Raw genomic sequence first — 461,373 nt, forward strand, 5'->3', positions numbered from 1 at the left:
CCGCTGACGGCCAGCTGGGTTGGCGGGCTGCTCTATCTGGCAGTGTTCGGTTCGGTAGCCGGATTTCTGTTCTATCTTGAACTGGTGCGACGGATCGGCGCAGATCGGGCGGCCTATGCCACCATTCTTTCTCCCGTCATCGCGCTCGGCATGTCTGCCTTTTTTGAGCAGGTTCACTGGTCGGCGCCCATGCTGGCCGGACTGGTGCTGATCCTGCTTGGCAATGTGCTTGCCTTCCTGCGCCGCAGGCCCCTGCCCCAGCCCGTCGAAGTCGAACAGGGCTGAGCCTGATTTGACAGAGGCGCAGGCCGGTTTTCTGATGGAGCCCTGAAAAGACCCATCAGGAGAAGCACCGATGAAGCCCGCCTCTGGCCAGACCCCTGCCCTCGTTCTGCTGGAGAAAGAAGGAATCGCCTATACCCTGCACACCCATGAGTATGACCCTGAGGCAGGCCGCAAGGGATTACAGGCAGCAGAGTCGCTCGGCGTCTCGCCAGAGCGTGTTTTCAAGACGCTGATGGTCTGGGTGGACAAGGACAAACCCGCCTGCGCGATCATCAGGTCTGATCACAAGCTGCATCTCAAGGCCGTTGCCGCCGCCCTTGGTGGCAAATCGGCCGCCATGATGGCACCGCCCGATGCGGAACGCCTCACAGCCTACAAGACGGGCGGTATCAGCCCGTTCGGACAAAAAAAACGCGTGCCGATCCTTCTGGACCAGCACGCGTTCGAACAGGAAACGATCTTTGTGAATGCAGGCCGCAGAGGCCTGCAATGCGAGATCACCCCGCAACCGACCGCCAGCCATTTTGGCTGGACGGTGGCACCTCTGACTGAATGATCAGAATCCGGTGGAAAGGGTGACCATCGCCGAGAAGGGCGGGTTGAGGTAGTAGGTCGGCTGGTTGCCCGCTGCGATCATGGTGCCATTCACGCCCTTGGTCGCATTCAGGTTGGTAGTGAAGCCATAGACACCGCTGCGGAACTTGGCACCGGTCAGGTTCGTCATGTTCAGCTGGATCTGCGGCGACTTCATGAAGCCTGCATTCTTGAAGCGATAGCCGATGCCGACCTGGTTGGTGACATATTGCGGAATGGAGCTGTCATTCATGAAGCTGGCATATTGCTTGCCGACATACATGATCTGACCCGAAATCCAGAACCCGCCCAGATCGTAGTCAAGCCCAAGCTTAGCCTGCTTGGAAGGCGCACGAACGGCAATCTTGCCCGCTGTCGGCAGCAGATCCGTACCGACACGGATATTGTTGTCGATGGTCGAGTGCAGATATTCAAACGTCGCATAGGGGCGCAGGTGATGCCAGGCGCGCGTTGAAAGCTGGATATCGACGCCGCGTGTGGTCTGGCCACCCGCGTTGACCGTCTGGCTGTAGCTCGCGCCTGCGTTCCCGTCATAATAATTGAGGGTCTGCTGGCGGTTCGTCAGGTTGTAGTTGAAGAACGAGATAGAGCCCACAATCAGCTCGCCGTTATAGCGATAGCCCAGCTCTTCCTGAATTGTATATTCAGGCTTGGACGCACCACCCTTCTGGGTCTGCACACCTGATGTGCCATAATAGTCCACCAGAGACGTATTGGATGGCGCCTTGAAGTTGGTGCTACCCGACACATAGATCTGATGATGCTTGTTGAAATTCCACAAAATACCGATCTGCGGCAGCGGCTCGGGTGTGTGTAGATTGCGGTTATACTGCGTGCCGGGCGTGTAGTTATACATCCGACGCGTCACCATGGCTTCCTTGAAGCCAACCAGGATATTCAGGCGATCATTGAAATACTTCATCGTATCGCCGATGAAGATCGTATTGACCTGCGTGAGTGACAGGAAGTCACGCGCACGGAACGGCTGACCCGAGGTCGTCTGGATGGTGTTGGTCGTCCCCCAGATATTGTTCGCCTCACCCGTTGCCTGATTGACAATGCCATAGGGCGAATACTGGTAGAGATTGGCATATTCATACCACCAGCCAAGCGTCAGATCGTGATGATTGTCCGGCTTGTAATGCAGCGCGATCGTGTTGCCGGTACGGAACTGCTCCTGGTTTGACGGAGCAAGAGCCAGAACGCTCTTGGCGCCGCCCAGGTCAAGCTTGACTGCCTGATTGCCCATATAGGTCGAAGCATTGATAACCGATGCGCCGGTTCCGTTGCCGATGCCATGCCAGAAATAGAGTGAATCTTCGAGCGTCAGCTTGGGCGTGATGACAAGATGAGTCGGCAGAACCGCCACCACGTTTTCGAACGGGTTGACGTGCAGCTTGTAGTAATTTGCTCCAGCCGATGTCGGACCCACATAATCGGTCGCATAATTGGTCGAATAGCCCGTTGTGCGCCACTGGCTGAGATTCGGAGCCAGATAGAAATCATTCGTCTGATCGTTATAGGCCACTGTCAGACCGGTGTGGCTTCCATTGCGGAAATCCTTCACCAGCTTGAAATCGTAGTGGTACTTCTCAGCCTGACCAGGGCCACGCCAAGTGTTACCCTTGGTATGGCTGAAGGCAAACATGGCACGCACGCCGCTATTGCCGATATCGCCCGAATTAAGACGAATGAACTGGCGGAACGTGTCGAATGAACCGAAGGACACATCCATGATGCCCCCGGCATGATGCGACGGGTTGCTCATGGTCATCGAGGTCATGCCAGCCGAAGCGCTGGTGACCGGCGTATCGATATTGACCGAACCCGGCTGCACCGAAACGTTGTCGAGGTTTTCGGATTCCAGCACTTCGTTGGCGTAGAACTGACCGCCACCGATATCGTTGAGCGGCGCGCCATCGAGCAGCCAGCCCACTTCAGTGCCGTCAAAGCCACGGATATTCGTCTGACCCGTGTAGAGACCGAAAGGATCGGCCTGTGTAACGTTGGCAGAAGGCAGCATGGCGATGACCTGCTGCAGGTTCACGCTCGGTGCCAGCTTGGCAATGAAGTCATGCGTGATGGTCTGGACAGCCTTGGGAGCCGTCTCGACGCGCATCAGGCCACCACCCGGCTGGCGGGTACGGCTGCTGCGGCCAGTCACGGCGATTTCTTCGGGCTGCGAGCGCGCCATGACAGGGGCAGGCGTCGGGCGCGGCGCCGTCATTGCGACGGGGGCAGCGGTAGCGGCGACCGGCGTAGTGGCAGGCGATGCCGTCCGATGTGTGGACGCATGATGCTTGTGGCGTGTCGGCGCGGCGGTCGATACCTGAACGCTGCCAGCAAGGGCGGTGCCTGCAAGCAGCATCTTAAGACAGCGATGCGTGAAACTGGACGACATAGAGTGGCGTTTCCCTCGGCACTGGACAAAACAGGTGGCACTATTCGATCTGGTCGCATTCGTTACGATATCAAACAGAAACCTACTTCCCGGCTACCAGTTACGTTAAGAGACAGCAACGAAACCTCTGTGACAATTAAGCGGAAGTGACTGAATCGTCACCCACTGTTACCCATCTGCATCATCTGGCGCTTCCTAAAGCAGATGACGGCTGCTAGAGGCTTTGGTATTCAGACTGGTCGAATGGATCAGGATGGCTGCGGCCCTGTTGGCTGACATGCTTCTGCCACAAGATCAGACGATACTTTGCCGGATAATGCTCTGAGCGCGGTCTGTGCACAGATTGGAGCCCATCCCCTGACGCCTCTTCCCCCGACAAGACGTTCCTTGCCCAAGGGCCTATGGAAGCCGGCACTGACGATCCTGATCATCATCGGGCTGCTTCTGCTCGTGCGTGCCTTTCCTGTAACCCGCGCCCTGCTGGGCACCATTGAAAGCTGGAAAAACCAGCCCCTCGCCCCGCTGATCTTCCTTGCCATCGGCATTCCCTACAGCCTTTTCGGTCTGCCCCGTCAGGCGCTCTGCCTCGCGGCCGGACTGATGTTCGGAACATTGTCCGGCTTTGGCCTGGCCTCGGCCGCGACGCTGGGTGGTACGGTGCTCGGATTTCTGTGGATGCGCCGACTGGCCAGCCCCGCACAGCGCCAGCGCTGGCAGGAGCGCTTCAGGGGCAGATTGCGTCTGGTAGGCCATGTTCTGGAAAAAGCGCCTTTTCAGGCTGTGCTGACGCTACGGCTCATGCCGGTCGGTTCGGCCCTGATGGTCACGGCGGCGGCCGGACTCTATGGCGTGCCGCTTGGTGCCTTTGCTTGGGCGAGTTTCATCGGCGCCATTCCCCAGAATCTTGTCTTCGTGCTGATCGGCGCCGGGGCTCAGCTTGGGCAGGGCGTTCAGATCGGACTGGGAATCCTGCTTTTCGCCGGATCATCCCTTCTCGCCTGGGTGCTTCTCGCCAGAGGCCGGCGTGAGGGGGGCGAACTGGCGGCTCTGGCAGAGCGCAACGTGACCGGACAAGAAGGATGATACAGTAGCGCTCTTCGGGACGGACAGATTAAAAGTCGGGGCGATAACAAAAAAGAGATTGAAAAACGCCCGCTCTGCGATATCTGACACCTCATTGCCAGAGACTGGCCTGAAAACTGCCTTGTTCCTGATGCGCTTGAAGAGCGCGCGCCCCGACCGATATGGGGCCTTCGTCTATTTTTTCGTAGCCCTTCATCCAGCAGGAGCGCCTCATGGCCTCTCCCGACGGGATCTCTTTTTCTGACAATTCAGCCACCGGGCGTCAGACCGACGCAGTGCCTGTCGCCATGCCAGGCTGGCTTCCCCTCCTTCTGGGATTTCTGACTGCGGTTGGCCCGGTCTCGACAGATATCTATCTGCCCGCCTTCCCGGCGCTCGAGAAATCGCTGCATTCTCCGGCAGGCAGCGCGGGCATGACGCTGTCAGCCTGGATGGTCGGGCTGGCGATCGGACAGATCACCATGGGCCCACTGGCCGACCGTTTCGGGCGACGCATTCCCATGCTTGTCGGGATGAGTATTTACACATTGGGCAGTGTCGGTTGCGCCATGGCGACGACCATGACCGAGATGTGTCTGTTCAGACTGATCGCAGCCGTCGCCGCTTCGGCCAGCATCGTCATCCCGAGTGCCTGCGTGCGCGATCTCTCGACAGGGAATGACGCCGCGAAGCTGATGTCGAAACTGATCCTTATCCAGGGGATCGTGCCCATTCTCGCCCCCATGCTGGGCGGGATAGCCCTCGACTATATCAGCTGGCGGGCGATCTTCTGGGTGTCGGCGGTTTATGGCGCGCTTTGCGTGCTTCTGCTGCTGCGCGCCTTTCCCGAGACCCTGCCACGCGAAAGCCGTCGCGAGCTGCGCCCGCTTTCGCTGCTGCATCGCTATCTCTTCATCGCCCGTGAGCGAAGCTTTATCACCAACGCTCTGGTTTGGGGTTTCTGCGGCTTTCTCTCGTTCACCTATCTGACCGCGGCGCCAACGGTTTTCGAGCACATCTTCGGTTTCACACCGGCCCATTACGGCATGCTGTTCGGACTGTTCGCCGTGTGCATGATCGGCTCGTCGCAGATCAATGGCGCACTTGTCGGGCGCGTCAGTTCGTCTGCCATGCTCGGCTGGGGGATCGCGTTTTCGGTGCTGGGTGCCATCGCTCTTCTGGTCGTCGTGATGGTGGCCGAACAATATCCCGGCCCGACGCATCATATCCGCCCGGTCATGCTGCTCCCGATCGTCGGATGCATGATGATTACTCTTGGCATGACCGGCATTATCGGTCCCAATGCCATGGTTGGCGCGCTGAGCAATCAGTCGCAATATGCAGGAAGCGCATCTGCATTCGCGGGAACCATGCAATATGCACTAGGATCTCTTGCGAGCACGGCAATCGGTGTTCTTCCGGCTGATACCCCCATGCCCATGGCAGCACTCATGCTGTTTGCGGCCCTCATGATGGGCGTATTTGCCGTAATGCGCCCGCATGCCCACCACCCTGTAGTTTCGGCTGAGTGATCAGCCTTTCCGGAGAGCCATTTATGACCGATTCGCCTGTCCTGCTGGTAGAGGATGACGATTCAATCGCCCTTATTGTCGAGGCGATCCTTTCCTCTGCCGGACAGACGATCGACCGGGCCATCTCGGCTGACGAGGCACTTTCTCTTGCAGCAGCCCGCGCCCCGTCCCTGATCATTTCCGATCTCAATCTGCCGGGCGCGCTCAATGGTGACGCCCTTGCGCGCAAACTGCGCGAGACCCAGCCCGGTCTGCCGGTCATTCTGATCTCGGGCGATTTCGAAGACGCCTCGTCGCGCGACGATCTGGTGCCGGGTGCCGTGATTCTGCCCAAGCCGTTTCGCCGTGCAGCGCTGATCGAGGCTGTCGAAAAAGCGCGTGAATCGGCGCGCTGACATTAGTAAGAGCGCCTGACATTTACATTTGAGGCATGACGCGGCTAGATGCCGCGCCTTTTGACGATGTTATGCAGCAGGGAAGAGAAGCAGGAACATGACCCAGAACACTCCGCATGGTGACCAGCCCGAGCTCGATCTCAAGAAATACATTCGCGAGATCCCGGATTTCCCCAAGCCGGGCATCCTGTTCTATGACATTTCGACCCTGATCCGTAACGCCGATGCCTGGCAGATTGCCACCGCACGCCTCACCCGCGCCATTGCGCCCTGGCAGCCCGATCTGCTGGCCGGAATCGAAAGCCGCGGCTTCCTGACAGCCGCTCCCGTCGCGATGCGTCTCGGCTGCGGCTTCATCATGCTGCGCAAGCCCGGCAAGCTGCCTGGCAAGACCATCTCGCTGAAATACGGCCTCGAATATGGCCATGACGAGCTGCATATCCAGGCCGATGCCATCAAGCCCGGCCAGCGCGTGGTCGTGCTCGATGATCTGCTGGCAACAGGCGGCACGCTCGCCGCCTCGATCAAGCTGCTGCAGAATGTCGGCGCCGAAGTTGTGGGCACGTCGGTGCTGGTCGAACTCGACGGTCTCGGTGGCCGCGACAAGCTGGACGTGCCACTGCATTCGCTTCTAACCTACCCGGCCTGAGGCCTGCGCCCCACAGGGCGGTTGACAGTCCAGCCCAATGGCAAGGACTGAACCGCCCGGTTTACGGCAGGCCCCCTCATGCGGAGCCCAGCCATGACAGATCGCCTCTCTTCCCTCTGGCAGCAGCGCTATCGCACGCTCCTGCCTGAGGCTCTGGCCGAAGCGCTGACCTCCAACCCGGTCAGCCAGAGCGCCGTTTTCGACGCCCTTCTCGCCCATCGCTCGGTCAGGGCCTATCTGCCCGATACGCTTCCCGAAGGTACGATCGAGGCCGCCATCGCAGCAGCCCAGTCGGCCGCAAGCTCGAGCAATCTGCAATGCTGGAGTGTCATTGCCGTTGAAGACCCGGTGCGCCGTGCGCGTTTTGCCGCCCTTTGCGGCAATCAGGAGCATATAGCGACAGCACCGGTCTTTCTCGTCTGGGTTGCCGATCTCTCGCGTCTGCAGCGACTGGCAATACGCGCTGGCGAAACCCATGAAGCGCTCGACTATGCAGAATCCTTCCTGATCGCCACGATCGACACCGCCCTCGCGGCCCAGAATGCTGTCAGCGCGCTTGAAGCCGCAGGGCTTGGCACCGTCTATATTGGTGGCCTGCGCAATCATCCGGAGGAGATTGCCGAGAAGCTGACCTTGCCTGAAGGCTGTGTCGGTCTGTTCGGGCTCTGCGTCGGTTATCCTGACCCGGAAAAGCCAGCGAGCATCAAGCCTCGCCTGCCCCAGCAGGCTGTCCTGCATCGTGAGCATTATGATGCCAGCACAGAGGCTGAATGCATTGCCACTTATGACGCGCTTGATGACGCGTTCCAGAAAGAGCAGGGACTGCCGCCCCGCCGCTGGTCAGAGACCATGGTCAGACGCATCGCCACCAAGGCAGGGCTGCATGGGCGCGACACCATGCTCGCCTCGCTCAGGGCACTCGGGTTCCGCCTGAAATAATGCGAGGGAGCACGCGGCTCCCCTTCTCGTCCCTCTGGTCAGACCGCGCCGTTCAGCATGCCGGTCTGATCATGGCAGCTAATATACTCGAGGATCTGGGCGTCGGCCTGCAACACGGCGACCTCATGAAAAAGGCGCAGATCGAGCCGCCCCTGCAAGGCCTGCACCACCTGAAGAAAATCGCCGAAAATGGCCTTGTGGGTCGGATGATGCTCGGCCCAGTTCTCCATGGCGGCCAGATCGCGCCAGGCGCTCATGCCGAAGCTGCGACAGGGCTTGCCACCATTGGCAGTGCTGACCTGCATGTAGCGATTGAAGTGACAGCCAATCGCCAGCCCCTCATCCCGCAGGAAATCCATGCCGGCACGCAGCGTCGGTTCGATGCGGTCCCGATAAAGAGCCAGTTCTTCCCCTGTGACATCGGACCAGTCCTGACCCGACCGGATCAGGGCCACCCCTTCATGACTGATCACAAACCGCCGTCGAGGTGTCTCTGACCCGATCTTTCGCGCACCTGACGAGGCAAGCGCCTCTGTCTGACTGGCGGGCAGACGATCGCGCATCCCACCCCAGTAGCCATGTTCCTGTATCGGCTCAGCACTTCTCTCTCCCAGCATGATGCCGACGCCTTCCAGCCGGTCAGAGGCGCTGGAAAGCGTTTCGAGATGGGTCGTTCGTGGCAGGAAGATCTCGCGATACAGTCCGACACCCTCATTCTCCCGTGCCGGATCGGCCCACCAGGCCTCATGCTGCTGCCACCAGCTCTGATAGGCGGCCTCATCCGGCCAGTAGCCGATGGCCACCTCATTGTCACAGCCAGCGCCATCGACGAACACGGCGCGCTCGACATTCCGGGCCGCTACACCCGTGCCGAGTTGCCTGACGAGTTCAGACAACAGCGCCTTTGCCTTTTCTCCTTCGGCATCCCCACGCCATTGCACCCCGAAATATCCCATGACGAGCTGGGAAGACCCTGTATTGCCGCGCGCAGTCCAGGCAGGAAACGGCGGCTGAAAGTCATCGGCGCTTCGCCGTTCCCGGCTTCGCGGGCAGCGGAGATGAGGAGCAATGGCGCTTTCCATAGGATTAGACCTCGCCAGAGAGCGGAAACGAGAAAGAGGCGCTTTCCACCGGCTCAGGCTCGGCCGGTCGCACATATTCCACGCGCCGCGCCCTAGTCGGATTGAACAGAAGACGGGTGACATCGGGGCGCGAATAATGCCCGACCGGATCGGCCGAAGCCTTGGCAATCGGAATGGCCGCAAGATCGATCTCGGCGTAGAGCAGCCCCTCTTCATCCGCTGCGAGTGGTGTCGCCAGTTCGCGCCCATCCGGGCCGAAAATGCGCGCCGCAGCGCCACCTGCACGCAGCAGCTCACGCTTGTTTGGCGTGTCGCACAGCTCGTCGAGCATGGCTTCGGAGACGATGGCGCATGGCGCCAGCACGAAGCATCCGCCCTCGACCGCGTACACCCGCGACGCTGCCGTATTGACCTCGGCGCTCAGCGCATGGGCGAAAGGCTCGTACAGCGAGAAGCTCGGCCAGGCGCCGACATGTACCTGCTCGTTCTGGGCATACATCGCGTATTTCGTCAGAGGCTGGATATGCTCCCAGCAACAGAGCGCGCCGACCCGGCCAAGGCCCGGCACATCATGCACCGCCAGATCGCTGCCATCCCCCTCGCCATAGACAGTGCGCTCTACATGGGTCACGCGCAGCTTGCGACGGGTGGCAATGGTCTCGCCATCGGGGCCGAGAACCCACTGGGCGATATAGAGCGAGCCTTCAAAACGCTCCGACAGCCCCAGCACAGCCGTGATGCCTGCGTCTCTGACGGCCTTGCGCAGGCGGTCGGCCTCGGGACTGTCATAAGCGAGCGAATTGTCGAAATAACGGCTGGTGAAACCCTTGCCGATCGACCAGGCCGGGCTGTCGAGCCAGATATGCCACGGATAGCCGGGAATGAAGGTTTCGGGAAAAGCGATCAATGCGGCGCCGGAGGCGGCGGCTTCCTTGATCAGGGCGATCGTCTTGTCGATGGTGGCATCGAGATCAAGAAAGACAGGGGCTGCCTGCACGACAGCGATCTTGTATCGGGGGTGCTTGAGACTCACTTTCCTGCTCCGTCCGTTGATATCTGATCGGGCGGGAAATGCCCGGAACAAAATCGATCTTAGGTCGGAACGAATTTCTGTCTTGTCTGGGAGGGAAGCAAAACATGCCTGCCTCTTTTCGCCCTCGCAGAGCCCTCAGACGAGCAAGGCGAGCCTGTTCTGGCGGTTGTTGCGATAGTCACGCGGCGCACAGCCATGAGCCGCAGAAAAGACCCGACTGAAATGGGCCTGGCTGACAAAACCGCTCATGCGCGCGATCTCGCCGATCTGGTAACGGTCACGGCTCGGGTCAGAGAGCGCATCCCGCGCCCATTCGAGGCGACGCTTCATTATATATTCCGCAACCCCCATGCCCTCATCGGTAAAGAGATCATCGAGATAGCGCGTGGAAATACGAAACTGTTCAGCGAGCATCCTGCGCCCGAGATCCGGGTCGCGCAGGCGCATCTCGATGGCATTGCGTATCTGCAGCCCCATGGCCATGCGATGCGATGTCGGCGCCCCTGAGCGATTACCCGAGGCGATCAGCATGGTCGCCACCAGTTCGGCGGCCTGGGCGGTGAGCCTGGACACGAGCATGTCAGGCATGGGCCGCGTCGTGGCCATCAACCCCGTCAGGAAATGACGGGTCAGATCTACAAGCGGATTGGAATCGTCGATCAGGGTCGCGGTGAGATACTCAGCATGACCGAAGCGCGCATTCAGGGCATCGGTGGGAAGCATGAAGACGATCTGCTCGAAATCCCGGTCGAAACGCAGCGTATAGGGGCGGTTCGTATGATAAAGCGCAAATGTGCCCGGCAGGACGATGGCCTCACGGCCATCCTGCAATACCTGCGCCCTGCCACTGACGCCGAGGCTCAGCAGATAATAGGTCTCCTCTGATGCGCTGATCAGGCGGCGAGTGCGCGATACCGACTGCGCGCTGGAACGCACGGTCGAGACACTGCAATTATCGAGCGCCAGACGGGTGACGGCCCCCTGAAACCCGGCCTGCTCCGGCTTGCATTCAAGCGGCACAAAAGATCGACAGACGATATCGTGCCAGAACTCGACTCCCGCCCGAGGCGGCAGACCGGCAATATCATAGCTCTGCAATACCAGCGGCATGTCATTCTGCCTCCGTCAATGCTGTCATCCGACCGCGTAACCCACCGGTTAGCACGGCGCAAAATGTTGCGGTATCGTTATTGTTCCGCTTTAGAACAATCCGAAGCCTTCGGACAAAAGAAAGCTCTCCTGCAGACAAGAGTTGCCTGCGCCCTGCATGCTGACATTCCCGCTCGATTTCAAGCGGGGGTGAGATGAAACAGATCCTGAAAACCGGCGTGGCCCTCACGCTCTGCCTCAAGGCACTTTCCAGAAGGACATTCTCCATCGGGATGCTTGCCACAGGGGTGCTCTCCATTGGCACCTTCTGTCCAGGCATCGTGACGCAAGCCGCCGCAACAGAAGGCGGCCAGACCAACTGGGCCTCGGGCGTGCAGACAATCTATCCAGCCCTGACACCAGCGCCCGGCCAGACGCTGTGGCAGGATTACTTTGTGGTCAATCCTAACGGCGCCTATTCGAGCACAAGCCGGAAGTCTGCAGTGCCGGGCTTCAGGGCAACCGCCATCGCCAATGCTGCCCGGCTGTTCCATAGCTGGCACGGCGAGTTTCTGGGCGCCACGATCTCGAGCAGCGCCATTCTGGCGATCAACAGCCTGACGCTGCGCGCGGGGGGACAGGGCGGCACGGCTTTTGGCGCCAACTGGCTCTATCTCGCGCCACTCTATCTCTCATGGCACACGCCCAAGCTGCATATCTATCTCGGTGAAGGGGCATTTCTGCCCATCGGCTCCTTCAGCAAGACCGATGTCGTCAGTGAGTCGACTCATGTCTTCGGCTTCAATCAGGAGGCCGCTTTGACTTGGATGCCTACAAAACGCTTCGATGTCTCAGCGGAAGGCGAATTGCAGATAAACACCAAAAACGGGGCTACCGATTACAAATCAGGCAATGTGATCAATATCGATTTCGGCGCAAATTACATGCTCACCCCCGCCCTACCCCAGCTTCGCCTCGGACTGAACGGCTTTGTGACGTCGCAATTTACCAATGACGTGCAGAAAGGACGGCGTGTCGGCGATGGCAACCGACTGGCCAAATATGGACTTGGCCCGCAACTCATCTGGTTTTTCAAACCACCCTACGCGGTTGCTTTCAAATGGCAGCACGAGATGGGCGTGCAGAACAGCACGCGCGGCGACCGTTACTGGGTCCAGTTCCAGATGCCGCTCTGAGAAGCGTCGCCCCGGTCCCACCCTTCACTCCCCCGGCACTCATGTGAGACCGGGGCGTGAAGGCAGATCAGCCCATGGCCCTGACGAGACTGTCCGATGTGATCTCGGCAATCGACCGCGCCCCGGTCAGGGTCATGGCCACGCGCAATTCCCGCTCCATCAGATCGAGCAGCTTCTCGACCCCGCTCTGCCCGCCTGCAGCCAGCGCGTAGATATATGCCCGCCCCAGAAGCACGGCATCGGCGCCAAGCGCCACCATGCGGGCGATATCCAGACCGGACCGCACACCGGAATCGGCCAGAATGGCCATCTCCCCCTTCACTGCGTCTGCGATTGGCGGCAGAGCGCGACAGCTCGACAGCACACCATCGAGCTGTCTGCCACCATGATTGGACACCACGATGCCATCGGCGCCAAAGCGCTGCGCATCACGGGCGTCTTCAGGGTCGAGAATACCCTTGATGATCATCGGGCCTTTCCAGAAGGTGCGGATCCATTCCAGATCCTTCCAGCTGATCGACGGATCGAAATTCTGGGCCAGCCAGCCGATATAATCCTCCAGACCTGTCGGATGACCGCGATAGGTCGAGATATTGCCCAGATCATGCGGCTTGCCATTCAGCCCCACATCCCAGGCCCATTCGGGATGCAGCACAGCCTGGGCAATGCGCCGTGCGGCAGCATAGGGGCCTGACATGCCGGAGTGAACGTCGCGATAGCGTGCACCGGGCGTCGGCATGTCTACCGTGAAGACGAGCGTCGTCACCCCGGCATCACGCGCGCGCTCAAGCACGTTGCGCATGAAACCCCGGTCTTTCAGCACATAGAGCTGAAACCAGATGGGTGCCGGGCTCTGGCTCTGCACCTCTTCGATCGGGCAGACCGAGACAGTGGAAAGGGTAAAGGGAATGCCCTTGCGGGCTGCCGCACGGGCTGCCTGCACTTCGCCACGCCGTGCATACATGCCGGTCAGGCCCACAGGTGCGAGAGCCGCAGGAAGGCTCAGCTTCTGCCCCAGAAGCGTGGTCGAGGTATCCAGACCCGACACATTGCGCAGGACGCGCTGTCTCAGCGCAACATGCGACAGATCGGCCCGATTGCGGCGCATCGTATATTCCGCATAGGCCCCGCCATCGATGTAATGGAAAAGGAAAGGCGGCAGCTTGCGGCGAGCGGCCTTGCGAAAATCCGTCGGGGCGGAAATCAGCATGGGATCGGGCTCCTGAGAATGAACGTTTTCCTGTTAACGTTCAGCAGGAGCGCATCGTCCTGAAGCGTCCAGTCACATCACCGTGCTGCCGGATCGCGCCATCATGTCATTGTGGAAGGAGGCGTTTTGGGGCGATGCGCCTGCTGACTGTCAGCCACCCCAGCCTGCAGGCCGGGATGACTGGATACTGACCGGACCCGGCTTAGCGCAGGATACCGGTATGGCCGATGCTGTAGCGACCCGGCTGCGGCCAGACGGTCAGACCATGCGGCTCGGCGCCGACAGGGATCTTCTTCATCTCGCCGGTATCGGTATTGATGGCATAAGCCACGTCATCGAAACGGCCCGAGAGCCAGAGCAGCTTGCCATCGGCACTGACATTGCCCATGTCGGGGCTGCCGCCACCGGGGATCGGCCAGGTCTTGACCACCTTATCCGTCGCGAAATCGATCACCGAAATGCTGCCGGGGCTGTGACGCGGGCCATGGATCTTGTGTGAGCCACGATTGGCCACATACATGAACTTGCCGTCGCGGCTCGGATATTCACCATGCGTGCCAGGGCCGGTCGGGATGAAGCCGGTTTCCTTGAAACTGTCGCCATCGACCACAAAAACGCCATCGGCATGCATGTCGGCAATGTAGAATTTATGGCCGTCAGGCGCTGTCAGGATATCCTGCGGCATACCGCCCTTGGACAGCTTCAGATAGCCGATCAGGCTGCGATTGACCGTATCGATCTTGGCCAGATAGCCCCCGAACTCGCAGGTGAAAATCGCATAGCGCCCGTCGATGGAGAAATCGGCGTGGTTGATGCCCTTGCATTGCGGGGCTTCGACAGAGCCGATCAGCGCCATGGTGTGCGGATCACGGAAATCGAGACGCTCATGCGCTTCGGCCACCACGATGGCGTATTTGCCATCGGGCGTGAAATACATGTTGTAGGGGTCATCCACCGTGATGGCCGTGCCGGGCTTGCCCGTGCGCGGGTCGATGGGCGTCAGGCTGCCATCATTGCTGCCTTCGGCATTATTCGTGACCCAGAGCGTGCGCAGATCCCAGCTCGGCACCACATGCTGCGGGCTACGGCCGACCTTGAACGTGTCCACCACTTTGAACGTCGCCGGATCGATGACCGAAACGCTGTTGCCGCGCAGATTGGGCACATAGACGCGCGCCAGATCGTCCTTGATCGCGGGCGAGATCTTGCCGGCGACCGTCTCGCTATAGATGTTCTTCGGGTCGATCACGGGCGGCATGCCGGGAATGGTCTGCACGGCGCCGGGCGTCGTCTGGGCCGTCGGCGCGGCTGTAGCTGCGGGCTGAGCCGGTGTCTGCACAGCGGGTTGGGCCGGGGCTGCAGGAGCTGACGTGTCAGCCGGTTTCGCAGAGGCCGCCGGAACAGTATTCGGCGCAGCGTCCTGCGCCCATGTCGCCGGGGCCGCGCCAAGCGCCACGCCAAACAGCGATACGATGAACGCGTGATGTGAGAACTTCATAGATGCTCCTTGAAAACGACTGATCTCAGCGGGCCTTGCCAAGGGCACTGAGCGCTGCCTGAACCTGAATCTCTGTTCCGATCTGCCCCAGCGCCGCCGTGGCGGGGCGCGGGTCTCCTCCATAGACACCCAAGGCGGTTCCCGGCAGGGGCGCCTTTTTCAGGGCGTCCTGCCGCACCATCGTCGGGTCGATCGCCAGCATCAACGCCGTATCACTCAGATCGGCATGTTTGCCGAGCGCTGCGCCAAAGCCTTTCTGACGCAGGACATCAGCATAAGCGCCGCCAATACTGTCGTAATACGCCGCCAGATAGAGGGCCTCTCCCTGACCGTGCCACTTATTGTTCAGCTTTTCTACCGCGGCCTTGAGATAGGACAAATATCCGCCGTGATCGGCGATGAAAACAACGCGACGAAAGCCCTGGACATGAAAGCTCTCCCCGGCGCCCTCGATCACGCCCTCAAAGACGGCGGGCGGAATCGAGATCGTGCCGGGAAAGCGCATATGAGAGCTGCGTGGGATGGTACTGCCTTCAGGGACATAGGCAATGACGGGCGCCACAAGCGTATGGCCCAGTCTTTCGGCAATACGCTCTGCCTGGCTCTGTGCCCTCACATTATGCTTGCCCACCGCGATATAGGGGCCGCTCTGCTCGGTCCCTCCCACGGGCACGATGATCGTGTCGGTACCGCCCTGCAGACGCGCCTGGATCTCGGTCCATGTCAGTCGCTCGAAAGAGACCGTCTCGGCATGGGCGGCAGAAAGCGCTCCCCCGGCGGAAGCGGCTGCCAGAAGAACCGACAGGAAAAAGCCTCGCGCTCTGGGGCGAAGGCAGGTCTTTAAAACCACGCGTGAGACTTCCTCTTGAAGAAACCGAAGTCGTTCTATCACAGGTGCGGACAGGCGCCAGAGGCGGGCGTGGATGTTGCAGAGTTTTGCCAGAGCTGTAAAACACCCAACTCATTCCGACTCAGATATGGAGCCATTGCCCCATGGCGCTCGACCCCGTCGGCCTCAACGCCCTGCTGGCCCCCGAACCAATCGATAGCGTGGCCCATGTCATTCAGGTCGCCCTTACCCCCGTTTTCATGCTTTCGGGCGTGGCATCGTTGCTGACCCTCTTCAATACGCGCCTTGCCCGCGTATCCGACCATGTCGAAGAGGTGGCCCATCGTCTGAATGAGGCCAATGAAGATGCAGATGAGACGGCAAGGCTCGAACGTCATCAACGCAGGCTGCGCCGGCGGATCTTCGCTCTCGACAGCGCTGTCATGCTTGGTGGCGTCGGCGGCGCGTCGACCTGCGGGGCGGCGCTGGCCCTGTTTGTCGGGAGTCTCCACAACAGCCAGACGGTCGCCTGGCTCATCTTTCTCTTCGGTGGCGCGCTGTTCTGCACGGTCGGCGCGCTGTCTGCCTTCCTCGCTGACACGTTTCTTGCATGGCATGGGCTGAAAAGAGACGGGGCTCTGCCCAAGCCCGTCGCCATGGTAAAAGCAACAAGATAGCAAGCAGCCTCGTGGTGGGCGTAATTTTATTACCCCACCATCGCGCAAATAAATGCTGAATAGAAAGCACGTTCGTTCCATGCATTTACTGCATTGCTGAAGCGCGTTTTCAGCGATTGCCTTGGGGAAGGTTTAGGCGCTTTTTCCGCCGCCACACACCAAACACCTTAGGAAATCCTGATGTTCAGCGTCGAAATCGCCAATCTTCTCGCCCATCCGATCAGCGCCCTCAGCGCCCTCACGATGGTCTCTTTCATTCCCGTTATTGGTGCTCTTCTGGTTGCCACCATTGCTGCCGACCGCACAGCCTGATCCAGACACGATAAGGACCATGATTACTTGAAGAAGAGAAGCATAGCCGCTCCGGCTCGCCTCCCGTCTTCAAGCTATTCATCCGAGTATTTTATTTGCGCACAGGCGCAAAGAGCCCCAGATCCAGATGGTGGCCATTGGAATAGTTGAGACCGGTCACCCGGCCATATTCCGTCAGAGAAAATCCCTTCTCCAGCATATGCGCCGTCAGGGCCGCTTCATCCTTATGGTCGACAAGAACCAGCGCACAGGAAGCGTTCGCCGCGAGATACTCTGCGGCCGCAGGCACGCCCAGCAGCTTCGTGTTCGACCCTGCCAGAAATGCGAGGCTCGGCTCGGAATAGGAGACTGAGACCAGCGTGCTGTCTTCGCAGGGGCGATAATCGTCATAAAGCGTCGCTGCGCGCGGGGCCAGCTGCAGCAGCCCCAGATTGGGAATGACCGTCAGGAAGATGCCAGCATGCACCACCACGGCCGCCCCGATCACGACCCAGGCCGCACGCCGACGCTGTCTCTGCCACAACAGCCAGAAGGCGTAGAGCACCAGGGGCAACGCTCCGAATACCGCAATCAACGCGCCGTAATCGAGGCGGTGCTCGCTCTGCCATAGCAGAATGGCCCCAGCCACGACAAAGCCCAGCGCCAGCACGCCCCAGAGCAGCGTATAAAGCCCCATGAGCCCGCGCGCCCACACCGCTTTGGGTCGGGTCAGCGGCCATTTGGCCAGGGTTGCTGCGGCCAATATAGCTATGGCCGGATAGGTGGGCAGCACATAATGCGGCAGCTTGGTCGCGATGGCTTCGAAAACGAGCCAGTGCGGCACGATCCAGCAAAGCAGAAAGCGAACGGCGGGCTCGCGATGACGCGCCCAGATGGCTGGCAGGCCAAGAACGAGAAAAAGCGATCCCGGCCAGAAAGCCAGCAGGAACACCACGAGATGAAAACCGGGTGGCAGGCCATGCGCCTGCTGACCATGGCCAATCTTCCCGAGAAAATTGGTGCCAACCGAGTGGGAGAAGAACGCCCCGTGGCTCACCACGCCGATGGCGATACACCAGGGCAGCACGACAGCGAGCGTGATCAGCCAGCCCCAGCGTGGCCGCAGACGACCGAACCAGACCGCCTGACGTTCGATGATACGCAGGGCAAGAGGCGTCGCGAGACCAGGGATGAGTACCACCGGCCCCTTGAGCATGAGACCGCAGCCCATTGCCCCCCAGTAAAGCAGGGCAATGCCGATCGACGTATTCCGGTTGCGCTGCTGGTCGATATAGGCCCGAAGCAAGGCTGTCTCTACCAGAAGGATGTCGAGTAGCAGCACCGTATCGATGGTCGCCATGCGCCCTTCAGCGGTGAGCAGAGTCGATACCGCCAGCAGGGCAGCGGCGATGAGGCCGGTCATACCGCCAAACAGCGTCGCGCCAAGATAGGCTGTAAGAGTGACGGCGGAGACCGCTGCGATCAGGCTGGGAATGCGATAAGGCCACGCGACATGTCGGTCATGAGGGCCCCCGAAGAGCTTTTGCGCCCCGGCCTCGAGCCAGTAGATACCAGCCGGCTGGAGATAACGCGGCTGGTCGAGAAAGCGGACATCGACGTAATTGCCGCTCTCGAGCATCTGCGCCGAGGCTTCCATGTAACGCGGCTCGTCACGGTCGAGAGGGACAAGGCTCATGCGACCCGGCAGAAAAATGAGCAGGGTCAGCAAGGCCACGCCGAGATAGTGGCGCCAGGTCAGAGTCATGAGAGCCCTCAGCGTTCGGTTACGCGGCCCGGCAGTTTCGTGCGATTGAGCAGCCACATGACACCCAGAAGATCACGGATGCCGACGAGCGCGCGATTGAAATTGGTATATTTGGACTGACCGTGAAGCCGTGCGCGATGACGCGTCTCGACACAGATCAGCTTTGCCCCATAGCACCCCAGAAGCGCGGGGAGAAAGCGATGGACCCCCTCGAATTGCGGGATACGCAGAAAAGCGGATCGGGCAAAGAGCTTCATGGGGGCGCCGGTATCGGGGCAGCCATCGTTCAGAAGACGACGACGCAGACCGTTGGCAAATCTGGTTGCAATGACGCGCGACAGACGGTCATTGCGCTTGAGACGCACGCCGACCACCAGAGGTTCGCCTTCCTTGCAGGCTTCAGCCCGCTTGAGCATGTCGATGATGACGGCCGGATCGTCCTGTCCGTCTCCATCCAGCGTCGCGATCCAGTGCCCTTTTGCTGCCTCGATGCCGGTGCGAAGCGCTGCCGACTTACCAAGGCGGCGATCATGGCTCAGCAGGCGCAGGCCAGGCAGACAACGCGCACGTTCAGCGAGAAGCGCCTCGACCGTTGCGTCGGTGCTGCCATCATCGACAAAGATCAATTCGATTTCGGGGGAGTTCTCGAAAACATCGGCCAGTTCCTGGCAGACGGGGCGGATATTTTCCGCTTCATTGAGAACGGCAATAACGACAGAAAGACGTACACTCATGGCAGGAACCGCCTATGGCTTGTCCGGGAGGCAGTGCCACCCGGACAGATGATCAGGCCGCGTTCTGGCTGTGTGATCCGGCTTCGTTTGAAGCCTTGAGAGCCTGCGGCAGATCGCTGATGGCAGAGTCCAGCAGGGCTGAGGCACCAGCCTGCTCCGTGCTGAGATGCTGACCGAGCAGGCTGCGCGTCGCCTTGATGGCAGCATCGGCAGCCAGATCGCGCATTTCGCGAATGGCAGCGCGCTCCGAAGCAGCAATGCGATCACGCGCCATCTGCTCGCGACGGGAAGCGACAGCCTCTGCCTCGCGACGTGCGGTCTCTGCAATTGCAGCTGCCTCTTCGCGCGAACGCTCGATCAGGGCGCGGGATTCGGCCAGAGCCTGCTCGCGCTCACGGGTGGCGTCCTCTAGCATCTTCTCGGCTTCACGACGCAGGCGGCTGGCCTCGTCGAGATTGCTCCGTACCTGATCGGCACGCGCATCAAGAATGGCTGCTATGGCCTTCCAGAGCTTGCCGCCGAAAAGGACAAAGAAGAGAACGAAGGAAATAGCGACATAAAAACGCTGATCGTGGAACATCGCGTGACTTCCTTAGCCTCTGCTCGCCGCTAGACCGGCCTGAACGGCATCCTGCACCTGGGCGCGAGAGATCGTGTTCTCATTGCCAGCAGGACGCAGCAGCTTCTCGATCAGGCTCTGGGCCGTATCTGCCGCAACACCCGGCAGGCTCGCAAGCGCTTCTGCACGGGCAGAAGCAATGCGCTTCTCCGCTTCGGCGATATCGGTCATGAGCCGATGATTCATTTCGTGGGTCTGAGCTTCAGCGGCCATACGGGCTTCGTGAACGACCCGGTCAATATTGGCCTGAGCCTGTGCCGCGGCGTCATGACGGGCACGACGCAGTTCGTCAACGGCGCGATCGGCGTCGTCACGGGCACGGCGGGCAATATCAAGATCGCCCTCGATCCGGTTGCGTCGATGGGTCAGAACCCCTTCGATACGCGGCAGGGCCGAGCGGCTCAGAACAATGTAGAAGACCGCAAAGATGACCGCGCCCCAGACCACCTGCCCGATAAGCAGGGGGTTGGCGAAGTCGAGCTGCGGCATGCCAGCTGCCCAGGCCCGTCCCGGCACAGCGCCGAGCGCAAGCGCAATGGCCAGCGGGGCAGCGAGATTACGAGACGGAAGGCGCATGACTTTACCCTGCCTCTCTAATCAGACGAACAGGATCAGGAAGGCGATCAGAAGAGCGAACAGCGCGACGGCTTCCGTCAGCGCGAAGCCGAGCATGCCGAGGCCGAACACATGCGGGCGAGCAGCCGGGTTGCGAGCGATGGAGCTCACCAGCGTCGAGAAGATGTTGCCGAGGCCGATGCCGACACCGGCAAGAGCGATAACAGCAATACCGGCACCGATTTCGCGAGCAGCAGTAACGTCCATGAGTCAGTTTCCTTGGTTACGACAGAACAACAGTTAAACGTGAAAGGCGGCGTGCACTCAGTGCGCCACGGCCTCACGCAGATAAATGCAGGTGAGGATGGCGAACACATAAGCCTGCAGAACGCCCACCAGCAATTCCAGAGCCGTCAGCGCGACATTGATGACGACGGGCGCCACAGCCAGCACTGAACCGAATGCCCCAAGACCTGCCAGCATCAGGGTGAAACCGGCAAAAACTTCGAGCAGAACGTGACCAGCCATCATGTTGGCGAAAAGTCGGATCGACAGGCTGACAGGTCGCGAAAGGAAGGAAAGGATCTCGATCGGGATCAGAAGCGGCGCGAGAAAGACCGGCGCACCTTCAGGCATGAAATGCGTGAAGAATTTGACGCCCTGGTATTTGAACGACGCCAGGATCGACACCAGAAACACGAGAATGGCCAGAGATGCCGTAACGGCAATATGGCTCGTGAAGGTGAAGCAGTAAGGGATCAGGCCGAGATAGTTACCGGCAAGAATGAAGAAGAAGATCGCAAAAACGAAGGGAAAGAATGCCGCCCCCTCCTTGCCGATCGTCTCGGTGGCCATGTTATGAATGAAATCATAGCCCAACTCGGCAGCAGCCTGCAGACGACCCGGCACCACGGCAGCGGGACGCATGCCAAGATACAGGAACGCCAGAACGGCCACGATGGCTATCAGCATGAAGAGCGGCGACTGGCTGAAGCGCAGGGCTTCGCCAATCTGTCCGAGAACAGGATGAAGCTCGAACTGGCCGAGCGCGTCAATCGTTGATCCGGCGGCCAAGCTGCCTCTCCCGCTTCTCATTCAGAGCTTCCGACAACCCGAAAGCTCCATGAAACCAATAAACAAGACGCAGAAAACTGCGCCACGCTGTCAGACGTTGGCGTTTTTCACCGCACGCCAGACATTCAGCATCCCTGCTGCACCGCCGACGAGCGAGAAAAGGATAAGAAACAGGGGTTTTGTTCCGCACAGGCGATCAAGCCCGTAGCCCAGAACAACACCAACGATGAGCGCCGCAACCATTTCGGTTCCGATCCTCATCGCAAGGCCGAATGCCGAATAGTCGGCACTGCCTTCTTGCTCTGTGGTGCTCGTGTCCGCCTTGCCGCTCTTGCCGCGCATCCGGGCCTCAGCATCAGCCAGCCTTCTATCGAAGCTGTCAGCGCTTTCTCCCGCTTGCGAGGAAACGTTCAGGTCGTCCTGTGCGCCCACGATTCCATACCTCGCCTTTCTCCCCGGAGCGGGGAGTCCTTGGTGCGCGGTTGCTACCCATCAAGACGTGTCCTGTCAACGCCTCGTAACTGCAGGACAATGAATTCTTGGTGTCATTCAGGCCGCTCAGACCCTGCGCGCCTCACCGGCCAGCTCGCGCCTCGTGCGATCCAGTGCCTCAGCGTAACGACGCAGCACGTATTTCTCGCTCAGGAGCCCCACGATCCGACACGTGGAGTCATTTTCAACCACAACGAGAGCGTCGGCTTCAGCACGCTCGAAGAAATGCACGGCCTCCTCACATGCCATACCGGGGAGAAGCATGATCTCCCGATGCAGGGCCAGCGCTTCCAGCAGCCGTTCCGGCGGATGATCCGGGGAATGGATCTCGGACACCAACACGATCCCGCGATAGCGCCGCACCCCGTCTGTCAGAACCACAAGAGGCCCCATGCCGAGCGGGCAGCACTGCCGTGCCTCACCCACAGTCATGTCAGCCGGCCTGCATGGGAATTCACGCTGCATCAGGCGTCCGACCGTGAGCGCCCTGAGCCAGCTCACATCGATGGCTGAACGAATCGATTCGCCACGCTGATGAAAACGCCAGGTGGCGAAGGAATAGCCAAACAGCCGACGCACGGTGAGCATCGACAGCACGCTTGCCAGCAGCACGCCGCTGGCAAGCGACAGATCGGCTGTCATCTCGAGAATGAGACAGGTCATGGTCATCGGCACGCCGATGATCGCAACCGCCGTGGCACTCATGCCCAGAACGGCACAGCTCGCAACGGACAAACCACCAACACCCAGAGCCGCAATGCCGAAGCCATAAAGCGACCCTGCCAGCACACCAAGATAAAGCGAGGCAAAGAACAGCCCGCCACGAAACCCACTGCCGATCGAGATGGAAGAGGCTGTCACTTTCAGAACCAGCAGCAGCAACAGAGGAAGTGGCTGCAACCCTTCTTCCAGCACCTTGATGACTGCCGAGTGACCCGCCGACAGGATGGACGGCGAATAAAGCGCCAGCACCCCCACCACGACGCCACCCAGCGCAGGGCGCAGCCAGACCGGCAGCGGAACCAGTCGGAACAGGGTTTCCGCCAGGGTCACGCCACGCATCGTCGCGATGCCCACCAGTCCGCAGAACACCCCAAGCACTAGCACAGGCATTGTTTCATGCAGGGTAAGCGGCGCATGAGGCAGAAGCGTCAGCGTGGTACTGACACCCCCCAGGAAATGGGCCGTACCGACAGCAGCAATGGTCGCAACGGCGACGGGCGCGAGATTGACGAGCGAATAGGTGCCGATCACCAGCTCGAAAGCATAGAAGGCCCCGGCGATAGGCGCGTTGAAGGCCGCGCCGATCGCGCCACCCGCACCACAGCCGACGAGAATGCGCAGATCCGCCCGACGCACCCGGAAGAGACGCCCGCATCGGCTTCCCAGCGCTGCGGCAATCTGGGTAAATCCGGCCTCCAGCCCAAGAGACGCGCCACTTCCGTTCGAAAGAAAGGTCTGGAAGGCGACGATAGCGCTGTCTCGCACCGACATGCGTCCGCCACGCAGGGCATTGGCCTCGATCGGGTCAACCGGGCGGTGGCTGAATCGACGGGCGAGCATCACCCCGAAAACCCCAAGCACGAGCCCGCCAAGACTGGGCATGAGCACGGTGCGCCACGGGCTCAGGCTGGTCAGCCCGGAAAGACGCCCGTCATTATGAAGGGCGTAGAGCACGCGATGGGCATAAAGCGTGCTGCGTGTCATGACCCAGACGCTCAGCCCGGCCAGGATACCAACGCCCGCGGCAAGGACGGTCAACCAGATTTCATTGGATCGAACGAGCGCACGCACATAGTACGGCACGTGCATCACATGCTGAAACCAGTCGACAATTCTGCGAAACCCTGAGGCCAAGAAAGATCCTCACACGGCTTTGAAGACAAGCGGAGAGCGATGCCCTTATTGTCGCCCGGACTTGCCGCAGGCAACAGAAAACCCCAGACTTCGCTCATTCTGCCTCCCCGAAAGGAGCCTCTACTGTGCTGCTGAACGTCATCGAACGCCTCCCGGCCCAACCGGGGGGACACCCGCCAGTCGTTTTTCTGCACGGCCTGTTCGGACGAGCGCGCAATATGGGCTTTCTCCAGCGTCAGGTGTCGCGCACACATCGCACCCTGGCGCTCGACCTTCGCAACCATGGCGAAAGCCCGCACGGCCCCATGGATTTTCCCGCCATGGTCGACGATGTGGTCGAGACCCTTCGAGCCCATGAGGCGCTCCCCGCCATTCTGGTCGGGCACTCGATGGGCGGCAAGGTCGCCATGATCATGGCACTGCAATATCCCGAACTCGTTGCCGGCATCCTGATAGGCGACATGGCCCCTGCCCGCACCGGCTTCGGTCAGGCAGCCCTGGCAGAAGCCATGCTGCATATCCATTTTCCCGATCAGCTCGACCGGCAGCAGGCAGACCAGCTTCTGGCGAAGGACATCCCCAATCGCAGCGTCCGCGATCTGATGCTGCAGAATGTCAGGCTCGGCACCGAACCGGGCTGGCAGATCGGCCTGCAGGACATCACCAATTCGATGACCAATATCGAAAACTGGCCCTATGTTCCCGAAGGGTACGTCTATGAAGGGCCGACACTCTTTCTGAGAGGGGAGCACTCTCCCTATATCGGCAAGGATCACGAACCGGTCATGCGCAGGCTTTTCCCCAATTACCGGCTTGAGACCATTCCCGATGCGGGCCATTGGCTCCATGCTGACAACCCAAAGCTCTTTTCTGAAAAGATGCTTGGGTTCATCGAGACCATCTGATCGGTAAGCCCTCTCTTCAAGGTATCGCCTCATGCTCAAACGCGCCGCGCTGTTACTGCTGCTTTCCATCGGTTCCGCGCAGGCCGACCCGCTTCCCGCCCTGACGCGGGACGGGCTTCAGGCGCTTACCCTGGCCAAGGATTCCATTGCCCTTCATTCGGTCGCCGGGGCGGATAACCAGACCATCAATGTGGCGGAACTCTATCGCAAGACACTGGTCGATGGCGGCTTTCCCGCTGATGCCATCACCATCACCAGACTGAACGACACGGCCTATATGGTGCTGCGCTGGGCCGGGCAGGACAGCGCGCTCAAGCCTCTGGTCATTTCCGGCCATATGGATGTGGTGGCCGCTCGTGCTTCCGACTGGGCACGCGACCCTTTCACCCCTGTCGTGGAAAATGGCTATCTCTACGGTCGTGGCGCCTCTGACATGAAAATGAGCAACGCTCTGGCTATCACAGCGCTGCTTCATCTGTATCACCAGGGCTACAAGCCAAAGCGTGACATCATTCTCGCGCTTTCGGGCGATGAAGAAACCACGATGAAGACGGGCCAGATCCTGGCCAGCCAGCTTTCCAACGCGCAGGAAGTTCTCAATCTCGATGTCGGTGGTGGCACCCTTGATGAAGAAAGCGGCCAACCGCTTTTCTACAGCTGGTCAGGGGCTGAAAAGACCTATGCCGATATCGCACTGACCGTCACCGATCCGGGTGGCCACTCCTCTGAGCCACGAGCACATAATGCCATAACGACCCTGGCTCAGGCGCTCGTGAAAATCCAAGCCCATCCATTCCGGCCCGAGCTGAATGCGCTGACGCGCAGCTATTTCCTCAACGCCGCGCGTTTCACCACCCCCCATCTGGCCTCGGCCATGCGCGTCTTTGCCGCCAGCCCGGATAATGCACAGGCCGTGGCAACGCTGCGTGCCGAACCCTCCCTCGTGGGCGCCATCGGAACGACCTGCGTGCCGACCAGAATTGAAGGTGGCCACGCCCTCAATGCGCTGCCACAGCGCGCGGAAGCCAATATCAATTGCCGCATTTTCCCCGGCCACTCCCGTATGGACATCATCCACGAGCTGGCTGCCATCATCGATAACCCGGCGGTGCGTATCGAAGATCGAAGTGAAGGCTCCGTGGAAACCCAGCCTTCGCCCATGAACGGCCCGCTTCCCACCGCTGTCGTCACCGCAGCCCAGCAGGCTTTTCCCGATGTCCCGGTCTTTGCCAGCATGAGCTCAGGCGCAAGCGACAGCATGTGGTTCAGGGAGAAAGGGGTGCCCGCCTACGGGGCGAGCCCGATCTTCATGAAATCCTCTGATAATTTCAGCCATGGGCTGAATGAGCGCGTGCCGCTCTCTGCCATCACGCCCGGCATGCATTTCCTGCTTTCCATCATCCCGGCCCTTTCGCAGAACTGATCAGGGTCTGTGGGCGATGAGGGACTCCCTCAATCGCCCGTCAGCGGGTTCTTGATCGTCTTGCCCTCTTCCGAGGCGCGCCAGAGATACCATGCCAGCGCCGAGCGATGAGGGCTGAAACGCTCCCCCTCCCGGCGCAGGGCCGCAGGTTTGGGCGGCTCTGCGAGTCCATGGAGCTTCTGCCAGCCCGCACGCACGCCAAAATCATCTACTGGCAGCACATCACGCCGATTTAATGTAAAGATGAGCAACATCTCCACCGTCCAGCGCCCGATGCCACGCAGGGTGATGAGACGCGCAATCAATGCCTCATCGCTCAGCGAGGCGGCTTCTTCGAGCCCGGGCACCACGCCTGTCAGCCTGGCTTCGGCCAGACCACGCAGCGCAAGCAGTTTCGAGGCAGACAGGCCGCAGGCTCTCAAGACCTCATCATTTTGCGCCAGAAGGGCTTCCGGCTCGGGCATGACGCCATCTGTCAGCGCGCAGACGCGCCCCAGAATCGCTTCCGCCGCCCTGCCATGCAGTTGCTGACCGATAATGGCGCGAAACAACGCCTGATAGGGTGTCTTGCCGTCAGATCCCCTGAGGCGACAGGGCCCGATACGATCGATCGCCGCCGCAAGGGCTGGGTCCTGCCCAAGACAGGTATAGAGGTCCGGGTCTTCGGGCATATGATTCTCTTCTTCCATTACAGCGCGACCTTCTCGCCCGCTTGGCAAGAGCAGGGGTCCAATGTCATGATAGAGGCAAGTGCCAGATCGTGTCGTCATGCAGAGTTCGTCACCTGCCCGATCACGTGGTGGCGTGTGTTCTGATTCTCTACAGGTGTTCTTCTGACACGCACACAGCCCGTTGATCCGGCTCCGCCCTCGTCAGGTGTGGCCTCTGCCTCGCGTCCTGGCAAGAAACGGACACGAAACGAGCCGTTGCTTTTTGCACCGGCGGCACTGAAGACGCGCGCCCTGCCCCCCATGGCCGGCACGAGGGCAAGGCTCAGCCATTACGAACCAAGAACAGCCTCGGAACCGCCGGTCAAGCCAGCCGGCGCCTCGCTGATCCGCCCGCAGGTGCTCGAGGATTCGGGCGTCACGACCGTGTTGATCGCCTCGGCAATCGCCCATGCGCTGCTGATCGGACTGCTGATCTACGAGAGCGCACGCCATGCTCATGGCGAGCCCAACGGCATGGAACAGCCGCAGGTCGAAATGATGTTCGCGCCGCCCACCAAAAGCGGCATGGCAGGCCCTCATGAAGACAAGCCGGGCGGCGAGGAGAAACCCTCCACGAGTCATGATGCCCCTTCGGCAAGCAGCAAGGACACGCAGCAGGAGCAGCAGCCTGACGAACAGGAATCGACACCGACCCCGGCTGTGCCTACACCGACCGCGCCTTCAGCGCCCCCCGTACCTGACGGCCCCTCGACCGAGCTGACGAAAACGCAGACCGAACGCCCAGTCAGCCCCGGCATTCCGAAATCCGGCAAGCAGAGCCAGACGCACGCCCATAGTCACCGGTCGAGCCGTCGCCCCACGCCGAAGCAGTCGGATAATCCTTTCGCGAACATGACGACGCTTGATTTCGGTGAGGCGCCCTCTGCCCCACGTCGTCAACGCGGCCGCCGCGGCGGGTCGGGCGCCCCCATCGACATGTCACTCGGGCCACTTTCGACCAATGGTCAGATCAACGCGCCTTTCATGACGCGCAATACGATCAAGGGTGTCAGTGACGATTACGGCAGCGAGATTGACCGCTGGATTCGTGCCCATCTCTATTATCCGGAAGATGCCATCAAGAACGGCGAAGACGGACCCTCTTCCGTGCATGTCGTTCTGGACCGCACGGGCCGCGTCAAATCGGTGCGCCTGACAGGCCAGTCGGGATCGTATTCACTCGATGCGGCGACGACCGGCATGTTCCAGGGCGCGCGCCTGCCGCCTGTGCCGCCTGACATGAAGGGCGACCATTTCGATATTGATCTGACGATCAATTACATTCTGATCAGACGCTGAGCCTGCCATGAGCCTTGACTCCGTTCGCGACGAACTCGCCCGCCTCGCCCCTGAACTCGCGATAATCGATGACGGGTTGAGCACGGCGACGGTTCTTGAGGCAGCCGAGGTGCACAAGGTCGCCCCAGACCAAATCGCCAAGACGCTCTGCGTCGATGCAGGGGGCAGGATCGTCCTAGTCGTGATGGCAGGGACGGCACGGCTCGACAATCGGCGCGCCCGCGAGGCATTGGGGGGCAAGCCCCGCTTTCTGGGGCCTGAAGCCGTGCTGGAAGTCACAAGCCACCCCGTTGGCGGCGTATGCCCTTTCGGTCTACCCGCACCACTTCCTGTCTATTGCGATGAATCGCTGCTGCAGTTCGAGGAAATCATCCCGGCTGCCGGATCAATCACGGCCTCGGTCCGCATGACGCCTCAGAAACTGGTCGAATTGACCAACGGCGTCTGGGTGCATGTACGTCAGGATGAAAAATAAGGGCTCTTTTTAAAAAAGAGCCAGAAAACCTTCGCCTGTCGGTCACTGACCAAACAAGCAGCACGCCAGTTTTCTTGAGATAAAAGTCTTTTTGCTTTTTTTCTTCAGAAAAAGAAGTTCCCCACCTCACCAGGAGGCGGGGAACAGACCCTCTTACTCCGCCGCTTCAGCGTAGGTGGAGATATCAGGGCAGGAGCAGACCAGATTACGATCACCCCAGGCGTTATCGATGCGATTAACCGGCGCGAAATATTTCACGCGATCGAGGCCGTTCGGGAAACAACCCTGCATGCGGTCATAGGCGCGGTCCCACTCGCCAACGAGATCGGCGGTGCTATGCGGTGCATGACGCAGCGGGCTGGCTTCCATGGCAATATTGCCAGCTTCGATGGCCGCAATTTCCTGACGGATGGCGATCATCGCATCGCAGAAGCGATCCAGTTCAGCCTTGCCTTCGGATTCCGTCGGCTCGATCATGAACGTGCCAGCAACCGGGAAGCTGACCGTCGGAGCATGGAAGCCATGATCGATCAGGCGCTTGGCGATATCATCAACGGTCACGCCGACAGCATCCTTGAGCGGGCGCAGGTCGATGATGCATTCATGCGCCGTGCGACCGTTGCTGCCACGATAGAGCACGGGATAATGCCCCTCGAGACGGGCCGCGATGTAATTGGCGTTGAGAATGGCCATTTCGGTGGCTTCACGCAGCCCGTCATCGCCCATCATCAGCACATAAGCGACCGAGATCGGCAGGATCGACGCCGAGCCGAAAGGCGCGGCTGACACGGCACGCGCGTCGCCCATTTCGGGACGACCCGGCAGATGCGGCGCGAGATGCGCCTTGACGCCGATCGGTCCCATGCCGGGGCCACCGCCACCATGCGGAATGCAGAAGGTCTTATGCAGGTTGAAATGCGAGACATCCGCGCCATAGAGACCCGGACGGGCAAGCCCGACCTGCGCATTCATGTTCGCCCCGTCGAGATAGACCTGACCGCCCGCTTCGTGAACGAGATCACAGATCTCCATAACGGCTTCCTCGAACACACCATGCGTCGAAGGATAGGTCAGCATCAGCGCGGCGATGCGCCCCTCATGCAGGGCGATCTTCTTTCGCAGATCCTCCAGATCGACATTGCCTGCCGCATCGCAGGCCGTCACCACCACACGCATACCGACCATCTGGGCCGAAGCCGGGTTGGTGCCATGGGCCGAAGCCGGGATCAGGCAGACATCGCGCTCGCTCTGGCCATTGGCCTGATGATAGGCGCGAATGGCCAGAAGCCCTGCATATTCGCCCTGCGCGCCCGAGTTGGGCTGAAGCGAAATGGCGTCATAACCGCTGACAGCACAGAGCGCGTGTTCGAGAATACCGAACAGCTCATGATAGCCTTCCGTCTGGTCGGCGGGGGCGAAAGGATGCAGCGCCCCGAATTCCGGCCAGGTGATGGGGATCATCTCGGCGGTCGCGTTCAGCTTCATGGTGCAGGAGCCGAGCGGAATCATGGTGCGATCCAGCGCCAGATCCATATCCGACAGACGGCGCATGTAACGCAGCAGGTCGGTTTCAGAGCGATGGGCATGGAACACGGAAGCTGTCAGGAAAGCCCCGCTGCGCTGCAGGGATGCCGGGAGTGTCGTTGCGCCGTCGAGCTTCGCTTCGAGCGCAGCAAGACGGGCATCATCCGGGCAGAAGCAACGCCAGAGCGCCTTGATGTGATCGGGCTGGGTGGTCTCGTCGCAGGCGATGCCCAGACGGCCATTGCCCGCGTCGCGCAGGTTGATCCCGGCCTTGCGGGCGCGCTCAAGCACCAGTGCGGCAGAATCACCCGCTTCGATCGTGATCGTATCGAAAAAGACGCTTGTTTCGACCCTGACCGCCAGTTCGCGCAGACCTTCGGCCAGGATCGAGGCCAGACGGTTCACACGATGCGCAATGGCACGCAGCCCCTCGGGGCCGTGATAGACGGCATACATCGAGGCGATGACAGCCAGCAGAACCTGCGCCGTGCAGATGTTCGACGTCGCCTTTTCGCGACGGATATGCTGCTCGCGCGTCTGAAGCGCCAGACGATAGGCCGGAGCGCCACGGCTGTCACGCGACACGCCTACAAGGCGGCCCGGCATGGTGCGCTTGTAGGCATCACGAACAGCCATGAACCCGGCATGAGGGCCACCAAAGCCCATCGGCACACCGAAACGCTGCATCGACCCGATGGCAATATCGGCACCCAGCTTGCCGGGCGCTTCGAGCATGACGAGCGCCAGCGGATCACAGGTCAGGGCTGCGACCGCGCCCTTCTCGTGAAGGGCCCCAATCACATTGCGGAAATCGCGCACGGCGCCTGAGCTGCCGGGATAGGAGAGCAGCGCGCCGAACACGGCGGATGCATCGAGATCGGTCTCGGGATTGCCGACAACGATGGTCCAGCCAAGGGGCTCGGCGCGGGTGCGCAGCACCGCAAGCGTCTGCGGATGGGTGTCGGCATCGACAAAGAACACGGTGCTCTTGGTCTTAGCGTTGCGCTGGGCAAGCGCCATCGCCTCGGCGCAGGCCGTGGCTTCGTCGAGCAGCGACGCATTGGCGATATCGAGGCCGGTCAGATCGCAGACCAGCGTCTGGAAGTTCAGCAGCGCCTCAAGACGACCCTGGCTGATTTCGGGCTGATAGGGCGTATAGGCCGTGTACCATGCCGGATTTTCGAGGATATTGCGCTGGATTACCGGCGGCAGAACCGTGCCGTAATAGCCCTGCCCGATCATGGACTGCATGACGACGTTGCGGCTGGCGATCTGCTGCAGGCGCGCCAGGGCTTCGCTCTCCGTCAGGGCCGGACCGATGCCTGAGGCCTTGCGGTCGAGAATGGCGGCAGGAACCGTCTGCTCGATCAGCGCATCAATGCAGGAAACGCCAAGCGTCTCAAGCATGGCGACAACCTCGCCGGGGCGTGGCCCGTTATGGCGGGAAACAAATTGATCGGCAGCCTGGTTTGGCCAGAGGGGGGCGTTACGGGTCACGTCTCGGCAAATCCTCGTCGGGAACGGGGTCAGTCACAGGTCAAAAAAGCAAAGGCGGCACAATGCGCCGCCTTTACCGGTCAGATCAGAGAGAGGCCTTGTAGGCATCGGCATCGAGCAGAGCCTCAAGCTGGGCGGAATCGGTCACGCGCAGCTTGAAGATCCAGCCTTCACCTTCCGGATCGGCACCGACCAGCGTCGGTTCGTCGCTCAGGCGGGCATTGAACCCGGCCAGAACGCCGCTTACCGGCGCATAGATGTCAGAAGCCGCCTTCACGGATTCGACCACGGCAGCAGCGTCGCCCTGAGCGACTTCGGTGCCTTCGTCCTTGGCTTCGACAAAAACCAGTTCACCCAGCTCTTCAGCCGCATGGCCGGTAATGCCGACGGTCGCGATCTCGCCTTCGAGACGAATCCATTCATGGGACGGGGTGTAATAGGTGGAGCTCATGATGACATCTTTCTCTGTGAGACGGTTTTCAGCGTTTGAAACCGGGGGGAACGAAAGGCAGGGCGCGGACCTGCACCGGCACAAACTTGCCGCGCAGCGCACCGTAAAGAACCGTGCCGATCGCAGAATGGCCGGTGGCGACATAGCCCATGGCCACGGGAGCGCTCACGCTTGGACCAAAAGCGCCCGATGTGACCACGCCAACCTTCTGCGTGCCTTCGGCATCGGCAAAAAGCTCGGTACCGCCGCGAACCGGCGCACGGCCTTCAGCCGCCAGACCGACGCGCAGACGCGAGACGCCATCGCGGGCCTGCGCCATGATGATTTCGGCACCCGGATAGCCACCGGCACGGGCGCCGCCCTCACGGCGGCTCTTCTGCATGGCCCAGGTCAGCGCGGCCTCAACCGGGGTCGTGGTCTCGTCAAGGTCATTGCCATAAAGGCACAGACCCGCTTCGAGACGCAGGCTGTCACGGGCACCCAACCCGATCGGCAACACGCGCTCATCAGCCAGAAGCGCGCGGGCGATCTGCTCGGCATGCTCGGCGGGAATGCCGATCTCGAAACCGTCTTCGCCCGTATAGCCCGAGCGCGTGACCGTGCAGCGCACGCCATCCACATCCGCCTCGATCGCATCCATGAAGCGCATCGCTTCGGCCTGCGGGCAGAGATCGGCCAGAACATGCACGGCTTCTGGCCCCTGCAGGGCAAGAAGCGCGCGATCGGCCTGAGGCTCGATCACGATACGGTCACCAAGGGCTGCCTGCATCAGCGCGGTGTCGGCTTCCTTGCAGGAGGCATTGACGACCACGAACAGCCAGTCGCCCATATTGGCGACCATCAGATCATCGCGAATGCCGCCCTTTTCATTGGTCAGAAACCCGTAACGCTGACGGTTGGCACCGAGCCCGGCCAGATCGACAGGAATGAGGGATTCAAGCGCCAGAGCGGCGTCTTCAAGCGTGCCTGTACGGGGCGTAACGCGAAGCTGGCCCATATGGGACACATCGAAAAGACCGGCCTTGCCTCGCGTGTGCAGATGCTCGGCCATCAATCCGGCCGGATATTGCAGGGGCATGGAATAGCCCGCGAACGGCACCATACGGGCGCCCAGTTCAAAATGGAGGGCATTCAGCGGCGTGAGAAGAAGCGCGTCGGACATAGGGCAGAATCCCCCGGAGGCAGGAAACGAGAAAAATCGTCGCCCCTTCTGTCGCCTTTGCCTGAGATCGCTATCCCGTCGGCGGACACCTCATCAAGGTGCCTCTCTCCAGAAGTTCCAGCCGATCGCGGTCCTTTTGCCTGAGAGTTTCCGGGGCGGTTGCTCCTTCGGCGCCGGAAAAAGTGTCCGGTCTCTCCCGTGAATCGGTGTTTACTCTTCGCAGAATTAGGGCTGAAAAGTCAATTCTGTAAACGAAAGGGATTTCAAGTCATGTCACAGCATTTCACGGTCATCGCAGAGTTTGCTGCCCCCGCCGAGAGCTTCGACGCCTTCCTGGAAATCTGCCGTTATGACAGCGACCGCTCGCTGGCCGACGAAGAAGGATGCCTGACCTTCGATGTACTGACCCAGCAGGATGCTTCGGACATCATTGTCCTACATGAAGTCTATACGGGGCGCCCGGCTTTCGACGCCCATCTCAAGACACCCCATTTCGAGAAATTCGCGGCAGCCCTGCGCGATCTCAGGATCGAGGAACGCAATGTGCGCTTCTTCACGCGCCAGCATCCCTGAGTGCTCCGCTCCGGCGCTTCGGAACAGAAGAAGGGGCTGGAAGGCCCCTTTTTTACACCTGCATCACCCTTCATTGCCCGTCGCGCCATGCAGCATGACTCATACGTAACGACCCGAACCCCGTCCGGAGGGTTTTCGTGACACGGGGCCTCGCCTAGTCTGTCTTTTTGGGTTTCCTGCGTGACTGAGACAGCATGACACCGTTTTCCAGTTTCCTGCCGTCTGTGGCGCCGCCATCCCCTTCGCGCGAGGCCATTCTGCGAGCCTCACGCCTGCCAGAGGCCGAGGCCCTCGCGGCCCTTCTGGTCTCTGCGACACTGGGCGAACCCTATCTGGAGCAGATCGACCAGCAGGCGCGCTTTCTGGCCACTCGGCTGCGCGAGAGAGCCGGCACCAAAGGTGTCGAGACCATGGTGCAGGCATTTCCCCTTACCTCCCCCGAAGGCACGGCCCTGCTGACACTCGCCGGCAGCCTTCTTCGCATTCCCGATGCGGCCACGCGTGATGCGCTGATACGGGACCAGATCGGACAGGGCGTCTGGCTGCAGCAGGGCGGACAGAACCATCCTTTTTTCCTCAGTGCCGCGAGCTGGGCGATGTCCACTTCGTCGCGCCTTCACGCGCTGACGGGCGGCTTGCGCAGCCTCGCCCTGAAAAGCGGCGCGCCTTTCATCCGGCACGGGGTCGAGCGTGCCATCACGATGATGGGCACCCAGTTCGTACTGGCAGACACGCTGGCCCAGGGACTCAGGCGCAGCCGCAAGGCCGAGCAGGAAGGCTTTTCTCACGCCTATGCGCCCTTGCGTGAAACAGCGCGGGCGCCAGAAGACGCCGACCAGGCGCGCCAGGAAGCGCTGTCCATTGTCGAGACGCTGGGGCGCCATGGACGCGGGCAAACCATATACGAACGCCCGTCCCTTTCTTTCAGACTTTCCTCGCTGCATCCGCGTTTCGAGCGGTCCCAGACCGCGCAGGTCATGGAGGAATTGCTGCCTTTTCTGACCCTCCTCGCGTCGCGGGCCAAGGCCGCCAATATGTTCCTGATTGTCGATGCCGAAACCAGCGAGACGCTCGATCTCAGTCTCGACCTGTTCGACCGGCTCTGCCGCCTGCCCGATCTGGCGGGGTGGGACGGTCTGTCTTTTACCGTGCAGGCCTATGACAAGCGGGCACTGCCACTCATCGAGCATCTCATCACATCAGGCACCGAAACCGGTCGACGCGTGGGGCTGAGACTGGTGAAGGGCGCCTATTGGGACCATGAGATCCGGCAGAATCAGGCGCAGGTGACGCGTGACTATCCGGTCTTCACCCGCAAATGTCATAGCGACATCAGCTATATTGCCTGCGCGAAACGAGCGCTTGAGGCGCCTGAAGCGCTTTATCCGCAATTCGCCACCCATAACGCGCGCAGCATCGCGACCATTCAGGCAATCGCCGGGCCATGGACGCCGGGTCTCTACGAATTCGGCTGCCGACACGGCATGGGCGAAACGCTTCTGGCGCCGCTGGTGCACCCCCGTCAGGCCGGTATTGCCTGTCGGATCCTCACCCCCATCGGCCCGGACAGCCGCCTTGCCTCGTTTCTTGTGCGTCGCTTGATCGAGGCAGGCTCTGCCTCCTCGTTTCTCAATCAGGCCTATGACAGGCTCGTCACGCTCGATGCCCTGATTGCAGACCCCGTCGCTCAGGCACGTATCATTGTGCCGCGCGGCATGCCGAACGCGGATATTCCCCTGCCCTGCGACCTGACCATGCCCGAACGGCAGAGTGCCACCGCTCCCGATCTCGCGAATGATGCCACCCTTGCCCAGCTTGCAGAGTGTCTACCCGGGACGACATACCCTCGTCAGGCCGTGCCCATGGGACCGACCATGCCGCGGGCCGAGGGGCGGCCCCATGCGATCATCAACCCGGCAGCTCACGCCGATCGCGTCGGTATCGCGCTTTACGCCAGACCACGCGATATCGATGCGGCGCTCAACGCTGCCGAGACCGATCAGATCTGGCGCCGCACCGAACCCGAAGATCGCGCTGCCCATCTCGACCGGATGGCCGACGCGCTTGAGCAGGACCAGACGGCTCTTCTGAACCTGCTCGTTCGCGAAGCAGGCAAGACCATTACCAATGCCTCTGACGAATTGCGCGAGGCGGTGGACTATCTGCGCTACTACGGCGCCCAGCTTCGCAGCCTTTCCGAAAGAGGCCTGGTCGGCGCCCCGCTCGGCACGATCCTGTGCATCAGCCCCTGGAACTTCCCACTTGCGAGCTTCACCGGGCAGATTGCCGCCGCCCTTGCCGCGGGCAATGTGGTGATTGCCAAACCGGCGGAAGAAACACCGCTGATCGCCGCGCATGTCGTGTCCCTGTTTCTGCAGACGGGCCTGCCCCCTCGCGCGCTCCAGCTTCTGCCGGGCGAAGGGAATGTGGGCGCCTCTCTCGTTGCGGATTCCCGCATAGACGGTGTGCTCTTTACCGGCTCGACTGCCGTGGCCAAGACGATAAGCCGGGAATTGCTTGGCCGCACCGGGCGCACGGGCCAGCCCGTGCCCCTTCTGGCCGATACGAGCGGACAGAATGCCATGCTGGTTGACAGCACGCTATCGCCCCAGCAGGTCATTCCCGATATTCTCGCGTCGGCTTTCGACAGCGCAGGCCAACGCAGCGCCTCGTTGCGTGTGCTTCTGGTGCAGGAAGAGGGCGCCGATGCGCTGATAGAGGCGCTCAAGGCAGCCATCAGCGCACGTCATGTCGGCGCGCCCGATCAGCTGCGCTGCGATATGGGGCCCGTTATCTCGGCGGGTGCCCGCATACGCATCGAAGCGCATATCGACCGCATGAGACGGGCAGGCTATCGCGTCTGGCAACCAGATCTGCAGGCCGAAACGCTGAACGGTCATTTCGTGGCGCCCACCCTGATCGAAATCGGACGCGTGGCCGATATCGGTCTCGAGGTGTTCGGCCCTGTTCTGCATATCAGACGCTATGCCCGTCATGAGCTCGACGGGGTGATCGATGCGCTGAACGCGACCGGCTATGCGATGACCTTCGGTGTGCAGAGCCGCCTGCATGAGACGCTCGAACGCGCCACTTCCCGCAGCCGTGCGGGGAATATCTACGTCAATCGCTCGATGATCGGGGCAAGCGTGGGAATGCAGCCCTTCGGAGGGCGTGGTCTTTCCGGCTCGGGGCCGAAGCTTGGCGGGCCGCTTTTCATGCCACGGCTGATGCATGGTGCGCCCTGCCCGCTTGCCCCCACCACAGAAACCCCCGTGCCTTCAGCAGCGCGGGCCTTTCTGGCCTTTCTCGAACCACGAGACCCGCCTTCGGCCCGCAAGGTGCGCGCCGTTATCGCCCACGGGCTTTGCGGCCTCAGCCTGGATCTGCCCGCCCCCACGGGTGAGACGAATCGCTACAGCCTGCGTCCTAAAGGCGTCGTGCTTTGTGCCTGTGAAAGCTGGCCTGCCTTGCTGCACGCGGTCGGCCTTGCCCTTGGCACGGGCAATACCGTGCTGGTTCTGGCGCCTGATCCAGCGGTGGAATGGCTGCGTCAGGTCTCACGTCAGCTCGCCAATCTGATCACCCGCGTCAATCCGGGCGCCTTGCCGGAATGCGATGTGATGCTGATCCAGCGCGGCGCGGAAAGTGCTGAACAGGCAGCGCTCACCATCACAGCGCGTGAAGGCATGGTGGTGCCGGTTTATGACCTCGACACTGTGCGACCCGAATGGCTGCTGAGTGAGACGGTGGTCACCACCAATCATGCCGCGATCGGCGCCGATCTTGCCCTTGTAACCCGGGTGTGACGCGCGCGCCGGTTGGGAAAGCGGGCAGGCAGTTGCGATAAAACCCTTAATATGGGTTGTCACAAGAGACAGTTTCCATTTTGGTAATGAACCGTTTCAGCTGCAGCCCTTTCCCGGAGTATCCCTGCTTGACCATCCGTCTTTTCCGCGCCGGTACGTTTCTGACCGTCCTGCTGCTTGGCACGCGCGTTCTGCCTGCACTGGCCGCCCAGCCCCAGCCCGAAGCCGCGCCCCTTCCCTCGCCGCTGCCTCAGGCCAAGGATGTCGCTTTTCCCGGCACGCTCAAGCTGAGCGTCGATGCGACCGATCTCGACCATCATGTCATGACCATGCATGAGACGCTGCCCGTGCCGCAATCGGCACGCGAAGCGGGTGAGCTGGTGCTGCTTTATCCGAAATGGATCCCGGGCGGTCACGCGCCTGAAGGCACGATCACCCAGCTTGGCGGGCTGACCATCAGCTCTGAGGGCAAGCCTCTCACCTGGCTGCGCGATCCGGTCGATGTGTTCGCCTTTCATGTGCCCGTCACCAAGGCGCAGACCCAGATCGATGTCGATTTCAAGCTGCTCTCGCCCGTGAGCGACAATGAGGGCCGTGTCGTCATGACGCCCCATATCGTGAACGTGCAGTGGAACGAGGTGTCGCTTTATCCGGCTGGCTATTACTCGCGCGACATTCCCGTTCAGGCCAGCGTGAAGCTGCCGCATGGCTGGCAGGCCGCCACCGCGCTCCGCCCCGTGGGCGCTGCCACGGGCGACACCCTGACCTTCGGCACCGTGCCCTTCAACACGCTGGTCGATTCCCCGATCTTCGCAGGCGCCTATTTCAAGAAGGTTACGCTGAATGCCCCGGGCGGCGTGCCGGTCACGCTTAACATGGTGGCCGACAAGCCGGGTGACCTGGCCTATGACGATGCCGAATTGCAGATTCACCGCAATCTGGTCACCCAGGCACTGCTGACCTTTGGCTCGCAGCATTACGCGCATTACGACTTCCTGATGGCGCTGACTGATGAGCTGGGTCGCATCGGCCTTGAGCATCACCAGTCGAGCGAAGACAGCGTGAGCGAAGACTATTTCACGGACTGGAAGCATTCCTTCCCGCAGCGCGATCTGCTGGCGCATGAATACACCCATTCCTGGAACGGCAAGTATCGCCGCCCGGCTGATCTGTATGGTGCCACCTTCAATGCCCCGCAGCGCGGCTCGCTGCTCTGGGTCTATGAGGGCCAGACCGAGTTCTGGGGCAATATTCTTGCCGCACGTTCGGGCCTCGTCAGCAAGGAACAGGGTTTCGACTCCCTCGCCCTCATGGCTGCCACCTATGACGCCCAGTCGGGCCGCACCTGGCGCCCGGTGGCCGACACGACCAATGATCCGATCATCGCGCAGCGTTCGCCACTCTCATGGCGCGATTTCCAGCGTTCGGAAGATTACTATGTCGAGGGTCAGCTGGTCTGGCTCGACGCCGACATGATGATCCGCAAGCTCTCGCATGACACGAAATCACTCGATGATTTCGCCAAGGCGTTTTTCGGCACCAATGATGGCAGCATCATTGTCAGCACCTATACGTTCGATGACGTGGTTCTAACCCTCAACAAGGTTGTGCCCTATGACTGGGCCAAGTTCCTGCATGAGCGCATCAGCACCGTACAGAAGCGCGCGCCCCTGAACGGCCTCGAAGCCTCTGGCTACAAGCTGGTCTATACCGACAAGGAAAACGATTTCGGCGAGCAAAGCGGCAAGAACTACCACCGCCTTGGCCTGCGCTTCTCACTGGGCCTGATGATCAACCCGAAGAACGGCGCTCTGGGCACGGTGGCCTGGGACAGCCCGGCCTACAAGGCTGGCCTTGCCATTCATGACGTGATCGTGGCCGTCAACGGTGACGCCTTTACGCCGGAAGGTCTGATCGACGCGGTGAAAACCGCCAAGACGGACAAGAAGCCCATCACGCTGCTGATCAAGACCGACACGCATTTCCGCACCGTCTCGATCCCTTACTATGACGGTCTGCGCTCGCCCCATCTCGAGCGCATCCCGAACACCCCGGATCGCCTGACAACGCTGTATTCAGCGCGTCACTGATCTTTTCCACCGAGAGGTTGCCCATCGAGGCAGCCTCTCGCAAAGCGGCTCAGAAAAAAGGCCCCAGAGAGTCATGCCGCGCTGGAAGAAAGATAAATGATCATGAGATCATTTATTTGAGACTAGAATTCTCGTCGGAATATATATCCACTATCTATTGATAAAAAATAGATAGATAGCGGATTATGCTTCCAGTATCTTGCCTGATTTTAACCACTATATATTACGCTCTCCCAGAACCTTCGGTCACGGCGCAGCGATGAAATTGAACTCCAGCCTCTGCCCCGGCACGTCAAAACGGGGTTTGAGGCGCAGCGTCATGGCGGGCCGGGCGGGGCCGAGGGCTTCGGCGATGATCCGCTGGCACGAGACGAAGATGCTGCTATCGGGAATCATGTAAGCCAGATGGGTAATGTCTTCGGGTAGCAGACCGTTGGTGGCAAGAATTTCCCGTATGCGGGCCAGCGCGTTCTGGCATTCCTCGATCAAGCTGTCAGGCACCTGTCCATCGGCGCCAAGTCCTGTCACACCATAGACAGTCACGCTGTCCTGCAGGACAGGACGGGAAGAAGAGGAGAAATGATCGTGCATGAGCCGGAGCATATCGCACATTCCTGAAACTGCCCATCGCTTATGCGCGGAGGCTCCCATTACGGGCCGGTCTCTTCACGCCTCCTGCGCCAGCTGGGAAGGACTTGGCGTGCTGCTTACCGGAGCGTCCGGCTCTGGCAAGTCGAGCCTTCTGTTGCGCCTTGTCGAGTCCAGCTTCGCCCTTGTAGGCGACGATCAGATCGTGCTGCAGCAGACCATAGCCCGCCCGGCCCCCGCTCTCGCAGGGCTGATTGAAGTACGTGGGCTGGGCATCGTGCAGATGCCCTATCTGCCTGAAGCCGCCATCGTCCTGCGGGTCGAACTGGGGCAAAACACTCCCATCCAGCGCCTGCCGGAAAAGACTATCGACCCGCTGACGGGCGGCTGGTGTCTGACACTCGATGCCTTCCATGCCGATGCCGTGGCGGTCATACGCACGGCCCTGCGCTGCATTCGCGGCGATCTCACATTGCTTTGTGGCGTGAACGGGGGAATGGCGAGTGCAAACCCTCTCCCCAAAAAGCATGAAGAAAGCTAATGTCACGCCATGTATCCCGGCTTTGATGACAGGAGAGGCGGTCTGTGATTCCCGCGCGACGCGTTCTGCTGGTCACCGGGCTGTCCGGCGCTGGCAAATCTTCCATTCTGCGCATTCTTGAAGATCTCGGTTACGAAGTGACCGACAACCCCCCGCTGAACCTGCTCGATGCGCTCGTGGCGCGCACCGAACACCCGCTTGCCATAGGCATCGATGCCCGCACGCGCGGTTTTGAGGCGCGTGCCGTGCTTGAGGCGCTGACCAAACTTCGCGCCCAGCCGGGGCCGCAACATGTCGAACTGATCTACGCCACGGCCGAGACCGATGTTCTGCTCCGTCGCTTCACCGCCACACGCCGCCGTCACCCGCTAGACGCCAATACCGGCAGCGGCCCCGGCCTCATGGCCAGCATAGAGCAGGAAATCGGTCTGCTCATGCCCCTGAGAAGCGCAGCCGATCTCGTGATCGACACATCAGATCTGCCGCCACCCGATCTGCGTCGGCTGATCGAGTCGCGATTCGGCCATCAGAATGATGGCGACTCGATGACGACGACCCTGCTTTCTTTCGCGTATCCAGCGGGCCTGCCCCGTGAGGCCGATCTCGTTTTCGATGCGCGTTTCCTGCGCAACCCGCATTACGACGACGCCCTGAAGGCCATGACCGGGCTTGAGCGGGACGTGCGCGAATACGTGCGACGTGACCCCGATTACGATCTTTTCTTTTCGCAGATCCTTGGATTGCTCAAACTTGTATTGCCTCGTTTCGTGGCCGAGGGGAAAAAGCACGCGACAATCGCCATCGGCTGCTCGGGCGGTCAACACCGCTCTGTAACACTTGTTGAAGAGATTGCTGCCGCGTTAGGGAACTCTGACGACATTACACTCTTGTCAGATGGGCCAATCGCCGTCATGCATCGGGAACTGGCACGGCAGGGACGCAGCTCATGGCGATGGGTTCGCCCCCCTCAACACCGTGTCACGTCGGATGAACAGACACGGACAGAGCCGTCTTGATAACCGTGAGTGATGACCAATATGTCATGGGGTCGCCAGATTTCTGGCGTCACAGTCCCCTTGAAGGAAGGCCCCGATGATCGGGATCGTTCTTGTCACCCATGGTTCTCTTGCTCAGTCTCTCATTGAAATCGTGACCCATGTGGTTGGCCCGCAGGTCCAGATGGCGGTCATGGGCATCATGCCCGACGATGATATCGCCCTCGCCCGTGCCCAGCTCACCGCCGCCATCAATGCCGTTGATACCGGCGATGGCGTTCTGCTTCTGACCGACATCTTCGGCAGCACTCCCTCCAATCTCGCACTTTCCCTGCGGCATGAAAGCCGTGTCGAGGTTCTGGCTGGCGTCAATGTGCCGATGCTGGTCAAGCTGGCCAAGACACGCTGCACGCGCAGCCTGGCCGAATGCGCCGAGCTGGCAACCATGGCTGGCCGCAAATATATAGCCGCCGCCTATCAGCTGCCTGAGTCCTGTTTGCAAGGCGGCAAAAGCTGTGAAATGGTGGTCAATACCACCATGAGCTATGTCCCTCCCATTTCCCCGCTATTGACGCCCCTGCGTCAGGTCGCCCGATGAGCGCAGGCCCGACGCTGGAACGCGATGTGACCATCGTCAACCGGCTCGGCCTGCATGCCCGCGCCGCAGCGAAATTCGTCACGCTTGCTGAAAGCTTCGATGCCGTCATCGACGTGAGCCGTCATGACCAGCGCGTTTCGGCGCTGTCGATCATGGGGTTGATGATGCTTGGCGCCGGTCGTGGCGAGATGGTCCGCATTCAGGCAAGCGGCCCTCAGGCCAGCGCGGCCATTGATGCGCTGATCATTCTCGTCTCCGACGGCTTTGGCGAACGTGATTAAGAGACTGCGCCGCCCGTCGAGCGACATTACCCTGCCCGACGACCGGCCGATGAAAATCCTGCAGGGTACGGGCATTTCCGCCGGAATCGTCATTGCGCGAGCAAGCCTCGCCCATGAGCGCCCTCTGCCAGTCATTGAGGCCGTACCGTCGCAACTGCCTGCAGAGGCAGAGAGCACACGCCTCGATCAGGCCATCGCCCTGACCCTCAAGCAGCTCAAGAAACTGCGCGGCAAGCTGACCAGCCTGCCCGATGAGGGCCGGATCGAAATCGATGCGATGCTCACGGTCTATGAGCGCATGCTCAACCATTCGCGACTGGTACGCGCCGCCTATCGACGCATTGCCGAAGACGGATTGACGGCAGAGGCCGCCGTTCAACACGAAAGCGAGACACTGGCCGCCCAGGCTGGGCCTCAGCCCGGCATGCCGGAAGAGGAAATCGAAGGCGCAAGGCGGCGCGAAGGCGAGTTTCGAGAGGTGGCCCGCAGGCTGCTCCGGAATCTGACCGGCGTGTCATTTCGCGCTTTCTCCGATATTCCGGGCGGGTCGGTGCTGGTGGCGGAACAGATTCGCCCCGCCGATGCTGCCGTCATCGATCCGAACCGCATCGCTGCCGTGCTGTCGGAAGGCGGCGGCGCGACAGATCATACGGCCATCATGCTGCGGGCGTTGAATGTGCCTGCCGTGCTGGCCGTGCCCGAACTGACCAGTCTCGTCGAGGATGGCAGCCTGCTGATTGTCGACGGATCGAGCGGGCGGGTCATCATCAATCCTGATTCCTCGACACTTGCAGAAGCCCGCTCGGCCATGGCCGAGGAAGCAAAGGAACGCAAGGGCATTGGCCGCCTGCGCCGCCTGCCGAGCCGTCTGATCAGCGGTGAAGATGTCGAGCTTCTGGCCAATATCGAGATCGCCAACGAGCTGCCCCTGCTGCATCGCAATGGTGCTACGGGAATCGGCCTTCTGCGTACCGAATTCCTGTTCGATGAGAGCGAGCCTCTACCCGACGAAGACGGGCAATATGCCGTCTATGCCGGGCTGCTTGCCGACATGCAGGGCATGACGACGACCATCAGAGTACTCGACTGGGGCGGCGAAAAGGGCCTGGCCCGGTTGAGGCAGCTTGGCATTCATGACGAGCAGGAAGAGGAAAATCCGGCCCTTGGCGTGCGAGGGCTGCGCCTGCTGCTGCGCCATCCCGAAATTCTGGAAGCTCAGCTCTGCGCCATCTTGCGCGCCAGCCTGGAGGGGAAGTGCCGCATTCTGCTGCCTATGGTCAGCTCGATAAATGAGGTGATCGCCACAAGGCAGATCTACGAACGCTGCGCCAGAAGACTGCGTCGTCGCGGAGTGAAGCTCCCCAATGATCTGCCCCCGCTCGGGGTCATGATCGAGACACCGGCAGCCGCCCTGACTGCGGGGGCTCTTGTGCGTCAGGCGGATTTTCTCGCGCTCGGCACCAATGACCTAACCATGTATACGCTGGCAGTTGATCGCTCGGCCGCAATGGGATCGGCGCTTTATACGGCGCTTCATCCGAGCCTGCTCAAGCTGCTGCGCTTTTCGGTCGATGAAGCCTTGCGGGCCCATCGCCCGATCTGTGTCTGCGGTGAGATGGCCGCTGACCCGCGCAGTGTCGCCCTGCTGATCGGTATGGGGCTACGTTCATTCTCGATGTCAGCGGCCTCGCTTCCAGCAGTCAAACGCATGATACGCTCCCTGAGCATCGACGCATGCGATGATCTCTATCGCCGGGCAATGCTGGTCGAAGACCCCATCCAGCTTACGGAACTGGTGCGTAGCTTCGCCTGCTGATTTTTGCTTGTCAGAGAGGCAGGCCGTGGGATGCGTTTGCCCCCCCAGCCGTGCGAGCGCGAAAGTGCCACGACCGAGGCGTGAGGCCATCGGTCATAGCGCCGAAGAGTGGCCATTCAGACCACTGTCTCGAGTCCCTCAGAGGAAAATAGTCTCTTAGTGGCGGAGTTCTTCCGGCACCTTGCCGCCGTTTTCGGCCAGCTTCTGCATGACCTGACGAATCAGCCATACATTCATGGCGGCACTGTCTTCCGTGCTTTCCGAGTAATGCAGCTCCTGTGCCAGATGCTTGCGCGCATCAAGCGAACTATCCATGTCGAGCAGCTTCAGCAGATCGACAATGGAGGTCCGCCAGTTCAGAGGCTGGCCCTTCTCCGCAGCGAGACGTGTCAGGACGGCATCGACATCGACAGGCGCACTCGGTGCCGAAGGTGTGGCGGATGAAGCATTGGTATCGATCGGTGACGCCGCAGCGCTGCCCGCCGAGCCGCTTGCCGGTGCCGCTTCGGCGTGGCCGAAGATCTTCGTCATGATCGTGCTGAAAATGCCCATTATGGCTCTCCCTGGCGAACGATGCCCGAATCACGCTTCTTGTCGCGTATTTCTGAATATTTCATGCCGTAACCAAAAGTGACATATTGCTTCAAGGCATCAATTGAGATGGAAAATACCTTATCGTCTTAAGCGCATAAAGGTTTTCTCTTGCGTAGTGATTTTTTTAACACAGCAATGAGGCGCGTATGCCTCATTGCTGAGACGCTGACAGCCGGATAGGCGAGGTTTTCTGCCATTTCAGAGGATCAGCCCGCGCTATGTCGCCCAGCCCAGATGTCCATTTCATTTCCGGCCTTCCGCGCTCGGGCTCGACCCTGCTTTCCGCTCTCCTCTCGCAAAACCCGGCCCTCGTCACATCGGGCCGATCCTCGCCCGTAGCGCCCATGATCCTGCGCGTGTCGTCCCTCATGGCTGAAGGTGAATATGCGGGCGATTTCGATGCCAGAAAGCGCGACCGTGTGCTGCGCCAGATTCTCGACAGCTATTATGCTTCGGGCACTGAGCGACGGGTCATCATCGACACCCATCGCGACTGGTGCGCCCGGCTGGGGCTGATCGACACAATCTTTCCTGCAGCGAAAGTCATCTGCTGCGTGCGCGACCCGATCTGGATCATGGACTCGCTTGAGCGCCTGATCGTTCGTGACCCCATTCTCTCATCGCATCTCGTACCGATCGGCAAGCGCGCCACGCAGCATGACAGGCTCGACCATCTGCTCTCTGCCGATGGCGTCTTTGGCTATGCCTGGCGGGTGCTGATCGAGGCGTTTCACGGGCCGTTCGCCAACCGGCTCATTCTGGTCGATTACGACTATCTCGCCCGTTACCCCAAAGCCACGCTGGCTACTCTGACGCGGGAGCTCGGCCTGCCTGCTCATGACTATGATTTCGCGCATGTCGAAAGCCATGATCACACGGCGTTCGATCAGGCACTCTCCACACCGGGCCTGCATCAGCTTCGCCCGAAAGTCAGCTATGAAGAGAGGCGCTGCATCCTGCCGCCCGCTGTGCAGGAGACCTTGGCTGGCGGCATGTTCTGGCGTCGGCCTCAGGCGGGAGAAAGCGGTGCGCGTATTCTCGCCTGAGACGGCGTATGCTCAGAAGACGAGAACCGTCTTGCCAATGCTTGTGCCAGCTTCACTGTCACGATGCAGCGCCATCAGGGTTTCGGCAGAGAGCCCCGTCACGCGTCGAAGCTCGGTCGGTACCAGATCGCCCGCCTGAACCAGAGACGAGACCTGCTCGAGAATATCATGCTGGCGCGCCTTGTCGGGCGTGGCGAAAAGAGAGCGTGTGAACATGAATTCCCACGAAATCACGGCGCTTTTGCGTTTGAACCCCATGATATCGAAATGCGCCGGATCGTCGATCAGGCTGAGATGCCCTTGCGGTGCCAGGATTTCCTCATAGGTTTTCTGATGCTGGTCACTGGCTGTGAGAGACGCGATATGGCTGACATGCTCAAGGCCAAGCGCCCTGATCTGAGCCGCCATGTCACCTCGATGATCGATGACATGATGCGCGCCCATTCTCTCGACCCATTCACGCGTTTCGGGGCGTGATGCCGTGGCAATAATTGTCAGCCCTGTCAGCTTGCGTGCGATCTGGATCAGTATCGACCCAACCCCTCCGGCACCGCCCACGACAAGCAGCGCGCCAGAGGTCAGATGAGTGACCGAAAGACGGTCGAAAAGCATTTCCCACGCCGTTACCGCCGTAAGGGGCAAAGACGCTGCCTGTCCCCAGTCCAGCCCCTCGGGCATGTGGCCGACCAGTGTTTCCTCAACAAGCTGCTTTTCGGCATTACTGCCCTGGCGCATCAGCGCGCCTGCATAGAAAACACGATCACCGGGTCGGAAATGGCTGACATCTGGCCCGACAGCCTCGACGATTCCGGCAGCGTCCCAGCCCAGAACACGCCAGTCATCGCCCTCAAGCGCGCCAGCGCGCTGACGGATCTTGGTATCGACCGGGTTGATCGAGACCGCCTTGACCCGCACGAGCAGATCACGCCCCTGCGGCGGCGCCGGATCGGGAAGCTCGATATCCTGCAGGATGTCAGGCGCACCAGGCGCCTTGTAGCCGACCGCTTTCATGCGGATCTCCCTTTTCGTGAAAACACGCTGAAGAGAGAAGCCTAGCACAGCCCCCACGCCCGAAGCAGCATTCTGTCGCTTTGGGCAGAATCAGACTCAGGCGGGGCGCACCAGCTCGTACAAGGCGACAGCCGCGGCGTTGGATACGTTCAGGCTCTCCATATCGCCGGGCATGTAAACGCTGGCGATCTCATCACAGCTCTCACGTGTCAGGCGGCGTAGACCTGCCCCCTCGGCCCCCAGCACCAGCGCCACACGACGCCCCGCATAGCTTGGGCCATTCAGCACCGAGCCACCGGCGTCGAGCCCGACAGTCCAGAGACCGGCATTCTGCAACTGGGCGATGATGCGTGACAGATTGACCTCGCGCAGAACCGGCACGACATCGAGCGCGCCTGAGGCTGCCTTGGCCAGCGCGCCCCCTTCCTGCGGGGTATTGCGATCCTGAACCACCAGCGCCGCCGCACCGAAAGCAGCGGCAGAACGCAGGATAGCCCCGATATTGCGCGGGTCGGTTACCTGATCGAGAATCAGCAGCGGGCCTTCGCGACCTTCAAGCACCTCATCGAGAAAAGGCGGGGTCAGGGGTTCGACACGCAGGCATACACCCTGATGCACCGCATCACGCTCGCAGAGCAGATCGAGACGCTGGCGCTCTACTACATTGGGGGAAATGCGGATGGGCGCCTGTTTGGATTCGAGCGCCGATAATCCCTCTTTCGTCACCAGGAGTTCATGCAGATGACGATCCGGGTTGCGCAGGGCGGCTTCTACCGCATGCAGCCCGTACATCCAGTAGCCACTGGCTGCGGCGCGCCCCTCGGCGGAGCGGCCCGAACGGCCTGAAGGAGAACGGGGAGAGGGCGAGCGTGAGGGGCGTTTCGACATGAGGGCACTTCTAGAGGAACCCTCTCATCATGCAACAAAAATGAAGAATGCCCGTTGACACCAGTCCTGATCCGCCATATTCCCCGTCCCGACCTGGAGAGATGCCCGAGTGGCTAAAGGGGGCGGACTGTAAATCCGCTGGTGTACGCCTACGTTGGTTCGAATCCAACTCTCTCCACCAGGTCCCCTTCCTGACAATCCAATTATGATCCAACTGCTTTCATGGCGATTACCGGGCCTCGCCTGAGGCTCGTTCTGCAAGGCTTTCTCCCTCTCGCTCTTCCCTTTTTGCAGGGAGCGTCTTGCTGCGGCGGACCGCCTTCGACCCCACTCCTCCTTTTTTGCTCGTCTTCCGTGGCCTTGCCGCATTGCGCGCAATGAGCTGCACGTTACACACTCTCCTTATCGTTACGGAGACGGATAAACCGTCTCCCTGCCCGGGCGACGCAGCTTGCCTTGCGCGACCGTGAGTTTGAGGAGTGGATTGGTGATGGGTTCTGGTTTGGCATCACAACGCGATATGACCCGCGCGAAAAAGGCTCGTCCTGACCGCTCGAAAATGGTCCGGCTAAGCTTTGCCTGTCTCGGGCTGGCCTGTTTTGGCCTGAGTGCGGCTCATGCAGAACCGCGCAAGGTCATTCTCGACGATGACGGCTTTGCCCTCGCGCAGTGGATGGTCATCAAGGCCCCTGATGTTCAGGTCATGGGGGTCACGACCGTGACCGGCGACGCTTGGGCGAAAGAGGCGACAGCCGATGCCCTGCGCGGTGTGGAAATTGCCGGGCGTTCGGATCTGCCGGTCTATACCGGCGCCAGTTTTCCGCTGGTCAACACGGAAGCGCAGACAGAACGCTGGGAGGCCCTCTATGGCAAGATGGTCTGGAAGGGCGTCTGGATGAAGCACTGGGTGGAGCCCACCCTGCAGAAGCTCCCGCCCTATCATGGGCCCGATGTCGTGCCGGATCTGCCCCAGGGCAACCCGACCATCAAGGCGCAGTCGGAGCGTGCAGCAGATTTCATGATCGACATGGTGCATCGCTATCCGCATCAGATCTCAATCATTGCGACCGGCCCTCTGACCAATCTTGCACTGGCCCAGCGTCTCGACCCGCAATTTGCGTCTCTGGCGAAAGAACTGGTCTATATGGGGGGCAGCCTCAACCCGCGACAGACGCGCCCCGATGAGGTCGCCCATCAATTCGCCCGTGAGTTTCTGAATACACCAAGACGCGAATTCAATATCCGCTTCGACCCCGAAGCCGCCAGCATCGCCCTGCGGGCACCTTGGCCGAAAATCACCATGATCCCGGTCGATCCTTCAACGGATACCGAACTCACGCCCGCCCTGCTCAAGCGCCTTTCGCGCTCCGACACCCCTGTTGCCCGCTCGCTCAAAACGCGCGAGCCCGGCTTTCCTCTCTGGGATGAGATTGCTGCGGCCGTCTGGCTCGATCCAAGCCTGATCACGCAGAAGGCAGATCTCTATGTCGATGTGAACACGCAGTTCAGCGCCTCTTACGGCGATATCCTCTCCTGGTCGCCCGGCTATCAGCCCGGTCTTGGCGAGGGCAAAACCATCGTGGTGCAGAGAATCGACATCCCTCGCTTCGAGGACCTCATCGACCGCCTCGTCGCAGCCCCCCAGAAGCCCCTCAGCGGCAGACCTCTGCCCTGATCAGCCCGATCTGTGCCGGGGTGTAGACTTGATCCGCCCCCGGCGCCGCACCCCGATTCCGGCTTTAACCGCTGGAGCGAGGCGAAGAAACCGGCTTGAAAAGAGGGATACAGATACGCCGCCCCAGCATCCCTCCCTTACAGGATGCCCTGCAGAAGCGACGACGTGGACCTAAATCCGGAGCGCTTTATTCCCCCCCGGGTGCGATCTGCTCTCTCCATGGGGAATCTGCCCCGCGTCGGGCACAGGTGGCGCTGGCGACTTTCTGACCATAGGCGAGCGCCTGATGCAGGGCAGCGGCTGACGGGTGGCCCAGTGTCTCGGGGGTGAGCAGGTTTTCCTCATGCAGGCCCGCAAGAAACCCGGCCATGAAACTGTCTCCGGCCCCTACCGTATCGACAACCTCCGTCGGGATGGCCTTGGCATGGGCGTGCGAAACACGGCTCCATCCGCTGACGCCATCCTTGCCATGGGTGATCACCACCACCCGGGCCCGATGCCGGAGCCAGTCTGCTGCCGCGGCCTCATGCGATATTTCCGGGAAAAGCCAGTCGAGATCAGCGCCGCTGATCTTGATGATATCAGCGGCCCGAAGCAGCCTGTCGATACGCGCCCGGTAGCCTGCCTCATCGCGCACAAGCGAGGCGCGGATATTGGGGTCAAAACTCACCAGCCTTGTGCCACCAGCCTCACGCAGAAAAAGCGTCTCATAGGCTGACGCCGTAGGCTCGCGTATGAGCGCGATCGAGCCGAAATGAAGTGCTCCGACCCCGGCCAGTGCCAGACCGGAGGGCATGGCCTCACAGATGCGGTCAGCCGCGCTCTCATCGTAAAAAGCATAAACCGGCTCTGCCTGATCGAGGCTGACGAAACCGAGGGTCGAAGGCGCCTCCAGCCGCTGCAGAAAGCGCTGCCCGACCCGGCTCTCTGTCAGACCAGCCACAAACTGGTCGCCGAAAAGATCGGTGGAGACGGCACAGCCATACTCTGTCGGCACCCCGAGCCTGCCCAGGGCCCGCGCCACATTATAGGACGACCCACCCAGACAAGGGCGATACGCCGCCCCTCCCTCTGCCTGCACGGGAATGAAATCAATTACCGCCTCGCCGAGGCAGAGAACAGAGTGGGTCATTGCTGTCTTTCCGTCCGCAAAAGCGGGTTATGCGCGGCAATCGTGAAAAGGTGCCGGACTCAGGCCCCTGCTGCCGTCGCCTCGAAAACCGCAGAAGCTTCAATCGTCTGGGGATCAGAGAAGAGTTGCTCGGCAACAACTGGGCTGAACGTGAAAGTGTCACAGCCGAGGGAGGCAAGACGGGCCATGTCTTCGGCATGGCGCAGGCTGGCCACAAGCAGGCGTGTCGTCGTGCCTGTCGAACCGAGAATGGCCTGCATCTCGCTGATCACGGCCAGGGCATCGCGACCGCTATCGTTGATACGCCCGAAATAGGGAGCCACATAATCCGCCCCGGAAGCGGCAGCCGTCAGGGCCTGATGGGCCACATAGACCGCCGTCAGGGTCGTTCGCACACCGCGCGCATGAAGCGCCGCAACGGCACGGATGCCGTTCTCGGTAATCGGCACCTTGACCACAAGACGGGGGTCGAGCGCGGCAAGAGCGAGGCCGGTCTCGATCAGGGCATCGGTTTCTGTACCCCAGCACTGGGCCTGAACTTCCTGCACCGGATAGGTCAGGATCTCCTGCATCAGCGGCGCAATGTCATCGAAGCTGCTGCGTAGTCCGGCGCGATCGAGAATGGTCGGGTTGGTGGTGACACCATGAAACAGACCGGTCGGCAGCCAACGGGCCAGGGCCTCACGGTCAGCTGTATCGAGAAATAATCTTACACCCGGACGGGCGCCCGGCTCGGCTCTCTGGACCATTCGACTCTCCTGAATTCAGCAATAATAGAGGGGAGAATACGTACTTTTGTCCTATTGTCAGGACACATGTTAGAGTGAGCGAACACATATGCGTCACCCGGAAAAAGCGGGGCGCTGAGGCTGCGGAAAAGACGACCATGACGCGAGTGAAGCGAATGCAGGGCAAGGGCGTGACGTCTGACAAGGCTACGCGGCTTCGTGTGGCCTGGATGTATTACGATCGCAGGATGACCCAGAAAGACATCGCCGAAGCGCTGGGTCTGGCTCGCACCACGGTTATCCGCCTGCTGGAGGAAGTCCTGCGTCGGGGTGAGGTGCAGATCTGGATCGCCACCGATTCAGAAGAAAGTCTCAGCCTTGCCGCCGATCTGGAGGCGCGCTTTGGCCTGGCAGAGGCGATCATCGTGCCGCAAGCGCGTGATCAGGACGAGGCAACACGTTCCGTCGGGGCCGCGCTGGGGCGCTTTCTCTCGGAAACGGTGCATGAGGGCATGAGTCTTGGAGTCGGTTGGGGCCGCACCCTTACTGCCTCACTGGGCAGTTTTCGCCCCTCACGCCTGGCCGATACAAGGGTCATTTCCCTTCTTGGCGGCATGATCGAAGCCGGGCACGAAAACAGCACTGATTATGCCTGGCAACTCGCCAGCCGGATGGGGGCGGAGTGCTTTCTCTATCCGGCACCGCTTCTGGTCGATTCGGCGGAGACAGCGCGTGTCCTGCGCGAGAAATGCGGGCTTGATCGGCTCGATCAGATGGCCGCCTCGCTCGACATGGCGATCGTGAGTGTTGGCGAGATCGGCGCAGAGGCCACGTCATTGTCGCGCGGACTCATTTCCGCAGAGGAATACGAACGTCTCATCGAGCGTGGCGCGCTATGCGATGTGATGTGTCATGCGCTCGATGGTCAGGGGCGTGAAATCGACCACCCTCTTAATAGCCGCATCATGTCTGTCGCGCTCTCTGTTCTGGCTGAAACGCGCCATCTGGTGATCGCCTCGGGCGGTGTGAGCCGAGCCCCTGCCATTTTTGCTGCGATCAGAAGATTGGGCTGCCATACGCTCGTGACCGATATCGGCGCCGCCCGCGCCCTGCTGGCCCTGGGGGACGATCTCTGACGAGATGATCGCTTCCTGAGCAGCAGGCACAAAAAAACGCCGCCCCCTGACAGGAAGGAGCGGCGTTCGAAACTGGCAGAAAGCGGCCGTTTATTTCAGCTTGGCATTGCACTGCGAGTAATACCCGCCGCCCTTCTGAATCCATTTCAGAGAGCCGTTACCACCGCTCTGCTGGTTGGCATGATACTGGTCGAGGCAGGTCTTCATACGGGCCTTGCCTGCTGAAAGCTTGGCATATTGTGGCGATACGGCAGTGGGAAACACTACATTGCCAGACGACGCCGTGCTGGGCTTTGACGCAATACCTGCCCCGGGCGAAGCCGGTGCGTCGGTGGTGACCGGCTTGTCAGCGGCGGCCTCTTTCTCGGCAGCGGGCATATTCTGCTGCGCTGTCTGGGTCGAGACATCCCCACACTGGGCGGCCTTGAAATCCTTGTATTTCTGGCCGTTCAGCGTGCCTGCCTTTTCAGCGGCCTGAAACTTCGCATGGCATTCCTTGGCGGTGAGCGCCAGAGCCGAAGGGCTGGCAAGCGCCGCCCCTCCGAGCATGAGACTGGCCAGAAGAGCATGGCCATGTGAGCGTTTCAGTGCCATCGGTATTTCCCTTGAAGGACAATGCGGATCAGTTGATCCGCTCGCCATGAAGAACCATGTCCAGACCTTCGAGTTCCTCATCACGCGTGACACGCAGACCGATTGTGAGGTCGATTGCCTTGAGGATGATGAAGGTGAAGATCACGCACCAGACGATGGTCACGCCAACCGCTTCGGCCTGACGGACGAACTGGGCGAAGGAGCCCACCACACCGGCAGGGTTCGCATCGGTTGCCGAAAGCGGGCCATAGGCGAACACACCGGTCAGCAGCGCACCAACGATACCGCCCGTTCCATGAACACCAAAGGCGTCTAGGCTGTCGTCATAGCCGAGGCGCGGCTTGAGAATGGCAGACGCCCAGAAGCAGACCACACCGGCCACAAGACCAATGATCAGCGCCGGACCGGCCAGAACGAAACCGGCAGCCGGGGTGATGGCAACCAGACCGGCCACCGCACCCGAGATGATGCCCAGAGCCGTCGGCTTGCGCGAATGGATCCATTCTGCTGCCATCCAGGCCATGGCACCGCCTGCGGTCGCGATCTGCGTGGTCAGCATGGCCATGCCTGCGCGCCCGTTGGCACCACCAGCAGAACCTGCATTGAAGCCGAACCAGCCAACCCAGAGCAGCGAGGCACCAATAATGGCGTAGGTCAGGTTGAAGGGCGAGAGATCCTCATGCCCGTAGCCACGACGCTTGCCCAGAACCAGTGCCGCGACGAGACCGGCCACACCGGAATTGATGTGAACGACCGTACCACCGGCAAAATCGACAGCGCCGATACCAGCCACCCAGCCAAGCGGGCTCCAGACCCAGTGAGCGATCGGGGCATAGACCACCAGCGACCACAGGATGGTGAACACGCAAAGTGCCGAGAACTTCATGCGCTCGGCAAAGCTGCCGGCAATCAGGGCGGGGGTGATGATCGCGAAGGTCATCTGGAACATGACCCAGACGCTTTCGGGAATGGTCATCGCCACCGGGTTGGCGGAATTGGCGCCCATGGTGAAGGCCTGATCGACACCCTTGCTGATATGCTCGGCAACGCCGTTCAGCATGAAACGCGACATATCGCCGATCCAGGGCGTGCCCGTACCAAAGGCAAGGCTGTAGCCCACCACAAGCCAGACAAGGCTCGCGATACAACAGATGGCGAAAGACTGGATGAGCGTGGCCAGCACGTTTTTCTTGCGTACCATGCCGGCGTAGAACAGGCCGACGCCCGGAATGGTCATCAGCAGGACAAGAGCCGTGCTGACCAGCATCCAAGAGGTGTCGCCGGTATCAATGGCGGCGGGCGCTGCAAAAGCGGGCAGCGGCATCAGGGCGAGAGAAAGAGGAGCAAGCGCCTTGTACATGCGGCTCATATGGCTGTTTCTCCCGTTTCACCGGTTCTGATGCGGATGACAGTGTCCAGCGGCGAGACAAAGATCTTGCCATCGCCGATCTTGCCGGTACGCGCGGCGTTCAGGATCGCCTCGACCACCTCATCGACGATATCGTCGGTCACGGCGATCTCGATCTTGACCTTGGGCAGGAAACTGACCTGATATTCTGCCCCTCGATAAATCTCCGTCTGTCCCTTCTGACGACCGAAACCCTTGATCTCGGTAACCGTTAGACCCTGTACCCCTAATGGGGTGAGGGCTTCACGGACATCGTCCAGTTTGAACGGCTTGATAATCGCCGTGATGAGCTTCATTACATCCCTCCGCGCCGCAACAGGCCCCTGTTTAGGCAAACAGTTCTGCCAGTTATCATGAACGTAAATCGTGCCAGTTTCATAACGAGATTGGCAAGGGCCTATAACGATCCATTTCCCATTTCCTAGGACTGCATTAAAAAAGCCACGGTTATTCAGGCTGCGAGGAAATGCACCCCATGCGACAGGTCGATATCTGCATCAACGGCGCCGGTCCGGTTGGCGCGACTCTGGCCTGCCGTCTCGCGGCGTCAGGTCTGCGAATCCTGCTGATCGACCGGGCCCCCCTGCCCGGCATGGAGCACCCTTCGCTCGATGGTCGTGCCTATGCCATTACCGAAGGTTCACGCCGCATGCTCGATGCGGCCGGTATCTGGCAGCATCTGCCCAACCCTTCGCAGCCGATACGCAGCATCACCGTCAGTGACGGCCGCCCCGGCCAAGCCGCCTCGCGCCACGGCCTGTGTTTTTCACCCGACGACGCCCCCGTCGAAAATGGCGCGAAAACCCCTTTCGGCTGGATGATCGAAGCGCGCGACCTGCGTGCCGCGCTCAATCATGCCCTGACCGCGCATGAGGGCGCGCTCGAAATTGCCGCCCCGGAAACCGGCAGTTTCGTCTTCGAAGACAACCATGTCGCGATCACGCTCGGATCGGGCGCCTCTTATCGCGCAGCCCTCGTCATTGCCGCTGAGGGTCGGCAAAGCCCTCTGCGCCAGCAGGCGGGCATCATGGTCACGCGTCTGCCCTATAACCAGTGCGGTCTAATCAGCATCATCCATCATGAAAGACCGCATGAGGATCGTGCGCTCGAGCATTTTCTGCCTCAGGGCCCATTTGCCCGCCTGCCTCTGCCAGGCAATGCCGAGCATCCCTATCGCTCGGCCATTGTCTGGGCAGAATCGACCCGACGCGCCGAACGCTTCTACGCTCTCGACAAAACCGGCTTTGCCAGAGCCATCATGCAGCGCCTTGGCGATGATGTCGGCAACGCCGTGCCGGTCGGGCGCCGCTGGATCTATCCGCTCTCTGCCCAATATGCGCAGCGCTATATCGGCCCTCGCCTCGCTCTGGCGGGTGATTCCGCCCATGGTCTGCACCCGATTGCCGGGCAAGGGCTCAATGTCGGCTTCAAGGATGTCATTGCCCTGACAGCCCTGCTCGAAGAGCGTTTCGCGACAGGCGGGGATCTTGGCGGTGCAGATCTGCTCACCCGTTATCAACGTCGCGTACGCCCGGGTAACATGGCCATGATGGCCGCCTGTGACGGGCTTGAGCGGCTTTTCGGCAACGACAACCCCGTTCTGCGTTTCGGGCGCGATCTGGGTCTGGAAGCGATGAGCCGCCTGCCCGGCCTGCGACGCGCCTTTGTGAAGAAGGCCATGGGTCTATGAGCACACCACCCGATCTCAACGCCATCTGGCAGGAAATGCTCAAGCAGAGCGATGTCTGCTGCGACGTACTTATTCAGGGCGTTTTCGCGACCGGCATCAGCGATCATCGCAATTTTCAGGGCGCATTGGCTGCCCTACTCGGCACAAAACTGGCAGACCGCGCCCTGTCGGCGCCCGTGCTGTCGGCCCTCGTCACCTCGGCTCTGATCGAACGACCCGAAATTGCCGAAGCCGCCGCCGAAGACATGATCGCCATTTTCGAGCGCGATGCCGCCTGCCCCGATTACGTAACGCCTTTCCTGTTCTTCAAAGGCTATCACGCCATTCAGGCCTATCGCATCGCCCACTGGCTCTGGCAGCATGACCGCCAGCATCTGGCCCGCCATATCCAGAGCCTCGTGAGCGAGCGTTTCGGCCTCGACATCCATCCCGCCGCACAGCTCGGTCGGCGCCTCGTTTTCGATCACGGCGCAGGGATCATCATTGGTGAGACCTGCATCATCGAAGACGATGTTTCACTTCTTCAGGGTGTGACGCTGGGGGGCACCGGCAAGGAGACGGGCAATCGTCACCCCAAGGTGCGTCGCGGTGTTCTGGTCGGCGCTGGCGCGATCGTTCTCGGCAATATCGAGCTTGGCGAAGGCGCCAAGATCGGTGCCGGTTCGGTCGTTCTGGAAAGCGTCCACCCCTACACCACAGTCGTCGGCAACCCGGCCCGCCGCATCGGCACGCGTCACACCAACATGCCCGCCCTTGCCATGGACCAGCGCCTACCGCCTGTCGATTACGTGATCTGACCGGACAGACAGAACGAGCGCACCAAAGTTGGAGACACGACACCGGTGAAACGACCCAGCCTGAAAAAGAGCCAAAGGGCCCTCTGCCGGGTCGGCCTCTCACTGACGGGCGCGTTAGGCTTGTATATCGCCATACTGGCTTATCCCCAGCCCGCCTTCGCCTATCGTCTGCATTATCGGCAATTCGATATCTGGTCGGATCGACCCATCGACGATCCTATCTCTGCGGTCCTGGATGATGCCACGCGACGGCTGCAGACATCCATCCTTTATACGCCAGAGCAGCGTTTTCACGTCTTCATCTGCAACACGCGCTGGCGCCTGCAACTCTACGGGATATTCCATCCCCGTGTCGGCGGCATCGTCATCGCGCCTCTCACATCCAATATCTATCTTCGTGAAGCCGATATCAGCCAAAACAGGATCATTCCCCCTGTTGCGGGGCCTATGCTGGATGCGAAGGAACGTCCGCTCGCCTATTATATTGCCCATGAGGCAACGCATGTCATGCCAGGCCGCGCGTTCGGTCGTTTCTTCGCTCTAATCCATCCAGCATGGCTCAATGAGGGCTATGCCGATCTTGTGGGTAAGGGCGGTGACTTCGACCTGAGAGACAATCTGGCGCGTTATCAGGCACATGACCCCCTGATGGATGTGGCCCGAAGCGGCCTTTACCGCCGCTATCATCTGGAAGTGGCCTGGATGCTCGAGCACGACGATATTCCTCTCCGGATTCTTTATGCGCATCCTCCGGCAGAGAAAAAGCTGCTGGCACGACTGGCCAAGGTGCGACTACCTTGACTCCGGCCAGCTCGCGCTGATCCCGGATCAGTCGAAGGCCTTGCGAACGAGCGAGCCGAGCAGCGTGCCTTCTGCCGCTCCTTTCGCCTCCGTGGCGCCAAGATAGGGGCCGATCGCCCCTGCCAGATTGGACAGGGTCAGGGTCTGCAGCCATATGCGCCCCGGCCCGGTCAGTCTGGCGAGAAACAGCCCGTCGCCGCCGAAGAGCTTGTTGCGTATGCCGGGCAACATGGTGATATCGAACTGGACGCTCTCTTCAAACATGCCGACATGACCGGGATGCACATCTATCTGCTCACCGGGTGCCAGATCATGCGCGATGATCTCACCGCCAAGCTCGGCCCAGAACTGGCCGTAGCCCGAAATCCGTTGCAGCACGAAGCCCTCACCGCCAAACAGGCCCGCACCAAGCTTGCGCTGAAAGGCGAGGTCGAGGCGCACCCCTTCCGTACCTGCGATGAAGCCGTGGCGATGCACGAGATAGGCGCGCGAGCCATCCAGCGTATGTTCGCTGATATGCCCTGGAATTTTGGCGGCAAAGGCCACCATGCCGGGTGCCCCTTCGGCACGGTATTCGGTCATGAAAAGACCACCGCCTGCAATCATGCGCGAAACCGAGCCGAAAAAGCCGCTATTTCCGGCCCCAGCCGTGCTCGTATTCAGGGTCACATTCGGGCTCTTCCAGGAGAGTTCGCCCGTCTCGGCCACAAGGCGCTCGCCCGGCTGAAGCGCGATGCGAAGCACCGGAAAAAGCGATCCGTCAATTTGCGCGTCCATGCGAGAGTCTCCTGAAATAGTAAGACACAAAGCTTGGCACGATCACTGCGTTCGATGCAGCGAAAAAATGGGCTACTCCCGCTGTCTGAAGCGGAATTCCAGGCAGGCGCCGTCAGAGAAACTCGATATGGGTCTTGAAGCCCAGAAGCACCGCATCCCGCAGATTGCCCTGCCCGTTGGGGCGGATGAAGGCCTGGACCATCGGCTGCATCAGCACGCCACGAAAAGCGTGCCAGCCATAATTGGCTTCCATCACAATGGCATGGCGCTGGATGCCTGTCGCACGATAGGGCAGCGTCTTGCCCTGCGCACGCAGCAATTCCTCGGTGCGCTGCACGCCCGGTGAAATAGCGGTGTAGCTGAACACCACCGCGATCGTATCTTCCGGTCGCGAGGCGAAGGTACCGCGACTGATAAGGCCACCATAGGCCTGCCAGTTGCGCAGTGCGACATGCTTGTCGTTGTACAGAAAGCCCCAGAGCGCCGTCAGGCCGGCATCGGAATCGTTGCCGAAGCGATCACGCCGGTAGGTCGCAAATTTCTGGTCCATCATGACCCAGCTATTCAGGCTGGCATGGTGTTGACGCTGGCTTACCCCGGTCAGCACGTAAGGCTCGCCATATTCATCTTCATGAATATCCGAGAGTGCGGCGGTCGTGAGGGCAACGCCAATCTTGTAATGGCCGGACAGATGACTGCGTATTTTGGGCTCCCAGCCCAGTTCGAGCGGCAGCCTGACGCCATTGATATAGGCACTGTTGAATTTGAAACCGCTTCTGTTCATCCCGTAGGAGAACATCCCCTCCTCAGTCAGATAGAGGCCGAGCTGGATATAGGATTGCGGCAGGGGACGACCACGCACACGCAGCCCCCAGTTTCCGGCGGGGAAGGTCGACGCATAGCCTGTATCGGCAGCGGCGCGCGGTCGCCCGCAGATCGCATTGATCTGGAATGTGCAGAAAAGCGGGCTGGCCGCAAAATCGGAAAGTTCGGCCATACGTCCGGCCGCAATCGAGAGCTTGCCGCCATAAAGCGTCTCTTCGCCATAGGCCATGACGAGATGCACGACCACATTGCCGCCGCCGCCATAGATTTCGGATGAGTGGTTGAGCCAGTCACCGAACATGCGGTTGGCAGGCGTCCCATAGCGTCCGGTCACGACCATATGGGTGGCAAAGCCCTTGATATGGGCAATGCGCTCCCAGTCCACGTTCAGGGAAAGGGCATATTGCCCGGCATTGCTCGAACCCTGCCGGTAATCGCCGACGTTTTTCGTGGGCGCCGTGACCGCCGCCGCATATTCGTTGATGTTGTCGAGCAACACGCCAATGCCATGACGACGCAGCCAGTCTGTCAGCCCGTATGGATTGTAGAAAACAGCCTTCGGCTGGCCGAATGCCGGCACACTGGTCGGCTGCAATTGCCGGTCAGGAAACGGATCATTGATCTGATAGCTGGGTTCGGACCCGGTTTCTTCGTCGCTGTCCTCACCGGCCCAGGCGGGCAGCGGCGCCGTCAACCCGGCCAGACAGGCAGCCGTGAGGCTCCAGCGAAAAAGGGATTTCGACACGATAGGCAGGGCTCACGAAAACGTTAGTCTCATGTCCCTAGCACCGGTCAGCCCCGCCTGCCACCTGCTTTTGAGGCGGAGCTGCTCTGCCTTATAGGCAACTCACTCTTATTCAGCGTCGAGCTTGCGTTTGGGAAGCAGGGCCGGGATGAAGGTCAGGGTCGCCAGAAGCGTACAGGCCAGCGACATCAGAAGCAGACGCCCCATGCTTGCCGTACCCGGATGCTGCGACGCCGCCAGAGAGCCGAAAGCCGTCCCGGTGGTAAGCGCCGAGAAAAGGACAGCGCGCGCCGTAGGCGAGGTCAGCGGGCTTTTGATGCCGGCGCGCCAGTTCATGACGAAGTAGATATTGAACGACACGCCAACGCCCAGAAGCAGCGGCAGGGCGATGATATTGGCAAAGTTCAGCGTCTCAGGCACCGTCACGATCAGGATGACCGTCAGCAGGGCCGACAGCATCAGGGGCGCCAGAACGAGCACCATATCCAGCAGACGGCGCAGGGCGACGAAAAGAATGATCGCAATCATGGCCAGAGCTGAGAGTGCCGCCGTCGAGAAGGCATGCACCATGGTATGGGCGCTCTCGACCACCTCAAGCGCCGTGCCTGCCGTATTCTTGTCAACCGAAAGCATGTCGTTGAGGAAGTGATACAGCACCTTGCTGTCAGACATGCGTCCCTTTGGCAGGATCTTGAGCAGCGCACGCCCGTCAGGCAGCACATAATCGCGCGCGATATCCTGGGGAATGCCCTCAAGCGTCACGGGGGTCGGCTGAAGCACATCCACAAGTTGCGAAAGCTGCTCAGGCAGAAAGCGTGTCAGCGCCGTATTGGCCGCCAGAATCTGCGCATCCGACGCCTTGGCGAGAAGGGCAAGCGATTTCTGGATGTCACGCAGGGGCGAAGCTGGCGCCGTCTTGTCGAGAACAGCCCCAAGCTTGCTGGCCGCCGCCGCAGCGCTGGCGCGCAATGCATTGGCATCAGGAGCGGGCGCAACCTCCTGCCCCACAAGCGTCGGCAGAAGGATGGACGCCGTATCCTGAATCATGGCCAGTTTTTCGGTCTGGTTTTCGGGCACGAACATGCCGAGCCACATGACCGACGAGACACTCGGCAGCGCCTCGAACTGCTTCACCCGCTCAGCCGCAATCCTGAGATTGGGCACAATGACCTCGCCGTCATAGGGCGACGCACGGGGGTCCTGCTCCAGCAGGTGAAGCGCCCGCATACCCTCGGTATCGGGGTTCTTGGTATGCAGCGGATCGGCATCGAAGCTGAGACGCGGAATAAGCGCCAGACCGGCGATGGCCAGCAGGGCATAGAAGGCGAGCACCGGCTTGCGATAATGACGCAGCCAGTGATCGACCCCTGCCAGCTTCCTGAAGCCAGGCTCGCCACGGCTCAGACGCGCACGGAACAGACAGAGCAGCGCAGGCAGCAGCGTCATGGTGCAGAGAAAGGCGATGATCATGCCAATACCGGCGATCAGCCCCAGCTGCGCCACACCGACGAAATTGGTCGGCACGAAAGCAAGGAAGCCAGCCGCCGTCGCGAGCGAGGCGACCAGAATCTGGTGTCCCGTTTCACGCCCTGTTTCGGCCAGCGCATCGGCCGGTGACATCTCGCCTCCCGATGTCAGACGCTGACCACGGAAACGCACCGAAAACTGGATAGCGAAATCGACGGCAATTCCGACAAACAGCACGGCAAAGGCGACGGAGATCAGATTAAGCTTGCCGACCGCGATGGCGGCAAACCCGGTGGTCAGAAGCAGGCCAATCACGAGCGTGATGAGAATGGGCACGATGACACGCACCGAACGCACGGCCAGTACCAGCCAGCACGCCACCAGAACGAGAGAGGTCAGCAGCCCGAGACCCATGCCATGAGCGACAGTCGAGAATTCCTCATCGCTGAGCTGCACCGGGCCTGTGATCATCGCAATGGCGTTGCCACTCTTGATGAAAGGCAGGGAGTCGATGGCCTTGCGCATGGCAGCACTCGCCTCGCCACCCGGCTGGAGCGAGCCGAAATCCTGATGCGGCTGCGTCATGACATATTGATAATTGCCCGCCATGTCGGCCAGCGGCCCCGCCAGAAGATTCTGCCACGAGAGATCCTTGGGATGACCCTGAGCCGCGTCACGAAGCGCAGAGGCAAAGCCCTGAAGCTCCGGGGTGAAGCTTTCGGGAATGTCCTCACCGGCTGACAGCCCCTCCCCCATCAGGCCAAGCGCCGAGAAAATCCCGCGCGCAGAGGGATCTGCCGAGAGCGTGCCCAGAAAGGGCTGCGCGGCTACGATGGAGTCGAGCAAGGACCCCAGCACCGGCTTGTCGAGATAGAGCAGCCCGTGATTCTGCAGGAAGGGTGAGTCGTCAGGCAGTCTGACCGTGCGGAAATTCTTGTGATCGGCGCGCAGGATCTTCGCCAGTTCACGCGCTGTCGCCCGCCCCTGCTCGGGCATATCAGCCTTGATGATGGCGACCATCAGGTCGTCATTCTGCGGAAAAAGGCGGCTGAGCTCAGCACCGCGCTGTTTCCACGGCAGGCTGGCGGCAAACATCTCATCAGTATCGGTCGTCACGCCAAGGCGTTGCACTGTCAGAAACAGGCTGCCCGCCGTCAGAAGCGCGAAAAGGAGAATAACGATCCAGGCGCGTCTTGTGCAGAACGAGACGATCGAGCCGATGAAGTTTGCTAGCATTGGAGTGCGATGAACCCTGCCACGGTGAGACGCCAAGGCGTCACGGTCCGGGCAGGTTTAGAGCATTGTTTCCCGATTGGGAAACTTCATCCGTCACACTCTTGTAACACCTCGATCAGCTGCGTGTGTTGCGCAGGAAGGCCAGCGTCTCGACGCAGGCAGCAGAAGCCTCGCGTCCCTTGTTATGGACATCCTTGCGCGAGCGGGCCTGAGCCTGTTCGTCGGTATAGGTGGTGAGCACGCCAAACGAGATTGGCGTCTCGGTGGCAAGCTGTGCCTGCATGATTCCGATCGTCGCACCAAGGCTGATGAACTCGAAATGGGCCGTATCACCCTTGATGACGCAGCCAAGGCAGATCACGCCCTCATAAGTGCCGGTCTTGGCGAGAGCCTGCGCCATGAGCGGCAGTTCGAAAGCGCCGGGAGCATCAAACACGTCGACATCGCGAATGCCGTGCTCTTCAAGCCATTCAAGCGCGCCGTCGCGCAGACCATGCGTGACATCGGTGTTGAAGCGGCTGACGAGCAGAGCGAGCTTGGGGGTCGGCACCAGGTTGAGATCGGGGGCGACGGGGATGGTCTTGCTCATGGGTGATCCTTATTTCTGAACCATAGTCTCGACGAGTTCCGGCCAGACATCACTGAGCTGATGTCCCATCCGGGTACGTTTGGCATGAAGATAGGCGCGATTGAACGGATTCGATCCGGCTTCGAGGCGCTCCTGACTGACGACTTTCAGCCCCGCTGCCTCCAGACCCGATACCTTGCTGGGGTTGTTGGTCAGCAGGGTCAGGGTATGGATGCCGAGCAGCTCCAGAATAGCGGCCCCAGTCACCCAGTCACGCGCATCGCCGGGCAGGCCGAGTTCGAGATTGGCCTCGAGCGTGTCCTTACCCTCATCCTGAAGCGCATAAGCCCTGATCTTGTTGCCAAGGCCGATGCCCCTGCCCTCATGGCCCCTCAGATAGACGAGGGCGCCCGACGGCGCCGCCGCGATCCGCTCGAGCGCCTCGCGAAGCTGAGGACCGCAATCGCAACGCAGGGAACCCAGCGCATCGCCGGTTACGCATTCCGAGTGCAGGCGTACGAGAGGCACGCCCTTTGTCAGATCGCCCTTGACCAGTGCCACATGCTCGATGCCGTCCGGTGCACGAAACGCCTGGATGCGCAGATCATGCCCGCCATAGACGCTCGGCAGCGCGGCGTCGGCAATGCGTTCGACCGCAGGGGGCACAGGTGTCGGCACCACGAGGTCGCTCAGCGCCTCGCGTCCATGCACACGGCACCAGGCCGCGATCTCTTCGATGCTGATGACCGGCATATCGTGACGGGACGCGAATTCCTGCAGTTCCGGCAGACGCGCCATGGTGCCGTCGGCACTCATCACTTCGCAGATCACCGCTGCCGGATGCAGCCCGGCAAGACGGGCAAGATCGATAGCGCCTTCAGTATGGCCATCGCGCGCGACCGTGCCTTCGGGATGGGCGCGCAGCGGAAAGATATGGCCCGGTGTGCTGATATCTTCAGGGCGGGCGTCGGGATGACCGGCAAGCTGGATCGTGCGCGCCCTGTCGGCAGCGGAGATACCTGTCGTAATCCCCGTCGTCGCCTCAATGGAAACGGTGAAGGCTGTTCCACGTGGATCATGGCCGCGTCGAGGCATCATGGGCAGATCGAGGCGTTCGAGCTGCTCGGCCTCGAGAGGCAGGCAAATCAGGCCCCGCGCATGGGTCGCCATGAAATTGACCGCCTCAGCTGTCGCGAATTGGGCTGCGATCACGAGATCGCCCTCGTTTTCGCGCCCTTCATCATCGACCATCATCACCATGCGTCCGTTACGCAGAGCCGCAATGGCTCTGGCGAGCGGATAGGACGGCGTCGTGCTCATGACCGCACCCCGTATTTCAGCAGGCTCTCGACATATTTGGCCAGAACATCGACCTCAACATTGGCCGGAGCGCCAGGGGTTAGTTCGGACAGCCCGGTATGATCCCAGGTGTGAGGGATGATCATGAGCGCAATAGTGAAACTGCCCTCTGCCACGTCGCTCACCTCATTGACCGTCAGGCTGACGCCATCGAGCGCGATCGAGCCTTTTTCAACCACATAGCCGCGCAGGGCCGCCGGAAGACGAAACGTGATATGGTGCGATTCCCCGACCGGCCGCACGGCCACAAACTCGGCCAGACCATCGACATGACCCTGAACGATATGACCTGACAGACGGGTGGCGGGTGTGCTGGCCCGCTCGAGATTGACGCGTGAGGCCTCTTTCAGTCGCTCGAGGGCGGTGCGCGCGAGGGTTTCGGCACTGACAAAGAAATCGGCGAGACCTGACGAGTCATAGGCGGCAACCGTCAGACAGACTCCGTTGACGGCGATGCTCTCACCCAGATCCATGTCCGAAAGACCTGTCTCGACCTGAAGCAGAATTGCCTGGTCACGGGGTTCGACGGTCTTGATACGGCCGATATGCTCGATAATGCCTGAAAACATCAGAATGCAGCCTCGTCAGCAGGAAGGGGATTTGCCCCTTCATCAAGTATGAAACGCAAGGGAGAAGGTCCGTGGGAGCGCACCGAACATCGATCGGGGCCTTCATGCGAGGCTCTTATGGTCAGCCAGTCATCCCACAGGCCGAGCGTCTCGATTTCAGCCAGAAGCGCCGGTCCGGCCTCGACCATGGCCCAGTTCACGCCGTGATCTCCCAGTAGGGCCGGGATTTCGGCGAGATTGTGCGATGCGATCACCTTGTAGCCGCTTCCTATCATCATCTCCCGCCATGAATCCGGCAGCCGGTCCTGACGATCGCAGACAACCACCAGACGCGGTGCCCGGTCTTCATGATCGGGAACATGGCGCACGGTAAAGCGCGGACGATCGGCCAGAACCGTGCCAATGCCCGTGATGATCGCATCACTCGCCCGTCTGAGACGGTGGGCAATCTCGAGCGAATTCTGGCTGGTGAAGGTTGTCTTGCCCTCAGGCGGGATCATCGAGCCCTTGGCGTCACAGGCCTGTTTGACCGTGATCCAGGGCCGCTGCTTCACGATCCGGGTTGCGAAAGGCGCGATAAGCGACTGGCAGGCTCGATAGGTCTCGGCCAGTGCAGGATGATCCTCCAGAAGATGGACTATGCGCCCTTCAGGCATCTGCCTCAGCCGGGCAATACCGCCACCGGCGACAGGATTGGGGTCGCGCATGCCGATCCAGACCGTGCTGACCGGGCTGTCACGCAGGGCCTCGCTGCAAGGCGGCGTCCGACCCACATGATTGCAGGGTTCAAGCGTCACAAGCGCGGTAGACACCCGATCGATTACACCGAGTTCTCGCGCCCTATGCAGCGCCAGCGCCTCGGCATGGCGCGCCCCTGTGCGATGATGCGCCTCGGTGACAAGGATCTCCCCCTCACGATCGAGCAGGGCACAACCAACAGCGGGATTGGGAGAGGTGGCGCCAAGATAGCGCGAAGCTTCAGCAAGCGCAGCGTCGAAGCCCAGACGGATGGCGTCCAGAGCGGGCCCTGAAAGGGCCCCTTTCTCTAGGTCAGGTCTGGAGGAGAAAACTCCCGGCACAGCAATACGGTCCCATCCCATCAGGACGGTCCCCAGGCGCGAACATCCCTCGTTCTCACCGTGGCACGCCAGGGTGAGAGCGTTTTCTGTTCTCTTCCATCCGGACTGTGACCGTCGGCTCCGGGTTCTGACCGGATCTGCTGACCCTCCGGCTCAAAAGCCGAAGGCGCTCGCGGGCTCGTGCCAATGCACCTACCGCCGGTGGGGAGTTTCACCCCGCCCCGAGAACGTCAATTATAAACCCGGTCTTCATGACCGGGCGCTCACTATGTGCTGTCTTGGCCGCAATTTGCAAGAGCAGGCGCTGAGCCTGCCCCGATACCGTTGAAAAGCCCATGCGGCAGACATGAAAAAGGGCGGGAAATGACCCCGCCCCTTTTTCATAATTCGTGGCTGAAAAGCCGGGTTCAGCGGGTTGCTGCCTGCGGAACCGAATTATGGATAGCGCCCTGCGTGGCGTTGGCGCCGTTGCTCACATTATGCCCGATGGAGCTGACATCGCGCCCTGCGCCATCAACCGTGTTGCAGGCGGTGAGGCCAAGAGCCGGAAGAGCCAGCATAACAGCAAGAGCACCCGTGCGGAGGAAGGAAACCGTGGTCATGGAACATTTCCCTATTAAAATGTTTGGGGCCATTCAACGCCCGGATCAGAAAACGGTTTTCACAGTTACATAAAGAGACGATTTTTACCTCTGACGCTTCGGCCGGCGTATGGGCGGCGTTGTCTGTTCACGGAAAAGAGAGGCTTCTCGCCCTCACTACTGAACCCGGCCTGATCTGCTGCGCTTCCCCTGCATCCCTCTCGGATTTATCGCCGCTGCATCAGGATTTTCATGGCCCATTCATCACCCGCCCTGCTCTGGTTCAGGGACGACCTCCGCCTTGCCGATCATCCCGCACTGAACGCAGCCCTCGATGCGCATGGCGAGTGTCTGTGCGTCTATATCCTCGATAATTCCGGCTCGACGCGCAGCCCGGGGGGAGCATTGAAATGGTTCCTGCATGAGACCCTCACTGCCTTCAGCAAGAGCGTGGAAGCCCATGGCGGCAACTGCCTCATTCTTGAGGGAGATCCGGAAAAGCTGATCCCGCAACTGATGAAGAAAGCGGGCGCAGAAAAGCTCTATTGCCATCACCGCTATCAGAAGGCGGCACGCGATCAGGACGATGCCATCGCCGAGGCGCTGGAAAAGGCAGGGAGTGAAATGGTCCGCCTGCATGGAACATTGCTGCGCGCGCCTGAGACAGTCACCACAAAGACGGGAACACCATACAAGATCTTCACGGCGTGGTGGAAAGGCTTCAAGGCCCTGGGCACCCCTTCCAAACCGGTTGCCACGCCAGGCAAATGCGCGCTGAAATCCTGGGATGCCATTCTGAAAGACGCTGGCAAGGCATTGAAGCCTGCCGACATTGGCAAGGCGCTGCTTCCGACCCAACCCGACTGGGCCAGCAAGATGACCGAATACTGGGAATTCGGAGAAGACGCCGCTCAGGAAATCGCACAGGATTTCGCCTCTGGCCCGCTCGACCATTACGGGACTGGCCGCAACGACATGGCAGCCGAGGAGAGTTCACGACTCTCTCCTTATCTTCGCCTTGGCGTCATTTCCCCGCGGCAGGTCTGGCATTACTGCGCCGACAAGGGCGCCAAGGAAGACCGTGAGATCTATCTCTCGGAACTCGGATGGCGCGATTTCTCGTGGTACACGCTCTTTCACAACCCGCATCTGCCAGACCGCAATCTGAAATCACAGTTCGATTCGCTCGGCTGGCGCCACAGCAGGAAAGACCTCGCCGCCTGGCAGAGAGGGCAGACCGGTATTCCCGTCGTGGATGCCGGAATGCGCCAGCTCTGGGAAACAGGCTGGATGCATAACCGGGCACGCATGATCGTGGCCTCATTTCTCGCAAAGCATCTGCTGATCGACTGGCGTGAAGGAGAGAACTGGTTCTGGGATACGCTGATCGACGCCGACCCGGCATCCAACGCGGTCAACTGGCAGTGGGTCGCCGGGACAGGGATTGAAGCCTCGCCCTTCTTCCGCATTTTCAACCCCCTGCGCCAGACGGACAAATTCGACCCGAAGGGCGATTACATCCGCCGCTGGGTGCCCGAGCTTTCCAGACTGCCTGATGACGCCATCGCTGCCCCCTGGGATGCGGCACCAAAGGTGTTGGAAAAAGCTGGCGTCAAGATTGGCAAGACCTATCCCAGACCGATTGTCTCGCTCAGTGACGGGCGCGATCGCGCCATGGCAGCCTATCGCAAGACGCGCGGCTCATGACCGGGTGATCTGCAGGGTCACAGAGTCGCCGTTTCGCGCGCTCAGAACCAGCGGCGCAGCGGCACCAGCCCCGAGACTGGCAATTTCCTCAAGTGCCGGAAGATTGGCGGCCAGTGAAAAGACCCTGTCGCCAATCTGGCCGTTATGGCCCTGCACAAAGCGCAGGGGCGCTCGAACGGCGCCCTGCTCATCGGTGATCGTGCTGACCGCGGCCTGACTGAGAATGGCGTAGCTATGCATCATCGGCTCTGAGAGGATAAAAAACTGCTCCCAGTCCTTGGCCTCTGTTGCCTGAAAATCGATCCCCTCATTTTCAATGCTGCGCAGATAACGACCCGTACCATCCATACGCCGCAGGGTAACGACGCCGCTCGGCAAGCGATTGGCAAGCAACTGTGGGATTGGCTTGGGCAGGGAAACGACCTTGCGCAGGGTCACCGTAAATTCGGCAAGCGAGGCGTTGTCGGCAAAGAAGAAGAGCCCTGGATAGCGTCCGGGGGGCGGTGTCACCGAAAACAGACAATCGCGCAGCGGGTCGTGATCGACAACCTGACCGAAGAAATCGAGAAGCCAGAAACGGGCAGACGCATAAAGCATGAACGGAACTCTCTTTCTTCAGTCAGCAGCAGTCGCACCAGCGACGGTCAGACATTTCTGCATCACGCTGGGCAGAGCCTGACGCGAAAGGCTCTCTGACGGACAGGCGAAACCGGGCTGGTTATGCAACGCGCCGAAATCGGGCACCCGCGCCATCATAACCCTCAGATGCAGCGTAAAATGTGTGAAAACATGACGTATCTGTCCAGCCTCTTTCCACAGCGCCTCTACTGGCGCCTCCTCCAGCGCGCTCGCCAGATCCTGTGCCTCGTCCAGCCAAGACGTGCCGGGCAGTTCCGTCATCCCGCCGAGCAGACCTTTCTCCGGGCGATGGCGCAGCCAGACAGCCCCTGAATCATCCCGGAGAAGAAACACCAAGCCATGTCGGTCCGGCTTTGCCTTGCGCGGCGCGCGCACCGGAAAACGCTCCGGCTCTCCCGAGGCATAGGCCCTGCACACGCCGCGCCAGGGGCACATGAGGCAGGACGGACGACGCGGCGTACAGAGACCGGCCCCCAGATCGAAAAGTGCCTGGGCAAAATCGCTCGGTGCAGCGCGTGCTGCGGGGTCGTCATTGAGCAGAGTGGCCAGATGGTCCAGCCTGCGACGTACACCGGGCAAAGGCGCGTCTTCGGCGTACAGACGCGACGTAATGCGCTCGACATTGCCATCAACCGGCACGACCGGCACGCCAAACGCGATTGCAGCCACGGCACGCGCCGTGTAGGCGCCGATGCCCGGCAACGCTTGAAGCCCGGCAATATCTGAGGGAAAGCCGCCGAGCGCCGCCACAGCCTGCGCGCAGGCATGAAGATTGCGCGCGCGGCTGTAATAGCCAAGGCCTGCCCAGAGAGCGAGAACGTCCTGCAAGGGCGCTTCGGCAAGATCCTGCACAGTGGGATAACACTTCAGAAACCGCTCGTAATACGGCATAACCGTCACCACAGTGGTTTGCTGCAGCATGATCTCGCTCAGCCATACGGCATAGGGATCGGCCACCTGGCCGGGCAGAGCGCGCCAGGGCAAGACACGCCTTTGATGGGCATACCAGTCGAGAAGTGCGGAAGCTGAAGGAGTCACCCCGGCGATATGAAGCGAGATTTGCCTTCGGACAAGGGCCAGACGCGCACAGCCGCCGATAAACCATCGCGCTACAAGGCTGCGTCTCGCCCCGGCAGTGACAGGCCAGCGGCCAGATCCGGCGTTCAGAAGCAATCACTCCCTCCGGCTGCCGCCGAACGTCCTCCGGAACGCCGCGCCATGACCGGGCGCGCTCTGGGCTCGATCCTGCCTCAGGTCACGAAACCGGCCTTCAGCAAACGCGCAGCCCCAGCCATCAGGCTTATTCTCGACTGGGCCGAAATCGTAGGCCCCGCCCTTGCAGCGCAGACGGAGCCCCGACGGGTCAGCGCAGGCACGCTGACAATTGCCTGCACCGGGCCTGTCGCGCTGGAGCTTCAGCACCTGGCCCCCCAGCTTATCGAACGGATCAATACCCATTGCGGCCCCCTGCGCAGTGGGCGCGACCTGCGCTTCGATGACGGCTCCATTCTGGTCAGGAAACTCAGGATCTTGCAGGATCCGTCGATTGTGCGTCCTGTCACGCCGGCCGCTCGCCCCATGCCGCAACCCGTTTCCATACCAGACATGAAGGAAGGCGATCTGCAAGCCGTTCTGGCGCGTCTGGGGGGGCATATAAAGCGCAGACCGCGGCGCTGACTCCTGCCCAGAAACCTCTTGCCCCGCCTGATTTTCGCCTGCGCCGACCATTTGTCACGAAACGAAATCGCGCAGTTACGCTTTCGTCTTTATTCCGCCCCCACTCGGCACGATATGCAGAAAAACCGGAAAGCGACGTTTTACCGCTCTCCATGGAAGGGAAGACTGAAGCCATGCAAGGTTCATACAGATTGAGGGCGGCTCTTCTTGCCCTGCCTCTGCTGATGCCCCTCTCTGCCCATGCGCAGCGGGGCGGCGGCGGTGGTTTCCACGGTGGTGGCGGGCCGGGCGGCGGCTTCCATGGTGGCGGAGGCGGTGGACCGGGCGGTGGCTGGCATGGCGGAGGCCCCGGCGGCGGCGGACCCAGTGGCTGGCGTGGTGGCGGCGTGCCCGGCGGTTGGCGCGGCGGTGGAGGCCCTGGTGGCTGGGGCGGTCGCGGAGGCTATTATGGCGGTGGCTGGGGTCGCCCATGGGGCGGTGGCTGGCGTGGCCCCGGCTGGGGCTGGGGTGGCCCGGGCTGGGTCGGTTATGGCTGGGGCTCGCCCGGATGGGGCGGCGGCTGGGGTTGGGGCGGATGGGGTGGAGGCTGGGGCGGATGGGGCCTCGGTGTCGCAACCGGCGCTGTCATCGGTGCTGCCGTGACAAGCTCCTACTACGCCAATCCCTATTACGGCGGCTATGCGGCAGCCCCCTATACCTATCAATGCGGGGGATATGCCAATTGCGCACCCCCTCCGGGCTATACCTATCCCGGCACATATCCGGGAACCTATCCGAACGCCTATCCCGGCGACCCGGACCCAAACGGCTACTAGGCCAGGTATAAAGAAAGGTGCAGGCCGGATCGGCCTGCACCCGCATTTGAACCCGGGGTCAGCGCATACGGCCGCGGCCGAATATGAAGCTGAGAACGAACAGCACCAGGAAAATAAAGAACAGGATCTTGCCGATCGAGGCAAAGTCAGCGGAGATGCCGCCAAAACCGAGCAGCCCGGCAAGCAGGGCAAGGATCAGGAAAACGATTGTCCAGCGAAGAAGGTCCATGGCGATAACTCCTTGAATGGAACATAACAAAATCGTCATGATCCCGCGTCTTTGGGTGAACGGGTCAGCCACGCAACGGTTTGCTTCGTAACGACAGGGCCTTGTCTTTTAATCTGGAAAGACGTTTCTGGGCGAAAGCCGGTGCGGGAACCGGCAGCCTGTTCCCGGGCCAATGCTGCAGGAGATGATCCCATGAGCGCATTTCGATCTCTCTATCGTCATGGTTTTGCCCGGGTTGCGGCCTGCACGGTTCCTGTGCGCCTTGCCGACCCTCGCCATAACCTGCAGCAGATCGTTGCGCTGGCCCATGAAAGCGCCGCTGCCGGTGCGGCTCTCGCTGTCTTCCCCGAACTTTGTCTTTCGGGCTACGCAATTGACGATCTGCGCCAGCAGGACGCCCTGCTCGATGGTGTGACCGATTGCCTGCTCCGGTTGCAGACCGAAAGTCTCGCCTGGAAGACTGTCATCGTCGTTGGCGCGCCACTCGTGCAGCGAGGTCGGCTCTTCAACTGTGCGGTGGTACTCCATCAGGGCAGGATTCTCGGTATCGTGCCGAAATCCTACCTGCCGAATTATCGCGAATTCTATGACTCGCGCCATTTCGTGGCGGGAGTCGACATCAGTGACGAGACGCTGCGGCTTGGCGGACAGGACGTGCCATTTGGGGCCGATCTGATTTTTGAAGCGCAGGATCTGCCCGACTTCACGCTTGGCATCGAGATCTGTGAAGATCTCTGGGTCCCCAACCCGCCCAGCACGGCGCTCGCCCTGGCAGGCGCAACGGTGATCGGCAATCCTTCGGCCAGCACCATCACCATCGGCAAGTCCGAAGACCGCCATTTGCTGTGTCGGGCCCAATCGCAACGCGCCCTTTGCGCCTATGTCTACGCTGCGGCGGGGGCCGGTGAATCGACAACTGACGTCGCGTGGGACGGTCAGGTTTCCGTCTATGAGGCCGGTCGTCTTCTGGGCGAGTCAGACCGCTTTCCTGTCACGGCGCAGATGACGCTTGCTGATATCGATCTAGACCTGATTCGTCAGGAGCGCATGCGCATGGGCAGCTTCCATGACTGCGCCCGCGCCAATGATCATGGGCAATGGCGCCGAATCAGCTTCACACTGGCGCCCGTCGAGGGCGATATCGGCTTTCACCGCGTCGTCCCACGCTTTCCTTTTGTACCCGAAAATCCGGGCCGACTGGATCAGGATTGCTACGAAGCCTGGACCATTCAGGTGCGCGCCCTCACTCAACGCCTCAGGACGAGCGGAGTCGAACGCTGCGTGATCGGCGTGTCTGGCGGCCTCGACTCCACGCTCGCCCTTCTGGTGGCGGCCCGCGCTGCCGACGAACTCGGGTGGAGTCGCGACCGGGTTGCTGCCTATACCATGCCGGGTTTTGCAACCGGCGATGCCAGCCTGAGTCTCGCCCACCGGCTGATGACAGCGCTGGGCGTCGATTCCCACGAACTCGACATCAGACCGACGGCCATGCAGATGCTGGAGACCATCGGGCATCCCTTCGCCTCGGGTGCGCCGGTGCATGACATCACCTTCGAAAATGTTCAGGCGGGGCTGCGTACCGACTTCCTGTTCCGCCTTGCCAATCAGCGCAACGGGATTGTGATCGGCACGGGTGATCTGTCCGAACTGGCGCTCGGCTGGTGCACCTATGGCGTGGGCGACCAGATGTCGCATTATAACGTCAATGCTGGCATGCCCAAAACGCTTATCCAGCATCTGATACGCTGGCTGGCCCGCAAGGGTAGGCTCGGCGACACGATCGCCCCTGTGCTCGAAAGCATTGTCTCGGCGGAAATCACGCCTGAGCTCGTGCCTGCCGGTGCCGAGGGCGTGCAGAAGACCGAAGACAAGATCGGTCCATACGCCCTGCAGGATTTCACACTCTATTATGTGCTGCGCTACGGCTTTCGCCCGAGCAAGATCCTTTTCCTCGCGCTGCAGGCCTGGGAAGAACAGGGTCGCGGTGTCTGGCCAGCCCACTTCCCCGAAGACAGGAAACTGGCTTATGACGCCACCGTCATTCGCCACTGGCTCAAGGTGTTTCTGACGCGCTTCTTCGGCTTCAGCCAGTTCAAGCGATCGGCTCTGCCCAACGGGCCCAAGCTCTCATCGGGAGGAAGCCTGTCACCCCGCGGCGAATGGCGCGCGCCTTCAGACGGAACAGCAGCAGCGTGGCTTGAAGAGCTCGAGCAGACCACTCTCTAGACACACATTCCGTCCACCCCACCGATCCGAACCCGCTCTCCTTCGCGAGGCAGCGGCCTAAAACCCTGCGCGAAGCTTTGCCTCTTTCCAAGCTCACAGCACGAGCGCGAAAACGTCTCTTTCCTTTCACGAAGCAGGATCGGCACAAAGCCTCGCTTTCGCAGCTGACATGTCAGAAGGAGGCGAATTTAGCGGCATTCTTCAAAGGTGCAGTCTGCGCAGATTCGAATTCGTCCCGACCATTGATCAGAAATTCGTGAGCCGCGTTTTTGCTTTGGCAGAAAAAAAAACACAAATCGAACTAATAACTGGGCAGAATTTTTCGAAGCCCCTTATCCACCACTCTCACATTTTCCGACTTTATATCAATGGACTAGAGGAAGGGGTTTTTCGGAAAACCGGAAACGTATCAGGAAGATGAAATTATTTTATCAATAATTCGTCTCTTTTTCTTTCTCAGTATAAATTATATCTCGCCCATCGTCACGACACTGTAACATGACACAAACCACATTCATCGCAACAATGTGAGTAATCGCCTTTCCACAATGCGGTCGGAAAAGATCAAAAAACCTCAAAATTCCAAGGGTTTCTTCATTTTTGATTATTGCAAATTATTTCCTCATCACAAAATTGCGTTCATTATGTGGGTTTGAGGCAAACTAGTATCGAATCATGTCGAATACCTTTGATTTATTGACTCGAGGGATTGGTTAAGACATTTATAAAAAAGTTGATTTTCCGATGCAGATCTTGGTAGACGGCTCGACCGACAGCAGGGGCGGTGTCCTGCGCGAAATGTAACGGTCTTTGTCTGAAGCCTCCAATAATAATATAAGGAGCTGGTCGCATGGCGATCGTAACGGTAGTTGGTTCGTCTGGCATGACTGTACAGGTCACCGTGGAAGGTGCCCGCATGCAGACACTCGCCTCGAGCTACGCAGCGCAGATTCTTGGCGCTGTCGCGACAGGTGACGTCACCTCTGTCGATCTTGCACTGGGTAGCAATACCGGCCCGTCTGCCACGACAAGCCTCGTCCAGGGCGTCATCACCACAGGTGGTGCCTTCTCGATGTCAGGTAACTACACCAACCTTATTATCGGTACGTTGGGTGCGGAACTCAACAGCCCTGCTCAGGAAACGCCGGTCACACCGAATCTGAAAGCCGTGACTGTCGACGGTACCGGCATCACGGCCAGTACGTTCTCTGTTTTGGCTGGCGATACGGAAGGCGTGACCTTCTACGCTGGCAATTACAACGGCACCTTCGTTTCGACTATGGGCAACAACCTGTTCGATGGTCGCAACCATACTGGCAACTGGACGATTGCAACTGGCGACGGCAACGACACGATCTACGCTGCAGCCGGAACAAACAATATCCGCGCAGGTGAAGGTCAGAACCTTATTACCCTTGGCACAGGCACCAACTTCGTTGCTTCTGAAGGTCAGGATACGATCACCGGGGTCGAGAACTCCTCCGACACGGTCACAATCCTCGGCGGCAAATCCGTCGTCACCTTGCAGTCCAACTCGCTTGTCGTCGATTCGGCCCTTTCCGGGAGCCAGATCACCGTTGGCATCAACAGCACGGTCTTCGGTGGCACTGGCTCAACTGTTAATTTCACGGGCGGCACGGGTACTATCACGGGCACCGTGGGTGACACCATTTCCGCAGCTGGCAATCTAGACGTCTATCACGGTACAAATCAGTCGATCAGCGTCTCCGGCGCCCTGAAATTCATCTCGGGCACGGGCAGCACCTCTATCAATGCAGGCCTTGGCACGATCTGGGGTGCAAACGACCTGCGCGCCACCGTTAACACGAACGGTCTCGCCCTGTTTACGGCAAACCAGCCTAGCACTACCGGCAGCCAGTATATCGATGCGTCTTCTTCGAAAGGCACGCTCGAAGCCTGGACCGGTGCCGGCAACAACACGATCATCGGAACGTCTGGCTCCGATCACATGGTCTTTGGCACGCAGTTCGCCGACTCCAATGGCGATAGCTTTGCGACCGTTACGGGTGGCAGCGGCGCGGCGAACACCTTCGGCGTTCTCGCAGGCCATAATGGTGGTGACATCACCATCACCGATTTCGGTAGCGCCGCGGGCAACATGTTCTTCATGTATAACTACAAGCCCGCCGATGCCGACAAGGCCGTGCAGGCATTGCTTGCCACGGCCACGGTTAGCGGCGGTAACACCACGCTGCAGCTGGACAACAACATGAAGGTGACCTTCCTTGGCGTGACCGATCTCAAGGCCTCGAGCATCGTCATCAGCTAATGTCTACCAGCGCGAGCTTTTAACTGCGCTTCTACCGAAGGCCCGGTTTGCAAAACCGGGCCTTTTTGTTTTTCTAGCGATGAATTTGGACGTGGAGATCTTGAAGGCTATAAAAGGCCACTTGCGTCCTCATCATTGAGTGAGTGGTTTTTGCCCGAATTACCCGATCCTAATACAGGCGTCCCCTTTGTTTCCAAGGCTGCCGATCATGAGGTAATTTCTGCCTCTCTTTATCTTGCGACTCATCGTGCTGACTCGCTGCAAGCGGAATTGCGTCTCGCAACGCAGCAACTCAAGCTCATGCGTCGCTCGCTCTCATGGCGCATGATGGAACCGTTGCGTTGGGTAAGAGCGCTCACCCTCGGCAGGCTGCCTCGCGGTGTTCCCCTCAATGAAGCCTGGGTGCACATGCAGGATGCGCTGCGCACTGAGGGTGTCAAAAAAGCGGTCAGCCGCTTCGTCGCGGGCGGCATAGCAAAAAGACGCCTGTCGCGTCATCGCGATCAGGCGAATGATCCGCTTTTCGTTTCGACAAAAGCACAGGCTGCATTTCTGAGACAGCCTACGCTAAAGGCGTCATCCATACTCCGCCCCCGTTATCTGCTCATTGCTGATATGGGTCTTCAGCAATGTACAAAGTATCGCGTGACGCAGAAAGCGGAGCTTCTCAGGCGTCTCGGCTGGACCGTACAGATCGTCGACTGGGAAGATAGCAACGAAGCCCTCTCGTCACTTCAGGTCGCCACCCAAGTCCTTTTTTATCGTGTACCTGGTGTTGCATCTGTTCTCCCGCTCATCGCAGAGGCAAAGCGTCTCGGTTTGAAACCTCGCTGGGAGATCGACGACCTCCTGTTCAACAAGATTCTTTATCGGCGCAACGGCAATCTCGCGACGCTTTCTCATCAGGAGCAACAGGAACTCTATCAGCTCTCTGATAATTACCTCAGAGCCTTGCATGCCTGCGGATGCGGACTAGCCTCGACCGAGGCTCTCGCCAAGCAAATGGGCGAGGCCGGCGTCGAAGACGTCATTGTGCTTGAAAATGCTCTGGATGAAGAAACCTTGCGACTTGCAGAGGCACTTCTTGCAGTGCCCCCCTCTCGCGATCCTGAGAAAATCTGGGTCTGTTATGGCTCGGGAAGCCGCGCGCATGACGCAGATTTCAAATGCGCTGAGACCGGTCTCATTGAAGCAATGCAGCAGGACCCCCGGATCAACCTGTTGATTGTCGGACCGCTCCGCATTTCAAAGGACTTTGCTCCATTTGGCGCGAGGGTGAAGCGACGAAGCGAGCTTTCCTATGCTGCCTATCTTGGAGAATTGGCGCAGACCGACATTGCTATTGCCCCGCTCGAGACCACTGTCTTCAATGATTGCAAAAGCAATATCAAGTTTCTCGAAGCCGCGATCCTCGAGTTACCCTCCATCTGTTCACCAACCGACACCTATCGGCAGGTGATCCAGTCGGGGCAAAACGGCTTTCTGGCAGAAAAGGCAGAAGCCTGGCGTGACGCCCTGCTCTTGCTGGCGCGCGACCCTGCCCTAAGGCAGCGCCTCGGTCGCAGAGCAAGGGAGACGGCCCTGTCGCTCTATGCGCCAGAGCGTATCCTGACGCAGCAGGCCGCTCCGATTTTCGGCAGGCCTCCCGCTTTCGCCCATAAGGCACCGCGCATATTGCAGGTTAATCTTTTCTTCGCGCCACGTTCATACGGGGGGGCGACGATCGTCGTCGAGGCCATGCTCGACCCGTTGGCGAAAGCCGGTTTCGAAAACAGCGTCATGACCACGCGTCCGGTCATTGATGAACTACCCGACGGCGCATTGCGCTATCGCATACTCGGCACGGATGTGTTTTCAGTTGTCGCCGGGCGCAATGGCGGGGCTGACAACCTGACCATCGAGCGTCAAATCGAACGCTGGATCGACGCCTGGGATGCCGATCTGGTTCACTTCCATGCCATCCAGGAAATGGGGGTAGGCATGGCCCGGGCCTGTCAGCGGCGTGGCATCCCTTACGTCGTCAGTCTGCATGATTGCTGGTGGCTATCAGACAATCTCTTCATCACGCGCGATGACGGTCAATACCATCTCAAAAGCAGTGAGATCCCCCCTGCCCCTGGCGATTCGACCCGTACACGTTATCTGAATGAGCGGCGCAAACTCATGCGTCAGGCGCTGGACGGCGCGGCGGCCATTCTCAGCCCATCCGAAGAACACAAGAGCCTTTATGTCCGTAATGGCGTGCCTGCGGATCGTATCCAGATCAACCGCAACGGTTTCACCTGGCCATCACGCCCGAAGGCGAAAAGACCTAGCGGCGCTGAACTACGTTTCGGTTTCGTGGGCGGGACTGGCAAGATCAAGGGCTCAGGGCTGATTCGCAAGGCTCTGGAAAGCATGACACGCGGCGACTGGGAGCTGGTGCTGGTCGATAACACCCTCAACCTCGGCTACCCTTCCATCGATACATCGGAATGGCTGGTGAAGGGTACAATCCGCACCGTACCCGCCTATACCCAGGCAGAACTCGATGATTTTTACGATCAGGTCGATGTGCTTCTTTTCCCGTCGCAATGGCGCGAGAGCTATGGGCTGACCGTTCGCGAGGCGCTGTCGCGCGATGTCTGGGTCATTTCTACGGCGCCCGGTGGGCAGGCGGAGGAAATCGTCGATGGCGTCAACGGTTCGCTCATCCCGATTATTGACGATCCTGCGCCGCTTCAGGAGGCCATCGAGGCACTGCTTGACCGCAAGGACCGCTTCGACGGGTATATCAATCCGAACAAGGCCAGCCTGCCGAGCTATGACGATCAGGCTCAGGAGCTCGCCAGTCTCTATCGTCGCATTCTGGACAGGGCTCCCTGACCCGAACATTCAAACGTCAACCTGCCCAAAAAAAAACCCTCTTCCTTCATGGGGAGAGGGTTTTTTCTTGCTCGTTGCGGAAGAGGCTTCAGCCGCACGATCGGAACAGACCGGCTGCTGAAGTCCCAACCAGAGCTGTTTCGCAGGAATGCCCCTGCCGCAGGCCATCGGCTTGTGGCAGGGGAGCGAAATCAGTCAGCCGAGGGCAAGGCGTAAGCCAGAACATAATCACCCTTGTTGGCATTCGTACCCGTACGGGTAGCACCACCGGCGACGACCAGCACATATTGCTTGCCGTTTTCGACATAGCTCATGGGCGTACCCTGACCGCCAACTGGCAGACGCTCACGCCAGACCTCTCTCCCGGTGCGGAGATCGAAGGCACGCAGATAATTATCGAGCGAACCATGGAAGAAGGCGAGATTTCCCCCTGTCAGGAGCGGGCCACCCATCGTGGGCATACCGACCGGGATATAGAGATGCGGAATAATCCCCTTGTCACCGAAAATGCCGTGGATACGGGCATCCTGGATGCTGCCTACAGGCACCTGCCACAGGGTTTTCTGCGTCTTGAGGTCAATCGCCGTCAGAGAGCCGAAAGGCGGCTTGAAGCATGGCGCGCCCATCGGCGAGACGAACATGGAGCGTTCCACACCCCAGGGGGTGCCTAGCTGCTCGGAATACTCACCTTCCGTCGAGGGCACGAGACCAGCCTTGGCCGCCTCTTCGCGTTTGATGAACTGCCCCCACATCGCCATGCGGATATCATTCACCACCAGCACACCGGTCTGCGGATCGATGGCACCGCCACCCCAGTTCGAACCGCCGTAATAACCCGGCCAGATCAGGGTCTTCTGCTTGTCAGAGAGCGGTGTCCATTCACCTTCCCAGCGCATTTTCTTGAAAGCGATGCGGCAATAAAGCTGATCGAAAATTGTCGCGCCCCACATATCGCTCTCCTTGAGGGGGGCGACACCGATCGACAGATCGGAATAGGGCTGAACCGGGCTGATACGCTGACCGGGCATGCCGTCAGTCGCAACGGGACGATCCGTCACCTTCACGACAGGCTTGCCCGTGCGACGATCCAGCACGAAAACCTGACTGCGCTTGGTGAGTGCCACGACGACAGGCGTGGTCTCGCCACCGGCGCCGGGCAGATCATAGAGGATCGGCTGCGAGGTCACGTCATAATCGAACATGTCCTGGTTGGCCGTACGGAAATGCCAGCGCTCCTGACCGGTACGCAGATCAAGGGCGAGAACGGCGTCGGTATATTCATCCGAATAGGGATGGCGGTTGCCGCTCCAGAAATCGGGCGTCTGGTTACCCAGAGGAATGAAGGCAAGACCCAGCTTGGGATCATAGGATGCAGTACCCCAGAAATTCGGAGTTTCCGGCGCATAGATCTGTCCGGCCGGAAGCGGACGGCTGTCCCTGTTGCCGCGTGATGCATCCCACGCCCAGACGAGACGGCCAGTGCGCACATCATAACCGCGGATAACGCCAGAAGGCTCACCCACCGTCATGTTGTCGTTGATCTTGCCGCCCACCATGATCACACCGTCTGCCACCAGCGGGGCAGAGGTGAGATAATAGGAGCCGGGCGCTGTCGGGCCGAGACCCTCAAGAAGATTGACCATGCCATGATCGCCGAAATCCTCGCACAGCGCGCCAGTAGAGGCGTCGAGTTCGAAGAGGCGGGCGTCATTGGTGGTGCTGACGATACGACGGGCGCAAGGTGTCTGCGCCGTGATCGGTGCAGGCGCTGCCGGGGTCTCATCAACCGGAGCCTGTGCCGGAACAGGCGCAGCAGGGTCAGCCGGTTGCTCCGCAGGCGTCGGTGTCGCTTCTTCCGGACCGAAAGCCTTTGCATCGGGGGCCAGCAGCGACATGGTTGTCAGATCGGCGTAGCTGACGCCACGGCAGCGCTTCCAGCCCTTGTTACCGCGCGTCACCTGCATGTGCGGGTCGAAACGCCAGCGCTCATGCCCACTCACCGGGTCGAGAGCAATAACCTTGTTGAGCGGTGTGCAGAGATACAGCGTATCTGCCACCTTGAGCGGCGTCACCTGATATTCCGAGCCATCAATGGCCAGATCACCCGTATGGAACGTCCAGGCGAGTTTCAGCCCCGAGACGTTATCGGCGTTGATCTGGACATAAGGGGCAAAACGGTCACCCGTCAGATTGCGCCCCCAAGCTGGCCAGTCATTGCCATTCTGCTGCCCGAGCGCCGTATCGACCTTGGGACTGTGCGCCGGATCAGCCGTAACCTCGGCATGCGGCCGGAACATGTTGAGCGACACACCGGCAAAGATGATTGCATAGAGCGCTGCAATCCCGAGCCCCCAGCTGCGCCGTACCCCGACACCGCGTCCGGCGCTCTCGCCGGAGCGGACAGCCGGACCGAACCAGGGTGAAAGCACCCCGACCACGATTGGCAGCACAAGGAACACGACCACGCGTGGCACGACCAGCCAGAAGACGTCGCCCACCTCGTTGAAGGCCCAACCGACGGCAATCAGGCTGAGAACGATGGAGAGCGGCAGGGCAAAAGCCTTACGCGCCATAAGCGCGAGGCCAACTGCTGCCATAAGCAGACCAAGCGGGATATAGGCCCAGCTTCCGCCCAGCCAGGCGAGGTCAGCCCCGCCAAGCGCCAGACCGACGCCAAGCAGCGCGATCACCAGACCGATCACGACACATAAAAGATGGATAAGGCTTCTCACGAGCAATCCTCACGCTACGCCCCCCAAGCCTGACACCATCACAGGGCGTCAGCCATGGCGAGCCGTTTGAGCATTGAGCGTTTTCAAACCGGCAGAACCCGAAACCATTGCCGCGTGAACCACCCGAAAACAGGAAAAAATCAAGTCAAGAACCAGCCTGAAAGCTCAAAGGATGGGTAATGTGCCGCGCAAAACTTTCCTTTACGTCATCACATATTCATCACTACGCAATATTCACGGTTTTGTGACCGCATACCGTCAATCATGACAAAGCATGTACGCATGATGACCTGAAACCGGCTGCGCTATGGCAGGGAAGACATAATGGAAAGCGCATACTGCGTGGCCGGGTTCATGCGTCCGCCCCGTGCCCAGGCAATGCCATGCTCCATATAGAAATCATCACCCGCTGCCCCACCCTCCAGTACGGGCAGACGCGCCAGCTGGGACTCAGACAGCAGGGAAACGGGCATGAGTGCTGCCGCATCACAGGACTCCACCAGATGCTCGATCAGCGTCGGCAGGCTGATCTCGATCAGCCTTGGAGGAAAAGCGAGGCCACGTGCCAGAAGGATCTGCTCAAAGCGATCGCGCATCGCCATGCCTCTCAGGGGCAGCAGCCAGACCCGATCGACGAAATGCGCCCACTGGTCGAACACCTCCGCACTGGTCATCAGCACATCGTCTATGATGATCACACAATGTTCGAGGCACAGCGTTCGCGTCTCGAACCGGCCCGACGACGCCACATCGAGCAGATTGACGGCAACGATATCAGTCCGGCCTGCATGCAGATCGTCCAGCAGACGTTTGCGCATACCGTATTCGATACTGACAGTCAGAAAAGGCTGCTCATGTTTCATGCGCGCCACCCAGCTTACCAGCGGACGCTCGAGCATAGGCGCCTGAAATCCGATACGCAGCGTACCGTGCAGCAGCGCGGTTTCTCGCGTAAAATCCTCGCTCAATGCCTGTAATTCATGATCGATGCGCCGCGCTGCCACCAGCACACGCTCCAGACCCGGCAGAGGCACGAGATGACCCTGCACGCGCTCGAACAGACGCTTGCCGAGAATTTCCTCGATCTCGATGCAGGATTTCGAGACTGCGGCGGGAGAGATGCCCAGACGGGCTGCCGTCTGCCTCATACTGCGTGTCGTATTGAGCATATCGAGCAGATGCAGATGGCGCAGTTTGAGCCGTCGGTGAAGCGTGATGCCTGATCTGGCCATGTCTCTCTCCTTCGGAGCGTCAACCAAATGGTTGACATGACATAACCCTATTTTGCTTCAATAACGAAACGTTTTAATTCCATAATCTTTCATCGGCCATTTACCGACACAAGCGGTTACCGCGCTTTGCTCCAATAATCACCGGCAGGAAGCATGATGACAGATTCCCAGAAACAAAAACGCCTTACCAAGAAATGTATCAAAGCATCGATGTTTTTGTTGCTGGCCTCTGTGTCCGCCCCGGCTTTCTCAAGCCTTGCCGAAGCCGCTTCCAGCCCTGATGCCCCGGACCGCGCCCTGCCGCACTCCCGCGCAGCCGTAAAAACCGCCAAGAAGCAGCAGGCGGCCCCGCTTCGTAGTGCGACGCATCACAAACCGGTTGCTGGTGGTGCCGAAACCCTGACAGTCACCACCGCCCGCCGACGCCTGCATTTCAATTCGGCCCAGCACGAAGCTGATGCCACGACGCATATCACGTCAGAGACACTCACCCGACAGGGCGTCGTCTCTCTGCTCGATCTACCCCGTGTCGCGCCCAACCTCACCGTGCAAAGCGTCAATGGCACCGGCTCGACCAATTTCTTTCTGCGCGGTATCGGGCTGAACGACTACACGCAGAACAACATGTCCTCGGTGCTCGTTTATTATGACGATGTCGCCTACCCGCTGGCCCGTATGGCGGCCGGGCTGATGTTCGATATTGCGGGCGCTGCGGTGGAACCGGGCCCCGTCGGGTTCAGCCATGGCCAGACCGATACGGGCGGTGAAATCGCGTTTCGCACCTCGGACCCGACCGATGACTGGCATGGTGGCGTATCGCAGGATATTGCGAGCTATGCCCGCAGCCGCACCAATCTCTTCGTTTCCGGCCCGATCATAAGCGACAAGCTGAGCTTCCGTATCGCCGGGCAGACCATGCAGGGCGGCGGCTGGCAGACCAACCCGAGCACTGGCGCCCATCTGGGCGATGCCAATCTCGGTGCCCTGCGCGCCAAGCTGCGCTGGCGCCCCGAAGAACATACTGAAATCATGCTGAGCGGCCATTGGGTGCAGGACAATTCGCAAGTCGTGGCCGCAAAGCCTGTGATCAATTTCCTGCCCAGCCGTGGCTACCCGACACTCTCCTACCAGCAGGCGCAATGGGATTATAATGCCCGCCTGGCCAAGCTGATCGGCCGCTCGACATCCCTGTCACCCAGCGCGCACAACACGATGTGGGGTGCCGACCTCAAGATGTCTCATGATTTCGGCTTCGCAGCGCTCAAGAGCATCAGCGCCTTCGAGACCGAACGCGTGGGCGAATATACCGATCAGGACGGCACCCTCTGGGCGACCGGCGATAATTACCGCAATATCGTCGCCAACAGCTTCTCTCAGGAACTGCGTCTGGAATCACGCAAGAAGCAGCCGCTCGAATGGGTAGTCGGGGCCTATTACGACCGCGTACGCATGACGCAGCAATCGTTCTTCGATTTCACCGATTACGTGCCGACACGTGGCTATCTGCAGGAGACCTCCTTCGGCCAGAACGAGCAGACTTTCTCGCAATTCGTGCACCTCTCCTACAAACTCCCCTATCGGGTGACGCTGATCGGGGGGCTGACGCATGAGGCGGATGATCGCCAGCTGCTCAATCTGCGTACGGTGCAGTTCGGGCGACGCAGCCTGCAATTCCAGTCCACCGGCTCGAACATGAACCAGTTTGCCGGAACACTTGGCGTGCAGTTTCAGGCCACCAAGGATCTCATGACCTATTTCAAGGTAAGCCGCAGCATGAAGCCCGGCGGCATGACCGCCAATAATACGGTGGTGCAGGGCCAGCTCGACCCGTTCAAACCCGAAACCGTTCTGGCTTATGAGCTCGGCTTCAAGGCCGACATCATTCCCAACAGGTTCCGGCTCAACGCCGCTGCTTTCTATTATGACTATCACGACCAGCAATATCTCGGCAGCTATGTCGTTCCCGGCTACGGACCTCTGGGGCGCTTCGACAATATTCCGAAATCGCAAATCTGGGGTGTGGAATTCAACACCGAAATCAACCCCATCCGTCACGTCTATCTGACGCAGAATTTCGGCTTCCTGCGCAGCAAATACCAGAAATTCCAGGCCATCAACGCGTCGGCTGTCAACGCACAATATCAGCAGACCGGCATATGGGCACCGATCTACACGGATTATGCCGGCACTGAAGGCATGAACCCCAAGCTCACCCTGAATGGCTCGGGCGATTACCGTCTCACCTTCCTGCGCCGCTATGAAGGCGAAGCAGGCGTCGACTGGAATTTCCGCTCGGCACAATCGATGGTTCCCGGTGGCACCGGCAATTACCAGCTTCCTGCCTATTTCCTGCTCGGTGCGCATGTCACCGTGCATCCGCTCAAAGGCCCATGGACAGCCACCATCTATGCGTCGAATATCCTGAACCGGGAGTATTTCACCACGAGCTCGCAATCGACCACGACCTATTTCCGCATACCCGGCCCGCCACGCTTCATCGGCGGCCGCATCGGCCTCACCTACTGAGCGCCTTACCCGGCAAGGAGACATGTCTCATGACAGGATCGGATCAGGACAGGAAACGGGTCATCATGGCCGCCTGTGTGGGCAATTTCCTCGAATTCTACAATTTCATGGCTTATGCGTTTTTCGCTCCCATGATTGCCAAGGCGTTTTTTCCCAATAGTTCGGGGCTGGCAGGGCTATTCGATGCCCTGATCACCTTCGGCGCCGGTTTTTTCCTGCGTCCGCTCGGCGCCTTCTGCGTGGGCATCTATGCCAGACGCTACGGCCATCAGGCCGCGCTCATGCTCACCTTTGCGATCATGGCCACAGGCTCGCTTCTGCTCGCTGCCACCCCATCGACCCGTTCGATCGGCCTGATTGCCGCTTTTCTCATCGTTCTGGCCCGCATGCTGCAGGGCTTTTCAGATGGTGGCGAGGTCGGCCCTGCCACTGCCATGCTCTACGATGCGGCCCCACCCGGAAAGGGCGGCATCATCAGCATCATGCAATATGTCACCCAGCTTCTGGGCATGGTCGTGGCCGTCATTTTCGGGCTGATCCTCTCCCTCACCCTCTCCCATGACGCTCTTTATGCCTGGGGCTGGCGTATTCCGTTCTTCATCGGCATTGCCATCCTGCCATTCGGGTTCTGGCTGCGTCGCCAGCTCCCGGCACAGCATGATCATCACGCAGAACCGCATCCTTTCGGCGCCACACTGCGCCTGCTGGTCACGCCAAAGATCCTGCTGGTCTTTGCCCTCATCATCTGCGGCACCATCACCAATTACCTGCGTACATTCGGTGTGAGCTATGCGATCGCCGTTCTGCATCTTCCGCCCGGCACGGCCATGCTCGCCATGGCGCTCGGGCTGATCTGCGGTGTGGTTGCAGTCATTGCGGGCATGCGTATTGCCCATAACAACCCGGACCCGAAGCTTTTCGTCATAATGGTGTCCATCATCGGCACACCGCTTTGCATGCTCTATTATGCGCTTTCCATCACCTATCCCGGCCTTGGCACACAGATCGGCCTGAACCTGACGGTCTTTCTTTCTTCCGGCCTGCTCATCGCGCCGGTCTGGCGGCTGCTCTTCGATGCCATTCCCGACCATAGCCGCGCTTTCATCTTCGGGCTCGTCTATGCTCTGGCCGTGTCCGTTTTTGGTGGCCTGACCCAACCCGTCACGGTGCTGCTGATCGCCCGTTTCCATGACCCCATGGTGCCCGCCTGGATGCTGGGGGTTTTGATGCCGCTCTCGCTTCTGGCTTATCTTGCCCTGCGCAGGCGCATGATCCCGCCCGCGCCCGGCGCGACGATCATCACCTCCGAGGCCGATCGGGCCTATTGACCCTGTTCCTCCGACAAGGATTTTCCTGATGAAAAATACCGATGCCATTCTCTCCTTTGTCGATGACCGTGCGCAAAGCCTGATCGCGCTGAGCGATGCTGTATGGGAAGTGCCGGAGACAAACTTCGAAGAGATACGCTCCTGCGCGCTGCATACTGAAAAACTGGGCGAAGAGGGCTTTCGCGTTACACGTAATGTCGCAGGCATCCCGACCGCGGTCATGGGCGAAGCCGGAGAAGGCGGCCCGGTCATTGCCTTTCTGGGCGAATATGACGCCTTGCCTGACCTGACCAATGCGGCAGGGGTAACGGAGCATACGCCCCTGCCCGGTGACGGCAATGGCCATGCCTGCGGGCATAATCTCCTGGGATCGGCAGCGCTTCTGGCAGCTACCGCACTGAAGAACTTTCTGGCAGCGCATGATCTGCCCGGGCGTGTGCGCTATTATGGCTGCCCCGCCGAAGAGGGTGGCGCAGGCAAGGCCTTCATGGTGCGTGAAGGCGTATTCGATGATGTCGATGCGGCCATTTCCTGGCATCCGCTCTTTTTCACCGGCGTGTTTCCGCCCTCATCGCTGGCCAATATCCGTCTCGACTTCACCTTCACCGGCAAGGCCGCCCACGCAGCAGCAGCGCCCTTTCTCGGTCGCTCCGCACTCGATGCTGCCGAGCTGATGAATGTCGGTGTGAATTACCTGCGAGAGCATATGCTGCCGAGCTCACGTATCCATTACGCCTATCTCGACGCTGGTGGCGCAGCCCCCAATGTCGTTCAGGCCAAGACAACCATCCGCTATGTCGTGCGCACGCTCGATCTGGCTGATCTCGTGCCTTTGACAGAGCGCGTGCGCAAGATCGCTCAGGGCGCTGCGCTGATGACAGAAACGACGGTGCAGGAGCGCGTGATAAGCGCCATGGCCAATATCCTGCCCTGCCCGCCTCTCGAAGCCGCCATGCAAGGCCATGTCGAGCGTCTGGGGCCTCCCCCTTTCGACGAGGACGATCGCGATTTCGCCCGCAAGATGCAGGCGACCTTCCCGAAAAGCGATATCATTGCTGCCTTCCATCACGCTGGCGCCAAGCCCGACCTCGACCAGCCCTTGGCCAATTTCGTGCTTCCCGCAGGCGGCAACCGCTCGTCGCTGGGCTCTACCGATGTGGGTGATGTGAGCTGGACCGTTCCCACCGTGCAGGCCCTTGGTGCGACATGCGCCATCGGCACGCAGCTGCATTCATGGCAGATGACGGCTCAGGGCCAGTCTTCCGTCGCCCATAAGGGCATGGTGCATGTCGCCAAGGTCATGGCCATGACAGGGCTCGACCTGTTTACGAACCCTGATCTGCTGGAAGCCGCCAAAAAGGACCATGCCGAGCGTCTGGCCGTGCAGCCCTACGTAACGCTCATTCCGGAAGACGTCATGCCTGCCGCAGACAGTGAATGAATGAGCCGGTGTGGGGCTTTGGCCCCACACCCGTCCCGAAAACCTTTCCTTCGGGAAATCTGTGTCAGCGCCTTTTCTTCAGCAATGCCTGCGCACAGGCGACACCGATCAGGACGAGCCCCCAGATGGCGAGCGTCAGGTAGTCACTGAATCCCAGAAGATTGAAGCCTGTTGCGATAAGCTGCAGCATGACCATGGCCAGAACCAGCCCGGTTACACGTCCGAACCCGCCATTGGGATCGACCCCACCCAGCACCGCAGCAAGAACGGTTACCAGCAGATAGGATTTGGCATAGGCCGCACTGGCGGAATTATACCGTGCCAGCATCAGGCAGGCAGCGCAGAAGCAGAGAAAACCCGAGAGCGCGTAGATCCTGATCGTTACCCGGTCGACATTGACCGCCGAATAGCGCGTGGCGAGCGCGTTGGAGCCGATCATACGGATCGAGATGCCGAAAGATGTGTGCTGCAACACGACATGCATGACGCCAGCCACCACCAGAAATACCAGAAAGGCGAGCGGTATCTGAAGCAGAGACGCATTGCCGATCTGACCATAGAGCGATGGCAGACCGGAGATCACCTCGCCTCGCGTCAGCCAGATACTCGTACCTTCAACAATCGACATGACGCCCAGCGTGACCAGAATGGGGTGGACTCTGGTGCGCACGATCAGCCAGCCCGTCAGCCCGCCGAGCGCCGTACCCAGCACCATCCCCGTCATGAGCGCCAGAAGAATACAGAGCGTGACATAACCTGCGCCATGCCCTGCCAGAGGCAGATGCGCCAGTACCGTTACCATGGCGAGACCGCAGGCGTTGGCTATGGCGATAATGGCGAGGTTGAGCCCTCCGGACATCATGGGGATGGCCATGGCCAGCGCCAGCAGACCAAGCTGCGGCAGCTGGAACATCATCGACCGCATCGAGCCGAGGCTGAAAAACCCTGGCACGACAAGGCTGAATCCAACCGCCAGGGCAAGTGTGGCAAGAGCCTGACCCGAAACACGCGCTGGAAACACCCGCCGCAATGGCCCCAGAAGATCGTCCATGGAGACGTTCCGTCCCGTCAGATTTTCAGACATTGGGTGCCTCCTCGACAAGGCGGGAACGGGTACGACTGCGCACCGACAGCGCCGTGAGGCTGGTCGAGGCGAGGATGATCGCCCCTGTAATGATCTCGAAGCAATAGGGCGAGATATCGAGCAGATTGAGGCCGTTCTGAATGATGGCCAGCATCAGGATGCCGAGTGTAATGCCGCCAATCGTGCCAACACCGCCCAGGAGCGAGGCACCCCCGAGTACGGCAGCGGAGAGCACGGAAAGCTCGGTGCCATAAAGGGCATTCGGCACCGCCTCACCCACACGATTGGCCTGAACGAGCCCTGCCAGAGCGGCCATGAACCCGGCAAAACCATAGGCGAAAAACTGCAATCGGGAGATATTCAGCCCGATACGGCGCGCGGCTTCGGCATTGCCGCCCATGGCGTAAAGCTGGCGGCCTGTTTTCGATCGGTTGAGCAGCACCCAGCACAGCCCGAGCGAGGCAATCATGACAATAATGGGCAAGGTGATGCGCACCAGATCGCCCCCTGCCGTCTCGAACTGCAGAAAGGTAATCCGATCGCTCCACCACTCGGGCAGATTATAAATGGAATGCCCGCCCGTCGCGTACATCAGCAGGGCGAAATACACATTCATGGTCGCGATGGTGATAATGATCGAATTGACCCGCGCATAATGGACCAGTGTCGCATTGATGAACCCGAGCAGCGTGCCGACAATCAACCCTGCCGGAATGACCAGTACCGGCGACAGCCCGAAACGCGTGGCCAGAAGGGCTGCCACATATTGCGCCACCGATGCCGTCGCTGCGAAAGAGATATCGATCCCGCCCGCGATCAGCACAACAAAGAGCCCGGTGGCCATAATGGCCTGGACGGCATAGCTCTCGGTAAGATCGACAAAATTGGAAATGCTGAGAAAATTAGGCGTCGCCAGAGAAAGTGCGACGATGAAAATAGCGATGACACAGGCCAGCCAGAATTCAGGCCGGTTTCGCAGGGATGAGAGGTCAGGCATAGATCCGCTCCTCAAGGGCCTGTTCGGTTATGAGAGACGGGTTGTAGTCGCCAGCGATACGTCCATTGCGCATATGCAGAATGCGATCGCAGGTCGCGAAAAGCTCGATCATCTCATCGGAAATCACGAGAATACCGACGCCCTGATCGCTCAATTCGCGTATCAGGGCATAAATGCCTTCCTTGTTCTTGATATCGACACCAACAGTCGGACTATCGAGAATCAGGATTTTCGGATGGGACGCCAGCCAGCGCGCCAAAATGACACGCTGCTGATTGCCGCCCGAAAGCGTATTGATGGCATCTTCGACCGAGCTGAGCTTGATATTCAGACGTGCGACCCAGTCACGGGCGAGTTGCGTGCGTGACGCATCCGAAATCAGCCCAAAGCGATTTGCGAGGCCGGGCAGGACAGCAATATCCAGATTATCGACGATGGATTGCTCTGCATTGATGCCCAGATTCAATCGGTCTTCCGAGACATAAGCGAGGCCTGCAGCCAGAGCGTCCTGATTATTACGGAAACGACGCTCCTGCCCATGGACAATCAGCGCCCCGGAATCGGGTTTTGTCATGCCAAAAAGCGAAAGTGCCAATTCGGTGCGCCCCGCGCCGAGCAGACCCGTCAGCCCCAGAACCTCGCCTTCATGCAGGCAAAGCGACACGTCATCATATTCACCACGACGACTCAGATGGCGCGTCTCCAGCACCACATCACGCGACGTGCAATCGCGCGCGACATGATGCGAGGCGATTTCGATGCCGGTCATGAGGTGAATCAATGTCCGCTGGTCAAGCGCATAAGCCGGATAGGTGCCAACCATACGCCCGTCACGCATGACCGTAATCCGCTCGGCTATGGCCGAGACCTCATCCAGTCGGTGCGACACGAAAACGACGGCAATCCCTGCAGCCGAAAGCTTGCGCACCAGATCGAGCAGACGACGCACCTCGGCACGCGTAAGCGAAGCAGTTGGCTCATCCATGAAAATCAGGCGGGCCGATCCGGCGAGGCCGCGGGCAATGGCAACAATCTGGCGTTCAGCGATCGACAATGAGTCGACGGGCAAATCGAGGGGCAGATCATGACCGAGCCGATCGAGAGTCTCGCGCGCCTTGCGCCTTATGGCCGCTTTCGGGCTGAATCCGCGCCCGAGATTGGCATCAAACGCGATATTTTCGGCAACACTCAGATTGGGAAAAAGCGCCAGATCCTGAAATACGACCTGAATGCCCAGCGCCCGCGCCCGCATCGGGTCGAATGACAGGATTTCCTGCCCCGCAATGCGCATCTCGCCGCCTGCGTCAGGCGCATGAACGCCGGAAACTGCCTTGATGAGCGTCGATTTGCCGCATCCATTCTCGCCTACCAGGCAATGAATTTCGCCCTCACGCACATCCCAGTCGATGCCACGCAGGGCCTGAAAATTGCCGAATGTCTTGAAGACATTCCGCAATTCCAGAAAGACAGCCGCTGTCACAGCCCGAGCGCCACCAGCTCGTCGATGGTCGATCTGTCGATAATCTGCATCTTAGGCGCAAGAATGCTGCGCTGTGCCGGATCGACCTGCAGCGCGCCGATATCCTGCATCTCCATGCCATTGGTGATCGGCTTGTCATTGGCCAGCATGACGCCCAGACGCACGAGTGTCTGACCGGCAAGAAGCGGATTCCAGATATAGCCGCAGCGAATGGCCCCGGAGCGCACATATTTTGCCCCCTGACCGGGCGAGAAAGGGCCGACTACAGAAACAGTCCTGATCTTGCCACGCGCATCGACGGCGCGGGCAGCGCCGATCGGCCCCTGCGACCCGAAGGCCACAATCCCGGTGAGGTCAGGATGCGCGCGCAACTGATCCATGACGGTGCGATAGCTGTCATCCACGCTTTCACCGCAGCCAAAGCGATCGCCGATGAGATGCATGTCGGGATATTTTGCCTTTTGCAGCGCAATTGCCGCGTCGGCGCGCATTTTATGCTGCGGCACGGTCAGCGAACCGACGATGATAATGTAACCGCCCTTGCCACCCGTTGCTTTGGCCAGCGCCTCCATATGGCGTTCGCCATCTGCAGCGGGGGTGGTGAACTCGAGGTCCCATTCCGCGCCTTGCTGGCCGGGGCTTTCATGGCTGATGACATGGATGCCTGCAGCACGGGCGCGTTGCAGCACAGGCACCAGTGAGCTGGCATCATTGGGCACCACGCCGATGACATCGACCTTGCGGGCGATCAGATCCTCGATCGCGCTGACCTGCTGGGCGGCATCGGCCTGTGTCGGGCCAATCATCCAGGCATTGCATCCGGCCTCCTTGCCCGCACTCTGTATGCCGCGCTCCATGGCGTTGAACCAGGGAATGCCACCAATCTTGGCGACAACGGCAATCTTCTTCGGGGCATCACCGGCGAAGACCGGCGAAAGCCGGGCTGATGCAAAAGGCGCAAGAGCGGTAAGGCTGGCAGCGGCACCCATGAAGCCGCGACGGGATACGATCATGGTCTCAACCTTTTCAGGTCGTCACGAGGCGCCACACAGACGCGCTCGCGACCGGGGGGAGAGGCAGGAAGAAAAAGAAGACGTCAGCGGCGCTGGCGGCCGAGCGCCTCGCGTGCCGATTTCATCTGCACATCGGTAAAGGCCTTGGCATGGGCTGCCAGATCACGGCTGTCTTCCCAGAGATTGCGCCAGATGCCCAGAATACCTTCCAGCGGCTGCCCGACCACGGCAGAAGAGAAGGATTCGAAGGTGATCGGCCCCTGGTAATTAATGCTTTCCAGCGCACGGAAAATGCTCGGGAAATCGACAGAGCCGGAGCCCAGATAGCCACGATGGGAATCGCCGGTGTGGAAATAACCCAACAGATCGCCAGCTTCGCGAATGGCCTCGGCTGAATCGGCTTCCTCAATATTCATGTGATAGCAGTCGAGATGCAGCTTCACATTCGGCATCTCGACTTTCCTTACATACGCGATCGCCTGACGCGCCGTATTGAGCACATTGGACTCATAGCGATTAACCACTTCCATCCCGAGCGTGATGCCACTCGCCTGCGCCTTTTCGGCGACGCGACGCACTACATCGATGGAACCGAGAATGCCGTCAGCAGTCACGGGTGTCGCGTATTTCTGAAAAGCCGAATAAAGAATACCGCAGACATGGGTAGCCCCGACATCGCGCGCGAGCGAAATGGCATCGAGAAGATGCGCCTCACCACGCTTTGTACGCTCGGCATCGCCAGAAGAAATATCCATCTCTGACGTCAGACCGAACGACATGGTGATGCCGAGCTTGTTGCGCTCGAGTTCGCGCAAGGTGGCCGGCACATCGAACCCCTTGAGGTCCATCGTAGAGGCCTCGATGAGGTCGTAGCCGAGTTCGGCGGTCGAACGTATGGCCATGGCGGCGTCTTCAGGTGTCCAGCCAGCGGTCCAGACAAAAGCATGCAATCCAAGCTTGTTCATGAGAATTCTCCTGTTCTGGGGGGGGCGGTCGAACCGCGCACCACAAGCGTGCAGGACAATCTGACCTGCATGGGGGCGGTGCTTTCGCCCGCAATACGATGCATGAGGCGCGACCAGGCCTGAGCCCCCAGAGCATCAACCGGCTGACTAATGGCCGTGATGGGGGGATGGGTGGCACGCATCCATGCATAATCGTCGTATCCGACAAGCGACACGTCGCCGGGTACGGCACATCCGCTCTGGTGCAGACAACGCAGCGCGCCCAGAGTGATGGAATTTGTAAGAGCGATAATGGCTGTGGGGGCCTCACTGCCTGTCAGCATCTCGGTCAGCACCTCAGGCCCTTCTTCGGCATGGTGCCCCACTTCCAGAACCGTTGGCACCGGCAGACCGGCCTGTACACAAAACGCGGTAATGCCGGCACAGCGTTCGCGGATATTGGCAAGCGACAGCGTGGTGGCGACCACCAGAAGGCGCCTGTGACCTAGCCCGACAAGATATGCCGCAGCCTCAGTAGCGGCCTGCTCGTTATCGACCGCAATCGTATCGGCATTGCAGGAATGCGGCAGCCGGTCGATCACCACATAAGGCACGCCAGCCGCGTCGAGAAATGACGCATCGGCGAAAAGATCGTCATTGGGCAGAACGATCATGCCCGCTGGACGCCATGACAAAAGCGCCTTGAGTCGCGATGACGCGAGCTCGGAGTCCTCGCCCGCACTGGCCACGATAATATCGTAGCCATCCTTGCGGGCGCGGTCTTCCAGACAGGCAATAAGGGCCGTGAAAAACGGATTATCCAGACTTGGTACCAGCACACCGATAATGCGGTTGCGCCCTTCGCGCAGTTGCATGGCGGCCCTGTCGGGCAGGTAATTCAGTCTGTTGATGGCCTCTTCGACACGCGCACGCACAGCGTCAGACACGTTTTTACGGTTGCGCACGACATTGGAGACGGTCGCGACAGAAACCTGCGCCTCTTCTGCGACATCGCGGATCGATACCTTGGCACCTTTGCGTGACATGAGACGCCCCTCAATCGGTTAAACGTTTAACCGAAAAGAGACGTAAGATGAATTTCACATATCAGGGAAATGACGTTTCTGTCATTTACCGTCATTCTCTTCCATGCCCGCGTCTGACGATCCGGCTGCGACGGCCTCTGCCAGGCCAGAATCTCTGCGTTTTTCGTATCAGCGCCGAAGCATGGAAGGAAAAATGCCTCTTTGTCAGATAAGAGGAATCCCTGCTGTCAGTAAGGTCTCATGGCTTGTGACAATAGAGGCGTACCCATTCCGGCGGCTCCTGCTCGAGACGCCCATCGATCGGGATATGCCGCTCCTGCGCCCAGCGATATCCCCACATGGGGCCGAATTTTGTGGCGATCTTGGGCTCCTGCGTGAAAGCGGGGTCTGACTGGGCCTGCGCCAGGGTGACGAAGCGATAATGCTGCTGTCTGAACAGGTCGAGAATCTGTGGGAGGACCGCCGCATTCAGCCGGTTATCGTGAAAAAGCATGACCGCCGGCACATCACGGCCCATGATCTTCTCATCCAGCGCCTGATAATAGGGAATTTCGATACGCGCATAGTCGATATAGGCTTGCCGTATACGCGCCTCATCCGCCGAGTTTTCTGCTGAGTGGGCGCATTCATAGGCATCGTTGAAAAGGTAATCCTCCACGTCGATCGTTGTGGCGGCCTGCCTGTATCCAAGACGCCTGACAATCTCCGACAGGGCAATCCGCTTCGGTTCGGTATCGCCAACGTGATTGAACGGAAAACGGAAAAACTCGAGCTTCCGTCCTGCCTTGTGAGCGAGCGGTCCGATACTGCGCTCGCCCTCTTTTATCTCGTTTTCGAATTGCGCCGGGGTGAGCACATTGCTGTCGACATGATGCGCCGCATGATTGGCCAGTGCCAGAGCGCCCTGATTCCACTGGGCAAGAATTTCGGTGCCAAGCCACCCAAGGGCCTGCACCTTGTCTTCGTTCACGAAGGCGGTGACCGGTACTGCGTCATGACGCAAGGCGGCAAGAATGGCGCGATTGGCAGCCAGTGCGTCTTTCTGATTATCACTGCGGGACGTTTTGCCCGGCATGACATAGGGCAGATCATCGAAGGTTACCGCCACCTGATGTTCAGGCAGCGGCGCTGCCTGGGCGGTTACGGAAAAAAGACCCAATGCCCCTAGTTGCAACAGTGCCTCGGTGTATCGATGCACCGTTGCTGTTTTCTTTTTCATCGCCACGCTTCCCGGGCGCAGGACCATGAATCGCCATGGATTTACTGCCGCCCCCGATCATTACGAAAATGAATTCCGGTATTGTTGCGGCACAAAAAAGAAAAATAGGGCCAGAAGTCATAATCCCGGCAGCATGAGGGCGATCAGAGCGCCCTCCTGTCATGAACTCAGGACTGGCTGACGCTCGCGGGAAGTTCGTTGACTGTCACGACACGCCAGACACCATTGATCCGCTCCAGAATGGAGAGAGACAGGTTCTGAATCGAGAAGCGCAGGGCAGTGTCAGGATGGACATTCAGGGCATGCGAAATCGCCGCACGAATGGCCCCGCCATGGCTTACCACCACACTGTCCTGCCCCTCGCTTCGGTCGGCCAGCTCATCCAGCGCGTGGCCGACGCGGGCACAGACATCAAGCATGCTCTCACCACCGGGAGGCTGCTCGGAGGCTGAAAGCGACCAGAAATTATGAGCCGTCTGACGCAGTTTCAGGGGGAGTTCCTCATGGGGAAGATTATGCCACTCACCCATGGATTGCTCGGTGAAGCGCGGCTCGATCGTCAGGTTGCGCGTGCCATATCCCGCCGCGAAAATGGCCTTGGCCGTGTCCTGGGCACGCTTGAGCGGCGAAACAACCCATTGCGCATCAGCAGGTAATCTCTGACCCAGAGCGGTATAATAGGGCACCTGCAACGCCAGATGCTCGGAGCAGAGATCGACGTCGAGCGCACCATAGACGCGCAGCCGTGCCGTTGCCTCGACAATGGCATGGCGGATCAGCCAGATGCGCGTCACGCCCGAAGGCAACTGCATGGAATCCAGAAAATGACCATGCGCCTTTGGTTCAGAGGAAGAGGCCGTTGGGGACTGGGTCATGATACCAGAGACTTTCGCGAGAAATGGGAATGAGGCGCATAACGTGGCACCGGATCGGCGGCTTCAAGCCGATCCCAATGCGCAAGGATAAGCGATATTTTCGCAAAGGCGCGGCGTATATCTGCAAATTCACGAGCAAGGCGCGACTGGTCTGTCAGACCCGCATGAGAAGGCTCGCCTGAAACCAGACGTGCCCCGGCACACAGACGCAGCGCCCCGGCATTATCGCCGCCCAGTGCGGGGTGCGGCACCGGCACAGGCTGACCCAGATGACAGAGCAGTTCCGCCAGCTTCTCACCAGCAATCCAGGGCGACAGATCGGCATTGAGCCAGCGATGCAGGGCGCGGGCGCGCTCGAGCGACAAAGGCTTTTCCGCATCTTGCGGATCGTTGACGAGAAAGGAGAAGACGGTCGGCACGACATCCCAGACTTCCTGACCGTCGATACGCGCGCGCTCAAGAGAGGGCACAGGCAAAAGGGTCAGAGCCGCATGGCGCGCGATTACATCGCGTGCCGTTAACTCGAAACGTCTCAATGTCTCGATGATGCGTGTTCGTGGCACAGCACCGAATGCCTCACTCTCGGCAAGCGCCGCCTGCCAGCGCAGGGAGAGGCCCAGATTGCCATCACGGGCCAGACGATCGGGCGTGCGCGTTGCCGGCCAGTCGCAACGATTGAAATACGCCGAAAGCCCCTCGGGCAGAGAGAAGCCAGCCAGCGCCTCGACCTGGCTCTGCGGCAGAAGCACGGCACCGCAGAAAGGCGGCCCTGTCAGAAATTTCGACCCGGTCGTCATGACCATCATGCCGCTGCGTACCATCATGCCGACGCGCTCGGGGGCGAGACGCGCCTGACAGGCATCGACAACGAAAGTCAGTTCATCGGGGTAAAGACCGGCCAGCTCCGCCAGCAAATCGTGGCACGGCCCGACCAGCCCGGTCTTGGACATATCGAGCTGATGCAGAATGACATGGCGCCCCTCGGCCACCTCGCGCATGACGCAGGCGCGCACCTCGTCATTGAGCGCCTTCGTCTCTCTTGGCGACCCATCAGGATTGCGTATGGCGATACCAAGCAGGCGTGTCTGTTCGGGAAAACCGTCGAGAAGACGGGCCTTGTCAGCGCTGTTACCGAGCGCCGTCTCCGCCGCGAAATGCCGCCCTTGCGCGGCAAGCGGTACGCCACTGCCGGTTTCATCGGGCGCGATCAGCACATTGGTAATCGCCGCCCCCCTGGCCCGCATCAGACCGACAGCCAGAACCGCCAGTTCGCAATCAGTGCCTGAGGCAGCGAGAACGACATTATCCCGTGAGTCGAGACCATAGAGCGCGGCCAGACCGTCTTTCACCGTAAGGCAGGAAACCTCACGCGCGCGCGGTGCCGGGGTACCGTGCAGCGCATCCAGCAGGAAAGCCCGTCGGGCACGCTCGGCCCCCAGATAGCCACGCTCGGAGAGGGATGACGCCGTAGAAGATGAGAACGTAACCGCCCAGGGGCGCGGGCGATGCGAACAGCCATAGCGATTGAGACCGGTCTCCGGGTCGATGCTCAGCCTTTCATCGCCGCCATCTGCCATCAGATATTCCGCCGGCGCCAGACACGACCAAAGCGGCTTGAGCCGCGCCAGAAGCAGGGCGGGCTCGACCACCGACACGGAAGCCTCGGGACAGAACTGCGTCAGCTTGGGCCAGAGCGCCGTCACACGCGACGCCGAAGGCGGCTGATCAGCTGCAAAATCATGCAGCCATTCCAGCCCGGCAGGCAATGTCGGGGTATCGCAATCGAGCTGATGGAAAAGCGCCGCCACGCGCGCCGCGACGATAGCCGCCAGGGGGCGATCATGCGTGGGCAGACCCTGAAGAAGGAAGCCCCATTCAAGCGCGTAACGCAGCAGGGTTGGCGCCATATCAGGGCGCTCGAAAGCAATCGCGCCAAGAACGATGGTGTCGGCAGAGACCGTGAAGGGCAGATGAAGGCGCGGCGAAAGATCGAAGACGATACGGTCTGAAAGACTTTGCAGGTCAGGGCGGTCGAGCGCTGCCAACAAACTATCCGTCACTTTTTCTGCAAGCACGCGGCGCCATCCTGTCATGAAGAGGCCGCTTTATAGCCCAGACCACGATGATTCCCAAATGAGGGGCACGCTATGAACCATGCATGCGCAACAGCCAGTCATCAGTGAATTGCGAGGATTTCGGGCCTCGAAATCTCCCAAGAGTCACAATTATTAACTTAATTCAGACGCCCATCAGCCATGCGCCTGACTGTCATTGTAGCGCGCGGGGCAACGCTCCACGCTCATCATCGGCACGACCACGCCCCATTCTCCAGGTGATTATGCCACAACTTTGACCTTAAACAGGACGACCCTGCCACGACATCGAGATCAACACGCCGATTGACAAGCCAAGCCAAACCCGAGCGTGAAGAGGCATATTGGCGCGATCATGCATGAGGGTCTCACTCCGATGGGGTTGACGACGTTCCTGCCCCCGACGCGCGTAATCACGGGCGATGCGATGCGACAAGGACGTGTACTCTCGTCTTTTGCATCTTCCCTGATAAAAAGAATGAAGACATGTCCCGCGCTGCCCGGAAGATATCCGCTCTTCGCGTTTTGTCCGCCCTCACCCTTTCGCTAACTTACGCTTCGCAAGCTCTCGCCCAGCGGGTTTCACCCCAGTTCGAAAAAATAATCACCCTCAGGCTAACGGAACAGCTACGCTGTGACTGAACGACGCCAGCATGCCTGAAACGGATTCATCAGATACCGGCGACCATGAGTGTCATCTACGGCTTACTCTTTTACTTACTGATTACCGACGTCCCAGTCACTTTTTATACCGGGTGGAAGTGGCGGACGTGATCCGGGAATCCTTGATCAGGCTTGTCGTGCGAGAAACTGTTCAACAGAGTTTATGCTCGTCGACCAAGTGGATATTCTTTCGCCATCTTCATTCACGAAGTCCATATCATCAAGCACTAGATCGAAATTTATCGCTCGTTTCATGCTATGCTGCCACCTGAATAGAAGTTTCTCCTGTATGAAGACTCTATTTTCCAATATCTGACATGGCCATGAGTTGATAAAATTGGCATTTCTCGGTCGATAAACATTGGTCAGAAAATAAGACTTCCCTGTTTCCGAAAGTCTTTTCGCCGAATTTCTCCACGATTCTTCGTATTTTTCTTTACTGAAAAAGCTCAGATTGGAGAAGAAACCTTCCCTTTTTTCTTCTATGTAGAGGGATCCGAAATAGCCATCTTCGTCATACGAAATCGCCCTTCTTCCAAATCTTATATCGAACATCCGAGTAACTTCCGCAGCACCAAGAACCATGACATATCAGTCGAGTATAATTCATAATTGCCGCACCAAAAGAATAGGATATTAATTTTATAGTAAAATTTTTGTGCTTATTACGGCTTTGAACCATATAGTTTCTTCAGTCACGCCTGTCGCGAAATTAGTCATAATTTCGCCAATTCCAAATAAATATTTCTATGCCTTGAGTGTATTATAAGAAACATGCTCGCTTAATTTTCAATTTCCACGTAAGAAGGGTACCGCCATGAAAACAGAACTCAGTCACGAGGGAAGAGCGCTTCTGAGATTTCTCGTCAAAGAGATCCTCCCAGGTGCTATTGTGGACAGACGTGCAGACATCGTTAAAAACTGCATCGGATACAAGCAAGTTCATGAGCAGCTCAGACTCCCAAGACGGTCAGAAACATGGGGAAGAAGTCTCGAATTGAATGGTCTGGCCAACATGGCCGAATGGGTATTTGAACAACATTTTCCTGCGATCAGCGGCCTGATCGTCACCGAAGAGACCAGAGCACCCGCAGTTGGCGGCTATATTCCGCTTATGGAGCGATATAGATCCGACTGGCTAACCGAGATCGAAAAATCTCAGCAGCAGGACTGGACTCCATTCATCTGACCACTGTCTAGTTGTGCAATGGCTCTGAATTGTACGAGCTGGGTTCTTACCCCTGTCCTGACATGCTTGCCTCAGGCGAACCGACGCGTGAACAGCCCATTTGATGAACGTATATGGGACAATAGTGCATTGACTAACGACAGGATGAAGAGCCAGTCGATTTCGAAGTTTCACGTCGCTATTGCGCACAACCTGCCAGTTCAGGGAGAGATCTTCGAATACCCCACCCGAAGCCGCCCCCTACGCGATTAACTCCCGTATGAAGTACGCACGGACTTACACCCTGTCACCGCGCACATAGGCAGAGAGACGCGAAGAGACCATGGGGATAGTCAGCATTGTGCTGCCGAGCGCCATGAGGAGCAGTGCCGTGAAGGTACTGTTCGTGATGATATGCCGATCGAGAAGCACGTTGGCGAAGATGATCATGATAAGGGCTTTTGTCTGAAGCAGCCAGCCAAGCGTGGCCGCGTCGCCTTTGGGCCAGCCGAGAACTCTGCCCGCAATCTGCACACCTATCAGCTTGCCGCCCACCGAGGCGCATAACAGCAAAGCGGCGGCGGCAAAGACGGCTCCTCCGCCTATGGTCCACTCGGTGCGCAGACCGGTTGACAAGAAGAAAACCGGCATGATTGTCAAAAGTACGAAATGGCGGAAACGGTCCATGTCTTCCTGTCTGAACCAGGCAGCATCGAGCACCGCGCCCGAGAGGAAGGCACCCACCATGAAATGGAGCCCGGCCCAGTCAGCCGCAAAACCGCAGCCTGCAAGCCAGACAAGGCCGAGATACCAGCGATCCTGCTCTGCAACGCGGGCCATGAGCACGCGAAACGCCAGGGTGGCCAGACCGAAAAGGACCAGAAAGCCCAGCTGGCGCCCCATACGCTCCCAGTCGAGCAGAATGACTGCCAGAACGCCCCAGATGGCCACATCGTCCAGAGAGGCATAACGCAGGATACGCTGCCCGAACGGCGTCCGCAGAATGGAGAGTTTCTCAAGAAACAGGACGAGGATCGGCAAAGCCGTCACGGCACAGGCAATACCGATACCAAGAACGACCTGCCAGCTTGCCCCTGCCGCCCCCCTCCACCCCGGATAACGAAGCATCACCAGCGCTGCCAGACTGCCCGTTACAAGAGGGACGGCCAGAGCAAGCCCTGCCGTCAGCCCGGTTTCGCCGCGACGACGCCATGCTTCGCGGATATCCAGTTCGATACCCGCAACCCAGACGAACATCATGACCGCCCACCAGGCAATGCCGTTCAGGGCCGTGATCGTGCCAGGCGTGAAAACGGTCTTGTAGTAATCGGGGCAGAACGCCCCCAGCACGCCGGGGCCGAGCAGAATACCGCCAATAATCTGCACCACCACGAGAGGGGCCCAGAAATCGGTACGCAGCAGGCGCCAGACGAGATAGGGCAAGGCATAGATCACCAGCATCGCAATCAGAAAGATCTCGGTGGGTGTTCTTGGCACTGGTTTATCCTTGCACTCGTATTGGCACTGGCAGCCTGCCGGATCTTCTAGAAGAAACTCCGTCATCGCCAGGCATAAAAAAAGCGGGGACCAAAGCCCCCGCCTTTTCATTTCCGATCCCGAAAGGGACAAAAGATCAGTTCTTGGCCTTGTCGACCAGCTTGCCCTTGGCAATCCAGGGCATCATGCCGCGCAGCTTTTCGCCGGTCTTTTCGATCTGGTGCACGTCGTTGCGCGCGCGGATGGCCTTGAAGCCGACGCCGCCCGACTGGTTTTCCAGAATGAAGTTGCGCACGAAGGTGCCATCCTGAATATCGGTCAGAACGCGCTTCATCTCGGCCTTGGTTTCTGCCGTCACGATGCGCGGGCCTGTAACATATTCACCATATTCGGCCGTGTTCGAGATCGAGTAGTTCATGTTCGCAATGCCGCCTTCGTAGATCAGATCCACGATCAGCTTCATTTCGTGCAGGCACTCGAAATAGGCCATTTCGGGAGCATAGCCACCCTCGACCAGCGTCTCGAAACCGGCGCGGATCAGTTCGACCAGACCGCCGCAAAGCACGGCCTGCTCGCCGAACAGATCGGTTTCGACTTCTTCCTTGAAGCTGGTCTCGATGATGCCAGCGCGGCCGCCACCATTTGCCGAAGCGTAGGACAGGGCGATTTCAAGCGCCTGACCCGTTGCGTTCTGGGCAACCGCCACGAGCGACGGCACGCCACCACCCTTCTGGTATTCAGAACGCACGGTGTGGCCGGGGCCCTTCGGCGCAACAAGGAACACGTCCAGGTCAGGGCGGGCTTCGATGATGCGGAAATGGATCGACAGGCCATGAGCAAAAACGAGCGCTGCACCCTGCTTCAGGTTCTTTTCCAGCGAGTCCTTGTAGAGCGCGCCCTGGCCTTCGTCAGGCGTCAGAACCATCACGACATCGGCCCATGCAGCGGCGTCAGCGGGGTTCATGACCTTGAAGCCAGCGCCTTCTGCCTTGGCAACAGCCGACGACTCAGGACGCAGGCCGATGACCATATCGGTCACGCCGCTGTCCTTCAGGTTGTTGGCATGGGCATGGCCCTGGCTGCCGTAACCGATGATGGCAACCTTCTTGCCCTTGATCAGGCCCAGATCACAGTCACGATCGTAATAGACGCGCATCAGAAAGACTCCTCGATGGATTGAAAGACTTCGGTACCACGGCCTATAGCGGCGATTCCGGTCCGGGACACTTCCGCAAGACCAAGCGGTTGCATCAATTCGACGAAAGCATCGATTTTCTCGGCACTTCCCGTCAGTTCAAAAACGAAAGACCCTGCCGTCGTATCGACAGCGTGGGCACGAAACGCCTGGGCAATACGCATACCCTCGGTACGCATCTCGCCCTTGCTGACCACCTTGATCAGGGCCAGCTCGCGCGCCACATGCGGGCCGCATTCCGTCAGGTCACGCACGCCATGCACAGGAATAAGGCGCGCAAGCTGGGCCTTGATCTGGGCAATGACCATCTCTGTGCCAGACGTCACGATGGTGATCCGCGACAGATTGCGCGAGGCATCGATGGCAGAGACGGTAAGGCTCTCGATGTTATAGCCACGTCCTGAAAACAGACCGACGACGCGGGCCAAGGCACCGCTCTCGTTTTCGATCAGAACCGCAATGACGGCTCTCTGGATATCCTGTGCCATCAGACCAGCATCATGCCTTCTTGTGTAATCCGGGCTGCATTGGACTCCTGATCGGGGCCAAGCAGCATCTCGTTATGCGGGGCGCCCGACGGAATCATCGGGAAGCAGTTCTCGTCCTGCGCCACACAGATATCCGCCACCACCGGGCCGTCATGACGCAGCATTTCATCGATCACGCCATCCAGCTCGCCCACGCAGGTGGCGCGCAGCCCCTTGCCGTGAAACGCTTCTGCCAGACGGATGAAATCAGGCAACGCCTCGCTATAGGATTGTGAGTAGCGCGAGCCATGCAGCAATTCCTGCCACTGACGCACCATGCCCATATAGCGGTTGTTCAGGATGAACAGCTTCACCGGCAGGCGATACTGCGCCATCGTGCCGAGCTCCTGAATATTCATGAGCGTCGACGCCTCGCCGGCAATATCGATCACCAGCGCATCGGGATGCGCCACCTGGGCGCCGACCGCCGCAGGCAGACCGTAGCCCATGGTGCCGAGGCCGCCAGAGGTCAGCCAGCGATTGGGCTTGTCGAACTGGAAGTGCTGCGCCGCCCACATCTGATGCTGGCCGACTTCCGTGCTCACGAATGTATCGCGACCCAGAGCCTGCGTGGCTTCATAAAGACGGCGAATGGCATATTGCGGGCGGATGATGGCGCTCGGAGCCTGATCCTGCACAAAGCCGAAGGAATCCAGTGCGCGCCAGCCCTCGATCTGCGCCCACCAGGGGCTCAGATCCTGACCATCGCCATCCCAGGCAGCAAGAAGCGCCTCGATCGTGCGGCCGACATCACCAACCAGCGGCACATCGACGCGGATGATCTTGTTGATCTGCGAAGGGTCGATATCGGCGTGAACCTTGAACGAGTTGGGCGAGAACGCATCCACACGCCCGGTCACACGATCATCAAAACGCGAGCCGAGCGCGATCAGCAGGTCGCAGCCATGCGTGGCCAGATTGGCCTCGTAGCTGCCATGCATGCCCAGCATGCCCAGAAACTGGCGGTCGGTGGTCGGGAAAGCGCCCAGACCCATCAGGGTGGAAGTCACCGGGAAATTGGTACGGCGTGCCAGCTCGCGCAGGCCTTCCGCAGCCTTGGGCCCGGCATTGATCACGCCGCCACCCGTATAGAAAAGCGGACGCTTGGCGCGCTTCATGGCGGCGATGGTCTGGCGGATCGCCTCGCCATCGGCGTCCAGATTGGGGCGATACGGGCGATGCAGACGCCCTTCGCCCGGCGCGGGCAGAGGCGCGTTGCCGACCGAGATGTCCTTGGGCAGATCGATCAGAACGGGGCCGGGGCGACCACCTGCGGCCACCTCGAAGGCCTCACGAACGATCGGCGCCAGATCCTGACCGCGACGCACCAGATAATTATGCTTGGTGGCAGGACGCGTGATGCCGGTCGTATCGGCTTCCTGAAACGCGTCATTGCCGATCAGCGCCGTTGGCACCTGACCGCACAGGCAGATGAGCGGGATGGAATCCATCAGCGCATCGACCAGACCGGTCACGGCATTGGTGGCACCGGGGCCACTGGTGACCAGCACCACGCCCACCTTGCCGGTCGAGCGCGCATAGGCCTCTGCCGCATGAACGGCGGCCTGCTCATGGCGCACCAGAACATGGCGGATATGATCCTGCTTGAACAGCGCATCATAGATGGGCAGCACCGCGCCGCCGGGATAGCCGAAAATGACCTCGACGCCCTGCTCCACAAGCACGCGCAGGAGCACCTCGGCACCATTGAGCGGCGCTGTCGAAGTTTTTCCGGTCTGCTGTGTTGACGCGTTCATGTGAGCGCACCCCTTTCATTGAGCGGGCGGGTTTATGACGGGTGTGAGGATTCGTCAATGGCCGATTGAATGAAAGTTGCTATTTTTTCGAATTCCCTTTTCGAAAATTGCGTACTCTCGTCATATCTTTGCAACGAAATCATGCAATCCTGCTCTGCGCCCAGCGCATGGTGATTGAACCAGGTTGCCTGACGTCTCGTATATTGCCCCGTCACGATGACAGCGCGGCGGATAGCCTCGTCCAGAGTGAGCGTTCCCGCAAGAGCGGCGCTCAATTCCGGAACGCCATGGGCGCGCATGGCGGGCAAAGCGGGCGAAAGCCCCCGTGCGACAAGGCGTTTGACCTCATCGAGGGCTCCGGAATCGATCATGTGCGAGAACCGCTTGCCAATTGCCTCGCGCAGCATGTCACGCGGTGGATCCAGCCTGACAGAGACAAAGCGGCACGGTGCTGGCGGCAGGCCTGGCTGACTGCGCCAGTACGCAAGCCCCTGCCCTGTGCCACGCAGCACTTCGAGCGCCCTTCCAACACGCTGGCCATCGCTCGGGCGCAGACCCTGCGCCGTTTGCGGATCGTCGCGCATCAGGATTGCGTGTGCCGCCTCGCTCCCCTGTTCGGCCACGAGCGCACGCGCCGCCTCACGCGCCTCGTCGCCCGGTTCGGGAACCTCCACCAGACCGTCGAGCAGTGCGCGCATATACATGCCCGTCCCACCGCACAGGATGGGCATCCGCCCCTGTGCCCATGCCGTCTGCATGTCATTCAGCGCCGTCTCGCGCCACCAGGCAACACTGCCCGGCTGCGCGGCATCGAGGACCCCGTAAAGCCGATGCGGCACGCGCGCTTCGTCAGCCTCATCGGGGCGTGCCGTCAGCACATGCAGATCGGCATAGACCTGCATGGAATCGGCATTGATCACCGTGCCCCCGACACGTTCGGCCAGCGCAAGCGCCAGTGCCGACTTGCCCGAACAGGTCGGTCCCGCCACAATAAGGGCGATCGGGGCGTCAGCCATTTTGTCTAACTGTCCCAAGCGTTCTTCTCTGATGGGCCAAGATGACCTTACCTTACGTTCTCGTTCTCGTTGCCGACCCTGCACAGGGCACCCTGTCCAAAGATGCCATCGACATCGCCCGGAACATGGTCAAGGGCAAGAACCCCGTCGTGCTTTCGGCGGGCGAAGCCGTCGAAATTCCGTGCCCCACGCCAGCTCCCGGCGCGCCAACCATTGCCACCATACGCGCAACGCTTGCGCGGCATAAGGTCGATGCGCTGCTGGTCAAGACACGCGGCCGTCGCAAGGCTGTGCTCGTCGCCGATATGGACAGCACCATTCTCGACGGTGAAAGCCTCGATGAGGTCGCAGCCCTGCTGGGAGTAGGTGATGCTGTCGCCCAGCTCACCCTCGACACCATGAACGGGAAACTGGATTTCGAGGAGTCCCTGCGGACACGTGTCGCACTTCTGGAAGGCAAATCGACCGACTGCCTGGAGGAAGTCTGGCAGAAATCACGACTCAATCCCGGTGCCCGGACCCTGGTGAAGACCATGAGCGCCCATAATGCCCGCACGGCGCTCGTGTCGGGTGGTTTTACCTACTTTACGAGCCGTGTCGCTGAAGCCTGCGGCTTTGACGAGCATTACGGCAACGAATTCGACATTCAGAATGGTGTCTTCACCGGCAAGCTCGCAGCCCCGGTGCTGGGCCCCGACAGCAAGGAAGAGCACCTGCAGCGTCTGCTCGAAGAGCGTGGCGTAAAGGCCTCTGCTGCCCTGACCACCGGAGACGGCACCAATGATCTGCCGATGCTCGCCGTGGCCGGTCTGGGCATCGCCTACAAGGCGAAACCGAAAGTCCGTCAGATGATCGAAATGCAGGTCAATCACTCGACCCTGCGCGCCCATCTGTTCGCACAGGGTTATCCCGCGAGTGTTTTCGTGGAGTGAAGGCTTATGGGGTGCTGCCCCATTCCCCGGAAAGGGGCTCGCCCCTTTCATCCCCTTTGAATCAAGGGGTGAAGATGGCTTCGATACTTAGATCGAAAATCTCTGCTACGGCGAAAGCCAGGGGCAGGCTCGGGTCGTAGCGCTCATTCTCGATCGCATTGATAGTCTGACGCGAGACGCCCAGCACCTTGGCCAGCGCATTCTGACTCATGCCCTGCGCCAGACGCAGATCGCGCATCCTTCTGCCAAAAGGCACGCGATCTCTGACAGGCTCAGGGCAACGCCCTGAACCCGTTTCCCGTCACTGACAATCCAAAGAGATCGCATCCCCCTGCAAGCTGCGATCAGCGAAATTCTGGGCCTCGCTTTCGGCGGCATTCAGAAGCGGAGAATGCTCGACACGGTAATGGTGGATGCTTACGCGCGTTCCGGCAGAGCACAGCGCCTGGCTGAGCTTCTCCTGCTGGGCCGGGGGCACCTGCGTATCGTTGGTGGCGATACCGAGCATGACCGGTGAAGCCAGCTTGAGCGAAGGATAGCGTGCCCACTGCAAGGCAGGGGCGAGGGCATTTTCGGCGTCGGGCTGGAACGTATTGTCAGGCGTTAGACCGGCATGTTCGACCGCACCAAAAAAATCACCACGGCATAGTTCACTCGCCTTGCGATACAGAGGCAGGGCGCGAGGCTTGAAGGCGCTCGACGGATCGAATGAGGTGTCAGCCGCCCCAAGAGACGCCCCCAGCAGAAGACCATAGACAACACCGGGCGCAAAGCGGCGCGCGCCATGCGCCTGGGTCAGGATATGACCGGAATCACCATCGAAATAGGGCGCCCCGAGGGCAATCGTTCCCTTGATCTGCAGGCTCGGCGCGTAGTTTTTCGCCAGAGCCGCAGCCGCCAGCACGGCTTGCGCACCCTGATCATGACCCAGCAGCACGACATGACCGCTCAGGGACGGGAAGCGACGCCGCGCCGCACGCACGGAATCCAGCACAGCCATGCCCCCGGATTTCGCATTCAGATACAGCGCCGCTCCCGGCTCGCCGAGACCGGGATAATCGGTCGCAACCACGGCATAGCCGCGCCGCAGCCAGCTTCCGTAGAAACTTGCCTGCGGGCCGCCGATCCCCATGATCGACGGGGCGCAGGTCAGACCGATACCGCTCGTGCCATGAGCCCAGGCCATGACGGGCCACCCTCCGGCAGGCGGCGTACCGCGTGGCACCATGACTTCGGCAGAAACGGCAACAAGATGGGTCGGGTTATGCGCATCGGTGCTGCGATAGGCCATGCGATAGGCCGTGCCAGGGATAGGCGCGTTTTTCTGCTCCATCTTGATGGCCTGACCGGCAGCCACAGGAGCGTAGCGCGATTCGGCGTCTTCATCGGCATCCATGGCGCAGGCGGTCAGGGTCAGGGCGGAAACAGCCATCATGGCAAAGACAGAACGCATCGGACCTCTTCGATCTCAGGGGCGGAAACCAGGCGACAGGAAAACGGCAAACGCCGCGTGACACGCGAGGTTCGGGAGAAGCGACCGGCAGGGTGACCTGACGGTCTGGCAAAATCATGACGGGTATTGCCTCGTTCGCCCCGGCTCAGCCAGACGTTTTCTGTAACACGGCCCCTTAGCCGGACGGAGCATGACGCCCTGTGGCAATGGGCTGGTCAGGCCATACGCTCCGTGACCGGAGGCCGGTTGCAATGCAGAAAGACCCGGAGCGATTCACAGGAACGTGAATGCACCCTGCCAAAAATAGAATTATTTTTCTTTTATGTATTGAGAAAGAGAATATTAATTTCCCGTACCGCGAGGGTGCCCGTCGGCGCGAGAGTTGAGAACCGCATCCGGTGGCAGATGCTATAAGGCCCGCATCGGGCGCGGGTCCAGCGCGCCACGCCGATTGCGGTCGCAGAGGAGAGGAAGACGTTTCATGAGCAGTCTGATTCAGCATTACATCAACGGGTCACGTACCGAAGGTCATGGCAGCGCGCGGGGCGATGTGTTCAACCCGGCCACGGGTCAGGTCACGGCGCAGCTCGCCCTGGGTGATGTAAAGGATGTCGATGACGCCGTTACGGCTGCCAGGGCGGCCTTCCCTGGCTGGGCACAGACGACGCCTCTCGCTCGTGCCCGCGTGCTTTTCCGCTTTCGTGACCTGATCGAGAAACATGCGCGCGATCTGGCGGCAGTCATCACAGCCGAGCATGGCAAGGTGCTGTCGGATGCGCTCGGCGAGGTCACGCGCGGCATGGAGGTGGTGGAATTCGCAACCGGCGCCCCTGAACTGCTCAAGGGCGAATTCACCGAGCAGGTCGGGCGCGGGATCGATGCCTGGTCGATGCGCCAGCCTCTGGGCGTGGTGGCCGGCATTACCCCGTTCAATTTTCCCGTCATGGTGCCGCTCTGGATGGCGCCGATGGCCCTCGCCTGCGGCAATTGCTTCATTCTCAAGCCCTCCGAGCGCGATCCCTCGGCCTCGCTGATACTGGCCGATCTGCTCAAGCAGGCCGGTCTGCCAGACGGTGTCTTCCAGGTTGTTCACGGCGACAAGCTGGTGGTCGATGCGCTGCTCAAGCACCCCGACGTGCAGGCAATCAGCTTTGTCGGCTCGACCCCCATCGCCCGCTATATCCACGAGACCGGTGTGGCTCATGGCAAGCGCGTGCAGGCACTCGGCGGCGCCAAGAACCACGCCGTCATCATGCCCGATTGCGATCTCGACAAGACGGTCGATGCATTGATGGGCGCTGCCTATGGCTCTGCCGGTGAGCGTTGCATGGCCATTTCCGTGGCGGTTGCCGTCGGGCCCGTCGCCGATGCCCTGATCGAGAAGCTGATCCCCAAGGTCGAAGCGCTCAAGATCGGCAATGGCACCGAAGACGCAACCGAAATGGGCCCTCTGGTCACGAAACTGCATCGCGAGAAGGTGGCTTCCTATGTGACGATCGGCGCAGAGGAAGGGGCAACACTTCTGGTCGACGGGCGCGATTTCAAATCACCGCAGAACCCCGATGGCTTCTTCATCGGCGGGTCGCTGTTCGATCATGTGACACCGGAGATGCGTATCTATCGCGAGGAAATCTTCGGCCCGGTTCTGGCCGTGGTGCGCGTGCCCGATTTCGAGACCGCCCTTACGCTGGTCAATGAGCATGAATTCGGCAATGGCACAGCCATCTTCACCCGTGACGGTGACAGCGCCCGCGCCTTCACGCACCGGGTGCAGGCAGGCATGGTCGGTGTGAACGTGCCGATCCCGGTGCCCATGGCGTTCCATTCCTTCGGCGGATGGAAGGCATCGCTGTTTGGCGACCATCACATGCATGGCGCCGAGGGCGTGCGCTTCTTCACGAAATACAAGGCCGTTACCTCACGCTGGCCAACCGGCATCCGCCAGGGTGCTGATTTCGTCATGCCCACGCTAGGCTGACGGGATTTCCGTCGCACGGCGCCGCAAAACGGCCCCAAACGGGCGCGAGGGTCTCCCCCTCGCGCCCGTTTGGCGTTCCGGCGCTTTGCGCAGGCCGGAACTCGGGTTATGTCCCATCACAAGAACTGGAACACACGCCAAACCGGAGGATATCCCATGAGCGACACCATGCCAGACCGTCTGAGCGCCACTCCGGGCAGCCCGTTTTACGACGAGGCCCTGCTGGAAAAAGGAATCGGCATTCGCTTCAATGGCGAAGAGCGCACCAATGTGCAGGAATATTGCATCAGCGAAGGCTGGGTGCGCCTGGCCGTTGGCAAGACGCTCGATCGCAAGGGCAACCCAATGACGATCAAGGTTTCGGGCAAGGTTGAAGCCTGGGTCAAGGGCCCTGAGGGCGACAACGCCTGAGACAACAGGCAAGGAGTACACCCATGACGCCCACACGGATCATCATCGACACGGATCCCGGTCAGGACGACGCCGTCGCCATTCTGCTGGCGCTGGCCTCACCCGAAGACATCACGGTCGAGGCGATCCTGACGGTGGGCGGCAATAGCGGCATTGCCAATACCACGCGCAATGCCGCCGCCATTCTCGAACTGGCCGGGCGCGCCGATATTCCGCTGCACAGCGGCTGTGACCTGCCCCTGTCGCGCCCTCCGGTACGGGCCGATCATGTTCATGGCGAGAGTGGGCTTGATGGCGCCGATCTGCCACGCCCGACAAAACAGGCCGATTCCCCCCATGCGGTGGAATTCCTGATCGAGACCTTACGCCACGAGCCTGAGGGCAGCCTGACCATCGTCACGCTCGGGCCCATGACCAATCTGGCGACGGCGTTGCAGAAAGCGCCTGATATCGCACCACGCATCAACCGCGTGGTTTCCATGATCGGTGCCTGTTTCGAAGGGGGAAATATTACCCCCAATGCCGAATTCAACGCCTATGTCGACCCTGAGGCCGCCGCCATCGTGCTCGGCTCGGGTGTGCCCGTGGTCATGCTGCCGCTCGATGTAACGCATCAGGTTCTGACCACCCCTTCCCGCCTCGGCCGTATCAGGGCCATTGGCAATGAAGCCGGTCGCTGCGTCGGCGGGATGCTCGGTTTTTCCGAGCGCTTCGACCTTGAAAAATACGGCTGGCCCGGCGCGCCCCTGCACGACCCCTGCACCATCATGTGGCTGCTGCGCCCTGATCTGTTTCAGGGCCGTCTGGTCAATGTCGAAATCGAGACCCAGAGCGCGCTCTCTGCCGGCCAGACCGTCGTCGATTACTGGAGCGTCACAGGACGCCCCGCCAATGCGCTCTATCTGCGCGATGTCGATTCAGACGGGTTCTACCAGGTACTGACAGAGCGCCTGTCGCGCCTGCCCTGAAGCGCCTGCTTGGCGAGTCTGGCCTGATACAGAAAGAGCCCGGAACGCGTCTGCGCTCCGAGGTCTTTTCGTTATTGCACCGGTCGGAAATTCTGCCCGGTCCAGACCTCGCCGAAGGGAGAACCTCCCTCCGGCTGCGGGCATTTACCAGGCGAAACCGAGCGTCGCCTGAGCATTGCGGCGTTCGCCGTAATAGCAGAAGGCCTGGCCATAGGCTGCATAGGCAAGGCAGTTGGTCACGTAGTTCTTGTCAAACAGGTTGCGCACATTGGCGCCCACCGTCCAGCCTTTGAGCGATCTGGACACATTGACCAGATCGTAACGCAGCGATGCATCAAACAGCGCATATTGCGGCACATTGGCGCTGCCATAGCTGGCCTCGCCACCATAGGCCGACGCCGAGTAGCGCATGCCTGCGCCAAAGCCGAGCGACCTGAGACGCCCGCCTGGCACGGTGTAGAAGCCGAACAGCGAGGCATTGCCGCGGCCGGACTGGATGAGCGGCTTGCCGGTGGAATCATCATGCACGCGCTGCACGCTGACGGCGGCATCGACGGTCAGATTATGCCAGCTGTCCATATGGGCCTCGAATTCGAAGCCATCGGAATGCACAAGACCCTGCTGGGTGTTGTAGATCGAGTTGGGAATCGACACGAGCACGTTGGTCTGCTCGATGTGAAAACCCGCCGCCGTCAGCAGGATTGGCGTGCCGGGCAGCTGATATTTCAGACCGCCTTCAAGCTGCTTGCCGATAGACGGGTTCGCCTGATGCGTTGAACCGCTCGTTTCAAGCACCACGCCGGTCTGCGGCTGGAACGAGGTGGCGTAGCTGATATAGGGCGCCAGACCGAACTTGAAGTGGTAGAGCCCCGATGCACGCCAGGTGATCTGGCTCGGGCTCTGCTTCGAGTTCGAGTCCGAGAGATACTCGATCTGGCGCGAGCGGAACCAGTCATTGCGAATGCTGCCCGTCAGGATCAGCCCGCCCCAATGGATCTCGTCCTGTCCATAGGCGCCGATCTGGTGGGAATCCACCTTGTAGCGCGCATAGGTCTCGAGAGGGTCGATCCCCATATCGTAATTGGGCGCGAAGACATTCAGATCAGGCGCGTTGCTCTGCCCGGCTGTCTCATTGGCCCATTGTTGCTGATAGTCGAAACCGGCCATGAGCATATGGACGAACGGGCCCGTGCGCAGCTTGCCGTGGAAGCCGCTATCGAAGGCGAGGTTGCGTGTGTGCTCGGTGGTGCCGAAGCCATAGCGCGGCAACATGCCATCTGCATCCCAGTAACCCGCATTATAGACACTGCGATACTGCGTGCTGAGATCGTCATAGCGACCGCGTGTCGAGAAGCTCCAGTCGTTATTGAAACGATGGGTGTAGATATAGGTGAAGGCACCGTGCTTGCGGTTGAACTTCTCGAAGCGCGCATCGCCATCATAGAAATTGCGCGGCAGATAGCCACCAAACGGCGCAGGCTTGAGTGAGCCTTCCAGCGGCACACCGCCATAGGTGCCTGCCTCGGGGTCATACTGGTAATTGCCGATCAGGGTCAGCGTATCGGGGCCGTTACCGCCGAAACTGACGGTCGGGCTGATCGAGAAACGGCGGCTGCCTGTGCGGGTCAGCTGTGTATGCTGACCGTTGACGGTGCCGTAAACGCGATAGCGGATTGACCCGTCTTTGGTCGCATAGCCACCCATATCGGCATCGACACGATAAAGGTCGAACATGCCGCCCGTCGCATTGACCGAGCCATAGGAGGCCTTGTCGAGTGGCGTCTTGCTTTGCAGCGCCACAAGGCCACCCGGGCTGGACTGGCCATAAAGCGCCGAGGCTGGCCCCTTGAGAATTTCCAGCCGCTCGAGACGGGACGTGTCGATCTGGGCGATGGCATAGCCCGTCGGGCTGTCCTGCAGACGAAGACCGTCGAGAAACTCGGGAATGGTAAAGCCGCGCAGCTGGAAGAGGTCGTAACGCGTCCCCACGCCACCGCGCAGGTCAGGCGTGATACCGGCTGCGTAGCGAATGGCCTGATTGAGTGTCAGAACGCCACGGATATCCATCTCGTTACGCGTGACCACCGTGACTGACTGCGCGGTCTCGATCAGCGGCGTGTTTGATTTGGTGGCCGAAGAAGCAATCGTGGCCCCCTTTTGCCCGCGCACCGTCATGTGTTCGACATTGGCCGCCTTTTCCGACGACGTGGCGCGATGCACGGCCGATTTCGACGCGATGGCCTCATCGGGTTGGACTGTCGCATCCTGCTGTTTTTCCTGTGCCCATGCGCTCCCGCTCATCAGAGCCGTGAGGGAAACACACATCGCCAGACCCATACGGGTAAAATCCGCGCGCATAAAATCGTCCTGCCGTGAGAAAACGGCAGACGCTTAGCGTTAGTGCGAGTCATTCGCAATTTAAGTTATCCGAACGTTACTTTTCCCCAATCTTACTGTGGCGCAAATATCACCATAGTGTGAACGGGGTTAATGCCCGGTCAGCTTTGTTCACCATCCAGCAGGGCCCTCACCGCCGCTGCGACAGCGCTGCCAAGCGCCTCGTTATTCTCTGGCGTGAAATGAACGCCATCGATCCCGTCAGTGGTGACATGCTGCCCTGCATCGAGGAAACCCACCCCTTTGGCGATGGCCAGCCCCTCATACTGTGCCGCGAGTGCAGCCATTTTGGGCTCGGCTCCGGCAAACTGGGCAGCAAGCCAGGGGCCAGGAATAGGACCAAGGGGTGGAGGCGCCACGACAAGCATTTTTGGCGCCGGATAGGCTGTCCCGACTCCGCCCCCACTCGCCTTCACCTGCCCGATCAGACGGGCCATGCCGAGGGCGATCTCATGAGGGGTGCGTCCATACGCGATCTTGGCGTCGTTTGTGCCGAGCATGACCACTACAAGATCGAGTGGCAGGTGACTGGCCAGCGCGGTCGGCAGATAGGCAGAACCATCCAGACGCGCGTCATTGGGATCGGCAATGGAGGTGGTGCGTGCGCTCAACCCCTCCTCGATCACACGGTACGACGGCCCGAGGCATCGTCCCATCACACCGGGCCAGCGTTTTTCTGCGGCATAGCGCGTGGTGGGCGTGCCTTCCGGGACAGGGACCCAGCCCCAGGTCAGAGAATCGCCGAAGCAGAGAATTTGTCTGAGAGCCATGTCACCGGTTCCGGGCAAGGGGGGAACGAACTGGGCGTCATGGCAGCACGTATCCGCGCCTGGCAGAACCTCTTTTTTCCGAACCGCATGGATAACGCGGCGAGTTCGTTACTCTGAAATATCGATCGGCCGCGCCTTGCCTTCTCCGAATAACGACAGGGATTTCCGAAGAGCAAAACAGGAGTTTCTGGTTTCTGGAGAGTTACCATTCCTGTCCCCTTCCGCGCCAGGCAAAGAAAGCAGTTTTCCACGGGGGAAAAATATCGATTCATTATACGCACAAAGAATAGATTTTTTTCTTTATTTGTATGATGCGTTTTTCGACGATCTGTCATCCCAAAGCCACAATGAATGACAAAATATGTTGCCTTCTTGATACAATTATCATTTCAAAATAGACAGAATTTGTTGGAACGAAATCGCCCTTCGGGGTCATCTTTTAAGGATGGGTCATGAACCTGCTTCGTCGCTTTCCGCGCCATTGTCGCAAGATTTTCGCTGCTGGCGCCCTGACCCTCCTCGCCACGACTGCGATGCAGGAATCGGCCCATGCCGAGATCGCCCTGTTCAAGACGGCGTCCAACCCCTGGCTGCAGGGCATCAATCTCTCCGGCCTCATCGAAGGCGGCATCATGGCCAATCCGGCCCGCCCCGATAACGGCATCAATTTCGGCAATTTTCTTGGCGATCACGCCAACCAGGCGCAGCTGAACCAGATCAGCCTCACCCTCTCCAAGGCCATCGATCCGACCAAATCCGAATTTCAGGTCGGGTTCATGCTCGAGGCGCTTTACGGCTCTGACGCCCGTTATTACCACCTGCTCGGCCTGTCGAACAAAATGACGAGCGACCGGTACCAGCTTCTCCCGGCTCAGGCCCATGTCGATGTTCACGCACCGATCCTCTCAAAGGGCGGTATCGACATGCAGGCTGGCATCCTGCCCGCCCCCATGGGCGTCGAGGTGCTCGACCCGACGCTGCGTCCCTTCTACTCACTGGCCTATACGTCGCAGTATTCCGTGCCCTTCGAGCATCTCGGCGCCATGTTCCACTGGCATGTCACCCCGATGTTCGATTTCAATTTCGGCGTCGATACCGGCAACCAGACCACATGGGGCCGCAATGACAACAACAATGCCGCAGCCGGCTATTTCGGGTTCAATCTGAACGGCCTCGCCCATGGCAAGCTGAACATCGCCGAACTCTCTCGCGTCGGACCTGAAAACGCGGTTGCCGCCATTGGCCCGCGTGCCAATACGGCACAGCGCTGGTGGAATGACATTGCCGCCTTCTACACGGTCAATGACAAGCTGAGCCTGACGGGCGAATTCAACTTCCTGCATGACGATGGCCTGCGCGCCGAGACCTGGAGCGTCGTCACTTTTGCCGCGTACAAGATCACCCCGAGCCTGACCTTCAATTATCGCGGCGAGCTCTATCGCGATAACAGCGGCATGTTCGTCGTCAACTTCCTGACGAGCCAGGCGTACATGAACGCCTTCCTGGGCGGCTATGCTCCGGTACAGACGGCGCCAGCCACCACCTATGGCGCGCTGACGCTGGGCGTTACCTACCGGCCCGATCTGGGGCATGGCGTGCGCGTTTTCGCCCTGCGCCCCGAAATCCGCTTCGACCGCTCGCTCAACGGCACCTCGCCATTCAACGATGGCCGCAATACAGGCATGTTCACCTTCGGTGGCGATGCCATGATCGGCTTCTGACAACAGGGGTCAGAGACAAAAAAGGCGCAGTCCCGAAAGGGGCTGCGCCTTTTTTCATGACATCAGCCCGCCTCAGAGTGCTGCAAGCAGCGCATCGACATCGCGGGATTCGGTCGCCCAGCAGGTGACGAGACGAATCAGGACGCCATCGAGACCCGGCGGATTGGTCCAGCGGTAGAATTCATAGCCCTGCGTTTCGAGCTCTGCGACAGCGCGCTCGGGCAATACGACGAACACCTCATTGCCCTGCACCTCGAAAGGCAGGGCCGCCACCGGGAGGCGGCGCAGGCCATGGGCCAGACGCTGAGCCATGGTATTGGCGTGAGCCGCATGGCGCAGCCACAGATCGTTTTCGAGCAGGGCATGGATCTGGGCACTGAGATAACGCTGCTTGGACCAGAGATGACCGCTGCGTTTGATGCGCCGCAGGAAGTTCTTCGCCAGATCCTCGCGAAAGATCACGACTGCCTCAGCGGCCATGGCGCCGTTCTTGGTGCCGCCGAAGCTGATCATGTCGAACCCGGCTCTCCAGCTCACATCGGCAGGGCGGCAGCCAAGCGCTGCAATGGCATTGCCCAGACGGGCCCCATCGAGATGCGTGGCCAGCCCCGCGTCTCGCGCCCGCGCCGTCAGGGCGCCGAGCTGCTCGAGCGTATAGACCGTGCCCCACTCTGTGCTCTGGGTGAGAGACAGGGTCTGGATCGGGCTGGTATGCACACCATGACCGCCATTTTCGGTCAGTGCCCGGTCAAGATCGGCAAGGGCCATGCGCCCATCGGCAGAGGGAAGCGGCACCAGCTTGGCACCGTGCATGAAGAATTCCGGGGCGCCACCTTCATCATTGGCGATATGGGCGCTCTGGTCGCACACCACTGCACCGAAAGGATCGGTTGCCGCAGACAAGGCAAGGCTGTTGGCCGCCGTACCGGTTGCGACCGGAAAGACCCAGACATCGTGCTCGAACACCTCACGCGCCAGAGCCGAAAGAGCCGCAGTCGTCCTGTCTTCTCCATAAGCGGCAGCAGAACCATGATTGACACGGTCGAGCGCCCTCATCACTTCAGGGCAGACAGGGGCGATGTTGTCACTCGCGAAGTTCTTGCGTATTGCCTCGGTCACGTCCGTTCCTCACTTCGTTTGCAGGCCGCGCCTTAGTTTTTCGACCAGCCAGGCCCTTTGTTACAGGAATCCCCCGCATGAAACACGATCCGGCGCTGTCAGGAAAGCTCATCGACGGCAAGGCTATCGCCCGCCGCCTGACGGATCATGTCAAGGCGGAAGCCGAGGCCCTGCGCGAACGCACGGGCAAGATACCGGGACTCGCTGTCGTGCTGGTCGGCAACGATCCTGCCAGTGAAGTCTATGTGAAGAACAAGGCCATCCAGACCCACCGTGCCGGGATGCGCTCCTTCATGCACATGCTGCCCGAAACCACCGGACAGGACGAATTGCTGGAACTGATCGACCGGCTGAATGCCGATCCGCAAATTCATGGCATTCTCGTACAGTTGCCCCTGCCGGCCCAACTCGACCCGATCGTGGTGACGAATGCCATCGCCCCTGAAAAGGATGTCGATGGTCTGGGCGAGGTCAATGCCGGACGCCTGAGCCTTGGCATTGACGGACTCGTGCCCTGCACCCCGCTGGGCTGCCTGATGCTGCTGAAGGAAACACTGCCCGATCTGCGCGGCCTGCATGCCGTGGTGATCGGCGCCTCGAATCTTGTCGGCAAGCCCATGGCCCAGCTTCTGCTCAAGGAAGGCTGCACGGTTTCAGTGGGTCATATCGACACCAGAGACCCTCAGGGCCTTGCCCGCGAAGGCGATATTCTGGTGGTAGCAACAGGAAAGAATGGTCTCGTCCGTGGCGACTGGATCAAGCCGGGTGCAACGGTGATCGATGTGGGCATCACCCGCATCTCGCTGCCGGATGGCAAGACACGCCTTGTCGGCGACGTCGCCTTCGACGAGGCCGCCCCGATTGCGGGCCATATCACCCCTGTGCCGGGTGGTGTCGGCCCCATGACCATTGCCTGCCTGCTGCACAACACCCTTCAGGCTGCGCGCACCGTACTGGAACGCCCTCAGGCATGAGCCGCGTTGCCATAGAGCTGATCCCGCGGGACAGACAAAGCCTGAATGCCGATCTGGCCCTGCTGCGCCAGATCGCCCCGACGGTCGAGACGATCAATCTTCCCGACCTGCTTCGCCTCCCGCTGCGCTCGTGGGAAGGCGCCGCTCTGGCGCAGAATCACGGCTACACAGCCATCCCTCATATTCGCGCCGTCGATATCGCGCCTGACGCGCCCCTCCCCTGCGCCGAGCAGGAAGGCATCAGTGAAGTGCTCGTGATTGCCGGCGATCCACCGCCAGATGCAACGCACCAGGTCTGGCCCAATAGTTCGGCGCAGATCATCGCGCGCTATCGACGCGAGGCGCCTCATCTGACGGTCTATGCCGCCTTTGATCCCTATCGCCGCGCACCGTGGCAGGAGCTCGAAGACCTGAAGCGCAAGCGCGATGCGGGTGCTGCCGGTTTTTTCACACAGCCGCTTTTCGACCAGCGCATGTTCGAGCTCAGCGCCTCATGGCTTGAGAGGGATCGCGTCTTCTGGGGCCTTTCTCCGGTAATCGGGCCAAAATCCCGCGCTTACTGGGAGCGGGTCAATCATGTGGTCTTCCCTCATGATTTCGACCCGAGCCTTGAGGCCAATATCGCTTTCGCGCGTAGCCTGCTGGCCGAGATACGGCGCAGGAACGAGAACGCCTATCTCATGCCACTGCGCGTCTCGCTCGATTCCTATCTCGGCCCGCTGAGCGACCTTCTGAAAGGCTGAGCCACGTTCAACGCGGCGTCTGCCCTGCCTGGGTGTCGCGTATGACGTCATGGATGAAAGCCAGCTTCCGTCTGATGCTGGCCGTCAGCACGAAGGGATAGAAATCCTGCAATCCCATCGACCGGTTGAGGCTGTTGACGGCCATGCTGAGCGGCAGCCAGGCGCCCATGATCGCGTCGAAGCTCAGTGTGAGATAAGGGTCGCCGCCGATTGCAGGCGCCGAGAATTTCGGGGCTGAAGGCGTCAGCGGCGCAATAGCGATGCCATAGAGCCAGGCGGTTTCGAGCGTCGAGACGATGTGCAGATAATGCGCCCAGGTCTCGGCAAAATCCTCCCAGGGATGAGATGCCGCATAGACGCTGACATGCTCTTCCTTCCAGTCATCGGAGGGTGGTTTGGCGTAATGCGCCTTGAGCGCTTCCTGATAATCCTGCCGGTCATCCCCGAAGATTGCCCGGCATTCTTCCAGCCTGCCGCCATCACGTATGAGCAGGTTCCAGTAGTAATGCCCGATTTCATGGCGAAAATGCCCGAGCAGGGTACGATAATACTCACCCATCTCGACGCGCATGCGTTCGCGCTGGTCATCATCGGCCTCGCGTATGGCAAGCGTGATCAGCCCGTTGCTGTGCCCTGTCATGACCGGCGCAGAGCCGTCAGGCGCGTCCTGCAGGAAGTCGAAAGCAAGGCCGTTCTCCGGATCTTCCCGACGGGACACAATCGGCAGTCTGAGGCGGATCAGGGCGTGAAACAGACGGTGCTTTGCTGTCTCGATCTTGCGCCAGCGTTCGAGATTACGGGTGTCGTTCAGATCGGGAATCGTGCGGTTGAACTGGCAGGCGAAGCAGAGCGTCCCACTGGCGCTTTCTTCAGGGCTCAGCAGCCAGTTGCAGGCATCATGGGCATGATTGGCGCAATAACGATGAGGGATGCGCTCATAGCCATATTCCAGAGGCAACCATGTTTCCTCTTCGGGCCCCGGTTCGAGCGCCGTCAGATCCGTCACCTTGTGAAGATAGCCCACCGCATGGTGGCAGGATTCGCAGCGTGTATTTTCGAAAAACAGAGGCTGGTTGCAGCATTCGCAGGAAAAGAGTTTCACGGATCGATCATCCCGGTGGCGATATCATCGGGAACCCCGTGTCATGGTTTTGGTTCCCTGTGAAGATAATGCGCCTGCATCAACACGTCGAATTCGGCAACGCACTGGTCCAGCAGCCCGGAAACCGGAGCGGCGGTCTCTGGCGTATCAGAGGCTGCGAGGGGAATATGGTTCTGCGCTGCCACGAGGCCTGACGTCGTGTCGAACCCTACCCATCCCTGACCCGGCACCCAGATTTCCGCCCAGGCATGCAGATCGCAGACCAGACGGTCCGGATCGGCCTGCAAGGCCGAGGGCTCGATCAGATAGCCCGAGACAAAACGGGCTGCGTATCCCAGATGACGCGCCAGAGCGATCAGCAGCCAGGCACTGTCGCGACATGACCCCGCCTCGCGCGCGAGCGTCTCGCCGGGCGCCCATACCCCAGGCTCCATACGCCGCATGTAATGAAGCCTGGTTGCAATCCGGCGCGCAAGCGCGGTCAGCTGAGTCAGAGACCCCTCTTCTGGCTTTAGATCTGCCTCAGCGAGAAAAGGCGCCAATACAGCGGCGTCGGTGATGGGGCGACGATAGCCGGGGTCCTGCTGACCGAAACCAGTCCGTGCCTCCCCCGACACATGAAAAGGATCGTACGGTGCCAGATCGACGATCATGCTGACATCGACAACGAAGCGGTCCATGCGCCCGGCAAACACAGCCTGCGAAACAAGATTATCATGCCCGTCGAACGCCCAGCTGAGACTGGACTCACCGGGGCCGATGGTCAGCGCATAGCTCGTCATGGCGTTGCGCATACGCAGAGGCGGCCGCAGGCGTATGGTCTGGGGCCCAAGGGAAACCATACGGTCATAGCTGTAGGTCGTGCGATGATTGAGCAGAATCGGTTTGCTCATCTCCCTCGCCTCCCTTCACCAGACTGCATGACGACCTGTTCCCACCCTTTTTATAATGCCCGGCTCGCAATTACGTCATCGTAGCGACGCGACCCCGAAAGGCAACTCAGGGTGTCAGCCCGGATTATTGTGATGAACTGCACCCAAGACAGTTCACATTACTCTTCTTCTCTGGCTGTGCCTGTTTTTTGTATCTTGGCAAAGCGGAAAAACTGATAGTTTAATAAACATTCGTAACGTTCCACCGCAATACGCGCCACGTCATTGCAGGCTAAAGGTGAGAAGAAATGGCGTCTGACAATTCGTCTCCCCACGAGGCGGGTATTTTCTCCACCTACGACAAACCCTCTTATTACTGCGAACTGATGAATCGCGGCGCGGCTCTGCCTGAAGCCTTGCAACAGGTGCAGGACAGGCTCTCGCATCTGACCCTGAGCGATCTGCGCGAGCGTACGGATAATGCCGAAAATCTGCTCTGGCGCCTTGGCATTACCTTCACCGTCTATACAGAGCGGGAAGCGATCGATCGCATCCTGCCTTTCGATCTGATCCCGCGCCTCCTGACCGCAGAGGAATGGTCCTTCATCGAGCGCGGCGTGCAGCAACGCGTCAAGGCCATCAATCTCTTTCTGTGGGACATCTATCACGACAGACGCATTCTGGATGACGGCATCATCCCTGCCGATCTGGTGCAGAACAACGCCAATTACTGCAAGGCCATGATAGGCGTGGACGTGCCCGGCGGCGTCTATGTGCATATCAATGGCACCGATCTGATACGCGACCGCTCGGGTCGTTTTCTCGTGCTGGAAGACAATGCCCGCACACCGTCTGGCGTGTCCTATGTCATCGAAAACCGCCATATGATGCTGCGTCTCATGCCCGATCTGGCGTCAGGCATGGCACTGCGCTCGGTAGAGGATTACGGCGTGCGCCTGCACAAGGCGCTGTGTGATGTCGCCCCAGCCAGCGTGGCTGACCCGCAGGTCGTTCTTCTCTCGCCGGGCATCTATAATTCGGCCTATTTCGAGCATGTCTTTCTTGCACGTGAGATGGGTGTGCCACTCGTGGAGGGGCGTGATCTGGTGGTGAAGGACCACCACGTGTTCATGCGCACCGTAGCGGGGCTGCGACCGGTCCATTCGATCTACCGTCGCATCGACGACGCCTTTCTAGACCCCCTGGCTTTCAACCCCAAGAGCCTTCTTGGCGTGCCGGGACTTGTAGACGCCTATTGTCGTGGCAATGTGACCCTTGCCAATGCACTTGGCACAGGCGTAGCCGATGACAAGGCCGTTTATGCCTATATGCCGCGCATCATTCGCTATTATCTCGGCGAAGACCCCATTCTCGACAGTGTCGAGACCCATATCTGTGCCGAGCCGGAAGGTCTTGCCTATACTCTGGCCAATCTGGCCAATCTGGTCGTCAAGCCTGTCGGGGATTCCGGTGGATACGGGCTCATTATCGGGCCTCATGCCTCGGCCGAGGAACTCGAGACCTTCCGCGAAAAGCTGCTCGAGAACCCGTCCAATTATATCAGCCAGCCCGTGATCGACCTCTCGGTGGTGCCGACCCTCTGCCCCGCCGGGGTCGAGGCCCGCCATGTCGATCTGCGTCCCTTCGCCGTAACGGGAAAATCCACCTGGGTATTGCCCGGCGGCCTGTCACGTGTGGCCCTGCGCAAGGGCTCTCTGGTCGTAAACTCCTCTCAGGGCGGGGGGTCGAAAGACACCTGGGTGATGTCGAAATGAGCCGATTCAATCCGCATATGGCCGGGATGCTGCCCGACCTGAACACATTGCTTTCTCGCTATGCCGAGAACATGATGTGGCTCGCCCGCTATATGGAGCGCATCGAGAACCTGGCCCGTGTGCTGGAAGTGACCGAAGCCTTCGTCCGCGGTGCCGATGGCCGCCCCGTCTGGGAATCGATCGTGCAGATCAATTCGGACGAAGAGCGGTTTCGCGCCCTTTATCCAGCGGCCAGTGAAGAGGATTATCTGCGGTTCTATGTGACCGATTGCGCCAATCCGAGTTCGATCAAGGCGATGGCGCAATGCGTGCGCGAAAATGCCCGCTCGGCGCGCCCGCTGATCTCCACCGAAATGTGGATGCAGCTCAATGTCTTTACCCGCTGGGTGCTCGATCTCGACATGAGCGATATTCGCCGCACGGGACTTTCGGCGCTCTGCAACCGTATCAAGCAGGATTGTCAGTCTCACGCTGGCATTACCGAGGGAACGCTTTACCGCGATCAGGCCTGGCTCTTTTACCTGCTGGGGCGGCATCTTGAGCGCAGCGACCAGATCACCCGTCTGATCGATACGCGCTATCACACGCTTCTGCCTGATGCATCTGAAGTCGGTTCAGAGATCGACATGACGCAATGGGCGTCCGTTCTGCGCTCAGCTGCGGCCTATCACGCTTTCAGACGGCTCAAGCCTGTCACGACCACCCCGGCCAATGTCGTAGGCTTCCTGCTCAAGAATGAGGGGTTTCCGCGCTCTCTGGCCCTCAATCTGCGCCACGCCGATTCTGTTCTCGGGGCGCTTTCGACCCATTACAACCTGAGACGTCAGTGCTCGGATGTGCAGGAGAGGTTGTCCGAACTGCGCGCCATGCTGGAAGACCAGACCGCCGAGGAGATCATCATCCGCGGGCTGCATGAATGCATGCACTGGATACAGGAGCAGATCGAAGCCTGCCAGAACAGCCTTGCAGCAGCCTATTGGCCGCCCGCAGAGCCCGTTGCTCTCAGCAGGCAATCACAATCGCAATAGACAAGACGCCTCTTTACCCTCAGGAAAGAGGCGCCTTCTCTTCATTCCCCGGATCAGGGTCCCAAAGGGCGACAGCTCTTTGGAAAGTGCAGGGTAGAAGCCCTGCACTTGTGGCCACTCAGCCTTCTGAATCGTCTTCCTGCTCGTCGGGCGACGTCATCATGGCGTCTGCCACCACACCGGATTGCTCGCGAATGCGGCGCTCGATATCGGCGGCCATCTCGGGGTGATCGCGCAGGAACTGTTTGGCGTTTTCACGCCCCTGACCGACGCGGGTGCTATCGTACGAGAACCAGGCGCCTGACTTCTCGACGATATTCGCCTTGACGCCAAGATCGATCAGCTCACCGACCTTGCTGATGCCTTCACCGTACATAATGTCGAACTCGACCTGACGGAAAGGCGGGGCCATCTTGTTCTTGACCACCTTTACGCGTGTCTGGTTGCCAACCACCTCGTCACGATCCTTGATCGAGCCGATGCGGCGGATGTCGAGACGAACCGACGCGTAGAATTTGAGCGCGTTACCGCCCGTCGTGGTTTCGGGATTGCCGAACATCACGCCGATCTTCATGCGGATCTGGTTCAGGAAGATGATCATGGTGTTCGAGCGCGAGACGGTGCCGGTCAGCTTGCGCAGGGCCTGGCTCATCAGACGGGCATGAAGACCGACATGACTGTCGCCCATATCGCCCTCAAGCTCGGCGCGCGGCACGAGAGCGGCCACAGAGTCGACCACCAGCACATCGACTGCACCGGAGCGCACGAGCGTGTCGGCAATCTCAAGCGCCTGCTCGCCGGCATCGGGCTGGCTGAGAAGCAGGTTGTCGACGTCCACACCCAGCTTGCGGGCATAACCGGGGTCCAGAGCATGCTCGGCATCGATGAAGGCGCAAGTACCGCCCTTCTTCTGGGCCTCGGCGATTGCATGAAGCGCCAGGGTCGTCTTGCCCGAGCTTTCAGGACCGTAGATCTCGATGATACGACCGCGCGGCAGACCACCGATACCGAGACCGATATCGAGTCCGAGCGAACCGGTCGAAATCACGTCCGCCTGTTCCTTGGGGCGCTGCCCCATACGCATGATCGAGCCCTTGCCGAAAGCACGTTCGATCTGGCTCAGCGCACCCTCGAGTGCTTTCGTCCTGTCTACGCTCATGTCCTGTCCTCCGCTCGCATCAGTCTCGCCGAACTCCGTCTGAACGGCAATCGGGCGCCGAGCGATTCGTATTGATCGTTCACTTTTGTTCTGGGGAACATATCATGATCATCTCCCCTTTGCACAAGGGGGACAAAGAAAAATGCCCCCTCTTTCGAGGGGGCATGAAACCGTGTCCTGATCAGTTATTGACGCTGCCAACCGACAAGCCGCCGCCGCGGGGGTCAGTGTCGCCATGACACGTGTCACCCTTGCAGAGCGAGGCATTCACACGCCCCTGGCCTTCATGCGGCACTTCCGTGCCCGATATGGCGGCGCGGGCTGCTGAAGCAAGGGCATCAGCGGCATCGTTCTGACCGGAGCTGGCCAAAGCTGCCACGAGGTTGCCCCGCCTCTGGACGATGGCGGCGGAGAGCAGCGGCGCAGGGTAGCGCCCCGGTGAAGCCGCGAGCAGCACACCCGTGCCGTCGGCCATGCGCCCGGTACCGAACAGGTTGTTGTTGGTCAGGGCACAGGCCACGGCGCCACCCTTGTTGTCGGTGGCCACAAACGAGGTCGAGGCCGGAAGCGCAGGAAGAGCGCCGGAGCGGCTGGAACCGGCATTGACCAGCGTCTGCGCTGCGCTCAGCAGGGCATCGCCACTCAGAGCGTGACGGTCTTCGCTACGCCATGTCGCGACTACACCCTGTGCCGAGGCGCCTGAGTGGAACGCAGCAGCAGCGCCGATTCCGCCATCGGCCGGAGGCGGCAGGAACGAGGCCGTATAGCCGTCCTGCTCCACCTGAAGGGCAGCAAGCTGCGCAGGCATGGCGGTACGCAACGACGCTGTGGATAGCCCTGCCCCAGCCTTGTTGGCGCCTTCGACGAAAATCGCACCGAGCGCACCGTTATAGAGATCGCCCACGCCAAGATTGGTCATGCGCTCAAGGAAGCTGGCGAGCTGCGGCTGTACCATCGCATCGCCGTTCTGAAGCGGCGTGCCGTCAGCGCGGCTGAATACGGTGTGAGCTGCGTCATCCGCAAAGAGCGGCGTCTGAACGGCTGCGATATCCTGCGCCAGAACGCGGCTGACCGTCGTGCCGCTGCGAGCCAGACGGACAGACGGGCCGAGCAGATCGGCAAATTCGACCGTGCCATAACGCAGCTGCATGGTGAACAGGCCACGCGGCGTCATCGGAATGGCGGCCTGACGCGTGGCCGGTACCGCCGGCGCTGCAGCCGGCAGGAAGACGAAGGCCTGAGGCGCCTCGCGCCCACGGCTCACAAGACAGGCGCCACCGCCGCCCAAAGAGGCACGCGAGGGCAGCGTGACGGCAAGCGCCATGCCGACCGCCACAGCGGCATCGGCAGCATTGCCGCCATGCACCAGCACGTCGCGCCCGATCAGCGCCGCACGCGGCTCATCAGCCACAACGGTGCCGATATAACCGGTGACGATCGGCGTGGTCTTGCCGAACAGGTTATGACCGATATGCGCGACATCGCTGCACCCGGCCAGAAGCATTGCCGCAGTCAGGGCGCAGGCCGAGCGCAAACCCGCCTTGCGCGTGCTGCGCTCTGCGGGGCGACAGGGGGCGTTCGTCCGACGATGCGCCACGTGCGGTGTCTCCATGACCCGGCAAGCCTCTTCTCTTCTGTTCCGCGTGGCCTGTCTTCGCAGCCGAAGACGCAACCCTTCGGAAATTGGGTTCGTTAACGCATCTAACCGTGATCAGGACGATGGGCAACCTGCCAGACGTGTCCCTGTTTTGCGAAATCGTCTTCTCTGTCTTATGCAGAAGCTTCTCTTCTCCCGCCCAGCAGGATCGCTCTCATGACCCGCCCGACCCGCGCCCGGCTTGCCGGTGCCTTTCTCGCCCTCGGCCTGACCGCATCGGCCAGCGTTCCCGCCTTCGCCGACCCTGCGAGCAGCTTTACCCCGCAGCAGCGGGCAGAAATCGTCTCCATCCTGCATCAGGCGCTCAAGGACGATCCGACCATCCTGAGCGACGCCATCGTCGCCCTACGTCAGGGTGCACAGCAAAAGGCAAGCGATGACGCCCTTTCCCATGTGAAATCCGACCGTGAGCGCCTGCAGAAAGGCCCGGATTACACGGTGCGTGGCAATCCGAATGGCGATCTGACGATTGTGGAATTTCTAGACCCGCGCTGTGGCTATTGCCGCAGCATGGTGCCGGTCGTGGATGCCCTGCTCAAGGCCGATCCGAAACTGCGCCTCGTCGAGAAGATCGTCCCGGTGTTGAGCGAGAAGAGCGTGCTCGACACCCAGGCCATTTTTGCTGCGGCCCTTCAGGGGGGCTATGAGAAGATGAAGCGCGCCCTGATGCAGGACACGGCACCGCCGACGCTCGACCGCATTCGTCAGCTCGCCACAGCCAACGGCATGAGTGCCGACAAGCTGGTCAGCGATATGCACGCCTCCAGCGTTGCCGCCCAGATCAACGAGAACCTAGCTGAAGCCCGGCTGATCGGCCTGGACGGCACGCCTACCTTTGTGTTCGGCACGAGTGCTATCATTCCCGGCGCCGTCTCGGCAGAGGAAATGCGCGCCCAGATCAAGAACGCGCGCGCTGCTCACTGACCCAGCTGGTCTCTGCCAGTACCCGGCAGAGACCAGGGCCCTGCACCCCGGTCACGATAGCGGGTTCCCAAAGGGCGACTGCCCTCTGGTGGGGCGCGGGGCAGCGCCCCGCTTCCTCCTCTTTACGGATGGCTCGCCTTGATGGCCGCTTCCAGCCGTTCGAGATTTTTGAGAATTTCCGGTGAAGGCGGCGGCGGCTCAGGGCTCAGGCTCTCGAGTTTTTCGATCAATGCCTCCATGACCACCATGCGCGAGAACCACTTCTTGTTGGACGGCACGACGAGCCAGGGCGCGTGTTCGCAGGCGGTAGCGCGGATCGCCTCCTGATAGGCTGCCTGATAATCGGGCCAGAACTTGCGCTCGGCCAGATCGCTCTCGTCGAACTTCCAGCGTTTATCCGGACGGTTCAGGCGGCGCAGCAGCCGCTCCTGCTGACAATCAGGCGACATGTGCAGCATGACCTTGAGGATATGAATGCCCTGACGAGAGAGATAGGCCTCGAAATTGGTGATATCCTCCAGGCGATGATCCCAGAACTCCTGTTTCTTGGGGTCACCCTTCATCCCGTTTGTGTTGAGCGTATCGGCATGCACACGCGCCACCAGCACATCTTCATAATGGCTGCGGTTGAATACACCCACCTGCCCACGACCTGGCACGGCCATATGCACGCGCCACAGATAGTCGTGGGAAAGCTCGATATCGCTCGGCTTCTTGAACGAGACGACCTTCGTACCCTGGGGGTTCATGCCGGTCATGACGTTGAGAATCAGGCTGTCCTTGCCCGCACCATCCATGCCCTGAAGCACCAGCAGAACCGAATGGCGGTGCTCGGCCGCAAGACGCTCCTGCAGCACACCGAGGCGCTGCCTGCGCTTATCGAGCCAGGTTTCGACCTCGTCCTTGTCGAAACCGCCATGGTCGTCCGGCTTGACGGAATCGAGCTGAAAGCTTTTTCCGTCAATTACCATGTAACGCCCGGGGAGTTTACGGGCTACGCTCGCTGTGAGTTCAGTCACTTTTTCTATCCACTGCAAGACCACCGGCTGCCTGGCAGACAGGCATCATTTCGATGGCATTGATGTTCACATGCGGAGGCTGGCTCAGCAGCCATGAGACGGTCGAGGCGATATCCTCAGGCGTAAGCGGATCGGTGCCTTTATAGACATCCGCAGCCTTCTGGTTATCGCGCAGACGCACATTGCTGAACTCGCTGCCACCACACAGACCAGGTTCGATCGTGCTTGCCCGGATACGTGTTCCCAGCAGATCCGTACGCAGATTGCGCATGAACTGGCCGACGAAGGCCTTGGTGGCGCCGTAGACGTTACCCCCGACATAGGGATAGGTGCCAGCAACACTGCCAAGCGTAATGATGTATCCGAGGTTGCGTTCGATCATCTGGGGAAGAAACGCACGAGTAACCTCGACGACACCCGTCACATTCGTGTCAATCATGGTTCTCCAGTCCCTGAGATCGGCATCCTGGGCTTTTCCAACGCCCAGAGCGAGACCGGCATTGTTGATCAGCACATCGACCTGACGCCAGGCAGAGGGCAGACTTTCAGGGAGAGAGGCAATCTTCTGCTCGTCGGTAACATCCAGTTCCACAGGCAGGAACGCATCGCCAAGTTCGTGATGCAGCGCGTCGAGACGCTCCTTGCGGCGCCCCGTGCCGATCACCTTATGCCCCTCTTTTACGAGGCGCATTGCTATGGCCCGACCAAAACCGGCCGTCGCGCCAGTCACCAGAATTACCGCCATTGTCTCTTCCCTTCTCAGACTGCAGGTCATGCGCAGGACGCACCCGTTCAGACGGGTGACGCCGCCTATGGTTGCCGCAAGGACCAACTCTTGCAAAACCACAGGCGATGGCCGACATTTTCAGCCATGGCTTCTGATTTCACAAATTCCGCTGACAATCTGACAGGGCGCCTGCTTATTTCGAGCCCGACGCTTGGCGATTCGGAATTTGCCCGCAGCGTTGTTTATGTCTGCGCCCATTCCGCCACAGATGGCGCCATGGGCCTCATCATCAACAAGCGCGCGCCTCACCCGACGCTGGAAACCCTGCTCGAACAGCTTGAGATCACGCCCTCACCCCCACGTCGTCGCATCAATCTGTGCATGGGCGGGCCTGTGGAGCCAACACGCGGCTTTGTTCTGCATTCCGCCGACTGGCAGCGCGATGACAGCCTGCTGATCAATAACGAGAACTGCCTGACGGCAAGCCTCGATATCCTGCATGAAATCGCCAATGGCAAAGGCCCGCGTCAGGCGCTGCTGGCGCTCGGCCATGCGTCCTGGGAGCCTGGTCAGCTTGAAGACGAAATCATCCGCCAGAATGCCTGGCTCAACGCCCCCGCCTCGGATGAGCTGATCTTCGGGGCCAATCACATGGCAAAATGGCGCAAGGCCCTGGCAGCCATCAATATCGACCCGCTTCTATTGTCCAACCTTGTCGGACATGCCTGAGCATTTTTCGGGCAAGGGCGGCTGGGCATCGAGAATGCGGGCAGCATCGGCCTCATCGAGCGTATGACGGTAGAAATCACGATAGAAATCCCTGATCTGCCCTATCATGGCCGGTCGGTCGACCGCGCCGTTGCGTACGATCTGACGCGCCCAGACGATCTGCAGCAGTAATTCGGGGCTGTAGCGATCCCAGTTGAACACTCCAGCCGGATTGCGAAACACCTTGTGCTGCATCACAGCCGGGATCTGCAACCAGAGGGCATTACCCGCCAGCCGCTCCGGACTGCCTGAATCCGCCCCCATGATGATGATGTCAGGCGCCCAGCTCAGGATCTGCTCGAGCGAGACGGGGCGCTTGTTGCCGTGCAGACCCGTCGCCGCGTTCACGCCGCCCGCGTCGCGTATCCATTCATCGATGATGCTCTGATCGCCATCCACCGTCAGGGGCTCGAATGACGCGATATGCAGGATACGGGGTGTTCCGCTTTTCGGTGCGCGCTCGGCCAGAAGATGCGAGAGGGCCTGCCTGTAATGTCTGGCCTGGGCCTTTGCGACAGGCGTATCGAGAAGCGTGGCGCTCTGGTCGAGCGTGCTCAGCAAGCCTGCAAAATCGGTAAACCCGACTGCAACGGCATTCAGGCCGAGCTTTTGCAGCCCCTCGACGCTATGCGATTGTGTGGTGACAAAAGTCAGGTCGGGATGCAGCGCCAGAACCGCTTCGGCATTCAGAGTCATGCTGCTGAAAAACTGTGCGTGGCGTAGTTGGGGCGCGAGACAAACCATCCAGGGAAAGCGGCTGGGTGAAATCACCGTGCCGATAATCCGGTCAGAAGCCCCGAGCATGATCAGCGTTGCATTATGGGCGTACCACCCATCGACGATGCGCTCAGGCGCCGCCAGCGCTGCGGGTGCGCCAAGACCGAGACACAGCGATAAACCTGCCAGAATCCGTTTCACGATTTTTCGTCTCCCCCCATGAAAAAGCGCTGACCGTCATGATCGTGATGACGCAGCGAGACACCATAGAATGCAGCAAGCCTCGCAGAATCCATCACGGTTTCCGGCTGCCCCTCGGCCAGCACACGACCATGCTCCAGCAACACCACGTGAGACGCATGACGATAGACAAGATCGGGCTGATGCGCCGTCATGATGACCAGTCTTCCTTCCCGCGCCAGCTGCTCCAGAAGCGCCATGAGCCTGATCTGATGACCGTAATCGAGCCCGGATAGCGGCTCGTCGAGCACGAGAACCGGTGCGTCCTGCACCATCACACGCGCCAGCAGGACGCGCTGATATTCGCCCCCCGACAATGCTGTACAGGGCCTGTCACGCAGATCGGCCAGACCGAGCAACGCGAGGGCGGCCTCGACCCGAGACATATCCTGGTCCGAAAGCCCTCGCGTGAGGCTACCATAAGGCAGACGCCCCAGTCCGACGATCTGCGCCACGCTGTAGGGCGGCAGCACATCACGGTTTTGCGGCACATAGGCCATGAGCCGCGCGATCTGCTGGCGCGAGAGGCCAGACAGATCCTTTCCGTCGACCAGCACCCTGCCGGTTTCGGGGCGTGAAAGGCCCAGCATCAGACGCAGCAGAGTGGTCTTGCCAGCGCCGTTGGCGCCGAGAATGCTCACCAGCTCACCCTTGCGAAACGCAAGCGACAGATCGCGCAGGATAACCCTGCCTGAACGCGCGAAACCGACAGAGTCGAGCGACAAGAATGCCATCAGAGCCGCCCTTCCCGTCGGAGCTGACGCAGGACGAGAATGAATCCGAGGGCACCCAGCAGCTCTGTCATCATGCCCAGCGGGATTTCCGAAGGGGACAAACTGCGTGCCGCCGTATCAGCCAGGAGCAGGCAGCAAGCCCCGAGAAGGGCAGCGAAGGGCAGCAAGCGCCTGTGCTCTGGCCCGATCAGCAGACGGGCCATATGGGGCATGATCAAACCGACCCAGCCAATGATACCGGCCAGTGAGACGGTAAGCGCGCTCAACGCTGTTGCGACAGCCAGCATAGCGAGGCGCAACAGGCCGATAGGCAAGCCAAGGCTGCGGGCCTCGTCATCACTAAGACCAAAAACATCAAGCACCCGTCCGCTCGCCCAAAGCACGCCCATACCGAGCGAAAGCAGGGGCACCAGGACGACCAGCTGGGGCCAGTCGGTCTGGGCGAGGCTGCCGAGCAGCCAGTAGATGATGGTCGGCAACTGATCGAAAGGATCAGCCAGATATTTGAGCAGCGACAGCAAAGCCGTAAAAAGCGCGCTGCTGATCAGGCCGCCCAGCAGAAGAGGCAGGACTCCCTCCCTGCCCACAAGCCGCGCGACGATAAAGCCGAAGCCTACTGCACAGCATCCACCCAGAAAGGTCGAGATCTCGATTGTCAGGGCGCTGCCATGGGCGATGATCGCGCCAGCAGCACCAAACGCAGCGCCACTCAGCGCACCGAGCAGATCGGGTGACACGAGCGGATTACGGAATACCGACTGAAAGGCACTTCCCGACATGGAAAGCGCTGCCCCCACAAAAAGCGCTGCAATCATGCGTGGCAATCTTGCCTGAAGCAGCACCGCCCGGATTTCGGGAGCGCCCCGCCCTTCAAGGCTATGAAGCAGATCGACAGGGCTCAGGGCGTAGCGCCCGATGATCAGGCTCAGACCGAAACCCAGCGCGAGCACAAGAAGAGCAGCGGCAAAGCAGAGGCGACTGCGCATGAAAGCTTTTTCCCCCGACGCAGCATCTTTGCCTCGCGCCTGCTCGACCTGAACGACAATCCAGTTCAGCGATACGGATCATCTGCGCAATTGGCGAGAGTGAAACCACACCGAATGACATCGATCTGTCAGCAAACAGGGAAAAGGGGGTAATTAACTCGACCGGAATTCTGATCGCCTCACCCTAAAGCGAGAAAAAGATCAGATTTTCCGGGAGAAGCCCCCCAAAGGGGGAAATTATCTGGTCGGAGTGAGAGGATTCGAACCTCCGGCCCCTGCGTCCCGAACACAGTGCTCTACCAGGCTGAGCTACACTCCGAACCGATGGATGGGGCTATACTGCCAGTTGCGCGGCTCCGCAAGGGGGGGTGACTCTCAAAGTCGATGGGTTTCGGATTTTTCCTCGCGCTTTTTCTCGCGGCCCAGAACATCGAATGCCTCGGTAACACTTGAGACGACGGTGTACAGGCGGCGTGCAGACGGATCGGCCAGCCCCTGTTCGATAGACGCTTCGAGGGCCGCAATGACATGCACCGCCCAATTGGCGACATTGACGATCAGGATCGGCTTGTCATGCAGGGAAAGCTGACGCCAGGTCAGGATCTCCATGAGTTCATCGAATGTCCCGAGGCCACCGGGCAGGATCAGGAACGCATCTGCCTTGGCAAACATCAACCGTTTGCGCTCATGCATCGACTCGGTGACGATCAGATCGGTCACCCGATCATTCATTACCTCACGATCATGCAGAAAGGTCGGGATGATACCCGTCACCTCACCACCCGCCGAAAGCGCGGCTTCAGCAACCACCCCCATCAGACCAACCGCGCCGCCACCATAGACGAGGTGAATATGCCGCTCCGCAAGGCCTTTGCCCGTTGCGCGGGCAGCTTCGGCAAATTCTGGCCAGGCTCCATGGCGCGAGCCGCAGAAAACAGCGGCGGCAGCGATCGTCATCTCGAACTTATCCTTTGAACAATGGTGTCAGGCTTTGGCCACGCGACGCAGCCGGATCACCTGCACGATACCGAGAAATGTAATACATGCCGTGAAGATGAACAGAGCCATATAGCCCGATGCGTGAATCACGAGGCCAAGCAGCGGGCCGGAAATACCGACGGCAAGATCGAGGAATACCGAGAACGCCCCAAGCGCCGCACCACGGTTTTCTGCCCCTGCCCTGTCAACAGCCAGAACACCCAGCGCCGGAAAGACGAGAGAGAACCCTGCCCCCGTCACCGCAGCCCCCAAGGTCGCCGCCTCAGCCGAAGGGACAAAAGCCAATATCAGGAGCCCCAGCGTTTCGACCGCCAAAGAAATGAGGGCCACATTCGTGCCGCCGATACGACCGATCTGCCGGGCAAACACGAAGCGCACAATCACGAACACCATGCCGAACACAGCCAGTGCCTGAGCGGCGTCAGGCCAATGCTCGGCAGCGAAATAGAGCGCGAGACAGGACGAAATCGCACCAAACCCCACCGAACCCGCAGCCAGCGCGCAGCCATGCGGCAGCACGAGCTTGAAAACCTTCGCAAACGGCATGGCAGGCGCGTCATGTCTGATGGGCGCCACGGCAGGATAGGAAATTGCCAGAGCCGTCCCTACGGCGGGGAGAATGATGGACACAATGCCCAGCGTGACGAGACCGCCCCAACCGCCGCCCAGATGGGACATCTGCTCGCCGATGGTGGCACCAAGCGCGATGCCGCCATAGGAGGTAATCCCGTTCCACGAAATGACCTGGGCTGTGTTGGCCGCACCTGCGCGACGGATATTCCAGACGATCGCGGCGGTGGTCGCCCAGCTTTCTGCCCAACCAAGCACAAGACGGCTGACGAAAAGACAGACCAGGGAAAGGGGTATGAGAGAGGCAGTCAGCCCCGAGACAAGAAGGAGCAGACCCGAGCCTATTCCGAGCGCCAGCCCGGCCACTGCAACGGGTTTGGGCCCCTGTGTATCGATGCGTCGACCAGCAGAAGCACGCGAGGCAAATGTCGAAAAATACTGCAGCGAGACGGCAAACCCGGCGATCACAGTATTGCAATGCAGAACAGTGTGAACGAAGAGCGGAATGACGGCCATCGGAAGGCCGATCACGATATAAATGATCAGATTGAGCGAAACGACCGGCAGGATGCGTCCGATCGGAGAACGCGGCACCACATCCTGCCCCGCAGCCATCTCGATTTCCTTGATACGTTACTCGTTGTGAGACCTTGGGTTCTGCCAGCCCGGCTGCAGGCTGTCACCCCATTCGGACGCTTTTGCTCCCGTTTTTCCAGATCACGCTGCGCCCAGTGCACAGATCAGAACCGAAAAGGCTGCACCAAGCCAGAGGGATGAGGAAGAAAACACCGTGAGCATGATGGCTGTTCCTGATGCAGGTTGAAGGTGTTTTTCCAACGCGACAGGACAAGAAAAAGCTCCGTCAGGACTCACCAAAAAGTGTCAGCTGCGCCTTTTTTTCGTCATTTTCTGTCGAAAGGCCTGACAACGTGACGCCGATCAGCCTGATGGCACGCTCCAGTGGGAAAAATCCCTCAAGCAGACTTTCGGCCTGAGCGACTATTGCCGCCTCGTTCACGAACATGGTGGGGTTCGAGCGGGTACGCGTCGTGATTTGAAAATCGGCATATTTCAGTTTCAGCACCAGCGAACGACCGCTCAGCGACTGGGCCTGACATTGCCGCCAGAGCTTGGCACAAAGCGCCTGAACGACACGGCGTGCCTCTGGCAATGTCGAGAGATCCGACTCGAACGTGGTTTCCGTGCCGATCGATTTGCGTATCCGGTCAGACACGACGGGGCGATCATCGACCCCTCTGGCAATCGACGCGTAAAAAGCTGCCGCCTTGCCGAAATGACGGGCGAGGACGTCAAGCGGGATCGCACGCAGATCGGCACCTGTAAAAATACCCAGCCGGTTCATCTTCGCCCGTGTCGCAGGGCCGATGCCATGAAACTGCTCCACACGAAGCGAAGCAGCGAATTCCGGCCCCATTGCGGGAGTGATGACAAACTGCCCGTTCGGCTTGCGGTGGTCCGAGGCAAGCTTGGCCAGAAAACGATTATAGGAGATGCCTGCTGAGGCTGTCAGCCCCGTCTCTTCATGGATCTCGGCTCTTATCAACCGGGCAATATCCGTCGCCGAACCATGTTCCCGATAGCTGCCTGTTACGTCGAGATAGGCCTCATCGAGAGAGAGCGGCTGTATCAGATCGGTGTAGCGGGCAAAGATTTCATGAATTTGCCGCGAGACTGCCCGATAGACATCAAAACGCGGCGGCACAAACACCAGATCGGGACACTGGCGCAGGGCGGTGCGTGAGGGCATGGCCGAGCGCACTCCGAATTTACGCGCCTCATAGCTGGCCGCTGCGACGACGCCACGCCCCTCGCCGCGCCCTACCGCAACCGGGCGGCCAAGCAGTTCAGGCGCGTCGCGCTGCTCTACCGATGCATAAAAAGCATCCATGTCGATATGGATGATGCGACGCGTTATTCCTGTCTCGGTGGTCTCGACCATGAGACCTTTATGCCATCAGGGGCAGGAACAAAACAAGATCATTGACCGCCTGAACGAGATCAGGCGAGCGCGTTCCAAAGCAACCCCGGAACGAGACGCGAAATCTCGGCACGCACGGAAGGCGTGACGGAATAAAGCACGCGCAGGAACTCATTGTTGCTCGGCAGAACAGAGGCGTGCCTGATCCAGTTGATGATATCGCTGACTGTGGTCTCGCGACCCGGCACGAAGGGCGGCGGCGAAGCGTATGTCTCCGGACCGGAAACATTGACGGCTTCAAGCGTAAGATACTCCCACTCATTCGCTTGATGTCGATTGGCTTCCGCAATGCCGACGCCGGATTCCGGGGGAAGCAATGCAAGATAGAGATTCTGCATCGGACTCAGCAGCGCAATCCTGTCATCACTCTGGGATCTGACTTCGAAAATGATCGTTTTCATCAGTCGGGGATCAGCAGAGAATTTGATGAATGTGTCGATATTTCCTGGTGCAAAGAGCGTGATCAGTTTAGGCGTCACCGGATTGATACAGCCCAGAACCTCTTCGAAACCCTGCTCTATCGCATAACTCTCATCAGCATGAACGACCTGTCCGGTACCGGGCGCGTAGTAAAGATAGGTGTTGAAATAGCTGCGAATACGGAAACTGGAGGGCACGATATTTTCATCGGCACTCATCGCGGCTGAGGCGCCTGTCTGCCCCCGATCATCCATAACAATCGCAGATTTGAGACGCAGAATGGCGCTTGTAATCATCTGCTCATAGATCGGGGCCAGATAACGATCCATACGGAACAGTAATTTTAGCGGCTCAAGGTCGGTTTCATCATTCCGGTTGAAATGATCCCAATAACCCACCGAGTCTGAGAGATCTACATTCAGGCGGCGCTTGATGCGCTGGATGTAATGCTCCATGCTGCGGCAGATATAATGCATGATAAAGGCGTGAGACCATTCGATCTCTTGCACTGCATTGGCATTCTGGACATATCGCCCGCTCGGTCGGACATAACGCTCCGTGGCCACATCGAACCAATGGGGGTTGATATATTCAATGCCCATCTTTTCGGGGCGAACAAAGCTTTTGACCAGAACATTGTCGTTCAGGGACTTATTCGAATGCTGGGTAAAAGCTTCCACCGTCGTCATCTTAGGCCTGACGACGCGGTTGGAGCTTCCCTGAATACGCCATGAGAACGCAATGGCATCAGCGTGTTTGAAGCCACGGAGAAATTCGGGAAGATTATCGAAATGACGGAGATAGACATATTCGTCTCCATCAAGGAAGCCGATCCAATCGAACTGGTGCCTGCTTTCCGCTGCAGCCGCCATGAACGAGTCGCGTTGACGCTGGTAGAAATCAGGCTGGCCAATCGGATCAGTTCTCTTGAGACGGATATCGTAGATCTTGGCCGCAGCCTGCAATATTTCCCACGTTCCGTCCGATGAATGATCATCATAGATCAGGAATGTCTTGACTCCGAGAGCGGCGTGCCAGGCAAGCCATCCTGCAATGTCGGAAAACTCATTCTTCACGAATAGCGCGACGGCAACGCTGGGAAGATTTTCGGCCATAAGAAAACTCGCTCATTCGAAGGAAGACGCGAGGACTATCGCATATATTGTTTCGGCAATCCAGAGAGCGCACGTTATTCAAACTTTATCTGCAAGCAGTTCGTAACAGAACAGAATAGTGTTCGCCGTATATTTCAATCAAAAGAAATAATCACTGTGACAGAAAGGGTATAAGCAACGCTTCGTAACCTAGGGCCATCCCGTTTCCATGCTTCCTAATACGAGGCAGCATAACAATGCGCTGCCCCGTCTCAATCAGCGCCGGCCGATCACTTCTTCGGAAGCGCCTCACGCACCAAGGTTTCGAGCAAGGCAACAGCGTCGCCGCTGTCGTTCAGGCAGGGTACAAGAGTCAGTTCCTCGCCGCCTGCCTCAATGAACTCCTCTCGCAGTTCATTACCGATTTCATCGAGCGTCTCGATACAGTCACTGATGAAGCCCGGCATGATAACTGCAATACGGGTGATGCCCTGCTCGGGCAGCGCCGACACGAACGGCGCCGTATAGGGCTGAACCCATTCCATCGGTCCGAAACGCGATTGATAGGTGATGGGCATCTGCTCTTCGCTGAGACCGAGTGCGGTGCGCAATGCGCTCAGTGTCCTCTCGCAGTCATCAGGGTAATAATCCCCCTTTTCCACGCAGAGCTTCGGTAGCCCATGGAACGAGGCGACGAGCCGCTGCGGCTTCCAGGAAAGTGACGCCAGATGATCGCGCACGCTTTTCTCGAGGGCCGCGATGTACGCGGGGTGATCGGGGAACGCCGGCAGGGTCTGTACCGCGGGCTGGCGACGAAGCGTCATCAGATAGCGGAAAAGCTGATCATTCGCCGTGGCCGTCGTGGTAGCGCTGTATTGCGGATAAAGCGGGAGAAAGACCAGCCGGTCACATCCCTGATCCATCAGCTCTTCGACTGCATCGGCAATGGAAGGTTTGCCATAACGCATGCCCCAGGCAACCGGGAACTCGCCTTCGAAACGGGCAGCAAGCTTTTCCGCCTGAGAACGCGTATAGACCCTAAGCGGGCTTGCGTCTTCCTCGCGGTTCCAGATGCGCCCATAGGCCTCGCCGCTTTTCGACGGGCGGGTTGTCAGGATCACGCCTTGCAGGATCGGCTGCCAGATCGCAGGCGGTGCCTCGATAACCCGGCGATCGGAAAGGAATTCGCCCAGATAGCGACGAACCGAGAAATAATCCGTGCCATCAGGGGTGCCAAGATTGGCGATCAGGACGCCTGTCTTGCCACCAGCCGGAACCGGATGCGTGGGGATGTTGCTCTTGAACGCCATGTCTCTCAATCAAATCATCAAAGTGCAGAGAGACAAAAACAGCTCAGCGCGAGTTCGGTTTCCGTTTGATGCGCACCGGAACCAGTTTCGGCGTGGGAGCAAGGCGCAGGGCGCCAAGAGCGACGAGGGCAAACAGGCCGGCGGCGATCGTGTCGATAACGGGCATTGTCATCTCCGTTCAGGCCATTGCGGCACAACCCCGCATCCACCCTTGAGGAGAGTTTGGCATCACGCGTTGTGCGCGCAATGCCAAACTTACATGAATGACAAAAATGTAATGGTTTGGGGCTGAATCAGCCCTTCTGCTTGATCAGATCGAGCGCGATCAGCGCTTCGGCGATCTGAACGGCGTTGAGGGCCGCCCCCTTGCGCAGATTGTCAGAGACGCACCACAGCGCGAGTCCGTTCTCCACCGTGTCATCAATCCGCAGGCGGGATACATAGGTCGCATCCTCGCCGACGCATTCGATCGGCGTGACGTAACCGCCATCATCGCGCTCATCGCGCAGGATAACGCCATCCGCCTCACGCAGCGCCTCGCGCGCACGTGCCAGATCGACAGGCTCTTCGCATTCGATATTGATGGCTTCGGAATGCCCGATGAAGACCGGCACGCGCACGCAGGTCGCTGCCACCTTGATATCGGGGTCGAGAATCTTGCGTGTCTCGACCGCCATCTTCCACTCTTCCTTGGTGGAGCCATCCTGCATGAAGCTGTCGATATGCGGAATGACGTTGAAGGCGATCTGCTTGGTGAACTGGGCGATGGTCGGAGGATCGCCCACAAAGCTGCCCTTGCACTGGGCAAACAGCTCATCCATCCCGTCCTTGCCCGCGCCGGAAACGGCCTGATAGGTCGAGACAACGATACGCTTGATCGTGAACAGATCATGCAGCGGCTTGAGAGCCACCACCATCTGCGCGGTCGAGCAGTTCGGGTTGGCAATGATGTTGCGCTTCATCTTTTTCAGCGCATTGGCATTCACTTCCGGCACCACCAGCGGCACATCCGGATCCATGCGGAAATGCGAGGTGTTGTCGATCACGATGCATCCCGCCGCAGCGGCACGCGGGGCGTGAACGGCAGAGATCGAGGCGCCGGGAGAGAAAAGCGCGATATCCCAGCCTGTGAAGTCGAAGCTCTCGAGGTTCTGGATTTTCAGGACCTTCTTGTCGCCAAAGGACACATCCTGACCCGTGGAACGGGCCGAGGCGAGTGCCGAGACCTCGGATACAGGAAAATCTCTTTCGGCAAGAATGCGCAGGAGTTCACGACCTACAGCACCGGTCGCACCAACGACCGCAACGCGGTATCCCATTATCACATTACCTCAGTCAGAATTCGACGGTCACCGCGCGAAAGACAGACGCTTGAACAGCGCTGACAGGCGATGACGGCGCAGTTCATAGCGTGCCTTGTTATTCGTGGCCATGTAATTCAGCTGAATAGTGTAACGCGGGCCAACATATTGCCTGTGTCCATGCCAGGTTTTGGGACCATTGGGGAAGATCAGCAGCGTGCCATGGGCAGGCTTCACCTCGACATCGTAATCCTCAAGGTTGTCCGGCCCGTTGAGCAGACGCAGGCACCCTTCCTGAGCCGACCAGGCAGCGCTTTCCGGGTTCAGATACAGCAGGATCGTGACCAGCTTGGCCTCTGAGTCACGGTGGATACGCCCATCCTTCTCACGCGTGCGACCACGCAGGGTCAGCATGCTCGGGGCGCTTTCGATATCGAGACCGAATTTCTCGGCCACGATCTTCTTGAGGCGCGGGCCCTGAAGCTCCTTTGTCAGCGCCTTGACCGTCGGATGCAGCTTGAGCCCCTCTGGCGGGAAGGACCCGCCAGAGCGCATCTCCGGCATCAGATTGATGAGTGTCTGGAGGTCCTCTTCGCGTACGAAGTTGGGGACGACCACATGTCTGAACGGTGCCTCGCTGATCGGGGTCCGTTCAAGGGCTTCGTATTGAAGAGCGATCTGTGACATGGAAGGCGAGCCTATTCCTGCCGCCGCCCGCAGACAAGACGCTTCTTAGCCCTTCATGCGATGATGCGGATGACGCACGGCACTGTTACGCACGAACTGGGTGTAGCCAGCCCCGATGCGGTCGGTATCGGTAAAGCAGGCACGCAGGGAAACCGGTTTTTCCTGATGGTCCTGCCCCGGCACATAGGCTGTGCGCACGAGATGCGGCGACGTCGAGCATCTCAGTGCTGCCCGGCTGTCAAAATCCAGACGGCGCCCCGATTGCTCGACAGGATGCTCTGCGCCTGCCAAGGCTACGCCGGATGCCGTGACCAGTAGCGAAAACGTGACTGCCGCCAGTATGGGCATGCGACGCATGACAGACCCCTCCAAACTGCAATATCGGAACACGCGATGATCAGTTAGACCCTCAGCGCACTCTGGTGCGGAGTCTATAGACGGGATCTGTCATTGAAAGTTTCGACTCTTTCTGGTCCCATCTTCAGAACGTGCGATTGTGAACTGATTTCGTTCGGAAAAGTTTTATGCTTGTTGCTGTTGGGCAAGAGTTCCATGGTTTTTTGCGCCATGAGAGTGCCATTTTGAGACGCTATGCAGATCTGCGAAAAACAGCTGGGGAGGGCTGCGAGCATGGGTGAGATCGGTTCATTACCAAGCGCGTTGAACGGGGCCAACACAGTCTATCTGGCCGACCTTCATGCAAAGTGGAGCGCAGATCCGAGAAGCGTCGATCCGTCCTTCGCCGACCTGTTCAAGGCACTCGACGCCGAGAGCCTCGCTGCCCTGACGGGGGCCACGGAAAAGCCAGCCGTCCATCCGGGCGCCGATCGTCCTGCCTGGGGTGAGCATGCATCCCTGCTCGACTCCCGTTCGCAGGGTCAGATGGCCCCCAAACCGAACACCGAGTTCTCGGCGACCGATCTGCTTTCGAGCGTCGATGACAGCGTTCGTGCCATTCAGCTGGTGCGCGCCTATCGCGTGCGCGGTCATCTTGAATCACGCCTCGACCCGCTCGGGCTTCAGGTACCCAAATCCTATACCGAACTAGACCCGGCGACTTATGGCTTTGGTCCCAATGACCGTGACCGCCCGATCTATCTCGGCCAGATGGTCAGCTCGCTTCTGCCCGAACGGGCCAGCGCGACGATCAACGAGCTGCTGGCTGCCCTGCGTCAGACCTATTGCGGCCCGATCGGCGTGGAATACATGCATATTCAGGACGCGGCGCAGCGTCTGTGGCTCCAGCATCGCCTTGAAGGCGATGACTGGCGCCGCACCTTCTCTTCTGCAGAGAAGAAGATCATCCTGAACCAGCTGACCGAAGCCGAAGGCTTCGAGAGCTTCTGCCAGAAGCGCTTCACCGGTACCAAGCGCTTCGGCCTCGAGGGCAGTGAAGTCACCATTCCGGCGCTTCACGCCATCATTGAGCAGTCGGTGCGCCACGGCACGCGCAGCGTTTCGGTCGGCATGGCCCATCGCGGCCGTCTGAACGTCATGGCCAATGTGGTGCAAAAGCCGTTTGCGGCCATTTTCTCCGAATTCGCAGGCGCGTCTTTCAAGCCGACCGATGTGCAGGGTTCGGGCGACGTCAAATATCATCTCGGCACGGCTGCCACGCTTCATGTCTCGAATGAGAAGGTGCGCGTCACCCTTCTGCCGAACCCCTCGCATCTCGAAGCGGTCGACCCGGTCGTGGTCGGGCGGGTGCGCGCCATCCAGGATTCAGAAGGCTGTGTCGGGCTCGAAAACCGCTACCGTCATCTCGGCCTGCTGATCCATGGCGATGCTGCCTTTGCGGGTCAGGGCATCGTCTACGAAACCATGGCGATGTCGCAGCTCATCGGCTATCGCACAGGGGGCACCATTCACGTGGTGACCAACAACCAGATCGGCTTCACCACCATCTCGGCCCATGCGCATTCGGGCTTCTATTGCACAGATATTGCCAAGGCCGTTCATGCCCCCATTCTGCATGTAAATGGCGACGAACCCGAAGCCGCCGCCTATTGCGCGCGCCTGGCTGCGGATTATCGTCGCGAATTTGCTGCCGATGTCGTGCTCGATCTGGTCTGCTATCGCCGTCACGGCCATAACGAAGCTGACGAACCTGCCTTCACGCAGCCTACGATGTACAAGGCCATTGCGGCCCGCCCGACCACGCGCGCACTTTATGCCAAGCGTCTGGCCCGCGAAAAGATCATCGATGCCGAGACGGCAGACGACCAGTTCCAGTCTTTTCAGGACCATCTGCAGAACCAGTTCGAAGCGGCCAAATCCTATGAACCAAGCCGCGAAGACTGGCTGGAATGCAATCAGGACCCGTCGCGACTTTCCGATGAGCCTCTGCGCGAGCAGCCTGTTACCGGGATCAGCATTTCAGGTCTGCAGCGCGTTGGCGCAGCCCTGACTCGTATTCCTGAAGACTTTGCCCTTCATCCGCGCCTGCGTCGGGTCATTCAGGCACGCGGTCAGGCAATCGAGACTGGCTCAGGGATTGACTGGGCTCTTGGTGAAGCCCTCGCTTTCGGTTCACTGCTGCTCCAGCATCATCCGGTGCGTCTGTCGGGCGAGGATTGCCAGCGTGGCACATTCAGCCAGCGTCACGCTGTTCTGGTCGATCAACTCAACCAGAGCGACTATGTGCCGCTCAATAATATCGCTGACGGTCAGGCAAAGATCGAGGTCTATAACTCCCTGCTCTCCGAATTCGGCGTGCTGGGTTTCGAATATGGCTACACCCTTGCCGCCCCGAACTCCCTCGTTCTGTGGGAAGCGCAATTCGGCGATTTCGCCAATGGCGCACAGGTCATTATCGACCAGTTCATCGCGTCGGGTGAAACCAAGTGGCTGCGCACCTCCGGCCTCGTGATGCTTCTGCCCCATGGCTATGAGGGTCAGGGTCCCGAGCATTCCTCGGCGCGGCTTGAGCGCTATCTGCAGCTCTGCGCCGAGAATAACCTGCGCGTATGCAATATCACCACGCCTGCAAACTACTTCCATGCCCTGCGCCGCCAGATCGCGCGTGAGTGCCGCAAGCCGCTGATCATCATGACGCCGAAATCGCTTCTGCGTCACAAGGAGGCCGTATCGGATCTGGTCGATTTCGGGCCGGAAACGCGTTTCCGCACCATTCTCCCTGAGACCGATGCCCTGCTGCCGGATGCGGAAATCAAGCGTGTCGTTCTCTGCTCGGGTAAGGTCTATTACGATCTGCGCGCGGCAAGACGCGAGATGGATCGCAAGGACGTGGCGATCCTGCGCCTCGAACAGCTCTACCCCTTCCCGCGCGACGTGCTGTCACAGCAACTCGCCCGCTATCCGAATGCGAAGATCGTCTGGTGTCAGGAAGAGTCGCAGAATGGCGGCGCCTGGGCCTTTGTCGATCGTCGCATCGAGAACTCGGCCGAACGTTGCTCTCATGCCCAGCCACGGCCGATCTATGTCGGACGCAAGGCTTCGGCCTCGCCCGCAACAGGCCTTGCCAGCGAGCACATCGCAGAACAGGCCGCGCTCGTTCAGGAAGCTCTGGGCTGAGACTACTCCGGCGGGGCGTCATGAGGCCCCGCCCCATACGTGCGCAGACCAGACGTTTTTCCGCCATCATAAGCCTGCATCATGAGACCATCCGAAAATGGGAGAAACTCATGGTTCAGCGCAGGCACTCTTTCCTGTGGTCGCTATTGGTCGGTTGTGGTTTGGCCCTTACGGCGCCTGCACAGGCTGATGATGTTGAGAACAAGATCAAGGCTGCCTTTGCGCCGCTGGTCAGCCGCTATGACGTACCAGGTCTTGTGGTTGGCGTAACCCAGAATGGCGTTCATCATTTTTACGCTGTGGGGCTCGCCTCGCGGGCAGATCATCGCCCTGTCACGCCAAATACGCTCTTTGAGCTGGGCTCGATGAGCAAGATCTTCAACGTCACCCTCGCCGCTCTTGCTGTCGAACGCGGCAAGATGCGCCTGAGTGATACAGTTGCGCATCACCTGTGCGACGATCATTGCCGTATCGGTCATGATCTCACGCTTCTTGATCTGGCGACCCACCATTCCGGGGGCCTTCCCCTGCAGGTGCCGGACACAATCACCGATGTCAGAGGACTGACAGAGTGGCTCACCGTCTGGCATCCACCGCAACCGGGTGCGCGGAGTTATTCGAATATCAGTATCGGCCTGCTGGGCTATATCTCCGCCCGGTCACTGGGAATGACCTACACAACAGCCGTTCAGACAATCCTCTTCCCTGCTTTTGGGCTCAGACATAGCTGGATCGAGGTACCGGCCAGCGAGATGAAAAACTACGCCTACGGCTATGACAAAAAGACCGATGCCCCCGAACGGGTCCATCCCGGCGTGCTGGCAGCTGAGGCTTATGGCGTCAAATCGACACCCAGCGACATGCTGAGAATGCTGGATATCGAACTCGGTCTCGGCCATCCCCCGGACGACTTGCGGCGCGCAGTAAAGATGACGCAGCAGGGACGCTACAAGACAGAATTCTTCACCCAGGACATGATCTGGGAGCATTATCCCTGGCCGACGCCTCTGCAACCGATGCTGCTCGGCAATGGCTATGATTTCATCATGAAACCGCATCCGGTCACGGCCGTCGAACCGCATCAGCCTGACGATCAGGATGTCATTTTCAACAAGACCGGCTCAACCGACGGTTTTGGCGGCTATGTCGCAATGATCCCGAGTCAGAAAATCGGTGTTGTCATGCTGGCCAACAGGAACACCCCGAATGAAGCCCGTGTCGAAGCGACCTACAGGCTTCTGAACGCCCTCATGGCCCCGACGAAGGCAGAGTAAAACCCGGTCGGCCGAGACATCAGGCATCGCCGGGGGATCGCCTTCAACCTACCCCGTCACAGACGGGGCAGGTCTTGCCGCTCTCAGAGATGAAGCGGCTTGTCGTAGGCACCTAGGGCAGCTTCCTTGAGGGCTTCAGACAACGTGGGATGGGCATGGCAGGCCAGAGCCACGTCTTCTGCACTGGCCTTGAAGGTCATGGCTAATGTGGCCTCGGCAATCAGTTCGCCCGCACAGGCGCCCAGAATATGCACACCCAGAATACGGTCGGTCTTGGCGTCGGTCAGCACTTTCACGCCACCATCAGTAGCCGCAATAGCGCGTGCGCGCGCACTGGCCATGAAAGGGAAGCTGCCGGTCTTGTAGGCAACGCCATCCTGCTTGAGCTGCTCTTCCGTGCGGCCAACCATGGCGAATTCGGGCTGGGTATAGATGACCGAGGGAATGGCATCATAAGGCACATGACCCACGCGCCCTGCGAGATGTTCGGCCAGGGCGATTCCTTCTTCCTCTGCCTTATGCGCCAGCATCGGTCCGGCAATCACGTCACCAATGGCATAGATGCTGGGGCATGAGGTGCGGAAATGGGCATCGACAGGAATTCGTCCGACCTCATCAGTGTCGATACCGACCGTCCCCAGATCGAGCCCCTGCGTATAGGGCTTACGACCGATGGAGACGAGCACGACATCGGCTTCAAGCGCCTCGGTCGCTTCCTGCCCCACTTTCTGCAGGGTCAGATCGAGCGCACTGCCCTCGATGGCAATTTTGGTCACCCGAGTGGAAAGACGGAATTTGAGGCCGAGTTTTTCAAGAGCACGCTGGAACTGACGACCGAGACCACGATCAAAACCGGGGGCAATGTGGTCGCCATATTCGATGATCGTCACCTCACTGCCCAGACGCTTCCAGACGCTGCCCAGTTCGAGACCGATGACACCGGCGCCAATCACGGCAAGACGCTTGGGCACCGACTCAAGCGACAGGGCCCCGGTGGACGAGACAACGCGCTTTTCATCAAAGGCAACGCCTGGCAGGGCCGCGGGGGCACTGCCCGTAGCGATGACAATCGATTTGGCGGTCACGGTCTCGCCGCTGATCGACAGGCTGTGCGGACCGGTCAGCGTCGCTTCGCCGACCTTGAAGGTCACATTGTTCTTGCGAAAGAGAAATCCGATCCCCTTGACCGTATCGCCGACAACGCGCTCCTTGCGCGCCATCATCTGGCCCAGATTGAGTGTGGGCGTCACACCGTCGATGCCTAGGGCGGCGAATTCGGTCTCGGCCTCGTGCAGGCGCTCCGAACTGTGCAGCAATGCCTTCGAGGGGATGCAGCCCACATTGAGGCAGGTGCCGCCGGGGGTTTCGCGCCGGTCGACACACAGCACCTTCAGACCGCGCTGCGCTGCCTTGAGCGCACAGACATAACCGCCAGGGCCAGCGCCGATGACGGCCAGATCGAATTCAAAACTCTCCGACATGGCGGTCTCTTTCCGTTCAGACATCAAGAAGCAGGCGACGGGGATCTTCCACATATTGCTTGACGCGCACGAGGAAGCTCACCGCCTCGCGCCCATCGACCATGCGATGATCATAGGACAGCGCGACATACATCATCGGGCGGATCACGACCTGACCATCGACCGCAACCGGGCGGTCCTGAATGGCATGCATGCCCAGAATGGCCGATTGCGGCGGGTTTAGGATCGGCGTCGACAGCAGCGATCCAAACACGCCACCATTGGTGATCGAGAACGTACCACGCGACAGCTCGTCAAGCTTGAGCGTACCTGCGCGGGCGCGCGAGCCGTAATCATTGATATGACGTTCCAGCTCGGCGAAGCTCATCTGGTCGGCATCGTGCAGCACCGGCACCACCAGACCGCGTTCGCTCCCGACCGCGATGCCGAGATTGACGAAGCGACGATAGATGATGTCATCCCCGTCGATCGTCGAGTTGATAGCCGGAAATTCTTGCAGCGCCTTGATGCAGGCGCGTGCAAAAATCGACATGAAGCCCAGCTTCACGCCGTGCTTCTTCTCGAACACCTCACGATACTCGGCGCGCAGGGCCTTGGCCGCGCTCATATCGACTTCGTTGAACGTGGTCAGGATGGCAGCCGTGTTCTGCGCATCCTTCAGGCGTCTGGCGATCGTCTGGCGCAGGCGCGTCATGGGCACGCGCTGCTCGCGACTATCCTGCTCGTTCTTGCCAAGCAGCGCGGCCAGCGCATTCGCAACCGCCGGAGACGGCGCTGCGGGAGCCGGTGCCGCAGAGGCGGCGGCGGGAGCAGAAGCCTGGGGCTGCACCGGCTCTGCCGGGCGGGGCTGCTCCATACGGGCAATCACGTCGCCCTTGGTGACGCGTCCATCCAGCCCGGTTCCTTCGGCAATGCTTCCCGGCGCGATCTGCTCTTCGGCCATCAGTCGTGCGGCTGCAGGCATCGGATCACGCGCAGGCTGAGGCGCCTGCGGGGCGGCAGCAGGGGCTGCCTTGGCTGGCGTCTGTGCAGCCGGAGCCTGCGAACCCGCTGAGGGGGCACTGGCCTTTCCATTGGGATCGAGCGTACCAAGAACGCTGCCAACGGCCACTTCCGCACCGGAGGCCATCAGATCATTGCCCAGAACACCAGCCTGTGGCGCAGGCACTTCAACGCTGATCTTGTCGGTTTCCAGCTCGACGACAGGTTCGTCGGCGGCTACCGCCTGCCCGGGTTGCTTGAGCCATCGGGTTATCGTTGCCGAGGTGACACTTTCACCGAGAACCGGCACCCTAATCTCGACCGACATCATCTCTCCCTTTGCCCGTTAGGACTTCTGTCGCGCAGCATCTCGAACGACCATAGACAGGAACAGTCCGCGTGCCTACTCCACGCACCACGCGCGCCAAACCCAGAGAATGGGGATCATGGGGATGATTTGTCAGGGTTTGCCCGGGATCTCCTGCCGGGCGGCCCGATATTTCACCCGATTGTGACGCGACATCGTCTGATGACGGGGTCTTTCATCTGACCGGAGAGCGCCTCATATGCTGGGCCTGCCTCTGCCCCCTTGCGAAAGCGCCTCTTTTGTTCTGCCGGGCGATCCCGCACGCCACCATCATGAAAGACCTGTCCCCATGTATCTCGGTATCGATCTCGGCACTTCGGGTATCAAGGCGGTTCTGGTCGATCAGAACCAGCAGGTCATCGCCGCTCATACCGAAAAGCTGAGCGTCAGCCGCCCGCATCCGGGCTGGAGCGAGCAGAACCCGAATGACTGGTATGAAGCGACCCTGCGGGCTCTGGATGCCCTGCGCGACAGCCACCCCGAAGCGCTCGCTGCTGTGCGGGGCATTGGTCTGTCGGGCCAGCAGCATGGCGCTGTTCTGCTAGGTGAAGACGGCGCCGTACTACGCCCCTGTCTGCTCTGGAACGACACGCGGGCAGAAACGGAATGCTCGCTTTTCGAACATCGCTTTCCGCTCTGCCGCCAGATCACCGGCAATATCGCCATGCCCGGTTTTACTGCGCCCAAGGTGCTGTGGGTTGCCAGACACGAGCCTGAAGTCTTTGCCAAGGTCACGCATGTCGTGCTTCCAAAGGCATGGCTGCGCTTTCGCCTGACAGGCGCGCTGATTGACGACATGTCGGATGCATCTGGCTCGCTCTGGCTCGATACCGGTCGCAGGCTCTGGTCTGACGCGGCGCTCGAAGCTTCCAATCTGCGCCTTGCCGCCATGCCGGCGCTCTGCGAGGGCACTGACGCAGCTGGCACGCTGAATGCCGAACTCACCACGCGCTGGGGCATGAAGGAAGCCCCCGTCTTTGCCGGGGGCGCTGGCGATAATGCGGCTGGTGCTGTGGGACTCGGTGCCATTCACACGGGCGATGCGTTTCTGTCCCTTGGCACTTCGGGTGTTGTCTGGGTCACCACCGACTCCTTTCACCCCGGCGGCAATCACGCCATTCATTCCTTCTGTCATGCCGTGCCCAATCAATGGCACCAGATGGGTGTCACCTTGTCTGCTGCGGCTTCTCTTGCCTGGTGGTCGCGCGTGACGGGCATGGATGAGAAAGCCCTGCTTGCCGAATTGCCAGAAGCCCCTGAGGCCCCCTCACCCGTTCTGTTTGCGCCCTATCTCTCGGGGGAGCGCACACCCCATAATGACGGCTCGGTGCGGGGCGGATTCGTCGGCCTCACTCAGGACACGACACGCGCCGAGATGACCCAGGCCGTATTGGAAGGCGTTGCATTCTCCTTTCGCGATGCGCTCGAAGGCCTCGCCGAGTCCGGCACGGTCATTACCGAGGCCGATGTAATCGGCGGCGGCTCACGCAGCCCGCTCTGGACGGCTATCCTTGCCAGCGTGCTGGGTGTCACCCTTCATCGCCTCGCCAATGGCGAGCAGGGAGGCGCCTTCGGTGCAGCCCGTCTGGCGCGCATCGCCGTTACTGGCGAAGATGTCAGCGCTGTGTGCCTGCCGCCAGAGCGTGTGGCCTCCATTGCTCCGGATGACCGCCTGAGCGGCCCCTATCGTCAGGCCTATGCACGCTATCGGGCGCTTTACCCGGCGCTGAAAACTATTCCGTAAGCCAGAGAGAGAAACCGCTACGATTTCCCTCAGGGAAGGATGCAGAGGGGGTGGCTCCCCTCAACGACCATGCTCAGTGCAGTTCGGTCGGGCTGACTTTCTGCACGAAGCGTTGCACGACAGCCAGACCGCCATTTTCGATCAGGGTTGAATGCGCCCCCTGTTGCGTCGTCCATATCTGTTTCGGCTCTGGCGCCGCATTGAAAACGGCGAGGCTCTGCGCTGGCGGCACTGTGCCATCGCGCAGGGTGCGCATGACAAGAAGCGGCATTTTCAGACCCGCGACCCGACTGAGCGTGTCGAACTGGTTTCTCAGCAGCAGATGGACCGGCATATAGGGGTAACGCGACGAGGCCACATCGGCGATGCTGGTATAGGGCGCATCGAGCACAAGTCCCGCTGCCGGGTAGTCGAGCGCGGTTCGCAACGCGACATTCGTGCCAAGTGACTCGCCGTAGAGAATAATCTGGTTTGGTGCGATGCCCTGATTGCGCAGAAAATTCATGCCAGCCGCCGCATCAAGCACGAGACCCGCTTCACTCGGTGACCCCGGATTGCCCCCATAGCCACGATATTCGACCGCCAGCAATCCTGTCTCTCCCTGCGCCAGAAGTGCAAAACGGCGCGCGCGTGACGTGATCGATCCGGCATTGCCATGCAGATAAAGCAGGATCGGGGCGCCGACAGCAGGCGGCCGATAATAGGCCTTGAGATTGAGTCCGTCAGAACTGTGTAACGTCACCATACGCGCACCGGGAATGAGCGCTGCGGGATCGTCGAGAGGGGCTGAGTCAGCCGGAAAGACCAGACTATCCTGCCGGATATACAGAAACCCCGCCACGAGCAGATAGACGGCGACAAGGCAGGCAAGGAAGATCGCGGAATATCTGATCAAGACTGAAGCTCTCGGAACGATTTTCGGGCAGAGGCGTAGTCAAAAGGATGTGACCTTCCGAAACCCGATTGTCGAGAGTCAGATCAATGAAATATTTATGGCCTCTCCCGCTTCTGCTCGCCTTTCTTGCGGCAGCCGCTCTGACGCAAGCTGCTGAAAAGCCACCGGAAAAACCGCTGCGCAGCTATCAGCATCTATGGACCGACGAGAACGGTGTGAGCCATATAGCGCGCTGTCCGGTCTCGAATTTCTTTCTCAAGAGCATGTCGCCGCCAGCCGGGCCGCAATGGCAGAATCCTATGGCGCCCCAGACAGCGACGCTCATGATGACAGTCCAGCCCAGGCACTGGAACGGCGCTTGGCACCCTGACCCGAAGCCGCAATGGATCATTCCGCTCAAGGGGCGCTGGTGGGTGCGCGCCATGGATGGCACACGCGTCGAAATGGGCCCGGGCGATATCCTCTTTGGTGAGGATCAGGATGTGCACCCCATGGCCGATGGCCCATACAAGGGCAAGAAGGGCCACGATGCCGGGAATGTCGGCGATGACGAGGTGACACTGCTTGTCATCCAGTCGGCCAACCCGCCGGAAATCAACAAGCCCTGCCGCTATCACTGAACGCCCGACCGCAAGGCTGTGATCGCCTGACCATGATCATTCGTGGCATCATGACGCCATGACCAAGCGTATAGTCACTTCCATCGATGTCGCCCGCCTTGCAGGCGTTTCGCAATCGGCCGTTTCGAGGGCTTTTTCCTCAACGGCCAGCATTGCGCCCGCCACCAAGGAACGGGTGTTCCGGGCAGCGGAAACGCTGAATTACCGCCCCAACCGCATCCCTTCGATTATGCTGACGGGGCGCTCGGGTATGATCGGCATTATCGTGGGCGGGTTGCGCAATCCGCTTTACGGCTCGGCTCTTGAACAGCTTTCGTCGGGTATTCGCGACGCCGGGTTTCAGGTTCTGCTGGTGCAGGTCATCGACACCGTCACCCTCGACGCCGCTATTGACCAGCTTGCCGGATATCGCGTGGATGCCCTTGTCACGGCACTCGCCATAGGGTCGGAAAAAACGGCTGCCGCTCTCTCGGCGCTTGCCATACCTGTCATTGCGTTCAACTCCCCCCTGACAGGACCGGGCGTCTCGTCAGTGCGCTCGAATAACAGGGAATCCGGGCGCCGCGTGGCGCACATGATGGCCGAAAAACAGGTCAGACAACCCTTCTGGCTGGGCGGCCCCGACCGCAATGCGGCCTCTCAGGCAAGAAAAGCGGGTTTTCTTGAAGGCTGCGCTGAATCTGGCATGGAAGTGACGATGCTGGGCGGCGATGACAGCTATCAGAGCGGGTTCGATGCGATCACGACAGCGCTCGCCGACGGCCATCGACCTGACGGATTGTTCTGCAGCAATGATCTGATGGGATGTGGCGCACTCGACGCCTTGCGCGATCGCACAGGTTTTTCCTGTCCCGAGGACATCATGGTGATCGGCTATGACAATATCCCGCAATCGGCCTGGCACGGCTATCAGCTGAGCAGTTTCGACCAGCGTCCCGATGCCTTGGTGGCTGCGGCTCTCGATATCCTGACCCGATCTCTGGCAAGCCCGGAGGAGCGCCTTTCCGAAACCTGCGTCATCGACGCGACTCTGGTGCTTCGGCGCAGCACGGAAAAACCCGTCTGACTGGCGGGACATGCGAGCCGACCTCACCGCAGCAACATGCCGTGATGCGTGAATACAGCGCCTTGCAGGCCCGATATGCGGGCGCCTGAAGGGGCTTTTCAGTCTGCCCTCCTGATTGCCTGACGCAACCATTGCTCCTCTGCCCGCTTTATTGCATAGCTATGCAATATTCTGACCTTGCCCCGCTCTGCCCAGGAGGCCCCGCATGACAGACCGTTCCTTCCGCTCCATCCTGACCGGCTCTTTCTCAACGCCCTGTGCCAAAAACCCGACAGTCGCCATGATGGAGGCAGGCTATGCCAAGGCTGGCATCGATGCCCGCTATATCAATTGCGATGTGAAGCCCGATAATCTCGCCGCAGCGATTGCCGGGGCAAAGGCCATGGAATGGGCCGGGTTCAACTGCTCCATCCCTCACAAGATTGCCGTCATCGACCATCTCGACGAGCTTGCGGAATCGGCCAAAATCATTGGCGCGGTCAATTGCGTGCAGATCCGTGATGGCAAGCTGACCGGCAACAACACAGACGGGAAAGGCTTTCTTGCTTCGCTGCGCAAGCTGGCCGACCCGAAAGGAAAAACCATTTTCCTCCTCGGGGCCGGTGGGGCCGCGCGCGCCATCGCCGTCGAACTGGCTCTTGCCGGTGCGCGCCATATCACCATTGCCAATCGCAGCATCGAGAAGGCGCAGGCCATTGCCGAACTTCTGGCGAAACATACCGAATGCCAGGCCGAGGCTCAGGGCTGGCCTGAGGGGCTAAGCATCCCCGAAGGTATCGATGTGCTTATCAACGCGACCTCGATCGGCCTGGGCGATGCTGATGCGCTGCCCCCCGTCGATACCGGCTCGCTGGGTCATGCGGCCATCGTGGCCGATGTCATTCCCAACCCGCCCATGACCAGATTTCTGCGCGAGGCCAGAAAGCAGGGCTGCAGGACGCTCGATGGTCTCGGCATGCTGGTCAATCAGGGAATAATCGGTGCTGAACTGGTCGTAGGCGCCAAGCTCGATCCTGAGGTCATGGAAAAAACGCTGGCCGATATCTTCGGCGTGCAGGACTGAGCCTTTTTCGGAAGCAGACCAGTGCCGTGAGGGGCGGTATTTTTTGCCCCTCTCATCGGTGACCACATTTTTTCAGAAACAGTAGGTGGGCGATACGGCTTTTCCGGGCGCCCTCATTCCACGTTCGAAGCGCTGCCCCATGGCATGAGCTCTAAACGCAAGGCATCGGAGCCCTGTCCTCAGGTGGCGCTTCTCTCCACGCATCCGGGGTGGCTCAACACCCGAAACAAGGCCACTGCCCGACGCAGCCAATCAGCTCCGCGAGTGACAGACGTTCACAGATCGCGCTGGGGCATCTGGCGTTTTTCCGCCGCACGACGCCAGAAATTGCACAGAACCATACCCAGAATGCCAGCCAGCATACCGAAGGCGGTCGAACTCAGTTTCCCGGGCGGGAGGGCCGCCATCAAAATACCGCTCGACCCGCCAATGGCGAATGCCATCGTGCCAAGCAGGGCCGAGGCTGCCCCCGCCTGATGGCCATGATGCGTCAATGCCAGAACATTGGCATTGGGGCCGATGAAACCGAGCGTGAAGGTGGTGGTGATGATCAGGGCGCAAAGCGGCCAAGGGTCATTCTGCCCCACGACATGGCTCGCACTGACTGCCAGCAGGACCAGCCCCGAAACAAGGCAGGCCACGAGGCCGCCCTGCATGACCGAAGTAAATTTGAAGCGATGCGACAGACGCCCATTGATCTGTGTCGCCAGAATGAATCCGCCCGCATTGATGCCAAAAAAGATGGCAAAGGCCCGTGGCGTGAAGCCCAGCAGATGCTCGAACAGAAGCGGCGCGTTGGAGAGATAGGCGAACATCACGAAAGTGCTGAAGCTCGACAGCGTGGCCGACGACATGAAGACCGGCTCACGCACCAGACTGAGGTAGCGACGCAGAATTTCGATAGGCGGCAGGGCATAGCGTCGTTCTTCCGGCAGGGTCTCTGGCATGACCACCAGCCACAACACCGCAAGCAACGCGGCCGCGACAGCTCCGGCCCAGAAAATCAGGCGCCAGCTTCCAAAAGCCAGAAAGATACTGCCCAGTGTTGGCGCCAGAATGGGCCCCACGCCAAAAACAAGGGTCAGTTGCGACATGAGCTTCACCGCTTCATGCCCCGTGGCGACGTCGCGCACGATGGCACGGGGAATCACGCTGGTAATGGCGCCACCAAGAGCCGCAACCAGACGCAACAGGCAGAATGACCAGTAGGAGCCGGTCGTCGCCAGAGCGATGGTTGCCAGAACATAGATGGCAAGCCCGGCCACCATGGGCTTGTGTCGCCCGAAGCGGTCGGAAAGCGGCCCCAGGCAGAACTGCCCGATGGCAAGCCCGATGAACCACGCAGCAAGTGTGAGCTGTGCCGAGCCGGGCCCCTGACCCAGATCGCGCTCGAGCTGGGGGAAGGCTGGCAGATACATATCGGTCGAGATCGGACCGATCGTACTGACGAGCCCGAGCAGAATGATCTGCCCGGTTGAAAAGCGTATGGCGGGATGAGGCGATGAGGTCAGCACGGGAAAACCGGGTCCAATCAGTCTTGGCCGTCGAGACACGAAAACATGCCGAACGCGCATGGTACGCGCTGGTCATCACCCGAAAGAGGGCAAGGCCCGGTTTCTCAGGGGGAGTCGTGTCTGTCAGACATAGAAATCCCTTCTCCTCCTCCCCTGCCCGAAAGGCAACCGGCGTTTTCGCACTGACCTTGCCTGCGCCCAGGCTGTAACGGGTTTGTGTGGCAGCCTCACCTCACGGCCAGGCATGTCGTGCCTCGTCACCGTTTGTCTTGCGTATCAGGGAACGTCGCCGCACAGGATCACAGGTAGGTAGAGACACTACGGATGGCCAGCTCGAAATTGATCGCACCACAACGCAGAAAAATATAAAAATACAATATAATTTATCATGGTTTTGTAAAATAATCATAAGAGAAGAATATGAATTATAAAATAAAATTAGCGTTTATTTTTTCAATAATAATCGCAATTTTTATAATACCAGCCCGGATACAGGCCAGTCCTTTGCCAGACTGCGTCAATCCTCAGGAGGTTATGTCAGGCACCCGACTGACCAGTGAAAAAACCAACGAGTATCCGGGCCAGAAAAGCACGCTCAAGGCGGCGGCACTACACCCTGTATTTCATCTCGATTTCAACACCTGCGTTCCCGATATCATCTGGTTCAATGCGGGTCTTTTCATGACGCGTTACCGCGAGCTCTTTAAACTCACTCCGCAGGGATTAGCCCTCAAAGGGACCGGCAGACCGTTTAACCCCGCACACGACGATCATGGTGAGAACAGGCGTTGCCGCGACATCTCGACAACAGCCGATATCTGCCTCGATCGAGAGACCGACCACGAAATTGTCTCCATCAGGCCCCACGATCCGACCATGCGGCGCATTCCGCTCATCATCTCCGGAGCCAGAAGGATCAAGAGCTTCGAGTTCCTACCCTCACCCGACGCACCATCAGGCCTTGTCAGTCTGATGATCGACCGGCACACCGGCTATGATTTCCTCATGTTCGATGTCTCGCATTTCCCTAAACAGCCAGGGTCAGGCCCTGAATCTGCGCCGTAAGCCTGACAGACCGCTATCCGCTTTCGCTCCCGCACGCTTTATCCCGTGCCCGGTTTGGGCTACGCCCTGCACAAAGAGAGTTCGCACAGGATAAGAGATCACATGCGCATAGCGATGATTGGCGGCGGTTATGTCGGACTGGTTTCCGGCGCCTGCTTTGCGGAATTCGGCACCGAGGTCGTGATTGTCGAAGCGGATCAGGACAAGCTGGCCGCACTCAGGGCTGGTGCCATTCCCATCTATGAACCCGGTCTCGACAAGATCGTCTCGGCCAATGTTGCGGCTGGTCGCCTGAGCTTTACCGATGCGCTCGACAGCGCCATCGACACGGTCGATGCCGTGTTCATCGCGGTCGGCACGCCGACGCGCCGTGGCGATGGCCATGCCGATCTGACCTATGTGTACGAAGCGACACGGCAGATTGCCCGCCATGCCCGCAAGGGTCTGCTGGTTGTCACCAAATCGACCGTTCCTGTCGGCACCGGACGCGAAGTGGCCCGCATCCTGCGTGAAGAGCGTCCTGACCTGTCCTTCAGCGTGGCCTCCAACCCGGAATTCCTGCGCGAGGGAAATGCCATCGGCGATTTCATGCGGCCCGATCGCGTGATCATCGGCATCGACGATACGGCCACCGATGGCGGTGCCAATGCCCGCGCCCTGATGCACCAGCTTTATCGCCCGCTCTATCTTATCGAGACGCCCATCGTCATGACGGGGCTCGAGACCGCAGAACTCACCAAATATGCCGCCAATGCCTTTCTCGCCATGAAGGTCACCTTCATCAATGAAATGGCCGATCTGTGCGAGAAAGTGGGCGGCAATATTCATGATGTCGCGCGAGGCATGGGGCTCGATCAGCGCATCGGGCGCAAGTTTCTCCATGCCGGGCCTGGTTATGGCGGCTCATGCTTCCCCAAGGACACACGCGCCCTGACAGCCATCGCCCGCGATGCAGGCAGCCCCTCGCTTCTGGTCGAGGCAACGGTTGCGATCAACGAAGCCCGCAAGGCTGCCATGGCCGAGCGCGTGATCGCCCTGTGCGAAGGCACGGTCAAGGGCAAGACCATTGCCATTCTGGGGCTGACGTTCAAACCCGACACCGATGACATGCGCGAGGCATCGTCACTCCCTCTGATCCAGCGCCTGATCGAGGAAGGGGCCACCATCCAGGCTTTCGATCCTGAAGGCATGAAGCCCGCCCGCCCGCTCCTGCCCGAGAGCGTGATCTATGCCAACTCGGCGCAGGAAGCCGCTACCGGCGCCGACGCGCTGGTCGTGCTGACGGAATGGAACGAGTTCCGCGCCATTGCCCCGTCCAAGCTGAAAGCCGCGATGCGTGGTGCCGTGATTGCTGATTTCCGCAATATTTGGGACCCGACGACCCTGAGGGCTGCGGGCTTTACCTATCGCTCGATCGGTCGCCCCTGAGCTGAAACGCGACAGCTCGCACGTCGGTAACGACCGCCCTGAACACCGTACATGCGGTGTTCAGGCCAGTGCTCGGCGCAGCAGATAAAGGCCCTGAGGCGAAACCGGGGCAGACGCGACTTGCTCTATCATGGAGCTGGCTGCATCGAGACCAGTTGGAACGGAAGCAGGGTCTTCGATTTCCCTTTGTTGAACTGCGGCAATCTGTCGAGCTGAGCCACAGGCAGCCAGAGCCGCCCGTCCCCGGTGAGTATGGGCGCATCGGCCCAATGCAGCCGAGGGTCGTGGAGAAGGGCCACGATCCGACCATCAGCCTCACGCCGATAGACGGTGTCATCCTTCAGGGCGGTGAAATAAAGCCTGCCTGCGCGATCCATCGTGCTGCCTCCTATCGGGGGCAGATCGGCCCATGGGGTTACCTGCGCGGCCAGTTTGTCTGGCGGTAATGCTGCATCATCGAGAGCTGCTGTCGGCACTTGCGACCATGGCCCTTCCAGCGGGCCAAAATAAAGCGTCTTGCCGTCCGGACTGACTTCGAGAGGATCGACATTGATCCGCAGCGGCTGGCCTTTGTCGTCGCGCAGGATCCTACCCCCCATGACGACAGGACGGTCTGCCCGCGCCATGACCGCAGGATGGCCAGCCAGCACGCGACGACACGCCCCGCTGGCGATATCGAGCACCAGCAACGCGCCAGTACCGGCATCGGTCAGATAGGCATGTGCGCCATTGAAGCGGATATCGTCGATGTAGCTCCCCACCGGAGCGACATTTTCGCCCAGCGGATAGACCCGGATAATTTTGCCCGTTCTGGTGTCAAGGCGCACCAGCTTTGCGCCGCCCGCAACGGCAGGGCCGCCAAAGCGCGGCGTGCCTGTATCGACAACCCATAACTGCCCCTCACCGTCGACATGCAAGGCATTGACGTTGACGAAATACCGTCTCGCATCAAGACCGGGTTTCCAGCCATTCCATGCCTGATCAGGGAAGGGGCGGAGTCTGTTTCCAGGCTCCAGGACAGCGACGGAAGGCCCGGAAAATCCGGTCCAGCGCGGGCCGCTCACGAAGATCCGTCCACCCGCATGGGCGACCGCGTTCCAGTCGAGCGTCGTGCCGGACGTTTCGACACGGAGCGAGGTGGCCTCTGCCCTACCTGAAATCGAGAATGCAGGACCAAAGCCTAACAGAAGGCTCAGAGCAATCGCTGCGACGGACATGCGTCGACCTGACGAGTGATGAAAATAAGCCCCAACTCTCTTCATGTGATCTGATCCTTCCCGGAAAATGCGCCTGTCTTGTTCCTGCCGTCGTCAGGTGAAGCGTTAACAGGAGAGACCAGCGTTGGGGTTGACGTAAAACGGGCTGAAATAGGGATGGACCGCGCGGACTCCGATCCAGCGCGACCATCCCGACACCCCGGCGCCGCCATCGCCAGACATATCTCGGCGGCGACAGGACGGGTGAACGTCAGGCTTCATTCAGCCTCGGACGCTGGGTCAAATCCCTCGAGAACCACCTTGCCACGCGCCTTGCCGCTTTCGATCAGGGCATGGGCGCGACGCAGATTGGCCGCCGTGATGGGTCCGAAATGCGCCCCAAGCGTCGTACGCAGGCGCCCGCCATCGATAAGAGCCGCTACCTCGTTCAGAATATGTCCCTGTCGTGCCATGTCTGCCGTCGCAAACATCGAACGAGTGAACATGAACTCCCAGTGCAGTGAGAGGCTCTTGCGCTTCAGAGGCGCAGCATCGAGCGTGGCGGGGTCGTCTATGAGGCCGAAACGCCCCTGTGGCGCCAGAAGTGCGACGATGTCGGCCATATGCTCGGCGGTCTGGGTGGTGGAGAACACAAAACCCGGTGCGCCCGTTGGCAGGGCTGCCACTTGCGATGCCAGATCCTGACGATGATCGATCACATGATGCGCGCCGAGTTCCTTCACCCATTCCCGGGTTTCAGGACGTGACGCAGTCGCGATGACGGTCACATCCGTCAGCGCACGCACAAGCTGGATAGCAATCGACCCGACACCACCCGCGCCGCCAATAATCAGCACGGCAGGCTGCGTTCCCGGCACAGGGCGGGTAATCTCCAGCCGATCGAACAGCATTTCCCAGGCGGTCAGGGCGGTCAGCGGAAGGGCCGCAGCCTGAGCCCAGTCCAGCGCTTCGGGTTTGCGACCGACAAGCCGCTCATCCACCAGATGGAACTCGGCATTGGTGCCGGGCCGCAGCAAGGCGCCAGCATAGAAAACGGAATCACCGACAGCGAAATCCTGCACGTCCGGTCCTGTCGCTTTCACGATGCCGGCTGCGTCCCACCCCAGCACGCGCCACTGACCCGGCTCCGGGGTCGCGCTGGCACGGATTTTCGCATCCACCGGATTGACCGAAACGGCCCGGATTTCCACGAGAAGGTCGCGCCCGGTTGGAACGGGAATGGGCAGATCGATATCGCTCAGGGCGCTGGTATCGTCGATTGCTCCGGGAGTTTTATAGCCGATGGCCCGCATGTCTTCTGCTCCATGGTTGAATGACGCAGAGATGGGACCTTATGATTGTTTCGCGCAAGAACGCACATATTCTGTCCATAGTATCGGAAATGATACCGTCATGCCCCGTATCCGTCACAAGAGCCTCGATTGCAGCCCCGGCTGCGCCGTCGAGGCCACGCTCGAACTGATTGATGGAAAATGGAAAGGCGTGATCCTGTACCATCTGTTTCATGGCACGATGCGCTTCAACGCTTTGCGCAAGATCCTGCCCAACGTGACACAACGCATGCTGACGATGCAGCTTCGCGAACTCGAGGAAGACGGGTTCATCCATCGGGAAATCTACCCTCAAATCCCCCCGAAGGTAGAATACAGCCTTACCGATTTCGGCAGAACCCTTGAGCCGGTCGTAATGGCGCTCAAGCGCTGGGGGGATGAGCACACGACATTCGGCGCTGAAAAGAAGAAATCACCTGCTCTGGGGACACAAGGTCAACACGGCTGAACGCAAGCAGAACGCTTCTCGGGCGCACCTGCGATCGAGGGGTTTTCGGACATACTCGGGCTTGCCCCGAAGGGCATCCGTCAGCCTCTCTGCACGCTCCACTTCCCGCGCAGAGCCAGCCTTCGCAGATCAGACACTCGGCCAGCTTTACCGGGTCTGAACTGCCATCAGAAACCGAGACGATCCTTGATGCGGCCTTTCATGATCCCCGCAACGACGCCCGCTTTCCAAGCGAAATGCAGCGGAATAGGCTTGATCGGCCGCTCGGGAAAAAGCACAGCCCCGCCCTGTACCATCTCGGCAAGGTTCTGACCCATGAGCGTGGCCATGGCCACGCCACGGCCATTATAGCCCAGACAGGCCAGCAGCCCCGGCTCGGGTCGGTGCAAATGAGGGTAATGATCGAGGGTCAGAGCCAGCTGCCCGTTCCATCCGGTCTCCCATTCCAGTTTCTGAAGCTCGGGCCAGAGTCGTCGCGCGCGGGCCATGAGATAGGGAAAGGCCTTTGCTCCTTCGAGATCGCGCGACGCAGAGCGCCCGCCCATCAGCAGGCGACCTTCGGCATCGACACGATAATAGGTGGTGATTTCGCCAAGCTCATAAAGTGATTCACGTTGCGGCAAAATTCTTTCGCGCAGCGATAATGGCAGCGGCGCGCTGGCGACGATGGCGCTGTAGACCGGCACGATCGAGCGGCGCAACGTATCGAGCAAAGGGCCGGAATACGCATTTGTGGCGAGGATGACCTGTTGCGCGCGCACTGAGCCGTTGGACGTGATGACACGCCATCCCTCCCCTGAGCGCCTGAGCGACGTGACGGCCGACCGGTCATGCAGCCGCGCCCCGGCTTTCATGGCAGCGCGCGCCAGACCGCGCGTATAGGCAAGCGGGTCGAGCTGGCCACCACGACGATCCAGCATACCCCCATGATAGAGGCTGGTGCCGCTACGCGCCGTGATGGCCCCTTTCGTCAGAATTTCGGCCGGGTTGCCAATCGCCACACATTGCCGGGCAAGCGTCTCGAGCGGCGCCATCTGGCCTTCGGCCGTCGCCGCCCGGATCGTCCCGCTGCGCAGGGCGTCACAGGCGATATCGTGCCGGGCGACAAGGTCGAAAACGAGATCCGGCGCGGCCCAGGCCCGCTGTGCCAGAACCGCCCCACGCTCTGGGCCGAAATCACGCAAAACCTGTTCTGGCGTCGTCTTGAGGCCAGGGTTGATCTGGCCCCCGTTGCGGCCTGATGCCCCCCAGCCTGGCTCTTGCGCATCGAGAACGACCACATCGTGCCCGGCCTCTGACAGATGGAGTGCCGCAGAAAGCCCTGTCAGACCGGCACCGATAACAACGATCTGCGCCCTCGCCTCCCCGGTCAGAGAAACAAGCCCTAGAGAGGCCTCCTTGCGTGCGTAGAGACTGGGATTCATGCGATCTCCCCTGCGCGCTGCGCTTCAGCCGCCGTAACCGATCAGGGCCCGTATTTCGAGGAAATCATGCAATCCCCATTTCGAGCATTCACGGCCATTGCCTGACTGACCGAAACCGCCAAAAGGCGCGGCTACCGTCCAGTCAGCACCGTTGATGTTCACGTTGCCTGCGCGTGATGTTCACGTTGCCTGCGCGCAGACGCCGCGCCACCTTGCGCGCATGAGCGAGATCGCCTGACTGCACATAGGCAGCGAGACCATAAGGCGTATCATTGGCTATGCGGATGGCGTCCTCTTCATCGTCATACGCAATGATCGACAGCACGGGCCCGAAAATCTCTTCGCGGGCGATGGTCATGTCGGTCGTGACATGGCCGAAGACCGTCGGCTGAACATAATAGCCGGTCTCAAGCTCCTTGGGTTTGCCTGCGCCGCCCACAACAAGCGTCGCCCCCTCTTCAATCCCCTTGGTGATGAGCGCCTGGATACGACCATATTGCACCTCGCTCACGACCGGTCCGAGCTGGGTCTCTTCATCCGCAGGGTTACCCAGACGCAAGGTGGCGACGGTCTGTGCGGCGAGAGCCATCGCATCTTCCATGCGGGCGCGGGGCACAAGCATGCGGGTAGGCGCATCACAGGACTGACCGGAATTGCTCAGGCAGCCGCGCACGCCACGCTGGACGGCTTCGGTAAAATCGGCATCAGGCAGAATGATATTGGCCGATTTGCCTCCCAGTTCCTGATGCACGCGCTTGACCGTATCGGCAGCCAGCTTGGCGACCGCAGCCCCCGCCCTTGTCGACCCGGTGATCGAGATCATCGCGATATCGGGATGGGCCGCCAGTGTCGCGCCGACGCCGGGACCATCGCCATTGACCATATTGAAGACACCTGCCGGAACACCCGCCTCATGCAGGATATCGGCGAAAACCAGTGCGCTCAGAGGCGCAACCTCGCTGGGCTTGAGAACCATGGTGCAGCCTGCCGCCAATGCCGGGGCGACCTTGCACATGATCTGGTTCATCGGCCAGTTCCAGGGCGTGATCAGCCCGCAGACGCCTACGGCCTCGCGGGTGATATAGACATCCCCCTCAGGTCCCTCGAATGAGAAATTGCGCAGAACCGCGATCATTTCTTCCAGATGCGCCAGCCCTGCCCAGCTCTGGCTGTCGCGCGCCCGGGCAATGGGCGACCCCATTTCGAGCGAAATGGCCTGAGCCATATCTTCGCTGCGTCGCTTGTAGATGGCGAGCATGCGCTCAAGCACCGCCAGACGCTCTTCGCGGCTCGAAACTGACCAGGTAGGAAAAGCCGCTTTTGCGGCCGCGACAGCGCGCTCGACATCGACCTCATCTCCCAACGCAATCTGCGCGCAGGGCTGCTCACTGGCCGGGTTGATAACGTCGATCTTTGCCGTGCCATGCGGCTTGATCCACTGACCATTGATATAGAATTCGAGAGCATGGGACATGAGAGAGCGTGATCCTGAGAGCGGAAAAGCGGGAAGCGGAAAAAGGATTATTCCCCCGGACGGGAAAGCGAACAGACGCGCCGTGGCGCCTTGCCCATGAGCTGGCGCAACAGGGCAACACCGCCCATCAGCATCATGGTGACGGTGCTCAGAGCGAGTTCGTGTCGGGTATGGGCAACGAGTGCCATCGCCACCAGAGCGCCCATCAGCAACACGAGCGTCAGAAGCGGCGTGAGACCCATGCCGCACAGACGAATGCGCGTCAGCACGATCAGCGCATTGTGGAAAATGATCAGTGCACCGGTGGCACTGAGCAGAAAGGCAAAAACGGCATTGGGTGAGGCAATCGCCACAGCGGCAATGGCGAGAGCGGCGGCAGCGCTGAACAGCACGGCAATGCGCGGCGCCTGTGTGCGCGGGTCGAGACGCATGAAGTGACGGGGGGCATCATCGACATCGGCCAGTTCGAACAGAACGCGCGACGTTGCATAAAGCCCTGAATTGAGGGTGGAGAGCATGGCCGAGACAATCACGATTTCCATCGCGGCACTGGCAAAAGGCACATGCAATCGGTTGAGCACCAGCAGAAAAGGCGATTCACCCGGCACGACCTGCGACCAGGGCACCAGACAGAGAATGAGGGCGACAGAACAGAGATAGAAACCAACAACCCGCAGGGCAACGGCGCGCGTAGCCCTGGCGATATTGCGATCGGGGGCATCGGATTCGAGCGCTGCAATGGTTACCACCTCGCTACCGGACATCGAGAAGATGATGGCCGGAATGACCGCAAGCAAGGCCATCCAGCCATGCGGCACGAAGCCACCAGCCAGAATGGCTGCATGGGGTGGGCTGTTGCCATGCATAAGGGCCCCGAGGCCGATCAGGATGAACACGGCAATCGCCGCGATCTTGAGCATGGCAAACCAGTATTCAAGCTCGCCATAGGCCTGCACTGCCAGCAGATTGGCCGCTGTCATGGTGCCTAGAATGATCACCTCAACCAGACCGAAAGGCAGATGGGCGAGCGGCGCCAGCAGCGCGGCAGCAGCCATGATCTCGATCGCGAGCGTCGTGACCCAGACAAGCCAGTAGGTCCAGCCGGTCATGAAGCCTGCATGCCCCCCGAGGGCATGACGGATCTGATTGACGAAAGACCCGTGACCCGGTGCCCGCAAGGCGATATCGCGCAGCATCAGATTGACCAGAAAGGTCATGAGCCCTGCAAGAGCGTAAGAAAGCAACGCGCCCGGCCCCGCCACGGATATCGGCGTCGAGGCACCTATGAAAAATCCTGCGCCAACCACGCCCCCGATGGAGATCATGGCAATATGGCGCGGTCGAAGACTGCGGGCGAGCGCGTTTTCTGTCATGCACGATCCTATGAAGCGGCCTGCGATAGAGCCCTGTAACTGGAACGTTCCGTATTCGATCAGGATTCGGCTGGCAGGGGAAGCTCACCGGTCAGAAACTGGGCACGACCGTGACCGAACGACCAGTGGGCATCTCCATTTTCAACAACCGAAATCATGACATCGGAAGGGAGAATGCCACAATCCCTTTCGAGATAATTCGTGAGAAGCCGGTAAAATTCCGCAACGGACTCAGCCCCTCTCGGACGACTGAACATCTGCAGCAGCACCATGGATTTTGTGCGCGGAATATCGAGACCGGTATCCTCGACAATCATGTGGCTGGGCTTGTGTTCCGTTACAATTTGATAACGATCTCTGCGGGGCACCTGAAAGGCCTCGAGCATGGCCTCGTGTGCCGAATCCAGAATATCCCTGATCTGCTCCGGGGTACGGCCTTCAAAGAGATGAAAATGCAGCAATGGCATGACTATGTCCTGAATAAAGAATGAGGATCGTCAGTGGGTCACGGTTGCGATAAGGCCCGCCAGTGTTTCCCCCATGGCGCGCAACTCCTGCGGTGTCGCGACAAAAGGTGGCGCGAGGGAGACCGTGTCACCTGTGCAGCGCAGAAGCAGCCCGTGGCTGAGGCCAAGCTCGAACAGCTTCAGCCCCCGCGCACCGGGGGCAATTGAGTCGGGTTGCAGATCAATGGCTGCAGCCAGACCGATATTGCGGACATCGGTAACTCCCGGCGCGTGATCGAGCTTGTGGACCGTCTCCTGCAGCACGGTCTCCAGAGAAAGAACACGCTCGAACAGGTTTTCTTCCTCCATGATATCAAGCACAGCATTGCCGACAGCGGCTGCCAGAGGGTGACCCGAATAGGTGTAACCATGCGCGAATTCGATGGCATTTTCGGGTCCGGTCATGAACGTCCCATAGAGATCGCTGCGTACGAGAACGCCCCCCATGGGCACGACACCATTCGTGACCGCCTTGGCAAAGGTGATCATATCGGGAACGACATCGAATCTCTGCGCGGCAAAGGGCGCCCCAAGGCGACCAAACCCGGTAATGACCTCGTCGAAAATCAGGAGAATTCCGTGCCTAGTGCATAGTTCACGCAGGCGGCGCAGATAGCCGACAGGCGGCACGATCACCCCGGTAGAACCCTGCACCGGCTCGACGATGACAGCAGCAACTGTGCTGGCATCATGCAGCGCGACCAGACGGTCGAGATCATCTGCCAGATCGGCCCCTGCCGCAGGCTGACCATGCGAAAATGCTGCTGTGTCGGGCGTATGGGTGTGGCGCAGATGATCGACGCCATTCAGCATGCCCGCCGCAAACATCCTGCGATTGGGCACGATGCCGCCTACGGAGAGCCCACCGAAACCAACCCCGTGATAACCCCGCTCGCGCCCGATCATGCGAAATCTGCCGCCTTCGCCGCGCAGACGATGATAACCAAGGGCTATTTTCAGCGCCGTATCGACGGCCTCTGAGCCTGAATTTGTGAAAAACACATGGTCCAGACCGTCTGGCGCCATCGCAACGATCCTGTCAGCCAGCCTGACCGTGACCGGGTTGGTTACCTGAAACCCCGTGCAGTAATCGAGCGTCTCGGCCTGTGTTTTCAGCGCCTCGACAATACGCGGGTGAGCATGACCGAGGGGGGTGCACCACAGGCCCGAAAGCGTATCGAAAAGTGTAGCGCCCTCGGGCGTCCGATAATAACAGCCTCTGCCAGAGGCGATCAGGCGCGACGCCGAATTCTGCCTCACGCGCCGGTTGGCCGTAAATGGCATCCAGTACGTTCCTGCCGCAAGACTGCGCACAGGATCGAAATCGGAAGGCGACGATGCCATAAGGGGACTCTCTTGTTATTCGATCGGGGCATGGCTGGCACGCATCTCGCACAGGCGAGGCTCGCGATGGCCTCACTATTCCAATCCCGAAATAAACCTGTCTATATACAGTCAGGCGATCCCGCTGCGTATCTGTGCCGGTCCGTGCAGCGATACAGCTTCATATCGCCATACGGGCAGAGGATTTTCGCGTGGTCAGACCCTGTCTTTTTTTATTGGAGCACATGCGATCATGATCAGGCTGGACCATAATGCTGCCACCCCTCTGGTCGGTCAGATCGTCGATGCCATACGCACACGCATCGTTGCTGGCACCTGGATGGATGGAATGAAGCTTCCGTCCATCCGCAAACTTGCAGAAGGATGCGGCGTCAGCCCCCTTACCGTGTCGAATGCCTATAACCGGCTGGTTGCAGAAGGATTTCTTCAGGCCAGGCGGGCCAGCGGCTATTTTGTGACGCATGAGCCAAATGCGGCTTCCGGTGCAGTCGAGACGGCCAGCCCCCATCCTTCGGTCGACTCGCTCTGGCTGTTGCAGCGCGCCTATGAAGGCGATGTCCGGCAGATTCAGGCGGGGTGCGGCTGGCTTCCCGAAAGCTGTCTTTATACCAGCGGCGTGCGCTATGCGCTCAACAGCCTTGGTCGTCGGCCTGACATGCAGGGCCTCGGCTATGGCAACCCCTATGGGCATGACGGCCTGCGCGAGCAGATCGCGCTCAGTCTTGCGCGTCAGGGCATAGCCTGCCAGCGCAGCGGTATCATTCTCACCCATGGCGCGAGTCAGGCTCTGGAATTATCCATACGCTGCCTGACACGACCGGGTGACACGATTCTGGTTGAAGACCCCGGCTACTGCAATCTCTTTCCCGCGCTGCAGGCCTTGGGTCTCACCCTGTGCGGGGTACCCCGCCTCAAGGATGGCCCCTGCACCGAGAGCTTTGCGAGACTGGCACGCGAGAAGCGACCCAGGGCCTTCATCATCAATACCCGCCTGCACAACCCGACCGGCACCTGCTGCTCGGCGCCCGTTCTGCACAAGCTGCTGCGCATTGCCGAAGCCCATGACATCATGCTGATCGAGGATGATATTTTTGGCGATCTTGCCCCCGACACGAGCCCGACCCTCGCCTATCTGGGCCAGCTCGATCACGTGATCCGAATCAGCAGCTTCTCGAAAACCATCTCGCCCGGCCTGCGCGTCGGCTATGTCGCTGCCAGCACGGTCATTGCACGGGAAATTCTCAAGCTGAAAATGGCAAGCAGCCTGACCAGCACCTCGATTTCCGAAGCCATTGTGCATCATTGCCTCGCCGATGGGCGTTATCGCCTTCATCTGGCCAGGTTGCGCGAAAGGCTGACACATCTTCAGGAAAAGGCGCTCAGACGCTTTGCAAAAACCGGCCTCGTGCCGTTCTGCAAGCCTGAAGGCGGCATGTTTCTCTGGATGCGATTCGCCCAGGAACATGACGTGCTGCAACTCACCCGCGACGCCGCCCGAGCCAATTTTCTTTTGGCACCGGGAAGTTATTTCTCACCCGATGGCGCGCCATCGCCATGGCTGCGCTTCAATATCACCCAATGCGACAGGCCTGAGATATTCACCTTTCTCAATCAGTGGCGAGCCGCAAACAGGGGCGCGCAACGCGCTGAAACGGCCCTGTCCGCCCCCCGGTGAAACAGGCTCCTATTATTTCCACAAAAACGTTGCGCGTTCGATTTTATGCACATAGAGTTTGACAAAGGATGACGGCGCAGCCCGACCCGTGCCCTGGGCATGATGTCAGCGCTCCCCTCATCTTCAAGAAAATCGTGCTCTGACAACGCACAGCGCCCCGAGACCGTATTTAGGGGACTGACATGGGCGGTTTCGCTCAAATTGTTACGAACACCAAACGAGATGGAACGGATATGATCAAATTCACCCGCCCCACCCGATTTGATCCACGATGTCGCGTCCCGCCCCTCTCTTTTCGAACTTTGCTCTGCGCCTCGGCGCTTTTCGTCGTTCTTCCCCAATCCGGCCACGCTGCCAGCAAGGCGGAGAGCCATCGAAAATCGGGCGTTCCTTCTGCGCGTGCCGCAGGGACATCGGCGCATACTCCCCAAATAAAACGGTCTCCCACCCATATTGCCCGCTCGGGTGGCAATGAGACGATGACAGTCAGTGCCAGCCGTACGGCTTCGCGTGGCGCCGAAAACGTCATCTCCAAAGCCGTCATGGCCCAGTTCACCCCCGGCACCAGTGTCCTTAAGGCGGTTGATCGCCTCCCTGGCGTCAGCTTCAGCTCCACCGACCCGCTGGGCATCGATACATGGGGGTCGAGCATCTATGTGCGCGGCTTTTTCATGGACCAGCTCGGCGTCACGCTGGATGGTATTCCGCTCAATGACCAGACCTATGAAAGCAATAACGGCCTGAACGTCATTCAGGCCTCGATCTCGGATGATATCGAGCGTTCTGTGCTCTCCGAGGGCCCTGGCGGCGTCGATGTTCCCTCGACCTCCACGCTTGGTGGCACGCTGCAATTCGAAACCAGCGACCCCAAGGACAAGATGGGCGGAAAGATCTCGCAGGGCTTTGGCACATACAGCTCCTATCGCACCTATATACGCGGTGATTCCGGCGTCCTGAATCCGAGCGGCACCAAGGCCTTCGTGGCCTATTCGCGCAGTGAGGAAGGCAAATGGATGGGGGGTGGCACCCAGTTCCAGCAGCAGGTCGATGCCAAAATCGTGCAGCCTGTCGGCCATGACAGCGTGATCAAGGCCTTCTTCAACTGGAGCGACCTGCAGGAATGGGGCTATCAGGACACGTCTCTGGCCATGATCGACGCGCTTGGCTGGCGTGTGCCGCATCTTTATCCGAATTATGCCCTGGCCACGGCCTATGCTTCAGGTGCCGTTTCACTGCCTACCTCAGCCGCTATTCAGGCCAATGGTGACGAGCCCTATCTTTATGACGGTGGCCAGGCAGAGGTCGATTATACCGGCGGTCTGAACATGGATCTGGCGCTGACAGATCACCTGCGCTGGAAATCGACGCTCTATGGCACCAGCCAGACGGGTTATTATACCTATGCCGATTACAGCACCCCTTCCGCCGGAACGGGTGCCCCGTTCTCGGAAGAAGTATGGCAGACCAGGCAGGAGCGTTATGGCTTCACCTCGGCCCTGAATTATCGCATCGCGCATCACACGATCGATACGGGCGTCTGGTTTGAGAACAACAACCAGCAGGCCGATCTGTTCTGGTATAACGAGCCCCTTCTCGGCACCGGATCCCCGCTGAAAACAGTGGGCCCCTATGACACCTATGGCCCTGCCTTTCTTCAGGGCTATGGCTTCATGTGGCACACCAACACATTCACCTATCATCTTGAAGATACCTGGCGGCCGCTCGATAATCTGCGCCTGACGGCCGGATTTAAATCCATGCTCTCCACCACGGCGGGTGGCGCCAATTACAATAATCCGGATTATACCGGTGCCGACGCACTGCCCAATGGCAGCATGACCGCCTCTTCGGCCTTTCTGCCCCATGTGGGCGGCAGCTGGCATTTTCTGCCGCATCATGAATTCTATTTCGACCTCGCCGAAAATATGCGCAGCTATCAGGTATTGCCCAATGGTGTAGGTAATGCGCTGTGGTCGGTGCAGGACCAGGCGACCTTCGACCAGCTGCGCCAGACCGTCAAACCCGAGCGCGACTGGGTTTATGCTGTCGGCTATCGCTATACCGACAAATACCTCCAGGCCAGCCTGGCCGGCTATCACGCCGATGCCAGTCACAGATTGCAGGCTGCCACTGAAGGCACGATTACCAACCCGGTATCGAGCGTCGCGCAGACGAGTGTTCACACCAATGGCGTGGATGCCGCCCTGACCCTTACCCCGATCAAGGGTCTCTCCCTGTATAACAGCGTGAGCTACAATCACTCTACCTATGGTGGCAACATCACGACGGCCGATGGTATTTATTATACCAAGGGCAAGAAGGTCGTGAACTATCCGCAGTTCATGTACAAGGCCAATCTGTCCTATCGCTGGAAAGGCCTCGAAACGCATTTCGATGTTCATTATTACTCGAAACGTTATTTCAGCTATACCAACGACACCTCAGTCGGCGGTTACTGGCTGACCAGTGCTGGCGCCCGATACAATGTCGGCAATTACGGTTTTGCCAAGAACATCACCATCGATTTCAATGTCTATAACCTGCTCAACTCGAAATATATCTCGATGATGGGCGAAAACGGCAACCCGATGTCGGGCGATTACCAGTCGCTCGAACGCGGCTCGCCACGACAGTTTTTCGGTACGGTCAGCACCGAGTTCTGACTCCGCTCCCTTCGCCGCAGGCGAGACCGTGCAAAGGCACATGTCCCCTGCGGCACCTTCATTTTCCAGATTTTTCGCCCTTAAGCGCCTTCTCGTTTCCGCCCCTCCGCAAGGACCGAACCCCAATGCGTTTCCTCTCCAGAAAACTGGCCGGCATGACAGCGCTGTTGCTCGCTGGCGCAGCCCTGACACCCTGCGGCAAGGCCCTTGCGGATGATCCCGTTCTGCAGACGGAAGAAAGCGACATCATCAAGCTTTCTCCGGTCACGCCCCATCGTATTCTCGTTCAGGACCCTGTCGGCCATCATGCCAAGGACGGGCGTGTCTATGTTGTCGACGCCGACCAGGGCAAACTGCTTGGCATGGTGCAGGCGGCCTATAACGGCAATGTCGTCCAGGACCCCAAAGGGCGCGCCTTCTATGTCGGCGAAACCGTCTGGTCGCGCGGCAATCGTGGCGACCGCGCCGATCTGCTTGCAACCTATGACCCGCAGACGCTCGAGATCACCAATGACGAAGTGCTGCCCGGCCGGGCGCTCGTTACACCCAAGAAGAACGATCTGACCATCAGCCACGATGGCGGCCGCGTCTATGTCTATGACATGGTGCCGACAAATGCCGTTCACGTGGTCGATACGGCCACCCACAAGGTCGCCATAAATGTCGGGCTTCCCGGCTGCGCCCTGACCTATCCCTGGGGCAATGCCGGTTTCACCTCGATCTGTGCCGATGGCAGCCTCGCCAATGTGAGCATTGGCGCCGACAAGGCCGACATCACCCATACCAAGCCGTTTTTCGACCCCGAGAAAGACGCTGTGTTCGAACACAGCCCGTCCCATAGCGAAGATGGCAAGACCTATTTCATTTCCTATAGCGGTCTGGTCTACCCTGCGACGCTCTCGGCCCATACGGTTATCGACAAGCCCTGGTCGATTCAGGAAGCCGCAGGCATGAAAGCCGCGACCAACGCCGACAGCCCGTTTACCGTCACCTGGCGCCCGGGTGGCTGGCAGCTTGCGGCCCTGCATTATGCAAGCGGCCATCTCTATGTCGCGATGCATCAGGGTACATTCTGGACGCACAAAGTGGCCGGTTCGGAGATCTGGGAACTCGACGTGGCCACGCACAAGCTGCTGCGCCGCATCAAGCTGCCCAAGCCAAGCTCGATGGTTGGCGTCACCCAGGATGCCAACCCCCTGCTCTTCACGGATGACGAGGCAGGTGATTTCTTCATCTGGGATCTGAAATCGGGCAAGATCGTCCACACCATGAAGCATCTGGGTGACGATCTCTATTTCACGGTTGCTCTGGGGGAATGATGGGCGCGCTTGCTCTGCAAATGGCCAGTGCTCTGGGCACCGATGCCGTCGGGGCCCTGTTTCTGGGCACGGGCATTGCCAAAATGCTCGACCAGCCCGGCTTTGCCTCGGTCATCGCGTCCTATCGTCTTGTCCCGCTCGGCGCAGCCTTTCCTGTTGCACGCTTGCTGACAGGCGCGCAGATTCTGCTTGGAGTCTGGCTCTGCTCCGGCGTTCTGACCCGCGCGGCCTGTCTCTGTGCCGTGATACTGCTGGTTGCGTTCGCGCTGGCCATGGGCATCAATGTCGCGCGCGGCCGTACCGGACTCTCCTGCGGCTGCCTCCCCGGCCGCAACACGCCGCTTTCCAGCCGGTCCGTCATGCAGACCCTTCTTTTGGCGCTGCTCATGCTCGGAGCCGGCAGCATCGGTCATCCCCCCGGTGCCCTGCTGGGCGCGATTACCCTGCTGGGCGGTGTTTCCCTTCTGCTTCTGGCGCTCGCCGCCTCTCAGCTCGGCAACGCAGGAGACGCGGCATGACGGTTTTTCTGCTCATCTCCACCCTGCTTCTGGCGGGGCTGTGCTGCGCCCTCGCCCTTGCCGTTCTGGTGCTGGCCCGACAGATCGGCGTGCTGCATGAACGTATCGCTCCTATCGGGCAACAGCCTGTTCTCTCCGGCCTGCAGGCCGGGCAGGCCCTGCCCCGTATCACCGCGCGGCGCCTTGATGACTCTCCTTTCATTCTGGGTGGACAGCATGACACCGGCAGGTCGAGCCTGATCCTGTTTGTCTCGCCCGATTGCCCTGTCTGCAAACGCGTTCTGCCCATCGTGCAGGCTCAGGCCAGCATCCATGATCTCGATCTTGTTCTTGCAGGCGAAGGCGATGTCGTGGCCCTGCGTGCCATGGCTGCAGGCATCCGTCTTGGGGCAACACCTTTCGTGACCAGCCAGGAGCTGCTCCTGCTGCTTCAGATCGGCAGACTGCCCATGCTCGTTACCCTCGATGCCCGTGGCGTGATCACAGCACGTGACGTGGCCAATACCAGACAACAGGTCGAGGCGCTGATTGCGACCCTTCCTGCTCCCCCTTCCCCCTCGCTTGAGACCAAGGAGTTCCTCCATGACGCAGTCTGAACTGATTTCGGGCCGCGCGATCCAGGACGGTGTCTCGTCCAGCCCGCTCGACCGGCTAACGGAACGCCTGACACGGCGTGTCGCCGGCCACAGCTCGCGACGCAGCGTGCTTGGTCGCCTTGGCGCCTGGGCGACATTCGGCGCCATCGTGCCGCTTCTGCCGGTCGAACGTGCCTCTGCTGCAACCCCTACGAAGAAGGACGATAAGGCTACCGCAAAGGCGCCTTCTCCTTTTGCTGCCAAGGCACAGACAACCGATCCGACCGCCTGTGACTACTGGCGCTACTGCGCCATCGACGGCTTTCTCTGCGCGTCATGCGGCGGCGGTGTGCATAGCTGCCCCCCGGGCACACGCCCGTCGCCTACTTCATGGATCGGCACCTGCTTCAACCCGCGTGACGGCCAGTCCTATCTCGTGGCCTATCGCGATTGCTGCGGGCAGGATGCCTGCAGCCAGCCCCCCTGTCTCGGCACGGATGGCGACCAGCCCAGCTATCGCCCCCAGGCCAATAACGACATCATCTGGTGCTTCGGCACGGGTGCGCTCGTCTATAACTGCTCCACATCCGTCATCGTCGGAAACGCTTCATGATCAGACGTCTCCTTCCCTTCGCAAGCCTTCTGGCCCTGCCGCTTCTTACCGGTGGCCTCGCCCATGCCGAAGACGGTGCGGCCATCTACAACGCCAATTGCAGCGTCTGCCATCAGGCAGGCGGCGCAGGCTCTCCGGGGCAGTTCCCCCCGCTGGCCGGACGTATCGGCAAGATCGCTGCAACGCCTGAAGGCAAGACTTATGTCGCCGATGTGCTACTCAATGGCGTTCACGGCACGATCGAGGCAGGCGGCGCCAGCTATATGGGCTTCATGCCCTCGTTCAAGGCTCTCACAGACGACCAACTCGCCATGGTGCTGACCTATATCAGCTCCCTCAATTCGCCGGGCGCCCCGGCCTTTACCGCCGATGAGGTCAAGACTGCGCGCGCCGCGCCGAAGAAGGCCAAAGAAATTCTCGCCGAAAGAAAGGCCCTGAATGACGCGCATCCGCTTCCCTGATTTTCTGCTCGTTGGCGCTCTTTTCCTGCTCGGCCTCGCGGGTGCGGGCGGGGCAAGGGCGGCGACACAGACCCATACGGTAACGAATTATCTGACCCATTGCGGCGGCTGCCACGGGATCGAGGGAATTTCAGGCAGGACATTCGTGCCCACACTGCGCGATCAGGTCGGATGGTTCGTCTGCTCACCGGAAGGCCGGGATTATCTCGTGCGTGTTCCGGGAATTTCGATGTCGCTGATACGTGATGATCAGGAACTGGCTGATGTCCTGAATTTTGTCGTCTTCCGTCTGGGTGGTTCCAGCACACCGACAGGAACGAGGCCATTTACCGCTGCGGAAGTGCATAAGCTGCGGGCCCAGCCTCTACAGACCGACGACCTGATGGCCCTACGTGCCGAAGTGCTCAGCCGCGCCCGCGCCGCCTGCCCCCATTGACGGCGGGTTCTGCTCAAACAGCATTGAGCCGGTGGGGTGCTTTCGCCAGCTCGGCTGCGTATCCGTCAGGAACAAGCTGTGGAGTAAGCAGAGGTCAGCCCGGCGCGTGACACAGAATGGGAAAAGCAGGCCCGGCAGCCCCTCATTGGCAGCCCATGGAATAAACGTCTCACTGACCTCAAAGGTGACACAGGACTACCCCTGCAGACGGCCTTATCAACACCAGAGACGATGCGGAACGTTGGCCCCTGCTCCCTCCTGCCATGTCCTGCGAAACACTACCTGGGATAAGCCGCAGCTACTTCCAGCACAGACGCTCATCGGGGACGCCTTGCTGACAGAGCCTCCTGAGAGAAAGATCACGTTTGCTCACGCGCCTGCTGGTATTGATGGCAGGCGCGGCATTTCAAACCCTTCAAGCGGTCTTTTCAGCCCGCCAAAACCTGCGGGTTTGCCGTCATGAAGCCCTGCAGGGAACGATATCCTGTTTCCTGCACACCCAGCAGGCTTTCCAGATGCTCCAGATTATTCACCAGACCGCGTGCCTGAACCGCACCTGTGGGGTCGAGTAGCACGGCAAAAGGCACGCGATCCACACCAAGCAGGCGGCCAATCGCCGGATCATTGACGAAGCCGTTTTCAGACAGGCCCAGTGCAGCGATTGTGCGTTTCTGCGCCTCGTCGCTTTCATCACCACAATAGAGCAAAGACAGGTGCTCACGCCGGGCAAAATCATTGATGATGGGCACCATCTTGCGCGAAACAGGGCAGGAGCCGGAAACAAAAACCAGAAGCTGGGGCCGCCCGTCATCGCGGCTTCCCCCTGCCGTCACCTCACGCCCTGAAAGGCTGAGCAGGCGTGTGGCTGGCAGATGATCGATGGCCGCTGCCGTGGGCGCCAGAGCCCCCAGAGGCGCGATACGACGATAGAAGCCCCTCACACGCTGAAACAGCAGCGCGATTACCGCACACAGGCCGAAAACCACCAGCCAGATGACAGATTGCGCGCAGATCAGTGTTGTCGTGTCGCTCATTGACGGGTTTCCTTCACACGCTTCCAGACGCGACGCTTGAGCAGGGCCAGAAGTGTCCCGAGACCCGCAAGATAGATCAGAACGACCAGCCCGGTATGCGAGCGCGCTTCGCGGTGAGGATGGGCCACCCAGTCGAGAAAAGCACCAACATCGTGTGACATCTGGGGTATCGTCGCCTTTGTCCCGTCAGCATAGGTGACCTGCCCGTCATGAAGCGGCGGCGGCATGCCGATATGGTTCTGGGCAAAAGCCGTATTGTAATAAGACCCCGGTGCCAGAACGACATCCGAAGGTTTGGGGGCATAGGAACGCAGGATGGTCTCGATCCGCCTGGCGCCCCCTTCTTCGGTCATGGCAAGGCGCGAGAAATCAGGCGGCAAATCACCATGATTGGCCAGGCGCGCCATGGCCTCATTTGGATAGGGCGACCCGATCGGGTCGGAGGGATGCGCCGCACGTGTCTTGGGATCACCATCGTCGTCGAGCCCGTCGGGAACCTGACGCGAGGCCGCATAGGCCTTGATATCGGGCACAGCGAGGCCGATTCCGGAAAGATCGGCAAATGTCACATGGTTGAGACTGTGGCACGTGCTGCAGACCTGCCGATAAACCTGAAACCCTCGCTGTTCGGGCGTGGCAGCCTGCGCCGACAGAGGCAGAGCCAGAAACACGCCAAGGAAATACCGCTTCATGCGCCCTCTCCCCTCAGGGTGGCAGGCTCGGGACGGGTAATTTCCACCCTTGGCAGAAATGGCAGCAGGATCAGGAAATAGGCGTAGTAATACGCCACGCTGATGCGACTGAGTGCGAGCCAGAGCCCGGTGGGCTTGTGCATTCCCGCAACGCCCAGCGCGATGAAGGCAGCGAATAATGCCAGAAGTGCCCAGCGCAGAACCGGGCGATATCGCGCCGATCTGACGGGTGAGCGATCAAGCCATGGTACGGCAAACAACACGACAAGACTACCCGCTGTCAGAATGAGGCCACCCAGCTTGGACGGAACGGCGCGCAAAATGGCGTAGAAAGGGGCAAAATACCATTCCGGCGTAATATCGCCTGGCGTCACCAGCGGGTTGGCCATCGCATAATTATTGGCCAGCGTCAGGAGATCGGGCGCAAAGAAGATCAGCGCCGCATACACCATGAGAAAAAGGCAAAGACCAAGTCCATCCTTGGTGGTGTAATAGGGATGGAAAGGCACGACATCAGCCGATGTTTTTGGTTCCACCCCTGTCGGGTTGTTGGACCCCACCACGTGAAGCGCCGCCACATGCAGCACGATCACGCCGATGATGGAAAAAGCCGTCACGAAATGCAGGACATAGATCCGGTGCAGGGCAACCGACCCAAGCCCCTCGCCACCCAGCAGCCATGAGGCCAGTGCCGGGCCGATCAATGGCACGGCGTTCATGGCATTGATGACGACTGTTGCCCCCCAATAGGACATCTGGCCCCAGGGCAGGATATACCCCGCAAAGGCAGCAATCATGACCAGAATGAACAGACCGAGCCCCGTCAGCCAGAGCAGTTCGCGCGGCGCCTTGTAGGAACCATAATAAAGACTGCGCGCCATATGCACATAAAGTGCCGCGAAAAGCATCGAGACACCACCCATATGGATGGCGCGCACAAGCCAGCCCGATGACACATGGCGGTCGATCGTCTCGATGCTGTTGAACGCCTCGGCCACGCTCGGCGTGTAATTGAGGGCGAGAAAAATGCCGCTCACGATCAGGAGCGCCAGGGCGATGGTGGCAAACGCCCCGAAATTCCAGAGATAGGTCAGATTGCGCGGCATGGCGAAATCGACATATTCGCGCCGAAATGCCGAAATGATGGGCAGGCGTGCTTCCAGCCAGCCTGCAGGCGTGTTGTCCGGTTTGCTCATGGTCGCCGCTCAGATCTGCTGGATGGAGGCGATGGAAAATGCCGGGTCGCCCTTGCTCTGGCCAATACGCACATGGGTGGCAGAAAGCATGGTAACCGGCGGCACGGGAAGATTATAGGGTGCAGGCGCGTCCTTATAGACGCGACCCGCCACGTCGAATTGCGAGCCGTGGCAGGGGCAGGAATATTTTCCCGATTTATCGTTGGGTGACGGCGTGGCGTAGGAGGGCACACAGCCGAGATGGGTACAGATACCGATCAGCACGCCAATTTCGGGCACGACAGAGCGATGCCAGTTTGTCGCGTCTTTCGGCTGCTGCAGGATTTTCGAGTCGGGGTCGCGCAGACGCTGCACGATATCGGCTGTTTTCAGCGATGCGAGCATTTCGGGTGTGCGCTTCTGTATAAATACAGGCCAGCCGCGCCAGGTCACGACCAGCTGTTGGCCGGGGCGCAAGGCGGCGATATCGACATCGATCGAGTCATCTTCGCCAAGAGACGTATTTTTCGCACCGTTCAGACTGTCGAGAAAGGGATAGGCCAGGGCGCAGGCGCCAACACATCCGGCCCCCACAATGACAGTCGACAGCACATCGCGTCGCCTCGCCCCTCCTCCAGGTATCGGACAGGAGGGAGAGGGGGTGGGGCGGTCTGCGTCCTGAGTCATGAAGTCCTGCTTGAATAGGATGATTTAATCATCCCGGGCTCGCAAAATCGTGTCAACATCAAAACAACTTCCCGCGTCGAAATAGAAGAGCGCACTTGCAATCCTGCGCGACACTGGTGATCCTTCCGAAACGAGCGGCGCCACAAAAAAGCGAGAGATCACAACGACATGAGAACGATTCTTATCAACGGTGAATCGCATGACGTCGATGTTCCGGATGACATGCCGCTCTTATGGGTTCTGCGTGACATTCTGGGGCTGACTGGCACAAAATATGGCTGCGGCATCGCACAATGCGGTGCCTGTACCGTGCACGTGGCAGGCCAGCCTGCGCGCGCCTGTCAGCTGCCTGTTTCACTTGTGGGCGACCGACCCGTAACCACCATCGAAGCCATTGGTCAGACCGCGCTCGGTCAACGCGTGCAGGAGGCCTGGCTGGAAGAACAGGTCATTCAGTGCGGTTATTGCCAGTCCGGGCAGATCATGGCGGCAACCGCCCTGCTCCAGACCACGCCGGCACCGAGCGACGACGATATCGATGACGCCATGTCGGGTAATATCTGCCGCTGTGGCACCTATGTGCGCATACGCGCCGCCATTCACAAGGCTGCCAGCAATGCGTAAGCCCCATCAGATCGGCCCTGTGCTCAACCGCCGTGCCATTTTGCGTGCCGCCCTCGCTACAGGCGGCGGATTGATGCTTTCCGGTGTTATTCCCGGCCTGCCAGGTGCCCGCGCCGAAGCAGCAGGCGCTTTCACACCCAACGCCTTCATACGCATCGATCGCGAGGGCGCCATTACCTTCATCATGCGTCATGCCGAAATGGGCCAGGGTATCTATACCGGGGTCGCCATGCTGATCGCCGAAGAGCTTGAGGTGCCGCTCGACAAGATTACCCTCGAAGCCGCCCCTGCCGATACGCGCTATGTCGACAAGGCTGCCGGTGAGGAAGTGACGGGAGGTTCGGCTTCGACACGCGATAGCTGGATCCCGTTGCGTCAGGCGGGGGCAGCAGCACGGATCATGCTCCTGCGCGCCGCTGCCGCAAGATGGTCGGTTCCGGTCGAAAGCTGTGTGGCACGAGAAGGGGCCATTCTGCATCCGGATTCAGGCCGCAGCCTTCCTTATGGTGCCTTGGCAGAAGATGCCGCCCGTCAGACTGTTCCCGACCCCATTCCCCTGAAAGACCCCGCGCAGTTCCGCCTGATCGGGACCAGCCCGCAGCGGATGGATACGCATGCCAAGAGCAATGGCAGCGCGCTGTTCGGTATGGATGTGCGTGTCGATGGCATGAAAATCGGCCGTATCATGGCCTGTCCGGTCAAGGGGGGAACGCTGGCAGGCTTCGACCGCGACGCGGCGATGAAAATTCCCGGTGTGATCGATATTATCACCCTTCCCGATGCGCTTGCCGTTATCGGCGCGCATAGCTGGGCCGCCATTTCGGGGCTCAGGGCAGCAAATCCGCAATGGAATTTCGGCCGGAATGCCGGGGTATCGAGCGCCACATTGCTCGAAGCACTGAAGAATGCATCGGCAAAAACCGGGCTCGTCGCGAAAAAGACCGGCGATGTCGAGTCCGCGCTTGCGAGCGCCTCTACCCGCATCGACGCTGTCTACGAACTGCCCTTTCTGGCCCATGCGGCGCTTGAACCCATCAATACCACGCTGCATATCCGCCCCGATTCCGCCGATGTCTGGGTGGGAACGCAGGTGCCCATACGCGCCCGGCAGGAGGTTGCGGACGCCACTGGCCTGCCACCAGAGCGCATTACCGTGCATAATCACCTGATCGGTGGCGGTTTTGGCCGCAGGCTTGATTCGAATTCGATCGGCCAGGCGGCACGCCTTGCAAAACAGGTACCCTATCCGGTCAAGCTGTTCTGGACGCGTGAGGAGGATATCCGTCAGGACCAGTTCCGCCCGTTCTATTATGACCGCATCACGGCCGGGCTTGATGACAAGGGCATGATCAAGGCGTGGCACCACCGTACCACCGGGTCCTTCGTCTTGGCGCGCTGGGCGCCTGAAGGGTTGCAGAACGGACTTGATTCCGATGCCGTCGAAGGCGCTACCGAAACACCCTATGCCATTCCCGCCCAGCGTAACGAGGCCGTGCAATGCGAGCCGGAAGGGCTGACAACCCTGTGGTGGCGCGGCGTCGGCCCGACCCATAACGTGTTTGTTGTCGAGGGCATGATCGACGAACTGGCCCATGCCGCCGGCAATGACCCGCTCACCTTTCGCCGCAGACATCTCGGTCCCTCCCCCAGAGGGCTGAAAGTTCTCGACGAAGCCGCGAAACAATCAGGCTGGGGACGCATATTACCAAAAGGGCACGGGCTCGGCATCGCGCTTCATTATTCCTTCCAGAGCTGGGCTGCGACCATTCTCGAAGTCAGGGTTGAGGAAAACGGGCAGATCCATCTGGTGAGGGCCGATACGGCGGTCGATTGCGGGCCTGTCGTCTTTCCCGATGCCGTGCGTGCGCAAATCCAGGGCGGCCTGATTTTCGGTCTGACCATGGCGCTCTACAACGAAATCACCTTTCGCGACGGTCAGGCGGAGCAAAGCAATTTTCATGATTATCGCATGATGCGCCTCAATGAGGCGCCCGATATCCGTGTGCATCTCGTCTCCGATCCGACAGCAGAGATCGGTGGTATCGGCGAGGTCGGCACCGTGGCGGCAGCCCCCGCGCTGGCCAATGCCATTTTCGCAGCAACCGGAAAACGCCTGAGGCGCATTCCATTCGTGCCGCAGATGAATGCCCCGAAAAACCCCGAAAATACTGGGGAGAAAGGCGCATGAAACGCCGCATCGTTTTCTCCGCCTCCGCCCTGATGTCCCTGACCATCGGGCTTAGCAGCGCCGCACAGGCACAACAGGCCCAGCCGGAAACGCAGCAGCCTGCCTCGGGGGAAAGCGCCCAAGTTACACGCGGCCGCGCCCTATTCGTCGCAGCCGATTGCGCAGCGTGCCACCTCTCGCAGGATGGCCGTGCCCTGACGGGCGGGCGCGTCTTCACCCTGCCCTTCGGATCGATTCATGCGGTCAACATCACCCCGGATCGTGAGACGGGCATTGGGGCCTATACCGACAAGGCCTGGCTGAAAATGCTTCGCAAAGGTGTGGGTCTGGGGGGCAAGCATCTCTATCCCGTCATGCCCTACACCTCTTACACCCTGCTGAGCGATGACGATGCGCTGGCCATAAAGGCCTATTTGTTCACCCTGCCCGCCATTCATGCCCCTGCCCCGAAAAACAGCCTGTCCTTTCCGTTCAACCAGCGCTGGACCATGATTTTCTGGAACTGGTTCAATAATCCAAACCGACGCATGGCGACGGATACCACCCACTCTGCGCAATGGAATCGCGGGGCCTATCTTGCCGAGGCGCTGGGCCATTGCGGACAGTGCCATACGCCGCGCAATTTCATGTTCGGCCTCAGCAGCCGCGCCTATGCCGGGGCGGTGCAGGTGGGATGGACCGCCTATAATCTGACCTCCGACCGCGAGCATGGGCTTGGGGCCTGGAGCGATGACGACCTCTTCAGCTATCTCTCAACCGGCCACGCCAAAGGCCACGGCCCTGCCTCCGGCCCCATGGCAGAAGCCATAGAGCACAGCCTCAGCCAGCTACCCGCTGATGATATTCGTGCGATGGTCGTCTATCTGCGCGATATCCCGGCGCAGCCTGATGGCCCCAGTCGAAACCATGGGCAGATTGCCGAAAATGATGGTCCCTCGGCGGGCAGGCATGTATTCCAGCAGGCTTGCGCCGGATGTCATATGGAGGATGGATCGGGCCGCCAGTCGGACTGGGCCGCTCTTGGCGGCAGTCATTCGTTGAGCGACCCGTCAGCCACCAATCTGGTTTCCGTGCTCAGAGAGGGCACTTCCCTTCAGACCGCTCATGGCGCCATGACGATGCAGAAATTCACCTCTGCCTACACGCCGGAAGAACTCTCAGCGCTGTCTTCCTGGATGCTGCATCATTTCGGCGGGGTAAATGCCTCGGTCGATCCCACAAAATTCAGACCCTGAATCCCTGCCTCGTAACCGGTGACGCGTAGGGGCCTGAAAACCCGTGTTCAGGCCCTGTCTGATACGAGACTGGTATTTTCCAGCCAGGATCAGAAAATGCTCATGGAGAAAAATACTTTCTCCATGAGCGTCGCAGCGGCCTCAGGTCAGGCCTTCAAGCCGTTCAGGGCGTATCGACATTTGCCCAGACGACGCGTGTGACCTGCTGCGAGCCATTGCTGTAGCGATGCGGCGTTTCACTGGGAAAGGAGAAGGAATCTCCCTCACGCAGAATACAGTCCTGACCGCCCACCTGCAGATGCAGACAGCCTTGCAGGACCAGACCGGATTCAAAGCCGCTATGGGTCAGGATCTTGGAACCCGAATGCCCGTTGGGTTCGATGATCATGAGATAGGTACGCAGCAATTCCGGGTTCTGTGAATTGAGCATCACCTTCGTAATCCCCTCGCCGAAGCTTAGAAGGCCATGATCCTCGATACGGGTATAGAAAGCAGGGGTATCAAGGGACTGGCCCTTGATGGCCCCGAAGAACGTCGACATGTCGAGTTCGAGCACGTCTGAAATCTTCATCAGATCGCGTATGCTCGGCGATGAAGCGCCACGTTCAATCTGGCTCAGATGGCTGAGCGAGATACCGACACGCGACGCGACATCCTTGAGCAGATATCCGTTCTGCTTTCTTCTCTCACGGATGGTGTTGCCCAGAGTACGATCGATGTTCGACGTCATAACGACAGATTCGTTCAAAGACATTTCGCGTGAACCAGATCCCGGAGAAAGTATCAGTTAAGTCGGAGCACCTGAATCAACCGGTCGTTCTGATGAGGGCCTTTGGCGAGCTCCATCCCTTTAGGGACCGGATAGACAAGAGTGGCAACAAAAATGCTTTTATTCAACCAGTCATATTTACCCTTCGGGGCGATGAATTCAGGGCTCAGGCGATATTTGTAATCCTTGCCACCGTCAATCGGGTAGGCGAGCCCCTTGTTGTGGATGACAATAATCTGTCCGTCATCGGTCCTGAGGCGATAAAAGGCATCCACCACCTCGACCCCATCGGGGCGCAGAACCGGCAGATCGGCCCCGCCAGCCTCGACAGTGCCATGAATACCGGGGCCATCGAAACGCCCGCCAATAATCGGCCAGATTTCCGTGCGTTCGCCATCCTTGCTGGCGCCTTCAGGGCCGGGGCGCACGGGGTCGGTGCAGGTCACGACTAGATTGAGCACCAGCTCGGTCTTGACCGGATCATAGACCTTGCCGTTGAACGGGGCCTCTGTCGCCGCATGGGCCGCCCCTGATGCAACCAAGCAGGTAAGCGCGCAAAGTGCTGATTTCAGGCTCTTCATGTCAAATCACCTAGAAAGAGAGAAAACGAGGGTCACTGCAGCGGATCGCGCCGACAGGGCTGCATGAGCACGTCGTTGCATGGCCCAGGCGCTGCAGGAATGGCGGAAACAGCAAGACCCGGCGCGCCCTGCTCGGGCACGGTGCCCAGCACGAGACGCGACAGATGCTGTGGATCATGCCAGAGGCGGTTGGTGGCAGGCAGCAGCCAGGGCGAGAACCCGTAGCCGCCGAAATTGCCTGGTGCATCGATCCAGAGGCGCAAACGCGACCCGGCACGAAACACATGGCCCATCTTGCTCAGTTCGACGCGCGCCAGAACCGGCTCGTCGGGCGCAAGACTTTGCGTGGTATCGACATGATCCAGCGGAAACGGGCGCAACAGAGTGGATCTGGTCGGGTCCTGCGCCCGATCGGAAAGACGCAGCCAGCCACGCTCGACAAACATTTCCTGATGGTCGGGGCGCAGCTCCGTCAGCGTTACCTCAACATCGGTATCGGGCATGTCGGATGACAGCCAGAGATCTGCACTGGCAGGCCCATAGGCAATGAGTGTCTTGCCCAGAGGCGCCGAGGTATAGGCGAGGCTCCCTTCACGCCAGTGTTCCGGCAGGGCACCCCAGCCATAATGATCGGCATCGACATCCACATCCGGCCCGCGTACGGGATAGGCATAGCTGTCAGATCCGGTTGAGGGCGTGGCATTGTCTTCCAGCAGACCTTTGGCGGCGAGCGTGAACACATGAGGTGTCGCCGCGATCGGATAATGCGCCCCGCTCAGGGTGAGGCGGGGTGCCATCTGCTCGACCTTCTCGTGTCCCTCGCCATGAGAGCCGCTTTCAAGCCAGACGCGCACATGAGGCGTATCGCTGAAGGCCGCTTCATGCCCCTTGAGGAAGCGATCGAAAAACCCGAGCAACAGACTGCGATATCTGAGCGATTCATAAGCGTCATGCTGCCCGTTGGTCTGCACCAGCCATGTCTTTTCCGGGGCAAGCGTGTCCTGATAATAGCCTTCGCGTGAGGTCACAGCCTCATCCTGAAAAGCCTCCATGGACAGAACGGGCACCTCGATCTGGCTGGTTCTGGCCGCCAGATTGCGCTTCTCGATTTCTGCGTCGCGCAGCGGATGACGCAGGATCAGATCACGCAGATTATCCTTGCGATTGGCGTCGGTATTGATGGCAAGACGATCTAGGCAGCGCTGGTCATGCTCGGTCTGGGCGCCTTCCTTCAACGCATCCCAGCGCGACTGGAGATAAAGCAGCCAGCCGGAGGGAAACTGCATGTTCGGCACGCCACCCGGCGCCCAGCTATCCAGACGCGCATCCCCCAGAACCATGCCCGGCGCGATGGCCCGCAAATGCGGGGGGCGTGTCGAGGCGGTCGCGATCTGCGACATGCCCGCCCAGGACCAGTTTGCCATGCCGACATGCCCGTCAGACCATGGCTGCGAAGCTGCAAATTCGACGATGTCGTAGCCGTCCTGGCCGTAGCTCGGGGTCAGAAAGGTAAACTGCCCTTCCGAACACCCCGTCCCGCGGGCATTGACCCCGAATACCGCATAGCCATGCGCAACCAGATCGCGATCGAGGCTGACCGACATGGCTGTATCGCCCTTGAGATAGGCCGAACTGCCGATGCCGCCGGGGTCGTAACCGCTGTAATTGATCACGACGGGAAACGGCCCCTTGCCCTTTGGCAGGAGCACGCTGTAGCGCAGGGGCGTATGATCACGCGTCGGCAGATAACCGACGACACGTCGCCCCCAGAAGGGCGCCGTTCTGACCAGCTCGGGATTATATCCCGAAACGGCGGCAATCACACTGCCACCTGAACGCGCCTCCTGTGCCTTTCCCACGCAGGGAAAGGCCAGCAGCGAAACACCAAGGCAGAGACCTGCCAGAGAAGACCGTCCTGCCGTCATGAGCGCGGTCAGTGACGCTGGCAGGTATTGGAGGGGGCGTTCCCTGCAAGAACCGATTTCAGCCACGCAATCTGCGTGTCCATCGATTCAACCATGGCGGCGCCATGCTCGGCATTGGGCACAACCATGTATTTCACGTCCGATCCGGCATGGCAGGCATCCTTCGCATAGGATTCCAGCGTGTGGATGGGAATGGTCGTGTCACCACCGCCAGCAATCAGAAGGATCGGCCCCTTGGCCTTTTCATATCCGACCGTCTGCTCGGCAAAGAACTTCTTGACGTATTTGTTCTTGTCCCAGTCCGGCCGCACCAGTTCCTTGGCCGAATAGGGGTAATAGAGCGCATTGCCGGTCAGCCAGCAGGCCTTGCCTGTTGCTTCGGGATATTGCGACAGACCGGTTTTCGACAGCAGATCTTCAGGCTTGAATTCAGGATATTGCGCGTGAATGGCATAAGCGAGCCATGACATGTAGGGACCGCCTGCCTTTTTCACGGCAGAGATATTGGCATTTATCATGCCGACACGCGCAGCCGGTGCAATCGAAATGGCGCCAAGATAGCCAGGATCATTTGCCTTGGCTTCGGCTTCTGCCGTGGCGAGCGCGGCATAAGCGCCCTGGGAGTGACCGACCACGAACCATTTCTGCGACAGATCGGGAAGCAGGGCATGGGCTGCGGGCACCGCATTACGGATATCGGCCACCTGGGCAAACTTGTTCATGTACTGGTGCGGGCTGTCAGTTCCCAGACCATGATAATCGGTCATGACAAGCACAAATCCGGCAGCGGCCAGATCGAACACGCGCAGCCCGCCGTAATAGACATCCTTCATGAGCGACGGCGCGCAGGACTGGGCGGTGCCACTGGTGCCGTGGGCCCATACGATGACAGGCCAGCCCCCTTCTGGCGCCTTGCCGGGAGGCACGACAACGACGCCCGATGTCGCGACCGGATTACCGTGCGAGTCAGTCGAACGATAGAGAATGCGCGTTGCGGTAAAGCCCTTGGGCAGGCTGTATTCAGGCGCTTTTTCCTGACGCAGCAATGCGCCCGGTGCAGACGCAGCAATATCGGCGGGCGTGCTGTAGAATGCCGTGCGCGGCAGGGCATCCTGGGCTTCGAGCGAACGGGTGACGGCCGGATCGGTCGGCAAGGGTGGCTCTCCGGCATGAGCAAGCCCGCTCAGCCCGGTCGAGAGCACAAGCATGGCAAGCAGATTGGCTTTGAGAGACAGTTTCTTTGTCATGTTCCACCTGAAAAGAGAGAAAAACCTGTTCTGAAACCGGGTCCGTTCAGAAATCATACCCGATCTGGAAACGATAGCTGGCGGGCATTCCGTAGATCTGCTGGAAGTCGCTCACCCCGTCGGTCTGACCGACCGTGCGGTAATGCACATTGGTCACGTTGAACCCCATAAGCGCCAGATTCCAGTGCTGCTTGTGGGAGAGCAGATCGAGACGCACATCCAGCAGGCCGTAACCCGGAATATTATTGATCCAGGCCCCTACCCCGCGCGACGCATTCAGCGTGGTGCGGAAGCTGTAATTCATCTGCACCCCTGCGGTATAAGCCCCGTTGAACATCTCGTGCTCATAACGGGCCGAGGGCGTCAGGCTCCAGCGCGGGGCATAAGGCAGGCGCTGCCCCTGCCACGACACCAGGTTACCGGCGTAATCCAGCTGGTACTGCGAGGATCTGACGATTTTCGCGTCGTTATAGGCAGCCCCGAGATTGAAGGTCAGGGTCGGTACGGGCTTCCAGACGATATTGCCTTCGAGGCCCTGATTGACCGCCGTGCCCAGATTGGTCAGGGTCGAAGTGATCGTCTTGCTGACAGCCGAATATTCGGTCGTGAAGTTCTGATAATTATAGGTGCGGTAGTAGAAGGCCGCGCCGTCGACGATCAGCTTGCGGTCACGCGTCTGGGCCTTGAACCCGGCCTCGACTGCCCAGACCTGCTCCTCACGATAAGGGTCGATCTGTGCCGTGCTGGCAATGGGGAAGCCGCCGTAGAAACCGCCCGACTTATATCCGCGCGCAACAGAGGCATAGACCATGTTCAGCGGGTCGAACTGGTAGCGCAGCACGGCCTTGCCCGTGACATGGTCTTTCAGCTGGTACTGGCGCGTCACGTCAGAAGCGACGTAATAACCCGGCGATTGCTGGAAAGCGCCATTATAGGTCTTGTATTCCCAGGTGCTGCGTGCACCGAAATCGAGCGAGAGCTTGGGCAGGATATGATAGGTGATCTGCCCGTATCCGCTATAGGATTGCGTTTTCTGGGTGTAGCTCAGAATCCCTTCATTGGCCGCGCCGGAGAGACCGGTATAGAGAGTCTGAAGCGCGTTATCGAAAAGCTGGAACTGCTTGTTCTCTTCCAGATCCTCATAAGCCACATCGAGACCGAGCAGCCAGTCGAGACGCTTGGGCTTGCCCGAGCTGAGGCGCAGGTTTTCCTGCGCCATACGCATGGGGGTATGCTCGACCTGCGTGGCATAAACGGGGCCGGTCGCAGCGTAGTTGTAATTCAGACCGTAATCGAAATAATCGAGCGAGGTGATGGAAGTCAGCTCAAGACCACCCAGATCGCCCACCGCGCTGAATTGCGCCCCACCCGCCTTGTTGTCGAGCTGATTAACCGGAGAGGAAAGCACCTTGGTGCCATCCTGCGTCTGACGTGATGCCGCCTGACTGGCATCGCCGAAAGCCTGAGGCAGTGTGAGACAGTTCTGCTGATCGGCATAACCGGCAATCATGGCCGAGCAGAAACCACCCGTATTATTGTAAACGCCAATTGCCGTTGCCAGAGCGAGCTGCGACTTGTCGCGGCTGCCATGCAGATCGAAATTGAGCGTCCAGTTATCGAGTTTTGCAGCCACTTCGAGACGGACGGAGTCACGGTTCTTGCGCCCCCATTTCGCGCCATTCTGCAGCGATGTCTGCCAGCCGCTCCAGCCATGGTCCGATGTCTCGGCAATACGGAAGGCCAGATTACGGGTGATCGGCGCGCCATAGGCTGCATTGATATGGCCATCACCCCAGCGCCCGTAGGAAACCGCTACCGAGCCGGTTGCCTTGTCGAAATTGGGCTTGTTCGTCAGAACACGCACGGCGCCGCCGATTGTATTGCGTCCATAAAGACCGCTTTGCGGCCCCTTGAGAACTTCGACACGGGAAATATCGAACAAACTGCCCGTGCCCATGACCGTGCTTGGCTGATAGGCGTCGTTCAAAAAGATGGGAGCTGCGGGGGTCGAGTTTGGGTTGAAATCGGCAAGACTGACGCCACGGATCACCCAGGTCGGCATGGCGCCACCATAGAAATCGAGGTTCTGTGCGTTGGTCGTGTATTTGATCAAATCCGGCAGGGTCTGCACGCCAAGGCGGTTGAGTTCCTTGCCCGTGAAGATCTGTACGGTTTCAGGTATCTGCTGCGCCGTTTCCTTGCGCCGACGCGAGGTGACCATCACCTCTTCAACACCGCTGCCTCGGGCAGAAGAGGGTTTCGCAGTCTTCTTTTTTGTTGCGTAACCGGAATGTTTAGGATGCGCCTGCACAGAAGAAGAGGTCTGGGCATGCGCCGCAACCGGCAGAATGCAGAGCGAACAGGAAAGCCAGAAGCGAAGCGACAGCACGCCCTTGCCTCTGACGGGGCGACACGCCCCTGCCGCGACGCGGGGCCAGAAAGAGTCTGGTTCGGTATCGTAACGACTGGACGTGCGATATCGGCTCTGCTCGTGGCGACACATTGACGGCCTCAAATTGTTCGGGTGCGTGTTTGCGTGGGAAATTTTTCAAATCGATCCGAATACGAAACATCAGATCATGAGGGGAAAATCCGGTCAACAATTTTTTTGAAGAAATAATGACGGTTACAATTTCCTGTCAAAAAAATCTCCATAATGAGGGCGGACAGCCGTGAAAGTCAGCGCTAGTCTCTCTTTCCTGCCCCTATCGAAACAGGAAACCATGCAAGACCCGACCAGACCGACGGCGATTCCTGTCATGGCGGTCTGCGCCATGCCCAGCGATCATCCTGATGATGTCGTGCGCTTCCTTGTTGAGAGCCATCAGGCAGGCCAGGACTGCGTCCTCGCAATATTGACAGATATCATTGAGGGCGCCTCACGCCCCTTGGGCACACTCATGGCCATACGTGATGATGGTCATTATGTCGGCATGGTATCTGGCGGCTGTGTCGAAGCCAGTGTCGTCAGCGAAGCCTGCACGGCCATGACAGAGAAGCGCGACCGCATCTGTCGCTATGGCAAGGGCTCCCCCTGGTTCGATATCGTCCTGCCATGCCGTGGTGGCATTGGGCTCCATTTGCACGTTCTGCGCGACCTGACTGCCCTGATCGGGTTTCTGGAACACCGTCAGTCCAGACAGGCGGTCATGCTGCATTATGACAGCACAGGCGAAACCCTGCGGACAGAAACGGGCGAGGCGCCCACAGGATGGCAGGGCACGGTTTTTACAGCCGGGTATCGCCCCGACCCCCAGATCATGATTTTTGGCGGCGGGCTCGAAAGCCATTTTCTGACCGCGCTCGCCACTGCTGCCGGACTGACAATCATGGAAGGTAACGTGACATGCATCATGCACCATGCGCAGGATCAGGACACCGCACTCGTGCTGCTCCATCACGATCTCGACCGCGAACTGCCTCTGCTGCAAGCCGCGCTGCAGACCGAGGCTTTTTTCATCGGCTGCCTTGGCAGCCGCAGGACACAGGCCCGACGTCTTGCAGCCCTGCGGGCCATGGGTCATGACAATGCCTCCCTCGAACGCATACGCGGCCCGATCGGTCTTTTTGGCCCATCGCGTGAAGCGCGGTCTGTTGCGGTCTCGGTTCTGGCCGAGATATTTTCCCTGATCGAAGCACGAAAGGCAGCGCCGCGGACATGACAGGGCAAGATTGCGTTCTGCTTGTTCTGGGGGCCGGTCTGAGCCGTCGCTTTGGAGAGGATGACAAGCTTGAAGCCGTGATCGGCCAGCGGAAGCTGGCGCATCACCTTCTGGGCACCGTCGGGAACTTCAACTGGCAGCAGAAACGTGTTGTTCACCGCGCCAACGGCAACTGGCACGAGGCCTATGAGGAGGCAGGATTTCAGTCCCTGATCAATGCCGCATCGGAGCGCGGTCTGGGCGCATCGCTCGCTCTGGGAATAACCGGCCTGCCACCTGAAACAAGAGTGCTCGTCTGTCTGGCAGATATGCCGTTCATCTCGACAGATCTGATCGGCACGCTGCGCGCGGCCAGTGAAGCGGTTCCAGATCAGATTTTCGCATCGCACTCCCTCGATTACAGAGGGCCACCGGCTGTTTTCCCGGTTTCCGACCTGAGAACACTCGACCCTGATAGCGAAAATGGTGCGCGACCGCTGCTTCGACGCGCGCGGCTCATTGCCGCAACGCCCGATGAAATACGAGACATCGATTTTCGCGAAGACGCCCAAGAGGCGGATCGCAGAATGCGCCAGGCAGAATCGGCGTCACTTGCTCATACAACAGGCCTTGGAAAAACAACCAAGGAGCCTTCTTCTCAGGAGAAGCGCCACCGGCAATAAGGCGGCGTGAATTTATGACAATGACCTGCTTTCAGCTCGGATTTTATCTGGTTCAAAGCGACGATACGCAGCGCGATCATTGCCGGGTTCGACACTATTTGGCGCCCCTTTACTTTGGCATTTATGCTGCAAGGGGCAGACCGCCAGAGAACGCGCTGGCGGATCCAGCCCGAGGGAAGCAAGGCACGGGAGCGTCCACATTAATGACGCCCCCTCACCCTGTCATGATACCTGACAAAGCTGATGGCTCCCGATACTCACGAGAGCCGTAAGTCTCAGTTTGCGCGGTTTGCCATAGCAGCGGCACGTGCCGCAGCCTTCTCTTCTTCGGTCCAGACCTTACGCTCGCGGACCTTCGGCTCCTTGATCTTCTTTACCGGACCACCGCCCAGCACGGGGGCGCGTGCAGTTGAGTAGCGTGCTTTCTCGCAATGCCATTCATGGTTTTCATGCACTGTCAGCGCCCGCCCGATGGTGCGCTCGACATCATGCAGCCAGGCGCGCTGCTCGGCATCGCACAGGGTAATCGCCCGGCCGCTGCGTCCTGCGCGGCCCGTGCGACCGATACGATGAACATAGGCTTCCGGCAGGCTGGGCAGATCATGATTGACCACATGGGTCACTGTATCGACATCAATGCCGCGCGCGGCGATATCGGTCGCCACCAGAACGCGCGCACGGCCTTCGCGGAACGCCTCGAGCGCACGCTCGCGCTGACCTTGCGACTTGTTGCCATGCAGGGCCTCAGCCGTAATGCCCGCTTCGGTAATATGCGAGCAGACCTCGTTGGCGATGTTCTTCTGAAGCGTGAACACAACGGCCTGTCCGACATCAGGCGCGCTCAGCAGCGACAACAGGGCCGCCTTCTTGTGCTCTGCATCAAGGAACATGACAGTCTGCTCAATGCGATCGACCGTGGTGGAAGGCGGCGCAATTTCCACCTTCGCAGGATCGCTCAGCAGACTATCCACCAGCGCTGCGATCGATTTCGGCATGGTCGCGGAAAAAAGGATCGTGTGGCGTTCGCCCGGCGTCGCAGCGACGATCTTTTCGATAGGCTTGGCAAAGCCCATATCGAGCATCTGGTCAGCCTCATCCAGCACCAGGGCTTCGAGGTTCGACAGATCGCAAAGCCCCTGCTCGATCAGATCCAGCAAGCGGCCGGGCGCTGCAACGATGATGTCAACACCGTCCTGCAGCGCATTGACCTGATGAAACTGGCTGACACCGCCAAAAATCGTGGTCACGCTGAAATTCAGATGACTGCCGAATGCCTCGAACCCATCGGCAATCTGGCTGACGAGCTCGCGCGTCGGGGCCAGAACGAGCACACGGGCCCCGTTTTTCGGTGCGGGACGAGGGTTGGCAGCCAGACGATGCAACAAGGGCAGTGCGAAAGAGGCCGTCTTGCCTGTTCCTGTCTGAGCCATGCCCAGAAGATCACGCCCCTGCAGAAGCAGGGGGATCGATTGTGCCTGAATGGGGGTAGGCGTCTTGTATCCGGCTTCGGCCAGCGCCTTGAGAATGGCAGGCGCCAGAGCAAGATCGTCGAATGTCATGGTCATGAAGAAACAGCGCCTCCGGCGCACAAAATCGGTTGCGCCTTGGTGGGCATTCAGACTGCGGAGGTGCCCTTTAGCGGGCGAATTGTTGGCACGTCAACGCAAACGTAGACTCACGCTACGGTGGCTCCCGGTTGAAGCGATAAAGATGCGTCAGCGCCTGCCCAGCCTTCTCCCCGAAGCCCCGATTATACCATGGAAGGCGGATCATGCATGATTTCGGCGACTAGTCACTGGATGCTTCAGATCACGACTTTGGAAACCTGCTTTCGCGTGAGAACCCTGATACGACGCAAGAAGAAACCGCAATATTTGACAAGATTATCGCGAATTACCGAAGCAGCCAGTACGCATGACACAGTGCGCTTCATTCACCGAACCATAACCGATGAGACCCATTTTCGTAAACTGCATATCGGAAGATTGAATCCAGCCATTCTCTACAACAACCCCAAAGCCAACGTATTGCACTACAATGTGATTCGTGTCCGATCTATATGAGGTTTATTTTCACACGCCAAAATCGGAATGTATTGACATTCACGAATACAGCGAGACAGAGATGAGAAAAACAATAATCCTGTTGGTCACCACTTTATTATGTGGCTGCGAAACACAGATACGACTCAAATCCTTTCAAAAGACAGACGCGCCAATCAGCGAATCACATCGAGTGTTCTTCTTCTCAAATATGATAGATGAAAAAGAACATCATGATAAAATTCTATACGAAGATTTTTCGAAAGAATTCGCAAAATGCAACGTAAAAACTGACATATTCTATTATGGCCAACTTCGACTGGACTGGAAAAAAGAACTTCACACTGCAACAGAAAAATTCCAGCCAGATAAAATAATCACAATCAGAGCCGATAATCTGGAGATGGGCGCATATAATTACATCATGTCCGAAGATCTTTATGTAAACGTCTACCAAATACCAGGGAAGAAAATCTGGTCTGGGCGCTATAGCGTCGGTGTCGGCAGCTTGCTAATGGGAAAAAAGAAAGGCCTTCAATCACGCTTTGATACACCCAAAATAACCGATACTATTTTTCATGCTTTCCATTCCGCTGGTCTCTTCCTGAATTGCGATGCTCGGACTGAGTCGAAAGACGCAACGACGCAGGTAGCAAAATAAGAGCCGACCTACCGGGAATTGAAGCAATGAAAAGATTGATAGCCCTATTGTCTCTTGCCACTCTCGCGTCGTGCGGACCGAGCGTACAATCCGTGCAAGAGCTCTCCGATCTCGATGGCATCTCCCCTGCGAGACATATCCTGCTGATAGATCAGATCAACGGTATCCGCCTGAAGCAAGGTGCGCATATCCTTAAAGCACTCAACAAAAGGATGAATACCTGCGGGGTAATGTTCTTTGCCAGTGACGATGAGACTGCAACAGATCCCGACATGCCAGCCACGAAAGAGGCGGTCAGAAAGGTCGATGCCGACAAGATTCTCATCCTCAAAAATCGGATGTCACTCTACAATGTAGCTGGGCTGGCAGACGAAAAGCTCGTCACCTACATCTATGACGTTTCCAAGGCCAGATATGTCTGGGCAGGAGAGCTGGCTATCGCGATCCCGCACACCTCCCTCATGGGAATTCCTCTCGATAGCCACGAAGACGCTGCCGGAGAAATTGCTGACCAAGTTGTCAAATCTCTCTCAGCAAAGAAACTGGTTCCCGAGTGCTCTCGCCAAGCGCGGCCATGACATCCGTATGAACACCCCGTTTCCGCACTTTCTCCTCTACGTCTTTCAGCGGCGCAAGGCGACGGTCCAAAAGCTTCATGAAGAGAAAGATACGACCCAGACTGCCATCTTGTACAAGGCAATGAAAATCAAAGGGAGAAATACGCCATTTTGTGGCAAATATCACCCCTGATTCCGGCGCGTCTCGATAAACGCTACCGCCCTACGGACTTGGCATGGTATTTGCATGAAGAACTCCATGACGTTCTTCGCCCCTCTTTCAATCCGTCGGACCGACCGGCTTTCGCGCATTGCGATCGGCCAGGCCGTGCTGTCGGAGCAAATGCCTGAGCTGATAATAGGTCAGGCCGAGCGCCGTAGCGGCCTGCTTCTGGTTGAAGCGGGCGTGACGCAAAGCGTGTTCGAGCAGATTGCGCTCATAGGCGCGGATGGCCTCGGTAAAACCAAGCCCCTCGGGCAGGGTGTCGGGCATGGCTTGCGGGGCTGGAGCTTCACGCGCAGGCAGCGGAGTGCTTTCAGGCTCTGGCGTGGCAAGCGGCCGCAGCCAGTCCGGGCCGTTCCTGAACGGATCGAACACGATATCGTCGAGGGGCCTCTCCGGCCTGTCCATGCGATAGACGCTTCTCTCGACGACATTACGCAGCTCACGGACATTGCCGGGCCAGTCATAGCGCATGAGGGCATCGCGCGCCCGGTCCGAGAAACCGGCAAAAACCTTGCGCCCCAGACTGGCGGTCATGCGGGTGGCGAAATGCTCGGACAGGATCAGGATATCTTCCTGACGGGCGCGCAAGGGCGGCAGCATGACGACATCGAAAGCCAGACGGTCGAGCAGATCGGCGCGGAAATCGCCCTTTCGCGCCATAGCGGGCAGATCGGCATTGGTCGCGCCGATCAGACGCACATCGACATGGATGGTCTCGTTGCCACCGACGCGTTCGAAACTTCCATATTCGATCACGCGGAGCAGCTTCTCCTGCACCGCCATGGAAGCCGATGCGATCTCGTCGAGAAAGAGCGTACCGCCATGGGCCTGTTCGAAGCGCGACAGCCTGCGACGCTGGGCCCCGGTAAAGGCACCAGCCTCATGACCGAACAATTCGCTGTCGAGAAGACTGTCCGGCAGAGCCGCACAGTTCAGCTTGATGAGCGGCCTGTCCCAGCGCGGAGAGAGCAGCGCCAGTCGGGCCGCAACGAGCTCCTTGCCCGTGCCGCGCTCTCCGATGATCAGGGCAGGACGGTCGAGGGGGGCCAGGCGCGAAATATGGTCGAGCATCTCCAGAAAGGCGGGAGATTGTCCGATCGGTGTCGGGTTTTCATCGTTTCTGGGGGATCGTGCCATTTTATGGCCAGTCTCGCATCTCACGCCTCGGGGCCCACATGTTTCACCCCGTATCGCGTCGCTGACAAGAGAAGCTGGTGTTCTCCTGCGATCATTTCCTGTTAAAATCGTTTCAGCAAAGAAAGAGCATCACAATGGGTATCTTTTCCCGCCTCGCGGATATCGTGAATTCCAATCTCAACGCCATTCTGGCCAGCGCAGAAGACCCGGAAAAGATGATCCGGCTCATCATCCAGGAAATGGAAGACACGCTGGTCGAAGTCCGCAGCCAGGCTGTCACCATGATTGCCGAACGCAAGGGGCTCGAGCGCCGCGCCCGCGCCATGGTGCAGGAAGAGGATGAATGGCTGCGCAAGGCCGAACTCGCCCTGACCCGCGACCGTGAAGATCTGGCCAAGGGCGCGCTCGCAGCAAAATCGACCATCGAACAATCACGCAAATCGCTCGAGCAGCAGATCGCTCAGGTCAATGAGAGCCTCGACCAGCAGCACGATGATATCGGCAAGCTGCAGGCCAAGCTGGCAGATGCGAAATCGCGCGAGAAATCCCTCTCCCTGCGTCACAAAGCCGCTACCAACCGCATCAAGACGCGTGAGCGCCTGTACGATACCCGTGTCGAGAATGCCTTCAACCGTTTCGAACAGGTGGAACGCGCGCTTGACGCGCTCGAAGGGAAAGCTGAATCCTATGATCTCGGCCGTGGTCCCGGTGGCACGCGCAAGCCGAGCCTGCAGGAAGAGCTGGCAGGACTTGAAACGGATATGGCCGTCGAGAACGAACTCGAGGCGCTGCGGGCCAAGATCAGAAACCGCCAAGGGTAAAAGACAGCAATGAGACGCGTTAAGAGCAAGGGTGGCCGGTTATGAGTCATGGTTCAGCAATCGATCTGGGCGATCTGGTCGCCCTTGCGGCGGTCGTCATGCCTTTCGTCATGGTCATGTATATCGTGACCATTCGTGCCCGCTCCCGTGCCACGGCCAGCAAGCTTCAGGAATCCGACCTGGCAGCGCTCAACATGGCGCATGTCCAGGCCCGGAGACTCGAGGAACGTGTAGATCAGCTTGAGCGCATTCTTGATGAGGATGTGCCGGGATGGAGGACACGGAGCTTCTCATGATATCTGTCCGCCTGTTGACCCCGCCCATGCAGCGTATCGCTCTGACGGCTCTGCTTCTCTCCGGCCTTGCCATGACCACGCCGCTTCACGCGGCGCCTCAGGTCGTCATGGATGCAGAAGACCTCGATCTGAGCGTACCCTGTCTGGGGCGCTTCGAGATTACGGTCGACCCGGCCATGAGCGACGGGGTCTCGATCGACAGTTCGACAACAGGCGGCGCGCATCTCACCATGCGCACGGGCAAGACACAGGGCTCTTCCAAGGTTCTCATCACCAGCAAGAGCTGCGCCCCTACTGCAAAGGTCTCGATTCTTGTCGCCCCCAGCGTGGGCGTTCTGATCCACGACAGCCACGATACGCATTTCGTCATCAACGGCACGCTGGCCTCTCTTGAAGCCAGCCTCGAAGCCGGACAGCTCGACGCCGATACGATCCAGTCGCTCGACCTCAGCCTGCGCGGTACCGAGCAGGTGCATATCGCTCATCTCAATCGGGCGGCGCAGGTTGTCGAAACAGGGGCCTCTGGTCTTGTGGTCGATCATGCCGAGCTTGATGCGTTTTCGGCCCAGCTTTCCGAAACCAGCCATCTCACCGTGACGGATGGCCGTGTCGACGTGCTGACGCTCATGGTCGAAAACGGGGCCAGCGCCCGCCTGGGCGGCACGCTCAACACCGCCACGGTCTCAGCCAATGGCACGGGCCTTGTCGCCATTCCGACGGTCAGTGGCGCCCTGACACGTACCGGCAACGTGCAGGTAGGCCCAGTGGCCGCCGCAGCCGTTACGCAGCCCTCCGCCCCGATAGCCGCACAGCCTGCGCCGCCTGTACCTGCGGCACCGGCCGCCCCGGTCATCACCCCGCCGGTTGCGCCGGTTGCCCCGACCGTTTCGGGTGTCGGCGTACCGGCAAGCCAGACACAGCCCCCTTCGCCGCCAGTCGCCCCGACGAAGCCGGTCTCCCCTTCTGCGCCCCCCGCTTCGACGCCCTCCTCCGCTGTTTCGGGCAGCGCGAACCTGCCGCTTCCCCCCGCGACACCGGCCTCGCCGAGACCCGTCAATGGAGCGACAGTCTCGGCTCCCGCCACGGCGTCGCCACCCACACAGCCTGTGCCACAGCCTGCCACGCCGACAACGCCCACACCGGGCGCGTCCACCGCACAGCCCGGTCAGAACAGCCCTGCCGTTCCGGATGAGCAGCCCTGGGCGGTTTCCCCCACCGATATCCCCTCCACCGGGACACAGGCTCCGCAAGGCGGGCCAGTCAACAGCCAGACTACCCCCGCTCAGGGCAGGACCCAGCCTGACGGATCGACGGTCAACACGACTCCGGCGCAGGCACCAGCCACAAGCGCTACACCGGCGGCAAAGGGAGATCAGACAAGGTGATACGGCTCAGCCTCAGCCTTACGCTCGTCATTGGCGCGCTACCGACACTCGCTCTTGCCAGCCCGGATACGCCCAAGGCGGCGCTGGATGCAGCGCCTTTTACCCTGACGCTCGAGGCGCCATGCGCCTCGGCCATCACGGTTGAAGGCGCAGCAGGTGAGCAGGGTGCGGCGCTGCTGCCAGAGGGTGACAAGGCGCCAGAGGGGCTGTCCTTCACCTCGGATACCCATTCCGCCACCCTCAGTGGGCAGGAATGCACAGGCCCTGCCCATCTGCGTGTTCCTGTGGGCACCGCCATCATCGCTAGGATGAGTCGTTTCGGCACATTGCGCATTTCCCGCGTCGATGGGCCTCTTTCTGTCACGCACAGAGGCAGCAGTGAGGTCACCGCCGATCAGGTGACGGCACTTGCATTCGACGGAGGCGGCTTCGGCGCGCTGAAGCTCGGCTGGCTGCATGGCCCTGCCTCCATTACCCTGAACGGTAGTGGTGATATCATGATCGGTCGGGTCGATTCCCCCAGCGTTGCGGTACGGTCAGGCGGCTTTGGCAACATCACCCTGTCTGCTGGCAGGATTGCCGCACTCGACGCCCATCTGCATGGCTCGGGCAATTTCAATTTCAACGGCGTTGCCCAAAAAGCCACGCTGGAAGCCACCGGCTTTGGCACCATCACCGTTGATACAGTGACGGGTGAGGTTCAGAAGGAGGCTCATGGCGCGGCTTCGGTGACTGTCCGCCACGAAAAGGCGCCGCCCAAAAGCCCCCCAGCCACCCATCCTCTGCTGACCCTTCCTGACGGGACGGTGGTGACAGACCATGATCTGGTCAAACCCGACGGGACGATCATCGCCTTCGACAAGGCGGAAGCCGAAGATGACGAGGCGGCAGATACGGGGCAAACCTCTCAGGCGCCGCACCATCATCATTCTGCGGGCTGGCTCTTTCTGCTGGGCGTGGTGCTTTGCGTCGCCCAGCGCAAACGGATTGTCCCGCTCATGCGCCGCATCATGGGCTCACGGGTCGTCTCTTCAGACCGCCAGCCTGCCTTCGTGACAGAGCAGCCTGCAATCGCAGATCTGACTGAACGGCTCAAACGTCTGGAACGACGGGTGGGTGACGTCGAGCACTGCGTGACCTCGCGTGATTTCCATCTGCATCGCGAATTTCACACCCTCTCTCGCCGCTGCGGGTGAGAAACGAACCGATTATGCTGACGCCCGATACGAGGCCTGCAGGAACAAAGGGAAACACGCCGTGAACCGTCTTCACCTGAGCGCTCTCTCTCTGATTCTGGTCTCGACTATCCCTGCCCAGAAAGCGCTGGCGCAGGCCGCAGCGCCCAGCTCACCCGAGGCCGCCCTCACCGCAGCGCCCTATACGCTGCATGTCGGAACCAGCTGCATCGGCACACTCCATATCCAGGGTGCTGCCGGGCTGCATGAGCAAGCCGATATGCGTGATGTGCCGTCCGGGCTGTCTTTTCAGGCCGGATCGCATGATGCCTGGCTCACAGGCAGTGCCTGTGGCGAGAACGCAACCATTCAGCTTGTAGCCGGGGCAGCGATCGTCTCGACCACCATGAATTACGACGATCTGAAGATCGACTGGGTCGAAGGGCCGCTCTCGCTGCGTCAGGGACGCGGCACGATCCATGTCGACAAGGCCAGTGCCCTGCTCTATCGCGGCGGCGGCCCCGGCGACCTCATCATGGGAAGCCTGACCGGCCCGGCAACCATCGCCATTTCAGGCCCGGGCGATATCCATATTGAAAAGGCACAATCTCCCTCGATCATCATCGGCTCCAGCGGTCCGGGCGATGTCGTGATAGGGGGTGGCTCGGTCGATCAGCTTGCCATCACCCTTTCCGGCCCCGGCGATGCAATTTTCGACGGTGCGGCGCGCATTGCCACATTACGCACCAGCGCGTCAGGCGATATCCGTGTGCATCAGGTGGTGGAGAAAGAACACACCCATTCGAGCGCGAGTGGCGAGATAGAAATTGCGCACTCATCCGGTCACAGCGAGACGTTCACCGGGTCTACCAACAGCAGCATCACGAATAACGGCACGCGCATCACGTCTGATGACATGCTGCTGCCTGACGGAACGCGCATCAATGCCCATCGCATGATCAAGGCCGATGGCACGATCGTCGATTTCGATGCGCTGCGTCATGCTGCCAGCGAAGCAACGCCTCCTGTGCCGCCGACACCGCCAGAGCCTCCTGAACCGCCCGAGCCGCCAACCCCTCCGGAAACCACAGATAGCGCAATGCACGCCACGACCATTCACACGCATACTGACAGTCACCCTAAGACCGAGGCATCTTTCAGTGTCTCGACCGATAGTGGCAGCATGACCTCAGGGGTGATCGTTCTGGTTGTGCTGGGGATCGTGCTGCTGCGTCGGCGGATCATTCCCAGACTGATCCCCCTGCTGCACGCCGCCAATCCGGCCCTCGCGAAACGGCTGGAACCGTTTCTTCTCTCGCTCATGACGCGTGTCACCACGCCCATGCCGCAAACCCAGCTGCCGCAGCTTCTCGACCTGACCGAACGGCTGCGGAAGCTCGACCGGCGTATCGGGGCAGTCGAGACCTGCGTGGCCTCTCGCGACTTCCATCTGCACACGCAGTTCCGCGATCTGGATCGCAATAGTGGCTGAGCAGGCAGCAGCCCATGCCTGTGCCCAAAGGGCGCAGCAAGGGCTTTGACGTGACGCCCCAGTCAGGCTAGGGCTTGAATCATGATCCTCCTTGCTGGCGGCTGCTGACCGTGAATTTCATCCTCGATCCTGTCGCAGCCATTGGGCGTGCCTTTCTCGGCATCGTGCGCAAGGCCGGCGCGTTGGCACTTTTCGCGCTGGCAGGCCTGTCTCATCTGCTCCGCCCCCCTTTCTACTGGGGGGTGTTTTTCAACAGCCTGATAGAGATCGCCTTCTATTCGCTGCCTGTGGTCGCCCTGACGGCCATTTTCTCGGGTGGCGTCATTGCCCTGCAATCCTATGCCGGATTTGCCCAGTATCACGTACAAAGCGCCATTGCCGGCATTGTCGTTCTGGCCGTGGTACGCGAACTTGGCCCCGTGCTGGCCGGTCTCATGGTAGCGGGCCGCGTGGGCGCCGCCATGTCGGCTGAAATCGGCACCATGCGCGTGACCGACCAGATCGACGCGCTGCGTACGCTCTCGACCGACCCGATGAAATATCTGGTGACGCCGCGCCTGCTTGCGGGCACCCTGGCCCTGCCGTTTCTGGTACTGGTGGCCGATATTCTCGGTGTGCTGGGCGGATTTACCGTGTCTGTCTCCAAGCTCGGTTTTGACCCGCAGAACTACATCATCGCAACGTTCAACGCGCTGAAGCCGCTCGACGTGATTGTCGGCCTTTCGAAAGCTGCCGTCTTCGGCTTCATCATCAGCCTGATGGGGTGCTATCACGGCTATACTAGCCGGGGTGGCGCAGAGGGCGTAGGCTCTGCCACTACCGCCGCCGTCGTTGCAGCTTCGATCCTGCTTCTGGCTTTCGATTACCTCCTGACGGATCTGTTCTTCGCCTCATGAGCGCCCTGCCCAAGATCCGCATTCGCGGCCTGACCAAGTCCTTCGGCTCAAAAACGGTGCTGGATGGCATCGATCTCGATGTCGAGGCCGGTACGTCTTTCGTCGTCATCGGCGGGTCGGGCAGCGGTAAATCGGTGCTGCTGCGCTGCATTCTGGGGCTCATCACGCCAGATTCCGGCACGATCGAAATCGATGGCGAGAATGTTCTGACCGCGACGCCTGCACGACGTATCGCCCTGATCGAACAGATCGGCATGCTGTTCCAGAATGCGGCCCTGTTCGACAGCATGAGCGTGGCAGACAACATCATGTTCGGTCTGCGTGCCAAGGGACGCGGCAAGGCGCATCGCCTGACCAAAGCCCAGGCGCGTGAACAGGCGGGCGATATTCTCAAACAGGTGGGTCTCGACCCGACGGTCGGGGCACTCGCGCCTTCAGAACTGTCAGGGGGCATGCAGAAACGTGTCGGCCTCGCCCGCGCCATTGCAGGCACACCCAACATCCTGTTTTTCGATGAACCTACGACGGGGCTCGACCCCATCATGGGCGCTGTGATCGACGGTCTGATCGTCGATTGCGTCAAGCGTCTTGGCTCGACCGCCATTGCCATCACCCATGACATGGCCTCTGCCCAGCGCATCGGTGATCAGGCCGCCATGCTCTACCACGGCAAGCTGGTCTGGAAGGGCCTCGCTTCGGAACTGATGAACAGTGGCAACGCCATGGTCGATCAGTTTACCCATGGACGCAAGGATGGGCCGATCGGGATGGAATTGCGGAAATAGAGCACCCCCTTCGTTCTTGTTATGTTTCCACGCCTGCCCTATCTTTCAGACTGAACCTCTCGCCTGAAAGCCCCCCCAGAATGGCCAAACGCCCCACTGCCCGTTTCGTCTGTCAGGCCTGCGGCACGATCACCAGCAAATGGTCGGGGCGTTGCGATGGGTGTGGTGAATGGAACACCATTGTCGAAGAGGCGGTCGAACCCACGAACCGTGAGAGCCGAAAGCGCGCAGGCAAGCTGACACTCATGCATCTCGACGGCGATCTCACCCCGCCGCCGCGCATTGAAACATCGATTGCCGAGTTCGACCGTGTGCTTGGTGGAGGGCTGGTACCTGCCTCTGTTGTGCTGGTGGGCGGCGATCCGGGTATCGGCAAATCGACGCTGCTGCTGCAAGCCACCTGCGCCCTCGCCAGGGCAGGGCGGCGCGTGCTGTACGTGTCGGGCGAAGAAGCCGTAGACCAGATACGCCTGCGCGCGCGGCGCCTGAAACTGGAAGCGCCGACGCTCGATCTGGCAGCCAGCATCAACGTGTCGGAAATCGCGAGCTCGCTGGAACAGGACCGCGAGCATAATGTGGTGGTCATCGATTCCATCCAGACCATGTGGCTGGAAACCATCGAAAGTGCGCCGGGCTCAGTAGCGCAGGTGCGCGCCTGTGCTTTCGAGCTGATACGGCTTGCAAAAACAGTTGGCTTCTCACTCGTGCTTGTCGGCCATGTCACGAAAGAGGGCGCTCTGGCGGGTCCGCGCGTCCTGGAACATATGGTCGATGCGGTCATGTATTTCGAAGGCGATCGCGGCCATCAATTCCGCATCCTTCGTGCTGCGAAGAACCGTTTTGGGGCGACAGACGAAATTGGCGTTTTCGCCATGACCGATACGGGGCTGACCGAAGTACCCAATCCGTCTGCCCTGTTTCTGGCCGAAAGACGCGGCAATATAGCAGGCTCTGCCGTTTTCGCAGGCATGGAAGGCACGCGCCCTGTTCTGCTGGAAATCCAGGCGCTCGTTTCCCCGAAGGCCGGAGAGGGCGCGGCACGGCGGGCTGTAGTTGGCTGGGAAACGGCACGACTGAATATGCTGCTCGCCGTACTGGAGGCCCGCTGCGGTCTCAAGATGGCAGGGATGGATGTCCATCTGAATATTGCAGGCGGCCTGCGTATCAGCGAGCCTGCCTGCGACATGGCGGTGGCGGCGGCCCTGATCTCTGCAGCGACCGGCGTACCGACCTCGTCAGGGGCTACCTATTTCGGCGAGGTTGGTCTGTCCGGCGAGGTGCGTCAGGTATCCCAGACCGATCTGCGCCTGAAGGAGGCACAGAAGCTCGGTTTCGCCCAAGCTATCCTGCCGCGCCGTGTCGCGAGTGGCGCCGCGCGCGCCAAACCCCCTGAAGGTCTGGCGCTCAAGGAGATCGGGCATCTCAATGATCTGGTCGAACTTTTCCAGCCGGTTGAAGACTGAACCAGCAGTCTGATACCGGGCAGTCGGGAGCATAGAATGCCCCTATTACTGCTGCCCGGCAGTTTTTACCGCAGTTGCCCGAGCAATTCCTTCATCCAGTCTCATTTGCGCAGATATATCCTTCGTGTAAACGAATGGACCGAGAATTCGACTGGCGCAGAAGCTCTGACTATGGCGGCTTTACGCCCGACTTCTGCTCTTTAACTGCCTGACATGACGCGGGAGAGGTTTCTCCCTTGTCGCTTCATCCCGGGAGAATGCCCTATGCTGGCCGCGCCATCCTCAAATCCGGGCGGACAGCGCCGCTCTCCCTTCTCAATGTTCATGCATAATCGCCAGAACAGACCCTATGATGTCTGGCTGGTCAGCCTGTTTGCCGTGCATGTCATTATTTTTGCCTTCGTCGTCTGGGGCACGGCAATGACAACGCCCTATCTCGACATGCTGACCTGGCAGCATGAAGCGCTTGAGGCGCTGAGGGTAAATGATGGAGCCAATTGGCTCCATCATTTCCTGCTGCCGCATAACGAGCATCGCATCGCCTTTGAGCGGGCACTCACGCTGGTCGACCTCGAAATTGGCGGCGGCCATCAGATCGCCTTCATCGCTGCATCGCTTCTGTCTGTTCTTATCATAGCCGGATTGCTTTGGCGCATCCTGTCAGAAGGCGCCTCGAACAGGGAAAGGCTGCTGGCTCTCCTTGTTCCGATGCTGATTCTGAGCAGCACCTCGGCACTTGATATCGGCGTACCGATCAACTGCGTCTATCCGATTTCCCTCGTCTTCTCTGTAGCCGCCATCGTGCTCTTTGCACGTGCCGTGACCGCACAGCAGAACGTCACGCCTCTTTTCGCAGGGGCTATGCTCTGTGCGCTTCTTTCGCCATTCAGCAACATGACAGGCCTTGGAATCTGGCCCGTGCTGCTTTGGCTCGGCTGGCAGGCCAAAGCAAAACAGTCGATCCTCGCGGTCATACTGTCTCTGGCAGTTATCGAAACGAGCCTCTATCTGTGGCACGACTCAACAGCGCCTGCAGTGCATTCAGGCGCACACGGCATTGCCGCGCTTGAGCGTATGATCGCCTATGCCGGTATCTTTCTCGGCCTGCCTTTTTCGAGGCTTGCAGCCCTCGCCCTGCCTGCCATGGTGTTCGGCCTTTGCCTTGGGCTGGTTGCTCTTGCCGTGCTTGTCAATGACTGCCTGCGCAGGAAGACAGCCACACGTGCTTCGCTTGTCTCAACCGGGCTGATCCTGATCGGTCTCGGGGTCGCCCTCATGGCGAGCCTCGGCCGCCTCAATGAAAACGTCGAGCTTATCGCTCCGGCGCGCTACGCGCTTTATGTCGTGCTGCTCCATGCAGGACTGATCATGCGCGCGCTCGTGTGGCTCCGCTCGCGCCCTTGCTGTGTTGGTCAAGCCGATCTGAAAACAGCGACAGGCTTTGCGTTACTCCTCGTTCTTTTTCAGATGGCGTCAGGTCTGGCCGGAGTCAGGGCAGCCAGCGACCTTCGTGCCGTCGTTCTCTCCTGGCAGCCAGGGATGCAGGACGCGCGCTACGTAAAGCTGATCTTTCCGGAACTGTCCTATGCCGTGAAGGTGCACCAGGAGGTGGAGGATTTTCTCTCAACGCGATAAATCCCGGACAACCTGCGAGACCGGAACACACTTCTTGCAAGAACGCGGCGACCCTGCTTCTTGAAGTCAAACAAACAGGACAGGAAGACCCTTCATGACCCGGACCCTGGTAGCCGAAACGCAGCTGGATACGGTGGTGAAGAAGAGCCTGTTCCGCGTTCATGCTGCGCCCATCGCCCATGAGGAAGAAGCCGTCGCTTTTTTCGAACGCGTCCGTGAAATCGACGCCACCCATAATTGCTGGGCGTGGCGGCTTGGCGCACGCTATCGCAGTTTCGATGATGGCGAGCCGGGCGGAACAGCGGGACGGCCCATCCTGCAAGCCATCGATTCACAGGAATTCGACCGCGTGGCCGTTATTGTCGTGCGCTGGTTCGGGGGCATCAAGCTGGGTGCAGGAGGGCTTGTGCGCGCCTATGGCGGGGCTGCCGCTTCCTGCCTCAAGCAGGGCGACGCCATCGAGATCGTGCCCATGCAGCGCCTCGGTTTCCATGCGTCCTTCGGGGTTCTGCCGATCATCCAGGCACGTCTGAACGAGTGGAGCGCACTGCAGGAGAGCTGCCTGTTCGATGAAACCGGCGCGGGGCTGGAAATTTCCGTGCCGCTGCGCGAGGCCGAGACTGTCAGAAACATTTTGCAGGATCTGTTGCGCAGTGCCGCCATCAAGGTGCTCGATGAGGAGAATGAGCCCGGCTTCGAGTAGGCGCCAATCGAAGCGGAGGTGAAACGACCATCGGGGTTTGACGCTCCCCTCTTTCCTTCCTACGGTAACATATCATGTTACGATCGTAGGATCCTTTTTCATGCCCGTTTTCAGACACGCCGCCGCTCTGGCGGCTGTTGCCCTTCCCCTGCTTTCCTCCACCGCGCTGGCAGCCCCTGCCAACCCGCTCTTTCAGGCAAGCCCCCTGCCCTATCAGGCGCCCCCCTTCGACAAGATCAAGGACAGCGATTACGTGCCGGCCTTCGAAAAGGGCATGGCAGACCAGCTGAAGGAAATGCAGGCGATCGCCAACAACAAGGCGGCGCCGAATTTTGACAACACGATCGTTGCCATGGAGCGTTCGGGTCAGTTGCTGGGCCGCGTGCAGAACGTGTTCTACGGTGTCTATTCGGCTGACAAGGATGACGCCATGGACGCCATCGACAGCAAGGAAGCGCCCAAGCTCAGCCAGCATTCGGACGAGATCTATCTCAACCCGAAGCTTTTCCACCGCGTAAAGACGCTTTACGACAACCGCGCCAAGCTGAACCTGAACCCCGAGCAGGCGATGCTGCTTGAGGTGACGTATCAGCAATTCGTCCATTCGGGCGCCGAACTGTCTCACCCTAACCAGCAGAAGCTGCGAGCCATCAACACCCAGCTTTCGAAACTGGAAACGGCCTATAACCAGAAGCTGATCGCCAGCGCCAAGGCTGGCGCCCTTGTGGTCGAAAGGAAAGAGGCTCTTGCCGGGCTTGATGACGGCGCCATTGCCTCCGCACAGAAAGCCGCCGAAGGCCGCAAGCTGAGCGGGAAATATGTTCTGCCGCTTCAGAACACGACCCAGCAGCCCGATCTGGCTTCGCTGAGCGATCGCAGCACGCGTGAAGCCCTGTTCAATCAGAGCTGGACACGCGCTGAAAAAGGCGATGCCAACGATACGCGCCAGACAATTGCAGAAATTGCCCAGCTGCGCGCTGAGAAAGCCGCGCTCTTCGGCTATTCGAGCTATGCCGCCTATACGCTGTACGATCAGATGGCCAAGACCCCGGCGGCTGTGAACAGCTTCATCCACCAGCTCGTTCCGGCGACCGCTGCAGAGCAGCATCGTGAGGCGGAGGAGCTGCAGAAGGCTATCGGCGACGACCATCAGAATTTCGCGCTCAAGCCCTGGGACTGGAATTTCTATGCCGAGCGCGTGCGCAAGCAGAAATTCGACCTCAACCAGAATGACGTAAAGCCCTATTTCGAGCTGCACACCGTGCTGACCGACGGCGTGTTCTATGCAGCCAACCAGCTTTATGGAATCACCTTCGAGCCGCGCAAGGATATCCCGGTCTATAATCCCGACGTCATGGTCTTCGAGGTGAAGGACAAGGACGGCTCGCCGCTGGGTCTGATGTATTTCGACTATTTCAAGCGCGACAACAAATCGGGCGGCGCCTGGATGTCGAATTTCGTGGGTCAGAGCGACCTGCTGAAGACGCGCCCTGTCATCTATAACGTGGCGAATTTCACCAAGGCGGCTCCGGGCCAGCCGCAGCTCATCACGTCTGATGACGTGACGACCATGTTCCATGAATTCGGTCACGCACTGCACGGCCTGTTTGCCAGCCAGACCTATCCGTCGCTTTCGGGCACGGCAGTGGCACGCGATTTCGTGGAATTCCCGTCGCAGTTCAACGAAAACTGGGCAATGGACCCTAAAGTGTTCGCCCATTACGCCCGTCACTACAAGACCGGCGCCCCGATGCCTGCCGAACTGGTCGAGAAGATCAAGAAGGCCGCGCATTTCAATCAGGGCTATGCACTGGGTGAAATCGTGGCAGCGGCCCAGCTCGACATGTCGTGGCACGGCCTGTCTGCCGATGCACCGCGTCAGGATGTCGATCAGTTCGAAGCCAAGGCACTCAAGGAGACCGGTCTCGACGTCGCCAATGTGCCGCCGCGTTATCGCTCAAGCTATTTCCTGCATATCTGGGGCAATGGCTACTCGGCTGGCTATTACGCCTATCTCTGGACCGAAATGCTCGATCAGGACGTGTTCTCCTGGTTCCAGTCGCATGGTGGTCTGACCCGTGAAAACGGCCAGCGCTTCCGTGACATGATCCTGTCGAAGGGTCACACCATGGATTACGGCCCGATGTTCAAGGCCTTCTATGGCAAGGACCCCGAAATCGGCCCGATGCTGGCCCATCGCGGCCTTCTGCCCGCAGCGAAGTAAAAATCCTTTCCACTGTCCGGTCGTATTGCTCTTGCAGCAACACGACCGGACAGGGTCATCTCTGCGGCCACAACAAACGCTTTCTCACGTCGCCCACTATGGGCGTTTCTCCTTCTCTCATTCTCGTGTCTGATACAGGCGCAAACAGGGAGAAGAGCCGGACACTGCCGGCACCCATCGCCCTCGACAAAAAGAGCTCCCCGCAGACAGAGTGAATCTCGATCGCAACCGATCGTTACATTGTGATGTCATTCGACATTTAATAAAGCCTTCACACTCTGCCTGGCTGATTCATTTTAAATATCGATTCGAAACAAGTGGCAGCAATACACAAACATTGTTCGTCATTTTACGGTTTTATGAATCAAGTAAAAAATCAATAGTTCGCCCACGACGCATCGTCCTTTCCGGATCTCGGAATACCTCACTTATATAATAAGGTATTACGCAATCCAGATGGCGGGGAGTGCTCGTGCGCGCTCGTGAGGTTGCGCCCAATGACGTCCTGTAAGCCTGTATTGACCGGTTGCCTGGCCACTCTTGTCGCATTGGGCACGGTGGCCCCCGTAAACGCTCAGAATTTGCATCACAAGAAAAAAGAGGGGCGAAAGAGTGCAAGCCAACCCGTCAGCCCTGCTTCCGGGCTCGCTTCGATGCCTGCTTCAACCCCGACTGGCCCGACAAAACCGCTCGAAAAAGACTCCGTGCATGAGCATATAAAAGTGACAGCCCTACGCAGCGGCACAGTCGCTGCGGCGCTGGACGAGCAACGCCGTAGCACGGGCGTGGCCTCGGTTCTTTCCCGCGAGCAGATCGACCGCGCTCCGGAAACCAATCTGTCGGATATCCTCACCCGTCTGCCGGGCGTTTCAGCCTATAGCAATATGAGCAACGGCCAGGCTGCGACGGGTGAGGCCCAGTACATGACCATTCGTGGCCTCGATTCCAGCTATAATGCCTATACGCTCAACGGCGAGCGCATCGCACCGGCCGACCCTTCGACCCGCGCCATATCGTTCGACATGCTGGCACCTTATGGCATCACATCCATCAAGGTCTCCAAAAGCACGACTGCCGAAACAGATGGCGATTCGATAGGCGGGGCCATCGATATTCGTACCCCGACAGCTTTCGACTTCTCCGGGAATTATTGGAAAATCATCCTCCAGGGGCAATTGAACGACAATGCCGCCCAGACGGGAACACCCGCGCTTGGAGGTACCGCACAAATCGAGTTTGCCCGCCGCTTTGGGCGTGATGGACGCTTTGGTGTCTATGCAACCGGCTACTACTCGTCGAAAAACGTTCTCGCTGATGCCGCAGCGCCAAACAGAAGCTATGTGCCCAGTTTTGCGTCCGAGGCGGGCGTCAAAACACCCGATCAGGCGTCGCAATTGACCACCACACAGCTCAAATATGATCTCTTCACCAGCTCAATCAAACGCTATGGTGGTTCGCTCTCCCTCAACTACAAGGGCGATCGTCACGAGTTTTATGCCCTTGGCACATGGGGTCAGTACAATGTGCAAATGGATGACAATCAGGTCAGCTTCCGCGGAAGCAATTCAGGCTATGGGGCAGATGGTATCTATCGCTCGCAGCTTGGCCAGCGCGCTGGATATTTCATCACAAATGACTCGGCTCAGCTTCTCACTACCCAGAAAATCGGCGGCATAAGCCATCTCGACCGCTGGACCGTCAATTACGATATCTTCAACAGCTATGGCGTGCAGGCCACCCCTAACACGGTCGAAGCCAGTATGTATGGCAGCGGCAGCATAGCCGGCCCCTTCTATCTCGACACCGCCAACACAACCCTGCCTGTCGCAAGCGGCCCCGCTTCGGCCATGAGCCAATTGCGTAACCAGAATACGAGCCGCTTCTGGAAAACGCAGGGTGGAGATTCACAGAGCACGGCAGACATGTTCGGCATCCATGCCGACGCAGCCTATCGCTTCAGAAATGATATCCTGAAATCGATCATTTTCGGCTTCAAGATCAGCGATACCGAGCGCCTGTCATGGTCCCATCCTCTTTTTCATAACAATAATAATTTTATTTATAACGGTCCGTTCTTCGGGGGCCAGAACTGGCCATCCACTAACGCCGCAGGGCCCAGTATCGGCAATATCCCGGGCTATCAGGTTGATGCGTTTGGCGGCAAGCTCGGCGATTTTCGCATCCTCGATCGCGACTGGGTGCGCAATACAACGCTACCTTATAAATATCAGAACGATCCGAATGGTGCCGGCAATTATACCAGGAACGACTGGAACGCGAATACGAGCACCGGCTCGGAAAAGATTTATGCCGGGTTTGTTGCCCTGAATCTTCAGGCGGGTCCGGTCGATATTCATCCTGGTTTCCGTTACGAATACACCGATTTCGGCGGGACTCACTGGCAGTCAGCTGGCGATAACATCAATGGCCGTTTTGTCAGGATCCATCAGAACTACGGTTCACCTCTGCCCTATCTGAACGTCAACTGGCGCCCAAGTGAGTTGAGCGTTCTGCGCTTCTCGGTCCGACGAGGGCTTACACGTCCGGCTTTCGGACTGATCAATGGCGCCACCACACTCTCGACAGATCCCGTTACCAACCAGATCCTGTCCATCTCGCAACCCAACCCCAATCTGCGCCCGACGACCGCAACCATGTTCGATTTTTCGGGCGAGCTCTATAACCGGCATGCAGGCGTCATTTCCGCCTCCGTCTATTACAAGCAGATCCAGAAATTCATTTTCACTTCTGTTTCGAACACCAGCAACAGCGCCACGCTTGGCGGCAATGTGCCTACCAGTTCTTTCACAGATGGCGGGACGCTCTATTCGATGCCAACCAATGGCAAGGGCGCAACGCTTGAAGGCATCGAGCTGGCTACCCAGCAGAATCTCTACTTCCTGCCTGGCTGGATGAGCGGTTTTGGGGTGAACGGCAATGTGACGCTCCAGTACTCCAATGCGACAAGCAGTATTGCGGGCCATGCCGACACCGCCCTGCCGCGCGCGCCCGAGATGATGTATAATCTCGGCTTCTATTACAGCCGTGGTCCGATACATTTCGATCTGAACTACAATTATATCGGTACCCAGCTTCTAAGCGTTAATGCAAAATCTCCCGATTTCTACCTGCAGCCTACGCAGCGCCTCGATCTGAGCATGAAATACAAATTCGGCTGGGGCATCACCGGCACGCTTGCCATGCAAAACCTGCTGAATACCCCCGCCTTCTGGGAAACCTATGGCAAGGGGAAATCCTATCTCGCCTATGATGGCGGGTCTAATGGTGCCTATGTCCGTACAGGACGCATGTATCTCGCCGGGCTCAACGGCGAGTTCTGAAAAATGCCTCTTTTCCCACGCATGCCCCGGGCGCTGACAATCCTCACTCTGGGCGTCAGCCTCCTTTCGCTTTCAGCGGGACTTGCAGCGCCCGGCTCCTTCTCGCCAGACCCGGGCAGGAGCAAGGATGGCTTATCGGAAAGTCACGCCAGCATCCGCCTCGACCAGATACAGGTCATCGGGTCGCATAACTCCTATCATGCAGGCATTGCTCCCGCGCGCCTGGCCCTGATCGCCGAAGACGCACCTCAACTGGCATCGCTTCTCGATTACCGTCATGCAAGTCTGACCAACCAGCTGGATCACGGCATACGCCAGATCGAGCTCGACCTTTACGCTGACACACAGGGTGGGCGCTTCGCCACGCCGCATCGTCCCGGTCATGCCGATGAGCGCTGGCCTCTTTCCCTCCGGGAAGAGGCGGTGATGAGACAGCCCGGCATCAAGGTCATGCATATCCCTGATCTGGACCAGCACGCCACCTGCCAGCCCTTTACCGCTTGCCTCGCTGAGATAAGCCAATGGTCACGTGCCCATCCCGGCCATGTTCCCATATTCGTCATTCTCGAGACTGAACAGCACAACGACATACCGGGCACGACCCCGGTAGAACCTTTCTCGCGTAAAACATTCGACATCCTTGATACCGATATCCGCTCGATTTTTCCGGCTGCCAGCCTGCTGACGCCAGACGATCTGCATAGACCCGACGAGACGCTTGCCCACGCCGTTTCGACCCGCGGCTGGCCTGACCTCGAAAAAAGCCGGGGCAAGGTCGTGTTCCTGCTCGACCAGCGCGCTGACGGCCCGATCTACGAAAAAGGCCATCCCGGACTGCGAGGCCGCATAGCGTTCCCCAACGTGGCGCCTCAGCAGAGTGACGCACCGGATGCCGCTTTCACAGAGCTGAATGACGGGCCAGCAGACGCCATTCCTGCCCTCGTCTCACGTCACTGGCTTGTCCGGGTTCGGGCCGATGCCAATACGATCGAAGGGCGCACAGGCGCCGCAGGTCGACGTGACGCGCTGATGGCAAGCGGGGCTCAACTGGTCAGCACAGATTATCCCGATAGCGAGCCGGCACGCTGGAGCGGTTATCATGTCGGGTTTCCTGCAGGGGGGGCAGCGCGCTGCAATCCGGTCACGCAACCGCGTTTCTGCCGCGATGACAGGCTCGAACCCAATGGGGCAAATCATCTCGTACTAAGCCGTCTGGTGCTTGTCATGCGCCATGGCATACGATCTGCCCTGAACGGACAGCACCCTTCACTGGCAACATTACCCGCCTCATGGCCTGTCTGGGATGGGCGCGCGGGAGACCTGACACCCCGCGGCGCGAGAGCCTTGTCTGCGGCAGCGCACTCTCTGAGGGAATGGCTGAATCTGAACGGCCTGTTTTCCGCTGCGACTTGCCCTGCATCGGGGCAGATCGTCATTCATGCCAATACCGAGCCACGAACCATCGCAAGTGCCGATGCCTTTGCACGAGGGATAGCGCCAGCTTGTGCTGTCACGGTCGATCATCTCCCGATAGCCATCGCCGACCCGCTTTTTTCACAGCAGATACTCTGGGATGGCGCGACCGACATGACGCGCCTTATGGCGGCCATGCCCGATCCGAACGAGGCTTTTGCTTCACAGGGCAACGCACTCACCCTGCTTGGCACTATCATGAACTGCACGCAGCGTCTTTGCCCGTTCCTTCATGAGCCGAATCATATCCGCCTCAGTCACGGCAGGGGCGGTTTCATTCTGTCAGGTTCGATCAACGAAGGCTCGTCCTATGCCGAGGCGCTGGAACTCGGTTTTCTCGATGGGAAAACATTGCCCGATCACGCCGGCAAACCGGTCGACGCAGCGATGATTGAGACACTCTCCGGCCTGCATGCGGCCATGCTCGACGCTCTGGTGCGACCGAGACCGCTAGCCTCTCTGACCTCCCGCCCGCTACGCGAGGCGATTATCAGGGATCTGACGACGCCCGACAGACCCAGGCTCAAAATCTATATGGGGCATGACGACACCATCGCCCCTTTGCTCGGCATACTCGACATCAATGTCAGGGCGCCTGGCTATGCCCAAAACGAGATTCCCGTCGGGGCTGCACTCGGCTTTGCCCTTTACCGAAGCCAGAGCGGTCGCAGCGTTGTCCGGGTGCTTTTTCTCTCGCAAATACCAGAGGCGGTGCGGCGCAATCCCGACCATGCCTCACTCCTCACGAGTTATCCGGCTGTTCCCGCCTGCCGGATGGAAGACGGAAGCTGCGAGATACAGGAACTGACAAAGGCACTTGCCCCCTGAAGGGCTGGCCCGCGCTCAAACGGCCCATCCGCTCGAACGCATTTCATCGAGACGTGATGCTGTGCGTTCAAATGCCTTGGCGTTTTCACCCGTCTGATACAGAGCTTCGGGCTCAGCTGCGGCGGTGGTAAAAAGAACCGTATGACTTTCATACATGACGTCAATCAAGGTGATGAAGCGTCGGGCCTTGTCATACTGATCGGGCACCAGTGCCGGAATACCCTCAATGAACACGGTTCTGAACCGACCAACAACAGCCAGATAATCGGCAGGCCCGAGAGGCTGGCCGCACAACGTATCGAAAGTGAACCAGGCCTTGTCTCCATGGCAGGAGGGCACAGCAATGCGACGTGACCCTATCTCGACCGCACCCGGTGCGGCCTCGCCCCCAGTCATGGTCTCGAATCTCTGCCGAAGATGGGCCCGACTCTCTTCCGTATCCGGCACCAGCCATCTCTGTGCGTCGATGTCGCGACCCCGCCGGTAATCGCGTGCCGATTCAAGCGTGAGAACGGTCATATGTGCCGAAAATGCCTCGAGATAAGGCCGCATCGTGGCGCGGTTCTGTGCCTGATGTTTCATCAGATCCACTGGCGCCGTGTTCGATGTGGCCACGACAACGGTTCCAAGCTCCATCACCATATCCAGCAGGCGCAGCACGAGCACGGCATCTGACATGTCGTTGATCTGGAATTCGTCAAAACACAGCAGGTCATTCTGCCCATGCACTTTCTGCGCGAGTTCGCGCACCGGGTCTTCGCGACGCTCGCCACGGCTTTGCCCCTTGTGCAGCGCACGAAGGACTTCCTGCATGAAGACATGAAAATGAATACGCCGCTTTTTGGCGACCGCAACCTCGCGACAGAAAAGATCCATCAGCATCGTCTTGCCACGACCGACTTCGCCAACAAGGTAAAGCCCCTTGATGGGAGCCGGGCGACGCTTTGCCAGGCGCGAGAAAAAGCTGTCCTTTACGCCGTGGCGCGCCTGGAGTGCCTGCGCCAGTTGATCCAGAGCCGTGGCAGCGCGCGCCTGCACGGCGTCAGCTTCGATCTGTCCCTGCTCGATCAGACGTCGATAGGCCTTCGACACACTGCCTGAAGGACGGCTGATGGCGGCAGGATTCAGTTCTGACATCGGGCTCTCTCTGCTGTCGCTTGTCCGGGTTCTACCGGGCTCTTCAATCAGTCCTATCACGCGGGAAAGCGTAACGCGCCCCTGAAACAGCGTCACGCCTTGGTGAGACGATACAGATGCGAAAGCCTCGGAATTGCATGAAATACAAGACAAATTCAGTGCCAATTCTCACATCAATATGCACATGACGAACCATGGGAATGCGACTATGTGGGTAAGGTATCGCATAGCCCGAAGACAGAATTCCGAGGTATCGCCATGGCTTCCGACGGACGCGAAGCGTTCTATCACGGCACCGACACGCAGGGACGGGCCATACGGCGTCCCATGTCGCCCCATCTGGATGTCTATCGTTTTCGCCTCTCCATGGCGCTCTCGATCGGCAATCGCATGGCAGGCGTCGCCTCGTCGCTCGGTGCGGGTCTGGCCGTTGCCTGGCTGGCAGCCCTGGCCCAGGGACCGCGTGCCTTTTCCCGCGCACAGCGCGTTGCAACCCACCCGCTGGGGCGCCTCGTGTTTCTCGGCTGGGGCGTGGCCACCACCTATCATTTCGTGGCCAGTATCCGCCATCTGATCTGGGATAGCGGCGCCCGCTTCGAAAAGAAGGAAATTGACGAGGATGGCCGTCGCTCGGTCTTTGTGACCGCCGGGCTTTGCGTCACCCTGACCGCTGCCTTCGTCACGCTGGCACGTCTCCGCAGCAAGGGAACACGCGCATGAACCGCCTTTCCGACATGCGCACCCCGCTCGCCCGCGCCAAGGGGCTGGGCGGGTTGGCCGATGGTGCCGAACACTGGACAGCCGAGCGTGTCTCCGCCGCCCTTCTCGGTCCGCTCACGATCTGGGGTGTTGCGCAGGTTCTGCGTCTGGCCGGGCGTGACCGCGAGTCCATTCTTGCCTGGGCCGGGCGGGTGCAGAATGCCGCCCCTCTGGGCCTGCTTATTGCCCTGACCGCACGTCATGCCCAGCTCGGGCTTGAGGTCGTGGCCTCTGATTATTCACGTGGCTGGCGGCGCTTCGGCCTGCGTCTGGTCATTCGCCTCAGCACGCTTCTTTTCGTGGCGCTGGGCTGTGCCTCGCTCGCCCGTATTCTGATTTCCCGCCCGAAGGAGGGCCAGTCATGAGCGCGGAATCCGCCAAGAAATACCGTATCGTCGATCACGCCTATGATGTCGTGGTCGTCGGTGCCGGGGGCTCGGGTCTGCGCGCCACGTTGGGTATGGGCGCCGGAGGCCTGCGTACGGCCTGCGTCACCAAGGTTTTCCCGACGCGCAGCCATACAGTGGCAGCACAGGGGGGCATCGGTGCCTCTTTGGGCAACATGTCCGAAGATAACTGGCGCTGGCATATGTACGACACCGTCAAGGGGTCGGACTGGCTGGGCGATCAGGATGCCATCGAGTTCATGTGCCGTGAGGCGGAGAGCGCCGTCATGGAGCTGGAGCATTTCGGGGTGCCCTTCTCGCGCACCGAAGATGGCAAGATCTATCAGCGTCCCTTCGGCGGCCATATGAGCGAATATGGCAAGGCCCCTGTCGCCCGCGCCTGCGCGGCAGCCGATCGCACGGGTCATGCCATTCTGCATACGCTCTATCAGCAATGCCTGAAGCATCGCGTCGATTTCTTCGTCGAGTATTACGTACTCGACCTGATCATGGACGAGAACGGCACCTGTCGCGGTATTGTGGCCTGGTGCCTCGATGACGGATCGATTCATCGCTTCAACGCCAAGATGGTTGTTCTGGCAACAGGCGGCTATGGTCGCGCCTTCCAGAGCTGCACCTCTGCCCATTCCTGCACGGGTGATGGTGGCGGTCTGGCCATGCGCGCTGGCGTACCGACCCAGGACATGGAATTCGTGCAATTCCATCCCACCGGCATTTTCCCCGCAGGCTGTCTGCTGACGGAAGGCTGTCGCGGTGAAGGCGGCTATCTGACCAATTCCGAGGGTGAGCGCTTCATGGAGCGCTACGCCCCGACGGCGAAGGATCTCGCGTCACGCGATGTGGTCTCGCGCGCCATGACGATCGAGATCAATGAAGGGCGTGGCTGTGGTCCGAAAAAGGACCATATCATGCTGCATCTGGAGCATCTCGGCCCGGAATTGCTGCATCAGCGTCTGCCAGGCATTTCCGAAACCGCGCGCATCTTCGCCGGTGTGGATGTGACCAAGGAACCGGCACCGGTGCTGCCGACCGTGCATTACAACATGGGCGGCGTACCGACCAATCTGCATGGCGAGGTTCTGCGCCCGACCGCTGAAAACCCTGAGGCAGTTGTGCCTGGTCTCATGGCCGTTGGCGAAGCTGCCTGCGTCTCGGTGCATGGCGCCAATCGTCTGGGCACCAATTCCCTGCTCGATCTGATCGTCTTCGGTCGCGCCGCTGGCAAGCGGGCTGCGGAAATCATCGATCCGACGACACCCGTGCCGCCTTTGCCGAAGAACGCAGGGGACGCCATCCTTGAGGCGTTCGACAAGACACGTGAGGCTTCGGGCAAATTTACCGTTGCCGAGCTGCGCGAGCGCCTGCAGCGCATCATGCAGAGCCATGCCGCCGTGTTCCGCAACACCAAATCGCTCGCCGAAGGGTGCGCGAAGATACGGGACCTCTGGAAAGACGCGCAGCATATGGGTCTGGCGGATCGCTCGCTCATCTGGAACAGCGATCTGATGGAAGCGCTCGAATTTGCCAATCTTCTGGCCAATGCGACCGTGACCATCGAAAGCGCGCATGCCCGTCATGAGACGCGCGGCGCCCACGCGCATGACGATTATCCCGAGCGCGATGACGAGCACTGGATGAAGCATACCGTCTCTTATCTCGACAAGGACGGAGCGGTGAGCCTGCTCTACCGGCCGGTGCGGATGCAGACCCTGACAAACGACGTCGAGGTCTTTCCGCCCAAGAAACGTGTTTACTGAGGAGCCTCACCATGGTTGAACTCCGCCTGCCCAAAAACAGCACGACCCGCCCCGGCAAGTTTTATCCGGCTCCTGCCGATGCCAAACACAAGGCGACGTTTCAGGTCTATCGCTGGTCGCCCGATGACGATTCCAACCCGAGCCTCGACAGCTACGAGCTGGATCTCGACAAGGTCGGGCCGATGGTTCTCGACGCGCTGCTGTATATCAAGGACCATATCGACGCGTCCCTGACCTTTCGCCGCTCCTGCCGCGAGGGAATCTGCGGGTCATGCGCCATGAATATCGATGGCGAAAACACGCTGGCCTGCCTCAAGCCCATCAGCTCGATCAAGGGCACGGTCAAGATCAACCCGCTGCCGCATATGCCGGTGGTAAAGGATCTGGTGCCCAATCTGAACGGCGCCTACGCCCAGCTCGAATCCATCCAGCCCTGGCTGAAGAGCGACACCCCGCCGCCACCCGATACCGAGCGCCTGCAGAGCATCGAAGAGCGCGAGAAGCTGGACGGCATGTGGGAATGCATCCTGTGCTTCTGCTGCAGCACGTCCTGCCCGTCCTACTGGTGGAATGGCGACCGCTATCTCGGCCCTGCGACGCTTCTGGCCGCCAATCGCTGGATCATGGATAGCCGCGACGACCATACAGGCGAGCGTCTGGAGGCGCTGGATGACTCCATGAAGCTCTATGGCTGCCGCACCATCATGAACTGCACCCAGACCTGCCCCAAGGGTCTGAACCCGGCCAAGGCCATCGCAAACATCAAGAAGCTGCAGGTCGAGCGCGAATAATCCTGCCCGACAGGCGCGCAACACAAGCAGTCACTGAAAACAGAAAGGGGGCGCCTTTGCGGCGCCCCCTTTCTTGTTCCCGGTCCTGTCAGATCTGGTCCTCTCAGATCCGGGGCAGGCACTTTTTCAATACGCCATTTCCACAGAGCGGGCTGTTTCGCGCGGCAGAGAGAAGCGCGCAACCAGTTCACCCATCGACCCGACCTCATCCGAGAGAATGATCGAGGAGGAACGCGTTTCATCGGCAATCGAGGCGCTTTTCTGCGTGCTCTGATCCATCACCGCAATCGCCGTGCCGACCTCCTTGAGGCTGGCCGCCTGTTCGAAAGCATTATGGACGATGGTGTCGAGTTTCTCGCCCATTGCCGTCACGAGCGTGGTGATGGTCTCCAGCGCCTGCTCCGTATCCCGCACGCACACGGCCCCCGCACGGATCTCCTCAACCGTCTTGCCAACAAGCTCGCTGATGCTTCCTGCAGCCTCGGTGCAACGCTGGGCAAGTGTCCGCACCTCGTTGGCAACAACCGCAAAGCCCTTGCCGGAATCACCGGCCCGTGCCGCCTCGATGCTCGCATTGAGGGCGAGAACATTGGTCTGGAAAGCGATGTTCTCGATCACCTGCACGATGGCCGCCACCTGAGACGAGCTGTCTTCAATCTGTTTCATGGCCTCGCGCGTACGGCGCATGATTTCAGACGAAGAGCCTGCAGACTGGCAGGCCTGCTCACCCGTAGCCTGGGCAGAAGTCAGCACGGTTTCGGAATGCGCTGCCTTGTGCGTGATCTGGCTAATGGCCGCGGTTGTCTGCTCGATGGCAGCGGCCTGCTGCTCCGTCCGCTTGGCCAGATCCTCTGCGCCTGTAGCGAGGCTGCGGCTACCCTCGCTGATCGTGTCTGCCGCAAGGGAGATGCCCGAAATCGTTCCCGCCAGACGCTCGACCGAGCGGTTGAAATCCTCACGCAGCAGGTCGAATTCGCGGGGAAGGCGCTTATCGATCTTCGCCGAGAGATCGCCATTGGAGAGCGCCGTAAGCCCGCTGCCAATCGTCTCGATCACCTGCTTCACATCGTCCAGACGCTGCTCGTCTTCCTTATGGCGACGCTCCTGATCTTCTTCATGTCTGATGCGATCAGCGGCAACAGCCTCGTCCAGCTTGCGTGCCTTGAGCAGCGCGTCACGGAAGCTGTCGAGCCCGCGCGCAACAGAGCCGATTTCATCATGGCGGCGCGTACCGTAGACGACGACCTCATATTGTCCCTCTTCAAGGGCCGAGACGGAATTCTGCAAACCGCGCAGGGGGGCATTGAGCAGACGACGGAATACAAGCACCATGATAACAAGTGACAGGGCGATCAGCGCCACACCGGGCACGACCAGCATGTAAATGGTGTGCCAGATGGGTGTCGTGATGGCGGCTCTCGGGATTTCGACAACCAGTGTCCAGTAGATGTTGAAATTACCCATTTTCAGCGGGACGAGAATGCGATCGATGCCCGTGCCATGAGCCGGCAGAATGGTGATCTTTCGGGTCGCCAGGGCGCGGGTGAGGTCGTTGCTGGCATTATCGCTGAAATGCTTCATCGCCTGCGCCGGATCCGGCGTGACGATCCATGCCCCCTGAGCCGAAAGAAGCCCGATGCTCGAACCATCGGCAATCTGCACACTGCGCAGAAGCGGGGCGAGCCAGCCAAGCGGAATATCAGCCCCAACCACACCGATGCGCTTGCCATCGAAGGTAATCGGATAGGTCGGAGAAACCATCGGCACATGGGTGTCGTGATCGATATAAGGTTCCAGACCGTCCAGTTCGCCCGTCTTGACGATATTCCAGTAGACCGCGCTGTAATGTTCGGGCGGTGTCGAGACCGTTACCCTGTTATCGGGGCCTCGCAGCACGGACGGGAAAAAAATGCCATGGCTGTTCGTGCCTGGTCCACCGGGCACCTGCGTGCCATCGAAACCACCAGGGATTTCCTTGAAATCCATCGCATAGATGGCAGGAAAGCGTTTCATGTCCTCGACGAGCAGATCAACGATGAACTGCTTGTTCAGAATGCCGGTCTTGTGCGCCGTCTCGATCGTGCTCTGGATATTGCGCACGACGGTATTCTGCTCCGTCAGGGCAAGAATGATCTTTTCACCAAGGATCTGGCTTTTGGAAATTGCCTCGGCATAGACGTTTTTCTCGACCTGCTGCTTCATCAGCCAGCCGGAAAGCGTGACAGCAACAAGCTGGATCAGCACAAAAGACAGGCCGCAGATCAGGATGATTTTCGTCGAAAGAGACGTGCGCGGCTGCGACGAGGGGGGCACCATCTGAAATTCTCCGATCCGGCTACCATCAAATAGACTGGCTGACACGCCGCTATACCGCGCTCCCACACCGGAGAGCGTGAGGGGCGATCGTCACACGACGTGCGTAAATAAGACGTGACTCAGCCACATCTCCCACCATGCGTCAATCTGTTGCGCATTCGTCACGGAACTTCACTGAAAACGCCATTTGGCGGTGTTTCCCGAGGCAGGCATACGACCTGCCTCCATCAGGAAACGACACGTTAACCTTTCATGCCATCAGCCTTGCGATGAGGTTTCCGTTTCACGATAGGGCCGTGCGATAAACGCCGCCAGCAGGCCGCAGAGAGCGGCGAGAGAGAGCCACAAAGCGGGCATGGCGCGGTTGCTGGTAGTCTCGATCAGCCAGGTGCAGATCGTCGGGCTGAAGCCGCCGATACAGGTGGCCAGACTATAAGCAAAAGAGAACCCGGTGGTGCGTATGCGCGGCGGTACGATTTCGGTCAGCCACGCAATGGCTGCCCCGTTATACGCGCTGTAAAGCACCGCCAGCCCGATCTCGGCCCCCATCAGGCGCCCCATATCGGGCGCTGCGACCAGCCAGTGCATGAGCGGATAGGCCGAACAGATCGCCAGAATGGTGGCGCCCTTGAGCAGCGCCCGGCGACCGATGCGATCGGACAAGGCGCCGAAGGCGGGCACGAGAAGACAGTTGACCAGCCCCACGCAAAGCGTGACGAAAAGACTGTCGAGCCGGCCCAGATGAAGAATCCGCGTACCGTAGGCCGGGGTATAGGCTGTCAGAACATAAAACGAGACGGTGCTCATCAGGGCGGTCAGAACGGCGATGCCACCGAGACGCCAGTGATCACGCAGCGTGGTGAAAATCTCGCGCAGGTCGGGATGGGTCGTCTCGGCTTCAAAAGCCGCTGTTTCCTGCAGATTGCGGCGCAGGAAGAGCAGAACGGGCACGATAAGGCACCCGAAAAGCAGTGGCAGACGCCAGCCCCAGTCCGACATCGTCTGCGATCCGAGCCAGGATGTCAGGCCAAACCCAACAGCCGCCGCAACCACCACAGCCAGCTGGATGGACGCGGACTGGAAGGAAACCACAAAGCCGCGATTTTTCTCGGTCGCGATCTCTGAGAGATAGACGGAACTCGACCCGACCTCGACCCCGGCAGAAAACCCCTGAATCAACCGCCCGCACAAGACGATAAGCGGTGCGAAGATACCGATACGATTATAGCCCGGCGTCAGCGCCAGGGTGATCGTGCCGATCGCCATGAGAGTAAGGGTTAGAATCAGACCGCGACGACGCCCAAGCCGGTCGACATAAGCTCCAAGAACGAGCGCCCCCAGCGGACGCATCAGAAATCCGGCGCCGAATGTCGCGAAAGACAGCATCAGTTCGGCCTGTGCATTCCCCGAAGGGAAGAACGCCCTGCCGATATCGCCAGCGTAATAGCCAAAGACCATGAAATCGTACATTTCGAGCATGTTGCCGCTCGCAACCTGCCCGACTGCCTTGATCAGCCCCGGTCGGGGCGGGGCTGCCGGCTGGTCTAAGGGGCGCAAGACGGTCTCCTGATCGGTGCCAGTCATCTCGATATCATGCTCCTTGCACTGCACTCAGGCGAAGCGCGCCCTCACCCGCGTTACGGATACAGGCACAGCCCCGAACATGAATTATTTGCAATATTGGGTGTGTTGTCAGATCATCTTTTGATTACCGGTCTCGGTCGACCGGTTTTTCCCCGAGCAGAGGCGTATTCTTCAACCGGGGCAGAGGCGTCAATGCGCCTCGTATTCCCTCATCAGCGCAGCCAGACCATGCTGGCGTCTGGTGCGCAGCCGGGCTGCAACGAGGATCGCCTGCGCCTCACGTACCGCGCGATCGAGTTCCTCATTGATGATCACATGGTCGAACTCGCTCCAATGCGAGATCTCGGCCAGAGCCGCTCCCATGCGCTTGTCGATTTCAGCCGCATCGTCAGAGGCCCGTGAACGCAGGCGACGATCCAGCTCCTTCATCGAAGGCGGCAGAACAAACAGGCTCACGACATCATCGGGCAGCGCATCGCGCAACAGGCGATGACCCTGCCAGTCGATATCGAACACCATGTCGCGCCCGCTGGCCAGCGCTGCCTCGACCGGCGCGCGCGGCGTGCCGTAGCCGCGCCCGAAGACTTCGGCCCATTCAAGCAACTCGCCGTTTTCTGCCATGGCCCGGAATTCTTCCAGCGAGCGGAAGTAATAATGCACCCCCTCCTTCTCACCGGGGCGCGGGGCACGGGTCGTGACCGAGACGGAATGCGCGAGGCTGGAATCCCCGGCGCGCAGGGCGTTGGCAATGGTGGATTTACCCGCCCCCGAAGGCGCGGAAATAACGAGACAGACGCCACGTCTTGCTACGGTCGTCATGTCATTCCTCCATCATCGTTTCCGGGTGCCGTGCTGAGCCATAGCGGCTCGGACGGCTTTTGAAAACAGGGCGGCCCCAGACAGGGCGTAACAGGCAAACATCCGGCTGCATCGCAGCGTCACATCATCGCTGTCTTTTCGCCATAAAACACGCCATAAATCCCAACATGGTTTGACATAATCAATTCTTACGTGAAGACGCCCTCACGGAGGCCTCATGCAAGGCATTCAGGTCGAAAACCGCTTCGGCTGGGGCGCACGCCCCGGCGAAACACGCACAACGCCATGGCGGGACTGGCTGGCGGCGCAGCTCGGCCCTGACGATCTGACCCGCTTCACCGGAGTAGGTGATTGCGCCCATGGGCTGATTGCCCTGCGCACGCAGCGCGAGAACAAACTGCGCGGCAACCCTCTGGTCAAACCCATTCTCCAGGCCGAACTTGCAACCCAGAGCGCGGCGCTTCTCTCCACAGAGCAGCCCTTTCGAGACCGACTGGCTTGGTTCTGGTTCAATCATTTCACGGTCAGCCAGAAACAGGTCCGCGTGAAGGGCGTAGTGGGTGCCTATATGCGCGAGGCCATCAGGCCTCACGTGACAGGGCGCTTTGTCGATCTGCTCATGGCGGTCATGCGCCACCCGGCCATGCTGCTCTATCTGGATAATACCGGCTCGGTCGGGCCAGATAGCCCGGCAGGGCTGCGCCAGCATCGCGGTCTGAATGAAAATCTGGCCCGCGAATGTCTCGAACTGCACACAGTCTCGCCCGCTGCGGGCTACAGCCAGAGCGATGTCACGTCTTTCGCTGCGATCCTGACCGGATGGGGCGTCGATATGAAGGCCGAGCGCCCTGGGTTCCATTTTGCTCCGCGCGCACATCAGCCCGGCGAAAAAATGCTCCTTGGTCAACGCTTCCCGCAAGGAGAGGAAGGCGGTCTCGCAGCACTGGATTTTCTGGGCACCCATCCGGTTACTTACCGCCATATCGCGACGCAAATGGTCAGGCATTTCCTGACAGACACGCCCTCAGCCACTCAGGTCGCCCCTGTGTTCGACGCGCTGCACCAAACACAGGGCAGTCTGCGCGCCGCCTCTCTGGCTCTGATCGACCTTCCCGGCGCTGCCGCACCCGGTGCAACCATGGGCAAGCTGCGTTCTCCCATGGAGTTTGTCGTGGCGGTTCTGCGCGCTTCGGGAGCAACGCCCGAGGCTATGCTACCCGACGCGCCTCACAACCCCACCCGCATTCTGGTTAGCGGCTGCGCAGCTCTGGGCCAGCCCCTCTGGACCGCCCCCATGCCTAATGGCTGGAGCGACGCTGCGGCAGAATGGTCGGCCCCGGCCGATCTGCTGGCCCGAACGGATTGGGCCTATCGCTATGCCGCCACGCTGCGTGATCGCGATCCTATGGCAATTGCCCATGCCGCACTCGGTGGTTCGCTGCGCCCGGAAACCCAACTGGCCTTGCACCGTGCAGGCAGTCGTCAGGATGCCCTGACCCTTTTGTTTTCCTCCCCCGAATTCCAGAGGCGCTAGGTCATGAGACTCTCCCGTCGTTCTGCCCTGCTCGGGCTCACTGCAAGCTGGTCACTTGGCCGGGCCTCCCTCGCTCTCGCTGCGCCGTCTTCGGGCGCGCAGGACCCGCGTCTGGTCGTCATCCTTCTTCGTGGCGCGCTGGATGGCATGGCCGCCGTCACCCCTTATGGCGATTCCGGACTGGTGGCGCTGCGCCGCGACCTGCTCCTGCCCGAGCCGGGGCGTGACGGCGGGCTTCTGGATCTGGGCGGATTTTTCGGGCTGCACCCGGCCCTTGCAGGACTGCACCAACTCTATGTGCAGGGCCAGATGCTGCCGGTCCATGCGGTGGCAGCGCCCTATCGCACACGCTCCCATTTCGACGCGCAGGATTATCTCGAAAGCGGCGCCAGTCACCGCCTCGATAGTGGCTGGCTCAACCGGGCCGTTTCCGCCCTCCCAGGTCAGAGCATCTCAAGCAGAGAGACGCGTCCTGACGGCTTTGCCCTTGCCCTTGGCCTCGACGTGCCCCTGCTTTTGCGCGGTCCTGCCTCTATCGGCAGCTATGCCCCGGCGGGGAGCCAGCACCCGACGGCTGATCTTTATCACGCCATTGCCCAGCTCAATGCTCATGATCCCCAGATCGGCCCCGGATTACGCAAGGGCCTGCAAGCGCGCGGCTACTCCGACGATATCGCCCCGACGCCGTTCTCTGGCTCGGACCGGAAAATCGATGCTTTCACCCGCCTGGCCTCGGCGGCGGGGCTCATGCTGGCGCGGGCAGATGGCCCGCGTGTTGCGGCTCTCGAACTCGGCGGGTGGGACAGCCATGCCGGTCAGATCGGCGCTCTGAAAGCCCCGCTGACACGACTGGATGAAGGGATCGACGCCCTGAAAACCAGCCTCGGTCCGGCCTGGTCACAGAGCGTGGTTGTAGCCATGACGGAATTCGGTCGTACGGCGCGCATGAACGGCACAGGAGGGACCGATCATGGCACGGGAGCCGTCGCCTTTCTGGCAGGAGGCGCGGTCAAAGGTGGTCGTATAGCGGGCACCTGGCCGGGATTACGCCCCGGCCAGCTTTTCGAAAACCGTGATCTGGCCCCCACAACCGATCTGCGCAGCCTCATCGCCGGGGTGCTCTGCACCCATTTGAAGATGCCCCGCAGCGCCCTCAGAAAAGTCTTTCCCGATGCCCCGGTAGAACCGCTCTCCAGCCTCATCACTGCATAAAAACCGGAATACCGTTCGATGGTGAAAATATTTACTGCATAATCGCAATTATACTATATAAATAAAGATTGTTTATTTAAAACGAATTAGATCTCGTTTTTACGAATTCTATAAGATATTTATACTCACGTGAGTTATCTTTACCATCAATACCCAAATAGAACTCTTCCAATGTTCCATCGAAATCCGATTTTTTTATGTTTATACCTTTGGAGGACCGATACCACGTTATGGTATCGTTGTTTGGCCCCACGATGCTGAACCATCCGATGTGACATCCCTTCTCGATCCTCGCATCCACCGAAATCTCCGCATCGCCGAAAATCTTGGCGTCCCCGCAAATTCGCGCATCGCCGGAGACAGTTGCATTTCCTCGGATCACTGCATCACCGAATATAAACGCTTTGCCGAAGATCATCGCCTCTCCGTGGATAAACGCATCGCCTGCGACCTGCGCGCTGCTTAAAATCTCCGCGCTGCCACAAACCCGAGCGTTGCCATATACCCGACCACAACCGGAAACCGCCGCATCACCCGAAACCCGAGCGTTACCGAACACCTGCGCATGATTGTAGATACGAGCGTCATCATATACTCGCGCCTGACCGAAAACCTGTGCGTTGTCTGAAACGCTGGCATTCCCGAAAACCTGAGCCTGCCCTGATATCCAGCTCTCGCCAGAAACCTCCAGATTGTGCTCACCCTCTATATATCCTCCCAGATCACCAGCCTTGACGCCAATCGCAGTGATGTCAGATATTGCTCGAATGCGCCGTAGCGGCCGCCCATCGTGTGTCTCGATCACACAGCTTTCCAGCAGCTCATATTTACTGTTCTTGCTACCTCCGGACTGACCTGCGCGGTGAAATAGCCGATTAAACAGATAGCCGGGAAAAGTGATGAGGCTGAGCGCCAGACGTTTGACGGAGCGAAGGACGCCCTTTTCATGATCAAGCGGGTATTGACATATATTTTTGATACAAGCCGCGCCAATCCCGCACCTGAAAACCCACCTCCATAGTTTTGCAATGGCTTCTTTTGTCAGGCCTGACAGCGTTGGAGCCTCTGCGCTATACCCGTCAAGGAACAAAACCTGGCTTACTGGACAATCCATGTAAATCCAGTGATTCCAATTTTTGATAATCCAATCCACGCTAATCGTACAATCAGAGTATAGACACTCACTAGGAAGTAATTGCGCTACACAGCCAGCCTTGTAGCCTGTCATGACCATGAGACCGTATCCACTCTTACTGTCTTCGCATTCGTAAATCATAAAATCTACCGTACTCTCGTAAGGGTACTTTGCCGGAAACCTGAATACAGATCCTCTGCCCAGCGAGTCCCTCTTGACAGAGATCAGTCTGGTAAATTCGTTCATTTTCCGCTCATGCAATCTGTCAGTCCTTACCGACAGTTAGCATTCACTTTTGCGGACAGATATTCACATTTGCGCATTGAGACTTTGATACGATTAATATATCACTCAAACTATATTTTATTGTTTAATAATAATTAATATTTATGATGTTATTCATATATTGCGGCAATATAAACACGCTATAAAATAAATAATAGTCTCATTTTAGGCGAAAAAATCTGTTTTTACATTAAATACACTGCCCCAGTTATTAGAAGCCGCCGTTGACTCATCTCCGTGTCTTCGCAATACGGATAACCGACGTTCAAACACACACAACAAGGGGGCACGCGCAGCGTCAGGCAGATCAGCAATTCAGCCCACGGAGCCTCCTTTCTCCGCCCTCTTTACCATGCTGGACGCCAACACAATGGGCTGACCATCGACCGCAGGCGACTGGTTACAACTGAGCCGCTGCCTTTCGCTCGCCTGAGGTCGGAGTGGACGTCGCGTTTCAGGGAATATAATGCTGGGCGCGCAGCAGGGTGAAAAGATCGAAAAATGAGCTTCTCGTCGATTGATAGCCCGTAAAGCCCATTTCACGGCTCTTGCTCATATCGGTGAGGCACTCGACCGGGCGGCCCAGATCGGCATCCGTGTGCCACGCTGAGGCCAGTCGATCGAAGGCAGGTTCGACAAGACCGGCTTTTTTCGCCAGCGCCGCCCATTCGGGCCCCTTATCGGCCAGCATCGTCTCGAGCGAACCTGTCTCTCCCGGATAAGGGGCTGCCTCGATACCGAACCACGCAGCAAGCTCAGGCCAGAGCACGCTCCAGCGAAAGACATCGCCATTGACGATATTGAAGGCCTCGTTCCGCCCCGCCGGGTTCGTGGCCGCCCAATGGATCTGTCGGGCAAGCTGGCGCGCATCAGTAACATCGGTCAGACCTGACCACTGAACGGGCGAGCCGGGGAAAACAAATGGAAGACCTGTCTCGCGGCAAAGCGATGCATAGACCGCAAGCGTGGTGCCCATATTCATCAGATTGCCAATGGCATGACCGATGATTGTATGTGGGCGATGGACGCTCCATGAAAAACCGTACTTCTCTGCCGCCTCGAACAGGACATCTTCCTGGGCATAATAGAAATTCTCGATGTCGAGACGGGGCAATGTCTCGCGAAATGGCGTCTGCGGCAGCACGCCTTTGCCATAGGCCTCAAACGGCCCGAGATAATGCTTGAGCCCGGTGACGAGCGCCGCATGAACGATCTGCTCAGGATGCGGCAGCGCTTCGAAGACATTACGCAGCATCGCGCTATTGGCGATGCAGTTCTCGCGCTCGGTTGCGCGGCGCGTCCAGGTAGTAAAGAACACATGGCTCGGTGCGACGTCTGCAAGCGCGTCTCGCAAGGCGGCGGGGTCAAGCGTGTCAGCCTTGATGGGAAGCACAGCCGAGGGCAGCGCTTCGACGCGACGCGCCAGACCATAAACAGTCCAGCCTTCGGCAACCAGGCGATTGGCCAGATTCTGGCCAACCATGCCGGTTGCACCGATAACAAGAGCCTTGTGGGTCATGACCCCCTCCGAAAATCCATTTCCTGTTTCCGAAGCTGGGCGCCATGGATACAAAACGCAATCCGGCACTTTTTTGTGCCCTGGGCACCAGATGGGAACTATGACCGAAACCAGACCCGACCCGCTTAAACCCTATCGCAAGGGCCCTTTCGCCGAGGATTGCGCCCCGCGCCGTCTGCTCAGGCTGTTCTCAGGCAAATGGGTGACGATGGTGCTTCATGCACTGCATCTGATGGGCGGCGCCGCACGCCCCGGCAGCCTGCAACGCAACCTGCCCGGTATTTCAAAGAAAATGATGACCCAGACCCTGCGTGAATTGCAGGATCTGGGGATCATAGAGCGCGTGGTGCTTCAAACCATGCCACCCGCAGTGGAATACAGGCTGACAGCGCTTGGGCAGCGCTTCATCGAGCCGCTCGAAATGCTCTATTGCTGGGGCGAGGAAAACAGGGCGCTGCTCGATCAGCTTACGGAAAACTAGCGACCGGTCCTGTCGCGCAGATGGGCCGGGTAACGCTCACCCACAATGTCGATCCGCTCGAGGGCAGCCTCGATACGGGCGAGCGCTTCCGCTGACAGTTCCAGCGTCGCAGCGCCCAGATTCTCGGTCAGGCGCGCCTGTCTGGTGGTGCCCGGTATCGGTGCAATCCAGGGTTTGCGCGACAGGAGCCAGGCCAGGGCAATCTGCGCTGGTGTGACTTCCAACTCGTTCGCCAAAGCTTTCAGCGCCTCGACAAGTGCCTGATTGGCCGAAACAGCCTCGGCTGCGAAACGCGGAACGATACTGCGGAAATCATCCTTGCCGAAAACCGTTTCGGACGTGATGGCGCCTGTCAGAAAGCCCTTGCCGAGCGGACTGAACGGCACAAAGCCGATACCGAGCTCTTCGAGAAGCGGCAGGATCTCCTTTTCCGGCTCGCGCCACCACAAGGAATATTCACTCTGAAGAGCGGTAACCGGCTGTACGGCATGAGCCTTACGGATGGACGCAGCCCCCGCCTCGGACAGGCCAAAATGGCGGACCTTGCCTTCCCAGATCAGTTCCTTGACCGCCCCTGCCACCTCTTCCATCGGCACATCAGGATCGACGCGATGCTGATAAAACAGATCGATCGTATCGGAGCGCAGGCGTTTCAGTGCCTCTTCGGCCACCTGACGAATACGGGCGGGATGGCTGTCCACTCCCTGGGACACATCGCCATTCCTGAAACCGAATTTGGTGGCGATGACGACATTCCTGCGAAAGGGCGCCAGGGCTTCACCAAGCAGATCTTCATTCCTGAACGGACCATAGGCTTCCGCCGTGTCGAAAAAGGTCACGCCCTGCTCATAGGCGCTGCGCAGCAGGGCAATAGCCTCATTACGTTCGGTAGCAGGTCCATAGCCATAGCTCAGCCCCATGCAGCCAAGACCGAGGGCGGAAACCTCAAGACCGCTCTGTCCGAGAAGACGCTTCTTCATCTGCGCGCTCCTTTTCTCATGAATGGGAAAATGTCAGGCTTACCGGCGATACTGGTCGTCGCTCACCTTCTCCATCCACTCGGTAGATTTGCCATCCAGCGTTTCGGTGATGGCGATATGGGTCATCGCGCAACTGGCAGACGCACCATGCCAGTGTTTCTCACCCGGTTCGAACCAGACAGAATCACCCGCCTGAACCTGCTCGACCGGCCCGCCATCGCGCTGCACCCAGCCAAGCCCTGACGTGATCAGAATGGTCTGGCCCAGAGGGTGGCTATGCCAGGCCGTGCGGACGCCAGCTTCGAAGGTTACCGTGGCGCAAGCCAGAGCGCCGCTGCCTGCAAAAGGAGAATCAACACGCACGGTTCCGGTGAACCAGTCCGAAGGCCCCTGCGCAGAAGGGGCGTAGCCTGGATGTCTGATTTCCATGAAGGAACTCCCTGTTCGGGTTGAAGACGCAACTGGAGCGTCCTGTCGACAGGGTGAAGAAGACCACAGACAGGCCCATGCGATTAGATGCTATAATATGCACGAACCTATATCGGGACTTCATGAATGCAACGCGACGAACTGGTCGATCTCAACGCCTTTTTGGCCGTAGCCGAAGAGCAGAGCTTTACCCGTGCCGCCGCCAGGCTGGGCACCTCACAATCGGCTCTGAGCCATACTGTCAGACGGCTTGAAACGCGCCTGGGCGTGCGCCTGCTGACGCGCACCACACGGCGCGTCTCGGCAACAGAAGCAGGAGAACGCCTGCTTCAGACCCTCGCCCCTGCCCTGAACAGCATCGCCGAGGAAATCGCCTCATTAAGCGAATTATCCGAAAAACCCTCGGGTACGGTGCGTATCACGACCTCGGAACATGCCGCCACCAGCCTGCTCTGGCCAAAGCTCAAGAGGCTTCTGCCTGCGCACCCCGATATCCATGTCGAATTATCGCTCGATTCCGGCCTGACCGACATCGTGGCCGATCGCTTCGATGCGGGTGTGAGGCTGGAAGAAACCATTGCCCGCGACATGATTGCCGTTCCCATCGGGCCGCCCCTGCGTATGGCTGTCGTAGGGTCACCCGAGTATTTCGCCAGCAACCCGAAACCGCTACGCCCTCAGGATCTGGCACAGCATCGCTGCATCAACCTGCGTATGCGCAGCTCGGGGGGTGTCTATGCGTGGGAACTCGAAAACGGCCGGCGCGCCCTGCGTGTACGCGTTGAAGGCCAGTTGACCTTCAACAGCGCCTCAATGGTGCGTCAGGCAGCCCTGGACGGTTTCGGTCTGGCCTGCGTGATGGAAGACCAGATGAACGAGCACGTACAGGCCGGTCGGTTGATCCGGGTGCTGGAGGACTGGTGCCCGCCCTTTCCCGGTTATCATCTCTACTACCCGAGCCGTCGCAATGCCTCTGCAGCCTTCAGGCTGGTCGTAGAAGCATTGCGTTATCGCGGCTGATTTTCCGGACCAGCGCGCGACGAGAGTGTGGTCAGTATTCCTGAGCTGTCGGGCGGAACAGGATCTCGTTGATATCCACTGCTTCGGGCTGGCTCATCGCGAAAAGCACCGTCTCGGCGAATGACTCGGGCGGAATGGCCACCTGCTCGTAAAACGCCTTCATGCGCTGGGCCGTATCTGCATCGGTGACACTGCCGGTGAGTTCGGTGGCCACGGCACCGGGCGAAATGATGGTGGTGCGAATATTATAGGCCTTCACCTCCTGACGCAGCCCCTCAGACAGGACGCGCACGGCAGTTTTGGTTGCCGAATAGACAGCGCCCCCCGGCCCGACCTTGTGACCGGCAACGGAGGCAACATTGATGATATGACCACTCTTCTGGCGCTGCATCTGCGGCAGAACAGCGGCGATGCCATAAAGCGTGCCCTTGAGATTGATATCTATCATGGCATCCCAGGCGGCAATATCGCGCTTTTCAAGCGGCGATGATGGCATGAGCCCGGCATTATTGATCAGCACATCGACACGGCCATGAAGACTGATCGCCTGATCGACGAGCGCCTGCACCTGATCGGCCTGACTGACATCTGTCCTGACGAGTGCAGCGCGATCGAGACCCAAAGAGTCTGCCAGAGCCTCCAGCCGATCCATGCGGCGTGCCCCGATCACGATCTTTGCGCCTTCCTCAACCAGACGGCGCGCTACAGCCTCTCCAAGACCGCTGCTCGCCCCGGTAATGACAACAACTTTTCCGGCAATATTCTGGGTCATGATCAGGATTCCCTGCTATCTGTAAAAACCTGCCGTGCAATAGCGAGCGCAGAAGAGGCAGTGGGCCAGCCGGAATAAAAAGCGAGATGCGTGATGATTTCGATGATCTCATCCTGCGTGACCCCGGTATCCAGCGCCTTGCGCAGGTGAAACCCGAGTTCATTGCCGCGATAAAGCGCAATCAGACAGGTGACGGTCACCATGCAGCGTTCGCGCGGCGTCAAACCGGGACGTGCCCAGACTTCATCAAACAGAACCTGATCGGTATAGCGCGCCAGATCCGGTGCCACATCGCCAAAAGCCTTTTGAGCCGTATCGTTTTTCCCAGCCATGACCTGATCCTCCTCTTCCGTCCTGCACGGTCAACGAGAACCTAGAGTGGCATGGCGCGGCTTATTAGATCATGAATCCGGCATGGGCCTATGCGCGTCGTTCATGAAACATTCGGGATGCAGGCTGAACTTGCCATGCTTCCGATCGACGGGTGTCAGGAGCAAGAGAAGTGCGGAAATTAAATGACCCCACATGAACATGCGCCATAACATCTATTTTAACGATATATGCTCATATAAAAATATGCGAATAAATATCTTCACAATACTATGTTTTTGATATAGTTATTTGCAATAAAATCCGTATTTTTCGGTGTATATAATGATTTTTTCAGAGAGACGCGCACAGCTTGCCTTCCTATACGGAAATATAGGAGCGATGAGAGGGCGAGAGTTAAAACGTGCCGAACAGGAAATTGAAATCCTTCTCGATCATCCCCTCGATACCAGTATGATATTCGACTACTGCCCCTTCAATGACTCTTTTGAGACCGTATCCTGTCTGCTGGACTCACAAAAAAGATCCAATCCCAAAATATTTCAGGAATACTGTTTCGATATGATAAGGGAATATTTTATTCTATATTGTGAAGCGGAGTGTAAATCAGGGTGGTATGGGAATGGTCGCCTGGCGTATGGCCTATCGCATGAAGATAATACGATAATATTGCTTTGTGACTGGTGTGGAGACATTCATAGCCTTGACCAGAAGCCTTATCCTGTGAATTCCTACCGATATCTGAACAAGAACGATTTCAAAACACGGTTCGGAGATACGGAACGAGACTGGCCTGACCTGAAGAGACTGGTCGCGCTACAAGCTTGCGGGACAACCTGATTCATTACGCTACCGTTCCGGTCAGTAACGGAGAAAAATAGCTTCAGAGTTGAAGCCTTTTTTCTTTACACGCTCGAAAATGACAGAGCGCAGCTTCTTGAGGTGAGTATAGCCAATCTGGAATGCATGATAATCGGGCAGACACGCGACCCTGAGGCGGCCTTTACCAACCAGCGTAATCGTACCGCTATGAATATCATCGGGCCATGACTGGACGCTGCACCGCGTACTCACTTCCACGGGCATAGGCGTATGGCGCCTTCCAGCCCGATTTCACGCTTCCCCTGGACGGTGTGTGCGACGCAGGGCGCCAAGACGGACACGCGCAGAGTTGATGTGTTCGCGCCAAGAGAATGAGATAGATCACACAGACAACATAACATATCTGTCGGGTCTCTCATGTCGCAGCGTGCCACGATACAGGACATTGCCCGCCATTCAGGCGTCTCGACCGCAACCGTCGACCGGGTGATCAATGGGCGCGGTGGCGTAAAGCTCGCCAAGGAACGTGTCGTCCTGGAAACCGCCCGTCAGCTGGGCGATAGGCGCAGACTGATCGCGCCGCACGCCAGACTCGCGCGTATCGCCGTTGTGACGCAGCCGCCGGGCAATCTTTTTCATGCCGCCCTGCAGAATTCCTTCCGCTCAATCATGCCCGCCTATCGCGATCAGAATATTGCCTGTTTCGAGCATCATTCGCCTCTCGCGCATCCCGAATGCTCAGCCGCTCTCATTCGCACTCTCGCCCGCGATTATGACGGGCTTGCTCTGTGTCTGCCCGATCATCCGGCCATTCGACAGGCAGTCACGGAAGCGGGACAGAAACTGCCGATTGTCACCATCGCCTCGGACATCACGTCACCAGGCAGACTGGCCTATATCGGTTCTGACAATTACCGGGCGGGGCGCATCGCAGCCGACATGATGGGGCGTCTCCTTGGCCCACGCACCGGGCGTGTCGCGCTGATTGCGGGCACCATGCATTATATCGGCCACCAGCAGCGTCACAGGGGCTTCATGGCAGCGCTTGATGAGCGTTATGCCGCGCTTTGTGCCCCCCCCGCACGGGAGTGCCTTGAGAACGACGATCGTGCGGCTGATGCCGTCCATGCCCTGTTGCAGGAACATCGGGATATCGTCGGAATTTACCACTTCTCTACAGGAGCAGACGCCATTGCACGCCTGCTCGAAAAACTCGCCCTTCCGGAGAAACTGGTTTTCATCACCCATGAACTGACCCTGCACCGCGCCAGCCTGCTCAAATCAGGCATGATCGACCTCGTACTCGATCAGAATCCGCTGCTCGAAGCACGCATGGCACTCTCGACGCTGAGCCATCATCTGGGGCGCAGCCCCGCCCCACTGGATGGTCCACTCATCCCGCTCTGCATGCATACACGCGAGACGATCTGAGTGAACCATCGATACAAGGCGCATTGTAGTGTGCTGCGTGAACGCCGTCCGCCTGATGACATCAGCCAGGCGGCGCGATAACCCGCAGGCGATGACCGTCGGGATCGCAGGCCAGAAGAGAAGAGCCAAAATCAAGCTGGGTCGGCGGCTGAAGTATCGTGATACCCAGCGCCACGAACCGTTCGTGACACTCCTCGACCTGCCGGGCATTTTCCACCATGAAATCGAGCTCTGTCCGACAGCCTGACCCGTCACAAGCAGGAACGACATCCCCCTGACGCCACAGGCCAAGCCTTACCCCCGGTCGCAACTCGAACTGGGCAAAATTCGCAGAATGATGACCCGGCTCGCAGTCGAGCAGTGACGCGTAAAAAAGGGCGCTTTGCGCGACGTCACGTACATAGAGTGCGAGCAATATCATGTTTTTCATAGGTTTCTCCCCCCTCCACAGTTGGAGGCAGGTCTCAACTAGACTGGTCATGCGTCAGTTCCTGTCAGCATCCTGCGCGTCTTTCACGACACGGGCTTTCTCCCATTCTCTCAGCAATGCCTCTCTGGTTCGGGTGTAGCGTCTGGCCGTCACGCTCATCGTTTCAATCCGGTCGAGGCGAAACTGGCGATATGTCGCGCGCAATGCACACCAGGCCACCAAGATCTGAGCCTTGTCGAAATAGGCCATGGCAAAAGGCCAGATCTCGCGCTGCGTGAGGCGTCCCTGTCCGTCTTTATAGCCCAGTATAAGAATGGATTGATCACGAATGGCCTGACGGAGCAACGCAGGGTCCACCCGAGGAGGGGCGCAGCGCTCCGAAGGCCCCGTCATAAGCGAAGCATTCTCCACCCTGTGCCGCAGGCCGTCCGGCAAAATGGCCGCGATGCGCGTCAGGGCGTTGCGTGCCGCCTGACTTAGCGCGTAGTCGGTGTGCGACGCCACGTAATCCGCCCCGAGCGCCAGTGCCTCGATTTCTTCGCAGGTGAACATGAGCGGCGGCAAAAGAAACCCGGGCTCAAGCACATAACCGACCCCGGCTTCTCCTCTCACCGGCGCGCCCATGGCCATGAGAGAGGCAATATCGCGATAGAGTGTGCGCGGGCTGATCTCGAGGGCTTCAGCAAGCGCTTTTGCTGTGACAGGCTGGCGATAGCCACGCAAGAGCTGAAGCAGGTCAAGCAGTCGGGAAGAACGCGTCATGACCGGGCCTTGTCCGCAGAAGATGACAAAAGATGTAAACCTGTCTATCCAATGAGGATGGACGGATACTGCAAGAAAACTTTCACTATCCATGACAGGCGCTCGGGACAATTCTCCCGGTTTAACGCTTCTGCCCGATATTTCATTCTGTCCACCTTCTGTCCTGATCCGCAATGGCCGGTTTTACTGCTCCGTGCAGTCAGCTTGTGTCCTGTTTCCGTTGCAGGAAGATCCAGTCAGAAATACGGGCCGCAACGCCTAGTCCAGGCCCCACATGGCGTGGGGATTCCTGTTCACCATGCCCGGAGATGACCGGGCTGAAGGAACCAGAGTTCATGATTCTGAAAAAGACGACCCTTGCCCTTGCCTCAGCCATGACCCTTGTCTCCGCTGCCCATGCCCAGAGCGCAGCCCCTGACGCGGTCAGGGCAGAGGTAACGATGGCCCCGCATTACACGCTGAGCTGGCCAGCCGGGCTTGGGCCGATCGATATCTATGCCGCACCTGCGCCCGATCAGAGCAAAATGACGCTCATCAGACACGATGTGACCGCCACGTCACTCAGCCTTGCCTCTCCGCTGTCAGGCAGGAACAGGGCCTATTTCTATCTCAAGCCCCGCAAGGGCGGCGCCGGGCTCTGGGTGTCCAATCGTATTCTTCCGCTCGAGGGTGTGGCCAATTTCCGCGATATGGGCGGCTACGAGACAACCGACCATCATCATGTGCGCTGGGATGTCTTCTATCGTTCTGCTGCTCCCAGTGGCCTGACGCAGGCTGACTACGCCCTTGTCGATACGCTCGGCATCAAGAGCGTGACCGATCTGCGCACCCAGGCCGAGCAGGAGAAGCAGCCGACACATTGGCAGGGCGCCTCCCCCGCCTTCTTCGCCTCAGAAAAACCGACCCTGCCCGCCGACATGACGGACCGGACCCGTCTTGCGACGATGGGCGAAGCCCAGGCACGCGCATTGATGGAAGGCTTCTATGCGAAGATGCCCGATTACTACGCGCCCGAACTCAAGGCTCTTTTCGCTCGTCTGCTGGCGCACCAGACGCCGACCCTCACCCATTGCACGGCAGGCAAGGACCGCACGGGTTTCGCGTCCGCGATGATCCTCTATGCGCTCGGTGTGCCCGAGCAGACGATCCTCACAGATTATGCAATGAGCGGTGATCTGCTGCGCGCCCATATGACGCCAAGCTTCAAGGCGGCCATGGCTGACCAGAAGAATGGCGGGGCCATGGCTGCTTCGCCATCCATGCGCGCCATGCTCGATTCCGATCCGGCCTATCTGAAGGCCGCTTTCGACTCAATCAAAAAGCAGTATGGATCGGTCGATGCCTATCTGGCGCAGAAGCTCGATGTCGGACCGCAGCAACTGACGACCTTGCGTAGTCTCTATCTGGACTGATCGCGACAGCGCGGGCTGAGACTCTCTCGGCCCGCCGCAGTTAGGAAGCGCGAGGGCAGAAGGGCCGCAATCCCGGGAACATTCGGCGGAGCAGCCGTCGGAATCTCGGCCCTGAACGGCAGAGCCAAAAGCCACCCGGCAGAAACGGGACTACCGTAAAGCAGACGCCCGGAACCGTGCTGAAAGAGCGCTATCCGCCTCAAATCGAAGGCGCGACACTAAAGCCCCTGTCAAAAAAAAGGGGAGAGCCCGAAAGCTCTCCCCTTTTCAGAAAAACCCGGTTTCGGAACGCGTTCAGCCCTTCTGGGCAAGAACCGCATCACGAATACGCTGGCCGATCTTTTCATCGACGTTCGACCAGTATTCGAACACACGCGACAGGACCGGCTCTTCAACACCGCCAGCAATATGACCGGCTGCGTTCTGAACGAGACGCTCGCGGGCTGCGTCGTCCATGACACGATTGACCAGATCATTGGCCTGGCTGAAATCATTGTCATCCGCACGCAGCGTGTAAGCTGCACGAACGAACTCGCCATCGGCTGCCCAGACGGCATTCTCAGGGAAACGCTCGGAATTGGCGACCGGTCCACCCTTCGAGTTCGGCACATAGACCGGGTCGGAGGCGTTATGCGACCGCATGGTTCCGCCCTTGGTGTAGGAGTGAACCGGGCATTTCGGCGCGTTTACCGGGATCTGCTTGTAGTTCACACCCAGCCGGGCACGATGCGCGTCGGCATAGGCAAAGGAACGCGCCAGCAGCATCTTGTCGGGTGAAAGACCCGTTCCCGGCACATGGTTGTTAGGCTCGAAAGCCACCTGCTCGATCTGCGCAAAGAAATCAGTCGGGTTACGGTCAAGCACGAGCTTGCCGACCTCGATCAGCGGATATTCGCTCTGCGGCCAGACCTTGGTGAGATCGAACGGATTGATGTGATAGGTCTTGGCATCTTCATACGGCATGATCTGCATCTTGAGCGTCCAGCTGGGATGCTCGCCGCGCTTGATGGCCTCATACAGATCACGACGGTGGTAATCGGCGTCGCTACCAGCCAGCTTGTCTGCCTGATCCTGCGTGAGGCACTTGATGCCCTGGTCGGTCTTGAAATGATACTTTACCCAGAAGCGCTCACCAGCCTCGTTGACCCACATATAGGTATGGCTCGAAAAGCCATCCATGTGGCGCCAGCTGGCAGGAATACCGCGATCACCCATGAGCCAGGTGACCTGATGGGCCGTTTCCGGGCTGAGCGTCCAGAAATCCCACTGCATGTCATTATCACGCAGACCGTTATCCGCACGACGCTTCTGCGAGTGGATGAAATGCTGGAATTTCATCGGGTCACGCACGAAGAAGACGGGCGTGTTGTTGCCCACCATGTCGAAATTGCCCTCTTCGGTGTAGAATTTCACCGAAAAGCCGCGCGGGTCACGCCAGGTATCCGGGCTGCCCGACTCACCGGCAACCGTCGAGAAACGCACGACCGTCTCGGTCTTCGCGCCTTTCTGAAGGAACTTCGCCTTTGTGTAGCGGCTCAGGTCATGCGTGACCTCGAAATGACCAAACGCGCCGCCGCCCTTTGCATGAGGCTGACGATCAGGGATCATCTCGCGATTGAAGGCGGCCATCTGCTCGATGAGATAGTGATCATGAAGCAGGATCGGACCGTCAGCGCCGACGCTCAGCGAATAGTCGGTGCTGGCGACAGGGGCGCCTGAATCAGTGGTGGCTTGTTTGGCACGAGTGTCAGACATGGAGGCTCTCCGGTATAATCACGTGACACTATAAAGGCCCGTAACGAAGACGGTTCCCTAAGCCCTTTATCGGTATATTTTGAAAAACAGACAGAAATCCGGTTGAAATTTATAAGCAGTTAAGAATGAGTCTTATCTCTATGGATTCCAGAAGCTCGAGCAGGCGAAATAGAAGCTCGAATACTTAATAAACAGAAATTAACCAACGTCCGGTGCAGTCAAAAGGTTCAGTCAAGGCTTCCAGATCTTCCGGCTGCGCCTGACACTTTGCCCGCTCATTCCGCTATTCGTCCGTCTCAAAGCAAACGGTTGGAACGAGCAAAACGCGATGTTCGCCGAGGTAGCTCTCAAACCACCTCTCAAAGCATCCCCGACCGATCAGGCCAGGACACACCCCGCACCATGACCGGATAGGCCGCGAAAGCCTTAGCGAAATCGCGCAGGGCGCGGTCGCTGTCGCCCGCCTCTGCCCAGCTTTCAAGACCGATTACCCCCCGATAACCAAGGCGGCGAAGGGCTCTGGCAATGGCAGGATAATTGATTTCACCCGTGCCGGGCTGACACCGCCCCGGCACGTCAGCCACCTGGATTTCGCCAATGAACGGCATGGCGCGTTCCAGCAGGGCAATCAGATTCCCCTCCCCGATCTGCGCATGATAAAGATCGAGCATCAGGCGCAGGGAGGGATGATCGACTGCCTGCACAAGGCTCAGACAATCCTCCGCCCGACCGAAGGGTACATCGGGATGATCGACCGCCGCGTTGAGATTTTCGAGCACGAACATGACATCGTGCTTCTCTCCCAAGTCAGCCAGACGTGACAGGGTGTCACGGGCCTTCATCCACATGGCCCCATCAGCCCCCTTGACGCAGGGTTTGACCGGCAGCCCCTCAGGCCCAAGCCCCGTGCCATGCAGATTGAGCCGCGGCACACCCAGATCCTTCGCCGCCCAGATCGAGAGTTCTGCCGTGCGCAGCATCTCATGAGCGCCCGCGTCATCAGCGAGTGTCCCACTGACATAGCCCGTCATGGAGGAGAAAACAGCGCCGCTGGCGGCGAGACGCTTCAGGTCATGGCGCGTCCAGTCCCAGATCTCGACCAGAAACCCTTCCCTTGCGAGATGTTTCACCCGGTCGATGAACGGCAGATCGAGAAACACCATCTCCGCACAGACGGCGAGAGAAAACTGATCTGACTGGCCCTCCGGCCCGGTTCCGGAACGCATGATGGCTTTCCTCCTGACGCAGAAACGCCTCTTACAACTCGCCAGTCAGGAACTGTGCGCGGCCATGACCGAAAGACCAGTGCGCGTCTTCATTCTCGATAACCGAAACCATGACATCAGACGGCACTATGCCGCAGTCACGCTCAAGGCGCTCGGTCAGACGCCGGTAGAAGGCGGCATTTTTGGCCTCACCGCGAGGTCTGCTGAACATCTGCAAGACCAGCATCCTGTCGGTTCTGGGGATATCGAGACCGGTATCCTCGACAATCATATGGGTCTTCCTGTGTTCCGAGACGATCTGGTAGCGATCCCCGCGAGGCACTTCGAATACTTCAAGCATGGCTTCATGGGCCGCATCGAGCATCGCCTTTATCTCGGCGTCACTGCGTCCCTCTACGACATGAAAATGCAGCAGCGGCATGATACTTCCTTGTTTCTGACGCCCCCTCCCCGGACTAGGCCACGGGGAGGAGGCCGGGGCTCAGAGCGAGAGCCAGGTTCTGTCCTCGTGCGACATGACGGCGGCATCGATCAGACGCTGCACCTCCCATGCCTCGCGAAAATCGGGGCTCGCCGCGACACCCTGATCGATGGCCCGGATGAACTCGGCCATTTCGATGGTCTTGAGGTCGTTGAAGCCAAGATGGTGACCGCCCGCCACACAGAACGCCCCATAAGGCGCATGTTGCGGGCCGGACTCGATCACGCGAAAGCCATTGCTTCGCGTGTCTTCCCCTGCCTTGAAATACTGCAGTTCGTTCATGCGCTCCTGGTTGAACACCAGCGTGCCCTTGCTGCCCGAAACCTGAAAACCGAGCTGCATATTGCGGCCTGTCGCCAGCCAGTTGGCCTGCAATGTCCCCGAGCAGCCACGCTCGAACCCTACGATCATGCGGGCAATATCATCCACGCCCACCGGCTTGTGCTCGCTGCTTCCCGGTTTGACCGGGCGCGATTTGATGGGCGTATCGAGCTGGGCAAAAACCTGTGTCACAGGCCCGAGCAGAAAACGGGCGATGGCAATGATATGGCTGCCCACATCGGCAATTGCGCCCTGACCGCCGGCAGGGTCGCAGCGCCATGACCAGGGCGTCTGCGGATCGGCCATGAAGCCTTCGGCGTGAATGCCGTTGAAGTCGGTAATCTCGCCCAGTTCACCCGCAGCAATCATCTCGCGGGCATATTTCAGGAGCGGATTCTTGAGATAGTTGAACCCGCTTGCCGTGCGCACGCCAGCCTGTTCGGCGGCAAGCGTCATTTCCTGCGCATCGGTGGCGCTGATGGCCAGCGGCTTTTCACAATGCACATGCTTGCCCGCAGCGATGGCTGCCAGCGCCATTTCCTTATGGAACAGGGTGGGTGTTGTGATCGACACCACATCGATTTCGGGGTCTTCGATCAGTTGCTGCCAGTCAGTCAGGGCTCTGGTGAATCCGAACTGATGCCTGAACAATTCAGCCCGTGCGCCATCGATATCCGCCACGGCATGCAGAACCGGACGCGGGATATCGTCGAACACATTGCCTGCCGCCTGATAGGAAAGCGCATGGGCTTTACCCATGAAGCCAGTACCGATCAGACCGACGCGAAGGATTTTTCTCATGGTCGTTATTCCTCGCTCAGACATGACGCGTGGTGTTGGAGGCAACCGTCGAGGCGGAAGCCGAAGCCGTACGGTGATTGATCATCGTGTCCTCGATTTTTTCGAGCGAGACCCCTTTTGTCTCGGGTACGAATTTCATCACGAACCACAGGGCAAACAGACCGAGCAGCGCAAACAGCCACATCGAAAAGGCACCATGGAATTGCTCGGAGAGGTATTTGTTTTCGCTCAGCATGGGGAAGCACTGGCTGACGATGAAATTCATGCCCCATTGCGACGTCACGGCCAGGCTGATGCCCACGGCGCGGAAACGGTTGGGGAAGATTTCAGAAATCAGGATCCAGCAGACAGGCCCCCAGGACAGACCGAACATGAGCATGAAGACGAGCATGCCTGACAGCGCCATCAGACCGGTGGATTGCGTGTAGAGCCCCCAGGACACGACCAGCAAACCCAGGATCATCCCGATGGAACCCCAGAGCATGAGGGGTTTGCGACCATGACGATCGACAATCCAGGCGCCGATGATGCAGCCGAGCAAAAGCGCAAAACCGATCCAGATGGTCTGGAACAGGGCCGCCTGAAGGCTGCCACTGGTCGATTTCAGCACCATCGGTGCGTAATACATCATGACATTGATGCCGGTGACCTGCTGCAGCGCAGCGATGCTGGCCCCCACGAAAATGATCCAGCGCGCCCGGGCGTCACCCAGCACCTTGCTGAAACCCAGCGAGCTTTTGGCAACCGCGCCGAGGGACTGCCTGATTTCAGCATGCAGATTGCGGGCATGATGTTCATTGGAGATACGCGTGAGCGTTTTCAGGGCTTCGTCATGACGCCCCTTGAGAACATGCCAGCGCGGCGATTCCGGAATGAAGAAAATCATCGCGCAGAACAGGATGCAGGGCACGATTTCTGACCCAAACATCCAGCGCCACCCCATATCCAGCAGCCATTCGGGCGTGGCCGAACGGGCAATGAGGTAATTGACGATGAACACCACGACCTGACCGAAGACGATCGCGAATTGCTCCATGCTGAGCGCACGGCCGCGCATGTCCTTTGGCGAGACTTCGGACATGTACATGGGCGACACGGCAGAGGCGACGCCCACAGCAACGCCACCCAGCATGCGATAAATGACGAACCAGGTAAAATCGGTGGCAAGCGCTGTGCCAATCGACTGCACACTGAACAGAAGAGCGCAGATGAACAGGGTGATACGACGACCAAAACGGTCTGCCATGGCGCCCGAAACAATGGCACCGACCATGCAGCCGATCACGACATTGGAGACAGCCCAGCCCGTCTGGGCCGGCGAAAGATGGAAATATTCCTGCAAGGGCGAAATCGCGCCGGAAATGACCGACGTGTCATAGCCAAACAGGATACCGCCCAAGGCCGCGATCGCACAGATACGCAGCACATAGCCCACATCATGACGCTCTGATTGCACCATGACGACGTCTTTTACTCTTCTCATGAAATGTTCTCCTTTCCCGGCGTTTTATCGCCGGGAGGGACAGTCATTGATTGGGTTCAGACAGCCGTTCTGGATCCTGTGCGCCCTGTGCTGCTCATGCGCCTGCGATGACGCGGCAGATCCCGACGGCCCTGTCGATGCGGTTTTCTTCCTTCCGCCTGAAAATGGTCAGCCGCCGTAGAGAGACGGACGTGCTGTCATGTCTATTTTCTCGATCTGGCCGGTTTCCTGCGCTCTGACGCAGGCATCGGCGGCGACAGAGGCGCAGTAACCATCCCATGACGTCGCGCCATTGAGCGCGTCTGCCTTCACCCCGTTGATGAAGTCCTGCAGCTCGACGTCATAGGCCGCGATGAAACGCTCTTTCCAGTCGGTCATGATTTCTGTCGAGCGGGCTGCCGATTTGCGCAGCTCAACGGCGGGCGGCATCGGCAGGCTGGCTTCACCGAGCTCGCCGACCACCGCGCATTTGATATCGTAGCCGTACTGGCAATTGACGAAGATCTCGACATCGATACGGATGCCTTTTTTCGTTTCCAGCAGAACGATCTGCGGATCACGGATATGCGCCATGGCCTTGCTGCTGCTGCGAGGGAAAATGACCTGCGCGCTTACGTAATCATCGCCCAGCATCCAGCGGAACACGTCCAGCTCATGAATGAGCGTATCGGTGATCCCCATGTCGGTCTTGTAATTTGCACCCACACGCTGGTTGCGATGGGCTGCATGGATCATCAGCACCTCACCAATCTCACCCTTGTCGATGAGCGATTTGAGCGCGCGATAGCCAGTATCATAAGGCCGCATGAAACCGACCTGCACCAGCCTCCTGCCGTAGGCCGCCTCGGCCTCGACGATTTTCAGGCAATCTTCAGCCGTTGTTGCGAGCGGCTTTTCGCAGAAGACATATTTCCTGTGACGAATGGCCTCGAGCACATATCGTGCGTGGGTGCCCCCCCAGGAGGTCACGATCACCGCCTCGACCTCGGGCAGGGCAATCAGCGATTCACCGTCATCGGGCACCTTTGCGCCGGGGGCGTATTTTTCAGCCACCTCGCGGGCGCGATCGAGATTGACATCCGTCACGGCAACGATCTCGGCACCAGAGAGTGCCTGCATGCAGCGACGGATATGGTCTTCACCAATGGCACCCGTGCCAATGACACCAATCTTGAGAGTCATGTCTCTGAACTCCGCTTTTCCGGATCAGTAGGGAAGAAAGGCCTGGTCGGGATCCATGGTGAATTTCCACACCCGGCGCGGCCCTGCCATCACGTTGAGATAATAGAGGTCAAACCCGTGCGGGGCACCGACAGGGTGATAGCCCTTGGGCACCAGCACCACGTCACGATCGGCCACAGCCATGGCCTCGTCGAGCGACCCATCCTTGGTATAGACACGCTGCAACGCGAAACCGCTGCCGCGTTTCAGACGGTGGTAATAGGTTTCCTCGAGATAGGTCTCGTTCGGGAAATCATCCGTATCATGCTTGTGCGGCGGATAGCTCGACCAATGCCCGCCCGGTGTGATGACCTCAACCACAAGCAGCGTTTCCGCTGGCGCCGTATCGGGCAGAATATTGCGCACAAAGCGCTGATTGGTGCCGGTGCCACGCGTCAGTTCGCCGACCTCTGACGGGGGAATGACCCTTGCCGGATATTTCCCCTTGGCGGGCGAGCCGCAGACGGCGAGTTCCACCGCTGTCTCAGCCTCGACGCGCCACTCCGCACCTGAAGGAAGATAGACCGACCAGGGCGCCCCACTGAACGGGTCCATGCGTTCGCCCAGCACACCGAAATCCTGCCCGGCGCCGATAATTCGTGCCCTGCCGCTCACCAGCACAAGGCAGACCTCGTTCGGCCCTGTGCGGTCTGCAATCTGCTCACCCGCGGCCAGAGACCGGACATTGAAATCGATATAACCCCACCCCGCCGATTGCGGTGTGACCGAGACGGTGCGTTTCTTCTCGTCGGGCTTGTGCGAATGCACCAGAAGCCGGGAGCTCATGACGCATCCCCTTTCATATGGCCCGTCGCGATCAGCGTATCGACCAGATAATTGCGGCCCATGCGCGCATAGACGAGCGGATTGGCAATTTCAGGGTCCTGTTCGGCTTCGAGCACAATCCAGCCGGAATAATCGGGCAGTTCGCGCATGACGCGGGCATAATCGATGCAGCCATCGCCGGGTACGGTAAAGACACCAGACAACACACTGCGCAGGAAGCTCCAGTCATAGACATCAGCCTGGGCGCGCTTGAACGGACGAATATCCTTGCCATGCACATGGCGGATGCGCTCACGATAGGAACGTGCCAGCTCTGCCGGATCGGAGCCGCCCCAGAGCGCATGGCCCGTATCGAGCAGCAGCTTCACTGACGGCCCCGTCAGATCCATGAAGCGCGCGATATCCTCGCGCGACTGCACGACCGTGCCCATATGGTGATGGTAGACAAGATCGATCCCGTGATCGGCGAGGAAACCGGCCACGACCGTCATGCGGCGGGCAAATTCCTGCCACTCCCCAGCAGCCAGATAGGGGCGCGCAGAAAGCGGGGTATCGATCTGGCCATGAATGGCATTCGATGTCTCGGCTGCGATGCAGACCTTGCATCCCATGCCCTTGAGCAGTTCGAGACGCGGCTTGAGGGCGGCAATTTCCTCCTCGGCGCTGCGCGTCAGCAACTCGGTCGACCACCAGCCGGAAATGAATTCGAGCCCGAACGGTTCGAGTGCCGCCTTCATGCCGGAAACGGTCTGGGGAAATTTATGCCCAAGTTCCATGCCCTGGATCCCGGCCTTTCTGGCCTGAGCCAGACACATCTCAAGCGTTGTGGATGCGCCAACCGACTGCATGTCGTCATTGGACCAGATGATAGGATTGGCGCCGATCTTGATCGTCATACTCGTCTCCTTGCCCCGCCGCCTGTCTTGGGCGGGGCGGCATGAACCTGTCTCAGTTGCCGATGCGCTGTGCGCCGCGCTTGCGTTCGTAACCCTCACGGGCTTTTTCCACCTGAGGTCTTGGCGAGACCGCCGGCACGGCCACGTCCCACCAGGCACCGCCATCGGTCGTGGTCGGTGCGGGATCGGTGTCGATCACCAGAACCGTGGTACGATCGGCAGAACGGGCGCGCTCGACAGCCTCGGTCAGTGCCGGAAGGCCAGCGACCTTTTCCGCATGCGCGCCCAGCCCACGGGCGAGCTGCACGAAGTCGATCGCGAAGGGGCGCACCTGCCGGCAATCTTCCCAGAGATTGTTGAACGGGGCCCCGCCGCATTCCTGCTGCAGCCGGTTGATGCAGCCATAGCCATGATTATCGAGCAGCACGACAATCAGCTTCTTGTCGAGCAGCGCGGATGTCGCGATTTCGGTGTTCAGCATCAGCCAGGAACCATCGCCCAGCATCACGATCACCTCGCGATCAGGGCAGGCCATCTTGACGCCCAAAGCGCCGGCCAGCTCATAGCCCATGCAGGAAAAGCCATATTCCATATGGTATCCGCCGGGCTGCTCGGCCTGCCAGTGCTTCTGCAATTCGGCTGGCAGACCGCCCGCCGCGCACACGACCGTATCGGTGGGGCGACCGGCGCGCTGCACGGCGCCAATCACCTGCGCATCGGTTGGCAGCGTCTTCTGGCTCGCATCGGGCAGTGCCTGATAGCGGGCAGAAATCTCCATCCAGTTTCGATATTCGCGCTCCGCCTTGCCCGTCCATTCAGGAGCGGCTTTCCAGCCCTTGAGACCGTTCTGAAGCGCCGTCAGCGATTTACCGGCGTCGCCAACAACTGCCAGGGCCTGATGCTTGGTGGCATCGAAAGGCTGGATATTCAGCGAGACGATTTTCATGTCGGGATTGGAGAACAACCCCCAGGACCCGGTGGTGAAATCGGCAAGGCGGGTGCCTACGGCAATCACGAGATCCGCCTCAGCGGCCATCGCATTGGCTGCCGAACTGCCGCTGACACCAATACCGCCCATGTTCAGGCTGTTCGAGGTCGGCAGGGAGGAGCGCCCGGCCTGCGTCTCACCGACGGGGATCCCTCGCTCGGCACAGAAAGCTGCAAGCTGCTTCTCGATACCGGCATAGAGCACACCACCACCTGCAATCACCAATGGCTTGCGCGACTGGCTGATCAGGGCAATGGCCTCTTCCAGTTCGACCTCATCTGCAACAGGGCGGCGAATGCGATGAAGGCGCTCTGCAAAAAAGCTCTCGGGATAATCGAAGGCCTCGGCCTGCACATCCTGACACAGAGAGAGGGTGACAGGGCCGCATTCTGCCGGGTCGGTCAGAACGGCCATGGCACGGTTGAATGCGGGAATGATCTGCTCCGGCCGGGTGATACGGTCGAAATAGCGGGAGACCGAACGAAAGGCATCGCTCGCGCTGACCGTACCATCGCCGAAATCCTCAACCTGCTGAAGCACCGGATCGGGAATACGATTGGCAAACACATCGCCCGGCAGAAGCAGAACCGGCAGACGGTTCACATGGGCGACGGCGGCACCCGTGACCATGTTCAATGCGCCCGGCCCGATCGAGCTGGTGCAGGCCATCGCCCGACGGCGACGCGACGCCTTGGCAAAAGCCGTGGCCGCATGAACCATGCCCTGCTCGTTATGACCGCGCAGCGTCGGCAGCGCATCGCGTTGTGCATGCAGCGCCTCGCCCAGACCGGCCACATTGCCATGGCCGAAAATAGCCCAGACACCGGCAAAGAAAGGCTCGATACGCCCGTCGATTTCGGTCTTCTGTGCCATCATCGCCCGCACAAGGGCCTGGCTCATGGTCAAACGGATCGTTTTCATTCCCCTGCTCCCTGGCTTCAGGCGTTGGCGCCGGACAGCGCCGACTGGTCGCGCGATGTCCAGGCCTCTACAAAGGCGCTGAAACGACGCGCCATTTCGGCAACGGCCTGCTCATCGGTGGTTTTTCCAGCCAGCCAGTCACGAGCAGGCTGGGCAAAAATGGTGCGCCCTATGGCAAAGCCCTTGACCCAGGGCGTGGCTGCCGAAGCCCTGAAAGCTTCCATCAGCTCTTCTGCCGGGGCATCGAGGCCCAGAATCACCACACCGCGGCAGTGAGGATCACGCGCTTCGATGACTGCGCCGATGTTCTCCCAGGCCTTCGGGTCGCGCTGCCCTTCAAGCTTCCACCAGTCGGGACGCAGCCCAACATCGTAAAGACGCGAGAGAATGGACGAGACGGTATTGCTGGTGAGCGCACCGTTCTTGCCCGCGATGATCTCGATCAGGATTTCCTTGCCCAGTTTGCGGCAGGCATCCTGAGCGCGGATCAGTTCGCGCTCCTGCCGCGCCTTGAGTTCCGCGCTGTCATCGGGATGGTAGAAGCACAGGCATTTGATCACCTGCTCGCTCGGCCATTCCACAAGATGGGCGCCAAGCGATCCGCCGCTTTCGAAATCGAGCGGGCGCGAACCGGTTTTCTCGATGGGACGTGCCGTCCAGAGCCCGGCATGAGAGGCTTCGAACAGCGCCTCCTGACCGTAGCGCCCATCCATGAAGACACCAAAACCGGGACGCCCCTGCGCCACCCATTTTGCCGCCTGGACCGCGAGTTTCTTGAAAGCGGGAATGCGGTCGAAGGAAGCGCCGACAGAGGCCGCGATTTCTTCAAGCTGCAGACGATGGTCACAGGCCAGAGCCATGATGGGCGTGGTCTGCTGACGCCGCGTGGTAACCCAGTGCAGGTGGTTGAGCGCGTCATCATGACGCAAGGCGCGCTCGCTGCTGCCTTTTGCCAGAAAATAGCTGAGCTCTTCCCAGGTCGGAATTTCCGACGAGCAGAGCAGGCGCGATACGGCAAAAGCCCCGCAGGCATTGGCGAAACGGCAGCACTCGGCGATTTTCTCGCCCCTCACCCAGCCACGCAGGAAACCTGACATGAAGGCATCGCCTGCACCGAGCGTATTATAGACCTCGACGGGGAAGCCGGGGCCGGAAATGCCGTCCTCGAGCGAAGGCGGAATGGCGCCCTCGAACACGACGCACCCCATCGGTCCGCGCTTGCAGACGATCGTGGCTTTCGACACCGCCCTGATGGCACGGATGGCCTCAAGCGTATCCTCGCTGCCGCCTGCAATATGCAGCTCTTCTTCGGTCCCCACGATAAGATCGCAATGCGGCAGGATCTCTTTCAGATGGGCCGTCACGCTGTCAGATTTGACATAGCGTGACTCGCCGTCACCGATCCCGGCCAGCCCCCAGAGATTGGGGCGATAATCCACATCGAAGACGACCTTGCCGCCATGCTCATGGACAAGATCCATAGCCTTGCGCTGGGCTTTGGCCGATGCCGGACGTGAAAAATGCGTACCGGTCACGACAACCGCTCTGGTGCGTGCAATCAGCGCCGGATCGATATCGCCCTCATCAAGCGCCGCATCGGCGCAATCGGTACGATAAAAAAGCAGCGGGAAATTTTCACGGTCACGCACACCCAGAATGGCCAGAGCCGTGAAGCGGTCGCGGTCGATACGCACACCGTCGGTGCATACCCCCTCGCGCTGAAGCTGCTCTGTAATGAACCGGCCGAAATGCTCGTGCCCCACGCGCGTGATAAGCGCCGATTTGAGCCCGAGACGGGCGGTGCCGATCGCGATATTGGCGGGACACCCGCCGACAGCCTTGCTGAAACTGGCCATATCTTCGAGACGGCCGCCAATCTGCTGTCCGTAAAGATCGACTGAAGAACGTCCTATTGCGACGATATCGAGATCCTGTCCGCGCATCCCCGACTCCTGCAGCATGTTACGTTGCACATGATAAGAACATACATTCCGTTCATGGTCACGCCGTAGAACGTACATTCCCTAATTTTCTTTAACTTCGCACGCTTATGTGATTAAGTCTGGCCGAACGCCCGGGGCGCATCGTGCGGCCGCTTCGTCCGGGGGGCGTGAAATGCTATGGAATGTTTATTCCCTTTTCGGATTGTGCAGCCTTGACCGAGATTCCCGAAGATCCCTCACCCACCCAATCCGATTTCGACGCGTTTCATCACCGGCTGCGCCTTTGCTACGCCGAACTGCCGAAAAGACTGGTGCAGCTGGCAGATTTCGTCAGCGATGCGCCCGACGAAGTCGCTCTGGGCACAGTCAGTTCTCTGGCCAGCCAGGCCGGGGTGCAGCCCTCAACCGTGGTGCGCTTTGCCCGCACGCTTGGATTTGCCGGTTTTTCGGATATGCAGGCCGTTTTTCGCGACAGGCTGCGCGTGCGCAATGTCACCTATCGGGAGCGGGTCAATGCGCTACACCGCGTCGATGGCGAGGCGGTGGAGGCCTCGGTCATTTTCAACGGGTTTTATGAAGCAGCCCAGGAATCGCTGCGTGCACTTCAGACACAGCTGATGCCAGACAGACTCGAGGCTGCGGTCACGACCCTGGCCCAGGCCGAGTGTCTCTATCTTCTCGGGTTGAGACGCTCGATGCCGGTCATTCGCTATCTGTCCTATCTTCTCGCAAAGCTCGATATCCGTCACCAGATCATCGGGCTCGAAACCGGCATGGAAGAAGAAAGCTTTGCCCATGCCGGGCCGAAAGATGCCGCCCTGCTTCTGAGCTACAAGGCCTATGCACCACGCACCGTGGAATTGTTCGAAGCCCTTGAGGCACGACAGGTGCCCGTCATTTCCATGACCGACAGCGCTGCCAGTCCGGTCATTCCGCAATCAGGGCTATGGCTTGAAGTACACGAGGCGGATTTTCAGGGCTTTCGCTCAAACGCCGCCTCGATGGTTCTGGTCTCGACGCTCGCCGCTGCCGTGGCAGAGCGCCGGGGCTGAGCGCGACTTCTCTCATTCCGCCAGTTCAAAACTCCCAACGAGTTTTTTCAGACCACCCGCCATAGTGGCCAGGTGGCGGCTGGCTGCCGCGCTTTGTTCGGCAGAAGCCGCATTCTGCTGTGTGACAGTTTCCATGCTTCTCATGGCCGCATCGAGCTGCCTGATACTGGTCAGCTGATCGCGTGTGGCCTGGGCGATGTTGGCAACCAGGGTGCTCGTCGTCGCAAACTGGCCAAGGAGTCTCTGCAGCGCCTCACCGGTTTCACGAACGGAAGAAACGCCCGCCTCGACCTGCCCGGATGACGTGGCAATGAGAGCCGAAATCTCCTTGACCGCCTCAGCCGACCGGTGCGCCAGATTGCGCACCTCTCCCGCCACGACGGCAAAACCGCGTCCCGTATCGCCAGCACGTGCGGCCTCGACGCCTGCATTCAGGGCCAGGATATTGGTCTGGAATGCCAGATCACTGATGATCTGCACGATCTTGGCAATCGATCTGGACGAACCGTCGATCCGGCCCATGGCTTCAATGGCACGGATCACCACAGTCTCGGCCTGCTCGGCATCTGCCTTCGAGGAATCGATAATCCTGTGCATGGTTGTCGTCTCATCCGTCGTCTCCTGCACACGATGGGTAATGGCAATCAGGGCGGCGGCTGTCTCCTCGAGCGTTGCGGCCTGCTGCTCGGTCCGTCTGGAGAGATGATCAGAAGCCGTGGCGAGCTCCTCTGTCGAATTGCCGATTCCGAGTGCCGAACCCGAGACACTGGAAAAAGCACGCGAGAGCTGAACGAAGGATCGATTGAAATCTGCGCGCAATGGCTCGAGTTGCGGGGCAAATTCCTTGCTGATCTGAACCGACAGATCGCCTTTGGCCATTCTGGCGAGCCCTTCAGCAAGAAGATCGGTCGCTTCCTGCACCTGCCGGGCGGCGAGTTCGCTCTCAGCCTGTCTTTTCAGATTTTCCTGCTCCTGCAGGCGCTGCGTTTGTCTTGCCTCTTCTTCAAGACGGGCTTTTTCAATCGCCCCCTGACGGAAAACCTCGACAGATCCGGCCATGATGCCGATTTCGTCACGTCGATCCGAACCGGGCACCATGATCGCCGTATTGCCGGCCGCCAGTGCATTCATGGCGCCTGTCATCCTGACCACCGGGGAGGCAATGGATCGCAGCAGGGCCACGCCCATGACAATGGCAATAAGGGCCGTCACACCTCCGCCGACGAACAGGGTGAGCGTGCCGGTTCGATGAGCCCGCACCGCCAAGGCGCTTCGCGATAAGACCGTCTCCCGTTCAGCCTTGACGAGATTGCCGATATGCAGACGGATCGCCGTGAGCCGGGCCGTATTGGCAATATCGACACGCGTCCGGTCGATAAGCTCCGGATGCGACATTGCCGCAATGGTTCCTGCCATCTGGGCATTGAAGACATCGATCGCGGTCAGCAGCGGTCGATAGTCGCTGTCGATCTGACCGCGCGGCACTGTGACCTCGAGCCGAGCCAGTAGGGGCGGAACGCGCGATTGATAGCCATCGATACGGGTAATGAACTGCCTGTTCGTGCTGGCGACATAGCCACGCATCGCATTCTGGCTTTCGACCAGCGTATCGAGCAGATCATTGAGTGCGGTGATCGTCTGTTGCGCCTGCTCATTACCCAGATCTGCTGTCCTGATCTGCGAGAGCGAGCGGAAAGCGACAAATGAGAAGATGACCACCACCCCCACAATGATGGAGAATGACAGCGTCAATTTTCCCAGAATACTGATGTTTTTCGTCATCTCTTTACCGATTCATCAGGCACATACAGTCATGATCATTCGGGATTATGGAAAAACTGATTTCAAAAAAGTTAAGGGAATCTCTATAATATTTATTTAACAAATCCGGGAAAATAAGATAATTTTGTATAGTTTACAGTATTACAATTATATTATTCTAGATTATAAAATCTTTATTTTCTGAAAAATATAATCTCCCTATTTATATTCCTCTTCTAGTTGATGAATCCAACTTGTCATTCGGCGAAATAGCCAGTGGCGGAAAGGCCCCGAAAGCATCGAGCTGCCTGTAGTGATAGGATGTCACGACGTCGATGCCGACATTGCGCACCATGCGCTCCAGGCCGAGCTGCTGGTATTCCTGCGCACGCAGGGGCAGGCACCGTGCGAGCAGGGCACGTGCCCCCTTGGGCGACACCACATAGGCACAAAGCCCAAAGGCCTGCTGCAGCCGAAAGGCCCGCGCCACGACCTCCTTATTTGCAAAGAGCCCTGCATTCCCCTGCATCTGTTTTTCATCCAGTGTCACGGTGCCACGGGTAATACCGGGCAAGGCGTCGATCGTGATCGGTGCGTTGAAATTATAACCCAGCAGAAGAACATCCCACCCTTCGGGCAGCTCTGCGATCAGCCTCTCGCTTTCGGTGTCGAAATTCCGGCAGAGAAGGGCATCATCTTCGAAAATGGCCAATGGGGCGCCTTGCTGCACCGACTGGCTCCACAAGCCAAGATGGGAGAGAGCCGCACCAAGCGCACCCTGGGTATAGCGCAGGCCGGTTTCGGCCACACCGCGCCTGACCAGATCATCGAGCGAAACAGCCTGCCCCTCAACGCCCGTAACGCGCTCGATTAGGCCGACATGCCCGTTCGACCTGAAAAACGAGGCAAGACGTTCCTTGTCGACTTCCCGATTGATCACGACGCGACGCATGTCTTTTGCTCTCCCTCGCGGCAAACAGCCCGATCATACTGGCTGATCTTATACCGCGCATGAGGGAGAAAGGGACAGCACCCCGATTGGCGCTGTGATCAATACCCCCTGGCGCGGTCGTAAAGAAGCGCCGGGGTTTCGCCGCGTTCAAGCTGACGAATGACGTCAGCCAGATAGAGAACCTGCGCCTCTCTCGACGCCTCTGACGCAATATGCGGTGTCAGGGTGATCCGGGGGTGATCCCAGAGCAGGGAGTCCGGTCCGAGGGGCTCCTGTGACTGAACATCCAGCACGGCACCCGAAAGATGCCCGGTTTCGAGAAGCGTCAGCAACGCCTCTTCCACCAGATGATCCCCACGCCCGACATTGACCAGTCCCGCGCCCGGTTTCAGCCTGGCCAGAAAGGCCTCATCAAGCAGGAAGCGCGTCTGGGGCGTGCTGGGCAGAAGATTGACCAGCATATCCGTGCTGCCCAGCAGGTCAGGCAGAACATCGCGCCCGACATGCACGGCAACGCCCTCATCCTGCCCGCTCTCGCCAGAACGACGCCAGGCCGACACGGCAAAACCCGAACGGGCCAGTCGTTGCGCCACCACAGCACCAATCTGGCCGTAGCCTAAAACCGTGACGCGAGTCTGATCAGAGGTCCGCGACACCAGATTACGCGCCCAGACATGACGTGCCTGTTGCAGCGCCCATGTGCGGGCATCGCGCAGAAGGCCTATCAGCGCCCAGAGCACATAATCGGCCATGAGCGCGCCGGTCTCTCCGCCGCCCATACGCACAAGTCTTACATGATGAGGGAACGTAGGGCTGGCAATCAGATGATTGACACCGGCCCCGGTGCAGAGAATGCCGCGCAGATGGTGCATCGCGCGCAGATCGTCATCGGACGCCTCCCAGACCAGGGCATAATCGGCGTCTTCACAACGGGTAGCAGGATCGAACCAGGACAGGACCCCGATATCGGGAGCATGGCGCGCGAAAGAGTCGCGCCAGCCTTCGAAGGCCTCTGCGCCATCGGCGCTGATGATCAGACGCGGTGCCATCGACTGCCCCTTTCCAGTTTCCAGAGATCGTCCTGTTTCTGATGACCAGACAGAAGGATCAGTCTTTCAGACTGGCACGTCTGAGCGGCATCGTCATGCAGTGAATACTGCCACCGCCCTGAGAGAACTGGTCAAGCGGCGTATCGAGCACCGTCAACCCGTTGTCGCGCAGCATGGCGTTGATGCGCCGGGAATGCGAGGGACTGACCACGCGCCCTTCACCGAGCGCCAGCACATTGCACCCCATATCCCGCATGGCCTCCTTGTAGGTCACAGGCAGGATGCGGATATTCTGCGCCTCGAACCAGGCGAGATCCTCGTCTTCGAGCACATCGACCACGCCGATCGCGAGGCTGTCCGTCACCATCGTGAAGATCACGTCGAGATGAAGGAAATGCTCGGGGAAATGGATCATGCGGCAGGTCCACCCCGCCTCTTCGAAAGGCTTCATGAAAGCCTGCGCACCCTCGATCGTCGTGCGACCACCGCTTACCCCTACGGCCAGAAGGCCGGGCCGGATGATATGGATATCGCCCCCCTCGACGAACCCTTCGGTGCAACGGGCTGTGATGGCGCTCTCGCCATAAAATGCCTCGATGCTCCGCGCCTCGGGCTGACGCTCGGGGCGCATGAGACGCGTCACCACCGTGCCCCATGGCGTGGTCTGGGACGAATCACGCGTATAGACCTGATAGGGCAACCCCTCTTCAGGGGTCAGGAAATGGCATTTCACCCCGGCTTTTTCGAGAAGCGCCACCAGACCGTCGAATTGCTGTTTCAGCAGCGCCGGATCAGGCCGCGCCCCACTGGCGAGTGTGCGGATGGCAATGTCATTGCTCGGATTCCAGGTATAGAAATCGGGTGGGCAGAGCAGCACATCCGACAGGGTTCCGGTTTCACTATCGATGAACCAGCGCTCAACGGTCATCGTCTTCTCCCATTTTGATGCCATGCCGCCCTTGCCGGGCTGGGCCAGACGCTAGGACGGGCCTGATCATTCCTCAATCACAATGAGGTGGAGTTTGGTTTGGCGTTTCATAAATTAAAAATACCCCCTCTGCCCTCCATACTCGCCGGATACGTCAAGCGTATCGGGAGCGGTACAAACGGTTGATCGTGTCGCAGGGAGAGCTATCATCGCATGTTGTCTGAAACAGGATCATTGCTCTTGTCCCGTCTACGCCCTGCACCCACTCCCCGACGCCTGCCCCGTGCCAGCGGGTTTCAGGGGCGTATCGCCGAGGTCGATCTGCGGCTTCTGCGCGTCTTTGCCTGTGTGGCGCAGCATGGCGGCTTTGCAGCAGCAGAGCTGGCGCTGGGCAAAAGCAAATCCTCTATCAGTATCGATATTGCCGCCCTTGAAGACAGGCTGAGCATGGTTTTGTGCCATCGCGGCCGGGCCGGGTTTGCTCTCACGCGTGAAGGCGAAGGTGTGCTCGAAGCCACCACGAAGCTTTTTAACGATATCGATCTGTTCCAGCAGCGGATCAATGATGTGAGCGGCACGCTCTCGGGCCGGTTCTGCCTCTATCTGCCCGATAATATCCAGTTTCATGGCGAAACGGCGCTGCTGCGCGCCATCCAGATTTTTACCAGCCGCTATCCAGCTGTCGAAATGGATGTACGTTCCGCCTCGACACGCGATGTCGAATTTGCCGTCCGCAACGGCACCGCAACGGCTGGGATCACTCTTTATCCGCATCAGCAGCCCGAGATGCAGGCCACGGCCCTGTTCAGTGAGCGCTCCAATCTCTATTGCGGCGCGCGCCATCCGCTTTTCGACCGTCCGGAAGAGACAATCGATATTGCCTCGCTTGCCGAAGCGCGCATGATCAGCGTCAGCGATGCCGCGTCTTCGCCGAGATGGGACGAACTGCGCCCGAGCATGAATTTTGCCGCAAAAGCAGACAATATCGACTCTCGCGCGCTCCTGATTTTATCAGGAATGTATATCGGGTTCCTGCCCGAACTCTTCGTGACCCAGATGATTCAGCAGGACCGCCTGCGTCACATCGCCTTCAATGACCTGCATCTGGTCAATCATTTCTATTTCCTGATCCGCCCCACCCCGGAAAACGGTCTCATGGCCGAAACCTTCCGCTCCATTCTCGAAGAGACATGCTGATGCGGCGCCTTTCTCAGATTCTGGCCCTGATCGCTCTTTGCCTCACAGGCGAAAAGGCACAGGCGCAGGAGCGTCCCTCTTTCATTGAGGGCGGGGTGCTGCGGGTCTGCACCAATCCGACGCTGCCCCCCATGACCTTTGTCAACGGGGCTGATCTTTCGGCGCTCGACGGCTTCGATATCGCCCTCGCCCGCGCGCTTGGCGCCTATTGGCAGGTACCGGTCGAATTCGAAACCATGGACTTCACCGGGCTGTTCCCGAGCCTCAGCGCCGGGCGTTGCGGGCTGGTGATGAGTGGCGTGCTGAAGCAGACATCCCGTGAGCGTCTGTTCGATGCCGTGGCCTATCTCGAAACCTCCCCCGTGATCGTGGCGCCGGAAAAGATTGCACCGGTGAACAGCTTCGACGCTCTGGCAGGGCAGAGCCTCGCCGTGGAATCGGGCACGAGCTACGCCGCCCGCATCGAGGAAATCAATCAGGAACTTGCCGCACGTGGCAAGCCACCCATCGCGCTGCAGCAATACCCGAGTGAAGATCAGGTTGTGCAGCAGGTTCTGGTGGGGCGTGTGCAGAATTTCCTGAGCCAGGATGTCGAGCTTTTTTACCGTGAGGCCCAGCTCGGCGGAAAACTGCATGTCATCTACAGCCCTCATCTGCCCGGCTATTCGGAATTCGCGCTCTATCTTCGCCGCGCCGGTCAGGACCGCGCCCTTCTGGCCAGTGCGCTCGACACGCTGAGGCAGAAGGGCGACATCGCCGCACTGGAAAAGAAATGGAATGTGGGCAGTGCTGCGCGCAAGGCCCTCGGCGTTGCAACACAACGGCCCCGCTTCAATACGACGACCTTCTTTTCCGCCCTGTTCTCGATGGCCTTTCTCAAGGGCGCGGGGATGACGCTGGCCATCGCCCTCGCCTCTCATGCCACTGCCATCGTGCTTTCCATCCCGATTGCCCTGAAGCTGAATGCCCCGCGTTCGCTCTGGCATCCCTTTCTGCGGGCCTATGTAGCCGTCTTTCGTGGGGCGCCGACGCTGCTCCAGCTTCTGTTCATCTGGAATGCGCTGCCGCAATTCTTTCCGATTTTCCGCGAAAGCTGGTTCTCACCGTTTCTGGCGACTTGGATCTGCCTGTCGATCAATGAATCAGCCTATCAGGTCGAGATCAATCGCGCCGCCCTCAGCGCCATCGACCCGGGGCAACTGGCTGGCGGGCAGGCGCTGGGCATGAGCCAGGCCCAGATCTATCGCCATGTGATCTTTCCGCAGGCCTTGCGCGTGGCGTTGCCGCCCACGATCAATGAGTTCATCTCCCTGCTGAAGACGACCTCTCTGGCCTCGGTTATCTCGCTGCAGGAGCTGCTATTCATCACACAGGTTCAGGTCGCACGCAGCTTCGAATTCACCGAATATTATGCGGCGGCGCTCGTCTATTATCTGGCCATGGTCTTTGCCTTCCTGCATCTGCAGAAACGCATAGAAACCCGCTTTGTCTGGGCAAGCCGTGATGGCGCCGCAAGAGAAGCCGGCAAATCCGTCCGGGCCTTGCCCGAAGCAGGAGGGCCGCGTCATGCTGCATAATCTGCCCCCCAATCCCGATTGCGCCCTCAGCCTGCGCAAGATGAGCAAATTCTACGGTGAGTTTCTGGCGCTGGACCGGATCAGCCTCGATATCGGCCATGGGGAGAAGATCGTCGTGCTCGGCCCTTCCGGCTCGGGCAAATCAACCCTGATCCGCACGCTCAACCGTATCGAGCCCCATGATAGCGGTGTGCTGATGATCGATGGCGAGATCATTGACGACAAGACCAGCCTGCCCCTGCTGCGTGGCGCCGTGGGCATGGTGTTCCAGAACTACAATCTCTTCCCGCATCTCACCGTGCTGCAGAACTGCATGCTGGCACCCAGACTGGTGCGCAAAGCGCATTACGACGCAACCGATTCCCTTGCCCGCCATTATCTCGAACAGGTCGGCATTGCTGAACAGGCCGATAAATATCCGATCCAGCTTTCCGGAGGGCAGCAGCAGCGTGTGGCCATCGCCCGCGCCCTGTGCATGGCGCCCGATATCATCCTCTTCGATGAACCCACGGCGGCGCTCGACCCCGAGGCCATCAAGGGTGTCATCGGCATCATAGACGCGCTTTCAGAGCGGCGGATTACCACGATCTGCGTGACCCATGAAATGGGGTTTGCGCGCCATATCGCCGATCGCGTGGTCTTTATGGACAAGGGCACGATCCTTGAGGTCGCCCCACCGGAATCCTTCTTTTCGAACCCGCAGACCGAGCGCGCACGTCATTTTCTGAACCAGATGATCCATCATGGGTAATGATCTGACAAAGTGAGGTTTGGTTTTTTTCAATCGAAAGACAGGTCGTTTCGCCTTCTCAATGAGCAGGAAGCCACTGACGGGAGTCCTTTTCATGACGATGCGCCTGCCCAAAGGATTTCTCCGCCTTACCAGCACAGCCCTCTCGCTCTCTGCCGGACTGGTGCTTCTCGGCACCCAGAACGCGACGCTGGCCGCAACCCAGAAGGCGGCCGCACGCCACAACACGGGGCATAAGACAGCAGCGCGGCACAAGCCCGTGCATGCCGCACCAGAGGCCATCCAGGTGACGGGCTCGCGCGCCCAGCGCTTTCTGACGACTGCCGCAACGGTGAATGTGCTGAGCGGCCGCGAATTGCAGGCGCTTCATATCACCAGCCCCAAGGATCTCGCGGCCTATACGCCCGGCCTGACCGCGGTCAACGCAACCTCAGGCAGCACGCCAGTGTTTTCGATCCGTGGCATCGGCCTTGATGATTATACCGGCAACAACATGGGCGGGATCGGCATCTATCAGGATGGCGTGTTTGCGCCCTACCCCGTCTTTTATACCGGCCAGATGTTCGACACCCAGATGGTCAGCGTCGAGAAAGGGCCGCAGGGCTTCGATTATGGCCGCAGCAGCACGGGTGGCAATATTGCTGTCGAGACCACCAAGCCCGATGGCAAATTCGGGGGGTATGTAAACTGGGGCTATAGCAGCTACGGCACCAACACCGCGAGCGCTGCCATCAATGTGCCCATCAGCGACAGGATCCAGAACCGCACGGCCTTCTCCTATATCAACGGCGATGGCTGGCAGCGCGACATTCACACCAGCAAACGCTACGGGTCTCAGGACCAGCTCGGCCTGCGCAATCTGACACGGTTTCTGATCGATGACCGGTCGAACCTGCTGCTGAACATCCATTATACCCGCGACAAGGGCATCTCGATGTCGCCTCAGGATGTGGATGGCGATGCGGTGAACGGCTTTGCCAATGGCACAGTGGGCGTGGGGCCGAACGCCTCATACAAGGCCGTGAATGTCGGATCGAACCGTGTGGGACGCAATGAAAATGGCGGCGGGGTTTCGATCAATTACACCCATGATTTCAACTGGGGACAATTCGTTTCCACCACTGCCTTCGACGCATTCCGCCGCAGCGATTACGACAATTACGACGGTGAATCGATCAGCGTCGGCGATTATCACTGGAATGACACGTCGCTTGCGCAGTCGCATGACATGCATCTCAAGATGGATCTGGCAAAACGCTTTCACCTTACCGTCGGCATCTATGAATCCTGGGACAAGATCAACGGCGCCTATACGAGCTATCGCTCTTTCCTGCTTGGCGTGCCGAACGGCAATCTGACAGACCGCTTCGTGCAGCAGAATGTCTCGACCGGGCTTTATGTCAGCACGGTCACCAATGTTCTGAAAAATCTCGATTTCATCGCTTCCGGCCGCTTCTCATGGGATGATCGCGGCTTCAATGGCGGTACGATCGACGATGCGGGCGCACTCACCACCAAAGGCGCCTATCTGTCACGCCTCGACACCACCCATTCCTATGCCCGCCTGACCGGGCGCGTGGGGCTCCGCTATACGATCGTTCCCGGGACGCTCGTCTATGGCACTATTTCGAACGGCTACAAGGCAGGCGCCTATTTCGCAGCTCCTGTCTCGGCGCCTCAGGCGCTGGATTATGTGCGCCCTGAAAACATGATCGCCTACGAGATTGGCGCCAAGACGAGCCTTCTGCATAATCATGTGCAGATCGAAGGCGCGTTGTTTGATTACGAATATCACAACCGTCAGACGCTTTTCGTGGCTGAGATGCCCATGAACATCACCTCGCTCAGCCTCGGCCCCATTCCCCGGGCACGTACCCGTGGTGGCGAACTGTCGAGCACGCTTCATGACCTGATCCCGAATCTCGATCTGCGCGGTTCCTTTGCCTATCTCGATGCGCAGAATATCAGCCCGGTCAACGATATCGGGGGCCTGCCGCTGCTTTCCACGGTCAGTGCCCATTCGGTGCTGCCTTTTGCACCGCGCTTTTCCTGGAATGCGGTTGCCCGCTACGGCATCGATCTGCCGCGCGCCTATCGCCTGACGCTCCAGACCAGCTACACTTGGAAAGACAATATGCTGGTGGCGCTGGGTGACCCCAATGGCGTGACCGACAAGATCAGCTCTTTCGGCATGCGTATGGAAGTCGGTCCGAAAACCGGCAAATGGACAGCAGCTGTCTATGTCGACAACATGCTCAACAAGCACGGCAATACCTATTCCTTCACCGGGTCTGACAATTCCCGCGTGCAGTTCCTGCAAACCCCGCGCTGGGTCGGCTGCGACCTGCGCTATAATTTCTGACGGAGCCGCGATGCGCCTTGAGACCTATCGCACGCTCTGGGGCGATACCCGCCCCTGGGCCGACAGTATCGCCGAAGCCCGCGCAGAAGGGTTTGACGGGATCGAAGGGCGCATTCCGGATTTGCAGAACCTCCCCACCTGTCGCGAGGCGTTGCTCGCTACCGGGGCTCCCTATATCGCCATCGCCCTGACCGGCGGCGGGGTAGTGCCCCGTCAGGAAGCCTCGCTTGAGAATCATCTGGCCGATCTGGACGTCGCCCTGGCTCGTGCCGCCCTGCTCGCACCGCGTTTTGTCAATGTTCTGGGCGGCAATGACCGGTGGCCTGCCGCCAAACAGGCCGACTTCATCTCCCGCGCCATGGCGATCGGGCGCACGCACGACCTGACTCTGAGTTTCGAGACCCATCGCGCCCGGCTCTGCGCCACTCCCTGGGTCGCGCTCGATGTCGTCGCCCAGGTTCCTGATACCTTGTTCACAGCCGATATCAGCCATTGGGTGGTTGGCTGCGAACGTTTGCTCGATGATCCCTGCGACGATTTCAGCGCCTTCATCGCGCGCGTGCATCATGTGCAGGCGCGCGTAGGCTATGATCAGGGACCGCAGGTCTCACATCCCGGTGCGCCCGAACATGCTTCTGCCTTGCGTTTTCATCAGAATTTCTGGCGCACCATCTGGATGGATCAGGCCCGGCGTGGCTATGCGTGCACCACGCTGACACCCGAATGCGGGCCTGATGGCTATACACATACGCTGCCCTTCACCAACCTGCCCGTTGCAGACCGGCATGCCATGAATCGCTGGTTGCTCGATGCACAACGCAGGTCTTTCGCAGGGTGTTTTCCTGCTCCATCTCCAGCAAGGAGTTTCTGACATGACAGAAGAGACGTTCACGTCCATTCCGGTGATCGACATCGCCGGGCTGTATGCCGATGACAAGGCCGAGCGTCAGAAAGTGGCTGCAGCCCTGCAGCACGCAGCCAGCAAGATCGGATTTTTCTATATTTCCGGGCATCAGGTTGCCCCCGAACTGATCGGGAATGTGCGTGAGGCAGCAAAGGATTTTTTTGCCCAATCCTTCGAGAAGAAGATGGAGCGCTATATCGGCGCCTCGGCCTCTCACAAAGGTTTCGTGCCGGAAGGTGAGGAAATCTATAACAAATCCCGCCCCGACCATAAGGAAGCCTTCGATATCGGCTTCGAGGTGCCCGCTGATCACCCACTCGTTCAGTCAGGAACCCCGTTGCTCGGGCCGAATGACTGGCCGAAAATTCCGGGATTTCGCGAAAAAGCCAGCGCCTATTATGCGGCGGTGTTCGATCTGGGGCGCGTATTGTTTCGCGGCTTCGCGCTCGCCCTTGGGCTCGATGAAAACGCTTTCGATGACGTCGCGCAATTCCCCCCGTCGAAGCTGCGCATGATCCACTATCCCTATGACGGCGAGGCGCAGGATGCGCCGGGTATTGGCGCCCATACCGACTATGAATGTTTCACCATTCTTCTGGCCGACAAGCCGGGTCTGGAAGTGCTGAACGGCAACGGCGAATGGATCGATGCGCCTCCCATTCCCGGCACATTTGTCGTCAATATCGGGGATATGCTCGAAATGATGACGGCAGGCGCCTTTGTGGCAACCGCCCATCGTGTGCGCAGCGTGAAAGAGGAGCGTTATTCCTTCCCGCTTTTCTACGCCTGCGATTACCATCACGAAATCCGCCCCCTCCCCGCTTTCGAAAAAGGCGATACGGAGTATGAGGCCGTCAAGATCGGCGATCATATGTGGGCTCAGGCCATGCAGACCTATTCCTATCTCATCGCCAAACGCGAGCGCGGCGAAATTTCCCTGCCCGAGGGCACACGACGCACCAATACATTCGGCCATTTCAGCAAGACAGGGGTGACACCGTGACGGCTCAGACGGAACAGGAACTGCGCGAGGAACTGGCTGCCGCCTATCGCCTCTATGCGCAATTCGATCTGACCGACATGGTCTATACCCATCTCTCCGTGCGCCTGCCGGGAGAAGGGCATCGCTTTCTGGTCAATCCCTACGGATTGCTGTTCGAGGAAATCACGGCAAGCTCGCTTGTCGTGGTGGATTCAGAGGGTCACCCACAGCAGGAGACAAGCTGGCCGGTCAACCCAGCAGGGTTCGTCATTCATTCCGCCGTCCATCGTGCCCATCCCGATGCGGCCTGTGTGATGCACAGCCATACCCTGGCAGGCATGGCCATCGCCGCGCAGAAGGACGGCATTCTGCCGCTCAACCAGATCAATATGGAGTTCTACGGACGTATCGGATTTCACCCTTATGAGGGCATCGCAGCAGATGACAATATGAGCGAGCGCGAACGTCTGGTGCGCGATCTGGGCGACAATATGGGGCTGATCCTGCAGAATCACGGCCTGCTCACCATAGGCAGTTCCGTCGCTCAGGCCTTTTATCGCATGTATTATCTCGAACAGGCCTGCCGCGTGCAGCTGGCCGCGCAATCGACCGGTGCGCCACTCCATTGCCCCAGCGAAGCCGAAGTGCTGCGCGCTCGTTCCCAGTTCGAGACCGACCCCGATCAGGGCCAGATGATCTGGAAAGCCTTGCGCCGCAAGCTGGACCGCGAACAGCCCGATTACAGGAACTGATACCGGCCCCTCTGTTCTTCACTCAGAGACGAGAACGGTATCGTCAACGCCAATCGCTCTCTTGATCCGGTTTTGCCCGTTCCCTTCAGCCTGCTTACGGCATGGGGAGCGGGGGCAATAAAAAACCCTCCGGGCCGCAAAGCCCGGAGGGTTTTTTCGTGTCAAGCGCTCTGAAAGATCAGAGAACGACCTTCACACCGAACTGGAAGGAACGAAGAACGACACCGTTCTGCGACCAGGACGAGTTGTAGAGATAGCCACCATAGGTTCCGAAATCGTAAGGCGATTTGAAGCCAAGCAGGTTGTAGACGTTGGCATAGGCGCTCCAGCGGCGATTGAACTGATAGTTCACCGTCAGATCGACATCCCAGAAAGCCTTGACCTTGCACTGCCCGCTCGGAACGAAGCTGCTCATGGTGAGCGCATCGGCGCAATTGCCTGCCGTATTCGAACCCGTCTGGTCTTCTGCCGTCGTACGATAGCCGCTGGTGTAATAGACCGTCGGCGTCACCGCCAGCTTGCGCCATGACAGCGTGTTGGACCAGTTGGCGCGCCAGCGCGGCGTACCCGAGGCTGACACAGCGCCATAAGGACCGAGCGTGCCGGCAAAGCGATAAACCGAACCATCAGGATTGGTCAGGTTCATGCGACGGACAAAGGTCGCCGTGCCCTTGCTGTACCAATGCACTTCGCGGAACACGCCGGGAAGCTGCGTATTGGCTTCAAAGGTCAGATCGAAACCGTCGGTCACGAGCTTGTTCGTATTGACGTAGCCCAGATTGATGATGCCCGGACGGAGCTGACCGCTCGGGTTCTGCGGATCGGCAATATCCGGCGTGACGGTCACGCCTGTCGGCAGTGCTTCACCTGCGAGATAGGCATTAGCCACGTTCGTCGTCCCGACCGGGTTCGGGGCGATATAGTGGTTCTTGCGGATGTAATAATAGTCAGCCCCGAGCGTCAGCCAACGCGTCGGACGGAACATCGGGCCGCCTGAGAAATTGGTTGAGGTTTCAGGGCGCAGATTCGGATTACCGGCTGTGTTCGAGCCAATGTAATAGGTTTGCGCGTAGTTATTGGCCGTGCCGTTTGAGTTCAGATGCTGGCTGACGAAATTGGCGTTATTCGGCGTGTAAGTCGTATAACCCACATTGGACCCGCCCGTTTCGGCAAAGCTCGGAACGCGGAAGCCCTTCTGGAACGTGCCACGCAGGGTCAGCTTCTCAGTCGGCTTGAACTGCAGACCGAATTTCGGAGAGAAATGGCTGAAACCTTCGGAATAATGATCGTAACGGCCCGAAGCTTCGGCATCCAGCATCTTCACGATTGGCGCATCTGCCTGGAAGAAACCTGATTCGACCCAACGACTGCCCTGCGCGTTCACAGGGTTGATGATGCCGGTGTACTGATTGGCCGGATTCAGCGTGTCGAGCGGATTGGCATTGGGGTCATTCAATGCCTCGTATCGGATGTTACCGCCGATTGCGAGCTTGGCCATGCCACCCGGCAGACGGAACAGGCCCTTGCTGAGGGTTGCTTCGCCCGAATATTCCTGGGTGCGCGCATTGATCACATTACGCGGTGCAATCGAATTGAGCACAGACTGCGAATTGAGCGACGGATCGACAAAATTGTAGCTGCCGCTCGTGATCGCATTCTGGATACCGGCAATCGTGGGCACGCCCGTGATGGTCTGGTTCAGAAGCGTGTTCATCCCGACGAAATTGACGTCGTAATTCCAGTCAGAACCCCAGCGCGAAGGATGCCAACCGTTATAACGCACCGAGCCACGGAAATTCTGGCTGGTCTCGGTCGTGGTGGGCAGAAGATCGCCGAAACGGTAATTGACCTGGGCCTGCTCGCCGAGCGCTGCGTAGGGGTTGTTCGGGTTGAGCGAGCCGTCAGCCAGATAAACAGGCAGATAAGTGTTCTGCGCCGTGGCCAGCTTGGCCTGACTGTAGGACGAACCACCATAGGTGGAAGCCGGTGTACCGGTGCTGATCGAGCGCGCTTGCGACCAGGTAAACATGGCGGTCAGCTGAGAGCGCTCGGTGACATTGGCCGTGAAATGCGCCGTGGCACTGACGCGACGCAGGTCGGGCGCCAGCTGGGCATATTTCTGTGTGTTCCAGGAGCAGGCCTGGCTGGCGCCTGTCGTGCCGGAAACGGTGCCTGTCACCAGACCGTCGGTGCCGGTGCGGCATCCTGCCTGCTGGTTCAGGAGCTGCCACGGGCCTGTACCAGTGCCTGTGGCCGTAACCGGGCGAACGATAGCCGTCGTGGAAGGCGAGAAATTGGTGATTGCCCCATCGGAAACGATATTGGCGTTGCCGTTGCTGCCACCAATACCGGTAAGGTCGCCGTTATTATAGGGCGCGTTCAACTGACGGTAATAAAGTGGGTCGTCCTGCTGATATTCCGAGTTGATATAAAAGTTATAGCCGTCCTTATGAAGGTCGCCATGACCCCAGGTGGCATAAAGGCGCTGATGGCCCGCATCGCCGCGCTGGGTCAGACCACCCTCGGCATTGCCCTCAAAGCCCTTGATCTCCTTACGGGTGATCATGTTGACCACGCCGGCAACGGCATCGGCACCATAAGTGGCGGAGCCGCCATCCTGCAGCACATCGACGCTCTGCATGATGGATTGCGGCATCCAGTTGGTGTCGACGAAGTTACGTTCGCCGTCATCGGCCAGCGGATAATAGGACAGACGCTGACCGTCCATGAGCACCAGGGTCGAATCCGTGCTCAGGCCACGCAGCGATGGGGCAGAAGCGCCAGCAGCAAAGCCGCCACCGGCCGACCAGGCATTGGTCAGATTGCCCGCACCGTTGGAAGACAGAAGCTGCAGCGCATCGGTAACGGTCTTGATGCCGCGCTGCTGCATATCCTTCATGGTGATATGGGTGATCGGCGAGGCGCTGGTCGTGTTCGGGTCGCGGAACAGCGAACCCGTGACCATGATGGTCTCGGCACCCGACGACGCATTGGCCGCAGAGCTGTTGGAGACGCGGGCCGAAACGACTTTCGCACGCGCTGAAGTGCTGGTCGCAGGCACTGTTACCCTGGATTTGGCGGGTGTCTTAGCAGCATTAGCAGGAATCGTGGATGTTTCAGGCGATGAAACAGTTTGTGCCTGTGCCTCACTTGCGAAATGCAACAGGGCGACACAAGCAGTCGCGCCCATCAGTCCGGCAGCGAGTCCTCGTTTCCGTCGGGGTGACGGGGCAACCATGCTGCAGATCCCTGCAGCTTCATTCGTCTCTCGATTGAGGGGCGTCATCGGGCGTTCCGTCAAAATGGGTTATTTTGCGACAAAGATCGTCACAACATTCCTATTTCGTAACGGGAGTTCGTTAACGCCCGCAAGGCGAGTTACAACTTTATTACAAAGTTTAGCTACGATCATGCAACAATGTCACACTGGATCTCCCTCGTTATTCTGAGTAAATACCGTTATTCATCAATATGTTATGATATTATCACCAATCTCTATATTTATCCGAGGCACAACCGACACACCGTTACGGCATGGAAATCACTATCCTAATCGTTAATTACGCGCGGTCAGGGATGTATCGTCAGAAACTGCCCGAATCAAAAAAGGCGGGACCATGGGCCCCGCCTTTTTCCGTCTCACAGATGCTTCCGGGAGATTAGTGAGCCAGCCCCTTGGCTGAAGCTCGGGTAGCGTGGAGATGGGCTTCCACCTCCGGGTCGAGCTTCAGGAAGTAGGTCAGGATCGCGCTGATGCAGTAGATGATGGAGTAGACAACCATCACACCGAACACGCCGAAGGCAGGCTCGAAGATGTAGACGATGGCCGGGCCGATCCAGACGCTGGCACCAGCACCGAGATTGAGCAGCGACATGGCGGCAGCTTTGTTCTCGGGAGCCAGGTAGGGCATCAGGGCAGAGAGCGGCACATAGCCAGCCAGGGTCATGCCATAGAAGGCGCCGGCGATCATGACGATGAAAAGATGGTCAGGGCCGAGCAGGGTCGGTGCGAAATACAGGGCCATGGTGCTCAGCGTGGAGCCAACGCCACCCATGATCAGAACCGTATATCTCCAGCTCAGCTTGTCACTGATGATGCCCAGGAACAGGTTGAAGAAGATGTTGCTGATGAAGATAGCCTGAAGAACTGCCAGCCACTGGCCCATGGTGAAGCCGAGCGTATGGGTGAAATAGAGCGGCATGAACACCAGGAAGCCGAACTCGGCAGACGTGTTGATGGCGCGCACGATGCAGCCAATACCCACTTTCGGACGCTGCCAGCCAATGGCGAGCGACATGAACAGGGTTTTGATAGCCCCCTTGTTCCCTGTCTCGACACGCGGCACGCGCTGCATGCCCAGAAGAGCCAGACCTCCGCCGAAGATAACGAAGCTCAGCGCGACCCACAGAGTGGAATACCCGCCAATGATCGGCAGAAGGACACCCGCAATGGTCGTGCCAAGCGTCGGCAGACCCGCCGTGAAGCAGAACCAGAACCAGCCCACAGCCGAGCCGAGTTTCTGCACGGGGGCCGTGCTGACAACCCAGACGAGGAAGCCGAAAGCGAAGAGTGGATAACCGAAACCGCGCAGGCCGTAGAACAGCGTGATCAGCGCCCAGGATTTGGACGGCAGGGCAAAGCCGAGAAAACCGATCTGGAAGAGGATCCAGATTGCCAGACCGACCAGCATGACCTTGCGGCTGCCCCACATGTCTGAAAGCGCGCCCGAGGCCCATGCGGAAATGGCAGCGGTCAGACCGTAGATGGTGAAGAGACCGGCGACGTCATGCTCCTGAAAGCCGAGCGAGACGAGGTAGGGCGAAAGATAGCCGCTTTCCACGCCATCGCCGATCATGAAGAGCAGCGTGCCGATGAAACCCCAGATCATGACCGGCGGAATACCTGCCCATGATACGAAGCGTTCGAAAGCCGTTTTTGGTTCGATGTCTTGCAGAGTGCCGGTTGCGGACCGTGCCCCCCCGACGAATGTCCCGCCTGCCATCGTGTGTCTCCTGAGTCTTACAAAAGGCCTCTAGCTGCTGGGCAGCGTGCCTGGCCCGTCCTCCTTTGCGCGGGTTGGCGGGGTCCGGCAAATCACAAAAAAGAGTTATAGATACCAGATCATATGTTCGTATGAGACGTTCACTCTGACAGCTTTGATATGATAAACGTTTTTTAATGGGTTCATTCAAGAACGATACATGAACTCAAAGGAGATATATCGCGCATTATGACGTATTTTTGAATGAAACCTTTTTATTATTATATAAATACGCGTCTTCCACCCTCTCCCATACAAATACAAATCAAGGACATTCATCACATTTTTATGATTTATATATACCTGAAATAGGTCATATTTGAAATTTAGTTCGATCATAAATGAGAGCCCGCTCTCTTCCATCTCATATGAAACGAAGCAGGTTTTCTTTCTGTCAAACCATGATCATGAACAGAGTTTAATACATATCATTTCATTCAGAATTCTAACATTCACCGCCCGCCACCATGGGGCCAGACAAGAGTCTTTCCATGTCCACACGTACCCAGCGCGCCAACGCCATTCGCATTCTCGCCATCGATGCCATTTTCAAGGCACAGTCAGGCCATCCCGGCACACCAATGGGGATGGCCGACATATCGGAAGTGCTCTGGCGTGACGTCATGCGCTACAACCCCGCCAATCCGGCCTGGTGCAATCGCGATCGCTTCGTTTATTCCAACGGCCATGGCTCGATGCTACTTTATGCATTGCTGCATCTCTCCGGCTTCGACCTGAGCATCGACGATATCAGGCAGTTCCGTCAGCTTCACTCCAGGACACCGGGCCACCCTGAGTTCGGCTACGCACCGGGCATCGAGACCACCACCGGCCCGCTCGGCCAGGGAATCGCCAATGCCGTCGGCATGGCCCTTGCCGAAAAAACGCTGGCGGCACAGTTCAACCGCCCCGGACTGCCGATCGTCGATCACCATACCTATGCCTATGTCGGCGAGGGCTGCCTGATGGAAGGCATCTCGCACGAGGCCTGCGCCCTTGCAGGCACGCTCGGTCTGGGCAAGCTGATCACGATCTATGACCGCAACATGGTCACCAATGACGGGCCGATCGACGGCGTCTATACCGACGACACCCGCAAGCGCTTTGAGGCTTATGACTGGCAGGTCATCGGCGAGATCGACGGGCACGACCCCGAGGCCGTTTTGGATGCCTTGACAAAGGCTCGTGCCGAAGCGGCCCGCCCAAGCCTGATCATCTGCCGCACCACCATCGGTCAGGGCTGCTCCGAAGGCTATGCCGGCACCCACAAGGTGCATGGAGGCGTCCTTCCTGCCGATGAGATCGCGAAGATACGGACTCGTCTGGACTGGTCTCATCCGGCATTTGAAATCCCTGAAGCAATCTATCGCGACTGGGATCATCGACCGGCCGGCCGCGAGGCGGAATCGTCCTGGAACGCCCTCTTCGCCCGCTATGAGGCGGCGCATCCGGAGCTTGCAGCCGAATTCACGCGTCGTCAGAACAAGGGCTTTCCGGCAAACTGGCAAAGCCTGTCTCGCGACTTTGTCCGCAGTCTTCAGGACGCCCCGAAGGACATTCCCTCACGCAAGGCCTCGCAGAATGCCATCGAGGCCTTTGCGCCGCATCTGCCGGAAATGTTCGGTGGCTGTGCCGATATTACCCCGAGCTGCCTGACACGCTGGTCGGGCTCTTCTTCGGTCTGCTTCGATCCTGCAGGCAATTACGTCGATTATGGCGTGCGCGAGTTCGGCATGGTCGCCATGGCCAATGGTATTGCGCTGCATGGCGGGCTCATTCCCTATACCGCGACGTTCCTGATGTTCATGGAATATGCACGCAACGCCGTGCGTATGGCCGCCCTGATGAAACAGCGTCAGATTCTGGTCTATACGCATGACTCCATCGGTCTGGGCGAAGACGGGCCGACACATCAGCCGGTCGAACAGCTGGCCAGCCTGCGTCAGACGCCGAACATGGTCACCTGGCGCCCCTGCGATCAGGTCGAGGCCGCCATCGCCTGGGTCAGCGCGCTTGAACGTCTGGATGGGCCAACAGCATTCTCGCTCTCTCGCCTGCCCCTGAAACAGCATAACCGCAGCGAGGCTCAGCTGCGCGATGCATGGCGCGGCGGTTATGTGCTGTCAGACAGCACCGGCACACCCGATCTGATCGTGATTGCCACGGGCTCTGAAATGACCCTGGCCCTCGACTCCGCCGAGGCCCTGCGCGCCAGGGGCGTGGCCGTCCGTGTGGTTTCGCTTCCCTCGCCCGAAACATTCGATGCGCAGGATGCCGCCTATCGTGAAAGCGTGCTTCCCGATGCCGTAAGGGCACGCCTGGCCATTGAAGCCGCCAGCACCCTCTACTGGGCTCGTTATGTCGGGCTTGATGGCGATGTGGTGGGCATGACCGGCTTTGGTGAATCCGGCCCTGCGCAGGATCTGTTCCGCCATTTCGGCTTCACTGTCGACAATGTCGTGACCCGCGCCGAGGCGGTTCTGACCCGCGTCAAAAGCCGCAAGACCCACTGATTTTTCTGCTTTCAGGGCGGCCCATGAGGGCCGCCCTTTTTCCTGACATCGGAACACTGGATTACCCTCATGGATCTTTTCGACCTCTCGGGCGACATCGCTTTCGTAACCGGCGCTGGCAGCGGAATTGGCCAGCAGATTGCCATCGGCCTTGCAGAAGCAGGCGCCTCGGTGGCCTGTTTCGACCTGCCGGGTTCACGCAAGGGACTCGATGAAACCGCTGACCGCATTCGCGGGCTCAAGCGCTCTGTTCTGGTCTGCACGGGCGACGCCACGGATGAGGTGAGCCTCGCCGATGCCATTACCGCCACCCAGACCGAGCTGGGTCTGCTTTCTGTCGCGGTCAATGCCGCAGGTATCGCCAATGCGGCTCCGGCAGAGGAAATGGGCCGCGATCAGTGGCAGCGTGTGCTCGATATCAACACCACTGGCGTGTTTCTCTCGTCTCAGGCCGAGGGTCGCGCCATGCTCGCCAATGGCCGCGGGTCGATCGTCAACATCGCCTCGATGTCGGGCGTGATCGTCAATCGTGGGCTCATGCAGGCGCATTACAACGCCTCGAAAGCTGCCGTGATCCATCTCAGCAAAAGCCTGGCCATGGAATGGGCAACCCGTGGCGTTCGCGTGAACACCATCAGCCCCGGCTATACCGCCACCCCCATGAACACCCGTCCCGAATGGGCCGAACGCGTGAAAGTGTTCGAAAACGACACTCCCATGAACCGCATCGCCCTGCCGCGCGAAATGGTCGGACCAGCTATTTTCCTCTCTTCCCGCGCTGCGTCTTTCTGCACGGGCGTCGATCTGCTGGTCGATGGCGGCTTCTGCTGCTGGTAATTCCCGTCAGAGGGATACCCTGACATCTGCAAAGGGGCATCGGCCCCTCTGATCCCGATTTTCAGGAGGTCAGGCGCTCTATCGGCAATTCGAGCGTGTGCTTGATTTCCGAAAGCGCCACCATCGAATTGACTTCCTGAATACCGGGCACGCTTGCCAGTCTTTTCAGGAAGAACTGCTCATAGGATTCGATATCGCGCGTCACGATGCGCAGAATGAAATCCGTCGACCCCAGAAGCACATAACAATCCTGCACCTCGGGAAAATCGCGTATCGCTTCCTCGAAAGCGGCGAGATTACCGCGCGCATGCGCCGTCAGCTTGACCAGCGCATAGAGCTGGGCGTTCAGCCCGATCTTGCGTCGATCAACCAGATAGACCTGCTTTTGCAGAATGCCCGCATCCTTCAGACGCTGGATGCGCCGCCAGCAGGGCGCCTGGGAAAGGCCAACCAGATCGGCCAGCTCGGCTGTCGAACGCGATGCATCCTGTTGCAGCAGGACCAGCAGGTGCCGGTCGATGGCATCGAGTTCCTCAAGCAATTTTTATGCTCCAGATTGCCGTAAATTCGAATTGTTTTTTCTTTTCAATAGCTGAAACGCATTGAAAAACGCAATTTTTATCAGAAACTGGCGTGATATCGTCTCGTCAGACGATCGCTGCCTTTTAGGCTTGCGATCCTGTTTTTCGCATCTTTCTTCAGGATCGAGACCATGACAGCAAGCCTTGCCAGAACCAGCACGCTCAATGCCCGAAGCGGCGCCGATATCCTGCTCGAAATTCTTGCCACGGAGAAAGTGGAGTATATTTTCGGCAATCCCGGCACGACCGAGCTGCCCTTGATGGACAGCCTGCTGCGCAAGCCCGATATCCGCTATATTCTGGCCCTGCAGGAAGCCAGTGCCGTCGCCATGGCCGATGGTTACGCGCAATCATCAGGACGCCCCGGCTTTCTCAACCTGCATACGGCAGGCGGTCTGGGCCATGGTATGGGCAATTTGCTCAACGCCCATGTATCCCAAACGCCGCTCGTCGTAACCGCCGGGCAGCAGGATCTGCGTCACGCCGTCACCGATCCGCTGCTTTTCGGCGATCTGCTCAAGATTGCAGAGCCTGCCGTGAAATGGGGGAAGGAGGTCGCCTCTGTCGACCAGCTGCCGACCCTCGTCCGACGCGCCTTTCACGACGCCGACGCAGCGCCATCCGGCCCGGTCTTTCTTTCGCTGCCCATGGATATCATGGAAGAGATGAGCACCATCGGGAGCGGCGCCCCCTCACGCATCAATCGCGATTCCATTGCCGGGGGTCTGACAGAACTGGCCCAGGCACTCTCAGCCATCGCACCGGGGCGTCTGGCCCTGATCGCGGGGGATGAGATTCACGCCAGCAAGGCTGCCTCGGAGGCTGTTGCCGTGGCGGAAATGCTCGGGGCGCCTGTCTATGGCTCATCCTGGCCGTCTCGCGTGCCTTTCCCCACCGCACATCCTCTCTGGCGGGGCAATCTGCCGACCACGGCGCGCGGCATTGCCGAGATCCTGTCGGATTACGATGCCATTTTTGCCATTGGTGGCAAATCGCTCATCACCATTCTCTATACCGAAGGCTCTGCCGTGCCTGAGGGATGCGCAGTGTACCAGCTTTCGTCGGATGTGACCGATCTGGGCCGTACCTATCCGACCCTTCTCTCGAGCTGTGGCGCTCTCAAGCCGTCTCTTTCGGCCTTGCTGCCTCTTCTCTCGACAGCGAGCGCCGAAAATGCACTTCACTATGCGGCACTCGGCAGCGCCGCCCGAGACAGAAGGCAGGAAGAGCGTCGTGCCCTGCATGCACGCGCCGATGCAGGCTTCGATGCTGAGCGCATTCCGCCCATCCTCGCTGCCCGCGAGGCGGTGCGTGCCATCGGGCCACATACACCCATCGTCGACGAAGCCATCGCGACATCGACTTTCGTGCGCAGTTTTCTCGAGAGTGATGACCCGGCGCAATATTCCTTTCTGCGTGGGGGCGCGCTTGGCTGGGGCATGCCAGCCGCCATTGGCTGCTCGCTCGGCCTCAAACGCGAGCCCGTCGTATGCCTGGTAGGCGATGGCGCCGCCCTCTATTCACCGCAGGCGCTCTGGACCGCCGCCCATGAAAAACTGCCTGTCACTTTCGTGGTGATGAATAACTGCGAATATAACGTGCTCAAGAATTTCATGCGCGGTCAGGCAAACTATACGGCAGCCCAGACCGGTCGCTTCATCGCCATGGATCTCGTCAATCCGACCATCGATTATCAGGCGCTTGCCACCTCGATGGGGGTTCCGGCGCGTCGCCTGACACGCGCACAGGATATCGCTCCGGCCATTGAGGCCAGCATTGCGAGTGGGGCCACCAATCTGATCGAGATTATGATCAGCCGATAACGTGTCCTTCACGGCACAACCCGAAAACCGGCCAGGGCGCGTGCTCTAGCTGGTTTTCACAGATCAAGATGAAAAAACTGGTTATACGCACTCGCTTGATAGCTACTGAAAGCTGGCCCGCTGACAAAACCGCTCTTGCGATAAAGCGCGATTGCTGAGGCGAATGCCGGGGCGGTGCCGGTCTCCAGACTCAGGCGTTTCAGGCCGCGCTCTCGCGCCGTGGCGATGATGACCGCCAGAATTTTCGCCCCGGCCCCGCGTCGCAGAAAATCGGGATGGGTACGCATCGATTTGACCTCAGCCAGTCCTTCCCCAAGCATTTTCAACGCCCCGATCGCTGCCACACGCCCTTCAATCCGTGCTGACCAGAGCGTGACTTCAGGCACCTGCAAACCTGAAAGATCAAGGGCAAACCGGCTGGCTGAAGGCGTATCCTCCGCCATGCCCGCCAGATGAAGGGCCAACAGGGCCCGGGTTTCTGCCCCTGTGAGATCATCGACCCGGATTTCGATCATGTGACGCTTCGCCTCCTGCTGCTATCAAGGGTTACACCGGGGGACAGACCTTCTCATCACGCCCCCTGAACGTCCAGCGCCGGATGCCACGCTCATGGAACGAAAGGAATGATCAATGACCTCCCCAATGAGTATTCTTCATGAAGTCGAAGACGACAATTCGCTATCTACCGCCCCTGTCTCTCTGGGCCGTTGATGCTGACACGGATAAGGGAAGGCAGCGCGCGGCCGTGATCGACTGGATGCGGGACACATTTCTCACGTAAAACTGCCCTCCAGAACAACTCGTGATTTTGTCCCCTCCCATGCCTGATGAGCGGTGATCGTTCAGACACCGCCAGTTTTCTGAAAAACCACGCTCTGAAAATTCTGGCGTGCGCCGCCGGGCGTGTGATGGGTGTGTCGCTGCTCTGCCAGCAATGTGAACCCCTCCCCCAAAAGCGAAGCGATAGAGACAGCATCATGCCTCACAACCGGCAGGCCCGAGCAACGGGTTGGGCCGTCTGGGGCGAAAGTCGCGATAACCGCGATACCGCCTGTGCTCAGAGCCTTCCGCAGAACGCGTGCATAGCGTGCCTGAGCCTCGGGGGCGGCCAGAAAATGCAGCGCGGCACGATCATGCCAGACATCGTAAACTCGCCCCGGCTCCCACTCTGTTACATCGGCGACAACCGGCTGAAAACGTGCTCCGGCAGTTTTCAGCCTTGCTGCAACACACTTGAGCGCGACAGCAGACAGATCAAGGCTCGTCACCTCATCAAAACCAGCGTCGAGAAGGGCATCCGGCAAAAATGAGACGCCGCCGCCAATATCGACTACCGCTCGGCGTGCGGACGCATGGTCCAGTATCAGTTTGAGAGACAGGTCGGGATGCGCCTCATACCAGCTCAGCTCTGTCGCTGCCTTGCCCGAATAGACTTCATCCCAACAAACGCGGCCATCGCCCATGCTGTCTCCTCCTTGAGGGACACGCAGTATAGGGCAGCGCCCACGTTGAACCGTCACACATTTCTGCGTGGTGCGACGCCGGGCCCGGCTGAAAACCCAAGAAACGTCCAGTATTATTGATCGAGAAAGAAGCCCGATCACGATAGAGGGTTGGTTTCTGCTCTCGAAACCTGATCGTCGACCATGAATTCTCTGTGGCATTTTTTTATAGGCCCGATGAAGATTTCATGACGCGCCCTTTGGCGCCTTCCGGCCCTTTCAAAGCCATGTCCTTATCGCGGCTCCCTGGCCCGATTTCAGGGCCCGCTTTCAGGATCTGTCGATGCGCCTACGCTCTGCCTTGCCCCTGACTCTCCTTACGGCCGTGATGGGCGTTGCTCATGCCGGGCCGATGGATGAGACGGTCCATCTCAACCAGATACAGGTGATCGGCACCCATAACAGCTACCGGCGCGACATCTCGCCCACCACGCTGAAATGGCTGACGAAGCTCTCGCCTCAGGCAGCGATTGCGCTCGATTATCATCATGACACAATCACGTCGCAGCTCGATCACGGTGTGCGCCAGCTTGAAATCGACATCTATGCTGACAGCAAGGGTGGCCGCTATGCCCATCCAAAGGGCCCTGAATGGGAGCGCAAGGCGGGGCTGACGCCCGATCGCGACCCGACTCCGCCGCAGGCAATGCAGGGCACAGATTTCAAGGTCATGCATATCGTCGATATCGACCAGCGATCGAACTGCCAGCCGCTCCGCGTCTGTCTGTCCGAAATCAAGGCCTGGTCGGACGCGCATCCGAACCATGTGCCTGTCTTCATCGACCTTGAAACCAAGCAGGATATTCCCTTTGGAGGCGGCAAGCTCGATTTCACGCCACCGGAAGTGTTTACCCCTGCCACCTATGACAGGCTCGATGCCGAATTGATCTCGGTTTTCGGACAGGGTGGAATCGTTACTCCCGACCAGGTGCGCGGCTCGGCAGAGACGCTCGACAGCGCCGTGCATGAACATGGCTGGCCCAGCCTGTCACAGACGCGTGGCAAGGTCGTTTTCCTGTTCGACCGGCCTCATGACACAGCGCGCTATACCCAAGGCCACCCGGCCCTGCGCAACCGTATCGTCTTTACCAACGCCAAACCCGGCGACCCTGACTGTGCTTTTACCGAAATCAATGAGGGCTTCATCGGGGCCAAGGGCAATGGCAGCGAGGCTGTCGACAACGCCGCGGCTGCGCGTATCATCCCTAATCTGGTGAAACAGGGCTATCTCGTGCGTACCCGCGCCGATGCCAATACAATCGAAGCGCGGCAGAACGATCTCGAACGTCGCAATGTCGCTTTCTCTTCCGGCGCGCATCTCATCAGCACCGATTATCCCGGTTTCGAACCGGCGCCGTGGCATGATTACGCGGTCAGCTTCGGTCCGAATCTGGTCGCACGCTGCAACCCGGTTAATGCTCCGGCTTCATGCCGGAGCAACGCGCTCGAACCCTGAAAGAGGCAGCGTCCCTCACGGCTGCCGGGGATTATGCCCCTGCTCCCATGATCGACTCGGTGCAACCTGGAAGCCTTCGGTCCCGACCGAAGGCCTTCCCTCGATAACCTACCCGGCACTTCTGCAAGACCGAACACTGCCCTGTGAGCAGAGAAATTGCCGCACCCGACGGAGAGGCGCGTTCGATTCCGGCTCTCTCAGTGATCAGGAGCGCTCATACGACCTGCCAGGCCGCCTTCGAGAGAGCCAGAATCACCCTTCTCCCTCTCGCCACCAGCGTGCCGCCCCACAGAGCCCGTTGAACGCGCCTATATCCAAGCCAGACGGGCATCGAGAACCCGCTCCGTGCTGACTTCCCGCCTGGCTGCCCTCCCCGATCCAACGGCGAGGCGAACAAGAAAAATGAAAAAAAATCGCTACCCCCTGTTGCCAAAAGAAATCGAGACTGGTAGTTCCCCCTTCACCGAAGACGAGGACGTTACGGCCTCCTCCGAAGCGGTTGCTGAAGCTGAGAAGCTTCATGCGGGTGTAGCTCAGTTGGTTAGAGCGCCGGCCTGTCACGCCGGAGGTCGCGGGTTCGAGCCCCGTCACTCGCGCCATTTTCTCCGAGAATTTGATCAGAAAATTTAGTGTGCTTGCTTAATCAAGCGCCGGTTTTCCGTGTGCGTGCTTTCTGCCGGAGCAGAAAGCGGAAGCAGACGTCTTATGGAGAACGGTGCGGCCCTCAAGCCGCCAGATAAGTGTCCAGAACCGCATCTGTTGGGCCGTCCATGCGAATCTGACCGTTCTCGAGCCAGATCAGGCGTGTGCACCAGCGTCTGATGATCTCAGGCTGATGAGACGACATGACCAGCGTATCGGAATCCTGCACGAGGCTCTCGATGCGCTTTTTCGCCTTTTCCAGAAAGGTGATGTCGCCGGCCATGAGCCATTCATCCATCAGCAGCACATCAGGCGTAATGGCCGTCGCCAGACCGAAGGCAAGGCGCACCAGCATGCCGCTACTATAGGTCTTGACCGGCAGAGCCAGAAAATCACCCAGCTCTGCAAACTCGGCAACATTCTGCGCGATCGACCCGGCCTGGGCCTGACCGAACCCATGGAACAGGCAGCGCAGGCGGATATTCTCCAGACCTGTCAGTTCCATATTCATTCCAAGCTGCGTGTCGAGCAATGTGCCGATAGACCCACGCACACGCACGCGCCCTGAAACCGGCTCATAAATACCGGCCAGAGCGCGCAGAAGCGTCGTCTTGCCGGCACCATTCCCCCCGATGAGACCCAGACGCTCACCCTTGTCCAGCGTGAAGCTGATATCCTTCAGCACGTCGATCGTCACGCGATGACGCGCATCTTCCACCAGGGCGCTACCGGCCCGCTGCCCGCTGCGATTGCTGACGGCACTGGCCATGGAGCGCTTCAGGGTGCTGTTTTCAGAATGATAGACCGGAAAGTGCAGGCACAGACGGTCAACGAGAACTCTGGTCATGGTCAAACCCAATAAGCGATGCGCGCGCGGAAACGGGCGAAGAAGACAGCCGCAAGGACAATCAGAACGGCGCTATGGGCAAGAGCCGCCTCCCAGATGACGAGCGGAAGAGTCTCCCCCAGAAGCGGTGCCCGAATGATGGCCAGGAGGGGATAGAACGGATCGATCAACAACCAGCCTCCAAGGGTGCCAACAAGTTCAGGCTTCCAGATCACCGGCGTGACAAAGAAGAATACCTGAAGCAGCGAGCCCACGATTGGCGGGATATCGCGAAAACGCGCGCCGAAAAGCCCGAGGCACAGCGTGATGGCAAGACTATCGATAATCCAGAGCCCGAGCGCAGGCAGAATCAGCCAGATTTTCAGGGGCACGATATCGAAAATGAGAAAGACGACCAGAACGACGACGGCATTATGTGCCAGAACCAGCAGGTTACGGATAATGGCCTGAATCGCGAAGACGCTGAACGGTCTGCGGGCAGACTGGATCAGGCGCGTTTCCTGTGAAAAGACGGTCGTGCTCTCTGTAATGAGAGTCGAGATATATCCCCAGAGAACGAGAGAAAGCGCCAGAAAAGGCAGATAGGTTTTCAGCACGATGCCGAACAACTCGGCGTAGAGAAACCCCAGCGCGATCACCATGACAGCCGTCGTGATTGTCAACCAGAATGGCCCGAGAACTGACCCGCGATAGCGCATCTTGATATCGAGCCACCCCAGGGTCATGGCCAGAGGCAGGAGACGAAGGCCCTCACGCAGATCGACGAATGCCGCCTTGAATCGCCCCCATCCTGACAGGGGAAACAGATCGAGTATCGTTTCCCTGTCGCCTGCCCTTGGCTGCGTCGTGTTCATGCTTCTCGCTCTTTGCTTGACCAGAGCAGAAGCTCTAGCCTTTCAGACGCGTCGCTCCAAGGGTCCGCGCTCTCAGCCACCTCTCGACGAAGCGAAAACCATCGCCCGCCATGCGCAAGATGGATCGCTTGGCGCGTCTGGTCTATGATCGCGCAGCAGCGATCGAGGCCTTTCAGCAGAAATGACCAATGCCGATTATTTCATGATCTGTTTTGTTTTCGCCGGCTACGCGATCGGCCCGCTTATGGCCGGGCTTCTGATTCACCGGATCAACAAGTCGGACCTGTTCAATTCTTCCGACGACTAGAGAAACCGCCACACACAGGCATGGCGGCGTCATTCCTTCAAAACGAGACGGCAAGCCCCTGTCGGGCGATCAGAAAACGAAACCCCTCGACATTACCTGCCTGAAGCTGGGCTGCGATAAGATCCTCTGCCGACACCCCACTGGTGAGGAGAGGCTTGATATGGGCAACAAGCACCGGGAAGCCCTTCATCGACACACCAGCCTCAGCCTTCAATGCAGCAAGCTCGCGCAGCAGCCAGGCGGGGGTCAGATGGCCGTATAGTTGTGAGTCGGGCCTGCTGTTGTCATAGGAACACTCGATGATCAGGCCACGAAGCTGGTGAGCACGGATCAAAGGGGCAACGGCTTTCCAGAGTGCGGCAAGCCTGTCTCCTTTCTCCAGAGCATCCGGCCCGGTGTCGCCGAGATAGAGCAGCGCATCAGACCCGGAGCGCAGAAGGAATGCCGTCGATTCAACAGCACCATGGCTCAATGGATAGGCGGTGACGCTCAGTTCCGTGCCTGAGAGCGGTACGGTCCGCTCGGGAAGCAGATCATGATAATGATACAGCCCCAGGGCAGGCTCTGCCCCGCGATCGGCCAGATTGGGCCAGACGCGATGATTGAAAAGGTCATCCTGCATTACCGACAGGACCGAAGGCAGGGCATAGATGGGCTTGCCCCGATCATCGGGAGACACAGCCAGCAGCCCCGCCACATGATCCAGATGCGCGTGGCTGAGCAGATAGCCCTGAATGACATGATGGATCAGCAAGCCGGTACGCGAGGTTTTCGGGTCATCCGGAAGGGCAAGATGATCAAAATCATGGGCCGCATTTGCTTTTTCGATGCCATTCATGACCGTACCGGCATCCAGAAGAACGCCGACATCTGCCCCCTGCTCGCGCACGAGATAAGCACTCAGATTACCATCCTCGAGCCCGCCATGTGCGCCGAGTACCGTTACGTCAAAGCCCCTGGCCCGTGCCAACTCACCGGGGAAAAGCATGGCCGCCATAAACCCGCCGATAAGAGCAATCTGTCTGAACCTGGCACGCATGCAACTCACTCCTCGCCTTCCTGTCTTTGAGGCCGTTAACGAGCAGGTATCGGCATCATCCGGTTGAGACAAGGTGAACGCGCAAACCCGATACGCGGCATGGTGCGACCAGGAATCAGGAAACGACCTACTTGCGAGAAAGCCAAGGCTGTTACAGTGTCGTTGCAATTACAAATAATACCACTGAAGTCCAAAGAAAGAATCGTGGAAACACCATGAAAAGCGTCAGATCAGGACCGATTGCGCGATCGATTTCATGCCCGCTTTTCCTGCTTGCCATGTGTTTGCTGGCCGGCTGCGATACGCCTGCAAAAGACGGCTCCTGCGTCATTGGTACGATTGGGCGCCTGCCGCTTGATTCGTACCAGAATACGCCAGTGGTGCGGGCTACGATCAACAGGCATCCCGTCCTGTTCACTGTCGATTCAGGGGCCTTCAACAGCGTGCTGAGTGAAAAATACGCAGACATGCTCGATCTGACCTATTCCACCGGCATGGTGAGAACGACCGGGGTCAAAGGCACGGAACTCCAGCGTATCGTGCAGGTGGACGATATCGGGCTTGGTGGCGCCACGAACACAAACCACGCCTTTGCCATGACCACACAATCCTTCGGTGCCACCAAACCCCCTCTGCCGCCGTTGGTGGGGCTTCTGGGCGCCGAGATCCTGCTGGCAACCGACCTCGTCATCGATATGCCGCATCATCAGATGCAACTGCTCGACATGAAGCGCTGCCCCTATCCGGCGCCATTGTGGAAGGGGATGATGCATACCGTCCCGATCGAGCGCGATCTCGATCAGATGCAACTCCATCTGCAGTTCACACTCGATGGGGGTAAGCCGATACGTGCCATTTTCGATACGGGCGCCTCACGCACCGTTCTGCCACTTCGCCTGGCACATGAACTGGGTGTCACTGATGAGATGCTGAAAAAAGACCGAGCCTCGATCGATTTCGAGGCCGTGGGCAGCGACAGGGTCACCGCCTATCATCACCATTTCAAAACGATGACGCTTGGGGATTTCACGATCCATAATCCTGAAGTGATCATCATGGATAATGATACGCTCGATGACGCTCTGTTCGGCGCCGATTTCCTGCGTCATCACCGCGTCTGGATCACGACGCAGCACACGATGTACGTGCAGCATATATCCGAGATACCGCCTGACGAAGATCAGCCGCAGCCTTCCTCCGCAGCCCCAGAAACTGCCGCCAAATAAGGTCTGCTGCGAAAAAGACCCATTTTTCACTTGCATCGCGCGCCCGGCTCGCCGACATGCGAGGCATGCCATACGCCGTAAAGGAACTCTTCGCGACACTTCAGGGAGAAGGTGCCCATACAGGGCGCGCCTCCGTGTTCTGTCGTTTTGCCGGATGCAATCTCTGGTCTGGCCGTGAAGAAGACCGCCATAAAGCCGCCTGCCAGTTCTGCGATACCGATTTCATCGGCACCGATGGCGAGGGTGGCGGTCGTTTTGCCACAGCAGAAGACCTGGCTCAGGCTCTGGTCACCTGCTGGGATCAGGCATCGGCCGAGCCAGAACGCCGTTATGTCGTCTTCACGGGGGGAGAGCCCCTGCTGCAGATTGATGACGCTCTCGTCGCAGCGGTGCATGAAGCGGGGTTCGAGATCGCCATCGAAAGCAATGGCACGATCAGGGCGCCGGAAGGAATTGACTGGGTCTGCATCAGCCCCAAGCCAGCCAGCACCCTTGTGCAGCGCTCGGGACAGGAACTGAAGCTGGTCTTCCCGCAGGAGGCTCTCCCCCCCGAACTGTTTGAGACCTGGGATTTCACCCATTTCTGGCTGCAGCCCATGGATGGACCCGATCGCATCGAAAACACGCAGAAAGCCGTTGCCTACTGCCTGAAAAACCCGCGCTGGCGCCTGTCGCTGCAAACCCACAAGCTGATCGGGATTCCCTGATGCTCTCCAATGACACGGCGATCGTTCTCTTCTCGGGCGGGCAGGATTCCGCCACCTGTCTGGCATGGGCGCTTGATCGTTTTGCACATGTCGAGACCCTGGGTTTTGCCTATGGCCAGCGCCATGCCGTTGAACTGGAGTGCCGCGATAGGCTGCGTATTTCCATGATCGACGCCAGGCCGGAGTGGCGGGACCGGCTGGGCGAGGATCATACGCTCGACCTCTCTGTTCTTGGCCAGATTTCCGAGACCGCACTGACGCGTGAGGCGGCCATCGAGATGAACGAGAACGGCCTGCCCTCGACTTTTGTCCCGGGCCGCAACCTGCTTTTTCTGAGTTTTGCCGCAACACTGGCCGTCAGACGCAACGCCCGTCATATCGTCACCGGTGTGTGCGAGACCGACTATTCCGGCTATCCCGACTGTCGTGACGACACCATCAAGGCGCTGCAGGTGGCGCTCAATCTTGGCATGGAGACGCGCTTCGTGCTGCACACGCCACTCATGTGGCTGGACAAGGCGGAGACCTGGCGCCTTGCCGAAACGCTGGGTGGCAAGGACATGGTGTCGGCGATCAACCGCGACAGCCATAGCTGCTATCTGGGCGACCGCGCGCATCAGCACGACTGGGGCTTTGGCTGCGGCACCTGCCCCGCCTGCGAACTGCGCGCCAAGGGATGGTCAAGCTATGTCGGCGCTTGAACTCAGCTTTACCCGGCGCTTCAGCATGGGGCATCGCCTGATTGCAGGCAGTTCCGAGCGTTGTGCCATTCCGCACGGACATAACGAGTTCGTCACTGTCACGCTGCAGGCACGCACTCCATCGCGCCTGGATGGCGCGCGCAACATGGTCGTGCCTTTTGCCGAGGCAAAAGCGCGCTGGCACGATTTCATCGATACCCGCCTCGACCACGCTTTCCAGATCTCGTCGTCAGACCCGCTGCTTGGGTGGTTTCTTGCGAACGAACCCGCACGCGTCGACCGGATTGTCGTGACACCCGGCGACCCGACTACCGAATTGATGGCTGCCCTGCTCTACGCCAAGCTTAAGGCTTTCCTGCGTGCGGACGGCGATGTGCTCTGCTGCACCAGTCTCACGCTGGAGGAGACGCCAACCAACACGGTCAGGCTGACGGGCGCCCCTGATCCTTTTCTGCCGCTCATGGAAGGCGAAGCGACAGATTACTGGTGGCACCGTGCCGACCCGACGATTTCAGACGTCAGGGCAGCGCTCTGAGCCGGACGCGCAGCATCCGATCACGCGCAGCTCCAGACGCAGCGATCAATGTGTCTGTGACCATTCCTGACCAAGCAGCTGAACATGGACACGAAAAGCGCCATGGTCGTCTGTCTTGACGTCTCTTGAGCTCTGAGGAGCCGCCTTGACGTCAGCGTCGAGGGCGGGAACATCATTTCGGTGCGAAGTCGAATTCTTGCTCATGGCCTTCTCCTTTATTTCAGGACATCAAGGGAACATGGCGTCAATCTGGCATCGTTATGAAACAATGAGGCGCATGACGGCTTTTGCGTTCCACATTAACAAAACGTCACATGCCGTGAAAAGTTCAGACGGAAAAACCATCGATACGAACTGTTTCTTGTAACTGCGCTTTTTACCAAAGAAACGGGCAAATCAAGACTCATCTTGTGCCCTGCAACCGGAACCCGTCGACTCGATGCGCCTGCGTGTTATTGATCTCGAAACCTCGGGAAATCATCCCGCCTCTTCTGAAGTCATCGAGTTCGGCTCGGTCGATCTGGTTCTGATCAACGGCGCCTGGCAGATGGAGCCCCCGCGCACCCAGCTCTTTCGACCCTCCGCACCGCTCACACCAGAGACCCAGGCGGTTCATCACCTGATGGAGGAAGATTTTGCCGCCGATCTGCCCCATGCAACGCCCGATGCCCTTGGCGCGCTGGTTCAGCACAGCCCCTGCCCCGACATGCTGGCCGCCCATCATATTGCGTTCGAAAGGCATTTCCTGACCGACGCCATTACGGGCGGCCTGCGATGGCTGTGCACACTGCGCATCGGACAGAAGCTCTGGCCGGAGGCGCCGCGTCACACAAACCAGATTTTGCGCTACTGGCTGAAACTCGACCTTGATCGCAGCCTTGCCGCGCCCGCCCACAGAGCGGGGCCAGATGCCTATGTAACCGCGCATATCCTGCAACGACAGCTCGCTCTTGCGCCGCCGGATGAACTTTTCAGACTGACCCAGGCCAGACATGTGCGCCGTGGCGCGGCCCTGCGCTCAGGCAGGGATATGAGCCGACAGGAGCAGCTCTTCCCCTGAGGCATCGCGCTCGCGTCTCTCATGTCATATCAAGGCAACGTGTTCAGCAGGCGATACGCTCATAAGCGGCAGTTGCACGGATTTTTATACCGAGAACCCCCGGCGACCCGACCCGACGTCTTCCGAGCGGCAGGCGCGCATCTCCTGTGGTCCACCGCATCGGAACAGCTTCGATATTATTCCACCCCTCCAGCGACGCATCGCTGAGATGGGTGTCAAGCTGCGTGGCCCCCTGACTGTCCCAGAGATGGATATCACCAATCAGCACCCCGAGAGACCGCCGATCGTCAATGAAAGGCCCTTCCGCATCGAAGGGCCGCGCTGCCCGTGACCGGATACGCACCTCTTCCCATTCGGCAGGCACGTGGAAAATGACCATATCTTCCGTGCTGCGCGACGGGCGAACGACATGCCCCTCATTCGAGACAATATGCAGGTCAGGGTCCTGAAGTATGGAGGAGGCAATACCCTCACCCTCTGCGCCGGGGGTCTCCGCCTGCAATGCCTCAAGATGCGCCTTGCCCCGCGCCATCAGGGCACGATGCAGAGGCTCGACGAATGCTCGCTCAACCCGCAACGGCGCAACGCGACCCTGAGGCAGAGAGGCAGGCTGCACATGACGCGAGGCCGCATCGGGCTCCAGCCCATGCAGTTCTCCATCATCCAGAAGGGTCTCGGTGGCCATGTTGTTGGACCACACCACCGCATGCGCCTCTGTTCTGAAATGATAGATCGTAAAACGCGTGCGGCTGCGGTCGTAATCGATGCTTGCCCCGTTGACGAGCATACGCGCAGGCACAAGCCCGCCATTCATGAATACGCAGTGCTCGGGCGTGATGAAAAGATCGCGGTCAGGAGAATGAGGGCCGATAGCCCCTGCCCTGAAACACACAGGATAGCCCGCGTGATCGTCGCTCCTTGAGGGTTCGACGATGATTTCCGCCGAGCCGATCCATGTGATCCGACTGGTGGCCCCGGGCAAATCAGTGGCTGTCGAGACAAGATCGCCCACGGCGAGCATCTCGACCGGACACTCGCCAAACGGCGTGCGGATCATCGTGCCCACGAGAAAGCACTTGTCGTACATGACGATCGTGCTGCCATCGCCATCGGATTCGAGGTGGAAATCGTTTTTCCTGTAGGAACCGCTCAGCGGAGTCGACCAGGTCGATCCGTCTGCGTAGGTAACCTTGAGTATGCCGTTCTCGAACGAGACCGAGCCGCCCGGTTTGTAGGCGAGGCCCTCGATATCGATGGCGCCGCGCCAGCCGACACTGACATTACTCATCACGGCACCGGGCGTGACCACCAGCTTGCCGCCCTTTTCAGAAGCGGATGGTGCCGCAGCTACCTGAAGATTGGCGACCGTCGCGCCCGAAGCGAGAATCATGGAACCCCCAGCCGCGACAACGGCGCTCTGGACAGTCGCACCGGCCCGCACATCCTGCGTGCCACCGGAAAGTATCGTTGCACCGCTGACGACGCCACCGGACTGGACAATGCCGGAGCCCCCCGAAGCAATTGTCGCCCCGCTAAGCGTACCGCCAGCGGAAACGATTGATACCCCTCGGGCGAGAACATTCTGGTTGATCGAGACGCCGCCAGCATTCACGACCGCCGTCCCACCACTGCCGACTGTCATCGTTGAAGCACGTCCACCCTGCCCCACGACAACGGTGCCACCCGCCGACACGACCGAGCTGGAGGCAGACCCGCCATTGATCAGCTGCACCCCGGCGCTGAAAATGCCTCTGAGCGCCAGCGCACCTGCGGAAACAATCTGGGTACCGCCGAAAAAGCTGCTGTCATCGGTTCCACCACTGGCCAGATTTTCAGTGGAGCCGACATCGAAAGTGCCACCTGAAATCACCCCGGAGCCAGAAAAGCTCTGCCCCTTGACCGTGAAGCCGCCGCCGGCCAGGGCATGACCGTCGCTCATGACATGCGGAGCGATCGCCAAGGCCGGCGTACCCTGATAGCCAGAGAGATTGCCCACTGCCAGACCGGCACGGGCGGTGATCGTCGCGCTTACGACCACACCCTGATTCAGGGCGGCAAAAGAACCACTTTCAAGTGCAGTCCCGCCAAAAGTGGTCCCATTGGCCGCTGCAGCCACGACGCCACCTGACAGAGCCGTGGCCCCGGAGATGGTTCCTCCCGACGCCAGATCCACCGATGGGCAGTCCGTGCCGCCATTCAATCCATAGACAACGTCACCCGATGTTACACGCCCTGCGGGAACATAACGGGTCGAGCCATTCGTAACTGTAACATTACGTCTTTGGAAGAAAATGGACAAGCCCACCTCAATACTTATGATTTTTAATTTCTATTTTGGATTACTTTTCCACATGGAACGGCTCGCCACCGCCCGTGAACACGGAACCGTGATATTGCATCGTATCGCAATGTGACAACCCCTGAAACACAAGGGGATACGGCGATTCAATTATTTATTTTTCGAAAAAAGTGGTTTTTATCGAAAGGGCCGATCTCACTGATAGGTGAGAACTGGACAATCATTTTTCATAAAAAATCTATCGGATGATGTCTAGAACACACCTATGACCGTCAAATAACGTCATTTTAATGAAACTATTTCTATAGTATTAAAATATCGATCAATAAGCGCCTTGTTTCGTGGCATAATGCGCCACTCTTGCAAGCAGGCGCCTCCGGATCAGACCACTCACGGGTCGTATGGCCATCCAATAGGCCGCCATTCGGCTGCGCATGGCAGAATCGGGACAGGAGATACGCGTTCGGGTCAGAAGCCGGATCTGATCATCGCTAATAAAGTCGGTTTCGAAGGTGAGGAGCAGACGACACGACGGGCCGTCTCCTGCCCAGAAGCTGGCCCCCTGGGCCGCTTGCTGGTCGAGACCATAATCCCAGCGCCAGAATGAGCCAGCCAGCCCATACGCGAGAGAAACATCCCCAATGCGCCCGAGAAAAACAAAGCTTTTCATGCTGAAGCGATGCGCAGCCTGCCCCAGGATCATCCGCCCCGGCAGATCACGCACCCCCAAACAAAACCGGATGAGTGGATCCTGCTCGACCGTAAACGCCTCGACCGCATCAAGGCACGCGCCCGCAGAGGCGTGAATAACCCTTGAATGACACTCCTGGAAATGAACCGGCTCGAAAAGAGGCATTTCAACCATTCGACTAACAGCTTTCATATTAATATCGGGCATGAGCCTTCTGCCATCCCGAATAATTGAGAGGAAACACGGAAGTGAAACAGGATAAATTCCTGGACTTACTTGTCTCATCATCAGGATCACTCGCTCATGCGTCTTTCAGACAAGACTGCTGTCATTACGGGCGCAGCACGCGGGATAGGGCTCGCAATTGCACGCCATTTTCGCGATGAGGGCTGCAACGTCATTCTGACCGATATCGATGCAGAGAATGGCCAGCGCGAGGCCGAGGCGCTTTCCTGCCGTTTTCTCTCACTGGACGTGCGCTCCGAAAAGGACTGGGAGGCCTTGGCCTCATTCTGTCCATCGCCTGATATTGTCGTCAATAATGCCGGAATTACCGGATTTGAGAACGGCGTTGTCGCCCATGATCCTGAACATGCGACCCTGACAGACTGGCACGCGGTGCATCGAACCAATCTGGACGGCACGTTTCTTGGCTGTCGTTACGCGTTGCGCGGTATGGGGCCGCGCGGCACCGGGTCGATCATCAATATCTCCTCGCGCTCAGGACTTGTCGGCATACCGGGTGCGGCTGCCTATGCATCATCAAAGGCTGCCATTCGCAATCACACGAAAAGCGTTGCGCTCTATGCCGCCCAGAAAGGCTGGGCAATACGCTGCAATTCCATTCACCCGGCGGCCATTCTCACGCCGATGTGGGAAGCCATGCTCGGCGACGGGCCTGATCGTGAAGCACGCATGAAGGCCCTCGTCGCCGACACACCTCTCAAACGCTTCGGCACAGTCGATGAGGTCGCCGCAATCTGCGTCATGCTGGCCTCTGACGAGGTTACCTATATCACCGGCTCCGAATTCTCGATCGATGGCGGCTTGCTGGCAGGCTCCGCTGCGGTGCCCGGTTAGGCCCCGCTCCTGCGGCAGGCAATCAGAACGTCCAGACCACATCGCAGGAGAACCAGAACATGGTCGAATCTCCATTGCGTACGATCGGATCGCTCGCTGGTGCTTCGCGATTGAAGGGTCTTGTCCCGTTCAGGCTGTGATCAACCCGTATCTCGGGCCGAAGAACGAAGCGGCCTAGCGGCATGTGTCGGTTGATGAAAGCGGGCTCGTAATGCAGCCCGAGCGTCAGATCGCCATAGGTCGTGGGCGGCGCCGCATAGAACGGATAAGGCTCGTTACGCAGCTGTTTGCCGAAGGACGTCGTACCGGGATAGGCGGCAATCATCACCCCCGTATTGTCACGAAACACCTCGCCGCGCAGATTGAGCTGCAATGACGGCGTGAGCGTCCAGGCGAGATAGGCGGTGCTGCCATAGAGATCGTCATCAGGGATCTCGTCATGAAGCCAGGTGCTCGCAAAGGTGACGCTGAGCGTCTTGCTGGCATGATAGGTCAGCAGCAGATCGGCATTGTACTGCATGCGATGCGCTGCCTGATCACCGATTCCGGCACTGACCCAGCCCTCAGGCGAGATACGGGGGTCTCCATCATGGCCCTGCGGCCCGGCGCGCCCGATCAGATGCCCGTCAAGACGGCCTTTCATCAGATGGGTAAAGGACACACCCAGATAGCCCTTGGGCCTGTTGTTGTTGCCGCTCTGTCCGAAGGTGGTGGAATTACCCGCATCAATGCCGAGAATACCATCGACATGAGGGCTGAGATGCGCGGTGGCGATAATGCCGACCGTCTGGAACGGCACGATGAAATCGGAGCTGTAATTATAGCTGTAAAAGGGACGGGACAGCGCCGCCGGGCCTTCCGACCCCATGAGCCCGTAGGATTGACCGATCTGGAAATCGATCCCCTTGCCGAATATCCAGGGTGTATGCAGGTCGATATGCGCCTGAGTCGGCGCCCATTGATACATGCCACTCAGAGCGCGGTCGCCCATACCCACCGTCACATCGAAGCGGGAGTCAGAGCCGTACATCGCCTCTGCCACAAAGCCGATGCCATAACCTCCACCTATCTCGGCCATGTCATGCGAGACGGAGCCCAGGATCTGGTTGAGCGTGGCGGTATTCGCGCGATCAAGAAAGAACTGACCAAAATTGCGCCCCGATCGCGTCCAGGGATTGGCTGCAATGCCACCCTCGATGGTCATATGCGTCTTGATACCGCTCCAGAAGCTCTGGGATACAGGCTGACGCACAGGCGCGACAGGGCGCGAGGGACGGGCGCGCGCTGCCTTGCGCCGCGCCACACTGTCTGGACGCGCCTCACCGGCGAGCGGGACGGACTTTCCGTGAGGGATCTGCGCCGGGGTCGTCTGGCTTTGCGCTGTAAGGGTTGTCACGGCATGGGCCTCATCGGCCATAGACGCAGCCAGCCCGCACAGAACCATGACTGTCAGATGCGCGAACAGCGCGGCTGACAGGCCTGAGCCTCTCCTCTCCATCGTCGTCCCTCCTGAAATCATTCCTTGCGGGGGGGCGCGCCCCGTAACGCGCGGCACTCTGGACCGGGCACCACCTCACATTCACGTGACTTAATGTTGCAACGCTGGTCGGGCCTCATCCTCATCCACCGTCTGCCGGGTGGGCGCAGGCGACAAAACCGACTAGACCAGCGGGGCCAGCCCTCTTGCAACAGACTGGAGCTCCCGTGCGGTTCATCGAAACATTCGACCTCCATTCCTTCACGGATTCGAGCATCAGCCTGCTCGCAGCCTTCGTCTTCGGCACGCTGATCGGAGCTGAGAGGCAATATCGACAGCGCACGGCAGGGGTACGCACCAATGCCCTCGTCGCCCTTGGCGGCGCAGCCTTCGTCGATCTTGCGCAGCGTATTGCGGGCGATGTCGAATCGCTGCGTGTCATTGCGTATGTCGTGTCAGGCATCGGCTTTCTCGGCGCTGGCGCGATCATCAAGGAGGGCGCCACAGTGCGCGGCATGAATACTGCCGCGACGCTCTGGTGCTCAGCGGCAGTCGGTGCCTGTGTCGGTAGCGACATGCTGGCCGAAGGGTTCCTGCTCACCTTCTTCATCATCGCAGGCAACACGCTGCTGCGGCCCATCGTGCGAGCCATCGACCGCATTCCCCTTCAGGCAAAATCGATGGAAGCCGGTTATGGGCTGCGCGTCCTGACCTGCCGTCAATCGGTGCAGGAAATGACTGCCCTGCTCAAGGAGCAGCTTGAGGAAGCCGATTACACGATCGGCAAACTGTCTCTGAATGAGGAAGAAGACGAACAGGCCGCCATCAATGTCAGCCTGATGGTCTCCTCAAACGGGCCGGGCGCACTCGAAGCACTGATCTCGGCCCTGATGCAGGACAGCCGCGTGATGGCGGCGTCGCTTTCACTCAACGCCGACACCTGATCCTTCGCACAGGCCTCAGGGGGCCGGAGCAGCTGGCAGCCCGATCCTGACCAGAAGCCAGGGCCCCTGCTCCTTGTCCACGCCGCCATGAAAGGCAGGCTGACGCGACCATTGGCCGATCGTGGCGTAGAGCACATTATCGCTATAGGCCAGACCATCGGGCGCGATCAGCCGCGGGTCATGCGCAATGACCGAAATCCGGCCATCAGGCGCACGGGCAAGAATACCGTGCCGCTCGATATCGGTCAGAAACAGACGACCATCGGGTGCGGTGGCCATGCCATCGCCCATACCGGCCTCGCCTTCATCCTTCACGCTGAATTCGATTTCGGTCTCACTCGCCTTGGGGTCAGCCAGCACGGCGGTCGGCGCCGAATAAAGCTCGCGGCTTGTCAGTGGCTGCCAGAACAGCGTCTGCTGATCGGCACTCAGCCCAATGCCATTCGCCCCGGCCTGCGCCATGGTCGGATGCTCGGGGTCATAACGAGACGCCTGGCCATCAAGCACGGCCAGAAAACCATGACGCGGCATCACCGGCTCGGTATCGGCCAGAAGACGGCGCTGGGTGCCGGTCGCGATATCCACCACAATGAGCGCCGGATGCACGGTAAGCGAAGAATCGGTGATGAAGGCCGTGCCGCGATCACCATGGGTCAGGTCGATACGCAGATCGTTCGGATGACTGTCCGACCGAAGCGCTGGCGCCGTGAGCGGAATTTCCTCGATGATGCGCGCTGAGGCCGGGTCGATATGGATCAGTCTTGCCGCACCCGGCACCGTGCCCTTATCGGCCAGAATGCCTTCATCGAGCACCCAGAGCTGACCGCTGGAATCAACCGTCATGCCAAGAGGCGAAACAAAACGCCCCTGGCTCTGGGCGTCGGGGAAGGGCGTCAGTTTGCCATGGTCGAACAAGGCGAGCCTTGGCCCATCATGATCATGCAGGCTGCGCGGAAAACCCAGCACAAGCCGGTGATCGGAAAGAATGGCAATGCCGGAAGGCTGTGCCTCGTGAAAGCGCCCGATAATCTCGACATTGCCCGAAGGCGCATAACCCTGATCGACACTGTCACCCCCATCAGGGGCCAGCCCACTCTCATCCGCCCATGAGAGCGCCGGAGAGGAAACTGCAAGTGCCGCCGATGTCATCAGGGCATAAAGGGCCAGACGCATTTTCATTTTCCCTCTTCCTGTCCATCATGAAAGAGATCGGGGCTTATGCGTCAAACCACAGCGGCGTGAGGCTCAGCCCTTGAGCAAGGACATGATCTCGGCACGTAACGCAGCATCACGCTGCCAGGTGCCACGCACAACTGTCGTAACCGTACGGCTGCCGACATTGCGAATGCCGCGCATCGCCATGCACATATGCTCGGCCTCGACCAGAACCATGACGGCCTTGGGTTCCAGCACCTCGATGATGGAAGCGGCGATCTGATCCGTCAGGCGCTCCTGCAGCTGCGGACGGCGCGCCAGCACGTTCACGGTGCGGGCGATCTTGCTCAGCCCGGTCAGACGGCCACCCTCGGGCAGATAGGCCACATGCGCCTTGCCGAAAAACGGCAGCAGATGATGTTCGCACATCGAATGAAAGCCGATATCGCGCACGATCACGGCGCCTTCATGCTGGTCAGCCAGAAACTGCTTGTGCAGATGCTCACGCGGGTCTTCATGCAGCCCGCCCAGCACGTCGAGATACATACGCGCCACGCGACCCGGCGTCTCGAAAAGCCCTTCGCGGTCGGGGTCTTCACCCAGCGCCTGAAGGATTTCACGCACCGCACCGGCAATGCGTGTTTCGGCATCTTCGGGTTTTGCGATCGGTGCGATGGGGCGCTCCCCACCCTGCCCCTTGTGGCGAGCGGCATCCAGCGCCACGAGATCGGCAGTCGGTTTGGTCATTTCTGGTCCTCGGCAATGCAAGACGGGTCTTCCGCGCAGGGGACAACGTCATCAGCCTCGCGGGGGAGCCTGTCCAACATGTCCGAAACGGAAAGTCCACTGATTTTCTGTTCGGGAGCGATTTCTGCAAGGGGAACGAGCACAAAAGCCCGCTGCGCAATGCCCGGATGTGGCAGGGTGAGCACGGCATTGCTCATTTCCTGCGCGCCAAGATAAAGCAGATCGACATCCATTGCCCTCTGCCCCCAGCGTATAGAAGGCACGCGACCGAGACGCGTCTCGATTTCCTTGCACACACGCAAAAGCGCCATGGCATCGAGACTGGTCCGCCCCGTGACACAGAGATTGTAGAAATCGGGCTGTTCCACCCCGCCCCATGGGGCGGTGCGATACAGGCTCGAGACCGCGTCGATCTCCAGGCCAGGCGTCAGGCCGAGCCAGGTCACGGCAAGGTCCAGAGCGCTTTTGCGATCGCCCATATTGCACCCGAGCGAAAAACCGACCGGCAGATGGCGCTCTTTCGTTGTCTCGACACTGACCATGCCGAAAGGATGCGCAATGGGCGCGCCCGGCTTGCTGACCCGCACCGTAAGGCGCGCGATGGTCGGAAAATGCGCCAGAAGATCTTCGGCTATCCGGTCGGCCAGCGTTTCGATCAGACGCACGGGCTCGCCTGCGGCAAGCGCCACCACCCTGTCGCACAGGGACGCATAACAGACCGCAAAGAGATAATCGTCGTCTCTCGTGGCCCGGGCCGTATCGACCGTGACCACCAGATCGATTAGGAATTTCTGCCCGAGCCGTGTCTCTTCCGGCAGGACACCATGCCGACCGAACACATGAATCCCGTCAAGGCGAATGATCGACTGGGTCATGACCGCGAACTCCCCGTTGCTGGCACGGCCTTGGTGGCAAGCAGGCCAGTGATATGCACGGCATCGACATGGGGTGCGACGTCATGAACACGCAAAATGGCAGCCCCCTGCAACTGGCCGCAGAGATTGGCCGCCAGTGTTCCGGCCAGACGCTCATCCACCGTGCGGCCAAGCAGACGACCAAAAAGCGATTTGCGCGACAGGCCAAGCAGGACCGGCACGCCATATTCCTCGCGCAGGGAGCCGATCAGCCGGATACTTTCGAGGTTTTGCGGATCTGTCTTGCCAAAGCCCACACCGGGGTCGAGCACGATATGCTCGCGCCGGATACCTGCCCGCCCGGCCTGAACCAGAATGGCATCGAAAAAGCGCCGGAATTCATCATGCAGATCGAGAGCCGGATCGATCGTCTCGCGGTTATGCATCAGCACGGCCACCGCACCCGTTTCGGCCATCACCGACGCCATGGCAGGATCGCGTTGCATCCCCCAGACATCGTTGATCATGACCGCCCCCGCACGCACGGCCTCACGCGCGACACTGGCTTTATAGGTATCGATTGAGAGAAAGGCAGGGCCAGCGCTCAGAGCGCCTATGACCGGGCGGGTGCGGGCAATTTCTTCGGATGCAGGCACGAAATCGGCGCCGGGCCGGGTCGATTCTCCGCCGATATCGATCAGCGACGCCCCTTCGGCGACAAGGCGGCGGGCATGGGCAATGGCCTGATCGGGCGCATCATGCCGCCCCCCATCGGAGAATGAGTCGGGCGTCGCGTTGACAATGCCCATGACAAGAGGGACGTAGGCCCCATGCGCGCCCTGTATCGCCGCGACGAGCGCATCGCGCCTGCCCTGCCACTGAGCCTTCTGCACCGCGGAACCGGCCGCTTCCATAACATCCATTCACGTCGGGACTGAGAGAAACACGCTCATAAAGTATGGGAGCAGACAGGTCCAGAAAAACGAACCGCGCCCGTCCATGGCTGTTTGAACCGGCAAGAAGGAGACGCATCATGGCCAACGACCAGTTCGACACCCCCATTTTCGACGGTGAAGATAACAAGCACCAGAGCGCCCGCGCCCTTGCCGAGGCAGCGTTCCGCGCTGAGGAGGAAGGCGAACAGGAAAAGGCAGAACAGCTTTTCCGTCAGGCAGAAGCGGCCGATCCTTCGGCCCTCGAAAGCGTGCTTCTTGAACGACGCAGCGAGCACCCGGGCTTCACGCCTCAGCCCGCTTCGAATAATGAGGAAGTCGCGGCCATGAGCCGCACGATGACACCGGAGCGTCATGGCCCACCACCCGAGGCAATCGACGAAAACTACTGAAGGCACTGCCCCCGCCCGAATACTGCGGAAGCCGCAGACGGTTTCTGACATGAGGCGGGACGGGAAGCAGATTTCGACCATGCAGGGACGCGCCGTTCATCGGGCGTCCTTCATGGTGCCATAGGGGCTGTGTGCGGCCTGAGTGGCGTGTCTGATTGCTATGTCGCTGCGGGTAAGACCAGAAGTCAGGGCGCTGAAGCCGAACTGATCGGACGCCCCGCCCAAGGCTGGGACAGCAATGCCAGCTACACCTATAACGACAACCGGATCGTCAATAACGGCAATGCAACCCAGGCCGGGCTGATTATGCGGGCAACTCGCCGCGCCATCTCTGGAAGCTCTGGACCCATTATCGCTTTGAGCCTTATCGCGGCGCCCGCAGCAATGTCTGGAGTGTCGGGGGTGGTCTCGATGCACAGACCGACACCTGGGGCACGAACCATCTGGTTACCCAGCCCGGCTACGTCGTGGCCTCGATACAGGCCGGTTATCAGTGGAACCGCTATCTGTCCCTCGATGCCACGCTCAACAACATCGCCAACAAGCGCTATTATCAACGGCTCGGCAATCTGAATGACTACAATTTCTATGGCGAGCCGCGCAGCAACATGCTGACCCTGCGCTCGAACTTCTGAAGCGGCACAAGGACTCTCATCGCTGATGGCGGGTACGCAACCAACCCGCCATCAGGCATCGGATCAGACGATCGCGTGAATCCACCCATGGGCATCATTTGTCTTGCCCGCCTGGATATCGGTCAGGGCCTTTTTCAGCCCGAGCGATACCTCACCCGGCGTCTTGCCGTCGCCGAAGACCGCTTCACTACCCGTGCGACGCAGCGTGCCGATGGGGCTGATCACCGCTGCTGTGCCACAGGCGAAGGCCTCCTTGTAACGGCCTGACGCGGCGCCGGCGAAAATCTCGTCGATTCCGAGCGGGGTCTGCTCGATTTTCAAACCGCGATCCTTGGCAAGCTGAAGAATGGCGTCACGCGTGATACCGGGCAGGATGGTGCCCGTCAGAGGCGGGGTGACCAGCGTGTTGTCATCACGCAGGAACATGACGTTCATGCCGCCCATTTCCTCGACAAAGCGCTGTTCGCGGCTGTCGAGGAACAGGACCTGATCGCAGCCATGCGACTTGGAATCGCGCTGCGCCACAAGGCTTGCCGCGTAATTGCCACCACACTTGGCCGCACCCGTGCCACCGGGGGCTGCACGCGTATAATCCTCAGACACCCAGACCGACACGCAGCCAGAGCCGAAATAGGCGCCGACGGGGCAGGCAATGACCATGAAGAGATATTCGGAGGCAGGCTTCACACCGAGGAAAACCTCGGTCGCAATCATGAAGGGGCGCAGATAAAGGCTCTTGCCCTCGCCTTCCGGCACCCAGTCGCGATCGATCTTCACCAGTTCGTCGACGGCCTGCATGAAGATTTCCTGCGGCAGATCGGCCATGGCCATACGGTCGGCAGAAGCGCGAAAACGTCTGGCGTTCTCTTCCGGACGAAAGGCAGCGATACCCCCGCTCTCGGTACGATAGGCCTTCATGCCCTCGAAAATCTCCTGCGCGTAATGCAGGACGGAGGCTGCCGGATCGAGCGAGATCGGCTTGCGCGCGGTGATTTTCGCGTCGTGCCAGCCACGGCTCTCGCTGTATTTCACGATGGCCATATGATCGGTGAATACGCGGCCGAAAGCGGGGTTGGCGATAAGCTCGGCACGATGATCCGCAGGGGTCGGGTTGCTCGTGGGCTCGATGGTGAATTGCAGCGCAGCGCTTTCGGAAACCATGGTCTGTTCCATCTTCTGGTCAATTGTGACGGCACTCTATCCCGTTCGCTGCATCTTGACACCCTTTGAAAGGGAGAGAGAAGAACGCGCCCAGTGCCTGACTGCATCGTGATGGCAGGTTTTTTCGATAAGCAAGTGCCTTGGCGAAGACCTGAAGCTCTGCGATCACGCGGCGGACAGAAAGATTTGAGAGGGCCTTCATGAGCGCATCGACCCCCATCCAGACCCTGACACCCATGGCCATACAGGCTCGTAAGGGCAAGGAACCCATCGTCTGTCTGACGGCCTATACCACCCCGATCGCCCGGCTCGCCGATGCAGCCTGCGATGTCGTGCTGGTGGGAGACAGTGTGGGCATGGTGCTGCATGGCCTGCCATCGACGCTGGGCGTGACGATGGACATGATGATTCTGCACGGCAAGGCGGTGATGCGCGGCATAAGCAAGGCGCTTTGCGTGGTGGACATGCCGTTCGGCAGCTATGAGGAAAGCCCTGCACAGGCCTTTCGCAACGCGTCACGCCTGCTGGCCGAGACAGGTGCGGCAGCGGTGAAGCTCGAAGGCGGCGTTTCCATGAAAGAGACCATCGCCTTTCTGGTCGCACGCGGCGTGCCTGTGATGGGCCATATCGGACTGACGCCGCAGGCGGTGAATGTGCTTGGTGGCTACAAGGTGCAGGGGCGCAATGAAGACGCCCAGCGCGTGCTAGCCGACGCGCGTGCGGTCGAAGAGGCCGGTGCCTTCGCGATCGTGCTGGAGAAACTGCCGCGCAGCCTTGGTGCTGATATTACGAACCGTCTTGGCATTCCGACCATCGGCATCGGTGCCGGACCGGAATGCGACGGGCAGATTCTCGTAATTGACGACATGCTCGGGCTTTTTGCCGATTTCAAACCGAAATTCGTCAAGCGTTACGCCAATCTCGCCGAACAGACCGAACAGGCGCTTGCATCCTATGCACAGGATGTCCGCAGTCGCGCCTTTCCCGGTTCCGAACACAGCTTTGGAGAGCGGACATGATCATCCGTGATATCGCGACCCTGAAGCAGACAATCAGAGGCTGGAAACAGGCGGGCGAAACAATCGGATTCGTCCCGACCATGGGGGCGCTTCACGAGGGCCATCTCAGCCTCGTCACACAGGCGCGTGCCCAGGCACAACGCGTCATCGTATCGATTTTCGTCAACCCGACCCAGTTCAACAACCCGACCGATCTCGCCACCTACCCGCGTACCGAAGCCGAGGATATCGCGCTTCTGGGCCACGTGGATGCCCTCTTCATTCCGGCTGCCGAAACCATGTATCCCGCAGGGTTCAGCAGCACGGTCAGGGTCAGTGCGATGGCCGGGATACTGGAGGGCGCGCACAGGCCGGGTCATTTCGACGGCATGGCGACCGTCGTCACGAAGCTCTTCTCTCTGACCGAAGCCGACAGCGCGTTTTTCGGCGAGAAAGACTGGCAGCAATTGCAGATCGTCCGACGCTTCGTGCAGGACCTCAACCTGCCGATCGACATCGTGGCCTGCCCTACGCTGCGCGAGTCCGACGGTCTGGCGCTTTCCTCGCGCAACAGACGTCTGTCACCCGAGGGCAGAAAGAACGCGCCAGCCCTGCATGCCATTCTGCAGCAGACAGCCACTGCCATCAGGCAGGGTCACCCCATCGCAGAGGCGCTCGATAAAGGAAGAGCCGCGCTTGTGGCGGCGGGTTTCGGCCCGATCGACTATCTCGCCTGCTGCGAGGCAGAGAGTCTGACACCCGTGACGACTGTATTCACGACAAAACATGACAATGTCGGACTGCGATTACTGGTAGCAGCAGCTCTCGAATCTGTGCGTCTTATTGACAACATCGTTATTTAGACCCTGACAAGGTTCATGCGACTATACCCGTATAGTGAGGCACGACCTGAATGGCGGGCCTCCGGTGCCCTCCTTATGGGCGGCGCCTATACACAAGAAGGTATGCAAGCATGTCGCTTCCGCTTCAGGACAAGATCGCCGCCGTAACGGGCGGAGCTTCCGGCATCGGTCTGGAATGCGTTCGTCACCTCATCAAGGCTGGCGCCATTGTCTATATCCTCGACCGTGACAAGGCGGCCATGGAAAAGGCCCGTGAGGAGCTTGGCGACAAGCTGCACGGCGTCGAGGTCGATCTCTTCCGTCATGCCAGCATCCAGCAGGCCGTAGATACGGTTCTGGCCGAGCAGGGCCGCCTCGACATCATGTTTGCCAATGCTGGCTCCTATGTCGGTGGTAACGCCTGGGAAGGCGACCCGGATGTGTGGGATCGCATGCTGAACCTCAACATCAATGCGGCTTTCCATTCGGCGCGCGTCGCCATGGTGCCCATGATCAAACAGGGCAGCGGCGATATCATCATCACCAGCTCTGTGGCAGGTGTTGTGCCGATCGTGGCCGAGCCGATCTATACTGGCTCCAAATACGCTGTGCAGGCTTTCACCCATACCTGCCGCCGCCAGCTGGCACCGCATGGCGTTCGCGTCGGCGCAATCCAGCCCGGCCCGGTTGTCACGCCGCTGATCAATGACTGGGACCCCGAGCGCCGCAAGGCTGCTCTCGAAGGCGGCGGCATGATGCAGCCTTCCGACGTGGCCGAAGCATTGATCTTCATGCTCACGCGCCGCAAGGGCACGGTGGTGCGCGATCTGGTGCTGCTGCCCAATGGCTTTGACGTCTGATACGTCGCCTCATCGCCCTTCAAGGCGCCATGCGCCTGAGGGAAGATCGTCAGAACCCCGCCTTTCATGGCGGGGTTTTTGTTTTGGAGCGCGCAAAAGCGCCTTCCCTTGCGGCATCCGCCTCCAGCCAGGCCTGAACTCCGCTCCCCCTGTCACAACCAAAGGTTGCGATTGACTCTCAGTTGCGAGGTCTTTAGAGCGAGTGCCGATCCCATGGGGTCGGAGCACAGGCTTGCGTCGATGGAGTGCGCCAATCCTCAACAGATCAGAACGCGCCGTACCGCGCCCGAAATCCGGCCCGAAAGGGGGGAGTCCCTTCTGGCCGCTGCGTCAGTCGCGTGGCGCGATGGTGGCGTTACATCGCTATATCGGTCTGGTTCTGGCGCCTCTTCTGGTGGTCATCGGGCTGACGGGCAGCATCAGCGTTTTTCGCACCGAACTCGACCGGGTGCTCAACCCGGATCTCTGGACCACGCAAAGCCCGGACCGGCATCTGCCGCTTTCGGTCCTGACCGCAGCCATCGCGAAAGCTCACCCCGATCAGCCCCTGATCGCGCTCGAATACCGGCCTGCCCCCGGTGGCACGCTTCATGCCTATCTCACTCCCGCACTCACGCCTTCGGGCCATTCAAGGCCTGACGAGATCTTTCTCGACCCCGGCGATGCCCATGAGCTGGGCGCTCGTGTCGCCGAAGGATGCTGCCTAAACCGGCGCGTCCTGTTGCCCTTCATCTACAGGCTGCATTACTCACTCGCTGCTGGCACCACAGGTTTGTGGATTGTCGGCATCACGGCCCTGATCTGGACACTCGATTGCCTCAACGGGCTGCTGCTGACGCTGCCGCCAGTCACACCACCCTGGCGCAAGGGTTTCTGGCGCGGCTGGAAACCTGCCTGGCAGATTGCTTCCCCCAAAAACGCCCTGCGCCTGTTTTTCGATCTGCACCGGGCTTTAGGGCTATGGCTCTGGATCCTGCTGCTTGGCATGGCGATCAGTGGTGTTGCGCTGGCGTTGGGTCCGCAGATCTTTCAGCCGGTTGTTCGCACGCTTTTCCCGGTTGCGCCGCCTGCGTCAGAAACTCCCCTCCCGGGCGGCCCTCACATGGTGAAACCGGACGAGGCCGAAGCCCTGGCCGGACGAGACGCACAGGAACGGGGCTGGCAGGCGCGCCCCGCCGCCGTGATGCTGACCCACACGCCGGAACGCGCGCTTTTCTATCTCTTCAGCGATACAGGGCAGTTACCGGCCGGTTTTGGCAGCCCCCTAATCACAATCGCCCTCGACACCGGCGCAACGGTGCAGGCCAGCGTACCGCCTGAGGGAAAACTGGGCGATCTGATCCTGCAACTTCAGGACCCTTTCCATAGCGGGCGCCTTGCAGGGATGACGGGGCGTATTCTTGTCTGTGCAAGCGGTGTTGTGACTGCCCTTCTATCCGTTACCGGAGTGCTGATCTGGGACCGCAAGAGACGCGCCCGGCGCAGGGCACAGCTGAAAAAACCACGCCCGGCCCTGCCGGGAACAGCTCAGGAAAAGGGCTGATCAAGGGCTTGTGGAAGAGTATGCACACGTTCAGCTGTGACCGCGCCGGGCAGCACGCCATCGTTCACAAAACCTTGAGCATTATATCAGACCGGAACATACATGGCTGGGAGGGCTTTCTCACATATCCGTGAAAGCTGCCCCTGACGGGCAGCACAGCAGGAGCGTCATCCATGCCCGACCAGATTCCTCCCCAATCGCAATCCCATCAGCCCGGCGTCGAGGCGCCGATGCGCCCCGCCGCGATTCATATTCGCGAGAGCTATCGCGGAAGCGGCAAGCTTGAAGGGCGCAAGGCGCTCATCAGCGGCGCCGATAGCGGTATCGGTCGGGCCGCTGCCCTGCATTTCGCCCGTGAAGGCGCCGATGTCGCCATTCTTTATCTGGAAGAACATGAAGACGCTCAGGAAACGGTGCGTCTGATCGAAAAAGAGGGGCGCAAGGCGCTGGCCATTGCTGGCGACGTACGATCGAGCGCGTTCTGCAACAAGGCCGTCGCCGAGGTGGCCGAAGCCTTCGGCGGCCTCGATATTCTGGTCAATAATGCTGGCTGGCAGGTGGTCAACGAGGACAGCGCCACCATTACCGATGACGAATGGCAGCGTCATATGGACACGAATATCAATGGCTATTTCTACCTGACCCGTGCAGCGCTCGCGCATCTCGGCAAAGGCAGCGCGATTATCAATACCTCTTCGATCAACGCCTATCGGGGCAGTGCCGGACTACTAGCCTATTCGACAACCAAGGCCGCTGAAATGGGATTCACCCGCGCTCTGGCACTCGAACTGGTCTCGAAGGGCATTCGCGTCAATGCCGTCGCCCCTGGGCCGGTCTGGACGCCTTTGCAGCCTGCCAGCTGGGGGCCGATCGACCCGGAGCAGGTTTCGGAACTCGCGAATTCCGTGCCGATGGATCGTTGTGGCGACCCGGCTGAGCTTGGCCCAGCCTATGTCTATCTGGCCAGCGAAGACGGGTCTTTCGTGACGGGGCAGACATTGCACGTCAATGGCGGCACGATCATCAACGGCTGATTAGCCGATAAATGTCAGGGGCGGAGTAATATACCGCCCCTGACCTCATAGTGGCGCCTGATAGCGCCACGCGTCTTTACGCCGCAAACCTCCGAGAGGGGTCAGCGCTGTTTCCCGTATCCGCTCCAGGCCCGCATCAACCCCAGACGCCCCTGATGCACGACCTCTGACAGATCCTGATCGTAAAGACTGTCCGGCACGCCTGATGAGAAGATCTCAAGCGTACAGACACCGCGATAGCCGGCGTCATAGGTTGCGTGAAGCAAGGTCCCAAGCGGGATAGACCCCGACCCGGGAACGAGGCGATCCATGCCGGAACAGGGTGTGCGCCAGTCGCTGGCCTGCAATACGAAAATACGCTCGCCCGCACGGCGGATAGAAGCGGCACAATCAGGCTGTTGCCAGATATTCCAGTAATCCAGGCACAGACCGCAGGACGCATGTCCTACTGCGTCAAGCAGATCGAGGGCCTGATCGACTGTCCAGATTGCTGTCTCGACATTGATCGAGGTCGGGTTGAGCGGTTCTATGGCAATCGTGACGCCCAGATCGGCTGCCAGCGGCGCCAGACGGCGCAGATGATGCACCGTTTCATCAAGACAACGCTGCATGTTGCCATCGGGGGGGGCGCCCGTATTCATGACGAAAGACGCCCCTTCTGCGTGAGGCGCCAGCGTTTTCAGACTCTGGGCGAAGGCCGCGACACGCTCTTCGACGCTCTCGGGCTGCGGGGCCATCTTGCTGCCGAAAAACGTTCTAATCTTGGGCTGAACGGCGCTGATCGACAGCCCGGCCTCCCTGGCAGCCAGCATCTGCTGCCCTGCGTGAGCCGGGTCGAGCTTGGCCTCGCATATTTCTATGGCGTCAACCTCAAGGGCTGCATAACGCGCCACATCTTCTTCGAAAGACCAGGGCTGGGTCGTGAACTGGTTGACGCCAAAGCGGAACGGGAAATCGGTCATCTTGCGAGAAACTCCAGAACTGCCTGATTGAACTTCTCGGCCTCGTCGATGAACAGCATGTGCGAGCTTTGCGTGAAGCGCACGGAGTCGCAATGCGGCATGTGCTCAGCCACCCATGACGGCCCTTCAGGCACCAGCACCGCGTCTTTTTCGGCAATCATCATCAGAGCGGGCAGATCAAAATGAGGCAGCACGTCGCGCCAGTCATGCACGGTGTGATCAGACATCATGGCTGCACGGGCATGGGCCGGGCTCTTCGCCATTTCAGCAAGCAGCATGCTGCGCTCATCATCTCCAAGCTCGGTCGCAAGGCAGTCAGTCAGGTTCTGCCTGTCGAATGCCTCGGGAGTCAGGGTCAGCTTCTGGATGGTCTCCGCCAGCCCGGCCTGATCGTAACAGGCCGCATGGCCATATTTCCATTCTGATGAGAAATACTGTCTGGGCGTCTGCTGGACGAAAATGGCATTACGCAGCCGCGTCTTGCCGAAAAGTTCGAGATAGGACCAGATGATCGGGCAGCCGATTGACCAGCCCAGAACGGTCACGTCTTCAAGCGAGAGCGCCTCCATCAGGTCACGCAGATCTGCGGCCAGACGCGGGATGCGATAGGAATGATCGGGCTTGCCAGACTCTCCATGCCCGCGCAGATCGAGCGTGATGACGCGCGCCTTTTCGGCCAGAACCGGCACGTTGCGATGGAAGAACCGCCCCGAAAATGTCCAGCCATGGATCATGACCAGCGGGCGACCCTGGCCCTTTTCCTCGTAATAGAGCTGCGTTCCGTCGCTGGCGGTAATATGGGGCATGGCGCATTCCTCGCGATTGCGTGACCGGATCAGAAATCCTTTGGCAAGCGCGTGAAGCGAAGCGGGGTTCCTTCTGCATGAGGGAATGAAACACGACTGCCGTGTTGCGTTGTCAGAAAAACAGCAGCACCGAAAGGATACATGATGAGTCGAGGCAAAGGACCAGCGCCGTCAAGGCCGGACAAGGCCAACCTCCCGTCGAAGATATGCCCGGTATGTAGACGACCCTTTACCTGGCGAAAAAAATGGGAGCGAGACTGGGATAATGTGCGTTACTGCTCTGATTTTTGCCGAGAAAAAAAGGGTCTATCTGAGGCAAAATAATAGATCATTATTATCATGAAAATGCTCCTACTAATCCGTCTGGTTATTCAAAAACATTCCAATTGCCTCTTCAATGTGAGGCGTGCGCGTATGGTTTTTCATCCACACAAGACCACTCTCCAGCTTCATCTCTTCCAGCATATCGTAATGATCATTTAATATTATGTATTTTTCTATTATTGGCACAGCATAAAGAGGCAAAATACCCCATCCGTTCGTGCAGACAAATAAATCCTCCAATCCGACAGATGAATTATATTCTATAATATTATTGGGTGGCTGCAGATCGCGGGCGGATAGGGTCGCATCAAAACGCTCTCTCAAAGCCACACCTCTTACTGGCAGTATCCAGAGTTTTTTCCTGTTTTCTTCCCAGCCCTCAAGCAATTCGGGGATAGACATTGAAGATTCACGTGATGCTGCAAAGCAGTTATCGCGATGCATAACACTCATATCGAAGCTTTTATTCTGATTGAGCTGAAAAAAATCAACAAAAGCAAAATCAAGATCACCGCTTTCCAACATATCCAGAAGATAGGGTCTTTCACGATAGACAATCCGTATCTTGAGTGCCGCATCTTTTGTCTTGAGTTGCGCAATCCCACTCATTATGCGCTTCTCCAAAGCCGGAGCCTGGAAGCCGATATTCACGGTGCCAGTCCTGATCTCTTTGAATTCATTGACCTTATGGGCGAGCTTCTCAAGTTCGGCCTTTATAATACGACTGGTTTCAACGATTGATTGGCAGATCTCAGTCGGCATCATGCCTGAATTGGAACGCGTAAAAAGCTTTACACCCAGTATATTCTCCACTTCCAGACAAGCTTTTGAGACAGCCGTAGGTGTAAGATTCAGTTTCGATGAAGCGCCAACAAGAGACTGAGCATTGAATATCTCTTCAATAACACGGAAGTATCTCAACTTCATGTTTTTCATCGCACTATGCGGCTCGATGTCAAAACCTTCTATATTCATGTCTACCCTCTTTGACGCCCGTAGCCTAATTTGGTTTTGGCAACGATCATGCTTCATAACGAGGTCGATCCAACGAAATTATAATTAATATATCAGGTGCATATTTGCCGATTGGGTCGCGTAGCATCTTTATGGCTGCCGCGCGCAACACGGCGCCAAGCCACTCACCAAAGCGGCATCATTCCAACTGCATGCGCCAAGCATGAATGCGCAGTCCGAGAGAAATACTGCCGGTCCAGCAGCAGACCTCAGTCAGAATGCAAAAGCTGAGGCCGATTCAGCTTTCCGCGATCCTGAAATGGCGCTTCTCAGTGAGTGGCAGAATGGTAGGGACCACCCGCAACGATCTGTACAGCCAGGATACGCATCCCCGCATCCTTGAGCGTGTCCAGTGGCAAAAACGCCCTGCCGCTCGTCCATCTTAACTGACCGTTCTCCGCGGCATGCCATCCCCGCGCTGCATGAAGGAAATCACGGACGTCGATTTCTTGGGTCGAGGAGGGATCGTAGAGGGTTACTGCCCCAATCAGGACGCCTAGCTGCCGACGATCATCAACATAGGGTCCGACCGCATCACTCGGACGCGCAGCACGAGAGCAGAGATAAACGGCCCCATAATGCCCTGGAATCTGGAAGATATAACGATCACCAGCCACGCGGAGAGGCTCCATGATATGACCATCTTCCGTAGACAGATGGAACATCGGATCGATGTGCCTTATGTCTCTCGCGTCGCAGACTTGTCCGGCGCGACGAGCCAGCCCTTTCCAGATCGGCTCGACGAAGGCTCGTGATACGCAGAGCGGTGCAGCCATCCGATGTTTTCCCGACATGCCGGAAACGACGGACAGCGGCGCATCCACCCATGATCGAGCTGCGAGATCATGCCGGTTTCCCGAGTCCAGATAACTTTCACAGAGCAGCCCATCAGCCATGACTACTGAATGGCAGTCTGTTTCGATATGGTAATAACTATAAGTTTTCAGGCTCGTATCGTGCCGTATGCTCCGGCCATTCACGAGCATACGAACCGGAACAAGGTTGCCAGCTATGAAAACGCAATGCTCTGGGGTTACCAGCAGGTCCTTGTAAGGCATCCCGCCCCCAAACGCTTCAGCCTCAATACGCACCGGATAATCCGTAATGTCGTAGCTGGCGCTATCCTCTTCCGTGATCGAACGATATCCCACCCAAATGACGTTCTGGGTTTCGACGCAGCCTTTGTGATAAACATGAACGGCATCACCTGCGGACAACGTCTCAATCGCGCGCTCTCCATCAGGGGTACGAATCATCGTGCCAGACAGGAAGCATACGGAAAAAACAGTCGAATTTCCGGATCCTTCTGAGAGATCGAACCCAAAATTTTTCACGCCTGGAATATTCAGGACAAGGGAGCGATTACCCGTCAGGAGAAATTTGACATGATCGGCGTCAGGATATGTTAGCCCGAGTATATCCGACTTGGGCACATCGCGTAGTACGATCTGGTCCGAAGAGCCGGGCGACGTACCGTTGAAGCCCGAAATAATCGAAGACGGGCTAGTCGTTCCAGTCAGTGTGAGACGACTGAATCCGTTTCCGCCAAGATTGACGGTTCCCCCAGCACTCGCGTCGAGTGTTGCAATCCCACCGGCGGCAAGATTGGCGAGACCAGTCAGCGTCCCCCCGGCGTCGACCTGAAGCGAGCCCCCAGACGCAACGAACAAATCACGCGCTGTTCCCCCCGACGAGATTTCTGCGACCCCCTTTGAGACAATGCTGCCTCCGGAGATAGATCCTCCAACCTTGAGATTACCTCCCCAAAGAGCACCTGCGGAGCCGCTCAGAGTTGCTCCCGATGCTATGATACCGCCAGAAAGAGTGCCCCCACTCGCGACAACCACACGCCCACCCGAAAGCGCATTAGCGTTGTAACCAGCCCCTCCTGAGAGAACTGTCATGAAGCCTGCTGAGGCCACGACAGAACCTGACACAACACCACCATACATGACCGTCTGGGTGCCACCTGCAGAGATCATGGTTGTCAGGGCCGTACCGCCACTGACAAACTGCTTGCCTCCGCTCACAAGGACAGAGCCTGAGGCGATACCGCCGCCATACAATCCATCAAATGAATTGAGGCCGACATCCTGCCAGCCACTATTCGTGACCAGCGTATTTTCCGTATAGGCGCCCTGCCCCTGGACCGCCTGATAGGCACCCGACAAGACAGTGTTGAGCGCAGTGCCACCAGACCCTACCAAAACGGCACCAGCACCAGTACCCCACCAGCCATTACCTATGGCTGTCAGCTGTGATGCCGTGCCGCCGGACTGAATCCGCGCCTGTCCGCCCAGGGACAACACACTGTTATCCATAGTGCCACCGGATGAAACAACAGCCTGGCCACCGCCCTGCACTGTAAAGCCCGTCATCCGGCCATTGCCAAGACCAAGCGCTGACCCACCGCTCAGGATGACAATTCCTGAGGCAACACCTCCGGAAGCAGCAGCCGTGCCCCCTTGCGACACCGTCGCCACCGCACCGGTCACTGCGCTGGCATTGAAGGCTGTGCCACCAGAAAGCACAGCCATCGTACCGCCAGAAGCCGTAATCGTGCCCGAGGTCACGCCTCGCAGCATGACCGTCTGGGTGCCACCTGCAGAAATCATGGTTGTCAGGGCCGTACCGCCACTGACAAACTGCTTGCCTCCGCTCACAAGGACAGAGCCTGAGGCGATACCGCCGCCATACAATCCATCAAATGAATTGAGGCCGACATCCTGCCAGCCACTATTCGTGACCAGCGTATTTTCCGTATAGGCGCCCTGCCCCTGGACCGCCTGATAGGCACCCGACAAGACAGTGTTGAGCGCAGTGCCACCAGACCCTACCAAAACGGCACCAGCACCAGTACCCCACCAGCCATTACCTATGGCTGTCAGCTGTGATGCCGTGCCGCCGGACTGAATCCGCGCCTGTCCGCCCAGGGACAACACACTGTTATCCATAGTGCCACCGGATGAAACAACAGCCTGGCCACCGCCCTGCACTGTAAAGCCCGTCATCCGGCCATTGCCAAGACCAAGCGCTGACCCACCGCTCAGGATGACAATTCCTGAGGCAACACCTCCGGAAGCAGCAGCCGTGCCCCCTTGCGACACCGTCGCCACCGCACCGGTCACTGCGCTGGCATTGAAGGCTGTGCCACCAGAAAGCACAGCCATCGTACCGCCAGAAGCCGTAATCGTGCCCGAGGTCACGCCTCGCAGCATGACCGTCTGGGTGCCACCTGCAGAAATCATGGTTGTCAGGGCCGTACCGCCACTGACAAACTGCTTGCCTCCGCTCACAAGGACAGAGCCTGAGGCGATACCGCCGCCATACAATCCATCAAATGAATTGAGGCCGACATCCTGCCAGCCACTATTCGTGACCAGCGTATTTTCCGTATAGGCGCCCTGCCCCTGGACCGCCTGATAGGCACCCGACAAGACAGTGTTGAGCGCAGTGCCACCAGACCCTACCAAAACGGCACCCGCGCTATAACTCCACCAACCGGTGCCCAACGCTGTCAGCTGGGATGCCGTGCCGCCAGACTGAATCCGCACCTGCCCACCTGCGGAGAGGACAGACTGGTCGATAGAACCGCCTGACGAAACAATAGCCCGCCCCCCGCTCATCAAAGAGAGAGCGGTCAGTCTTCCGCCACTCAGACTGACCGCAGAACCGCCATTCTGGATTGTGAGTCCGGATGCCAAACCATTGGAAGCTTGAGCAACACCCCATATGTTCGCCTGCCCGCCTGCAAGAACCACATTGTTAGTGCCGGTGCCACCCGCATAGACTTGCAGTTTTCCATTTGAGAAAACTGTTCCGCCATAGGCCTGCCCTCCTCCCGAGACTTCCTGCAAACCGCCAGAAGACACATAAGTGTCAACCGCAGTCCCCCCTTTGACGAATTGCGCACCACCATTGATCAGCGTTGTGGCGGATGCAGTGCCGCCGCCCGTCGCGCCATTATTGTTCGAGCCTACATCTTGCCAGCCATTTGAGGTGATATAAGCACTCTGAGACAGAGCGCCTGTCCCTTGCACTGCCATATACCCGCCCTGGATTACGGCATTAAAGCTTGTGCCGCCGGCACTCAGGATGAGCGATCCCTGAATACCGTTTACGGCATTTCCGAGCCCCGTTCCCGAGGTCAGCACACCTTGCGCGGTGCTTCCTGAAAGGATCTGGATTTGTCCGCCGCTCGAAACCAAAGCTTTGGTGACAAGACTATTACTTGTCGCGCTGACGATTCCACCCGACAGCACGGTGCCGCCGGACCAAATAGCACCACTCAGAAGCGAACTACCCTGGCTGATCGACAGGTTATTAATCTGTGCACCCTGTGCAGCCGAGAGATCTCCACCATTATATTTGACGTTGTTCCTGACTATCCCGCCTGCGGATATTTTATCACCCGTATGATTCAGGGTGTTGTCTTGCAGTACACCACCGGAACTTATGATCGCGACAACGGTCTGCAGCGTTGAGTTCTGCAGGGTCCCGCCACTCTGGACAATGGCGCTTCCCCACTCCGCCGAATAACCGGACAAGGGTGACGTGAGGCCTGTAACTATCGCGCCGCTCGTGACATAGAGAAGCGGAGAATTGCCCCCCAGAGAGACCGGCCCGTCGATAACGGATGCGCCGCTTTGGTACACGGTCTTGCCGTTTACGAGAACCGCGCTCCATACGCCACTGATCGTTGTAGTCATGAATTAATGTCTCATCCATTGTCCGCAGGGAGAAATTTCAGCCACGAAAACCGTGGAAACAGGAGCGCATAACCTCCACATTCAAATCGAAAAGATCCCACAATTTCCAAAGCGAATTTCTTTAGGAAATACGATTTGTGAGAACCTATTTTTTCTCGATTATTAGTTTCGGTTAACGATGATTGATGCTTCTCCCTATATGCGTCACCTGAAGGCAAACAATCGAATTTAGGTTCAGGGCTATGAACCTAAATTCGATACATTACGATCTCGGCTCCAATGCGACCTTCCCATAAGGTTTTGCAGGCAGTGCTCGTCAGGGTTTGTAACAGGAAATCGCGATTATGTGACTATAAGTAGCGCATGTTGGGGTTGGTATTTAACAAACTCAGAAAATAGACACAAAAAAACCCGCCTCCGTGAGAGGCGGGTTTTTTTGAAGACATGATCTCCATCGGAGCCGGAGGCCCCGGCAGAAATCAGCGCTTCGAGAACTGGAAGGAACGACGTGCCTTGGCGCGACCGTACTTCTTGCGCTCGACGACGCGGCTGTCACGCGTCAGGAAGCCTGCAACCTTCAGGATACCGCGCAGAGCGGGGTCATAATGGGTCAGGGCGCGCGAGATGCCGTGACGCACTGCACCAGCCTGGCCGGACAGACCGCCGCCCTTGACCGTGCAATACACGTCGAACTGGTTGTAGCGATCGGTCAGCAGGAAGGGCTGCGTGATCAGCATGCGCAGAACCGGACGAGCGAAATAGGTCGTGACCGGACGGCCATTGACGATGATATCGCCCTTGCCCGGCTTGACCCATACGCGTGCCGTGGCGTCCTTACGACGACCCGTTGCATAGGAACGGCCCTGTGCATCGCGCTTGACTTCGTGAACCGGAGCAGCCTGCGTGGCAGGAGCGATGCCGGCGAGGTCCTGAAGCGTACCTGTGCGCTCTTGAGTTTCAGACATATCTCTCAGGCCTCGATCACATTGAGGGTGTTCTTGCGGTTCAGGGACGCAACATCCAGCTTCACCGGCTGCTGGCCTTCATGCGGGTGCTTGTCACCGGCATAGACATACAGATGCTTCATCTGGGCGCGCTGCAGCGGGCCGCGCGTGATCATACGCTCGACTGCCTTCTCGATCACGCTGCCGGGGTTCTTGCCCTCGAGACGCTGCGTGATGGTGCGCTCCTTGATGCCACCGGGATGGCCCGTGTGGTAATGGAAGAGCTTCTGGCCCACCTTGTTGCCGGTCAGAACGATCTTCTCGGCGTTGATCACGACGATGTTGTCGCCGCAATCGACATGCGGGGTGTACTGGGGCTTGTGCTTGCCGCGCAGGCGGGTCGCGATGATGGTGGCGAGGCGGCCAAGAACGAGCCCTTCGGCGTCGATCAGGGTCCAGCCTTTCGTCACCTCTGCAGGCTTCAACGAAGGTGTGGTCTTCATGGTTCGGACTGATCCAGCAACATGTGTTGGTATTGGGGGCGCCTTATGAGACCGCAAACGCCTGAGGTCAAGCTTTTTCGACTCACACCACCTTACGAAAAACGGCTGATTTCCGCCATTTTTTTGTTATCGGTATCATGATACCGCATAAAAAAGTCACGAGATTGTTCCTGTTGCAAAGCCGGACTAACATGCACGCTGTCTGTCGAAGCGGTATTTGTGGGGATGATCTGACGTGAAAAGACCTTTACTGGCCGCGGGCCTTTGCCTCGTGCTTGTCGGATTGGGCACAATCGGCGTGCGTCACGAATCCAGCGCCGAACTGCAACGCGCGCTCGCCAGCTTCAGGGCCAACCTGCCCCCGGATGCCCGGTTCGAATATGATCACGCCTATCCACGCTTCCTTGCACGAGGTGCCGGTTTCGAGAATGCCCGCTTCATTCGGGGTGGCACGACTCTCACGGCGCATGTGCTGACGGTCAACAATCCCAGCGGATATCTGACGACAGGGCTGAGCTTTTCGAAAATCCACGCAGAAGGCATCACGCTCAGCGGGCCGGTAAGCGGCAGGATCGGCGAACTCACGCTCAACAAGCTGCTTCTGCCCCCCGTAAGCCGGGAGAAACATGATGTCAGTGACTTACCGCCTCTTTCACAAATCCACTTCCACCACGGGCAGATTCGCGACGTCGCTCTCGGCACACCCGATCACTGCGCCCTGAATCTCGCCAATGCGGCAGTCGATAATTATGGCCATGATGATGGCAATTCCGGGATGGTTCACGAAGCCCACGCTGTATGCGCCGAAGACAGCCTTCCGGCGCAACGGCTTAGTGCGCTGACAAAAATACCCACGGGGCCCCTGGCTCTGGATATCGGCGATCTGCGCGAGAGCGGCATCCGCTATGCCCGCGCCGTTGCTCTGGTGGAACAATGGGTACCATCAGACATATCCGGTGAGGCAAAGTCTTTATCTGCCCTCAAGGCGCAAGGAGATCTTTCTGAAGTTCCCAGCAAATCGGAGGCAAGGAATATCGGCATTGCTCTGCTGGGTATGCGTCTCCAGTACGAAAAGCTTCTGTCGCGACAGTGGAAAGAGGGGGACAAGCGTCTTGGCGAAGGGACGCTCAACAATACTACGATCCAGTTCAGCAAGCCCTATGCCCTGGCTCCTTTTATGCCTGATGGCATCCACATCGAGACTCTGACGCAGAGCGCCACAACTGATACCAAAACCAATGTAAGTGTCATTTCAATGAGGGGTACGACACCGAAATCCTTCGATTATGAAGCCACCATGGAACTCGCCAACGTCGTAACGCCCGATCCGAAGCATGGGCCGACGCTGATCTCCATGAGCCTTACCTATCGCGACGATGCCTCCAATCTCGATGATCTGTTCGGGCGCATTGCTGCGTTACGCGGCCAATCCATCGCTGAACTCAAAAGTACATTCGCCCTGCCACTGGCTCTTATGGCCCAGAAGGCACCCGGTCTTGATGCCTTGCCCGCCTTTGTGCTCGCGCCGTCCGGGCATAGCCTGACGGTCTCCTTTCATCCGCCGGAACCGATCGACGTCACCGCGATCAAGGCGCTCTCGGCACAGTTTTCCGCCGACCCGACCATGGCACAGCGTTGGCTGGCCCCGCCGGTCCTGACATCGAGCATGAAATAAGCATGGCTTCTCCGGTCCATCTCATCGGCGCGGCTGGTCGCATGGGGGCGGCCCTCTGCCATGCTCTCAGAGAGCGAGGCGAGACCGTTATCCCTGTCGTCCGCCATCCGGATCGCCTGCCGTCCGATCTGCGTGAGCAGGGCCGCCAGGCCGATCTTGAAAACGCCGACAGCCTCTTGGCCGCCCTTTGGGATGCAAAGCGTGTGGTCTCGACCGCTCATGCAAGCTTCATTCCGGCCATTCTGGCAGCGTCTCCCAATAATTCCTGCCTGGTCGCGATCGGCAGCACGCGCAAATTCACGCGATGGCCCGACTGGCATGGCAATGGCGTTCTGGCAGGGGAACGCGCGCTGATGGAATCGGGACGCCCCGGCATGATCCTGCATCCGACCATGATCTATGGACCACAGGGCGAGAACAACGTGCAGCGTCTTGTCGCCCTGCTGCGCTATCTGCCACTTGTCCCCCTACCCAATGGCGGTCGCTCGCTGATCCAGCCAATTTATCAGGGTGACGTTATCCGTTCGATTGTGACAGCCCTTGATCTGGCCAGATCAGGCCACCTCAACGCACCGGAAGCACTTGTCATCGCCGGGCCTGAGCCCATGACCTACCGCGCGCTCGTCGAGGCCATTCTTGCAACTGCAGGCCTTGGCAAGCGCCTGTTTCTGCCGGTACCAGCTGCCATACTGGAATTTCTGGTCCCTCTGACCAAGAAACTACCCGGATTTCCGTCGATTGAACGCGCGGAAGTGAGACGTCTGCTTGAAGACAAGGCATTTTCGATACAGCCTATGCAAGACCGCCTCGGATTTACACCTCTTCCCCTGAAAGACGGGCTCGCTCTTCTTTTTGGACAACCGACCGAAGCCTCCTCCCTGCCCGCAGGAATACGCCCATGACCCGCCCGCTCAAATCCCTGTCGCGCCTCGGCAGCCTTGCTCTTGTCCTTGCCGCGCTCGGCACGCTTGCGGGCTGCACCGATCCGACAGGCCCGGTCTTTGGTGACTGGTACGGGTTCAACCCCCTCCCCACGCCACAGGGCAATATCTCGATCGAACTGGTTCTGGATGGGGCTCCGACAGCCAGTTCAGGCAGCTATCGGCTGCATCGTCAGTCCTTCTGGGCTGAAGACATGATGTTCAACCGCTCCGACACGCTCGATGGCACCTGGACGCTCAAGGAATACACGGTCGACGGCAAGATCTGGCGTAACGTGTTCCTCAAGGGGCCCGAATTGCACATCACCCATTACGTGCTGCTGCCCAATGGCTATCTGACCCCGGCCACAGATCAGAACACACCCGATATGGGCGAGAGCGGCTGGCTCTGCTGCCGCCTCGCCCCCCGCGCGCGCGACAGTTTCGGTTATGGACGTGTCTGAACATATGGCGGTCGGGAGTCTGAACGAGCCCCCGGCCGCGATGACAATTGCTGAATGGATGACCCGCTCCGGCGTGGGTTTTGGCACAAGTGGCGCGCGCGGTCTGGTTTCCGCCATGAGCGACGCCGTGTGTTTTGCCTATACGCTGGGCTATTTGCGCCATCTTGAATCCTGCGGAGAATTCGGTGCGGGAAGTCCAGTGGCCCTCGCTGGCGATCTGCGCCCAAGCACACCGCGCATTCTTCGCGCTTGTGCCGCAGCCATACATCACGCAGGCGGTGTACCGATCTTTTGCGGTTTTGTGCCTACGCCCGCCCTGTGTCTTTACGCCTATGGCCGATCCATCCCCTCATTGATGGTGACGGGTAGCCATATCCCGTCAGACCGCAATGGCATCAAGTTCAACCGGGCCGGAGGCGAATTTCTCAAGGAAGACGAAGCCGGCATGCGCGTTCAGCAGGTAACCCTGCCCGAAGGCCGGTTCGATAATACGGGCATGTTGATCGACAATGATCCATTGCCCGAGCCGATCGACGTTCTCAGCACCTATTGCGCACGTTATGCAGATTTCTTCGGCAGCAAGGCGCTCCACGGACTGAAACTTGCCGTCTATCAGCATTCGGCCGTCGGCCGCGACCTGCTGGTCTCTGTGCTCGAATCTCTCGGCGCCCAGGTGATCAGACTCGGGCGCTCCGAATGCTTCGTTCCCGTCGATACCGAAGCCGTGCGTCAGGAGGACCGGGCTCAGGCCCGACATTGGGCACTGAAACATGAATTCGACGCGCTTCTGACGACAGATGGCGATTCCGACCGCCCCCTTCTGGCTGATCGTCATGGCATCTGGCTTCGTGGGGACGTGCTTGGCATTCTGGCGGCGCGTTTTCTGCAGGCAAGAGCCGTTGCAACGCCAGTCAACAGCAATACCGCGCTCGAACAGACGGGTTTCGCAGAGGAGATCTCTCGCACACGGATCGGCTCACCCTATGTCGTGCAGGCCATGACAGAAGCGGCGCAGAAGGGCATCGCCCCGTCGGTCGGTTATGAGGCCAATGGCGGTTTTCTTCTGGCAACTCCGGTCGCATTGCAGGGGCGCTCGCTTGAGGCCTTGCCAACGCGCGATGCCGTTCTGCCAATGCTCTGCGCACTTGTGGCCGCACGAGGCTGCGGCGATGATCTGACGGCTCTTCTCGACACTCTACCCCCACGTTTCACCGTGAGTGACAGACTGGCGCCGCTTGCCAGCACCCGCAGCCTGACCGGGATCGCCAGATTGCGCGAAGAAACGATCGCAACAGGATCCCTCATGCCTTTCAGCGCCTCATGCGGCCCCCTAAGCCGCCTTGATGAGACTGATGGGCTGCGCCTGATTTTTGAAAACAATGCCGTTGTCCATTTCCGCCCCTCGGGCAATGCTCCCGAATTGCGTGTCTATGCCGAGGCGGGAAATGAAGATGTCGCCGGGCAACTTCTGCAGATGGGGCTTGCTCTGGCTGCCCCATGGCGTGATTAAACTAAAACCGGTTTTCCAGCCCTTCGCTTCCAGCCATCCCTTCTCCATTCATCAGACGCCCGCAAGGGCATCGCGATACGGAACAAGCTCTTGCCGTCTCTTACCAGATCCCAACAGCCTCTCATCATTCCGGTGATCCTGTCCGGCGGTTCTGGCAGTCGCCTCTGGCCCGTCTCCCGCAGCAGCTTTCCGAAGCAGTTCTGGCCTCTTCTCACTGACAAGACCCTGCTTCAGGAGACGGCCCTGCGCGGGGAGAAAGCAGGGCTCGGCCAGCCCGTTATCGTCTGCAATGCGTCTCATCGCTTCATCATCGCCGAACAGTTGCGGGCTATTGGCATCGACGACGCCTGTATTCTGCTGGAACCCTCGGCGCGCAATTCTGCACCCGCCATCGCGGCGGCGGCTTTCCTGATTGCCGAACGATACCCTGAGGCCATTTTATGGGTGATGGCTGCCGATGCGGCCATCACCGATCTTGCAGCTCTATATGCGACACTCGACATTGCTGTCGCCGCGGCGTCGCAAGGCTATATCGCGACATTCGGCATACAGCCGAACAAGCCGGAAACAGGCTATGGCTATATAGAGCGGGGTGAGGCCCTCTCGACTGTGGAGGGTGCCTTTCACATTGCCCGCTTCATGGAAAAACCCAATCTGGCGCAGGCGACGGCACTCGTCCAAAACGAACGTTACTCCTGGAATTCGGGAATGTTTGTTGCCCGCGCCGATGTCCTTTTGCGCGAAATCGAGACATTCGAGCCTGAGATTCATAGCTGTGTCGGACAGGCGGTTGCCCAGCGTCAGACCGATCTCGACTTCGAACGCCTCGCTCCCGAGGTGTTCGATAAATCACCCGATATCTCAATCGATTACGCTGTAGCGGAACGCACGCAATGCGCGGTCGTCGTCCCCGCGCGCTTTGGCTGGTCGGATATCGGCAGCTGGGATGCCCTTTGGGAAATCAGCAGCAAGGACACAAGCGGGAATGTCGCCGCTGGTAACGTCTTTCTGGAGGATACCCGCAATTGCTATGTCCGCTCGGATGGTATTGTCACCGCGGTCATGGGCGTGGATGAGCTCATCGTGGTCGTGACAGAGGATGCCGTAATGGTCTCGCATCGTGATCGCGCCCAGGACGTCAAGAAAATAGTCACACGCCTGACCGATGCAAATTGTCCTGAAGCCACCAGCCATAACCGCATGTATCGCCCCTGGGGCTTTTACGAGAGCCTGATCCGTGGTGACCGTTTTCAGGTCAAGCGTATCCATGTCGATCCGGGCGAGGTGCTCTCGCTGCAGAAGCATTTTCATCGCTCGGAACATTGGGTGGTAGTGGCAGGAACTGCTGTGGTCACGCGCGATGGCGAAGAACTGATCGTGCGGGAAAACGAGAGTGTCTATCTGCCTCTAGGCTGCACCCACCGTCTGGCCAATCCGGGCAAGATCGCCCTGACCCTGATCGAGGTACAGTCCGGTCCGTATCTGGGCGAAGACGATATCATCCGCCTCGATGATGTTTACGCCCGGAAGTAACCGCAGCGAAAACGACCAGAGCGCAGAAAATCGGAAGATCCTGCCCCAGCACATGAAGGGCAGGATACAAGGCGCATACCGGGATGCGTCTCTTGTGAAACCTAATTTTATAGGAAATGCTGGGGCGAATGACGGGACTCGAACCCGCGACCACCGGTACCACAAACCGGCGCTCTACCAACTGAGCTACATCCGCCACACAGCGATGCCCGATGTAAAGAAATGCGGGGCAGGCGTCTAGCCCCTTTATCGAAATTCTTTTTTCAGCCCTGACCGGTTTCGCACGACACGTCCGTCACATCCTTTCAGGACAGGGATAGACCGGGCCCTCCCGACAAACGGCGCCGGATTATACGCTTTCCGTCAGCTTCCCCCTTGCGAACCGTTACGGCTCTTTCTACCTTTGCGACGCCATTGCCGCGTCGGGCCGGAATACGACGAAAAAATCTGATCGTTTTTCATCCGAAGGAGTCGTCTCTTGAACCTCTCGACCTATCGCGCACAGTGGGCTTTCAGCCCGCTGCGTGAGGTGCTGGCTGGCATGGTGGGCACGTTTGCGCTCATTCCTGAAGTCATTGCCTTTTCCTATATCGCAGGCGTTTCTCCGGCCGTTTCGCTCTACGCCTCTTTTGTCATCAGTGTGGCGATCGCCATCACGGGCGGCAGACCGGGCATGATCTCTGGAGCCGCCGGGTCGGTCGCCCTCGTTGCGGCCGCCCTCGTGCATCATCACGGCATCCAGTACATGTTTCTGGCAACGCTTATTGCGGGGGCGATGCAGATCGTCTTCGGATTGCTGCGTCTGCATGTGCTGATGCGGTTCGTGTCGAAAGAGGTGCAGACGGGCTTCGTCAACGCCCTGGCCATCATGATCTTTTCGGCACAGGTGCCGCAAATGCTGCATGTCACCTGGCATACCTATGCCCTGATCGCCCTGGGCCTCGCCATCATCTATCTGCTGCCGCGCCTGACCACGGCCATTCCTTCGCCGCTGATCTGTATCGTCGTGCTAACCCTGATCACAATTTGGCATCCCATGCCCGTTCACACGGTGGCCGATCTCGGTGCACTCCCCAATGGCCTGCCCTCGCTCATTTTCCCGCATGTGCCATTCACGCTCGAAACCTTCGAAATCGTCATGCCCTATGCGCTGGCGATGGCCGCTGTCGGATTGCTTGAATCTCTCATGACCGCCGGTGTGGTGGACGACCATACTGACACGCATGGCGAACCACGCATGGAATGCACGGGTCTGGGCATTTCGAACATCGCCGTGGGGCTGTTCGGCGGCATTGCAGGTTGCGGCATGATCGGCCAGACCGTTGGCAATCTGCGTTATGGCGGACGCGGGCGCCTCTCCACCTTTACGGCAGGTGCGTTCCTTCTGGCCCTGATGGTGCTTCTGCATGACTACGTCGCCAAGGTGCCCATGGCGGCCCTCGTCGCCATCATGATCATGGTATCGGTCAGCACCTTTGCCTGGGGGTCGCTGCGAGACGTTATGCGTCACCCGAAATTGTCGAGCCTCGTCATGATCGTGACCGTAATCGTGACAGTGACAACCCATGATCTGGCAGCTGGCGTGGCTGTCGGCGTTCTTCTGAGTGGTGTGTTCTTTGCCTGGCGGGCAATGGGCATGCTCCGCATTGAGACCCACAAGGGTGAAGAGGTGGATGTCTATACGGTACATGGCCAAGTGTTCTTCGCGTCGGCTGACATGCTCTATGACGCTGTTGATTTTCAGACCAAGGCGAAGTCTGTCGAGATCAATGTGGCCGATGCGACGTTCTGGGACATCACTTCGGTCGATATACTTGAAAAGATCGTTGGCAAATTACAGGGGCGATCCATCGACGTCCGTGTTGAAGGGCTGCATAGCCGCCGCCACGGTCTGATTGCCGAACAATCCGACGAGCCTCTGCTGTCGATGTAGGACCTCTTGCGGTCCCGCCTGAGAAACACCCGGGCGGGACAAACGCTTCAGTCTGGACAGAGACTGCCGTTACTATGGCGATCGCCAACCCGCCTCATGACAAAAAAATCGTCGCCTTCCTCTTTGCCTGATTAGAAAGCAATAAAATATTGTCTAAATCACGCAACACAAAGTAGCAATTTTATCGTTCTTCACAGCAAATAATGACGTTATTAGTGTCCAAAAATCAGAACAGGATGCTGAAAATGATTGTGTACGAAGGGGATGAGATTGTACTTCATCATCACAAAGGAAACTCCGCCTACACGATCATTACTTTCATCGGCATTAACTACGAGTGTGTCGCGAGAGACACCTTCTTGCTTAAACATGTCGCCCGCATTAGAGATCTCGATGTCATCGGGTTCGCAACGAAGAAACCAAACTGGTTTCTCAGCGACGAGATGGACGAGGCGATCAAAGTAGTCGATCAATTAATCGGCCCCGATAGAGTCCGTCTGGTGTTAGGACAGTCCATGGGGGGGTATGCTGCGCTCAAGTTTTCCAGAAGGCTCTCCGCCGACTACGTCATGGCGCTATCGCCAAAATTTTCCATTCACCCCGATGAATGCGATATTACGAAAGATTACGGAAAATACCTGACGGACAAGATGGTCAATATGTCCATCAAGCCGGAAGATATCGGAGGACGCTCCTTTCTTCTCTCAGATCCTAAAGAAAGGGTCGACGCCTATCATACGCATCTACTGCATAACGTTAGCCCGGATATTGTCCATGTGCCCACTTTCTATAGCGGACACGTCGTTTATGAGAGCGTCTCTGGCTCCAAGTCCATCTCATCTATCATCGAAGCCCTCGCAAGCGGTCAGCCCACCCTTGTCAGGCGCGAGGTCAGTATTCAGCGTCGACGCAACCCAGCCAATCTGAGAAATCGGCTTTTTCTGGCCTCATCGCGCCATGCGAGGCTCGTCGCCCTGACCCTGATTTCCGACCAGATCGACGCGATGAAGAACAGGATGTTTATCTTCGCCCATACTGGATTCGTCACCGGGATCATCTATCAGGTTGCATTGCGCGGCGATCACGCTCTTGCTGTGCGGCTCAAGCGTAAGCTCATGATGCACCTTGCCACTCAAGGGCCTGGCATATCCTTCGATGAGGTACTCGCGACCAACAACATCACCGGACCACTTTGCCTCGATTTTCATGAACGGGTCCTGTACTACGATCCCGTAGAAAAACGCCTCACCGTCGAACGCCTCACCGTACGCGCTTCACGCTTACTGCCGGTTTATCCGGGAGAGAATTCTCTCGCCTGCGTGACGATATTGGGAGAACGCTTCATGCTGGTCGCAACAGGAGAAACCATTGACTTTGTCCCTACAGGACAAGTGAGACCCGGGACCCTGATTTTCCAGTCGCAGGGAGCCCATTACACGATCAGACTCGGCCAGAAACTGGTTACCTCCGTGCACGGCGGGTCCATAGCATTCTGGACCGATACCGAAAATACATGGGAGCGTTTCGTCGTCGTCTGAAAAGCCCCTTATCTTGCTCTGATCGCGACCAGTAGCGCGATGCACGCGCAAGGAATCGTGCTTTAATAGTCTCCTAGAAGGGGCCTTGTCTCTGGACTGTCCCTCTGGAGACCCTGTACACTTAGGGCGGACGCCCAGACAGGACGCATGCTCCCGCAAGAGACCACGTTGCATCCTGCCCGGAATAACGTCAGGGTTTCGGCCAACCCGTCGCAGGGCGGTCGAAGTGAGCAAGCAGATCCTGATCCGGGATATTGGTCAGGTCCTTGCTTTCGCTCTTGATCAGCTTTTTGCTTGTCGCCTTGGACAGATGCTCGCGAATATCGTGCAGCACATGCGGTGCCGCAGCGAGAACCAGACCTTCGAGCGCAGCATTGGCGTTGAGCGTGGCTTCGATCTCATCGGCGATCAGTCGGGCGAAACGCTCTTTTACCTGAACCTTGGGATCCGAGCGGGGTTCCTTGATGGAGGCGACATCACCTGCTGCATCGGTTGCCTTGTCATGGGCACCGAAACGCTGGATCGTACGCATCTGCTGGCCATCATAGCGCAGAAAGCGGGCTTTCTCACCATCGCATACTGCATAAAGTACTGGGTCCTGAACGGCCATAAAACCTCTCCTATGTTCCTGAATAAAGAACGCTGGAGAGTAAAAGCCGTTTCTGCTTACACGGATATTTGAGAGTGCATCACAAAGACAGCACCAGTGCATCATGAACCATTTGCCAGTTCTGCCTGTCTGGCGCGTAAAGCAGACCACGCCCTGGAATGGCGGCGTGATAGGTCGCGCCATTGAGACGCGCGCCGTACCCTCCGGCTTCGTGCAGCAGGAGCCAGCCAGGACAATGATCCCACAGGCAGGTGCGGCTATAGGCCAGTACATGGCCATGGCCTGACGCAACCAGACGATATTCATGAGCCGCGCAGCGCAGATCCCAGAGTCCGGTCATGGCACGCAGATTGTGATCGGCCAGTGCCGTGTCGTTCACCGGCAGGGTGCGCCAGGCTATCTTGCCTGTAATTTCCTCGATGCGATGAAAAGGCGCCGCCACATGCAGGGGCATGACATGCCCTGTCTCGTCCTCTGACCATGCGCCTTCATTTTTCAGGGCAAGAGACGCCGATTGCGTGACCGGATCGAGAATAACACTGGCCACCGGGATGCCCCTCTCAAGCACCGCCATCATGACACCGAACGCAGGCAGACCGGCCGCGTAATTGGCCGTACCGTCGATAGGGTCGATGGTGACAGACAGCTCGGCTTTGGCGGCCTGGTCGATCAAGGACGGATACTGGCTGCACCGCTCCTCACCAATCAGCAGCGCCTCGGGAAGCAGGAGCTTCAACCGGTCGGTGATATATTCTTCAGCCAGAACATCAGCCACCGTCACCAGATCGGAAGGCGACGTCTTGGTTCGGATATCCCTTTCTGCCAGCCGTCCGAAACGCGGCATGATGATGCGGGATGCCGCCTCACGGGCGATCAGGGAAATATCTTCGAGAAGCGCACGGGTCGCAACCGAGGGGCGCGCCGTCATCATGATGTCCTCAGCCTTCAATCCGTCTGCCCTCCCCATGAAGGGCCCTCATTCCGAGCGCCCTTCGTGTGACCAGTATCGAGACGATTTCAGGCAGATACAAGGCAATCCGGGTAGATCTGGCCAAAGCGTGACCGGTCCTGCTCGAAAAGCCGGACATCGAGCGTGATCTCGGTCTCCTGATCCAGCCGCTCAAGCACTTCACCATGCTCATACAGCCAGGCAAGCGCTGCACCATTGGTAATCTCAAGACGAATGCGCGTCAGAACCATCGACGCGGTCATATGCTGATCGAGCTGCGAATAGAGATTGGGCAACCCCTCGCCCGTGATCGCCGAGATAGCGACGCAGCCCGGATGACGGGGCACTGCCTCTATCCCACCCATGAGGTCGGCCTTGTTCAGCACCTCGATGGTACGCTGGGGCCAGTTCTCATCCAGCATCCCATCGCGCACCATGCCATCCAGCACATTGATCACGTCTGCACGCTGGGCGGCACTGTCAGGATGCGCCACATCACGTACATGGAGGATGATATCGGCCTCGGCCACCTCTTCGAGCGTGGCCCGAAAAGCTGCAACGAGTTCGGTCGGCAATTCGCTGATGAAGCCCACCGTATCCGACAGGATGACCCGTCGGCCCGAAGGCAGGCGAAGCCCGCGCATGGTCGGATCAAGGGTTGCAAAAAGCTGATCCTGCGCATGCACGGCCGAACCGGTCAGTGCATTGAAAAGCGTCGACTTGCCGGCATTGGTATAGCCTACCAGCGCAACGACGGGGAACGGTACCTTCTTGCGCGCCGAACGATGCAGCCCGCGCGTACGACGCACCTGATCGAGATCCTTGCGCAGACGCACAAGCCGCTCGTCGATCATGCGGCGATCGGCCTCGATCTGGGTTTCACCGGGACCGCCAAGAAAGCCAAAGCCACCTCGCTGGCGTTCCAGATGGGTCCAGAGCCGGACAAGACGCGATCGCTGATATTCGAGATGGGCAAGCTCGACCTGCAACACGCCTTCGCGCGTCGCAGCACGGGCACCGAAGATATCAAGAATGAGGCCTGTACGGTCGAGAACCTTGCAGTTCATCGCCTTTTCGAGATTGCGCTGCTGGCCCGGCGAAAGCTTGGCATCAACGATCACGACCTTGACGTCGTTCTCTTCCACCATCTCGGCAAGCTGCTCTACCTGTCCCTTGCCGAACAGGGTGGCCGGGCGCACAGCCCTGATGGCAAGTACAGCCTGCCTGACAACTACAAGACCGATCGAGGAGGCGAGCCCGACAGCCTCTTCCAGACGGGCTTCCGCAGCGCGGAACTCGTCATTCGGTGTCGGGCGCTCCCATGGGAGAACAACCGCGGCGCGTGTCGCGGGAGGTGTCGTACTGGTAGTTACTGACACGTTCTGGAAAAACTCCTGCCCTTACAGCTCGATCTCGCCATCCTGCGCGAACAGCGACAGGGGAGCGACGGGCATGATCGTGCTGACGGCATGCTTGTAGACAAGCTGCGTATGACCGTCGCGACGCAGAATGATCGTCTCATGATCGAAGCGCGGGATCACACCCTGCAGCTTCACACCATTGACCAGAAACACGGTCACGGGCAGGCCGTTCTGCTGGGGGTGCTGCAGGAAGACATCCTGCACAGTTTCGCCCTGGTTAAATTCGGTAAAGGGGGCGGCGTTCGGGGTCGGGTTGGGATTAGCTCTGGCCAATGTTGCTCTTCTTTTTATCAGGTATATGAGACGGGCCCCATTTTCGGGGGTCAGAGATCAACGTCACAAACGCTGCTCTGGATTTGTGTCCTTATCTTATCTTCATTGAAATCTGGTTTCCAGACTCACAGGGTCCTATCTTCTGGCGTCACACCCAGCTGCTTCAGCTTGCGATGCAGGGCACTGCGCTCCATGCCGACAAAATTCGCCGTGCGGCTGATATTGCCACCGAAACGCAAAAGCTGCACCTGCAGATATTGGGTTTCAAACAGATCGCGCGCCTCGCGCAGCGGCAGTGCCATGACATCAGCCCCCGCATCGAGACGGGTCATCGACGGCGCCCCCTGGCTCACAGTGCTGGGCAACATGTCTGCGCGAATCAGATCCTGGCCGTTCGGCATCATGATGAGCAGACGTTCCATCAGATTGCGCAGCTCTCTGATATTGCCCGGCCATTCATAGGATTGCAGCGCTGCCAGCGCATCCACCGACAGTTCACGCGGCGCAAGACCGGCATTCTCGGCATAGCGTTGCAGAAAATGCTGCGCCAGGGCCGGAATGTCCTCGCGACGCTCGCGCAGTGAGGGCAGACGCAGCGGCACCACCGCAAGGCGGTAATAGAGATCCTCACGAAAACGCCCGAGAGTGATCTCGCCCTGAAGGTCGCGATTGGTCGTGGCAATAACGCGCACATCCACCTTGACCCGTGCCGCACCACCCAGACGTTCGAATGTCTGATCCTGCAACGCCCTGACGATCTTGCCCTGGGTCTCGAGTGGCATGTCAGCCACTTCATCGAGAAGCAGCGTCCCCTTATGAGCACGCTCCAGCACGCCGGTGCGGCGCATCGTGCCGTCGGCCTGGCCTTCGATACCGAAAAGCTCTTCCTCGAAGCGATTGGGCGCGAGCGTTGCACAGTTGAGGGCAATGAACGGACCCGACCCGCGACGTGAACGCGAATGAAGCATCCGCGCGGCAATTTCCTTGCCCGAGCCAGCCGGGCCGGTAATCAGCACGCGCGAGTTGGTAGGGGCCACCCGGTCGATCTGGCCACGCACGGCACTGATGCCGGGGCCTTCACCGAAAAGCATGGTCTCATTGCCCGAGCGCAACCGCAGCTCGGCATTCTCGCGCTCGAGACGCGCCGCCTGAAGCGCACGCTGGACCACCAGGATCAATCTGTCGGTCTGGAACGGCTTTTCGATGAAGTCATAGGCGCCATGCTGCAGGCTCGAAACCGCCGTCTCGATGGTGCCATGACCCGAAATCATCACGACAGGCAGACCCGGCTCTTCGGCCTTGAGCGTCTTGAGCAGGTCGATCCCGTCCAGACGCGACCCCTGAAGCCAGATATCGAGAATAACCAGCGACGGACGGCGCGCCCGGAACGCTGCCAGAGCCTGATCCGAATTCGCCGCTACGCGCGTTTCATAGCCTTCATCGCGAAGGAGTCCCTCAATGAGAAGCCGGATATCCGGCTCGTCATCGACGATCAGGATTTCATGCTCCATGCGCATCCCCCATCAGACGTTCATTGCTCCTTGCGCGCTTCACCTGGTTCGGGACCCTGATCACGCACCGGCAGGGTGAGCGTCGAGACGGTACCGCGCCCGTCCGTTCGGTCCTCCAGTCTGATCCCACCTGCGTGATCCTCCATGATCTTCTTGACGATCGCGAGCCCGAGTCCCGTTCCTTTCGGTTTGTGCGTGATATACGGTTCCGTCAAGCGGTGGCGGTCAACTGAAGGCAAACCAATGCCATCATCTGTCACCTGAACAGCCGCTTCCACCCCGTTCACCGCCAGAGAGACCCTGATACGCCCCACTGTCGCCCCCGCGTCACCCCCATGTCCCTCTGAATCGACTTCATGATCCGGCACCACCATGGCGATGGCATCGGCCGCGTTCTGCAGCAGATTGGTAAGCGCCTGCCCAACCAGACGCCGGTCACAGCGTACAATCGGCCCTTGAGGCGGCAGGGACGCCGTATCGTAGATAATTTCAGGATGGGCATTGCGCTGCAACACCAGCGCCTCGCGCACCAGACGCACCAGATCCTCATCCTTGAGCACAGGCTGCGGCATACGGGCGAAAGACGAGAACTCATCAACCATTCGGCCGATATCGCCCACATGACGAACGATCGTATCAACACACTGCCCGAACGTCTCGGGGTCGGAGCTGATCTCGCGCATGAAACGACGCTTCAGCCGTTCGGCCGAAAGCTGGATGGGGGTCAGCGGATTCTTGATCTCATGGGCAATACGGCGCGCCACATCAGCCCAGGCTGCCTTTCTCTGTGCAGAAAGCAGAGCCGTGATATCGTCAAACGTCACCACATAGCCGGTCGATTCGTCGCTGCGCTGCTCGGCCACTGCGCGCACGAGCAACGTACGCCCGGCACTGCCGACACTTGGACCATCACCCAGGGTCACGCTTTTTTCCGGCGCATCGATCTGGATCTCTGCCGTATGCGCCTGACCCGGCTCGGCCCGCGCCCGATCAAGCATCCCGACAAACTCGGGTACCATGACACTCAGGGGCTGACCGATGCACAGATCGAGGTCGCGCTGCAGAAGACGGGACGCCGCACGGTTGGGCAGTTCGACCACCTGATCCGCATCCAGACCGATCACCCCTGCCGACACGCCGGAAAGAACGGTCTCGGTAAAGCGACGGCGCTCGTCGATCTGCTCATAGGCCACCATCAGCTCGGTTCGCTGGGTCGAAAGCTGATCCGTCATGCGGTTGAAGGCGCGAGAGAGCGTGCCGACCTCATCGTCCTTTCGTCCGTCTCGGCCCCGCGCCTCAGGCACACGCACCGTGAGATCGCCCTCGCTGATGCGTCGCGCCGCCAGAATGAGCAGACCCAGAGGCTGGGTGATCTGCTTGGCCAGAACGAGCCCTGTCAGCATGCCGATGCTCAACACCAGCAATCCGAGCATGGCAAAGATCAGCACGAAGCTGATCTGGATGGCCGATCGGTGAGCGTTCAGTCGCTGATATTCCGAAACCACCGCATCCGTATGGCGCATATGCTCCAGAATCTTGGCATCCACGGGCCTCGTGATGACAAGCATCAGACCCGAGCTTGGCCCGAGATTCACCACAGCGCGCACGGTTTTCTCATCAGGACTGTCGAGAATGGCCACATCATTGGTGCGGGCCAGCGTCGTGGCATCCTTGGGGGGCAGAGCCAGCTGCTGGCCCTGCAGAGCCGCAAGACCACCTGAAGCGACCACCTTGTTGGTGTAGGAATCGAACACCACGGCCTCGTTCAGCCCGCGTTCGGTCGCCTCGACGTCGAGCATCATCCCGAGCTGGGTGGGATCACGCATCAGATCCACACCATGGCGATACATCTCGTCGTTATTGGCCGTGATGATGATATTCGCCAGGGCAAAAGCCTCTGTGCGAATATTGTCGTTATGCTCCTGCAGATAGCCTGCAGCCACATCGCGCGCTTCGGTAAGGGCGGTATTGACCCGGTTCGAGAACCAGATCTGGATACCGAAATGGAAGAACAGCGCCGCCAGACCGCCGATCACGACGGTAGGCGCCACCGCCACCACGCCGAAGAGCGTGATCAGCCGCACATGAAGCCGCGCCCCCGCCAGCCCTCGGCGACGCTCGGCCAGCATCCGCCCGACCCGGATGATGACGGCCGTACCCAGAAGGAGCAGCACGATGAAATCGAGCAGAAACACAACGGCCTCGATCTGCGGGCGATAGGCAAAGGAAAGCCCGCGCGCCAGAACGACAAAGGTCGTGACCAGCAGCACGAGCGCCGCACAGGTCAGCACCATGGCGGTTTTCAGACGGCTCACGTGACGAAGGAGCGATCGCTTTGCAAGAGAACCGTCCTCAGGCACGGAATCAGTTTCTTCAGTCATGCGTCCCTCATCGGAGGCGCGATGCGACGCGTCATTGCCTGTCATGATCGAGAACGGCCCACTTCAATGCCAAGAAGCTGCAAACGTTTGCGTAGCGTGTTGCGGTTGATCCCGAGCAGAGCCGCCGCCCTGATCTGATTGCCATCGGTTGCTTTCAGCACCAGACGGAACAAAGGGCGCTCGACCTCTGCCAGAACACGCGCATGAAGCGTGCCCTGCGTATCGGTTTCAAGATCGAGCATGGAAGGCAGATAACGCGCCATCAGCCCCTGAAAAGACGCCGCATCGGGCGTCGTGTCGACACGATGCATATCGGCCAGAAGCGAGGCGGTAAGCAGATCACCCTTCACGCTCTGGCATGCATGATGCAGCAATTGCCGCATCTGTCGGAAATTGCCAGGCCAGTCCTGATGAGCCAGCCAGGGCAGGCAATCGTCATGCAGAACAAGTTGGCTGCCGTTTTGCCCCATCCATACCGCGCATACTGTCGACAGATCGTCACGCCTGTCACGCAGCGGAGGGACCGACAGATTATGCGGGGCCAGAACAGCACCCAACGCCTCGCTCATGCGGCGATCCTGAACCAGACGCGCAGGGGACCAGGAGCTTGTGCAGATTACGGCCGGGCGTGTTGAGCTGACTGTGCCCTGCAGCATCTGCACCAGAGCCGCCTGCAAGCCGGGTTCTGCCAGACCGATTTCATTGATGAAAAGGCAGCCCGTGGTCGCATCCGACACAGCGTCCTCGAAGGAAAGCCGGTCGATCACAGGAACGAAGCGACCACTCCTGCCGGACTGGGTCCAGAGATAGCGCGCCGCGCGCGTTCTGCCGCTGCCGGATTCGCCTGTCAGCACATGAAGCCCGAAAGCAGAAAGACTGCTGTCCAGCCCGTCACGCAACTGCTTGACGGAATCGGACTGCCCATCGAAGCCGAGACTGGCAGGGGCACTGCCCTGACCGAGCGGCGCGCCCCTCACAAACGGACTGGGGTGCTAAAGAGAGCCTCGTCAGAGCGCATTCAGGCGGCTTCTTCGATCGCGTCAGGGCGTTGATGGGTGCTCTCGCGATCGCGGGTCACCCCATTGGCGATCTGCTGATCGTAGAACGCTGTGAGATGATCGATCACGTCCTGTGCCTGATCCATCTTGTTGATACTGGCACGAAAGGCCGCCGAGCCGGGAAGCCCGTGCGAATACCAGGACACATGCTTGCGTGCGAGGCGCAGGCCCGGACGCTCGCCGAAATGATCGAGCATCATGCCATAGTGACGCAGCACGATGTCTTTCTCACGTGTCAGATCAGGGTCGGGCACATCTTCGCCCGTACGCAAAGATTGCGCCACCTGAGCCAGAAACCACGGCCTGCCGTAGCAGCCACGACCGATCATCACCCCGTCAGCGCCTGAGGCCGCAAGCGCGTCACGGGCATTCTGAATGGAGACGATATCACCATTGACGATAACCGGCAGCTTCACGCTTTCCTTTACCGTCCTGACGAAATCCCAGTCTGCCGTGCCATTATAGAACATCTGTCGGGTGCGACCATGCACCGTCACCAGTCGGATGCCCACATCCTCGGCAATACGGGCAAGACGGGGCGCATTGAGCGACTGGTGGTCCCAGCCCATACGCATCTTCAGCGTGACAGGCACCTTCACGGCCTTGACCGTGGCCTCAAGCAGGGCTGCCGCCTTCACCTCATCGCGCATCAGCGCCGAACCTGCAGACTGCCCGACCGCCACCTTCTTCACAGGGCAGCCGAAATTGATATCGATGAGATCGGCGCCCTGATCGACAGCAATCTTTGCCGCCTGCGCCATGGCCTCAGGATCGCATCCGGCAAGCTGCACCGAATTCGGACCGTTTTCCGCGCTGCGGGCCATGCGCAGCGTGTTCTCGTTTTCCCGCACCATCGCCCATGAGGCGATCATTTCCGATACGACCAGCCCGGCACCCAAGTCGCGCGCAAGCTGACGAAACGGCAGATCGGTAACGCCCGACATCGGAGCCAGAATGACCGGCGTCTCGATGACGACGCCACCACCGAGATCAATCGGACGCAGGTCAAGGGCGCGGCGCGACCCAGCCACGTCAGGTGAAGGAGAAATGCTCATGATTCCTCAAGAATACCGACGCATCCTGCCCGAAGCAATCAGAGATCGAGTCATATGGCAGCGTGCGAATATCAGGCGCGCTGGCGCTTCCCGAATACTTTCCCCCTGATCGGGCAGGGCGTCACCCTAGAGCCCTTGAGAGCCTTCTGAGGCTTGCCTCATCCGGTGGCAGACCGAAACGCAGAAGGGTTTCGTCCCACTCGAAACGGCGCACGAGGAGGCCAGCCTGAGCAAGCATTTCCCAGATCTTCCTTGCCTGAGGCGACCGGAAGAGGCTGAACAGCGAGGTTCCACCGACAAAATCGAGCCCTGCCCGCGTCACAACCTGACGCAGGGCCGCCATCTCCCGCTCCAGACGTGACGCCATGGCCATGCGCCAGTCACGGTCGCAAAGAGCGTCGCGGCCGATATGACAGGCGGGCGTACTGACAGGCCAGGGCCCCATGGCAGCCCGCATCGCGTGCAAAACCGGATGGGAGCCAAGAAGAAAGCCGATTCTCACCCCTGCCAGACCATAGGCCTTGCCAAAGGAGCGACAGATAACGAGGCCCGGATGCGGCAGAAGCGAAGCCGCACTTTCGGGGCAGAAATCGGCAAAGGCCTCATCGACAACGATCATGCCTCCAAGACGGGCATGGCTTTCGGCAAGCGACGCGATTTCGCCAAGGGTGAGACGATGCCCGGTCGGGTTATTGGGTGAACACACAACGCTCACCATGTGACTGACCGGCATGGCGGGCGCCGCTTCATAGGGCACGGTGTCGATTGCAAAACCGGCTTCGCGCCAGGCAGCATCGTGACCGCTATAGGTCGGCCCCAGAATGCGAATGACCGAGGGCGTGAAAAAGCGCTGTAGAAAGACAGGCAGAAGACCGATCAGCATCTGCGTACCGGCGCCGACCAGAACATGATCCGGCGAGACGCCATAGGCCTCTGCGGCGGCAAAGCGCAGGGCCTGTTCCTCCAGCGGGTCCGGCAGGCGCTGCATCAGGGAGGGGTCGAGCCTTACCAGCGGATGGGCATGCGGGTTGATGCCGGTCGACAGATCGATCCAGGGCGTCGGCGCTGCGGGAAAAAGCCGCGCCAATTCGCTCAACCGACCACCATGCACTGGCCAGGGTGTCATGCTATGGTCGGTCTTCTCATGCAGCCCGGTCATTTTGTTCCATGTTCCTTTCCCTGACCCTTTGCGCCCTTCTGATCGAGGCGGCTTTCGGGTATCCGGACGCGCTGTTTCGCCGGATCGGCCATCCGGTAACATGGATCGGCCGCCTGATCACGACGCTCGAGCACCGGCTTGGTGGGAAGACTTCCGTTTTGCACAAGCGGGCCTGCGGGCTGCTCGCTCTGGGACTGATCATTGCCGTGCCGGTCGGCATCACGATTTTGCTGCAGATCCTGCTGCACCGTTTCCTGCCGCAAGCCCTCTCCCTCGCCGTTGAATCCCTGTGCGCCAGCACATTGATCGCCCAGCGTGCGCTTTATGAGCATGTTCGCGCCGTGCTGACAGGGCTGAGGCAGGACGGGCTTGCGGGAGGGCGCCGCGCTGTCTCGCTGATTGTCGGGCGCGACCCGGAGACGCTCGACAGGGCCGGGGTCGTGCGGGCCGCCATAGAGAGTCTGGCCGAAAATTTTTCAGATGGCGTCGTTGCGCCCGTCTTCTGGCTGGCAGTGTTCGGACTGCCCGGCGCAGTCGCCTACAAGGCGATCAATACCGCCGACAGCATGATCGGCCATCTTTCCCCCCGCTATCGCGATTTTGGCAGGGCCGCAGCGCTTTGTGACGATTGCGTCAATATGCCCGCCTCACGTCTCACCGCATCATGGCTCTGCCTCGCCGCCCTGCTTTCCGGCGCTTCGGTCAAAGGCGCAATCCAGGCCATCAGACGGGACGCCACACGTCATCGCTCGCCGAATGCAGGGTGGCCCGAGGCAGCCATGGCGGGCGCCCTCGCTTTGCGTCTGGCCGGCCCGAGACAGTATAATGGCGTTGTCGTTGCCGATTCCTGGATGGGAAACGGGAGGGACGATGCCGGACCAGAGGATCTCGCAAAGGCGTTGACGCTGTATCGCCTTGGTTGCCTGATTCAGGCGGTCTGTCTGCTGGGCCTCTTGAGTGGAGTATATGCATGACCGCCCCTGTATTTGATCATACTTTCCGCGAGCAGCTCGACTCCCTATTTCTCTGGCGACGCGATGTGCGTCACTTCCGGCGCGACCCGGTACCGGAATCTGTGCTCGATCATATGCTCGCTCTCACCTGTGCCACGCCCTCGGTTGGGCTCAGTCAGCCCTGGCGCTTTGTACGCGTCGATGACCCGGCGCGACGCGCTGCGGTCAAATCGGAATTCCGAGAGCGCAATGCCGAGGCTCTGGCCGCACAGAGCGAGAGCGATTCTACCGCCTATGCCCGACTGAAGCTGGCAGGGCTCGATGAGGCCCCCCATCATATCGCGGTCTTCTGCGATCCCGATCCTGCCCAGGGGCGCGGGCTTGGGCGCCTGACCATGCCGGAAACCGTCCAGTGGTCAGCGGTCATGGCCATTCACGGGTTCTGGCTGGCCGCACAAGCCCATAATGTCGGGCTGGGCTGGGTCTCCATTCTGGACCCCGATCATATGAGCGACCTTCTCGGTACGGCACCGGAATGGCGTTTCATGGCCTATCTCTGCGTCGGCTATCCGGAGGAGGAACACGACACACCCGAACTCGAACGCAAAGGCTGGGAAAAACGGGCAACAGAGCGTCAGCGCTGGATCATGCGCTGATGCCGCTATCTAGATTGGCCTGCCGTCACCAGCGTTCCTGTTGAAGAAACCGCTCTGGCGCCTCTAAGCCGGAAAAGGCAGCCCCTGAGCCGCACAGGCCACCCAGTCGACAAAGAGGCGCACGGCGGCCGAGCGTTGTCTCGTGGGATAGGTATAGGCGAGAATACTGCCAGTTTCTGCAGACCACTCCGGCAGCACTCTTTTCAGACGCGGTTGCAGATCGGGATGATCATAAAGAAAGCTGGGCAGAACTGAAAAACCCTGTCCGGCCATGACGCTCTCAAGCACCAGATTGATGGGGCCAAGGGCAAGACAGGCATCGAACTGCATATGGCGCTCCGTAACACCATTCGTGAATGTCCAGCCCGCCTCGTCAATATGGTTGACGTAATCAATGAAAGGCAGCTTGCGCAGACAATCAAGCGTATCGATCGGCCCAAAACGATCGGCATGGTCGCGTCCGATCATGATCTGACGTTTGAAACTGCCAATACGGCGTACATGCAAGGCGTTGCTACCGAAGGCACGTGTGCGGATCGCCACGTCGAACCACGTCATTTTCAGATCAGAGACGTCGTCGGCAAGGGTAAAATTTACACGACAGGCAGGATAACGCGCCGCAAAAGCCTGGACGACCGGGAAGACGACATAGCGCCCGTAAGCCGCATTGGCGAGGACACGCAGCTCTCCCTGAGGGGAGGTGCCATGATACTGGGCATCGAGATAGGCCTTCTCTATCGCCCCGAGACCGACATTGCACCTCTTGTAGAACACTTCTCCCGCCCGGGTGGGAAGGATCTGCTTCGACGTGCGCACAAGCAGACTGGTCTGCAGTGCAGCCTCGAGATCGCTGATGGATTTACTGATGACGCTTTTTGACACCCCGAGGCTTCGTGCCGCTGCCGATACGGACCCTGCGTCGACAACAGAGATGAAATAGACCATCGCGTTGAAATTGATCTTTTTTCTCATACTCTCTCTCGGAAATCGTTCTCAAAAACAGAACGATGCGTTGCCAAAACTGGGCTTGTTTTTACACAGCATTTCAGCAAATGTTCAGCAACGTAAATTTTGGTCAACAAAGTCGCCTGACACAATCATGTTCGTTATAGACCGTTAAATCATTTCGACAACATGCGTAGGTAACACTGCATTTACGAATGTCTCACTAGAAAACGCGGCAACTGATACATAATCAAGACCGGAGATCTAAATGCATAATTTCAATACCCCCAGCGGCAGTCAGTATATGACAGAAAATCGCTGGAACAATCCGGCGGTCAATTCTGAAATAGTACAGAATTCGATTGAAATACATCACGATTACTACGAATCGAAAATGGTATTCGCCAAAAACGAATCGGGCGAAAACCTTGCAATAACAAGAAATGACCTCGAATCGGATAATCATCTGAGCGATGCCATCTCTTTTCTCAATTCCGATACCGCGCTCCTGAGCAAGACTGAGCAAGAACCGGTCTCGGTGCGCGTGGTTTGGAACCTTCTGGAAAATGTGAGCCGGGTCTATCTCCCCAAACTCGCAGCTACAGATGACAAGGAAACTGTTTGCCTTTCGGTTAAGGGCGACCCTTATTCCGTACGCGAAAACGGTGTCATGCTCGATGCACTCAATTACGTCCGCATGCTGTTTTCGGAACAGGCCAGAGCCTTTCCTGCGTACTGAGTAAAAGCCCTGTTGCTTTCTGTGTGTCTGGCGACCACTCCCCATCAACAGAGCGACAGCATCTTCTCGATCGACAGGTGTTCCTCGAGATGATCTGCCAGCGCATCCAGTGCTGTAAGAATACGCTGCGTGTTATCAAACGGTTCTGATATCCGGCCGAACTGAGTTAGAACCGTCGCACGCGACGCAGCGCTATCGAAGAGCCCATGAAGATAGGTCCCGCAGACCTGTCCCCCTTCTGACTGCGCCCCATCATATCGGCCATCGACAAACCTGACGTACGGACGCGTCATCCCCGACCCAACACTTACGCCCGCATGAATCTCATAACCTGCGACCGGCGCCTCCGATGGCAAGAGATGGCCCTCGATCTGCCGCACGGTCTTCATCGGTCGCAGCTCGGTCTCGATATCCAGATAACCCAAGCCCTCGCGCCGACACGCACGCCCTTCCAGACCGTCCGGATCGGCTATGCTGCGCCCGAGCATCTGATAACCGCCACAAAGACCGAGAATGCGCCCTCCGCGTCTATGATGCGCCCTGAGATCGATATCCCAGCCCTGGGTACGAAAGAAATCGAGATCGGCAATCGTGGCTTTCGATCCCGGCAGGATCACCAGATCACATGGCGGCAATGCCTCGCCGGGCGATATGAAAGCCGTTGCGACCTCAGGCTCGGCGCGCAGGGCGTCGAGATCGTCGAAATTCGCAATCATGGGCATGAGTGGCACAACGACGCGTAGCGCCCCCTTGCCCTGCCAGCCTGCAGCGAGATCGCCGGTATCTTCGGGCGGCAATTCCCTCATACGCCCGAAAAAAGGTACGAGCCCGCAGGGTGCCCAGCCTGTTCTTTCAGCGATGAAACGCATCCCGTCATCGAACAGGCTCAGGTCGCCCCGCATCCGGTTGACGATGAAACCCCTGATACGCTCATGGTCCGATGCAGGCAGAACGCTCTGTGTACCAACAAGGCTTGCAATCACACCGCCTCTGTCGATATCGCCGATCAGGATAACCGGCAGATCCGCCGCCTCGGCAAAACCCATATTGGCAATGTCATGGCGCCTGAGATTGACCTCCGATGCCGAGCCTGCCCCCTCGACCAGCACTATATCGGCCTCGGCCTGCAGCCGGGCAAAGCTGTCGAGAACGGCAGGCATAAGCAGCGGCTTGACCTCCTGATAGCCACGCGCCTGACGCTGCCCCCATACCCTGCCCTGCACGATGATCTGCGATCCCTGCTCGGATTGCGGTTTGAGCAGGACGGGATTCATGTGCACGCTGGGCATCACCCCACAGGCCAGAGCCTGCAGTGCCTGAGCCCGGCCTATCTCGCCACCATCTGACGTGACAGCGGCATTGTTGGACATGTTCTGTGGCTTGAACGGTCGTATCTTCAGCCCACGTCGTGTCAGGGCCCGGGCGAGCCCAGCAACAAGAACCGACTTGCCGACATTGGACCCCGTGCCCTGAAACATCAGGGCGCGTGGGGTCAAAACTCGACCCCCTGCTGCGCCTTTACCCCGTTCTTGAAATGATGCTTCACCAGCGTCATTTCGGTCACCAGATCGGCAGCTTCGGTCAGCCACGCTGGCGCATTGCGCCCGGTAATCACCACATGCTGCTGCGGCGGGCGATTATTCAGCCCCGCCATCACGGTTGCCTCGTCAAGATAACCATAGCGCAGGGCAATATTGAGCTCATCGAGCACGACAAGCGCCACTTCTTCCTGCGCCAGGGCAATCAGAGCCTGCTCCCATGCACGAGCGCAGGCGGCGATATCGCGCTCGCGATCCTGCGTTTCCCAGGTAAAGCCCTCACCCAGCGCATGGAACTGCGCCAGGTCGCCAAAGCGCATCAGCGCCCGACGCTCGCCCGTGTCCCATGCCCCCTTGATGAACTGAACCACAACCACCTTGCGCTCATAGCCCAGCATGCGCAGGGCCAGACCGAAAGCCGCCGTGGATTTGCCCTTGCCCGGCCCGGTATGCACGGCAAGGAGCCCTTTTTCGATCGTCTTTTCGGCGACTTCGCGGTCCTGCACCGCCTTGCGGTGCTGCATTTTCTCGCGGTAACGGGCGGTGTCGTCTTCTGCCGTCATTTCATCTCCAATACGCATCCTGCCGCGACAAACAATACGCGACGCGCCTCATGGGCCAGTTTCTGATGCAGCAGCCCGGCTTCATCCCTGAAACGCCGGGCCAGCGCGTTCTCCGGAACGATCCCGAGCCCGACCTCATTGCCGACAAGAACCGTCAGGGCCGCGCGCTGCCTCAATGTATCAAGCAGGCTTTCCGTCGCCGCTTCAATATCGTGTTCATCCAAAATTAAATTGGTCAGCCATAAAGTCAGGCAGTCGATCAGAACCGGTTGAGACCCATGCAAGGCAGAGACGAGGTCGAGCGGGGCCTCGATTGTTTCCCATCCCGCCCCGCGCTGCGCACGATGCAGGGCGATACGCGCGCGCATCTCGTCATCCCAGGCGCGTCCCGTGGCAACATAACGCCAGGGCCCCGCTTGCGCCGTGACCAGCGCCTCGGCGTGCCGGCTCTTGCCCGAACGCGCGCCGCCCAGAACCAGAATGGAATTCATCACCCGCTTCCTCTTGCAGAACAGCGCTTATCCCAACAGAAAGGCCTGATGTCACCTTTCCACTCGCTCGATGCGCTGCACGCGGCCTGCACCACACTGCCCATGCCGGACAAAGAGGCCGTTTCCCGGATACGGGCACGCGAGGCGGTTCTGACCAAACCTGCAGGCAGTCTCGGGCGACTGGAAGAACTTGTCGAATGGTTCGGCGCTTGGCGCCCCCTGCAGATCGATCAGGTAGATCTCTGCATTTTTGCTGGCAATCACGGTGTTCTGGCCCAGAACGTCTCGTCATGGCCCGCCGATGTCACCGCCGCCATGGTCGCCAATTTCACTCAGCAGGGTGCAGCCATCAACCAGCTTGCGCGGGTTGCCGATGCGCATCTGCATATCGTGCCCATCAGTGACCTGACACCCAGCGCCGATTTCACGCTGCATCCGGCCCTCTCTCCCGAAGATTTTCTCGCGGCCGTATCGGCAGGATATGACGCCGTTCCGACCCGGTGCGACCTGCTGGCGCTTGGTGAACTTGGCGTTGGCAACACGACCGCCGCCGCCGCCCTCGCCGCCGCACTCTTCGGTCAGAATGGCGCCTACTGGGCCGGGCGTGGCGCCGGGCTCGACGAAGCGGGACTAGCCCGTAAGGCTAGCGCCATCGACAGGGCGCTCGCCCTTCATGGACGCAATCACAGCCCGCTCGATCTGGCGCGCCTCTATGGCGGGTGGGAGCTTGCCGCCCTGATGGGCGCCACGCTCGCGGCACGTCACCGCCGTATACCGGTGCTTCTGGACGGTTTTGTCGTTACCGCCGCCGTTGCCCCGCTTGCCCTGCTCGACCCGACAGGTCTCGATCACACGCGTCTCGCCCATCAATCGCAGGAGCAGGGACACCGCGAGCTGGCCGAGCGTCTCGGCCTCGACCCCCTGATCAACCTGCAACTGCGCCTTGGCGAAGGCTCGGGCGCGGCTCTGGCCATCCCGCTTGTGCGTGCCGCACTCGCCTGTCACAACGGCATGGCGCGCTTTGCCGATGCCTCGATCGACGACATGAACGAACGAAAAACAACAAAAATAAAAACAGATGACTGAGATACGCGCAGATTTGGCGGCGGGCCTCAGCCTGCTCACGCGGCTCCCGACAGGATGGCTCTATTCGCCCAAGGGCGACATCAACCTTGCCCGCTCCAGCTGGTGCTGGCCTCTGATCGGTGGAGCCATTGGCGCCCTGACCGGCGCCGTGCTGGTGCTTGGTATCACCCTTGGCATGCCTGCCATCGTTGCTACCGGCTGGGCTATTGTCGTCCAGCTCGTCCTGACAGGCGCTCTGCACGAAGACGGCTTCGCCGATTGCGTCGATGGATTATTCGGCGGAAAAACCCCTCAGAAACGCCTGGAAATCATGCGTGACAGCCGTATCGGGAGTTATGGCGGGCTGGCACTCAGTCTCGTGATGCTGCTGCGGGCCGGGACAATGAACACACTTGCCACGCAGCCACTGCATATCGTCTCCATTCTTATGACGGCCGGTGCCTTTTCACGTCTGGCGCTCATGCTGCCTCTTCTCTGGCTGCACCCTGCCCGCGCAGATGGGCTGGCCCATCAGCTCCGGCATCTGCCCGCACGCTGCCTTCTGATCGCGATGCTGTTGACGGCAGTGATCGCAAGCTCGCTTTCCGTGCTCGGCGCCCTGTCTCTGTTTCTGGTCGCCTGCCTCGGCACGCTGGGTCTGTGCAGCGTCGCCTATCGCCTGATCGGCGGCTATACCGGCGATGTTCTTGGCGCGACGGCCATCATCGCCGAGTTGCTGGTGCTGACAGGGGCAAGCCTCAAAGGCTTCGAGTCACTGCCGTTCTGATAAGCCCGGTAACGCGAGGCCCCCGCGGATAAAGAGCCGTGTCGCACCAAAGAAAGGGGCGCGCCCCTTCCTCATCTCTACTCAGCTTTCGAGATAAACCACCGTCATCTGACAGGAAGGGAGGCACGGAGGCCTAAGGCAGCCTCACCCGGCTGATGAAAGATCGATTGCTGCAATCACCCCATCGTCGGTGCCGAACACCATCACCCCACCCAGAGGCGAGAAAACGAGGCCCGTCACCTTGCCGCGCTTGCCAAGACAGATTGGCAGCACCCGCTCAGAACCGAGTTCAGCGAGCAGCACGGACCCGTCTTCGAAGCCAGCCGCGATGATGTCGTTCTTCGGATGCGCGCAGACAGCGGAGCAGAAGACGCCGGGCAGACGTGCCATTTCCGTGGGGGGCTTGCCCATGGGGCCGCCGCCGAAGAACGGCCACAGCACAATGGCGTCGGCACCCGATGTCGCCAGCCAGCGGCCGTTGCGGGTGAAGGAGAGCGACGTGACACGCTTGGGGTAGCCGCTCATACGCATGTTATGGCCGTCTGACAGACGCCACCCATGCAGGTCATTCTCCTGCATGGCCGTCACGAGAGCCTCGCCACCCGGATGAATGGCGAGCGCTGTATGGCTACCTTTCCATTCAAGCGGGCGCACCGTATCGACCTTGGCTCCGATGAACCACATCGACACGCCGTTGTAATGCGACGCGGCAACGCGCTTGCCCTTGGCGTCGAAGACAATGCCGGTGACCGTCGAAGGGTGATCGAGGGTCTTCAGCGTGACCTGACCGGCAGCATCGCGAATTTCGAGCTGCTTGCCGACAGAAAACGCAATATTGGCCGTCGTGGTCGCCACGCAATCGACCCAGCGGCGCCCGCAATAAAGCTCGGTGACACTGCCATCGGTCTCGGTGCGGCACAGACGGTTATCTTCACCACCGCTGACAAAGCCTGTCTTGCCCGTATCGGGGGCGAGACAGAGCACAGCACCGTCATGAGCCTCGACCCGCTGCCATGTCTCGGGATGCTTCAGCCCGGCGACGGGAATGAGAAAGATCTCGCCCTCAACCGTGCCCAGAGCGAAGGTCTGGCCATCGCGGGCACAGGCCACGACAGTGACAGGCGAACCAATTGTCTTTTCTGCACCACGCGTGGCGAGAAGTTCGGTCATCTCGCTCATGCGCGGCAGCTCTCGAAGCCGCGACGCAGCTGCGGGCGATTCAGATCGCGCCCGATGAACACGATGCGGGACTCCTTGCTGTCCCCTTCCTTGCCTTTGCCGATATAATCGCCATCCGCCATCATATGGACAGCCTGAAACGCAAAGCGCTCCTCCTGACCGGCAAAATGAAGAATACCTTTCGAACGCAGGATATCAGCCCCGCGCTCCTGAAGCAGCGCACCGATCCAAGCCTGAAAGCGTGGTTCGTCCAGCGGCTCTGACACCGAGAAAGACATGCTGGTCACGCCTTCCTCATGCGAGTGCTCGGTGTTCTCTAGGAAGTCGGGCATGGTTTCCAGCGCACGTTCCAGGTCGAAGCCCCCCTGGTCAAGCACCGTGCTCAGCGCAACGGCGCTATGACAGGCGCGATGGATCTGCACGCTGACATTGATACCACGCAGACGGGCCTCGATGGCTTCAAGACCGGCCTCGTCGACCAGATCGGTCTTGTTGAGAATGATCACATCGGCAAACGCCACCTGACTGACGGCTTCAGGGCTCTCATCAAGAGTCTGCATGACGTTGAAGGCATCGACCACCGTCACAACGGCATCGAGACGGGATTTTTCGCGGAGGTTCTCGTCAACAAAGAAGGTCTGGGCCACAGGTGCAGGGTCGGCCAGACCTGTCGTCTCGACAATGATGCCATCGAACTTGCCGCGACGGCGCAGCAGACTGCCCAGAATTCGGATCAGATCGCCGCGGACCGTGCAGCAGATGCAGCCATTATTGGTCTCGAAGACCTCTTCATCCGCGTCGACAACCAGATCGCCATCGACACCAAGCTCACCGAACTCGTTGACGAGCACGGCATATTTGCGCCCGTGCTCGGTGGCGAGAATATGGTTGAGAAGCGTGGTTTTTCCGGCACCGAGAAAGCCTGTGAGAACGGTGACGGGAATCTTGGTCTCTGACATCGGCACTCCGGGTGCTAGCGAAGGGTTGCTGTGGGCTCAGCATATAGGGTGGCAGACGATGGAGGAACAGAGGCAGCGCGTGCCATGGCCTCGGCCAACCCCACACCGAGCAGTGTGAACGCCCAGCCACCAAGCGGCAGATTGAGGAAATCGCTGGCAGAGGCCAGCGGCCATTCCTGCACGAAAAAAGCGGCAAACAGCCCGATGCGCCAGGCCTGATAGGCGCCCTGCAGGGGCCAGAGCGCCCGCAGACAGGCAAAGACAAAACCGCCGAACAGGAACAACCCCGGCAGCCCGGCATTGGTCAGGGCCTGCAGATAATGATTATGCGCATGCTGCACACAGATTTGCGTGCCGCCTCCATCCTGCGCCGTACTGAGCCAGGAAAGGCCATGCTGATAGGCCGGGCTGGCGCAGGCATGTCGAAACGCGTCGTAACCGAGCCCGGTGACGGGATGGGCCTGTGCCATGACAACAGCGCGGGTAAAGACCAGACCGTAATGCGACTGCCAGAAATGGCCCAGCTGCTGTGCCGCCAGAATGACAAGGTGATGGAAGGCCTGGGGGGCGAAGAGGCGCGCCAGAAGCACAAGCATCGGCAGGCTGCACAGAGCAACCAGCGCGGCGGGGCGAAGCGGGCGATAGAACAACGCGCAGACTGCCATGCCAAGAACAGTCAACGCCATCGGAATGCGCTGACCGGCAAGCACCATCAACGCCACCACTCCGATGGCCAGAACGCTCATGCCCATAAATCCACGCAGCTTTGCTGCACGATCGGGCATTGCCCCGTTCCTGCCCGCATGATCCACAAGCCAAGCACATCCCAGCATCATGACCGGCAGAACAAGACGTGAGAAAGGCGCAGCTGCCCGCGGATGAGCATAAGGCCCCGTCAGCGTACCATCGAAATAGCGCGGATAGCCGAACAGGTTATGGCCGAATACCGCCTGCACGACGAATTGCAGCACGAAATAGAGGCAGCACGCGACCAGCACCCCGGCCATCGCACACCGTGCCCGGCCGGTCGAAAGCGTCCAGACCTGCAGCGCCGCGGCCATCAGCGGGAAGCGTATGGCGAGAACAGCCTGTGTGAGCGCCTGGGATGAGCCAAGCCCGATATGAGGCAACGAACAGACGATTTGCCACCCCCACCAGAGCAGGGCAACGCGCACCCAGAACTGGTTCACCCACCCCCAGCCAAGCCCTGATGCGGAACGTGCCAACAGGCCGATTGCCAGCAGGTCCATCAGGATCTCTGAAAAGACCCGGCCATGGATGAGAAACACCGGCAGCAACAGCGTTGCCACCAGACCGAGACGATCAAGCACAGGGAGGAAACGGTCGGTTCTGGTCATGAAACGGTGATGCCCCGTCGCTGCACAGGGCGCAAGGGAGGCAACGATTACCCTGTGCAACCGTATGGAACACGATGTCATCTTTTCCGATCAGGGAGTGTTTTCAATGACGACCGATACAATTACCATCAAGGGTCTCGACAAGCCCGTCACACGCATAGCCCTCGGCACCTGGGCCATAGGTGGGTGGATGTGGGGTGGCCCTGACGACGACAACGCCATACGCACCATTCATCGCGCGCTCGATAGCGGGATCAACTTCATCGACACGGCCCCTGTCTATGGGTTCGGTCATAGTGAAGAGGTCATCGGTCGCGCCCTTGAGGGCGGCAGGCGCAAGGATGTCATCCTAGCAACAAAGCTTGGTCTAGCGTGGACAGATGACCAGAAAGTCTATCGCGACAGCCGTCCGGAACGTGTCCGCAAGGAGGTTGAAGACTCCCTGCGTCGCCTGAAAACCGATGTGATCGATCTGGAACAGGTGCATTGGCCGGACGGTAAGACCCCGGTGGAGGAAACCGCCCACGAGCTGGAAAAGCTCCGGCAGGAGGGCAAGATCAGGGCCATCGGTGTCAGCAATTTCTCGGTGACAGATATGGACCGGTTTGCTGCCGTCACCCCGATCAGCACGATCCAGCCGCCCTATAATCTGTTCGAACGCGTTACCACCGAGCGCGATATCCTGCCTTACGCCAAAGCCCATAACGCAATCGTGATGGCGTATGGCCCTCTCTGTCGCGGGCTTCTGGCCGGGAAGATGAATAGCGGGACGCGTTTCCCGAAAGACGATCTGAGAAGCGCTGACCCGAAATTCCAGCCACCAGTATTCGAGCATTATCTGGACGCCGTCGAGGCCCTCAAGGCCATTGCTGCCCGCCACGATAAATCGATGCTGGCCCTCGCCATTCGCTGGGTGCTCGATCAGGGACCTACAGTAGCACTCTGGGGTGCACGCAAGCCCGAACAGATCGAAGGGATCGACGCCGCCTTCGGTTGGGCGCTGAGCGCGCAGGACAAGAGCGACATCGAGGCCATTCTGCGCACACATGTGCCTGACCCGATCGAGCCCGATTTCATGGCACCGCCACAGCGCGACTGAAGCCAAGCTGCGCCAAGCACAAGGTCGCCGGAAACGGCGACCTTGCACCGCCTGTCGTCCGCCTGGCAGAGCAGCCGCAAAATGCCTGAATGGCGCGCGTAGACAGGATTGAGGCTGTTTGACGGCAGTCCCGGTTATCAGATCCGACGGCGCGAATACCTCTTTGCTGAAAAAGACTATACGAACCGGCGAACGAGGCATTCCGCACTCACCGGAACCGTGCGCGAATTCCTGATATTATTATCGTGAAGAGCTATTTTTCTGCCAGTATTGACCAGAACCGTCAGGATATCTGAAACAGGAGAGAATATAAAACAGCAAGAAAAATCCATGACACGCCAATACGAACTCACCCCTGCGGGACCGACTGTCAGATTTCTTTCGCGATGCCTTGATACCGCAATTTGGTGCAGCCTCATCTGGCCTGTCGTAGAATACATTATCTCGCAATGCGGGCTTATAGACGACATCACACCAAAAACGTCGCATAGTGCTAATTATTTCATTTTTATTTATTGTATAATAGCATTTTTAACTTCAGGAATATATTTTATTTCAGATTCCATGATATCTTGTGTTTTCGGAAATAACATTGGCAACTTCATATTCGGCATTTCAATCAGATCCGACGGAAATCCCGATCCGGGATTAACGAGCTATCTGAAACGCAATTTTTACATATGGTCGCTTGGCTTCGGCTGCATGATCCCGGGCCTGAATATCGTCGCCCTGATCGTTCAGTGGTTCGCAAGCACTGGCGCCTCAGGAGCCTCATGGGACAGACGTTGCAAAACGGTCGTTCTGAGCCCACGGGGCAATGAGACCAGAGTGCTGATCGGCATCGTGGCTCTTCTCATTGTCCAGGACATTCTGACATCATTCCGCGGATCCCGGGAGACAACCACGCCAGACGCTCTCCTGAACTCAATAAAGGAAGAGAAGAGAAATTTGCCGCGACGTCTCAGTGACTCGATTGTCGCTGTCGATATCACCTTAGAGAAACAGACGATCGCCAATGATTTCGATCTGCGTGTCAGAACTGGCGACCCTATCCCCGTTACCGACGATCTGAGACAAAAACTCCTGAGCGAACTGCGACCCAAAGTAGAAGCATACTATTGCTCAAAATCAACGAAGCTCCTGCGCGATGCTGGTTACTCGATGTCATGGACATACAGAGGGCTGGACAACGAAACGCTCTTCATCGTCCTTGCGCCATCTGACTGCCCCTAGCCGTCTCCACAAGTGCCGGACGATCCGATCCAATAAGACCGCGTCAGGACCAGAAAGCCTCTGTCACACGCTTCACGTCCGGTCTCATCAGCGAGATCGGACCGATAAGACTGCATCCTTTTCACTGCCTCGCGATCACACGAGAAGACGGGAACGAAAATCGATGCGGTGAGTTAACGCTGCATAACGCATTCCCTTTTGAGAGGAACAAACAGATGCGCTCATTCACCCGCCGGGCTCTGGCCGCTTCCACTTTCGCTGCAGCCGCCCTGGCCGTGATGCCGGTTGCCCATGCTGCCCCTGACGCTCTCGGCACGCCGGTCGGTCACATCACGCTGACGGCCAAGTCGGCCGATGTCGGCATCGGGTACACCTGGGGTCAGGGCACACTGACCTTCGGTCACAAGACCTATCGCTTCAAGATTTCGGGCGGCAACATTGCAGCTGTGGGTTTCTCGAAGATCGAAGCCACGGGCATCGTCTACAACCTCAAGAACCTGCATGATTTCGACGGCGGTTATGGCGCCCTGAATGGCGACGCTACGCTCGATCGCGGAATCGGCGGCGCGATCCTGAGCAACAGCAATGGCGTGAAGATCAAGATCACCACGGCAACACGTGGCGCCCATCTGGCCGCTGGCGGTCAGGGTCTGTCATTCCAGATCGAAGACTGATCACCGCTCTTTCGGTGATCGGAAAAAGCGGCTTTCGGGCCGCTTTTTTTGTGCCTTCAGCAGACAATGCCGCTCGCCCAATACTGCCGGGCAGACAGCAACGGGTGACAAAATAGCGCAGGGCTGTGGCGGCTTTCGTCTGTCGGTAGGGCTGTTCAGCTCGACCCGACCAGAAGCCGCCATCAGATTTGCTCACCTGATGCTGCTGTTCACTCAGTCATGCGAGGCAGAATGCTCCCCACCCGGAGAAACTGAACCGCCGCCGATCATGCTCTGAAGAACGCCATCGCGGCGGATCAGAAAGTGAAACAGGGCGGCCCCGCCATGCGCCATGATGAGGGCAAAAAGGGCGAAAGCCAGCACCGTATGCGTGAGACGCAGCCAGCCCCAGAGCGCCGCGTCATGCGGCAGAAGCGGTGGCAGCAGAACGCCGTTCCCGAATAGCGGAATGGGGTAACCGCCTGCTGAAAGCATGGCCCAGCCTATGAGAGGCAAAGCCATCATCAGCGCGTAGAGCGCCCAATGAGAGGCCTTGGCGCCAAGCGCCATGAGCGGCGGCAGATCGGCGGGCAAGGCAGGCGGACGATGAAAGAAGCGATTGATCAGACGCAATACGACAAGCGCCAGCAAGGCAATCCCGAGAGGGCGATGAAACCCGACAAGAGCGTGATAGGCGGGCCCGACACTCGCTGCCATGAACACGCCGACAAACAACATCACCAGGATCAGAACTGCCATAAGCCAGTGCAGCACACGCGAGGAACGCGCAAAAAACTCGATCGGGTTCATGACGCTTTCTCCGACGAAACAGACTCCGAACCGGTTTTTTCACTGGGCGACACCGCCGGATCGAAAGCAGGCCTAGGTCGTTTTTCGCGCGAACGCTCGGCAAAGGAACGCATATAGGTCGCCGAGCGCGCCTGAAGAACCGGATCATCGGAAGGCATTATGCCCTCGGGCAGGACCAGCGGGTCGAAGACAATGTCGGTGCAGTCGCCCCCCGCCTCGCTCGCGAGGTGGGTCAGGGTAAGGGTACCCGCCGTAATCTGCTTGTCCTGCCCCGACCAGAGGCGGCTCGGATCGTTTACCGCATCGTCCGCTCCCGCCAGTGTCAGCACCAGCGTCCAGCGCAACGGATGGGCCGAAATGGCCTCATCGAGCTGGTCGAAGGAGGCGTTCTTTCCCTTGCCAGGCATATCGGCAAATCTGGCCTCCTCTGGCACCATCGCAAACCTTATGGCAGTGCTGCGCCCATCGACACCCTGCAGCACGAAACTATCGAGACTAAGGTAGGTGTCGTTCTCAAAACCGGACGTGATCGGCCGCTCTGCGAGTGCCTTTCCGGCCGACGCCAGCCATGGATGCGCCGCGCGAAATGCCTGGACGGCCAGCGGATCAGGTTTGCCTGTTGCCGCCACAGGGCGGACCGCCTGCTGCAAAGCCTGAAATTCCTGCGGCGTACTGACGGGAAAGACTGGGATATCGTTTAGCCCCATGCGCCATTCCTGCCCACCCGGCCCTTTCAGCGCGAGTGCCATACTGCGCACCTTGCCGGGTGCATCACCCTGGTAGGGCATCCCGCCTGCCAGCGCGAAGCGACCGATCACCGGCACACGCTTCGTATCGAACGCAAAAGCCGGAGAATAAGATGCTGCCTGGCCATTGCCTTCAAACCACCCCGCCACACAGACACCTTTGGCGTGATTGCGCCGAAACCCCGGATGCGCGCCATCGACACCCCGAAGCGCGGCAAGCATTGTATTCGGTGTCACGCGATGCGGGCTGAGCCAGCCTCCGGCAGCCGCAAACCCGACGGCCAGCAGGCAAGGCAGAGACGCAACGCCCAGCCACCGTATCAGCCTCCCAGAACCACCAGACGCGTTTGCGCTCATCGTATTTCCTATTCCTGATTGTCATCACCGGGCAGTTCGAGCTGTACGCATGAGAGAAGCTGAAAGAGGCAGATAGCCGCTCTTGAAAACACTCGTTACCGTGAGCCTATTGAAGTCCCGTCAGGATCGTTACGAAAATCCGTTTTAATCAGGCACACGCATCACGCGCAGCCAAGCGGCTTGAAAACCCGCTGTGTCGAGGCGGGCGACCTGCCCAGAAACCGGACAGGTCTGGTTGGCCGCCTGACGAGATCGCCCCCGCAATTGGGGCAGAGCCCGCCAAGCCTGACTGTCGTGCAGTCCAGACAGAAAGTGCATTCGAACGAACAGATCATGGCCTGATCCGTGTCCGGGGGCAGATCACGATTGCAGCATTCACAGCCGGGTCTGAGTTCAAGCATGTCGTCTCTCCTTTGTGCGTGCCGATAACCCGGAGAGCCAATCGTTTCTGCCTATGAGCCTTTATTGCACAATAAAAACGCATCCGGGGTCGTTCACAGGTTTCAGAAAGAAGCGGGTGGGGATAGCCCTCAAAGTTGCGAAGCGCTCTCATCTCAGGCAAGCTCCAATCGTTTCGATCTGATTTTCATTATGCTCCGCCCAACGCCGTCTGCAAAAGGCCCGATCCATGCGCGCAGTTTTCAAAAATACCCTTTCGCTTCTTTCTCTTGCCCTTGCCGTCACCGCTGCCCCCCATGCCTATGCAGCAGAGACAGCAAGCGGCACGCTATTGGGCACCGATGGCAAGCCTCATGGCACCGTGACCGTTACCGATGCCCCCAAGGGCGTCCTGCTGCGTGTTGTCGCCGAGGGCCTCGCTCCTGGCTGGCATGGCATGCATTTTCATGAAAAAGGCAGCTGCACCCCGCCGAAATTCACCAGCGCCGGTGGCCATGTGCATGCAGTCACCCCCGTCGTACATGGGCTACTGACCCCCAATGCGACGGATGCAGGCGATCTGCCCAATCTCTATGTCGCCAAGGATGGCACGGCGACCGTCGAACTCTACTCGACCCTTGTGTCCCTGCATGGCGCCGATGGCCGTCCCGCCCTGAAAGACGCCGATGGCTCGGCCCTGATCGTCCATACAAGCCCTGACGACTACACGACCCAGCCCATCGGTGGCGCTGGTGCCCGTGTCGCCTGTGCTGTGCTGAACTGAGCGGGTTCATGGGGCTTTGCCCCATTCTCCACCCAAGGGAGGTCGCCCTTTGGAAATTCTCGAATTGGGATGGGAAGGGTAAGCCTCCCTTCCCGGCAGGTGGGTCAGCGCCCCACAAATCTCAGCTCAGAGACCGAGATCGCTCAGAGACGGGTGATCTTCAGGTCTTGTGCCCTGTTGCCAGAAAAACAGGCGGTCTTTTTCGGCTATGGCAACATCGTTGATTGACGCCAGACGCCGCGCCATCAGCCCCTCGGCATCGAAAACCCAGTTCTCATTGCCATAAGACCGAAACCACTGGCCGGTACCATCATGCCATTCATAGGCAAAGCGCACGGCAATACGCGCATCGTCATGGGCGAACAGTTCCTTGATCAGGCGGTATTCATGCTCCCTCGCCCATTTCTCCGTGAGAAACGCGATGATCGCCTTACGTCCCTGAAGAAAGCAGTCCCGGTTACGCCAGACGCTGTCGGGGCTGTAGGCCAGAGCGACCTGCTCAGGGTTGCGGCTGTTCCAGCCATTTTCGGCACGGCGTACTTTCTGACGTGCCGTGTCATGCGTGAAAGGCGGCACAAGAAGAAGGCTCATCACATCGTTCCTTGACGGGCGATCAGGCAGCCCTGCGAAAGGCCCCTTCGCGAATGACGCTCTGAATGGCGGCGGTGAGCTTCGTCAGAGCGTCGGGGGTAATCGTGAAGGCTGGCGTCAGATAAACGATCTGGCGGAATGGGCGCACCCAGACGTCATGAGCTACAAGCGCCGCCTTGAGGCGGTTCATGTCATCGATTGAATCAAGTTCCACCACGCCAATTGCGCCCAGAACGCGCACGTCACGCACACCAGGCAGGGCACGGCACGGCTCCAGCTCTTCACAAAGCTGACGCGCAATAGCGGCGACCTGATCGAGACGCGACTCACGCTCGAAGATCTCCAGCGAGGCGCAAGCCGCCGTGCAGGCGAGCGGATTTGCCATGAATGTCGGCCCATGCATCAGCGCGGCCACAGGCGAATCTGACAAAAAGGCCTCGAATACATGGCGGCGCGCCACTGTGGCCGCCAGCGCCATGGTGCCGCCGGTCAGTGCTTTTGAAAGCGTGATGATATCGGGAACGATACCGGCCTGTTCGCAGGCAAACATCGTGCCGGTACGCCCGAAGCCGGTGAAGATTTCATCGAGAATCAGCAGCACATCGTGCTTGTCGGCCAGGACGCGCAGACGCGCCAGAACCTCGGGAGTGTGGAAGATCATGCCACCCGCCCCCTGAACCAGAGGCTCGACGATAATAGCCGCGATCTCATGATTGCGTTCGGCCAGCAGCGTATCAAGCGCGTCGATAAGCGCCTTGTCGCGCGGCAGATCGGCAAGCACCTGTTCGGGAAAAGCTCCCGCGAAAAGGCTGTGCATCCCTTCTTCTGGGTCGCAGATCGACATCGTGGCCAGCGTGTCGCCGTGATAGCCATCACGGAAGGACAACAGCTTTTTCCGCCCCGTCACGCCTCGATTGATCCAGTACTGGATCGCCATTTTCATGGCGACCTCGACAGCAACCGAACCGCTATCGGTATAGAAGCAGTGGTCAAGATCACCCGGCAGCAAGGCCGCAAGGCGACGCGACAGGTCTTTCACCGGTTCATGCACAAGACCGCCCAGCATCACATGCGGCATACGCTCGAGCTGCGCGCCTATACGGGCACGTATATGCGGATGGTTATAGCCGTGGCAGGCCGTCCACCACGAAGCAATGCCATCGACCAGTTCGCGCCCGTCTTCCAGCACGATTGTCGTGCCTTCAGTGCGCGTCGCGACCAAAGGCATCGGCGCGGTCTTCATCTGGGTATAGGGCAGCCAGATTTGCAGCAGGCCGGTCGAGATGTCGGTGCTCATGCAGGGCTGCCTTACTGCCCGCTATCCGGCTCGCGATCGGCGTCGTAAAGTACCTGAAGCACGGCACACCAGGGATAACGCGTATCGTAGAACTGCCCCTCGGCTGTCGCCAGGGCGCCGTTCGAATCGGTCGGCACATGGGTGAGCGACACCGTGTCGTCCACATTGCCGCCAATGATGCTCAGCTCATTGCCGAAAGGCGGGGCATTCTGATGCGTTGCCACCACGATGCCGCAATGCGACGGAAAGCCGTAGGAGGTCGGCAGCATGGCAAAAGTCACGCTGCGGCTCTTGCCACGACCGACACAGAGCAGATCGCCGAGCTGCGGTATGTAGGTCTTCGGGTCCTGGGCGCGCAGCCCGGTCGACTGGCCCGAGGCGGCGGCATTGATATAGGTCGAATGATTGGGCGAATAGGGAAAGCGGTCATTCGCGCCAGCGACGCGCATCACATAGGAGATGAATGCGGCAGACCACGCGTAATGCCCGTCATTCTCCGGGCGGAAGAGCTGGCCATCGGCATTGTATTTGCCGCTCCAGGAGACCTCGGTCTCATAAGGGTCCTGCCCGATCCACCAATATTCACCCACGCGCTGCCACAGACCGGGAATACGCTCCGGCTTGAGCGAGGGAACACTGGCATCGGGGCGCTCTTCCGGATCGTCATCGCTCACCGGCATGCCGAACATCCGCCATTCGCGCATGGCGATGGCTACGACATCCTGACGATTGAACGGGACAAAATTGCGCGAGGCAAAATCGGGCACATGGCCATCGACGCCATAGGGGCCGGTTCGGCCATTCGCGTATTGCGCCATGGGCGTTTGCGCGACGCCCTGGGCGACGGGCTGCACCGGCTCCGAACAGCCCGGGATCAGGCCCAGCAGGCCCAGAGCCGGCAGCAGACGCCAGGTCAGACGTGCTGAAGGCAGGCGGTTCGATGGCAGATAAGACAGTCCGGCGCTCATGATTTGTTCCTATTCCTCAAACGCGTAACGAGAGCCGAACAGCGCCGGTTCATGACAAGGAGATAGGAACGAGAGCGACCCTTCGGTCAAGTGCCGCCCTCTCAACAGCAAGTCAGCCTGCCAGATCGGGGAACAGGGCAGCCAGACCTTCGGCAGTGGCATCGCATCGCCCGCGCTCGGTAAGAAGCCCCGAGACGAGACGCGCCGGTGTCACATCGAATGCCGGGTTGGCGGCCCTGGTGCCTTTTGGCGTGACACGCAGACGCGCCGCCTGACCCTGCTCGTCGAGACCGTGCACATAGGTCACTTCCTCACCCGAGCGCTCCTCGATCGGGATTTCCTTCACGCCATCGGTCACGCGCCAGTCGATGGTGGAGGAAGGCAGCGCCACCCAGAACGGTACGTCATTGTCCTGTGCGGCAAGCGCCTTGAGATAGGTGCCGATCTTGTTGGCAACATCGCCCTGACGCGTCACACGGTCTGTGCCAACGATCACCAGATCGACCTCGCCATGCTGCATCAGATGGCCGCCAGCATTATCGGCCAGCAGGGTATGCGGCACGCCATGCGCGCCCAGTTCCCATGCGGTGAGCAGGGCCCCCTGATTGCGCGGACGGGTTTCATCCACCCAGACATGCACCGGCAGACCGGCATCATGCGCCATGTAGATGGGCGCAAGAGCCGTGCCCCAGTCGACAGTCGCAATCCAGCCCGCATTGCAATGAGTCAGGATATTCAGACGCTCCTGGCCCGGGCGACGCTTTTCCCAGAGGGCGCGAAACAGTTCCAGCCCGTGACGACCGATGGATTCATTGACCTGCACGTCTTCATCGCAGATCGCATCGGCCTCTGCATAGGCAGCTGCCACGCGGGAATCGGGCGAGAGCGGGCTTAGATGCGCGACCATGCGCTCGATGGCCCAGCGCAGATTGATGGCGGTCGGTCGCGTCTCGACCAGCATCGCTGCAGCCTCCGTGAGCCCCTTATCCGACGCATCCTTCTGAAGCGCGAAAGCAAGCCCATAGGCGGCCACGGCGCCGATCAGCGGCGCACCGCGCACCTGCATGCTGCGTATGGCATGGGCCACCTGCGCCTCGTCGCGCAGCGCGAGAATATCGAGCGTCCAGGGCAGTTTCGTCTGGTCGAAAATATGTACCAGTTCGGGGTCATGTGCGTCGCGCCAGACGCTGCGATAGGGCGTGCCGTTGATTTTCACGTGAATATCCGTCTTTCGGGCGTCAGGATCAGAGGCCTTCCATGTGGCAAATAAGGGAGAAGGACTCAAGTTATCTGCACGTTCTTTCCTGTTCTGCACGTAAAGTCTTCATGGATCTGACATGAGACAATTGCGTTCATGACGCATCCCACGGGTCGGGAGAGTGTTTTACGACCGCACCGATCCGGTCTATATTGAGGCTTGAGCAGAAGGACCTCGGGATGAGCGCACCGCAATGGCTGGTTTGGGCAAGGGATGTACAGGCAATCGCCCAGAATGGTCTGACCTTCTGCCAGAATCCCTATGATCGCGAACGTTATGAGCAGCTTCGTCTGCTTTCATCGAACATGCTCGCAGCCCTGAGCAACACGACACCCGAGCCCATTCTGACCCTTCTGGAAAATGAACGTGGCTATGCCACGCCCAAAATCGATGTGCGCGGCGCCGTCTTCAACGAACAGGGCCAGATCCTGATGGTGCGCGAGGCGATCGACCACGATCGCTGGACGCTGCCCGGCGGCTGGGCCGATGTGAACCTCACCACGGCCCAGAACACCCTGAAGGAAGTGCTGGAAGAAAGCGGCTATACTGCCGAGATCACGAAGCTTGCCGCCTTGTGGGATCGCGACCGGCAGGGGCACCCGCCCGATCTCTTCAGCTGCGCCAAAGTCTTTTATCTCTGTCGCCTGACAGGGGGCACGCCAACGATCGATAATCTCGAAACCTCCGGCATAGGCTGGTTCGATCGACACGATCTGCCGACTGATCTCTCTCTCGGTCGCCTGCAGCCATCTCAGCTCGCCCGCATGTTCGATCATTACGACCACCCCGAGCTGGCGACGGATTACGACTGACACCATGAGAGTTCTGACCGTTCTCCCCCGCCGGGAAGGCTATGCGCCGGACCGGGCGGGCGCCATCGCGCTTCTGGTATCACGTCTCGCCACGCCTGACGACATCGTCATCGGCACCGAGGTAACGGGCACGCCCCTGCCGGGCGGGCAGTTTTTTGCCATCACCGAGCCGGGCGGCCTGCATCGCTGGAGACGCGATGGCACGCGTTACCGCATTGCTTGCCAGCGTGAGATTCGTCGGCACAAGCCCGATCTCATCGAGGTGCATAACCGCCCTGCCCTCGCCTATGCCCTGAGCCGGTGCGGCATTCCCGTTCATCTCATCCTGCATAACGACCCGCAGGACATGCACGGCGCCAAGCGTCCCCGCCAGAGACAGGAATTGATGCAGCGTGTGCGCGTCTTCACCGTCTCTCTCTGGCTGCGCCGCCGCTTTCTGGAAGATCTGGATGACGGCCCGGTTACGGTCATGCCGAACTGTCTGGATCTCTCAACCCTGCCCGAACCACCGGCAGAGCGCGCCAAGCTTGTCCTGTTTGCGGGGCGCATGGTGTCGGACAAGGGCGCCGACGCCTTTGTACGCGCCTGGTCGGCCATCAGCGCGCAAGCGCCGGAATGGCGCGCCATCATGATCGGCGCCGATCGTTTCCGCTTCAACTCACCCCGCACGACCTTCGTCGATCGGGTCGAGACCGATGCGCGCGCAGCGGGCATCACGCTCTGCGGTTATCAGATGCATCATCAGGTGCTCGAGGCCATGGCCGCCGCGTCGATCGTGGTGGTGCCGAGCCGCTGGCCTGAACCTTTCGGCCTGACCGCACTCGAAGCCATGGCCAGCGGTGCGGCGGTCATCGCCTCGCCTCGCGGCGGCCTGCCGGAAGTGGTCGGAGACGCCGCCCTCCTCGCTTTGCCCGATGATGGCGATGCCCTTGAGCGGGCGCTGCTGCGCATGATCGGCGATCCGGCACTCAGGGCGGAATATATGGCCCGCGGACGCAGGCAGGCGCAGAAATTTGATCTCGTCGCGGCACGCCAGTTGCTGCAGAAAATGCGTGATCGCTCTGTAAAGAGCCGGAAATTCAGATAGATATCTGACTTTCACGCCGCATATTCGACACATTGAGCTCATTTAAAGTACGCCATCAGTATCTGATCGAGAGAAATCATGAACAAGACCCGTTTTTTATCCTCCATGGCGTTAGCATCTCTGGTTTCCATGCCTCTGGCTCATGCCCAGACTTCGGGATGCAACAACAATACTTCCGGCACCGATATGATCGGTCGCCTGGCCAACAAGGAAAACTGCCTGAACCAGCGTGTGGAAAACTGGCAGCAGAAGAACCGCGACGCCGCCGCAGCGCGCCAGAAAAAAATCGACGACCTGCGCGACAAATATACCAATGCTCCTGAGCGCGAGCGCGAGAAGATCCAGGGCAAGATCGAGGATCAGAAGAACAAGCTCAACCAGATCAAGGAAGAGCGCACCCAGAAGCTGGACCAGTTCCGTGCCGACCAGAAGGCGCAGCACGAACGCATGAAAGCGCTTTCCGACAAGACGAAGCAGGATTTCCGCAATCTCGGCCATCTGAACTGACAGCCCGATTGTCACGCCCCTGACCGGGCGCCCTCCTGCGTCAGAGCGCGGGAGGGGAAAGGTCGAGATTAAAAAAGACCGCACCCTATCGAATTCGCATGTCTCATGCCGAATTTCGAGGGTAAGACGGAATGCATGACGGTTTCTTCCCCCCTGCAGGGCGCTTCTCTCGCGACTTCTTTCTCTCGCGAGACCGAACATGGCCTGACTATCTCGCCCCGACATCGGAAGCGCGTGGTTCTGACCGGCGCATCGGGCGGAATCGGTATTCTGATCGCAAGGCGCCTGCTCGCCCTCGATTATCAGGTTATCGCGCTCTGCCGGTCAGCGCCGGCGATCGAGAACGATGCCTTTATTCACCTACCCTGCGATCTCGGCTCACCTGACGCACTGAGCGAGGCCTCTGCCCTGATCGGTGAAAACAGCGAGCCCGTTTTCGCCGTCATTCACTGTGCAGGCACGATTGCGCCATCACCCGTCGCCCAAAGCGATGAAGCCGCTATTGCCGATCAGATCGCTCTCAACCTCAGCGCGCCTATTCTGCTGACACGCCTGATGCTGCCTCTGATGCAAACGGTCGATGGCCCACAGAAGAGCCGCATCGTTTTCGTCAACTCGATGGCTGCGGTCATGCCGCTGGCGGGAAGTGCTGTCTATGCCGCCGCAAAAGCCGGGCTGCGCAGTTTTGCCCTCTCGCTCGCTCAGGAAGTGCGTTCGCGCGGCATTCTGGTCAGCACCGTTTTCCCCGGTGCCGTGCAGACCGACATGCTGACCCGCGAAATGCAGCAGGGCGGGTCGATGCTGAATTATGTCAGCACGCCCCTCGACCCCGATCTGGTTGCCAGGGCCGTGACCGATCAGCTTACCCGGCATCGGGAAGAACGGTTCCTGCCAGCGATTGATGGCACTTTCGGCCGGTTATGCATGCTGGCCCCCTGCCTGCTGCGCCTTTGTCTGCCGCTGCTCGGCCTTCTCGGTCGGCGCGGCTACCGAAAGGCCATGAAGCGGTAACGCAACCTCGGGCATGATAACGCGCAATTGACAAGGGCGGGTCACGACGGCAGGGACAGGGCATGACGCGTTTCGATCCGCTTCTCAGACAGGCCCTCGACTCTCTTGAGGCACGCGCCCTGCGTCGTCGACTGCGCCCCCTGCAACGAACGCCAGATCAGGTGCTGCGTCACGGGCAGGCCATACGCGATTTCTCATCCAATGATTATCTCGGCCTCTCGGGTCACAAAATGCTGCGCGAGCGTGCTGCCGACTGGGCCTTGCGCCATGGCACCGGGTCACGCGCGTCGCGACTGGTTTCGGGCACGCTCGACCTTCACGAGCAGGTCGAAACCCGGCTGGCCGCGTTTAAGGGCACAGAGGCTACGCTGCTTTTCGCCTCTGGCTGGCAGGCCAATGCTGCCGTCCTGCCTGCGCTGTTCCGCCTTGCGAAAGAACAGACCGGCGAGGCACCGCTTGTTTTTTGCGACAAGCTCAACCATGCCAGCATGCATCAGGGCTGCGCTGCCTCAGGCGTAAGGCAGATCCGCTTTCGTCATAACGATCTCGACCATCTTGAAGCCCTGCTCAAGCGCCACGCCGATCTGCCCGGTATGCGCTTCATCCTGACAGAGAGCGTGTTCTCGATGGATGGCGACACAGCCGATATCGCGGCGCTTTCAGCGCTCGCAAGACGCTATGATGCGTTCTTCTATCTCGATGAAGCCCATGCGACCGGCGTACTCGGTCCGCAGGGTCGCGGCCTCTCTCATGGTCACGAGGTCGATCTCGTGATGGGCACGTTCAGCAAGGCACTTGGCGGCATGGGTGCCTATATCGCCGGATCGCGCGCACTCTGCGACTGGCTCATCACGACGAGTTCCGGCTTCATTTACAGCACAGCACCCTCGCCCCCGATGCTGGGCGCGATGGATGCCGCGCTCGAACTCGTGCCCGGTCTCGACCCGCAGCGACACGCGCTTCAGCAGAATGCTGCGACATTGCGCGGCCTGCTCGGCGACGCCGGAATCAATACCGGGCTTTCAACCACCCAGATCGTGCCCGTCATTCTCGGCGATGAAGAAACGACACTCGCTGTTGCGGGCAGGCTGGAGCAACAGGGTTTTCTCACTATCGCCATCAGACCGCCTACCGTGCCACCCGGCTCGGCCCGGCTGCGTCTGGCCCTGAGTGCCGCTCATGACAGCACGGATATCACGCGCCTGGCCGAGGCGGTCATTACAGCCAGCCAGTCCCGCCCGGCATGAAGCTCGTCTTTGTCCATGGCTGGAGTTTTGACGCCAGCTTCTGGCGCCCGCTTCATCAGGCGCTCAACCAGCCTGACGCGCTCTTTCCCGACCGTGGTTATGGCGGCGCCCCTGCCCATATCGCCCTGCCTGAAGAACCGTATTTCCTGATTGGCCATTCAGCCGGGGTGCTTTGGGCATTGACCCGATCCCTGCCCGCCTGTCGGGGAATCATCGCCTTCAACGGTTTCTCACGCTTCAGCCAGTCGGCGGATTTCGCACCGGGCATACCCGGACGGGTGGTCACACGCATGCGTAGCCGCCTCGCCAGCGCGCCGGAAGAGACGGTCACGCAGTTCAGACGGCAATTCGAGCCGTTTCTGCCCTGCGCTGCCACGCTCGACAAGCAGGCGCTCGAAACCGGGCTGACCGAACTTCTCGACGCGGATGGACGCGACCGAGCGCGTGAATGGGGCCGCGCCCTGACCGCCATTCATGGCGCGCAGGACCCGCTGATTTCGACCGCCATGCATGAAGCCAGCTTTCCCGAGGCAACACGCCTCGTGATGGAGGGCGGGCATCTTCTGCCGGTCACCGCTCCCCGCGCCTGCGCGGCCCTTATCGACGATATCCTGAAAGCCGCCTCATGACCGATGCGCGCAGCACGATTGCATCGCGGTTCGACAGCGCCGATTTCTATGAAGAGGCCGCGCGTGTGCAGGCCATCGCCGCCTCTGCGCTCGCTGAGAGGCTGACGGCGCTTTATGCAGATCGCCCGGCTCCGAAGCGTATTCTCGAACTCGGCTGCGGAACCGGCATTCTCACCCGCGCCCTGCGCAGGCTTTTTCCGAAAGCGAGGCTAACGGCAATCGATCTCTCTCCCAGAATGGTCGAGCGCACCCGTCAGGCCGTGCCGGATGCTGTCGTTCGTGTGATGGATGCCGAGACACCAACGCTAGACGGCTCTTTCAACCTGATCTGCTCGAGCTTCTGCATGCAATGGTTTACCGATCGCAAAGCTGCCTTCCGGCGGCTGGCCCGGTTGCTGACACCGGGCGGCAGGATCGAGGTCACCACGCTCGCTCAGGGCAGCTTCGCTCAATGGCGGGCCTCCTGCGAGGCGCTCGGTCTGCCCTGCGGCTTTCCGGATTATCCGGCGCTGCCTCTCTTGCAGACCGAATGGCCGCACGCGCTTCGAGGCCAGTGGACGGTCACGCTCCTTCGCGACCCAGTAAGATCGGCACGGGATTTTCTGCGTGATCTGAAAGCGATTGGTGCGACCACCCCCAGAATCGGCAGCACGCCTCTGCCCGCACGCGATCTGCGCCGGGTCATGCAGCATTTCGACAGGACCGCAGACAGCATGGATTATCAGGTCGCTTTCGGCTCTGCCGAAAAACAGGCGCGTTTTTTTGTCACCGGCACCGACACGGGCATCGGCAAGACCCTTGTCTCTGCCATTCTCACCAGAGCCCTCGGCGCCACCTACTGGAAACCCTTCCAGACCGGGCTGAATGAAGAGGCGGGCGATACGGCAGGTGTGACCACTCTGGCGGGGCTGACGCCGGATCGTGTCATCCCGCCTGCCTATGCGTTTCAGGCCCCCCTCTCACCGCAGGATGCGGCAGCGCTCGAGGATATAATCGTAAGGCCGGATACGCTGACACTGCCCGATACGAACAAACCTCTGGTCGTTGAGGGCGCTGGCGGGTTGATGGTGCCGCTCAATGACGACACGCTGCTGATCGACTGGCTGGCCGGCCTCGATCTGCCGGTCATTCTCGTCTGCCGCAGCGGCCTTGGCACCATCAACCACACATTGCTCAGCCTCGCCGCCCTGCGTGAACGGGGCATCGAAACCGCCGGAATCGTGATGAGTGGCGTACCGAACGCGGGCAATCGTGCCGCCATCGAACGCTTTGGCAAGATCGCGGTACTGGCTGAAATTCCACTTCTCGACGACGTCACACCAGAGCGTGTCGCCATCGAGGCGGAAAAACTCGCCCTGACGCTGGGCGTGCAGGGCGCCTGATCGTCAGCCGGGGAAAAAGCGTGGCAGGTCCTGAAACTGCCAGCCGCAAACGCGCCCACGCTGCCCGGTGGCATCAGGGGGGCCTTCATAACCCTCGACGATATTGATGCTCGTCTCATAACCCAGATGCGCGGCCAGTTCCGCCGTCTGCTGCGAGCGCATACCCGAGCGACACAGGAAGAGCAGCGGCGTATTCAGCGAAGGCACGGCCTCACGCAGCGCCTCGGCAAAACCGACCGCGTCATACGGGTCCCAGCTCAGCGCGATCGCCTCCTTGTCGAGCGTGCTCAGATTGGGCAGGCCGACAGCTTGCCACTCACCCGGCGTACGCACATCGATCAGAACGGCATCCTTGTCGGCGCCCAGACGTTCCCACGCTTCGCGCGCTGAAATACAGTCGACCATCGTTTTTCCTCATTTATTTTACATGTCGCGACGTTAAACTCTGAAACCGCAGACGTATAGGATGGAATGCAGATGACCACGCAGACCCCGAATTCTCCGCTTTCTTCGGGCATTATTCCCGGGTGGAAGCACCCTTCCGATGGCATGATCGGTGCGATTGGCGGCACGCCGCTCATCCGCCTGAGACTCGCTTCCGAGGCGACGGGCTGCGACATCTACGGCAAGGCGGAATTCATGAATCCGGGTGGTTCGGTCAAGGACCGTGCCGCCCTTGCCATCATTCTCGACGCCGAGTCACGCGGTGTGCTCAAGCCGGGCGGCGTGATCGTGGAAGGCACGGCTGGCAATACAGGCATCGGGTTGACCCTCGTTGCCAAGGCGCGCGGCTATCGCACCATCATCGTGATGCCTGAAACGCAGAGTCAGGAGAAAATCGATTTCCTGCGTATGATCGGTGCCGATCTGCGCCTGGTGCCTGCCAAGCCATTCCGCGATCCGGGCAATTACGTGCATGTCTCGCGCCGTATTGCCGAAGAAACCGATAATGCGGTCTGGGCCAACCAGTTTGACAACACCGCCAATCGCGAAGGCCATCGTGCGACCACGGCAGCAGAGATCTGGCATCAGCTCGACGGGAAGATCGACGCCTTTACCTGCGCCTGCGGCACGGGTGGCACACTGGCTGGCGTTGCCCTCGGCCTAGGCGATCTGGCCGAGCAGGCCGGCCGCAAGCGCCCCGAGATCGTTCTGGCCGATCCTGAAGGGTCGGGTCTGTATGGCTGGGTCAAATCCAACGATCTCAGCGTCTCTGGCGGTTCGATCACCGAAGGGATCGGGCAATCGCGCGTGACGGGCAATCTTGAAGGCGTCACGATCGACGATGCCGAGCGCATTCCCGATACCGAAGCTCTGGAGCAGATTTTCTCGCTTCAGGATCGTGAGGGCATTTCGCTGGGCGGTTCGGCCGGAATCAACGTGGCCGCCGCGATTCGCGTGGCCAGACGCCTTGGTGCGGGGCATCGGATTGTAACAATTCTCTGCGATGGCGGCGCGCGCTACCAGTCCAAGATCTTCAATCCGTCCTTTCTGCGGGCAAAAAACCTGCCGACCCCACCCTGGCTCGATTGAGACAGGGTTTCGCAACTTGTGACGGAGTGAAACACCCTCTTGTGGCGCCAATGCGATTCGGACCAATGTTACATTTATGGATACGAACCCGCACCTTCTGATCGTTGATGATGACCGCGAGATCCGAGAGCTGCTCTGCCGCTTTCTGGAGCGCAACCATTTTCGCGTGACAGCCGCACGCGACGGGCGAGAAGCCCGTCGTGCCTGGGCTGCCGGGCATTATCAGCTTGTGGTGCTGGATCTCATGCTGCCTGGCGAAAGCGGCCTCGACATCGCACGCTGGCTGCGTAGCCAGGATAATGTGCCCATCATCATGCTGACCGCCATGAGCGATGAGACGGACCGTATCATCGGCCTCGAATTCGGCGCCGATGACTATGTCGCCAAGCCCTTCAACCCGCGTGAACTCCTGGCCCGCATCCGTGCCGTTCTGCGTCGCACCGCCGACAGCTCGGACAAGAAACTCTCTGCTGACTCCCGTACGATCCGCTTCTCAGGCTGGACCCTGGAGCCCGCACGTCGCCGCCTGCTCAACCCTGAAGGCGCCGAGATTCCGCTGACCGGCGGCGAGTACGACATGCTTCTGGCTTTTCTGGAGCGCGCGAACCGCGTGCTGACCCGCGACATGCTGCTCGAATTGCTGCGCGGCCGACAGGCAGGTCCGTTCGATCGCGCCATCGACGTTGCCGTCAGCCGTCTGCGTCGCAAGCTGGAAGATGACGGGCGCAATGCGCAGATGATCAAGACCGTACGTGGTGGTGGCTATGTTCTCGCCGCCGATGTCGAACGCCTCTGACGCTGTGCTGCATCTGCTGCCGCGCTCACTGAGAGCGCGCACCAATCTGCTTCTGATTGCCGGGCTCTGCGTGGTTCAGGCTGCCGGTCTGACCATCCATGCCTTGGATCACCTCAATATCGCCGACCGGGCTGAGATGCACGAAAACGAGCATCACGCCTTTTCCATCTATCATACCCTGGTCGAGCTTCCCCCCTCGGATCGTGAAGCCAGTCTGGCCGCCCTCGAGGTGCCGTCGAACTTCAAGATCATCTTCGATAACAAGCCGGATACGCATCTTCCTGGCTCCTTCATTCCGCTCCCCTTCGGCATGAACCCCATGATGCGCGGCGGCCCACCGGGCGGACAGGAAGATCCCAATTTCGGCGGACCGCCCCCTGTTGGCGGCCCAGGCGATTTCTCGGGTGGCGAAGGCCGTCCGCCCTTCCCTTTCGAAAATGGACCTCCCCCTAATGGCGGTGAGGGTTTTCCCTCTGAAGAGCGTCGAAACCAGACTTTCATGCCACCGCCACTGGCAGGCATCGGCATGCTGCCCGCGAGGCTGCGCCCCGAGCGCGTCATCATCGGGCACAAGCCCGGCACGCGGCATTACGCCCTTTCCTTCCAGATGCCCGACGACCATCGCTGGCTGGTCATGAGCTACACGGTGAGGCCGCCTAACCCGTTTGGTTCCCCTACCTTCATGATCTCGTTTGCCCTCATGACCATTTGCGGTGGCGGGCTGATCCTGTGGGGATCGCATCGTCTCATTGCGCCTGTCGCGACGCTGGCCAATGCCGCCACGGCACTCGGACGCAACGTCCATGCCCAGCCTCTGCCCGAAGCCGGGCCGACGGAAATCCGTCAGGCGGCCGTTGCCTTCAATACCATGGCCGCCCGTATCCGGCGTTTCGTGACCGATCGCACGCTCATGCTGACCGCCATCGGCCATGATTTGCGTACCCCGATCACCCGTCTCAAGCTGCGTGCCGAGTTCATCGATGATGATGAATTGCGCGACAAGTTTCTCGCCGATCTGGACGAGATGGAAAGCATGGTCGCCGCGACTCTCGCCTTCGGGCGCGACAGTTCGACCCTCGAACCCATGACCGCGCTCGATCTGAGTGCCCTGCTCCAGACCGTGGCTGACGAAGCCGCCGAGGCGCGCCCCGATCTGGCTGAAGACGTCAGCTACGACCCCCCGCCGACACCTATCCGCATCAAGGCACGCTCGCTTGCCCTGAAGCGCGCCTTGACCAATCTGGTGATGAACGCCCTGAAATATGGCGGGTCGGTCTCGATCAGCGTCGCCTGCGTGCGTGGCCCGGAGCAGGAAAAATCCGTCTGCATCCGCATTGACGACAGCGGCCCCGGCCTGCCGCCGGAAGATCTCGAACGCATGTTCGAACCCTTCGTCCGCGCCGAGACCAGCCGCAACCGTGAAACCGGCGGCACCGGGCTGGGTCTTGCCATCGCCCGCTCCACCCTGCGCGGCCAGGGCGGCGATGTGACACTGACCAACCGCGCTGAAGGCGGGCTACGGGCGAGCGTCATTCTGCCGATTTGATGTGTGTCGGGCTCCGCCCGAACCCGGCACGGACCTCGGCCTCTGCACCCCGCTTCCCACAGACAAAACGAGTCCAGAGGCAAGCCTCTGGCGGGGTCTGGGACAGCGCCCCATTGCTTATCGCCGTACAGCCCTGACAGCGAGCGTCCCGGCCCCCTGAATGACCCCCACGAGCAGGATCAGCACGGCAACCACGGCAAACATGATGGTCGTGTTGAAGCGCTGATAACCATAGCGGATAGCGAGGTCGCCCAGTCCACCGGCGCCAATGGCGCCTGCCATGGCAGAGGCCCCGACAAGGGTGATTGCCGTCACGGTCAGGCCGGAGAGAAGACCGGGTAGCGCCTCGGGAATCAGCACATAGCGAATGACCATCCAGCGCGTGCCCCCCATGACACGCACGGCCTCGATGAGACCGGGCTCGATCTCCTGCAACGAGATTTCGGCAATACGCGCGTAATAGGGAATGGCCGCAATCGAGAGCGGTACGATGGCTGCCAACGTGCCGAGCGATGTGCCTGCGATGAAGCGGGTGACGGGGATCAGCAGCACCAGCAGAATGATGAACGGAATGGCGCGAACCGCATCGATGACCCAGCCGATAGGGCGACCCAGCCAGGGCAGATCATAAAGATCGGTGCGACGGGTCGCGATCATGAGCACAGCCAGAGGCAGGCCGAAAAGAACAGCGACAAGGCTTGATGCGGCAACCATCTCGACGGTCTGCAGCGTCGATTCAGCGATGAGCCTAGCGATCAGACGGTACATGACCGAGCACCTCCGTCACATGGGCCTGTTGCTCCAGGAAAGCAGCAAGCGGTTCGGTCACAGGGGCAGAGAATGCCAGAATCATGTCGGTCAGGAGATCCCCTCCGCAGGATAGGGTGCCGCCCTGCACCAGGGTGATCTGCTGATCGAAACGCGTGGTCAGGAGTGACAGGAAGGGCGTCTTAGCGGCTTCAGGGCCCAGCACGATGCGCATGAGTGTCAGACCACCCGGCACAGGGACGGCGCTTAACTGGCGTTTGATCGTCTCAGGCAGACCGGGGCGCGTATCGGCCAACAGGCGCTCAAGCCTCGGATCACCCCGGCTATCACGCATCAGCGTCGCCATGCTGCCGTTTTCGATCAGCGCGCCATGATCGAGCACCAGAACGCGATGGGCAAAGCGACGCACGACTTCCATTTCATGGGTGATGAGAATGATGGTCAGGCCAAGCGTGCGATTGATATCGGCCAGCAGCTCGAGAATGGAGGCGGTCGTATGCGGATCGAGCGCCGAGGTTGCCTCATCGCAAAGCAGAAGCGAGGGCGAATTGGCAATGGCCCGTGCAATACCGACACGCTGTTTCTGACCGCCGGAAAGCTGGGAAGGACGTTTGTGACCGTGGCTCTCGAGCCCGACGAGCGCGAGGAGTTCCTCGACACGTTCCGCGATGCGCGGTTTCGGCCAGCCGGCAATCTCGAGCGGCAGGGCAATATTGGCAGCCACCGAGCGGGAATTCAGCAGATTGAAATGCTGGAAAACGAGCCCCACCTTGCGCCGGGCCGCCACGAGATCACGCTCGGAAAGCTGCGTGAGATCAGCGCCATCAAGCAGGATATGCCCTTCGGTCGGGCGCTCCAGCGCGCAGAGGCAGCGCAGAAGCGTGGATTTCCCCGCCCCCGAACTGCCGATCACCCCGACGATCTCACCCTTGTCGACCTTAAAGCTGATATCACTCAGCGCCGTCTGTGACCCGAAACGGCAGGACAGACCCGAAACGTCAAGAAGGCTCATGGAAAGGCAGGGATCACGGTATTGGCGTACACGTCAATCAGGGCCTGACGGATATTGGGCTGCTGATAGGCGCTCACCAGCGGCTTGACCCAGGGGGCCTGCGCCTCATCGCTGTTGACGGCAATGACGCAGATATAGGGATTGTCCTTCACCCCTTCGCGGGCCAGACGCTCGTGAACCACATCCACACCCGCCTTGTGCGCCCAGTCCGTATTGATCACGGCAGCGTCGAGATCGGGCAGCGCGCGCCCTACTACACCGGCATCCAGCTCCCGTATCGTGAAGTCATGCGGGTTCTCGGTGATGTCGAGCGGTGTCGGCAGCAGGCCCGCCGAAGGCGAAAGCTTGATGAAACCGAGCGACTGAAGCAGCAGGAGCGCCCGCCCTTCATTGCTCGGGTCGTTCGGCACACCGATGACCGCGCCCTTTGGAAGGGTGGCGAGCGTCTTCCATTTGCGGGAATACAGCCCGATCGGCGCAACATAGGTATTGCCTACGGGCACGATCTTGAACCCGTGCCCTTCATTCTGGGCTTTCAGAAACGGCATGTGCTGGAACGAATTCGCATCGAGATCATGCGATGCCAGCGCCTCGTCGGGCGTGGAGTAGTCGGAAAATGTGACGATCTTGAGGGTCAGCCCGGATTTCTGCGCGTTCTGGCTGACAAGACGCCAGATATCCTCATCTTCACCCGCCATGATACCGACACGGATCGGTTTGTCTGCTGCGCGCGCAGAGCGCAGGCCAAGAGCCAGAGGCGCGGCAAGAAGCGTAGACAACACCGAACGACGCGGCAGCGAGGCAAAGGACATGAGAGGAGCACCCGGTTTCTGGCGCGAGTCGGTAAATTGAACGATTATTAATCGTTATTATAAACAGTCTCGACGCATTCAACGATTTATCCGTGTTTTATACAGAACGCCCCATAAATCAATGATCGATCTGGGCAAGCCCCCTCAGATGTCGCCATCGATCTGCGCCGAAACCTTGACGGTATTGGACACGGCGTCCCTTTTGCGCCGGACCATGAGAAAGGCGCCCTGCCAGCTGCCCATTATGATCCATGTGCCTTCAATCTCGTCCCCTGCCTCATTCAGCATGCCCTCATAAAGCACGGTGTGATTGCGGCGATCTGTCTGATAGGTCTTGCGAAACTGCACATGCCGCCCCTGACGTGTCCCGCTGACAAGGGCGACAAAGCAGGCCGAATCTTCTGTGCTGGCATGGGCTCGCTCGGTGATGGTGCCACCAATCACGGATTCCGCCTCAAAAAGCGCCGCCTGGAAGAATTCCGGCTCATAATCACGGGGATAGGTAAACTGCCCGTCCCACTGCCCCGCAACAGACAAGGCCTCACTCATCGCTCTCTCCTCTCGGCCTGCAGCGCGTTTTTGCCCTCGGGCCGGAATGCTGCTCAAAACAGCCCATCCTGTGAAACCACCCTGACGGACGCGCCTTATGCTGACCCTGTGTCTCTATCTTGCGGCAGGTTTTGCCGAAATTGCCGGCTGTTTTGCCTTCTGGGCATGGCTGCGTCTGGACCGGTCAATCTGGTGGATCATCCCCGGGCTGTTCAGCCTGGTATTGTTTGCCTTCATTCTGACCCGCATCGACAGCGACAGCGCAGGCAGGGCCTACGCGGCCTATGGCGGTGTCTATATCACCGCCTCGCTGATCTGGATGCGCCTCTTCGAGGGTCGCAGCCCGGACCGATGGGAGCTGGCAGGCGCGGCGATCTGCCTGTGCGGGGCAGCGCTCATCCTCTGGGGACCACGCTCGACATAAAACGCGGCTTGGGCCATTGACGGGTTTCCTGAATTCCGGAGGCCTTTCGTGTTCCAGCCGCTCTATCGTCGCACGCTCGCCCTTGCGGCCTCGCCTCATGCTGGCTGGTGGCTTTTTGCCGTTGCCTTTGCCGAAGCCTCGTTCTTTCCAATTCCTGTCGATCTCATGCTGATCCCGATGGTGCTGGCGGCGCGCGAGCGGGCCTTCGTGCTGGCGGCGATCTGCACCGCCGGTTCGGTCATGGGGGCCATGCTGGGCTGGGTGATCGGTGCGGTTCTGCTGCAGCATGTCGCCATGCCGATCGTTCATTTCTATCATGCCGAGCACAGCCTCGCGGCGCTTCAGGAAAAATTCAGGCAGTACGGGGTGGCGATCATCCTGCTCAAGGGCCTGACACCGATTCCGTTCAAGATTGTCACCATCGCTGCCGGTGCAGCCCATTTTGCCATTCTGCCGTTTCTGGCGGCCAGTCTGGTCACGCGCGGTGCGCGGTTCTTTCTGGTGGCAACCCTGCTCTGGTTCTACGGCGCCCCGATCAAGGACTTCATCGAGCGCCGCCTGACACTGGTCATGACAGGCTTTCTCTTTCTGATCATCGCTGGCATTCTGGCTGTCACCCTTCTGTAGACCGTATGAGGATTGCCGCCATGCCCAACCAGATTGCCGTCGTCACTGGCGCCGGAGCCGGTATCGGGCGCGCCACGGTGCGTATGCTGGCCTCCTATGGTTTCGATATCGCCCTGCTTGGCCGGAACGAGCAGCGCCTGCAGGATTCTGCGGATGAGCTCGAAACCAGCGCCATTCGCACGCTTATCGTGCCGGTCGATGTCTCGGACGCAAAAGCGGTCTTCGACGCAGCCGAGCGTGTCGAGCGCGAGCTCGGCCCGATTACGGTCTGGATCAACGCGGCAGGTGTAGCGGCCATAGGGCCGGTCCTCTCGCTGGATGCCGAAACGCTCAGGCGCGTAACCGACGTGACCTATCTCGGCTCGGTATTCGGCACACAGGCAGCCCTGGCCTGCATGCGCCGACGCGGCAGTGGCACGATCGTCAATCTGGGGCTCGCCCACCCGCTGCGTGGCCTGCCGCTTCAGGCAGCCATCAATGGCGCCCATGCTGCAATCAGCGCCTTTTGCGACAGTGTCCGCCCCGAAATCCGTGCGCTTTCAGATCGCATTGACCTGACAGTCGTGCATCTGCCCTCGATCAACACGCCACGCCTCGGCTGGAGCCGCAACCGCTCTGGCCATGCGCTCAAGCCTCTTGGCCGCATCTATGAGCCGGAAGTGGCGGCTCACGCAATCGGTCAGGCCGTACTGGGTCATCATCGCGATATCTGGGTCGGCGCCTCGTCGATCCTGCCAAGCCTGATCAATGGCATCGCGCCGTCGCTGCGTGACCGCTATCTCGCCAAGAAAGGCATTGTCGCCCAATACGCATCGGGCAAGGCGGAAACAGAAAGCGACACGCTCAACGAAAGCCTGCCCGGCGCTTATGCCGCCCATGGCCCCTATGAAGGCATCCCCCTGCGCGATCAGGGACGCAAGCCGCTACTGCTGACCATTCCAAGGCGGATCGGTTTTGGCGCTACGCTTCTGTCTCTGGCAGGGGTGCTGCTCGGCTGGGCAGCCCTGCGTCGCAAGGCCTAGCTCGGCTGGCGCGACGTGCCGGCTGCCATCAGGGCGCGGTGCTGCTTGAGGCCATTGACCAGTTTCTCACTATCCTCAGGGGCGAGAACCAGCCCCACCGGCCCATAGGCCGGATGCTGGAAGGCAAGCGTTGAACCCTCGGTCAGCGCGTCGATCTGTAATGCCCAGTTCGTGCTGTATACGGGCAGAAACGGCACATTGCCGATCGCAGGCTGGGGCTGACTGGCCGTCATGGCATAGCGTACGCGACCAAGGCTTGTGATGAGCTGGCTCAGCTGGTCGAGCGTGAGGTCTATTTCCCCCTCGATCCCGCTCCCTTCAAGAAAACGCAGCGTCGCCCCTGTGCCATCCTCTTTCTGGATGACCTGCATTCTTGCACCCATGACCGGAAGCTCCCTCTTTTCGCATTTTCCCAAGGCGGGCCGGCGCGCAAAAGCCGCCGGACCAAAAAAGGTTATGTCTTCTTGCGGGGTTGGAACCCGATCGGAATACCCGGAGACATACCGGGCGATCTAGCGACGATCCTCTGTGTTCTGAACCCATCCGGCGTCTGCCCACCATCCCTGAGCACGAAGGCTTTCTGCCGCCCTACATGCCGCATCCAGATCGGCATAAAGGCCAAAACAGGTCGCTCCCGAACCGCTCATGCGGGCAAAGTGACATTCTTCCGAACGCTCCAGATGGCTCAAGACTTCACCGATTACGGGAAAGAGAGCAATCGCCGGGGCCTGAAGATCATTCGAAGTTGATCGCAGGCTTTCGGCCAGAGCCGCCACATCATGCCATTGCGCTGGCAGCTTGGCAGAAGGACGAAACGCAGCGCCGGATTCCTTCCAGGCGCGGAAAACGGCAGGTGTCGGCACGGCGACACCGGGATTGACCAGCACCATTGCGCAGCGCGGCAGGCGTGGCGCTGCGGCGAGAATTTCACCGATACCCTGCATGCGCCGGGATTTCTGGGCGATACAGACCGGCACATCTGCCCCGAGCGAGGCAGCGATCGGCGCCAGGTCGACATCCTCGCACTGCCAGGCTGCTGCGAGCAGACGCAGGGCAGCGGCAGCATCAGCGGAGCCCCCTCCGATACCCGAGGCCACGGGCAAGTTCTTGGTGAGCCGCATCTGCCAGGCAGGCAGAGTGTCAGAAAGGGAGGCAGCCAGACGCAGGGCCGATGCAGCGCGCAGCACCAGATTATCTGACCCGGCCTCGAGCCCCGCGCCAAACGGCCCGTCGATGGCAAGGCTCATACCGTGCTCAGCAGGACGGGGCGCCTCGAGTGTCAGCAGATCGGCCGTCTGGGCGAATACGGCCAGAGAATCCAGCTCGTGATAGCCATTATCGCGACGTGCGGTGATGTGCAGAAACAGATTGATCTTGGCATGTGCCAGCGAACGGGCAGGTAACATCGACGAACTCATCGGGGCGAAGGAATGGCACGACCGCGCATGACGGGCAGATCCGGCCCACCGGCAAGAGCGGCATCGATCAGCGCCTTTGTCTCGGGCTCGGGCTTGTTGTTGAGCGCCTGGCTCCACTGATCGCGGGCTTCGAGCTGGCGGCCCTGATACCAGTAGGCAACGCCCAGATGATAGGCGATCTCTGCATCGGCGGGGGCCGAATTGACTGCGGAAAGAAGCAATGGCAGCGCCTGGGCCAGATCGCCCTTCTGCTTGAGCAGTGCCCAGGCATAGCTGTCGCGTATCTCGGCATCATCCGGCGCCATGTCCATGGCACGACGCAACAGCAGCAGGGCCTGCTCGGGGCGCTCATTATGCTCGACATCCGAGTAGCCCGCGTAATTGAGCAGAACAGGCTCGGCAGGGGCCAGAGCCAGAGCGCGATCGAGATCGGCCTGGGCCTTGTCACGACGCTTGAGATGGTCCCACGCAATGGCGCGCCCCAGAAGCAGCGGCCAGACCCGTGATTCCATGACGCTCACCTTATTGAGCGCATGGGTAAAGGTCTCGATGGCGGCGTCGGAATGGCCAAGCTGGTCCTGAACCGAACCGAGTTCGTTCAGGATATCGGGGTTGCCGGGGTTGGCCTTGACCACCCGCTCCAGCGCATGGAGCGCCGCGTTGAGATCGTGACGCTTGAGAGCGACCTGCGCCTGGGCATGATCGGAGAGCGGTGCCAGAGGATCGTCTTCCGCCACGCCGTCGAGCGCGGATTGTGCCATGTCGAGCTGGCCGTCATTGCGCAGTTCTTCGGCCAGCAGGATCTTGCCGAGTGTCAGATCAGGGGCGAGCAACAGGGCCTGACGCAGCAGCAGAATCTTGAGCTGACGCAGATCCTTGAGCTTGTCGTCATCCGGGTTGGGCGCCCCGGCATTGCCACTGTCATGCGATGCTGTATCGCCCAGAAGGGCGGTCACACCGATATAGAATTCAGCCAGTCCCTGATTGGGAGAGAAATCGGTACCAATCCTGCCCGGACGCAGGCGCCCGGCGACGAGCTGAAAGGCAGGCAGAAGACCACCGACATTCTTCAGCCTCTGGCGCGCCTCGGCATCGTGATGACGAAAGGCCAGCCAGTCCGCCTCGAACTGCAATGCCTGTACCCGCACCAGAGGCGGCACGGCGACTGCGCTGCGATCAAGCTGGGCAAACAGACTATCCGTACGCGCCTCGTCGCGCAGCGAGGCAATGCGCGCCTGCTGCAAAAGCGCAAGCCAGGTTACCGGGTCGATCCCCCCCTGAGGAAGCGTGATGTCGTCTTCCTGTCCATTGGCGGGATTTGCCCCGTAATGGCACCAGTCACGCAGGCCGCGCCCTGCCATGCGCAGCAGACCATCGGTCTCCTTGCTGTGCAGGGCGAAAAAACCCTCGGCGCTCTTCCAGTGACGATCACGAAACGCTGCCGTACCCAGAACAAGACGCGCCAGGTTTTGCTGTGGCATCAGCCTGGCAAGTGTGACCGCCCGCGCGGCAGAGTCCGACCCGGCATCCATCGCGGCAAAACGCAGGGCCATCAGCACGAAATCGGGATCGCGATAGCCCTGCATCACTGCCTCATAGAGGGCATGATCGGCATCGCTCACATTATTGCGTTGCACCGAGACAATACTGCCAAGCAGACTGCCCGTCAGGGAATAATCGGGCGCCATAAGCGCCACACCGCCCTGAGTGTCGGCGGCCAGAGCTCTGGTCACAGGCACACCGGCAACAGAGGCCAGACAGGCAAGAAGAACGAGCCGGGACGGAGAGCGCTTGGTTTGCATCGTGTGACAATCTAGACTGAACCCGTTCAGACACCAAACTGATAAGAAACCATGTCCCTTTCCCTGTCCGGTCAGGACCGCTCCGAGATTCTTGCCCTGCTGGACCTGTATCGGGACTGGGGAGTCGATTGTGCCCTCGACGAGGTCGCGCCGCACAGGCTCGACCGGGCGGCGTCGCTCGCGCTGCCTCAGGGAGTGCGTCAACGCCCGGCGCGCGCGCCAGCCGCGAGACCAGCCCCTCCCTCTCCCGCCCAGCCGCGTCAGGCCCCGATCGATCCGCAGGCCGCCCAGGCCTGGGGGGTGGAAATATTCCCGGAATGCGCCCTTGCGCGCACGGCCTCGACCAGTGTGCGACCACGCATCGTGCCCGGTGCCCCATTGATGCTGATTGGCGATGCGCCGGATGCTGATGAAGACCGCTCAGGCGAGGTGTTTGCGGGGGAAACGGGGCGCCTGCTGGACATGATCCTTCCCAGTATCGGGCTTGATCGCGCCAGCCTCTCTCAGGCGCCCGCCCTGCCCTGGCGTCCTCCAGGCGGCCGCGCTGTCTCGCTGATAGAAAGCCGCGAGTGCCGCGCTCTGCTCAATGCCGCCATCGTCACGGCCCGTCCCGAACGCCTCGTTCTGCTCGGTCTGACCCCCCTGCGACTCCTGCTGGATGAGCAGGCGAGCATGGCACGGTCACGTGGCGCCTGGCACAAGGTGCGACTCGATGACGGGACCATGGTCGAGGCCTTGGCCATGCAGCACCCGCAACAGCTGCTTTCCAGCGCCAGAGCCCGTCGGGAGATGTGGAAAGACCTTGTTTTTCTGGCAGAAACGCTCTCGTCTTCGTGAGTACGCATCTGGTTTCAGGAGCGTCATAAAAAAAAACGATTTTAGCCCCGGAAAATGCGGTTTTTTAGTGTTATCCCTCTGGTAGAATTCGAGAAACGATCTTAGAATAGCGAACTCCTCTGGTGTGACCTTTTGGCCACTCTTGCTTTATCAGGCAAGGGGGGCTACCAGCATCTCCACCATGCGAGGAATTTCTTATTTCGCGTCGAGTAACAGTGCCCGTGCGTTGATGCTGTGCGCTGTGCTTGTGGCGGGAGCGACGTTCAATCCGCTTCGTGCACAAGAAAGCAAATCGACGCTTAACCCTGCCGATCATGACAACAGCCAGAGCGAGGAAACGGCGTTTGCAACGCCGCATTCGTCTGCGCCTGGTGGTTCGAATGGTCTTCCCCACCCCCTTTCCGCCTCAGATGCTGCGCTTCTGAAAGAGGCTTTCCGCGCCCAGCGTTCCGGCGATTTCGAAACCGCAATCGCCCGTTCCCGTGCGGCCCATGACAACGTGCTCATCGGCGACCTGCTCGCCGAGCGCTATCTCAACCCGGCCTACCATCCCGAACCCGTGCAATTGCGCCTGTGGCTCAAGACTTTTCCCAGTCTGGCCGATGCCGGTGCCATCCAGAACCTGCTGGTCTCGATCAGCCCGAAGGGCAGCGTCGCCCCTCAGAGCTTCCCGACACCACTCGCGCCATCGGATGTCTCATCGACGGGCACAACGGCAGCGCCAGATCCTCTGGCGCATCTTCTCAACCGCAATCCCCTGCTCGATCGCACGATCGGCGAGCGCCTTTCCTGGGGTCTCAAGGGCGGTCAAAGCGCCGTCAAACTGGTGAACTCAACCCCCGGCATGACGCCGCTCTATGCGGGTCAGCTCAAGGCCGAGATTGCACTCGGCATGCTCAGCGCAGGCGAAACCGCCTTTGCCCTGCAAACCGCTCGTGACGGCTTTGCCCAGAGCGCACATCAACTCGGCTATGCCGGATATGTCGCCGGGCTTGCCGCCTGGCGTCAGGGCGCCCTGCACGAGGCATTGGGCTATTTCGAACAGGCTTCACGTGCGGGCACGACAACCAATGAACTGCGCGCCGCCTCCGCCTACTGGGCGTCACGTGCCCATCGTCATCTCGGCAATGCGCCGACCCTGACCACCTCCTGGTTGCAGCGCGCCGCCGCCGAACCAGGCACATTCTATGGTATTCTGGCGCGACAGATGCTGGGACTGCATCATGCAGGCATGACCCCCGGCAAGGACCCAACGCAAAAAGACGGGCATGACGGCATCTCTGCCGATGACACGACGGCGCTTCAGAACCCGATCCCGGTCATGGGTGAAATCGATGTCGAGGCCGTTGCGGCCACCCCTCAGGGTCATCGTCTCTTCGCCCTGCTGCAGATCGGCGAAACCTCGCGTGCCGAAGCCTTGCTGCGCCGCATGTGGCCCGACATCACGTCGGACACGGCCCTGTGCCACTCGGTACAGCTTGTGGCTGCGGCGGCCGGTCTGCATGATCTGTCCGAGCAGATTGCCACTATTCTGGCCGCACGTGACGGTCGCCCCGCCCATCTGGCAGGGTTCCCGACGCCGCAGCTTGCCCCACGTCACGGCTTCAGAATGGACCCGGCACTGGTCTACGCGCTGACCCGTCTGGAATCGAATTTCGATCCCAAGGCGTCATCCAGCGCTGGTGCCCATGGACTGATGCAGATCCGCCCCCTGACCGCCAGCTTTGTCAGTGGCCCCAAGCCTGCGCTCGACGCCCATGGCGTTGCCATCATAAACGTACCGGCCGATATGGTCGGGCGTCTGCACAATCCGGCCGTCAATCTCGAAATCGGTCAGCTCTATGTGCAGTATCTCGCCGGTCTGTCGGAGCGTTCAGAAGAAGCACCCAAGGGGGGCGATCTCATTCACACCCTCGCCTCCTATAATGCCGGGCCGGGCGCCATTGCGCGTTGGGAAAGCGGTGCACCGGGCGAAGCCGGACAGATTCATGATCCGCTGCTTTTCATGGAACTGCTGCCCAATGGCGAGACGCGGGATTATGTTCATCACGCCTTTGCCTATCTCTGGATCTATGCCGACAAGCTGGGCCTGCCTGCCCCGTCGCTTCATGCTCTTGCACGCGCCCAGTGGCCGCGCTTTGCCGATGAGCAGGAAATCGCCAGTGCGCGGCCTGTGACCTATCACTGACCGCATTTTCTACCGTCAGGAGGCACCAAGACTCTCCTGACGGATGATCGTCGCTCCCATCGTCTCGAGAAACGCCCCGTCATGCGTTGACAGAAGCACGCAGGCTATTCGGGATTTCTCGGCCAGCAGCGCGCCGAAAAAAGCGTGCGATTGTGCATCGAGACCATTTGCCGGTTCATCCATCAATAGAAGCGACGGCTCACCGATAAAGGCCGAGGCAATCAGCATTTTTCGCCTCGTGCCCAGCGACAGCGCGTCGTAACGCTTGTCGAGATGCGGCGCGAGGCCGAACCCCTCTATTATTGAAGGGGCTATATCCGGCGCCTTGCGTGCCCAGGCGCAGAGCGCCATCAGATCATGGCCTGTCATGAAGGGATAAACCACTGCCTCGTCGGGCACATAGGCCAGGCTCTGCCGCGCCGCAACGTCGTCACGCACCAGGTGCTTTCCATTGATCCAGACATCGCCATGATCGGGTCTTGCCGAGCCGGACAACATGCGCAGCAAGGTCGATTTGCCGGTGCCGTTCGCTCCCCAGAGACCATAGAATCCGACACCGAGCGACAGGCTGACCGAAGAGAGAACGGGTCGCCCTCCATAAGCCACACAAAGGTCCGAACAGCGCAGGATGGCGGTCATGCCGTCACCTCCATCAGAATGAAACTGACCCAGAGAATGCTCAGGGTCACACTGGCCATGGGCCGCCAGCGCGTATCGATGCGCAGGCTCGATCGCATCGCCACAAGCAGCAGGGCGTAGGACACCACGATCACGATCAGCGCGACCGGAGAAGCGAGCGCGTGCAGACACAGAGGCAGCACAAAGACGAAAGCAGAGGGCGCAAAGACGGTCAGCACGAGCGCAAGATCGCGCCTGATCCAGAAAGAGCGCGATAGCGGAAGTGTTGCAATAAAAGCCTTCGCCCGACGATGCGCGGTATCGAGCGCGACGAATGGTGCAAGGCTGCATTGCGAAACGAGGGCCATCCCGACAATCATCACCGGAATGGATCGCCCATCATAGGCAAAGACCGATAACAGCACCCATAAACCGATCGGCAGCAAAAGGGCGATGACAAGTACCACCCCGACACCACTTTCAGGCTCCAACCAGCTGCGCAGCTGCACACGCAGTACGGGAGAAAGCCGCGCCAGCCTGTCGACCGGCCTGGCTCTGACATGGCGCGGGAGCCTCCGATGCGCAGACAGCCATGCCGAAAGAGCACCAATTCCAGGCTCTCGACCGGCCAGAACAAATCCGGCTGCGCCAGATCCGGCAGCACCAATAAGGCACAATACCCTCGACCAGACGGGCTGCGTTACACAGCCGCCAGCGAGCAGAAAATCCGCCACAAAAATCGCGATGCAGAGAGGAATAAGGCGCTCAACGAGCGCTGCCTGAAGAACCAGGACCAGCCCCGCAAAAACCATCAGCGCCATACAATAGAGACACAGGGCTGATAGCGACGCCGCGCCGGTCAGAATGCCACCGATCACGAAAGGCAGGAAAAGCGGCAGATCGAGTGCCGCAAGCAGGGCGCCTGCTGTCAGCAGACGGGTCTGTGGCGTGATGGGCAGGGTATCGAGAAAAGGGCGAAAATTCCCACCGCGCAAGAAGCGGCACAACCCCTGGGACCAGGCTACGAAACCGGTTTGAGCCGCGAAAACCGCTATGAGATGCGCCCGAAAGCCTTGCGGGCCCGCCAGCACCGCCATGGATAAATGGCCCAGTTGCAGAAAAATGGCCACGAAAGGAATGGAAGGGGATGCCAGTACGGCCCCCACCAACATCATCCAGCGCTGCATGAGCAACGCTTTTGCAGCATGAAGCAGATAACGGGCCCGCAGCTTGAAAAAGAAAGTGAAACCCGAACTTGCACGGGTCGATCTCAAGCCTGACATTTGTCCCCCGCCCCATTCATTCAGAATGATAGCGTTACAATCCCGCGGGTAACAAACGAGTTCTGATTAATTTTCCGCTAGAACCTGACGGCTGGCACGCACCTTAGTCACGCGGCGCTGCTCCATCTCGACAACCTCGAACAGCCATCCGGCGAACACCACCTTGTCACCCTTGGCCGGCACGCGGCGCAGCAGGGCGAGAATGGCACCGGCGAGCGTGTGGTAACTGCCCGCAGCAGGCAGATCCGGCAGATCGAGCACCGAGCGCACCTCATCGGCAGGCATGAACCCGTCGAGCACATACTCATCACGCCGCTGCGGATTTTCACGCTCGGTCTTGTTCTTCTCGGCATTTTCGTCACCGACAATCGCCTCGAAGATATCGGAAGGCGTCACGATGCCTTCAAAAGACCCATATTCGTCGAGCACGAAAGCAATACCCAGGCGCTCGCCACGCATGCGTTCGATCATGTCCTGCGCGGTCAGGCTGTCGGGCACCACGATAGGCTGGCGGAGCGCCGCCTCGATCGAGACAGGCAACCCCTGAAGCAGGCGATCCATGAGATCCTTGGCCAGAACGACACCGACCGGGTGATCGACATCGCCCTCGCAAACCAGAATACGCGTATAGGTCGACTGGCGCAGCTTGACGATCAGCGCATCGCGGCTTGCATGGCGATCGACCCAGAAAAGCTCATTGCGTGGCGTCATGATGGCGCGCACAGGACGATCGGCCAGGCGCAGAAGGCGTTCGATCATGATGCGCTCCTCAGTCTCGAGCACGCCAGCCTGCGCCCCTTCAGCCAGAATGGCACGCAGCTCTTCTTCGGTAATGGCCGCACGTGTCAGGCGGCCGACGCCGAACAGACGCAACACAAGAGATGACGCCCCGCTCAGCAGAGCCACGACCGGACGGGAGATGGTCAGAAGCGCCGAGAGAATGAACGAGAGACGCGCCGCGATCTTTTCCGGCTGCTGCAGGGCGATCTGCTTGGGCACCAGCTCGCCGAAGACCAGCATGGCAAAGGTGATGCCCATCACCACAATACCGATGGACAGCTCATTGGCAAAAGGACGCAACAGATCGCTGCGGCGTATCAGAAGCGCCAGATTTTCCTCGATCTGGCTGCCACCAAAGGCGCCTTCGAGAATCGAGACCAGCGTCATGCCGATCTGCACGGTCGGCAAAAAGGAATGCGGCTCATCCGCCAGACGCAGCGCCCGCTCTGCCCCGCGCACCTGCCGTTTGACCAGCGCTGCAAGGCGCGGCCGCTTGGCCGAGATCAGCGCCATTTCGCCCATGGCAAAAATGCTGTTCAGCGCAATGAGAAGGCAGATGACCAGAATGGGGGTGAGCATGGGGTCCTTCGATCGGAAAAAAGAAAAGGCGGACATACACATCGTATGTCCGCCTTTTCAGGATAAAGCTGTCGCGCCCTGTTTGACCAGAGCGCTGAAGAGCGGGCACCTGCCCGACCCTCCCGGGGCCTCACCCCCTTGGATATAAGACGTCAGTCTGCCGCGTCAGCCACTTCGACCGGCTTGTCTTCGGCCTTGTGCACACGCACGCGCGGGCCACGAGCCGGCTTGCGTGATTCAAGCAGGGTTACCTGCTCGGCCACCTGAGCCTCATATTTGTATTCGGCCTTGCGCTGGTTCGCGAGAGAGATCTCAGGGACCATCGGCTTTTCGGTCTCGGGGCCGAACAGCGCAACCTTGGCGATGTGCCACGGACGCTTGACGGCATCCATGACAGCCGTCGATTCATAGCCGGAATGGACCATGCAATCGGCGCATTTTTCGTAGGCACCGGTGCCGTATTGATCCCAAGCCGTATCGTCCATCAGCTCCTTGAACGTCTTGGCATAGCCTTCGCCGAGCAGGTAGCAGGGGCGCTGCCAGCCAAACACGGTGCGCAGCGGCTTGCCCCAGGGCGTGCAATGATAGTTTTCATTGCCTGCCAGGAAGTTCAGGAAGAGCGGCGACTGGGTAAAGCGCCACTTCTTTCCCTTGCCGAGACGGAAGATGTCGCGGAAGAGCTGCTTGGTCTTCTGACGGTTCAGGAAGTGCTCCTGATCCGGTGCGCGCTCATAGGCATAGCCCGGTGCCGTCATGACACCATCGACGCCAAGCGCCATGACCTCATCGAAGAACCGCGCCACGCGCTCGGGCTGGGCGCCATCGAACAGGGTGCAGTTGATGGAAACACGGAAGCCGCGCTCCTTCGCCTTGCGGATGGCGGCAACCGCACGCTCGTAAACACCTTCCTGACAGACTGACGAATCGTGCATCGCCTTGTCGCCGTCGAGATGGATATCCCACGAGAAGAACGGATTGGGTTCGTAATCGTCGAGCTTCTTATCGAGCAGAAGCCCGTTCGTGCAAAGGTAGACGTATTTCTTGCGTGCCGTCAGACCCTTGACGATCTCGGGCATCTCCTTGTGCAGAAGAGGCTCGCCACCGGCGATGGCGATGACGGGGGCGTCAGCTTCGGCATCGGCATCCAGGCATTCCTGCAGGCTCAAGCGCTGGTTCAGGATCTGTGCCGGATAATCGATCTTTCCGCAGCCCGAGCAGGCCAGATTGCATCGGAACAACGGCTCGAGCATCAGAACGAGCGGATAGCGCTTGCGACCCAGCAGATGCTGTTTGACCACATAGCGTCCGACACGGACGGCCTGCATCAATGGAACGGCCATGTATCTCTATGCTCCTACACCAGATGACGTGCGGGCGCGGTGTCAGAAAAGGCCCGACATGAATACCGCGTCGCCGTCATACGTAAGACCCGTTGGTCATATGATTTCGAAAAACAACACCGGAATAAGGGGTGGTGTGCAAGACTGAAAATGATATGCGCGGGCTGGTAAAACGTGGCCTATACACCGCGCATGGGCCACGCCTCAATATCGAAGGCGCTTCGTAGCGCCTACTGTGTCATTTTGGCGACATTTATCTTCACCAGCTAACCAAATTTTAAGCTGAAATCTGTTGCGCGCCCCCTGCCGATGGGCGAATTCGCTGCCTTCGTTATTGCAGGACGGCGGGAAGATTGCACTTTTCGACGTTATGTCGGACATATGCCGCCGCAGTTGAACGCCGGATGACTTGTTTTTGCAGGGAGTCTCCCCAGCTTTCCGACTACGGATCCAGACATATGTCTCTCCCGATTGGCGGGACAGATTTGAGGACGCAGCATGACACAGTTCCCCAGCAGAGTGCCCCAGACCGCCCGTACAGCGCGCACGAGGCGCGCCGCTCTGGGACTGATGGCCCTGTTTTCTGCCCCCGTCGCGCTTTCCTCCTCCGCCCTGATTGCTCCGGCCTATGCCCAGTCTGCCGCTGTCGCTCCGATCAACGCTCTCTATGCAGCTCTCGGTCAGATCCAGTCTTCGGGTAGCGGCACCTCCGACGCCCGCGCACAGGCCATCGCTCCTGTCATTGATCGCAGCTTCGACCTCTCGACCATTTTGCACAGCTCGATCGGCATGCGTTACACGACGCTTTCAGCCGATGAGCAGAGCAAGCTTCTGACTGCTTTCCGCCAGTTCACGATTGCCCGCTACGTTTCGAGCTTCAAGAAGGGCGGCGACGCCAAATTTACTGTGAGTCCGACCACGCGCCCCGCTCCGACCGGCGGCAGCACGATTGTCAGCACCACCATTGGTGATGGATCCGATTCCGGCACCGCTATCAATTATGTGATGATGCCCTCAGGTGGCGGATACCGCATCGTTGATATTCTTCTCAATGGCCGCATCAGCCAGGTCGCCGCGCAACGCGCCGATTTCAGCTCGACCCTGGCCCGTGGCGGTGTTGATGCCCTCGTGACCCTGCTCAACCACAAGACCGCAAAGTTCATGAATAATTAAGATGCGTGGCCAGTTTCCCCAGATAGCATACCGTGAAAAGGGAAAAGGAGTCACGTGGCTCTCGCTCTGAACTGGCTAGGCTATGCGTCGGCTGCCCTTGCGGTGGCTGGTTGCGCCCAATCGGCTATCGGCGCCGGGCTGATCATTGCCTTTCGGGGCCGTGAAAAGCGACGCATCGCCAGAATACCGTCCTCGCCAGGGCCGCAGCCTGCGGTAACCGTCCTCAAGCCCCTGCATGGGGACGAACCGCTTCTTGAAGATGCATTGCGCAGTTTTTGCGAGCAGGATTATCCGGTCTATCAGATTGTCTTCGGTGTCCAGCGTCACGACGACAGCGCCATAGAAATCGTCAGACGACTGATCGCCGACTATCCCGAGCGGGACATGACGCTGGTGATCGACGGAACGCAGCACGGTACCAACCGCAAGATCGCCAATCTGATCAACATGTATCCATCGGCGAAGCACGATATTCTCGTCATCTCCGACTCCGATATTCATGTACAGCGCGATTATCTGCGCGACGTTGTATCAACAATCCAGCAGCCGGATACAGGTCTCGTCACCACACTCTATGCGGGTCTTCCTGCCTCGACCGCGCTGGTCAGGGAATTTGCCGCATCCCAGATCAATCACAATTTCATGCCGGGCGTGATGATGTCGCGTCTGCTCGGCCGTCAGGACTGCCTCGGCGCCACGATGGCCCTGAGACGCTCGCTGCTCGAACGGGTCGGTGGACTGGCTGCTCTGGCCGATCATGTCGCCGATGACGCCATTCTCGGCCAGCTGGTCCGCGCTCATGGCAAAAAGATCGCCCTCGCCCCTTGCATGACCTGGACCACGGTCGCGGAAGACACGGCGGGCGACATGATCGAGCACGAGCTCCGTTGGGGCCGGACGGTCAAGAATGTCGAGCCAGTCGGCTATGGGCTTTCCGCCATCCAGCTTCCGCTCTTCTGGTCGAGTGTGGTGCTGTTCTGCTGCTGGCCTGCACGCTGGGCGCTGTGGTTTTTTATCGCAGCCTGGGCTGTGCGCGGGCTTTCGGCTCTGGTTATCGACCGCTCTCTGGGTCGGCTCACACCTGCAGTTTACGCGTTGTTTCCCCTGCGTGAATGGTTGTCGGCCGCAATCATGGTCGGCAGCGCCAGAGGCCAGCGTGTCGCTTGGCGCGGGCAGACGCTGCATATTCGTCGGGCAGCGCCGATTACACCGCCAATACAACCGGTCGAACCCGGAGATTAGACTTTTTAGTGTTTCGGCCTCATATGCTGGGGCATTCGTCAGACAGATCTGACCCCTTCACCTTTGCGGATCCTGCGATCCGACGGTTTACCCAAGGATTTTCTTCACCATGATGCGCACGCTGTTCCTTCAGCCCCCTTCATTCGACGGTTTCGATGGCGGAGCCGGTTCGCGTTACCAGGCCAAGCGCGAAATCCGCTCCTTCTGGTTCCCGACCTGGCTGGCACAGCCTGCCGCCATGGTCGAAGGGTCACGCCTGATCGATGCCCCGCCGGCTGGCATTGGCATGGAACCGATCCTGAAGGACGTGATGAACCGCGACCTCGTGGTGATGCACACCTCCACACCGTCTTTCGCCTCTGATGTACGCGTTGCGCAGATGCTCAAAGACGCCAATCCCAAGCTGATGATCGGCATGGTCGGTGCGAAGGTGGCGGTGCAGCCTGACGAATCGATGGCCAAGGGCAGCCCGATCGACTTCGTGGCGCGCAACGAATTCGATTTCACGATTAAGGAAATTGCCGAAGGCCGCGAGCTGAAGGACGTGGACGGCATCACCTGGCGCAACAAGGATGGCGAGATCATCGCCAACCGTGACCGCGCCATGATCGAGGACATGGATTCCCTGCCCTTCGTGACGGAAGTCTACAAGCGCGACCTGAAGATCGAGGATTACTTCATCGGGTATCTGATGCACCCGTATATCTCGATCTATACCGGCCGTGGCTGCAAGTCGCGCTGCACCTTCTGCCTGTGGCCGCAGACCGTGGGTGGCCATCGCTACCGCACGCGCAGCCCCGAGCATGTGGCTGCCGAAATCCGTCTCGCCAAGCAGTATTTCCCGCAGGTGAAGGAGTTCATGTTCGATGACGACACCTTCACCGACGATCTGCCCCGTGCGGAAGCCATTGCGCGTGAAATGGGCAAGCTGGGCGTAACCTGGTCGTGCAACGCCAAGGCGAACGTGCCCTATGAAACGCTCAAGATCATGAAGGAAAACGGGCTGCGCCTGCTTCTGGTCGGCTATGAGAGCGGCAACCAGCAGATCCTGCACAACATCAAGAAGGGCATGCGCGTCGAAACGGCTCGCGAGTTCACCAAGAACTGCCACAAGCTGGGTATCAAGATCCACGGCACCTTCATTGTCGGCCTGCCCGGCGAAACGAAGGAGACCATTCAGGAAACCATCCAGTTCGCCCGCGAGATCAACCCGCACACGCTGCAGGTTTCGCTGGCAGCTCCCTATCCCGGCACGGCGCTGCACAAGCAGGCCACCGAGAATGGCTGGTTCAACGAAGCTGAAGCCGAGCTGATCGACGAGAACGGTGTGCAGATCGCCCCGCTGCACTACCCGCATCTGTCTCATACCGAGATCTTCAACTCGGTTGAGGAATTCTATCGCAAGTTCTACTTCCGCGCGCCGAAGATCGCCTCGATCGTCAACGAGATGGTTCGCAGCCCGCAGATGATGAAGCGTCGTCTGCGCGAGGGTGTGGAATTCTTCCAGTTCCTCAAGGGCCGTAACGCCGCCTGATCACTCAGGCGTCGTTTATTCCCATGCGTCGTCTGATTGTCTCGGCCGATGATTTCGGCCTGAGCGAGGAAGTCAACGAGGCCATCGAGATCGCCCATCGTGACGGGCTGCTCTCGACGGCCAGCCTGATGGTGGCAGGCCCGGCCAGCATGGACGCCGTGCGCCGTGCGCGCCGGATGCCCAATCTGCGTGTAGGGCTGCATCTGGTTGTCATCGAGGGCGATACTGCCCTGCCCGGCGCCAGCATCGGCGCCATTGCGACCCCGGACGACCAGTTTGGCACCAGCCAGCTTGGTCTCGGGGTGTCCTATTTCTTCCGACCAGCCGCAAGGCGTGCTCTCTCACGCGAGATCGAAGCCCAGTTCCGGGCCTTCATGGCCTCAGGCCTGCGTCTCGATCATGCCAATGCGCACAAGCACATGCATCTCCATCCCACCATTGGGCGGATGCTGATCGAAACCGGACAGCATTATGGTTTGCGCCATGTGCGCACGCCCTGCGAACCGCCCGAACCGCTTGCCGCCGCTGAGACCCATTTCGACTCGCTGGGGGCTGCCGCGCTGCGTCGCTGGTGCGGTGTGCTGCGCCATCAGATCTCGCGGGCAGGCATGACGACCAACGACCATTGTTTCGGCCTGGCCTGGAGCGGCCAGATGCGACCTGGTCGTGTGGCAGGGCTGATACCGCATCTGCCCGAAGGTCTGTCGGAGCTTTATTTTCATCCGGCACTGGAACAGAGCGCGCTGTTGCAGCGCCTCATGCCGGATTATGACCAGCGTGGCGAGTTCGATGCGTTGATAAGCCCCGAACTGCGTCAGGCGGTGCGCTCAGCAAAGATTACCCTGAGCGACTGGGCAGGAAATACCCTGCCCCGTGCCTGAAAGCCTTCGTCTCTAGAAGGCTCTCCACGACACTCAGAGTGCCGAGTCGACCCATGCCTTGAGCGCGCTCTTGGGCAGGGCGCCGGTCTTCTGGGCGACGACTTCACCGTTCTTGAAGACCATGAGCGTCGGGATGCTGCGCACGCCAAAACGCGTCGGTGCTTCAGGATTTTCGTCGATATTGATCTTGGCGACCGTCAGACGGCCCTTGTATTCACCGCCGATCTCATCGAGCGCGGGCGCGATCATCTTGCAGGGGCCGCACCATTCTGCCCAGAAATCGACCAGAACGGGGCCTTCAGCCTGCAGCACGTCCTTTTCGAAACCGCTGTCGCTGACAGCTACGGTGTTGTCGCTCATCCTGTTCTCCATTCGCAATGCAGACCGTTCGGGTCCGTCTCAACACGACATATCAGCAGTTCAGGCAAAGCGTTCAAGAGCTAGTGAAGCAGGAATCGCCCCGTATCAAGAAACACAGTTCCTCCCGACGCGTTTTAAGAAGCAAGGTCATCACGTTACCGGAGAGGTTCTTTTGTCGATGCGTCATGTTTCGCGCGTATTCTGGCTATCGGTGCTGTGCAGCACGAGCCTCCTGACGGCGGTGCCTGCCGCATTGGCTCAACCCACGCTGGCTCCCCTGCCGCCTGCGCCCGAGAATTATACGCCCGAACATATCCCCTCTCCCGTCGTAGCGCCTGCTGCACCCGGCGCATTCGACGCGCTGACCGTGCCCGCAACACATCGCCTGCTACCGGGCAAGATCGTGTTCTCGATGCTGGTCACACCCGACCTCGCCCGTGCGGAACGTTTCTATGGCGGGTTGTTCGGCTGGGGTTTCCGTCCGATCGACGATGGCAGGACACCCCGTGTCGAAATCACGCTTGGCACCCAGCCGGTCGGCATGATGGTGGCGCACAAGCTCGATGACCCCAAACGTGATGTTCCGTTCTGGATGCCGTTCCTGTCGACCTCGGATACCGCGACCGTGGCTCGGGTCACGAAGCAGCATGGTGGCAAGGCGATTTTCGGCCCTAAACCCATAGCCGGTCTGGGGCAGGCGGTGATCGTTGCCGACCCGCAGCATGGCCTCTATGCCGCCCTCAGCGCCCAGTCAGGCGATCCGGCTGACCATGGCACTGACCCGACGCTGAACAGCTGGTCCTGGGCAACGCTGCTCTCCCCGGACCCGAGAGCAGCGGCTGGTTATTATCAGCTCCTGTTCAATTACAGGATCGTCGCCTCTCCCGAAGCCGATAGTCCCCAGCATTACATGCTCACCGCGCAGGACAAGGAGCGCGCCAGCATCAACACACTGCCTCCGGGCATCGAGCCGCGTGACAGGGCGCGCTGGGTGCAGTTCGTCGAGGTAAATGACAGCGCGAGCCTTGCTGACAGAGCGCAGAAGCTGGGTGGTCGGGTGATTGTGCCGACACATGTCGACCGTGATGGCGCCCAGATTGCCGTTCTGGCCGATCCGGATGGGGCCGTGTTCGGTGTTATCGAAACCCAGAAAGACATGCTTGAAGGAGCGCTGCCCCGGTGAAGAAAGCATCCGCCCTTTTCGCCCTCGCGGTGATTTCTTCTCTCGGTTTGTCAGGCTGTGGCGGCTATGATGGCTATGGCGGCGGCTATTACGGTTATCCCGGAGGCTGGGGACGCCAAGGCTGGAATGGCGGCTACGCTGTCGGGCCGCATTATACCGGGCGCGGCTGGGGGGGCCGCGGCTATCGCCCGCGCTATGATGACCGGCGCGGCGATCGCGGCCCGCGCAACGGCAATCATGGCGGCGATCATCACCACCATTGATGCAGGCCTTGCCTGAGCGGTCCGGCCGCGGCACGTAGAATGGATAATCTGACGCACCGCCGGGTTCTTGCGCTCAGGCCTCAGGAAACTCCGTCGAAGCGCCCCGCGTCACCGAAACGGGCAGCTGCGCTTCTCACGAGCCTCGGCCCCATGAAGCGTCAGTCATCCGTCACGCTTCGGCGCTACGCCTCCGTCTGAACAAGACTGACGGTCGGGCCTTCGGTCCAGACCAGTGCCATGACAAGTTCATGCTCCGGATAGAGCTGCCTGAGCACGGCACCATAGGCCGCCATCTGGCGTCGATAGGCGGCAGGCACTGCCTGACCGGGGCGGGGCGGGTGCTGATTTGTCTTGAAATCGCAAAGCATCACGCAGCTTTCGGTCACACGCAGACGATCGACCTGACCAAGGACAACCTGACCGAAGGCAAGGCCTGTGATCGGCTGCTCCGCAAGGCTGCCAGGCGCGAAAAGCGGGGCGAGCGTCTTATCCTTCAGAATAGCCAGAACCTGCGTCACCAGACGCTCTACGGCGTCAGGCGCAAGACCATGGGCAGGCCGGGACAGAAAATCCTCTGCGAGAAAACGCCATTCCGACTCGTCACGGTCGGGCAGCCATTGCAGGAGACGATGCACCAGCGTGCCACGATCGAGCGCGCGTTTACGCCCGCTCTGCTGCCCTGCAGCGAGTTGCAGAGGCGACAGGGCCGGCGGTGCCGCGCCATAGGAGGCATTATCCGGCCGACTGGGTGCCAGAGGCCGCGTGAGCGGCGCCTCATGTGGTGCAGGCTGCGCATGCCAGTCCGGAGCATGACCGAACAGGGCAGGCATCGGTACAGGAGAAACAGGAGTGCGCAATCTCGCTGCCTGAGGGGCGCTTTCAGGCTCTGCCTCGATCACAAGGCGCTCGCCATCCCACCCGCCCTCGAAGGGATAGGCTGATGTGCCCAGCTGGGTGAACCCGGCCTCGCAAAGCGCATACCAGGAGTGTTCGCTCGGCTTGCGTCGCGGCTCCCAGCCACACACGACCAGCCAGTCGCTGGCACGTGTCAGAGCGACATAGAGCAAGCGGTTACGCTCTGCCTGCGCCGCTTCCTTTTCCTGCTCCTTGAGTCTGTCCCCAAGCCTGGAGGGCAATTCCTTGCCCGGCATCCACACAGGCAGATCAAGCCCGTTCTGGCGCGTCCAGAGAAGCTTCGTCTCGCCCTGCACCTCACCCGTCATGTCGGGCAGGATCACGAGGCGGGCCTGCAATCCTTTGGAGCCGTGAACGGTCATGATGCGCACGGCATCGATCTCGGACTCGGCCTCGCGCTTGACGGTCAGGCTGCTGGAAGCAAGCCAGTGCAGGAAGCCCTGCATCGACGGCGCGTGCAGCGCCTCGAAACGCAGCGCTGCAGAAAGCAGATCATCCAGCGGTTCTGCCGCCTCCGGCCCGAGACGGGCCAGTGCCCGGGCGCGCCCTTCATGACGACCCAGCGCATCGGCCAGAATCTGATAGGGGGTGGCAAAATCGATACGGGTCTGAAGCGCGGAGAGTCGCTCCCACGCACTCTGCCATTCGGGTCGTTCGAGATGGCGCTCCCGCAGGACCGTCCAGAGCGGGCGCTCGCCACGCTCCATCGCCAGATCCATGAGCGAGGCATCGCTGACGCCACCGAAAGGCGAGGTCAGCGCCGTAGCGAGGGTCAGGTTATCCTGAGGCAGAAGCAGCGCATGACACAGCGCCATCATATCCTGCACCGCCAGTGAATCGGTGAGCCCGACACCGACGAGTGTCGCCACTTCAACGCCCTGACCTTTCAATGCGCGAATGAGCGCCCGCAGGAAGGCCGAACGGCGTGGCACCAGAACCAGAACCTCACCCGCACGCAACGGCGCCTGGCCCGGCTGGGGCGGCTTGCCGATCTGACGGGCGATCCACTGAGCCAGCGTATCGGCCAGTTTCTGCGGGGCACGACTTTGTCCCGCATTGCCGGTAGGGGCCGCCCATGGGTCGTCAATGGCGTCTTTCTCATCTGCCGGGACCAGTGGCCAGAGCTCGACGCGCCCGCCCTGACCGGGGCGGGCAGAACGATGCGGCGGCAGGGAGTCACGCCCCGGCTCGCGCAAACCATCAGCGGCAAGGGGGCTGGCAAAGACCGCATCGACCAGATCGAGCACTGGCGTGACGGAACGAAAGGACACGCCAATTTCAGGATTGCGCCAGTCCTGCTCCGCACCCAGAACCATCTCGCGGAAGCGATCTCTCGCGCCGAACAAACCCTGAGGATCGGCGCCCTGAAAGGCATAGATGGATTGCTTGAAATCACCCACCGCGAAAACCGTGCGCGGGCGGCCTTCCATCTCGCGGGCGCCCTCACCCACGAAGAATTCCTCGATCAGCGCCGTCGCAATTTCCCATTGGGCTGCGGACGTATCCTGCACCTCGTCAAGCAACAGATGATCGAGACCGCCATCGAGTTTGTACAATACCCAGGAAGCACCCGGATCGCGCAGCAGATCCCGCGTGCTGGCGATGAGGTCGTCGTAATCGACCAGACCGCGCAGCGTCTTGTCCTGCGCGTAACGGTCGAGCGTGGGGGCTGCGAGAGCGAACAGGGCCAGATTGAGCGCAATCAGGCGCTGCACGGCAATCGCCTGATCCAGTGCGATGAGCCGCTCGGCTTCGGCGGTGAACGCCTCCATGATATGAGGCCGATCGCGGGCGATGGCAGCGGGGACAAAAGCCCGCGCGGCCCTCGGTGTGCCGGTGCCGGTCACAAAGAACTCGACCCACAGAGCAGGATCGCGCTCGACTGCCGGGCGCGAGAGCGCGTCGAGCATCCTGGTCAGGGTCGCCTGCATGGTGGCGGTACCAAGAGGCAGAGCCTCCTGCGCGCAACGTCGCAGGACATCTTCCTGCGGTGAGGCGCAGCGCTGGGCTTCGAGATCAGCCAGATCGACCTCATCTTCGGCGCCAAAAGCCTTGCGATAGGCCCGCTCGATGGCGCCAGGCTCGATCTGCCAGCGCGCAAAACTCTGCCTCAACCGCGAAACACGGCCCTGCAACGCCCTGATGCGATCGAGATAATCTTCCAGCCCGACCTGCCCCGCCAGAAGGGTGAGACGCGCCTCCATTGACGGGTCACCCTTGGCGCGAGACAGCGTCTGCTCGATGGCATTGGCCAGAGCGAGGCTTGAATCCGTCTCTTCCATCAGGGTGAAATGCGGGTTGATGGCCGCTTCCAGCGGGAAGCGCCTGAGCAGCGACTGACAGAATGCATGGATCGTGCCGATCTTCATGCCTCCCGGCAGATCGAGCACGCGCACGAAGAGGGCACGAGCCGCCTGACGGGTTTCAGGCGATACCGGCACGCTGAGCCCGTGCAATTCGCGATCGAGGGCGTCATCGGGCAGAGACACCCAGCGTCCCAGACGGGATTGCAGGCGATTGGCCATTTCCGCCGCCGCCGCACGGGTAAAGGTCAGACACTGGATACGTGCCGGGTCACTCCCCGGCAGCAATACCGGCGCCCCCGTCTCGGGGTCGGGCATCAGCACCGGCAGCATCAGGCGCAGCAGCCGGTCGATCAGCAGCTTGGTCTTGCCACTCCCCGCCGAAGCCGAGACGAAAACCGACGCCAGCGGATCGGAAGCCTGTCTCTGGATGTCATTGGCTGTGGCAATGACCTGCGAATTCAGCTTTGCCAGATCGCTCATTCTCCGCCCTCCTCACGCGCGGCGCTCCATTCCGACACACGGGCCAGATGGGCGTAATCGCTGTAGCGCGGCACATAATCGGGGTGAGGGTGAGAACGATAGGCCGTCTTCGGATCGTCAAAAACCTCGACACGTCGACGCAGCCTGTCGAGCGCGGAATCGACAAGGGGCTCCAGATCTTCGGGCTTGCGCGGCACGCTGAGCTCCTGACCGCGATGACGGTCGCCCGTCAGACGCCAGTAAAGCAGTGAGGCGGTCTCCGCCGCTGGCAGACCGGCAAAACCACCCAGACGCAGCATGGCCGCTTCAAGCACGAGCTGCGAACTCCAACCGGCTTCGACATCGCTCACCTTGGGCAGAGAGCCCGTCTTGTAATCGATGATCGTGGCACGACCGTCCTGCCCGATCTCTATCCGGTCGGCGCGGGCCGTCAGGCGGAACGGGGCGTAAGGCGGCGTCAGGGTGAGTGTGCCCTTCTGCTCGGTTTTCAGCATGGAAGGTTTCTCACGCAGTGCCTCGCGCTCACACACCCAGTCGGCAATGCGCAACACACGCGGGCGCCACCAGGCAGCCAGGGCCGGGCGCAACTCACGGGCTTCGAGCACCGCAAGCAGACATTCATGCAAGGCCCTGCCGCCCTTTTGTCCCTGTTCCAGCCAACGATCGATCCCGTCATGCACCACCACACCGATATCGGAGCGATCAGCAGCTTCCTCCAGCGCGGGCAGCGCCTTCAGCTTCAGCACATGACGCGCATAGATCGCATAAGGATCGCGCAGCCAGGAATCGATTTCGGTCACGGAAAGCCGGCGCGGACGCAGGGCGACGGGCGGGCGAGGCTCGGGCGGCAGCACGGGGCGCGCTGCTCCTGCAGGCTGATCCATGGTGGCCTGCCAGATCAGGGCGGGATGGGCGGGCAACTTCTGCCCTCGCCCTTCGAGCAGCGCCTCAAGACGCACCAGCCAGCGCGCCGGAACAGCAGGGGCGCCATCGCGTCTGGCCGCACTCGACAGCACGATTTCCTCACCCGAGAGAAAGGCCGTGGTGAAATCATGCGCTGCGGTGCCGATCAGCCGCTCCGGCGAGGGCAGACCGGCGCGTGTGCGCATGGGGCGGCTCAGCCAGGGCCCGGGATCGGTCGCGGGGGGCCAGATTCCCTCGTTCAACCCACCCAGAATGACCAGATTGGCGAATTGCAGACGCGCTTCAAGCACACCCAGAATGGACACGCGGGGATGCAGCGCCTCGCCATCGCGCCCCTGCAGAACGCGCTGACCGAACACCATTTTCCCGGCCATCGACGCCAGCAGGAATGCAGGCAGCCCCACCAGACTCTGGGGCGGCAGAACTGCGCCATGCGTCATCAGACCGACCAGATGACGTGACAGGGCATGGCCCTCTGCGCCCATCCAGAGACGCTCTTCACCCGGTTGCTCCTGCGTGCTGGCCAGAGCTTCCGCCGCCCTGATAAGGCGTGTCAGCAGCTCCGGCAGAGGCAGGGCACCGCAATTCAGCAAGGGCGAGACAGCCGCGTCGAGACGATCCAGAAACAGATCGAGCGGCTCGGCCTGATCGGGGCGATCGGCACTCTCGGCCTCGCTCTGGTCCTGACGATCGAGCGCCTGACGAAGGCCTTTCATGCCCGGTGGTGGTGCAGGCCCACGTAAAACCAGACGCTCGAGACGGCGCGCCGTTGCACGGCAATTGCCGGGTGTGCTGCCAAGCGCCACGAGCGGATGCTTGAGCAGGGATAGAAGCGCCACCGGCGCCAGATTTTCGGCAGCGGCCTCAGCCAGAAGACGGAGAAGGATCGCAGCCGGGCTGAGCGCGAGGCTCTCGCCTGCGCTGTCATCCGCCACGATGCCGTAGCGCAGCAATTCGGTCGCGACTCGTCTGGCCAGAGCGCGGTCCGGGGTGACAAGCGATGCCGTTCTGCCGGAGCTTTCAACTGCCTCTCGCAGAATCATGGCGATGCTGGCGGCTTCCTGCTGCTGATCGGCCGCATCTAGACGGGTGATTCCGGTCAGAGGCAGAGGCACTGTGCTTTCTCCCCAGGCAGAAAGTCCCTCCATGGGGCGCATCATCAGGCTTGCCAGCTTTATGCGGTCCTGCATGGCTTCGCGAAAAACCATCCCTTGCGGTAGCACCCCGTCATCCCAGAGTGTGATGGTTTCACGGGAAACACCCAGATCATCGAGAAGACGTCGAAAGCCCGATTGCGGATGGCTTTCCGGCAGGGTTGCCCACAGCGTATCGGGCAGATCGAGATCGACACCGGGCAGGATCACGCAACCCTGAGGCGCATCGAGCACGGCGCGAAGAATGGCGCAGACAGCAAACATGCCATCGGTGAAACCCACAGCCCAGAGCCTTCCCTGCGGGGGTGCCTGCGTCCAGCGTTCGGCCTGCGCCCTGAGCACGGCGACCTGACGCGCCACCGGGTTCATCAGACCGGTTTCGCTCAGCCAGGCGGGCCAGGCTTCGGTGACGATATGCAGGAACTGCAGCGTCTTGTGCCAGTGATCGGCAAAACGCGGCTCGGCGGCATCGGGCAGGCGCTCGCGCAGATCGACCCCCACACGCTCGGCATCGTCCATCAACTCCGCCAGAGCCGAGGCCAGAGGCCAGGCCTGTTCGAGCGTCAGTTCCGCGCTGAATACGCCCTTCGCCCGCAGAACCAGCGCCGCCAGAACCGACAGACGACGCAGCGGATCAACCGCGGCAGGAAAGGAAAACGCCTCGACACCCGAAAGCGCCAGATCGTCTTCGCTCACATCGCCCACTGGCAGGATGCGCGGCAATAATGCCGCCTTGCCATCGAGACAACGCAGGAACGCCTCGGTGAGGTTGCGTGCCGCACGACGCCCCGGCACAAGAATCAGCGCGTTGGCATCGTCCTGAGCAGCACCCCCCTCAAGCCAGCGTCTTGCCACGTCATCAAGAAAGGAACGGTCTGCGGGGATGGTTGCGAGAATCACAGCCTGCCGCTCCAGCCCTTGATGGTCATCCTGCGCGCCTCTTCGGCTTCCCCTTCGGTCAGGGTGAGATGCAGCGCATGATCGGGCAGTTCGTCTTCTGCGCGTTCGGGCCATTCGACCAGCATGATGCCCTCCTGCAACTCGTCCCAGCCGAGCTCGAAAAGAGCGTCCGGCCCATCAAGACGCCAGAGATCGAAATGCGCCACAGCCCCTTTGGCGGTGTCATAGGTCTGGACCAGCGAAAAGGTGGGGCTGGGCACCTCAAGTGCAGGATCCTGCGCCAGCGCTCTCAGAAAGGCCCGGGCAAACACACTCTTGCCCATGCCCATCTCGCCATGCAGCGCGATCACATCTCCCGGCTGCGCAAGACCCGCCAGACGGGCGGCGAAAGCTTCGGTGGCGGGCTGATCGGGCAGGTCGATTTGGCTCATACTGACAGTGTAAAGCCCGGCTATCTGGATGGGTAGGGGGCTGACAAGCGAGCGAGCCCGATATGTCTGACGCTTCTGGCAGATCTGACCTGAAGGGCCTCAAAAAGGCCCGAAGGTAAAGCTCTTACCGGCGATAGGCGGGCAGGTCGACCTTGCCGAGGATGGCATAGCCGCGCAGGCAGAAACCCAGCACCACGGCAATCGCCCCTGCCGCGATTGGAGGAAGACCGACAGCATCCAGGCCGACATATAACCCTGCGGCGAGGGCTGCAGCGGTGACATAAAGCTCGGGCCGGATCACGATGGAGGGCAGACCTGCCAGCACGTCACGGATAATGCCGCCCATGCAGGCCGTGACCACCCCCATGATGGCCGCTGGCAACCAAGGAATGCCATAGGCTGTGGCCTTGGCGGCACCATAGACAGCATAAGAGGCAAGCCCCAGCCCGTCGAACCAGTCGATGGCACGCTCATGCCAGACACGATGAGGCGTAAACCAGACCAGCAGGGCGATGCCCAGACAGACGGCAATCGGCGCCGTGGCATGCATCCAGAATACCGGCGCGCCGATCAGCAGATCGCGCAGCGTGCCGCCTCCAACGCCGGTCATGGCCGCGAAGAACGCAAAGGTGACCATGTTCTGCCTTGCCCTTGCAGCAACAAGCGCGCCCGATATCGCAAACACAGCCGTGCCCGCCATGTCGAGATCGGACAATGTCGATGCCGAGAGCGCATGAATACTGGCAAGAGTGGCAGGGCTCACGCCGCGAGCGCCTCGATATCGGCGGCGAGTTGTGCCACGCGTTCGGGTGCGGCATCCCAGGCAAACATGAAGCGCGCCCCCCCGCCGATGAACGTATAGAAACGCCATCCCCGCTTGCGCAGCCCTTCGAGCACGGTTTCCGGTGCCTTGAGAAACACGGCATTGGCCTGCGCCGGAAACATCAGGGAAAGACCGGGAACTGCCGTGATCCGCTCCGCCAAAGCCCGGGCGCTGTCATTGCCGTGCTGGCCGTTACGCAGCCAGGCGCCACTCTCCAGCAGACCGACCCAGGGTGCGGAGATGAAGCGCATTTTCGACGCCAGCTGCCCGGCTTGCTTGCAGCGATAATCGAAGCCTTCGGCCAGGGCCGGGTCGAAAAACAGGATCGCCTCGCCAACGGCCATTCCATTTTTCGTGCCGCCAAAACACAGCACATCCACCCCTGCCTGCCAGGTCATTTCAGCGGGCGTGCAGCCCAGAGCGGCGCAGGCATTGGCAAAGCGGGCGCCATCCATATGCAGACGCAGCCCCAGTTCGCGACAGGTATCGGCAATGGCGCGTATTTCCGCCAGAGAATAGACCTCACCCGTCTCGGTCGGCTGGGTGATCGTCACGACCTTGGGCTTGGGATAGTGGATATCGCTTCGACACGTCGCCAGAGCGCGAATGTCTGCCGGAAACAGCTTGGCGTGGTCCGTGCGAGCCACCAGCAGCTTGGAGCCATTGGAGAAAAATTCGGGAGCACCACACTCATCAGTTTCGACATGGGCGAAAGATGAACAGATAACACTGTTATAGGACTGGCAGAGCGATGCCAGCGCCAGTGAATTGGCTGCCGTGCCGTTAAAGGCAAAGAACACTTCGCATTGGGTGCCGAACAGCGCGCGGAAACTGTCAGAGGCGCGGTTTGTCCATTCATCATCGCCATAAGCCGGCACTGAACCCGCATTGGCCTGCTGCATCACATCCCAGACTTCGGGGCAGATACCGGCATAATTGTCACTGGCAAATTGCTGGGCCACGATGATCAGTCCTTTCTGGACGTACAGGGGCTCCGTGCGAAAGGGGGGTGTGGCGTGTCCCGAGATTGCCGGAGCGGCCACATCTCTCCGGCGGAAACCGGAGATACCACCTTGCCCGGGAGCAGGTTGGCGCCGACAGGACCTGTCGGCTCTTGATGCTGGCGGCTTTCGTATCAAAGCCATGAGTGTCACGCAATGTGCTTCTGTCCGACAGGCGCTAACGCAAGCCATCCTCCGGCTCTGGGCGAGCCTCGCGGTTTCTGTTAGCTGCTATGAGGAACACAGGACATAACAGACAGGATTGAACGCGCTTATGGGCCAGACTCCTCTCGACATCGATGTCGCCATTATCGGTGCAGGGCCGACCGCCCTTTTTGCGGCTTTCGAATGCGGGATGCTCAAACTCTCCTGCGTTCTGATCGACGCTCTGGGAGAGATCGGTGGCCAATGTGCGGCGCTTTATCCTGAGAAGCCGATCTATGACATTCCGGGCCATCCCTCGATCGAAGGCGGCGCACTGATTGCGGCACTTGATGCCCAGATCGCCCCGTTCGATGTGCCGCGTCTGCTTGGCCAGCGTGTCGAGAAGCTCTCTGGCGCCCGTGGCGCATTCACGCTCGAGACGGACAAGGGCCAGATCGTGACGGCACGGGCTGTCATCATTGCAGCCGGTGCCGGTGCTTTCGGGCCGAATCGCCCGCCGCTGGAGGGGCTTGACGCCTACGAGGCCAGCGGAGCCGTTCAGTATTACGTCCGCAAGCGCGCCGATTTTGCCGGCAAACGCATTGTCGTGGCTGGTGGTGGCGACTCCGCCCTCGACTGGGCGCTGTCGCTCTCGGACATCGCTGAAAAGATCTATCTGCTACATCGCCGCGATCGCTTCCGCGGAGCGCCGGAAACACTGGCTCAGATCGAGGCCCGGGTGGCAGAAGGCCGCATCGAGAAGGTGGTGCCGTATCAGCTTCATGCGCTTCAGGGTGACAATGGCGCCCTGTCAGCTGTCGACGTGATTGATCTCGATGGGCAGGTGCGCCGTATCGAGGCGGATACGCTGCTGCCTTTCTACGGGCTTTCGACCGACCTCGGCCCGATTGCCACCTGGAATATCGACACGATCCGCAGCACCCTGCCGGTGACGCCTTCGACCATGGAAACCAGCCTGCCCGGCGTTTTTGCCATTGGCGATGTGGCGACCTATCCCGGCAAGCTCAAGCTGATTTTGCAGGGCTTCAGCGAGGGCGCAATGGCCGCTCATGCCATCCACCCCATCGTTCATCCTGACCAGGCGCTGCATTTCGAATATTCCACCAGCAAGGGTGTGCCCGCAGGCTCTTGAGCGACGGCAGGGCGCGGTTTAGAATGATTCCGAAATGATCGAAAGACGCGAACCCTTATGACAGTACAGCAGAGCGAGGTGGAAGCAGGCGCGAAACATCGCGCCGGAGGGTGGTTGCGAATCGACCTTGATGCCCTCAAGCAGAACTACGCCCTGCTGCAACAGAAGGTGGGCACAGAAATTGCCGTGGGCGCTGCCGTCAAGGCCGATGCTTATGGGCTGGGCGTGGCGCGTGTCGCCCCGGCCCTGTACCGTGCGGGCTGCCGTCGCTTCTTTGTTGCAACGGTTGACGAGGGGCTGGGCCTGCGTCCGCTCCTTCCCGCAGATGCGGCCATCTGCATTCTGAACGGTCCGCCCCCGGGCAGCGAAGCGCTTCTTCTTACCTCGGGCCTGACACCTGTCCTGAACAGCCTTGACCAGGCGCGGCGCTGGGCGGCGCTCTGCCGGGAAACAGGGCGCAAGGCAGCCTGTCTGCTTCAGCTTGATAGCGGCATGTCGCGTTTCGGTCTTTCGGAAGGGGATCTCGACACGCTCTGTGCAGAGGGTCTGCCCGATGCGCTTGATATCGCCTTCGTCATGAGCCATCTCGCCTGCGCGGATGATGCCACCTCGTCACGCAATGAGGGGCAGCGCCGGGCATTCGAAACGCTGAGGCGCAAGCTCCCTGCCCTGCCAGCCAGTCTTGCGGCATCGAGCGGTATCTTTCTGGGCGAAGAATTTCACTTCTCTCTGGTTCGCCCTGGCTACGCGCTGTACGGCGGCAATCCGACCCCTGCCCTTCCCAACCCGATGCATCCGGTCGTTACCATGCTGGGTGGGCTGGTTCAGGATCGGTGGATCGCCCCGGAGACTGCAGTCGGGTACAGTGCCCGCTTTGTGGCCACACAGAAGACCCGCATTGCCACGCTTTCCGTCGGCTATGCCGACGGTTTTCATCGCCGCGCCGGTGGCCTCACCAGCGCGATCCTGCCTGCAAGACCCGAGATTTCGCTCCCTGTCGTAGGGCGGATCTCGATGGATTGCATGGCGCTGGACGTCACCGCGCTGGGAGATATGGATCTGCCCCCCGGCACGGGTTTCGAGCTGATCGGCCCCCACCGTCCGCTGGACGAACTGGCCTCAGCGCTGGATACGATCGGATATGAGCTGCTGACCAGTCTCGGGAAGCGCTTCCATCGTGAATACATTGAGAGTTCACAATGAAGATCATCGTCATGGGCGCCGGTGTGATCGGCGTCACTACTGCCTGGTATCTCGCCGAACAGGGCCATGAGGTTGAGGTCATCGATCGCCAGCCCGGTGTCGGCCTCGAAACTTCCTTTGCCAATGCGGGTCAGGTCTCGCCGGGTTATTCCACCCCCTGGGCAATGCCGGGCCTGCCGCTCAAGGCAGCGCGCTGGATGTTCCAGAAACATGCGCCGCTCGTGGTGCGCGCGGCTGCTGTCAACGCGCCCATGCTGCGCTTCATGACGCAGCTTCTGACCAACTGCACGCATCATGCCTATGACATCAACAAGAGCCGTATGCTGCGTATTGCGGAATACAGCCGCGACTGTCAGGCCGAACTGCGCCGCTCGACCGGCATCACCTATGATGACGGCCAGAAGGGGCTGATCCAGCTCTTCCGCACCGACAAGCAGGTTGAGCACGCTCATGAAGACATGCGTCTGCTGGCCGAAAGCGGCGTGACGCATGAGCTTCTGGGCATGGACGAGGTGCTGAAATACGAGCCTGGTCTGGGTGCCGCCCGTCATCTGCTCAAGGGCGGCCTGCGTCTGCCGGGCGACGAGTCGGGTGATGCCTATCTCTTCACCCAGCGCCTGGCCGCCATGGCCGCGGAAAAAGGCGTGAGCTTCCGCTTCCGCACCGAGATCCAGGCCATCGAGGCAGCAAGCGATGCCATTTATGGCATCCGCACCAGTGCTGGCCGCCTGACAGCCGACGCCTATGTGCTGGCGCTTGGCAGCTATTCGCCGCGTCTGCTCAAGCCGATCGAGCTCGACCTGCCGGTCTATCCGGTCAAGGGCTACTCGCTCACGGCGCCGATCACCGATGAGAGCCGCGTGCCGACCTCGACGGTCAATGACGAGACCTACAAGGTGGCCATGACTCGCCTTGGCGACCGTATCCGTATTGGCGGCACGGCAGAACTGACTGGCTGGCGTCTCAAGCTGAGCCAGGATCGTCGCGAGACGCTCGAACTCTCGTTCAACGAGATGTATGGCGGCGCCGATCTCAGCCGCGCCCGCTACTGGACCGGCCTGCGCCCCTGCACACCCGATGGTACGCCTGTGATCGGCCCGTCCGGCCGTTACAGCAATCTCTGGCTCAACACGGGCCATGGCACGCTGGGCTGGACCATGGCCTGTGGCTCGGGCCGGATTCTGGCTGACCGCATCAGCGGCAAGCGCACGGATATTCCGGCGCTCGATCTGTCGCTGGATCGCTATACTTCCTGAGGGGCTTTGGGGCTCTGCCCTGAACCCGGAAGGGGGCTTGCCCCCTTCACCCCGGCCTGAAGATCACGATCTGATCTTCAGGCGGCATGACTGCACGATACAAACAGCTCTGCTCGGTCTTTTGTTACAGGAGGCCGTCAGCTTTGAAGCATGTCCAGCAGCCTGACCGACAAGCTGAAGCAGGCCTTGTGGGCCATCGCCTCATACCTCCCGGGACATGGCGCATCGGGCACAAAAAAGGGGCCGTTTCCGGCCCCTTTTCCGTAACCAGTCTCAGGACTGATCAGTTGCCGGAAGCGTCCTTCTCGGCGGCAGCTTCTGCACCCTTCTTGTGGTGCTTGTGCTTGTGCTTGCCCTTATGCTTGTGCTTGGCAGCCTTGTCGTCGGTCGATGCCGCCGGAGCAGCTTCAGACGTCGGAGCCGGAGCGGTGGCTTCCGGCGCTGCAGGAGCGGCCGGCGCAGCAGCGGCAGGAGCCTGGGCAGCCGGAGCCGCATCCTGAGCAAAAGCAGGAACGCTCAGCGTCATGGCAAGAGCGGCAACACCGGTGAGAAGGCGACGATTGAAAACGAGCATGAAACGAGCTCCAGAAAACGAATTCACATAATCACAGGCGTCAGTCAGTCCGAAGAAAAGGGCCGTCTGAACTCATGACCTCGTGGACGCTAACAGTATTTTCTCAAATCGTCTCGAAAGAAATTAGATAAAATGACTGTAATCGCACGGTAAAGGCGCATATTCGCCTTAATCGCGACATGATCATAAAAAAAGGCCACCGCTACCGGTGACCTTTCTTCAAAAGCTCATTCGTTTGTGAACGGGCCTTGTCGTCCTGTCAGGATGCCGCCCGACCGATTGGTGCCAACCGGTCAGGAAACACATCCTTATCAGACGTCAGACTTGACCTTGGACATGCGCTTGCGCTCGTTCGGGTCGAGGTAGCGCTTGCGGATACGCACCGCAGTCGGCGTCACTTCGACCAGCTCGTCGTCTTCGATATAGGCAATGGCCTGCTCAAGGCTCATCTTGCGCGGCGGGGTCAGAAGCAGTGCGTCGTCCTTGCCGGCGGCGCGGATGTTCGTCAGCTTCTTTTCACGCACGGCGTTCACATCGAGATCGTTCTCACGCGAATGCTCGCCGAGAATCATGCCCGTGTAGATCTTCTCGCCAGCATCGACGAAAAGCGTACCGCGATCCTGCAGCGAGAACAGGGCGTACTGCGTGGTCGCACCGTCTTCTGCCGAGATCAGCGAGCCGTTGCGACGGCCTTCGATCGTGCCTGCATAGGGCTTATAGCCCGCGAAGAGACGGTTCATGATGCCTGTGCCGCGCGTGTCGGTCAGGAACTCGCCGTGATAGCCGATCAGGCCACGCGACGGGATGAGGAAGGTCAGACGAACCTTGTCACCACCCGACGGACGCATGTCCTGCATCACGCCCTTACGCATCGACATCTTTTCGACGACCACGCCCGAATAGGGCTCGTCGACGTCGACCAGAACCTCTTCGTACGGCTCTTCACGCTCGCCAGTCTCTTCGTTGTTACGGAAGAGAACGCGCGGACGACCGATGGTCAGCTCGAAGCCTTCGCGACGCATGGTCTCGATAAGCACGCCAAGCTGAAGTTCACCACGGCCGGCAACCTCGAAGGCTTCGCTTTCGGCGCTCTCGGTAACCTTGATGGCGACGTTGCCTTCGGTTTCCTTGAACAGACGATCACGGATCTGGCGCGACGTCACCTTCTTGCCTTCACGACCACCCAGAGGGCCGTCATTGATGCGGAAGGTCATGGTCAGGGTCGGCGGATCGACCGGGGTCGAGGGCAGCGGCGCATCGAGAGCCGGGTCTGCAATGGTGTCGGGAATGGTTGCGTCGGACAGACCGGCCACAGCCACGATGTCACCGGCTTCGGCTTCATCCACTGGCACGCGGTCCAGGCCACGGAACGACAGCAGCTTGGTCAGACGACCCGTTTCCACGATCGTGCCATCGGGGCGCAGCACGCGCACCGGCATGTTCACGCGGGCGCGGCCCTGCTCGATACGACCCGTCAGGATGCGGCCCAGGAAGTTGTCGCTCTCGAGAATGGTCGAAACCATGCCGAAAGGGGCTTCCTTGTCGAGGCCCGGCGTCGGCACGTGGCGCAGCACCAGGTCGAACAGCGGGGACAGATCCTTGCGGGGGCCGTTCATTTCCAGATCGGCCCAGCCCTGACGGCCCGAAGCGTACAGCATCGGGAAGTCGAGCTGATGCTCGTCGGCGCCCAAAGCTGCGAACAGGTCGAAGATTTCTTCATGAACTTCATCGGGACGGGCATCGCCACGGTCGATCTTGTTCACGACCACGATCGGACGCAGGCCACGGGCCAGCGCCTTGCCGAGCACGAACTTGGTCTGCGGCAGAGCGCCTTCAGCCGAGTCGACCAGGATGATCGCGCCGTCCACCATGCTCAGGATACGCTCGACCTCACCACCGAAATCGGCGTGGCCTGGCGTGTCGATGATGTTGATACGCGTCTCGTTCCAGACGACCGAGGTGCACTTGGCAAGAATGGTGATGCCACGCTCGCGCTCGAGGTCGTTGCTGTCCATCGCGCGCTCAGCAACATGCTGGTTTTCGCGGAACGAGCCGGATTGCTTGAGAAGCTGGTCAACAAGGGTGGTCTTGCCATGATCGACGTGCGCGATAATGGCGATGTTACGGATTTCCATGAAGCGGTCCTGATCGGGCTTGCAGGGTCACGCCCTGCCGGATCGCTCCCTGGGAACGACACAAAGCCGGGACTGACAGAATGGCCGTGTTCTGCACAATTTCCCGTCAGAGTGCAATGAAAGGTTCCGAAAAGACGGGTTTTTCAGGCATCACATGGTGAAATCGTGCCTGCTCGAGGGGCTGGACTTCTAGCGGGCAAGGTATACGGGGCGCTGCCCCGCGCCCCGGAAAGGAGCAAGATCCTTTCATCCCTGCTTGATTTCGAAAGGATTTCCAAAGGGCGACTGCCCTTTGGCGGGGGATGGGGCAGAGCCCCATGAAGACCTCACGCCTTGAGCGCGAAATCCTCTGCAGGGCGGGCGCCCATGCGGGTGATGATAGCCCCGGCCGACTGGTTGCCGAGTTTGGCGCAGGCCTCAAGGCTGTGCCCCCTGGCAAGACCGGCAAGGAAACCGGCAGCAAAGGCATCGCCAGCGCCCGTGGTATCGACCACCTTGACCGGTTCGGTCGGCACGACGAGCCGCTGGCCTTCAGAGAGAATGACAGCGCCCTTCTCGGCGCGGGTAAGCACGACGAGGGAGGCATCGGCGCCTGCCTGAGCCGAGGCGGCATCGAAATCATCGGTGCCGTAGAGAGCGCAGATCTCGGCTTCGTTGGCGAAAAGAATATCGATATGGCCAGCAACAAGCGCGCGGAAAGCATCGTGATGACGGGCAACGCAGAACGTATCCGACAGGGTGAGAGCGACGCGGCGCCCTGCCTTGTGAGCAGTCTCGGCGGCAAGGATGAAGGCGGCCTGGGCGCGATCCTTGTCGAAGAGATAGCCTTCCATATAGGTCACGGCAGCGCTGGAAACTGCTTGCTGATCGACATCTTCAGGCCCGAACTCGGTGCAGATGCCGAGATAGGTATGCATGGTGCGCTGCCCGTCAGGGGTGACCAGAATGATGCAGCGCGCCGTCGGGCGGTCAGCCCCCTCGACCGGAACAGAAGGATAAAGCAGGTTTTGCGCGGTCAGATCTCTGGCATAGCCAAGCCCGGCCTCATCAGCAGCAACCTTGCCAAGATAGCCCACGCGGGCGCCGAGACGGGCGGCAACAACAGCAGTATTGGCAGCGGAGCCACCACCCATGACCTGCTCAGGCGTGATCTTCGCTTCGATTTCTGCAGCCTGGGCGGCATCGATCAGGGTCATGCTGCCCAGGGGCGAACCGAGTGCGGTCAGCGTCTCCTGGGAAACCGGGGCCAGAATATCGACAATGGCGTTGCCGATGCAGAGCAGATCAAGAGCAGGCGCAGTCATGAAGTCTCCAGAAGAGATGAATTAAAGCGGAAGAACCCTTATTCACGCCATGAAATCAACATGATCAATCGCGATCGTAACGCTGCGTGAACGACAGGTTCGGCATTCTTCGCCAAAGGCCATGACACAAGACTCGGTCAGGGTCAAAAACCGCGAAAACCTGCCGTTTATCGGCTTGTCGCTTGCGCATCTTAACGTGTAAGCCGGGTAAGGGCGTGAGATGCTGTTTTACTGGCATCTCGCCTGTCCCAAGCCGCCAGCGGCACCCGAACCGCCACCTCTTTGAACGCGCAGCGGGGTTCTCTTGTTCAAACGACGCAAACCAGAAGATACAGCTCCTCAATCTTCAGGTGCTTCGGCCAGTATTGGTCAAAAAGCGACTGCTCCCGGCTCGGGCAGCGCTTCGCTCTTTCCTGAGCGTCCGGCCCCAGCAGCCGACGCTTCACCAGCCTCTCAAATCAAGGATTCTGCCGCGATGGGTCGTTCGCCGTTCCCCACCCCTCCCTCTCCTGCCACGCCTGCCACGCCTGCGGCCCCGGCAGCTCCGGCACGCCCCGCAGCAGCAGCTGCTGCTGCCCCCGGCGGCCGTCGTGAAACCTCTGATCGCCGTACGCTCGTCGTGGGACGCGGCATCTCGGTTCAGGGCTCGATTCAGGACGCAGAGCGTCTCGTGGTCGAAGGGACGGTTGAAGCCTCCCTGCTTCAGGCAGCCGAGCTTTCCGTTGCACCGGGCGGTGTTTTCCGCGGCGAGATCGAAGTGGAAGATGCCGATCTGGCCGGTACGATTGACGGCACGCTGACCGTGCGCGGCAACCTGACCGTGCGCGCTACCGGCAAACTGATCGGCAAGACGCGTTGCCGCCGCCTGCAGGTCGAAGATGGTGGCCAGATCACGGGTCATCTCGAAATGATCACGGGTGACATGCCGCCGCGCCCCGCTTCGCTCGAAACGTCGGCGCCGGCTGTCGAAAAGCCGGAAGAAACGACCCCTTCCGCCTGAGCCCGCCAGGGACCAGATACAAAAAAGCCCGGTCCTTGATGACCGGGCTTTTTTATAGGGCGAAGCCTTAAGCTGGAAAGATCAGCCGACGCTTTCGCGACGGTCACGCAGCTTCACATAGGCAATTGCGCAATGCTCGGCGCAGTAAGGCTTGCCGGGAACGGGCTTGGCACCGCAGAAATGGAACCCGGGCGTGCCGGGATCACCGTTCGGCCAGCAGCAGGCCGGACCGCGGCGCGGTGAGGTTTCTGTCGTCAACGGGCGCAGAAGCGGGCGAAGCATCAGGTCTGGCGACATGGTTTTGGCCTCGGCGGGTTTGCGGGTCGGGCTGGGCTTGCTGGCAGCAGGCGCAGCGTTATCAGGCACTCCAGAACTGGCGCTTGCGGCGGGTTTTTCAACCGGTTCCGGTCTGGAAACAGGCGGCGCGACCGGCTCGGCGGCGACAGGCGCTGCGGGTGCAGCTGCGACTGACGGTTTCGCCTCGCTGACGGGCGCGGTCTGCGGCGCAGCCGGAGCTACCGTTACCGTCTCGTCGGCGACAGGCGCGGCCGGAGCTTCGGTTGCTGCGTCCTTGCGTGGCTTGGCCGTCGCGCGGATCGGCGATGGGCGCGGTGGCAGACCCAGGCGATGGGCCTTGCCGACAACGGCGTTTTTCGTGATCGACAATTGCCTGCCAATCTCGGCAGTGGATAGTCCTTCCTGCCAAAGCGTCTGAAGACGGGAGATTATTTCGTCAGTCCATTCCATCGCCCGTGCTCCTCATTCAGTCCTGTGACGTAAAACTAGGGTGTCGCTACGACTTGCTCAATCCGTAAAGCGGATTTTTCTATGATGAGACTGGCGGATAAACACGGAGCTCTTGCTCAAGTCAATCTGAACCCGCACGAATTACCAAAGAATGAGGGGCGAGCCGCTGTCATGACGCAGAAGGCATCGCCACTTACGCGCATTCACTCCGCGCTGGGGGACCTGACGAGGCGAACACTGCGCCCCTCGACCACGAGATGGATCTCTCCCTTGAGCAAAGCAAGCGCGTCTTCGCCAAAAACGGCGCGACGCCATCCCTGCAGGACGGGGCTGTCGGTCTCGCCCAGCGCGAGACTGTCCAGATCATCACTCGTCGCGACCAGCTTGGGCGCCACGCGATTGGCCTCACAGCTTGCAGCCAGCACCACCTTGAGCAGCGCCACGAGCGCAGCAGATGGCTTGGCCCCATCCGATTTGCGCGGCGGGCGGGGCAGGTCTTTTTCCGGCAGATCAATGCCAATCTGTATGGCAGCGAGCAGCCCCGGTGCGGCCTTGCCTTCAGCAAAACCACGCGAGACACCACGCACACGCGACAGCGCCTCGGAATCCTGAGGACGAACAGCAGCGATTTCCAGCAGGCTCTCGTCGCGGATCAGACGCTGACGCGGAATATTCAGCGCCTGCGCCTCGGTCTCGCGCCAGGCAGCAACCTCACGCAGCACGGCCAGCATGCGGCGATTATTGGTGCGCGCCTTGAGGCGCTCCCACTGGCGGCGCGGATCGGGACGGAAGGTTGCCGGATCATTCAGCACAGCAAGCTCGGCGTCGGCCCAGCGCAGGCGGTTCTGCTTTTCAAGCTCGTCATGCAGCGTCAGATAGACATTGCGCAAATGGGTGACGTCTGCCGCTGCATAGGCGATCTGCGCCTTCGACAGGGGGCGGGCTGCCCAGTCGCTGAAACGATGCGTCTTGTCGATGCTCGCGCCGGTAATGGCATTGACCAGCGTGTCATAGCCGACCTGATCGCCATAGCCGCCAACCATGGCGGCCACCTGCGTGTCAAAAATGGAGCGAGGCAGCGCATCGAAGAGATGCAGGAAAATCTCGAGATCCTGGCGGGCTGCGTGGAAGACCTTCACGCAGCTTTCTGTCGCCAGCAGATCCGCAAGGGGTGCGAGGTCCAGCCCGGGCGCCAACGTATCGATGACGGCTACATCGGACACACCACCCAGCTGCACCACACAAAGCTCAGGCCAGTATGTATGTTCGCGCACGAACTCCGTATCGATCGTGACGAACGGCTCCTGCTTGAGTCGGGCGCAAAGTTGCGCCAAATCTTCTGTAGAAGACACGATGACTGGGGCTGGGAAACCGGCTTGAGACACTTGCATTTCCCTTCCATACATCAGGGCAGACCATCATGACCACATCAGAGAACGATCTGGCGGCGCTTAGCCAGCTCGGCCGTCAGACAACCCAGCCGGACAGCCCGGAAACCGCAACGCTTGAACGCGTACCGAGCCCGCATAAAGGCCGCGATTACGTCGTGCGCTTCACGGCACCGGAGTTCACCTCGCTCTGCCCCGTCACGGGCCAGCCCGATTTTGCACATATCGTGATCGATTATATTCCAGACGAATGGATCGTCGAAAGCAAGTCACTGAAGCTCTATCTGACCAGCTTCCGCAATCATGGCGCTTTCCACGAAGACTGCTCGGTCAGTATCGCCGTGAAACTGGTCGAGATCCTGAACCCGAAATGGCTGCGTATCGGCGCCTACTGGTATCCGCGCGGCGGTATTCCCATCGACGTCTTCTGGCAGACGGGTGAAGCACCGAAGGGTGTCTGGATTCCGGCTCAGGACGTGCCCGGCTATCGCGGTCGCGGCTAGATCACGCGACCATCGCCCCCAGGACGGGGGCGGAATAGAAGCGATCGTAAAAAATCGCTTTCCGGTATGAAAAAGGCCGGTGCCCTGAGAGGGAACCGGCCTTTTTCAAGAATTCAGTGAAGCGGGTGGGTCGCTTCGGCGGCCTCGATGGCCGCTCTGGTCGCCTGAATCTTGCGAGACAGACGATCCTGATCGGCAATGTCGTCAGCGGCCACATTCGTCAGCTGGGTTTCCAGCATTTCGAGGCGGCTCTCTGCTTCACTCAGAACGATATCCTCGATCGGAAGCGCCTCATCCGCAAGGATGGTGCAGCGATCGGCCGTGATATCGGCGAAACCACCGGAGACGAAGAAACGCTCGGTAACGACGCCATTCTCATAGAGACTGACGACGCCACCGCGCAGCAGCAGCATGATCGGCGCGTGATCCGGCATGGCCGCGATATCGCCTTCCTCGCCCGGGATGACAGCCATGTCTACTTCCTTCTGGAAGAGCAGCTTCTCCGGGCTGATGATTTCGACCTGAACCGGCATGGGCTTACGCCGACTCCTTCATCTTCTCGGCCTTGGCGATCGCTTCGTCGATCGGGCCGACCATGTAGAAAGCGCCTTCCGGCAGGTGGTCGTATTCACCGGCCACAATCGCCTTGAAGCTGCGCACGGTGTCGTCAAGCGCAACGAGCTTGCCCGGCGAACCCGTGAAGACTTCAGCCACGTGGAACGGCTGCGACAGGAAGCGCTGGATGCGACGTGCGCGCGCCACGACCTGCTTGTCCTCTTCCGAAAGCTCGTCCATGCCCAGGATCGCGATGATGTCCTGCAGGCCCTTGTAGGTCTGAAGGATACGCTGCACGTCACGGGCCACCTGGTAGTGCTCTTCACCGACGATCTTCGGGTCGAGCGAACGCGAGGTGGAGTCGAGCGGATCGACAGCCGGGTAGATACCCATTTCAGCGATCGAGCGGTTCAGCACGGTCGTGGCGTCAAGATGGGCGAAGGTCGCGGCAGGAGCCGGATCGGTCAGATCGTCGGCAGGCACGTAAACGGCCTGAACCGAGGTGATCGAGCCCTTCTTGGTCGAGGTGATGCGCTCCTGCAGGGCGCCCATCTCGGTGGCCAGCGTCGGCTGATAGCCAACGGCCGAAGGAATACGACCCAGCAGAGCCGAAACTTCCGAACCGGCCTGGGTGAAGCGGAAGATGTTGTCCACGAAGAACAGCACGTCCTGGCCTTCCTCGTCGCGGAAATATTCTGCGAGAGACAGGGCAGACAGGGCAACGCGGGCGCGGGCACCCGGCGGCTCGTTCATCTGGCCATAGACCAGTGCGACCTTGGAGCCAGCCGTCGAGCCGTCTTCACCGATCTTGATCACGCCGGCATCCTGCATTTCGAAATACAGGTCGTTGCCTTCACGCGTACGCTCGCCGACACCGGCAAAAACGGACACGCCGCCATGGGCCTTGGCGATGTTGTTGATCAGTTCCTGAATGATAACGGTCTTGCCGACGCCGGCGCCACCGAACAGACCGATCTTGCCACCCTTGAGGTAAGGGCAGAGCAGATCGACAACCTTGATGCCGGTCACGAGAATTTCGGACGCAGCAGCCTGGTCTTCGAAGGACGGGGCCTTGCGGTGAATCGGATAATGCTTGTCGGACACAACCGGGCCGCGCTCATCGACGGGCTCGCCAATGACGTTCAAGATACGGCCAAGCGTGGCCGGACCAACCGGAACGGTGATCTGCGCGCCAGTATCCTTGACGGCACTGCCACGGACCAGACCATCGGTGCTGTCCATGGCGATGCAGCGCACTTCGCGCTCACCGATTTCCTGTGCCACTTCGAGCACGAGGGTCTGGTCGCCAATCTGGACGTGCAGCGCATTGAGGATATGCGGCAGCGTGCCTTCGAACTGGACATCGACCACGGGACCGCGGACCTGCGTCACGCGACCCACGACGTTGCTGCTGGCAGACGACAGAGTTTCGGACATCGTATTTCGGCTCCTGCGTAAAAGTCTCAGACGGCTTCAGCGCCGGAGATGATCTCGATAAGTTCTTTGGTGATGTTGCTCTGTCGGGTGCGGTTGTAGCGCTGCGACAATTCGTCGATCGCCTTGCCTGCGTTCCGTGTCGCGTTATCCATGGCGGTCATGCGCGCGCCCTGCTCGCCAGCTGCACTTTCGAGAAGCGCTGCGTAGAACTGCACCTGGATGTTACGCGGCAGAAGCTGAGCGAGCAGCTCGGCTTCATTGGGCTCAAATTCGTATTGAGCGCTATATTCTGTCTGATTGTCGTTCTCAGGCACCGTCAGGGGCACCAGGGCCTCTTCTGTCGGTGTCTGCGTCATGGCGTTCACGAAGCGGTTGAACACAACCGTCACGCGATCGACCTGACCCGAGGTCAGCAATTCCGTCACACGCTCGCCAAGCTCGGCAGCAGCCTGGAACTGCACCTCGCGGCCGCCCGTGCCCGTGATACGGTCAACAAGCTTGGTGGGGAAGATGCGCGCCATGGCATCGCCGCCCTTGCGGCCGACGGGCAGGATGCGCACCGTTTCGCCCTGTGCCTCGAGACGCGCCACGATCTGACGCGTTGCGCGCACCAGATTGGCGTTGAAGCCACCGGCAAGACCGAAATCGCTGGTCAGAAGAACGACGAGATGGGTCGAGCCCTTGCCACCTTCGAGCAGGATCGGCAGCTCGCCCTGACCGGCTGTTGCAACAGCCAGCTCGGCCAGCATGCGACGCATGGCAGCAGCATAGGGACGCGAGGCCTCGGCATGCTTCTGAAAACGGCGCAGCTTTGACGCTGCAACCATTTTCATGGCGCTCGTGATCTTGCGCTGTGATTTCACGCCCGCGATCCGGGCGCGCAGTTCCTTCAGCGAGGGCATGATCCGTCCTTAGGCTTCGAAGCGCTTGTTGAACGCCGTGAGCAGCTCGGTCAGCTTGGCTTCGACTTCCGGCTTGATCTGGCGATCATTGCGGATGGCGTCGAGAATGTCCTTGCCCGGGCCACGCATCTCGGCAAGCAGAGCGGCTTCGTAGCGCACGACCTGATCGACCTTTACCACGTCGACAAAGCCACGCGTACCGGCAAACAGCACCACAACCTGCTCTTCAACCGGCAGCGGCGAGGTCTGCGGCTGCTTCAGCAGCTCGGTCAGACGGGCGCCACGTTCCAGCTGCTTGCGGGTTGCGGGGTCGAGATCGGAAGCGAACTGCGCGAACGCAGCCATTTCACGATACTGGGCCAGGTCCAGCTTGATCTTGCCGGCAACCTGCTTCATCGCCTTGATCTGGGCTGCGGAGCCGACGCGCGACACCGAACCACCGACGTTCACGGCAGGGCGGATGCCCTTGTAGAACAGATCGGTCTCAAGGAAGATCTGACCGTCGGTGATCGAGATCACGTTGGTCGGGATGTAGGCAGCAACGTCACCAGCCTGCGTCTCGATGACCGGCAGAGCCGTCAGCGAACCACCGCCGAACTCGTCGGACATCTTGGCAGCGCGCTCGAGCAGACGCGAATGCAGATAGAACACGTCACCCGGGAAAGCCTCACGGCCCGGCGGACGACGGAGCAGCAGCGACATCTGGCGATAGGCCACGGCCTGCTTCGACAGATCGTCATAGCAGATCAGGGCATGCATGCCGTTGTCACGGAAGAACTCACCCATCGAGCAGGCCGAGTATGGAGCAAGATACTGCATCGGTGCCGGGTCGGAAGCCGTTGCAGCGACAACGATGGAGTATTCCATCGAGCCTTCTTCCGTCAGCGTGCGAACGAGGTTGGCAACGGTCGAACGCTTCTGGCCAATGGCAACATAGATGCAGTAGAGCTTCTGCTTCTCGTCACCCGTGGCGTTGACGGGCTTCTGGGCAACGATGGTGTCGATCAGAATGGCGGTCTTGCCGGTCTGACGGTCACCGATCACGAGTTCACGCTGGCCACGGCCGATCGGCACCAAGGCGTCAATGGCCTTGATACCGGTCTGCATCGGCTCGCAGACGGACTGGCGCGGCATGATGCCGGGCGCCTTGACCTCTGCGCGCTTCATGACGACGTCGGTCAGCGGGCCCTTGCCGTCGATCGGGTTGCCGAGAGCGTCAACAACGCGGCCCAGAAGACCCTTGCCGACCGGCACTTCGACCACAGCGCCCGTACGGGTGACGGTGTCACCTTCGCGGATGCCGTCACCATCGCCGAACACGACAACGCCGACGCTGTCTTCTTCAAGGTTCAGCACCATGCCACGGTCGCCCGTGGTCTGGAAATCGACCATTTCGCCTGACATGGCGTTGGACAGGCCATAGACGCGCGCAATGCCGTCACCGATCGACAGGACGGTGCCCGTCTCGGAGACCTGCGCATCGTCATTGAAGGACGCGATCTGCTGCTTGAGGATGTCCGAAATCTCTGCGGGACGGATATCCATCACGCGGCTCCCTTCATGGCATTCTGGATGCGGGTCAGACGCCCGCGAATGGAGGTATCAAATAGCTTGGCGCCGATCTGCACGACAAGGCCACCGATCAGCTCGGGCTCGACGCGTTCGATCATGGACACACGGGCATAGCCCGCTTCTGCCAGGCGAGTCTGCAAGGCGCTGCGCTGTGCCGCACTGAGCGGCTGTGCGCTGCGCACTTCGGCCACGGTCTCACCACGACGCTTGGCGTCAAGAGCGATAACCGCACCGAGAATATCATCGAGGCGTGCGGCGCGACGGTTGCGCGCGATGACGCCAATGAAACGCTGAAGCGTTTCGCTGAAACCCTGGGCCTTCAGCACGGCGCCGAGTCCCTGGCCAGCCTGACGGGAATCAAGACTCTGGTCGGTGAGGAAGTCGCGCAGCGGCGCGCTTTCCACAATCAGCTTGCGCAGCGCACGCACCTGATCGAGCACCTCAGGGAGTACCGACTTCTCTTCGGCATACTCGTAGAGCGCCAGGGCGTAGCGATGGGCCACGCCTCCTGGCGAGTCCAAGCTGACCTGCGGTGCTTCGGCTGTTTCGACCACTGTCACGTCTGGCGTTCCCACCCCAATTACACAAACATCCTGACGACCAACGGGGGAGCCGTGCAGGGTTTTGCCCCAACGCACCACTCATGCAACCGATTGATCATGACTCAGGTAACGAGACTGTTCATCCCGATTCCGCAATAACGGATCAGGCCTCGCGGGGCGTCTAGCACGCGTCTAGCGCCCTGTGCAACTGACACTCTGGTGCAAAGCAGGCCACGGACAGGAACCTTCCCGGCTTCACCAGACCTTCCGCAAGCGCTTTGTTCCGGATTTGCACTCTCGCGGCGGTTTTTGCCACAACCGGGCGCTTCTCCCTGCTCAGAACAAGGACAGTTATGTCACTCATTTCCTGCGCCCCTCTCATTCCCTCCCGACGCAGTCTCGCCCCGCTTGTCTGCTCTCTGGCGATTCTCTCCTCACCCGCGTTGGCCGCAGCCCCACCGGAACAACCTGCAGGTGTGCCCTACTGGGATAACTGGACCGATGAGCAGGGCGTGAGCCATCTGACAAAATGCAAACTGCGCAATTTCACTCTCAGGCAACTGGCACCCCATGCGGACCCGCAATGGGTCAATCACGCGCAGCAGGGGCAGGCCCGTATGGTGACCAGTGTGCAGCCTGCACACTGGAAGGGCGGCTGGCATGCGCCGGAGAGCGTGCAATGGATCATCCCGATCCAAGGCGTGTGGTTTGTTCAGAGCATGGATGGCACACGGGTGGAACTGAACCCGGGCGACGCCCTGCTGAGTGAGGACGTTGGCGCCAAAGCCGACAGGGACGGTCATATCGGCCATCTCTCGGGCAATGTCGGCGATGCGCCTGTCGCCCTCATGATCACGCAGTTTGCGTCAGCAACGCCCAGCCACAAACCCTGCCTGACAGAGTGAGCACGCGGACACGCGCCTGAACAAAGGCACTCTGATGTAATTTTTCGGGAGAGGATCGGCTGGAGCGGGCGAAGGGAATCGAACCCTCCTCAGAAGCTTGGAAGGCTACTGCATTACCACTATGCTACGCCCGCGCTTCAGCTGATGACCCTCCCTAACGCCGATCCCGGCGCGAGGCAAGTGACAGTTTTGGCCGAAAAACTGCAAATGATCTCTTGACTTAAGCGCTCCGGCGCCGCATTACGCCGCAAGTGGTCTCGTCATGACCCAACCGGACCGGATGTTTCATCTGCGATGGTTGACCAGGCGGACGACGTTAGGGGTGTAGCTCAATTGGCTAGAGCGCCGGTCTCCAAAACCGGAGGTTGAGAGTTCGAGACCCTCCGCCCCTGCCACCACGCCGCAGCCGCTGGCTGATAAAGTCAGCGAGCGGAGTCGGGCGCGGTATTCCGCCACGCGCGGCTTTCAGATAAACATGAGGATGACGGTGTCGGTCACTACCCCCAAAAACGGGTCGCAGCAGTCTTCGCCCTCTAAGGGTGGCGCCCCGAAACCCTCTGCAAAACCAGCAATCCGTTTCAATCTGGTGCAATACCTGAAAGACGTCCGCGCGGAAGCAACCAGGGTCACCTGGCCGACTCGCCGCAATACGCTGGTTACAACGGGCGCCGTGCTGGCCATGGCCGCCCTCACCTCTGTTTTCTTTTTCGTCGTCGACCAGGTTATCGGGCTTGGCGTGCGCGAACTCTTTGGCATTGGAGGCTAAGACGAACAACCATGGCTAAGCGTTGGTACGTCGTGCATGTCTATTCCGGGTTCGAGAAGAAGATTGCCACCCACATCAAGGAACAGGCAGCTCAGAAAGGTCTGAGCGATCAGTTCGAGGAAGTTCTGGTACCGTCCGAGGACGTTACCGAAGTGCGCCGTGGTCGCAAGATCAATGCCGAGCGCAAGTTCTTCCCGGGCTATGTTCTGGTGAAAATGGAACTGACCGACGATGCCTGGCATCTGGTCAAGGATACCCCCAAGGTCACCGGCTTTCTGGGCACGCGCAACCGTCCCTCGCCCATCACCGAGGCGGAGGCAGAGCGTATGCTCAAGCAGGCTGAAGAAGGTGTCGAGCGTCCGCGTTCGGCTCTTACCTTCGAGATCGGCGAACAGATCCGCGTAGCCGATGGTCCGTTCACTTCGTTCAACGGTGTCATCGAGGAAGTGGACGAAGAGCGTTCGCGCCTCAAGGTCAGCGTCTCGATCTTCGGTCGCTCCACACCGGTGGAACTCGACTACACACAGGTCGAGAAGCTCTGATTATTCGGCTCTAAGCCTGAAAAAACCCGCCTCCGAAAGGAAGCGGGTTTTTTTGTGCCTGTTTGGCAGAGCCCGAAAGGCTCCTCCCTGAAAACAAGGGAGAAGCCGTCGCAAGCCCTCAGGGCGTGGCCGGAAGCACTGGCAATACCGGCAGGGCGCGGATCTTCTGTGCTGCCAGATCGGCCAATTGCCCTGTCAGGGTGCTGAGACCAGCCACCAGCGTGTTGGCCTGCTTGTTTTCGAGATGGGTCTGCAGCTGGACCGGAATCGTGAGATTCGGACCAATGCCGGATTTTTCGCCATGAACCGAGAGCGATCCGACAAGGGACGCATTCCCCTGCTGATCGGCATTGAAGGCCGTAACCGTCAGCTCGACGAAAGCGAGAGGCTTGGTCGAAACCGCGTCGTTCTGGGCAAAAACGGTCGTTCCCGGCAGGCGCTGCGCCAGATCCTGCGTCAAAACACGCCCGATCATGTCACCAATCCCTTCGCTCCAGGCATTCCCCTTCGCGATGCCCAGTTTGTAGTCCTTGTCCTGACGCACGATTTCGTCGCGATCAAGGCTGGCGGTCACGACAGGCGTGCGCACCTCGACCACAACCGGGCCGCCCTGCTGGGCGACGCCGGGTACGGGCGCGATGGAGTAAAGTGTCGGATCGCTGCCACAGGCCGAGAGCCCCGTCATCGTCAGAAGCGACAGGGCAGCAACAGCGACGGGACGGCGCATGGCGCGATGCGAGCGGAGAGAAAGCAATATCTTCACGTCAGTGGCGTCCCGTAATCAGTGCCGAAGGATGGTGATTCAGGTAGTCGGTAAGGAAGCGTATGGAACGCGCCGCCTGGCCGAGCTGGGTGATCATGGCCTGCAAATCGCGATGGAAATCGGTATCGCCACCATAGCTGGCCAGCACTACCTGCGCGTTTTTCAACGTACCCTGAAGCGCATCGCTCATGGCGGGCAGCTTCTTGAGCAGGGGCTTCATGCCCTTATCGGCATTCTGGGTCAGCTCGGAAATATGACGCAGCGAATCGCGCAGAGCGACAATCGACTGCTTCACTTCCGGGCTCGCCAGGCGCTGATCGGCATGTGCCAGCAGATCATTCAGATGCTCACCGATCTGGGTAAGCGGCATGGCCGCCACCTTGTCCATGGTCGTCGCCGCAGAAGCCATGATGCCGTCGATACCGCCAGGCTGGCTCGGAATGATGGCGACATCATCCTCATAGGTCAGACTCTCGGGCTTGGCGTTCTTGACGAATTGCAGGCCGATCATCGATTCGCCGGTCAGGAAGCTGGCGCTTTCGACCGAAGCCCTCATCCCTCGCGCCACAAATGCCTCAAGCAGTTTGTGCCGTGCGTCGCGTGAGCTGTCTTCGGTGCTCAGAACACGCTCCGGTTCGAGTTCCATCTCGACACGGACGCGGGCCGAAGCATCCTTTTCGTTCACCTTGAGCGAAACATCGGTCACGCTGCCCACTTGAATGCCAAACATGCTGACCGTTGCCCCGCTTGTGAGGCCCTTGACGGAGCTGTCGATATAGGTGGCGGCCTTGATTCTCTGATGATAGCGCGCGTTATCGGCCTCGGCCTGGCTGCCATACAGTCTGAAGACCGAATTGGCAGGCGCCTGGGGCGCATCCACCTTGAGGCGTCTTGTTGGCAGACCAAAAGCCACGCCGCCCGAAAGCAGCGCCTGAAGCGAGGTAAGCTGAACCTTGAGCCCACCTGCACCGAGCCCGACCTGAACACCAGAGACATTCCAGAAGCGTGTATCAGTGCGCAGGTAATGATCGTAGGGCGACTTGACGAAGACCTGGACCATGATCGGGCCTTCGCCACCCGGTGGCATGGTGTAACCCAGCACCTCACCTACCGACATGTCACGGAAGAAGACCGGCGCCCCTTCACCAATCGAGCCAAGCGTGGGCGTTACCAGCATAAAGGTGGAACCGGGCTGGTCCGAGCGCACGCCAGGGGCTGCTTCAAGCCCTGTGAAATTGCTCTCGTAGCGACCACCCTTCTCACCCGGATCGATCGCGATATAGGCCCCGGACAGCAGCGTTTCGAGACCGGTAATGCTGGCACCGTTGATACGCGGGCGCACGACCCAGAAACGCGTGTGATCGGTCAGGATATCCTCGGTATCGCCATTCATGCGCACATGTACGATCACGCGGCGCATATCCGGCGTCAGGCTGATATCCTGCACCGTACCCAACGTCACGGCCTTGTTCTTGACCTGGGTCTGCCCCGCAGTCAGGCCGGAAGCCGTATCGAAGGTAATGGTGATGTCCGGCCCGCGATTGGCAAGGCTCCGCCAGGCAAGCCATCCGGCAATCACGATCGCTAGGATCGGAATCAGCCAGATGACCGAGAAACGCGTCTTTCTGACCCCGGCCTGTTTGGGGGCGGGTGAATTCTGACGGGATTGATCGTTTTGGTCGCTCACGCGCGCTCAGGCTCCATATCGTGAGGAGGAAATGAAGTACCGCCCTCGGAGATCCCTCCCGGTGCGGAATTTTGTCTTGCCTCGTCGGGAGCCGGAACCGGGCCGTTTTCCCCTGCGGCGTCCCACATGCTGCGTGGGTCGAAGCTATGCACCGCAAATATCGTCACAATGACGACGATGGTGAAGAAAACCACACCTGGATCGGCGAGAACATTGGCGAGAAAGTTAAAATGTACGATCGCAACCAGAATTGAGATCATGAACACGTCGATCATCGACCAGCGTCCGATCAGATCGATCAGTCGATACAGCTTGGTGAGATTGCGCAGGCCCCTTTTCTGCTTGCGCCATGTGCCGATAACCATGACGGCAAGAGAGACGATCTTGAGCACCGGCACGGTGATCGAGGCAAAAAGCACCAGCAGCGCCAACGGGATCAGATCAGACTGCCAGAGTTCGATCACGCCATGGATGATGGTGCTGGTGTCGGGCTGACCCATCTTCGTATAGGTCATGACCGGCAGGAGATTGGCCGGAATATAGCAGATGATCCCGGCCAGCAGCAGGGCGGCGGCATTGGTCAGGCTGTTGGATTTGCGTCGGCGCAGGATCTGATGGCAGCGCGGGCAATCGCCCATATCGCCTTCACGCGACACGGGGTGATCGAATGCCATGACCAGCCCGCAGGAATGGCAGGACAGCATGTGCTGCAGCGATGGCATGAACTCTTCAGTTGCCGTCAGATGCTCGACCGGCAGGATACGTCCCTCGCCATCTGCCATCTCTTCGCGAATGTCGCGGTTATGCCAAATACGCTCGACATCGAGTGTGGAATCGGTAGCCGCCATGGTGAACATGAGCGCCGCGATCAGGAACACGCCAGCCTGCAGATCGACAATCGCCAGATCGATGAGCTTGGTATAGGCGACGAACACGCCGAGAATATAAACCTCGATCATCGACCATTCGCGCAGCCTGTCGTACCAGGACATGAGGCGCGGCGCCCAATCCGGCATATGCCGCCGGCTGGCCCCGATCAGAATGGCCCCCATAAGCGCAATCACGATGCCTGGCATGACCAGAGTGGTCAGGCCGACAATGACGCCAATTTCGCCAAATCCTTCTCTGCCGAGTTCGATCGGCCCTGTCAGAATCGTGACCGTGTTCACGCGACCATGAACATTGATCGTCAGCAACTGGGTGATGAGAAGCGCCAGATAGAGCGCTGCCGAGGCAAGACAGAAGGCCGTGGGGGCAGCGATAGGCGCCGTGCGCCTGCGCCGGGCCAACTGGGCATCGCACCGCGTGCAGAAGGCCACCTGCCCGCGCTTGAGACGCGGCACTGTCTGGAAAAGCCCGCAATAGGGGCATTCGCGCACACCCTCCACGACTTTCAGCGTCGGGGAAGGCGTCACGGAAGAAGTCATCGTGACGGCATTGCGCCACAGACGCTTATGGAAGCGATCAGACATGAATCATAGTGTAGCGAACGATTCCGTTGAGAGATAGGTGTTTGCCCTGTTGCAGTCCCCCGCAGTCTCGGCTATAGCACCGCGCCAAGGACGCCGACATAGCTCAGGGGTAGAGCAACTGATTCGTAATCAGTAGGTCCTCGGTTCAATTCCGAGTGTCGGCACCACTTTCCCGTTGCATCATCCCGCCTTGTGGATCGCCCTCGTGCTTCGACGCCCGAGCACCCAGCCTGCGACACAGTATAACGCCAGAAACCCGAGCGGGATCCAGTCGCCTCTCAGGCTTTGTGCGACCAGATCACTCAGCACAGTGGTCAGATTGACCAGACAGGTCACGATCGCCAGCACGGGCACAATACCGATCCAGAGAGTCCCGACGCGCAGACCGGGCAAAGGCACGCGAAAACGCGCCGGAGCGCGTGTGGCATCGCCACGCAGCTTCATGACCGCCACTGCAATCACGACAAAGCCGATCATGGTGCCGATACTGACCAGATCGGCCAGAAGCGCGATGGGCAGCAGAGCCGCGGTCAGGGCTGTGAGCGCCGTCGTCATGGCAATCGCCAGAACCGGTGCGCCGCTTTTCGGATCGACCAGACTGAACCGTTCACTGATCAGCCTGTCATGAGCCAGGATATGGCAGAGCCGTGACTGACCATAGAGACTGACGAACAGCACAGACCCCAGACCGATCACCGATCCGAATTGCAGAACGAATCCCAGAGACGGCATGGCGAGGGCCTGCACGGCAAGGGCGACAGGGCTTGCGACATCGAGCGCGCGAAACGGCACCAGCCCGGTCATGACCAGCGACACCATCACATAAAGTACCGCACTGATCGCCAGCGCACCGATCAGACCGAACGGCACATCACGTCCGGGATTGCGCGCCTCCGATGCGGCAATAGAGATCGAGTCAAACCCGAGATAGGCAAAGGACACAACCGCGACGGCACGCAGCAGACCCGCCGGACCGAAATGGAACCCGCCCTCGGATTGCGGCAGGAAAGGATGCCACAGAGCAGGCCTGACATGGCTCCAGCCCACGGAGACAAAAACGACGAGAACGGCCAGTTTGAGCAGAACGAAAGCGCCATTCGCCCGGCTCGCCTGACGAATGCCCCGAGACAGGATCAGACCGAGCACAAGAACCAGACAGAGCGAGACCGCATTGATCTGGCCAGCCAGATGGAAACCCCCGTCATGCCAGATGACCGTCGAATTGGTTGCAGCACCAGGCAGGGTCAGGCCACAGGATGCCAGCAGGCCGGAAAGATAGCCGGTCAGGCCAACCGACACGGCCGAGCCAGCCAGAGCATATTCAAGCACCAGCATCCAGGCGACCCACCACGCAGGGCCAATGCCCAGAATAACGCGCGAATAGCCATAGGCCCCCCCCATGGCTTCAGGCAGGGCAGAAGCAAGCTCGGCATAGCACAGGCCAATAAAGCCGCAGCTTATGGCAGCCAGAACGAATGAGAGGGAGACGGCAGGCCCGGCATAATGGGCGGCGGCAATACCGGGCAGAACATAGATACCGGCACCGACCACACTGCCGATACCCATCATCAACAGGCTGAACGGCCCGAGCTGACGATGCAGGATGCGAGACTGGCCTTCAGCCGCCATGATGCCGTTTTCCTCAAGAGCTTGAACAAAAGGAAGCGTGACGCGCTCCCTGTCGCAAGGCAAGCCCACAAGCCCGGCAAACGACAGCTGACGCCGTCAGAACATCATGTTGACGGCAATCTGTGGCGAAACGGTCAGACTGGTATTGTGGCCTGCAAAAAAGGTCGAGGCGCCTGCAATCACACCAAAGCGTGGTGACCAGCTGTATTCGAGGGCTGGCGCCACCATCCAGTCGCCTGACGAGGCCCCGATACGGTCAATGCGTCGTCCGTCACGATAGGAGCCCCAGACCCGCGACCCGTTGGACCAGTCGCGCACCATATCGACCGCCAGCACGAGACGCTGGTTGAAACCGAACTCGAGTGAAAAGCCGGTCTGACCGTTCATGCCGGGGCGCCCGCGCCCGACAAAGCCCTTGGTCGTGCCATAACTCGTCATGTCCTGCAGCTGTGCGGAAGAGACCGCACGCCGGAACGTGCCCCACATGCGCAGACGCAGCGTGTAGTCATGGGGCAGTTCATAGGTCGATTGCTCGACCAGGGCCGTACGAAAGACATAGGCGCCATTACCCACACCATCCTGGCTGCGGCCAAGCTGCGAGTAATCGCCTGTCGGCATGAGCATGCCGACAAAAAGGCTCATGACCGGAATATAGCGTTTGGGATCAGGATCGAGGAAGCGCCACAGGAAATCGACCGGCATGTCGCCGAATTTGAGCCCGCTCGTATTGCCGTCATGTTTCTTCCAGCCATAGCTGATCGCGGGGAAGATCTGGATACTGATATGATCGGTCAGACCATATTTCACCATGGTCGAGTTGCTGATGGTTCTCTGTCCACCATCCATCGGCGCACTCGAGCCGTTGGCCCCGAGATAATCGACTGCCTGATTATAGGTGAGATACGGTTCGATCCCGAGCACACCCGCCTTGAACTGCGGACCAGATGGCGAGATGAGCGAGCCAGTATACCATTGCTCGCGTTTAGGTTGCGGCTCGTCATCAGAGGCACGCGCCGAAATCGTCATGCAAAAAGCAAAAGCGATCACGAATAAGCGAGGTAATCCAGACAAGACTGGACGACTTATTTTTGCAAAAGTGGGATTTTGTCTCAAAATTACGCCGTGCTGTTCTTTTGTTTCTTCGCAACGGTTTAATTTCTTATTTTATGAACGCAACCGTTATCCCGGCGGTATTTTCTGCACAGGGAGACAGGTTCATTAACAGGCAAGGGTTATACAGGAACCGCCTCACGCAAAAGTGAGAAAGTAATCACTGCAACTCATTTTGCTGTATTCGATTTTATTCTGGATTTCGGAAGCGCCGCTCCAGACAAATGAAAGTCTTGTCTGGAGCGGGCGATGGGATTCGAACCCACGACCCCAACCTTGGCAAGGTTGTGCTCTACCCCTGAGCTACGCCCGCGTTCCGTTGGACGGGTTAATATTGCCTACAGCGTTATGGCGCAAGAGGGTTTTTTCAAAAAACGCGTTTTTTTTCACTTTCCCTGCGTCAGGCCCTGTCGGACTTGCTTCCTAAGGGCTTCAGAACAATCTTGTAGCCAAGCTTACCGGGCGGCAAAGCCCCTCACCGGCATCGCCTTAGAACAGAGAGATTCCATGGATTACATCATCGGGCAGAACCCTCCCCAGCCGCAGGGTGTAACGGGCGCCCCCCAGAATGCTGGCGCCATGATCGTCGATGCCGACCAGCGCAGCTTCATGCCAGAAGTGCTGGAGGCCAGCCGCCAGCTTCCGGTACTGGTCGATTTCTGGGCCCCCTGGTGCGGGCCATGCAAACAGCTCACGCCCATTCTTGAACGCGCCGTCACGGCGGCTGGCGGCCGGGTCAAGCTGGTCAAGGTCGATGTCGAAGCCAATGCGGCGCTGGCTGCACAGCTCGGACAGATCGGCCTGCCCATTCAGTCGATCCCGCTGGTCGCTGCTTTCTACAAGGGACAGATTCTCGACATCATGCAGGGCGCCCAGCCTGAGAGCGAAGTGCGTCGCTTCATAGAGCAGGTCCTCAAGGCGACAGGCGCCACCATGCCAAGCGCCGATCTGCTTGCTGCCGCTAATGCTGCCCTGCAGGACGGCGAGGCGGCAGAAGCGGCCAGTCTCTATGCGTCACTGCTGGAAATGGAACCAGAGAACCCCGAAGGCTGGGGAGGCATGATCCGTGCCCTGATCGCTCTCGATGACGATGAAGGTGCCGATGAAGCCCTGAGTCAGGTGCCGCCCAAGCTGGCAGAGCACCCCAGCGTCTCCGGTGCCCGCTCTGCTCTGGCCCTTCACAAGGAAAGCCGTCAGGCTGCCTCGGCTCTGGACGGGCTTCGCGCTGAATGTGCCGCCGCGCCTGATGACCTCGCCCTGCGCTTTCGTCTTGCGGGTGCGCTGAACGGCGCGGGTGACAAGGCGGAAGCTGCCGACACATTGCTGTCGATCCTGCGCCAGGACCGTGAATGGAATGAAGGTGCCGCCAAGGCCGAACTGTTGCGCTTCTTCGAAGCTTGGGGAAACAGCGACCCGGCAACACTTCCGGCCCGTCGCAAGCTCTCCGCCCTGCTCTTTTCCTGAGCCTTCTCCGGCCCTATCACAGATCAGGGCCGGATTTCCCCAGGCGAGGCGTCATGTTTCATGAACAGACGCCCCGGCGATACGGCCTCTCAACATTTCAGGATTTCGAACATGGCTCAGGATCTCGACCCACGCCTTCTCTCCATGCTGGTTTGCCCGGTCACCAAAGAAGCGCTGGTCTATGACCGCGATGCGCAGGAACTCATCAGCAAGGGGGCCGGGCTGGCCTATCCCGTTCGCGACGGCATTCCGGTGATGCTGCCAGAAGAAGCACGTCATATTTCGGACTGACAGGCAGATTTGCAGGCGCGACCCCACAAGGGGTCAGCGCAGGACGAACAGGGCCGTGTCCAGCGTGAAACTGCCATCTTCGTCGATTTCCAGCATTTCCCTGACAGAGGGGCTGGTCGCACGCTGCAGGGAAAGAATGGCCTGCTGATGCAGGTCTGGCGTTTTCGTACGCGCCACCCAGGACGCGAAATCGAGGCGCAGCCGCCTGTTGGTGACGGCCTCGACCTGAAAACCGGCAGCGGCAAGCAGACGGCGCCACTCCGATACCTTGTAATTGCGCATGTGAGACGGGTCGCGCAGCGTTTCTATGGTCTGCAGCACCGAATCGGCCATGGCATTTTCCGGGGCGACCGTATCGACCAGAATCCCTGTGCCGCCGTGACGCAGGACCCGCCTCCATTCACTCAGCCCCGTTTCCAGATCGGCCCAGTGATGCGCACTGAAGCGACTCAGAACAGCATCGAACGATGAAGCAGCAAATGGCAGGCTCTCGGCATAACCGCAAACCGGGCTCAGCTGGACAAGGCCACGCTTGTGCGCTTCTTCCTGCACCGCCCGCGCCATGCTGCGTGTCGGGTCATACGCCACAACCCGATCGACATGCGGCGCGACAGCGTAGCTGACATGCCCTCCCCCACAACCGAGATCAAGAACAACGCGCGCCTCTGATGCTTTGACAAGGGCAGCCATATGATCCAGATCTGCACCCGCGGCATGGACCGCACTCTGCACGTAATCGCGTGCACGCGGGTCATATTGCCCGGTCACGAACTCACTCATGCCCCACATCCTTCTTGCCGTAAGAGACTTCTGCGTCAGGCACCGCGTATTGCGGTTTGACCTCACTGGTAACCGTCTCTGTTGCAAGCCCGGGCAGCATTGGCGGGCCAGACTGCCCATCCATACCTGGAATGGCGATGGGCAACGAAGCATAGGCGCGGGCCATACGGTCACGATGAGGCGGTCGCCCCGGCGGATGGCCGGGCGGGCCGTTGACAGCCAGATCAGGCCTGGGCGGGCCGAACGTCTCTGCCGCGCAGCCGGTAAGAACCGTCATCAAGAAGAGAAGCGAAAAGGCACGCATGCAATGAGTTGTATCAACCCCACTCACGCGCGGCAATTGACGGATGGGCGCCGCTGCGGCAGGCAGGGCGAATTGTCTCAAGGAGAGAGTTTCGTGTTCGATGGATCGCTTGCCTCACCCCGTGGTCGCCGCAGGGCGTGGATCGACAGCCTGTTTGTCGATCATGCGATCTTTCGCCTACCCTGGACCAATCTGGCAACTGTGGTGCCGGGCAAGGTCTATCGCTGCAATCACCCGACGCCGGCAAGGCTCGCGCGTCTGAAGCGCCGCCTGGGACTGCATACGCTGGTCAATCTGCGCGGTCATCGGCGCTGTGGCTCTGACGCGCTTTCTCGCGATGCCGCACAGAACCTTGGTCTTGCCCATGTCGACATGGCCTTTGAAAGCCGTGGCGCCCCTCATCGCGATCGCATCTTGCGCTTTGCCGGTCTCTATAAATCCATCGACATGCCAATGCTCATGCATTGCAAGTCGGGTGCCGATCGCGCCGGTCTGGCCTCTGCTCTGGTCATTCTCTTTGAGGGAGGCTCTGCAGCCGAGGCGCTCAAGCAGCTCCATTGGCGTTTTGGCCATTTTAATCGCGCCCGTACCGGCATTTTGGACGCCTTCGTTCTGCGCTATCAGAGGCAGGCCGAAGGTCGAGTTCCGTTTCTCGACTGGGTCGAGCACGAATATGACGAGGTTCAGCTCAAGCAGGATTTCGTGGCCGGCAAACTGGCATCTTTTCTTACGGATCAGGTTCTGCGTCGGGAATAGAACCTGCAGGGCGCACGCCCTATTCGGGCGAGGCCATGCTTTTCACGAGATTAACGAGCTGTCGCCTGACACGCTCGTCGGAAATGCGTTGAAACGCCCGGAGAAGCTCCAACGATGACTCGTCAAGATCAGAGCCTTTCGCCGCAAAACGCGATGCATCACGCCCCATCTCGCTTCCTTTGCCATTGAAGCCTGGCGGCACCTCGGAGAACCCCGCGCCCTGCGGAGAAAATCCCGGGTTCGACGGCCTGACACCTGCTAGATCATCAAAAAAGAACCCTATCGGCACGTTCAATACGCGCGACATCTCGTAGAGACGGCTGGCACCAACCTTGTTGGCACCACGCTCGTATTTCTGCACCTGCTGGAAGGTCAATCCAAGTGCTGCGCCAAGCTTCTCCTGAGAGATACCCAGAAGAGTCCGTCGAAGCCGAATACGCGCTCCCACAAGGGCGTCTATCGGACCCGCGGCCGAAGCGCTTTTCGTGGTATTACTCATACACAAGGACTCATACTGGGGTTAATCACAGGTGCCAATCGTAATCCATTAACCTTTTATTATCTATCTTCGCTGGCGCCCAAGGAAAACAGCCAGAAAAACCCCAAAAGCACAGAGAACTAGCGGCAGATTCCTTCCATAGCGGGCAAAGATGGTCGGTGGCTGAGGCGAAGGTAAGGCAATGACCAGACTGTCTGCATGCCCCCAGGACAGACGACCCAGTTCGTGACCCGAAGCATCGAATGCCGCGGTGATACCCATATTTGCCGCCTGAGCGACCGGAAGCCCCTCTTCGACGGCGCGCATTCTGGCCGTGGCGAGATGCTGGCGCGGTCCGGCACTATTGCCGAACCACGCATCGTTGGTGACATTGGCCAGCCAGCTGGGTCGGCTTGGCCCGATGACATGCCCCGAGAAAATAATCTCGTAGCACACCATGGGGCCCACTTGCCCCATAGCAGGAAGGGACCAGGTTGCGAGGCCGCGACCGGGTGTCAGCTGGTCAGGCAGAAGGTTGAACGGAATGAAGCGCGGCTGGTACTCACCAAACGGAACGAGTGTCGCCTTGTCATAGACCGCTGCAATCTTGCCGCTCTCGTCCAGCGCCATGACACTGTTGTAAAAGCGGTTCTGGGTATCGCGCCGATCAGACCCGATCATGCCCCACGCACCGTCTGCGGCCTGCGCGATCAGCCGACGCGCGGCTTCATCCTCATCCAGCAGCCCTGGAAATCCGGATTCAGGCCAGAGATAGACGACGCTGCGATCCGCGGCCACTTCACGCGCCCGGGCGACCCCTTCATTCGTCAGACGCAGATAGAGCCTGAACGCATCCAGCGCTCCCGAACGCGAGAGAATATCACGTTCCTGCACATTGCCCTGCAGCAGGGCGACCACCGGATTGGTTACCGGAAGCAGGGTCGGATGAGAGAGGCGATACCAGCCTGCCCCGATCCATGCGGCATAGAAGATGCCTAGAAAAATGCGCGCCCGGCGGGAGTGCCACACGAGGAGACCGGTGAGAACAGCGAGAAAACTCAACCCGTCGACGCCGATATAGGCCGCAGGCTGGATCAGGATGTCTCCTGCCAGACCGGGAAGCTCGAAAACGCTGCCTGTCGGGTTCCAGGGGAAGCCTGTGAAGATAAAGACACGTGCCATGTCGGCGAGTGTCCAGAGCGCTGCAAGCAGAATCATTCTGGACAGACCGGAAGGCGCCAGACGACACAGCAGGACGGGCACCACGGTAAGCGGAGCCAGAATCAGGGCACATCCGGGCGCAGCGATAGGCACAGCCCACCAGAACTCATGGGCGCGGGTCAGGATGGCATTGGTCAGCCAGGAAAGCGCCAGGGTATGGTAGCCAAGGCCGAAGAAGAAGGCGTGGAGAGCCAGCTGTCGGGCGCTCGACGCATCCTGGGTGCAGCGATAAAGGTAGAGAAGCCCGAGTGCCAGTGCCGGCAGAAAAAAGAGGGGCGGAAGCGCCAGGGCTGCAAACGCCCCGACGAGAAGATCAGCCAGAATCATTTTCCCGGTGGAAAATGGAAGCCGGCTCGGCGGGAAAGGAGAATTCCAGAGCCGGTAAGTCACAGTTTGCTCCTGGTTTTATTCGAGAGCGTCCCTCAAGCGACGCTCATAGTGACGGTAATATTTATCCGCCAGAAGCTCGCTTTTGACGAGAACGGCAACATCCGTCGTGTTGAATTGCTCATCGACGACAGCGCCGTCACCAATGAAACCACCCAGACGCAGATACCCCTTGATGAGAGGCGGCAATCTGGAGAGACATTTACGGTGATCAAGCAGATGCGGATCACTACGCTGCATATCGACATAACGATCTGGCAGGGCACGGATACGCAGCGCCGGAGGCGCCAGATGGTTATGATAGAGATAGGTCAGTTCGTCTGCCATCAACTCCGGATTGGTACCGGGCAGACTGGCACAGCCGAACAGCACATCGATCCGATGCAGGAAAATGTAGGAGGCGATTCCCCGCCAGAGGAGCTGCATGGCCGAACGACCGCGATAACGCTGATCGACGCAGGAGCGACCAACCTCCAGCAGGCGCCCCGGAAACTCGGTCAGGGGGGAAATATCGTATTCGCTGGACGTGTAGTAACGCCCAAGGAGGGCTGCCTTGTCACTGGTGAGCAGACGATAGGTGCCCACCACACCTTCCGCTCCGGAAGAGACGGCATGGTCGATAACCAGCAGGTGGTCGGCCACTTCATCGAAATCGTCGATATCGCGCTTCAGCCGGGCGGTGCGTTCATCGGCGCGCGCACCCATCTCTTCAAAAAAGACGCGATAGCGCAGCGCCTGCGCTGCCTCGCGCTCGGCATCGGTTGTCGCGATCCTGACACCCAACTGCCCGCCGCGTAATTCAGGAAAGGCATCCCGCGCCAGATCAAGTGTCGAGAGTGACTGACTGGACGCTCCCGTGCTGTCGCCATCTGTCACCAGAAGGCGAAACATCTCGGCGTGCGAAGGTTTGGCGTTCATCCGTCCTGACCTGTCGGCTCACCTGCCTTCTGCGGCAGACGGCGACCAAAAAGTTCGAGACGATGGGAAACCAGATCGAAGCCAAGACGGCGCGCGAGCGTCTCCATCAGGGCTGCATGTTCCTCATCCTCAAATTCCACGACATGGCCGCTATCGACGTCGATAAGGTGATAATGATGCTGGTGACCCGGCTCACTGGCCTCATAGCGCGCACGACCGCCGCCGAAATCACGACGCTCGAGAATGCCTTTTTCCTCGAGCAATCTGACCGTGCGATAGACCGTGGCGATCGAGATCCGGCTATCGAGCTGTGACGCGCGGCGATACAGCTCCTCGACATCGGGGTGATCTTCAGCCTCTGACAGAACGCGCGCGATAACGCGACGCTGCCCTGTCATTTTCAGGCCACGTTCGATGCATAATTGACCGATGCGCGACTCATCCTGAGCCCGCCCGCTTCGCTTTGCGTCAGCTTTCGCTTCAGATACCATAAAATAGGGCGTAGCCGAAAAACGAACCCTTTGCCAACGTTAAGTGGCAGGCAAAGGGCGGCTTTCTCACCGTCTGTGACCCAGGCCGATTTTGCGGGCAAGATTCGAACGGTGACTGGCGTAATTTGGGGCGACCATCGGATACTCGGGTGGCAGATCCCAGCGCTCACGGTATTGCTGAGGCGTCATATCGTACACTGTCTGCAAATGACGACGCAGTAATTTCAGCTTTTTTCCGTCTTCAAGGCAAATGATGTAATCGGGAAAGACTGATTTCTTGGGAGGGACTGCCGGAGTTGGCTTGACGGTCTCGGGCTTGGTATGGGCAACACTTGAGAGCGTCTGATGCACCGAACGGATCAGGTTTGGTAGATCCAGACCAGCAATTTCGTTATGAGTTACATAAGCGGAAATAATCTGTGTAGTTAGCTTTTGAAGGGTCAAGTTATCCGGATCGTCGGACATGTGAATTCTCCCCAAAGAACGTATTCGAGGAAAGATATACTGATTGGTAAAATGAATTCAAGAAAATATAACAACTATTCGTAAAGTTTAAATATTATGCCGTTAAAAACAATCGACATCCGTGACAAGACCTGCCCCATGACGACGGTTCACGTCAGACTTGCTCTGGATAAAAGCAGTCCCGGTGAAGCATTGGAAATTATTTTACGCGGCGAAGAAACGAGACGGAATGTGGAAATTCTTCTCAGAACACTTGGGCAGGAAAGTGACTGTCAGCCGCTCGGCGAAGATACGATAGCTGATTACCGCGTGATGCTCGTCAAATCGTAGCTCAGGACTGATGCGTCACTCCCGTCGGGATAATACGCCTTTCTGCGCCCGCACAGAATGAAGCCGTGCTTCAGATAAAGTGCCTTCGCCGCATCATTCCTGACTGAGACCTCGAGAAAAAGGGTGGTCACGTCGCGCGCTCTGAGCGCTGCGCAGCCTGCGACCAGCAGTTGCGCTGCCAGGTTTTTCCTTCGATATCGGGGGTGAACACCCAGAGTCAGAATTTCGGCTTCGTCGGCGCTCTGCCGCAGCATCAGCAGCCCGGCTGAATCTTCGCCGACCACAATAACCCACGCCATGATACCGGGGGTCGCAAACAGTCCCGAGAAAGCGTCTTCATTCCAGCGCTCGTCTTCCTCAAAGCAGGCGGAATGCAGATCAGAAAGCAGCGAAGCATGAGAAGGCCCTGCTGGGATGCAGGCCGGAGAACCGGTCAAGGAAGCGGCGCAGGCCGCAGGCCCTGCGCAGGCGGCTTGGCTTCTGGCGCATCGATATAAAAGGGCTGCAAAGGACCGCTGGCGGGTATTCGTGATCCGGCTTCAAAGATCAGGGCAATATCAGGCTGCACCACATCGATACGTGCAAGGTCTGCACTCTGGAGCAGGGAAGCCCCGTTCCCGATCACGCAACTGCCCTCTGGCAGGGCAAGTTCGTCAGGAGCACCAGCCCAGAATCTGCCGTCCTGAAACTCGACATAGATCCTGTTCCGCCTTGCCTGCGTCACACAGATACTGTTTTCCCATGCGGGATTGGATCTGAAGCATTGCCCGGTTGTCACGCCATGAAGGGTCGCTCCAAAGCCGAATGCCAGACCATCGGCAAGAGCCAGACTGGCCCGCAGCCCGGTAAATGACCCGGGCCCGGTAACGGCGATGATGCGATGAGGACCCTTTTGCCAACCGAGCGTGCGAAGCAGGTTCTGGCAGGTAGCGGCCAGAGAGGCGGTTGCCCCGACCCCCTCCAGATGTTCCTGGGCGACGCACTCACTCCCGAGAAAAGCCGCCACATCGCCACATGACCCGGCACCAAGCGTGGCGCCATTCAGCACCAGACTGCGCGTTGCACCATCTGCCTGCATCAGAGAACGAGACAGCTCTCGTCAAAGCCCAGACGCATGGCACGCTCGGGCAGAGCCTGGGCATCGGGATAACCGAGCCCGGCTATGAAATTGATCCGCCACCCTGTGTCACCGAGGAAAATCTCTTCCACAGCGTATGAATCGAAACCGGAGAATGGCGCCACGGACAGGCCCAGGGCGCGGGCCACCAGGATCAGATAGCCTCCCTGAAGGGAGCCATTGCGAAAGGCCGTTTCTTCCGACAAGCCAACATCGGCGGCAAACCAGTTACGCAGATCGGCTTCGCGACTCAGCCTTGGCAAATGCTCGAAGAAAAGTGGGTCGTGGCACACGAGCACCACGACAGGCGCCTGCAGACAGAGCGCGATATTACCGGATGAGAGAGCCGGTCTGAGTCGCTCCTTCATGTCATCGGATGTCAGGAAAACAAAGCGCGCCGGGCAGCAATTGCCTGAAGTCGGTCCGAGCTTGAGCAGGTCATAGAGCGCAACAAGCGTTTCACGCTCGACCGGCAGGTCGGACCAGCCACGCGGCGAGCGCGCGTGGCGGAAGAGTTGATCGAGTGAAGTCTCATCCAGGGGGGCCGTCATGATGGTCTCTGGATGGGTCTCGCTCACGTCTTCAATCCTCAACCTGTTCGACGGCCACCACTTCAGGAACGTAGTGGCGCAGCATGTTCTCTACACCGTGCTTGAGTGTTGCACGCGAAGAAGGACAGCCCGCACAGGCACCCTGCATCGTCAGGCGCACAACGCCATCACGGTAGCCCCTGAATACGATATCACCACCATCCCCCGCAACGGCAGGGCGAACGCGTGTATCGAGCAATTCGCGAATCTGGGCGACAACAGCCTCATCTTCCGGCGCAATCGCTTCTTCCTGCGTCTCGGCAGCGGCCTCAAGGCTGGGCGCGCCCGACTCGAAATGACTGGTGATGGCGGCAAGAAGCAGCGGCTTGAGCGTGTTCCAGCTGAACTCATCTGTCTTGGTGACAGAGATAAAATCGGCCCCGAGGAAAACGCCACAGACACCGTTCACATCGAACAGCGTCGTCGCCAGGGGAGAGCGCCCCTCTGCTGCCTTGGCCTCGGCAAAATCGGCCGTCCCGCGATGGCCGGTCACGGCGCGACCGGGCAAGAATTTCAAGGTGGCGGGGTTTGGTGTATCCTCGGTCTCGATGAACATCACGACTCTCAATTTGCAGTTGTCGCTGTGAGATGTGCCATCAATCGCGACTACGCAAGTCCCTTATCCCGAATTCAGACCTTTGCGGCCCCAAGAGGAAGCGTGATCTGAACGCAAAGTCCGCGACCCGGCACGTTGTGCAGATCAACCTTGCCTCTGGCGCGGCCCACCTCGCGGGTAACGATGGCAAGCCCTAGCCCCATGCCGCCCGTCGCACGAGAGCGCGACCCCTCGACACGATAGAAAGCAGAAAGTACCTTTTCGAGTTCGGCTTCGGGAATGCCGGGACCATCATCGACGACCGATATTATGGCTGCCTGCCCCGCGGTTTCGAGCGTGACATGGGCATCGCCACCATAATTGCAGGCATTATCAATGAGATTGGCAAAGACACGCTTGATGGCAAGCGGTCGCACCCAGGCCTGACAACGGTCAGGGCCGGTATAGCTCGTCTCCCTGCCCCGATCGCTCTGTGAGTCGAGCAGGGTATTGAGTATGGCCACGAGATCGACCTGCTTGACCGGCTCGGGATCGAGATCGCCAGCCAGATAGGCAAGCACGCCTGTCACCATGGCCTCCATCTCATCGATATCGGCCTCAATGGCTGCCTGTGTTTCCTCGTCGTCCATGAAGCCGGCGCGCAGTCTCAGACGCGCCAGAGGTGTTCGCAGATCATGCGATACGGCGGCCAGAATTTCGGTGCGGTCATTGATAAGGCGACGAATGCGATGCTGCATCTTGTTGATTGCATTGGCCAGACCACGCACTTCTCGCGGCCCACGCTCATCGACCATCGTCCATTGCATGTCATCGGATTTGGCGATGCTATCGGCCACCTCCGCCAGCGCCCTCAGCGGGGTGCTGAGCGACCGCACGATCATGGCTGCTGCAATCGCGACGGCACTGGCCGTAATCGCCGCAGAGGCCAGGCCACCCGTCATATGACGATGCTTCAGAATACCGGGCACATTGAAGACAAGGCGGCTGCCATCAGCCAGCTGCAAGGTGCCGTGGATGCTCGATGAATCGGCGCGATCGGCCCAGACATGAAGATCGGCCCGCGCCAGATCGCGATCATTGGCGATCAGGCTGTCTTCGACATGACGCAGCCGATGGGGCTGATCGCGCTCGAAACTCTGATTGGCTGACCGCCAGGCCACGCTGATTCCGTTGTCTGAAAGCAGCGCCCCCAGCAGCCCGCGCTGGCTGATCGGGGTTGTACGCAACACCCTGAGATCGGTACTCAGCTCTTCGGCAAGCTGGGTAATGCGGCTGTCATCGTCGATATAGGTTTCGGCTTCCTCATAGAAGAACGCACTGGCCACAAAGACGAGAATGACTGCCGCCAACAGCACGACGCTGACACGCCCCACAAGCCCGACAGGCCAGAGACGAATGATGCGGGGCGTGCTGCCCCCTCCCAGGGTGAAAGGCATTTACCCTCAGACGCGCTCGACTTCAGCGACAAAGATATAGCCGAGGCCACGCACCGTACGAATCAACGCGTCAGCATCGGCGCCGAGCTTGCGACGCAGGCGGCTGACCAGAACGTCGATGCTGCGATCTGAAACATCGCCCAGACGTGTGCGCGACAGTTCGAGCAGACGATCACGAGCGATGACACGCTGGGGGTTGTCGAGGAAGCTGATGAGCAGATCATGCTCTGCGCCTGAAATATCGACGACGGCCCCGGACGGGTCGGTCAGTTCGCGACGGCGCAGATCGAGCTTCCAGCCTGCAAACAGGATGGTTTCCTTGCGGGAAACTTCGGTCGGCGCTGCACCCTGGCCGCGGCGCAGGACAGCGCGCACACGGGCAAGAAGCTCGCGCTGGCCGAAGGGCTTAGCCACGTAGTCATCGGCACCGATCTCGAGGCCGAGAACGCGGTCACGCTCTTCACCGCGTGCGGAAACCATGATGATGGGGGTCTGGGCGAGAGGCGATTCGCCCGGATGGTTGGTTCCCTGGCCGTTGCGGATGGCACGGCAGAGTTCAATGCCACTGGTCTTGGGGAGCATCACATCCATCACCAGAAGGTCTACCGGACCGACTGCGAGGGCGTCCCACATCTCATCTCCTGAAGCCACACTGCGAACCCGGAAACCATCGCCCTGAAGGGCGCGCTGGATCAGGGTTCGCATGCCGGGGTCGTCTTCAACGATAAGGATACGAGCCGGCAGGTCAGGAGCTGGAGTTACTGTCGTCATTTATCCCATCGATCATGCTGTGGTAAACGAGATTTGATACAATCTATGTCTACCACGGCGCAAGGACAACCGTTGGGAGCGCGTTTACACGCGCTTTACCTCACTTTGATGGTTTCGTTACAAGAAGCGTCCAAAGCTGAGCCAGATCCGCAGATCCGTGGTCGCCATGGACACCAGCAAAAGTCTTGACGGCGTCGTCCTTGCGACCACCATCCATCTGCGCCATGCCGTATTGAAGCTTGGCTCCTTCCGGCGCGGCCGGTTTTTTGGCCAAGCCTTCACGCATCAACGCAAGACCGGCATCGACCTGACCATTCAGCACCAGGTTATAGCCTGCCGTGAGTGACGGGGCCGCGTTGGGCATCTTGCGGGCCGCATCGGCATCAGCCGCAAGGCTGGCCTTTGTCTCGGCAACACGCTTGACGACCATGGCTTTCAGGCGTGCCTCGCGGGCGGCGCCGGCATCCTTGCCCAGCGCACCAGACGCATAGGCCTGATCCATCAGGTTGAGACCGAGCTGGGGCAGACCTGCCTGAACCGCGCGCTCAACCATATCCATATAGTCAGAGGGGTCCTTGAGAACACCGGTCGCCATGCGCAGGCGCTCTAGATTGAACTGCAGCGCATCCGGCATCTGCGGGTCAGCCGCGAGATTATGGATCAGCATCGCCCAGTAATCAGGCTTTGAGTAGAACTTGGCCAGCAGCACATAGGCATGCGTCTCGTTGGCCGAATCCTTCATCTGATGATAGCAGGTCGCTAGGAACTGAAGCTGGTTCTCGCTGGGGACGTGCTTCGCCTTGATTTCGGCGTCGATCTGATCCTGCTGGACACGGGCAGCATTCTTGTAATCCTGCTGCAGGTAATAGGCCTGCACCAGAAGAGCCTGCATCTGCGCATTGGGGCCGGCGATCTTCAGATAGCGCTCGATAGCCGGCACAGCGTGAGCATAATCCTTGGCGTTATACGCCATGGTCGCATTGGCCATGAGCATCTGCTGCTTGGCAGCAGCAGGCGTGCGCGACGAGGCGATGAGAACATCATAGGCCTTCGACGCAGCCGCCACATCACCCGACGACGCAGCAACAGCCGCGCGCATCTGGGCAATGGTGTATTTCTCGTATTCGGTTTTCCCCGGCAGGGCATCGGCAGCATCAACGGCAGCCATGGCCTTGGCATAGTTTTTCGCACCCAGAGCCGATTGCGCCTCTTGGAGCGGCTTACCAACCTTGGCGCTCAGCTGGTCTTCAGCGTAAGCGGCAGGGGCCACCCAGGCACCGATGACGGGAACGGAAGAGGAAACCGCCAGAAGCGAGCTGGCTGCAAGGAGGGCGCGAGAACAACGGGGAAAACGCACTTACTGTCCTTCCATGAACTGGTCTTGACCAACGATACCGAGCTTGGTGACGCCCAGACGCTGAGCGTCGGCGAGCACGTGAGCTACCGTCTTGTAGTCGGCCAGACGATTGGGGTGAATATGCATTTCAGGCTGATCAGGCTGATTGGCTGCATCCATGAAATGAGCCTGGAGATCGGCCTCGGACGAAATGGGGGCACCATTCCAGCTGATCGAGTTATCGAAATCGATCGCAACCGTGACAACCTTGGGCTCTTCCGTGCTCGGCGGCGGGTTGCCCTGCGGCAGGTCCAGCGCGACCGAATGGGTCTGGAGCGGGATGGTGATGATCAGCATGATGAGCAGCACGAGCATGACGTCAATCAGGGGCGTCGTGTTGATATCGACGATGCCCTCGTCTTCATGCGTGCTGTCGGATCCGACGCTCATGGCCATGAGAGAACTCTCCAACAGGCGGAAAACCGGCAGAGGCCGGATTCTGGAAAAAACGGAGCCGGAAGACCCTGCCCTGTGAGCGGGGTCTTCCTGTAGCTGGGGCCCTGACCGGGATCAGGAGTGAGGCTGCTCGGTGATAAAGTCGATGTGGTAGATGCCAGCTTCCTGGCATGTAGCAACGACCTTGCCGACAGCTTCGTACCGTGCCTTGCCGTCGCCCCGGATCTGGATCTGGGGCTGCGGCTTGATGACTGCGACCTTCTCGAGACGATCGAGCAGATCCTGATGACCGCGCAAAGGAATCTCGTTCCAGTACGCCTGACCATTCGCCGTGACCGCCAGGACAACGTTGCCTGGCTTGGTCTGGGTCGGCTGGTTGGCGTCGCGCGGCAGCTGCACCTTCACGGAATGCGTCGCAACCGGGATGGTGATCAGGAAGATGATGAGAAGAACAAGCATCACGTCGACGAGCGGCGTCGTGTTGATCGCCGAGACGACTTCGTCTTCTTCACCACCCCCACCGACGTTCATTGCCATGATCAGGCAACTCGCGAGCTGGTGGTCGTGGTCATCGGGCTGTGGTCACCACCGGTCGTCGGCGTTACGCCGTGACGGAAGCCACCCAGCAGAACAGACTGAACGTCGGCGGCGAAGTTGCGCACGCGGTCCATGGCGCCCTTGTTGCGACGAACGAGCAGGTTGTAGCCCAGAACGGCCGGAACAGCGGTAGCAAGACCGATAGCCGTCATGATGAGCGATTCACCAACCGGACCGGCAACCTTGTCGATCGATGCCTGGCCTGCGATGCCGATGGCGGTCAGAGCGTGATAGATACCCCAGACGGTGCCGAACAGACCGACGAACGGCGAGGTCGAACCCACGGTGCCGAGGAAGGCCAGGCCGCCCTGCAGACGCGTGTTGATGGTGTCGACCGAACGCTGCACGGACATCGCGGTCCAGCTGTGCAGGTCGATGGCGTCGCGCATCGAGCCTTCATGATGCTCTGCAGCAACGATACCCGTCTCTGCGATGTAGCGGAACGGCGAAGCCGGCTTCAGGGCAGCAGCACCTTCCTGAACGGTCGGCTTGGTCCAGAATTCACGAGCGGCTTCCTTGGAAGCACCAAATACCTTGGCCTGCTCCATGAACTTCGTGACCATGATGATCCAGGTACCTGCGGACATGATCACCATGATGATCAGAACGCTACGGGAAATCACGTCACCGCCGGACCACAGGGCGCCCAGACCGTACGGGTTTTCCTGAGACTTCGGAGCAGCCGTGTCAGCAGCAGCTTCCGGAGCCGGAGCAGCGGCATCGGGAGCCGGAGCGGCAGGGGCTGCGGCGTCAGGAGCCGGTGCACCCGGAGCCGGAGCAGCCGCGTCAGGTGCCGGAGCGCCCGGGGCAGCAGGAGCGGCTGCATCAGGTGCGGGCGCAGCAGGAGCTGCGGCGTCAGGCGCTGCCTGCGGTGCAGCCGGAGCGGGCTGGGCAGCCGGGGCGTCCTGAGCAAGAGCAACGGCCGGCACGACCACACCTTGCGCCACGGCAAGCGTGACTGCCAGGGCCGGGGCGGCGAGAGCGGGAAGGCGGAACAGTCTCGTCATTAACTCCAAATCCTCTGAAAAAGAGCCCCTATCAAGAAGGACTCTGGCAGTGCCGCCCCATTCTGGGGGGAGCGGCTTGGTTTCTCACTATCCGGGGCGCGGAGGCTGCCTGCCCCCGTCCCCGCCGGGCGGAAAGATCCTGCGGACCCCTCACCCCATTCTCTATTTCCGGTCGGGGGGAACCCGACCGGTCCGCACTCAGTCGTCGCCTAGGGCGAAATTGATGTGCAGGGTATGGTGATGCTCGACCACGGCCTGACCGTTGGTGACGGCGGGCTGGTAACGGGCCTTGCGAAGGAATTCCATCGCGGCTTCCACGAAGGCGTGGCCACCGGAGGAGTTCAGCACCTGACAGTTGGACGGCTTGCCCGTCGTGTCGATGTCGCAGGCCACTGTCACACTACCCTCACGGTTTTCCTCGAGCATTTCCTCAGGGAAGACAGGCTTCGCACCGTTGATCGGCACAGCGCCAGCGGAGTGGTCAGGAACCGGCGGACCTACAGGCGCGGACGGCGTGGGCGGAGCCGAGACAGTCGCAGGCGGCATTGGTGCCGGCGGCTTCTCATGCGTCACCTGCTTGATCACGTGCTTCTGCGGCGGCGGCTGAATCTGGATCTTCGGCGGCGGAATATACGGCGGCGGCGGCGTCGTCATCTGCGGCGGCGGCGGTGGCGGCGGCGGCGGCGGTGGCTTCTTCGGTTCCGTAATGATCTTCGTCTTGATCGGCGGATGGAACTGTTCGACGATTTTCGAACCCAGACCATTCACCAAGGCGTAGATCACAACGACGTGGAAGAGCACAGCGATTGCGATGCCGACGATGTACTTCGTCGGGCGTCGCTCCTGCTCGGCGTAGTTCATCGGTTGTGTCACTCCAAACCCTCTGTCCTGTGCCCCACACCTCTCTTGCGAGAGGGGCGGACCGACTTGAAATTATCGCAACCGCCCCATGCGACTTGCGTTCCGGTCAAGCGTCAGTTTGGCCGACACATCCCGAAATGTTTACCATGCTTCTGACGCATGGCTCCCGTGCAAATTGGGCAAAGGTAAGGCACTGCTGTCAAGTCAGTTTCGTTTCGTTCGTGCCGTTTTCCCGGAGCGCGTTGGTTTGCATACCAGCGACACGACACTTTGAGACACAGTGAAACGGAACATTAATTCACTGCAAGAGTAATATTTATGAAAGACGAAAAAAGGGGCTGAAAGTCTTGCGTAGCAAGAGATTCAGCCCCTCCTCCATAGCCCAGCTTATTGAGCTGTGGCGCTTGCTTCCGAGCGCGTTGCACCCACGCGCTGTGCCAGAGCAGCAGACATGAAATCGTCCAGCGCTCCATCCAGAACTGCGTCTGGATTACCCTTTTCCACGCCTGTGCGCAGATCCTTCACCAACTGATACGGTGCCAGAACGTATGAGCGAATCTGGTGCCCCCAGCCGATATCGGTCTTGGCCGCCTCGGTCTGCGCCGCCGCCGCCTCGCGCTTCTGAAGCTCTGCTTCATACATGCGGGCCTTCAGCATCTGCATGGCTGTGGCACGGTTGCGGTGCTGCGAACGGTCGGTCTGACACGCCACCACAATTCCCGTCGGGATATGGGTGATGCGAATCGCCGAATCGGTCTTGTTGACGTGCTGCCCACCGGCGCCGGAAGCGCGGAAGGTATCGACCTTCAGATCGCTGTCATTGACCTCGATCTCGATCGTGTCATCCACCACCGGATAGACCCAGACAGAGGCAAACGACGTCTGACGACGCGCTGCCGCATCGAAGGGCGAGATGCGCACCAGGCGATGCACACCGGCCTCTGTCTTGAGCCAGCCATAGGCATTGGCACCCGTCACCAGCAGCGTGGCGGATTTGATGCCCGCCTGTTCGCCTTCGCTGGTTTCCATGACCGTCACCTTGTAGCCGCGCTGCTCTGCCCAGCGGGTGTACATGCGCAGCATCATCTCGGCCCAGTCCTGGGCCTCCGTGCCGCCAGCGCCTGCATTGACCTCGATATAGCAGTCATTGCTGTCCGCCTCGCCCGAGAGCAGGCTCTCGATCTGACGGGCATTGGCCTGCTCGGCCAGCTTGCGCAGGGTTGCCACGGCTTCGGCCACGGTGTCCTGATCCTGCTCTTCCTCGGCCAGTTCGACGAGTTCGAGCATATCGACGGTGTCGCGTTCGATCTTCTCGACGCCTTCGATCTGCGTCGCCAGAAGCGTGCGTTCACGCATCAGCTTCTGTGCAGCGTCGGCATCGTTCCAGAGGTCGGGGTCTTCTACGCGGTGATTGAGTTCCGCGAGTCGTGTCTGTGCTGCATCCCAGTCAAAGATGCCTCCTCAGCAGTGCCACCGACTGCTTGATCTGCTCCGATAGGGCCTCGGTTTCGGCCGACATTGTTCATGCTCCCAGAAAAGGTTTGTGCCTCAATAAAGCCCGCCCATGCCGATGTCACCCGGAGGTTGCGCATTGGGGGCCTGAAGTTTCTTGGGGGCGCCCGAATTCTCGCCATTGGGGTCGCCCAAACCCGCCTGACTGGCTGCCCCGGCCATATCGGTTTCCGTATCGTACAGATCGGTCCCTGTATCGGCAGCTGTCAGCGCCTCGGTACCGGCACCGAAGCCGTGCAGCGCGATGCTCATGCCTGGCACCTGATCGGCCTTGAACCCGTCCACCGCCATGAGGCGGCCCGTGTCGTAGCGGGCCAGTGTCACGCCTTCGGGCACACGAAATTTGAGTTCGGGCCGGCCTTCGAGCGCGACCTTCATGAAGCGGTTCCAGATCGGACCCGCGATACGCCCGCCAGTCTCGCTCTTGCCGAGGGATTGCGGTGTGTCGAACCCAACCCAGACGATGGTGACGATATCGGGCGTAAAACCGGCAAACCAGGCATCGCGGAAATCCTGGCTGGTGCCGGTCTTGCCCGCGATCTCGCGCGTGATGCCCTGTCCTGCGATCGTGCCGGTGCCACGCTTGATGACATCCTGCATCATTGCCGTGATCTGATAGGTGCTCGCAGCGCTTGCGACCTGACGCCGGTTGTCCTGCAGATGCGGCACTTCTACACTGCCTGCCACGGGCTGGGTCACAGCCGGCTGCACAAGCGCAACCGGCGGCGTTGCCGGCGGCACACCGGCATCGGGCGTGGCCGGAAGGGCGGGGGCAATGACAGCTGTCTGGTTGGGTGCCTGCATGGTGGTGCCAAGAGACACGCCCTCGGGTTTCCAGAGCACGGTGCCGTCCCGGTCGAGGACGGCATCGATCAGCGACGGCGTGACAAGCTTGCCGCCATTGGCGATGGTCGCATAGGCCCCTGCTTCACGCAGCACCGTGGTCTCAACCGCACCGAGCGCTGCTGGCAGCACATGCGGCATCTGGTCGACAAGACCGATGGAGATGGCCATGTCAGCCACGGATTTCATACCCAGATGGGCGGCAAGACGAATGGTGACGAGGTTGCGGCTTTCACGCAGTGCGTCATGCAGCGTGGTCGGGCCCCAGTTATCCTCTTCGTAGTTCTTCGGGTGCCAGTCGCCATAGGAGACAGGGGCATCGTCGAATTTCTCCGACGGCGGAATCCCCTGCTCCATCGCATCGAGATAGACGAAGGGCTTGAAGGATGAACCTGGTTGACGAAGTGCCTGCGTTGCACGGTTGAACTGCGACTCCTTGAACGACCAGCCGCCCACCATGGCAAGAACACGCCCTGTGCGTGCGTCGAGACTGACGAGAGCGCCTTCGACTTTTGGCACCTGACGCACCGCCACACGGCCCGGTTCAGCCTGCGGCTCGATCATGATCACGTCGCCAGCCGCCAGAGCGCCACCACTGCGCATCCAGCCAAGATCCCTCGGCAGGACCTGTCCTTCCTGTGCCTCGCCATGCGAAAGCCAGCCCACACGGCCCTGGGCGGGTTTGAGGACAACGGCCAGGCGCCACTGGTCGATCATGCCAGCAGGAGGCGTGATATCTTTAAGCGCCGTGGCCCAGCCTGCAATGGCGCCCGGATCATGCAGCTTCGTGACCGGACCACGCCAGCGACTATGGCTGCGGTCATAGTCCATGAGGCCCTGCCGCAGGCTGAGAGTTGCCGCATCCTGAAGCTTGCGGTCGAGGCTGGTATGCACCTCAAGCCCGCCCTGCATGGCCCGGTCAGGACCGTAGCGGTCTATGAGCTGGCGACGAACTTCGCTGCCGAACCACTCGGCATTGGGCAGTGGGCCGAAGCGCACCGCATCATGCGGGATGAGCGGCTCTTTCTGCCCGGCCTCTGCAGCCTCTCGCGTGATGGCATGAATTTCTGCCATCCGGTCGAGCACCCAGTTACGGCGTTCGATAGCCCGCTCGGGATGGCGATAGGGATTGTAGTTTGCGGGCGATTTCGGCAGCGCCCCCAGAAAGGCCGCTTCGGCATCGGTCAGCTGGTCGAGTGGCTTGTTGAAATAGGTCTGTGCGGCCGCCGCAACGCCATAGGCGCCGTTACCGAGATAGATACCGTTGAGGTAGATCTCGAGAATCTTGTCCTTGCTGAGCGTCTGCTCGATACGCAGGGCGAGGAGTGCCTCTTTCTCCTTGCGCTCGAGGGTGCGCGCATTGCTGTTGAGCAGCATGTTGCGCGCCACCTGCTGCGTGATGGTCGAGGCCCCCAGGGCACGCTTGCTGCGATGCGTCAGGTTGGTCAGCTCGGCACGCAGGATCGCCAGTGGATCAAGCCCGGCATGGGTATAGAAATTCTGGTCTTCCGGCGCGATGAAGGCGTTCTTCACGCGCTCGGGAATGGCGTTGATCGGAATATAGATCCGGCGCTCGGCGGCAAGCTCGGCCATGATCCGGTCATCAGACGTATAGATCCGGCTGACCGTGGGCGGCTGATAGGTCTTGAGCGTGTCGACACTCGGCAGGTCGGAAGCGATCTGCTCATACTGATGCCAGACAAAAAGCCCCGACCCGGCCACACCGACCAGCATGACGCCGACCGCAATGGCCAGACCCTGACGCCAGCGACGGAAGCGTGGTCCGCGCGGCGGCCCGTTGCGCCCACCGCCGCGCCGTCCGACCATTGGCGCAGTCGCTGAAGTGCCACCACCGGTCGCAGTGGAAAGCCACAGGGATGAGAACGTGTCGGATGAGAGGGCAGTAGAGGCTCGGATCATGAGAATCGTTTAGCAGCCTTGAGGGAGCACGTCGCCCCCCGCAAACTTGGGATAGGGCAACCATTATGGCACGGTTTCATCAAGGGACACGAGCGTCTCATCGCCTGCCGGGTTTCTTCGGCGCCCCTGCACGGGCAACCTCAAATCTGCCTTTTTGATATGCACGCACCATGCTGGATCAGGCGGTTCAGAGACGGGAGAGCTCCCCGGTTACTCCATCTTCGCTGGGTCAAGGCTCTGCCTCAGGGAGATCCAGCGTCAGGGGGCGCGGCTCGCTCCCCGCGCTACCGGCATGGGTGTAGGTTTGGGCAAAGTCTGGCCTACAAACGACAATCCGTAACTGTGAAGGCCGCGATTGATCAGACCAGACTGGTGCTAAGTTTCCTGGGCGTCAGGAAGATGCCGCGCCCTGCACACCGACCTGAAGCATATAAAGGGCGCTGCCTGCGCACATCACGATATGGTCGCGCTTTGGCCCCGCAAATGTCAGGTTCGAGCACCCCTGCGGCAGACGGATACGCCCGAGCAGAACGCCTTGCGGGCTGAACACGAACACACCACACAAGCCGAGCGGGCCGGTCACACCGCACCACAGATTGCCGAACACATCGGCCCGGAATCCGTCAGGATTCATCTGGGCGCCATGAAAGCGCATATCTGCAAAGACGCGCCCGTTGGTCAGGCTGTCGTCCTGCACGTCGAACACATGAATAGCCTGATCTCCGCCCTTCTTCTGACCGGGCCCGGCAGGGGTCGAGGCTATATAGAGCTTCTTGTAGTCGGGCGAGAAAGCGAGACCATTGGGGCAGGTCACGTCTTTTTCCATCAACACGGCCTTGAGCGTACCATCGGGGGCGAGACGGAACACATGGTCCTGCTGGCGTCTCACGCCACCAATCTCGCCAATCAGCTCCCGTCCGATCTTCCAGCGGATCTTGCCATCGGGATTGGTCGGGCCACCCGGCTCGTCCGCATGGCCTTCCGAGATGTTGGTCCCGTAACCCGGATCGGTAAACCAGATGCTGCCATCCGGATGCGGCACAACGTCATTGGGTGAATTCAGCCCCTTGCCTTCGAACTTGTCGGCAAGCACCGTCACACTGCCATCATGCTCGAAGCGAACGAGCCGACGGAAAAAATCCTCACAAGTGATCAGACGGCCCTGGAAATCGAAACAATTGCCGTTGGCGGCATAACTGTCCGGACGGAACTCCGTCACCTCGCCCGTTTCCCAGATATAACGCAGCGCCTTCGACTGAACGACGTCGCTGAAAACCAGATAACGCCCTTCGCTGCTCCAGGCGGGGCCTTCCGTCCAGTCACCCTTGTCGTAGATCCGACGGATGGGAGCAGCGAAATAGGTCAGATTGCTGAAAGACGGATCGAGCGCGATCACATCGGGGTCAGGAAAATAGGCCGGTCCCGCAGCAGCACCCCATTGGCGGGGCGGTTGGCTGATCACGTTGGGCGGTGTTGCCGTTGCCTCTGTCGCGGCACGGGCCGGCAGGGCAGCGCAGACAGCGCCGCCCAGAGCCGTTGTCAGAAACCCTCTGCGGGCGAGGGGCATCTTGAGTTCCATCATGTGATCCTGTGAGCGTTACGGTTCCTGCTGTCGCGGCGGGAACGTCTGGCACCGTAATCCGGACGAGATGAGTTTTGTATCAAGTTATTGTCAGCCCGGGATTATGAGCCGGGCCGTCACTTCCATGCCGCATAACGGCCATGTGATGTGTTCATGAAAGTATTCCGACGCATTGACTCGGCGCCATCGGGCGGTGTCACCTTGCGCCATCAGGACCGCCTGCAAGATCAAGGACCCGAAGACTCATGACTGCTGTCAGCCCCCTCGCCGGCAAGACGCTGGATCCCTCCGCCCTCGCCGACATACCGGCACTCATCGGGGCCTATTACAATCGCAAGCCAGACCCGGCGATTGCGGGCCAACGCGTGTCATTCGGCACCTCCGGTCATCGCGGGTCGTCACTGCATACGAGCTTCAACGAGAACCATATCCTCGCCATCTCAGAAGCGATCTGCCGCTATCGCAAGGACAAGGGAATTACGGGGCCGCTTTTCATCGGCATCGACTCCCATGCCCTGTCAGACCCGGCACAGCGTTCGGCCATCGAAGTATTCGCCGCCCATGGCGTCGAAGTGCGTATCGACTGCAACAGCCGCTTCACCCCTACCCCGGTCGTTTCCCATGCCATCCTGACCTACAACAAGGGACGCAGCGAGGGGCTGGCCGATGGCGTGGTGATTACGCCTTCGCACAACCCGCCGGTCGATGGCGGCTTCAAATACAACCCGCCCCATGGTGGTCCGGCTGATACCGACATCACCAAGGTCATTCAGGATCAGGCCAATGCCTTTCTGACTGCCGGTCTCAAGGACGTGCATCGTCTGCCTTACGAAGAGGCCCGCAAGGCCGATTGTGTACGCGGCCATGATTTCATCACGCCTTATGTCGATGATCTGGGCGCGGTCATCGACATGGAGGCCATCCGCAATTCGACCATCCGCATCGGTATCGATCCGCTGGGTGGCGCGGCGCTGGATTACTGGCCTGCCATCATCGCGCGTTACGACCTCAAGGCCACGATCGTCAGCATGGAGCTCGATCCGGCATTCGGGTTCATGACCGCAGACTGGGACGGGCAGATCCGTATGGACTGTTCCTCACCCTATGCCATGGCCCGTCTGATTGGCATGGGCTCGCAATTCGATGTCGCCTTCGCCACCGATACGGATGCCGATCGTCACGGTATCGTCTCGCGCCCCGACGGGCTGATGAACCCAAACCATTATCTCGCCGTCGCAATCTGGTATCTCTTTACCCAGCGCAAGGGCTGGGGAGCGAACGCGAAGATCGGCAAGACGCTGGTCAGCTCGGCGCTGATCGACCGCGTCGCAAAAAAGATCGGCCGCGAAGTGGTTGAAGTCCCTGTCGGATTCAAATGGTTTGTCGACGGGCTGTATGACGGCACGCTCGGTTTCGGTGGCGAAGAGAGCGCGGGCGCATCCTTCCTGCGTCGTGACGGTGGCGTATGGTCGACTGACAAGGATGGTCTGATTCTGGGTCTTCTGGCCGCAGAAATCACCGCCGTAACCGGCAAGACCCCGGCAGAGCACTACCATGCCCTGACCGCCGAACTGGGGGCGCCTTTCTATCAGCGCATCGATGCGGCTGCGAATGCAGAGCAGAAAGCCATTCTGTCGAAGCTCACCCCGGAAAAGCTTTCCATGACGCATCTGGCAGGCGACGCCGTGACGGCAACCCTGACCCGCGCACCGGGCAATGACGCCGCTATTGGCGGCCTGAAGGTCACGACCGATAATGGCTGGTTTGCAGCCCGCCCCTCAGGCACGGAAGATGTCTACAAGATCTATGCAGAAAGCTTCGTCAGCGAGGCCCATCTGAAACAGATCCAGCAGGATGCCCAGACCGCTATCTCGGCCCTGTTCAACGCCTGAAAACATGAAACCCTCTCCTTTTCGGGAGAGGGTTTCAAAAAAACCGGCCCGGACACCATCCCTGTTGTCCGGACGCCCCGCAGGACGGAAAATCCGGCCTTAACGGATTTTGCTGCGGTTTGGACGCGGGGCGGGAAAGGGGGATTATTCTCCAGACCAGCCCGTCGCGCATGACAACACCGTGCCAGAGGGCAGCACCGATATGCAGGGCTATGAGGGCGGCAAAACCCCACCCGGCCCAGTGATGGACGAGACGCAGCGGGTCTTCGAAGCGACCATCCGCCGATAATGGCAGAAGCGGCCAGTCAAACAGACCGAACATGCTGAGTGGCAGAGCCAGCGATGAAGCTGATGCCAGCGCCCACCCGCTGAGCGGCGACAGAATCTGCCCGGCATAGAGCAGAGCATGAGTCATCGAGGCGATATGGCGCATCAATACCGTTTCTGAGGCTGGCAGAACAGGCGGCTTATGACGCAGACGCCAGACCACCCGCAGCACCACCAGAACCAGGGTGATCATGCCCAGAGCCCGATGGGTCTGGAACAAGGAAAACGTGACCATGTCATCAAGAGTCACGTGATCCATCGTCAGGCCAAGGCCGATCTGTACTAGAACAAGAGCGGCAATCAGCCAATGCAGCAGGCTTGCTACACGCGTATAGCGCTGTGTCCCTGTGCTTGTATCAGACCCGGCCATGGCATCCGCTCTCAGGAGTGATCGAGCTGAGCGAAAAGCTGATCAAAGCGGATCTTCGCCGCACCCGGTTGTGAAACGGCCTTGGCTGCGGCCTCATTCACCGGCTTGTCCACCACGACCATCCCGACCATGCCCAGGAAATAATGCGGCAGGCATTTATAACCGTAGAGACCCGGCTTGGAGAACGTCACGCTGAGATCATGCCCCATCTGACCGGCAAACGGGGTGGCCCCATCGGGGATCATGCCGGTAATGGACTGGGCGTTATGCCCCGGATCGCTGGCAATGAAATGCACCGTATCGCCGGGCTGGATATGCACGATGGCGGGTTCGAAGCCCCGGCCACCATTGGCAGCGTGAGACAGCATCTTCACTTCTACCGTCGCAGCCTGAGCGGCGAGAGGCATCATGGCGGCGCAGAGCGCCAGAGCACGTATCATTCTGGACATGGTCTACTCTCCTGACCCGCCAGCACCGTGGCGCTGGCGTGAATCTGCTTCGTCAGAAGCTCAGTTGCGGTGCAGATCGAAGCGATCGAGCGTCATCACCTTGGTCCAGGCCTTGGCGAAATCGGTCACGAACTTGGCCTGTGCATCATCAGACGCATAGACTTCAGCCACGGCCCGCAATTCGGAGCTGGCACCGAAGACCAGATCGACAGACGAGGCCGTCCAGCGCTGCTTGTTCGTCTCGCGATCGAACCCGTCATAGACACCAGGCTGAGAAGCCGACTTCTCCCAACGCGTCGACATGTCGAGCAGGTTGACAAAGAAGTCGTTGCTCAGTGCGCCGGGGCGGGTCGTCAGAACACCCTGCTCTGAATGCGCCGTGTTGATATCCAGCACACGCAGACCACCCAGCAGCACCGTCATTTCAGGCACTGTCAGATCGAGATTACCCGCACGGTCGACCAGCATCTCAGTAGGAGACTTCTCATCCTGCTCCGCACGATAGTAGTTGCGGAAAGCATCGGCGCTCAGCTCCAGCAGGGCAAAGCTCTGCTTGTCGGTCTGCTCCGGCCCGGCATCCACACGACCCGGTGCGAAAGGCAGGTCGAGGCTGACACCAGCCTTCTTCGCGGCCTGTTCGACACCGACATTGCCGGCCAGCACGATCACATCGGCCAGCGAGACCTTGCGACCATGGTGGTTGGCACTGTTGAAGTGCTTCTGCACGGCCTCGAGCTTCGGCAGAACGATTTTCAGATCGGCCGGATCATTGACAGCCCAGTCATTCTCGGGTGCCAGACGGATACGGGCACCATTGGCACCCCCACGATGGTCGGACGTGCGGAACGACGCGGCAGAAGCCCAGGCGGTCTTGATCAGGTCACGCTCGGAGATACCCGAAGAGGCGATGGCTTTCTTCAGCTCGCGGATATCAGCCTGATTGATCGTTGCCCCCTGCGCAGCGGGAAGCGGGTCCTGCCACAGGAAATCGGCAACCGGGACTTCAGGCCCGAAGTAACGCGATTTCGGCCCCAGATCACGATGCGTCAGCTTGAACCAGGCATGGGCAAAAGCATCGGCAAACTGCTCGGGATGAGCCGCCCAGCGTGTGATGATCTCGTGATAGGACGGATCGGTCTTGAGCGCGATATCGGTCGTGAACATCATGAGCGGATGCGCCTTGTTCGGATCGCTGGCGTCCGGCACGATGTTTTCCGCATCCTTGGGCATCCACTGGATGGCACCAGCGGGGCTCTTGGTCTTGACCCACTCATGGCCCAGCAGATTGTCGAGATACTGCGAGGTGAAGTGGATCGGATCAGCCGACCACGCGCCTTCAAGACCGCTGGTGATGGCGTCGGTCGCCTTCAGCTTGCCCTGCACGCAGTGATTGGCCCAGCCGAGGCCCTGCTGCTCGACCGGTGCGGCAGCCGGCGCAACACCGACGCATTTCGTGGCCGAAGCGGCACCATGAGCCTTGCCGAAGGTATGGCCACCAGCGATCAGCGCCACAGTCTCTTCATCATTCATGGCCATACGGCCGAAAGCGAGGCGGATCATCTGGGCAGCCGCTGCCGGGTCAGGCACGCCGTTCGGGCCTTCCGGGTTGACGTAAATCAGGCCCTTGGTGGTGGAGGCCAGAGGCTTGGGGAGATGACCGCCGGGCTCGACGCTGGACTTCTTGATCTGCGAGTCCACGTTCGATGCGCCGAACTGGGTGCCGGGGCCCCAGTAGACTAGCTCTGATTCCCAGTCATCGGCACGACCACCGGCAAAACCGAGTGTCTTGAAGCCCATGGATTCGAGGGCGACGTTACCCGTCAGCACCATCAGATCGCCCCAGGACAGGTCACGACCATATTTCTTCTTTACCGGCCAGAGCAGACGACGCGCCTTGTCCAGGCTTGCATTGTCGGGCCAGCTGTTCAGCTGCTCGAAGCGCTGCTCGCCACCTTCCTCACCGCCGCGACCATCCATGGCGCGATAGGTGCCAGCGGCATGCCAGGCCATACGCACGAAGAACGGCGCATAGGTGCCGTAGTCTGCAGGCCACCAGGGCTGCGACTGGGTAAGTGTTTTGCGGATATCAGCCTTGACCGCATTCAGATCCAGCTTCTGGAAAGCACGCGGATAATCGAAATCGCCGCCATAGGGGTTCGATTCTGCTGCATGCAGACGCAGCGGTGCCAGGCTGAGGCGGGTCGGCCAATAGAACTCATGGGGCTTCTCGATGCCGTCTGCACGGGCTGAAGAAGGCAGCGTGGTCAATGTGGTGGAAGCGATCAGCGCTGCCATCCCGAACTTCAGAAGCTTCATTTCATTACTCCCTGAGTATTCTCTATGATCCTCCTGATTTTGAGGATCATTATTGTGGTTCCCGGTTTATTTTCAGTATTGTTATTTATCAAACCGATTGTAATTATATCTCTTATAGGAAAAACCCCACTTCACAGCGGCGTCCTACCACCCCGGCTGACCGATCAGCCGGGAGAAAACAGCGGCTGGCGTGTCCCGGCGCAGCATGGCGCCCATTTCGGCCCCGAGCGCCGACGCCTCTTCCGGCAGACCGGCAATCTCTCGCCGCACCACGACGCTGCCATCTTCGGCAGCGATCAGCCCGTGCAGCACCAGACGCCCGTTCTCGAGCCTGGCAAAGCCGCCGATGGGCGTGCGGCATGACCCGTCCAGCGCCTCGAGCAAGGCGCGCTCTGCCGTTGCAGCCAGACGGGTTGCCGGATCTTCGATTGCCGTCATGAGCTTGCGCAGCCCGGTGTCGCGGCGGCGCAGGGTGATACCGATAATGCCCTGCCCGCAGGCGGGGAGCATGTCATCAGGCTCGAAAACCACATCAGCCCGCGCGGCCATGCCCAGACGGTTCAGCCCGGCAAGAGCCAGCAACGTGGCATCGCATGCCCCCTCTTCCAGCTTACGCAGCCGCGTCTGCACATTGCCTCTTATGAGGCAGAATCGCAGATCGGGTCTTCTGGCGAGAATCTGCGCCTGACGTCTGACAGAGGCACATCCGATAACGGCTCCTTTCGGCAGGCAATCCAGCGGGTCCTGACCAGGCTGCACGGCATTGCGATCGCGCAGCACAAGAGCATCACGCGGGTCTTCACGCCTGAGCGTGCAGTCCAGCACCAGATCATCGGGCAAAAAGGTTTCCAGATCCTTGAGGCTGTGAACGGCAAAATCGATCTCGCCAGCACGCAGGGCTTCGTGGATCTCTTTCGAGAAAAGCCCCTTCCCTCCGATTTCGGCCAGTCGCCTGACCTGATCACGGTCGCCTTTCGTCGAGATTCGGCACTCCTGCAGGGAGCCGAATATTTCCAGAAGCGGAAAAGTCTCGCCCAGCTGCGCCATGAAGCTGCGTGCCTGAACAAGCGCCAGAGGCGATGCGCGGGTGCCTACCCGAAGATCACGCCCGAAGACCGGATGCGGCAGTGGCCGAGACGACAGGGTCGCGGCGAAATTCAGATCGGTCATCAGGGAGGAGGCGGGCAGGATCGTCATGCGCCCAGCCTTACTGCCCCGGTAATTCAAGGTGTAATTGTTTGTCCTACGATCAGTAACAGGAATTACCTGTCAATACCGCGCCTGTCCGCCACCGGACACGGGCTGCTACCTCCTTCTGTGCCGGTTCCTGCCTCGTGTCTTCTTCGCAACAAGTTATGCCAAATTGACAGATCTGCAGGCATGGAAAGGGCTAATACCTTTTATTAATAATGATTCTCATTATCATTATGAATAAAATAAGTGAAAGGCCCCTCTTCAATGCCCCCCTGTCCTGCTGTTCTGTCACGAGGCCGGAATATCCCGATAGCCGGCACCCTGCTGCTCGCCCTGGTGAGTGGCGCTCTCTGTCTTCCCGATACGGCGCAGGCCGAAGAAGAGAACAGGAAAACGGCTTCCACCTCGCAGCAAGGCAGTAAAAAGGAAGCGCCACGCAATAATGACAGTGGAAACCCGACCGAGACGATCGTGGTTGTTGGCGACAAGCTCGACCACCTGAAGAACACGAACAGCGCCGTAACGGTCCTGCGTCATCTCGACGCAAGCGAATACCGGTCGCTTTATGACGTGGTCAATCGCGTGCCCAACATGATCGGCAATGCTGCCGACATCCCGACAATACGTGGCGTGACGGGCTCTGGCGCGGCAGGTGGTATTTTCAGCCTGATGTCAGGCAGTCGCCCCAGAACGGCGACCATTATCGATGGCCTGCCCGAAACCTATTCAGGCCAGCGTTATGTCGATGCCGGAACCTGGGATATGGATCAGGTGAGCGTGCTGCGCGGCCCTCAGGCCACGACACAGGGCCGAAACGCCATAGGAGGCGCCATCACGCTGAATTCCAAAGCACCGACGCAGTACTGGCAGGCTGGCGTCAGGGGCGGTTATGAAAGCGCAGGCAGCAAAGGTGTTTTTGCCGGGCTGCTATCCGGCCCGATCATCAAGGATGAGCTGGCTTTTCGCCTCACGACAGACGGCGTGCGCGGCGACAGCTACATCCGCTATCCGGGAAGCGGTTGGCCGTTCAATCCGCATGAAGTGAGCCAGACCTCGATACGCGGCAAGCTGCTCTGGACACCGAAGATCCTGCCTGCTCTCAAGGTCACGCTCATGGGCTGGCACCGCGAACAGCACGGCGAATATCTCTACACCGCTACGGGACCCGACCTGTTTCGCTATCGCTTCGATAATGCGGATATGAACACGCGCATCTCGGATTCGAGCATCGATCAGGCAAGCCTGCGCGCCAGTTACCGGATCTCTCCTTCCCTGACCAATGAACTGACCTATGGCCATGTCTGGTATGACGCGCTGTTCCATCAGGGTAACGCTATCGGCAGCGCCAACAGCCTTGGCCATCTGGCCTTGCGCGAGCAGAACAATACGGTCGAGGACAGGCTCGTTCTTGCCCCGGCGCAGAGTCGTTTCAATGGTGTCGCCGGGTTCTATTATTTCAACCGCGACCAGAATATCCGATCGGATATGGGCGTGAATGGCCCTGACGCCGAACGCACCTATGCAGGCTATGTCGACGGCACACTTCATCTTGTCGGCGGGCTGAGCCTGATTGCGGGCGCGCGCGTCGAACGAGAAGAACAGGCACGCAATGTTGCCCTCTCATGGGGCAAGGTCGCGCTCAATGCCGGCACGACCATGTTCCTGCCAAAAGGTGGGTTGAGCTACAGCTTCACCCCGGTAACGAGCGCAAGTTTTACCGTACGACGCGGCTATAACCCGGGCGGCGGGGCCATCGACTGGGATAACGGCACCTATTATCAGTACGGGAAGGAAACGGTGACGACCTATGAGCTTGGCGGCCATACCGAACTGCTGGACCGCAAGCTGAGCCTGAACACCAATCTGTTTTACAATGACTATCACGATTATCAGGATCTGCTGAACTATACCTTCGTCAATATCCCGCATGGGCGCAGTCTGGGCCTCGAGCTCGAGGCGATTTACCATGCCACGAAAACCCTCGAGTTTTTCGGCGGACTTGGCCTTCTGGACACCAAGATTCTTGATGCCCCTGCAGCCTATCGTTCAGTCGAAGGTAAGAAATTCAGCAATGCCCCCTCGGCAACACTCAATATCGGTGTCGAAAAAAGCTTCAGAAATGGCCTGTTCATGGGGGCGAATTTCAACCGCGTCGGCAGCTATACCTCGCAGGTGGAAAGCGGCACGGGGCTGGTAGCGGGAGACTACAATGTGCTCAATGCCCATATAGGCTATCGCACACGCCATTATACGATACGGTTCTACAGCAAGAACCTGACCAACGAGAACATCCTGTTCAGTGGCCGCACCAACTGGGCTGGCCTTCAGGCCCAGATCGGCCAGCCGCGCGCCTTCGGCTTTACAATCGACGGACGGCTCTGACCCGTCGCTGACACCGCTCGCCCTGATCCTGCCCGCCCTGGCATGACAGGGCGGGGTTGGTCATGACTCGGCCAGTGCGCCACTCAACCCGGTATGGCGATTGCTTCTTGCGCGATTGCGCAGGGCTTTTTCGAGATGCACCAGATGGTCCTGCGTGATGCGTATGGCCTCTTCCCTATCCCCGCGCTCCATGGCCGAAATCAACTCGCCATGATCGTTGCAGGAATGCTGGGCGTCTTCTTCGGATTGATACAGGGCAGAAATCAGCACGGTGCGCGCCGTCAGATTTTCCAGAATATCGGCCAGAACCGAATTCCCCAGCACATCGGCCATATGCACATGAAAATGGCCGAGCAGATAGGAGCGCCTCGCCAGATCCTGTCCGGCAATAGCCCCTTGCTGGGCCTCGTGATGCGCCCGCAACCGCGCTATGGCTTCTGGCGAGACGAGGGCGTGATCCATGATCAGCCCTGTCTCGACCGCACGTCTGGCCTCGATGATTTCACGCGCCTCAGCCACGGTCGGCTCGATGACGAACCAGCCGCGACGCGGTGAGACATCGACCAGCCCTCGGCTACTGAGGCGTATCATCGCCTCGCGCACCAGCGTGCGCGACACCCCGAAGATCTCGCCGACCTCTTTCTCGCCAAAGCGCTCGCCTGGGGCGATTCGGCCTGAAAGCACGGCGTGAATGATACGCTCCTCGATCACGAGGCCGCTGGCACGTTCCGGGTCGAGTTTCTGATGCTGCATGAGTGTTTTATGCGCTGGGGAAAGACCCAAGGCAAGCGGGTTACATCGTATCGGACCAGCAACAGTCAGACGCAGTTTTCACAAATTTTTCATTTCGTTATGGAACTGTTCTATTTTGTATTCTAGTTAGTATACAAGTCTTGCCCATACGAGAAATACCGATGTCGGAGCCGCCCATGTCCCCCATGAAGAGCCATCGCCCCTCGCGCATGATGTCCTGTCGGACAATTCTGCTCGTTTCCACCATTGTGGCGTCGCCGTTTCTTCTGGCTGGTGTTACGGCACAGGCCGCCCCTGCATCCACGCACACAAAGACCGCGACACATGGCAAGGCCCGCTCTCATGCGCCGCTCAATGGCGGCAGCGAAACGGTTCAGGTTGCCGCCCGTCGCGGCGTAACCAGCGCCGGCCAGCACAACGCCCATTCCGAAACCATCCTGTCGCGTCAGGAGTTGCAGAATCGCAACGTTCGGCAGTTGACCGATATCGTGCGCGTCGCCCCCAACCTGACCATTCAGCCGAGCTTTGGCAGCGCCGCTCTCAATTTTGCCCTGCGCGGCGTCGGGCTGATGGATTTTACCCAGAACAACACACCGTCGGTCATGCCTTATGTCGATGGTGTCGCCTATCCGGTCAGCATCATGACCACCGGCATGCTGTTCGATATGGATGATATCTCGGTCGCTCCCGGTGCCTCGGGCTTTACCCATGGTCAGTCAACCACGGGCGGCGAGATCAATTTTCACACGGGCGATCCGACACAGACATTCCACGCAGGCCTGACCGAGGATATCGCGAGCTACGGCCGCAATCGTGTCGAAGGTTTCGTCTCCGGCCCACTCTCACGCAGCGTCTCCTATCGTATTGCAGGGCAATCGCTCACGGGAGGCGGTTTCCAGCATAACGGCCAGGGCGTCGGTTATGGCAACAGCAATATCGGCGCATTGCGTGGCAAGCTGCGCTGGCAGATCGACGAGACCTCACGCCTTGATATTGGCGGCCACTGGACGACCGACCAGTCTGAATCGTCATCAGGGCATAATCTCTACAATGCCTATGGCGTGCCGGTCACGAACGACATCTATCAGACCGCCTGGGGCCTGGACCCGCGCTTTGCCAAAATTATCGGCATCAATGCCAATAACCCGAAGCCGCGTGAGGACAATCTCTTCTGGGGCGCGAATATCCGCTATACTAAAGACTTCAGCTGGGCGCGTCTGTGGACGCAAAGCGCCTATGAAATGGTCGATGAACACGAACTGACCAACCAGACCAACTCGGTTCTGTCTTACGGCAACATGTTCCGCAATAACCAGACCAATGTGTTCTCTCAGGAGATCAAGCTGGAATCACGCGACCCGAAGGCGCGCTTCCACTGGGAAACGGGGATGTATTACAGCCGCGCCCGCATGGCCCAGAGCTTCTGGTATGACAGCTCCGACCGGCCCGGCACCACGCCGCTGAACGAAACCTCGTATCGTCAGAACCAGCAGAATTTCAACCAGTATGTGCAGCTCAGCTACCGCATCCTGCCCAAGCTCACGCTGATCGGGGCCATCAATCACGAATCAGACGATCGACAGATGCTCAACCTGACGAGCACCAACGTTAATCTCAACACGGGCCTCGCCACAGCACAGACCAATTTCGGCAGCGCCGGTGCCCTGACCAACCAGTTTGGCGGGCGTGTTGGCCTGCAATATCAGGTAACCCCCAATATCATGGGCTATGCCATCTTCTCGAAAGGCTTCAAGCCCGGCGGTTTCTCAGCCAATATCACGCAAAACGCCAACCAGCTTCGCCCCTTCAAGCCTGAATCCGTGCTGACCTATGAGGGTGGTTTCAAGTCGATGCTGTTCGACCGTCGCCTGCGCTTCAACGCGGCCGGTTTCTATTATGACTATCGCGACCAGCAGCTTCTGGGCAGCATTCTGGTGCCCCCCTATGGCGTGCTCGGTGGCTATGTAAACGCCCCTCGCTCCTATATCTACGGCGCTGAATTCGACATTGAGGCGCATCCGTTTCATGGCCTGACGCTCACGCAGAATTTCGGCTACCAGAACGGTGTCTACACCCAGTTCCAGAGCCTGAACCGCAGCGCCACGACCGCCCAATTTGCCTCCACGGGTGTCTGGTCGCCCGTTTATACGAATTACAACGGCTATAATATGGGGCTGGCCAATCTCACCCTGTCCGGGGCCGCGGTCTATACCTGGCCCATGTTCCGCGATTATCGCATGACCTTCGATGTCGACTATAATTATCGCGGTGCCCAGACACAGCCCCAGCATATTGGCGATGGCGGCATCTATCGCGCCCCTGCCTATTTCCTGGTCAACTCCTTCCTGACCTTCGCCGCACCCAAGCAACACTGGTCGCTGACCGTCTATGGCCAGAACCTTGCCGACCGCCGCTACTGGCTGTCCGGCGGGACACAGGCCACCTTCTACGGCGTCATTCCCGGCCTGCCCCGTTTTGTTGGCGCAAAAATCAACGTAACCTATTGATCGCACGACACGACCGCCCTTATGGCGGGGTCTGATCCGGCCCCGCCTTTCTGACTGGAGAGCCGATTTGAGCGCCCATGACCTGAAGAAATCCGCCCGCTATCGCCCCGGCATTTTCATTCAGGTCATCATCGCCACCATAGGCGGGATTCTGATCGGGCTTTTTGCCCCTCATCTTGCCCATCAATGCCGCTGGCTGACCGATCTTTTTCTTCGCCTCATCCTCATGATCGTGGGGCCGCTTCTGTTCTGCATTGTCGTGAGCGGCATTACCGGCGCAGGGTCGCTCGGTGCGGTGGGCAAGCTGGGTAGCCGGGCCCTGATCTATTTCGAGGCCATGACCACGCTGGTTCTGCTGCTCTCGGTCGGGGCCGCGCTGCTGCTCCATCCAGGACGCGGCATGAGCTATACGCCCAGCCCCGAAGATGCGCGGGCGGTGGCGAGTTATGCCGCCAATGCGCATGCCCTGCATGGCCAGGGTGTCACGGGCTTCATTCTCAACCTTATTCCCCGTTCGCCTGTCGCCGCCTTTGCCGAAGGCAATATTCTCCAGATCCTGTTCTTTGCCGTTCTTCTGGGCTGCTGCCTGTCGCGACTGGGCGAGGCTGGCGCGCCTATCACGAAGCTGATCGAAAGTTTTTCCTCCCTGTTCTCGCGCATGATGCGCGTCATCATCGCCACGGCCCCGCTTGGCGTTTTCGGAGCGGTCTCGACCACGGTGGCGGAATACGGGCTGGATGCCATCGACCATTTGGCCCTGTTCGTCATTCTCTATTTCGGCGCCATCGCTGTTTTCATCATCGTGATTCTTGGCGGGCTGCTTCAGCTTAGCGGCGTCAACCCGCTGCGCTTTGCGCGCTATTTTCGAGAAGAG

At 59.7% G+C, this 461,373-nt stretch carries 407 protein-coding genes, 8 tRNA genes, 2 pseudogenes and 3 riboswitches (2 of these 420 cut by a window edge); of the genes and pseudogenes, 181 read left to right on the top strand and 236 right to left on the bottom strand.

From position 1 onward, the window contains the following. Positions 1 to 285, top strand: partial view of a DMT family transporter gene (locus AAID99_RS09050; RefSeq protein WP_498493690.1) — the 3' end only. The gene continues 615 nt to the left of window position 1, outside the view; only the last 285 of its 900 coding nucleotides appear in the window; its start codon lies off the left edge, out of view; the stop codon is at positions 283 to 285. A gap of 70 nt (positions 286 to 355) precedes the next feature. Beyond that, positions 356 to 841 carry a Cys-tRNA(Pro) deacylase gene (gene ybaK / locus AAID99_RS09055; RefSeq protein WP_188425818.1) on the top strand — a complete coding sequence of 162 codons (486 nt, stop codon included), beginning with the start codon at positions 356 to 358 and terminating at the stop codon, positions 839 to 841. Here ybaK and AAID99_RS09060 read toward each other — a convergent pair whose 3' ends face one another. Beyond that, the gene (locus tag AAID99_RS09060; RefSeq protein ID WP_188425817.1) at positions 842 to 3,280 is read right to left on the bottom strand and encodes a TonB-dependent receptor; all 2,439 of its coding nucleotides are present in this window, start codon (positions 3,278 to 3,280) and stop codon (positions 842 to 844) included. Positions 3,281 to 3,667: 387 nt separating this feature from the next. Between AAID99_RS09060 and AAID99_RS09065 the strand changes: the two genes are divergently transcribed. The 5 genes from AAID99_RS09065 to AAID99_RS09085 all read left to right on the top strand — a co-directional run bounded on the left by AAID99_RS09065 (position 3,668) and on the right by AAID99_RS09085 (position 7,857). Then, positions 3,668 to 4,363, top strand: coding sequence for a TVP38/TMEM64 family protein (locus tag AAID99_RS09065; protein ID WP_188425816.1), 696 nt, complete (start codon positions 3,668 to 3,670; stop codon positions 4,361 to 4,363). A 212-nt stretch (positions 4,364 to 4,575) separates the two neighbouring features. After that, positions 4,576 to 5,874 (top strand): multidrug effflux MFS transporter, encoded by a 1,299-nt coding sequence (locus AAID99_RS09070; protein WP_332363726.1) that lies wholly within the window; start codon positions 4,576 to 4,578, stop codon positions 5,872 to 5,874. 23 nt (positions 5,875 to 5,897) lie between these two features. Next, complete coding sequence (locus AAID99_RS09075; protein WP_188425815.1) at positions 5,898 to 6,269, top strand: response regulator; 372 nt, start codon at positions 5,898 to 5,900, stop codon at positions 6,267 to 6,269. Between the two features lie 97 nt (positions 6,270 to 6,366). Beyond that, entirely contained in the window at positions 6,367 to 6,918 is a 552-nt protein-coding gene (locus tag AAID99_RS09080; protein ID WP_188425814.1) for an adenine phosphoribosyltransferase, read from the top strand. A gap of 93 nt (positions 6,919 to 7,011) precedes the next feature. Continuing rightward, complete coding sequence (locus AAID99_RS09085) at positions 7,012 to 7,857, top strand: NADPH-dependent oxidoreductase (protein WP_188425813.1); 846 nt, start codon at positions 7,012 to 7,014, stop codon at positions 7,855 to 7,857. Positions 7,858 to 7,895: 38 nt separating this feature from the next. Here the strand turns inward: AAID99_RS09085 and AAID99_RS09090 are convergent, their stop codons facing one another. From AAID99_RS09090 to AAID99_RS09100, 3 genes are all read right to left on the bottom strand, one after another. Beyond that, positions 7,896 to 9,062 carry a phenylacetaldoxime dehydratase family protein gene (locus AAID99_RS09090; RefSeq protein WP_306414289.1) on the bottom strand — a complete coding sequence of 389 codons (1,167 nt, stop codon included), beginning with the start codon at positions 9,060 to 9,062 and terminating at the stop codon, positions 7,896 to 7,898. Then, the gene (locus AAID99_RS09095; protein ID WP_498493694.1) at positions 8,944 to 9,972 is read right to left on the bottom strand and encodes a carbon-nitrogen hydrolase family protein; all 1,029 of its coding nucleotides are present in this window, start codon (positions 9,970 to 9,972) and stop codon (positions 8,944 to 8,946) included. Before AAID99_RS09095 ends, AAID99_RS09090 begins: the two co-directional genes overlap by 119 nt. Positions 9,973 to 10,107: 135 nt before the next feature. Further along, a complete protein-coding gene (locus tag AAID99_RS09100; protein WP_498493696.1) occupies positions 10,108 to 11,082 on the bottom strand; it encodes an AraC-like ligand-binding domain-containing protein in 975 nt (324 codons plus the stop codon). 194 nt (positions 11,083 to 11,276) lie between these two features. On the opposite strand from AAID99_RS09100, the gene AAID99_RS09105 reads away from it, so the two are divergent. Then, positions 11,277 to 12,257 carry a SphA family protein gene (locus AAID99_RS09105; protein ID WP_229719655.1) on the top strand — a complete coding sequence of 327 codons (981 nt, stop codon included), beginning with the start codon at positions 11,277 to 11,279 and terminating at the stop codon, positions 12,255 to 12,257. 67 nt (positions 12,258 to 12,324) lie between these two features. Here AAID99_RS09105 and lldD read toward each other — a convergent pair whose 3' ends face one another. The 3 genes from lldD to AAID99_RS09120 all read right to left on the bottom strand — a co-directional run bounded on the left by lldD (position 12,325) and on the right by AAID99_RS09120 (position 15,815). Continuing rightward, positions 12,325 to 13,467: an FMN-dependent L-lactate dehydrogenase LldD gene (gene lldD / locus AAID99_RS09110; RefSeq protein WP_188425809.1), complete on the bottom strand. Its 1,143-nt coding sequence runs from the start codon at positions 13,465 to 13,467 to the stop codon at positions 12,325 to 12,327. 202 nt (positions 13,468 to 13,669) lie between these two features. Further along, positions 13,670 to 14,965, bottom strand: a complete 1,296-nt coding sequence (locus AAID99_RS09115; protein ID WP_188425808.1) for a YncE family protein — start codon at positions 14,963 to 14,965, stop codon at positions 13,670 to 13,672. A 25-nt stretch (positions 14,966 to 14,990) separates the two neighbouring features. Continuing rightward, positions 14,991 to 15,815 (bottom strand): creatininase family protein, encoded by an 825-nt coding sequence (locus tag AAID99_RS09120; protein ID WP_371869838.1) that lies wholly within the window; start codon positions 15,813 to 15,815, stop codon positions 14,991 to 14,993. Between the two features lie 143 nt (positions 15,816 to 15,958). On the opposite strand from AAID99_RS09120, the gene AAID99_RS09125 reads away from it, so the two are divergent. Both AAID99_RS09125 and AAID99_RS09130 read left to right on the top strand, forming a co-directional pair. Next, a complete protein-coding gene (locus tag AAID99_RS09125; protein WP_188425807.1) occupies positions 15,959 to 16,471 on the top strand; it encodes a DUF2721 domain-containing protein in 513 nt (170 codons plus the stop codon). A 180-nt stretch (positions 16,472 to 16,651) separates the two neighbouring features. Further along, the gene (locus tag AAID99_RS09130; RefSeq protein WP_264784174.1) at positions 16,652 to 16,783 is read left to right on the top strand and encodes a hypothetical protein; all 132 of its coding nucleotides are present in this window, start codon (positions 16,652 to 16,654) and stop codon (positions 16,781 to 16,783) included. Between the two features lie 91 nt (positions 16,784 to 16,874). Here AAID99_RS09130 and AAID99_RS09135 read toward each other — a convergent pair whose 3' ends face one another. The 8 genes from AAID99_RS09135 to AAID99_RS09170 all read right to left on the bottom strand — a co-directional run bounded on the left by AAID99_RS09135 (position 16,875) and on the right by AAID99_RS09170 (position 23,813). After that, complete coding sequence (locus AAID99_RS09135) at positions 16,875 to 18,527, bottom strand: ArnT family glycosyltransferase (RefSeq protein ID WP_188425806.1); 1,653 nt, start codon at positions 18,525 to 18,527, stop codon at positions 16,875 to 16,877. 8 nt (positions 18,528 to 18,535) lie between these two features. Further along, positions 18,536 to 19,261: a glycosyltransferase family 2 protein gene (locus tag AAID99_RS09140; protein ID WP_188425805.1), complete on the bottom strand. Its 726-nt coding sequence runs from the start codon at positions 19,259 to 19,261 to the stop codon at positions 18,536 to 18,538. Between the two features lie 52 nt (positions 19,262 to 19,313). Continuing rightward, positions 19,314 to 19,841 carry a F0F1 ATP synthase subunit B gene (locus AAID99_RS09145; RefSeq protein ID WP_188425804.1) on the bottom strand — a complete coding sequence of 176 codons (528 nt, stop codon included), beginning with the start codon at positions 19,839 to 19,841 and terminating at the stop codon, positions 19,314 to 19,316. Positions 19,842 to 19,853: 12 nt separating this feature from the next. After that, complete coding sequence (locus tag AAID99_RS09150) at positions 19,854 to 20,456, bottom strand: F0F1 ATP synthase subunit B family protein (protein WP_188425803.1); 603 nt, start codon at positions 20,454 to 20,456, stop codon at positions 19,854 to 19,856. A 21-nt stretch (positions 20,457 to 20,477) separates the two neighbouring features. Next, a complete protein-coding gene (locus AAID99_RS09155) occupies positions 20,478 to 20,702 on the bottom strand; it encodes an ATP synthase subunit C family protein (protein ID WP_025824649.1) in 225 nt (74 codons plus the stop codon). Positions 20,703 to 20,759: 57 nt separating this feature from the next. Next, positions 20,760 to 21,509, bottom strand: a complete 750-nt coding sequence (locus AAID99_RS09160) for a F0F1 ATP synthase subunit A (protein WP_188425802.1) — start codon at positions 21,507 to 21,509, stop codon at positions 20,760 to 20,762. Positions 21,510 to 21,599: 90 nt separating this feature from the next. Beyond that, positions 21,600 to 21,941, bottom strand: a complete 342-nt coding sequence (locus AAID99_RS09165) for an AtpZ/AtpI family protein (RefSeq protein WP_229719654.1) — start codon at positions 21,939 to 21,941, stop codon at positions 21,600 to 21,602. A 126-nt stretch (positions 21,942 to 22,067) separates the two neighbouring features. Next, entirely contained in the window at positions 22,068 to 23,813 is a 1,746-nt protein-coding gene (locus AAID99_RS09170; RefSeq protein ID WP_188425871.1) for a chloride channel protein, read from the bottom strand. A 170-nt stretch (positions 23,814 to 23,983) separates the two neighbouring features. Between AAID99_RS09170 and AAID99_RS09175 the strand changes: the two genes are divergently transcribed. Continuing rightward, complete coding sequence (locus AAID99_RS09175) at positions 23,984 to 24,763, top strand: alpha/beta fold hydrolase (protein ID WP_188425801.1); 780 nt, start codon at positions 23,984 to 23,986, stop codon at positions 24,761 to 24,763. Between the two features lie 31 nt (positions 24,764 to 24,794). Next, complete coding sequence (locus tag AAID99_RS09180) at positions 24,795 to 26,186, top strand: M20/M25/M40 family metallo-hydrolase (RefSeq protein WP_498493698.1); 1,392 nt, start codon at positions 24,795 to 24,797, stop codon at positions 26,184 to 26,186. Positions 26,187 to 26,215: 29 nt separating this feature from the next. Here the strand turns inward: AAID99_RS09180 and AAID99_RS09185 are convergent, their stop codons facing one another. Next, on the bottom strand, positions 26,216 to 26,857 hold the full coding sequence (locus tag AAID99_RS09185; protein ID WP_188425799.1) for a DNA-3-methyladenine glycosylase family protein: 642 nt from the start codon (positions 26,855 to 26,857) through the stop codon (positions 26,216 to 26,218). A 255-nt stretch (positions 26,858 to 27,112) separates the two neighbouring features. On the opposite strand from AAID99_RS09185, the gene AAID99_RS09190 reads away from it, so the two are divergent. Together AAID99_RS09190 and AAID99_RS09195 are read left to right on the top strand one after the other, a co-directional pair. Continuing rightward, entirely contained in the window at positions 27,113 to 28,195 is a 1,083-nt protein-coding gene (locus tag AAID99_RS09190; RefSeq protein WP_229719653.1) for an energy transducer TonB, read from the top strand. 7 nt (positions 28,196 to 28,202) lie between these two features. Continuing rightward, positions 28,203 to 28,670 carry a YbaK/EbsC family protein gene (locus AAID99_RS09195; protein ID WP_188425798.1) on the top strand — a complete coding sequence of 156 codons (468 nt, stop codon included), beginning with the start codon at positions 28,203 to 28,205 and terminating at the stop codon, positions 28,668 to 28,670. A 153-nt stretch (positions 28,671 to 28,823) separates the two neighbouring features. Here the strand turns inward: AAID99_RS09195 and gcvP are convergent, their stop codons facing one another. The 3 genes from gcvP to gcvT form a co-directional block, all read right to left on the bottom strand. Further along, the gene (gene gcvP, locus AAID99_RS09200) at positions 28,824 to 31,691 is read right to left on the bottom strand and encodes an aminomethyl-transferring glycine dehydrogenase (protein ID WP_498493700.1); all 2,868 of its coding nucleotides are present in this window, start codon (positions 31,689 to 31,691) and stop codon (positions 28,824 to 28,826) included. Positions 31,692 to 31,776: 85 nt separating this feature from the next. Next, positions 31,777 to 32,142 carry a glycine cleavage system protein GcvH gene (gene gcvH / locus AAID99_RS09205; RefSeq protein WP_188425796.1) on the bottom strand — a complete coding sequence of 122 codons (366 nt, stop codon included), beginning with the start codon at positions 32,140 to 32,142 and terminating at the stop codon, positions 31,777 to 31,779. Between the two features lie 28 nt (positions 32,143 to 32,170). Further along, a complete protein-coding gene (gcvT, locus tag AAID99_RS09210; RefSeq protein ID WP_498493701.1) occupies positions 32,171 to 33,304 on the bottom strand; it encodes a glycine cleavage system aminomethyltransferase GcvT in 1,134 nt (377 codons plus the stop codon). 118 nt (positions 33,305 to 33,422) lie between these two features. Then, positions 33,423 to 33,513, bottom strand: a riboswitch (glycine riboswitch). A 61-nt stretch (positions 33,514 to 33,574) separates the two neighbouring features. Here gcvT and AAID99_RS09215 point away from each other — a divergent pair. The 3 genes from AAID99_RS09215 (at position 33,575) to AAID99_RS09225 (ending at position 39,773) form a co-directional block, all read left to right on the top strand. Then, positions 33,575 to 33,877: a putative quinol monooxygenase gene (locus AAID99_RS09215; RefSeq protein WP_188425794.1), complete on the top strand. Its 303-nt coding sequence runs from the start codon at positions 33,575 to 33,577 to the stop codon at positions 33,875 to 33,877. A 194-nt stretch (positions 33,878 to 34,071) separates the two neighbouring features. Beyond that, positions 34,072 to 37,683 carry a bifunctional proline dehydrogenase/L-glutamate gamma-semialdehyde dehydrogenase PutA gene (putA, locus tag AAID99_RS09220; RefSeq protein ID WP_498493703.1) on the top strand — a complete coding sequence of 1,204 codons (3,612 nt, stop codon included), beginning with the start codon at positions 34,072 to 34,074 and terminating at the stop codon, positions 37,681 to 37,683. 128 nt (positions 37,684 to 37,811) lie between these two features. Continuing rightward, positions 37,812 to 39,773 carry a M61 family metallopeptidase gene (locus tag AAID99_RS09225; RefSeq protein WP_229719652.1) on the top strand — a complete coding sequence of 654 codons (1,962 nt, stop codon included), beginning with the start codon at positions 37,812 to 37,814 and terminating at the stop codon, positions 39,771 to 39,773. Between the two features lie 246 nt (positions 39,774 to 40,019). Here the strand turns inward: AAID99_RS09225 and AAID99_RS09230 are convergent, their stop codons facing one another. Next, the gene (locus AAID99_RS09230; RefSeq protein ID WP_188425791.1) at positions 40,020 to 40,376 is read right to left on the bottom strand and encodes a RidA family protein; all 357 of its coding nucleotides are present in this window, start codon (positions 40,374 to 40,376) and stop codon (positions 40,020 to 40,022) included. Here AAID99_RS09230 and AAID99_RS09235 point away from each other — a divergent pair. The 5 genes from AAID99_RS09235 to ptsP all read left to right on the top strand — a co-directional run bounded on the left by AAID99_RS09235 (position 40,363) and on the right by ptsP (position 44,592). After that, positions 40,363 to 40,902, top strand: a complete 540-nt coding sequence (locus tag AAID99_RS09235; protein ID WP_188425790.1) for an HPr kinase/phosphorylase — start codon at positions 40,363 to 40,365, stop codon at positions 40,900 to 40,902. The genes AAID99_RS09230 and AAID99_RS09235 overlap by 14 nt on opposite strands. A 44-nt stretch (positions 40,903 to 40,946) precedes the next feature. Next, positions 40,947 to 41,918 (top strand): RNase adapter RapZ, encoded by a 972-nt coding sequence (rapZ, locus tag AAID99_RS09240; RefSeq protein ID WP_229719650.1) that lies wholly within the window; start codon positions 40,947 to 40,949, stop codon positions 41,916 to 41,918. 76 nt (positions 41,919 to 41,994) lie between these two features. Continuing rightward, on the top strand, positions 41,995 to 42,495 hold the full coding sequence (locus AAID99_RS09245) for a PTS sugar transporter subunit IIA (RefSeq protein ID WP_188425789.1): 501 nt from the start codon (positions 41,995 to 41,997) through the stop codon (positions 42,493 to 42,495). Continuing rightward, entirely contained in the window at positions 42,492 to 42,776 is a 285-nt protein-coding gene (locus AAID99_RS09250; protein ID WP_188425788.1) for an HPr family phosphocarrier protein, read from the top strand. Before AAID99_RS09245 ends, AAID99_RS09250 begins: the two co-directional genes overlap by 4 nt. Then, positions 42,769 to 44,592 carry a phosphoenolpyruvate--protein phosphotransferase gene (ptsP, locus tag AAID99_RS09255; RefSeq protein ID WP_498493704.1) on the top strand — a complete coding sequence of 608 codons (1,824 nt, stop codon included), beginning with the start codon at positions 42,769 to 42,771 and terminating at the stop codon, positions 44,590 to 44,592. The genes AAID99_RS09250 and ptsP overlap by 8 nt, the downstream gene beginning before the upstream one ends. A 156-nt stretch (positions 44,593 to 44,748) precedes the next feature. On the opposite strand, the gene AAID99_RS09260 is transcribed toward ptsP, so the two are convergent. Continuing rightward, positions 44,749 to 45,144 carry a DUF3597 domain-containing protein gene (locus AAID99_RS09260; RefSeq protein WP_188425787.1) on the bottom strand — a complete coding sequence of 132 codons (396 nt, stop codon included), beginning with the start codon at positions 45,142 to 45,144 and terminating at the stop codon, positions 44,749 to 44,751. A 260-nt stretch (positions 45,145 to 45,404) separates the two neighbouring features. Between AAID99_RS09260 and AAID99_RS09265 the strand changes: the two genes are divergently transcribed. Next, positions 45,405 to 46,232 carry a sulfotransferase family protein gene (locus AAID99_RS09265; protein WP_188425786.1) on the top strand — a complete coding sequence of 276 codons (828 nt, stop codon included), beginning with the start codon at positions 45,405 to 45,407 and terminating at the stop codon, positions 46,230 to 46,232. 12 nt (positions 46,233 to 46,244) lie between these two features. Here the strand turns inward: AAID99_RS09265 and AAID99_RS09270 are convergent, their stop codons facing one another. After that, entirely contained in the window at positions 46,245 to 47,243 is a 999-nt protein-coding gene (locus AAID99_RS09270) for a zinc-binding alcohol dehydrogenase family protein (protein ID WP_188425785.1), read from the bottom strand. Positions 47,244 to 47,339: 96 nt separating this feature from the next. Further along, positions 47,340 to 48,131 carry a 23S rRNA (guanosine(2251)-2'-O)-methyltransferase RlmB gene (gene rlmB, locus AAID99_RS09275; protein WP_188425784.1) on the bottom strand — a complete coding sequence of 264 codons (792 nt, stop codon included), beginning with the start codon at positions 48,129 to 48,131 and terminating at the stop codon, positions 47,340 to 47,342. Positions 48,132 to 48,226: 95 nt separating this feature from the next. On the opposite strand from rlmB, the gene AAID99_RS09280 reads away from it, so the two are divergent. Together AAID99_RS09280 and AAID99_RS09285 are read left to right on the top strand one after the other, a co-directional pair. Continuing rightward, positions 48,227 to 48,312 (top strand) — tRNA-Tyr (locus AAID99_RS09280). Positions 48,313 to 48,621: 309 nt separating this feature from the next. Next, positions 48,622 to 49,806 carry a nucleoside hydrolase gene (locus AAID99_RS09285; RefSeq protein WP_498493705.1) on the top strand — a complete coding sequence of 395 codons (1,185 nt, stop codon included), beginning with the start codon at positions 48,622 to 48,624 and terminating at the stop codon, positions 49,804 to 49,806. Between the two features lie 187 nt (positions 49,807 to 49,993). On the opposite strand, the gene AAID99_RS09290 is transcribed toward AAID99_RS09285, so the two are convergent. Both AAID99_RS09290 and AAID99_RS09295 read right to left on the bottom strand, forming a co-directional pair. Next, a complete protein-coding gene (locus AAID99_RS09290; protein ID WP_188425783.1) occupies positions 49,994 to 50,938 on the bottom strand; it encodes a carbohydrate kinase family protein in 945 nt (314 codons plus the stop codon). Positions 50,939 to 50,997: 59 nt separating this feature from the next. Beyond that, positions 50,998 to 51,687 carry a transaldolase family protein gene (locus AAID99_RS09295; RefSeq protein WP_188425782.1) on the bottom strand — a complete coding sequence of 230 codons (690 nt, stop codon included), beginning with the start codon at positions 51,685 to 51,687 and terminating at the stop codon, positions 50,998 to 51,000. A gap of 137 nt (positions 51,688 to 51,824) precedes the next feature. On the opposite strand from AAID99_RS09295, the gene AAID99_RS09300 reads away from it, so the two are divergent. After that, complete coding sequence (locus AAID99_RS09300) at positions 51,825 to 52,802, top strand: sugar-binding transcriptional regulator (protein ID WP_498493706.1); 978 nt, start codon at positions 51,825 to 51,827, stop codon at positions 52,800 to 52,802. A gap of 90 nt (positions 52,803 to 52,892) precedes the next feature. Here the strand turns inward: AAID99_RS09300 and AAID99_RS09305 are convergent, their stop codons facing one another. From AAID99_RS09305 to glnK, 3 genes are read right to left on the bottom strand one after another with little or no spacing between them, the layout of a single operon-like run. After that, on the bottom strand, positions 52,893 to 53,396 hold the full coding sequence (locus AAID99_RS09305; protein ID WP_498493707.1) for a hypothetical protein: 504 nt from the start codon (positions 53,394 to 53,396) through the stop codon (positions 52,893 to 52,895). Between the two features lie 28 nt (positions 53,397 to 53,424). After that, the gene (locus AAID99_RS09310; protein ID WP_304500469.1) at positions 53,425 to 54,756 is read right to left on the bottom strand and encodes an ammonium transporter; all 1,332 of its coding nucleotides are present in this window, start codon (positions 54,754 to 54,756) and stop codon (positions 53,425 to 53,427) included. A gap of 5 nt (positions 54,757 to 54,761) precedes the next feature. After that, positions 54,762 to 55,100, bottom strand: a complete 339-nt coding sequence (gene glnK / locus AAID99_RS09315) for a P-II family nitrogen regulator (RefSeq protein ID WP_025841918.1) — start codon at positions 55,098 to 55,100, stop codon at positions 54,762 to 54,764. A 170-nt stretch (positions 55,101 to 55,270) separates the two neighbouring features. Between glnK and AAID99_RS09320 the strand changes: the two genes are divergently transcribed. The 3 genes from AAID99_RS09320 (at position 55,271) to AAID99_RS09330 (ending at position 58,092) form a co-directional block, all read left to right on the top strand. Further along, entirely contained in the window at positions 55,271 to 56,494 is a 1,224-nt protein-coding gene (locus AAID99_RS09320; protein WP_498493708.1) for a UbiH/UbiF/VisC/COQ6 family ubiquinone biosynthesis hydroxylase, read from the top strand. After that, positions 56,491 to 57,291 carry a serine O-acetyltransferase gene (gene cysE / locus AAID99_RS09325; RefSeq protein ID WP_188425777.1) on the top strand — a complete coding sequence of 267 codons (801 nt, stop codon included), beginning with the start codon at positions 56,491 to 56,493 and terminating at the stop codon, positions 57,289 to 57,291. Before AAID99_RS09320 ends, cysE begins: the two co-directional genes overlap by 4 nt. Positions 57,292 to 57,411: 120 nt before the next feature. Then, positions 57,412 to 58,092 (top strand): hypothetical protein, encoded by a 681-nt coding sequence (locus tag AAID99_RS09330; RefSeq protein ID WP_498493709.1) that lies wholly within the window; start codon positions 57,412 to 57,414, stop codon positions 58,090 to 58,092. 27 nt (positions 58,093 to 58,119) lie between these two features. On the opposite strand, the gene AAID99_RS09335 is transcribed toward AAID99_RS09330, so the two are convergent. The 8 genes from AAID99_RS09335 to AAID99_RS09370 all read right to left on the bottom strand — a co-directional run bounded on the left by AAID99_RS09335 (position 58,120) and on the right by AAID99_RS09370 (position 67,319). Further along, on the bottom strand, positions 58,120 to 58,869 hold the full coding sequence (locus AAID99_RS09335) for an AIM24 family protein (protein ID WP_498493710.1): 750 nt from the start codon (positions 58,867 to 58,869) through the stop codon (positions 58,120 to 58,122). A gap of 112 nt (positions 58,870 to 58,981) precedes the next feature. Further along, complete coding sequence (locus tag AAID99_RS09340; protein ID WP_498493711.1) at positions 58,982 to 60,439, bottom strand: carbohydrate porin; 1,458 nt, start codon at positions 60,437 to 60,439, stop codon at positions 58,982 to 58,984. 108 nt (positions 60,440 to 60,547) lie between these two features. After that, on the bottom strand, positions 60,548 to 63,142 hold the full coding sequence (locus AAID99_RS09345) for an MMPL family transporter (RefSeq protein ID WP_498493713.1): 2,595 nt from the start codon (positions 63,140 to 63,142) through the stop codon (positions 60,548 to 60,550). Positions 63,143 to 63,257: 115 nt separating this feature from the next. Further along, on the bottom strand, positions 63,258 to 63,731 hold the full coding sequence (ribH, locus tag AAID99_RS09350; RefSeq protein ID WP_267311198.1) for a 6,7-dimethyl-8-ribityllumazine synthase: 474 nt from the start codon (positions 63,729 to 63,731) through the stop codon (positions 63,258 to 63,260). 9 nt (positions 63,732 to 63,740) lie between these two features. After that, positions 63,741 to 65,030 carry a 3,4-dihydroxy-2-butanone-4-phosphate synthase gene (ribB, locus tag AAID99_RS09355; protein WP_188425772.1) on the bottom strand — a complete coding sequence of 430 codons (1,290 nt, stop codon included), beginning with the start codon at positions 65,028 to 65,030 and terminating at the stop codon, positions 63,741 to 63,743. Continuing rightward, the gene (locus tag AAID99_RS09360; RefSeq protein ID WP_188425771.1) at positions 65,027 to 65,638 is read right to left on the bottom strand and encodes a riboflavin synthase; all 612 of its coding nucleotides are present in this window, start codon (positions 65,636 to 65,638) and stop codon (positions 65,027 to 65,029) included. Before AAID99_RS09360 ends, ribB begins: the two co-directional genes overlap by 4 nt. Beyond that, on the bottom strand, positions 65,638 to 66,738 hold the full coding sequence (ribD, locus tag AAID99_RS09365; protein ID WP_188425770.1) for a bifunctional diaminohydroxyphosphoribosylaminopyrimidine deaminase/5-amino-6-(5-phosphoribosylamino)uracil reductase RibD: 1,101 nt from the start codon (positions 66,736 to 66,738) through the stop codon (positions 65,638 to 65,640). Before ribD ends, AAID99_RS09360 begins: the two co-directional genes overlap by 1 nt. A gap of 63 nt (positions 66,739 to 66,801) precedes the next feature. Next, a riboswitch (FMN riboswitch) is annotated at positions 66,802 to 66,950 on the bottom strand. A gap of 174 nt (positions 66,951 to 67,124) precedes the next feature. Beyond that, a complete protein-coding gene (locus tag AAID99_RS09370; RefSeq protein WP_229719642.1) occupies positions 67,125 to 67,319 on the bottom strand; it encodes an entericidin in 195 nt (64 codons plus the stop codon). Positions 67,320 to 67,550: 231 nt separating this feature from the next. On the opposite strand from AAID99_RS09370, the gene AAID99_RS09375 reads away from it, so the two are divergent. Next, positions 67,551 to 69,005, top strand: coding sequence for a cryptochrome/photolyase family protein (locus AAID99_RS09375; RefSeq protein ID WP_188425769.1), 1,455 nt, complete (start codon positions 67,551 to 67,553; stop codon positions 69,003 to 69,005). Here the strand turns inward: AAID99_RS09375 and AAID99_RS09380 are convergent. Beyond that, the gene (locus AAID99_RS09380; protein ID WP_188425768.1) at positions 69,000 to 69,602 is read right to left on the bottom strand and encodes a hypothetical protein; all 603 of its coding nucleotides are present in this window, start codon (positions 69,600 to 69,602) and stop codon (positions 69,000 to 69,002) included. The genes AAID99_RS09375 and AAID99_RS09380 overlap by 6 nt on opposite strands. Before the next feature lie 18 nt (positions 69,603 to 69,620). Further along, complete coding sequence (locus AAID99_RS09385; RefSeq protein ID WP_188425767.1) at positions 69,621 to 70,682, bottom strand: A/G-specific adenine glycosylase; 1,062 nt, start codon at positions 70,680 to 70,682, stop codon at positions 69,621 to 69,623. 9 nt (positions 70,683 to 70,691) lie between these two features. Between AAID99_RS09385 and AAID99_RS09390 the strand changes: the two genes are divergently transcribed. Together AAID99_RS09390 and AAID99_RS09395 are read left to right on the top strand one after the other, a co-directional pair. Beyond that, positions 70,692 to 71,321, top strand: a complete 630-nt coding sequence (locus AAID99_RS09390) for a DciA family protein (RefSeq protein ID WP_229719640.1) — start codon at positions 70,692 to 70,694, stop codon at positions 71,319 to 71,321. A 173-nt stretch (positions 71,322 to 71,494) separates the two neighbouring features. Further along, on the top strand, positions 71,495 to 72,136 hold the full coding sequence (locus AAID99_RS09395; RefSeq protein WP_498493714.1) for a hypothetical protein: 642 nt from the start codon (positions 71,495 to 71,497) through the stop codon (positions 72,134 to 72,136). 58 nt (positions 72,137 to 72,194) lie between these two features. Here the strand turns inward: AAID99_RS09395 and AAID99_RS09400 are convergent, their stop codons facing one another. Beyond that, a complete protein-coding gene (locus AAID99_RS09400) occupies positions 72,195 to 72,365 on the bottom strand; it encodes a DUF1328 family protein (protein ID WP_188425765.1) in 171 nt (56 codons plus the stop codon). A gap of 192 nt (positions 72,366 to 72,557) precedes the next feature. Here AAID99_RS09400 and AAID99_RS09405 point away from each other — a divergent pair, with 192 nt between their 5' ends. The 3 genes from AAID99_RS09405 (at position 72,558) to AAID99_RS09415 (ending at position 79,746) form a co-directional block, all read left to right on the top strand. After that, on the top strand, positions 72,558 to 74,591 hold the full coding sequence (locus AAID99_RS09405; protein ID WP_188425764.1) for an NAD(+) synthase: 2,034 nt from the start codon (positions 72,558 to 72,560) through the stop codon (positions 74,589 to 74,591). 850 nt (positions 74,592 to 75,441) lie between these two features. After that, the gene (locus tag AAID99_RS09410; protein WP_498493715.1) at positions 75,442 to 76,881 is read left to right on the top strand and encodes a beta strand repeat-containing protein; all 1,440 of its coding nucleotides are present in this window, start codon (positions 75,442 to 75,444) and stop codon (positions 76,879 to 76,881) included. A 150-nt stretch (positions 76,882 to 77,031) separates the two neighbouring features. Continuing rightward, positions 77,032 to 79,746 carry a glycosyltransferase gene (locus AAID99_RS09415; RefSeq protein WP_498493716.1) on the top strand — a complete coding sequence of 905 codons (2,715 nt, stop codon included), beginning with the start codon at positions 77,032 to 77,034 and terminating at the stop codon, positions 79,744 to 79,746. A 191-nt stretch (positions 79,747 to 79,937) separates the two neighbouring features. On the opposite strand, the gene AAID99_RS09420 is transcribed toward AAID99_RS09415, so the two are convergent. Together AAID99_RS09420 and AAID99_RS09425 are read right to left on the bottom strand one after the other, a co-directional pair. Further along, positions 79,938 to 82,478: a membrane-bound PQQ-dependent dehydrogenase, glucose/quinate/shikimate family gene (locus AAID99_RS09420; RefSeq protein WP_498493717.1), complete on the bottom strand. Its 2,541-nt coding sequence runs from the start codon at positions 82,476 to 82,478 to the stop codon at positions 79,938 to 79,940. 305 nt (positions 82,479 to 82,783) lie between these two features. Further along, entirely contained in the window at positions 82,784 to 83,710 is a 927-nt protein-coding gene (locus AAID99_RS09425; protein WP_188425761.1) for a LysR substrate-binding domain-containing protein, read from the bottom strand. 210 nt (positions 83,711 to 83,920) lie between these two features. Here AAID99_RS09425 and AAID99_RS09430 point away from each other — a divergent pair, with 210 nt between their 5' ends. The 3 genes from AAID99_RS09430 to AAID99_RS09440 are packed head-to-tail and all read left to right on the top strand — an operon-like array spanning position 83,921 to position 89,005. Next, the gene (locus tag AAID99_RS09430) at positions 83,921 to 86,236 is read left to right on the top strand and encodes a TonB-dependent receptor (RefSeq protein WP_188425760.1); all 2,316 of its coding nucleotides are present in this window, start codon (positions 83,921 to 83,923) and stop codon (positions 86,234 to 86,236) included. Between the two features lie 29 nt (positions 86,237 to 86,265). Continuing rightward, complete coding sequence (locus AAID99_RS09435; RefSeq protein WP_188425759.1) at positions 86,266 to 87,564, top strand: MFS transporter; 1,299 nt, start codon at positions 86,266 to 86,268, stop codon at positions 87,562 to 87,564. Positions 87,565 to 87,592: 28 nt separating this feature from the next. Further along, positions 87,593 to 89,005, top strand: coding sequence for an amidohydrolase (locus tag AAID99_RS09440; protein ID WP_188425758.1), 1,413 nt, complete (start codon positions 87,593 to 87,595; stop codon positions 89,003 to 89,005). 64 nt (positions 89,006 to 89,069) lie between these two features. Here the strand turns inward: AAID99_RS09440 and AAID99_RS09445 are convergent, their stop codons facing one another. From AAID99_RS09445 to AAID99_RS09490, 10 genes are all read right to left on the bottom strand, one after another. After that, positions 89,070 to 90,089: an ABC transporter permease gene (locus AAID99_RS09445; RefSeq protein ID WP_229719635.1), complete on the bottom strand. Its 1,020-nt coding sequence runs from the start codon at positions 90,087 to 90,089 to the stop codon at positions 89,070 to 89,072. Then, positions 90,082 to 91,086 (bottom strand): ABC transporter permease, encoded by a 1,005-nt coding sequence (locus AAID99_RS09450; protein ID WP_188425757.1) that lies wholly within the window; start codon positions 91,084 to 91,086, stop codon positions 90,082 to 90,084. The genes AAID99_RS09445 and AAID99_RS09450 overlap by 8 nt, the downstream gene beginning before the upstream one ends. Next, entirely contained in the window at positions 91,079 to 92,566 is a 1,488-nt protein-coding gene (locus AAID99_RS09455; RefSeq protein ID WP_188425756.1) for a sugar ABC transporter ATP-binding protein, read from the bottom strand. Before AAID99_RS09455 ends, AAID99_RS09450 begins: the two co-directional genes overlap by 8 nt. Continuing rightward, positions 92,563 to 93,579, bottom strand: coding sequence for a substrate-binding domain-containing protein (locus AAID99_RS09460; protein ID WP_229719634.1), 1,017 nt, complete (start codon positions 93,577 to 93,579; stop codon positions 92,563 to 92,565). The genes AAID99_RS09455 and AAID99_RS09460 overlap by 4 nt, the downstream gene beginning before the upstream one ends. A gap of 83 nt (positions 93,580 to 93,662) precedes the next feature. Next, positions 93,663 to 94,544: a sugar phosphate isomerase/epimerase family protein gene (locus AAID99_RS09465; RefSeq protein WP_188425755.1), complete on the bottom strand. Its 882-nt coding sequence runs from the start codon at positions 94,542 to 94,544 to the stop codon at positions 93,663 to 93,665. Next, on the bottom strand, positions 94,541 to 95,569 hold the full coding sequence (locus tag AAID99_RS09470; RefSeq protein ID WP_188425754.1) for a LacI family DNA-binding transcriptional regulator: 1,029 nt from the start codon (positions 95,567 to 95,569) through the stop codon (positions 94,541 to 94,543). Before AAID99_RS09470 ends, AAID99_RS09465 begins: the two co-directional genes overlap by 4 nt. A gap of 238 nt (positions 95,570 to 95,807) precedes the next feature. Further along, positions 95,808 to 96,788: a polysaccharide deacetylase family protein gene (locus AAID99_RS09475; RefSeq protein ID WP_498493718.1), complete on the bottom strand. Its 981-nt coding sequence runs from the start codon at positions 96,786 to 96,788 to the stop codon at positions 95,808 to 95,810. Positions 96,789 to 96,955: 167 nt separating this feature from the next. Beyond that, complete coding sequence (locus tag AAID99_RS09480; protein ID WP_498493719.1) at positions 96,956 to 97,663, bottom strand: histidine phosphatase family protein; 708 nt, start codon at positions 97,661 to 97,663, stop codon at positions 96,956 to 96,958. Continuing rightward, positions 97,660 to 99,756, bottom strand: a complete 2,097-nt coding sequence (locus tag AAID99_RS09485; protein ID WP_229719632.1) for a hypothetical protein — start codon at positions 99,754 to 99,756, stop codon at positions 97,660 to 97,662. Before AAID99_RS09485 ends, AAID99_RS09480 begins: the two co-directional genes overlap by 4 nt. 789 nt (positions 99,757 to 100,545) lie before the next feature. After that, a complete protein-coding gene (locus AAID99_RS09490; RefSeq protein WP_498493720.1) occupies positions 100,546 to 101,004 on the bottom strand; it encodes a hypothetical protein in 459 nt (152 codons plus the stop codon). Positions 101,005 to 101,236: 232 nt separating this feature from the next. Between AAID99_RS09490 and AAID99_RS09495 the strand changes: the two genes are divergently transcribed. After that, a complete protein-coding gene (locus tag AAID99_RS09495; protein ID WP_498493721.1) occupies positions 101,237 to 101,608 on the top strand; it encodes a hypothetical protein in 372 nt (123 codons plus the stop codon). A 276-nt stretch (positions 101,609 to 101,884) separates the two neighbouring features. On the opposite strand, the gene AAID99_RS09500 is transcribed toward AAID99_RS09495, so the two are convergent. From AAID99_RS09500 to miaA, 5 genes are all read right to left on the bottom strand, one after another. Beyond that, on the bottom strand, positions 101,885 to 103,084 hold the full coding sequence (locus tag AAID99_RS09500; RefSeq protein ID WP_229719630.1) for a cation:proton antiporter: 1,200 nt from the start codon (positions 103,082 to 103,084) through the stop codon (positions 101,885 to 101,887). Between the two features lie 136 nt (positions 103,085 to 103,220). Further along, complete coding sequence (ilvC, locus tag AAID99_RS09505; protein ID WP_188425747.1) at positions 103,221 to 104,240, bottom strand: ketol-acid reductoisomerase; 1,020 nt, start codon at positions 104,238 to 104,240, stop codon at positions 103,221 to 103,223. Continuing rightward, the gene (gene ilvN, locus AAID99_RS09510; RefSeq protein ID WP_127101603.1) at positions 104,240 to 104,767 is read right to left on the bottom strand and encodes an acetolactate synthase small subunit; all 528 of its coding nucleotides are present in this window, start codon (positions 104,765 to 104,767) and stop codon (positions 104,240 to 104,242) included. Before ilvN ends, ilvC begins: the two co-directional genes overlap by 1 nt. After that, positions 104,767 to 106,563, bottom strand: coding sequence for a biosynthetic-type acetolactate synthase large subunit (gene ilvB, locus AAID99_RS09515; RefSeq protein ID WP_188425746.1), 1,797 nt, complete (start codon positions 106,561 to 106,563; stop codon positions 104,767 to 104,769). The genes ilvN and ilvB overlap by 1 nt, the downstream gene beginning before the upstream one ends. A 32-nt stretch (positions 106,564 to 106,595) precedes the next feature. Continuing rightward, on the bottom strand, positions 106,596 to 107,597 hold the full coding sequence (gene miaA / locus AAID99_RS09520; protein ID WP_371869836.1) for a tRNA (adenosine(37)-N6)-dimethylallyltransferase MiaA: 1,002 nt from the start codon (positions 107,595 to 107,597) through the stop codon (positions 106,596 to 106,598). A 23-nt stretch (positions 107,598 to 107,620) separates the two neighbouring features. Here miaA and serB point away from each other — a divergent pair, with 23 nt between their 5' ends. Continuing rightward, entirely contained in the window at positions 107,621 to 108,511 is an 891-nt protein-coding gene (serB, locus tag AAID99_RS09525) for a phosphoserine phosphatase SerB (protein WP_188425744.1), read from the top strand. Between the two features lie 61 nt (positions 108,512 to 108,572). On the opposite strand, the gene AAID99_RS09530 is transcribed toward serB, so the two are convergent. Then, on the bottom strand, positions 108,573 to 108,749 hold the full coding sequence (locus AAID99_RS09530; RefSeq protein ID WP_188425743.1) for a helix-turn-helix transcriptional regulator: 177 nt from the start codon (positions 108,747 to 108,749) through the stop codon (positions 108,573 to 108,575). A gap of 63 nt (positions 108,750 to 108,812) precedes the next feature. Next, positions 108,813 to 109,964 carry an alpha/beta fold hydrolase gene (locus AAID99_RS09535; RefSeq protein ID WP_498493722.1) on the bottom strand — a complete coding sequence of 384 codons (1,152 nt, stop codon included), beginning with the start codon at positions 109,962 to 109,964 and terminating at the stop codon, positions 108,813 to 108,815. Between the two features lie 481 nt (positions 109,965 to 110,445). Here AAID99_RS09535 and AAID99_RS09540 point away from each other — a divergent pair, with 481 nt between their 5' ends. The 3 genes from AAID99_RS09540 (at position 110,446) to AAID99_RS09550 (ending at position 113,321) form a co-directional block, all read left to right on the top strand. Further along, positions 110,446 to 111,942 (top strand): CoA-acylating methylmalonate-semialdehyde dehydrogenase, encoded by a 1,497-nt coding sequence (locus AAID99_RS09540; RefSeq protein WP_188425741.1) that lies wholly within the window; start codon positions 110,446 to 110,448, stop codon positions 111,940 to 111,942. A 156-nt stretch (positions 111,943 to 112,098) separates the two neighbouring features. Beyond that, positions 112,099 to 112,353, top strand: a complete 255-nt coding sequence (locus AAID99_RS09545) for a DUF3297 family protein (RefSeq protein WP_188425740.1) — start codon at positions 112,099 to 112,101, stop codon at positions 112,351 to 112,353. Positions 112,354 to 112,376: 23 nt separating this feature from the next. Beyond that, positions 112,377 to 113,321 (top strand): nucleoside hydrolase, encoded by a 945-nt coding sequence (locus tag AAID99_RS09550; RefSeq protein WP_188425739.1) that lies wholly within the window; start codon positions 112,377 to 112,379, stop codon positions 113,319 to 113,321. Between the two features lie 144 nt (positions 113,322 to 113,465). Here AAID99_RS09550 and AAID99_RS09555 read toward each other — a convergent pair whose 3' ends face one another. Both AAID99_RS09555 and AAID99_RS09560 read right to left on the bottom strand, forming a co-directional pair. Further along, entirely contained in the window at positions 113,466 to 115,679 is a 2,214-nt protein-coding gene (locus AAID99_RS09555; RefSeq protein ID WP_229719625.1) for a TonB-dependent siderophore receptor, read from the bottom strand. Between the two features lie 140 nt (positions 115,680 to 115,819). Then, complete coding sequence (locus tag AAID99_RS09560; protein WP_498493723.1) at positions 115,820 to 116,488, bottom strand: SGNH/GDSL hydrolase family protein; 669 nt, start codon at positions 116,486 to 116,488, stop codon at positions 115,820 to 115,822. Between the two features lie 452 nt (positions 116,489 to 116,940). On the opposite strand from AAID99_RS09560, the gene AAID99_RS09565 reads away from it, so the two are divergent. Continuing rightward, positions 116,941 to 118,209 carry an outer membrane beta-barrel protein gene (locus AAID99_RS09565; protein ID WP_498493724.1) on the top strand — a complete coding sequence of 423 codons (1,269 nt, stop codon included), beginning with the start codon at positions 116,941 to 116,943 and terminating at the stop codon, positions 118,207 to 118,209. 72 nt (positions 118,210 to 118,281) lie between these two features. Here the strand turns inward: AAID99_RS09565 and AAID99_RS09570 are convergent, their stop codons facing one another. After that, positions 118,282 to 119,328, bottom strand: coding sequence for a threonine aldolase family protein (locus AAID99_RS09570; protein ID WP_188425736.1), 1,047 nt, complete (start codon positions 119,326 to 119,328; stop codon positions 118,282 to 118,284). A 77-nt stretch (positions 119,329 to 119,405) separates the two neighbouring features. Between AAID99_RS09570 and folD the strand changes: the two genes are divergently transcribed. Both folD and AAID99_RS09580 read left to right on the top strand, forming a co-directional pair. Then, a complete protein-coding gene (folD, locus tag AAID99_RS09575) occupies positions 119,406 to 120,302 on the top strand; it encodes a bifunctional methylenetetrahydrofolate dehydrogenase/methenyltetrahydrofolate cyclohydrolase FolD (protein WP_188425735.1) in 897 nt (298 codons plus the stop codon). Further along, complete coding sequence (locus AAID99_RS09580; RefSeq protein ID WP_188425734.1) at positions 120,299 to 121,045, top strand: methylenetetrahydrofolate reductase; 747 nt, start codon at positions 120,299 to 120,301, stop codon at positions 121,043 to 121,045. Before folD ends, AAID99_RS09580 begins: the two co-directional genes overlap by 4 nt. Before the next feature lie 7 nt (positions 121,046 to 121,052). Here AAID99_RS09580 and AAID99_RS09585 read toward each other — a convergent pair whose 3' ends face one another. Both AAID99_RS09585 and AAID99_RS09590 read right to left on the bottom strand, forming a co-directional pair. Then, positions 121,053 to 122,147: a zinc-binding metallopeptidase family protein gene (locus AAID99_RS09585; RefSeq protein ID WP_188425733.1), complete on the bottom strand. Its 1,095-nt coding sequence runs from the start codon at positions 122,145 to 122,147 to the stop codon at positions 121,053 to 121,055. 41 nt (positions 122,148 to 122,188) lie between these two features. After that, entirely contained in the window at positions 122,189 to 123,040 is an 852-nt protein-coding gene (locus AAID99_RS09590; RefSeq protein WP_188425732.1) for a transglutaminase family protein, read from the bottom strand. A 287-nt stretch (positions 123,041 to 123,327) separates the two neighbouring features. On the opposite strand from AAID99_RS09590, the gene AAID99_RS09595 reads away from it, so the two are divergent. Together AAID99_RS09595 and AAID99_RS09600 are read left to right on the top strand one after the other, a co-directional pair. Continuing rightward, a complete protein-coding gene (locus tag AAID99_RS09595) occupies positions 123,328 to 124,794 on the top strand; it encodes a circularly permuted type 2 ATP-grasp protein (protein WP_498493726.1) in 1,467 nt (488 codons plus the stop codon). Positions 124,795 to 124,820: 26 nt separating this feature from the next. After that, entirely contained in the window at positions 124,821 to 125,822 is a 1,002-nt protein-coding gene (locus AAID99_RS09600) for an alpha-E domain-containing protein (RefSeq protein ID WP_188425859.1), read from the top strand. A gap of 118 nt (positions 125,823 to 125,940) precedes the next feature. Here the strand turns inward: AAID99_RS09600 and recA are convergent, their stop codons facing one another. Together recA and AAID99_RS09610 are read right to left on the bottom strand one after the other, a co-directional pair. After that, complete coding sequence (gene recA / locus AAID99_RS09605) at positions 125,941 to 126,981, bottom strand: recombinase RecA (RefSeq protein WP_264784157.1); 1,041 nt, start codon at positions 126,979 to 126,981, stop codon at positions 125,941 to 125,943. Positions 126,982 to 127,162: 181 nt separating this feature from the next. Further along, on the bottom strand, positions 127,163 to 128,593 hold the full coding sequence (locus AAID99_RS09610; RefSeq protein WP_498493728.1) for a gamma-glutamyltransferase: 1,431 nt from the start codon (positions 128,591 to 128,593) through the stop codon (positions 127,163 to 127,165). Between the two features lie 201 nt (positions 128,594 to 128,794). On the opposite strand from AAID99_RS09610, the gene AAID99_RS09615 reads away from it, so the two are divergent. After that, the gene (locus AAID99_RS09615; protein ID WP_188425729.1) at positions 128,795 to 129,562 is read left to right on the top strand and encodes a DsbA family protein; all 768 of its coding nucleotides are present in this window, start codon (positions 128,795 to 128,797) and stop codon (positions 129,560 to 129,562) included. Between the two features lie 122 nt (positions 129,563 to 129,684). Here AAID99_RS09615 and AAID99_RS09620 read toward each other — a convergent pair whose 3' ends face one another. Together AAID99_RS09620 and AAID99_RS09625 are read right to left on the bottom strand one after the other, a co-directional pair. Beyond that, positions 129,685 to 130,581, bottom strand: coding sequence for a PPK2 family polyphosphate kinase (locus tag AAID99_RS09620; RefSeq protein WP_498493729.1), 897 nt, complete (start codon positions 130,579 to 130,581; stop codon positions 129,685 to 129,687). After that, a complete protein-coding gene (locus AAID99_RS09625) occupies positions 130,574 to 131,326 on the bottom strand; it encodes an SDR family NAD(P)-dependent oxidoreductase (protein WP_498493730.1) in 753 nt (250 codons plus the stop codon). The genes AAID99_RS09620 and AAID99_RS09625 overlap by 8 nt, the downstream gene beginning before the upstream one ends. 126 nt (positions 131,327 to 131,452) lie before the next feature. On the opposite strand from AAID99_RS09625, the gene AAID99_RS09630 reads away from it, so the two are divergent. Continuing rightward, on the top strand, positions 131,453 to 132,037 hold the full coding sequence (locus AAID99_RS09630; protein ID WP_188425727.1) for a YqgE/AlgH family protein: 585 nt from the start codon (positions 131,453 to 131,455) through the stop codon (positions 132,035 to 132,037). Here AAID99_RS09630 and AAID99_RS09635 read toward each other — a convergent pair. From AAID99_RS09635 to AAID99_RS09695, 13 genes are all read right to left on the bottom strand, one after another. Beyond that, on the bottom strand, positions 132,008 to 132,994 hold the full coding sequence (locus AAID99_RS09635; RefSeq protein ID WP_498493731.1) for an ABC transporter substrate-binding protein: 987 nt from the start codon (positions 132,992 to 132,994) through the stop codon (positions 132,008 to 132,010). The two genes, AAID99_RS09630 and AAID99_RS09635, sit on opposite strands and share 30 nt — an antisense overlap. Further along, complete coding sequence (locus AAID99_RS09640; RefSeq protein ID WP_188425726.1) at positions 132,991 to 133,767, bottom strand: ABC transporter ATP-binding protein; 777 nt, start codon at positions 133,765 to 133,767, stop codon at positions 132,991 to 132,993. The genes AAID99_RS09635 and AAID99_RS09640 overlap by 4 nt, the downstream gene beginning before the upstream one ends. Next, positions 133,767 to 134,753, bottom strand: coding sequence for a FecCD family ABC transporter permease (locus AAID99_RS09645; protein ID WP_188425725.1), 987 nt, complete (start codon positions 134,751 to 134,753; stop codon positions 133,767 to 133,769). The genes AAID99_RS09640 and AAID99_RS09645 overlap by 1 nt, the downstream gene beginning before the upstream one ends. Positions 134,754 to 134,995: 242 nt before the next feature. Continuing rightward, positions 134,996 to 135,072 (bottom strand) — tRNA-Pro (locus tag AAID99_RS09650). A 56-nt stretch (positions 135,073 to 135,128) separates the two neighbouring features. Next, a complete protein-coding gene (locus AAID99_RS09655) occupies positions 135,129 to 135,710 on the bottom strand; it encodes an LOG family protein (RefSeq protein WP_188425724.1) in 582 nt (193 codons plus the stop codon). A gap of 27 nt (positions 135,711 to 135,737) precedes the next feature. Further along, positions 135,738 to 136,937 carry an MFS transporter gene (locus AAID99_RS09660; protein WP_188425723.1) on the bottom strand — a complete coding sequence of 400 codons (1,200 nt, stop codon included), beginning with the start codon at positions 136,935 to 136,937 and terminating at the stop codon, positions 135,738 to 135,740. A 247-nt stretch (positions 136,938 to 137,184) separates the two neighbouring features. After that, entirely contained in the window at positions 137,185 to 138,282 is a 1,098-nt protein-coding gene (dinB, locus tag AAID99_RS09665) for a DNA polymerase IV (RefSeq protein ID WP_498493732.1), read from the bottom strand. Positions 138,283 to 138,341: 59 nt separating this feature from the next. Next, positions 138,342 to 139,856: a glycosyltransferase family 2 protein gene (locus tag AAID99_RS09670; protein WP_188425721.1), complete on the bottom strand. Its 1,515-nt coding sequence runs from the start codon at positions 139,854 to 139,856 to the stop codon at positions 138,342 to 138,344. A 269-nt stretch (positions 139,857 to 140,125) separates the two neighbouring features. Next, positions 140,126 to 141,145 carry a ferrochelatase gene (hemH, locus tag AAID99_RS09675; protein ID WP_188425720.1) on the bottom strand — a complete coding sequence of 340 codons (1,020 nt, stop codon included), beginning with the start codon at positions 141,143 to 141,145 and terminating at the stop codon, positions 140,126 to 140,128. 43 nt (positions 141,146 to 141,188) lie between these two features. Next, complete coding sequence (locus tag AAID99_RS09680) at positions 141,189 to 141,311, bottom strand: hypothetical protein (RefSeq protein WP_264784161.1); 123 nt, start codon at positions 141,309 to 141,311, stop codon at positions 141,189 to 141,191. A gap of 127 nt (positions 141,312 to 141,438) precedes the next feature. Further along, positions 141,439 to 142,464, bottom strand: a complete 1,026-nt coding sequence (locus AAID99_RS09685; RefSeq protein ID WP_498493733.1) for an aspartate-semialdehyde dehydrogenase — start codon at positions 142,462 to 142,464, stop codon at positions 141,439 to 141,441. Between the two features lie 30 nt (positions 142,465 to 142,494). Next, entirely contained in the window at positions 142,495 to 143,133 is a 639-nt protein-coding gene (locus AAID99_RS09690; RefSeq protein WP_188425718.1) for a 2OG-Fe(II) oxygenase family protein, read from the bottom strand. A gap of 45 nt (positions 143,134 to 143,178) precedes the next feature. Next, positions 143,179 to 143,490 carry a hypothetical protein gene (locus tag AAID99_RS09695; RefSeq protein ID WP_188425717.1) on the bottom strand — a complete coding sequence of 104 codons (312 nt, stop codon included), beginning with the start codon at positions 143,488 to 143,490 and terminating at the stop codon, positions 143,179 to 143,181. 273 nt (positions 143,491 to 143,763) lie between these two features. Between AAID99_RS09695 and AAID99_RS09700 the strand changes: the two genes are divergently transcribed. Then, positions 143,764 to 146,667 (top strand): 2-oxoglutarate dehydrogenase E1 component, encoded by a 2,904-nt coding sequence (locus tag AAID99_RS09700; RefSeq protein ID WP_188425716.1) that lies wholly within the window; start codon positions 143,764 to 143,766, stop codon positions 146,665 to 146,667. Between the two features lie 20 nt (positions 146,668 to 146,687). Continuing rightward, a complete protein-coding gene (gene ampC, locus AAID99_RS09705; protein WP_229719612.1) occupies positions 146,688 to 147,941 on the top strand; it encodes a class C beta-lactamase in 1,254 nt (417 codons plus the stop codon). Between the two features lie 83 nt (positions 147,942 to 148,024). On the opposite strand, the gene lpdA is transcribed toward ampC, so the two are convergent. Together lpdA and odhB are read right to left on the bottom strand one after the other, a co-directional pair. Beyond that, positions 148,025 to 149,422 carry a dihydrolipoyl dehydrogenase gene (lpdA, locus tag AAID99_RS09710; RefSeq protein ID WP_188425715.1) on the bottom strand — a complete coding sequence of 466 codons (1,398 nt, stop codon included), beginning with the start codon at positions 149,420 to 149,422 and terminating at the stop codon, positions 148,025 to 148,027. 16 nt (positions 149,423 to 149,438) lie between these two features. Continuing rightward, positions 149,439 to 150,731 carry a 2-oxoglutarate dehydrogenase complex dihydrolipoyllysine-residue succinyltransferase gene (gene odhB, locus AAID99_RS09715; RefSeq protein ID WP_188425714.1) on the bottom strand — a complete coding sequence of 431 codons (1,293 nt, stop codon included), beginning with the start codon at positions 150,729 to 150,731 and terminating at the stop codon, positions 149,439 to 149,441. Between the two features lie 328 nt (positions 150,732 to 151,059). Between odhB and xylB the strand changes: the two genes are divergently transcribed. Then, positions 151,060 to 152,514: a xylulokinase gene (gene xylB / locus AAID99_RS09720; RefSeq protein WP_188425855.1), complete on the top strand. Its 1,455-nt coding sequence runs from the start codon at positions 151,060 to 151,062 to the stop codon at positions 152,512 to 152,514. A gap of 73 nt (positions 152,515 to 152,587) precedes the next feature. Here xylB and AAID99_RS09725 read toward each other — a convergent pair whose 3' ends face one another. Further along, on the bottom strand, positions 152,588 to 153,409 hold the full coding sequence (locus tag AAID99_RS09725) for an alpha/beta hydrolase (RefSeq protein ID WP_188425713.1): 822 nt from the start codon (positions 153,407 to 153,409) through the stop codon (positions 152,588 to 152,590). Between the two features lie 86 nt (positions 153,410 to 153,495). Between AAID99_RS09725 and AAID99_RS09730 the strand changes: the two genes are divergently transcribed. The 3 genes from AAID99_RS09730 (at position 153,496) to aroE (ending at position 156,158) form a co-directional block, all read left to right on the top strand. Continuing rightward, positions 153,496 to 154,029: a cupin domain-containing protein gene (locus AAID99_RS09730; RefSeq protein ID WP_188425712.1), complete on the top strand. Its 534-nt coding sequence runs from the start codon at positions 153,496 to 153,498 to the stop codon at positions 154,027 to 154,029. Positions 154,030 to 154,087: 58 nt separating this feature from the next. Beyond that, entirely contained in the window at positions 154,088 to 155,095 is a 1,008-nt protein-coding gene (locus AAID99_RS09735) for a LacI family DNA-binding transcriptional regulator (RefSeq protein WP_498493735.1), read from the top strand. Positions 155,096 to 155,300: 205 nt separating this feature from the next. Continuing rightward, the gene (aroE, locus tag AAID99_RS09740; RefSeq protein ID WP_188425710.1) at positions 155,301 to 156,158 is read left to right on the top strand and encodes a shikimate dehydrogenase; all 858 of its coding nucleotides are present in this window, start codon (positions 155,301 to 155,303) and stop codon (positions 156,156 to 156,158) included. A 275-nt stretch (positions 156,159 to 156,433) separates the two neighbouring features. Here aroE and AAID99_RS09745 read toward each other — a convergent pair whose 3' ends face one another. After that, a complete protein-coding gene (locus AAID99_RS09745) occupies positions 156,434 to 157,672 on the bottom strand; it encodes a multidrug effflux MFS transporter (RefSeq protein WP_498493736.1) in 1,239 nt (412 codons plus the stop codon). A gap of 534 nt (positions 157,673 to 158,206) precedes the next feature. Between AAID99_RS09745 and AAID99_RS09750 the strand changes: the two genes are divergently transcribed. Both AAID99_RS09750 and AAID99_RS09755 read left to right on the top strand, forming a co-directional pair. Further along, positions 158,207 to 158,737 carry a hypothetical protein gene (locus AAID99_RS09750; protein WP_498493737.1) on the top strand — a complete coding sequence of 177 codons (531 nt, stop codon included), beginning with the start codon at positions 158,207 to 158,209 and terminating at the stop codon, positions 158,735 to 158,737. A gap of 102 nt (positions 158,738 to 158,839) precedes the next feature. Beyond that, entirely contained in the window at positions 158,840 to 160,165 is a 1,326-nt protein-coding gene (locus AAID99_RS09755; protein WP_188425707.1) for a UDP-glucose dehydrogenase family protein, read from the top strand. A 128-nt stretch (positions 160,166 to 160,293) separates the two neighbouring features. On the opposite strand, the gene AAID99_RS09760 is transcribed toward AAID99_RS09755, so the two are convergent. Continuing rightward, positions 160,294 to 161,382, bottom strand: coding sequence for an L-dopachrome tautomerase-related protein (locus AAID99_RS09760; protein ID WP_188425706.1), 1,089 nt, complete (start codon positions 161,380 to 161,382; stop codon positions 160,294 to 160,296). Positions 161,383 to 161,639: 257 nt separating this feature from the next. After that, positions 161,640 to 162,674, bottom strand: a complete 1,035-nt coding sequence (locus tag AAID99_RS09765; RefSeq protein WP_498493738.1) for a zinc-binding alcohol dehydrogenase family protein — start codon at positions 162,672 to 162,674, stop codon at positions 161,640 to 161,642. Between the two features lie 100 nt (positions 162,675 to 162,774). Between AAID99_RS09765 and AAID99_RS09770 the strand changes: the two genes are divergently transcribed. Then, entirely contained in the window at positions 162,775 to 163,161 is a 387-nt protein-coding gene (locus tag AAID99_RS09770) for a winged helix-turn-helix transcriptional regulator (RefSeq protein WP_188425704.1), read from the top strand. A gap of 167 nt (positions 163,162 to 163,328) precedes the next feature. Here AAID99_RS09770 and AAID99_RS09775 read toward each other — a convergent pair whose 3' ends face one another. The 5 genes and pseudogenes from AAID99_RS09775 to aptA all read right to left on the bottom strand — a co-directional run bounded on the left by AAID99_RS09775 (position 163,329) and on the right by aptA (position 169,282). Further along, positions 163,329 to 164,585, bottom strand: coding sequence for an NAD(P)/FAD-dependent oxidoreductase (locus AAID99_RS09775; protein WP_188425703.1), 1,257 nt, complete (start codon positions 164,583 to 164,585; stop codon positions 163,329 to 163,331). A gap of 24 nt (positions 164,586 to 164,609) precedes the next feature. Continuing rightward, positions 164,610 to 166,059 (bottom strand): annotated as a pseudogene (locus AAID99_RS09780) (aldehyde dehydrogenase family protein). Positions 166,060 to 166,106: 47 nt separating this feature from the next. After that, complete coding sequence (locus tag AAID99_RS09785) at positions 166,107 to 167,432, bottom strand: amino acid permease (RefSeq protein ID WP_188425701.1); 1,326 nt, start codon at positions 167,430 to 167,432, stop codon at positions 166,107 to 166,109. Between the two features lie 59 nt (positions 167,433 to 167,491). Next, on the bottom strand, positions 167,492 to 167,899 hold the full coding sequence (locus AAID99_RS09790; protein ID WP_188425700.1) for a tautomerase family protein: 408 nt from the start codon (positions 167,897 to 167,899) through the stop codon (positions 167,492 to 167,494). Positions 167,900 to 167,929: 30 nt separating this feature from the next. Then, positions 167,930 to 169,282 carry an omega-aminotransferase AptA gene (gene aptA, locus AAID99_RS09795; RefSeq protein ID WP_188425699.1) on the bottom strand — a complete coding sequence of 451 codons (1,353 nt, stop codon included), beginning with the start codon at positions 169,280 to 169,282 and terminating at the stop codon, positions 167,930 to 167,932. 232 nt (positions 169,283 to 169,514) lie between these two features. Here aptA and AAID99_RS09800 point away from each other — a divergent pair, with 232 nt between their 5' ends. The 8 genes from AAID99_RS09800 (at position 169,515) to AAID99_RS09835 (ending at position 177,542) form a co-directional block, all read left to right on the top strand. Further along, positions 169,515 to 170,957 (top strand): aminotransferase-like domain-containing protein, encoded by a 1,443-nt coding sequence (locus tag AAID99_RS09800; protein ID WP_188425698.1) that lies wholly within the window; start codon positions 169,515 to 169,517, stop codon positions 170,955 to 170,957. Between the two features lie 479 nt (positions 170,958 to 171,436). Beyond that, positions 171,437 to 173,620: a TonB-dependent receptor gene (locus AAID99_RS09805; protein ID WP_188425697.1), complete on the top strand. Its 2,184-nt coding sequence runs from the start codon at positions 171,437 to 171,439 to the stop codon at positions 173,618 to 173,620. Between the two features lie 125 nt (positions 173,621 to 173,745). Continuing rightward, complete coding sequence (locus AAID99_RS09810; protein ID WP_188425696.1) at positions 173,746 to 174,939, top strand: amine dehydrogenase large subunit; 1,194 nt, start codon at positions 173,746 to 173,748, stop codon at positions 174,937 to 174,939. Then, positions 174,936 to 175,457, top strand: a complete 522-nt coding sequence (locus tag AAID99_RS09815; protein ID WP_229719611.1) for a MauE/DoxX family redox-associated membrane protein — start codon at positions 174,936 to 174,938, stop codon at positions 175,455 to 175,457. Before AAID99_RS09810 ends, AAID99_RS09815 begins: the two co-directional genes overlap by 4 nt. Beyond that, complete coding sequence (locus tag AAID99_RS09820; RefSeq protein ID WP_188425695.1) at positions 175,454 to 176,053, top strand: thioredoxin domain-containing protein; 600 nt, start codon at positions 175,454 to 175,456, stop codon at positions 176,051 to 176,053. The genes AAID99_RS09815 and AAID99_RS09820 overlap by 4 nt, the downstream gene beginning before the upstream one ends. Then, complete coding sequence (mauA, locus tag AAID99_RS09825) at positions 176,040 to 176,645, top strand: methylamine dehydrogenase (amicyanin) small subunit (RefSeq protein ID WP_188425694.1); 606 nt, start codon at positions 176,040 to 176,042, stop codon at positions 176,643 to 176,645. Before AAID99_RS09820 ends, mauA begins: the two co-directional genes overlap by 14 nt. Then, positions 176,642 to 177,106, top strand: coding sequence for a c-type cytochrome (locus AAID99_RS09830; protein ID WP_188425693.1), 465 nt, complete (start codon positions 176,642 to 176,644; stop codon positions 177,104 to 177,106). Before mauA ends, AAID99_RS09830 begins: the two co-directional genes overlap by 4 nt. Continuing rightward, positions 177,084 to 177,542 carry a c-type cytochrome gene (locus AAID99_RS09835; RefSeq protein WP_229719608.1) on the top strand — a complete coding sequence of 153 codons (459 nt, stop codon included), beginning with the start codon at positions 177,084 to 177,086 and terminating at the stop codon, positions 177,540 to 177,542. Before AAID99_RS09830 ends, AAID99_RS09835 begins: the two co-directional genes overlap by 23 nt. Positions 177,543 to 177,970: 428 nt before the next feature. Here the strand turns inward: AAID99_RS09835 and AAID99_RS09840 are convergent, their stop codons facing one another. From AAID99_RS09840 to petA, 4 genes are read right to left on the bottom strand one after another with little or no spacing between them, the layout of a single operon-like run. Beyond that, a complete protein-coding gene (locus AAID99_RS09840; RefSeq protein ID WP_498493740.1) occupies positions 177,971 to 178,576 on the bottom strand; it encodes a thioredoxin domain-containing protein in 606 nt (201 codons plus the stop codon). After that, positions 178,573 to 179,268 (bottom strand): cytochrome c1, encoded by a 696-nt coding sequence (locus AAID99_RS09845; protein WP_188425691.1) that lies wholly within the window; start codon positions 179,266 to 179,268, stop codon positions 178,573 to 178,575. The genes AAID99_RS09840 and AAID99_RS09845 overlap by 4 nt, the downstream gene beginning before the upstream one ends. Further along, positions 179,265 to 180,464: a cytochrome b gene (locus tag AAID99_RS09850; protein WP_188425690.1), complete on the bottom strand. Its 1,200-nt coding sequence runs from the start codon at positions 180,462 to 180,464 to the stop codon at positions 179,265 to 179,267. The genes AAID99_RS09845 and AAID99_RS09850 overlap by 4 nt, the downstream gene beginning before the upstream one ends. A 9-nt stretch (positions 180,465 to 180,473) precedes the next feature. Further along, a complete protein-coding gene (gene petA / locus AAID99_RS09855; RefSeq protein ID WP_498493742.1) occupies positions 180,474 to 181,130 on the bottom strand; it encodes a ubiquinol-cytochrome c reductase iron-sulfur subunit in 657 nt (218 codons plus the stop codon). Positions 181,131 to 181,298: 168 nt separating this feature from the next. Here petA and AAID99_RS09860 point away from each other — a divergent pair, with 168 nt between their 5' ends. The 3 genes from AAID99_RS09860 to AAID99_RS09870 are packed head-to-tail and all read left to right on the top strand — an operon-like array spanning position 181,299 to position 185,177. Further along, entirely contained in the window at positions 181,299 to 181,754 is a 456-nt protein-coding gene (locus tag AAID99_RS09860; protein WP_188425688.1) for a (2Fe-2S)-binding protein, read from the top strand. Next, positions 181,747 to 183,942, top strand: a complete 2,196-nt coding sequence (locus tag AAID99_RS09865; RefSeq protein ID WP_188425687.1) for a xanthine dehydrogenase family protein molybdopterin-binding subunit — start codon at positions 181,747 to 181,749, stop codon at positions 183,940 to 183,942. The genes AAID99_RS09860 and AAID99_RS09865 overlap by 8 nt, the downstream gene beginning before the upstream one ends. Continuing rightward, a complete protein-coding gene (locus AAID99_RS09870) occupies positions 183,939 to 185,177 on the top strand; it encodes a cytochrome c (protein ID WP_229719605.1) in 1,239 nt (412 codons plus the stop codon). The genes AAID99_RS09865 and AAID99_RS09870 overlap by 4 nt, the downstream gene beginning before the upstream one ends. A 163-nt stretch (positions 185,178 to 185,340) precedes the next feature. Here the strand turns inward: AAID99_RS09870 and AAID99_RS09875 are convergent, their stop codons facing one another. Genes AAID99_RS09875 through AAID99_RS09895 form a run of 5 tightly spaced genes read right to left on the bottom strand, consistent with a single transcriptional unit; the run spans position 185,341 to position 192,088 of the window. Further along, positions 185,341 to 185,907: a cupin domain-containing protein gene (locus AAID99_RS09875; protein ID WP_188425686.1), complete on the bottom strand. Its 567-nt coding sequence runs from the start codon at positions 185,905 to 185,907 to the stop codon at positions 185,341 to 185,343. 53 nt (positions 185,908 to 185,960) lie between these two features. Next, the gene (locus AAID99_RS09880) at positions 185,961 to 186,527 is read right to left on the bottom strand and encodes a DUF3237 domain-containing protein (protein ID WP_188425685.1); all 567 of its coding nucleotides are present in this window, start codon (positions 186,525 to 186,527) and stop codon (positions 185,961 to 185,963) included. A gap of 32 nt (positions 186,528 to 186,559) precedes the next feature. Beyond that, positions 186,560 to 188,452 (bottom strand): CocE/NonD family hydrolase, encoded by a 1,893-nt coding sequence (locus tag AAID99_RS09885; RefSeq protein WP_188425684.1) that lies wholly within the window; start codon positions 188,450 to 188,452, stop codon positions 186,560 to 186,562. An 8-nt stretch (positions 188,453 to 188,460) separates the two neighbouring features. After that, positions 188,461 to 189,699, bottom strand: a complete 1,239-nt coding sequence (locus AAID99_RS09890; RefSeq protein ID WP_188425683.1) for an alpha/beta hydrolase family protein — start codon at positions 189,697 to 189,699, stop codon at positions 188,461 to 188,463. Between the two features lie 46 nt (positions 189,700 to 189,745). Beyond that, on the bottom strand, positions 189,746 to 192,088 hold the full coding sequence (locus AAID99_RS09895) for a TonB-dependent receptor (RefSeq protein WP_188425682.1): 2,343 nt from the start codon (positions 192,086 to 192,088) through the stop codon (positions 189,746 to 189,748). 334 nt (positions 192,089 to 192,422) lie between these two features. Here AAID99_RS09895 and AAID99_RS09900 point away from each other — a divergent pair, with 334 nt between their 5' ends. Both AAID99_RS09900 and AAID99_RS09905 read left to right on the top strand, forming a co-directional pair. Further along, a complete protein-coding gene (locus AAID99_RS09900; protein ID WP_498493745.1) occupies positions 192,423 to 193,361 on the top strand; it encodes an XdhC family protein in 939 nt (312 codons plus the stop codon). Beyond that, positions 193,358 to 194,023: a nucleotidyltransferase family protein gene (locus AAID99_RS09905; RefSeq protein ID WP_188425680.1), complete on the top strand. Its 666-nt coding sequence runs from the start codon at positions 193,358 to 193,360 to the stop codon at positions 194,021 to 194,023. Before AAID99_RS09900 ends, AAID99_RS09905 begins: the two co-directional genes overlap by 4 nt. Before the next feature lie 275 nt (positions 194,024 to 194,298). Here the strand turns inward: AAID99_RS09905 and AAID99_RS09910 are convergent, their stop codons facing one another. Further along, positions 194,299 to 195,588 (bottom strand): DEAD/DEAH box helicase, encoded by a 1,290-nt coding sequence (locus AAID99_RS09910; protein ID WP_188425679.1) that lies wholly within the window; start codon positions 195,586 to 195,588, stop codon positions 194,299 to 194,301. Between the two features lie 559 nt (positions 195,589 to 196,147). On the opposite strand from AAID99_RS09910, the gene AAID99_RS09915 reads away from it, so the two are divergent. After that, entirely contained in the window at positions 196,148 to 196,726 is a 579-nt protein-coding gene (locus tag AAID99_RS09915; RefSeq protein WP_188425678.1) for a hypothetical protein, read from the top strand. A 92-nt stretch (positions 196,727 to 196,818) separates the two neighbouring features. Continuing rightward, positions 196,819 to 197,304 carry a hypothetical protein gene (locus tag AAID99_RS09920; RefSeq protein ID WP_188425677.1) on the top strand — a complete coding sequence of 162 codons (486 nt, stop codon included), beginning with the start codon at positions 196,819 to 196,821 and terminating at the stop codon, positions 197,302 to 197,304. 259 nt (positions 197,305 to 197,563) lie between these two features. Here AAID99_RS09920 and pspF read toward each other — a convergent pair whose 3' ends face one another. Further along, the gene (pspF, locus tag AAID99_RS09925; RefSeq protein WP_188425676.1) at positions 197,564 to 198,646 is read right to left on the bottom strand and encodes a phage shock protein operon transcriptional activator; all 1,083 of its coding nucleotides are present in this window, start codon (positions 198,644 to 198,646) and stop codon (positions 197,564 to 197,566) included. Positions 198,647 to 198,780: 134 nt separating this feature from the next. Here pspF and pspA point away from each other — a divergent pair, with 134 nt between their 5' ends. From pspA to AAID99_RS09990, 13 genes are all read left to right on the top strand, one after another. Next, the gene (gene pspA / locus AAID99_RS09930; protein WP_188425675.1) at positions 198,781 to 199,467 is read left to right on the top strand and encodes a phage shock protein PspA; all 687 of its coding nucleotides are present in this window, start codon (positions 198,781 to 198,783) and stop codon (positions 199,465 to 199,467) included. Positions 199,468 to 199,508: 41 nt separating this feature from the next. Further along, positions 199,509 to 199,763, top strand: a complete 255-nt coding sequence (gene pspB, locus AAID99_RS09935; RefSeq protein WP_188425674.1) for an envelope stress response membrane protein PspB — start codon at positions 199,509 to 199,511, stop codon at positions 199,761 to 199,763. Next, positions 199,760 to 201,148: a hypothetical protein gene (locus tag AAID99_RS09940; protein ID WP_188425673.1), complete on the top strand. Its 1,389-nt coding sequence runs from the start codon at positions 199,760 to 199,762 to the stop codon at positions 201,146 to 201,148. Before pspB ends, AAID99_RS09940 begins: the two co-directional genes overlap by 4 nt. Beyond that, positions 201,145 to 202,344 carry a GIN domain-containing protein gene (locus tag AAID99_RS09945; RefSeq protein WP_188425672.1) on the top strand — a complete coding sequence of 400 codons (1,200 nt, stop codon included), beginning with the start codon at positions 201,145 to 201,147 and terminating at the stop codon, positions 202,342 to 202,344. Before AAID99_RS09940 ends, AAID99_RS09945 begins: the two co-directional genes overlap by 4 nt. A gap of 61 nt (positions 202,345 to 202,405) precedes the next feature. Beyond that, entirely contained in the window at positions 202,406 to 203,815 is a 1,410-nt protein-coding gene (locus tag AAID99_RS09950; RefSeq protein ID WP_498493748.1) for a GIN domain-containing protein, read from the top strand. A gap of 110 nt (positions 203,816 to 203,925) precedes the next feature. Then, positions 203,926 to 204,711 carry an MlaE family ABC transporter permease gene (locus tag AAID99_RS09955; protein WP_188425670.1) on the top strand — a complete coding sequence of 262 codons (786 nt, stop codon included), beginning with the start codon at positions 203,926 to 203,928 and terminating at the stop codon, positions 204,709 to 204,711. After that, positions 204,708 to 205,496, top strand: a complete 789-nt coding sequence (locus AAID99_RS09960; RefSeq protein WP_188425669.1) for an ABC transporter ATP-binding protein — start codon at positions 204,708 to 204,710, stop codon at positions 205,494 to 205,496. Before AAID99_RS09955 ends, AAID99_RS09960 begins: the two co-directional genes overlap by 4 nt. An 80-nt stretch (positions 205,497 to 205,576) precedes the next feature. Next, a complete protein-coding gene (gene radA / locus AAID99_RS09965; RefSeq protein ID WP_188425668.1) occupies positions 205,577 to 206,959 on the top strand; it encodes a DNA repair protein RadA in 1,383 nt (460 codons plus the stop codon). Between the two features lie 264 nt (positions 206,960 to 207,223). Then, positions 207,224 to 208,594, top strand: coding sequence for a hypothetical protein (locus tag AAID99_RS09970; RefSeq protein WP_498493750.1), 1,371 nt, complete (start codon positions 207,224 to 207,226; stop codon positions 208,592 to 208,594). 94 nt (positions 208,595 to 208,688) lie between these two features. Beyond that, on the top strand, positions 208,689 to 209,297 hold the full coding sequence (locus tag AAID99_RS09975; protein ID WP_498493751.1) for an IMPACT family protein: 609 nt from the start codon (positions 208,689 to 208,691) through the stop codon (positions 209,295 to 209,297). A 100-nt stretch (positions 209,298 to 209,397) separates the two neighbouring features. Further along, positions 209,398 to 211,521: a M3 family metallopeptidase gene (locus tag AAID99_RS09980; RefSeq protein WP_498493752.1), complete on the top strand. Its 2,124-nt coding sequence runs from the start codon at positions 209,398 to 209,400 to the stop codon at positions 211,519 to 211,521. 653 nt (positions 211,522 to 212,174) lie between these two features. Next, entirely contained in the window at positions 212,175 to 214,862 is a 2,688-nt protein-coding gene (locus AAID99_RS09985) for a TonB-dependent receptor (RefSeq protein WP_498493753.1), read from the top strand. 3 nt (positions 214,863 to 214,865) lie between these two features. Further along, complete coding sequence (locus AAID99_RS09990) at positions 214,866 to 217,163, top strand: Ca2+-dependent phosphoinositide-specific phospholipase C (protein WP_498493754.1); 2,298 nt, start codon at positions 214,866 to 214,868, stop codon at positions 217,161 to 217,163. Positions 217,164 to 217,178: 15 nt separating this feature from the next. On the opposite strand, the gene zapE is transcribed toward AAID99_RS09990, so the two are convergent. After that, positions 217,179 to 218,300: a cell division protein ZapE gene (gene zapE, locus AAID99_RS09995; protein ID WP_498493755.1), complete on the bottom strand. Its 1,122-nt coding sequence runs from the start codon at positions 218,298 to 218,300 to the stop codon at positions 217,179 to 217,181. A 258-nt stretch (positions 218,301 to 218,558) separates the two neighbouring features. Here zapE and sdhC point away from each other — a divergent pair, with 258 nt between their 5' ends. The 4 genes from sdhC to AAID99_RS10015 are packed head-to-tail and all read left to right on the top strand — an operon-like array spanning position 218,559 to position 222,014. Further along, entirely contained in the window at positions 218,559 to 219,020 is a 462-nt protein-coding gene (gene sdhC, locus AAID99_RS10000) for a succinate dehydrogenase, cytochrome b556 subunit (RefSeq protein ID WP_229719602.1), read from the top strand. After that, positions 219,017 to 219,424 carry a succinate dehydrogenase, hydrophobic membrane anchor protein gene (sdhD, locus tag AAID99_RS10005; protein WP_332349415.1) on the top strand — a complete coding sequence of 136 codons (408 nt, stop codon included), beginning with the start codon at positions 219,017 to 219,019 and terminating at the stop codon, positions 219,422 to 219,424. The genes sdhC and sdhD overlap by 4 nt, the downstream gene beginning before the upstream one ends. Next, positions 219,421 to 221,223: a succinate dehydrogenase flavoprotein subunit gene (sdhA, locus tag AAID99_RS10010; RefSeq protein ID WP_498493756.1), complete on the top strand. Its 1,803-nt coding sequence runs from the start codon at positions 219,421 to 219,423 to the stop codon at positions 221,221 to 221,223. Before sdhD ends, sdhA begins: the two co-directional genes overlap by 4 nt. Before the next feature lie 11 nt (positions 221,224 to 221,234). Beyond that, on the top strand, positions 221,235 to 222,014 hold the full coding sequence (locus AAID99_RS10015; protein WP_188425659.1) for a succinate dehydrogenase iron-sulfur subunit: 780 nt from the start codon (positions 221,235 to 221,237) through the stop codon (positions 222,012 to 222,014). A 126-nt stretch (positions 222,015 to 222,140) separates the two neighbouring features. Here AAID99_RS10015 and AAID99_RS10020 read toward each other — a convergent pair whose 3' ends face one another. The 3 genes from AAID99_RS10020 to gmk all read right to left on the bottom strand — a co-directional run bounded on the left by AAID99_RS10020 (position 222,141) and on the right by gmk (position 226,733). Beyond that, positions 222,141 to 224,330, bottom strand: a complete 2,190-nt coding sequence (locus AAID99_RS10020; protein ID WP_188425658.1) for a methyl-accepting chemotaxis protein — start codon at positions 224,328 to 224,330, stop codon at positions 222,141 to 222,143. Between the two features lie 258 nt (positions 224,331 to 224,588). Next, positions 224,589 to 225,914 (bottom strand): tricarballylate/proton symporter TcuC, encoded by a 1,326-nt coding sequence (gene tcuC / locus AAID99_RS10025; RefSeq protein WP_188425657.1) that lies wholly within the window; start codon positions 225,912 to 225,914, stop codon positions 224,589 to 224,591. Positions 225,915 to 226,103: 189 nt separating this feature from the next. Continuing rightward, the gene (gene gmk, locus AAID99_RS10030) at positions 226,104 to 226,733 is read right to left on the bottom strand and encodes a guanylate kinase (protein WP_188425656.1); all 630 of its coding nucleotides are present in this window, start codon (positions 226,731 to 226,733) and stop codon (positions 226,104 to 226,106) included. A 217-nt stretch (positions 226,734 to 226,950) separates the two neighbouring features. Here gmk and AAID99_RS10035 point away from each other — a divergent pair, with 217 nt between their 5' ends. Beyond that, positions 226,951 to 228,267: a DUF1800 domain-containing protein gene (locus tag AAID99_RS10035; protein WP_498493757.1), complete on the top strand. Its 1,317-nt coding sequence runs from the start codon at positions 226,951 to 226,953 to the stop codon at positions 228,265 to 228,267. 3 nt (positions 228,268 to 228,270) lie between these two features. After that, positions 228,271 to 229,479 carry a DUF1501 domain-containing protein gene (locus AAID99_RS10040; RefSeq protein WP_188425654.1) on the top strand — a complete coding sequence of 403 codons (1,209 nt, stop codon included), beginning with the start codon at positions 228,271 to 228,273 and terminating at the stop codon, positions 229,477 to 229,479. 76 nt (positions 229,480 to 229,555) lie between these two features. Here the strand turns inward: AAID99_RS10040 and imm45 are convergent, their stop codons facing one another. Next, positions 229,556 to 230,860 carry an Imm45 family immunity protein gene (imm45, locus tag AAID99_RS10045; RefSeq protein ID WP_498493759.1) on the bottom strand — a complete coding sequence of 435 codons (1,305 nt, stop codon included), beginning with the start codon at positions 230,858 to 230,860 and terminating at the stop codon, positions 229,556 to 229,558. 493 nt (positions 230,861 to 231,353) lie between these two features. After that, entirely contained in the window at positions 231,354 to 232,418 is a 1,065-nt protein-coding gene (locus tag AAID99_RS10050; RefSeq protein WP_188425652.1) for an SDR family oxidoreductase, read from the bottom strand. Between the two features lie 100 nt (positions 232,419 to 232,518). Here AAID99_RS10050 and AAID99_RS10055 point away from each other — a divergent pair, with 100 nt between their 5' ends. Beyond that, on the top strand, positions 232,519 to 232,899 hold the full coding sequence (locus AAID99_RS10055; protein WP_188425651.1) for a winged helix-turn-helix transcriptional regulator: 381 nt from the start codon (positions 232,519 to 232,521) through the stop codon (positions 232,897 to 232,899). On the opposite strand, the gene AAID99_RS10060 is transcribed toward AAID99_RS10055, so the two are convergent. Together AAID99_RS10060 and AAID99_RS10065 are read right to left on the bottom strand one after the other, a co-directional pair. Next, the gene (locus tag AAID99_RS10060; protein WP_188425650.1) at positions 232,896 to 233,879 is read right to left on the bottom strand and encodes an aldo/keto reductase; all 984 of its coding nucleotides are present in this window, start codon (positions 233,877 to 233,879) and stop codon (positions 232,896 to 232,898) included. The two genes, AAID99_RS10055 and AAID99_RS10060, sit on opposite strands and share 4 nt — an antisense overlap. A gap of 39 nt (positions 233,880 to 233,918) precedes the next feature. Further along, positions 233,919 to 234,308, bottom strand: coding sequence for a (R)-mandelonitrile lyase (locus tag AAID99_RS10065; protein WP_498493762.1), 390 nt, complete (start codon positions 234,306 to 234,308; stop codon positions 233,919 to 233,921). Between the two features lie 126 nt (positions 234,309 to 234,434). On the opposite strand from AAID99_RS10065, the gene AAID99_RS10070 reads away from it, so the two are divergent. Then, a complete protein-coding gene (locus AAID99_RS10070) occupies positions 234,435 to 235,328 on the top strand; it encodes a LysR family transcriptional regulator (RefSeq protein WP_188425648.1) in 894 nt (297 codons plus the stop codon). A 31-nt stretch (positions 235,329 to 235,359) separates the two neighbouring features. Here AAID99_RS10070 and AAID99_RS10075 read toward each other — a convergent pair whose 3' ends face one another. Both AAID99_RS10075 and AAID99_RS10080 read right to left on the bottom strand, forming a co-directional pair. Continuing rightward, on the bottom strand, positions 235,360 to 236,100 hold the full coding sequence (locus AAID99_RS10075) for an SDR family oxidoreductase (protein WP_188425647.1): 741 nt from the start codon (positions 236,098 to 236,100) through the stop codon (positions 235,360 to 235,362). A 2-nt stretch (positions 236,101 to 236,102) separates the two neighbouring features. Beyond that, positions 236,103 to 236,432 (bottom strand): carboxymuconolactone decarboxylase family protein, encoded by a 330-nt coding sequence (locus AAID99_RS10080; protein WP_188425646.1) that lies wholly within the window; start codon positions 236,430 to 236,432, stop codon positions 236,103 to 236,105. A 1,237-nt stretch (positions 236,433 to 237,669) separates the two neighbouring features. On the opposite strand from AAID99_RS10080, the gene AAID99_RS10085 reads away from it, so the two are divergent. Then, positions 237,670 to 238,683, top strand: a complete 1,014-nt coding sequence (locus AAID99_RS10085) for a LacI family DNA-binding transcriptional regulator (RefSeq protein ID WP_498493764.1) — start codon at positions 237,670 to 237,672, stop codon at positions 238,681 to 238,683. 61 nt (positions 238,684 to 238,744) lie between these two features. On the opposite strand, the gene AAID99_RS10090 is transcribed toward AAID99_RS10085, so the two are convergent. Continuing rightward, on the bottom strand, positions 238,745 to 239,113 hold the full coding sequence (locus AAID99_RS10090) for a VOC family protein (RefSeq protein ID WP_498493765.1): 369 nt from the start codon (positions 239,111 to 239,113) through the stop codon (positions 238,745 to 238,747). Between the two features lie 54 nt (positions 239,114 to 239,167). Continuing rightward, complete coding sequence (locus AAID99_RS10095) at positions 239,168 to 239,875, bottom strand: helix-turn-helix transcriptional regulator (RefSeq protein WP_188425643.1); 708 nt, start codon at positions 239,873 to 239,875, stop codon at positions 239,168 to 239,170. Positions 239,876 to 240,210: 335 nt separating this feature from the next. Between AAID99_RS10095 and AAID99_RS10100 the strand changes: the two genes are divergently transcribed. Beyond that, a complete protein-coding gene (locus tag AAID99_RS10100; protein ID WP_188425642.1) occupies positions 240,211 to 241,287 on the top strand; it encodes a tyrosine-protein phosphatase in 1,077 nt (358 codons plus the stop codon). A 294-nt stretch (positions 241,288 to 241,581) separates the two neighbouring features. Here the strand turns inward: AAID99_RS10100 and AAID99_RS10105 are convergent, their stop codons facing one another. From AAID99_RS10105 to AAID99_RS10150, 10 genes are all read right to left on the bottom strand, one after another. Beyond that, positions 241,582 to 243,042, bottom strand: a complete 1,461-nt coding sequence (locus AAID99_RS10105) for a catalase (RefSeq protein ID WP_188425641.1) — start codon at positions 243,040 to 243,042, stop codon at positions 241,582 to 241,584. 359 nt (positions 243,043 to 243,401) lie between these two features. Beyond that, positions 243,402 to 244,268, bottom strand: coding sequence for a TIM barrel protein (locus AAID99_RS10110; RefSeq protein ID WP_188425640.1), 867 nt, complete (start codon positions 244,266 to 244,268; stop codon positions 243,402 to 243,404). Positions 244,269 to 244,299: 31 nt separating this feature from the next. After that, a complete protein-coding gene (locus AAID99_RS10115) occupies positions 244,300 to 244,689 on the bottom strand; it encodes a tautomerase family protein (RefSeq protein WP_498493768.1) in 390 nt (129 codons plus the stop codon). Positions 244,690 to 244,749: 60 nt separating this feature from the next. Further along, positions 244,750 to 245,871 carry a Gfo/Idh/MocA family protein gene (locus AAID99_RS10120; RefSeq protein ID WP_498493769.1) on the bottom strand — a complete coding sequence of 374 codons (1,122 nt, stop codon included), beginning with the start codon at positions 245,869 to 245,871 and terminating at the stop codon, positions 244,750 to 244,752. A 16-nt stretch (positions 245,872 to 245,887) separates the two neighbouring features. Then, positions 245,888 to 247,354 carry a sugar porter family MFS transporter gene (locus AAID99_RS10125; RefSeq protein WP_229719601.1) on the bottom strand — a complete coding sequence of 489 codons (1,467 nt, stop codon included), beginning with the start codon at positions 247,352 to 247,354 and terminating at the stop codon, positions 245,888 to 245,890. A 168-nt stretch (positions 247,355 to 247,522) separates the two neighbouring features. Further along, positions 247,523 to 248,536 carry a Gfo/Idh/MocA family protein gene (locus tag AAID99_RS10130; RefSeq protein ID WP_188425637.1) on the bottom strand — a complete coding sequence of 338 codons (1,014 nt, stop codon included), beginning with the start codon at positions 248,534 to 248,536 and terminating at the stop codon, positions 247,523 to 247,525. 24 nt (positions 248,537 to 248,560) lie between these two features. Beyond that, on the bottom strand, positions 248,561 to 249,361 hold the full coding sequence (gene iolB, locus AAID99_RS10135) for a 5-deoxy-glucuronate isomerase (RefSeq protein WP_188425636.1): 801 nt from the start codon (positions 249,359 to 249,361) through the stop codon (positions 248,561 to 248,563). Further along, positions 249,358 to 250,257, bottom strand: a complete 900-nt coding sequence (iolE, locus tag AAID99_RS10140; RefSeq protein ID WP_188425635.1) for a myo-inosose-2 dehydratase — start codon at positions 250,255 to 250,257, stop codon at positions 249,358 to 249,360. Before iolE ends, iolB begins: the two co-directional genes overlap by 4 nt. Before the next feature lie 52 nt (positions 250,258 to 250,309). Next, a complete protein-coding gene (gene iolD / locus AAID99_RS10145; protein ID WP_188425634.1) occupies positions 250,310 to 252,166 on the bottom strand; it encodes a 3D-(3,5/4)-trihydroxycyclohexane-1,2-dione acylhydrolase (decyclizing) in 1,857 nt (618 codons plus the stop codon). 17 nt (positions 252,167 to 252,183) lie between these two features. Continuing rightward, on the bottom strand, positions 252,184 to 254,109 hold the full coding sequence (locus tag AAID99_RS10150) for a bifunctional 5-dehydro-2-deoxygluconokinase/5-dehydro-2-deoxyphosphogluconate aldolase (RefSeq protein ID WP_188425633.1): 1,926 nt from the start codon (positions 254,107 to 254,109) through the stop codon (positions 252,184 to 252,186). A gap of 212 nt (positions 254,110 to 254,321) precedes the next feature. On the opposite strand from AAID99_RS10150, the gene AAID99_RS10155 reads away from it, so the two are divergent. Then, positions 254,322 to 255,161: a MurR/RpiR family transcriptional regulator gene (locus tag AAID99_RS10155; RefSeq protein ID WP_188425632.1), complete on the top strand. Its 840-nt coding sequence runs from the start codon at positions 254,322 to 254,324 to the stop codon at positions 255,159 to 255,161. 12 nt (positions 255,162 to 255,173) lie between these two features. On the opposite strand, the gene AAID99_RS10160 is transcribed toward AAID99_RS10155, so the two are convergent. The 4 genes from AAID99_RS10160 to AAID99_RS10175 all read right to left on the bottom strand — a co-directional run bounded on the left by AAID99_RS10160 (position 255,174) and on the right by AAID99_RS10175 (position 259,851). Then, the gene (locus AAID99_RS10160; protein ID WP_498493773.1) at positions 255,174 to 256,943 is read right to left on the bottom strand and encodes a methyl-accepting chemotaxis protein; all 1,770 of its coding nucleotides are present in this window, start codon (positions 256,941 to 256,943) and stop codon (positions 255,174 to 255,176) included. A 202-nt stretch (positions 256,944 to 257,145) separates the two neighbouring features. Next, a complete protein-coding gene (locus tag AAID99_RS10165) occupies positions 257,146 to 257,874 on the bottom strand; it encodes a glycosyltransferase family 25 protein (RefSeq protein ID WP_188425630.1) in 729 nt (242 codons plus the stop codon). Between the two features lie 98 nt (positions 257,875 to 257,972). Further along, complete coding sequence (locus tag AAID99_RS10170) at positions 257,973 to 258,923, bottom strand: 2-hydroxyacid dehydrogenase (protein WP_188425629.1); 951 nt, start codon at positions 258,921 to 258,923, stop codon at positions 257,973 to 257,975. Between the two features lie 58 nt (positions 258,924 to 258,981). Further along, entirely contained in the window at positions 258,982 to 259,851 is an 870-nt protein-coding gene (locus AAID99_RS10175; protein WP_188425628.1) for a dimethylarginine dimethylaminohydrolase family protein, read from the bottom strand. 240 nt (positions 259,852 to 260,091) lie between these two features. On the opposite strand from AAID99_RS10175, the gene AAID99_RS10180 reads away from it, so the two are divergent. The 7 genes from AAID99_RS10180 to AAID99_RS10210 all read left to right on the top strand — a co-directional run bounded on the left by AAID99_RS10180 (position 260,092) and on the right by AAID99_RS10210 (position 268,376). After that, positions 260,092 to 261,048 (top strand): LysR family transcriptional regulator, encoded by a 957-nt coding sequence (locus AAID99_RS10180; protein WP_229719599.1) that lies wholly within the window; start codon positions 260,092 to 260,094, stop codon positions 261,046 to 261,048. Continuing rightward, positions 261,048 to 262,625, top strand: a complete 1,578-nt coding sequence (locus tag AAID99_RS10185; RefSeq protein WP_229719598.1) for an ABC transporter substrate-binding protein/permease — start codon at positions 261,048 to 261,050, stop codon at positions 262,623 to 262,625. Before AAID99_RS10180 ends, AAID99_RS10185 begins: the two co-directional genes overlap by 1 nt. After that, positions 262,615 to 263,376, top strand: a complete 762-nt coding sequence (locus AAID99_RS10190) for an amino acid ABC transporter ATP-binding protein (RefSeq protein WP_188425625.1) — start codon at positions 262,615 to 262,617, stop codon at positions 263,374 to 263,376. The genes AAID99_RS10185 and AAID99_RS10190 overlap by 11 nt, the downstream gene beginning before the upstream one ends. Positions 263,377 to 263,470: 94 nt before the next feature. Continuing rightward, positions 263,471 to 265,738: a TonB-dependent receptor gene (locus AAID99_RS10195; protein WP_498493776.1), complete on the top strand. Its 2,268-nt coding sequence runs from the start codon at positions 263,471 to 263,473 to the stop codon at positions 265,736 to 265,738. 10 nt (positions 265,739 to 265,748) lie between these two features. Further along, positions 265,749 to 266,609 carry a sugar phosphate isomerase/epimerase family protein gene (locus AAID99_RS10200; protein ID WP_498493777.1) on the top strand — a complete coding sequence of 287 codons (861 nt, stop codon included), beginning with the start codon at positions 265,749 to 265,751 and terminating at the stop codon, positions 266,607 to 266,609. Between the two features lies 1 nt (position 266,610). Further along, the gene (locus AAID99_RS10205) at positions 266,611 to 267,645 is read left to right on the top strand and encodes an isopenicillin N synthase family dioxygenase (protein WP_498493778.1); all 1,035 of its coding nucleotides are present in this window, start codon (positions 266,611 to 266,613) and stop codon (positions 267,643 to 267,645) included. After that, on the top strand, positions 267,642 to 268,376 hold the full coding sequence (locus AAID99_RS10210) for a class II aldolase/adducin family protein (RefSeq protein ID WP_498493779.1): 735 nt from the start codon (positions 267,642 to 267,644) through the stop codon (positions 268,374 to 268,376). The genes AAID99_RS10205 and AAID99_RS10210 overlap by 4 nt, the downstream gene beginning before the upstream one ends. 178 nt (positions 268,377 to 268,554) lie before the next feature. Here AAID99_RS10210 and AAID99_RS10215 read toward each other — a convergent pair whose 3' ends face one another. Continuing rightward, entirely contained in the window at positions 268,555 to 271,566 is a 3,012-nt protein-coding gene (locus AAID99_RS10215) for a TonB-dependent receptor plug domain-containing protein (protein WP_498494292.1), read from the bottom strand. A gap of 469 nt (positions 271,567 to 272,035) precedes the next feature. Beyond that, a complete protein-coding gene (locus AAID99_RS10220; protein WP_188425620.1) occupies positions 272,036 to 273,379 on the bottom strand; it encodes an MFS transporter in 1,344 nt (447 codons plus the stop codon). Positions 273,380 to 273,909: 530 nt separating this feature from the next. Here AAID99_RS10220 and tkt point away from each other — a divergent pair. Both tkt and AAID99_RS10230 read left to right on the top strand, forming a co-directional pair. Further along, complete coding sequence (gene tkt, locus AAID99_RS10225; protein ID WP_498493780.1) at positions 273,910 to 275,931, top strand: transketolase; 2,022 nt, start codon at positions 273,910 to 273,912, stop codon at positions 275,929 to 275,931. 69 nt (positions 275,932 to 276,000) lie between these two features. Continuing rightward, positions 276,001 to 276,768 (top strand): SDR family oxidoreductase, encoded by a 768-nt coding sequence (locus AAID99_RS10230; protein WP_498493781.1) that lies wholly within the window; start codon positions 276,001 to 276,003, stop codon positions 276,766 to 276,768. A gap of 61 nt (positions 276,769 to 276,829) precedes the next feature. Here the strand turns inward: AAID99_RS10230 and AAID99_RS10235 are convergent, their stop codons facing one another. After that, a complete protein-coding gene (locus AAID99_RS10235) occupies positions 276,830 to 277,309 on the bottom strand; it encodes an Lrp/AsnC family transcriptional regulator (protein ID WP_188425617.1) in 480 nt (159 codons plus the stop codon). Between the two features lie 171 nt (positions 277,310 to 277,480). On the opposite strand from AAID99_RS10235, the gene AAID99_RS10240 reads away from it, so the two are divergent. Continuing rightward, positions 277,481 to 279,172 carry a thiamine pyrophosphate-binding protein gene (locus tag AAID99_RS10240; protein ID WP_498493782.1) on the top strand — a complete coding sequence of 564 codons (1,692 nt, stop codon included), beginning with the start codon at positions 277,481 to 277,483 and terminating at the stop codon, positions 279,170 to 279,172. A 56-nt stretch (positions 279,173 to 279,228) separates the two neighbouring features. On the opposite strand, the gene AAID99_RS10245 is transcribed toward AAID99_RS10240, so the two are convergent. Further along, positions 279,229 to 279,687, bottom strand: a complete 459-nt coding sequence (locus AAID99_RS10245; RefSeq protein ID WP_498493783.1) for a GNAT family N-acetyltransferase — start codon at positions 279,685 to 279,687, stop codon at positions 279,229 to 279,231. A 327-nt stretch (positions 279,688 to 280,014) separates the two neighbouring features. After that, positions 280,015 to 280,635: a class I SAM-dependent methyltransferase gene (locus tag AAID99_RS10250; protein WP_188425614.1), complete on the bottom strand. Its 621-nt coding sequence runs from the start codon at positions 280,633 to 280,635 to the stop codon at positions 280,015 to 280,017. Positions 280,636 to 280,957: 322 nt separating this feature from the next. Between AAID99_RS10250 and AAID99_RS10255 the strand changes: the two genes are divergently transcribed. Continuing rightward, on the top strand, positions 280,958 to 282,130 hold the full coding sequence (locus AAID99_RS10255) for a phosphatidylinositol-specific phospholipase C1-like protein (protein ID WP_498493784.1): 1,173 nt from the start codon (positions 280,958 to 280,960) through the stop codon (positions 282,128 to 282,130). Between the two features lie 522 nt (positions 282,131 to 282,652). Continuing rightward, positions 282,653 to 282,729, top strand: a tRNA-Asp gene (locus AAID99_RS10260). 125 nt (positions 282,730 to 282,854) lie between these two features. On the opposite strand, the gene AAID99_RS10265 is transcribed toward AAID99_RS10260, so the two are convergent. Both AAID99_RS10265 and AAID99_RS10270 read right to left on the bottom strand, forming a co-directional pair. After that, positions 282,855 to 283,619, bottom strand: coding sequence for an ABC transporter ATP-binding protein (locus tag AAID99_RS10265; RefSeq protein ID WP_188425612.1), 765 nt, complete (start codon positions 283,617 to 283,619; stop codon positions 282,855 to 282,857). 2 nt (positions 283,620 to 283,621) lie between these two features. After that, positions 283,622 to 284,473 (bottom strand): ABC transporter permease, encoded by an 852-nt coding sequence (locus AAID99_RS10270; protein ID WP_188425611.1) that lies wholly within the window; start codon positions 284,471 to 284,473, stop codon positions 283,622 to 283,624. 181 nt (positions 284,474 to 284,654) lie between these two features. Here AAID99_RS10270 and AAID99_RS10275 point away from each other — a divergent pair, with 181 nt between their 5' ends. Then, positions 284,655 to 284,780 carry a hypothetical protein gene (locus tag AAID99_RS10275; protein WP_264784172.1) on the top strand — a complete coding sequence of 42 codons (126 nt, stop codon included), beginning with the start codon at positions 284,655 to 284,657 and terminating at the stop codon, positions 284,778 to 284,780. A 37-nt stretch (positions 284,781 to 284,817) separates the two neighbouring features. Here the strand turns inward: AAID99_RS10275 and AAID99_RS10280 are convergent, their stop codons facing one another. Next, positions 284,818 to 285,819 (bottom strand): MBL fold metallo-hydrolase, encoded by a 1,002-nt coding sequence (locus tag AAID99_RS10280; RefSeq protein WP_498493787.1) that lies wholly within the window; start codon positions 285,817 to 285,819, stop codon positions 284,818 to 284,820. 215 nt (positions 285,820 to 286,034) lie between these two features. Here AAID99_RS10280 and AAID99_RS10285 point away from each other — a divergent pair, with 215 nt between their 5' ends. The 4 genes from AAID99_RS10285 to AAID99_RS10300 all read left to right on the top strand — a co-directional run bounded on the left by AAID99_RS10285 (position 286,035) and on the right by AAID99_RS10300 (position 288,988). Continuing rightward, positions 286,035 to 287,045: an aspartyl protease family protein gene (locus AAID99_RS10285; RefSeq protein WP_188425610.1), complete on the top strand. Its 1,011-nt coding sequence runs from the start codon at positions 286,035 to 286,037 to the stop codon at positions 287,043 to 287,045. Positions 287,046 to 287,110: 65 nt separating this feature from the next. Further along, on the top strand, positions 287,111 to 287,752 hold the full coding sequence (gene queE, locus AAID99_RS10290; protein WP_188425847.1) for a 7-carboxy-7-deazaguanine synthase: 642 nt from the start codon (positions 287,111 to 287,113) through the stop codon (positions 287,750 to 287,752). Next, the gene (gene queC, locus AAID99_RS10295; RefSeq protein WP_188425609.1) at positions 287,752 to 288,453 is read left to right on the top strand and encodes a 7-cyano-7-deazaguanine synthase QueC; all 702 of its coding nucleotides are present in this window, start codon (positions 287,752 to 287,754) and stop codon (positions 288,451 to 288,453) included. Before queE ends, queC begins: the two co-directional genes overlap by 1 nt. Next, the gene (locus AAID99_RS10300) at positions 288,440 to 288,988 is read left to right on the top strand and encodes a 6-pyruvoyl trahydropterin synthase family protein (protein WP_498493789.1); all 549 of its coding nucleotides are present in this window, start codon (positions 288,440 to 288,442) and stop codon (positions 288,986 to 288,988) included. The genes queC and AAID99_RS10300 overlap by 14 nt, the downstream gene beginning before the upstream one ends. A gap of 45 nt (positions 288,989 to 289,033) precedes the next feature. Here AAID99_RS10300 and AAID99_RS10305 read toward each other — a convergent pair whose 3' ends face one another. After that, positions 289,034 to 289,192 carry a hypothetical protein gene (locus AAID99_RS10305; RefSeq protein ID WP_188425607.1) on the bottom strand — a complete coding sequence of 53 codons (159 nt, stop codon included), beginning with the start codon at positions 289,190 to 289,192 and terminating at the stop codon, positions 289,034 to 289,036. Positions 289,193 to 289,427: 235 nt separating this feature from the next. Here AAID99_RS10305 and AAID99_RS10310 point away from each other — a divergent pair, with 235 nt between their 5' ends. Further along, positions 289,428 to 290,048, top strand: coding sequence for a 3'-5' exonuclease (locus tag AAID99_RS10310; RefSeq protein WP_188425606.1), 621 nt, complete (start codon positions 289,428 to 289,430; stop codon positions 290,046 to 290,048). Positions 290,049 to 290,091: 43 nt separating this feature from the next. On the opposite strand, the gene AAID99_RS10315 is transcribed toward AAID99_RS10310, so the two are convergent. After that, on the bottom strand, positions 290,092 to 292,347 hold the full coding sequence (locus tag AAID99_RS10315) for a Hint domain-containing protein (RefSeq protein WP_498493791.1): 2,256 nt from the start codon (positions 292,345 to 292,347) through the stop codon (positions 290,092 to 290,094). Positions 292,348 to 292,669: 322 nt separating this feature from the next. Beyond that, positions 292,670 to 293,335 carry a hypothetical protein gene (locus tag AAID99_RS10320; protein WP_188425604.1) on the bottom strand — a complete coding sequence of 222 codons (666 nt, stop codon included), beginning with the start codon at positions 293,333 to 293,335 and terminating at the stop codon, positions 292,670 to 292,672. A gap of 6 nt (positions 293,336 to 293,341) precedes the next feature. On the opposite strand from AAID99_RS10320, the gene AAID99_RS10325 reads away from it, so the two are divergent. Further along, positions 293,342 to 294,118: an SDR family NAD(P)-dependent oxidoreductase gene (locus AAID99_RS10325; RefSeq protein ID WP_498493792.1), complete on the top strand. Its 777-nt coding sequence runs from the start codon at positions 293,342 to 293,344 to the stop codon at positions 294,116 to 294,118. A gap of 22 nt (positions 294,119 to 294,140) precedes the next feature. On the opposite strand, the gene AAID99_RS10330 is transcribed toward AAID99_RS10325, so the two are convergent. Beyond that, positions 294,141 to 295,616, bottom strand: a complete 1,476-nt coding sequence (locus AAID99_RS10330; RefSeq protein WP_229719588.1) for an outer membrane beta-barrel protein — start codon at positions 295,614 to 295,616, stop codon at positions 294,141 to 294,143. Positions 295,617 to 295,822: 206 nt separating this feature from the next. Here AAID99_RS10330 and AAID99_RS10335 point away from each other — a divergent pair, with 206 nt between their 5' ends. Next, positions 295,823 to 296,539 (top strand): MgtC/SapB family protein, encoded by a 717-nt coding sequence (locus AAID99_RS10335; protein ID WP_188425602.1) that lies wholly within the window; start codon positions 295,823 to 295,825, stop codon positions 296,537 to 296,539. Positions 296,540 to 296,554: 15 nt separating this feature from the next. On the opposite strand, the gene AAID99_RS10340 is transcribed toward AAID99_RS10335, so the two are convergent. The 4 genes from AAID99_RS10340 to folP all read right to left on the bottom strand — a co-directional run bounded on the left by AAID99_RS10340 (position 296,555) and on the right by folP (position 300,209). After that, a complete protein-coding gene (locus AAID99_RS10340; RefSeq protein WP_229719586.1) occupies positions 296,555 to 297,718 on the bottom strand; it encodes an SMP-30/gluconolactonase/LRE family protein in 1,164 nt (387 codons plus the stop codon). Between the two features lie 66 nt (positions 297,719 to 297,784). Further along, the gene (gene folE, locus AAID99_RS10345; RefSeq protein ID WP_188425601.1) at positions 297,785 to 298,441 is read right to left on the bottom strand and encodes a GTP cyclohydrolase I FolE; all 657 of its coding nucleotides are present in this window, start codon (positions 298,439 to 298,441) and stop codon (positions 297,785 to 297,787) included. Next, on the bottom strand, positions 298,438 to 299,316 hold the full coding sequence (gene folK / locus AAID99_RS10350) for a 2-amino-4-hydroxy-6-hydroxymethyldihydropteridine diphosphokinase (RefSeq protein WP_188425600.1): 879 nt from the start codon (positions 299,314 to 299,316) through the stop codon (positions 298,438 to 298,440). The genes folE and folK overlap by 4 nt, the downstream gene beginning before the upstream one ends. After that, positions 299,313 to 300,209 carry a dihydropteroate synthase gene (gene folP / locus AAID99_RS10355; RefSeq protein WP_188425599.1) on the bottom strand — a complete coding sequence of 299 codons (897 nt, stop codon included), beginning with the start codon at positions 300,207 to 300,209 and terminating at the stop codon, positions 299,313 to 299,315. Before folP ends, folK begins: the two co-directional genes overlap by 4 nt. Before the next feature lie 119 nt (positions 300,210 to 300,328). Here folP and AAID99_RS10360 point away from each other — a divergent pair, with 119 nt between their 5' ends. After that, positions 300,329 to 300,640, top strand: a complete 312-nt coding sequence (locus AAID99_RS10360) for a hypothetical protein (RefSeq protein WP_188425598.1) — start codon at positions 300,329 to 300,331, stop codon at positions 300,638 to 300,640. A 362-nt stretch (positions 300,641 to 301,002) separates the two neighbouring features. Next, positions 301,003 to 301,275: pseudogene (locus AAID99_RS10365) on the top strand (TonB-dependent siderophore receptor); the annotation flags it as partial. Between the two features lie 63 nt (positions 301,276 to 301,338). Here AAID99_RS10365 and AAID99_RS10370 read toward each other — a convergent pair. Then, the gene (locus AAID99_RS10370) at positions 301,339 to 302,436 is read right to left on the bottom strand and encodes a branched-chain amino acid aminotransferase (protein ID WP_188425597.1); all 1,098 of its coding nucleotides are present in this window, start codon (positions 302,434 to 302,436) and stop codon (positions 301,339 to 301,341) included. A gap of 200 nt (positions 302,437 to 302,636) precedes the next feature. Here AAID99_RS10370 and panB point away from each other — a divergent pair, with 200 nt between their 5' ends. The 5 genes from panB to AAID99_RS10395 all read left to right on the top strand — a co-directional run bounded on the left by panB (position 302,637) and on the right by AAID99_RS10395 (position 307,713). Continuing rightward, complete coding sequence (panB, locus tag AAID99_RS10375) at positions 302,637 to 303,455, top strand: 3-methyl-2-oxobutanoate hydroxymethyltransferase (protein WP_498493793.1); 819 nt, start codon at positions 302,637 to 302,639, stop codon at positions 303,453 to 303,455. Beyond that, positions 303,452 to 304,297, top strand: a complete 846-nt coding sequence (panC, locus tag AAID99_RS10380) for a pantoate--beta-alanine ligase (protein WP_188425595.1) — start codon at positions 303,452 to 303,454, stop codon at positions 304,295 to 304,297. Before panB ends, panC begins: the two co-directional genes overlap by 4 nt. A 110-nt stretch (positions 304,298 to 304,407) precedes the next feature. Then, the gene (locus AAID99_RS10385; RefSeq protein WP_188425594.1) at positions 304,408 to 305,136 is read left to right on the top strand and encodes an SDR family oxidoreductase; all 729 of its coding nucleotides are present in this window, start codon (positions 304,408 to 304,410) and stop codon (positions 305,134 to 305,136) included. A gap of 232 nt (positions 305,137 to 305,368) precedes the next feature. Then, entirely contained in the window at positions 305,369 to 306,679 is a 1,311-nt protein-coding gene (locus tag AAID99_RS10390) for a PepSY-associated TM helix domain-containing protein (protein ID WP_498493794.1), read from the top strand. A 173-nt stretch (positions 306,680 to 306,852) separates the two neighbouring features. Continuing rightward, positions 306,853 to 307,713 carry a glucose 1-dehydrogenase gene (locus tag AAID99_RS10395; protein WP_188425592.1) on the top strand — a complete coding sequence of 287 codons (861 nt, stop codon included), beginning with the start codon at positions 306,853 to 306,855 and terminating at the stop codon, positions 307,711 to 307,713. Between the two features lie 101 nt (positions 307,714 to 307,814). Here the strand turns inward: AAID99_RS10395 and AAID99_RS10400 are convergent, their stop codons facing one another. Both AAID99_RS10400 and AAID99_RS10405 read right to left on the bottom strand, forming a co-directional pair. Beyond that, on the bottom strand, positions 307,815 to 308,675 hold the full coding sequence (locus AAID99_RS10400; RefSeq protein WP_188425591.1) for a sugar phosphate isomerase/epimerase family protein: 861 nt from the start codon (positions 308,673 to 308,675) through the stop codon (positions 307,815 to 307,817). Beyond that, entirely contained in the window at positions 308,672 to 309,481 is an 810-nt protein-coding gene (locus tag AAID99_RS10405; protein ID WP_188425590.1) for an alpha/beta fold hydrolase, read from the bottom strand. The genes AAID99_RS10400 and AAID99_RS10405 overlap by 4 nt, the downstream gene beginning before the upstream one ends. Positions 309,482 to 309,625: 144 nt before the next feature. Between AAID99_RS10405 and AAID99_RS10410 the strand changes: the two genes are divergently transcribed. Beyond that, positions 309,626 to 309,805 carry a DUF2256 domain-containing protein gene (locus tag AAID99_RS10410; RefSeq protein WP_188425844.1) on the top strand — a complete coding sequence of 60 codons (180 nt, stop codon included), beginning with the start codon at positions 309,626 to 309,628 and terminating at the stop codon, positions 309,803 to 309,805. 30 nt (positions 309,806 to 309,835) lie between these two features. On the opposite strand, the gene AAID99_RS10415 is transcribed toward AAID99_RS10410, so the two are convergent. From AAID99_RS10415 to rplM, 4 genes are all read right to left on the bottom strand, one after another. Continuing rightward, positions 309,836 to 310,780, bottom strand: a complete 945-nt coding sequence (locus tag AAID99_RS10415; protein WP_188425589.1) for a LysR family transcriptional regulator — start codon at positions 310,778 to 310,780, stop codon at positions 309,836 to 309,838. A 308-nt stretch (positions 310,781 to 311,088) separates the two neighbouring features. Next, the gene (locus AAID99_RS10420) at positions 311,089 to 315,528 is read right to left on the bottom strand and encodes a Hint domain-containing protein (RefSeq protein ID WP_498493797.1); all 4,440 of its coding nucleotides are present in this window, start codon (positions 315,526 to 315,528) and stop codon (positions 311,089 to 311,091) included. A 479-nt stretch (positions 315,529 to 316,007) separates the two neighbouring features. Next, positions 316,008 to 316,493: a 30S ribosomal protein S9 gene (rpsI, locus tag AAID99_RS10425; protein ID WP_023977906.1), complete on the bottom strand. Its 486-nt coding sequence runs from the start codon at positions 316,491 to 316,493 to the stop codon at positions 316,008 to 316,010. 5 nt (positions 316,494 to 316,498) lie between these two features. Further along, positions 316,499 to 316,975 carry a 50S ribosomal protein L13 gene (gene rplM, locus AAID99_RS10430; protein ID WP_498493799.1) on the bottom strand — a complete coding sequence of 159 codons (477 nt, stop codon included), beginning with the start codon at positions 316,973 to 316,975 and terminating at the stop codon, positions 316,499 to 316,501. A gap of 235 nt (positions 316,976 to 317,210) precedes the next feature. Between rplM and AAID99_RS10435 the strand changes: the two genes are divergently transcribed. The 5 genes from AAID99_RS10435 (at position 317,211) to AAID99_RS10455 (ending at position 323,077) form a co-directional block, all read left to right on the top strand. Next, entirely contained in the window at positions 317,211 to 318,650 is a 1,440-nt protein-coding gene (locus AAID99_RS10435; RefSeq protein ID WP_498493801.1) for a hypothetical protein, read from the top strand. Positions 318,651 to 318,652: 2 nt separating this feature from the next. Beyond that, entirely contained in the window at positions 318,653 to 319,552 is a 900-nt protein-coding gene (locus tag AAID99_RS10440) for an SDR family oxidoreductase (RefSeq protein WP_498493802.1), read from the top strand. Continuing rightward, on the top strand, positions 319,549 to 320,034 hold the full coding sequence (locus tag AAID99_RS10445) for a hypothetical protein (RefSeq protein ID WP_498493803.1): 486 nt from the start codon (positions 319,549 to 319,551) through the stop codon (positions 320,032 to 320,034). Before AAID99_RS10440 ends, AAID99_RS10445 begins: the two co-directional genes overlap by 4 nt. A gap of 40 nt (positions 320,035 to 320,074) precedes the next feature. Continuing rightward, on the top strand, positions 320,075 to 321,544 hold the full coding sequence (locus tag AAID99_RS10450) for a phosphomannomutase (protein ID WP_498493805.1): 1,470 nt from the start codon (positions 320,075 to 320,077) through the stop codon (positions 321,542 to 321,544). Positions 321,545 to 321,634: 90 nt separating this feature from the next. Beyond that, positions 321,635 to 323,077 carry a mannose-1-phosphate guanylyltransferase/mannose-6-phosphate isomerase gene (locus tag AAID99_RS10455; RefSeq protein WP_188425583.1) on the top strand — a complete coding sequence of 481 codons (1,443 nt, stop codon included), beginning with the start codon at positions 321,635 to 321,637 and terminating at the stop codon, positions 323,075 to 323,077. 120 nt (positions 323,078 to 323,197) lie between these two features. Here AAID99_RS10455 and AAID99_RS10460 read toward each other — a convergent pair. After that, positions 323,198 to 323,273, bottom strand: a tRNA-His gene (locus AAID99_RS10460). A gap of 282 nt (positions 323,274 to 323,555) precedes the next feature. Between AAID99_RS10460 and AAID99_RS10465 the strand changes: the two genes are divergently transcribed. Continuing rightward, positions 323,556 to 325,010 (top strand): SulP family inorganic anion transporter, encoded by a 1,455-nt coding sequence (locus AAID99_RS10465; protein ID WP_229719583.1) that lies wholly within the window; start codon positions 323,556 to 323,558, stop codon positions 325,008 to 325,010. Between the two features lie 245 nt (positions 325,011 to 325,255). Further along, positions 325,256 to 326,548: a hypothetical protein gene (locus tag AAID99_RS10470; RefSeq protein ID WP_188425582.1), complete on the top strand. Its 1,293-nt coding sequence runs from the start codon at positions 325,256 to 325,258 to the stop codon at positions 326,546 to 326,548. A 190-nt stretch (positions 326,549 to 326,738) separates the two neighbouring features. Here AAID99_RS10470 and AAID99_RS10475 read toward each other — a convergent pair whose 3' ends face one another. The 9 genes from AAID99_RS10475 to cobD all read right to left on the bottom strand — a co-directional run bounded on the left by AAID99_RS10475 (position 326,739) and on the right by cobD (position 336,965). Further along, positions 326,739 to 327,158 (bottom strand): host attachment protein, encoded by a 420-nt coding sequence (locus AAID99_RS10475; RefSeq protein ID WP_188425581.1) that lies wholly within the window; start codon positions 327,156 to 327,158, stop codon positions 326,739 to 326,741. A gap of 79 nt (positions 327,159 to 327,237) precedes the next feature. Then, positions 327,238 to 328,089, bottom strand: coding sequence for an inositol monophosphatase family protein (locus AAID99_RS10480; RefSeq protein WP_188425580.1), 852 nt, complete (start codon positions 328,087 to 328,089; stop codon positions 327,238 to 327,240). Positions 328,090 to 328,175: 86 nt separating this feature from the next. Beyond that, positions 328,176 to 329,486, bottom strand: a complete 1,311-nt coding sequence (gene hflX / locus AAID99_RS10485) for a GTPase HflX (protein ID WP_188425579.1) — start codon at positions 329,484 to 329,486, stop codon at positions 328,176 to 328,178. Between the two features lie 21 nt (positions 329,487 to 329,507). Continuing rightward, entirely contained in the window at positions 329,508 to 329,732 is a 225-nt protein-coding gene (hfq, locus tag AAID99_RS10490; protein WP_498494293.1) for an RNA chaperone Hfq, read from the bottom strand. Positions 329,733 to 329,926: 194 nt separating this feature from the next. Then, positions 329,927 to 331,312 (bottom strand): nitrogen assimilation response regulator NtrX, encoded by a 1,386-nt coding sequence (gene ntrX, locus AAID99_RS10495; protein WP_188425577.1) that lies wholly within the window; start codon positions 331,310 to 331,312, stop codon positions 329,927 to 329,929. Positions 331,313 to 331,332: 20 nt separating this feature from the next. Continuing rightward, positions 331,333 to 333,693 carry a sensor histidine kinase NtrY-like gene (locus AAID99_RS10500; protein WP_188425576.1) on the bottom strand — a complete coding sequence of 787 codons (2,361 nt, stop codon included), beginning with the start codon at positions 333,691 to 333,693 and terminating at the stop codon, positions 331,333 to 331,335. 41 nt (positions 333,694 to 333,734) lie between these two features. After that, on the bottom strand, positions 333,735 to 334,670 hold the full coding sequence (locus tag AAID99_RS10505; RefSeq protein WP_188425575.1) for a helix-turn-helix domain-containing protein: 936 nt from the start codon (positions 334,668 to 334,670) through the stop codon (positions 333,735 to 333,737). A 41-nt stretch (positions 334,671 to 334,711) separates the two neighbouring features. Then, positions 334,712 to 335,806, bottom strand: coding sequence for a tRNA dihydrouridine synthase DusB (gene dusB / locus AAID99_RS10510; protein ID WP_188425574.1), 1,095 nt, complete (start codon positions 335,804 to 335,806; stop codon positions 334,712 to 334,714). Positions 335,807 to 335,927: 121 nt separating this feature from the next. After that, positions 335,928 to 336,965 carry a threonine-phosphate decarboxylase CobD gene (cobD, locus tag AAID99_RS10515; RefSeq protein WP_229719580.1) on the bottom strand — a complete coding sequence of 346 codons (1,038 nt, stop codon included), beginning with the start codon at positions 336,963 to 336,965 and terminating at the stop codon, positions 335,928 to 335,930. A gap of 8 nt (positions 336,966 to 336,973) precedes the next feature. Between cobD and cbiB the strand changes: the two genes are divergently transcribed. Both cbiB and bluB read left to right on the top strand, forming a co-directional pair. Further along, entirely contained in the window at positions 336,974 to 337,939 is a 966-nt protein-coding gene (cbiB, locus tag AAID99_RS10520; protein ID WP_188425573.1) for an adenosylcobinamide-phosphate synthase CbiB, read from the top strand. Next, positions 337,936 to 338,574: a 5,6-dimethylbenzimidazole synthase gene (gene bluB, locus AAID99_RS10525; protein WP_498493807.1), complete on the top strand. Its 639-nt coding sequence runs from the start codon at positions 337,936 to 337,938 to the stop codon at positions 338,572 to 338,574. Before cbiB ends, bluB begins: the two co-directional genes overlap by 4 nt. A gap of 63 nt (positions 338,575 to 338,637) precedes the next feature. On the opposite strand, the gene AAID99_RS10530 is transcribed toward bluB, so the two are convergent. After that, positions 338,638 to 339,546, bottom strand: coding sequence for a LysR family transcriptional regulator (locus AAID99_RS10530; protein ID WP_498493808.1), 909 nt, complete (start codon positions 339,544 to 339,546; stop codon positions 338,638 to 338,640). Positions 339,547 to 339,787: 241 nt separating this feature from the next. On the opposite strand from AAID99_RS10530, the gene AAID99_RS10535 reads away from it, so the two are divergent. Next, positions 339,788 to 340,258, top strand: a complete 471-nt coding sequence (locus tag AAID99_RS10535) for a hypothetical protein (protein ID WP_498493809.1) — start codon at positions 339,788 to 339,790, stop codon at positions 340,256 to 340,258. 44 nt (positions 340,259 to 340,302) lie between these two features. Here AAID99_RS10535 and AAID99_RS10540 read toward each other — a convergent pair whose 3' ends face one another. From AAID99_RS10540 to cobU, 3 genes are read right to left on the bottom strand one after another with little or no spacing between them, the layout of a single operon-like run. Further along, on the bottom strand, positions 340,303 to 341,736 hold the full coding sequence (locus AAID99_RS10540; RefSeq protein WP_188425840.1) for a cobyric acid synthase: 1,434 nt from the start codon (positions 341,734 to 341,736) through the stop codon (positions 340,303 to 340,305). 14 nt (positions 341,737 to 341,750) lie between these two features. Then, on the bottom strand, positions 341,751 to 342,359 hold the full coding sequence (cobO, locus tag AAID99_RS10545; RefSeq protein WP_188425569.1) for a cob(I)yrinic acid a,c-diamide adenosyltransferase: 609 nt from the start codon (positions 342,357 to 342,359) through the stop codon (positions 341,751 to 341,753). Continuing rightward, positions 342,356 to 342,850, bottom strand: a complete 495-nt coding sequence (cobU, locus tag AAID99_RS10550) for a bifunctional adenosylcobinamide kinase/adenosylcobinamide-phosphate guanylyltransferase (RefSeq protein ID WP_188425568.1) — start codon at positions 342,848 to 342,850, stop codon at positions 342,356 to 342,358. Before cobU ends, cobO begins: the two co-directional genes overlap by 4 nt. A gap of 48 nt (positions 342,851 to 342,898) precedes the next feature. On the opposite strand from cobU, the gene cobT reads away from it, so the two are divergent. After that, positions 342,899 to 343,936, top strand: a complete 1,038-nt coding sequence (gene cobT, locus AAID99_RS10555; RefSeq protein ID WP_188425567.1) for a nicotinate-nucleotide--dimethylbenzimidazole phosphoribosyltransferase — start codon at positions 342,899 to 342,901, stop codon at positions 343,934 to 343,936. After that, positions 343,929 to 344,702: an adenosylcobinamide-GDP ribazoletransferase gene (locus AAID99_RS10560; RefSeq protein WP_498493810.1), complete on the top strand. Its 774-nt coding sequence runs from the start codon at positions 343,929 to 343,931 to the stop codon at positions 344,700 to 344,702. Before cobT ends, AAID99_RS10560 begins: the two co-directional genes overlap by 8 nt. Positions 344,703 to 344,846: 144 nt before the next feature. Here AAID99_RS10560 and AAID99_RS10565 read toward each other — a convergent pair whose 3' ends face one another. Genes AAID99_RS10565 through AAID99_RS10575 form a run of 3 tightly spaced genes read right to left on the bottom strand, consistent with a single transcriptional unit; the run spans position 344,847 to position 348,198 of the window. Next, a complete protein-coding gene (locus AAID99_RS10565) occupies positions 344,847 to 345,872 on the bottom strand; it encodes a WD40 repeat domain-containing protein (protein WP_498494294.1) in 1,026 nt (341 codons plus the stop codon). A gap of 5 nt (positions 345,873 to 345,877) precedes the next feature. Continuing rightward, on the bottom strand, positions 345,878 to 346,840 hold the full coding sequence (locus AAID99_RS10570; RefSeq protein WP_188425565.1) for a CobW family GTP-binding protein: 963 nt from the start codon (positions 346,838 to 346,840) through the stop codon (positions 345,878 to 345,880). Positions 346,841 to 346,854: 14 nt separating this feature from the next. Further along, a complete protein-coding gene (locus AAID99_RS10575; protein ID WP_498493811.1) occupies positions 346,855 to 348,198 on the bottom strand; it encodes an O-antigen ligase family protein in 1,344 nt (447 codons plus the stop codon). Between the two features lie 106 nt (positions 348,199 to 348,304). Between AAID99_RS10575 and AAID99_RS10580 the strand changes: the two genes are divergently transcribed. The 3 genes from AAID99_RS10580 (at position 348,305) to AAID99_RS10590 (ending at position 351,204) form a co-directional block, all read left to right on the top strand. Continuing rightward, positions 348,305 to 349,297 (top strand): aldo/keto reductase, encoded by a 993-nt coding sequence (locus AAID99_RS10580; protein ID WP_498493813.1) that lies wholly within the window; start codon positions 348,305 to 348,307, stop codon positions 349,295 to 349,297. 330 nt (positions 349,298 to 349,627) lie between these two features. Further along, positions 349,628 to 350,530 carry an RDD family protein gene (locus AAID99_RS10585; protein ID WP_498493814.1) on the top strand — a complete coding sequence of 301 codons (903 nt, stop codon included), beginning with the start codon at positions 349,628 to 349,630 and terminating at the stop codon, positions 350,528 to 350,530. 215 nt (positions 350,531 to 350,745) lie between these two features. Then, the gene (locus AAID99_RS10590; protein WP_188425561.1) at positions 350,746 to 351,204 is read left to right on the top strand and encodes a hypothetical protein; all 459 of its coding nucleotides are present in this window, start codon (positions 350,746 to 350,748) and stop codon (positions 351,202 to 351,204) included. Positions 351,205 to 351,417: 213 nt separating this feature from the next. Here the strand turns inward: AAID99_RS10590 and AAID99_RS10595 are convergent, their stop codons facing one another. The 3 genes from AAID99_RS10595 to AAID99_RS10605 all read right to left on the bottom strand — a co-directional run bounded on the left by AAID99_RS10595 (position 351,418) and on the right by AAID99_RS10605 (position 353,497). Continuing rightward, positions 351,418 to 351,993 carry a cytochrome b gene (locus AAID99_RS10595; protein ID WP_498493815.1) on the bottom strand — a complete coding sequence of 192 codons (576 nt, stop codon included), beginning with the start codon at positions 351,991 to 351,993 and terminating at the stop codon, positions 351,418 to 351,420. Further along, complete coding sequence (locus AAID99_RS10600) at positions 351,990 to 353,096, bottom strand: catalase family peroxidase (RefSeq protein WP_188425559.1); 1,107 nt, start codon at positions 353,094 to 353,096, stop codon at positions 351,990 to 351,992. Before AAID99_RS10600 ends, AAID99_RS10595 begins: the two co-directional genes overlap by 4 nt. Before the next feature lie 161 nt (positions 353,097 to 353,257). Next, positions 353,258 to 353,497 carry a DUF1272 domain-containing protein gene (locus tag AAID99_RS10605; protein WP_498493817.1) on the bottom strand — a complete coding sequence of 80 codons (240 nt, stop codon included), beginning with the start codon at positions 353,495 to 353,497 and terminating at the stop codon, positions 353,258 to 353,260. Between the two features lie 227 nt (positions 353,498 to 353,724). Here AAID99_RS10605 and sodC point away from each other — a divergent pair, with 227 nt between their 5' ends. Continuing rightward, the gene (gene sodC, locus AAID99_RS10610) at positions 353,725 to 354,258 is read left to right on the top strand and encodes a superoxide dismutase[Cu-Zn] (protein ID WP_188425557.1); all 534 of its coding nucleotides are present in this window, start codon (positions 353,725 to 353,727) and stop codon (positions 354,256 to 354,258) included. Between the two features lie 126 nt (positions 354,259 to 354,384). On the opposite strand, the gene AAID99_RS10615 is transcribed toward sodC, so the two are convergent. From AAID99_RS10615 to mtnA, 4 genes are all read right to left on the bottom strand, one after another. Continuing rightward, positions 354,385 to 354,849 carry a nuclear transport factor 2 family protein gene (locus AAID99_RS10615; protein WP_188425556.1) on the bottom strand — a complete coding sequence of 155 codons (465 nt, stop codon included), beginning with the start codon at positions 354,847 to 354,849 and terminating at the stop codon, positions 354,385 to 354,387. A 22-nt stretch (positions 354,850 to 354,871) separates the two neighbouring features. Beyond that, positions 354,872 to 356,146 carry an adenosylmethionine--8-amino-7-oxononanoate transaminase gene (locus AAID99_RS10620; protein WP_498493818.1) on the bottom strand — a complete coding sequence of 425 codons (1,275 nt, stop codon included), beginning with the start codon at positions 356,144 to 356,146 and terminating at the stop codon, positions 354,872 to 354,874. 11 nt (positions 356,147 to 356,157) lie between these two features. Then, positions 356,158 to 357,114, bottom strand: a complete 957-nt coding sequence (locus tag AAID99_RS10625; protein WP_188425554.1) for a DUF2272 domain-containing protein — start codon at positions 357,112 to 357,114, stop codon at positions 356,158 to 356,160. A gap of 112 nt (positions 357,115 to 357,226) precedes the next feature. Next, positions 357,227 to 358,330 (bottom strand): S-methyl-5-thioribose-1-phosphate isomerase, encoded by a 1,104-nt coding sequence (gene mtnA, locus AAID99_RS10630; protein WP_498493819.1) that lies wholly within the window; start codon positions 358,328 to 358,330, stop codon positions 357,227 to 357,229. 221 nt (positions 358,331 to 358,551) lie between these two features. Here mtnA and AAID99_RS10635 point away from each other — a divergent pair, with 221 nt between their 5' ends. From AAID99_RS10635 to bioD, 7 genes are all read left to right on the top strand, one after another. After that, entirely contained in the window at positions 358,552 to 359,184 is a 633-nt protein-coding gene (locus AAID99_RS10635) for an NUDIX hydrolase (protein WP_498493820.1), read from the top strand. Positions 359,185 to 359,188: 4 nt separating this feature from the next. Beyond that, a complete protein-coding gene (locus AAID99_RS10640; protein WP_498493822.1) occupies positions 359,189 to 360,271 on the top strand; it encodes a glycosyltransferase family 4 protein in 1,083 nt (360 codons plus the stop codon). A 78-nt stretch (positions 360,272 to 360,349) separates the two neighbouring features. After that, the gene (locus tag AAID99_RS10645; RefSeq protein WP_188425550.1) at positions 360,350 to 360,778 is read left to right on the top strand and encodes a hypothetical protein; all 429 of its coding nucleotides are present in this window, start codon (positions 360,350 to 360,352) and stop codon (positions 360,776 to 360,778) included. Positions 360,779 to 360,913: 135 nt separating this feature from the next. After that, on the top strand, positions 360,914 to 361,789 hold the full coding sequence (locus tag AAID99_RS10650; protein ID WP_188425549.1) for an SDR family NAD(P)-dependent oxidoreductase: 876 nt from the start codon (positions 360,914 to 360,916) through the stop codon (positions 361,787 to 361,789). A gap of 62 nt (positions 361,790 to 361,851) precedes the next feature. After that, entirely contained in the window at positions 361,852 to 363,036 is a 1,185-nt protein-coding gene (locus AAID99_RS10655; RefSeq protein ID WP_188425548.1) for an aminotransferase class I/II-fold pyridoxal phosphate-dependent enzyme, read from the top strand. Further along, a complete protein-coding gene (locus tag AAID99_RS10660; protein WP_498493824.1) occupies positions 363,033 to 363,665 on the top strand; it encodes an alpha/beta fold hydrolase in 633 nt (210 codons plus the stop codon). Before AAID99_RS10655 ends, AAID99_RS10660 begins: the two co-directional genes overlap by 4 nt. After that, the gene (gene bioD / locus AAID99_RS10665) at positions 363,662 to 365,047 is read left to right on the top strand and encodes a dethiobiotin synthase (protein WP_498493825.1); all 1,386 of its coding nucleotides are present in this window, start codon (positions 363,662 to 363,664) and stop codon (positions 365,045 to 365,047) included. The genes AAID99_RS10660 and bioD overlap by 4 nt, the downstream gene beginning before the upstream one ends. 3 nt (positions 365,048 to 365,050) lie before the next feature. Here bioD and AAID99_RS10670 read toward each other — a convergent pair whose 3' ends face one another. Continuing rightward, a complete protein-coding gene (locus AAID99_RS10670) occupies positions 365,051 to 365,452 on the bottom strand; it encodes a rhodanese-like domain-containing protein (RefSeq protein ID WP_188425545.1) in 402 nt (133 codons plus the stop codon). Positions 365,453 to 365,596: 144 nt separating this feature from the next. Here AAID99_RS10670 and AAID99_RS10675 point away from each other — a divergent pair, with 144 nt between their 5' ends. From AAID99_RS10675 to AAID99_RS10685, 3 genes are all read left to right on the top strand, one after another. Continuing rightward, positions 365,597 to 366,580, top strand: a complete 984-nt coding sequence (locus AAID99_RS10675; protein ID WP_188425838.1) for a cysteine synthase A — start codon at positions 365,597 to 365,599, stop codon at positions 366,578 to 366,580. 76 nt (positions 366,581 to 366,656) lie between these two features. After that, positions 366,657 to 367,376: a response regulator gene (locus AAID99_RS10680; RefSeq protein WP_025840579.1), complete on the top strand. Its 720-nt coding sequence runs from the start codon at positions 366,657 to 366,659 to the stop codon at positions 367,374 to 367,376. Further along, positions 367,333 to 368,922 (top strand): ATP-binding protein, encoded by a 1,590-nt coding sequence (locus tag AAID99_RS10685; RefSeq protein ID WP_498493827.1) that lies wholly within the window; start codon positions 367,333 to 367,335, stop codon positions 368,920 to 368,922. Before AAID99_RS10680 ends, AAID99_RS10685 begins: the two co-directional genes overlap by 44 nt. 117 nt (positions 368,923 to 369,039) lie before the next feature. Here the strand turns inward: AAID99_RS10685 and AAID99_RS10690 are convergent, their stop codons facing one another. The 4 genes from AAID99_RS10690 to AAID99_RS10705 form a co-directional block, all read right to left on the bottom strand. Continuing rightward, positions 369,040 to 369,690, bottom strand: a complete 651-nt coding sequence (locus AAID99_RS10690; RefSeq protein WP_188425544.1) for a methionine ABC transporter permease — start codon at positions 369,688 to 369,690, stop codon at positions 369,040 to 369,042. Then, positions 369,671 to 370,702 (bottom strand): methionine ABC transporter ATP-binding protein, encoded by a 1,032-nt coding sequence (locus AAID99_RS10695; protein WP_188425543.1) that lies wholly within the window; start codon positions 370,700 to 370,702, stop codon positions 369,671 to 369,673. The genes AAID99_RS10690 and AAID99_RS10695 overlap by 20 nt, the downstream gene beginning before the upstream one ends. Then, the gene (locus tag AAID99_RS10700) at positions 370,699 to 371,514 is read right to left on the bottom strand and encodes a MetQ/NlpA family ABC transporter substrate-binding protein (protein ID WP_188425542.1); all 816 of its coding nucleotides are present in this window, start codon (positions 371,512 to 371,514) and stop codon (positions 370,699 to 370,701) included. Before AAID99_RS10700 ends, AAID99_RS10695 begins: the two co-directional genes overlap by 4 nt. A gap of 144 nt (positions 371,515 to 371,658) precedes the next feature. Continuing rightward, positions 371,659 to 372,063, bottom strand: a complete 405-nt coding sequence (locus tag AAID99_RS10705) for a hypothetical protein (RefSeq protein WP_188425541.1) — start codon at positions 372,061 to 372,063, stop codon at positions 371,659 to 371,661. Positions 372,064 to 372,160: 97 nt separating this feature from the next. Between AAID99_RS10705 and AAID99_RS10710 the strand changes: the two genes are divergently transcribed. The 3 genes from AAID99_RS10710 to AAID99_RS10720 are packed head-to-tail and all read left to right on the top strand — an operon-like array spanning position 372,161 to position 374,136. After that, a complete protein-coding gene (locus tag AAID99_RS10710; RefSeq protein ID WP_188425540.1) occupies positions 372,161 to 372,487 on the top strand; it encodes a YnfA family protein in 327 nt (108 codons plus the stop codon). Between the two features lie 48 nt (positions 372,488 to 372,535). Further along, positions 372,536 to 373,114 carry a YqaA family protein gene (locus AAID99_RS10715; RefSeq protein WP_188425539.1) on the top strand — a complete coding sequence of 193 codons (579 nt, stop codon included), beginning with the start codon at positions 372,536 to 372,538 and terminating at the stop codon, positions 373,112 to 373,114. Positions 373,115 to 373,134: 20 nt separating this feature from the next. Next, entirely contained in the window at positions 373,135 to 374,136 is a 1,002-nt protein-coding gene (locus AAID99_RS10720) for an SDR family oxidoreductase (protein ID WP_188425538.1), read from the top strand. On the opposite strand, the gene AAID99_RS10725 is transcribed toward AAID99_RS10720, so the two are convergent. The 3 genes from AAID99_RS10725 to AAID99_RS10735 all read right to left on the bottom strand — a co-directional run bounded on the left by AAID99_RS10725 (position 374,133) and on the right by AAID99_RS10735 (position 377,356). Next, positions 374,133 to 374,519, bottom strand: coding sequence for a hypothetical protein (locus AAID99_RS10725; protein ID WP_188425537.1), 387 nt, complete (start codon positions 374,517 to 374,519; stop codon positions 374,133 to 374,135). The two genes, AAID99_RS10720 and AAID99_RS10725, sit on opposite strands and share 4 nt — an antisense overlap. 129 nt (positions 374,520 to 374,648) lie before the next feature. Further along, a complete protein-coding gene (locus AAID99_RS10730) occupies positions 374,649 to 375,542 on the bottom strand; it encodes a 4-(cytidine 5'-diphospho)-2-C-methyl-D-erythritol kinase (protein ID WP_229719574.1) in 894 nt (297 codons plus the stop codon). An 8-nt stretch (positions 375,543 to 375,550) separates the two neighbouring features. After that, positions 375,551 to 377,356 carry a tetratricopeptide repeat protein gene (locus tag AAID99_RS10735; protein WP_498493830.1) on the bottom strand — a complete coding sequence of 602 codons (1,806 nt, stop codon included), beginning with the start codon at positions 377,354 to 377,356 and terminating at the stop codon, positions 375,551 to 375,553. Positions 377,357 to 377,407: 51 nt separating this feature from the next. Here AAID99_RS10735 and AAID99_RS10740 point away from each other — a divergent pair, with 51 nt between their 5' ends. Both AAID99_RS10740 and AAID99_RS10745 read left to right on the top strand, forming a co-directional pair. Then, a complete protein-coding gene (locus AAID99_RS10740) occupies positions 377,408 to 378,193 on the top strand; it encodes a uracil-DNA glycosylase (protein WP_188425534.1) in 786 nt (261 codons plus the stop codon). Between the two features lie 181 nt (positions 378,194 to 378,374). Then, on the top strand, positions 378,375 to 380,381 hold the full coding sequence (locus AAID99_RS10745) for a transglycosylase SLT domain-containing protein (protein ID WP_188425533.1): 2,007 nt from the start codon (positions 378,375 to 378,377) through the stop codon (positions 380,379 to 380,381). Positions 380,382 to 380,396: 15 nt separating this feature from the next. On the opposite strand, the gene AAID99_RS10750 is transcribed toward AAID99_RS10745, so the two are convergent. The 4 genes from AAID99_RS10750 to hpnH form a co-directional block, all read right to left on the bottom strand. Continuing rightward, entirely contained in the window at positions 380,397 to 381,020 is a 624-nt protein-coding gene (locus tag AAID99_RS10750; RefSeq protein ID WP_188425532.1) for an ATP-binding cassette domain-containing protein, read from the bottom strand. After that, the gene (locus tag AAID99_RS10755) at positions 381,017 to 382,282 is read right to left on the bottom strand and encodes a hypothetical protein (RefSeq protein WP_498493831.1); all 1,266 of its coding nucleotides are present in this window, start codon (positions 382,280 to 382,282) and stop codon (positions 381,017 to 381,019) included. Before AAID99_RS10755 ends, AAID99_RS10750 begins: the two co-directional genes overlap by 4 nt. A gap of 66 nt (positions 382,283 to 382,348) precedes the next feature. After that, positions 382,349 to 383,641, bottom strand: a complete 1,293-nt coding sequence (locus tag AAID99_RS10760; protein WP_188425530.1) for a hemolysin family protein — start codon at positions 383,639 to 383,641, stop codon at positions 382,349 to 382,351. A gap of 152 nt (positions 383,642 to 383,793) precedes the next feature. Next, positions 383,794 to 384,981 carry an adenosyl-hopene transferase HpnH gene (gene hpnH / locus AAID99_RS10765; RefSeq protein ID WP_188425529.1) on the bottom strand — a complete coding sequence of 396 codons (1,188 nt, stop codon included), beginning with the start codon at positions 384,979 to 384,981 and terminating at the stop codon, positions 383,794 to 383,796. Between the two features lie 498 nt (positions 384,982 to 385,479). Here hpnH and AAID99_RS10770 point away from each other — a divergent pair, with 498 nt between their 5' ends. The 4 genes from AAID99_RS10770 (at position 385,480) to hpnK (ending at position 389,811) form a co-directional block, all read left to right on the top strand. Next, a complete protein-coding gene (locus AAID99_RS10770) occupies positions 385,480 to 386,154 on the top strand; it encodes an ABC transporter substrate-binding protein (RefSeq protein ID WP_229719572.1) in 675 nt (224 codons plus the stop codon). 54 nt (positions 386,155 to 386,208) lie between these two features. Next, a complete protein-coding gene (gene hpnI / locus AAID99_RS10775) occupies positions 386,209 to 387,396 on the top strand; it encodes a bacteriohopanetetrol glucosamine biosynthesis glycosyltransferase HpnI (protein WP_498493833.1) in 1,188 nt (395 codons plus the stop codon). A 109-nt stretch (positions 387,397 to 387,505) separates the two neighbouring features. Beyond that, complete coding sequence (gene hpnJ / locus AAID99_RS10780; protein WP_188425528.1) at positions 387,506 to 388,930, top strand: hopanoid biosynthesis associated radical SAM protein HpnJ; 1,425 nt, start codon at positions 387,506 to 387,508, stop codon at positions 388,928 to 388,930. A 23-nt stretch (positions 388,931 to 388,953) separates the two neighbouring features. Continuing rightward, positions 388,954 to 389,811, top strand: coding sequence for a hopanoid biosynthesis-associated protein HpnK (gene hpnK / locus AAID99_RS10785; protein ID WP_498493835.1), 858 nt, complete (start codon positions 388,954 to 388,956; stop codon positions 389,809 to 389,811). Positions 389,812 to 389,844: 33 nt separating this feature from the next. On the opposite strand, the gene trxA is transcribed toward hpnK, so the two are convergent. Further along, a complete protein-coding gene (trxA, locus tag AAID99_RS10790; protein ID WP_025840568.1) occupies positions 389,845 to 390,171 on the bottom strand; it encodes a thioredoxin TrxA in 327 nt (108 codons plus the stop codon). A 178-nt stretch (positions 390,172 to 390,349) separates the two neighbouring features. Here trxA and AAID99_RS10795 point away from each other — a divergent pair, with 178 nt between their 5' ends. Continuing rightward, positions 390,350 to 391,354, top strand: a complete 1,005-nt coding sequence (locus tag AAID99_RS10795; protein WP_498493837.1) for a VOC family protein — start codon at positions 390,350 to 390,352, stop codon at positions 391,352 to 391,354. Further along, a complete protein-coding gene (locus tag AAID99_RS10800) occupies positions 391,351 to 391,617 on the top strand; it encodes a spore coat protein (RefSeq protein WP_188425876.1) in 267 nt (88 codons plus the stop codon). The genes AAID99_RS10795 and AAID99_RS10800 overlap by 4 nt, the downstream gene beginning before the upstream one ends. A 182-nt stretch (positions 391,618 to 391,799) precedes the next feature. Here the strand turns inward: AAID99_RS10800 and addA are convergent, their stop codons facing one another. From addA to AAID99_RS10825, 5 genes are all read right to left on the bottom strand, one after another. After that, a complete protein-coding gene (gene addA, locus AAID99_RS10805) occupies positions 391,800 to 395,318 on the bottom strand; it encodes a double-strand break repair helicase AddA (RefSeq protein ID WP_498493838.1) in 3,519 nt (1,172 codons plus the stop codon). After that, on the bottom strand, positions 395,315 to 398,296 hold the full coding sequence (gene addB, locus AAID99_RS10810) for a double-strand break repair protein AddB (protein WP_498493840.1): 2,982 nt from the start codon (positions 398,294 to 398,296) through the stop codon (positions 395,315 to 395,317). Before addB ends, addA begins: the two co-directional genes overlap by 4 nt. Then, positions 398,293 to 398,727, bottom strand: a complete 435-nt coding sequence (tsaE, locus tag AAID99_RS10815) for a tRNA (adenosine(37)-N6)-threonylcarbamoyltransferase complex ATPase subunit type 1 TsaE (RefSeq protein WP_188425523.1) — start codon at positions 398,725 to 398,727, stop codon at positions 398,293 to 398,295. Before tsaE ends, addB begins: the two co-directional genes overlap by 4 nt. A gap of 124 nt (positions 398,728 to 398,851) precedes the next feature. Beyond that, positions 398,852 to 399,490 (bottom strand): trimeric intracellular cation channel family protein, encoded by a 639-nt coding sequence (locus AAID99_RS10820; RefSeq protein ID WP_229719555.1) that lies wholly within the window; start codon positions 399,488 to 399,490, stop codon positions 398,852 to 398,854. Further along, a complete protein-coding gene (locus tag AAID99_RS10825) occupies positions 399,487 to 400,512 on the bottom strand; it encodes a threonine aldolase family protein (protein ID WP_498493841.1) in 1,026 nt (341 codons plus the stop codon). Before AAID99_RS10825 ends, AAID99_RS10820 begins: the two co-directional genes overlap by 4 nt. Before the next feature lie 51 nt (positions 400,513 to 400,563). Continuing rightward, a riboswitch (SAM-I-IV-variant riboswitch) is annotated at positions 400,564 to 400,676 on the bottom strand. 149 nt (positions 400,677 to 400,825) lie between these two features. Here AAID99_RS10825 and AAID99_RS10830 point away from each other — a divergent pair. From AAID99_RS10830 to AAID99_RS10840, 3 genes are read left to right on the top strand one after another with little or no spacing between them, the layout of a single operon-like run. Next, complete coding sequence (locus AAID99_RS10830; protein WP_498493843.1) at positions 400,826 to 401,848, top strand: NAD(P)/FAD-dependent oxidoreductase; 1,023 nt, start codon at positions 400,826 to 400,828, stop codon at positions 401,846 to 401,848. 57 nt (positions 401,849 to 401,905) lie between these two features. Beyond that, positions 401,906 to 403,051, top strand: coding sequence for an alanine racemase (alr, locus tag AAID99_RS10835; RefSeq protein ID WP_498493844.1), 1,146 nt, complete (start codon positions 401,906 to 401,908; stop codon positions 403,049 to 403,051). Next, positions 403,048 to 404,307, top strand: a complete 1,260-nt coding sequence (locus AAID99_RS10840; protein ID WP_498493846.1) for a D-amino acid dehydrogenase — start codon at positions 403,048 to 403,050, stop codon at positions 404,305 to 404,307. Before alr ends, AAID99_RS10840 begins: the two co-directional genes overlap by 4 nt. Before the next feature lie 283 nt (positions 404,308 to 404,590). Here AAID99_RS10840 and AAID99_RS10845 read toward each other — a convergent pair whose 3' ends face one another. The 3 genes from AAID99_RS10845 to AAID99_RS10855 all read right to left on the bottom strand — a co-directional run bounded on the left by AAID99_RS10845 (position 404,591) and on the right by AAID99_RS10855 (position 408,320). Beyond that, on the bottom strand, positions 404,591 to 404,881 hold the full coding sequence (locus AAID99_RS10845) for a hypothetical protein (protein WP_035442530.1): 291 nt from the start codon (positions 404,879 to 404,881) through the stop codon (positions 404,591 to 404,593). Positions 404,882 to 405,192: 311 nt separating this feature from the next. Then, complete coding sequence (gene typA, locus AAID99_RS10850) at positions 405,193 to 407,016, bottom strand: translational GTPase TypA (RefSeq protein ID WP_188425518.1); 1,824 nt, start codon at positions 407,014 to 407,016, stop codon at positions 405,193 to 405,195. Between the two features lie 326 nt (positions 407,017 to 407,342). After that, entirely contained in the window at positions 407,343 to 408,320 is a 978-nt protein-coding gene (locus AAID99_RS10855) for an adenosine kinase (protein WP_498493848.1), read from the bottom strand. Between the two features lie 475 nt (positions 408,321 to 408,795). Here AAID99_RS10855 and AAID99_RS10860 point away from each other — a divergent pair, with 475 nt between their 5' ends. Continuing rightward, on the top strand, positions 408,796 to 409,320 hold the full coding sequence (locus AAID99_RS10860) for a bactofilin family protein (RefSeq protein ID WP_498493849.1): 525 nt from the start codon (positions 408,796 to 408,798) through the stop codon (positions 409,318 to 409,320). 81 nt (positions 409,321 to 409,401) lie between these two features. Here AAID99_RS10860 and AAID99_RS10865 read toward each other — a convergent pair whose 3' ends face one another. Both AAID99_RS10865 and rnd read right to left on the bottom strand, forming a co-directional pair. Further along, positions 409,402 to 410,067, bottom strand: a complete 666-nt coding sequence (locus AAID99_RS10865; protein ID WP_498493851.1) for a GcrA family cell cycle regulator — start codon at positions 410,065 to 410,067, stop codon at positions 409,402 to 409,404. A 203-nt stretch (positions 410,068 to 410,270) separates the two neighbouring features. Further along, positions 410,271 to 411,458, bottom strand: a complete 1,188-nt coding sequence (gene rnd, locus AAID99_RS10870; protein ID WP_498493852.1) for a ribonuclease D — start codon at positions 411,456 to 411,458, stop codon at positions 410,271 to 410,273. A gap of 29 nt (positions 411,459 to 411,487) precedes the next feature. On the opposite strand from rnd, the gene queF reads away from it, so the two are divergent. Next, the gene (gene queF, locus AAID99_RS10875; RefSeq protein ID WP_188425513.1) at positions 411,488 to 411,958 is read left to right on the top strand and encodes a preQ(1) synthase; all 471 of its coding nucleotides are present in this window, start codon (positions 411,488 to 411,490) and stop codon (positions 411,956 to 411,958) included. 113 nt (positions 411,959 to 412,071) lie between these two features. Here the strand turns inward: queF and atpC are convergent, their stop codons facing one another. The 5 genes from atpC to atpH are packed head-to-tail and all read right to left on the bottom strand — an operon-like array spanning position 412,072 to position 417,044. Then, the gene (gene atpC / locus AAID99_RS10880; RefSeq protein WP_188425512.1) at positions 412,072 to 412,491 is read right to left on the bottom strand and encodes an ATP synthase F1 subunit epsilon; all 420 of its coding nucleotides are present in this window, start codon (positions 412,489 to 412,491) and stop codon (positions 412,072 to 412,074) included. A 4-nt stretch (positions 412,492 to 412,495) separates the two neighbouring features. After that, entirely contained in the window at positions 412,496 to 413,950 is a 1,455-nt protein-coding gene (atpD, locus tag AAID99_RS10885; protein WP_188425511.1) for a F0F1 ATP synthase subunit beta, read from the bottom strand. A gap of 26 nt (positions 413,951 to 413,976) precedes the next feature. Beyond that, positions 413,977 to 414,852: a F0F1 ATP synthase subunit gamma gene (locus AAID99_RS10890; protein ID WP_188425510.1), complete on the bottom strand. Its 876-nt coding sequence runs from the start codon at positions 414,850 to 414,852 to the stop codon at positions 413,977 to 413,979. 9 nt (positions 414,853 to 414,861) lie between these two features. Continuing rightward, positions 414,862 to 416,397 (bottom strand): F0F1 ATP synthase subunit alpha, encoded by a 1,536-nt coding sequence (gene atpA, locus AAID99_RS10895; RefSeq protein WP_188425509.1) that lies wholly within the window; start codon positions 416,395 to 416,397, stop codon positions 414,862 to 414,864. Then, the gene (atpH, locus tag AAID99_RS10900; protein ID WP_408860560.1) at positions 416,397 to 417,044 is read right to left on the bottom strand and encodes an ATP synthase F1 subunit delta; all 648 of its coding nucleotides are present in this window, start codon (positions 417,042 to 417,044) and stop codon (positions 416,397 to 416,399) included. The genes atpA and atpH overlap by 1 nt, the downstream gene beginning before the upstream one ends. A 275-nt stretch (positions 417,045 to 417,319) precedes the next feature. On the opposite strand from atpH, the gene AAID99_RS10905 reads away from it, so the two are divergent. After that, positions 417,320 to 417,871 (top strand): hypothetical protein, encoded by a 552-nt coding sequence (locus AAID99_RS10905; RefSeq protein WP_498493853.1) that lies wholly within the window; start codon positions 417,320 to 417,322, stop codon positions 417,869 to 417,871. 60 nt (positions 417,872 to 417,931) lie between these two features. Here AAID99_RS10905 and AAID99_RS10910 read toward each other — a convergent pair. Then, positions 417,932 to 418,005, bottom strand: a tRNA-Gly gene (locus tag AAID99_RS10910). Positions 418,006 to 418,189: 184 nt separating this feature from the next. Here AAID99_RS10910 and AAID99_RS10915 point away from each other — a divergent pair. The 3 genes from AAID99_RS10915 to nusG all read left to right on the top strand — a co-directional run bounded on the left by AAID99_RS10915 (position 418,190) and on the right by nusG (position 419,179). Continuing rightward, positions 418,190 to 418,266 (top strand) — tRNA-Trp (locus tag AAID99_RS10915). An 86-nt stretch (positions 418,267 to 418,352) separates the two neighbouring features. Continuing rightward, a complete protein-coding gene (gene secE, locus AAID99_RS10920; RefSeq protein WP_229719543.1) occupies positions 418,353 to 418,637 on the top strand; it encodes a preprotein translocase subunit SecE in 285 nt (94 codons plus the stop codon). An 11-nt stretch (positions 418,638 to 418,648) separates the two neighbouring features. Next, positions 418,649 to 419,179 carry a transcription termination/antitermination protein NusG gene (nusG, locus tag AAID99_RS10925; protein ID WP_023979810.1) on the top strand — a complete coding sequence of 177 codons (531 nt, stop codon included), beginning with the start codon at positions 418,649 to 418,651 and terminating at the stop codon, positions 419,177 to 419,179. Positions 419,180 to 419,297: 118 nt separating this feature from the next. Here the strand turns inward: nusG and AAID99_RS10930 are convergent, their stop codons facing one another. From AAID99_RS10930 to AAID99_RS10940, 3 genes are read right to left on the bottom strand one after another with little or no spacing between them, the layout of a single operon-like run. Next, entirely contained in the window at positions 419,298 to 419,942 is a 645-nt protein-coding gene (locus AAID99_RS10930; protein ID WP_498493856.1) for a PqiC family protein, read from the bottom strand. Position 419,943: 1 nt separating this feature from the next. Then, the gene (locus AAID99_RS10935; protein ID WP_498493857.1) at positions 419,944 to 421,629 is read right to left on the bottom strand and encodes a PqiB family protein; all 1,686 of its coding nucleotides are present in this window, start codon (positions 421,627 to 421,629) and stop codon (positions 419,944 to 419,946) included. Further along, positions 421,626 to 423,101, bottom strand: a complete 1,476-nt coding sequence (locus AAID99_RS10940; protein ID WP_188425507.1) for a paraquat-inducible protein A — start codon at positions 423,099 to 423,101, stop codon at positions 421,626 to 421,628. The genes AAID99_RS10935 and AAID99_RS10940 overlap by 4 nt, the downstream gene beginning before the upstream one ends. Before the next feature lie 92 nt (positions 423,102 to 423,193). Between AAID99_RS10940 and AAID99_RS10945 the strand changes: the two genes are divergently transcribed. After that, positions 423,194 to 423,268, top strand: a tRNA-Thr gene (locus AAID99_RS10945). A 13-nt stretch (positions 423,269 to 423,281) separates the two neighbouring features. On the opposite strand, the gene AAID99_RS10950 is transcribed toward AAID99_RS10945, so the two are convergent. The 3 genes from AAID99_RS10950 to AAID99_RS10960 form a co-directional block, all read right to left on the bottom strand. After that, entirely contained in the window at positions 423,282 to 424,730 is a 1,449-nt protein-coding gene (locus AAID99_RS10950) for an APC family permease (RefSeq protein WP_188425506.1), read from the bottom strand. 96 nt (positions 424,731 to 424,826) lie between these two features. Then, a complete protein-coding gene (locus tag AAID99_RS10955; RefSeq protein ID WP_188425505.1) occupies positions 424,827 to 425,756 on the bottom strand; it encodes a hypothetical protein in 930 nt (309 codons plus the stop codon). A 322-nt stretch (positions 425,757 to 426,078) separates the two neighbouring features. Further along, positions 426,079 to 426,153 (bottom strand) — tRNA-Gly (locus tag AAID99_RS10960). 194 nt (positions 426,154 to 426,347) lie between these two features. On the opposite strand from AAID99_RS10960, the gene AAID99_RS10965 reads away from it, so the two are divergent. Then, positions 426,348 to 427,304, top strand: a complete 957-nt coding sequence (locus tag AAID99_RS10965; RefSeq protein WP_188425504.1) for a tetratricopeptide repeat protein — start codon at positions 426,348 to 426,350, stop codon at positions 427,302 to 427,304. Positions 427,305 to 427,415: 111 nt separating this feature from the next. Further along, positions 427,416 to 427,595, top strand: a complete 180-nt coding sequence (locus AAID99_RS10970; RefSeq protein WP_188425828.1) for a Trm112 family protein — start codon at positions 427,416 to 427,418, stop codon at positions 427,593 to 427,595. A gap of 33 nt (positions 427,596 to 427,628) precedes the next feature. Here AAID99_RS10970 and AAID99_RS10975 read toward each other — a convergent pair whose 3' ends face one another. Together AAID99_RS10975 and AAID99_RS10980 are read right to left on the bottom strand one after the other, a co-directional pair. Beyond that, a complete protein-coding gene (locus tag AAID99_RS10975) occupies positions 427,629 to 428,375 on the bottom strand; it encodes a class I SAM-dependent methyltransferase (RefSeq protein ID WP_498493860.1) in 747 nt (248 codons plus the stop codon). Beyond that, entirely contained in the window at positions 428,368 to 428,679 is a 312-nt protein-coding gene (locus tag AAID99_RS10980) for a hypothetical protein (protein WP_498493861.1), read from the bottom strand. The genes AAID99_RS10975 and AAID99_RS10980 overlap by 8 nt, the downstream gene beginning before the upstream one ends. Before the next feature lie 93 nt (positions 428,680 to 428,772). On the opposite strand from AAID99_RS10980, the gene AAID99_RS10985 reads away from it, so the two are divergent. Beyond that, the gene (locus tag AAID99_RS10985; RefSeq protein ID WP_498493862.1) at positions 428,773 to 429,435 is read left to right on the top strand and encodes a tyrosine-protein phosphatase; all 663 of its coding nucleotides are present in this window, start codon (positions 428,773 to 428,775) and stop codon (positions 429,433 to 429,435) included. A 19-nt stretch (positions 429,436 to 429,454) separates the two neighbouring features. On the opposite strand, the gene AAID99_RS10990 is transcribed toward AAID99_RS10985, so the two are convergent. The 5 genes from AAID99_RS10990 to AAID99_RS11010 form a co-directional block, all read right to left on the bottom strand. Then, on the bottom strand, positions 429,455 to 429,934 hold the full coding sequence (locus tag AAID99_RS10990) for a helix-turn-helix domain-containing protein (protein ID WP_188425500.1): 480 nt from the start codon (positions 429,932 to 429,934) through the stop codon (positions 429,455 to 429,457). Between the two features lie 63 nt (positions 429,935 to 429,997). Further along, on the bottom strand, positions 429,998 to 431,461 hold the full coding sequence (gene lnt, locus AAID99_RS10995) for an apolipoprotein N-acyltransferase (protein WP_498493863.1): 1,464 nt from the start codon (positions 431,459 to 431,461) through the stop codon (positions 429,998 to 430,000). Positions 431,462 to 431,539: 78 nt separating this feature from the next. Next, a complete protein-coding gene (locus AAID99_RS11000; RefSeq protein WP_188425827.1) occupies positions 431,540 to 432,412 on the bottom strand; it encodes a GNAT family N-acetyltransferase in 873 nt (290 codons plus the stop codon). Positions 432,413 to 432,435: 23 nt separating this feature from the next. Next, positions 432,436 to 432,930, bottom strand: a complete 495-nt coding sequence (locus AAID99_RS11005) for a Fur family transcriptional regulator (RefSeq protein ID WP_332363069.1) — start codon at positions 432,928 to 432,930, stop codon at positions 432,436 to 432,438. A 66-nt stretch (positions 432,931 to 432,996) separates the two neighbouring features. Beyond that, on the bottom strand, positions 432,997 to 433,395 hold the full coding sequence (locus AAID99_RS11010) for a Ros/MucR family transcriptional regulator (RefSeq protein WP_498493864.1): 399 nt from the start codon (positions 433,393 to 433,395) through the stop codon (positions 432,997 to 432,999). 96 nt (positions 433,396 to 433,491) lie between these two features. Between AAID99_RS11010 and AAID99_RS11015 the strand changes: the two genes are divergently transcribed. Beyond that, positions 433,492 to 433,725, top strand: coding sequence for a sulfurtransferase TusA family protein (locus AAID99_RS11015; protein WP_498493866.1), 234 nt, complete (start codon positions 433,492 to 433,494; stop codon positions 433,723 to 433,725). On the opposite strand, the gene AAID99_RS11020 is transcribed toward AAID99_RS11015, so the two are convergent. From AAID99_RS11020 to AAID99_RS11085, 14 genes are all read right to left on the bottom strand, one after another. Continuing rightward, positions 433,698 to 434,162 (bottom strand): GNAT family N-acetyltransferase, encoded by a 465-nt coding sequence (locus AAID99_RS11020; protein WP_498493868.1) that lies wholly within the window; start codon positions 434,160 to 434,162, stop codon positions 433,698 to 433,700. The two genes, AAID99_RS11015 and AAID99_RS11020, sit on opposite strands and share 28 nt — an antisense overlap. After that, on the bottom strand, positions 434,159 to 434,803 hold the full coding sequence (locus AAID99_RS11025) for a tRNA threonylcarbamoyladenosine biosynthesis protein TsaB (RefSeq protein WP_498493869.1): 645 nt from the start codon (positions 434,801 to 434,803) through the stop codon (positions 434,159 to 434,161). The genes AAID99_RS11020 and AAID99_RS11025 overlap by 4 nt, the downstream gene beginning before the upstream one ends. Then, a complete protein-coding gene (locus AAID99_RS11030; protein ID WP_498494295.1) occupies positions 434,803 to 435,393 on the bottom strand; it encodes a malonic semialdehyde reductase in 591 nt (196 codons plus the stop codon). The genes AAID99_RS11025 and AAID99_RS11030 overlap by 1 nt, the downstream gene beginning before the upstream one ends. Before the next feature lie 31 nt (positions 435,394 to 435,424). Continuing rightward, positions 435,425 to 435,988, bottom strand: a complete 564-nt coding sequence (locus AAID99_RS11035) for a NifU family protein (RefSeq protein ID WP_188425494.1) — start codon at positions 435,986 to 435,988, stop codon at positions 435,425 to 435,427. A gap of 74 nt (positions 435,989 to 436,062) precedes the next feature. Then, positions 436,063 to 437,424, bottom strand: a complete 1,362-nt coding sequence (locus AAID99_RS11040; RefSeq protein ID WP_188425493.1) for an ATP-binding protein — start codon at positions 437,422 to 437,424, stop codon at positions 436,063 to 436,065. Between the two features lie 6 nt (positions 437,425 to 437,430). Beyond that, positions 437,431 to 438,195 carry a response regulator gene (locus tag AAID99_RS11045; RefSeq protein ID WP_188425492.1) on the bottom strand — a complete coding sequence of 255 codons (765 nt, stop codon included), beginning with the start codon at positions 438,193 to 438,195 and terminating at the stop codon, positions 437,431 to 437,433. Between the two features lie 100 nt (positions 438,196 to 438,295). Beyond that, the gene (locus AAID99_RS11050) at positions 438,296 to 439,552 is read right to left on the bottom strand and encodes a hypothetical protein (protein WP_498493871.1); all 1,257 of its coding nucleotides are present in this window, start codon (positions 439,550 to 439,552) and stop codon (positions 438,296 to 438,298) included. Further along, positions 439,553 to 439,987, bottom strand: coding sequence for an ExbD/TolR family protein (locus tag AAID99_RS11055; RefSeq protein ID WP_188425491.1), 435 nt, complete (start codon positions 439,985 to 439,987; stop codon positions 439,553 to 439,555). A 114-nt stretch (positions 439,988 to 440,101) separates the two neighbouring features. Further along, positions 440,102 to 440,524 (bottom strand): ExbD/TolR family protein, encoded by a 423-nt coding sequence (locus AAID99_RS11060; protein ID WP_188425490.1) that lies wholly within the window; start codon positions 440,522 to 440,524, stop codon positions 440,102 to 440,104. Positions 440,525 to 440,526: 2 nt separating this feature from the next. Further along, entirely contained in the window at positions 440,527 to 441,591 is a 1,065-nt protein-coding gene (locus tag AAID99_RS11065; protein WP_498493873.1) for a MotA/TolQ/ExbB proton channel family protein, read from the bottom strand. A 198-nt stretch (positions 441,592 to 441,789) separates the two neighbouring features. Next, on the bottom strand, positions 441,790 to 442,452 hold the full coding sequence (locus AAID99_RS11070; protein WP_188425488.1) for an energy transducer TonB: 663 nt from the start codon (positions 442,450 to 442,452) through the stop codon (positions 441,790 to 441,792). A gap of 387 nt (positions 442,453 to 442,839) precedes the next feature. Beyond that, positions 442,840 to 443,971, bottom strand: a protein-coding gene (gene prfB, locus AAID99_RS11075; protein ID WP_188425487.1) for a peptide chain release factor 2 whose coding sequence is annotated in 2 segments (ribosomal slippage) — positions 442,840 to 443,901 and positions 443,903 to 443,971 — 1,131 coding nt in all. Because the reading frame shifts where the segments join, the coding sequence is not laid out codon by codon here. 29 nt (positions 443,972 to 444,000) lie between these two features. After that, complete coding sequence (locus tag AAID99_RS11080; protein WP_498494297.1) at positions 444,001 to 446,634, bottom strand: penicillin-binding protein 1A; 2,634 nt, start codon at positions 446,632 to 446,634, stop codon at positions 444,001 to 444,003. Positions 446,635 to 447,118: 484 nt separating this feature from the next. Further along, complete coding sequence (locus AAID99_RS11085; protein WP_498494298.1) at positions 447,119 to 448,306, bottom strand: SMP-30/gluconolactonase/LRE family protein; 1,188 nt, start codon at positions 448,304 to 448,306, stop codon at positions 447,119 to 447,121. A gap of 248 nt (positions 448,307 to 448,554) precedes the next feature. Between AAID99_RS11085 and pgm the strand changes: the two genes are divergently transcribed. Then, positions 448,555 to 450,201, top strand: a complete 1,647-nt coding sequence (gene pgm / locus AAID99_RS11090) for a phosphoglucomutase (alpha-D-glucose-1,6-bisphosphate-dependent) (protein ID WP_188425485.1) — start codon at positions 448,555 to 448,557, stop codon at positions 450,199 to 450,201. A 34-nt stretch (positions 450,202 to 450,235) separates the two neighbouring features. Here pgm and AAID99_RS11095 read toward each other — a convergent pair whose 3' ends face one another. The 4 genes from AAID99_RS11095 to hemC form a co-directional block, all read right to left on the bottom strand. After that, complete coding sequence (locus AAID99_RS11095) at positions 450,236 to 450,898, bottom strand: cytochrome b (protein WP_498493875.1); 663 nt, start codon at positions 450,896 to 450,898, stop codon at positions 450,236 to 450,238. Positions 450,899 to 450,909: 11 nt separating this feature from the next. Next, entirely contained in the window at positions 450,910 to 451,347 is a 438-nt protein-coding gene (locus tag AAID99_RS11100) for a pseudoazurin (RefSeq protein ID WP_188425483.1), read from the bottom strand. Positions 451,348 to 451,407: 60 nt separating this feature from the next. After that, entirely contained in the window at positions 451,408 to 453,663 is a 2,256-nt protein-coding gene (katG, locus tag AAID99_RS11105) for a catalase/peroxidase HPI (RefSeq protein ID WP_188425482.1), read from the bottom strand. Positions 453,664 to 453,807: 144 nt separating this feature from the next. Beyond that, positions 453,808 to 454,860: a hydroxymethylbilane synthase gene (gene hemC / locus AAID99_RS11110; protein ID WP_188425481.1), complete on the bottom strand. Its 1,053-nt coding sequence runs from the start codon at positions 454,858 to 454,860 to the stop codon at positions 453,808 to 453,810. Positions 454,861 to 455,121: 261 nt separating this feature from the next. On the opposite strand from hemC, the gene AAID99_RS11115 reads away from it, so the two are divergent. Next, entirely contained in the window at positions 455,122 to 457,239 is a 2,118-nt protein-coding gene (locus AAID99_RS11115) for a TonB-dependent receptor (protein WP_188425480.1), read from the top strand. A gap of 60 nt (positions 457,240 to 457,299) precedes the next feature. Here the strand turns inward: AAID99_RS11115 and AAID99_RS11120 are convergent, their stop codons facing one another. Further along, positions 457,300 to 457,992, bottom strand: coding sequence for a GntR family transcriptional regulator (locus AAID99_RS11120; protein ID WP_267311624.1), 693 nt, complete (start codon positions 457,990 to 457,992; stop codon positions 457,300 to 457,302). Positions 457,993 to 458,168: 176 nt separating this feature from the next. Here AAID99_RS11120 and AAID99_RS11125 point away from each other — a divergent pair, with 176 nt between their 5' ends. Both AAID99_RS11125 and AAID99_RS11130 read left to right on the top strand, forming a co-directional pair. Then, complete coding sequence (locus tag AAID99_RS11125; RefSeq protein WP_229719538.1) at positions 458,169 to 460,499, top strand: TonB-dependent receptor; 2,331 nt, start codon at positions 458,169 to 458,171, stop codon at positions 460,497 to 460,499. Positions 460,500 to 460,566: 67 nt separating this feature from the next. Continuing rightward, positions 460,567 to 461,373, top strand: the 5' portion of a protein-coding gene (locus AAID99_RS11130) for a cation:dicarboxylate symporter family transporter (protein ID WP_188425478.1). It continues 477 nt past the right edge of the window; only the first 807 of its 1,284 coding nucleotides appear in the window; its start codon is at positions 460,567 to 460,569; the stop codon falls past the right edge of the window.

This window comes from Asaia sp. Ae19-3 (assembly GCF_059801175.1).

What these genes read in the sequence shown, in the direction of transcription:
- lnt (WP_498493863.1), bottom strand. Translation starts at nt 431,461, where the DNA reads ATGATTCTGGCTGATCTTCTCGTCGGGGCGTTTGCAGCCCTGGCGCTT.
- AAID99_RS10860 (WP_498493849.1), top strand. Translation starts at nt 408,796, where the DNA reads ATGGGTCGTTCGCCGTTCCCCACCCCTCCCTCTCCTGCCACGCCTGCC.
- AAID99_RS10050 (WP_188425652.1), bottom strand. Translation starts at nt 232,418, where the DNA reads ATGACCCACAAGGCTCTTGTTATCGGTGCAACCGGCATGGTTGGCCAG.
- AAID99_RS09550 (WP_188425739.1), top strand. Translation starts at nt 112,377, where the DNA reads ATGACGCCCACACGGATCATCATCGACACGGATCCCGGTCAGGACGAC.
- AAID99_RS10415 (WP_188425589.1), bottom strand. Translation starts at nt 310,780, where the DNA reads ATGAATATAGAAGGTTTTGACATCGAGCCGCATAGTGCGATGAAAAAC.
- AAID99_RS10675 (WP_188425838.1), top strand. Translation starts at nt 365,597, where the DNA reads ATGATCGGTGCGATTGGCGGCACGCCGCTCATCCGCCTGAGACTCGCT.
- AAID99_RS10695 (WP_188425543.1), bottom strand. Translation starts at nt 370,702, where the DNA reads ATGAGCCTTCTTGACGTTTCGGGTCTGTCCTGCCGTTTCGGGTCACAG.
- AAID99_RS10730 (WP_229719574.1), bottom strand. Translation starts at nt 375,542, where the DNA reads ATGTTACCTGCCCGTTCGCTGGCACATGCCAAGATCAATCTGTTTCTG.
- AAID99_RS10080 (WP_188425646.1), bottom strand. Translation starts at nt 236,432, where the DNA reads ATGGCTGGGAAAAACGATACGGCTCAAAAGGCTTTTGGCGATGTGGCA.
- sodC (WP_188425557.1), top strand. Translation starts at nt 353,725, where the DNA reads ATGCGCGCAGTTTTCAAAAATACCCTTTCGCTTCTTTCTCTTGCCCTT.
- AAID99_RS09185 (WP_188425799.1), bottom strand. Translation starts at nt 26,857, where the DNA reads ATGCCCGAAGACCCGGACCTCTATACCTGTCTTGGGCAGGACCCAGCC.
- AAID99_RS09335 (WP_498493710.1), bottom strand. Translation starts at nt 58,869, where the DNA reads ATGGACGCGCAAATTGACGGATCGCTTTTTCCGGTGCTTCGCATCGCG.
- AAID99_RS09840 (WP_498493740.1), bottom strand. Translation starts at nt 178,576, where the DNA reads ATGAGCGACACGACAACACTGATCTGCGCGCAATCTGTCATCTGGCTG.
- AAID99_RS10095 (WP_188425643.1), bottom strand. Translation starts at nt 239,875, where the DNA reads ATGACGCGTTCTTCCCGACTGCTTGACCTGCTTCAGCTCTTGCGTGGC.
- AAID99_RS10185 (WP_229719598.1), top strand. Translation starts at nt 261,048, where the DNA reads ATGCGGCGCCTTTCTCAGATTCTGGCCCTGATCGCTCTTTGCCTCACA.
- putA (WP_498493703.1), top strand. Translation starts at nt 34,072, where the DNA reads ATGACACCGTTTTCCAGTTTCCTGCCGTCTGTGGCGCCGCCATCCCCT.
- AAID99_RS10720 (WP_188425538.1), top strand. Translation starts at nt 373,135, where the DNA reads ATGCCCAACCAGATTGCCGTCGTCACTGGCGCCGGAGCCGGTATCGGG.
- sdhA (WP_498493756.1), top strand. Translation starts at nt 219,421, where the DNA reads ATGAGCGCGGAATCCGCCAAGAAATACCGTATCGTCGATCACGCCTAT.
- ybaK (WP_188425818.1), top strand. Translation starts at nt 356, where the DNA reads ATGAAGCCCGCCTCTGGCCAGACCCCTGCCCTCGTTCTGCTGGAGAAA.
- AAID99_RS10705 (WP_188425541.1), bottom strand. Translation starts at nt 372,063, where the DNA reads ATGAGTGAGGCCTTGTCTGTTGCGGGGCAGTGGGACGGGCAGTTTACC.
- AAID99_RS09655 (WP_188425724.1), bottom strand. Translation starts at nt 135,710, where the DNA reads ATGACGATCGCTGCCGCCGCTGTTTTCTGCGGCTCGCGCCATGGAGCC.
- AAID99_RS10590 (WP_188425561.1), top strand. Translation starts at nt 350,746, where the DNA reads ATGCGCTCATTCACCCGCCGGGCTCTGGCCGCTTCCACTTTCGCTGCA.
- AAID99_RS10655 (WP_188425548.1), top strand. Translation starts at nt 361,852, where the DNA reads ATGACGCGTTTCGATCCGCTTCTCAGACAGGCCCTCGACTCTCTTGAG.
- AAID99_RS09360 (WP_188425771.1), bottom strand. Translation starts at nt 65,638, where the DNA reads ATGTTTTCAGGCATTATCGAGCATATCGGCCGTATCAAGACCGTCGAA.
- AAID99_RS10405 (WP_188425590.1), bottom strand. Translation starts at nt 309,481, where the DNA reads ATGCCCCATATTACCGCCAGCGACGGAACGCAGCTCTATTACGAGGAA.
- AAID99_RS11080 (WP_498494297.1), bottom strand. Translation starts at nt 446,634, where the DNA reads ATGGTCGGACGGCGCGGCGGTGGGCGCAACGGGCCGCCGCGCGGACCA.
- AAID99_RS10195 (WP_498493776.1), top strand. Translation starts at nt 263,471, where the DNA reads ATGACGATGCGCCTGCCCAAAGGATTTCTCCGCCTTACCAGCACAGCC.
- AAID99_RS10570 (WP_188425565.1), bottom strand. Translation starts at nt 346,840, where the DNA reads ATGTCAGAGACCAAGATTCCCGTCACCGTTCTCACAGGCTTTCTCGGT.
- AAID99_RS09790 (WP_188425700.1), bottom strand. Translation starts at nt 167,899, where the DNA reads ATGCCATTGCTGCATTTTCATCTCTTTGAAGGCCGTACCCCGGAGCAG.
- AAID99_RS09345 (WP_498493713.1), bottom strand. Translation starts at nt 63,142, where the DNA reads ATGCTAGCAAACTTCATCGGCTCGATCGTCTCGTTCTGCACAAGACGC.
- sdhC (WP_229719602.1), top strand. Translation starts at nt 218,559, where the DNA reads ATGGCTTCCGACGGACGCGAAGCGTTCTATCACGGCACCGACACGCAG.
- gcvT (WP_498493701.1), bottom strand. Translation starts at nt 33,304, where the DNA reads ATGTCCGACGCGCTTCTTCTCACGCCGCTGAATGCCCTCCATTTTGAA.
- AAID99_RS10840 (WP_498493846.1), top strand. Translation starts at nt 403,048, where the DNA reads ATGAAGATCATCGTCATGGGCGCCGGTGTGATCGGCGTCACTACTGCC.
- atpC (WP_188425512.1), bottom strand. Translation starts at nt 412,491, where the DNA reads ATGCCGGTTCAGGTCGAAATCATCAGCCCGGAGAAGCTGCTCTTCCAG.
- iolE (WP_188425635.1), bottom strand. Translation starts at nt 250,257, where the DNA reads ATGACGATCAAGATCGGCGCCAATCCTATCATCTGGTCCAATGACGAC.
- imm45 (WP_498493759.1), bottom strand. Translation starts at nt 230,860, where the DNA reads ATGAACGAATTTACCAGACTGATCTCTGTCAAGAGGGACTCGCTGGGC.
- AAID99_RS09460 (WP_229719634.1), bottom strand. Translation starts at nt 93,579, where the DNA reads ATGATCGTATCCCGTCGCGGCTTCATGGGTGCCGCTGCCAGCCTTACC.
- rpsI (WP_023977906.1), bottom strand. Translation starts at nt 316,493, where the DNA reads ATGTCTGAAACTCAAGAGCGCACAGGTACGCTTCAGGACCTCGCCGGC.
- AAID99_RS10725 (WP_188425537.1), bottom strand. Translation starts at nt 374,519, where the DNA reads ATGGGTGCAAGAATGCAGGTCATCCAGAAAGAGGATGGCACAGGGGCG.
- AAID99_RS10605 (WP_498493817.1), bottom strand. Translation starts at nt 353,497, where the DNA reads ATGCTTGAACTCAGACCCGGCTGTGAATGCTGCAATCGTGATCTGCCC.
- AAID99_RS10975 (WP_498493860.1), bottom strand. Translation starts at nt 428,375, where the DNA reads ATGAGTGAGTTCGTGACCGGGCAATATGACCCGCGTGCACGCGATTAC.
- AAID99_RS10015 (WP_188425659.1), top strand. Translation starts at nt 221,235, where the DNA reads ATGGTTGAACTCCGCCTGCCCAAAAACAGCACGACCCGCCCCGGCAAG.
- AAID99_RS10115 (WP_498493768.1), bottom strand. Translation starts at nt 244,689, where the DNA reads ATGCCGCTGCTGCATTTTCATGTCGTAGAGGGACGCAGTGACGCCGAG.
- AAID99_RS10890 (WP_188425510.1), bottom strand. Translation starts at nt 414,852, where the DNA reads ATGCCCTCGCTGAAGGAACTGCGCGCCCGGATCGCGGGCGTGAAATCA.
- AAID99_RS10845 (WP_035442530.1), bottom strand. Translation starts at nt 404,881, where the DNA reads ATGCTCGTTTTCAATCGTCGCCTTCTCACCGGTGTTGCCGCTCTTGCC.
- AAID99_RS09075 (WP_188425815.1), top strand. Translation starts at nt 5,898, where the DNA reads ATGACCGATTCGCCTGTCCTGCTGGTAGAGGATGACGATTCAATCGCC.
- AAID99_RS10440 (WP_498493802.1), top strand. Translation starts at nt 318,653, where the DNA reads ATGGCTTCTCCGGTCCATCTCATCGGCGCGGCTGGTCGCATGGGGGCG.
- queC (WP_188425609.1), top strand. Translation starts at nt 287,752, where the DNA reads ATGCTCTCCAATGACACGGCGATCGTTCTCTTCTCGGGCGGGCAGGAT.
- AAID99_RS10175 (WP_188425628.1), bottom strand. Translation starts at nt 259,851, where the DNA reads ATGACCGTTGAGCGCTGGTTCATCGATAGTGAAACCGGAACCCTGTCG.
- AAID99_RS09425 (WP_188425761.1), bottom strand. Translation starts at nt 83,710, where the DNA reads ATGGCCAGATCAGGCATCACGCTTCACCGACGGCTCAAACTGCGCCAT.
- pspA (WP_188425675.1), top strand. Translation starts at nt 198,781, where the DNA reads ATGGGTATCTTTTCCCGCCTCGCGGATATCGTGAATTCCAATCTCAAC.
- AAID99_RS11040 (WP_188425493.1), bottom strand. Translation starts at nt 437,424, where the DNA reads ATGCCTTTCACCCTGGGAGGGGGCAGCACGCCCCGCATCATTCGTCTC.
- hpnK (WP_498493835.1), top strand. Translation starts at nt 388,954, where the DNA reads ATGCGTCGTCTGATTGTCTCGGCCGATGATTTCGGCCTGAGCGAGGAA.
- AAID99_RS09770 (WP_188425704.1), top strand. Translation starts at nt 162,775, where the DNA reads ATGCCCCGTATCCGTCACAAGAGCCTCGATTGCAGCCCCGGCTGCGCC.
- AAID99_RS09450 (WP_188425757.1), bottom strand. Translation starts at nt 91,086, where the DNA reads ATGCCTGACCTCTCATCCCTGCGAAACCGGCCTGAATTCTGGCTGGCC.
- ribD (WP_188425770.1), bottom strand. Translation starts at nt 66,738, where the DNA reads ATGGGATGGGACCGTATTGCTGTGCCGGGAGTTTTCTCCTCCAGACCT.
- AAID99_RS09145 (WP_188425804.1), bottom strand. Translation starts at nt 19,841, where the DNA reads ATGTTCCACGATCAGCGTTTTTATGTCGCTATTTCCTTCGTTCTCTTC.
- AAID99_RS11100 (WP_188425483.1), bottom strand. Translation starts at nt 451,347, where the DNA reads ATGTCCAGAATGATACGTGCTCTGGCGCTCTGCGCCGCCATGATGCCT.
- AAID99_RS10240 (WP_498493782.1), top strand. Translation starts at nt 277,481, where the DNA reads ATGACAGCAAGCCTTGCCAGAACCAGCACGCTCAATGCCCGAAGCGGC.
- bluB (WP_498493807.1), top strand. Translation starts at nt 337,936, where the DNA reads ATGACCGCCCCTGTATTTGATCATACTTTCCGCGAGCAGCTCGACTCC.
- AAID99_RS09090 (WP_306414289.1), bottom strand. Translation starts at nt 9,062, where the DNA reads ATGTCACCCGTCTTCTGTTCAATCCGACTAGGGCGCGGCGCGTGGAAT.
- pgm (WP_188425485.1), top strand. Translation starts at nt 448,555, where the DNA reads ATGACTGCTGTCAGCCCCCTCGCCGGCAAGACGCTGGATCCCTCCGCC.
- AAID99_RS10360 (WP_188425598.1), top strand. Translation starts at nt 300,329, where the DNA reads ATGGCCAACGACCAGTTCGACACCCCCATTTTCGACGGTGAAGATAAC.
- AAID99_RS11065 (WP_498493873.1), bottom strand. Translation starts at nt 441,591, where the DNA reads ATGACGAGACTGTTCCGCCTTCCCGCTCTCGCCGCCCCGGCCCTGGCA.
- AAID99_RS09475 (WP_498493718.1), bottom strand. Translation starts at nt 96,788, where the DNA reads ATGAAAAAGAAAACAGCAACGGTGCATCGATACACCGAGGCACTGTTG.
- AAID99_RS09800 (WP_188425698.1), top strand. Translation starts at nt 169,515, where the DNA reads ATGATCAGGCTGGACCATAATGCTGCCACCCCTCTGGTCGGTCAGATC.
- AAID99_RS09540 (WP_188425741.1), top strand. Translation starts at nt 110,446, where the DNA reads ATGAGCAGTCTGATTCAGCATTACATCAACGGGTCACGTACCGAAGGT.
- AAID99_RS09320 (WP_498493708.1), top strand. Translation starts at nt 55,271, where the DNA reads ATGCACCCCATGCGACAGGTCGATATCTGCATCAACGGCGCCGGTCCG.
- AAID99_RS10020 (WP_188425658.1), bottom strand. Translation starts at nt 224,330, where the DNA reads ATGGTGCCCCCCTCGTCGCAGCCGCGCACGTCTCTTTCGACGAAAATC.
- AAID99_RS10770 (WP_229719572.1), top strand. Translation starts at nt 385,480, where the DNA reads ATGACACAGTTCCCCAGCAGAGTGCCCCAGACCGCCCGTACAGCGCGC.
- AAID99_RS10680 (WP_025840579.1), top strand. Translation starts at nt 366,657, where the DNA reads ATGGATACGAACCCGCACCTTCTGATCGTTGATGATGACCGCGAGATC.
- AAID99_RS10340 (WP_229719586.1), bottom strand. Translation starts at nt 297,718, where the DNA reads ATGAAAATGCGTCTGGCCCTTTATGCCCTGATGACATCGGCGGCACTT.
- folP (WP_188425599.1), bottom strand. Translation starts at nt 300,209, where the DNA reads ATGGAAGCGGCCGGTTCCGCGGTGCAGAAGGCTCAGTGGCAGGGCAGG.
- AAID99_RS09295 (WP_188425782.1), bottom strand. Translation starts at nt 51,687, where the DNA reads ATGGTCCAGAGAGCCGAGCCGGGCGCCCGTCCGGGTGTAAGATTATTT.
- AAID99_RS09890 (WP_188425683.1), bottom strand. Translation starts at nt 189,699, where the DNA reads ATGACAAAGAAACTGTCTCTCAAAGCCAATCTGCTTGCCATGCTTGTG.
- AAID99_RS11000 (WP_188425827.1), bottom strand. Translation starts at nt 432,412, where the DNA reads ATGTTTCGCCTTCTGGTGACAGATGGCGACAGCACGGGAGCGTCCAGT.
- AAID99_RS09105 (WP_229719655.1), top strand. Translation starts at nt 11,277, where the DNA reads ATGAAACAGATCCTGAAAACCGGCGTGGCCCTCACGCTCTGCCTCAAG.
- AAID99_RS09555 (WP_229719625.1), bottom strand. Translation starts at nt 115,679, where the DNA reads ATGCGCGCGGATTTTACCCGTATGGGTCTGGCGATGTGTGTTTCCCTC.
- AAID99_RS10965 (WP_188425504.1), top strand. Translation starts at nt 426,348, where the DNA reads ATGGATTACATCATCGGGCAGAACCCTCCCCAGCCGCAGGGTGTAACG.
- AAID99_RS09845 (WP_188425691.1), bottom strand. Translation starts at nt 179,268, where the DNA reads ATGAAGCGGTATTTCCTTGGCGTGTTTCTGGCTCTGCCTCTGTCGGCG.
- AAID99_RS10955 (WP_188425505.1), bottom strand. Translation starts at nt 425,756, where the DNA reads ATGACGATTTCGGCGCGTGCCTCTGATGACGAGCCGCAACCTAAACGC.
- hemC (WP_188425481.1), bottom strand. Translation starts at nt 454,860, where the DNA reads ATGACGATCCTGCCCGCCTCCTCCCTGATGACCGATCTGAATTTCGCC.
- cobO (WP_188425569.1), bottom strand. Translation starts at nt 342,359, where the DNA reads ATGACGGCAGAAGACGACACCGCCCGTTACCGCGAGAAAATGCAGCAC.
- AAID99_RS09735 (WP_498493735.1), top strand. Translation starts at nt 154,088, where the DNA reads ATGACCAAGCGTATAGTCACTTCCATCGATGTCGCCCGCCTTGCAGGC.
- AAID99_RS10640 (WP_498493822.1), top strand. Translation starts at nt 359,189, where the DNA reads ATGAGAGTTCTGACCGTTCTCCCCCGCCGGGAAGGCTATGCGCCGGAC.
- AAID99_RS09130 (WP_264784174.1), top strand. Translation starts at nt 16,652, where the DNA reads ATGTTCAGCGTCGAAATCGCCAATCTTCTCGCCCATCCGATCAGCGCC.
- AAID99_RS09680 (WP_264784161.1), bottom strand. Translation starts at nt 141,311, where the DNA reads ATGCCCGTTATCGACACGATCGCCGCCGGCCTGTTTGCCCTCGTCGCT.
- queE (WP_188425847.1), top strand. Translation starts at nt 287,111, where the DNA reads ATGCCATACGCCGTAAAGGAACTCTTCGCGACACTTCAGGGAGAAGGT.
- ilvB (WP_188425746.1), bottom strand. Translation starts at nt 106,563, where the DNA reads ATGAACGCGTCAACACAGCAGACCGGAAAAACTTCGACAGCGCCGCTC.
- AAID99_RS09565 (WP_498493724.1), top strand. Translation starts at nt 116,941, where the DNA reads ATGAACCTGCTTCGTCGCTTTCCGCGCCATTGTCGCAAGATTTTCGCT.
- AAID99_RS10970 (WP_188425828.1), top strand. Translation starts at nt 427,416, where the DNA reads ATGGCTCAGGATCTCGACCCACGCCTTCTCTCCATGCTGGTTTGCCCG.
- AAID99_RS09230 (WP_188425791.1), bottom strand. Translation starts at nt 40,376, where the DNA reads ATGCTCCGGCTCATGCACGATCATTTCTCCTCTTCTTCCCGTCCTGTC.
- AAID99_RS10645 (WP_188425550.1), top strand. Translation starts at nt 360,350, where the DNA reads ATGAACAAGACCCGTTTTTTATCCTCCATGGCGTTAGCATCTCTGGTT.
- AAID99_RS10255 (WP_498493784.1), top strand. Translation starts at nt 280,958, where the DNA reads ATGCGCCTACGCTCTGCCTTGCCCCTGACTCTCCTTACGGCCGTGATG.
- AAID99_RS11095 (WP_498493875.1), bottom strand. Translation starts at nt 450,898, where the DNA reads ATGGCCGGGTCTGATACAAGCACAGGGACACAGCGCTATACGCGTGTA.
- AAID99_RS10275 (WP_264784172.1), top strand. Translation starts at nt 284,655, where the DNA reads ATGACCAATGCCGATTATTTCATGATCTGTTTTGTTTTCGCCGGCTAC.
- AAID99_RS09060 (WP_188425817.1), bottom strand. Translation starts at nt 3,280, where the DNA reads ATGTCGTCCAGTTTCACGCATCGCTGTCTTAAGATGCTGCTTGCAGGC.
- atpA (WP_188425509.1), bottom strand. Translation starts at nt 416,397, where the DNA reads ATGGATATCCGTCCCGCAGAGATTTCGGACATCCTCAAGCAGCAGATC.
- AAID99_RS09960 (WP_188425669.1), top strand. Translation starts at nt 204,708, where the DNA reads ATGAGCGCCCTGCCCAAGATCCGCATTCGCGGCCTGACCAAGTCCTTC.
- AAID99_RS09690 (WP_188425718.1), bottom strand. Translation starts at nt 143,133, where the DNA reads ATGTCACAGATCGCTCTTCAATACGAAGCCCTTGAACGGACCCCGATC.
- folD (WP_188425735.1), top strand. Translation starts at nt 119,406, where the DNA reads ATGAAACACGATCCGGCGCTGTCAGGAAAGCTCATCGACGGCAAGGCT.
- AAID99_RS10905 (WP_498493853.1), top strand. Translation starts at nt 417,320, where the DNA reads ATGTCACTCATTTCCTGCGCCCCTCTCATTCCCTCCCGACGCAGTCTC.
- AAID99_RS10105 (WP_188425641.1), bottom strand. Translation starts at nt 243,042, where the DNA reads ATGTCTGACACTCGTGCCAAACAAGCCACCACTGATTCAGGCGCCCCT.
- pspB (WP_188425674.1), top strand. Translation starts at nt 199,509, where the DNA reads ATGAGTCATGGTTCAGCAATCGATCTGGGCGATCTGGTCGCCCTTGCG.
- AAID99_RS09485 (WP_229719632.1), bottom strand. Translation starts at nt 99,756, where the DNA reads ATGACAGGATGGCGCCGCGTGCTTGCAGAAAAAGTGACGGATAGTTTG.
- AAID99_RS11030 (WP_498494295.1), bottom strand. Translation starts at nt 435,393, where the DNA reads ATGACGGCCCCCCTGGATGAGACTTCACTCGATCAACTCTTCCGCCAC.
- AAID99_RS11120 (WP_267311624.1), bottom strand. Translation starts at nt 457,992, where the DNA reads ATGCAGCATCAGAAACTCGACCCGGAACGTGCCAGCGGCCTCGTGATC.
- ampC (WP_229719612.1), top strand. Translation starts at nt 146,688, where the DNA reads ATGAGGCCCCGCCCCATACGTGCGCAGACCAGACGTTTTTCCGCCATC.
- AAID99_RS10060 (WP_188425650.1), bottom strand. Translation starts at nt 233,879, where the DNA reads ATGAAGAAGCGTCTTCTCGGACAGAGCGGTCTTGAGGTTTCCGCCCTC.
- AAID99_RS10855 (WP_498493848.1), bottom strand. Translation starts at nt 408,320, where the DNA reads ATGACTGCGCCTGCTCTTGATCTGCTCTGCATCGGCAACGCCATTGTC.
- AAID99_RS10230 (WP_498493781.1), top strand. Translation starts at nt 276,001, where the DNA reads ATGGATCTTTTCGACCTCTCGGGCGACATCGCTTTCGTAACCGGCGCT.
- AAID99_RS09085 (WP_188425813.1), top strand. Translation starts at nt 7,012, where the DNA reads ATGACAGATCGCCTCTCTTCCCTCTGGCAGCAGCGCTATCGCACGCTC.
- AAID99_RS09980 (WP_498493752.1), top strand. Translation starts at nt 209,398, where the DNA reads ATGCCCGTTTTCAGACACGCCGCCGCTCTGGCGGCTGTTGCCCTTCCC.
- AAID99_RS09765 (WP_498493738.1), bottom strand. Translation starts at nt 162,674, where the DNA reads ATGCGGGCCATCGGCTATAAAACTCCCGGAGCAATCGACGATACCAGC.
- gmk (WP_188425656.1), bottom strand. Translation starts at nt 226,733, where the DNA reads ATGACGACCGTAGCAAGACGTGGCGTCTGTCTCGTTATTTCCGCGCCT.
- AAID99_RS09115 (WP_188425808.1), bottom strand. Translation starts at nt 14,965, where the DNA reads ATGAAGTTCTCACATCACGCGTTCATCGTATCGCTGTTTGGCGTGGCG.
- AAID99_RS09410 (WP_498493715.1), top strand. Translation starts at nt 75,442, where the DNA reads ATGGCGATCGTAACGGTAGTTGGTTCGTCTGGCATGACTGTACAGGTC.
- AAID99_RS10760 (WP_188425530.1), bottom strand. Translation starts at nt 383,641, where the DNA reads ATGCTCACCCCCATTCTGGTCATCTGCCTTCTCATTGCGCTGAACAGC.
- AAID99_RS10750 (WP_188425532.1), bottom strand. Translation starts at nt 381,020, where the DNA reads ATGACCGCCATCCTGCGCTGTTCGGACCTTTGTGTGGCTTATGGAGGG.
- AAID99_RS10585 (WP_498493814.1), top strand. Translation starts at nt 349,628, where the DNA reads ATGACACGCCAATACGAACTCACCCCTGCGGGACCGACTGTCAGATTT.
- AAID99_RS10745 (WP_188425533.1), top strand. Translation starts at nt 378,375, where the DNA reads ATGCGAGGAATTTCTTATTTCGCGTCGAGTAACAGTGCCCGTGCGTTG.
- AAID99_RS09445 (WP_229719635.1), bottom strand. Translation starts at nt 90,089, where the DNA reads ATGTCTGAAAATCTGACGGGACGGAACGTCTCCATGGACGATCTTCTG.
- AAID99_RS09070 (WP_332363726.1), top strand. Translation starts at nt 4,576, where the DNA reads ATGGCCTCTCCCGACGGGATCTCTTTTTCTGACAATTCAGCCACCGGG.
- AAID99_RS10165 (WP_188425630.1), bottom strand. Translation starts at nt 257,874, where the DNA reads ATGCGTCGCGTCGTGATCAATCGGGAAGTCGACAAGGAACGTCTTGCC.
- AAID99_RS10040 (WP_188425654.1), top strand. Translation starts at nt 228,271, where the DNA reads ATGAGACTCTCCCGTCGTTCTGCCCTGCTCGGGCTCACTGCAAGCTGG.
- xylB (WP_188425855.1), top strand. Translation starts at nt 151,060, where the DNA reads ATGTATCTCGGTATCGATCTCGGCACTTCGGGTATCAAGGCGGTTCTG.
- AAID99_RS10755 (WP_498493831.1), bottom strand. Translation starts at nt 382,282, where the DNA reads ATGTCAGGCTTGAGATCGACCCGTGCAAGTTCGGGTTTCACTTTCTTT.
- AAID99_RS10075 (WP_188425647.1), bottom strand. Translation starts at nt 236,100, where the DNA reads ATGACCCAGAATATTGCCGGAAAAGTTGTTGTCATTACCGGGGCGAGC.
- AAID99_RS09265 (WP_188425786.1), top strand. Translation starts at nt 45,405, where the DNA reads ATGTCGCCCAGCCCAGATGTCCATTTCATTTCCGGCCTTCCGCGCTCG.
- AAID99_RS10600 (WP_188425559.1), bottom strand. Translation starts at nt 353,096, where the DNA reads ATGAGCGCAAACGCGTCTGGTGGTTCTGGGAGGCTGATACGGTGGCTG.
- AAID99_RS10795 (WP_498493837.1), top strand. Translation starts at nt 390,350, where the DNA reads ATGCGTCATGTTTCGCGCGTATTCTGGCTATCGGTGCTGTGCAGCACG.
- AAID99_RS09400 (WP_188425765.1), bottom strand. Translation starts at nt 72,365, where the DNA reads ATGGACCTTCTTCGCTGGACAATCGTTTTCCTGATCCTTGCCCTGCTT.
- AAID99_RS10270 (WP_188425611.1), bottom strand. Translation starts at nt 284,473, where the DNA reads ATGAACACGACGCAGCCAAGGGCAGGCGACAGGGAAACGATACTCGAT.
- AAID99_RS09760 (WP_188425706.1), bottom strand. Translation starts at nt 161,382, where the DNA reads ATGTCCGTCGCAGCGATTGCTCTGAGCCTTCTGTTAGGCTTTGGTCCT.
- AAID99_RS10450 (WP_498493805.1), top strand. Translation starts at nt 320,075, where the DNA reads ATGACAATTGCTGAATGGATGACCCGCTCCGGCGTGGGTTTTGGCACA.
- AAID99_RS10540 (WP_188425840.1), bottom strand. Translation starts at nt 341,736, where the DNA reads ATGTTTCAGGGCACGGGGTCCAATGTCGGCAAGTCGGTTCTTGTTGCT.
- AAID99_RS10650 (WP_188425549.1), top strand. Translation starts at nt 360,914, where the DNA reads ATGACGGTTTCTTCCCCCCTGCAGGGCGCTTCTCTCGCGACTTCTTTC.
- AAID99_RS11045 (WP_188425492.1), bottom strand. Translation starts at nt 438,195, where the DNA reads ATGACGACAGTAACTCCAGCTCCTGACCTGCCGGCTCGTATCCTTATC.
- panC (WP_188425595.1), top strand. Translation starts at nt 303,452, where the DNA reads ATGATCATCCGTGATATCGCGACCCTGAAGCAGACAATCAGAGGCTGG.
- AAID99_RS11060 (WP_188425490.1), bottom strand. Translation starts at nt 440,524, where the DNA reads ATGGCAATGAACGTCGGTGGGGGTGGTGAAGAAGACGAAGTCGTCTCG.
- AAID99_RS09830 (WP_188425693.1), top strand. Translation starts at nt 176,642, where the DNA reads ATGATCAGACGTCTCCTTCCCTTCGCAAGCCTTCTGGCCCTGCCGCTT.
- AAID99_RS09625 (WP_498493730.1), bottom strand. Translation starts at nt 131,326, where the DNA reads ATGGCGGTAATTCTGGTGACTGGCGCGACGGCCGGTTTTGGTCGGGCC.
- ribH (WP_267311198.1), bottom strand. Translation starts at nt 63,731, where the DNA reads ATGAGCAAGACCATCCCCGTCGCCCCCGATCTCAACCTGGTGCCGACC.
- AAID99_RS09245 (WP_188425789.1), top strand. Translation starts at nt 41,995, where the DNA reads ATGATCGGGATCGTTCTTGTCACCCATGGTTCTCTTGCTCAGTCTCTC.
- AAID99_RS09395 (WP_498493714.1), top strand. Translation starts at nt 71,495, where the DNA reads ATGCAAGGTTCATACAGATTGAGGGCGGCTCTTCTTGCCCTGCCTCTG.
- AAID99_RS09835 (WP_229719608.1), top strand. Translation starts at nt 177,084, where the DNA reads ATGACGCGCATCCGCTTCCCTGATTTTCTGCTCGTTGGCGCTCTTTTC.
- AAID99_RS09285 (WP_498493705.1), top strand. Translation starts at nt 48,622, where the DNA reads ATGGGTTCTGGTTTGGCATCACAACGCGATATGACCCGCGCGAAAAAG.
- AAID99_RS09910 (WP_188425679.1), bottom strand. Translation starts at nt 195,588, where the DNA reads ATGACCATGACATTCGACGATCTTGCTCTGGCGCCTGCCATTCTCAAG.
- AAID99_RS10215 (WP_498494292.1), bottom strand. Translation starts at nt 271,566, where the DNA reads ATGGGCGCGACTGCTTGTGTCGCCCTGTTGCATTTCGCAAGTGAGGCA.
- trxA (WP_025840568.1), bottom strand. Translation starts at nt 390,171, where the DNA reads ATGAGCGACAACACCGTAGCTGTCAGCGACAGCGGTTTCGAAAAGGAC.
- AAID99_RS09640 (WP_188425726.1), bottom strand. Translation starts at nt 133,767, where the DNA reads ATGGCATTCTTGTCGCTCGACTCTGTCGGTTTCGCGCGTTCAGGCAGG.
- AAID99_RS11115 (WP_188425480.1), top strand. Translation starts at nt 455,122, where the DNA reads ATGCCCCCCTGTCCTGCTGTTCTGTCACGAGGCCGGAATATCCCGATA.
- rplM (WP_498493799.1), bottom strand. Translation starts at nt 316,975, where the DNA reads ATGAAGACCACACCTTCGTTGAAGCCTGCAGAGGTGACGAAAGGCTGG.
- AAID99_RS09270 (WP_188425785.1), bottom strand. Translation starts at nt 47,243, where the DNA reads ATGAAAGCGGTCGGCTACAAGGCGCCTGGTGCGCCTGACATCCTGCAG.
- folK (WP_188425600.1), bottom strand. Translation starts at nt 299,316, where the DNA reads ATGACCCAGTCGATCATTCGCCTTGACGGGATTCATGTGTTCGGTCGG.
- AAID99_RS09860 (WP_188425688.1), top strand. Translation starts at nt 181,299, where the DNA reads ATGAGAACGATTCTTATCAACGGTGAATCGCATGACGTCGATGTTCCG.
- zapE (WP_498493755.1), bottom strand. Translation starts at nt 218,300, where the DNA reads ATGTCAGAACTGAATCCTGCCGCCATCAGCCGTCCTTCAGGCAGTGTG.
- AAID99_RS09080 (WP_188425814.1), top strand. Translation starts at nt 6,367, where the DNA reads ATGACCCAGAACACTCCGCATGGTGACCAGCCCGAGCTCGATCTCAAG.
- AAID99_RS09375 (WP_188425769.1), top strand. Translation starts at nt 67,551, where the DNA reads ATGGCCCATTCATCACCCGCCCTGCTCTGGTTCAGGGACGACCTCCGC.
- odhB (WP_188425714.1), bottom strand. Translation starts at nt 150,731, where the DNA reads ATGTCGGTCGAGATTAGGGTGCCGGTTCTCGGTGAAAGTGTCACCTCG.
- lldD (WP_188425809.1), bottom strand. Translation starts at nt 13,467, where the DNA reads ATGCTGATTTCCGCCCCGACGGATTTTCGCAAGGCCGCTCGCCGCAAG.
- typA (WP_188425518.1), bottom strand. Translation starts at nt 407,016, where the DNA reads ATGGAAATCCGTAACATCGCCATTATCGCGCACGTCGATCATGGCAAG.
- AAID99_RS10670 (WP_188425545.1), bottom strand. Translation starts at nt 365,452, where the DNA reads ATGGTCGACTGTATTTCAGCGCGCGAAGCGTGGGAACGTCTGGGCGCC.
- AAID99_RS09915 (WP_188425678.1), top strand. Translation starts at nt 196,148, where the DNA reads ATGAGAAAAACAATAATCCTGTTGGTCACCACTTTATTATGTGGCTGC.
- AAID99_RS10400 (WP_188425591.1), bottom strand. Translation starts at nt 308,675, where the DNA reads ATGACCGATTTCCCGTTCCGCTTTGGCGTCAACCAGTTCACGACCCAG.
- aroE (WP_188425710.1), top strand. Translation starts at nt 155,301, where the DNA reads ATGACAGACCGTTCCTTCCGCTCCATCCTGACCGGCTCTTTCTCAACG.
- AAID99_RS10595 (WP_498493815.1), bottom strand. Translation starts at nt 351,993, where the DNA reads ATGAACCCGATCGAGTTTTTTGCGCGTTCCTCGCGTGTGCTGCACTGG.
- AAID99_RS10160 (WP_498493773.1), bottom strand. Translation starts at nt 256,943, where the DNA reads ATGACGAAAAACATCAGTATTCTGGGAAAATTGACGCTGTCATTCTCC.
- tsaE (WP_188425523.1), bottom strand. Translation starts at nt 398,727, where the DNA reads ATGAGCCAAATCGACCTGCCCGATCAGCCCGCCACCGAAGCTTTCGCC.
- AAID99_RS10535 (WP_498493809.1), top strand. Translation starts at nt 339,788, where the DNA reads ATGCATAATTTCAATACCCCCAGCGGCAGTCAGTATATGACAGAAAAT.
- AAID99_RS10280 (WP_498493787.1), bottom strand. Translation starts at nt 285,819, where the DNA reads ATGCGTGCCAGGTTCAGACAGATTGCTCTTATCGGCGGGTTTATGGCG.
- AAID99_RS10250 (WP_188425614.1), bottom strand. Translation starts at nt 280,635, where the DNA reads ATGGGCGATGGCCGCGTTTGTTGGGATGAAGTCTATTCGGGCAAGGCA.
- AAID99_RS11015 (WP_498493866.1), top strand. Translation starts at nt 433,492, where the DNA reads ATGCCGTTAAAAACAATCGACATCCGTGACAAGACCTGCCCCATGACG.
- AAID99_RS09610 (WP_498493728.1), bottom strand. Translation starts at nt 128,593, where the DNA reads ATGGAGACACCGCACGTGGCGCATCGTCGGACGAACGCCCCCTGTCGC.
- AAID99_RS09170 (WP_188425871.1), bottom strand. Translation starts at nt 23,813, where the DNA reads ATGCACGTGCCGTACTATGTGCGTGCGCTCGTTCGATCCAATGAAATC.
- AAID99_RS09865 (WP_188425687.1), top strand. Translation starts at nt 181,747, where the DNA reads ATGCGTAAGCCCCATCAGATCGGCCCTGTGCTCAACCGCCGTGCCATT.
- queF (WP_188425513.1), top strand. Translation starts at nt 411,488, where the DNA reads ATGACCACATCAGAGAACGATCTGGCGGCGCTTAGCCAGCTCGGCCGT.
- AAID99_RS10245 (WP_498493783.1), bottom strand. Translation starts at nt 279,687, where the DNA reads ATGATCGAAATCCGGGTCGATGATCTCACAGGGGCAGAAACCCGGGCC.
- AAID99_RS10110 (WP_188425640.1), bottom strand. Translation starts at nt 244,268, where the DNA reads ATGCGTTCCGGAACCGGGCCGGAGGGCCAGTCAGATCAGTTTTCTCTC.
- AAID99_RS09250 (WP_188425788.1), top strand. Translation starts at nt 42,492, where the DNA reads ATGAGCGCAGGCCCGACGCTGGAACGCGATGTGACCATCGTCAACCGG.
- AAID99_RS09300 (WP_498493706.1), top strand. Translation starts at nt 51,825, where the DNA reads ATGACGCGAGTGAAGCGAATGCAGGGCAAGGGCGTGACGTCTGACAAG.
- AAID99_RS10070 (WP_188425648.1), top strand. Translation starts at nt 234,435, where the DNA reads ATGCAACGCGACGAACTGGTCGATCTCAACGCCTTTTTGGCCGTAGCC.
- AAID99_RS10100 (WP_188425642.1), top strand. Translation starts at nt 240,211, where the DNA reads ATGATTCTGAAAAAGACGACCCTTGCCCTTGCCTCAGCCATGACCCTT.
- AAID99_RS09155 (WP_025824649.1), bottom strand. Translation starts at nt 20,702, where the DNA reads ATGGACGTTACTGCTGCTCGCGAAATCGGTGCCGGTATTGCTGTTATC.
- AAID99_RS10065 (WP_498493762.1), bottom strand. Translation starts at nt 234,308, where the DNA reads ATGGAAATCAGACATCCAGGCTACGCCCCTTCTGCGCAGGGGCCTTCG.
- AAID99_RS09660 (WP_188425723.1), bottom strand. Translation starts at nt 136,937, where the DNA reads ATGGCTGCGGGGCAGGATGTGGTGCCGCGTTCTCCGATCGGACGCATC.
- addA (WP_498493838.1), bottom strand. Translation starts at nt 395,318, where the DNA reads ATGAGCGATCTGGCAAAGCTGAATTCGCAGGTCATTGCCACAGCCAAT.
- cobU (WP_188425568.1), bottom strand. Translation starts at nt 342,850, where the DNA reads ATGAATTCCATTCTGGTTCTGGGCGGCGCGCGTTCGGGCAAGAGCCGG.
- iolD (WP_188425634.1), bottom strand. Translation starts at nt 252,166, where the DNA reads ATGAAAACGATCCGTTTGACCATGAGCCAGGCCCTTGTGCGGGCGATG.
- AAID99_RS10190 (WP_188425625.1), top strand. Translation starts at nt 262,615, where the DNA reads ATGCTGCATAATCTGCCCCCCAATCCCGATTGCGCCCTCAGCCTGCGC.
- AAID99_RS10980 (WP_498493861.1), bottom strand. Translation starts at nt 428,679, where the DNA reads ATGCGTGCCTTTTCGCTTCTCTTCTTGATGACGGTTCTTACCGGCTGC.
- AAID99_RS09670 (WP_188425721.1), bottom strand. Translation starts at nt 139,856, where the DNA reads ATGGCCGAAAATCTTCCCAGCGTTGCCGTCGCGCTATTCGTGAAGAAT.
- AAID99_RS09310 (WP_304500469.1), bottom strand. Translation starts at nt 54,756, where the DNA reads ATGTACAAGGCGCTTGCTCCTCTTTCTCTCGCCCTGATGCCGCTGCCC.
- recA (WP_264784157.1), bottom strand. Translation starts at nt 126,981, where the DNA reads ATGAGCGTAGACAGGACGAAAGCACTCGAGGGTGCGCTGAGCCAGATC.
- AAID99_RS09820 (WP_188425695.1), top strand. Translation starts at nt 175,454, where the DNA reads ATGACGGTTTTTCTGCTCATCTCCACCCTGCTTCTGGCGGGGCTGTGC.
- bioD (WP_498493825.1), top strand. Translation starts at nt 363,662, where the DNA reads ATGACCGATGCGCGCAGCACGATTGCATCGCGGTTCGACAGCGCCGAT.
- nusG (WP_023979810.1), top strand. Translation starts at nt 418,649, where the DNA reads ATGGCTAAGCGTTGGTACGTCGTGCATGTCTATTCCGGGTTCGAGAAG.
- AAID99_RS09100 (WP_498493696.1), bottom strand. Translation starts at nt 11,082, where the DNA reads ATGCCGCTGGTATTGCAGAGCTATGATATTGCCGGTCTGCCGCCTCGG.
- AAID99_RS10125 (WP_229719601.1), bottom strand. Translation starts at nt 247,354, where the DNA reads ATGAGAAGAGTAAAAGACGTCGTCATGGTGCAATCAGAGCGTCATGAT.
- glnK (WP_025841918.1), bottom strand. Translation starts at nt 55,100, where the DNA reads ATGAAGCTCATCACGGCGATTATCAAGCCGTTCAAACTGGACGATGTC.
- AAID99_RS10990 (WP_188425500.1), bottom strand. Translation starts at nt 429,934, where the DNA reads ATGAGTAATACCACGAAAAGCGCTTCGGCCGCGGGTCCGATAGACGCC.
- AAID99_RS09990 (WP_498493754.1), top strand. Translation starts at nt 214,866, where the DNA reads ATGCCTCTTTTCCCACGCATGCCCCGGGCGCTGACAATCCTCACTCTG.
- AAID99_RS09490 (WP_498493720.1), bottom strand. Translation starts at nt 101,004, where the DNA reads ATGGTTCTTGGTGCTGCGGAAGTTACTCGGATGTTCGATATAAGATTT.
- AAID99_RS09905 (WP_188425680.1), top strand. Translation starts at nt 193,358, where the DNA reads ATGACAGGGCAAGATTGCGTTCTGCTTGTTCTGGGGGCCGGTCTGAGC.
- AAID99_RS10085 (WP_498493764.1), top strand. Translation starts at nt 237,670, where the DNA reads ATGTCGCAGCGTGCCACGATACAGGACATTGCCCGCCATTCAGGCGTC.
- AAID99_RS10620 (WP_498493818.1), bottom strand. Translation starts at nt 356,146, where the DNA reads ATGAGCACCGACATCTCGACCGGCCTGCTGCAAATCTGGCTGCCCTAT.
- AAID99_RS11035 (WP_188425494.1), bottom strand. Translation starts at nt 435,988, where the DNA reads ATGTTCATCGAGACCGAGGATACACCAAACCCCGCCACCTTGAAATTC.
- AAID99_RS10120 (WP_498493769.1), bottom strand. Translation starts at nt 245,871, where the DNA reads ATGAGAAAAATCCTTCGCGTCGGTCTGATCGGTACTGGCTTCATGGGT.
- ntrX (WP_188425577.1), bottom strand. Translation starts at nt 331,312, where the DNA reads ATGGAGCATGAAATCCTGATCGTCGATGACGAGCCGGATATCCGGCTT.
- AAID99_RS10575 (WP_498493811.1), bottom strand. Translation starts at nt 348,198, where the DNA reads ATGACCAGAACCGACCGTTTCCTCCCTGTGCTTGATCGTCTCGGTCTG.
- AAID99_RS09495 (WP_498493721.1), top strand. Translation starts at nt 101,237, where the DNA reads ATGAAAACAGAACTCAGTCACGAGGGAAGAGCGCTTCTGAGATTTCTC.
- AAID99_RS09535 (WP_498493722.1), bottom strand. Translation starts at nt 109,964, where the DNA reads ATGCGTTCTGTCTTTGCCATGATGGCTGTTTCCGCCCTGACCCTGACC.
- AAID99_RS09560 (WP_498493723.1), bottom strand. Translation starts at nt 116,488, where the DNA reads ATGGCTCTCAGACAAATTCTCTGCTTCGGCGATTCTCTGACCTGGGGC.
- AAID99_RS09530 (WP_188425743.1), bottom strand. Translation starts at nt 108,749, where the DNA reads ATGCGCGATCTGCGTCTGGCGCAGGGCATGAGTCAGAATGCGCTGGCC.
- AAID99_RS09545 (WP_188425740.1), top strand. Translation starts at nt 112,099, where the DNA reads ATGAGCGACACCATGCCAGACCGTCTGAGCGCCACTCCGGGCAGCCCG.
- AAID99_RS10300 (WP_498493789.1), top strand. Translation starts at nt 288,440, where the DNA reads ATGTCGGCGCTTGAACTCAGCTTTACCCGGCGCTTCAGCATGGGGCAT.
- AAID99_RS10150 (WP_188425633.1), bottom strand. Translation starts at nt 254,109, where the DNA reads ATGCGCGGACAGGATCTCGATATCGTCGCAATAGGACGTTCTTCAGTC.
- AAID99_RS11125 (WP_229719538.1), top strand. Translation starts at nt 458,169, where the DNA reads ATGTCCCCCATGAAGAGCCATCGCCCCTCGCGCATGATGTCCTGTCGG.
- AAID99_RS10385 (WP_188425594.1), top strand. Translation starts at nt 304,408, where the DNA reads ATGTCGCTTCCGCTTCAGGACAAGATCGCCGCCGTAACGGGCGGAGCT.
- AAID99_RS09140 (WP_188425805.1), bottom strand. Translation starts at nt 19,261, where the DNA reads ATGAGTGTACGTCTTTCTGTCGTTATTGCCGTTCTCAATGAAGCGGAA.
- AAID99_RS09260 (WP_188425787.1), bottom strand. Translation starts at nt 45,144, where the DNA reads ATGGGCATTTTCAGCACGATCATGACGAAGATCTTCGGCCACGCCGAA.
- AAID99_RS10740 (WP_188425534.1), top strand. Translation starts at nt 377,408, where the DNA reads ATGTCCCTTTCCCTGTCCGGTCAGGACCGCTCCGAGATTCTTGCCCTG.
- petA (WP_498493742.1), bottom strand. Translation starts at nt 181,130, where the DNA reads ATGACTCAGGACGCAGACCGCCCCACCCCCTCTCCCTCCTGTCCGATA.
- sdhD (WP_332349415.1), top strand. Translation starts at nt 219,017, where the DNA reads ATGAACCGCCTTTCCGACATGCGCACCCCGCTCGCCCGCGCCAAGGGG.
- AAID99_RS11025 (WP_498493869.1), bottom strand. Translation starts at nt 434,803, where the DNA reads ATGCAGGCAGATGGTGCAACGCGCAGTCTGGTGCTGAATGGCGCCACG.
- AAID99_RS09405 (WP_188425764.1), top strand. Translation starts at nt 72,558, where the DNA reads ATGAGCGCATTTCGATCTCTCTATCGTCATGGTTTTGCCCGGGTTGCG.
- AAID99_RS09695 (WP_188425717.1), bottom strand. Translation starts at nt 143,490, where the DNA reads ATGCGTCGCATGCCCATACTGGCGGCAGTCACGTTTTCGCTACTGGTC.
- AAID99_RS10565 (WP_498494294.1), bottom strand. Translation starts at nt 345,872, where the DNA reads ATGACCGAACTTCTCGCCACGCGTGGTGCAGAAAAGACAATTGGTTCG.
- AAID99_RS09235 (WP_188425790.1), top strand. Translation starts at nt 40,363, where the DNA reads ATGAGCCGGAGCATATCGCACATTCCTGAAACTGCCCATCGCTTATGC.
- AAID99_RS09480 (WP_498493719.1), bottom strand. Translation starts at nt 97,663, where the DNA reads ATGACCCAGTCCCCAACGGCCTCTTCCTCTGAACCAAAGGCGCATGGT.
- AAID99_RS10310 (WP_188425606.1), top strand. Translation starts at nt 289,428, where the DNA reads ATGCGCCTGCGTGTTATTGATCTCGAAACCTCGGGAAATCATCCCGCC.
- AAID99_RS09775 (WP_188425703.1), bottom strand. Translation starts at nt 164,585, where the DNA reads ATGAATCCCAGTCTCTACGCACGCAAGGAGGCCTCTCTAGGGCTTGTT.
- ilvC (WP_188425747.1), bottom strand. Translation starts at nt 104,240, where the DNA reads ATGCGCGTCTATTACGATCGTGACTGTGATCTGGGCCTGATCAAGGGC.
- AAID99_RS09150 (WP_188425803.1), bottom strand. Translation starts at nt 20,456, where the DNA reads ATGCGCCTTCCGTCTCGTAATCTCGCTGCCCCGCTGGCCATTGCGCTT.
- AAID99_RS09595 (WP_498493726.1), top strand. Translation starts at nt 123,328, where the DNA reads ATGGCGTCTGACAATTCGTCTCCCCACGAGGCGGGTATTTTCTCCACC.
- lpdA (WP_188425715.1), bottom strand. Translation starts at nt 149,422, where the DNA reads ATGTCGGAGAGTTTTGAATTCGATCTGGCCGTCATCGGCGCTGGCCCT.
- AAID99_RS09630 (WP_188425727.1), top strand. Translation starts at nt 131,453, where the DNA reads ATGGCTTCTGATTTCACAAATTCCGCTGACAATCTGACAGGGCGCCTG.
- AAID99_RS10200 (WP_498493777.1), top strand. Translation starts at nt 265,749, where the DNA reads ATGCGCCTTGAGACCTATCGCACGCTCTGGGGCGATACCCGCCCCTGG.
- hpnJ (WP_188425528.1), top strand. Translation starts at nt 387,506, where the DNA reads ATGATGCGCACGCTGTTCCTTCAGCCCCCTTCATTCGACGGTTTCGAT.
- cobD (WP_229719580.1), bottom strand. Translation starts at nt 336,965, where the DNA reads ATGACCGGGCTGCATGAGAAGACCGACCATAGCATGACACCCTGGCCA.
- AAID99_RS10305 (WP_188425607.1), bottom strand. Translation starts at nt 289,192, where the DNA reads ATGAGCAAGAATTCGACTTCGCACCGAAATGATGTTCCCGCCCTCGAC.
- AAID99_RS09290 (WP_188425783.1), bottom strand. Translation starts at nt 50,938, where the DNA reads ATGACCCACTCTGTTCTCTGCCTCGGCGAGGCGGTAATTGATTTCATT.
- AAID99_RS09195 (WP_188425798.1), top strand. Translation starts at nt 28,203, where the DNA reads ATGAGCCTTGACTCCGTTCGCGACGAACTCGCCCGCCTCGCCCCTGAA.
- iolB (WP_188425636.1), bottom strand. Translation starts at nt 249,361, where the DNA reads ATGAGCTCCCGGCTTCTGGTGCATTCGCACAAGCCCGACGAGAAGAAA.
- secE (WP_229719543.1), top strand. Translation starts at nt 418,353, where the DNA reads ATGACGGTGTCGGTCACTACCCCCAAAAACGGGTCGCAGCAGTCTTCG.
- AAID99_RS09850 (WP_188425690.1), bottom strand. Translation starts at nt 180,464, where the DNA reads ATGAGCAAACCGGACAACACGCCTGCAGGCTGGCTGGAAGCACGCCTG.
- AAID99_RS10410 (WP_188425844.1), top strand. Translation starts at nt 309,626, where the DNA reads ATGAGTCGAGGCAAAGGACCAGCGCCGTCAAGGCCGGACAAGGCCAAC.
- AAID99_RS09135 (WP_188425806.1), bottom strand. Translation starts at nt 18,527, where the DNA reads ATGACTCTGACCTGGCGCCACTATCTCGGCGTGGCCTTGCTGACCCTG.
- aptA (WP_188425699.1), bottom strand. Translation starts at nt 169,282, where the DNA reads ATGGCATCGTCGCCTTCCGATTTCGATCCTGTGCGCAGTCTTGCGGCA.
- AAID99_RS10475 (WP_188425581.1), bottom strand. Translation starts at nt 327,158, where the DNA reads ATGGCCGTTCAGGACCCAGTACTTTATGCAGTATGCGATGGTGAGAAA.
- AAID99_RS10830 (WP_498493843.1), top strand. Translation starts at nt 400,826, where the DNA reads ATGGGCCAGACTCCTCTCGACATCGATGTCGCCATTATCGGTGCAGGG.
- AAID99_RS09785 (WP_188425701.1), bottom strand. Translation starts at nt 167,432, where the DNA reads ATGACAGAAAACGCGCTCGCCCGCAGTCTTCGACCGCGCCATATTGCC.
- AAID99_RS10625 (WP_188425554.1), bottom strand. Translation starts at nt 357,114, where the DNA reads ATGAGCGCCGGACTGTCTTATCTGCCATCGAACCGCCTGCCTTCAGCA.
- AAID99_RS09370 (WP_229719642.1), bottom strand. Translation starts at nt 67,319, where the DNA reads ATGACCACGGTTTCCTTCCTCCGCACGGGTGCTCTTGCTGTTATGCTG.
- AAID99_RS09730 (WP_188425712.1), top strand. Translation starts at nt 153,496, where the DNA reads ATGAAATATTTATGGCCTCTCCCGCTTCTGCTCGCCTTTCTTGCGGCA.
- AAID99_RS09305 (WP_498493707.1), bottom strand. Translation starts at nt 53,396, where the DNA reads ATGGCACTGAAACGCTCACATGGCCATGCTCTTCTGGCCAGTCTCATG.
- AAID99_RS09750 (WP_498493737.1), top strand. Translation starts at nt 158,207, where the DNA reads ATGTCAGGCACCCGACTGACCAGTGAAAAAACCAACGAGTATCCGGGC.
- AAID99_RS09755 (WP_188425707.1), top strand. Translation starts at nt 158,840, where the DNA reads ATGCGCATAGCGATGATTGGCGGCGGTTATGTCGGACTGGTTTCCGGC.
- mauA (WP_188425694.1), top strand. Translation starts at nt 176,040, where the DNA reads ATGACGCAGTCTGAACTGATTTCGGGCCGCGCGATCCAGGACGGTGTC.
- hemH (WP_188425720.1), bottom strand. Translation starts at nt 141,145, where the DNA reads ATGGCGTTCAAGAGCAACATCCCCACGCATCCGGTTCCGGCTGGTGGC.
- AAID99_RS09215 (WP_188425794.1), top strand. Translation starts at nt 33,575, where the DNA reads ATGTCACAGCATTTCACGGTCATCGCAGAGTTTGCTGCCCCCGCCGAG.
- katG (WP_188425482.1), bottom strand. Translation starts at nt 453,663, where the DNA reads ATGAAGCTTCTGAAGTTCGGGATGGCAGCGCTGATCGCTTCCACCACA.
- radA (WP_188425668.1), top strand. Translation starts at nt 205,577, where the DNA reads ATGGCCAAACGCCCCACTGCCCGTTTCGTCTGTCAGGCCTGCGGCACG.
- AAID99_RS09470 (WP_188425754.1), bottom strand. Translation starts at nt 95,569, where the DNA reads ATGTCACGCAAAGGTGCCAAGGTATCGATCCGCGATGTCGCAGAAGAG.
- panB (WP_498493793.1), top strand. Translation starts at nt 302,637, where the DNA reads ATGAGCGCATCGACCCCCATCCAGACCCTGACACCCATGGCCATACAG.
- AAID99_RS10265 (WP_188425612.1), bottom strand. Translation starts at nt 283,619, where the DNA reads ATGACCAGAGTTCTCGTTGACCGTCTGTGCCTGCACTTTCCGGTCTAT.
- AAID99_RS10420 (WP_498493797.1), bottom strand. Translation starts at nt 315,528, where the DNA reads ATGACTACAACGATCAGTGGCGTATGGAGCGCGGTTCTCGTAAACGGC.
- AAID99_RS09975 (WP_498493751.1), top strand. Translation starts at nt 208,689, where the DNA reads ATGACCCGGACCCTGGTAGCCGAAACGCAGCTGGATACGGTGGTGAAG.
- serB (WP_188425744.1), top strand. Translation starts at nt 107,621, where the DNA reads ATGACCTTACCTTACGTTCTCGTTCTCGTTGCCGACCCTGCACAGGGC.
- AAID99_RS10710 (WP_188425540.1), top strand. Translation starts at nt 372,161, where the DNA reads ATGCTGACCCTGTGTCTCTATCTTGCGGCAGGTTTTGCCGAAATTGCC.
- AAID99_RS09970 (WP_498493750.1), top strand. Translation starts at nt 207,224, where the DNA reads ATGCTGGCCGCGCCATCCTCAAATCCGGGCGGACAGCGCCGCTCTCCC.
- AAID99_RS09815 (WP_229719611.1), top strand. Translation starts at nt 174,936, where the DNA reads ATGATGGGCGCGCTTGCTCTGCAAATGGCCAGTGCTCTGGGCACCGAT.
- AAID99_RS09180 (WP_498493698.1), top strand. Translation starts at nt 24,795, where the DNA reads ATGCTCAAACGCGCCGCGCTGTTACTGCTGCTTTCCATCGGTTCCGCG.
- dusB (WP_188425574.1), bottom strand. Translation starts at nt 335,806, where the DNA reads ATGAGCATTTCTCCTTCACCTGACGTGGCTGGGTCGCGCCGCGCCCTT.
- AAID99_RS09685 (WP_498493733.1), bottom strand. Translation starts at nt 142,464, where the DNA reads ATGGGATACCGCGTTGCGGTCGTTGGTGCGACCGGTGCTGTAGGTCGT.
- AAID99_RS10530 (WP_498493808.1), bottom strand. Translation starts at nt 339,546, where the DNA reads ATGAGAAAAAAGATCAATTTCAACGCGATGGTCTATTTCATCTCTGTT.
- AAID99_RS10615 (WP_188425556.1), bottom strand. Translation starts at nt 354,849, where the DNA reads ATGAGCCTTCTTCTTGTGCCGCCTTTCACGCATGACACGGCACGTCAG.
- AAID99_RS09380 (WP_188425768.1), bottom strand. Translation starts at nt 69,602, where the DNA reads ATGCTTTATGCGTCTGCCCGTTTCTGGCTTCTCGATTTCTTCGGTCAG.
- AAID99_RS11005 (WP_332363069.1), bottom strand. Translation starts at nt 432,930, where the DNA reads ATGGTATCTGAAGCGAAAGCTGACGCAAAGCGAAGCGGGCGGGCTCAG.
- AAID99_RS09615 (WP_188425729.1), top strand. Translation starts at nt 128,795, where the DNA reads ATGACCCGCCCGACCCGCGCCCGGCTTGCCGGTGCCTTTCTCGCCCTC.
- pspF (WP_188425676.1), bottom strand. Translation starts at nt 198,646, where the DNA reads ATGGCACGATCCCCCAGAAACGATGAAAACCCGACACCGATCGGACAA.
- rlmB (WP_188425784.1), bottom strand. Translation starts at nt 48,131, where the DNA reads ATGTCGAAACGCCCCTCACGCTCGCCCTCTCCCCGTTCTCCTTCAGGC.
- alr (WP_498493844.1), top strand. Translation starts at nt 401,906, where the DNA reads ATGACAGTACAGCAGAGCGAGGTGGAAGCAGGCGCGAAACATCGCGCC.
- cbiB (WP_188425573.1), top strand. Translation starts at nt 336,974, where the DNA reads ATGTTCCTTTCCCTGACCCTTTGCGCCCTTCTGATCGAGGCGGCTTTC.
- AAID99_RS10480 (WP_188425580.1), bottom strand. Translation starts at nt 328,089, where the DNA reads ATGATGACGGCGCGCCCCTCGGTTGCGACCCGTGCGCTTCTCGAAGAT.
- AAID99_RS09940 (WP_188425673.1), top strand. Translation starts at nt 199,760, where the DNA reads ATGATATCTGTCCGCCTGTTGACCCCGCCCATGCAGCGTATCGCTCTG.
- hpnH (WP_188425529.1), bottom strand. Translation starts at nt 384,981, where the DNA reads ATGGCCGTTCCATTGATGCAGGCCGTCCGTGTCGGACGCTATGTGGTC.
- AAID99_RS09805 (WP_188425697.1), top strand. Translation starts at nt 171,437, where the DNA reads ATGACAGTCAGTGCCAGCCGTACGGCTTCGCGTGGCGCCGAAAACGTC.
- AAID99_RS10690 (WP_188425544.1), bottom strand. Translation starts at nt 369,690, where the DNA reads ATGTACCGTCTGATCGCTAGGCTCATCGCTGAATCGACGCTGCAGACC.
- AAID99_RS10370 (WP_188425597.1), bottom strand. Translation starts at nt 302,436, where the DNA reads ATGGTTTCCGAAAGCGCTGCGCTGCAATTCACCATCGAGCCCACGAGC.
- atpD (WP_188425511.1), bottom strand. Translation starts at nt 413,950, where the DNA reads ATGTCCGAAACTCTGTCGTCTGCCAGCAGCAACGTCGTGGGTCGCGTG.
- AAID99_RS10865 (WP_498493851.1), bottom strand. Translation starts at nt 410,067, where the DNA reads ATGGAATGGACTGACGAAATAATCTCCCGTCTTCAGACGCTTTGGCAG.
- AAID99_RS09440 (WP_188425758.1), top strand. Translation starts at nt 87,593, where the DNA reads ATGAAAAATACCGATGCCATTCTCTCCTTTGTCGATGACCGTGCGCAA.
- AAID99_RS10940 (WP_188425507.1), bottom strand. Translation starts at nt 423,101, where the DNA reads ATGTCTGATCGCTTCCATAAGCGTCTGTGGCGCAATGCCGTCACGATG.
- AAID99_RS09435 (WP_188425759.1), top strand. Translation starts at nt 86,266, where the DNA reads ATGACAGGATCGGATCAGGACAGGAAACGGGTCATCATGGCCGCCTGT.
- AAID99_RS09125 (WP_188425807.1), top strand. Translation starts at nt 15,959, where the DNA reads ATGGCGCTCGACCCCGTCGGCCTCAACGCCCTGCTGGCCCCCGAACCA.
- AAID99_RS09880 (WP_188425685.1), bottom strand. Translation starts at nt 186,527, where the DNA reads ATGAAGAGCCTGAAATCAGCACTTTGCGCGCTTACCTGCTTGGTTGCA.
- AAID99_RS09590 (WP_188425732.1), bottom strand. Translation starts at nt 123,040, where the DNA reads ATGAGCAAACCGATTCTGCTCAATCATCGCACGACCTACAGCTATGAC.
- AAID99_RS10170 (WP_188425629.1), bottom strand. Translation starts at nt 258,923, where the DNA reads ATGGCACCGCGTCTGATCATCAGCGCCGATGGCGCAGAGGCCTTCGAA.
- AAID99_RS09810 (WP_188425696.1), top strand. Translation starts at nt 173,746, where the DNA reads ATGCGTTTCCTCTCCAGAAAACTGGCCGGCATGACAGCGCTGTTGCTC.
- AAID99_RS10950 (WP_188425506.1), bottom strand. Translation starts at nt 424,730, where the DNA reads ATGGCGGCTGAAGGCCAGTCTCGCATCCTGCATCGTCAGCTCGGGCCG.
- AAID99_RS09430 (WP_188425760.1), top strand. Translation starts at nt 83,921, where the DNA reads ATGTTTTTGTTGCTGGCCTCTGTGTCCGCCCCGGCTTTCTCAAGCCTT.
- AAID99_RS09390 (WP_229719640.1), top strand. Translation starts at nt 70,692, where the DNA reads ATGAAGCGAGATTTGCCTTCGGACAAGGGCCAGACGCGCACAGCCGCC.
- AAID99_RS10500 (WP_188425576.1), bottom strand. Translation starts at nt 333,693, where the DNA reads ATGACTGAAGAAACTGATTCCGTGCCTGAGGACGGTTCTCTTGCAAAG.
- AAID99_RS10700 (WP_188425542.1), bottom strand. Translation starts at nt 371,514, where the DNA reads ATGTCCTTTGCCTCGCTGCCGCGTCGTTCGGTGTTGTCTACGCTTCTT.
- AAID99_RS10635 (WP_498493820.1), top strand. Translation starts at nt 358,552, where the DNA reads ATGAGCGCACCGCAATGGCTGGTTTGGGCAAGGGATGTACAGGCAATC.
- AAID99_RS10035 (WP_498493757.1), top strand. Translation starts at nt 226,951, where the DNA reads ATGCAAGGCATTCAGGTCGAAAACCGCTTCGGCTGGGGCGCACGCCCC.
- AAID99_RS10220 (WP_188425620.1), bottom strand. Translation starts at nt 273,379, where the DNA reads ATGGCAGGCGGGACATTCGTCGGGGGGGCACGGTCCGCAACCGGCACT.
- AAID99_RS09700 (WP_188425716.1), top strand. Translation starts at nt 143,764, where the DNA reads ATGGGTGAGATCGGTTCATTACCAAGCGCGTTGAACGGGGCCAACACA.
- AAID99_RS10395 (WP_188425592.1), top strand. Translation starts at nt 306,853, where the DNA reads ATGCCCGACCAGATTCCTCCCCAATCGCAATCCCATCAGCCCGGCGTC.
- AAID99_RS10285 (WP_188425610.1), top strand. Translation starts at nt 286,035, where the DNA reads ATGAAAAGCGTCAGATCAGGACCGATTGCGCGATCGATTTCATGCCCG.
- AAID99_RS09600 (WP_188425859.1), top strand. Translation starts at nt 124,821, where the DNA reads ATGCTGCCCGACCTGAACACATTGCTTTCTCGCTATGCCGAGAACATG.
- AAID99_RS11085 (WP_498494298.1), bottom strand. Translation starts at nt 448,306, where the DNA reads ATGGAACTCAAGATGCCCCTCGCCCGCAGAGGGTTTCTGACAACGGCT.
- AAID99_RS10580 (WP_498493813.1), top strand. Translation starts at nt 348,305, where the DNA reads ATGACGACCGATACAATTACCATCAAGGGTCTCGACAAGCCCGTCACA.
- AAID99_RS10055 (WP_188425651.1), top strand. Translation starts at nt 232,519, where the DNA reads ATGACCGAAACCAGACCCGACCCGCTTAAACCCTATCGCAAGGGCCCT.
- AAID99_RS09645 (WP_188425725.1), bottom strand. Translation starts at nt 134,753, where the DNA reads ATGCGCAGTCGCCTCTGCTTTGCCGCTGCTCTTCTTGTGCTCGCGCTG.
- tkt (WP_498493780.1), top strand. Translation starts at nt 273,910, where the DNA reads ATGTCCACACGTACCCAGCGCGCCAACGCCATTCGCATTCTCGCCATC.
- AAID99_RS10130 (WP_188425637.1), bottom strand. Translation starts at nt 248,536, where the DNA reads ATGACTCTCAAGATTGGTGTCATTGGCACGGGTGCCATTGGTGAAGAC.
- AAID99_RS09985 (WP_498493753.1), top strand. Translation starts at nt 212,175, where the DNA reads ATGCCTGCTTCAACCCCGACTGGCCCGACAAAACCGCTCGAAAAAGAC.
- cobT (WP_188425567.1), top strand. Translation starts at nt 342,899, where the DNA reads ATGTCACCTTTCCACTCGCTCGATGCGCTGCACGCGGCCTGCACCACA.
- AAID99_RS09870 (WP_229719605.1), top strand. Translation starts at nt 183,939, where the DNA reads ATGAAACGCCGCATCGTTTTCTCCGCCTCCGCCCTGATGTCCCTGACC.
- AAID99_RS11010 (WP_498493864.1), bottom strand. Translation starts at nt 433,395, where the DNA reads ATGTCCGACGATCCGGATAACTTGACCCTTCAAAAGCTAACTACACAG.
- ilvN (WP_127101603.1), bottom strand. Translation starts at nt 104,767, where the DNA reads ATGGCACAGGATATCCAGAGAGCCGTCATTGCGGTTCTGATCGAAAAC.
- AAID99_RS09875 (WP_188425686.1), bottom strand. Translation starts at nt 185,907, where the DNA reads ATGACGTCGAACATCGATCGTACTCTGGGCAACACCATCCGTGAGAGA.
- AAID99_RS10090 (WP_498493765.1), bottom strand. Translation starts at nt 239,113, where the DNA reads ATGAAAAACATGATATTGCTCGCACTCTATGTACGTGACGTCGCGCAA.
- AAID99_RS09465 (WP_188425755.1), bottom strand. Translation starts at nt 94,544, where the DNA reads ATGAACAAGCTTGGATTGCATGCTTTTGTCTGGACCGCTGGCTGGACA.
- AAID99_RS11070 (WP_188425488.1), bottom strand. Translation starts at nt 442,452, where the DNA reads ATGAACTACGCCGAGCAGGAGCGACGCCCGACGAAGTACATCGTCGGC.
- ribB (WP_188425772.1), bottom strand. Translation starts at nt 65,030, where the DNA reads ATGAGCACGACGCCGTCCTATCCGCTCGCCAGAGCCATTGCGGCTCTG.
- AAID99_RS09885 (WP_188425684.1), bottom strand. Translation starts at nt 188,452, where the DNA reads ATGACGGCAGGACGGTCTTCTCTGGCAGGTCTCTGCCTTGGTGTTTCG.
- AAID99_RS10205 (WP_498493778.1), top strand. Translation starts at nt 266,611, where the DNA reads ATGACAGAAGAGACGTTCACGTCCATTCCGGTGATCGACATCGCCGGG.
- AAID99_RS09900 (WP_498493745.1), top strand. Translation starts at nt 192,423, where the DNA reads ATGCAAGACCCGACCAGACCGACGGCGATTCCTGTCATGGCGGTCTGC.
- tcuC (WP_188425657.1), bottom strand. Translation starts at nt 225,914, where the DNA reads ATGACTGGCACCGATCAGGAGACCGTCTTGCGCCCCTTAGACCAGCCG.
- AAID99_RS10325 (WP_498493792.1), top strand. Translation starts at nt 293,342, where the DNA reads ATGCGTCTTTCAGACAAGACTGCTGTCATTACGGGCGCAGCACGCGGG.
- AAID99_RS10470 (WP_188425582.1), top strand. Translation starts at nt 325,256, where the DNA reads ATGATTGTGTACGAAGGGGATGAGATTGTACTTCATCATCACAAAGGA.
- AAID99_RS11055 (WP_188425491.1), bottom strand. Translation starts at nt 439,987, where the DNA reads ATGGCCATGAGCGTCGGATCCGACAGCACGCATGAAGACGAGGGCATC.
- cysE (WP_188425777.1), top strand. Translation starts at nt 56,491, where the DNA reads ATGAGCACACCACCCGATCTCAACGCCATCTGGCAGGAAATGCTCAAG.
- AAID99_RS10560 (WP_498493810.1), top strand. Translation starts at nt 343,929, where the DNA reads ATGACTGAGATACGCGCAGATTTGGCGGCGGGCCTCAGCCTGCTCACG.
- gcvH (WP_188425796.1), bottom strand. Translation starts at nt 32,142, where the DNA reads ATGAGCTCCACCTATTACACCCCGTCCCATGAATGGATTCGTCTCGAA.
- AAID99_RS10735 (WP_498493830.1), bottom strand. Translation starts at nt 377,356, where the DNA reads ATGCAAACCAAGCGCTCTCCGTCCCGGCTCGTTCTTCTTGCCTGTCTG.
- rnd (WP_498493852.1), bottom strand. Translation starts at nt 411,458, where the DNA reads ATGCAAGTGTCTCAAGCCGGTTTCCCAGCCCCAGTCATCGTGTCTTCT.
- AAID99_RS10445 (WP_498493803.1), top strand. Translation starts at nt 319,549, where the DNA reads ATGACCCGCCCGCTCAAATCCCTGTCGCGCCTCGGCAGCCTTGCTCTT.
- dinB (WP_498493732.1), bottom strand. Translation starts at nt 138,282, where the DNA reads ATGGTCGAGACCACCGAGACAGGAATAACGCGTCGCATCATCCATATC.
- AAID99_RS10330 (WP_229719588.1), bottom strand. Translation starts at nt 295,616, where the DNA reads ATGGAGAGGAGAGGCTCAGGCCTGTCAGCCGCGCTGTTCGCGCATCTG.
- AAID99_RS09580 (WP_188425734.1), top strand. Translation starts at nt 120,299, where the DNA reads ATGAGCCGCGTTGCCATAGAGCTGATCCCGCGGGACAGACAAAGCCTG.
- AAID99_RS10660 (WP_498493824.1), top strand. Translation starts at nt 363,033, where the DNA reads ATGAAGCTCGTCTTTGTCCATGGCTGGAGTTTTGACGCCAGCTTCTGG.
- folE (WP_188425601.1), bottom strand. Translation starts at nt 298,441, where the DNA reads ATGACCAAACCGACTGCCGATCTCGTGGCGCTGGATGCCGCTCGCCAC.